The organism is Patescibacteria group bacterium (assembly GCA_041649475.1).
Lineage (GTDB): Bacteria > Patescibacteriota > Patescibacteriia > Magasanikbacterales > GWA2-37-8 > JBAZNA01.
Genome location: JBAZNA010000001.1, coordinates 576715 through 963177 on the forward strand (window position 1 = coordinate 576715; position 386463 = coordinate 963177).

The window sequence follows — 386463 nt, forward strand, 5'->3', positions numbered from 1 at the left end:
TTCATTTTTGAAAACAACTTCACCGCGGATTAAGTCCGTAAATGCTGTCTCCCCCGTTTCCGGCATCTTTAATCTGATTACATGTTTTTCGCCGGCGGCCACGCGCTTTTTTGCTTCTTGCGGATCAATGGATAAGCAATGTTTATCGTATTTGGTCGGCATTTTTTTAATTTGCTGGTCCTCGCGTAATTTTTCCAAACGTTCCGGCGTACAAAAACAATAATAGGCCTGGCCGGCGTCAATTAGTTGATCGGTATATTTTTTATAGACGTCTAAGTGTTCGGATTGAGTATATAATTTTTCGTCATGCACTATTCCAGCCCAGCCAAGCGAGTCCAAAATATTCTTCACACCATCGGCCACAAATCTTTCCCGGTCAGTATCCTCAATGCGCAACAAAAACTTGCCTTTATTTTGTTTGGCAACCAAATATGAATATAAGGCGGTGCGCAGACCGCCGACATGCAAATATCCGGTTGGGCTGGGGGCGAAACGGGTGCGGATCATAGATGTGTTTAATAATGTTTATGCTAAAATTATACCCCAACTTTAGGCACAAATCAAGGTAATATCTTTAATTCTATCTAAAATAAACAATAACTCTGGATGAAATTTTTCACCAGCAGCAATCATCTTTTTTATCTCTTGATTACTAAAAAATTTTACCGAATCAACCACTTCAGAATCAATAATAAATGGACCGTCACTTTTAGCTGTAAAACTTGTCAAAAATTTGCCAATTCCATCCGGTGTTAAATAAAAATCCTTGCGTGCTAATTCCAATTTACATTCCAACCCGATTTCTTCTTTAAGTTCTCTTAAAGCTCCTTCTTCATATGTCTCCCCTGACTGAACATGGCCACTGGCACTTATTGACCAATGCCTAGGGCAAAAATGTACATTTTGGCTGCGTAATTGCAAGGCCAATTTGTTTTCATTATTAAAAATAAAAACATTCGCAATCCTGTGCGTCAACTTTTTTTCATAAATATCATTCTTAGATCCACTGCCAACAATAATATCGTTTTCATCCACAATATCTAAAACTTCCATATTTATTTAAAAACAGATAAAAACAAAAATTTTATAGTGGCATTATAAATTCGGACCAATCTTGATGGTTGTTTAATAACCCGATAAAGCCACTCCAGTCCCAGATTACGTATCAAACTAGGGGCACGCTTAACCACACCAGAAATATAATCAAACGCCCCACCCACACCCATGGCAATTTTTATATTTGGTAACTTGGTTAAATTTTCATAGATCCATTTTTCCTGTTTGCCCATGCCAAAAGCAACAAAGATAATTTCTGCACCAGTTTGGTTGATTTTTTCCAAAATAGTTTCGTTATTTTCTACAGAAATCGTTCCATCTTGATTTTCATTTATTTTTGGGCCTTTATCCATCCCGGCTATTTTTAAATTTGAGAATTTCTTTAGCAAATTTTCAGCGGTTTTGTGTATCACCTCATCATTACCGGAACCCAACAAATAAACACCCCTCCCCTGCTCCGCGGCAATTTCACACAACTCAATCATAAAATCCACACCCGGAATTCTTTTTATACCGCTGGCCATCTGTAACCCAAACCCATCGCACAAATTTAAATCACTGGAATTTAAAACTTTTTTAAAATTTTCATCCTTTTGGGCTTTGACCAAAAACTCCGGATTAGGAGTGTAAATCTTATGTTGACCGGAAGGCAAAAACTCACGCGCTTTTTGTTGCGCTTCTGCCAAACTTAAACCGTCAATTCTAACTCCTAAAATTTCTTTAAAATTCATATTACCAGCTTCCTCCTCCACCCCCGCCAAAACCACCACCCGAGCCACCACCACTAAACCCACTGCCACCTCCTGGCGCAGTAGCCATGACTGCTCCGGCAGTATGACTAAAATTATTCATAGTAGAAGCAAAGGCGATAACTGAAAAATTGGCTCCACTTGAATCATTATACCAATTTGGATTTTGGGTATAAATTCCCTCAAATTGTTTAGCCCACTGCTTCTCCACTCCCAAAACCATCGCATACGGCAAAAGTTTCTCAAACTGCTCTGGATTTTTCTCGGGTGCATTATGAAAATTTATTCTATCTTTTTCCGCCACTGTCAGATATATTTTTAATCCTAAAATATGTTCTTTGGCCAACACACCCTTTTCACTCCTTCTTGGCATTATAAATCCAAGGACTACTATCATAACACCTGAAATAAACACGCTAATAGCCGCCAAAATATTTCCATCTTTTCCCAAGAGAATGCCACCGGCCGTAAAAAAGGCGCCTATTACACTAAAGATTATTCTGACTGTATTGGGATTTTTGACAAAATATCCTTTACTATACGTGTTGGCATAGATCATTTTTATAACCTCGGCAATCCCGGAATAAATTTTTGTTTTCAAAACGGACAAATTCACAATTTTTCCCGACTCAAACATCGCTTCCATCAATTTTTTATCAAAATCATTACTCAAATCATCCGGTTCTTTTAATTTATGAAAGGTATAATCTGGTTGTTTAAACAAAACACCATTTTCTGTCCTGATTATTTTTAAATACCCTTTTATAGCCAAATCAATAATTTGAGCCGAAATATCTCTGCTTTCCGCTTTTTCATCAATAATTGTGCCCACTTCGGCTGGGGACAACTTATCGGGCGGGTCAAATTGCGCAATAATCACTCCCCTGCCTTTTGGATCACGACCGAATTTGTACCAATATAAAATTAGCCCAATTAAAACAAGGATTGGCAAACCTAAAATGAGATTATCTTGTAAGGTGAGTAAAACGTTTTGGAGTTGAGTTGGTTGAAAAATCGTTCCCTTTGGCAAGCCCAATACTGCGGTCAAGCCCTCGCCGGGCGACAAATATCCTTGATTAAAAAGTACTGCGTTGTTATTTGTAAAAGAATGGGACAGACAAGGATTCTGGTTTCCACTCACACCCATATAACAAGCAGCTTGAATATTTTTACTGTCTACAGTAAAGTCAGAAAAAATAATTTTAACTGAAGCTTTATTAATTGCCACCTGCCAGCCGTTTCCTGTCGCATTCCAGTATAACTCGTCGTGATCAGAAAAATAATTTATAGCTCGATCAACAGTGTAACTAATTACATAAGTTTTTACTCCGGTTACCAGTTTGTCTGCGTCGCCAATTTTTATCTCTAAATTTTTACCGGGATACGAAATTGTATATTTGTACGGTTGGCCATTTTCATCAGTTACACTAATTTTACTAATTCTCAAATTATAATTTCCACCGCGCGCTTGATATTTAATCGGGATATCCCGGAATATCCCATGCTTCTGGACGCCATCAAAATTATACTCAACCCTTTCGGTAACATTTATACTACTATCTTTGTTAACATTAATAACAACGCCAAAATTATTGATTTCTTCAGCTCGGGCCAAACCGGCAAAACCCAAACCAATTATTATAAAAATGACAGTTAAAATTCGCTTCATAAATTAAGAGTTTAATTTAAAAGTTTCTATAACCTCATACACCGGCCCGGCAGGTGTTAAATCGCTTTTTATAAACAAAACTTCATCAACAATCCATTTTGTTTCTTGAACACTTATATTATCCAATGAAATTTTTCCGGAAAAATCAGGTTTTATACGGCCCAATGTGGCGTGCGGATACCATTTCCTGTTATTTAAATTTAAACCAATTTTAGCCAATTCATTGTGTAGTTCTACATATAAATTAACACTCGAATTTCTTTCATCATCACCAATATCAACCACCAATACATTCGGATGCTCTAGATTCGGAAACGCATTTACTTTTTTTAATTTATATTCAAAAGGTTTGTGTTGGATACAAATGTTATTCAATATGTTTTTTATGTGTTCAACCTGTTCTTCTTTAACATCCCCCAAAAACTCAACCGTAACATGCATATTTTTGTCCTCCACCCATCTAATTTTAGCCGATAAATTTTGACCGTTAATTTCGGCCTGCGTTTTAACAAGCTCCTGCTTGGCTTCGTCTGATAATGGAAAAGCAATAAAAGCGCGCATATTAATTTCCAAATCTCCTTTGCCGATTATTATATTCAGTAATGGCTTTGTCCAGTTCTTTGGCATCAAAATCCGGCCAATACACATCAGTAAAATACAATTCACTGTAAGCGGATTGCCAGGGTAAAAAGCCGGATAATCTTTGTTCACCCGACGTTCTGATGATCAAATCCGGATCATCCTGTCCGGCAGTATCAAGATGAGCGCCAATTAACTCTTCATCAACCTCTTCTGGCTTATACTTTTGTTCAACAATATTTTGCACCGCCCGCACGATCTCATCGCGACCGCCGTAATTTAAAGCAATGTTAAAAATCAATTCATTATTATCTTTGGTGGCTTCGGTTGCCTTTTTTATTTTTTCCTGAACTTTTTTTGACAATTTAGCAAACGAACCCAAATGGTTAAATTTAACTCCCATTTTTTGTAGTTCAGGTAAATTTTTATCAACAAAATTAATAAACAGATCCATCAAAAAATCTACCTCTGTTTTGGAGCGTTTCCAATTTTCAGTGGAAAAAGCAAAAACCGTAATTATTTTAAGACCGATTTTTTGAGCATACAAAAGAATATCTTTTAATCGGTCTGCCCCTGCCTTATGCCCGGCCATGGCCGGCAGTCCCCTCTCCTTGGCCCATCTCCGATTCCCATCCATGATAATTCCTATATGTTTCAACATAATACAGCTTATTTTAGCATAGCTTGACATTTTTTTACAGTTTGTTATGATATTATCACTCACCTCCTACGAGTGATAATAACCTCCTAGCTAAACCTAACAATAATATGATTCCCCAAAATTTTACCAATAAATCCCAAGAAATCATTCAAAACGCGGCCAAAATTGCCTTTGAGAACGGTCAGCAGCAAATTGAACCGCCGCATCTGTTTTTCGCCCTTTTAGACGATATTGAAGGCATTGTCGTATCAATTTTACATAAATTTAACGTAAATACAATAGCGCTAAAGGCAGGCGCCCAGTCCTTGATAGACAAAATGCCAAAACAGCCCGGTTCATCCCCTGTTGGCGGTATCGGCCAAATTTTGCTTGGCCAATCAATGCTCTATATTTTTCAAACCGCCGTGGGCGAAGCCAAAAAAATGGGCGATGAATATATCAGTGTGGAACACCTGTTTCTGGCTTTCATGGTCGGCCGCAATCCGATTAGCGACCTGCTTTTAGGTTATGGGGTAAATTACGAGGACACGCTCAAAGCCCTGGCCGGCATCAGAGGCAGTCAAAAAGTTGACAGCCCGGAACCGGAAACAAAATATAATGTTCTGGAAAAATACGGAAAAAATCTGACCGACTTGGCCTATAAAGAAAAACTTGATCCGGTAATCGGCCGCGACGATGAAATCCGCCGCGTCATGCAAATTCTGTCCCGCCGCACGAAAAACAATCCGGTACTGATCGGCGAACCCGGAACCGGCAAAACAGCCATCGTTGAAGGTTTGGCGCAAAGAATTGTGAACGGCGACGTGCCCGAGTCCCTAAAAAACAAAGAAGTGATCGCTTTGGATATTGGTTCGCTGTTAGCCGGAACAAAATTCCGCGGCGAATTTGAAGATCGTCTGAAAGCGGTTTTAAAAGAAATTAATGATTCGGCCGGAAAAATCATACTGTTTATAGATGAATTGCACACTATTGTCGGCGCCGGTTCTTCCGAGGGCTCGGTTGATGCTTCTAACATGTTAAAACCGGCACTGGCAAGGGGCACACTCCACGCCATTGGCGCCACCACTTTAAAAGAATACCAAAAATATATTGAAAAAGACGCAGCCCTGGAACGCCGCTTCCAGCCGGTGACGGTAAATGAACCGGCGCGCGATGATGCCGTTGCTATTTTACGCGGCATTAAAGAAAAATATGAAGTTCATCATGGCGTACGCATCACCGATTCGGCTATTTTAGCCGCGGTTGATCTTTCCCAGAGATATATTTCCGATCGTTTCCTGCCCGACAAAGCCATTGATTTGATAGACGAAGCCACCTCGGCTTTGCGCATGCAAATTGATTCCATGCCGGATGAACTGGATAAGATGAAACGGGCAATGATAAAAATGGAAGTTGAAAAACGCGCCTTAAAAAAAGAAAAAGAAGAAGAAGCCAAAGAACGCCTGGCTAAACTGGAAAAAGAATTGGCTGAAACAAAAGAAAAAAGCAACGAGCTTGAGGCCCGCTGGAAAAACGAAAAAGAAGTTATCACCGGCATTCATAACCATAAAAAAGAAATTGAACAAATCAAACAACAGGCGGAGATTGAAGAAAGACGGGGCGACCTGCAAAAGGTAGCCGAAATTAGATACGGCAAAATCCCCGGTTTAGAAAGCTTAATCAGGCAAGAAGAACAAAAACTTATAAATATTCAAAAAGACACCGGCATTCTGAAAGAAGAAGTGACTGAAGAAGATATCGCCCGGGTAGTTTCACGCTGGACCGGCATTCCGGTTTCCAGGATGTTAAAAAGCGAAGCCGAAAAATTGGTCAACATGGAAAAAGAAATTTCCGAACGTGTTATCGGTCAGGAGGAAGCGGTCAAAGCCGTGGCCAATGCCATCCGAAGGTCAAGAGCCGGCATTTCCGAACCAAACAAACCGATCGGGTCATTTATATTTCTCGGTCCAACCGGCGTCGGCAAAACCGAACTGGCCAAAGCCCTGGCTGAATTTCTGTTTGACACCGAAAACGCGCTGGTGCGGGTTGATATGAGTGAATATATGGAGAAACATGCGGTCTCAAAAATGATCGGCTCCCCTCCCGGCTATGTCGGTTATGAAGAGGGCGGACAGCTTACGGAAATAATCCGCCGCCGACCCTATTCAGTGGTGCTGTTTGATGAAATTGAAAAAGCGCATCCGGATGTGTTTAATATCTTGCTGCAAATTTTAGATGACGGCCGCGTGACCGATGCCAAGGGCCGCACCGTGAATTTTAAAAACACGGTAATTGTCATGACCAGCAATATCGGCAGTAATTTTATTATGGACATGCAGAAAAAAGGCGAATTCGGCTTTGGCGACGGGCACGGCAAAAAAATCGGTGAAAAAAATATCAAAGATAAAATAATGGAAGAACTGCAAAGCAACTTTAAACCGGAATTCTTAAACCGCATTGATGATATTATTGTCTTTCATTCACTGACAGAAAAGGACATAAACAAGATTGTGGAATTACAGCTCTTAAAAGTGCAGGAACGTTTGAACGAAAGAAGAATTATGCTGATTATTAATGACAACGCCAAAAAATATCTGGTGAAAAAGGGCTACGACCCGAATTACGGCGCCAGACCGCTTAAACGCATCATCCAAAGCGAACTTTTGGACGAACTGGCCATGCAACTGATAGAGAAAAAAATCAGCGACGGCGATACGGTTAAAGTGACTTCCGAAAAAAATAAACTGATGCTGGCAAAGTAAACTTTTTTATTGCGGAAATATGTGTTATAATTAACACATATGAAAAACTACACTATTGCCAAAATAATAGCTATATTTTGCTTAATTTCTTTGGGCTTTCCATTTTTAGCCCAAGCCCAAACGGCCTCAAACTTCAATCCGGACTTCATTATCTCCGATGAAGAAATGCAAAGCACCGGTAATTGGACAACAAGCGACATCCAACAATTTTTGACAAGCAAAGGCAGTTACCTGGCTTCTTTGGTTGTGCCGGATGTCAGCGGTATTGTGAAAACAGCGGCCGAAATAATTTATGACGCGGCCGTCACCTATCAGGTCAACCCCAAATATCTGCTGGTCACTCTGCAAAAAGAACAAAGTTTAATCACCGACGACACCCCCACCCAAAAACAACTTGACTGGGCCACCGGTTATGCCGTCTGCGACAGTTGCAGTATGAGTGATCCGAAGGTTATGAAACATAAAGGTTTTAGCAAACAAGTTGACGATGCCGCCGGCATCATCCGCTGGTATTATGATAACACCGCCAATTCCATAGTTAAGAAAAAAGATCAGACCACCAGCATTGATAACACCAGCGTGGTTCCGCAAAGCTGGGCTACCGCTTTTCTCTACACCTATACTCCCCACTTACATGGCAATGAAAATTTTTGGCGAATCTGGAACACCTGGTTCAGTCAGATTTATCCCAATGGAACACTCCTAAAATCAGACCTGACCGGAGATGTTTGGTTGATTCAAAACGGCGTTAAACGAAAATTTACCAACCAAGCCACACTGCTAAGCATGGCCGATCCGAAAATGATTATCACCACGTCGGAAACCGATTTAAGCAACTACACAGCCGGCACAGATATTTCTTTCCCGGTTTATTCCATCTTAAGATCGGCCAGCGGCATATACTTGCTTGACTATGACACCCTGCGCCCGTTTGCTTCCGAAGCGGTAGTGCGCGCCTTAGGTTATAATCCTCAAGAAGTTATAGAAGTTGACGATACCGACTTGGCCAATTACCCGATCGGAGACGTGATCACCGCCTCCACCACTCCGGGATCTGTACAGGGAGTGATTTATCAAATCACCGATTTAAATAATGCCTATTACTTGTTTAAGGGCAACAAACTTTACCCAATCACGGACAAAAATATAATCCAAACAAATTATAAAGACCTGCCGATTGAAAAACATAAACTCTCCTACATCAAATCAATTGAAACCGCCGACATGCCCATTACCTTTAAAGACGGAACCCTTTTGAAACCTGCGGGTGGCAGCATTGTTTATGTAATGGAAAACGGCAAAAAACGCCGGCTTGCCGATGACGATACCTTTCTGGCCATGGGATACAAAAGAACCAATGTGGTTACTGTAGCTCAAGCTACAGTCGTCAGCATCTTAAACGGCGAACCGATTTTTTTAAACAGCAGTTTAATCTCATCTAAAAATAAATTCCTGGGCGACAGCGAAGCCAAGGTTGACGACATGTATGGCAGTAAACTGCCGGCCTACTTGGTAGCCGAATATCCCAGCGGCCGGATTATCTCCGGAAAAAATATTGATAAAAAATTATCCATCGCCTCGCTCACCAAGCTCGTCGTTGCTTATGAGGCCCTCAACCAAAATTTTGATCTGACCAAAACGAGTGTTTATGATTCCAAAAAATACGGATCCACAGGCGCCGGCTTGTCACTAAAAAACGGCGCCAAAATAAAAAACACTGACTTGTTTAACTATACGCTGGTTGCCTCAACCAACAATACCGCCCGCATGCTCGCCCAAGCCACCGGACTAAGCGAAGCTAATTTTGTTTCCGCCATGAAGGAAACTTTAAACAATTGGGGCGTCAGCGATACTACCATCTCCGATGTTACCGGGCTGGACAAGAACAACCAATCATCCGCCAGAAATCTGTTAAAGATATTTACCAAAATAATGGAGAATAAAAATATAAAATCGGCTTTATCTTTAACTAAGTATTCATTTAAAGAACTGCCGAGCAAAGCCGGCGCCGCCAGTCACGCCATTGCCAACACCAATCAACTGTTTAAAGTAACAAACAAAAACTACAAAATTCTGGCCAGTAAAACCGGTTACACCGATGAAGCCGGCGCGGTTATGCTGATGCTGGTTGAATCAACCGTAACCAAAAAACAATATACCGTAATTACGCTTGGCAATCCCAATTACAGCAACCGTTTCACTGAACCGAATAATATTGCCAAGTGGATTTCCACCGGAAAAGTAAAAATTGCTAACTATTAAATTAAATATATGTCGTTAGTTTTTGCCGGCATCGCTCCCCATCCCCCGCTTTTAATTCCCACCATCGGTAAAGATGCCATAAAAAAAGTTGCTCAAACCAAAAAAGCCATGGAGCAATTAGAGCAGAACTTGTATTTAACCCATCCGGAAATTTTAATTATCATCTCGCCTCACGGCAGTTATTTTTCCGATGCCTTTACCATGAACATCGCTCCGGAATTTGAAACCGACCTGCGCGATTTCGGCGATCTGGCCACCAAGTTAAAATTTAAAGGCGAAATGAATTTATCTTCAATGATCCGCGAAAGCAGTAAAGATCAAAAATTTCCCACCACGGCCATCAGCGAAAAGAATCTGGACCACGGTTCATCGGTGCCTTTATATTACTTGGCCAGCCATTTGTCTAAGGTACAAATTTTGCCCCTTGGTTTTTGCGATCTGGACTGGAAAACCCATTTGGATTTCGGTTATATGATTAAAGAACGCATCATGGAGACCAACAAACGCGTGGCTGTCATCGCTTCCGGGGACTTGTCACATGCGCTACTCACTGATGCACCCGCCGGATATAACGAGGCCGGACCGGAATTTGACGCCAAGATTCAAGAACTACTATCAACCAACAATGTGGCCGGCATGCTCCAGCTTGATAAAGATTTTATCGCCAATGCCGCCGAATGCGGCTTCCGGTCATTTTTGATCTTGATGGGAATTCTGCAAGGCGTACACTACACTTATAAATCATACTCCTATGAGGGCCCGTTTGGCGTCGGTTATCTGGTGGCCGACTTCGCTCTCTCCGTCTAACCGCCTATGTTTGCCAAAGTAATACCAGCCAGGAGAATGCCGGTAACGTTGCCGTTTTTTGATTACGCGGTGCCGGAAGAAATGAAAGCTAAAATCAAGGTTGGACAGCTGGTAAAAATTCCTTTTTTAAAATCGGAAATCTTTGGAGTGGTGGCGGAATTAAATTCAGCCGGTAGCGAACATAAACTGAAGGAAATTAAAGAGATTGTTTTCACGGCCCCGATTCTTTCCCGCGCGCAAATCAATTTTTTAATTGACATCGCCGAATTTTATCACACGTCTCTGGGTTTTATTTTAAAATCTTGTTTGCCTCCGTTACAAAAAAGAAAATTGAAAAAGATGCAGGAAAGCGGGGTCATGCCCGTACCGGCGAAACAGACCGCCAAATCGGAATTTGCTAAACCGACATTTTTTGCCTTCGGTAGCGATAAAGAAAAAATAAAATTTATTTTGAAAAAATTAATCGGTCCGGAGCAAATTCTCTATCTGGTCCCCGAACTTCCTAATTTAGAAAAAATTCAGAAACAATTGCCTGAAAATATTTTACAGCATGCGGAAATAATTACCGGCGAACTGTCCAACAAAGAATTATTTGACAAATGGATGCGGATTTGGAGCGGCGAAAAAAATATTATCATCGGCACCAGACGGGCGCTGTTTCTGCCGTGGTTTAATTTAAAAACTATAATTTTGGATGACGAAGCGAATTTAAATTATAAAAGCTGGGATATGGCTCCGCGCCTGCACACTCGCGACGCCGCTATATTTTTGGCTAAGCATCACGGCGCCGAACTTAACTTACTCGGCCACACTCCCTCGGTTGAAACCTCTTATTTTTGCCAGCATAAGATTTATAAAAACGCCGATTCCGAAAACACCGGCGCTCTTGCTATTGCGCCCTTTGAGAGTAAACCGACGATTATTGACTTGCGCGCCGAGCGCAAAGCCGGCAATTATAATTTCATCAGCACGCGCTTGGTGGAAGAATTTAAAAATATTAAAAGCGGAGATATTTTCTTTTATCTTAACCGGCGCGGTTCTTCCAGTTACGTCGGCTGCCGCGATTGCGGTAATGTCTATAAATGTCCGAACTGCCACATCACTTTAAATTACCATCAGGATCAAAATCTTTTAAAATGCCACTACTGCGGACACAGCGAACCGATGCGTTCGTCATGCCCGAACTGCCACGGCGTAAATGTGACGATGTTTGGCGTGGGCACACAGCAGGCCGAAACCGCCATCAGAAGAATGCTCGGCGCCAGTAACGGCCGCAAAGTGGTACGCATTGACAGTGATGTCAATGATTTGGAAAATTTAAACACGCCCGAAGATAAAATAATTGTCGGCACGCAGTTGGCCTGGTCATATCTGGACTGGTCAAAAATTAAATTGTTTGCGTTTTTAGATGCTGACACTTCTTTGTTTATTCCCGAATATAAGGTAGTGGAAAATTTATTTCAGCTTCTGCGTGATGCCCAATATAATTTACAGGATGGCGCCAAGCTTATAATTCAAACCAATCACCCCGATCATCTGGTGTTTAATTCATTGTTTAAACCGGAAAATTTTTATGCTGAACAATTAAAAGAAAGACAACTCTTGGGTTACCCTCCTTTTAAATTTCTGCTAAAATTATTCTATGGGAACCATAAACAGGAATTGGCTGAAAGAGAAGGCCAAAGAATGGCCAACCTCCTGACTGCCTTGACGAAAAGCCAAAAAGATATTAAGATAGCCGGTCCGCTGCAAACTTCGCCGTATTATTACGGCGGCCAATATTGGCAGGTGATTCTGGCTAAAATCGGCTATCAAAGCTATAAACAAAACACGAAATTGTTACTGTCAAAATTGCCGCCAAATTGGAAAGTGGACCCGAATCCGAATTCCATATTATATGCGAATTAAAAAAATATGAAATTAGAAATCATTACCGAACCAAGTCCCATTTTGCACAAGGTCTCCAAGCAGGTGGCCATTGGCGAAATTGGTTCCAAAAAAATCCAAAAACTTATCATTGATTTGACCGACACTCTCTATGCGCAGGACGGCGTGGGCATTGCCGCTCCCCAGGTAAACGAAAGTTTACAGGTTTGCATTATCTCCAAAAATGCCAACAAAGATAAGGCCAAGGATATTATTTTAATCAATCCGAAGTGGGAGAAGGCCTCGGTTATAAAGGACTGGGATGAAGAGGGCTGTTTGTCCGTGCCAAAAATTTACGGGCAGGTAAAAAGATATAAAAAAATAAAAGTAGCGGCTTACGATGAATCCGGCAAAAAAACACAATTTATCGCCGAAGGGCTTTTCGCGCGCGTTATTCAGCATGAGGTTGATCATCTAAATGGAATCTTGTTTATAGAAAAAGCAAAGAATTTACATACCATAGATTGATTCTCCTGAGATGATATCAATTTTTCGCCAAGCTGCGCTAGTACTCAAAATCGATATCATCTCAGTTGTTTCTCTCTCACTTTATGCAAAAACTAAAAACCGTATTCTTCGGGACGGAAAAATTTGCGGAAACTATTTTAACGGGACTGATAAACAGCGACATCACTGATGTTGTTTTAGTTATCACCCAGCCGGATAAGAAGGTTGGCCGCAAACAAGTGGTTGAGGAGTCCCCGGTGAAAATTTTGGCTGAAAAAAATAACATTCCGGTGGCCCAGCCGGAAAGTTTAAAAGATTATCAACTGCCGGTGGAAAATCTTGATTTAAACGTCGTAGCACAATATGGCTTAATTATTCCTAAAAAAATAATAAATTTTCCCAGATACGGATCAATCAATGTGCACGGTTCGCTTCTGCCCAAATACCGCGGCGCCTCCCCTATTCAAACCGCGATTACGAGCGGTGAAACCGAGACCGGCAATACTATAATGCTGATGGATGAAAAAATGGATACCGGGCCGATTTTGACCCAGGAAAGCGTCACTATAGACCCAAACGACACTTATCCCCAACTGGCAGATAAAATGGCCAAAAAGGCCGTTATTTTGCTTTTAAACACCATTCCAGAGTATATAGAGGGCAAAATCACTCCTCAACCGCAAGCCGGCGAGCCGACTCTCACTAAATTGCTTAGCAAAGACGATGGCCAAATTGATTTTAACAAAACTCCAGCTGAAATTTATAATAAATTTAGAGGTCTGCAACCATGGCCGGGAATTTGGTGTTTTTGGAACGGTAAACGCTTAAAAATTTTAAATCTAAAAAAAGCCGACAAAAATATTGAACCGGGCAAGATGGAACCGGGCAAAGTTGAAGTTTCCGGAAATGAAATTTTCGTTGGCTGTAAAGAAGGCGCGATTGAAATTTTAGAACTGCAGCCGGAAGGAAAAAATCCAATGACTGCAAAAGTATTTTTAAACGGATATAAAAACATAGACGGCGCCAAACTAACCTAATATGATTTCAAAAAAACAAACCTTTGTTTTTTTAGCCATTTACATTGGCTTGAGAGTGTTTTCATATTTTTTTCATCCGGGGAATTTTTTAAACACCTTTATCGCCGCGCTCATATTGTTTTCAACAATTTATTTTCTTCTTAAAAATGACCAACGCGGCTGGTATATCGTGGCTACGGAAATTTTTCTGGGCGGCACGGAAAACTTTTTGGAAATCGGCGGTATATCTTTGCGCACTCTGCTTTTAGTTTTTTCAGCCGTAATTTTTATCTGGCAGAAAATCAAAAGTAAAGAAATTCGCGCGATTATTAACTCAAATAAAATCTTCTGTGCTCTGGCTTCCGTTTTATATATCTGGATCGCCTTTACCATTGCCCGCGGTTATCTTGCCGGCCACAACGCCAAGGAAATAATTTCCGATGTTATCCCCTATTTATTTTTATTTTATTATTTCCCTTTACGGGAACTTCTCCAATCAGACAGGTTTAAAAAAATCGCCGCGGGTCTTTTGACCGCCACCGTTTTCGGCAATCTTATTTTTATTCTATTTACTTTCGCTTTTTATTCTGCCAACATATTACACTTGCAGGATGCCTATTACCACTGGTTCAGGGATATCGCCAACGGCAAAATCACCGGCTATGATTTTAATTTTTACCGAATTGTTTTAAATGAACAGCTTCTGCTCATCCCGCTGTTGTTATATTTTATTTCACAAATCATTAAACAATCACAAAAAATTTACATATATTTAGCGCTATCTTTATTAATAATCCTTCCCATAAATTTTACCCGTATTTATATTTTAGCCCTACCGGTCGGCTTGTTATTTTTATTCAACAAAACACGCTGGAAGAGATGGCTGATATGTTCCGCCGCCGCCATAGCCATATTTTTTCTTTCTTTCACCTTAATTCATTCTGCGGCCAGCCGCGGTCAGAGTTTGGGCTGGGAATTTTTCGGTATTCGTTTGCAAAGCATTGCTATGCCGCAAATTGAAGACAGCTCTTTAAGCCGAATGATTCTACTGCCGGCGATTTTGGATAAAATTAAAGTTAGCCCGATTTTGGGAAATGGGCTGGGAGATACGGTCACCGCCTATATACCAATGAATAAACAAACCATCACTACAGCGCAATTTGATTGGGGTTATTTGGAAATCATTGATGAGATGGGAATAATTGGAATGTTGATTTGGATTACGATTCTTGCCTGGATTATATGCTCTATCTGCAAATCAGATTCACAATCAAAAAACGGACTGATCACGTCCGTTATCGCTCTGATGGTTATAAACATTACTTCTCCAGCTTTATTTCATGTGATGGGCATTATTTTATTCACTGTTATTGTAGCCCATGCTTCTTCAAAACAATTGCCTTCGCCTCTTCATAATCCGCAACTTTCTTAATCTTCCACGGTAAATTATACATAAAACTCGGCAGCCAGGCGCTGATGCCTTTTCTGTTGCCAACCACTTTTTTATACAAAACCTCCGGCACAAAAACGCCGGTTTTATTTTTTTCTAAAAGCGACAGCCAGAGGTCCCAATCCTGAAATCTTTTTATTGATTCATCCCACGGACCGGCGCTTGGCCTCAAATCAGTTAATGCACTGCGACGTACCAAAGAGGTTACATCAATGTAATTTAATTTTTTTAATAATCCGGGGTCAAATTCATGGCTTTGCATTGTCTTCCAACCGAATTTAAATTTTGAATAGGCACAACTGGTCTCGGAATTATCTCGCAAGGCCTTATACATTTTTTCCAGCATATCGGGCCGTGCAATCGTATCCGCGTCCCAAAAAATCACATACTCCCCTTTTGACTGCGCAAAACCTAGATTGCGGGCCGACGGGGCGCCTTTATTTTCTTGGCTGAAAATTTTAATGTCAGAATTTTTTAAATCCGAAATCGCTTGCTGGAAATTATCCGTACTGCCGTCATTGACGATTATAATTTCAATTGGTTGATAAGTTTGCGCTAAAATATCGCTAATACATTTTTTAATGGTATGCGCGTGATTGTAAACCGGAATTATGACACTAATTAACGGATTCATAATGACTCTGGCTTATAGCAATTTTTTAAACTGCTGCTGCCAGGTGAATTCTTTCAATGCCCTTTCCCGGCCGGCCGCACCCATTTTTTTGGCGTATTCTTTTTCGCGAAGCAAATCAGAAATCGCCGCTATCACGCTTGCTTCCTGATAAACATCCACCACCAATCCGGTGACCAAATCTTCCACCACTTCTCCCACGCCGCCAACTCGGCCGGCCACTACCGGCACACCGCAGGCAGCGCTTTCCACAAACACTGTCCCCCAGCCCTCTTCCACTGATTCATCCGGATGCGTGAGTAACACCAGCAAATCAGCCAGCTGATAATATCTCGGCAATTCGTTATACGGCACCGCGCCGATAAACCGGGTGATGTTGTGCAGATAATTTTTTTGAATTAATTTCATAATTTCGTCTTTCTTCGGCCCGTCTCCGACAATCAACCAAACCAAGTTTGGTATTTTTTCCAAAATCTGCGGCAACAAGCGCGCCATATGCGGAAAACCCTTGCCCTCGGCAATTCTGGAGACGGTCAAAATTACACTCTTCCCTTCCAAGGCCAGCTGGGATTTTAATTTTTTGATTTCATTTTCCGAAACTTTGCCAAAAAACGCCTCGCCCGGACAGGGATAAATTACGCGTACATCCTTATTTAAATCTTCAAACTTGGATTTAAATTTATCCTGCAAAAAAATACTGTTGACAATTATTTTTTCGGCTCTTTGGCAAACCATTTTAAGTTTCTTTTTCTTTCCCGGAACCTTGGTGGCCATTTCCAGATCAGTGCCGTGGAAAAAAATTGTATACGGGATTTTCATTTTTTTATTTAACCAGTAAGCTACATAGCCCACCGGCAAAGCGTGGTGCACATAAATCTGCTCAATTTTTTCCGTTTTGACAATTTTTTTGATTTGGAAATACAATTTCAGCCACTTGGGCCAGAAAAATTTAAAATATGGCTTCTCCCTAACCGTTTTCCATTTATTTTTTAAGTCAAATTCATTACCGCCCATTATTTTTGGCGCATACACCACTGTCTCTGTTGCCGGTAAATTTTTGGCCAGGTTATACGTATAGGAGGCAATCCCGCCGATTTGCGGCGGATATTCAAGCGTGATAATTAATGTTTTCATACAGAAATTTGAGTTTTGTTTTTAAAAATTTTATTTATTATATTTTTAATTTGGCCTATATTAATGCCACCTGTCAAAAATAACAGCCCAAAATACACAACCGCTCCGATCGGAATGGTCCAAATAAAATTTATTTTTAAAGATAAATAATACACCACTCCCCCCATCACCACCGCCGGCCACAAGGTTTGATTGATATATTTTAAAATATTTCTAAATTTAATGTTTAGTTCGCGTCGGGCAAACAAATATCCGCCAACTACCAAAACCGTGTTGCTGACAAGCACCGAAATAGCGGCGCCGTTTAGTCGTAAAATCGGCAGTAAAATCAAATTCAAAACCACACTGACAACCAAAGCGACTCCCACCAGCCAGGTTTGCGTTTTTTGCCGATTGGTGGCATTAAGCAAAGCTCCGGTAATTAATCCCAAAAAGGTAAAAATTAAACTTCCCATCAGTATGCGCAGCGGATTAATTGACGGCGCGTAACTTGGTCCGTAAATAAGTGTAATAACCGGGTCGGCCAAAACAATCAGGCCAACGGATAAAGGAAAAATTATGGTAAATAAATAACGCCATGATTTTTCAAACAAGGGGCCAATTTGCGTTTTGTCCTTGACAAATAGGCCGCTAAACACCGGGTAAACGCTGGCCGACAAGGCCAACGGCACAAACTGAAAAGCAAAAGCTATTTTATACGGAATAGCCCACCATCCCAATTCTTTAATCGTCAGCATCTTGGACATCAAAAGAGAATCGCTGTATGAATACAGTCGGCCAATGATGGCGGCAATGGCAAAGGGCAGAGCAGTAATAAAAAATATCTTAAAAATATCTTTATCCCAGATAAAATTGTATTTAATCGCGTAAAGTTTACGCACGCAAATTGCCAAATACAGACAATACAAAGCGCTCGGAATGGTGTAAGCGATAATAAGCCAAATCAGGGGCCAATGGTTTAATAACGCCACGGTGCCAATGCCCATAGTCACCAGCTGGGCGCCAACGATTCCAATAGATTCATAGACAAGATTTTTTCTTGACCGCAAAGTGCCGGAAAAAGTATTGGTTAAGTTATCAAAAAACATGGTAATGCCGGAAAGATAAATCAAATCTTTGGTCAGCGCCGGATAATTAAAAACATTAACAAAAAATACCACCAAAGCATACGCGCCCAGGCCGAATAAAATTTTGGTAACCAGGGTGGTGTTTAGATATTTTTCCGTGTTCTCCGGATAGCGCGAGGCCTCGCGAATTAAAACCGCGGCAAAACCAAAATCAGCCACAACTACAAAAATAGTGGTAAAAGTTATGGCAAAAAAATACTGACCAGTGTTCTCTACCCCGATCAGCCGCGCCACCAAAATAAAATATAAAAAAGATACTACTTTTTGTAGGATTGAGGCCGAAGTTAAAAATGTGGTATTTTGCGCAACCGTATAGGACATACGGTCTATTTTACTCGCTTTTTAACGTTTTGACCACTGCGGAGCCCTGCGTGCACGCTTCAAACCAGGTTTCTTTCTTTCCTTGGCTCTGGCGTCGCGAGTTAAGTATCCTAATGTTTTTAAAGATTTTTTAAGTTCTTCATTCCAAATAACCAGGGATCTGGCAATGCCATGCTGAACGGCAGTGGCCTGCCCCTTTAATCCCCCGCCATTTACCTTCACGGAAACATCAAAGGTTTTTTCTTTGGCTACGGCCTTAAGCGGAGCCATCACCGTGTCCTGCCATTCAAAATAAGGAAAATATTCGGCCATCGGCTTGCCGTTGACTTCAAACTTTCCGTGTCCGGGAACCAAACGAACTCTGGCCGCGGCGGTCTTGCGTCTGCCCACTGCTCGGGCGGAATCATCTTTTTTCTTGTTGAGTTTAACCATATATTATTTAAAAGAAATACGTAATAATCTTTGTGTTCGCATTTTATTTTTCGGCAGCATTCTGCTGACAGCATGGATAACCGCCTTTTCCGGATTAACCTTCATAACATCCTTGGCCGGTTTAATTTTCAAACCGCCCGGATGCATGCTGTGATGTTTGTATGTTTTTTGTTCAAGTTTCTGGCCGGTGAACTTAACATCCTTAACATTTAAAACAATCACTTTATCGCCATGATCAAGATGAGCAACATAGTGAGGACTGTTTTTGCCCATCAAAGCCATGGCAATACGGGTGGCAATTCTTCCCACGCTTTGACCGGCGGCATCAATTTCAAATTTTTTTCTTCTAGTGGACATATATTTATACTAATTCAATTATAGCTTCTTCCGCGCCATCGCCCTTTCTGGATTTAAGCAGTGTCAGCCGGGTATACCCGCCTTTTTTGTCTTTATATTTCGGACCAATAACTTCCATTAATTTTTTAACGGAATTTTTGGTGTACAGAACTTTGGCAATGGCTCTGCGGCCCGCCAAAGTTTGGGCTTTGGCTTTGGTAATCAATTTTTCTACTACCGATCTAACCGCTTTGGCTTTGGCTTTGGTGGTTCTGATTTTTTCGTACAAAATCAAACTTTCGGCCAAGTTGGCCATAAGCGATCGGCGTGCGGCTGTTTTTCTGTCTAGTGTAATCTTATTCTTTTTATGTCGCATATGATTTATTTCTTTTTAGTGGTCTTTTTGGCTCTGGGCTTTTTTTCTTTGGCCGGTTTGGCATCCTCTTCGGCTGGTGCGGAGACAACCATCTCTTCACGGGCGACCGGTTCACTGGCTGTATCTAAAATCAAAGCAAAGTGATCCATCAAAATCTGGGTTGATTGTCTGACCGCTTCTTCCGGAGAAATCGTGCCGTTAGTTTCAATGTTTAAATTTAATTTTTCGTAATTGGTGATATCGCCCACGCGGGTATATTCAACGCTGTAGCCGACATCTTTTATCGGGGTGTAAATGGAATCAATCACGATTGTGCCCAAATCATATTGCTTTTTATCTTTCTCTTCAACCGGTTTAAAGCCGCGGCCGCGGCCCACGATGATTTCCATTTCAAAGGTCTTGTTGCTGGTCAAATTAGCAATCACCAGATCTTTATTCATAACTTCGGCATTGGCGTCTTTTTCAAAATCACCGGCTTTAACCGCGCCCGGACCCTTCTTTGATAACTTCAAAGTAACCGGTTCATCGGTATACACCTTAACTGCCAATTGTTTAAGATTTAATATTACCTCAACAATATCTTCTTTCACGCCGTCTGCAGCCGTAAATTCGTGCTGGACGCCTTTTATTTTAAAGGCCTCAATCGCAGCGCCCGGCAAAGATGATAATAGCACCCGGCGAAGCGTATTGCCCAAAGTGGTTCCGTAACCATAAAAACAAGGCGTGACCACCAGAGATCCTTTGTTTGGGCTGTCCCCGGCCACAAACTCGATTTTTGACGGCAATAATAGGTTTTCCATATGTGAATTATTATTGAGGGAAACCCCCCTTAATTATCTTGAATAAAACTCAATGATTGACTTGGCGTCAAAGCCGGCTTCATCGGCAGTTGGAGCATTGAGAATTTTTGCCGATACCTTTTTGGCATCAAGATTCATCCAAACCGGAGCTTCAATTTTGCTTAGTCGTTCTGAAATTTTATCAAACGCCACAGTGGTTTTGTCTTTTTCTCTCAAAGCAACTTCGTCCCCCACTCGCGTGCGGTAAGATGGAATATTAACTTTCTTGCCATTAACGGTTACATGACCGTGGCTAACCAGCTGTCGGCAACCCTTGCGTGATTTGCCTAAGCCCATTTTATAAACAACATTATCCAGACGTGATTCTAAATAGGAAATCAAAAACTTTCCGGTATCTCCGGTTTTTTTGGCTGCCTCGGCTACGTAATTGGCAAACTGCTTTTCACGCAGGCCGTAAATTTCTTTGGCTTTTTGCTTTTCAAACAATTGTTTGCCGTAAACTGACTGTTTTGGATGCCTTTTGGAAGCGCCATGAACGCCCGGAGCAAAATTTCTCTTGAGCAGCGTGCATTTCGGTCCGTAACACTTATCCCCTTTTAAAAACAATTTATCTCCGGCCCGGCGGCATCTTGAGCATTTGTCATTTGATTCATTTGACATATATAAAATTATTAACAAAATTATACTCGCCTCTTTTTCGGAGGACGGCAACCGTTATGCGGGATCGGCGTGACATCGCCTACGGACAAAACATTTAAACCGTTTATATGCAAGGCCCTGATGGCGCCTTCTCTGCCGCCGCCGATACCTTTAACAAAAACATGCACTTCCTTCAATCCGTATTTCGCGATTTTATCAACCACATCTTTGACAACTATGCCGGCCGCGTATGGAGTAGCTTTTTTTGGTCCTTTAAAACCAACCTTGCCGGAAGAAGACCAGCCCAAGACATCACCGGCCGGATCAGTAATTGTCACGATTGTATTATTGTATGAGGCCTGAATATAAATATTTCCGTGAGAAACCTGTCTCACTACTTTCTTCTTTCTGTTTTTTGAAACCGCAACTTTCTCGGTTTTTTCAGCTGCCGGCTTTGTTTCCGCGACTGGCGCGGCGGTTTCAGTTGGTGTTTGTGTTGGTTGTGAATCTGACATATTTATTATAATCTTAAAAACAACTAGAGACGAAATTAAGTTTTTTGCCCGGCTGGCTTGCGACCGCTGCCCATGGTCTTTCTGGTATTACCGCGCACGGTGCGGGAATTAGTTTTGGTTCTTTGTCCGCGAACCGGCAAATGCTTCATGTGTCTGATGCCTCTGTAGGCCTTAATATCTTTCAGACGTTTTATATTGGCCATTATTTCTCTTTTTAAATCACCTTCGGTTTTGTATTCTTTTTCAATAATAATACGGATTTTATCTTCTTCGGCCGGGGTTAAATTTTTGGTTCTGGTATTTTCGTCAACTTTGGCTTTGGCCAAAATCTTTTTTGACAAAGTCGGACCAATACCGAAAATATAGTTTAAGGAAACCACAATTCTCTTTTCTTTGGGGATATTTATACCGGCTACTCGCATAAAATATTTCTAAAAATTATTTAAAATTCTTGGTTTAGCCCTGGCGCTGTTTGTGTTTAGGATTGCTGCAAATAACGTAAACACGGCCCCTGCGGCGAACGACCTTGCATTTCATGCAGATTTTCCTCACTGATGCTCGTACTTTCATAAAATTAGGTTAAGAAAAATACCAACCACTGCCGCGATATCCACGCCCGAGAGGCACATCATATTCGGACAAGTGGTCGTTGATATGACGGGCTCAAGCTACACCGCAATGGTTGATATTCTTTTATAGGTTGTCTAATTGTCCTCCACCTAAAATCTATACGTAATTCGTCCTTTTGTCAAGTCGTAGGGAGTCATTTCCACCTTTACCGAGTCGCCAACGCCTAATCTTATCTTATTTAAGCGCATTTTTCCGGCCAGATGGGCGATAATCATCTGCCCGCTTTCAAGCTTGACCCTGAAAGTAGTGGCCGGCAATAACTCCTCTATTGACCCTCTTAACTCTATAATGTCTTTATTTGGCATTGTTTACGGGTTAATTGTTAATAGTTTACTATTAAATTGGACATTTGTCAAGATTTATAAACCCAATACCTATACAATAAAAAATTCCACGAAACCGCCAGGGCGATATTCACAGTCCTAGCCAGTAGATAGTTTACACCAAATTTCTCATTAAATAAATACATCCAGGCGATTGAAAAAAAATAGTTGAAGACGCAGACGATCAGGAACCGGACGGCCTGTTTATGGGCCCATTCTTTTGATTTAAATGACCAGTATTTGTTGAGGAAAAAAACGTAATTTATCAGGAATATCTGATTGACCACCACAGCCCAAACCGGCCGCATGTGCGCGTATTGCTTTAATAAAAACAAACTGCCAATATCCAAAATCACGGCGCTGATGCCGACAAGAAAATATTTGGCAAATTGACGGCGAAGGGACCAGAGATGAAGGATTAAATTCTTTATCATAATTATTCCAAAATCGCCTTTATTCGTCTGACACCGGCACTCACCGCTTCTTCTTTTATAATTTTAAACTTTCCCAACACAGCAGTATGCTCAACATGCGGACCGCCGCAAATTTCTTTACTAAAATCACCAATGGAATACATTTTTACTTTTGATCCGTATTTATCTTCAAAGAGTCCCATCGCGCCTTGTTTCTTAGCTTCGGCAACAGTCGTTTCTTGAAAACTGACCGGAAGATCTTGTCTGATAACATCATTTACCAAATCCTCAACTTCTTTTTTCTGCTCTTCGGTCATTTTTTCCGGATGAGAAAAATCAAATCTTAAACGTTCAGCTGTGATGTTGCTCCCCCGTTGCTCTACATGCATACCTAAAATTTTTCGCAAGGCCGCATGAAGCAAGTGTGTGGTGGTATGATATTTCACCGACATTTCTCCGGTATCAGCCAACCCGCCTTTAAATTTTTGCTCCGCTCCGGTGCGGGAAAGAGCCTGGTGTTTTTTAAAGGCCTCATCAAATTCATTGACATCAACGCTTAACCCGTTTTCATTGGCCAACTCCAAAGTCATTTCCAACGGGAAGCCGTAGGTATCGTATAATTTAAACGCTTGTTTGCCGGAAATCTGGTTTACCATTTTACCACCTTTTTCAAAAATCGACTGCAAACTACTGACCAGCTTATCAAATTCCTTCAAACCCTGCTCAATGGTATTACTGAACTTGCTTTCCTCTTTGGCCATTTCCGTGACAATAAATTCTTTATTGCGAACAACTTCCGGATAAACCTGGGCAAAAATTTTTATTATTTCTTCAGAAATTCTTGAACAAAAATTTTCTTTGATGCCAATCATTCGGCCGTGGCGCACAGCCCGGCGGATCATCCGGCGCACGATATATCCCTGATCAACATTGCTGGGCGCAATCTTTTTATCATCACCCATGATCATGGTGGCGGTGCGCAGATGGTCGGCGATGATGCGCATTGATTTGGTGGTTGCCCGATCGTTGGCATATTCCATACCGGACAACTCTTCAATTTTTTGAATTATTGGCCAGAAAGTATCAATTTGAAAAACATCGGCATAATTATTTAAAGCCACCAGTGTGCGTTCCAAGCCCATGCCGGTATCAACATTTTTTTGTTTGAGCGATTTATACTTCCCATCCGCGGTCTTATTATATTGCATGAAAACATCATTCCAGATTTCCAGCCAATTATCCTTATCGGTTTTCGGATTGCTGTTTTTCGGCGGATATTCGCTTTCTCCTTTCCAATAAAACATCTCCGTATCCGGACCGCACGGACCGGTTTGCCCGGCCGGACCCCACCAATTATCCGCTTTTGGCAGAAAGGCAATTTTGTGTTCCGGCATTCCCAGCGATTTCCAAATCTCCGCGGACTCTTCATCTTTAGCCGCGGTCTGATCGCCTTCAAAAACCGACACCGCCAATTTTTTTGCATCCAAACCCAGCCATTTCGCGGAAGTTAAAAATTCCCAGCTCCATTCTATGGCTTCTTTTTTAAAATAATCTCCAAGCGACCAGTTGCCCAGCATTTCAAAAAAAGTATCATGCCGGTTGTCCCCCACTTCATCAATATCCTGCGTACGCACGCATTTTTGCACACTGGTCAGTCGCTTTCCTTCCGGATGTTTTTCACCCAACAAATACGGCACTAGCGGATGCATGCCGGCAGTAGTAAACAAAACTGTCGGATCATTTTCCGGAATCAAAGAAGCCGAGGGTATAATTTTATGACCCTTGGATGCAAAAAATTCCAGATAGATTTGACGTAAGTGAACTGAATTTAGCATAAATTATTTAATCACTCCCCCACCCAAACACTCTCCGTTTTTATAAAAAACGGCAAACTGACCGGGCGTAACTGCGCGTTGCGCTTGGACAAATTGCACAATCAGGTTCTGGCCTGATTTTTTAATTTTCGCTTTTTGGAGCGGCTGTCTGTGCCTCATCCTTACATCACATTGTAGCGGAAATTTACTCTGATGTCCACTGATCCAATTCACATCCTGAACCTTAATTTCTTTTTTATACAACAGCGGATCATCTTCATAACCAACCACCAATTCATTTTTTTTAATATTTTTATCCAAAACATAAACCGGTTTAGCGCCAACATTTATCCCCATTCCCCTTTCGCCGATGGTATAAAAAGGCAAACCGCCGTGCTTGCCGACAACCTTGCCGGTTTGAGAAAAAATAATATTGCCCGGAGTCGGTTTTATTTTTTTCTGCAAAAATTCTTTCATTGGCACTTCACCGATAAAACATATACCCATACTTTCTTCTTTATCAGCAGTCGGTAAACCAAATTTTTTGGCCAAAGCCCGGACTTCGGTTTTTGTATATCCGCCAATCGGAAATAAAACACTTTTTAACTGCGCTTGATTTAATTGATGCAAGAAATACGTCTGATCTTTATTTTTATCTTTGGCCTCTTTTAACTTTCCTTTATCAAGACAGGCATAATGCCCGGTGGCCAGTTTCTCAAAACCCATCTCACGTGCTTTTTTGAGCCACGCCCCAAACTTTACAAATTTATTACACAAAACATCCGGATTCGGCGTGCGACCGGCTTTATACTCTTTATACATGTAATCCAAAACCATTTTTTTATATTCCTTGGTGAAATTTAATTTTATAAGCGGAATGCCGATCTTGGCCGCCACCCGCACCGCATCCCGATAATCCCCTGCCCAGCAGGAAACCAGATCATTTTTATCGTCATAGTTAATCATAAAAGCCCCGGTCACATCATAACCTTTTTGTACCAACAGAGCCGCGGCCACTGAAGAATCAACGCCGCCGCTCATGGCCACTAGAATTTTTTCTCCAGTTTTGAGCATAAAAATTTTTTATAGGCCTTCTCAACCGGTTCCATCATTTTATATTTTTTAATCAGCTTGCGGGCACTTTTGGTTCTAATGAAACAGATATTGCTAAAAATGAGGCGCATGCCGATTTGCCAGGAAAATTCATCATTCCCATAAAATTCCTTCGCCCGTTTGATGGAGATTGTTCCAAGACCATCCATCTTATCTGCATCCCGTAGAATCCAAGCCGCCGGATGTCTATTCGCCGCATCGTTCCAATGATAACGGACCGCATACAAAATAATGTCTTTATCTTTTTTTGATAAAAATTTTAACACAGGATCGGTAACAAACCAATCTTTGCACATTTCGTATGAAAGCGCCCAGTGAGCCGACTGCATGCCTGAAGATTTTTCTTTTGTTCGGCCTACATCATGAAGAATGGCGGCCATCTTCACCAGAAAAATATCCTCTTTCTCCATCTTGGCAATTTGTTCCGCCCAGGCCGTCACCCGCAGAACATGACCAATGCCGTGCGCCGGCACCGGATGATTCTTTAATAAATCCTTAACTTTTCTCTCAGTATATTTTAATATTTTTTGCTGATTTTCGGTAAACATATCACACCGAATTATACTAAAACTAATATAAAATTTCAAGAACTAAAAATCCCGACTAAGTCGGGATTTTCAATGTTTCAGTTTAACCGTTGCGTCTTGCCATCATGCAATCGCGGCAATATACCGGCTTGTCTCCATTTGGTTGGAAAGGCAATTGGGTAATTTTAGTACCGCATTGTCCGCAAGTAACGTCAACGTCGAACATCTGGCGCGGACCTCTGTTAGAAGGTCTGCTGCCGCCGCGATCACCACGATCTTGGCGGAAAGCCCTGTTACAATCTGAACAGTAAACAGGACGGTCTCCAGATGGTTGAAAAGGCAATTGTGAAATGTGGGCCCCGCATTTGGCGCAGGTTAAATCCACATCATACATTTGCCTGGTAGCTCCATCGAATGCCATAGTTTTGCGTATTTGTTGTTCCCAAAATGTTTTTTGAGATTAAATTAGTCGACCTATTTTGGGAACAGAAGTTACCCAATATTAAAATAATTATAGCACAAACCGGTGACTTTGTCAACCTGTCCGGTCATCATCGTCCAACTTGATTACCCTATCCGGATAAACCGTTTTTTCTTCTCTATCATTTTTTGGCTTATTTTGCGGAGTTTGCTGGGGCTTCTGCTGAAGAGGTGGCTGTTTCTGTTTTGGTTTATTTGTTTGCAGGGCCTGCGATAAACTAATACCTTTTTGATTCGGATCAGTGAGCAAAACCGGTTTGCTTTCTTTGATGTTTAAATCTTTTTTCGGTTGATCATTTTTTGGCCGATCATTCCTGGGAGGCCTCGGCGGCATTGGTTTGGGTGCTGCCGGTTTGGGCGCCGGCGCTTGCGGTTTGCCATTTCCATTGCCATTTTCTTCATCATCGTCAAAGTCCCCGCCTGCGCCAACCTCCATGCCGCTCCAACGCATAATTTTATCTTCAATATTTTCACGGCTGGTGGCATATCGCTCCCGGGAAACCCGTATCACCTTCTCTGCACTGCCGGTGGCTGTGGCAATAGGAGACAAAGTTAAAGCGCTAAACGGCTGTGAGGCCACCCCGTCAATCATCAATTTTAGATAAATTTGAAATTTGGGCAAATTTACCAAATCGGCTTCAATAAAAGTGGGGCTGAATTCTTTGGCCAAAATTTCCGCGTCGGTTGAGCCGACTCTAAATGTAATCATACTGCCCACATTACCAACAATGGCGGCCAGAACTTTTTCATCAAGCTGTTCCATATACTGATGGGCCATGATCAGGTCAAGACGATATTTTCGCGCCTCGGATAAAATGTTGGCAAAACTTTCCGTGGCAAAATTCTGGAACTCATCAACATACAGGAAAAAGTCACTGCGCTGGGTTTCCGGAATTTCTACCCGTTCCATGGCCGCCAGCTGAATTTTTGTAACCAGCATGCCGCCTAAGAGACGGGAGTTGTCTTCGCCGATTCTACCTTTGGATAAATTCATTATGAATATTTTCTTTTCATCCATTATTTCGCGGATGTTGATACGCGATTTTACCTGGGCGACAATATTTCTGATAACCGAAGCCGACAAAAACTGACCGATTTTATTTTGTACCGGCGCGATTGCTTCTCTTCGGTAGCGCTCGTCATAATTGGCAAACTCGCTTTCCCAGAAGGACTTGACCACCGGATCTTTTAAACTGCGCACCACGCGGCGGCGATAGTTGTCGTCAGCCAGCAAGCGGTTGATGCCAAGCAAGGTAGTGTTGGGAAATTCCAACAAAGCCAGGATGGTATTATTTAAAATATATTCCATGCGCGCGCTCCAGACATCAGGCCAAATTTTCTTGAATACGCCCATCAGCCCCGAAGCCACCAAATGTTTTTGTTCCGGCCTGATGGTTTCCAAAATATTAAAAGCGATCGGATAATCCAAATCAGCCGGATTAAAATAGACAACGTCATTGATGCGGTTCGCCGGAATATAATTTAAAATCTTCTCGGCCGTGTCGCCGTGCGGATCAATGTAGCCGACACCATGGCCCGCGTAAATATCATTGAGCACCATGTTTTCCAAAAGAGTGGTTTTGCCCATGCCGGTTTTTCCCACCACATACATGTGGCGCCGGCGGTCATCCAATTTGATGCCGAACTTACGGTTCTGATTTCTAAAACTGGTTAACCCGAAAAAATTGACATTGGGGTCAATTTTGGCCATCAATTCTTGATTTTGTTTGCTTGGTATTTCCTCCATGTAGATTTAGTATAGCAAAAAAAATGTTATTTTACAACTTCAACAGTATAAATTGAGACCTCCAAACCCGGCTCTTGCCAGGCGTCACCATTTAGACCCGCTTTTAAGCATAGCGAAGATAAAAATTCTTTCTTGTCCGGCAACTCTTCCCAGACCTGCGGTAAAAAAGTGGCGTTGTGTCCATCTTTGTTTATAACTACTCCGTCAACATTCGGTTTTAATTTATTAAGCAAATCCTGCGGCGAAGTGAAATTTAAAGGGACGGACTCTGATAAGACCGAAATTTCTATATCTAAGTTTGGCAGTTCCCCCGCTGTCAGCTGTTTAAACCGGTAATCACTAAAGGCCGCGGAAACGGCATTTTCAATTATGTCTTTATAAAGCGGCTGGAACGCCTCCAAATGTCCGATACAGCCGCGCAATTTACCCATGATAGTTAGCGTAACAAAACAAGACAAATTTTGTTTTAATTTTTCCGAAGGTAAATCGCTTTCAGATATTTCCAAGGCAACTGTGGACTTTAAAAAATATTCAATGGCTTGGCGAGCCAGATTGAGCATGTAGATTTTTTCAGTTTGTGAAAACATAATTAATTGATATTACCTAAATAAACATATTTAAGTCCGGCGTCTTGACCGATTTTTTGGCCGGTGTGCAGTGTCCCCGGATCAGTTGCGCCGGTCCCGGTCATTTCATAATTTGGATAGAAAGCGGACAGATGCCACGGAATATCCGGGCTGACCGAAACAATAAACTCGGCGATTTTTTTCAGTTCAGCCGGAGAATCGTTTTCTCCGGGAATAACCAGGGTTGTAATCTCAATCCATAAACCAGCTTTATGAAGCCGTTTGATGTTATCTAAAACCGGCTGGAGCCGGGCCTGGCAAGTTTTTATATAAAATTTATCGCTAAATGATTTTAAATCTATATTAATGGCGTCAATGTAGGGCGCAATGTAATCACAGGTTTCTTTTGACATATAGCCATTGGAAACATAGGCGCATTTGAGACCGGCCTTTTTGGCCAGCTTGGCGATATCAATGGCATACTCCGTCCAGATGGTCGGCTCGTTATATGTGAAAGCGATGGTCGGTAAATGATTTTCCAAAGCCATTTTCACTACGGCTTCCGGGCTCAAGTAATCAATTTTTGCTAAAAAATCTTTCCAGCCCGTGGCTGCCTCTTTGGCGTGCCGGCTGATTTGTGAAATATCCCAATTTTGACAGAACCCGCAACCCAAATTACAGCCGAAAGTTCCCAGCGACAAAATTTTTGTTCCGGGCAAAAAATGATAAAAAGGTTTTTTCTCAATCGGGTCAACATGCGCCGCACAGGGCCGGCCGTAAACCAAAAGTTTCAGTTCGCCATTTTGGTTTTCCCGCACGCCGCAGATGCCGGCATGACCTTCGGCAATTTTACAATAATGCGAGCAGGCCAGGCATTTTATGAAATTTTTATCTTTTTTATATAAACCCTTCATGATAATTTATCTAGGTTTCCAGACCCTGGCCACAGGTTCCGGTTTTGACGGCTTTTTTTGCGTTTGTATTTGTTTCTGTCTATTTGCTTTCTGCGCTTTTTTGATCCTGGCCGCTTTTTTCAATTCTTTTACTTTTTGCTGGCCCTGCTCCGAATCCCACAGATTGCTAAATTTTAATTTTGTTTCATCTATCTTAATTGGAGTATCACCATCCTGCCAATCAATAGCGTCTAAAATTTTACCCATGGACAAAACCCGGAAAGCATAACCCAAAGATTCTTTGTTCGGTCTTTTGGTATATAAATCAACGATGTTCGGTACATTCCCGTGTTTATAAAACGAGATCGCCGAACCGTCAAAATGCATGTCTACATATTTATAAAAATTTTTTTTCTCCAAATGGCCTGTCTTGATCAAAAGTTTGCCCAAATCACCGGTGCCTCCGGCATAGGCAACCAAAGCCAATCCCCACTGGCCGTATTTGTCATAACAACGGCGCAATTCTTTGATCCCGGCTTTGATATTAGCTTCCAGTCCATACAACTTTTCTCCGGAAACTCCATGCGCCGCCGCGGTATCGGGTTTCACCTGAAAAATTCCGCGCGCGCCTTTGTTTGATGTGGCTCCGGAACGGCCGCCGCTCTCATTGCTCCAGACCGCGTGGGCCAATGGCTTTGGCACTCCTTCTTCCTCGCAATATTTATCAACCAAATCAAAAACTTTATCTCTTTTCTCGGTATTTTTCATGGCCTTAAAAAAATTGGCTATCTGCTCTTTTTGCAAACCGAATTTTTTAACATACAAAGCCAAGGCCTCTTCATTAAAAATTTTATCAAAAATAACTTTTTGATCCGGAGGGACTTCGTTGGCCAAAAGATCATACAAGGGACGATCAATTTTTTTATCTTTAACTTCCCGCGGTTCAACTGTGGCATTACCCGGCATTATTGCCGGCTCCTCTTCGGTTTTTTTACAGGCCGGACACACGACCACCATAGCCGCCAATATCGCGGCCATAAACTCCGGTGACAGTTTATATTTACCAATTTCTTTGGGTATTTCCTGTTTAGGAGATTGAAACCCGGTTTCTCCGCGCATATTTAACTTTTTAGTAAATTATTCCGCACTATGGCCCAGGCCGCCAAGGTCTGGCCGTCCCAAATTTCTCCGCGCTTTATCATATCTTCAAATTCATCCGGACGGCGAATGATAATTTCTATATTTTCGGTGTCATCCGGTTTAGCGTGATTGGCTTCTTCCAGTTCCTTGGCTATAAAAATGTGGGTTGTGTCTTTATACATGCCATTAAGACCATCAAATGAACCGATTTTTATAAAATCCGAAGATTGTTTGCCTGTTTCTTCAGCCAGTTCTCTTTTGGCTCCGTCTATGGGCGTTTCATCTTTTTTTAATCCCCCGCCCGGAAACTCAATGCTTTTAAGGTCGCGTAAATACCGGTGCTGAACAATCAAAAGCAGGCCGCCGTCATCTAAAACCGGAATAATGATTGTTGAACCGGGTGTCTCACCGTAAAAATAATCAAACTCTTGGCCGTTGGCCAGTTTATATCTGTCATGTTTATAATCCCACCACGGATTGGAGTGGATAACTTCCTCGGAAATTTTTTCAGGAACCATAAAAACAAACTCGGAGAATTATAAAAATAATTTATAGATTTCTTCAACATTAATCCCGGCGCCGTTTCTGATGATTGAATGTATGTTTCCGCCACCATCACCGGTCCAGCGCGGCAGAATATGCCAATGCACATGGCCGACGGCCTGACCCGCCGCTTTGCCGTTGTTTATACCTACATTCATGGCCTCCGGCTTTATTATTTCCTGCACGCGCTCCATGGCGTGCCGCAAACCATCCATAATTTGAATAAACTCCGACTCGGACATTTCAAATAAATCGCTAAAGTGTTTTTTGGGGACAACCACCGTGTGCCCCTTGGAACACGGGTGAATATCCAAAAAAGCCAAAATATTTTTATCTTCATAAACCGTGTAATTGGGAATTTCTTTGGCAATAATTTTACAAAACAAACAGTCCTTTTCCATAAGTTAAGATTATTTTAAATTATACCTTAATATCACGCTATCTCCAAACCGAACATAACCCGGCCCCTGCAAAAGTCCCAAATTTTTAAAAATTTCAAAATCGCTCAAAAACCAACAATAATCCGCACCGGTTAAAACGTGCGCGTCTGCGAGCAGGCCATTGGTTAACCTCTTTTGCGCTGCCGCAAAAAGCGCGGCTCGCTCGGGTTGGGCAAAATTTTGATCAATGGGAAATCCGCCGCCGATGATCGCTTTGTTTGATATGGCTTCAAGAGCCAAGAGCGGATAGGTATCGGCCACCACGCAATACTTGTTTGCCCCCTGTTCGGCTTGCCAGATATAATTCATCGCGTCAAATTGATCTTTGCTCACAGAATTGGTGTCCGGGCCAAGAGAATAAGAAGTAGTAATGGCAAAAGAAAAAATAATTACTGAAATCGGTATGGCTAAAATCCCGGGTAATTTCTGCCATACTAATTTTGTCCAGGCCTCTAAAAATAACACTAAGAGACAAACCGCGATTACGGCGTCCAGCCGTCTGGTGATTATATGTTCGCCGCCAAGCAAATATAAACAGATAAAGTAGCCCGTAAACAAACCCGAAAAAAACATAGCCAGCCACTTTTGTTCTGTCTTTTCACTTTTCCAAAAAGAAACAAGTCCGTAGACCGCGCCGCCTAAAAATACCAGCATGAAAATCAAGAGCCACCATCTTCCCTGTGTTAAAATATTTTCCACAAAGGCATAAGACGGAACCTGATTGAAAATAATATTGCCGGTTGCGATATCATGCGGCCTGGGGCCGGATGCCAGATAATATGAAGTGAAATTCCCGATAAACTGTTTTATCTGTTCAAACCAATTTAAACGGTTGATTTGACTGTACCCGGCGAGCAGTTCAATAATTGGCAATGACAATCCGACTGCTCCGACAAGCAAAAGGTTTTTAAATTTGAAATTTTGCGGAATCAATTTTTGCAAAACTAAAATTTCCGCGATTGCCCAGGTCAAAATCATTAAAATTGAATACAAGCCGTAGCCGAATAAAATCGGTATCGCCAAAAGAATTAGTATCACCGCCTGCCCCCCCTTCTTGGGCGCGGCCAACCGTTTCAAAAGCAGTAAGCTAAAAAATAGCCAAGCCAAAAAACCCCAATTGTTCGGCAGAGTAAACGCGCCGCCGGTAACCAGAGCAAACGGCAAAAAACCCAGCCAGGCAAAAAATAAAGCACGTTTTTTGGCAAAGCCCATTGCCATGCCGATTTCAAAAAGCAGTATCGGCATAAATATCGCCCAGGCAATCGGGCCTAGCCAGACATTAACGCTTAAAAAAGACGAATTGAATAGGCGGGCAGAAATTACGCTGACCCCCCAGAGCTGGCTGTATGAAAACTGCCCCAGGTTAAGTTTGTTTAAAAAATTCTGCTGGCCATACACAACCAAATCAAGCGGCTTTTCAGCAATTAATTGCGATTCGGTGGCAATGTGGCGCCAGGAGTCGGCGCCGTATATTAGCTGATGCGTAAGCGGCAAATAACTTAGCATTAAAAAACTGTGTATCACCAAAAGAAATAAAACTGATTTGGCTTTTAATTTTGAAAATATTAAAAATCCTAAAATCAAAGTGGCTGATAAAAAAACATAAATAAACTTGGGATTGATTGTTTGCCAGGGCGTTAATATGGCCGCGCCGGTTTGGGAGCTGTGGAGCAGATAAAATCCGTAAAGCGCCAATGCCACATACAGCAACAAGCCGATTTTGGCATGCGGCACCTCTTCAATGACTGATAAATTTTCATTATCTATTTCAGCTTGACCGTCTTCTTTGGGCGCGAGTTGATCAAGGATAATATAAATGATTGCGTTTAGAAAAAAGGCAAGCGCTATGGCAACCGCCGTTAATCTGAAAAAAATAATTTCAAATTCCACAATTAAACTAAGGGTGGTCAGGCCGAATAAAATCCCCAAAATTTTTATTCTAAAGGCATTGCCCGATAAATTAAAAAAATTAGCCAGCGCCATTTGCGCGCCGGAAGAAATAAAGAAAAAATAAAATAAAGCTAAAATCAGGCCCAAAATCCGGCTGTGCCAGTTGGCGATATTAAAATAGATAAAAAATGCCAGAATTACCGCAAATAATACTCCTTTGGCCAATTTCTTATAATCCATAAGTGAACACGTCTTTATCTGCTATATGAGGGATTATATCTGAAGGGTGTCAATATATCAACCTATCACACACTTTTCATCCCCATATTTGCTTGCCAAGAAACCATGGTTCATATAGAATTATAAAGTCACATAAATTGTAATTATGGCTCAAGACATCACCCAGATTGAAAAAATCCCGCCGCAAAGCATAGAAGCGGAGTCCTCTCTCTTGGGCTCTATTTTATTGGATAAAGACGCAATGCTTAAAATCGCCGACATTGTTCAACCGGATGATTTCTACAAAAACAGCAACGGACAAATTTATGAGGCCATTTTGGAACTGTACCAAAAAAACGAACCGATTGATTTGTTAACCGTGAGTAACCGTTTGGCTGAAAGAGGCCAGCTAGAAAGCGCCGGCGGCTACAGTTATCTGGTTTCTTTAACCAATTCGGTGCCAACCTCTTCCCATGCCGTCAATTACGCGCATATCATCCATAAAAAAGCCACCCGGCGCCGGATGCTCTCCGCGGCCCAGGAAATCGGCCGGCTCGGTTATGATGAAGAAGAAGAACTGGAGACCTTGCTTGACCAGGCCCAGAGACAGTTGTTTGGTGTTTCCCAAAACTACATGAAGCAAACATTTTCACCAATTCGCGGCGTCTTGGCCGAGGCCTTTGACCGCATTGATGAACTTCATAAAAATAAAGGGCAATTACGCGGATTGCCGACCGGATTTGGTGACCTGGATAATTTGCTGGCCGGCTTGCAAAAATCTGACTTAGTAATTTTAGCCGCTCGCCCCAGCGTCGGAAAAACTTCTTTGGCTTTGGACATTGTACGCAACGTGGCTGTTAAAAGAAAAACACCGGTCGGATTATTTTCTCTGGAAATGAGCAAGGAACAATTGGTTGACCGCTTGCTTTGTTCAGAGGCCAATGTTGACTTGTGGAAAATGCGTACCGGCCGTTTGAGTGAGCGCCCGGAAGACGACGATTTTCCGCGCATCGGCCACGCCATGGGCGTACTCTCCGAAGCGCCGATTTTTATAGACGACTCCCCCAATATAAATATAATGCAGATCAGAACCAAAGCCCGCCGTTTGCAAATGGAGCACGGACTGGGATTGATTGTGATTGATTATTTACAACTAATGGAATCAAGAGGCGGCGTGGAAAACCGCGTGCAGGAAGTGGCGGAAATCACCCGCGGATTAAAGGGTATTGCCAGAGAATTGAACATCCCGGTTTTGGCTCTATCACAATTGTCGCGCAGTGTGGAAATGAGTAAGCCGGCAATTCCAAAGTTGGCGCATTTACGAGAATCAGGATCAATTGAACAAGATGCGGACGTGGTTTTGTTTATTTACCGCAAATCCGCTGACCGGGGCTACCGCATGGAAGATATTTCTCCGGATGAAAGATTTGTAGCGGAAATTCATATTGCCAAACACCGCAACGGTCCGACCGGTTTGGTGAAAATGATTTTTGACGAACCGCGGGCGTCGTTTAGAAATATGACCACGCAGTATAATTCCGGCAGTGCGCCCCAGCAACAAAATCCGGCTCCGCAACCGCAGGTATTAAAACCAAAATCGGCGTTTATACAAAATACCAATCCGGAATTACCTCCGGTATAAATTTAAACATATGTCAATGTTTTCAAAATTAAAACAGTTTAAAGACATGCGCGATCAGGGTAAAAAACTGCAGGGCGCACTCTCCGGCGAATCAGTGACCACACAAAGCGGCGGCGTGGCCGTAACCTTAGACGGCAATATGCAGATGACCGGCATTGCTATAGACGACGAATTGCTAAATCCCGCCAGAAAAGAAAAACTGCAGAACTCAATTAAAGACGCTTACGGCGACGCTCTCAAAAAAATCCAAAGAATCATGGCTAATAAAATGCAGGCCATGGGCGGATTTCCAGGATTAAAATAACTGCCGGCGCGGACGCGGTTTTATGTACTCCAAATCCATAAATAATTTGATTGAGGCCTTCAGACAACTGCCTTCGGTCGGCCAGCGCACTGCCGAAAGGTTTGTTTTTCATTTATTAAAATCCGGTAAAAAAGAAGTGGGCGAACTTACCCTGGCTTTAAAAGATTTAATTGATAATATTAAGAGTTGTGAAGTGTGCTGGGATTTCAGCGACGAAAATCCCTGCCGGATTTGCGCCAACAAAAACCGCGAGCAGGATATAATGTGCGTGGTCGCTGACCCGCAGGATGTTCCGGTGATTGAACGCACCAATGCTTTTGCCGGGTTATACCATGTTTTGCGCGGAGTGATTGAACCGGGCGATGAAGACGGTCTGGATAAATTAAAAATCAAGGAATTATTCGGGCGAATAAAAGCTCAAAAAAATCTGAAGGAAATCATTCTGGCGTTGAACCCTGATTTGTCCGGCGAAACCACCATGCTCTATTTGGACAAAGAAATTAAAAAAATAAATCCAAAAATAAAAATCTCCCGCCCGGCGCGCGGTTTACCTATGGGAAGCGACTTGCAATACGCTGATGAAATAACCTTAGGAAGCGCGTTGAAAAATAGAACGGTGAAATAAAAAAGACCCCATGTGGGGTCTTTTTAGTTTACATTATCTTCACTTGGCTATATCTCTGTCTTTGTCCGTGCGCTTTATGGTATCGCACTTTGCGTTTGAATTTCTGCACCAAGAGTGTTCGGTTTTTGCCTTGTTTTTCCAAAGTCGCTTTAACTGTAACACCTGACAGATACGGCGCGCCGATTTGGACATCACCGCCGTCGTCATTGGCAGTAAGCAAAACCTCATCAAACACAACCTTCTCCCCTTCTGCCTGGGGCAACTTTTCTATTTTTAAAACTTCACCGGTTTTAACCAAGTATTGTTTTCCACCGGTTGCAATTACTGCGTACATATATGAAAATATTATCTTAAATTGTGTGGCCTAGTATATATGAAAACCTAAATTTTGTCAAACACCACCTCATCCCCTATTTTTATCCCGGTTTTATCCATAAATCCGGCCGGAAGCTCCAAAACCATGTTTGACGGCTGGCTGGAGAAAAACGGAGTCAGCTGGGCCTCGGTTTTACCCGGTTCGGTCTGGATATTTGGCGCAATCTCAACAATTTTATTGCCATTTAACCAGACAATATCCAAAGGAAATCTCATATCCCTCATAACCATGGTGTGCTGACCAAAATCCGGAAAAACAAACAGCATGCCACCGTAGTTGCCCATATCTTTTTTATTACTCCAGCCCTCCACCTGGTGCGCCGGGGTGTTGGCAACCAAAACCTTCAAAACCTCACCGCCGATTTTAACATTCGCTTTCGGCCACATAGATTGATATATCTTAAAAACTATCGCAATTACCAGTATAACCGCAAAGAAAATTAAATGCCATTTTTTAAGAGGTTTTGATTGTGACATACGCCATTAATAATACCAAAAATACCAAAGCAAACAACTTTTGCTGGCTTTGAAACAATAAAGTGGTAATGCCAAATATAAATGCTAGAGCATACATTAACAGCACGGATTGTTTATGACTCCAGCCGGCGTCCATCAGCCGAAAATGCAAATGCTCACGATCACCTTTAAAAATTGATTGCTTGCGGCGGATGCGCGCTACAGCCACTCTGATTAAATCCAAAATCGGTATAGCCATAACCAGTAATGCAGTGGCCACTTTACCGCCGGAAATGATTGCCAAAATTCCCAAAATAAAACCGATAAACAAACTGCCACCTTCGCCTAAAAATATTTTAGCCGGATTAAAATTAAAAATTAAAAACCCCAGACAACTGCCGGCAAAAATGATCGCCAGCAAGCCGACATTGGGCTGAAAAAATGTCTTGGTATTTGTTAAAAAGAAAATCATCAAAGCGCCGATAAAAACTATGCCTGTGGATAAGCCGTCTAGCCCGTCTAAAATTTTTGTCGTATACATCATGCCCATCAGCCACAAAAAAGCAAAAATACCGCCGACTATCAAACCAAAATTAATAATGCCGCCGAATGGGTTGGTAATTTTTTCCAAGCCCACTCCGCCGATGACAGCCACTAGCGCCGCCAAGGCAGTAATCAGTAACCGAAACTGCGGACTTAATTGTTTGGCATCATCAACCGCGCCCATGATAATTAAAATCAAACCGGCAGCCGCGATCCAAATCAATTTATTTTTAAAAATTTCAATGCCGTAAATCGGGTTTAATAATAAAAACCCAACCACCAAAGAAAAAGAAATAAAAATGGCCACACCCCCCAAAAGCGGAGTTGGCCCAAAATGTTTTTTTCGCTGTTGATCCGGCACATCCACAATTTGAAAACGCAAAGCCAATCGCCTGACGACGATGGTAAACAAAATTGATGACGCTAACGCGGCTAAAAAATATATCAAGTAAGTATAAAACATAACTATTCCACGCGAATATTCCCGCCTTCGCCAATGACTACAGTATCTCTCCTTTTCAGTTTTCCGGCAAGCAATAAATCAGCCAGCTTGTTTTCCACTCTCTCCTGTAAAACACGGCGCATGGGCCTGGCGCCAAACTCCGGATCAAAACCGGCTTCGGCCAAATAACTGATGGCCCCATCTTCAACTTTCATTTGCACGCCTTTGACTTCCAATTCTTTAACAATTCTCTGTAACATCAATCCGGCCACTTTCTGTATCGCTTCTTTATCCAGCGGTTTGAATAATATTATGCCGTCAAAACGATTTAAAAATTCCGGCCGGAAATATTGTTTTAATTCCCCGTGCAACAATCTTTCTTTTATCGCTTCCTGTGATAAACCGGCGCGCATTTGTTCTGACACATAACTTGTGCCGGCATTGGAGGTGGCAATCAAAATTATATTGGTAAAATCAACCGCCCGGCCGGTGCTGTCTGACAGGCGCCCGTCATCCATCACCTGTAAAAACAAATTTAAAATATCCGGGTCGGCTTTTTCAATTTCATCTAAAAGCAAAAGCGCAAACGGATGGCGGCGCACTGATTCCGTCAAAATACCGCTGCCTTTTTGTCCGGCCGCGCCGATAAGCCGCGACAGACCGGATTTTTCCTGGTATTCACTCATATCCAAACGGATCATGCGATCTTCGCCGCCAAAATATACTTCGGCAATGGTTTTTGCCAGTTCGGTTTTGCCGACGCCGGTGGGGCCGAGAAATAAAAAGTTGGCGATTGGTCTTTTGGCGGAACGGATTTCGGCGCGGGCGCGGCGCAAAGAACTGGCCACCGCATCAACGCCTTCGTCCTGGCCGATTACCCGCTTGTGCATTTCTGCTTCCAGATTTAATAACTTGGTTGACTCGTCACTTGATACAGTGGTAAGCGGGATTTTTGTTTTTTCCGCAATCACGGCCGCCACTTCTTCTCCGGTCACCAAAGTGTTGGCACCTTTTTTGTTATGAGCAAAACTGGCCGCTTCAGTCATTATCTCCAAGGCGCTGCCCGGCAGATATATTTCGTGGATAAATTTGGCGGAAAACTGCGCTGCCTTTTCAATCGCGTCATAAGAAAAGAAAACATTTTGTTTGTATTCCGCCTCCCCTACTTTTGATTCCAAAACCTGAATCGCTTGGTTGACATCCATCTCCGGCACATCAATTTTTGTAAACACGTTGCCCATAGTTGAATTGGCAATGTGTTTGGCAAAATCCTCATTAGTGGTGGTGGCAACGGTTAAAAACCGGCCGCTGGTTAAAAATTCCGCCAAAGTGTCGGCGACATCCAAACTACCCTCTTGCCCGCCGGCAGACACACCTATCAGTTCATGAATATTGTGGATAAACAAAATCACATTGCGGGCGCGAGAAATTTCATGCATAATATTTCGCAATCTATCAACCGCTCCGGCCGGGTCTGTACCACCCAACAATGCGGACACGCTTAAGCGCACCATGCGCTTGTCTTTGAGGCGATCCGGCACATCATCAGCCACCATGCTTTGAGCAACCCCTTCCACAATTGATCTTTTACCCACGCCATGATCACCAACCAGCAAAACATTATGCTGACCGCCCTCAACCACCCGGTATATTTCTTCAATTTCTTTTACTCGCGCCACGCAGGGATTTAAATGTCCGAATTGCGCGAGTAAAGTTAAGTCGTCACTGAATTGATTTAAATAGGGAGTGGCCAAGGCGGTCATGGCTTTGTCCATGCCATATTTTGACCGATGCGACGCGGCCCGGGCAAATTTTACGTATTGGCGATGCAGTCGCTCCCGAATTCGCGCCCACTCAATCACATTGGCCAATTTTTGATTATTAATATCTAAAGCAAACATTATTTCCTGGATTTCCGGCGACTCTTTGACCGCGCAAATTAAAAGCTCGGTTACGCTCACATATTCCTGGTGAGCGTTATAGGCCTCTTCATAGGCCTGAAAAATTATTTGTTGGAAATCGGCCGACAGAACCGGCGCTGATTTGATTTTTTCTTCAGTTAATTCCAATTTACTGATTTGTTCTTCAAACACGCTGGCCGGAATGCCCAAACGGATAAAAATATTGCCGATGCGATTAAATTTTAACAGGGCCAAAAACAAATCAATCGGCCCGACTTCTTTTTTCCCGTATTTATCCGCCAATTTATACGCACTACCCAGGGCAGACATGGCCTCGGCAGTAAAGGTCTCAGTAATATTCAATCGTTTTTTCCACGGCACGCGCTTGATCTGGTCCCAGACATTTATATTTAAGCCCTCATCTTTTTCCGGCTGTTTATCAAACTCATACTCAAATCTTTCCACCATGCCCGTAAATTCGCCTTGTTTAATAACGCGATACCATAAATACAATAATCCGATGACGCCGAGATAAAATAAATATGAAAAAACCATTTGCCCGGATTTATACACTCCAAATCCGACCCAGATCCAACAAGTTAGAGTAAAAACCAAAGCCGTAATCACCCGGATTTTATTAAGTATTCGCCTGCCTCTTTGTAAAGCAATGTTATAACGCGTGAGCGGATAATTCCAATACAGCCATTTACTTCGTAAATAAACACCCATCCGCGTTTCAGCGCGCTTGTTATTGGTTAAAATATTCAGTGGTGGAGATTTTTGAAAATCCATATTCAGGTCAGGCGCCAAAAGGCAATTTAATAGAAAAAGGATGGAGAAAACCGTAGACAACAGCGAGCGGCAACGCCAGCCATACTAAAAATAAAAGCAAACAAACCGCCAGCCAGAACATTAAACCGATGGTTCTGATAATTATTTGAAAAAACCGCATGATAAAACTGATGATTCTGCCCTGGATGTCATACTGGCCAAACATTGGCACAAAAATATTGGCCAGCCACAAACCGGGCGCCAGATTTTGATTGCCGCTTCTAAATAAATTTAAACACCACTTGGCCGCGTGCAAAGTTCCTTTCGTATACCACCAAAGCGGAAAATAAAAAAAATCTAAAATTATTTCTAGAAAAAGCCTTTGAAAAACTATCAAAAACATACAACAGTATTATACCACACTTTTACCTCATCATCTCCACAATCTTCGCCCGGGTCTTCGGTCCGAAGATGCCGTAGCCGTAAATGGAGGGGCTGGTGATTTTGTATTTAAGCTGGAATCTCTGCACGGCTTTTTTGGTGGCAGAATCGAAATAGCCGGTGATTTTAGCTTCCGGATAGATGGCTTTGTTCTGGGCGAGGATGGTTTGGAGGACTTTGACGTCTGTGCCGGATGAACCCAGTTGCAGGCTTCTGGTAAAAAGGTACTTGGGTGAGGAGGTGGGCAGTTGGTAAGTTTTGGTGAGATAGCCTCTGGTTATGGTATCAAACCGGCCAATGGTGGTGGAAGCGATAGTGTTGGCGGTTTGATAGTTCTTTACTGCATTTTTGGTTAAAGGGCCATAGTAACCGGTTTTCAGCTTCTGGGGATAGATGCCGGGTATTTCAGAGAGGATGTTTTGCAATATTTTGACATCATAGCCGATGTTTCCGACATAGAGATTTCTGCCAAAGACGGTGGATAAGATAAGCTTGGAGAGATCAGATAAAACCGAGGTAACTACAGTGATTGGGGTGGAGGTGGTGGTTGTGAGATTGGTGTTGCTGTTATTGTTGTTTTGCTGATTGGTTGAAGTGGAAAAAAGGTTAAACAAAGTGGAGGTGGAGAGGGAGGAAGTGGAGAGAACAGCCCCCGACCCCGACGAAATTGGAAACACCACGCTGGGACCGCCGCCGCCGTTTTTATGAATAGTGACCGGAATAGAGACAATGGCGATGCCTTCATAACCGGAGTCAGAGCTGGAAGCGGTGTTAGAGATAGTGACATTGTGATTGCCGGTAAAGGTACTGCCATTGGCGGCCATGGTGACGGTTTGAGCTGTATACCAGGTGGTGGAGGTGAAGGTTAAGGTGGAGGGATAAAAGACCATCTGGGTGCTGGTGGGAGCGGAGACAGTGATAATGACACTAGCAGAGGGCTGTGCGGCCAAAACAATGCTGAAGGTGTCGGTCATGCCGTCTTCCCAGACATTGGTGCTGGCTTTCTGGGAGACGGTGACGCCGGCGCCGGTGGTGTGGGTGTTGAGGAGGATGGATAGAGAACCGGTGAAATCTACCACAGCCAGATCGGGTTTAGAATCTTTATTAAGATCATCAGCAGTCACCCAATATACCTGACCGCCTATGGCATACGTTGTGGCTGAACCAAAGGTGCCGTTGCCTAAACCTAAAAGAACAGAAACAGAGCCATTCCCGCCGCTTCCTATATTGGCCACAGCTAAATCTTCATTACCGTCTTCATTAAAATCTTCCGAGGCTATACCCGTCGGGGATGTGCCAACCGTATAATTTGTCGCCGAACCAAAGGTGCCATTGCCGTTGTTTAAAAGAATGGAAACGGTGGTACCAGGGTTTGAAGAATCATAAAGAGTATTGTTATTGGCCACAGCTAAATCAAAGTAGCCGTCTCCATTAAAATCAGTTGTAGCCGTGTAAAATGGACCAGCACCAACAGTATAAGGTGTGGCCGCGCCAAAAGTGCCGTTGCCGTTGCCTAAAAGCACAGAGACGGTACTGCCCATACCACTAGGCGCAATCAAATCAATTTTACCATCAGAATTAAGATCAGCGGCTGAAACCGTAACAATTCCCATGCCAACCGTATAATTTGTCGCCGAACCAAAGGTGCCATTGCCGTTGTTTAATAAAACATAAACATCTGTACCTACGAAATCTCCTTCTATCAGATCGGATTTATTATCTCCATTAACATCAGCGGTAGTTACCCAAAGCCCCCCAGACGCAGCACCATAAGGAGTCAAATCTCTGAATGTGCCGTCACCATTACCAAAAACAACAGAAACAGTCCCTGCCGTATAATTGGCAAAAGCCAAATCAAGGTGGCCGTCAGAATTAAAGTCAGAGACAGCCATACCACCGACATAAGTTTCCATGGGTACACTACCTAATGCGGAGAACGAGCCGTCACCATTGCCAAGGACAACAGTAAGGGTGCCTGTTAATAAACTACCAACTACCAGATCTGTGTTTCCATCTTCATTAAAATCAGCGGCCACAGTATGAACAGGATATGAATCAACATCATAAGCAACCGGATCGGCAAATAAAGAACTTGAAAATAGTCCTCCCCTATTCCCAATTAAAATTGAATAACTGCTAGCAGAAGAATCTGCCACAACAATATCCGGCCAAAAATCTCCACTGAAGTCAGTCGTTAATACAGTAAGGGGTTTGGTGCCAAGAGAATAGGCAGTGGAAGTGGCAAAGGTGCCAATACCGGTGCCAAAGAGAGTAGAGATGGTATTAGCGCTATAGTTGGAGGTGATAAGATCTCTTTTGCCGTCACCATTAAGGTCGTAATTGGTTATTGATCTGGGAGAGGCACCAACAGCGTAGGTGGTGTTTTGAAGGGTAAATGTTCCGGAACCTGAATTTAAAAGAATGGATACGGTATTAGAGGCGCTATTAGCAGTGACAATATCATATAAATTATCCGAATTGAAATCATAGGTAGTGATTGAGTAAGGAAAAGTTCCATCGCCAATATTGTAATTTACTGCCGCCGAAAAAGTGCCGGTAACAGAAGAATTTAAAAGAATAGAGACAGTACTGCTGCTAAAGTTGGCCACGGCCAAATCATTTTTATTGTCAGAATTAAAATCAGCGGAAATGATTGATATTGGCTTGCTGTTGACACTGTAGTTAGTGACTGATCCAAAAGTGCCGTTGCCAACTCCGAACAAGACAGAGACATTGTCTGAACCATAATTGGCGACGGCTAAATCGGTCTTGCCGTCAACATTAAAGTCACCGGTAGTTACAGAATAGGGAGAAGAAGAAACAGTGTAATTAGTGGCTGTGCCAAAAGTGCCGTTACCGACACCGAGGAGAATGGAGATGTTATCACTGCCGCTATTGGCCACGGCCAAATCCAGATAACTATCACTATTAAAATATCCTAAAACAATGGCTTTGGGGCTGGTGCTGACATTGTAGTTAACGGCTGACCCAAAGGTGCCATCGCCAACTCCAAGAAGAATAGAGACAATGTTGCTTGAACCTTTGGAGATGGCCAAATCCTGATAGCCGTCGCCGTTAAAATCTCCATAAACCGTGGAAGTGGTAGTGCCACTGGTGTCATTGTCGGTGATGGTAGCGGTGACAGAAGAAACGGAGATGTTGTTATACATTACATCTGTACTGGTGGCAGTATGAGTAATGGCGCTGGTATGATTTCCTTCTACCAAAGCATCATCTATAGCCGAAGCCATGACGGTTTGAGGAGTGTTCCAATTGGAGGAGGTAAAAGTCAGACGAGCTAAACTGGTGGTAACCTGGGTAGTGGAGGCGGTGACGGAAATATTGACATTAGCCGTGGGTTGGGAAGTAAGAACCACAGTATAAGTATCCGTCAGGCCATTTTCGGATATATTGGTTGAACCGCCGGATTGGGTGAGAGTGACACCGGCAGTGTCATTATCAGTGTAGGTGCCTATAATACTTTGCGTAATGAAACCTTCAAAACGGGAATCAGTGCTGGAAACAGAATGGGCAATGGTGGCAAAACGCCTTCCGGTTGCCACACTATCATCTGATGCTGTTATAGTTACTGTCTGGGGCGTATCCCAATTAGCGGAAGTAAAAGTAAGAGATGACACATCTGTTGAAATATATGAACTTATAGGGCTTACATGCACAATCACATTGGCGGTTGGCTGACCATCAAGCACCACACTGTAAGTATCTGCTCCGCCTTCATTTATAACAGTTGATCCGCCTGATTCTGCAATCGTTACAGAAGATGAAGTATAGGAATTAAATAATATATTAACAAGAGGATCTCCGTATCTTTCCGAAGCGGCCGCCAAATCAACCTTACCATCATGATTAAAATCAGCCGCAGTTAAAGGACCGTGATACAGGGCATAACTTGGACCACTATACGTCTTAACAAAATAAGATGTTGGGGGTGCGAAGCTCCCATTGCCATTATTTAATAATACATTGACTTTGCTTGAGGGAACGGCGAGATCATTTACTCCATCATTATTAAAATCAGCCGCCACCAATGAATAAAGCGCGGTAGATGTTACAGTGTAATTTACCGAGGCCGAAAAGGTCCCGGTTGGCGTTCCATTGAGAAAAACCGCAATATAACTTAAAGAGCCGTTTGTTACGGTAGAGGCCGCCAAATCAATCTTTCCGTCATTATTTAAATCAGAAGATGTTATGTTGCGTGGGTAATAAGAGCCACTCACTGGAATACTTATACCCGACTGGAAAGTACCGTCGCCTATGCCCAGCAAAACAGTCACATTAGTACTTGAATAATTTGCAACAGCCAAATCAGTAAAACCATCTCCGTTAAAATCACCCGCAGTTATTGAATAAGGACTGGAACTCGCGCTATAACTTACCGCGGCATTAAAGGTACCGTCACCTACACCTAAGAACACAGATACATTATTACTGGTCTTATTGGCTGTGGCCAAATCTTGTTTATTATCTCCGTTAAAATCAGCGGCTGTTAAAGAACGGGGGTATGTGCCGGCACCATAGTTTGAAGCCGCACCAAAAGTTCCATCTCCCACGCCTAAAAGCACAGAAACATTATTACTGTCATTATTGGCAGATGCTAAATCAATGTTATTATCTCCGTTAAAATCAGCGCTGGCCACCGAGCTTGGGCCGGTGCCTACCGCAAAGCTTGTTTTTAAACCAAAGGTGCCTGTGGCGGTACTAAGCAACACGGAAACCGTATTACTTCCATGATTGGCAACGGCTAAATCAAAATTTCCATCATCATTAAAGTCATCATTAATCAACTGCCGATCATTATAAAACAAGTACATGGGTAAATTTCCATCTTCCGGAACATAGTGCGGAAGCACAAAATTTCCGGATCCATAATTATATAAAACAGATACATTACCATAACTATAAGCTTGAGTCACAGCAACAGCCAAATCATTTTTCCCATCATTATCAAAGTCAGCGCGGGTTATAGCTGTAACTGGACCATACAACTGATACACGGTGGAAGATCCAAAGGTTCCGTCGCCGTTGCCGAACCTGGTATCAAACGAACCATTTTCGTTGCCAACCAACAAATCTTCCTCACTATCATCATTTAAATCTGCAACTAAAAGAGAGCCGTAATAACCCCATGAACCAACACTTATTGCTGAACCCATCAAATAATCCGTAGAAGAGGCGAAAGTGCCGTCACCTGCTCCTAAAAGAATGGAAACTGTGTTACTAACAAAACTGGCCGCGGCTATATCCATTTTTCCGTCGTCATTAAAATCATTAGTTTTTACATCTTTTGCATAAGGGTTGACTATAAAATAAGTTGATGAATTAAACGTGCCGTCTCCATTTCCCAAAAGAACAGCCACCGAACTACTTGTATAAGTAGACACCACCAAATCAACCTTATTATCACCGTTAAAATCAGCTGTAGTCGCATAATACGGATTTCCTACCAGGGTATAATTTACAGCTGACTGGAAAGTGCCGTCGCCTCTATTCAATAAAACCGAAACCGAAGGAGTGACTTGGGTAAGGTTTGGCACCGCTATATCAGGATAGCCGTCATTATTAAAATCGTCTGATACTAAATGCCAAGGATAAGTAACTACCGAATAATTGCTGGCCGCCAAAAAACTACCGTCTCCCCTGCCCAAAAAAATTGAAACATTGCCGGCACCTCTGTTAGCGGTGGCCAAGTCCATATACCCGTCTAAATTGAAGTCATCCGCGATAACCCCCGTTGTTCCCTCACCACTCTGTGAAGTCGAAGTTGCCAGAAAGGTACCATCCCCTTGATTTAAATAAATATGAAGAGTATCGGTATCATCAAAAGGAACGGCCACATCAATTTTCCCATCACCATTAAAATCACCGCTGGCAATGGTGGTTATATAGCCGATCCCTGATCCGAGAGTAATATCATCCCTAGTTTTGAATACCTCCGCGGCTGCCCACACATACCCCACCGATGCCAAAATTACCGCATACATAAAAATAGCCAAAAAAATGGCTGCGGCTTTTTGTTTTACATCTGTATAATCCTTAATCGGCTTAAAAGCAGTCATAAAAGCTGCACTTTTATGTATATATTATAGCACAATTTTATCCACAAAAAAATCCCCTACTCTTGGGGAAATTATGTTAGGGAAGATTTTGCTAAATAAGATTTATTCTCTACTGCTTTGCCACTGTCACATCCTTTATGCCGACACTCAAATACTTTATCCCGCCGGCCGCCACCATATCCATCTTTGCCAATCTTTCCTGTATATTGCTTAGCGAACTATTTTCGGCGATTTGGATGTTGGTTTTTTCAATGTCCTGTTCCAGAGCCGCGGTTTGTGTTTCCAATTTGTGCAATTCATAGCCGCTGGTGGTTGAAGATGTAGTTTTAAATACATAAGCAGCACCAACAAGCACAATCACTCCCACAAAAACAAAACGAATCGTATTTCCATCAATCCATTTGGGCAAACTCAAAAATCGTAAAGCATTGATGAAATTATGATATTTGAATTGAATTTGCCTTTTAATAGTCATAATTTTTCTATTATGCGTAGTTTCGCGCTTCTTGATTTGGGATTATTTTTTACCTCCTCACTTGTCGGCGCAATTGGTTTTTTATTAATTAATTTGGCTGTTTTTGCCCCCGCGAAATATTGTTTTACGATTCTGTCTTCGAGCGAATGAAAACTGATTACTGCCAGTCGTCCGCCCGGAGCCAGAATTTCAATTGCTTGCGGCAATGTATTTTTTAAATTTTCCAGTTCATGATTGACTTCTATGCGCAAGGCCTGAAAGATCTTTGTGGCCGGGTGTATATCGCCTATTCGCGGCACATCCTTATCAGTGTGTAACTCTTGCCTATAAACCTCTAAAATCGTTTCCACCAGCTGGCCAACCTTTTCAAACGGAACTTGTTTTCTTTTTTCTTTTATGGCCTGGGCAATTTCCGCACTGAATTTTTCTTCTCCGTATAATTTGAAAATTTTATTTAAATCAACTTGACTGTAAGTGTTTAAAATTTCGGCGGCTGTCAGCGATCCGTTTTGTTTAATTTCATAGCGCATGTCCAGCGGTTCATCCGGCAAATTGAAGCTCAATCCTCTGCCCCGCTCTTCAAACTGCGGCGTTGACCAGCCCAAATCCATTAAAATCCCGTTAACTTCAAAGAACTTATTTTCTTCAGCTATTTTTTTTAAATTTGTAAAATTGTCTCTGATTAAAATCGCCCGCTCTTGCCAACTGTATAAAAACCTTTTTGCCCGCAGAACCGCTTCAATATCCGCGTCTATTCCGAGCAATCTTCCGTTCGGCCCGATACGCTCCAAAATCGCTTCGCTGTGGCCCGCATCCCCTAAAGTACAATCCACAATATTCGCCCCGGGCTTTAAAGCCAGTGCCTCAATCGCCTCCTTTAGTAATACGGGGACATGGCGGCTCATAATTTGGAAAAAATTAAACTCCCAACTCGGCCATTCGTTCGGCGATAGCGCCGCTTTCGGCTTCGGTTGTGCCTTTATACTTTGACCAGTTCTCCTGGTCCCAAATTTCCAATCGATTGTAAAGACCGGCAATAACCACTGATTTTTTTAAACTTGCGAACTTTCTTAAATATTCCGGCAGGATCGCCCGGCCCTGCGAGTCAAGATCAACATCCATGGCTCCGGCCAGCATCAGGCGTGAAAACGCGCGGCTGTTGGCCTGGCTGATCGGGAGTGCGGCTAATTTTTCCGCCAACTTCGCCCATTCGGTTTTTGTATAAAGAAATAAACAATTGTCTAACCCTCTGGTGACCACCGCGCCCTTTGCCAATTCACGTCTAAACTTGGCCGGTATTGCCAGCCGTCCTTTGTCATCAAGATTATGTGCATATTCTCCAATAAACATACCGGGCAATAAATTTTGTGGGATATGTTGTCCCCACTTTTTTCCACCTATTCCCATTTTACTCCACTACAAAACACAAGTCAACAATATCCACCAAAATTATACCGCTAAATTTTGGCTAAAATATAACAAAACAGTCCCGACTTAGTCGGGACTGTGGATAAGTAACCAAATTTTTTGCTAAACCTCAACCTCTAACCCAAAATTCACCACTGTCGCCTTCACGCCCAAATCCCCTGTCAATCTCTTTGCCAGCGCTTCAGACGCATTCGGTTCGCCGTGATTTATAAAAACTTTTTTTGGCAGAGATGTTCCGCCGCCGACCCAATCCAATAATTTATTCTGATCGCCGTGCGCGGATAAGGCGCCAATCGCTTTCACCTGGCAGTGCACCGGAATTCTCTCGCCCATAATCTCCACCGGCGACTCGCCGTCCAAAATCCGGCGGCCCAAAGTTCCCTGGGATTGATAACCCACAATCAACAAAGAATTTCTTTCATCAGACAAATAACGCATGGCATGATGCACTATGCGTCCGCCGTTCATCATACCGGCACCGGCGATAATTATTTTCGCGCCGGGCGTTTGATTTATGCGTTTTGATTCTTCTTTGGTTTCGGTCATCATCAGGCCCGGAAATTGGAACAAATCATCCCCGTCTTTAAATAATTTTTCCGCTTCTTCGTCATAATACTCCGGAAACTCACGATAAACTTTGGTGGCATTTATGGCCAAGGGACTGTCCAAATATATCGGCACACGCGGCAACCTTTGTTTTCTATCAACCAAATCATTTAAATCATACAAAAGCTCCTGGGTTCTTTCCAAAGAAAAAGACGGGATCATCAAAACCCCGCCGCGGCCCAAACCGTTTATAACCAAATTTTCAATTAACTGTTGTCTTGCCTCGGTTGATTCATGCAATCTGTCGCCATAAGTTGATTCACACACTAAAGCATCCACATCAGCCGGTAAAATTTCCGTATCCCGCAGAATCGGCACATTAACATTGCCGATGTCGCCGGAAAAAACAACTCTTTTTCCTTCGGTTTCAAACAAAACAAAAGCCGAACCAAAAATATGGCCGGCATCAAAAAACTTGAATCTTATGTCCGGAGCCAACTCAAACTCCTCTCCGTAATCAACCTCTTTAAACTGTTGCATCACAGCCGCTATATCCGGCTCTTCATACAAAACCTTGTGTCCGAATTTGCGCTGGTTATAATTCATCACCTCTAAAGCGTCCTCCAAAATAAGGCGGGTCAGCTCAATTGTGGCCGGAGTAGCATAAAAAAATCTGGTGTAGCCGCCCTTTATGAGCAATGGCAGACGGCCAACATGATCCAAATGAGAATGGGTTACAATCACTGCCGATAATTCCTTGGGGTCAAATCCAAGCGGATTAAAATTTTTCTCTTCATTGAATTGACCACCCTGAAACATTCCGCAATCAATTAAAATCTTCTGCCCGCCGGCTTCAAACAAATTGCAGGACCCGGTTACCTCCCTGGCCGCGCCGTAAAAGGATATTTTCATAGTTTGTGCATATCTTTACCTTTGAACTATCTTACATTAAAAATCTATACAAATCAATATCTTTTTGTTATAATATTTCCATATGCGACGTAATATCGATAATATTGAGATTGTTGAACCGCCATTTGAAGAACTGACAAAAAAATATTCCACCTTTTCCGCGGTTAAACGCACTTGTCTGGCCGGTTGCGGCTGTTTGGTTATCTTTATAATCGGGATAATTATTTTATTAAAAGTTTTAATGGGCGCCGGGCCGCAAAATCTTAGCAAGGTGCCGGCCAATTTTCCTGCTGATATACCTGTCTATGATAAAGACAGTATTCAAAGAATCACCTACGTTTCCGGAAATTATAAAAACAAAGGCATAGAAATCGCGGCGATTTTTCCAAAAATAATTCTGTCTCCCCTGCTGATGTCTCTGGAAAACAAGCAACCGGCCAGTTCCACAAATAGTGGTGGATTTTCCATTGGCAATCTGTGGCAGTTGCTTACAGCACCGATAAGCGACCACCGGGACACGGTTCAAATAGAATGGCGGAGTTTGGCTGCCGACCCGTTCTTTATCGTCGGATATTACAAAACCGAACTGCAAAAAAATAATTACAATATAGATCTGGAAAGCGAAGGCAATGATGTCAGACAATTTTCTTTTAGCCGCGGCGACATAAACGGTTCTCTTTATGTGGAAAGTGGCGGCGGAAAAGCCGGCACCAATGATATGATTTTAACGGTCAATATCGGCAGCGGGGTTGCCACCGGTACGCCCGCAAGCGCGCCTTAATATGCTGGGAAAATTTTTGAACGGACAATCAAAAAGCATAACCGGCGCGGCCATAATTATTGCCGCGGCCACCTTGCTTAGCCGCGTAGTCGGTCTTTTTCGCGATCGAATTTTTGCCCATTATTTTGGCGCCGGCCCGACTATGGATGCCTACTATGCCGCGTTCAAAATTCCCGATTTGGTTTACAGTTTGCTTATTGTCGGCGCTTTAAGCGCGGGTTTCATTCCCACTTTCACAAAATTATTTACCAATAGCGACGATAAGTCCCCGGCATGGCAATTAGCCAATAATGTTTTAAACATTACCGCTGTTTGCTTGGCCGGATTAAGTTTGTTGGGGATAATTTTCACTCCGTTTATTGCTCCTCTAATTGCTCCGGGGTTTTCTTCCGCAACCAGAGATTTGGTGGTTAATTTTACCAGGATAATGTTCGGTTCAACATTTTTGCTCGGACTATCAATGGTAGTGGGCGGAATTTTGCAATCTCTGCGCAGTTTTGTATTGTATTCTTTGGCGCCGATATTTTATAATCTGGGCATTATCTTAGGCGTGGTTGTCCTGGTACCGGCCATGGGTATAACCGGCTTGGCCTGGGGTGTTGTTTTGGGTGCGGCTCTACACTTTGGAGTGCAAACCTTTAGCGCTTACGCCAACGGCTATCGTTGGAAATGGGTTTTAAACTGGAAAGATAAAAACACAAATTTGATCTGGCGGCTGATGATTCCGCGCACTATGGGTTTGGCCATCAGCCAAATTAACTTGGTTATCGTAACTATTTTGGCATCGCTCTTACCGGTTGGCAGCGTGGCCATTTTTAATTACGCCAATAATTTACAAGGCGTGCCCACCGGCATTATCGGCATTCCTTTTGCTTTAGCCGTATTCCCGGTGCTCTCCGCGGCCATTGCCAAAAATGACAAAGAAGAATTTATAAAAAATTTATCTTCCACCATCAGACAAATTTTATTTTTAATTATTCCGATTTCAATAGTTGTTTTACTTTTGCGCGCCCAGTTGGTTCGGGTAATTTTAGGCAGTGGTGAATTTGATTGGACCGCCACCATACACACAGCCAATGCCCTGGCGCTGTTTGCCTTAAGCTTATTCGCACAATCTTTAATCCCGTTATTCGCCCGGGCCTTTTACGCTTTATCAAATACAAAAACACCGTTTATAATCGGAGTTATATCTGAATTAATCAGTATCATTTCGGCGTTAGTATTAATGAAGCCGTTGGGGGTCTCCGGATTGGCTTTGGCATTTTCTATCGGATCGATTTTAAACTTTTTCATGCTGGCCATTGCCCTGCGCGGGGTTTATAAAACGCTTGATGAAGAAAAAATATTCGCTTCATTTTTTAGAATCGCGATTGCGGCTATTCCCATGGCTCTGGTTATACAACTGCTGAAATATCCGCTGGCTGATATTTTTGATCAAACCCATTTTTGGGGCATTTTCGGACAGGGATTTGTGGCGGGAATAGCCGGTCTGGCGGTTTATGTGGTTTTATGTTATATATTGAAAGTACCCGAACTTATACAACTAAAAGACAGTTTAAAAAAGCGCTGGTTACAGGCCAGGAATATCCCGACTGAAGAATCAATTACTAGCGGGGAATAAGGCGGGTGAAGAATAGAAAACATGTCAATTCAAACAGATAAAATCAGAAACTTCTGTATTATTGCTCACATAGACCACGGAAAATCCACACTGGCGGATCGTTTTTTGGAATACACGGGCACGGTCTCTAAGCGTGACATGAAGGACCAACTTTTGGATTCAATGGATCTGGAGCGCGAACGCGGGATAACTATAAAGCTCACGCCGGTCAGGATGAATTATAAAGAATATATTTTAAATTTAATTGACACCCCGGGCCATGTTGATTTTAATTATGAGGTCTCACGTTCACTGGCCGCGGTTGAAGGCGCGGTGCTGTTGGTTGATGCTTCACAAGGCGTACAGGCCCAAACAATTGGCAATTTGTATCTGGCTCTTGAACAAAATTTAACCATCATTCCGGTAATCAACAAAATTGACATGCCGATTGCCAATGTGGAAAAAACCAAAGCCGAAATCATCCACTTAATCGGCTGTAAGCCCGAAGAAATTATTTTGGCCTCCGGCAAAACCGGCCAGGGGGTTGAGGATATTTTAAACGCCATTGTGGACCGCATTCCCCCGCCCCAGGATAATTCTACTAAAGAAACCCGGGCTTTAATTTTTGATTCTGAATATAATGATTATAAAGGCGTGATCGCGTCAGTCGGCATGGTTGACGGCGAACTAAAAAAAGGCGACAAAATATTTTTACTGGGCACCCGCGCCGAAGCGGAAATTTTAGAGATTGGTTATTACACCCCCAAATTCAAACCCATGGAAAATTTGCGCAATGGTGAAATTGGCTATGTAGTCACCGGTCTAAAAGAATTAAAAGATTGCCGGGTTGGCGATACCATCACAAAAATTACCGGCGAAATCAAAGAGATTCACACCGCACAGCTTCCGGGCTACAAAGAAGTCAAGCCCATGGTCTATGCCGGAATTTTTCCCAAAGAAGGAGACAACTACCAACTGCTTCGCGATGCCATAGATAAATTAAAATTAAACGACGCTTCCCTGTTTTATGAACCCGAACACTCGCTCGCGCTCGGGTTTGGTTTTCGCTGCGGATTTTTGGGCTTACTGCATTTGGATATTTTTCAAGAAAGATTACGGCGCGAACATAACTTAGACATAATCATCACCGTGCCCAGCGTGGCTTATAAAATTTTTAAAACCGGGGGTGAAGAAAAAATTATCCACAGCCCCCAGGAAATGCCCGACCCCAACCATTTGGAAAAAACCCAGGAACCATGGATGCGATTGGATATTATCACCCCGAAAGATTTTGTCGGAAATGTGATGTCGCTTATTTCTGAACGCAAGGGAAAATACATCAATACCGAGTATTTAAGCTCTGACACCGACCAGCGCGCCATGCTTCATTATGAGATCCCCCTTGCCTCGCTTATCACTGACTTTTATGATAAACTTAAAACAGTCACTTCCGGCTACGCGTCCATGAATTATGAGTTTAAGGACTACGAGGAAACCGACGTGGTTAAACTTGATATTATGGTGGCCGAAGAGCCGGTGGAAGCGCTCTCTACGCTGGTTTGGCGAGATCAGGCCTATAAAACCGGTAAAAAAATCGTTGAGTCCCTAAAGGACTCATTGCCCAGACAACAATTTGTGGTAAAAATTCAGGCCGCTGTGGGTGGAAAAGTTATTGCGGCAGACCGTTTATCCGCTTTGCGAAAAGATGTATTGGCAAAAATGAGCGGCGGCGACTATACCCGCAAAATGAAGTTGTTGCAAAAACAGAAGAAAGGGAAGAAACGATTAGTGGCGCACGGCAAGGTGGATATCCCAACCGAGACATATTTAGCGGTATTAAAAAGATAAATACTCATTTCGCTTATGAAACCAAAAACAGCCAAAAAAATCTGGTTTGTCATTTCACTGATCGGCATTCTGGCAATGCTGCTTTTTACAATGTTGCCGGCATTTCAATAATTTGCGCCCGGACTATGCGTTTGCTCCGTAAATACCAACTGGACATAATTTTCTTATTTTTTGCCTTTCAAATATACATTTGGCTGGGTTTTATTGCTTTAAATAAATATTTACTGATTGATCCCCGCGACTACGAATGGTACATCGTCGGGCCGTTTATAATTTTATACTTTCTTTATATCTGGCAAATCAGAAATAAAATTAATATTTCAGAAAGAAGACAGGTAACCGGAAAAAGTTTAATTTATTGGATCGCCCTGGGAATACTGCTTTTTGCCACCTATGGCGGACCAATCCCGGCCGCGGAATATTGGTCCATTGACGCCTTCTTTATAATGTTTACACTGTTTCTAGCCGACTCATACTGGGATTTTAAAAAAATGACTCTAAAGGAAATCGCCAACACCAAGTAACTCTATGCCCAAAAAATGGATTATCAGTTCTCCGCCGTCAGCGGATTTTATAAATTCTCATCCGGAGTTGCCGCCGATTATCGCCCGCCTGCTTTGGAATAGAAATCTTCATGCGCAGGAGCAAATTGATGAATTTTTAAACCCCGACTACTCCCAGGATATTCATGATCCGTATTTATTTAAGGACATGAAAAAAGCGCTGGAGATAATTTTTAAAGCGATCAAGGCGCAAAAAAATATTGTCGTGCATGGCGACTATGACGCCGACGGCGTCTGTGCGACCGCAATTTTAGTCAGCACGCTAAAAAAATTGGGTGCGCAAAATGTCAGCGTCTTTATTCCCCACCGCGAAATTGACGGCTATGGCTTAAACACCAATACCGTGGAATCTTTGTCCGCGCAAAAAACCGATTTAATCATCACTTGCGACTGCGGCATCAGTAATTTTGAAGAAGTAGCTTTGGTAAAAAAGAAAGGGATGCAAATTATTGTAACTGATCATCACACCGTGCCGAAAAAAAATCCGGCGGCGGACGCGATTATTCACCCCTTGGTTGATAAGAACTACCCGGATAAGGGCTTGTGCGGCGCCGCCGTGGCCTTTAAACTGGTTCAAGGCCTGCTTAAAAAACACACCGAAGATAACGACACTTTGCCGGACGGACAAGCTCATGAGGCCTTTGAAAAATGGCTGCTTGATTTGGTGGCTATTGCCACCATCGGCGACATGGTGCCGCTCCTTGGCGAATCCCGCACCCTGACCAAATACGGACTTACGGTTTTAAATAAAACCAGAAATATCGGTTTAAAAAAATTATGTGTTGTGGCCGGCATTGCCGACGAAAAAGGCCAGAGCAAACGCGGCGCTTATGACGCCCACAGCGTCAGTTTTCAAATCGTACCGCGACTGAACGCCGCCGGGCGCATGGATCACGCCAATACCGCCTATGCCCTGCTCATGGCCACGGACGAAAAAGAAGCGGAGGCCTTGGCCGCGCAGCTTAATAAAAATAATACTGACCGCCAAAAACTGACCGAACAATATGTCAGCGAAGCGCGCAAACAAATAAAAGAAACCCACCAGGAAAATAACAGCGTGCTTTTTGTTTTGGGCCAGAACTGGCCAACCGGTATTTTCGGGCTGGTTTCCGGAAAATTAAAAGATGAATTTTATAAACCGGCTATAGTCATGGGCGAAGCAAAAGACGAGATCAGCGGTTCGGGCCGAAGCATAAAAGAATTCAATTTGATTGCGGCGCTTCAATCCATGCCTGAAATTTTTGAAAAATTCGGCGGCCATCCGCAGGCCTGCGGTTTTGAATTAAAAAGCAAAGATAAACTGGAAGAATTTAAAAATAAATTATCTAAAGCGGCCGCTTTGCAGACCGCCGGCGTTGAACTTCTGCCGCAAATAAATATTGACGCCGAGGTTGATTTGGATGAAGTGAATTGGAAATTATATGATCTGCTGCAAAAATTTGAACCGTTTGGCATGGCTAACGAAGAACCGGTGTATACGGCCGGCTCGCTCACGCTCGCCGGTATTGAACCGGTCGGTCAGGACGGCAAGCATCTGCGCCTGATGGTAAAACATAATTCCCAGGTGATTAAAAAAACCATTGGCTTCGGCTTGGGCGACAGCAACAGAAATGAAACCAACTGGAAAGAAATCCTCAAACCCGGCGACAAAATTGATATGGTTTTTACGGTCGGCGTAAATGAATGGAATGGAAATAGAGAACTACAACTTACGATAGAGGATATAAAGAAAACAAAAGAGTGAGAGAAAAAGTTTTGAGCACTAGGCGTATGCCTTGGCGAAAAACTTTTTCTCTCACTCTTTTGTTTTTTAAGTATTATCTATTCTTAATCTCATTCTCCAGCTTCCCCCATCTCTTTTTCAGTTCCTTCACCAATCCCGCTTTTACATCCATAGCCATCTCGCGCTTATTCGCGTACTCCTCGGTGGCACGCTCCACCAACGCGTCATACATTTCTTTGGTGGGCCCCTCCAGCTGTTTCATGCTTTCTTTGAGCTGCATAAACAAAGCATCGGCATGTTCCATTATTTTATCTCTCATCTCTTTTCCTTTTGGCGTAACATTGAGCCACATCAAAGCCGCGCCTAAAATGCCGCCCAACAAAAGTCCTTTCTTAAATCTGCCCATATAATAATAAATTATTATTAAACAATTTATTGAGCTGGAGTAGCGCAGTCAGCGCTTCCGGTGTTTGCGCCGGCAGTGTAGCCAAAGCCCGCCGAATATGAGGTGTTGTCTAATGTGGTATTACATTCTGACGGCTGATTGGTAAAACTGGCGCAGATTGCCTCTTTTACGCCCTCGGCCGTACGATTGGCATCCGCCTGTGTGCCGTTGATAACCAAGGTCGGCGACCCCTGCACGCCATATTGTGTATTCAAATCAGTATAAATCGGATATAAAGGATACTGGCCGCTAAGCCAAGTGCTCTGATCATTATACTTATCCATTATACCATAAGTTTTGTTGGTGGCATCAACACAACTGTTTAATTTGGAAACATCCACGCCGGCTGAAGTCAGACACGACTGAAAATCATCCTTGCCGGTAAAGCATTTCAGGTAAGAAATATATTTTGTCGGCTGTTCTTTTTGAATACAATATTGCCTGGTATTCTCTTCAATTTCTTTTAAGCCGTGCATGGCATAATCAACAAATTTTACAGTGATGTCGGCTTTATTTTTTAATAAATCCCAAGCCGGCAAATAGGCCTTTTCCATCTGCAGTCCATACGGGCAATAGGCCATAACAAACAATTCAACCTTCGGTTTGGCTGATTTGGTCACAGTCGCGGCGGCCGGAGTTTGCGGTGTCTGGTTGGTATTGGCTGTATTAGCGGCCACAACCTCATTACCGGTTCCTTTTGCTGTTGTGCTATCAGCCAATCCGCCTTTTAACATTACAGCGCCTAACACCACAAAACCAACGGTACCAAGAAGCAGAACGCCGCCGATGGCGCCAACCAGCAGAGCGCTTTTGGGCTCCAAACTGGCAAAAAATGTCTTTTTTTCGTCCATAGATAAAAATTATTTATTTATTAAAATTTTAGATGCTAGATTATTATATGCCATTTCGTAGTCAAGCGCAAGCTGTTTTTCCTTCCTTTCATCAATAACTAGATCTGCCGCTTTTAACAAACGCGGAACATAATAAACATTATACAGCTGTATCAACAAACTGAACAGGTCAGCAGTAATAATATTACGATGGCGGGTAACTAGCAAAGGAATCTCGGGGTGCAAAACTTTCCACTTCAGGATTTTTCCGGCCAGGCCAAATAGCGGCGTGTGTAAATGAACAATATCAAATTTTTCTAAGGATGAAATTATGTCACTGACATTTTCAGTACCGGCCAAGCTGTGCGATGAAGCAACTTTTTGAACCTCACGCTCCATTCTTCGGGAAGTGTTTCCGTACTGCAAAGTAACCGCTTCAGTTTCAATTCCCAACTTATATAAGTCCTCCACCAGCTTAAAGGCCTCTGATTTTATCTGATCAAAGTACTCAAAGGCGGCGGGAATTATATGGATGACTTTCATGTTTAACTAAAGTTTCTTCATTGTTATGTGTATGTTCGGAGATGGAATCCTAGAAAATATCACTGATTCCAAATATATCAAACTATTTACCAATTTTTTAATCACGCCAATCCCCTTGCCGTCTAACTGCGAAAAATATTTTTCATTATTCATTTGCTCCACACCTTGTTTTTTTGCCGCCCTATCCATTAAATAAAAGGATAAAATTCCTACCCACTGTCCCAAAACATGCTCACTGTATCTTACCTTTGCTTTTTTAAACCCGGCCTCTGCCAATTTTTTTAAAAGCTCTTTACGGGAAAAATAATTTATATGCCCGGCATATTTTTTTGTCAGATCTTTTTTTAAACCAAAATTTTCCAAACAATGCCAATAGGAAAGCCAGTCGCCTTCGCAGGGCACAAAACAATAAAATACTCCGCCAGTTTTTAAAACCCTTTTAATTTCCGACAAAACCGCGTCCACGTCCTCAACATGCTCCAACACGTCATAAATCAGCACGGCTTCAAAAAAATTATCCGCGTAAGGCAATTTTGCGCTTTCGTTTAAAGCGTAAGTAACGCCGTCATTTTCTTTTTTAGCCAAACTTATCGCCGACTCACTGATATCACAGCCGTAACATTCCAATTCCGGACGAAGTTTTTTTATCGTTCTGATAAACTGGCCGGCCCCGCAACCCAATTCCAAAACACTTCCGGCCGCCGGCACGCCGCGCAAAGCCCGCAAACTTTGCTTTAAGCGAAAACTGGTCGGCGAACTCCATTTTAAATTCGCCACACCCTGTCCCCAGACGGATTTTTCGTAATCAAACATCTCCATAAACAGCTTCTAGTTTTTCAACATGCGTATCCCAGCTATATTTTTCAATTATTTTTTTGCGGCCATTTTCGCCCATTTGTTTTTTGGTTTCCGCCGGCATGGCCAGCACCTGTAAAATTTTAGCGGCCAAATCATCGGCCGATCCTTTGGCAAATAAAAGTCCGTCAACCCCGTCGGTAATTCTGTTTCTGATGGCCGGAATATCAGTGCCGACAACCGGCACTCCGCAGGACATAGCTTCAGAAACAACCATGCCGAATGATTCATAATCAGACGACAAAACAAAGCAATCGGAAATATTATAATAATCAGCCAAAAGCTGACTGTTGGCGCAAGCGCCGACAAATCTCACTTGGGAATAAATGCCCAATTCATTCGCCATTTTTACATATTTATCCAATTCATATCCCCCACCGACAACCACCAGCGCGATATTGGAGTCATTTATTTTTTTAATCGCTTCCAGCAAGAGGTCCAAGCGTTTGAGCGGAATCGGATTGCCCACAAATGAAATAATTTTTTTACCGCTCAAATCCTGCAAATCAACTTCGGATAAATCAACGCTCATTGGTTTAAAAATTTTCGTATCAACGCCGTTGGCAATCTCTGCCACATTTTCCGGTTTCACTTTTTTGGCATACTGCACGGTTTTAAAATAATCACTGTCAACCACAATGACTTTTTTCGCCCGGGAAAAAATAAACGGCGGCCAAACCAGATCATACATTTTTTGTAAAACGGATTTTATGCCGGTTGTTTGGGCATCCATGTGATAAGTGAGCACAAACGGCTTACGGCTGAAACAAAGCCATTCGGCGGCGCCATAAAACGGATAATGCAAGTGCACCAAATCAAATTCTTTTAAATGCCACGCTAATTGCGGGATTTCACCGGCATCGCCGTATTTAAACAAAGCCGGAATCCGAACTACTGAAAATGAATTGATGGTATCATCATAAACCGTGTCCGGATATTTTAAAGTGAACACGGTCACATCGTGTCCTTTGTCGGACAACAAATCCGCCTCATGCCAACAGACACTGCCCATGCCGCCCAAATGCGGCGGAAAAGTTGAAACAATATGGGCGATTTTCATACTTTATATTTATACTTTATCTTTGGTTTTTTCCTCAAGAGCGTTTTGTCTTGTCAGTTTGGTGATATTCCTGTTCATTTGTTCTATTTTTATCATCAGGCGAAAAATTACGAAGAAAAGCAGAGTGAGCGCGACATAAACTACCAAATCGGCGCCGCGGCCGATGCCGACCAATTTTGCCAAATAAGCGGCTGAATTGGGGAGCAGAACCACCACGCCGGCGGCAAGCCAAAACAACACCCAGACCGACAAACCGCGCCAGCTTAATTCACCGGCCTGATAACGGCTGATTACTTTAATAATGGCGAAGATGAAAAAAATGATTAAAAATACTTGGATAAGCATATTATTTTAATAAACGGGCTTTAAAAAGATCCCATAATATTTTTACACCACCAGCGGGTCCTTGTCCATAACCGTGGTAAGTCACCCGCACGGGAAATTCCCTAAAAGTCAGTCCGGCTTTTTTTATTTGTTTAACAATCTCCGAATTATGCGCCATGCGATCCTGGGTAATTTTTATTTTTTCCAGAGCTTTTCTTGATAATACACGAAAACCATTGTGAACATCCGAGAGCTTTACGCCTGTAAAAATTTTATTAATCGCCCGTGCAACCGGAAAGATAATATATTTTTTTGACCACGGCATCTGCGAGCGCCCGTCTAAAAATCTTGATCCGAAAATAACGTCAACATTATTTTTATTCATCGTCTCCAGCGCCGGACTTATATCAGCCGGATCAAACTGCCCGTCAGCGTCAAAATGCACGACCGCCTCCGCGCCGCGACTTATGGCAAACTCGTCGCCGGTTTGTAGGGCCGCACCCTGTCCCCTGTTTATTTTATGTTTTAAGGCGTAGACGCCGGCAGCCGTCGCCGCTTGAAAAGTTTGGTCGGCTGACCCGTCATCAACAACTACGATATTTTTAAACCCATGATTAAAAAGGCCGCTGATTACGCGGCCGATATTTTTTTCTTCATTGTAGGCCGGAATAACTATAAAAACCATAACCGGTAATTGTGTCTAGTAATTATGATCAAATAGCATTGCCTCTTTATTGGCAATGGTATAATCTACGGTTTTCTCAAGCCCGTCCTGCAAACGCACCAAAGGCATCCAGCCCAGAGCTGATTTTGCGTAGGCCAAATCCGGCGCGCCCTTGCGGGTTAAAAACAGCAATGGTTTTTCAAAGCGAATTTTTGAACCGGAATTGGTGGCCTCAATAATCATTTTGGCCACATCCGCGTATTTTACCACTTTGTCATGGCCCAGGTTCACTATGTTTACATCAGGCGCGCTATCCATCAGCCGCACCAAGCCGTCAATTAAATCAGTCACATAGCAAAGTGAGGTGGAAAAATTTTCATCGCCATAAACAACCAGATCCTTGCCGTCCAAGGCATTGATGATAAAATCAGGAATCAGCTGGCCTTCAAAAAGTTTCATGTGCGGGCCGTAAACCGTAAACACCCTGGCGATCTTGGCGTCTATACCGTGCACTTGCCGGTATGTGGCCACGCAGGTCTCGGCAAAACGCTTGCCTTCATCGTAACAGGCGCGCGGAGACAAGTGATCAACAATTCCCTGATCCGTTTCTTTAAAAACATCTTTGCTGTCGGTTGCGTTGCCATAAACTACCGAGCTAGAGGTAAAAACATATTTAGCGTGATATTTTACCGCCAAATCCAAAGTATTAATCATGGCCGAAGAATTTGACCACAGCGACTGCATTTTTAATTTTTCAAAATCATTCGGGCTGGTCGGACAGGCCAGGTGATAAATTTCCTGTATGCCCTGAAATTTAACCCTGAACTTGTCCAGCTCTTCAAATTTTTCTAAATCAATCGGCTGATTAACGTCAAATTTAATAAATTCAAAATCCGGATATTGCAATAAGTGATTGATGTTGGCCGGATTGGAATTGGAAAAATCATCCAGACAAATAACTTTTGCTTCCTTAAGCAGGCGTTCGCACAAATGCGAACCGATAAATCCCGCTCCGCCGGTTACGAGGACGTTTTTTTTCTCAAAAATTGGAGTATCCATAAATATCTAAATTATATATAAGCGATAAGTATTTTATCATTTTTAGCTAAAATTTGCAATTTACTCCACATCGCGCATCCAGCTCTTGCTTTCCAGGTCAACAACGAACTGCACTAACTGTTTATTTTGGGTGGCCTTAATCAAAACCTGTTCGCCGCTCTTCCAATAGTTTCCAACTCGCACCGCGCTTACATCCGTAACACCGTTCGCGCTCCACAGGGGCTGTTTGTTGCCCTTAAAGTCCACTGTTTCCAAAGTTAATTTTTTCTTTTTTAAATTCACAAAAATCAAGCCGCCGCTATAAACGTCCCATTTTAAGGGCGGCTTAATTATCCGGCTGACCACGGCCTTGGCCACAGCCCGGCCGACGTTAAGGCGGCCATAACCCAATTGACCGATAAATTGTGGATTTAATCCGTCAATGTCATCAGCTGTGCTTAAAAGATCGGCGATTATTTCTTTTGCGTCCCAATCGGGCCTGATTGATTTAACCAGGGCCGCGGCTCCGGCCGCGAGCGGAGCTGAAAAAGAAGTTCCATACCAGGCACCGTCAAACTCTTTTGTGTAACCGTTTGCCGGCGACAAAAGCTCTGTGCTAAAAATTCCTTCCCCGGGAGCCGACAAATCAACACAACTGCCGTAATCAGCAAAATCGCTTAATTTATCTTTTAAATCCACTGCTGTCACGCCCAAAATCCAATTATCCAGGTCTCCGGAATCGGCACAGATTGGGTAGTGCTTGTTTTTGCTTAAATCACCATCACCGAACAAGCGGTCATTTCCGGCTGCCGAAACAATTAGCACGCCTTTTTTATAGGCATTCTTTAAACTTTGTTCAAAAACCGAATCATTCACATCACCGATTATGCTTAAACTGATAATACCGGCTCCATTGGCCACGGCATAATCAACTGCCTTAGCCACACTAATCAAAGCGCCGTTGCCGCTGCTATCCATCACGCGCAAAGGCATAATTTTTACATTCCAATTTACACCCGTTCCGTCAATGCCGTTATTTCCGACCGCGCCGATAAGTCCGGCCAAAACCGTGCCGTGAACCACTGCTTGCGAATCATCGGATTGTTTAATGGCCGACAGGGTTACGTCGTTATTATCTTCAACAAAATTCCAACCATAGACATCGTCAACATATCCGTTGCGATCATCATCAACACTGTTATTTGGAATTTCCTTGGTATTGGTCCAAATGTTATTTTCTAAATCCGGATGATCAATATCAACTCCGGTGTCAGTAACCGCCACAACCACGCTTTTAGTGCCGGTTGTATAACCCCAAGCTCCGGGAGCATTGATTTGTTGCAAATACGGCGCCTGTAAAGCATACTTAGGGTCGTTGGGCGCCTGGGCCTTGGCCGCAGAAACAAACAAAAATGGCAAAATTAAAAAAATAACAGCCAGCGTGATTTGGCTTGATTTTTTAAGCAAAAAGTAGTACGATTTAGGCATATTTGGCTTTAATTATTATACCACATGTACCGCTTTAAACAATTCACCTTATTTTTAGGAGACATGGCCGGACTGTTTTTGGGCCTTTATTTGGCTGTCTATCTGCGAAATTTGGCCCTAACCGGGCACAAACTGTCAGATTTGTTAGCGCCCATGACCATACTGTTTATTCTGGCCGCCGTCATTTTGTTTATCGCCGGCCTATACGACATCACTAAGGCCAAAAATAACTTCAAATTTTTCCAAAAAATCATTATCGCGGCGCTCTCCTGGATGGTTATCGGCGTCCTTTATTTTTACATCAGACCGCAACAAAACGTATCGCCAAAGACCATACTTCTGCTCACGGTTGTTATCGGTTTTGGTATAATTTCTGGTTGGCGGTTTCTTTATAATAAATTTATCTCCACCAATGTCTGGCAGTTGAACGTGACTTTTGCCGGAATTACCGACGAAGTGAAAGAATTGATCAAATTTATACAAAACGAACCGCAAAGCGGATATTTCGTGGTTGGAATTATTTCCAGAAATGAAGCGGATAAAAATATTTTTCCGGACTTGCCGTTTGGAAAAACCATTGAAGAAATCAAATTACAAAATCAAACTCGGCCGATTAATCTGATCGTCCTGTCCCCGCAACTAACCAGCGATGAAGAACTCCTAAAAAATCTATACAAAAGTTTGTTTGAACAAATCAGCATAGTCAGTTTGGCTGATTTTTACCAGACGCTGATGGCCCGCATTCCGCCGTTTACTTTTTCCGAGGGCTGGTTTATCGCCCATTTGCAGGAACAGCAGAAAAAAATTTATGATCGTATAAAAATACTGGCGGATTATTTATTCGGCGTCATCATCGGCCTGTTCTTTGCGATTACCTACCCGTTCATTGTCCTGGCCATAAAACTTGATTCCAAAGGCGCAGTATTTTTTTCACAAAAAAGAATCGGCCGGGGCGGGGCGCAGTTTACGATTTATAAATATCGCACCATGAAAAGTTTAGCCGCCGACGGCAGCGCCGAAACGCAGGGTCCGCAGTTTGCCGCCACCGCCGACAATCGCGTCACCGAGGTGGGAAAATTTTTGCGCGCCACCAGGCTGGATGAAATCCCGCAATTTATTAATATTTTAAAAGGCGAAATGTCAATCATCGGCCCCAGACCGGAACGGCCGGAATTTGTAGAACAGCTCACGCAAAAAATGCCTTACTATCCTTTAAGGCATCTGATAAAACCGGGCTTAACCGGCTGGGCCCAGCTCCACCGATCATATTACGGAACCATAGAAGAAAATCTGCGAAAATTGGAGTATGATTTGTATTACATCAAAAATCGGGGCTTTATGCTTGATCTCTCAATCGCCTTGCACACGGTAAACACGGTCTTAAAAATGATGGGAAGATAATTATAAAGATAACTTCGCCGCTTTGATCAGACCGACAAACAACGGATGCGGCTCAAGCGGACGGGATTTAAACTCCGGATGAAACTGACTGGCCACAAAATACGGGTGGTCCTTTAGTTCAATAATTTCAACCAGGTTAGCTTCCGGATTGACACCGGCGATTTGCATACCGGCTTTGGTCAATCTCTCGCGATAATCATTATTAAATTCATAACGATGACGGTGGCGTTCGCTCACAATCTTTTTGCCGCCATAGGCCTTAAAAACCCTAGTGCCCTTCACCAAGACGCATTTGTACGCACCCAAGCGCATAGTGCCGCCGTAATGATTATTTTTTACGTTCTCCGCCTGCTTGTTATTTATATGAATAATCGGCTCCGGGGTCTTGGCATCTATTTCCGTGGTGTGCGCCCTGGCCAAACCCAAAACATTGCGCGCAAATTCAATGCTGGCCAGTTGCATGCCGTAGCATAACCCTAAAAACGGAATCTTGTGTTCTCTGACATATCTGATGGCCGAAATAATGCCTTCCACTCCGCGCGCGCCAAACCCGCCCGGCACAATCAGAGCATTATAAGAACTCAACTCTTTTAGTTTGGCCGGATTCTTTTCATATTCCTCACTGTCAAGCCATGTTAGTTCCGGTTTCAGGCCATTATGCCAACAGGCGTGCTTAATTGCTTCAATTACCGAGATGTAGGAATCGGCTAAAGTAAAATTGCCGGTGCCAAAATATTTTCCCACCACCGCGATTTTTATAACCGTTTCCGCTTTTTTCATTTTACGGATAAAGTCGCGCCATTTTTTTCCGTCTTTTGGTCTCGGTTTTAATTGTAATTTTTTTAAAAGCAAATTGCTGAAATTTTGTTTTTCAAATAAATCCGGAATTTCATAAATGGTTTTTACATCCGGCGCGGCAATCACATCTTTTTCGCTGCGCAGACCGCAAAACAGGGCCAGCTTTTCCCGTCTGGGCTTGTCCAGCTCCAGCCGGCCACGGGCGATGATAAAATCGGCCTGAATACCGCTGCTGTTTAAGGTTCTGGCCGCGTACTGGGTCGGTTTGGTTTTCATTTCTCCCAAGTGCCCGGGAATCGGCAAATAACTGACCAGCACAAAAACCACATTGTCCGGTTCTTTAAGCTTCATCATGCGGGCGGCTTCCAAAAACAAAATATTTTGATATTCCCCGGCGGTGCCGCCGATTTCTATAATCATCACGTCGGCCTTGGCCTTTTTTGCCGCCGCCTTTATCCGGCCCACGACTTCCATGGGAATATGCGGCACCACCTCCACGCACTTGCCTTTGTAATACATGCTCCGCTCTTTTTCAATCACGCTTAAATACACCCGGCCGGTGGTCATGTAATTTATTGAGTAAATGTTTGTGTCTAAAAATCGTTCGTAATTGCCCAGGTCCTGATCGGTCTCATCGCCGTCTTCGGTCACATAAACCTCGCCGTGTTCAATCGGATTCATCGTGCCGGCATCAACATTGATATACGGATCAATTTTTATGGCCGAAACATTAAGACCCTTATTTTTCAAAATTCTGCCGATTGACGCTGCTGATACCCCCTTGCCGACCCCGCTTAAAACTCCGCCTATGATAAAAATATACTTGGTTTTGGCCATAAATTTATTTTGCTGACACTATAATTATAATATCCGCTTCCAAACCGTGACGAAACTTTATCTTGGCTTTAAACTCCCCCGCTTCTTTTATGGGCTTCATCACAATTTGATTTTTATCCACGGAAAAACCTGATTTTTTCAAAATTTCGGAAACTTTCTGCGGACCGACGGCCGCGTAAAGCGAACCACCGTCGCTGACTTTTTCCTTCAGTTCGGTTTCCCAGCCGTCTAACTTTTCAGCCAGCTCCTGTTGTTCGCGCAAATCTTTTTCATGATCCTTGGCTTCCTTTGTGCTTTTGGCCTGCAAATCAACCATAATTTTTTTGGTGGCCGGCACGGCTAAATTTTTGGCAAACAGAAAATTGCGGGCATAACCGTCGGCTACGTCTTTGACTTCGTTTATCTTGCCCAGCCCGGGAACATTTTGAATTAAGATTACCTTCATACCCCTATTGCTTTAGCTAACAATTAGTAGTAGTATACTACATACTTATTGCAAAAATCAAACATGAAAAATATGGAAAGTCAACAATCGGAAACCCTGCCTTTTAAATCCGGATTTGTCACCCTGGTGGGTCGTTCAAACGTGGGCAAATCAACCCTGCTTAATACGCTGGTCGGGACCAAAATCGCCGTCGTAACCGACAAACCCCAGACCACACGCAATATTATACACGGAGTACTCAACTACCCGCAAGGACAGGCGGTTTTTATTGATACCCCGGGTGTTTTTAAACAAAACAGAAGCGCTTTATCAGGCATTCTAACCCAACGGGTTTGTGAAGCAATCCAAAATATAAATCTGATAATTTATGTTGTTGATCCGACCAAAAGTTTGGGCGCCGAGGAACGGGCCACTTTGGCCTTGATCAGGAATTTAGCCATTCCCAAGCTGCTCGTGATAAACAAATCAGATCTGCCGGAAAAGGAAAAGGTCTATCTGGAAAATTATCGCGAATTGAGTGATCAATTTGCCGCGGTCTTTGAACTTTCGGCTTTGCGTAATAGCCATGTCCAGCCCTTGCGCGATAAGGTTTTGGAATTTTTACCTGTTGGTGAAGCAATTTATCCGCCCAATCAACTGACAAACGTGGATGAACGTTTTTGGGTGGCGGAAATTATCAGAGAAAAAATTTTTAAAGCCCTGCGCAAAGAAGTGCCATACACCACGCATGTTGAAATTGAAGATATTGAAGACAAACCGGACATGTTTGTCATTAAAGCAAACATTTATACCACTGACAGCAGGTACAGAAAAATGATTGTCGGCGCCGGCGGCCGGGCCATAAAAGAAATCGGCATTGCCGCGCGCAAAGAACTGGAAACAGCCCTGAATAAAAAAGTATTTTTAGAGCTTGAAGTTGAGGTTGATAAACACTGGGAAACTAGGGTGTAGAAGTCGGGGTCAAAATTTCCATCGCCTTACTTAAAACCGTATCCTGACCAACTACTTCTTTACTCCAATCAACACTCATAACAATATCCGGAGTGACACCTTCTTTGTTTATATTTTTTCCGCTGGGTGTAAACCATTCAGCCACGGTCAACTTCAAAGCCGAACCATCCGGGAACGGCTCATAATCTTGTACCGATCCCTTGCCAAAAGTTTTTTCACCAATAATGGTGGCGGCTTTGGTGTCCTGTAAAGCGCCGGCCACAATTTCCGAAGCTGAAGCCGAACCCTTATCCACCAAAACTACGGTTTTCATACCGGCCAATCGGTGATCACCCAGAGTTTGGTGTTCATTGTTTAAACCGTCAACACCCTTTTCGCTGACAATCACACCCGTCTTAATCCATTCACTGGCCACATACACGGCCGAGTCCAAATATCCGCCCGGATTGCTTCGCAAATCCAAGATTATTCCCTTAGCGCCCTTGGCCTTCAAATTTTTTATGGTTTTATCCAATCCGGTATTGGTACTATCATTAAATTGTAAAAGCCGGATATAAGCAATATTATTCGGCTTCATTTCGTACATCACTGACGGCACATTGATTTTAGCCCTGGTAATTATAATATCCTGTGATTTGGTGGCACCGTCTCTGGCAATAGTCAACTTCACCTGGGTGTTGGCTTTGCCTCTGATTTTGCTAACCGCCGTATTCACATCCATGCCAAAAGTACTTGTCCCATCAATCGCCAAAATGCTGTCACCCGGCCGCAATCCGGCTTTTTGGGCCGGCGAATCAGGCAAAGGCGCGATCACCATTAATTGATCATTTTTAATACCAATTTCAGCGCCGATACCTTCAAGCTCGCCGGACAAATCTTTGGCAAATTCTGTAGCTGCTTGCGGAGGAAAATACAAAGAATACGGATCGCCAAGCGAAGCCACCAAACCCTGAATAGCGCCATAAAACATGTCCGCATCCTTGACCGGCTGTTTTACATACTGGCTTTTTATCTGATCCCAGACCGTCCAAAATTGAGTGAAATCAACACTATCCGAATGATTAACAGTTCTGTCTAAATTTATTACTTTGCTAATTTGCACATTGCCGGAATCATCTGTTATCTGATGATTGACATACCAAACCCGGCCGACAATAACACCCAAGCCAAAAGAAATGATAAACAAAATCACGGAAATATAAATGCCGATATATTTCTGCGCGCGGGTTTTTATTGGACTGGTTACGGGGTTATTGATGGGACTTTCCATAATGGCAAAGATAAATTTATTTATTTTTTATTATTTTTATACTGGCCCCGGCTTTATTTAGCGTTTCGTATAAATTTTCATAACCGCGGTCAATCACATAGGTACTGCGCAAAAGTGATTTTCCCGGCGCGGCCAGCATGGCAATTAAGACATTGACGGCCGGCCGCAGTGCCGGCGGGCAAATCACTTCATTGGGCTTGAACTTGGTCGGGCCTTCCACCCAGACGCGGTGCGTATCTATCAGAGTCACATCCACGCCAAACTTTTTTAATTCCAAGCTATAAATCGCCCGGTCTTCATAAACCCAGTCATGGACCAGTGTCCGGCCTTTGGCTTTGGCCAAAATGGGAATAAACAAGGGCAGATTATCAATATTTAAACCCGGAAACGGCCGGCACTCAATCTTATCCGGCAAGCAAACAAGCTTGCTGGGTATGATTTCTATGTCCGCCACCGCAAATTGGCCGTTGGTGGATTTCCTTTTATTTAAAATTTTATACTTTTGTCCCATCACCTCAAGCTTGCACAATTCCAGTTCCAAAAATTCCAGCGGGCAATTGGAAACGGTCAAATGCGAACCAGTGACAATCGCGGCCGAAATATAGGTCATGGCCACAATTGGATCCGGCATTATCGGATAACTTGCCATCGGACGCAATTTACTGACGCCGTCAATTGTTAAAGTGGTGGTGCCGATGCCGCTAATTTTTGCTCCGGCTTGATTTAAAAAATAACACAAGTCCTGCACCATGTAATTGGCCGAAGCCATCTTTATAATAGTTTGACCCGGCGCCAAGACCGCGGCCATAATCGCATTTTCAGTTGAAGTATCCCCCGATTCATACATCACAATATTGGCGGCTTTAAGGGCGCCATTTTTTACCTCATAGAACTTCGGCTTTGACGCCACTTCCACTCCATACGCTTGCAGGGCAAACAAGTGCGGCCTGACCGTGCGCTGACCCAGCCGACAGCCGCCTGATCTATATAATTTATAACTGATTTTTCGCGACGCCAAAGCGCCCAGCAAAAGCAAAGACGATCTGGTTTTTTCTGAAGCGGTGGCATCAATTTTTTCAAAATTCAAACCACCGGTTGTGTCTATGGTTAAATCAGAGCCATTTTGAATCACCTTCGCGTCCATGCTAAGTAACAGTTCACACATCCGGTTCACTTCTTCAATTTGCGGCACATTTTTTAAAACGGTCTTGCCGTCTATCATTAAACTGGCGCACATTATGGCCACGGCCGAATTTTTGGCCGACTGGTTTTTAATCTCGCCATGCAATTTTTTTCCGCCGTTTACGATTAAATAAGGCATAATTTTGACTAGAAGGGCTTTTTAGGTTAAGATAATTATACTCAAATTTCAAACTAAATGCAACTTTTACGCTTAAGTATGGAATACCCGGGCACTAAATTCACTTATCCCATCAGGCGCGCCACTCTAATTTTCTTTATTGCGTTTTTTATAATTGCTTCGCCGATTATCATAATGTACACGGCCGGCTACAGGTATGACTGGGCCAATGGACTGCTCAAAGAAACCGGAGCGATTAGTATTGATGTAGAACCGCCGCAGGCCAGTGTTTATCTAAATGGCATAAAATTAAAAGATAACATGCCGATTCGCCTGAATAATATCGCACCCGGAAGATACGGCCTAAACATCAGTGCGTCCGGCTATTACGATTGGGTAACGGAAATTGACGTAAAAAACAAACAAACCGTTTACATCAAAGAAATTTCTCTGCTTAAAAAAAATAGACCGCAAATCCTGATATCCGGAAACATGCAAACATTCGCTCTGTCCGATGACTATAAATATATAATTTATACCACACAAAAAACCAACAACACCGAAATTTGGCTTTGGAACACGGCCGATCATTCGGCCGCAATTCTAACAAAAATTAACACTCTAAATCCGCTTAAAATTTCCTGGTCAAAAAATGGCGACTACGCCGTAGTGTCCAATCAAACCTCTCCATATACCACGCTACTGCTCTTGAACGCTAACAATCCCCTATCAATAACAAACATCTCCGCCAACACCGCCCAGGCAATAGAAAAATATCAGTGGGATCCGCAAGGTTTGGCCTTATATTTTTCCACAAAAAACAATATAATTTCCTACGATCCCCAAAATCAGCAAACACAAATTGTAACTAAAAACAGTTACCTGGATTGGTACATGTATCGCGGCGGGCTCCTAACCCTGCAAATTAACACCACCAGCAAACAATATAAAATCATTTCAGATACTCTGGGATTTAAGTCCGCCTTTAATTCAATGGCTTACACCGGTTCGGATGATTTGGCCCGCAATCAATACAAGATCGCTATGGCCGATGCCGGTAAAGTTCTTTTAAAAAACACCCGCACCGCGGAGATGGAACTGGTGACGGCAAACAACGCCTTTCAAATTTCCGGCGATAAATTCCTGGTATCAAAATATAACAACTGGCTGATTGTTTGGACGCCTTGGGAACTGTGGACATACAGCGACGGAGCCAGTGAACCGAACCTGTTAAACCGATCCGGAGAAAATTTACAGCAAGCGATTCCGCTTGATCAGTACAACACCTTGGCTTTGGTTTGGGCAAATAAAACCACTGCCCTTTTCCCCTATTATCTGGTATCGCATGATTTATTTAATGACAAAATAAACATTGCCGATGCCGATACTGATAAAAAAATCTTATATTATATTGATAATACAAAAGGAAACGAAGGTATTTGGAGTTTAGAATATTAAAAAAATTTAACCTATGAAACTGAGTATTTATTCAGATGGCGGGGCGCGCGGAAATCCGGGACCGGCCGCCGCAGGCATTGTTATAAAAAATGAAGCCGAAAAAACCGTGGCTGAATTTGGCGAATTTTTGGGTGAACAAACCAATAATTTTGCCGAGTACTCGGCTCTGATTTTAGGACTAAAAAAAGCCAAAGAGTTGGGCGCCGCTGAAGTGGAGTGTATTTTGGACAGTGAACTGGTGACCAAACAGATGCGCGGCGAATACAAAGTACGCGAGCCCAATTTGCAAAAATTATTTGTCCAGGCCTATAACGCGGCCAGTCAGTTTAAAAAAGTGGCATATAAACACACTCTGCGGGCCGGAAATAAGGAAGCGGACGACTGGGTAAATAAAACTTTAGACCAAATAAGGTAATAAAAGAGGGAGAGAAAAAGTTTTTCGCCAAGCTTCGCTAGTGCTCAAAACTCTTTCTCTCCCTCTTTTTTAGTTAATTACTGTTTAATCAAACGTACCGTTTTGGCCGTATAAACAGTTTTGGTATTGCTGTTAATCAGTCCGCTGACCGCAACGGTGCTGCTCACGGTAAAATTTGACAATGTCGGATTGGTGACTTTGGCCACTTTGAACTTTGTGTTAGCATCGGTCTTTACTGTCACTACAGTCGCGTTGTGTTTGCCATAAGCGAACACAAAACTTCCGCTGGCTGTGTCTATGGAAACAATTTTGCCGGTTCGTGAAAATACATGAATGGAATTATCTTTTACAAGCTGGGCGGTCACCGTGCCGTCTTGGTTGGTCTTAGCTATAACGCTCACCGCGTCGCCAATTTGCAATTCAGACAATCCGGATTTGGCATAAAATTCTCTTATTACTCTGGTAGTGGAAGTAATCTGAATTGTTAAATTCTGGGTGGACGTAGGATACGCACCGGTCCAATTTTTTAATTTCTTTGGTAACACTTTGTTAACGGTGATGACCATACTGGTAGGCGCGGTTGTGCCGGCCAAACTCACAATTTTGCCGGTCAAGGTAACGGCGCGGCGGGTAAATTTAGCCGCAGCAACCAACTTCGCCGGTTTTATTTTTGCATGTTCAGTGTTTTGCGCCAATGCCGGGGCTACCAACATAAACGAAAACATGCTGATCAAAACTATTGTAAATATTTTTTTCATATGGCTAATTAATTATTATAATTATTATCCCTATTTATTTGCCTGTCCGACCTATGCAGGCCTTCATTAAATTTAAAATTTGAATTATTTTTTAATTTATTTTTTATTTCCGTGCGTAATTTGAGAACTTTGTTGTTTTGAGGATTTATTTTTTCCAATTTTTTGTCCACCTTCTGCAATTTATCGGCAACCTTTTGTATTTGCTTATCAACAGAATCAAGCTTTTGTCCGCGCTTTTTAATTACCACGGCTTCGGCCTCGCGCTTATCAATTTGTTTTAACAAAAATTTAGCTTTGGCTTCCGGAGTCACCTGCACTGTTTCTTCAACTTTTTCAATCTCCTGTTTAATCGGGTAAAGCGGAGTGCCTTCAGTTACATCCGGACTGGTGTAAGCATAGGAGCCGGTAACCAAACTGGCGCCGATAATAACAACAGAAGTAAAAGCAACCGCTCTTTTAAACCAAACGGTTTGGTACCAATTCAGTTGAGTCGCGTATTTCTTTTGCCAAGCCGAGTCCAATTTGGCTTTTAAAGCAATTTTAAATTTATTGTCCGGCGACAAATCCCTCTGTGCTTTCCATAAATTGTATCTGGCTTTGAAGTTCATAATTTACTCGTTTTGGGCGAATTTAGAAAGTTTTTTTATGGCCCGATGGGCCGCTACTTTAACCGCCGTTTCCGTCATGCCTTTCATTTCCGCGATTTCTAAATAGCTATACCCAAAAATATAATGAAAGGTTACAATTTCACGGGTATTTTCGTCTAATTTGGCTAATAATTCATAAATTTCTTTTTTTATTGATTCTTTTTTAAAGGCGCGCGAGGCCAAATTCAGCCAAAAACTATCAACATTTTCGTCTGTTTCTTCCGGCAATGAGCCGACCGGCTTTTTATCCCGGTAGTAGTTAGCCATGTGATTTTTGCAAATTGTCATGATCCAGGCGGATTGGCTGATTTTTGGGTCATAGGTCTCAAAATGCTCCAGGGCTTTCATAAAAATTTCCGATACCAAATCCTCGGCCAGTTCTTTATTGGCGCTAACGCGAAAAAAGACAAAGCGGTAAACTTTGTCTAAATGGGTTTGATAGAATTTTTCAAAATCGTGCTTTTTCACACTATCATTATAACTCACTTTTCAAATCATCCAAAATCTTACGGGCGTTTTTGTTTAAATGTTTGGGCACGCGGATTTTTATTTTCACATACTGGTCTCCCCTGCCGTTGTCATTTAAATGCCCAACGCCTTTATTTTTTAATCTGATCAATTGCCCGGATTCGGTGCCTTCCGGAACCACTAACCGAGTTTGCCCTTCAAGTGTTTCAATATTTATGGTGTCGCCGAGCACAGCTTGCGGAAAATTTATTTCGGCCTCGATGTAAATATCATACCCCTCGCGTTTGAATCCTTTTAGCGGCCTGACGTGAACCAAGACATACAAATCACCGGACGAACCGCCGCGGCCTGCCGCTTCGCCGTGGCCGGAAAGGCGGATTGATTGACCATCATCAATGCCAGCCGGAATTTTTACTTTTATTTCCGAGTTGGAAGTGATCACGCCCGAGCCGTTGCAGTGTTTGCATTTTTTACTCGGCTTCTCGCCTTGGCCGTGACAATCCGGGCAAGTGGTGACGGTCTGCATTGTGCCCAAAAATGTCCGTTGGTTTTGCACAACTTGTCCTTGGCCGTGACAGGTCGGACAATTTTCCATCTTACTCCCCGGCTCGGCGCCAGTGCCACCGCAGACATCACATTTATTTTGTTTTCGCAGTGATATTTGTTTTTCCACGCCAAAGGCCGCTTCTTTAAAATCTATCTGCGCGTCAATTTGAATATCGCGGCCGCGGCTTTGTCCACCGCGCCTGGAACCTCCTCTGGAACCGCCGCCGCCAAAACCGAACAAGTCCCCAAACATGTCGTTTAAATCCATCCCGCCAAAATCAAAAGAAAAATTTTGGAAACCACCCTGGCCACCGGCGCCGCCCTGACCGCGGGCTGCGCGCATGAAATCTTCCCATGTCATGCCCTGACCAAAACCGCCCTGCTGTTCAAAATCAGAGCCAAACTGATCATAGCGCTTGCGTTTTTCCGCGTCACCCAAGACCTGATATGCCTCATTCACTTCTTTGAATTTGGCCTCGTTCCCGCCCGGTCTGTCCGGGTGATGTTCCATGGCCGCCTTCTTAAAGGCCTTTTTTATATCATCTTGTGAAGCGTTTTTATCAACTCCGAGAATTTTGTAATAATCTTTTCCCATAACGAAGTTACTAGCCAAAGTTACCTTTTCAGCCCGATATTAATTTCTGATTCCACTTCTCTTCTTAATTCTTCATAAAATTCTAAATTTTCTTTAGCAAAATCAACATCTTTCCAGTTGGGGTTATCTTCCGGCGGAATCCATTTAGTATTTTCGGCCATCTCTTCTTTAAGACCATCCTTTAAATCTTTCATCAAATCCGAATTTTTTCTAACCGCGGCTATTGTGCCCCCTCTATATTGGGGTGTAGCAATTGCGCATCTTCCACAAAGCCCATGAGAAATTGGCTCCCCTGATGTACCAGCTTTTTCTCTTCCACAAACCATGCAAATGGATTTCATATATTATTTTTTATCATCAACAACCTCGCCCTCAATCGGGCCTTCTTCTTTCTTGGGACCTTGATCACCGGGGTTTGGGCCGGCCTGCGCCCCACTTTGTCCGGCCTGCCCCTGCTGGTACATCTTGGCGCCAACAACCTGCGCGGCTTTGGATAATTCTTCAGCCGCCTTTTTCATGGCCTCAACATCATCTTTATCTTTAACTTCCTTCATCTTGACCAGCGCCTCACTCACCGCTTTTTTCTCGTCATCGGTAACCGCGATTTTCTTTTCCTCAATTTCTTTCATCATTTTTTCGGTTGTATAAACCATGGTGTCGGCCAAATTTCTGGTTTCAATCAGTTCCTGCTTTTTCTTATCTTCGGCCGCGTGCGCTTCCGCGTCTTTTCTCATGCGTTCAACTTCGTCTTTTGACAAGCCCGAAGATGACTCAATCCTGATTGATTGTTCTTTGTTGGTGGCCTTGTCTTTGGCTTTGACGTTCAAAATGCCATTAGCATCAATATCAAAACTCACTTCCACCTGCGGCACACCGCGCGGAGCCGGCGGGATTCCGTCCAGGATAAACTTGCCAAGAGTTTTATTATCACCTGCCATCGGACGCTCTCCCTGCAAAACATGAATTTCCACTGCCGGCTGATTATCGGCCGCCGTAGAAAAGACCTGTGATTTGGAAGTCGGGATGGTGGTATTTCTTTCAATGAGTTTAGTCATCACACTGCCAAAGGTTTCAATGCCGAGAGATAATGGCGTGACATCTAAAAGCAAAACATCTTTGACATCGCCTTTTAACACCCCACCCTGCACAGCCGCGCCAACCGCCACCACCTCATCCGGGTTCACACTGATATTTGGCTTTTTGCCAAAAAACTTTTCCACAGTCGCGAGAACCAGGGGCATACGGGTCATACCGCCAACCATCACCACTTCATGTAAATCATTCGGAGTCAGCTTGGCATCGTCAAGCGCTTTGCGCACCGGCCCTAAAGTTTTCTCCACCAATTCCCCGACTAATTCTTCCAATTTTGATCGGGTCAGTTTCATCACCATGTGCTTTGGACCGCTTGAGTCAGAAGTAATAAACGGCTGATTGATTTCCGATTCCTGGGCCGTTGAAAGTTCAATCTTGGCTTTTTCGGCCGCTTCTCTTATGCGTTGAAGTGCCAATGGATCTTTACTCAAATCAATCCCCTGGTCCTTTTTGAATTCATCCAAAATCCATTGAATAATCACCTGGTCAAAATCATCGCCGCCCAGATGAGTATCGCCGTTTGTTGAGAGCACCTGAACATTATCCGGCGCCACTTCCAAAATGGAAATATCAAAAGTTCCGCCGCCCAAATCATAGACCGCAATTTTTTGTTCGGTTTTTTTATCAAAACCATAAGCAAGCGCGGCCGCGGTCGGCTCGTTGATAATTCGCAGAACCTCCAAACCGGCAATTGCTCCGGCATCTTTGGTGGCCTGACGTTGTGAATCATCAAAATATGCCGGCACGGTAATTACCGCTTCAGTGATTTTTTCTCCCAAGCGTTCTTCGGCGTCAGCTTTCATCTTTCCCAAAATCATGGCCGAAATTTCCTGCGGGGAATATTCTTTGCCTTGCATCGCAACCTTCACGCCGCCGCCGGCATTAACAATTTTATACGGCATGAGTTTAAGGTCGCGCTGGACTTCGGCGTCTTCCCATCTGCGGCCAATCAAACGCTTGATTGAATACAGCGTGTTTTCCGGATTGGTGACGGCCTGGCGTTTGGCCAGTTGGCCAACCAGCCGCTCGCCATTTTTGGAAATGGCCACAACCGACGGCGTGGTGCGCGCGCCTTCTTTATTTTCCAAAACCTTTGGCTGGCCGCCTTCTATAATGGCCATGCATGAATTAGTTGTACCGAGATCTATTCCGAGAACTTTGGACATAATTTTAAAATAAGTTAATTTTTAATTATTTATTTTTATGATTTTTCGGCTTTTGGCGCGGTAATTTTCAAAACTCCATCCTGAAATTCGGCGCTGACCTTATCTTCCAACACTGCTGTCGGCAAAGCCACTTCCCGGTAAAACGCACCGCTTCTAATTTCTTTGCGGTAATAATTTTTTTCATCAACCTCATGTTCGTTTTTTGATCCGCCTTTAATCACCAACACGCCTTTTTCTACACTTATACTAACATCTTCCGGCTTGATTCCGGCCAAAGGCAATTTCACCACTACATCCTTGTCGGTTTCATACATATCCATTGCCGGCACAAATGCCCAAGGAATGATATTCATATAAATTAAAGTTAAAAGTCAGTTAAATTATTTAGCAATTATTACTCTGGCGGGCCTAACTACCCTATCTCCCATTTTATAACCGCCAGAAACCTCTTTCAAAATCGTGTCTGCGTCAACCTCTTCATTTTCTTCCTCGCCAACCGCTTCGTGATATTTCGGATCAAACTTTTCGCCCACAGTTTTTATTTCCTCCAAATTATGCGCTTTCAAAATATCTCCAAACTGCTTCATTATATGTCCAACTCCTTCTGACCATTGTTTCCAGCCATTTTCTTCATTCATCTGCTCCCGGTGCGCAAACGCCTTTTTAAAATTTTCATAAACCGGTATGAATTCTTCCAAAATTTGCAGTTCGCTCATTTTCACCCACTCACCGCGTCTGGCCGCAATTTCATTCTGTAAATTTTTGTAATCGGCCAAAGCCCTCTGCCAACCCTTTTTATATTCTTCAGTTTCCAGCATTTTTTTATACATTTTTACATTTTCTTTAATCGTCTCATGTATATCTTTCTTTTCCAGAATTTCATCCGGTGAAAGCCAAACTACTTCTGTCCCTTCCTCACCATCTAATTTAATTTCATTTTTATTTGATACTAGATCAACCAAATAATTTAAGGCAATAAAATGATCCTTACCATCTTTATAATCTTTATCATGAACAAGATCAAAAGCATTTAACAGACGTGGGTTTTCCACAACTGCGCCGGTTTCTTCTTCAACTTCGCGGAGTAGTGCATCCTGAACTTTCTCTCCCCACTCCACATGTCCGCCTGGGATTGTTAATTTATTCTGCCATTTTGGGCTTTTCATTAAGAAAAATTTTCCATCCTGGCTAAGTATCATTGCCCCGGCCGATACCCATGGATATTTCTTTTCTTCTTTTTTATTTTGGTCATCTGACATATATTGTATAGGTAGATATTTATTAAGCATTTTGAGCACTAGCGATAGCTTGGCGAAAAATGCTTAATAAATATCTACATGTGAAATAATGTTAAATAATCTCTAAAACTTTTTTAAGTAAGACAAAATTATGCTTGTAATCCATCCGCTTCGGTCCCAGCAAGGCAATCAAACTTTTTCCGTTGCCGCCAAAACGCGCGGACAAAACGCTTAAAATCGGGCCGAACGGATGCTCCTTGCCGATAAAATATTTCGGCTCTTCGTCAACTTTATCAAAAAAATCTTCCAGACATTCTTCGCAGTGATCAAAAATGCTAGAAATATCCGCCACTAAATTCAATTCTTTAAATTCGGGCTTATTAAATAAATTTGACAGACCGGTATAATATATTTTTTCCAAAGAAAAGGCCAGAATAACGGTTTCATTTGAAAGTTCAACCAATGACTTAGCCAGATTTTTTCTGGAGATTTCGTAATCAGAATCGCTTTTGGCCGCATTGGAAATAAAACTGGCATCGCGTTTTGAGATTCTCAAATTATCCGCTTTTAAATTATCAATATAATGATGATAGCCCTTTTCGGTTGGCACGCGGCCGGCCGAGGTGTGAGGATGGGTTAAAAATCCTTCTTCTTCAAGCGCGCGCAGTTCATTGCGCACCGTAGCTTCGCTTAATTTTAAACCGCCGGCGGAAATCAAAAAACGTGAGCCGATTGGCTCGGCATTAGCAATATAGTTTTCCATGACGAGGTTAAAAAGTTTTTCTTTGCGAGTATCCATAATATTGATACGGATTTTATCACTCAAAGCTTCCGAGTGATAATATACCACCAAGCAAAAAAGCCGTCAAGAGGGGCACCATAGGCGAAAAATAAATAAAAAAAGTCCCAACGAAACTCTGTCGGGACCGGACTGGGCGCCTCTATGAGCGCCCTTAGTTGTGCGGGGTACGCCGTCGGCGGCTGGCCGGGACGGAGATCTCCAGCACCAGGGTGTTGGCGTTGATCTCCACGATCATACGCTTCTCCAGCTCATGCTGGCGGCGCTCCTCCTCCGGGAGCGATGCCGTGTAGAGCTCCTCTGCTGTCTTCTCATCCAAGGGGAGACCGGCCTGCTTCATCTCCGCGAACAGAACGGCTGCCTCCATGACCGTAACCGTGTTCTTGCCGGCCGCACCACGACAGTAGCCGAAGCCGGCTTCCAAACTGTGGACCGGGTTGCTGGCCCGCTCACCGTTCTGGGTCATGACGTTGCCGTGCGGGTACTTGAACGGGCAGTTGGAACTGGAACAGGTCTGAAACTTGAACCGGGGCGTGATACCCTCCGTCGGAGGCGGTGCACAGCCCGCCATTCGCTCACAGACAGCGGCGAAGTCGGGCAGGAGTCCGGCGTCCCTCATCACGGCCTCCACCGCCGGCGCCTCATCGCTGGTGATCATTCCGCTCTTGATGGCCTTGTACAGAAACGCCTTGCCATCGGCCAGACAGATGACTGGATGGGGTTCAAGATCCTCATCCGTCACGAAACAACCGTAGGCAATACCGAGGATTTCCAAGAACAAGTCCTGGATACCCTTAAGGAACATCATAGACATGGTCGCCTCCCATTTCTCCAAAGTTGATAAGCTAAAAATACAGCTTTATACCAAAAATGTCAACAAAAAGAGGGAGATAGGAAGTTTTGAGCACTAGCGCCAGCTTGGCGAAAAACTTCTTATCTCCCTCTTTATTATTGGTATTATTGACTAATCTTCCCTATTTCACTCAACAAAATATTTTCCACGTAAATCCCGCGTGCGTAAAATATGCGCTCCAGTTCATTCTTGAGTTCCATTTCCACCGCATCTCTCTTTGTAGCCACAATATCCTGATAATCAAACTTGGAAAAAACCATGCGGATGCGGCTTCTAATGGTCGGTCGCACAATTTTTGAAACAAAATCCTCGCCGATGGTCTGCCAAATGGCCGGGATTTGGTGCACGTCTAACCGCAACAAAATAGTGCCTTCAGCGCTGATTCTGTGGCCGTCTTTGGTCACGGCCGCGATTGGAATATCACCCAGGGCTTTTTCATTTACCGCATTAAACTGCCTGTTAATATTGTATTCCAAGGTTTGGGTGTTGAACAATTTAGCTTTTTGCCAAAACGGAATTTTTAAATGCAGCCCCGGTGTTAAAACCTTTTTCAAAACTCCCCTGCCCAAATCGTAAACGCAGGCCACATATCCGGGTGGAACGTGAATAAACAAGCCCTTTAAAACATCCTCCATTACGAACGAATACATTAACTTATCCAATGAATCCTCGGACATATTTTAAATTAATTAGTATTTTTGATTGGAAACAGCATTTTTCTAAACAGCGCTATGGTATCAGAAAAAATCATGGTTGTCAAAATGAAAAGCGACTTGACCATGGGCAAAACCCAGAGTGCGGCAAAGGTAAAAGCCGGGAATAAAAACAAAAAGACCGCCTCTCCGGGCGTCCATTTATGTTTGCGGTGATCTATCAGGTTTGAAATAAACAAATAACCGGCCGCGATTCCGGCCCAAATGCTGTCATGTATTTGACCAACGTAAAATCCGTAAAAATCAGTATTAATCTTGCCCGGAAATTCAATCCAGGGATATAAAAATTTAATAACCTTGTCGCCGGTAATACCCCGCAAGAACACCTGATAAAGTAAAACTAAAACCAATAATTGAATCCCTATGGTGAGCGCTTTGGCCCAAGGCGACACCCGGTGTTTTTTCATTATATTTCTAATCACCTCTTTTTGCGCCACCTGATCATTTTTAAAAGATGCGGCCGCCTCGCGCGCTTCTTTTTCCATTGTTTGTTTTCTGATAACATCGCGTTCAGAAATAATGGTTAAAGGCAATAGTATGACGCGTAAAAAAATAGTGAGCCAGACCACGGCCCAACCCAAATTTTGATTGGCTATGTTTAAATAGATCCAAATCAGGGCGTTAAACAGCGGCTGATAAAGAAAAGTGATCCAAAAATAACTGAACATAACGCTATAATTCTACCATAAAACCGGGAATTTGGCAATCAAATTATATATCCATTTCCAATCCGTCTAAAGCAGCCGTTGAATTAGGGAATATGCCTTTAGCCACCTGCTCGGCCTGTTTACGCAGACCTAATGTATTATAACCATTCGCGCCAAAATGAGTAAGAACTAATTTTTTAACATTGGCTTTTTGGGCGAGTTCGGCCGCCTCTTCCGGACCGGTATGACCCCAGGCATTATCCACCTTGTGTTTAAACGAACATTCATGAATTAACAAATCGCAGTCCTGCGCCAGCAAAAAATCATTTTCACAGATGGCGGTGTCTGAACAATAACTGATAATTTTTTTATCTAAAAACAATCTGTAGCCCATGGTTGAATCAACATGTTTGAGCGCTCTTGAGATAAATTTTATTGGTTTTTGATGTTCACCTTCTTTTAACCCGATTAATTTTACGGAGTACGGCAATTCTTTAAGCGGCATCATGTACGGATGATTCAATAAATTTTGTAAAAATTTCTCCATCTTTTTGGGAAATAAAATCGTCAGTCCCTGTTTGAAATCAAACTTGGGCAGGGTGTGAAAACCGCAGGTATGGTCCAAATGCAGATGAGTTATAAAAACATAAATCGGTTTGTCACTTTTGATATATTTATCCAATTTCGCAAAACCAAAACCGGCGTCAAGCACGACATATGCCTCGGGCGCGTCAATTATGGCGCAAGGTGTATTGCCGGTACTGGTGTTGTCAAACCAACCGTTGGTGCCTAAAAAAGTAAGTTTCATAAGAAGTTATTTGAAAAATTATTTACCCACATTGGATAACTTTATCCATTTATTCGCCTGCAAATGCCAATCGGCAACCTCAGCATCCTGTAGAGTTTCCCAAATTTTCTTGGCTGAATCAGTATATAATTTTTCATCATAAACTAGTTGGCGAAACTTTTCCATTTTCGCCGGCAATTTAGAACCACGCTCCTCCAGTTCCTTAAGTTCCAAATCAACATCCAAATTATCAGCGTCTTTAACAATTTTTGCTTCAATGGTTTCCCGGGCTTCATATTCTTTTAAAATCGTTTCATGCAAATCATTAAGCAAGGTGCCGCCAAATAAATCTTGTGCCGCTTTTTCTTCGTCGGCTTTGACGTATACTTTTTGCACATAACCAAGATCAGAAGTTCTCGTTTCAACAATATCATGAACTAAAGCCATCTTTATAATTTTTTCTTCACTTTTTACCCCTTCCATTCGGGCAATCATAAGAGCGAGCCAGACCACTCTGATAGTATGCTCGAGCACGCTGGCACAATCCATGCCAAGATGCTGCCCCCAACCCCTTTGCATATTTCTTAGCGAGCCAACCTCAAATAAAAAATCCAGATCTTTTTTATTCATAAACGAGGCGCTTATTTTTTTATCACCACGATTGTGCAATTGGCCAAAAGCGCGGCCAAAGCGCCGACCGCGGCCAAAACCGGTAACAGCACCGTGCCCACCACGCCGATGGTTAAAGGAATTTCTATAACCGAATCCCCTTTGTCGTTTTTAATAATAATCTTTCGGGCATTGCCTTCGGCGATGATTTCTTTGATTTTTTTGACAATATCTTCGCCGGAAACCTTAAACTCCTCCTTTTGTTCATTTTGGTCCATACAGTTATTTGTTAGATGAATATTTAATAATTATATCCTAAAAGGCGCTGCCTTTGCAAATAAAGCCGCTCAATTTCTTTGGCCAACAAATAATCTTTTTCAGTCACCTTACCACCGGCATCATGCGTTTTGAGATCAAAAATAATTTTGTTGTAATAGATGTGAATATCCGGGTGGTGATTTATTTCATTACAGTATGGCGCCAGTTTATTTACGAAACTGACGGCTTCTGAAAAATCTTTAAATTGATATTCTTTAGTCATCTTGGGAATCGTTAATCTCGTTTTCAAGCTGATCACTTCCAAGCCGACTACTGCGTTCTGGCGTAGAGGTTGAAACATGTTCGTTTTCAGATGTTGAAGTGGAAACACGTTCTCTTTCACTGTCATCGCCTTTTGCAGTCACACTATATTTTGGGTGATTCGCAGTCCCCGGCAAAGGCGTGGCCACTTTGGCCAACGACAGAACCGGCAAAAGAACAGACGCGCCCGCTAAAAGCGAAGCTGATGCATACTTTATAATATTTTTCATAAAATTAGTAATTAAATATAAAAATCATACCTACTTAGTAGGTTATCAGAGCATAAAAATATTGTCCAGTCCTATCTAAAAAATACGAGGAGTAAAATTACGGCGCCCAGGAACAGCCGGTACCAGAAAAAAACCGCGTATCCGCGCTTCTCCAAAAATCTCAATAAATATTTAATGGCCAAAAAACCGCTGATGGCTGAAGCCAAGATTCCGATCAGAAGCGGCGCATTAAAATCCGACTCAAATAAATGCGGCAATTTCACCAGAGCCGCGCCGGCGATTATTGGCGTGGAAAGCAAAAATGAAAATCGGGCCGCGCTGATTTTGTTTAATTTTCTGGCCAAACCGGCAGTGATAGTGGCGCCTGACCTTGAGATACCGGGAATAATAGCCAAAGTTTGGGCCAAACCAATCCAGATGGCATCTTTTAAATTCACTTCTTTAATATCTTTGCCATCTTTTGATTTTTTATCAACGAAGTATAAAACAATACCGGCCAAAATTAAAGTGCAGGCAATAATAATCGGCGACCGAAAAACAGTTTCAGCTTTGCTTTCCAGCAAGACCCCAAAAATCGCGCCCGGAATCGTGCCAATAACTAGCCACAGTAACATGCCATTTTTCCAATTTTTGAAAATATCTAACCAGTCCCTCCAAAAAAATGCCAGCACAGCCAATAACGTGCCGACATGCAAGGCCACATCAAAAGATAGACCCGGATCAGGCCAATTAAAAAAATATGGAATTAAGATGAGGTGCGCTGTGGATGAGATCGGCAAAAATTCGCCAATCCCCTGCACCAGACCCAAAATTAGGGCTTGAAAAATGGTTAACATAAGAAATATTATAGACCCTTTTTATGATTCTTGCAAAAATGATATTGTTGTGTTAGTTTTAAGGCAAACCTTTACGTAAATGGAGGGAAGTCATGACCCAGCGAGAGATCCTGGATCTGTTCGCGTCTCTGGGCGCCATCATAACGGGCACCCACGTGGTGTACAAGTCACATAAGCACGGCAGTACCTATGTCAACAAGGACGCCATCTACCCCCACACCAGGGCGATTTCCGTCCTCTGCCGGAGGATCGCCAATGACTGCGCCTTGACCAAAGCGGGCATTGAAGTGGTGGTCGGCCCAGCCATGGGAGGCATCATCCTGTCCCAGTGGGTGGCCCACCACCTCTCTACATTCGGCACAGATGAGGTCCTAGCCGTCTACGCCGAGAAGAATGGGGATGACTTCATCATCAAACGCGGCCAGGACAAGCTGCTCAAGGACAAACGGGTCGTGGTGGTGGAGGACGTCCTGACCACCGGCGGATCGGTGAAGAAGGTGGTCCAGGCCGTGCGCGACTGCGGCGGACACGTGGACTGCGTCTTCGCCCTCTGCAACCGCGGCGGCGTGACCGCCAGCATGATCGACGCGCCCATCCTCTGCTCCCTGGTCAATGTCACCATGGACGCCTTCGACCCGGCGGACTGCCCGCTCTGCCGCGGCCACGTGCCGATCAACACCGAGGTCGGTCACGGGGCCGAGTTCCTGGTCGCGCATCCCGAGATGAAATTCTAACCCTGACAGGACCACACAACTGGAAGGAGAAGGCCATGTCCGATAGGTGCAATCCCGCCAACGAGGCGGTTAACCCGATCGTGGTCGCGCTCGACGGCAAAAGCTGGGATGAGATCCTGACGCTCATTCTCCAGCTCCGGACCACGGGCTGTATCCTCAAGGTCAACGACCTGCTCTTTGCCGAGGGCATCAACAACCTCCTGCCGAAGCTCTCGGCCCACGGCCGCGTGATGGCCGACCTCAAGTGCCACGACATCCCCAACACGGTGGAAAACACCGTCAAGCGCTTGCGGGCCTGCCCGCCCTGGGCAGTGACCATCCACGCTTCGGCCGGCATGGAGGCGCTCGAGTCGGCCGTCAAGGTGCTGGAGGACACCCCCACGAAGGTGCTGGCCATCACCGTGCTCACCTCCATCGATCCGGTGGCCTGCCAGGAGATCTACAACCGCAACCCCCTGGATCAGATCCTGAACCTGGCGAACATCGCCAAGGAGGCCGGCGTCCACGGCTTTGTTTGCTCGCCGGAGGAGGTCGGGCAACTCAAGAGGGTGTACCCGAAGATGACCTACGTCGTGCCGGGCATCCGTTCGCCCGGCATCAACCCTGGCGACCAGAAGCGTATCTCTACGCCCAAGGCCGCGATGGAGGCCGGCGCCAACCACATCGTGATGGGGCGCCAGATCCTGAACGCGCCGAACCCGGTGGAGGAGGTTCGCCGGGTACTCAAGGAGGAACTGAACATCGAACTGAAGTAGTGACGGGGGCACTCTGCGCCATCGCGGAGCCGCCCCTTTTTTAATTTATTATAAAAATCTTATTTCCAAAAAACAAAATCAGCCGCTTTGTCTTCCGGCTCAACAAACCTTATCACTTTAATCATTTGGTCGCTGGTGATGGTCCAATCAATACCTTTGCCGGCCGGAAAAACTAAACGATAGGGATCACCGGCATCCGTAAGGCAGTTTGGGCAGACCACCCGGCTATCTGTCTTAAAATTAATTTTTTCATTGTCCGTTTCAACTTTTGTAAATTGGATGTCTTTCTGGAGCGGTTCAAGCAATTGCAGATGATAAATATATTTCTTACTGGACGGATCAAAACGTGAAGTAAAATCACCCGCTTTGTTGTAGCGATCCACAAAAGTAAGCGACTGCTGTGTATAAACGAGAGGCAAATCCCCGCCGATCGCGATATTCACATTCTCCGTCCGGTCACGCAATCTTACTTTACCAAAAAACGGATAAACCAAAAGCGTTGCTGAAACAATAAATAAAGAAATGAAATAAAAAAAATTGCGCCAAACCGTGCTGGTTTTAAAATAGACAAAAATATTGCCTAAAACATTTCTAATCGCAAGAGAAATGAAAATAAGCGGGGCGATGCTAAAAAATGTTGATATTACATAAAAATTAAAACCATTAAGCCGAATTTCTTTTAAACCGCGAAAAATTCCCCAATCAAGGGGCGGAATAGGAACAAAATAAATGCCAAGGGCAAAAATTAAAAAAATAATATTGGCCACCGGATGATATTTTTTACCAAACCACAGGAACAAAACAAACACCGCAAAAAGAATAATTGTCGGGAGGGATAATATGTTTAAAAAAAGAGGAATAGTGGACAAAACCAGTAAAACCGCAAACAGCCGGTTAAAAACCATCTCCAACGTGGTTAAAGCAAACTGACTTTGCTTTGGCACCGTTACCGGTGTGACCACTTCCGGACGCGACTTCATTCTTTTGGAAATCGGCGCAAATATAGCCCACACAATTCCGGCCACAAAAATAAAAACGCAGATAAAAAAGATGATGGCGGCAATTCCTTCCAACCCATTACCAGGAAAAATTGTTTTATTGGCTAAAACAAAAAAATCCAATAATAATAAAATTATTGAACCGATGATGAGATGAGAGGGGTGAATTTTCATAGTTTCCTAAACTTTTTGCAAAACCACTGACCGAAATTTGCAATCCACAATGGCTTTATACCCAAACTTGGTCAATAAATTAATACCAGCCAAAGGTGAACTTTCGGAAATTAACACTTCAACATATTTTGTTTCTCCCTCCATTGCCGCAACTGCCAGAGCAACCGGCACGTCAACCACATCACCATTGGCAATCTGCGTCTTGGTAACACCAGCAACTTTCACACCGAGTTCTTCGGCTATTTGGGGCGTCACTTGCAAATCTCCGGTAAATCCAGTGTCCAAAATAACAAAAGGAACTTGCACTGATCGTACCCAAGCCACGACCACTTTAATCCATGGCGTATTTTCAACAAACCCTCCTTTTATCATAAATTATTTATGCTTAAATGATCTGACCGTTGTTTCAGCAGAATCAAAACCTATTTTAACAACATAAAATACTTTATCAGGGTGATGCTCTCGCGCCAATCTTAACGCCTCAGCACTGGTTTCGCCCAAATATACACCCTTACTATCAATGTCAATGGCCAAAAATTTTCCACGTTCTTGGGGATCATATTTTACCTTGATCTGTTCATAAATTTTTTCTCCCTCATCAGCAATTTTCTGGATATCGGCTTTGTTAATGAACTCTTCATCGTTACTCATAGATAGCTAGTTAAAAGGAAAATTATATAATCAGTATATCATAAAGATTAAAAAAATGAATAATTTTATAATACTCCTAACGACCTTAGGAAAAGATAAATTTAGAGTAAAATTTTGATAAAAAGACCCCTGTTGGATGCGGAAGGGGCGAGATTCGAACTCGCGATGGCTTGCGCCAAACCGCCTTTCCAGGGCGGCGCCATAGACCAACTAGGCGACCCTTCCAGTTTGCCTAAACTTCGTAAGTAGCTGAAGTTTTCCGCTTAATCTTATGCCAAAACAAAGCCAAAGTCAACCCGATCACAACCGCAATCATCCCCCACTGCGCCGGAGTCAAATAAAAATACCGGACATCAGCGCCGGGCAAATCGCTGGCACGCAAAAAATCCAGAAAAAATCGCACCACCGCATAACCCAAAAAAGACAAACCAGCCGCCAAGCCCCAACGAATTTTTACCAATTTCTTAAACAGCACAAAGAAGATGATAAAAAGTCCAAATCCAAGTATAGAATCCATGAGTCCCAGATCAAATCTGGCTCCGCCCGGATAATTCACAGCCAAAAAGAAATTTGTCAGCTTTCCCGGATGATCATTTATCATATAACAACCAATCCGGCCAATTCCCCACCCCAGCCACAAACTCACGGCCGCCACATCAAAATACGGCAGAAGTTCGCGCCAGGAAAATTTTTTTATTTTTGCAAAAATCCAAACTGCCATTAAGGCGCCCACAAACCCGCCCAAAGAAGACGCTCCGCCATTCCAAAATTTTATAATCTCCGCCGGATGCAAAACATAATAATACGGCTCATAAAAAACTACATGAAAAACGCGCGCCATAATAAACGCGCCAATCACTGCCCAAGTAGCCAAATCCAGCATCACCACTTCGGAAAGTATATACTTTTGCGACAACTTATACGCCAAAATAATGGCCGCCACCAAACCCAAAGACACCCATAGTCCCCACACTTGTATAGGGACCGGGCCTAAATCAATTGTGCTGAAATGAAAATACGGAAGCATTTTATTTACGATGTGAGTGAGAGAAGAGCAAATGTTTTTGCTCTTCTGAACGAACGAGTAAATATATCCCGCAGGGTCTACTTTTTTAAGTATGGCAAAATTTCGTCCGGCCGATTTATCAATCGCAAATAATCTTCATCCAATTGGGAAATGGTTTTATACTCCTGATGCAAATTATGAATAATATCCAAAAGCGGCTGCCAAAATTCCTGGCCATATAACAAGGTTGGTATCGGCGCAATTTTTTTGGTTTCCTGCAAAGTGAGCATTTCAAACAATTGATGCATTGTGCCGAATCCGCCCGGAAAAAACACAAACGCCTCGGAGGGCGCGGTGATAATTAATTTTCTCACAAACGGAAAGAAAAAACTGATTGATTTGGACAAATAACTATTTATTCGTTCTTTTCCTTCCACGCGCATGGTGATGCCGATGCTCTCTCCGTTTTTTTCAAATGCGCCCTTGTTAGCCGCTTCCATGATGCCCGGACCGCCGCCGGTCAAAGTTAAGTACTGATGCTGTGCTAAAAGTTTTCCCATCTCATAGGCCGCGTTGTAATAGGTCGTACCCGGCAAAATGCTTTTCGTTCCCAAAATAGTTACGTCGCGGGAAATTTTTGTCAAAAATTCAAAACCGTCAACCAGTTCGGCCATAATCCTGAAAATCCGCCAATCAAGTCCGCCCTGGCACAAGGGGCTATCATCCCCCACTTTACAAAAATTGGAGCGATCAGAAGATGTTTTAATTATTTCAAAGGCCTCTTCGGCAGTGCCAACAATATGCCACTTATCCAGATCAGCTTCGTTTATGGCGTGTATTTCTTTGGAGGATTTATTCCGCAAAAAATCAACCACCGGCTGCCAAAACTCGCGGCCGACTAAAACCACGGGCACTTTTTCCATATGCCCCATTTCCATAGAATCAACCACTTCAAAAAATTCATCAAACGTGCCGAATCCGCCCGGAAAAAACACGAAAGCATTGGCCGGCGACGTCAGCATCACCTTGCGGGTGAAGAAATAATAAAGAGCGATTGATTTTTTTACGTAAGGGTTAACCCGCTGTTCCAGCGGCAGTTGGATATTTAAGCCGACTGATTCGCCGCCGGCTTCAAACGCACCTTTGTTGGCCGCTTCCATGATGCCCGGACCGCCGCCGGTAATGGTGGTAAATCCGTTCTTGCCCAACAACTTTCCCAGCTCTTCCGCAATTTTGTAATATTTATTATTGCTCGGGATGCGGGCCGAACCCAAAATGGTAACCTCTTTGGAAAAGCCGGCCAAAAATTGATAACCTTCCACAAACTCGGTCATGACTTTAAAAATTCTCCAGCTGTCGCGGTAGTTGACCACTTCACCGGCAGTGGCAATAGGAGGGGCCAGAAGCGCCGGAACCGCGTTTTTTTCTTTGGTAGCTTTGGGCATAAACAAAAATTATTGTTCAAGTTTGTTGCCAATATTTAAAACGATTTCCTCTTTCAGACGCGGGCCGGTAATTTGCACCCCGACCGGCAGACCGGCAGAATTTTTTTCCGCAAAAACGTTTAAAGCCGGCATACCCGCCACGGCGGCCGGAGAAACCATTACGTCAGCCATATACAGAGCGAGCGGATCGTTAATTTTTTCACCAATGCCAAAAGCCGCAAACGGCGAAGTTGGTGTAATCAGTGCGTCAACTTTTGTAAACACCTCGTCAAAGTCCTTTTTAATCAAAGTTCGAACGGTCTGCGCTTTTTTGTAATATGCGTCATAATAGCCGGCCGAAAGCGCGTAGGTGCCAATTAAAATTCGGCGCTTTACCTCTTCCGGGAAACCTTGCTCGCGCGAACGGGCATATAAATCATATAAATTTTTATTTGGTTTGCGCACGCCGTAACGAACACCATCTAAGCGTCCCAAATTTGAACTGTCTTCGCTGGGAACAATAATATAGTAAACCGCGATTGAATATTTGGTGTAGGGCAAACTGACATCAACAATTTTACAGCCCAACTTTTTTAATTTTTCAATTTGTTTAAAAGTGATGGCTTTGACTTCATCATCCAAACCCTCGGCCTCAAAATATTCTTTGGGAATGCCGATTTTCATGCCTTTCAAATCTTTTTCAATAGTTTTTGTATATTTTGGGACTTTGTCCGTCACGGTCGTGGCGTCAAGCGGATCATTGCCGGCGATTAGTTCCATAACCAAAGCCGTGTCGTAAACGGTTTTCGTAATCGGACCGACTGTATCCAAAGAAGAACCCATCGGCATAATTCCGTATCGGGAATTGCGACCATAACTTGGACGCAGACCGTCAACTCCGCAAAAACTGGCGGGCTGGCGAATTGAACCGCCGGTATCTTCGGCAATGGAATAAATACACATGTGATCAGCCACGCTGGCCGCCGACCCGCCCGATGAACCGCCGGCCACTTTGGTTAAATCGTGCGGATTTTTTACCGGACCATACATGCTGTTTTCATTGCTGGCGCCGTGGCCGAAGGCGTCACAATTTGTTTTGCCGATTAAGACCCCGCCCTGCGCCCGGATTTTTTTTATCACCGTGGCATCGTAAGGCGGAATATAATTATCCAAAATTTTGGCCGAGCCGGTTGAACGCACGCCGGCCGTGCAAATCGCGTCTTTTACAGAAAATGGAATGCCGGTTAAAACCGTGGCCTCACCTTCAGCAATCAAACCATCGGCCACTTCGGCATCTTCCAAAGCGCCTTCTTCGTTTATAGTGATAAAGGCATTTATCTCTTTATTTCTTTTTGAAATTTTTTTTAAGCAGGCCTCGGTGAGTTCAACTGAAGTAAAATCGCCTTTTTTCAAGCCCTCGGCCGCTTCTTTAATTGTCAGTTCGTTTAAGTTCATATGGGCGCTGATTAATTTTCCTCTTCAGCAAAAACGGCGGGCACTACTAGTTCATTTTCCCGCACCTCCGGCATCTGCCCGATTAAGTCCTTTTTAATTTCACTATCTCTTGGCACATCCTCGCGCACCACATCTTCCAAACCCGTCACCTGCGAAGTTTGTTCCACGCCTTTGGTATTAACCTCATTTAAAATTTTCATATAATCCAAAACCGCGGAAATTGTTTCCGCGTGGCGCTTTTCCTCTTCGGCTGTTAAATTTAACCGCGCCAAAGTGGCAATCTTCTTTACCTCTTCTATCGAGATGGACATAATGGCTATATTTTACTGGAATTACAAGAGTTTGGCAAATGACAAGTTTTAAAAAAAGAAGCTCCGCACGCGAACGCGCACGGAGCATGTCTGACCTCATTCGTCATTTGTTTTCTCGCCTACCCCTCCACGAACACAGTCCCAAACGTCAGACGTTCGCCTTCCGGCGTCCGGATTCCCTCCTGGATCTGCTTGTGCCACTGGTTCTTGGCCCGCCACCAGTCAGCGCTTCTGACTTTGGTGTTGTGCCAATGTCCATTGCGCCAAATCAAATAGTGGGCCTTGTGCCTCCCGGGTTTTCTGGACATCACCCGCAGTACTTCGCCTACAAAGCGTGGAGCAATACCATCAGCTGTCTGCATTATCTTGACTAAAGCCATGAGGTTGCCTCCTCTTTGGAAAACTTTTTGCCATTATTTAACCACTAGAAGAAGAGTTTGTCAATTTTGGGGCTGTGGAAAAGGTAAACATCACCGCCGCTATAGCCGCCATAATCCCGCCAAAATAAAACGGCGCGCTCGGGCTAACTTTTGTCCACAAAAGTCCGGCGATGATTGAAGCAAATAACACACAAATTCCAACGACCATCTGCTGGGCGCCAAAAGCCGTACCGGATTTTTCCGTCGGTACCATCGTTGACATATAAGCGCGGCTTATTCCGTCGGTCAGGCCTATGTAAATTCCATAAAGAGGAAATAAAATCCAAATAAATACCGGGCTCTGAATAAACCCAAACAACAGATAAACAATCGCAAACAGCCAAAGCCCGACTGCTAAAACTTTTTTCGGGCCGATTTTGTCGGTAATCACTCCGGCCGGGTATGAGAAAATAGTGTAAGCAATATTATACAAAACATAAGCCCCCACCGTGAGCGTTACATCCAAGCCCAAATTCTGCGCCCTTAAAATCAAAAACGCGTCCGAACTGTTGCCAATGGAAAAAATCAGCATGATCAGTAAAAAATATTTAAAAGACGGACTGAAATCAGACCACTTAAATTTTAAAACTGCCGGCACCTGCGCCGGCAACACAGCTTCTCTCTTTTTTTCTTTAACCAACAAAATCAACAATAACACACCGATAACCGAAGGAATGGCAGCCAAGAAAAATACATTGCGGTAATTTTCAGAATAGATGTCCACCAAAATCAAAGCCAGAATCGGGCCGATCACCGCGCCCATACTGTCCATGGAGCGGTGCAAACCGAATGCCCGCCCGCGTTGCTGTGGCTCCACACTTTCCAAAATCAAAGCGTCGCGCGCGGCTACGCGTGTGCCTTTGCCGAAACGATCAATAAACCGGGCAAATAAAACAAACGGCCAGCTCTGGGCCAAACCGATTAAAACTTTGGCGATTCCCGATAAAGAATAACCAATGGTGACAAAAATTTTTCTCTTCTTCAGTTTATCTGAAATCCAGCCGGAAAATAATTTAAACAAACTGGCGGTGGACTCGGCCACCCCTTCAATCAAACCGATAATCGCCACCGGCGCGCCCAAAATGGTTTTCAAAAAAATCGGTATGATCGGATAAATCATTTCCGAAGAAATGTCGTTAAATAAACTCACCAAACCCATGGCCACCACGTTTCTTGGCATCTTCATATGTCCTGGAGATTTTATTTTTGCTGCAGGTCTTTCTTTTTTTGTTCGTATTCTTCTTTATTGATTTCACCCTTTGCGTATCTCTCGTCCAAAATCTTGAGAGCGCTGTTTCCTTCCGGCTCATGAAACCGGCCATAATATCCGCCTCGCATTCCGGCTCTGCGCACCAGCGACACAATCGCCCAAACAATCACGACCCAAAAAATAACTATAAGAATCATCATAATTATGCCTCCTGATCCAAAATTCATTCCCCAACCATTGTAATAGTATGGATACATCATAGAATTATACTATGTATCTACATTATCATTCTCCGAAAATTCCCGTCAAATCGGCACAGCTAAACTTTAATGTTCTTTAATTCTCTTCGCATGGTTCTGTAATCCGGAAAAGTTTTTGCCACCAAGGCCCAAAATCTTTTTGAATGGTTCATCTCACCCAAATGACACAATTCATGTACCACCAGGTAGTCAGCCAAGTGATTAGGTAAATATACCACCTTATAATTAAAATTCAAATTTCCTTTTTTGGAACAGCTCCCCCATCTGGTTTTTTGATTGCGAATGCTGATCTTTCTGTATTTAAACTTATAAATCTCGTTAAAATTTTTTAATTTCTCCAAAACTAAATCATACGCCCGGCCGCGCTGGCGTATGAATTCTTTTTTTGGCAGAAGACGCTTGGTTTTAGTTTTGAACCAAAATAGACGCCGACCCGCCGCCGTTACAAGTAATATAATATGTTCCGGCCTTATTCGGCGCGGTAGCAATTGCATAGCCATAAGCTCCAACCGTAAATGTCTGATATTGATAAATCGCAATTTTGCGTGAAAAACCATCACGATTGTCAAGCATGAATTTTTTGCCTTTCTTCATGGTTAAAGAACCGGGAGAAGCATGACAATCAACAAACTGAAAATAATAGCCGGAATTTTTATAAATCTTTAAGGCATCAAGGTATCTTTGGGTGGCGGAAATCGGGGTAGAAACCTTGGTTGTGGATTTTTTCGCAGCGTTTGGCGTGCTGGTCGGAGTTGAGGTTGGGACAACGGCTGATGTCAAACTTGAAGTCGGGTTTAGACCTTGTTCATTTTGGTTGGGTGTGCCAATAGGCGTCTGACCATTTTTCCAAAACAAATAGACAATCAACAAAACTGCCAAAATCCCCAATCCGATTACCCAATACTTTTTATTATTGTCATGCATATTTTCTGTAGGCGTAGGTGTAGGTGTTTGCGTTTCCATAATATATAAAAAATTAAAACTTACTTAAAATGAAACCTGATTTAGTGTAGCAAAAAAACACGCTTGAGGCAAGTATTTTAAAAAAACAGCCCGGTCGCATTATTTGCGATGGGCTGCTTTTCCGCCTTTCCGACCGGCTCGACGGGCTTCTTCGGGTGTAAATTCATGCGCCGTCCCTCTCTGATGCGCGGCTTGTCCGCCGATACGGGCGATCTCCCGCTGTCTGGTCGGACTCATGGAGGCGAACCCTCTTTTGCTTTTATTGGTAATTGTATATTCCATAATAGAAATTTTATAAACCTTTATAATTCATACCTAACTGGTATATATTTCTATTATCCAACATGGCCGACACGTTGTCAAGGCACGGGCTTCTTAAAATAATTGACGGCGAATGAAATCAGCCGAAATAACAAAATCAAAAATGTCAGCCAAAAAATGCCTAGGGCAATTCCGGCCAAAACATCGCTTAACCAATGCACGCCCAGATACACGCGGCTGAAACCGATTAAAATAAAAAGAAAGATATTGACGCCGATGTATAGGGCTTTTAAAATTTTATTTTTAAAATAATCTTTAAAGGCATAGATCAGCAGGCCAAAAAATATGGTTGAGAGCACTGCGTGTCCGCTCGGGAAGCTATACCCCGATACGAAGAGCAGCTCCACCGGCGGCCGCGGCCGGTGAACCCAAGATTTTATCAAAATATCAAACAGCGTTCCGCCGGCTAAACTGAAAAAAAATAAAAGCGCATAATACCATTTCTTTTTTATAATCAAAAATACCAGTAACAACAAGACCAGCGCCAGCAATGTATAGGGGCTGGCGACAAAAGTTAAACCCAGCATTATTTTATTTAAAATCGCGCTATGGAGAAAAACCATTTTTTGATTCACCCAAAGATCAATTTTGGTAATCAATTCACCGTCAACTACATCTTCGGTGATTTTTGAAAACAAATATATACAAATCACGTTAAAGGAAATGGCGTAAATATAATATTTTTTAAAAATATGCCGGCGTTTATTGATGAAATGATAGCCGTAAATCATAAACAATCCGGCCACTATTCCCCAAAAAACTATGCGTCCGATATATTTTGAAGCGACCGCATAGCTGGCGCCAAAAATATAACCGATCAAGACCGAGGAAACGGCCCAGCTGATGCCGCCGATGAGGTTAAAAAACAAAAATTTTGCTAGCGGTATATCGGACAGGCCGGCGGCAAACGGGGCAAAAGATCTGGTAATTAAATTGAATCTGCCGATAATGAGTGTTTTGCCGGTATGGGTTTCCACCAACTTTTTTGTTCTTTCCAAATATTCTTCTTTGAAAAAGAAATACTTGCCGTATTTTTTTACAAAATTATAGCCGTATCTGCGTCCAATCGCATAACCCGCCAAATCACCGGCGATGGCGCCCAAAGACGCGACCGCCATCACCATAAAAATATTGAGCAATCCGATATTGGCAAAAAAACCGCCGGCAATAACAACCGTATACCCGGGCAGAAATACGCCGACAAGCGGTATGGTCTCAAGCAAAGCGGATAAAAAAATAATCCAATAACCCCAATGGCCAAGTTGAGATACAATTTGCAATAAATTAGCAATGCTCATGAAGTTATTATAGCAAAACCCTACTTGAGAATAAAGACCTTGTCGCCAACTTTAACTTTCTGCGGAATTGCAATGGCCACGCTTTGCCCCTTTTCGCCTTTGCTGATTTTTTTACTGGCAATTTCCATTGAACAAACTTTGTGTTCAAAATAAGTATGCTGGCCTTCAACTAAAATCGTGTCGTCATTTTTTATCGGACCGTGATTAAGTTTAATTTCCGCCACACTGATTTTGGGATAATACCTAACGACCTCGCCGGCTAAAACTCTTTTTACATGCGAAACATTGTCGGCTTTCTCATAACCGATTCCCTCCCGACCGGGTTGGCTGAAATAAAATCCGGTTGAAAATCCGCGATTATAGACCTTGGCCAATTCTTTCTTCCAGGCGCTTGCTTTGGCTTTGGTCCAAGTGTGAGTTAACGCGGCATCTATTGCCTGGCGATAACATCTTGAGGTCACTTCAATATATTTCGGATCTCGGCGCCGGCCTTCTATCTTAAACGAATCAATCCCCGCTTTGATCAGTTCCGGCACATACTCAATCATGCACAAATCTTTGGCGCTTAAAAAATACTTGCCTTCAGTGGAAATTTGGTTGCCTTCCGGATCAGACAAGATCCATTCTTTCCGGCAGGGCTGGGCGCAGTATCCGCAGTTAGCGGACTTGCCGTATAAATAACTTGAAAGCACACAGCGGCCGGAAATAGCCATACACATCGCCCCGTGGACAAACGCCTCAATTTGAATTTTAGTTCTTTTGCGTAATTTTTTTATGTCCGCCAAAGACATCTCCCGCGCCAAAACCACCCGTTTGGCGCCGAGTTTTCTGTAAAATTCAGCGGTCTGCCAATTGGAAACATTGGCTTGCGTGGAAATAAAAAAATTAATTTTATATTTGCGCGCCATTTCAATTACGGCCGGATCCCAGATAATGAGCGCGTCAACCTTGGCGGCTTTGGCGCGCCTGATAATCGCCTCTGCCTTATCGATGTCATCATTATATATAACCGCATTCAAAGTCAGATACGCCTTGATTTTATACTCATGACATTTGTGCGTGAATTTACCCAATTTACTTAACTTAATCGCCGAGGCCTTGGCGCGCAAATTCAAATCAGACACGCCAAAATAAACGGCGTCGGCATAATCTTTACAGGCCTCTAAACTTGCCCAATCCCTGATAGGGCACATTAACTCGGGTTTTTGCATACTATGCCTGCTCCAGGATAAACTTACGATAAGAAAAGTAGAATAAAGTTCCAAAGGCGACCAGACAGAACGCCAGGCAAAACAGCCAGCCGATGATTGGAATTAGCATTATCACATTTATCATAATGATACCAACAACTGCCGACACCCAGCTAACTTTGTATTCAGGCGAACGGGACAACCATTTGAACACCAAACTGCCCAGAATTATTCCGGCGCCAATATGGGCCAGGATAAAATACAAAGTATAAATCAATCCGGCGATTAAGGCCAGCGGCAAACCCAAAACCGTAATGGCGGCAAAAATCATTGCTACCGGCAAAACCACCATGATAATAAAACCGCGAAGCAGTTCTTTCCAGAAATTAGTGACGGCGTAAACAGTCAAACCGGTAATCCCCTTTCTAAATATTAAGAACAAAATCAAACCGGCAAAAACGGATAGTATCATTTTGAACAACCAGGCGGCCGCAATCGCGGCGACGGTTACGTTCTTTGCCCGCGGTTGTGCTTTGTATACTTGCTCGGTATATTTTGTTTCGCCCTTTATGGTGGCGCCTTGTTCAACGGTGGCCGGCTTCGGGGCCTTGTAAATCAAATTACCGTTTATAACCGCACCGCTGCCGATGGTTAATTTTTCAGCAATCACATCAACATCCTTGCTGATGGTGCCGTTAATTTTAACATCGCTGCCGCGCACCGTAAGCTTACCGTTTACGTTTCCATTAATATTCACCGAGGCGCCGGCCGCATAAACGTCTTTAGAAATATTTGAAGAAATATTTATCTGGGCTCCGGCAACCATAAGTTCCCCGCCCACTGGCGCATTTATATTTATCATTGAACCGGCCACGCGCAGATCATCACCGACATTACCGAAAATATTTATAGCCGCACCCGCGATATACAGGTCTTTGGTGGTAGTGCCTAAAGCAGAAATATTACTGCCCACTAAAAATGCGTCTCCATTCACATTGCCGTCAATGGTCAAATTTGATCCGGCCGCGTAAAGGTTGTCATTTATGCTTTGATTTTTAGAAAGCGTGTACTCCTGGCCGCCTTTAAATGTTGCGGCCATGGTTGGGCTGGCTAACACGATAGACACCAGCACGCTGATTGCTAAATAAGCTACTTTTTTCATACCGATTAATTAAATGAATTAAAAAACGCTTGTTTGATTCATTACTATATTATATCTCTTCTATAGGTTTTGTAAAACCTATTGACTTGTGGCCTGAATTTAAATATAATATTGGGCAGTTCAATATTCCGAGGTAGCGCAGCGGTAGCGCAGTTGGCTGTGAACATAAACGCAGCTTCCAGTGGCAACACTGGTTGAAAAATGAGGTGAATTGCGGGAAGCCTAAATTCTAAAAAGAACAAGGTAATCCGCAGCCAAGTCCCGACTTAGTTGGGAAAGGTTCAGAGACTATCCTGAAAGGGAGTACTTTCCGCCTTCGGGTGGATGGGAAGCGCCTCAGTCCCCACGCGGGATATGATATAGTCCACCCCATTAAGAAATTAATGGATAAGTGTAACCAATTGGTCGTGGGTTCGAATCCCACCCTCGGAGCGAACAAAAATAATGGCTTAACAAAGCCGATATTATTTATACCCCTTACAAGAGGCAAACACATTTTATTGAAAAGCGATATAATTAGTGTTAATATAGAACCGATCAAAAATTTGTTTTACCTATGTTATACCTTATCGGCGGCGCACCACGCGTTGGAAAAAGCATTATCGCCAAACAGCTCATGAAAGAAAAAGGGATTCCATGGTTGTCAACCGATGTTTTGCGCAGTATTTGTTATGATTTAACTCCCGAGGAATTACGCGAAGAACTCTACCCATATGTCGGTGTCACGGATAATGACATCGTTTTTTCCCAACCACTTGATGTAATTGTAAAACAACAAATTACCGAGGCAGAATCAATGAAACCTAGTATAGAAACATTTATAAAACACCAGATCGATGTTCGTGAGAACTTTATCCTTGAGGGGGTCCATTTATTGCCAAAACATATTGCCGATTTTTATAAAGAAAATCCTGAACTGCAAGATCAGATAAAAGTTTTATTTATTGTTGATACTGACCCGGAAAACATCTTAAAAGGATTACAGATGAATACTAGCCATTTTGATTGGTTAAGCGGTGCAAAACCAAATACGTATCGCGCGGTTGCGGAATTCGTGGCCAAATTCAGTAAATATATTGAAGAAGAGGTTAATAAATATGATATGATTCTATACTCAAGAACCAGTGACTTCGTGATTGATATAAAAAATTGCTCTGAACTCATGGCGGGGTAAAGTCAAACAAGTTCTAACGTCCAAGCACAACCGGAGCTCTTGAAAACCACTTTTAATAAAAGTGGTTTTCTGTTATTATTAAAAATATGAAAATTAAAAATACTCTTTACGTGACCAATAGAAAAGATTGGCGAAATTGGCTAGTAAAAAATCACAAAAACAAGAAAGAGATGTGGCTCATATATTACCGGAAAAAAACTGGGAAGCCCCGCATTTCATATGATAACGCGGTCCTGGAGGCTCTTTGTTTTGGATGGATTGATAGTATTATCAAAAAGATTGATAAGGAACGTTTTGCGCAACGATTTTCACCGCGCAAATCAAAGAGCGGGCTTTCACAAATGAATAAAGAGCGCATACGTGAACTTATAAAAGAAAAGAAGATGACGAAACGGGGACTTGAGGCAATCGCGCATGTATTCAATCCAAAAACAGACACGGCTGATAAATTTTTGATTCCTCAAGATATTTTGAAAGCATTACAAAGGAACAAAAATGCTTGGAAATATTTTCAAAAAATGCCGCCTTCATATCAGCGTATCAGGATCGCGTATATTGAAGACGGTAAGCGGCACAGTATGGATATGTATCAAAAAGCTCTGGCCCATTTTATAAAGATGACGGCGGTAAATAAACGTTTTGGATTTGTGCGAGAAAGAAGAGACGCTATCGTGTAAAAAAGTTCGGGGCAAACAAATTTACTTCTTTGGAGTGTTCAATTTTTCTTATGTTTATATTCAACCTTCCACGTCAGACCAGGTTTTATTCCGGCTATAGCAGGCAATAAATGATTGAGAAGTTGTTCCGCTGTCATCTGAAATTTATTCCCTTTTGCAGAAATCTTAACCCAACCATCTTTATCCCGAAAATATTTTTCGGTAAATTTCTTTGTACCCATCGATATTATATAACTGTCATTTGTTAACTTCATATTTTAAAGTATATCATAATTGATGTGGAGCTGACAAAAATAATGGCTCAATCAGGTCATTATTTTTATACCCAACATATACAAGTTAGGACCCCTCATTGACAAAACCTGGTTTTTGAGTTATTCTAGTTTGTTCTTTAATTTTTCTGACAACCGAAAGGGATCGGACATGAGATATGTTAACGACGAGGGTAAGGAACACGTTTATCCGGCTACGCCGTTTGACCCCAAAGAAACAAGTAAAGGGTCCTTCGGCGACGCGTCCCACATGCTCCTGCGCCAGTTCAACTTTCCGGAAAAATTCACTCCGGAAAAGGACAGGCTGACTCTGTGCGACCACGACCGTATCATGGAGCGCCACAGCCAGGCGGCGACTGCGATTTTCCGGAAGTACACAGGCAGAGGCGAACTTGCCCTAACAGACTGGCTCAAATCTGCCAATGACGACAAGGTGATGGCACTCTTGCTCGAGCTCATGCAACTGGATCTGCCCGAGCTTGGCGCCATCCACTGGACCGGATACCGCATCTGCTACTCGGTCAATCGGGGCAATGGCTATCCGGTTTACACGCTTGAACTCTTCGTCAAGCGTTCCGAAGACACTAAGGTCTCCACCGCAAACCCCCAGAATCCGAAGAGGAAATAGTCCAGAACCGATCCCAACACTAGTTCCGGCAGGAGGGATGTGCAGCGAGCCACATTTTCACTGCTCGCACATTCCAAAAGCAACTTTCTCTGAAGGTTGTTTTTGTTTACAAATTAAAAAAATGCCGTGTCCGTAAAATAACTATATAAAAAATAGTCGACAGTAGGATTTATCAACTCTAAGCCTAAATTATCATCTAATAGACAAAATTAAAATAACCCCCTGGCTCTTTCAAAGGTGAGCCGAGAGGATTCGCGAAGATCCGGGGGTGGAACATCTTCGGGCAGGAGAACCTGGATCTCGCGGTACAGGGTCTCTTCCCTGTTCTTTCTATATTATTGAATAAATTATATATTTTTATTATAATAATAACATATGAATATATTAATATTTTTTTTATCGGCATCCTTTCTTTTGGGTCTAATTCTTGAATTTAAAAACAAAAGCTCTAAATGGAGAGGATTCTCTTTGCCAATTAGGCAATCTTCCCTTGGCGTCCTCTTATTTTCAATTGTATTACTGTGCTACTTTATCTTGAGTGATTCTGGTGTGCGCTACAGCGCAACTTTGATTTACATTGTTTCAAGGGTCGCTTTACTTTTTGCGATTCTTTTATTAGTTTCCTTATTAGGCATATTAATTGGCGCTACATTGGAAAAAATATTACAAACTACCAATAAGTGAATCCACACTCAAAAATGGAGCCAAAAATCGCCAACCAGGCGATTTTCTGTTATAATTATCAGATAAAGATAATAATATATAAAATATGGAAATCGCAATCTACCTGGCAAAATTCTGGGGCAGTCTTTTTATGATTCTCGGCGCAATGTCTGTTGGCGCAAAATTTTTAGGGAGAATTATAGAATATACCGAAGACAAAACCATTACTATCTCTACGGGATATATCACGTTTTTATTGGGATTAATCACCGTGGTTTTACATAATGTTTGGGTTGCCGACTGGAGGGTCGCCATCACAATTTTAGGATGGATTACATTATTCAAAGGAGTTGAAAAAATCGGCTTTCCTGATCGCGTTAATAAAAAGGCCCAAATGTTCAAAGGCGGGCAGGTGCTTTGGGGCGGCGTCATATTTCTTATAGGCGCTTGGTTCTTCTGGATGAGTTTTAAATAAACTCTTGCTAATGAGGGCATTGTTTTTGTTTAAACAAGGTGTATACTAAGAAACATGTTAGCCCTATCCGTAGAAAATCTAAAAAAAATCTACCGTGAAGTGGAAGCCGTCAAGGGCGTCAGTTTTAGTGTGGCTGAAAAGGAAATTTTCGCCCTTATCGGCCCCAATGGCGCCGGAAAATCTACCACTTTAAAGATGCTGGCCACCATTTTAACCCCAACTTCGGGCAAAGCCGAAATTTACGGTTTTGATGTTACCAAACAAGCCAATGAAGTCAGAAAAATCATCAGCTATCTGCCGGAAGAAGCCGGCGCTTACAAAAATTTAAGCGGCAAGGATTATTTGCAGTTTATGGCCGCAATTTACACGGACGACACCAAAAAACAAAAAGAGTTTATGGAACTGGGCACTCAAATTGCCGATCTCAAAAACCGGCTCAAAGATAAAATCAAAACTTACAGCAAAGGCATGACCAGAAAACTTTTACTCGCACGCACCGTGATGAACCGTCCAAAACTGGCGATACTGGACGAACCGACCTCCGGGCTGGATATTGTCAACGGTTTGGAGATCCGCAAAACTATCCGGCAAATGGCCGGCCAGGGTATGTCGGTCCTGTTATCCTCCCACAATATGCTGGAAATAGAATTTTTATCCGACCGCGTCGGCATCATTGCCCAGGGTCAGCTTATGGAAATCGGCACTCCATCGGAACTGAAAGCAAAATACGGCGCCGCCAATCTGGAAGAGGTCTTTATGAAATTATCCCACGCCTAACATGAAAAAGTTTTACATTTTAGTTAAAAAAGAAATCAAAGAGCTCCTGACCATACAGATGATCGCTCCCTTGATTATGGTGGTGATAGTTTTTGTCTTCATCGGCAAAACAGTCGGTAAACAAGTCGCCCAGACCGCGCAGAGCAATACCCCGATCGCGGTGTTGGATTTGGATAATTCAAAAAGTTCCAAAAATTTGGAGGATGCTTTAAAAAATAACCACTTTGACATAACCGTCTATCAAAATCTTTCCGCGGATGAAGCGGTAGCCAGAGCCAGAAGCGACAACGAAAAATCCCTGGTGGTCATACCGGCCGGGTTTGAACAAAATCTGAACAACCAAAAAACTACCCCCCTGCCCATCTACACCATCATGACCAATTTTTCCTTTACCGGTTCCAGAGGCAGCCAGAATCTGGCTATTGCCCTTGCGGCCATTAACGAAAACCTAAACAAGAAACCGGCGGAAAAACTGTTACAAGAGGATGACTATGTAGTAATTGGCGACCGACAGGCGCACGTTTCTCCGGCCGCAATCAGCGGATATATTTCTTCCCAAACCACCTTTATCCCGATTGTGTTATTTTTGGTAATCGTTTTCGCTTCCCAGTTGATCGTAACCTCTATTGCGACCGAGAAGGAAAATAAAACGCTGGAAACCCTGCTTTCCAGTCCGGTATCCAGACGGTCACTGGTCGCCGCCAAATTGGTGGGCGCGGGACTGGTGGCACTCCTGACCTCGGCTATTTATCTGGTTGGGATGCGCAGTTATATAAACGGCATAACCGGCAGCACTGGCGGAGGCACAAACGCTGCGATCCAGGCGGCAGCCGTCCAACTCGGGCTCGTTTTTAACAGTACCGATTATATTCTGCTGGGCTTATCCCTATTCTTTGGAATTTTAGTTGCCCTGTCTATCGCGCTGATTCTGGGATCATTCGCCCAAGACACCAAGAGCGCCCAGGGCATTATCAGCCCCCTCATGTTGCTCATTATGTTGCCATATTTCATGATAATGTTTTTGGACTTGAACACTATTTCGCCCGCTTTAAAATATTTGATTTATATTATCCCCTTCTCCCACCCATTTTTAGCCGCGCCGAATTTAATGCTGGGCCAGTATTACAATATCTGGTTAGGAATCGGATATATGGCAATACTGTTTTTAATATTTGTAATCATTGCCGCCAGGATTTTCGCTTCCGACAAAATCCTGACTCTGAATTTGAATTTTAAAAGAACAAAAAGAGGAAACCAAATATAGTTATGCTCGGTCTGGCTAAACTTGAATTAAAAATTTTTAAAAAACTCAACACGCCCATAAAAATCCAAAATTTTCTGGATACTTTTCCGATAAATTGGGAAAAAAAAGGCGAAACATACATGTCGCCCAGACGGGCACTTAAAGCGCGCAAAATTCATTGTCTTGAAGGGGCGCTGTTAGCGGCCACGGCTTTGTGGATTAACGGAGAGCAACCGCTACTTTTAGATCTTAGCGCTAAAGGGGATGAAGACCATGTGGTGGCACTCTACAAACGCAACGGCCATTTCGGAGCGATAAGTAAATCCAATCACGCTACCTTGCGTTTCCGCGATCCGGTTTATAAAACCGTGCGCGAATTGGTTGTGTCATATTTCCATGAATATTTTGATAATAAATATTACAAAAAGCGGCTGGTTGGTTTTTCCAAACCGCTTAATCTAAAAAAATTTGGCGATAAGTGGGTTACCGCCAAAGAAGACCTGCATTATTTGGTGGATGCGTTAAACGACTCTCCACACAAAAAAATTTACCCACAAAAGAACGCAAAATTCATCCGCCGGGCGGACAAAATGGAACGCCAGGCAGGCCGATTGAAAGAATGGAAAAAATCTCATCCACGGACTTGACTGCTTTTAAATATTGCTACTTTAAGGTATAATTGACCTATCTTATTTATTAATATTTCGCATATGGCCAAAAGGATCACTGGATACACCAAGAGAAAAAAATCAAAGCGTTCTCCCAAAACAAAGAAACGCCTGGCAATTAAGAAACTCATGCTTGAACAAAAGGCCTTGAGAAAAAAACATGGGCAAAGCTCTAAATAAAATCAAACGCTCCCTAAAAATTTTCGGTCCGGGAGTAATCACCGGCGCGGCCGACGATGATCCGTCCGGCATTGCCACTTACACTCAAACCGGAGCGCAATTCGGTTACGGCCAACTTTGGACAGCCCTGTTAACACTCCCCTTTTTAACGGCCATTCAAGAGGCCTGCGCGCGCATCGGCGCCGCCACCGGCAAGGGTTTGGCCAAAATAATCAAAGAAAATTACAGCAAAAAAGTATTATACGCGGTGGTCTTGCTGGTTCTGGTCGCCAACACCATCAATATCGGCGCTGACATCGGCGCCATGGCCGCGGCCACCCGGCTGATTATTCCAATTAACTTCACCATTTTGACGCTCGGTTTTACCGTGTTGATTTTAATTTTGGAGATTTTCACTTCCTATAAAGTATACTCGCGCATCTTAAAATGGCTGGCTTTAACTTTGCTGGCTTACCCGATAACGGTTTTTATTGTCAGTCAGCCCTGGAAAGAAATTGCGGTGGCCACTTTTTTGCCGCACATTGAATTCAGTTTTGCTTTCTTCTTTATCATCACCGGAGTTCTGGGCACAACCATTTCTCCCTATATGTTTTTTTGGGAGGCCTCCGAAGAAGTTGAAGAAGAAAAATCCAAACATCTCTTGCGTAAAGATAACCAACCCGCCATCACCGGTCGATTTCTTAAAAGATTACGCTGGGATAACTTTATCGGCATGTTTGCCTCACAGTTTGCAACCTGGTGCATCATCGTCGTGGCCGCAACGGTTTTACATCAAAATGGCATTACCAATGTCAGCACCGCGGCCGACGCGGCCAAGGCCTTGGAACCACTGGTGCAAACATTCCCCTACGCCGGCCTTCTGGCCAAAATTATTTTCGCCGTCGGCATTATCGGCTTGGGACTGTTAGGCATTCCGGTATTATCCGGTTCGGCCGCTTATGCTTTTTCCGAGGCCGTCAATTGGAAAGAAGGGTTGAATTTAAAATTAAAAAAAGCCCATGGTTTTTACGGAGTTATCACCATCGCTACGCTGGTGGGGCTGATTATTAATTATCTTGGCATTGATCCGATTAAGGCCCTGATTTTTACCGCTGTTTTCAACGGCGTAACTTCCGTGCCGCTCATATATCTGATCGCCAAAGTTGCCAGAAACAAAAAAGTGATGGGTGAACATAGAAGCGGCGGGCTTTCTAACACGCTTGTCTGGCTGACATTTTGCATTATGGCCGCTTCGGCCCTGGCCATGTTTTATTCTATTCTATTGCCTTTTATCCAGAAATGAGCTAAACTTTAGCTATAACTAATAATATTTTTAATATAATCAATTTTCTATGGGCAATTTTAATCGGGATGGCGGCCGAAATTTTGGTAAAGGCGGCGGCAACAGGCCAATGTTTAAAGCCACTTGCAGTAAGTGCGGTAATGAATGCGAAGTGCCTTTCAGGCCAACCGGCGACAGGCCAGTTTTTTGCAACAACTGTTTTAAAGCTCAAGGCGGAAACGCCGGCGGCGGCAGACCAGAAAGAAGTTTTGGCGGTAACAGGCCAAAATTTACCCCCAGCCATAATACCGGCGGCAACAATAATCCCGCTCAATTTAAGTCACAATTTGACGCATTAAACGCCAAATTGGACAATATTCTAAAAATACTGACCCCGACCCCGGCCGCAGCTAAGACAAAAACTACTGCTAAGAAACCGGCTAAAAAGGCGGCTGCCAAAAAGAAAAAGTAGTGAAAAGCCCCTTCATTCAACTCGGCTATTGACTTTTTCGTTGTTTTGTGCTATACTATTTCCATACCAGAATAGAAATGTAGTGAATTTCTGTTCAGTATACTTTATTCATTACATTTTATCATCTTATGAAAGGTGCAATCAAAACCATTATTGGAGACAAAAATTTTGGTTTTATCACTCCTGAAGACGGTAGCAAAGATATTTTCTTTCATGCCACCTCACTTTCAGGTGTTGAATTCAGCCAGTTAAAAGCCGGCGATGTAGTAAACTTTGACGTCGAAGATTCTGAAAAAGGACCTCGCGCCGCCAATGTGACCTTAGCCGCTTAATATCCAATAACAAAAAACCACCTAACCGGTGGTTTTTTGTATGGCGCACTTCAAAATAACTTTATATGAAAAAACTACGCAACGCCTTCTTATACATCACCAACAACGAAGTCGTATCACGCCATGAAGAAGAATTTGATATTGCTTTCTTTATTATCAACACTATAGCTTCAATTTTTGGAGTTATCATGTTCATTGTTCATAATGAACCGCAATGGATACCCGTCTTGGTGATAGAATATTGCTGGGCCCTGGACAACATGCGTCATAATCGGCCGTAAACCCGACTTCAGATTTGACAGCCATATTTTATTTGGCTACCGTAACTGTATAGACAGTTAATTTTTTAATTTTAAATTATATGGGAAATCGCATTATACATTTTGAAGTTCAGGCCGACGATATCGATAGGGCTAAAAATTTTTATGAAAAAACTTTTGGCTGGAAAATTGAAAAGATGATGGACGAAAAAGACGGCGGCGAAATGAATTATTGGGGGCTCTCTACCGGGCCGGAAGGCACGCCGGGAATTAACGGCGGATTATACAAACGGTCAGATGGTGAAAATAAAATTTATACCTATGACTGCACCATCATGGTGGAAAACTTGGACAAAGCGATAGCAGACGTCAAAAATAACGGCGGAAAAATCACGCATGAAAAATCTGAAATTCCGGAAGTGGGATGGTTCGCGCGCGGCATTGATACCGAAGGCAATACCTTTGGCTTAATGCAACCGACGGGATGGAAACCGAAATAACAGCACGCAGACAAAAACCATAAGCATTATCAAAACGATTGCTCCGCCCGAAGATATATTGAGATAGAAGGAAGCAAGGATACCGAGGAGCACTGAACCGAGCGAAATTATTTCCGCCCAGAATAAAGTTTTTCTAAAACTTTTTTTAAGCTGGAGGGCGGTGACAACCGGAATAACCAAGAGGGCCGAAATCAGCAAAATGCCGATAATGGGAATGGCCACCGCAATCACGGAAGCGGCCAGGATTATAAAGACAATATTTAAAAATCCGACCGGAATGCCGCTGGTTTTTGCTACTTCCTCGTCAAAAGAAATACTGATCAATTCCTTAAAAAAAGAAATCAAAATAACAAAGATAATGAAGCTTAAAATCAAGATAACGGAAATATCAAACGGCTTAACCGTAACAATACTGCCAAAAAGATAGCTGAACAAGTCCACGCTAAAACCGTGGGCCAAGCCGATTAACACAATCGCCAGCGCCAGACCGCCCGATAAAAATATAGACAGCGCGCTCTCACCATAAAGTTTTTTACTGACCCGCAGGCGTTCAATGACCACCGCCGATACGGTTGACACGCCCAGCATTGTCAGCAGTGGATTTATTTTTAACAACAGCGCGATAGCTACTCCGGCCAAAGAAACATGCGAAAGCGTGTCGGCAATTAGAGAATACCGGCGCAAAACCAAAAATATCCCGATAAGCGGCGCGACCGCGCCGATGAGGAGCCCCGCTTCCAGTCCCCTGATAATAAAACCGTAATGAAATATATCCAGCATATTTAGTGATCGTGTAAAATCAGACGCACGTTTTCTCCGTATAATTTTTGCAGATAATCGCCTTTAATAAACTGCTTCGGTTCGCCGTGATAGATCAAAGATTGATTGACGCAAGCCAATTTAGTGGCTTCGTGAGTAACCACGTCTAAATCATGCGACACAAAAATCAGGGTTAACCCCAGCTGTTTGTTTAAATTTTTCAGTAACGCGTAAAATTCTTCCTGATTTTTTACATCAACGCCGACCGTGGGTTCGTCAAGAAATAATATCTCCGGCTCACCGGAGAGCGCCCGGGCGATAAAAACGCGCTGCTCTTGTCCGGCCGACAAATCACCGATTAATCTGTCCTTATATTCCAGCATTTCCACCTGGCGCAAGGCCTTGGCAATAATGGCATCATCTTTTTTATCCAGTCCGCGCAAAAGGCCTTTTTTCCCGTATCTGCCCATGGCCGTGATTTCCCAAACCGTGGCCGGAAAAAGCGGATCAAAGTTTATGGCTTTTTGCGGCACATACCCCAGCTTGGACCAGTCCCTAAATTTATTTATAGGTTTGTCAAAAAGCTTAACCTCGCCGGCGCTGGGCTTTAAGAGCCCGAGCATCACTTTAAGCAGAGTGGTTTTACCGCTGCCGTTAGGGCCGATCATGCCCAGATAATCGCCATGGCAGATATTTAAAGTGATATTTTTTAACACCAAGGTCTGGCCATAGGAGAATGACACATTGTGCAATTCAATTATATTTTTACAATTTACTGACATTGCAAAGCAATTCTTAAATTATTTAAATTATCCGTCATCACCGTAAAATAATTTTTTCCTTGACTGATTTCCGCGTTGGTCAAACCCTCAAGCGGATTTAACACCAGCGTTTGCGCGCCGGTTTCGCGCGCGATCGTATCTGACAATTTCGGACTCGTCAAACTTTCAAAAAAAATATATTTAATATTATTGGTCTTTACGAAATCGGCAACTTCGGTCAATTTTTGCGGCGACGGCTCTTCATCGGGTGAAATACCGGAAATGGCAACCTGGTTTAAGCCGTACTCCTTCGCCAAATAGCCAAAGGCCGCGTGCGCGGTGACAAAATCTTTTTTTTGGCAACTACTTAACCCAGTGCGGTACTCGGCATCAAGCGCATCCAATTTATTTTCTAAATTTTGCGCGTTGGTTTTGTAATAGTCCGCGTTTGTCGGGAAAGCGACAGTCAAACCGTTTAAGATAGCCGCAACTTCATTTTTGGCCAATACCGGATCCAGCCACACATGCGGATCCCCTACGCCGTTATTTCCAGCCACAACCACGGTTGTCTGGGATCCCTTTAACGAAGCCGTCATGCTATCACCCCAAGGTTCCAGTTTTCCGCCATTAATGATCAAAAGTTTACTGTCTTCTATTCTGGCTACATCTTGCGTGGTTGGTTCATAATCGTGCGGTTCGGCTCCGGCCGGAGTTATATTGTACACGCTCGCTTTGTCACCCGCAATCTGGGTGGTAAAAAAATACAAAGGATAAAAAGAAGTGACCACACCTGTTTCCGTGCTGTTTTTAACAGGATGAAATTTATAAAAATAAAAAACTAAGGCCCCAAAAACCGCTAAAATTATTAAGTACCGAAACTTCATATATAAATAGGATACAGAAATTTTACTGCAGAGTCAAGCCAAATCCTCAAGCGGTCTGTTCAATCAGGCACTTTTTAGATATAATGAAAATATATGCTGTTAAAGTATAAAACATATTTAGCCGCGGTGGTTTTAATTTCCGCTGTAATTTTAGTACCAATGGCGCGGGCCGATGAGATAACCGCCAAAACCCAGGAGCGGGATCAACTGCAGGCCCAGCTTGATCAAATTGAAGAGCAAATCGCGATTTATGAAAAAGAACTGGCCCAAACAACCACCCAAAAAAATACTCTGGCCAATAAAATAAAAAAATTAAAATCACAGCAGGCCGCTTTAAAATTACAAATACAAGAAACCACGCTCAAACTGGCTGAACTGGAAAAAAACTTAACAATCACCAATCAGTCCATCAGCGCCAAGGCGGCCAAACTAGAATCCTTAAAAATTGAAATCGCCGGCCTTCTGCGCCAGTTGCATTCTGATAATCAAAACGTTTTGACCATGATTATGACTGCCCGCAGTTTGGGAGACGCCTACGTGCAAGTTAAAAACTATTTTATGCTCACCCAGGCCTTGAGCCAACTTATGGGACAAACAAAAGACGTTAAGGCACAACTGGAAACGCAACGCACCCAGTATGAAGAGCAGCAAACCGACAATGAAAAACTTCTGTCAATAAAATCAATTCAGCAAAATCAATTGGTCACAACCCTGCAGGAGCAAAATTCACTGTTGCAGGAAACCAAAGGACAGGAAAGTTCTTACCAGGCAATTTTAGCCGATCAAAAAAAACAGGCCGCGGCCATTCGCAACCGCATTTACGAACTGTTCAGCATGACCACCCAGATAACCTTCGGCCAGGCGCTTGAGATTGCCAATTGGGCATCAGGACTGACCGGCGTACGTCCGGCGTTTTTACTCGCGATTTTAACCCAAGAATCAAACTTGGGCAAAAATGTCGGCACCTGCAACCGCCTGGGCGACCCGCCGGAAAAAAGCTGGAAAGTGGTAATGAAACCGGAAAGGGATCAGGAACCGTTTAAAAAAATAACAACGGAACTGAATCTTGATATAGATTCCACGCCTGTTTCCTGCCCGATGCATGATGCTAAAGGCAACCAGGTCGGCTGGGGCGGCGGCATGGGGCCGGCGCAATTCATCCCCTCAACCTGGATGGGCTACAAAGATAAAGTTGCGGCCATGACCGGCAAATCACCGGCCAACCCCTGGGATATCAGAGATGCTTTTATTGCCTCGGCCATCAAGCTAAAAGCCGCCGGGGCTGACTCAAAATCCGGAGAGTGGAAAGCGGCCATGATTTATTTTTCCGGCGGTACCAATTCCCGCTACAGTTTTTACGGCGATAATGTGGTTGCCACCGCCAATAAATACCAAAGCGACATAGACCAACTTCAATAAAATGCCAGATCTACACTCGGATGAACAACTCGTAGCCGCTTTTTTGACCGGCGATGAAGCCGCTCTAAATATTTTAATACAAAGATATACCGCCCGGGTATATAATTTTGTGGCACAATATATCGGCCACGGGCAGGACGCCGAAGACACCACCCAGGAAACATTCATCAAGGTTTGGAAGGGCCTGCGCCGATTTGATACGACAAAAAAATTCAAGCCCTGGCTGTTTCAAATTGCCAAAAATACAGCCATTGACTTTCTTCGCAAACGCAAGCTACCCATATTGACCACTGTTGTTGATGATGACGAAAACGCCATCAATCCGGTAGATGTGCTGTCGGATCAAACGCCCCTGCCGCTTGAACAGATGGCTGTAGTTGAACGCGCGGCCATAATCCAAAAAGCCCTTAATTTACTGCCCAACATATATAGTACGGTGATAAATTTATATTACCTGGAAGAGCTGACGCTCGCGGAAATTGCGGAAGTTCTGTCAGAATCACTGGACACGATAAAAAGCCGCCACCGCCGCGCTCTCATCAAACTCCGAGAATTGATACCCAAGGGTGAACAATAAATGCACCTAAAATTCATTTATTTACGTATTATACGTGTATGACAAACCCATTATTTGAACATATCCAGCTTGATTGCCCAAACGGCTTGGCTGAAAAGATTGTCCAAACAATTGAACATAGAAAAATGGTCAACTACTACGCTAAAATTATCATTTTCGGCTTCTTTTCATTAGTGTCTGTTTTTGTGCTCGTAATTGCTTTAAGATCGGAAATTCCGTATATCATAAACTCCGAAGCCGGCAAACTTGTCTCTTTGCTGTTTTCCGACTCATCCATCATCTTAAAATACTGGCAGCAATACTTCCTGTCTCTCATTCAATCCTTGCCGATTGTTTCAATAATTATTGTCGGCATCTCTTTGTGGCTGGTATGCATGTTTGTGTGGATGATGGCACGCGCTTCGCTTGTCCTGATACATCATAATAAAATTAAAAATCACGCTTAAACAAAACATATGAAATCAAATCAAGGCATACAAATTATCAAAGGCATAGTGATCGGATTAGGAGCGCTGATCATAGTGCTGGTCATTTTTTGGGCCGGTATAATGGTCGGCTCGCGCGAAGCCAGATTTAGTTATCAATGGGGTGCTAATTACCATCATTTATTCGGACCTCCGCCCGGACCGCTTCTGGGTGGGGGTGCAGATTTTATGAATCCGAACAGCGCCGCCGGCACTATTATAAAAGTCAGCACCAGCACGCTTTTAATTAAAGGCGATGATAATACTGAAAAAAGCGTGGTTATCTCCAACGGCACCCTGATACGAAGCTTACAAAATACATTAAGTCCTAGTGATCTTAAAGTTGACGACCAAGTTGTAATTTTAGGAGAACCGAGCAGTACCGGACAAATTGAAGCAAAATTTATTCGCGTCTTTCCGCAGTCATTATGATCAAAAAATTTATAAAAAAACATAAAATCTGGACCGGTATAATAATTATTGTAATAGCAGTAATCGCCTATTACGTATATAAATCATTTACCGGCGGTCAAACTACTACCCAATATATAGCAACCGCTGCCACGCAAGGCACCCTCATAACCTCGGTAAGCGGCAGCGGGCAGGTTTCGGCCTCAAACCAGGTTGATCTTTCCACCAAGGGTTCCGGCGCCGTGACCTCCATTAGCGTTAAAGAAGGCCAAACAGTTACGGCCGGCACGGTTTTACTGCGTATAGATGCCACTGATGCCACCAAAGCCGTACGTGACGCGCAAATCAATTTAGAAAGCGCCCAGCTGTCGCTTGCAAAAATGAAAGCAGCGACCGACCCGCTGGCTTTGTTACAAGCACAAAATTCCCTTTATCAATCTCAATCCTCCAAACAACAGGCCATAGATAATCTAAGCAAGGCCTATGATGACGGATTCAATTCGGTCTCAAATGCTTTTCTTGATTTACCTACAGTAATGACCGGACTCACGAATGTGCTTTTAGGAAACGACAGTACTCTGGGCGGAGCCAACCAATGGAATATGGATTATTATGTAGACGCAGTGACAAATTATGAACCCCAAGTCAAACAATTCAGGGATGATGCTTACGCCAAATATTTAACCGCCAAACAAGCATACGATCAAAATTTTACGGATTATAAAGCCGCCGGCCGGTTTTCAAGCACCTCCACCATTGACGCCCTGATTTCAGAATCATACAACACTTCCAAATCCATTGCCGACGCCATAAAAAGCACTAACAATTTAATTCAATTTTATGCAGATACAATGCGTGAACACAGTGCCACTCCCAAAGCGGCTGCGGACACGCAATTGACAAATCTGAATTCCTACACCACCAAAGTAAATTCTCATGTCAGCGATTTGCTTGGTGTTGAGCAAACAATCCAAAATAATGAAGAATCTATTATTAGTGCCAGCCAATCAATTGCCGAAAAAACACAATCGCTCGCCGATTTACAAGCAGGCACAGACCCGCTTGATCTTAAGGCACAGGAATTATCCGTCCAGCAAAGACAAAACTCTCTAAATGATGCCAGGCAACAATTGGCCGATTATTCTATTAAAGCGCCCTTTACCGGAGTGGTTGCCAAAGTTTCCGTAAACGTTGGCGATTCAATTTCTGCGGGAACAGCCGCGATCACCTTGCTCACCTCGCAAAAAATCGCTGAAATTCCGCTAAACGAAGTGGACGTTTCCAAAGTGAAAGTCGGCCAGCAGGTCACGCTCACTTTTGATGCTCTGTCTGACTTAACCATTGCCGGAACTGTCTTAAATATTGATACCATCGGCACTGTCTCCCAAGGTGTCGTCACCTATAATGTTAAACTAGGTTTTGATACTCAAGATTCAAGGGTTAAATCGGGTATGAGTGTAACGGCCAACATCATAACCGACTCCAAACAAAACGTAATTCTGGTTCCTAACGCGGCCGTAAAAACCAGCAATGGATCATCTTATGTCCAATTACTAATAAATGACGCGCCACAAACACAGACAGTTACAGTTGGACTATCCAATAACACCATGACAGAAATTGTCAGTGGTGTTAATGTGGGCGACCAGGTAATCACCCAAACAATCACTTCAAACAGTGCCACAAAAACTAATACTACCAAAAGCAGTAATAGCGGCGGATTGGGCATTCCCGGTATAGGCGGAGGTGGCTTCGGCCGCTAAAAAAATCTTATGATTGAATGCAAAGATATTGTTAAAATTTATAAAACCGGTGAAGAAGAAACAATTGTCCTTAAAAATGTTTCCTTTAAAATAAAGGACGGCGAATTTGTGGCCATTATGGGACCATCCGGATCTGGAAAATCAACCCTGATGCATATTTTGGGCGCGCTTGACTCCCCTTCGAGCGGCACCTATTTGCTTGACGATCAAGATGTGTCACACTTAGCAGACGACGAACTGGCAGAAATCAGAAACAAAAAGATCGGCTTTGTCTTTCAGAGTTATAATCTTCTACCCCGAGCCACAGTTTTGCGCAACGTAACCATGTCTTTAATGTATGCCGGCGTACCGCGCGATCAGCGAGAAAAAAAAGCCAAACACGCGCTCCTGGCAGCCGGACTGGCCGAAGACAGGTGGAATCATTTATCAAACCAGCTTTCCGGTGGACAGATGCAAAGAGTGGCCATTGCCCGGGCCTTAGTTAATAATCCGTCCATAATTTTGGCGGATGAACCAACCGGAAATTTGGATACAAAAACCGGAGACGTAGTAATGGCAACTTTTCAGGAATTAAACAAAAAACATGATTCCACCATCGTACTAATTACTCATGAACATGATGTGGCTTTGCATGCCAAACGCATTATTCATTTAAGAGACGGGGAAATTATCAAGGATGAAATAATTGAGAAACCCCGCATAGCTCACGCGACAGTATGAATACTTCTGATTTACTTGAAGAAACATTTTTGGCGATTACGGCCAATAAAATTAGATCCGGATTGACTGTTCTTGGTATTGTCATCGGCATTAGCTCGGTTATTGCCATGATTTCCATTGGCCAAGGATCACAGGCCTCAATTGAATCCAGCATTCAATCAATCGGGTCAAATTTAATTTTGGTTACGCCCGGATTTTCCAGAGGAGTCGGCACCACCGTACGCTCGGCCAGAGGGTCTGCCAGTACGCTCACACAGGCGGATGCCGATGCCATTGCCAACGAAATAACCACGGCTAAGGCGGTGGCGCCTGAGGTCTCAAGCCGCTATCAAATCACGGCCAAAGGAACAAACACCAATACTTCGGTTGATGGGGTCACCTCTATTTATCCGCAAGTGCGCAATGTCCAGATTGACCTTGGCTCTTTTATTTCTGACCAAAACGTACAGAGTATGTCTAAGGTGGCGGTGTTAGGTCCAACCACCAGAGATGATTTGTTCGGTGAGGGAACTGACCCAACCGGCCAAACTATACGCATAAACAATTCCGAATACACTGTCATCGGCGTCACCAAATCAAAAGGCGGCTCCGGGTTTGGCAGCTCGGATGATATTATTTACATCCCGATCACCACGGCACAAAGGTACCTAAGCGGTGACACCTCTGTCTCCACTATTAATGTTCAGGCCAACGATGAAAAATCAATGGCCGCCATACAACAACAAATTACTGATTTATTACTACAAAGACACAACATTACTGATTCTTCGCTGGCCGATTTTCAGGTCATGAATCAGACAGATATCGCGGCAACCGCCTCCTCGGTCACCAATACCTTTACCACCTTGCTCGCGGCTATTGCCGGTATCTCCCTGATTGTCGGTGGCATCGGCATTATGAATATGATGCTTACCACCGTCACTGAACGCACGCGAGAAATCGGACTGCGCAAAGCGATTGGCGCCAAAAAAAATAATATCAGTTTGCAATTTTTAACCGAGTCGGTGATGCTTACTTTTTTTGGCGGGGTTGTGGGTGTATTCCTTGGCTGGATATTGGCAGTGATCATTTCCAAATTTGCCGGTATTGCCACCTCTATATCTTGGTACGCCGTGGCCCTGGCCTTTGGGGTTTCGGCTTTGATTGGCATTATATTCGGTTATTACCCGGCGCGCCGAGCCGCGGGGTTAAATCCAATTGAGGCCCTACGATACGAATAAATCAAATTAATAATTAATACAAAAGTATGAAAAAAACGTATTACATAATCATGGTAGTAATCATCATATTGGTCGGCGGCGGCGCGCTCTATGGCGGCTATACATATGGTACAAGCACAGCCAAAGCCGGTCCTCGCAATCCAATGGCTGGAAATTTTGGCAACTTCGCCGGTGCCGCAGGGAGAAATGGCATCGGTGGCGCAGGCAGCGCCAATGTCAGTGCGGTGCGCGGAAGCATTCTTTCCACCAATGCCGGCACGATCTCTTTACAGCTTGATAACAATGCCGGTTCCAAAATTATTCTCTATTCAACCTCAACGCCAATTACAAAAACAGCCGAAGGCACAACCAACGACTTAGTGTCCGGCCAAAATATAATGGTGAGAGGCACACAAAATTCCGACGGCAGCGTGACGGCCGAGTCAATTCAATTGGTCCCCGCTTCCAGCACTGTGCGCGGATTTTGATCTGTGCTTGAGGTGTCGCCAAATATACAAAGCGACGAAAATAATAACTATAACCAACATCAACAAATCAAAGTTGTGCAATTTTTCCTGAATTAATGTCCAATTATTTTGTAATTTAATTCCCAGCCAGGTAAAGAGCACGGCCCACGGAAAGGCGCCGATAAACGTAAATAAAACAAACTTCTTCAGATTCATTTCCGCGATTCCGGCCGGAAAAGAAATATAGGTTCTAATTACCGGCAGCAAACGCCCCACCAACACAGTGGCTTCTCCATAATTTTTAAACCAATGATCGGCTTTATCCAGATCGTGTCTTGATATTAAAAAATATTTTCCGTACTTTTCAATTAAAGGCCGACCGCCTTTGTAACCGATAAAATAGGCAAGCAACGAACCGGCTAAATTCCCCAGTGTTCCGACCAAGGCAACCAACCAAAAATTTAAATGACCGGTAGCCACTAAAAATCCAGAAAAAGGCATTATAGCTTCCGAGGGCATCGGTATACCGCAACTTTCAACCAACATTAAACCAAAAATACCGGCATAGCCGGTGGCGCCGATGACGCTGACAACAAAACTGACTAAATATCCGATTATTGTTGAGATCATAAACGAAATGAGTGAGAAGATTGACAACAGCATTATTTTACCTGATTTTTTGGATTTTAACAAGACAAAAAAACGCCCAAGACCGTACGTGCGGCCAAGGGCGCTGAAGCCGGGTGTCTCTCGTCACCTGACTACTGTTCCTCCTTGGGGATGAACTGAAGGTTGAGTGGCTTGTCCTTGTGGTTGGTCTCTACCAGATCCACGCCGATCCACTTGCCCTTCTTCTCCACGTGGAGCTTCGCAACCACGTGAAGGTCTGAACCAGAAGTGGAGACGTGGACTTCTTCCTCCAATCCTGCCACACTCCACCTCATACTTCGTAGGACGATCTGCCCCTGTTGAGTCAGTGCCTGCGCCCACATGAAGTCCGACAACAGCGGGCTGTCTGCTTCTGGGGGCTTGTCCAGACAGTAGATGAGTAGCATGTTTTCCTTCACACCATCCCACATTACTCGCTGGACTTGTAGCCCGGCGAGTTCAACCCTCCGGGCTGTATTCATGGTTTCCGACCTCTCTGTCCATCTTAGGGACAAAGTAATATATCACAAAACCACCCTTTTTTCAAGGGGTGGCCTGTGGATAAGGTTTTAAGCAATAAAACTAGGCGGCCTTAAGCTTACGCTTTTTCGCAGTAGCTGGCTTATTTTTCTCCAGCAAAGCGTCTAAATCTGCCATAACCGTATCAAAATCTTTTTCATCTAAAAATCCTTCCTCTTCGGTGACCACCACAAAACGGCCGCCCTGATCTTCTCTAATTGTAAAATTCAAAACCTGATCTAGTTTGCGCAGCGCTGACTCAATTTGTTTTGCTTTATCAATCCCCGCTTCTGATTTTGCCATGGCTTTTTTATGTTCTACCAACCTATCACCGGTATTTGCCCTGTCCACTCTGGCGGAAACAATCCTGGCTCCGGTGCCGGGCAAGACCCCTTTTACGTCAAATAATAATTCAGCGTCAACCAAATGAGTCGGCAAAGCCAAAGTCAATTCGTCTCCGCCCACTTTGCCAAGAAATAGATCCTCCCCTTTGGCCAGTTTTTTCTTTTTTAACAACTCGGTGATATTTTGTCTGAATAATCGTAATCTTTCGGTCAGTTGGTCGCTGGCTTTTAAAACATTCTCTTGGAAGACCTTAACCTGTTCTTCTTCCGGTAAATTTTCCACTTCCTCCAGCAACTGCTCATAATTTAAAAGTTGATCAACCCCGACATCAAGCAAATCAATACTTAAAATTGTGCAGTCATCAATTTTTAAAGCCCGGCTGGTAAATTCGTCATCGGAAGTGTACAGTTCTGATTTTTCACTTGATCTTAATGTTTTCACGACTTCCTGCCGTGTTTTGAGAGATGCCAACTTTCCTTTATCTTTAATATCGCCGGCAAATTCCTGATTTTTTGATAATTTTTCCGTCAAAGTTGACCCGTCCGCCAATTTTTTACCTTCTATCTCGCCGGCAGTATGCGGTTTAACAAAATCCATCAAATTCAGCATGCGGTAATATAAAGTGAGCTTATCAAACAGAGCCGAATCTTGCGCGTGCAACTTGTCTTTTCTGACATCCCGAAGCAAATCCTTATTTAACGACCGGACACCATTTTTAATTTCAAAAATTTGGCGCTCTTCACCTTCCTCCGTGCGCACGGTATTTGTTGCCATTATTTCTTTACCCAACTTCGAGAAATTTTTTACAGATCGCAAAACCGCCGCATCAAAGTCCCCTTCTTGGCCTTCAAAAATTTTATAATCCGCCAAACCCAAACTTTCCGCCAGCCGGTGAATTTCCATTGCCCGGCTTAACACTGATGATTTTGCCACCGACAGGGCAATCTCTTTATTTATATTTTTTTCATCTGCTTCACCAACCTCGCTCACCCCCGCATTGAGCCGGTAGCCGACACCCCTGAACTGTTCTTCAAATTCATCCAAAATTTGCTTCTTGGCTTTGCCTTCAGGCGTTTTTTTGTATGTTTTTAATAATTTATATATAAAACCTTCCTGTTCTCCGTTTTCTCCGGCCATGGCTTCATTCACCCCGGCGCTTATCTCACTAATAATTTCATTAACATTTATTCCGGCTTCAACCAATTTAGCATTCGTTGTCTTGTCTATTTTTAAAACGCTGTTTTTATAGTCCTGGGCCAAAACTAAATTATCTATCTGTGCTTCATCCAGCTCGGGCAAACTTTTCAGTAAAACTTTTTTAAACTGGTCTTTTAAAATATTCCTGCCGGCAATTAACATTTCATCAACATGGCTCTGGCCGAAAACAACGTCATTTAGATGTTTAATTGTCAAAAATTTATCAGCCGGGACGGAAATGTTTATAACCACATCTCCCGGCTCCAGATTGCCGTAAACATTGCCCCAATCGCGCCGTTCAAGCATGGAAGCGGTCATCTTTTTTTCCTTATCATCCAAAATTTCACCTGTTTCCAGTTTCGCAAAAGCAATTTCAGCTGCGCCCGTTTTACGTTCTGTCTGACGCTGTTCGGCCGGGTTTACCCAATCCGGCCCCTTCATGGTCTCATGATATATCGCCTCGTTTTCCGCGTTCACCAATAAATCAACTATTTCCATTTTAATGCCGTTTAGCTCGTCCATTTCCTCTTTATTCAATTTTAAAAATTCGGTCAGTTGCGCTTTAAGCGCCTCGTAGTGGCCATTTAATTCTTTAGAATATTTTTCCACCATCGCCAAAAGCTCCCTGGCCTGCTCTTCGGCAGTCGGTTTGGCCGATTTAGGAACTGTTTGCTCTGATTCGTTTTTGGCAATCGCTTCTTTTCTCATATGCTTTTTATCTTTAAAAGAATAGTTTGCATTTTTTTAAAATCATTATCTTTGAGCGTCTGGGCGCGTTCACTGATAAGTGCGTGATCTATTTTCTTTTTTTGCGCGGAAAATCTTCTTAAAAAATCTTTGTCCTGTTTTATTTTTCTGGCCAGCACTCCGGTTTGCCATTTTATCGTATCTGCCAAAATATTTTTCAATTTAGCCAAACGTTCCGGCGCCAGCCCGGCTTTTACCTTATCTAAAATTTGAGCCCTAAATTCGGGCTCAAAAACAAAAATCTGTTCAAGCAAATTTCCAATTTCATTATCGCCGTTTGCGGGCATATTATAAAAGCTGATAGCTCTTGGTCGGCTCTTTCACTCCGTTAAAGACAACATCTTTGATATTAAACACGCCAAACTGCCGGCCGTCCAAAAATCCGGCCATGGCCGCCTCGGCCAGCCAGCCGCTTTCCACCCAATCATAGAGCCATTCATTGGTATATTTCGGATTATTCTGGGAGATGCCGGCGCCGATTGTTTTCAACCAGGTTCTGTTAAATACTTCCTGTGAGCCCAGCGAAGGCGCCATAATTATCGGGGTGCCCAAAGCGGTATAAAACACCAGTTCGCTCGGTTTGGTCCACAGCACATCGGTCGTCTTAAGATGTTCGCTAAAATCTTTAAAATAATCCTCTTTTTCCGTGGCAAAAATTATTTTTATGTTTCTGTCCAATTGCTTGCAGAGTCCGCTGATTCGTATCTGTTCTTTAAAAAATGTATAAACATCATTGCGCGAACCGGCCACCAAATTAAGATTAATCTCTTCATTATGCAATTTCTTTTTCAAACTCGCTAAAATATCAATAGCTATGTGCTTTTGCGCACCGGCTCCGCCCACGGCAAAAGTCAAGGTGAGCGGATGATGATGCTGATGCTCTTTTTTTACGTCCTTTAAAAATTTATTGATCGTTTCCCAATATTTTTGTCGGTATCTTTTGTCAGGATCAAGATTAACGACGCGATCGGACAAATCCGCCTTCAGGGTCTTAAGTCCCGGTCCGCCTAAATTTTCTTCCGGCAATGGAAACCCGGTTAAAAATATATTTTCCGCCGGCACCCCGTATAATTTCAGACGATCAACCACCCGCCGGCAAGGCGCCAGATACTTTATCCGGCTTTTTTGCGGATTCAGCGCCACCCAGGCCCGGCTGATGTCAGCATCGCACAAAACACAATAGATATCATTTTTAAAACCGTGCTCTTCGGCAAAAAAAGAAACCGTAAAAAAAGTGGTGATTAAAGGAATATTTTTGGTGTTCAAATAATCAATAAAATCTTTTCCCCAGCCATTATGTATCCATTTATACATCTGCGTCATTTCAAAAGTCGGCTTGGATAAATCCCGGCGCGGATAAAAATCAGCGATGCGCTGGGCCTTGTCATAAAGCCCGAACAAAAAACTGCCGACTAACGGCACGTTGGAAAGCCGGGAAACAAATCCGTAAAACTTTTCCGAATTATTCCAAACGTCAAAGTCCTTTTTTGGTATGCCCTGATAATTGTTGGCGGTTATGACTTTGCCGGTCGGTGAAAGACCCCGCAAGGGATAAGCGGCTCTTTGATGTCCATAACCCATATCTACGGCCACAATCCAGGCCTTTTGTTCTGCCTCCGTCATATACTATTAAATCGTTTATTTTTAGCAAATAAAAATCCCATTGTTCTGTCAAACTTTGAAGGAAATATTTGCACGCCAAAACCGTTTTCGCGCAGTTTTTGCTCAATTTGCTGATATTCCTTACCATTATGATACTCCAAAATGATGAAATTTACCATATTTAAATCGCTGGCTTTAAGGTTTTCAAACACCTCATACTCCCCGCCTTCAATATCCATCTTCAAAAGAGATATCTTTTTTATTTTATTTTGCCGGCAAAAATCCGCCAATGAATATGCTTGAACTTTTATTGAATTTTCCTTTATCTCCCCGTCAGCCAGTTTGTGATTATGCGAATCGGCGCTTATTTCCAATAATCTTTTGCCGCTTTCTCCCGCCAAAGCCCCGCTAATTACATAAACACCTTTCAGTTTATTGGCTTTAACATGTTTTTGCAGTAATTTTAAATTGTTCGGTTCCGGTTCAAGCGCAAAAATTTTCGCCTTACCACCCAGCATTTTACAATAAAAAACAAAAAAACCGGCATGAGCGCCCACATCAACTATCGGATACTTCGCCGACTTGATCACAAAATCGGCCGCCCGGTATTCTTTATATTTAAAAATCTCATTAAAAACGCTGGCGTCGGCCTCATCGCGCAAATTAAAATGCCAATCTTTATAATTAATTTCCATATATCAATATTTTACCTTAAACTGCGAATTTTTCAAGGTTGTGCTTGTCATTTTAAACCCTCAATAATACATTACCTATTATAGAGCATGAGTAAAAGATAAGTATGAATATAGAGGAAGAGATGCTGAAAGCTTATAACTCGCATGCTGATTCAATACTCAAATTTTGCCTGTACAGGGTTTATGACAAAGAAACAGCTGAAGATCTGACCCAGGAAACTTTTCTGCATTTATACACCTACCTGCTTAAAGGCAACAGTATCGCTAATGTCAGAAGCTTTCTCTATCACACGGCTAACAATATAATCATCGATTATTCCCGGAAACAAAAAGAAGTGTCGCTGGACATTATGATGGACAATGGTTTTGAACCGGCCGGAAAAGTGGAAAATTTCGGTTTGGATGAAGAGTGGTTGATAAATGTCATCAAACAAATAAGAAAGGACTACAGCGCCCCCCTACTTTTGCGTTATGTTGAAGAGTTGAAACCAAAAGAAATCGCACAAGTTTTAGGAAAATCACAAAATGAAATATCAGTAAAAATCTATCGCGGCCTTAAAAAATTAAAACAAATCCTGGCTGAAGGCGGCCTGCATGAGGTCTAACTGCTCTGCTTGACAGCTCTGTTACCGGCTGTTAAGCTAGATACTCGTATTTAATTCTTATCATTAAAAACCATGACCAAAATCATAGCTTTTTTTATAGGAACTATATCTTTATTAACTAATTTCTTCGCCCCCATCAGCCCCATCAGCCCAGTCAGCCAAAGCGCGGCTAACTCAACTCTTAACCTTCAAAATCTAAACAATTTGCCCGTTACAATGGAACAGCATCCGGCCACAAGTTCTTGGGCCACAGCCATTGTGTTGCCGCAATCTCACAGGTACCCGGGCAGTGAGATCGCCGACCCGAAAAATAACAACGCCGTTGTGGTTCAAAATCAAATCTATAACGTTATCTCACAACTATATAATCAAAACCACATAAACTTCGTCTTGGCTGAAGGCGACCTGAACGGACCGGTGCCGGCCGACAAAATCAGCAACTTAAATCAGGAAATAAAATTAAGAAATCAATTCGCGGAGGAAAGCTCAAACCTAAATAAAATATTATCGCAAAATAATTCAGCCAATCAAACATGCCTTACCGGCTTCTTTAACCAGACAAATAAAATAATCTCCTATTTAGACAGGGATATTGCCCTAGCCGGCGCGCCATATCAACTTAAGGCCGAAGGAAACGACCTGGCTCTTTACGGCGCTGAAAATAGTTCCACTAGAGAAGCCAGTGCCAATATAGTCCGCGACTATGTGTATCTAAACGACCGCCTAACACAATTGGGCGGAGGCAGCCAACTGGCTTCTGCCTCTGTTTCGGGCGCTAGCACCAATGCCTCAATGCTCGCATTACTCTCAACGCTGGGCGGACAAAAATCACAACCCCTGGAAAGCTACTTCCCTTCTTTAGTTACCATAGCCGGCACAGACGCCGCCGCCTCAACCGCAGTCAACCAATTAAAAGACACCTACCACCAGCTGCAAACTTTGGATAAGGTTAAAAACGCTTCGGAGGCGTCTGCTTCATCTCCCTCCCGCGCTGATAACCCCTATAGTTCAATAACCGACACCACACAGATTCGGACCTTGATCAGTAAAAACAACGACCAGCTGACGGATGTGGTTTTAAATCAGCGCAATGAAGATGCGGCTGATAATTTTGCGCAGAATTTAAAATCACAAAATCTTGATACGGGAATCATCATTTTCGGAGCCGAGCACACAGCCGGGTTGATAAAAGATCTTAACGACAAAGGCATATCCGTCATTACTATTTCCGTTCAGGGATTGGCAACGACCCAAACCTCATCATAAATTTCCACAAGTAATCTTCAGGTTATAATAACCCGGATTTAACAGCTGCCCGTTGATACTGCAAACCGTGCTTCCGTTAGTGTATCCGATGGAAGCGGTTGAGGTGTCAGACACAAAGGAATTGATAGGGTCAGGCCTAAAACCCTGACTAATCAAATAACTTTCAACTGTTTTTTCTTGAGTATCGGTTATATTGCTGGCTTGCATCATTTGTCCGCCGACGCCTTTCTGATTCTGAATAATCCAGGAGAGATTATTCGGTTCTGAATTGGAAAAATTTAAGCCGCTGGCGCTTTTCATGCTGTTCATAAGCCCGGCAATATCGGTTCCGGTGTTTGCTGTTGTAGTTGGCTGATTATTAGTGGCTGGCTGATTATTATAGGAAACCGGCGCACTTGAACTGGCGCAACCGGCCCCGACCAGGAGCAACGCTCCGCTCACTACAGAAACTAAAATTAAATTCTTTTTCATAAATTATAATGTTAAGATAAAGTCATACTTCTACAGTATAATTTCTGCTATGCTCTTGTCAAATTCCTTTTAACCAAAAAGAGCGGCGCATTTGGCCGCCCTTTTTGCTTTGCCAACTGTAGGAGGAATTAATACCCGCTACTTGGCGCTGGAGAGGAAGGAACAGAAGGTGCGACCGGGACAACCGTTGACGGTACACTACTGCCGCCAAACAGCTGATCAAGAATGAACATATCACCTAAGCTGGTACCACCGCCGGTATTAACAACGCCACTACCGCCAATACTGCCGTATGCGCCATTGTTAAACAATTGGTCCATAATCAGGTAATCTCCCAAATTCATGGGCTGGTTGCCGCCGAATAGACGACCTAAGACAAATAAATTTCCAAGATTATTCCCGGTGTTAAGGACTCCGCCAGTGTTAACTCCATTGGAGTAAACTGTCGTATTGGCAGTCGGAATCACCAACTGCTGTCCGGGATTAATTATATTAGGATTAGAAATATTATTTGCCGCCACGATTTGTCCATATAAGTTTGCGTTACCTAAGTATCTGGCTGCTATTGACCTTAGGGTGTCACCGGATTGGACAACATAAACAAAACCGTTTGTTCTGCTGTTCAAAATTCCGTTACTGCCGGCAAACAACCTGTCAAGCACAAATAATTGGCCTAATCCCAAGTTGGAACCCGAGATATTGCCAAACACATCACTGCTTACCTGTGCTTGCGCCACCGGCGCTATACTTACGACAGCCGCAGCCGCTAAAGAGGCCATGCCGTAAGAAATTCTCTTAATTAGATTCATATTCACAATTACATTAATTAACTGCTTTACACTATACTTGACGAAACTAAAACGACTTTATGTCTCATGAATATAAAGTCGCTTAACTAAGAGGCGTAGGCCCTCTATAATTATTTACCGGCCAAAACCACACTTACATCCAGGGTCTGGCCATTCCTGTAGATCTGAAGCTCAATTGTATCTCCGACATTATGTTGATTAACAACATCTGAAAGCAAATAATTTTCATTTAATTGCTTTCCATCTGCTGTCAATATAATATCACCCGCTTTTATTCCTGCTTGAGCCGCCGGCGAACCCGGCGCGACTGCCGGCTGGTTCGCTCTATCCCCTTTGATAACCAGCATGCCGTAGCTGTATGGCAAATTCATATTGGTCTGCAGTTCAATTGTCACCGGTTCGTATCTGACTCCAATAAACGGGATCTTAAAATCACTTAACTGACCGCCGGAAATCACCTGATCCAAATCGCGTTTCACTAAATTACCGGGTAAAGCGAATCCAATTCCCGGCGCATCAGCCGTAGCCACATTCATACCAATCACATTGCCGGCAATATCAAGCAACGGTCCGCCGGAATTGCCCGGATTAATGGCCGCATCGGTTTGGATAACGCCGTGGAGATCTTCAGTTTGTAAAGGATTGTCACCTTGAGCCGTAACATTTCTCATCAATCCCGAAACCACGCCTTTACTGACCGAATTATTGAACTGCCCCAAAGCATAGCCGATGGAAATGGCGGTTTGTCCAACCTGAAGATTATCGGAATTGCCAAAGGTTAAAAACGGCAAACCGCTGATGTTGTCTATCTTCAAAATGGCAATGTCATTGCTGGGATCAGTCGCCACCACACGAGCTTTAACTTCCTGTCCGGCATGGGCGCTGTCATTTAAAATCACCGTGTATACTGCGCCGATAGTATCCACAACGTGCTTATTGGTCACAATAAATCCGTCCGCCGAAACCAAAAATCCGCTGCCCGCGCCGATTCTTTGCAGGGTCGTGCTGGCGCCAGCGCTCGTCTCTAGACACTGCGCCTGCAGTGATGCCGGAAAATCCAGACCGCACTGCTGAACACTGGAAACATTTTGCGAAGCCAGAATGCTAACCACTGCCGGGGCGTCTTGCTTGACGACATTTATGGTCTGCGATTCCTCTGTGTTCTGGGTTTGAAGATCCTGGGCCGTAGAGATATCATAAACCATCAGCGCCAGACCGGCTAAAAGAATAATTACTCCCGCTATTTTTACATTATTTTTTATATCATTTTTCATATTGGCTGTGTTAGTAGATGGTTACATAGTAAACTCATACTTATCTACTCTTATCTTTACAGTTAAAAAATAACCTGTCAATATTTGATACGTTTGACAGGGTTTTGGGGGTGCAGAATTGTTCCGAGGCCTGGATTCGAACCAGGATAAGGACCTTCAAAGGGTCCCGGCTTGCCGTTGGCCGACCTCGGAATTTTTAATTTTATGAAGGAAGTTTTATACCTTCAACTGTTTGCGCATAGCCAAACCGCTGGAGACAACCGTTAAAACCAGGACAGCCAGGGTCTGAACGCCAAACAGCATAAGGATATTGGATTTGAAGTAATTTGTCAAGAGAAAGCCATTTGGCATCACCTCGGCCAAATACGGATCAAGATATTTCAGTCCCAAAAACACCAAACCAATAGTAAGACCGACACTTAAAATAGTAAACAAAATCGACTCTATCAGATACGGCCCGCGAATAAACCAATTGCTGGCGCCAACCAATCGCTTGATGCTGATTTCAAACCTTTGGGTGTTAATGGCCACGCGGATCGTGTTGAAAATGATGAGAAATGAAATCAAAGCAAACATGGCCGTGAGCCCCAAGCCAACTTCTTCAATGCGGGTAATAATACTTTGCAGTTTGCTGATTGCCTGTTCGTGTTTGTCAAAACTGGTTGACTCTATAATGTCTTTATATTCAGGCACGTTGAGCGCGCTGATTATTTTTGTATAATCTCCCGGATCTCTGGTTTTGATAATTAAAGTTGAGCCAAACGGATTGGTGCCAAGCTCGTTTAAAGCGTCCATGACCTCGGTCTGCGCCTGGTTTTGATCTTTAAAGGTCTGCAACACCTCATCGCTCGACTGAACATCCAAACCCACAACTTCCGGGAATTTTTTCACGTACGTTTGGATTTCGTTCACCTGCTGGTCTGTGGCTGTGGGCAAAAAATACACGCTCACGTCAATCTGCTGTTTGACCGCGCCAATCGCCTCTTTGGTAATCACATCAATGGACCATAAAGTATTTATAGAGAGTAGCATTAGGGTCAGAATAAAAACAGTCATGAACGCCAAAGAAATATTGCGCCCCAAATCCTGAAGTGCGTATTTTATTAACCGAAAAAAAGAAACAAAAATCATAAAATTTTACAAACGATATTTTCCTGATTCTTCGTCATTGATAATTTCGCCGCCGTGCAAAGTGATCACGCGGCGTTTTAAATGATTAACGATTTCACGGTTATGCGTGACCAAAATAATGGTGGTGCCGAATTCATTTATTTTTTTAAGTATTTCAACAATTTCGGCGGCGTTAATGGAATCCAAATTGCCAGTGGGCTCGTCGGCCACAATAATTTTCGGACGGTGCACCAACGAGCGCGCGATGGCTACCCGCTGCTGTTCTCCGCCCGAGAGCTGATTCGGATAGCTGTCCCCTTTCTCACTTAAACCGACGATATCCAAAACCTGCGGAATGGTTTGGTGGATGCGCTCATATTTTTCTCCGGCCACTTCCAGGGCAAAGGCCACATTTTCATAAACCGTTCTTTTGCGCAAAAGTTTGAAATCCTGAAAAACCACGCCGATTTGCCGGCGCAAATATGGGACGTTGTTTGAACTGATACTGGAAATGTCCCAGCCGCCGATTTCAATCTTACCGCGCGACGGCCTTTCTTCGGCAATTAATAGTTTCACCAGGGTGGTCTTGCCGGTGCCGCTCTGTCCGACAATAGACACAAAATCTCCGGCTTCAATGTGGAGATTTATATTGCGTAAAGCGGGCGTGCCGGTGGAATAAATTTTTGTTACTCCGCTGATTTTTATCATAGAGCTATTATAGCACAGAAAAAAGCATCGCTAAAGGCGACCAGTGGGGATAATTACTAATCTTTCCGCCGGCGGCAAGCCCGGAGTGACTGACTGCACCGGCTCAAAGCTGTAAGAAACTTTTTTATTAAAACGGTCAAGCTCTTTGGCGATAATATTTTTCAAATCCCCAAAATTTCTTTTGCCGCCTTTGCCGAAATCAACTTCACCTTCATAGATCGGATAAAAAACCGCCTTTCCACCCGATTTTAAATGCGCCATTGCTGATTTTAAAATCGCGCCGATTTTCTTATCCAGATTTTTTCCGTCCTCGGCGTCTAGCCACTCACCCGCCCCGCTTTGATTGGTGTTATAAAAACTATAGGGCGTGCTGAAATTTGAAAATATATAATCAAATTTCTTTTTTAATTTTAAATTTTCAAATTCGGTCTCTCCTAATTTTTTATTGGCTCCCTGCGCAATGTCTTTCGGGTTGGAAAATTTTCCGGCATCAACGGAAACGACTTTACAATTTAACTTGAGGCCGCTTTCTTCAAGCTGTCTGATGCCGTCGCCAAAATAGGCAAAGGCGCCGGCGCCGACATCAAGCACGTCTTTGCCGACCAAATCATCCAAAGACAAACCCGCGTTATGCAAATAGGAGTCAAGCCCCTTTTTTCGGGCTTGGCGCAATTTGATCAAATTGGCGTCAATAAAATCAGGCGGATAATATTCGCGCGCGAGAACCATATTTGTTCTAACTTATTTTACGACCGGCCCTGAACTTGAACCCGATACCACCGGGCTCTTGGCGCTCTTGCTGAAGACAAAGATGTATAAAATTTCCAAGATGCCCAAGGTGTTGAAGATTAACAGAATTACAAACCAGGCCTTACTGCCTTTGCGAGCGGCAATCCACAGCGCCCAGGCCTTCCAGATAAGAGACCAAACAACCAAGGCGATCATTACAAAAACAAAAATTCCGGCGTAGGCCGCGAACCACTGCGTGTCTCCGGAGGCGGCTGCCTGCGATTGTATCAGATAATTTGAGATAGGCATAAAAATAATTATTAAATAGTTTCATTTCCGGTTGGCGTTGCTGACGCTCCGCCTTTTTTAACCTGAAGTAGCGGCACAAAAATCACTATCGCGTAACCCAGCCACATTACCCAATTGGAAAATATTGCCGGATTAAACCGCATGGTCACGATAAGATCCAAAATTATTGAACAAACCGCCCAAGTAACACCATATCCCACAGCCATGCCCGAGGTCGTCGGTTTCACCTTGCCGGCCATGATATAGACGATAATACCGCCGATTATGGCGATTAGTATTTCCATCCATGTGCTGCCGTAGATGTTAAAGCCGATAAACACGGATACGATTACAAACATCAGTACCCAGATAAAAACCCCGTATCCAATTGCTTTTCCCCATTGCATAAGTTCACCCCCTCTCCATTAATATGTCTATATTTTACCCTTATGGCAGGGTTTTTACAAGATCATGCTTTCTCTGTCGTTTTCAGCCGATTTCAGGATATAAACATCGCTTTTTCCGTAGGCATCCTCGCCCACAAACTCCGCCTCTTTGTCTATAATCGCCTGCAGGGGTTTGCAAGCCGGACAGCCGTCGTCGCCGTTCGGGCATTTAAACCGGTTCAGTTGTCTGGCCAGTTTCATCTGTTTGGCGATTTCCAAAATTTTGTTTTGCGCTTCGTTTAGGTCGGGCAGGGTTTTTTCGGTTAAATTATCGCTGGAAAATAAGTACCAATAACTGGCTTTGGTCACTTTTCGCTTCTGGCAATTGTGCACGAGCAAATGGTAAATCGGCAGTTGTAAAGAGTCGGTCTCTTCCTCGTTGCGCCCGGTTTTAAAATCAATAATGTGAACGCTGTCGGTGTCGGGCAAATATTCCAGCCAGTCAATTTTCCCGCACAAAATAATATTTTCTTCTTCAGAAAGCCAATACGACGGCAGATCCTGCTGGATTTTTACGGAAAGCGTGGCGAGCGGGCCCGGACTCCTCATCACCCGGCGAAGCATTTCCTCTCCGCGCTGTTTATAAACATATTCAACCTCGTCGCTTTGGAAGCCGCCTTTTTTGCCGCGAATTTTTTCCCAAGCCGTGTCCAGCTTTTCTATTAGCGACTTTGCGAAGCGCTGTTCAGTCGGCAAAACCGATAATGATTCCAAAACCTCATGCACGGCCTGGCCCAGCGCCAGCGCCGGAGCCATTATTTTTATTTTATGTTTTGTCACCGGATCTTTATAAACATTTTTCAAATAATACGCTTTCGGACAGCGCAAAAAATCACTGATTGAAGTGTGTGAAACCCAAACTGCGGTGTATCTGTCCGGAGGCATAGTTATTTACGCGTAGGCAGTGCCTGCGTCTTTAATACTTAATGATTCAAAATAATAAATAAACTTCAGATTGTCTACATTAACACCGTATTTTATCACCAAACTCTTTGGCTCGCCGTTGATTACGGGATTAGCGAACAAATGCTGCTCGCGCAAGTCCGCGTTTTCCGGCGCATTGTCAATAATCGCAAAATCAAACAACTCATCAACAATTACGCCGGTAAATATTTCCTCAATCTCTTCCACAGAATCGCTGGTATCAAAATCAAACGGCTGATTTTTTTTAGTAAAAAGTTCTTTGAGCCGAGATTGCAAACCGTCTTTAATAGTTTTTAAAGCGCTTTCTATCGCCGCTTCATGCGCTTTTTCGTTTTCGGACATATATATTTATTTCTTCATCATTAGTTCTCTGAGCAAATTCGCGTCTTCTTTGCCCAGATATAATAACCCATCTGGGTGCAACTCATTTTTATCACCAACTTGAGATAGTGAAGCTGTCCAAATACTTATCCGTGCAAGTTTAAACAAACCCATCAAAGGGCCACTGATAGTTTTTATATCTTGGATTTTATCAAATGCTATAGATTTAGATTTTTTTATAAACATGCCCCAATTTATAGTTAAACTTCCCTGATCAAGAAAGAAGGAAGTAAATTGGAAATCGATAAAAAATCTGATAAAAACAGGGGCCCCAATAATAACCAGTAGAACCACAAAAAATCCGACCCAATACTTCGAAGCAAATAATAAGATTGGTACAGTTACTAAAAATAACAACAGAGCTATCTTGACCGCAGCGTACAAAAGCAAAGAGTTTGACATTTTATACGTTTTTTTAAAGTCGTACATAATATAAATTAGTTATCTAAATTTCTTTAATGCGTTTGGTAGGCCCCAAATAACCAAAGCAATGCCGCCGAAGACAACTGATAGCCCCGGGAAGATGCTAGAAGCGTAGAGTTTCCAGCCCTGCCATTCCATGGAGATCAGCCAATCGCCTTTGATGCCGGAATACACCAAACCGACGCCGGCATACAAAAAGCCTGCTGCCAGCAGGCAGAAAAGGACGATGACGATGAGTTTAAAAGTGTTGTCGGTGGATGATTGGGGGAGGGTGGGCATATAGGATGGGTTTAAAATTAAGGATAAAAATAAAATATACGGCAAGAATATCTTACCATAATACACTAATGTTGAGCAATAAAAAAATTTTGCTCGAGGTGGTGGAGTAAGTACGAACCTGTATTGACCAAGGTAAATATTCAACTTTTTTTTAAACGCCGCAAATAGTTTTAGCGAGGTGGTCAATTATCAATAACCAATTAAGTTTGATTAGTAACAATAAAATTCCAAATAATATTATGAATCCTATTATAAAAAACCAATTAAATCTATAATTTTGCTTATTTTCTCGATCGTTTTTTTTCACCTGACTTTTATAAAAAATAAATAGTAACATCAAAAATAAGAGGTAACCGCCATACTTTTTTAAATTATTCATCTGCCCAAAGGCGCTTATAACAACATAGCCAATTAAGCTAAGCAAGACAATTGTAAACGGTAACTTTTCCTCTAGTTTTTCGAAGATACCATTCCAGTAGCGTGTACCCCATGGATCGCCTGTCGGTCCGCCCATATCTGGTTTCCCCTCTGAAGATGTCCCTGCTTGTGCTAAAATACCACCGGAGCTTTCTTCTTGTGGAACTATACCCTTAAAACCACTTTCGCTAATATCAATGCCAGTACCACGTTTTTCATCCTCATTGATTCTGTTTGCCGTTCCGTTATTCATATAAATACTTCAAAAAGCCACCATGTATGTGTTCGATCGAATCTATATTGTCTTTGCATAAGCTTTCCAAATCTTGTAAATTGGTGGTCAACTCTTTATTTTGAAAAAAATCTATTTCGCAGTACGTGCCGCATTCTTTTTTATACTTATCTGCATACACCTGTTTTTTACTAAAAAATCTATTTATCGCTTCTTCGGTTGTTACCGGTCCCATTAGTATATTAAATTTTCCACCATCATATTCGCAGTCGTTAAAAGAAAAACCGAAATCAATCAGTTTAGCACCTGTGTTTTTTTCGAATGATTCATAATTTTTAAACATTTTGTTTTTAAATGCCGTTTTTAGATTATCCAAGTTATCTGCGCTATTAAAATTCAATATTGAACTTTTTGTGCCGACACGAATTAAAGTATTGATCGGATATTTATCAAAGGTTTTTATAATTTTAAATAATTTTTCTGTTTTGTTTTTAAACTCGCCAAAGTCCAATGAGCCATCAATTTGTAAACCGAAATTTTCAATACTAAAAAAAATAAATTCAGTTAAATCTTCATTTGCGACGTCTATCCTAGCGTCCATTATTTTTATTTTAGTGAAATCCTTATTTTTAGCTATAATAGCATCTGTCAATTGCCCTTTTAAATCCAAGAAAGAGAACTTCCTAAATTTTAAACGAATCTCTAGGGTATGTTTAATTATTTTAGTATCTGCCATATAAATTAGATTAACAAATTATTTATCACAATATAATAGTTACTTTTTCATAAAGTTTTGGTAAACAATTTTGTCTCATTCTAAATTTAGTACCATGATTGTGGCCACTTCTTGCATCAAAATCCACCAAAATGTCCCCGTCTTCCAACGCTTTTAAAAAGCCTTCAAAGCTGAATTTTTGCAACATCATCACTTTAGAATAGTGATAATATTCTTTTTTGCGTTCTATTTTAACATCCGCTTGTACATAAAAGCAGTTTAGTAATTTTGTTCCGGCTTTATGTTCAAGATCATCAAAACCCCAGTATGGTTGCGGATCTAATTCACCCAAACCAACACGCTTTTTAACTGATTGCAGCCATACCTTGTGTCTTGGGTCAACACTTTTTGCTTCAAAAGAAATCAATATCTTTTTTTCTCGTCGGTCAATGACTACCATAAAACCACGGTCGCTTCGTGATTTGCCATGAATAGTTTGTCTAAAACTCATTTCGTTTTTAGGATATAATTTGTCGGCCTCATCATGAGCCCAGCCGTATTTTGGTAATAATACCTGTGGCACAAAACGAACTGCGCGTGGTGATGGTTCAGTGTGAAAAAGCGTTGTAAGCGATGTTGAATTTAATCGCTGCGCTTTTAATTCCCATTCGGCCGCATTCGGAATTGGTAAATTATTTTCTTTAATGCCTAGCAGGTCTTCTAGCGTATTACCAATTCCGCCATGGTTACCTTTGCGGGCATTTGGTATCCAACCCATCCCAGCTATTCGTTTAAATTCCTCAATCAAAATTGGTTTAGTAAAAAGATTTAATGTTTGTTTTGCACGTGGCATATTTAGAAGTTTAATTTTATTTGGGATTTATGTTTTTTTATACGTTCTTTTGCCATAGCACAATATTGTGGTGATATATCAATTCCGATGTAATTTCTGTTAAAGTTTATAGCGGATATTGCGGTTGTGCCCGAACCCATAAAAGGGTCCAAAATAACTTTTGCACTGGTAGATGTGACAATTCTGTCAATCAAATCAACTGGAAAAGCGGCGGGGTGTTCATTTTTCATCTCTTGGGTAAATTCCCATACATCGCCGTACCCATTCGCTTTGGGCACTAACTTAAATTTTGGTTTAGCAATTAAATAAATCACTTCATATGTTGGCACAAAATAACCAGCATTAAAATTAAAACCACCTTTCCGTCTCCAAATGATTATTTGCCGAACTGGAAAACCGGAAATAATATCTTGTCTGTCCTGTAATTTTCCGGCTTGTACTCGCCATTTGTGATTATAAAAAATTGCACCGTCTTCCGGGATGATCCTCATCATCTCATTTAGGCAATCTCGCTGCCACTTAACATAATCTTCATGTGGCATGCAATCATTGTGATGACTATATCCTTTTTGTAGGGCCGCATTTGCCCATTTGCCACCTCGCCCGTCTTTCATGCCATTACCAGTTGAATTTTTTAAATTATACGGGGGCGATGTTACAACTAAATCAACACTTCCGTCAGGAATTTGCTTTAGTATCTGAACAGTGTCGCCACAAATAATTTTATTAACAAAACTATCGAGTTGCTTCATAAACCCTATATTATAAACTAGCAAGTATATTTTACCCTTTTTCTTTTGAGTTTACAAACACAAAACTCACCCCTTTGCAAGGGGTGAGTAGTAATTTGAAAAAACGTTCCATTTAGGCCAACCGGCCGTGTTTTTCTAAAAAATACACAGAACTGCCTTCTTTTTCATGACAGTATTTACAGAGCACCTCACCATTTTCCACATCCCACAACTCAAAACAATTTATAGCTTCAGGGACTGAAGTAATGCGATTACTTCTTACAATCTGACACAATGTTTTTTTGTGATGCACCTCAAGAGCATACTTGCACCCGCATCTCTGACATCTATAACCTGCTCTAAATAAAACTTGCACTCTCCATCTATAATATTCAAAAGATCTTTGCAGTTCGCTTCTAAATAACTTATACTGTCCAAAATCAAAACCGGTATAAGAAAAAATGTTATATACCTTACAACTTGGGCTCTGCTTTTGGTCTTTGTGATCAGTACGAGAATGCTTGATTATTACATACAATAACCAACAAAGCATAGCCAGACCGATTAAATCACCGAGCGCGGATGTGTTCTCCATAGACCCGTACCCTGACATAAATCGGCCAAATTGTCAATGTTCAGTCACCTACCCTACCTCACCTCCACCCCAACCTCTTTCCCCTCCGAAATATAGCCCACCAATCGCGCCACCTCGTCTATTGATTTCTGATTGGCAGCAGTCATCTGTCCCGGAGCCGAAACTGCATCCGTCGCCTGTTTTATCAGTTCATTCATGGCCTGATTGTAGCCGTTATCATTTTCAAAAATGCGTTTCAAAATCCCCTGGCTGTTTTGCAGAGTAATATCCCCCACCAACCGCGAATTAAAAATTTCCACGGAAGGAATGTAAACCGTGATTTTGTTTCCATTGATTTTTATATCTTCTTCCTTAAGCTTGGCCAGATCAACTCCGGTATTTACTTCAACCACCCCATACGCGTTTATCACCTGCCCCCACAAAAGCCGTTGCCAAAAAGTGTCCTGCTGGGTGGAAATTTTTATGGACTCATTCAAAACATTTGTCTGCGTAACCAAAAATCCGCGGTCGCGCAGGGCGGTGAGGATTGACTGGCTTGAGACCTTTGTCTGGCCAACACTTCTTGTGGCCCACCAGCCGATAAATAGGCCGGCTGCAAAAATTAAAAAGACGATAACGACAGCGTAAATGAATTTTTTCATAGCATGGTTTAGTTTAATCTCATTACACTATATGTCAAAAAAGTCGCAAACCCCACCCAGGCCAGATATGGCACCAAAAGCCAGGCCGCGAATTTGGAAATCGGCCAAATCATCACAATCAAAACCAACACGGAAATGCCCAATAAACCGGCCTCCCAGACAGCCGGGCCAAGCAGATGCAGACCAAAGAACAACACGCTCCAGAACACGTTTAAAAGGGCATTAACGACGAGCGCCGCGCCGATACCTGTCTTTCTCCGCCCCCAGGCCTTACTCATGGCAATTAGGGCCGAAATGGCGGTCAGAATGAACAAAACCGTCCAAACCGCGCCAATAAAACCGCCGGATGGGGTAAATGTGGGCAAATTTATGGACCGATACCAGCCCATGTTGAAATACGTCACCAAACCGCCCGCTACCATCGTGGCAATCGTGGCCAGTGGAATGATTATGTAATTGGCTTTAAAACGCATAAAAAAATTAGAAAAAATATAAACTTAATTTATATCTCCTCTGATATCAACCGAGTAAAAATATGCTTCAACCCCTTTTACCTCCGACTCCTTATTATTATTTTTAAACTGCTTAATAAAATCTTTAGTAGATTCTATCCCTTGTTTATCAATAAAGTACGTAACCTTGATTGGCACCAGCATACTTGAAATCATGGTCTTTTCAGAAACCGTCACCCAAACCAAATTTTTATTATCCCTCAAATCTTCATCCAAAGGTATCTCCTGATGATCGGCTAAATAGTCCTCGTGATCCTGATAAATAAACACGCTTTTGACTTTCTCCGAAACCTCCTCAATATTTTCAAAATTTTGCAGATCAGCCACGGGTTTGCCAAATCTTAAAGCTTCATGAATGGCCTGCGCGACCATCTCTTTTTCTAATTCAACCTGCGTGGTCTTGTCCTCCAGGTCTATTACCGGTATGCGGTTATCTAAATTTTCCATAATCTTTTGACAGTTAAAATCTCTGCTCTAATTCTACCTTTTTTTGACTTTTTTGACAAGCCAACCCTCCTGCTTGACAAAACCGAAAAATTATTTTAAAGTAATCAACCAACGAAGGAGAGGACATGACCAAAAACGGCACCGCAAACGGCGTGATCACGTTCGGCCAGTTGCAGGCGAAGTTCATGGAGGTCTTTCCGTCATACCTCAAGGGCCTGGAGGAATACCCCGCGGAGCTCCGCCATAGAATCGCCAAGCTCTGGCTGGACATAGAGGAGATGGCGTACGAGCGGCTGCGGCACTTTTCCGACGCCTTTCAGCTCCAGGACGTGGAGGTGCCGGTGGGCGTGACGGGTCGCTTCTGCGAGGAGATGGAACAGCTCCAGCAGGAGTTGAAGTCGGCTCACGACCGGCAGCACGGCGGGCACATCTAGCGCCGCTGCCCTACAGGTCAACAACGGTCATGTCCAGAATCAAAAAGCCGGTAGGCCTTCGCGCCACCGGCTCATTTTTTTTTAAAAATTATTTTTAGTCACCCTGCGGGAGGGAAAGACCGGCTCCTTTGGTAAAGACGGTCCGCCTGAGGCAGAAAAGGAGCGAGGTCTGTTCCACAAGGGCAAGATATATATACTGTATAAGTATGAGTTAAACCTGTCAAGAGGGCATTGAGCCGATGGTGGGGATCAAACCCACGACCTATCGCTTACGAAGCGATTGCTCTATCAACTGAGCTACATCGGCGCCTTTGTTTACCGGTTCGTCAATTTATTCATTTTTTCTTTGGCCTCATTTAACTTTTCCTTTTCTTTGGCTATAACTTCTTTTGGCGCGTTTTTTATAAAATCTTTATTCGCCAACTTATTTTCCAATCCGGAAATATATTTTTTCAAATCAGCCGTTTCTTTATTTATGCGCGCCGTTTCTTTTTCCACGTCAACCGCGCCGGATAAATCAATATACACCTCAATTCCGGATATGACAAATCCGATGGCGTCTTTCGGCTTATTAAGTTTTTCTTTTATTTCCAAGTTTTCCAAACGGGCCAGATTTTTTATGACCTGCTCTTTTTCTTTTATAGTTTTAACTTCGGTGCCGGCGCTGATATGCGCGGACAATTTTTTCCCCGGCTCAATTTTGTAATCCGCCCGCAGTGCCCTGATTCCGGTCACGATCGGCTGGATAATCTTTTCAAATTTTATTACTTCTTTATCCGCCTTTGATTTAGTTTGTGCTATCGGCCACTTTTCCACCATCAGCAAATTATCCTGTCCGTAAACTTCTTTCCAAACCGTTTCCGTCACAAACGGCATATACGGATGCCAGAGTTTTAAGATTGTATTTAAAATATAATTTAAAACTTCTGATTTATTGCCTTCAATTTTGGCAATCTCCAAGTACCAATCAGCCAAGTCCCCCCAGGTGAAATCACGCAATCTCTCCCCTGCCAAAGAAAAATTAAAGTCCTCAATATTTTTGGTAGTTTCACCTACAATTAGATGTAATTTATTTAAAATCCATTTATCAGCCAGGGTTTTTGCGGTCGGCTCTTTTGCGTCGGCTTTTGGCGCCTCAATATTTAATAAAATAAATCTGGAAATATTCCAAAGTTTATTCGTAAAATTTCTAAAACCGGCAATTTTTTCTTCATATAGTTTTATATCGTTCCCCGGTGTGTTGCCAATAAGCAAAGACAGTCGGGTCGCGTCTGTGCCGTATTTGGCGATCATATCTAAAGGGTCAATCACATTACCCAATGATTTGCTCATCTTTCTCCCCTGCTCGTCGCGCACCAAACCGTGCAAATAGACCTTTTCAAACGGAACTTCGCCCAAAACATAGGTGGTCATCAAAATCATTCTCGCCACCCAGAAAAATAAAATATCATAGCCGGTTTCCATCACTGAATTCGGATGATAATTTTTTAAGTCCTCGGTTTTTTCCGGCCAGCCCAGAGTGGAGAAAGTCCACAAACCCGAACTGAACCAAGTGTCCAAGGTATCTTGATCCTGTTTCCAGCCCTCGCCTTTTGGCGCTTCCACGCCCACATAAACTTCTTCCGCCTTTGGCCCGGTCCGATACCAAACCGGAATTCTGTGCCCATACCAAATCTGGCGGGAAATGCACCAGTCGCGCAAATTATCTATCCAGTGAAAGTATATTTTAACAAATCTGTCCGGAATGATTTCAATCTTTTTGTCTTTCACCACTTTTTGCATCAGTTGTTTCAAACTCGCTTTCCGGCGCGCGATTTTTTTATTTACGTCAATAAACCATTGCTGTGATGGGAGCGGCTCAATCGGCGTGCCGCAACGGTAACAAACCGACAAGTTATTTTGTGCATCTTCTTCTTTTTCCAAAATTCCGGCCGTGCGCGAATTTTCCACCACTTTTTTTCGCGCCTCAACCACGCCTAAACCCGCGTACTGCGAACCGGCCTTGTCGGTGATTTTGCCGTCTTCATCAATAATTTTAATTATTTCCAATTTATTTTTTATCGCCATGCCGTAGTCAACCAAACTGTGCGCCGGAGTCACACCCAATGCGCCCGTGCCGAAATCCATATCCACCTGCGCGTCGCCAATTACTTTTATTTTCAAATCCGGCCCGCCGGCAAATTTTTTAATTTCAAAAACCTGGCCAATATATTTTTTATATCTCTTGTCTTTCGGATTGACAGCCACGGCCGTATCCCCTAATTTTGTCTCCGGCCGGGTGGTAGAAATCGCAAAAGGAAAATCTTTGCTGTATTTAAAGGTGTATAATTTCGCTTTCTGTTCTTTATACTCCACCTCATCATCCGCCAAAGTGGTATGACAGCTCGGACACCAATTCACAATCCGGTAGCCGCGGTAAATCAAACCATCGTCATACATCATTTTAAAAACCGTGCGCACGGCCAAGTTGCGCTTATCATCCAGTGTAAACGCCTCGCGGCTCCAATCCAAAGACGAGCCCATTTTTTTACACTGACTAACAATCGTGTCATGAGATTTTTGCGCAAATTTATTTACTTCATCCAAAAATTTTTCCCGGCCCAGTTCGGCCCGCGGATTTTTCATTCCCTGCCCGATGAGTAGTTTCTCAACTTTTGCCTGTGTAGCAATGGCCGCATGATCTGTACCCGGCACCCACAGGGTTTTGTCGCCTTTCATGCGGTGATAGCGCACCATCACATCTTCAATCGCGAGCATGGTCGCATGACCCAAATGCAAAGTTCCGGTGACGTTCGGCGGCGGTAAAACAATGGAAAACGGCTTCGCTTTTGGCCCGGCCACGCCTTTTTTGACGCAAACATCCGGATTAAAAAATCCGGACTGCTCCCATTTTTTATAAATCTCATCCTCGTAATTTTTTGGCTCGTAGGCCTTGGATAATTCGCGCATAAAAACTATTTAAACCGGCGCTGGCGCGCCTGGAGCGGGATACGGGAATCGAACCCGCGTCTTAACCTTGGGAAGGTCACATACTACCATTGTAATAATCCCGCTTTTCAAAGGGGTCGCCTTTAGGCGACCCCTGCGCTTTATTGTTGTGTACTGGTGCTTGGTAAAAACGGATTATGAACATTGATATACAGATGGTAATCTGTCTGCTTGGAGATCCTATCTAAATATGTGCCCAAATCCAAATACGGAAACAGAATATGACTGGCGCGAATCTCGTCTTTTGTCACTGACTTGCCGGTAGTGGCGTCTTTGGCAGTGGTGGTGCGCTTGTCAACCAGCTTGATTATATGATATCCAAATTGTGTTTCAACCAAAACCGGATCAACCTCGCCTTTTTTCAAAGAGAAAGCGGCAGTTTCAAATTGCGGTACCATATCGCCTTTGCCAAACCAGCCCAAGTCCCCGCCCTGTTCGGCCGTGGCATCACTACCGTATTGTTTCGCCATGGTCGCGAAATCAGCGCCGTTTAAAATCTGACTCAAGACCTGCTGGGCTTGATTTCTGATATCGGTTTGCAAAGTCGGATCAGCGGCAATCGCGTCTGATAATTTATTCTGCAAAATAAACGGCTTCATTACTTTTTCCTGATACTGGGCCATTGTCCAACCGTATCTTTTCATCAATTGCGCGTTGGCATCGGCTTCATCTTTGAATTGTTGCAACATCTGGGCTTTCAGATCACTGATGTCTTTGTCGGTCACTGAAAGGTTATAATTTTTAGCCGCTTTGTTTACCAAAATCATATTGGACAGGCGCAATAAAACCTGATCGGACATTTGTTCCGCGGTTAACTCGGCGCCCGGGCCGTTATTGGCCTTGTCATATTGTTGCATGACATGGATGGCTTTCAAATCACTCAAGTAATCGGAATACAAAACTTTCTGGTCGCCGACTTTCAAAGCCGGCAAACGCAAAATGCTGGCAACGGTGGCGGTAAACGGATCAGTGGCCACTTGAGCATATGCCCGGTAAGTGCCAAAAGCGATGGCGCCCAAAATCACCAAACCGACCAGCCCGATTAAACCGAATAAAAACATTCTAAAATTTGACTTAGATTTTACTTCTCCTCCCTCTGTGTTTGTTGTTGTCTCCATAGATAAATTATTTATTATTATTTTAATGGACAAAATAATTCCACCATTTTATATAGTTTGGAACGTCACTTAAGCTTACCATATCCGCTTTTTGTTGTCTATTGTCACCGGCTCTGCCTTGGCTGGGAATAACCGCGACCTGCTCTCCGGGCTTGATCATATTCAGTTCACTGCGCGCCTTGGCCTCCACAAAATCGCTTGATTTAACGTATTTTAAGACCTCCAACAGCTGAATTTTTTTGGCTTCCAGATTGCCGGCGTCGGCCTGAAGCTGGGCAATTTCCTGACGGACCTGATAGTCCTGAAAATACGCCCGGGCGTAAGCAAAAATTACCATAATTGCCATTATGGCCGCTATCAGCAGAAATATCCGCGAACCAAAAAATTTTTTCCATCCGCTTTCGGAAACCATATTATAATTATATCAAAGATCCGCCATCTTTTCCACCAACTTTTTCCAACTGAATTCTGGTCAATTCCAATACCGCCGCCAAATCTTCGGCTGATAAATTAGGAATTAATTTTATAAAATTTTCATAAACCGCCCTGGTGCTGGCCAGATGGCGATTTTGCCGGTATTTTTCATCCGCTTGGACGATTATATTATGAACTTTCTGCGGATCGCGCACGGCGCTCACATCCAAAACAAAATGCTCGCTGTTTGTCTGGATTATTATATTTCCATAACCGAACACATTGGCAAACACGCCTTTTTTCCTGATGGAAATATCTTTTATGTCCGTATAACTGACCGAAGTGACCACTTCATCAAACAACGAAGATCTTTGCACGTCAACAATGCGTTCGCTGGTGATAATAAAAATATTGACGTGATTGTAAAACCAGACGCGGAAGATTATAAACAACCCGGCTAACATACCAAGGGCAAAAATCACATCACCCCACCAACTGAAAGACAGCAGTTTAAACATGAAAAACGAATCGGCAAATAAGATTGTCAGACCGACTGAATATTTCCAAAAATAAGTCAGGGCGTATCTTTCCACCACCGAGAGAATTTGCTCGTTTTCGCGAAGATGAATTTTTTTTGCTATTGACATAAAATTTCTTTGGCGACTTGGCGGTCATCCCAGGGGATTTTTTTGCCATTGGCCACGACAATGCACGGTTCAGTGCCCTTGGCCGTGATGGCAATTATATCCCCGGCTTTGGCCATTGTTATGGCTTTCTCTATCGCCCGGCGCCGGTCAACTTCTATGAATAAATTTTCATTGTTTGTTTTATTTGCATGCCGCGCGCCAACTGCCAGCATCTCGGCAATTTGATTTGGGTCTTCATCAAAACAATTTACGTCGGTAATAATTACCACATCACAAAGCCGGCCGGCAATCTCGCCCATTTTTTCACGCTTGCTTTTATCGCGGCCGCCACCGTCAGAACCGACCAAACCGATTAATTTGCCTGTCGGACCGAGCATTTTGCGCAAATTTGTAAATAATTCCGTTAAACTTAACGGCTCGTGCGCGTAATCAACAATCACCTTAAAATCCTGCCCCGGATTGACCACTTCCATCCGGCCTTCAATCAATTTAACATTTTTCAAGCCGCTATCGATTTTTTCTTCAGGAATATTTTGCGATTTGGCCACGGCAATGGCGGCCAGGGCATTATAGACATTAAAATCCCCTAAAATATTTATATGATAATTATGATTATTTACTGAAAATTCTGATCCGGTTTCTGTGGAAGCCAAAATCTTACCGGTAATATTTTTTAAATTCGGTTTTGTGTTTTTTATTCCAAAGCCGAATTTTTCATCAGCCGAAAATTGTAAATAATAATCGCTGTGCTGGTCGTCAATATTTACCACAGCCACCTTTGGCACTTTTTTGTTATCAAAAACCTTTTTGGCCTGTTTCATCAGTTGCGCAAAAATAATGCCCTTGTCGCGTTTTAAATTTTCAAATCCGCCATGCGCCTCCACGTGTTCCGGCGCCAAATTGGTAAACACCACCACGTCATAATTCAAACCGTAATGGCGATACTGCAAAATTCCCTGCGAAGATGTCTCCACCACCACATACCGGCACCCGGCTTGCACCATTTGTTTTAACATTTTTTGAATTTCCCCACGGCCGAGCATGGTCATTTTTTTATCATTGAGCCAGCGCTTTTCGCCAATTTGAAATTCAACCGTGCTTAGCATCCCCACCTTTTGCCCGCCGGCTTCCAAAACCGAAGAAATCAATCTGCAGGTGGTTGATTTGCCTTTAGTGCCGGTGACTCCGACCACGATTAATTTTCGGGAAGGCCGGCCATACCACCAATAGGCCAAGAGGGCCAGTTTAAAATGAAAAAGTTTTTTCAGTAATCCCATATTTTATGGTCGCGCTATAACTTTTTTAAACTGACTTCATAAACAACCTGCTCCAGTTTATTTAACGCCTGCTTGGCCTGATCAAATTTTTGGCGGTTATAACCGGTCAAATCCATATCAACCAGCTCGCCGATAATTTCTTCAGCCACAGCATAACATTTTTTTACTTCATCAAATTTTCTGGCAGTGGCCGATTTGATGGCATACCGCAAAAGTTCGCCCGGCACATCGCATAAACCGCCGATAAAAGTGTCGCAATCAATTTCCAAATTTTTTATTTTCCCCAGGGTCTTGCCGGCCAAAAATTGTTCAAACAGCGAGGCCTCGGTGTATTCTTCCAAAGCCGCGCGGTATGAACCCTCGTCAAAAAGATCTTCATCTTCTTTATATTTTTTATTTAACTCAAGCAAAATCTGACCGGCAGAAGCCAAGACCTCGGCTCCGTCTTTATCATCGCGCTGAAAGGCAAAAATCGCTTTTTTAGACAGGTGCTGGGCGTCTCCGGCGGCCTTAATAACCTCACGTCTTTTTTGCGCATAACTTAACAAATCCTGGCGTATCTCGTTTAGATATTTTTTATCCAACATACACAAAAATTAAAGATTTCCCCAAGGGGGTCTTGATTTTTTTCTGAATTTAGTTTATCATTATTAAAGTTAAAAGTCCATAAATTGGCCCGGTAGCTCAGCTGGTAGAGCAATTCCCTTTTAAGGAAGAGGTCCTGAGTTCGAACCTCAGCCGGGTCACAAATTTAAAATCGCCGCGGAAGCGGTGGTTTTTTATTTTATCAATCTGGGTATTGACCGCTTACTTACCTTATACTAAAATCAAATCAGACCGCGAAAGGGAACTGCAGGTGAAACAAACCAGCAACCTGTAGACCCGCACTTTCTCCCCAGAGAAAGGTTTAGCGGCCTCGTAGCGCAACACGGATGCGGCCTTGGGAACGACCGATAACGAGTTTAAACCTCGTCGGTCAGAAGAACGAGATCGTCCGCCGCAGCCCAAAAGAAGACGGATGAGCCAAGGAGGAGGAATGCGCCCAAGGCCCGAGCAACACAGCATGCAGGTGCTGGTAACTGCATGCTTCTTTTAATTCTTGTTTTTTTCCATCGCCTGTGTTACCTTGTCTGTAAGCTTGGTAATCAACTTGCCAAAAACGAAAGGGGGTATCAAAATGCCACGTGCCATCATCAGTGTGTACGACAAGACCCGGCTCCTGGCCTTCGTACAGGGTCTCACCAGTCTCAACTGGGAGATCATCTCCACCGGCGGCACCGCCAAGCATCTGCGGGAAGCGGGCTTCCCAATTCTGGATGTGTCGCAGGTCACCGGATTCCCGGAGTGCCTGGAGGGACGGCTCAAGACCCTGCACCCCAAGATCCTCGGCGGCATCCTGGCCAAGGGCACGCCGGAGCACAAGGCGACCCTCAAGAAGCTGGAAATCGAGATGGTGGACATGGTCGTGGTCAACCTCTACCCGTTTGAGGAGACCGTGGCCAAGCCGGACACGACCTGGGACCAGGCCATCGAGCAGATTGACATCGGCGGCCCCACCATGATCCGCGCCGCGGCCAAGAACCACAACCGCGTGACCGTGATCGTGGACCCGAACGACTACATGCTGGTGGTCAACGAGCTCGAGTTGCACGGCGAAGTCCGTCCTCATCTCCGCCAGTCCCTGGCGGCCAAGGTCTTCCGCAAGACCGCGGAGTACGACAAGGCCATCGCGGACTACTTCAACAGGTCCTGACAGACCCCAGCTGATCCGTTCTTTCCACTTGAGGAGACAACAGCGCAGCCGATTCCCCATCGGCTCGCCTCAATCTAATGAAAATCAAGATTTGGTTTTTATCAGATTGAGCTAGCCAATTCCTCTACAATCGCAATCACCCGCTCCGGCTTGGCTGGAGGTAAAACTTCGTGCAATTTATTTCCCAAAAATTTTGCCACTTCCGGATATTCAATCAAATCTTTGACAATATGCGCCAACTTTTGGCCGCCGTCTATTTTTTCATTAAGCACCACCACCGCTTTGTTTCTGGCCAGCATATTGGCATTTACTTCCTGATGATTATTTAAAATCGGCACCAATATAGATGTTTTTGCTAATGCTGCCAATTCGGTAATGGTAGAAAATCCGGCCCGGGCCACCACCACGCTCGCAATCGCGTAAGCATACTTCATTTCCTCGGTAAAAAATTCATAAACATGATAATTGGAAAAAATCGTAGTGGCGTTCTGTTGCGGGGTGCTCTGCCTTTCTCTGCCCACCAGATGAATAACGTGCCAATCCCTAGGCAAAAGCGGCAAAGCATCCAAAACCATTTTATTGATGGTGTTTGAGCCCGTGCCTCCACCCAGAGCAAAAATCACCGGCGCCCCGGCCGGTATGCCAAACTTGGCCCTGGCCATCGTCAAATTTGATTCGGTTAAATTCCGCACCGGATTGCCCAGCCACTCTGTTTTCATGGCATCAAAATTGGCTAAATTATCTTTCAAGGCCACGGTAATTTTTGTGGCGGATTTGGCCATCATCTTATTGGCCAAACCGATCTCAAAATCCTGCTGGTGCACCCAGGTAGGAATGCCCAAAGCCGCGGCCGCGAAGTGCAAAGGCACGCTGACAAAGCCGCCGGCTGTAATAAGTAAAGCCGGTTTTTCCTGCCACAGCAAAATCAAGGACTCCAGAAATCCCCAAAATACTTTAAAGACGTCAATAAAATTAAAGAAAGAAAAATAACGGCGCAATTTTCCGGAAGCAATCGGCAAAAAAGGGATACCGTATTTTTCCACCAGCTTTTGTTCAATGCCGCTTTTTGTGCCGACCCAGACAAACTCCGCACTCGGGTCATGTTTTTTATAAATTTCAAAAACCGCCAGTATCGGCACTACCGGTCCCAAAGTTCCACCACCGGAAAGGATTATTTTCATAATTGCCGCGGGCGCGCTTATTAATAATCTCGCAATTTTCCGATTACAGTCAAATTATGTTCAATCTTTTCCAAGGCCTTGGCTTCAATTTGGCGGATGCGTTCGCGGGTAACGTCAAATTCCTTACCCACTTCTTCCAAGGTGTGGGTTACGCCGTCAGTCAGTCCAAAGCGCATTTCCAAAATTTTCTGCTCGCGCGGAGACAAATCTTTGATTGCGTCTTTGACATAATCGCGCAAAATCTGCAAACCGGCGGCGCGGTCAGGCGAAATATTTTTTACATCCTCAACAAAGTCCTGCAAAGCGCTGTCGTCGTCTTCATCATCGCCAACCGACATCTCCAAAGACACGGTGTCTTGCGATATTTTTATAATATGATTTATCTTGCTCACCTCTTCACCCATTTCCGCGGCCAATTCTTCCGGAGTCGGATCGCGGCCCAAATCCTGCAATAATCTTCTCTGCACCTGCTGGAATCGGTTGATGGTTTCAACCATATGCACCGGAATGCGGATGGTGCGGGATTGATCGGCGAGCGCGCGGGTGATGGCCTGCCTGATCCACCAAGTGGCGTAAGTGGAAAATTTATACCCCTTGCGGTGGTCAAATTTTTTCACGGCCCTAAACAAACCAATGTTTCCTTCCTGGATCAAATCAAGCAAAGACAACGATTTGCCCACAAATTTTTTGGCAATGGAAACCACCAACCGCAAGTTGGCCTCAATAATTTTTCTCTCTGCCTCTTTGTCGCCGCGCTCTTTGCGTTTGGCCAGCGCCACTTCTTCGTCGCCTTTAAGCAATGGGATTTTTCCAATCTCGCGCAGATACATCTGGATGGAGTCGGATGAGATGGAACCGAGATCAAAGGGCACGTCCATATCCGGCTGGGCTCCCTGAAACTGTTTTAAAGTCAACTTGCTTTCTTCTTTTTTGCCCAAAAATCCGCTGGTGCTTTCAACCACGGTCACGCCGTTTTTATCAAGCACTTCCAAAAATCCCTCGTATAAATCAAGATAGGCCTCGGGTCTGGGAAAGACGCTCTCCAGTTCAATTTGCGTGATAAATCCCCTGTTTCTGCCTTTGATAACTATGTCCCAGATTTTATTGGGCGTCGGTTCAAAAATTATTTCAGGTACGAATTCCGGTTTGCGGGGACGCAAAATTTTTCCTTTTTTACGGGGTTTTATTTTTTTATTTTTTTTGATGATTTTTTTAGCTTTTTTTAACTTCGGTTTGTTCTCCTTTTTATGCCTACGCGTATGGCTACCGCGCAGTTGCTTGGAAGAACGCTTAATTGTCCTTCTCTTGGAAGGCATAATTGTAGCGTTATTGTAAAGTTAATTATTGTAAGGTTAAAATTTCTTTTAAGATTTCCGACATCTTTTTTTCATCTTTGGCTGTTTGAGCGATTTTTAAATGATCGTTTAATTCTTTTCTTCTTTTTTTAATCCATTCTGACTTTATTTTTTCAAGCAGATCATCAACTTCATGGGTTGAATCTTCTTTGGAAAATCCTTCAAAATCTTTATCGGCTTTTAATAACAAAATACTAACAAGGTCTCCACCCTCTTCTAAAATCTCCCTAATTTCTGTTTTGGTTACTATATTTGGATTATACGCCTCTTTTATTAATTCGTAAAGAGGCATATACGGGGTGCCTGTAAAAAATTCCGGTCTTAAATATGAATAATGGGAAATAATAAGTTTGGGAAATTTCATAAGCAGAGACCACAAACTCTCCAATCTTAATAAATAGCCCTGGTCCTGACCGTTAAAAATAGGCACGTTCTTGGGTTGATCTTCGCCTCCGGCTTGGCGCGACGGTTGCGGTTGTTTAGCGGACTTTTTTAATTCTTCCCTTAAAACATTGGCGTCTATATCTAATTTTTCAGACAGCTGACGAAGCCAGTGATCTCTTTCAGCGCCAAACTGCAAACGGGCAATCTCCGGCAGGAGGCCTTCAATTATTTTTTGTTTTTGTTTCGGACCGCTTTCCAACTTGGCTGAAAAAGCCGAATTAAAATACCATTCCATCACATCGGTCGCGCTCTCCACCGCTTTAAACCAAACCGCCGGATTTTTTTTCAAACATTCATCCGCGTCTTTGCCGGCGCCTTCCGGGATCTTTATAATCTTTATGTTCATCCCCTGCTCCAGGGCTATATCAATGCCGCGCTTGGCCGCGTTTTGCCCGGCCGCGTCCGCATCAAAAGCCATGGCGATATTATTGGAATATCTTTTCAGTAATTTTACCTGTTCAAAGGTGAGCGCGGTGCCCGAGGCGGCCACCACATTTTTCATGCCGGCCTGGTGGCAAGCCACCACATCCATCTGTCCTTCCACCAACACGGTTAGGTCTTTGGTTTTTATCTCCATTTTAGCTTTATTTAATCCATAAAGCAGGCGGGATTTATCAAACACCGGACTCTGGGGAGTGTTCACATATTTTCCGCCCGATTTTTCCGTTTCCACCAAAACCCGGCCGGTGAAGCCGGCATTGTTGCCGTGCGCATCCCAAATCGGGAACATTATCCGCCCGCGAAAACGATCATAAAAACCCTTGCCCGCCTGAAAATTGGCACCGTCTTTTTTTATGGTCAGCCCGGAGGCAATCAAATCATCAATGGCAAAGCCCTTTTTTAATAAATACTGGGTGAGCAAATCCCACTGTTCCGGTATGAATCCGATTTGCCATTCTTCAATCGTTTCTTTTTTTAGCTGGCGCCTGTCCAGGTACTCGCGCGCGCTGTGCGCCGTCGGCATCTCCAGTAAAAAATGATGAAAAAAATACGCGGCCTTGGCATTTATCTCCAGCAACCGATTTTTCTGGCTTTTGTTTATTTCCGAAACATAGGTATCCATTTTTACTCCGGCGCGTTCGGCCAAAATTTTCAGGGCCTCGGGGAAATCTATACCTTCCATTTCCTGTAAAAATGTAAAAATATCTCCGCCCTTGCCGCAGCCAAAACAGTGCCAAATCTGCTTTTCCGGATGCACCATAAAAGACGGCGTTTTTTCATGATGAAACGGGCAGGGCGCCTTCCAGTTGGCGCCGGCTTTTTTCAGCTGAAGATATTCGCCTAAAATCTGCACAATATCAAGGCGGTCTTTTATGGCTTGGATGTCGGTCATATATTTTTATTTGGAACTAGGGTGTACTATTCTATAATTTTCGTAGTCAATCTCACAATCAAGACAACGCAAAGAGAGCTTTTTACTCTCAATCAAATGTTTTAAAGGACTTAAGTCCATCCCTTCCGGAACTTTCCACAAAATTAACCTGGTGGATTCAGCTTTAAGTTGTACACCACGAAACGATTCTAGGCTGGTTATGCCTTTAAAATTAATGGCTAAACGCTTGAGAGGTAAATCTTTTACAATTTTGATAATATTGGTATTGGCAAAATCAAGGGATAATGACAATTCGCCTATATCCATTTTTTTAAGTGAGTCCAGGTTGCTTATTTCTTTGGCGAATATATTAAGTCTCTCTATTTTTTTACCAGCCAAAAAATCTAAATCCTCAAGTCGGTCATTTTCCAGCGTTATGCTTACATAGTGTAAATCATTTGGCGCTTCTTTTAACCGACTAAGATTCCTTATTTTGCCCCTTAGCGTTACATCCTGAAAATTTTTGATTCCTGTTCCTAAATCAGCTAAATCAAAGCTGGCGTTGCGATTATAAACATCCAATCTTTTCAAAGGTACATCTTTTAACGGTTGCAGATCTATTTTTGATGGCTGATTGTATCCAATTTTTTCAAGATCATCATTCAATCGTTCTAAAACAATCAACAACTCCCGAATAATCTTTACACACTGCAGGTGATCATCTTCTTTTTCCCAAAAGTAAGTAAGTTCCATTGCTTGATCCAATGCTGCTGCTTTCCTATAATTTTTTACTAAATTACTTTCCATCATGGAGGATAACAAATTACTTACAATTTTAATTTGTAATCCTTTATCTTTTAACGACGCTCCCTCCGAATTAATTGCATCCCCCCAATTTTTATTTAAAACATTCCTAACTTCATTAAAGAGATCACTCCATTCTTTAAATTCTCTGGTCTTAAAATCAAATTCATAAATCCTAAATTCACCGGTTAATTTTGCGTCCAAAACATCCTCGGGACTTGGCTTATATACAGACCCCTCTTGCTTTTCTTTTCTCTCTTTGCTCTTATCCTTATTTAGTTCTTTCTGGTGCTTCTCCCAATCTTCGGCACTAATTACATGTACCTCAAGATCACGATCGGTTGGTAGTTCTTGTGGTTTTACATTCTCTTGTGCCCCCCCAAAAGTTGTCTTTACTGCAGTTATGTATGCAGGACTGGGCCGGTTTGAATAAACCTTAGTGGGCATCATTCCGGGTGGCAATAAATTAAAGATCGTATTTGTTTTAACTTGAATTTGGGGTTTGGATGGTTTGTTTTTCCTTTCTTTTGAAACAATCATTCTTCCTTCAACCTTATCCCCCAAATAATTTTTTACAAACGCGTCAACGCCAACTACCACAGACCCATCCAAATCAGAATCTTTAATCTTTTTTGGTGTATCTTCCAAGCTATACCACTGGCCGTCTATTTTTGCTAATAAAACAATGTGCAATTCATTAGTTTGCGGATCGCCTTTTAGAATTTGCATCTTAAATTCGGTACCGGGATAAACCCCCTGAACCAGTGATAGAGTATACTTTAATCTGGCCTCACAATTGCCACACCTATTATTATTTTTACAATTCTTCTTATTTAATAAATCGCTAAGAAAACTAGAGTCAGCTTTATAATCTCCCTTTTCTTGGAGAATGTCATGGATTACCCGTAATTTATGATCCGGAGATTTTGTTTTTGAATCCATTACTTTGTACTTTTCTCGAAGCTGTTTTATATAATTGCCGGCCGTCATGACTTCCTCTTTACCCAGACCACCTTTCGCATATTCCGCGTCCAAAAAAAATACGCCATAATCAATCTTCTCTTTATCTTTATACTTTTCTTTTAAAGGTTCAACTAAACCAGCATCTGGAGCTCCTAATAAAACACCGGCATCCGGTAAAAAATTAACCCGTTTCATCGTGCGCTTAACTACAGTATATTTATCAGCTAAAAAATCACCTATTTCCCCGCGTTTCGTATACCCAACAATTCCCCCATGAAGGAGGGTTGATAATCCAAGCGCCACAGTCAGGGCTTTTTGCCTTTTGAATTTTTCTGCCAATCTGGCCATCAATCCTTTTGTTGGCTTATCCGGTGATTCTATTTGCGGTTTCTTAGATCTGAATTCATTTTCAGGTGTAAATTGCGGAGTTTCCGGAGTCATAATTTTTAGTTAATATGACTTAAGAATAGCCCAAAAAAATTCTTTGCGCAATAGCGGGCTATTCCCTCCGCAAGGCCTCAATTGGGTTTAATCCCGCCGCCTTTTTGGCCGGATAAACCCCAAAGAACAAACCGATCAGAGCGGAAAAACCAACCGCCAAAAAAATAGAGAGAATAGAAATGGAAAAAGTCCACTGCAACCCGTAGGAAATTGCCAGAAAATATACTAAAAGAGAAATTAAAGCGCCCACGACCACGCCCACTATTCCGCCGGCCGTGGTAATAATTACCGCTTCAATCAAAAATTGATTTAAAATATCTTTGCTTTTGGCGCCAATCGCTTTCATCAAACCAATTTCAAAAGTCCTTTCGGCCACGGTCACATACATAATATTGGTAATTCCCACCCCGCCAACCAAAAGCGAAATACAAACCAAGGCAATCAGCAAAAGCGTAATCGCGCCAAGCACCGTTTCAATCATATCTTTGGCCTGCGCCATTGTCTGTACAGCAAAATCATCCTTAGTCGGATCGGTGATATTATGATTTTCCCTGATCATCGCCGTTAAGTCCTCAACCGTCTGCTGTGATTTGTTAGTGTCTTTTATCTTGGCAATAATCTCCATGTAATAATCAATGCCTAAAATTCTTTTTTGCACGGTCTTGACCGGTATGTATATTAAGGTATCCAGATCAAGAAATGACATTGTGCCGCGTTTTCCGGCGATACCAACCACCTTAAACGGCTTTCCTCCAATATATACGGTTTCACCCACGGCATTATTATCTCCAAATAAATCATCCTTTAATGCCGACCCCAAAACAACCACCTGTGATAGCGAGTTATCTTCATTTTGATCATAAAATCGACCTTCGGCAATTGGTAAGGTTTCCACTGCCGGCGCGTTATACCCTTCGCCAAATACCATGGCTTTCTTAATCTGTCCTTGATAGCTCACCAGCGCCTGCGCCGTTAAAAATCCGTAAGCATTTTCAATATTTGGATAATTTTCCACGGTTTTAAAATCTTTTTCTTTCAAAGTGGTAATGGTTACGCCTTCGGCCATAGCGATGGCGCCTTGAGTACTTTTTGTGCTGGGCACCTGTACTTCAATAGAGATTGTATCGGCCCCAAACATATCCAACTGGCCCACAACCAAAGAATTAAGTCCTGCTCCGGCTGAAGAAATCACAATCACGGCCGCAATACCAATGCTAATGCCGACAATAGTTAAAATAGAGCGCACTTTTTGTCGTTTTAAAGCCGTGATGGCCAACCGCAGATAAGTTTTAAAAATTCTACTCATATCGCAGTGCCTCTATCGGATTAAGCGCGCTGGCCCGGCGCGCCGGTATAATTCCAAAAATCAAGCCAATGCCGGCCGAAACTCCGCAAGCCAGAATAATTGATGAATAAGTAACCACCAAATCCCATTTGTAACCCATGCTTTGAGCCACTTTAGCAATGCCAAAAGAAACTAAAATGCCGAGTAAAATACCGATCACGCCGCCGATAAAAGTGACCATCATTGTTTCAACTAAAAACTGCAGAGATATTTGCGAACTTCTGGCTCCCACCGCCTTGCGCAAACCGATCTCTCTGGTGCGCTCCTGCACCGCGGCCAGCATGATATTCATGATCCCCACTCCGCCGACTACCAGTGACAAGGCGGCGATAGCCGCTAAGAAAAATTTTAAAGCATTGGTTACTGTGTTTATGGCGTCCAGTCCTTGGGCGGAAGACCTGACCGTGAAATCATCGTTGGCCGGATTAGAAATATTATGCTCTACCCGCAAAGTGTCTTCAATAAACAAAACCGCGCCGTCAACATTGCTGGCGTCATCAACTTGAGCGCGCAGATAACTGATATAATTTATTCCCAATAATAACTTCTGCGCGGCGGTGATGGGCACAAAAATTTGATCATCCTGATCTTGAAAACCGCTGGTGCCGCGCGCCTTTAACACCCCGATAACCTGGAAGCTCACTCTTTTAATTTTAATTTGCTGGCCAATCGGATTCTCATCGCCGAATAAATTTTTGGCGGTCTGGCTGGCCAACACCGCAACTTTAGCCGTTGATCTTTCTTCTTCTTCAGAAAAAAAACGACCGCTCGCCACTTCCGCGGTTTCCACCTGCGGATAACTGGCCATCACCCCCACAAAGGTAGTGTCGGTCTTATTGTCTTGCCAAGTTACGGTATCTGTTCCTTTAACGTATCCGGTGGCCGCCAAAATATGAGGATCGCCGCCGGCAACCAGCGCTTTTACATCTTCATATTTTAAAGTTGTAATCACAATCCCCATTACTGAAACCGGCGGGCCGTTGGCTTCGGCTTTGCCCGGCAAAACGCCGACTAAATTTGATCCCAAACTGCTCACCTGATTGACAATCAAACTCTGCGCGCCGGCGCCAACCGACATAATCACAATCACGGCCATGATGCCGATGATAATGCCAAGCATCGTCAAAACAGAACGAACCTTGTTCGCGGCGATGATGTGCCATGAATTGTGAATGTTTTCGGAGAGTTTCATATCTTTATTGGCTACTTCCTCAACTCGTCAACTCCATCGGCGATGACTCTTTCTTTAACATGTTCATCCGCAATAATTGCCCCGTCTTTTATTCTTAAAATCCTCTTGGCGTGATCGGCGGTATATTTTTCATGGGTGACCAAAATTATGGTATGCCCCTCGTCGTTTAATTTTTGCAAGATACGCATAACCTGCAAACCAGATTTTGAATCCAAATTTCCGGTCGGTTCATCGGCAAAAATTATACTGGGGTTATTTATCAAGGCCCGCGCTATCGCCACCCTCTGTTTTTCTCCGCCCGAAAGCTGATCAGAAAAAAATCCAAGCCGGTGACTAAGACCCACTGCCTCCAAAGCTTCTTTGGCCTTTTTTTCCCGTTCGCCGGCAGGAACTTTTGAATATAACAGGGGCAACATCACATTATCAAGCACAGAAGTTCTGGGTAGCAGATTAAATGCCTGAAAAACAAACCCGACTTCATTGCCGCGCATGTGGGCCAAGTCATCATCAGTCATAGTACTGACGTCTTTTCCGTTAAAAAAATACTTTCCGGAAGTCAGGGTGTCTAAAAAACCCAAAATGTGCATCAAAGTGGATTTCCCTGAGCCGCTCGGACCCATTATGGCTACAAACTCGCCTTTTTTGATTTCAAAATTCAGATCGCCCAAGACACTGGTAACCACCTCATCATTTTTGTATTCTTTACCCAGGTTGTTAATTTTTATCAGCGCCGCGACATCAGCCATATTACTGTTTCACATTAAGAATAACCGTCTGACCTTCGGTTAAACCGCTCTTTATTTCCACAAAACCATTATCCGCCTTTAAACCGATTTGCACCGGCGTCTCTTTTACCTGTCCTTTATCCAGCAACTTTACGGATTTCTCGCCGGTAACCGTATCAGTGTGCACGGCGCGCAGAGGGATATACAAAACACCGGTTCTGGAATCTGTGTTTATACTGACATTAGCCGTCATCCCCGGCCGGAATGTTTTGCCGTTGTCATCAAGTTTAATTTTCACCCGGTAATAGACAACGTCCTGGATAACCGTTGAACCGGGTTCAATGCTTAAAATTACACCGGTAAATTTATTGTCATCGCCGTAAGCATCAAGAGTGATTTCGGCGCTGTCATTTAATTTTAATTTTGGTATGTCGGTTTCCGGAATATCAACACTGACTTCGTAGTGAGGCGAAAGCATTTCAACGACGGCATCCGCGGATGTTACCAATTCGCCGATTTTATTATTTACTTTGGTGATAACGCCGTCTATGGGCGCGCGAATGATCGCTTTATTTCTGTTGGCCACGGCTTGAGACAGCGCCGCTCTGTAGGCAGCCACGTCAACCTCGCGCGGAGGATCTTTTTTGGTTTGTAAATTGGCAAGCGCCTGATCGTAGGCCGCCTGCTTCATTTTGATATTATTGTCAGCGCTGGCTTGGGCGTTGCTGTAATCATTGTAAGCTTTATAATAAGCAATCTCATAAGTGCTGTAACTATTCTTGGCATCAGAAATGGATTGTATTTGAGTAATTACGGTGGAAAGCTGGGTGGTCGCAGCCGTGCGCGTGGTGCTTATGGTGGTTTTTTTAGTATCTAAAGCGGCCTGGGTTAAATTGCCGCCGGACATGGTCGCCATCAGCACATCGCTGACCGAACCCAAAAGCTGGTTTGTTTTTGACAAAGCATCTTCAATCAAATTTAAGGCATTGTCTATGTCTGAATGCTGGCTATTGGTATTAAGCGGAGAAGCCGCGCTTTTAGCCAAGGCGATGGCGGATTTGGCGATCAAATAATTAGTTTGCGCGGTAGAAAGTTTTCCCGGATCAGAAGCGGCTAAATTTGATTTAAAATCGGAATTGGCAAGAGTATTATCAACTCCCAAAATATTATCTGATTGCGTCAAAGCGTTATCAAGCACGGATAATGAGGCCTGTGATACGGCTGCAGCGTCTTTATAAACATTAGTGACAATCTGGCTGCTTTCCCCGCCTTCAGCCAGTTTCAAATTATTTTCGGCGGTTTGCACATCCGACTGCGCCGCATTTACGGAGTTTTGTCCGTCAATTTTGGCCTGCTCCAAAGACGCCTGGGCGCTATCGGCCGCGGCCTGATAATAACTGATATCTTGAGTGGAAGCCCCGGCTAGTTTTTGATTAAGGTTCGCTGCGGCTTGAGCAACCGCCGCGTTTAAATCAGCCATGCCCAAGTTGGCGAGCACTGTTCCGGATGTCACCTTTTGGCCTTCCGTCACCATAATTTTTGCCACTGTGCCGGGAATTTCAAACCGCAAAGCCAGATCATTATTTGATTCAACGTTACCGGTGGCGTCAACGGTTTGTTTAATATCACCCTTTACAACGGCTACGGTGTCATATTGCGTCGGCTGGTGCGATTTTTGATATTGGCCATACCAAATCAGAGCAATCACTATAATGATAGCCGGTATATAAAATTTTTTCTTTTTCAAAAATGAGAAGTTCATACGGTTTATTTTAAATGTTTAGTGATTTGATTGATTATTTTGCGCATTTCCTTTTCCGGTATAAAAACTACCTTGCCAAAATGTTCCACCACTACAAACCGATCGCCTTCTTTCATTTTTAGTTTTTCTCTGGCTTCTTTTGGTATGACCACCTGACCCCTCGGACCGAGGTTGACGGTCCCGCAGATAGTCCCGAACGGATTGCTTGATTTCATATAAAAAACAACATTTAAGATAAGTATGAATTATCTTACTAATCATACTACCTGTCAAGAGGGTTGTCAATGGGCTTAGAGTTTTTCCCAATCCTGGGCCTGGGCCAGATATTTATCCTTTATTTCGGCAAAATATTTTTTGGCCGCTTTGTAATCATTGGGAAGCACGCCGTCTAAAATCGCTTCTTCAATCGCGGTTTTAATCTTGCCGACCGTGGGCCCGGGTTTTAGTCCGGATAATTTCATAATTTCATCGCCTCTAAGCGGTGACTGGAAGGCGCGTAATTTGTCTTTTTCAATGACCTCGGCAATTCTTTTTTCCAAACGGTCGTAATTGTGCAGGCGTTTTTCCTTTTTGAGCGGATTGCCGGTGGTAATATCACTGCGGCCTAAGATCAATAAATCATCAAGTTCGTCGCCCAAGCTGACAATCAGCCGGCGCACCGCGCTGTCGGTTATCCCCTCGTCCATCAAACTGATCGGCTGTTGATGCCATCTGATCAGTTTGGCCAGATAATCCGTATCGTTTTTGGAAAAACGCAAACGCTGGCCGATTTTATAGACCAATTTTTTGCCGACATGCTCGTGCTGATAAAAAGTCCAGCCGATTTTGGCAACAAATTCTTTGGTTTGCGGCTTGCCGATGTCATGCAAAAGCCCGGCCAATCTTAACATTGTTTTATCGGATCTTTCGGCGATATTATCAACCACCTTAAAGGTGTGCACCAAATTATTTTTATGCTGGTGGCCAAAAATTTCTTCCACTCCATCTAATTTTACAACTTCCGGCAAAACAAAATCCAATAAATGCGTTTGAAACATCATACTTAAGCCGATTGAAGGCAAGGGACAAGCGAGCAGTTTAAACAATTCTTCGGCAATCCGCTCGGCCGAAATTATTTTTAATCTTTCCTTATTTTCATATATTGACTTGAGGGTCTTGGGATCAATCGCGAATTGCAATTGGCTGGCAAACCGCACCGCGCGCATCATCCGCAAAGGATCATCGCTGAAGGTTTTATCCGGCGAGAGCGGCGTGCGCAAAATTTTGTTTTTTATATCATTTTGCCCGTCAAACAGATCAATGATTTCTTTTTTTACGACGGTCAGGGTCGGCGGTTTCGCGCCCGCAAATACAGAAACCGGCACGGCCATGGCATTAACCGTAAAATCGCGCCTGGACAAATCATCCGCCAAGGTGGCTGTCTCAACTTTCGGCTTTCTGGATTTGGCATCATATTTTTCGCTTCTGGCTCCGGCAAATTCCAAAACTATTTGTTCTTCGCCTTCGCCGATGACATACCTGGCCGTATCAAAATCCGGAAATTCAACCAAACTCCCCGCTTCCTTCATGGCTTTGTCAAAGTCCTTGGCAAAAGCCAAACCGCTCCCTGCCACCACAAAGTCAATATCCTTTTTTTCATTTTTGCCCAGCAAGAAATCACGCACAAATCCGCCCACAATATATATCGGGGTTTTATTCTTTTTGGAGACAGTGTTGATTTTTTTTAATATCGCCGAAATTGACATAGCCCGTTTAAATCTTTTTATCGCGCCCCATTCTGTTTTTGGCAACCTCTTCCGTCACCCAGCCCTCTTTGAGCAAATCTTTAATTGAGTTTTCCATTGTGACCATGCCTTCCTTGGCTCCGGTCTGAATGGCTGATTTTATCTGATTGATTTCATTGCCGCGGATCAAATTGGCTATGGCCGGATTATTTATCAAGATTTCTCTGGCCGGCACTCTGCCCCCGTCTTTTGACGGCAAAAGCTGTTGGGCGACCACGGCGCGCAACACCGAAGATAATTGGATCAAAACTTGTTTTTGTTTTGAGCCCTCAAAAACATCAACAATACGTTCAACCGCTTCGGCCGCGCTCGGGGTGTGCAGGGTGGAAAAAACCAAATGACCGGTTTCGGCGGCAGTGAGCACGGTGGCAATGGTTTCCGGATCGCGCATTTCACCGACATATATCACATTCGGATCCTGGCGCAAAACATATTTTAAGGCATTGGCAAATGAATCCGTGTCTGTGCCCACATTTCTTTGCTCAATCAAACTTTTTTTATCTTTAAAAAGAAACTCAATCGGGTCTTCCACGGTGATGATATGCGCCCGGCGGGTTTTGTTTATCTCCTCAATCATGGAGGCAATGGTGGTTGATTTTCCGCAGCCGGTCGGACCGGTAACCAGAATCAAACCATCCAAATATTTTGGCATTTCCGCCAAAACCGGTTCAAAGCGCAAGTCCTTGGGGCTAGGAATGTCTGATGGAATCACCCTGGCAGACAAACCGATATTGTCCACCTGTTGATGCAAATTAACGCGGAAACGGACTTTATCTACTTCATAGCTGAAATCCAGCTCTTTGGTCTTCTCATACTTGTCCTGTTGTTCTTTGCTTAAAATATCTTTTATAGCCGTCAGCAAATCCTTGTTATTTAACTGCTTGTCATCTATTTCTTTTAACTCACCCTCTATTCTGATCATTGGCAACTCACCGCCGATTAAATGCAAATCAGAAGCGTCTTTTTTGATCGCTTCTTTGAAATAACTCTGTAAATTTAGCATATATTTACTAAAATTTGATTAAAAACTTGTCTAAATATTATATACCTAAAAAAAGCGAAAAGCAACCGCCTTTGCTTGAAAAAATAAGCAGGATGATATATAATCGTTTCATTAGCGGGCTGTAGCGAAGTTGGTATCGCGCATCGTTCGGGACGATGAGGCCGCGGGTTCAAGTCCCGCCAGCCCGACGGGAAGGAGGCAAAGCAATGCGTATTCCTTGTCCACGACCGCCCAGGTCGATTCAAGATGAGGTTAAGGTTCATGAAGCAATCAGGGACGCCAAGGCCAATTCCAGGCTGATCTTCGTCGTTGAAGTCAATCCGAAAACGCACGAAGTGTCGGCTAACGCGTACTGGCCGGCTGCCCTGCCCGGATGGGAAAAGGAATATTCCCTTCTCGGGGAGCTCAAGAAGATGGCCGTTTCGGTCTGGCGCAAGGTCAGCAGGAAGCAAAACAATGCGCAAGCATAGCGGAGGGGTGTTCGCGAACTCACCAAAAAAGTTCGCTTTTTTGTTTAAAAAATGAGCAGTTTATAGAGATGCTCCGCTCTTTTCTGGTTACTTCTTCGTGGGCTTCTGGCCCACACGCATGTCCTTCACATCCGCCTCCACTCCGACCTCCAGGGTATTCGGCTTGACCGAGAAGATCTCCTCCTGTTTGATCTTCACCCCAGGCACAGTGACGGCGACAGCCGGTTCTTCCAGCATCGCCTCCTTGTTTGGGTCTTCAACGATTCTGACAAAGCGCTTGAGGCCCATCTTCTTGAGCGCCTTGATCACCGCCTTCTTGTCGCGCAGGTGCACCGAAGGCGGATTGAGACGCCATCCGAAACTGCCGGTTGGCACCTGGATGGTCTTGGTCTTGCCGCCCTCGGTCAGCGTCTCGCGGTTCGCGTCGGCGAAGATGAAGAGACCCCGTACCAGGCCGGCAATGGTCCGGTTGTGAGACGAGGCGAAGGCCATCGCCTTCTTCTGCAAGACCGCTACCCCGTCATTTAAGACATTCTCGATCGAGTTGATCTCCCTCTGCTCCGCGGCGATGCGAGTCAGTATGTTAGCCGCCTCAACCAGGTTTTCCGGAATATATACTTCATAGTCCGGCTTAGCAGGCATCTTCACCTGATGAGGTGCTTTATCCACGATCTTTTTCTTGGCCATGATTGCCCTCCATGGGCATAATCTAGCTTATCCGCGAAATTTTAGCAAGCTGCCGACCAACAAACAAAAAAGCCCTTATGGGGCCATTTTATTTTAAAAATCAGACCAATATCTAAGTTAAACCGAGAGCAGGTTTAACTTGTTTCATATCTTCCTCTAAAACTTCAACTCTGCCTTCAATAATTCGCATATCGTGCGTAGCAATAGTGAGCTCCTGGTCTTTCTTTTCAGTTATTTGAACTAATTTATCAAGAGTAATTGAAATTTTGTTCAAATCTGTTTTCGTCGCCATATCAGCCTCAATCCGATCCAAACGCTCATCGTGTTCTAAAAATTTTATTGCTAAAAAATCAAATCTTTTATCAACCTGGTCAAATCTTTTATCAACCTGGTCAAATCTTTTATCGTGAGCTTCTAGTTTTTTATCAATTTGGTCAAACCTTTTGTCAATTTGGTCAAACTTCTTATCGTGGGCACTGAATTTTTGTGTGATGTTTTCCATAGTTTTTATATTATACTGTGATAATAAAATTGGTGTCAATGCTCACTGATAACTCCTCAAAAACTCCACACTCATTTTTTGTTCTTTTAAAGCCAGGCCGATTGAACTCTCAATTCTGATAATATATTTTTCCAAGGGCTCCAAATTTTCTAAAATATCCAAACTTAGCAAAGCAGTACGGGATTTGTTTGTGTAGGACAAAGCCAACTCCCCGGCTCGCGGCAAGGTTTTAAACCAAAAAGTTTTTTCCAATTCGGGCATATCTTTTTCCAAATCAATCTCGCCCCGCGCCAAACCAAAATCCTCTAAAAGCATAGCCACCACCGTGCTGATGTGACCCCTCTCCAAGTCCTCTTTCCAATCATGCAAGTCGTCGTTCATCTGCATGGGGATTAAATAATTTTTAAAATAAGAAATTAAATTTCTTGTTTCAGCCGAGTCCAACGGATAACCAAGCAAATACATTATCACCACACAGCCCAAAATGTGAGCCGAAGGCGGTTCGTATTTACAGGTGTAGTCGCCGAAATCCGACATAGCCGCCGGCAAAAATACTTTCGCGCCCTCGCGCTTCAAACGGCAATGCCTAGTTTCCCAAGTGTTAGCGCCGTCAAGTTTGTCCATCAGCTCTCGGAAAAATTTTGTCATGCCCGATTCGGGCGGAAGGATGCCATTAAACAAATAGGTAAACTCACGCGCATATAAATTCGCGGCCGGCAAAATTTCCGGCATAGCTTCTTCGTCTTCATCCCAAAAATTATCGTAAATGATAAAAGCGGTCCAAAAAAATGTGTTGGCGAGACCTAAAACCGCGATCAAGCCATCTGAAAAAATCTGGCCTTTCTCTCCCAATGCCTGCCGGAAATAATACGGCATCAATGACATTTGTTTGTCATAATTACCAGCAACTGTCCTCTGGATTTCCCGCAAAGCGATTGTTTTCAAATCCGAGTTCAAAAATGAAAAGCGCTCTTCAGCTGTGTTAATAATTTTAACCAGCATTTTTTGCTCCTCAATTTCAGCATTTTTTAAATCCGAATCCGCATTAAGGACTGTATTTTTTATTTTACTAAGCGCCTCCACACAAAACGCCGAAGCCAAAGCCGGACCGGGCGGCGCGGTTTCCAAAAATTTTATTTCTTCCGCAAGTTGACTCAAAGGACAACCCAAATTTATGGCTGCTATAACCGCCAAAGCCGTATTGCACAAATCATTTTTTAAAAAACTTTTATTTTCCAAAATATATGCCAACAACTTTTGCCGACTGTCGCCTTTATAAAATTTGGAAATAAAATAAATAACAAAATACGGAGACGAATAAAGCGAAGATTTAAAATTGCCGGTCGCAATCGCCACTTCAATTAAATTATTTAAAGACGCCAACTCCACACCCTGTAGAGATAAAAAATAGGCAATGTTCACATTTACACCCAAATCAATATTATTTTGCACACCGCTTTCCGGCACAAAAGTGTAATACGGCCCGCCTTCTTCGGATTCCAAAGAAGTAAGATGTTTTAAAATTTTGGCCAGAGCCGCACCGTCTATCAATTCCGGATCATATTCCGTTAAAGCCGACAAAACACAAAAATTTATGCCGGCAATATTTCCAAACAGCCAATTTTCATCTTTCCGCATTAACAAATTCTTGACTGCCCTATATCTGATCATACTGGCGTCTTCATCATCAATTTTATTCAAACAAAAAATAATTAACGCCAAATTCAAAAAATTATCGCCCGTTGGCTGAAATTTTTTGAGTACACCAAAATGTTTATACATATTCCCTCCTTTTGTTTATTACCCTCCCTTTTGAGTAAATTTAATTATAAATGTTGTATGCCACCGGCCGCTTCCAATATTACTTTCTACATTAATTGTGCCACCCAAATCTTCTTCCACCATTCTTTTTGTTAGGGATAATCCGATACCGGTGCCGATACTGGGATCTTTAGTGGTAAAAAATGGTTCAAAAATTTTATTTAATAATTCCTGTGGGATTCCACAACCCCAATCCTCCACCGCCAAGGTTACCATTCCGGACTCAATTAACAAAGAAACATGGACCTTTGGTACAAAAATATTATCCGAGCCAATGTTTGTATAAGCATCAACGGCGTTTGCAATCAAATTAGTAACTATCTGATTAAATTTTACCGCGCTGCCAAATGTTTGTATCTCCGCCGGGGCTGTAAATTCAATGCCCACATTAAGTTTTCTACCTCGATAAGACAAAATTTGAATCACCTGCTTTATTTCTTCATTTAAAGAAAAAAGCATATCACTACCCTGACCGCTTATCTGCCGGCGTATCGCCTCAATAAAATTTTTCATGCGGCCATTGGCTGATATTGCCCGTTCTAAATAGGATTTGGTCTGATCTAATTCTCTCAACTTATTATTTTGGGCCATTTCCATATTTAAAGAAACCGCCGCCAATAAATTAGTAAGATCATGGAATAGACCGGAAGACAAACGCCCAAATTCCGCAAATCTATAAAGTTGCCCCACCTTTTCCATTTGTGTTCTTTTGAGTTCTCGCGTACGCTCTTCAACCTTAACTTCAAGAGAGTCCCGTTCATATTTAAGTTCCGCTTCTGAAGATTTTGCCCGTTTAAGCGCTTTATAAATCTCCCGATTGGAAAGCCAAGATACTGTAGCGATAATTGTAAAAATCACCAAAACCATTATGGTGTCGGAAAAATTCCACCTTTGCTCTCGCCAATATTGATTGGCTGAAAAAATATTGACTCTTTGCAAATAATCAATAGCCAACATCGTTATACCGATAATGGCCGTGGTTAAAAAGGCAAAACGAGTACTGATAAGAATACCGGATATTACTATCACCAGCACATTAATTAGAAGACCGGCGTTTACGTCCACACCGTGCTTATACTCCAAATAACTGGCCAATAAGAAAAAAGTAACCAAAAAAAGATAAGCAGAAATTTTGGGAAACCCCTTGCGGGAAAGAAAAAAGAGCAGACAGAAAAAAGCTAAAATCCCAATAACGACAAATAGAGACAAGGCATTGTTGGTGTATAATTCCGGATCAGCAAAAAATAAACCAAATATATTTATTACAGACGCAATGGAAACTAAAACAATCGCCGCAAATAAAAGGATATTAAGAATAAACTCTTTACGCGCCTGATCTTCATTTTTAGATTTCGGTGCTACAACCTCACGGATAATACCGCTTAAATTTCTCATATGTTTATCTTCTTAATTCTTAAACTAAACATTCCTCTCTCCGTAATGCAAGATAAGGAATGGAAAATTGGAATGTTTAGCCCTCTCTCATTTTAAACTGGCCCCCACGGAGAGCCGATCTCCGCGGCCACCACAATCAATCCGGAAAGAACAGACAGAACTCTGGCTTCTTTATTTGTCAAAATTTCTTTGATAACTTTATTCATATATTTATTTTAAGATTTCTTATTTGTCGGTCCTCCGACCTTTACAAAAAGACCCTCCTTACTCTATTCAATTTTATAACCGCGGCCGGGTATGGTTTGAATAAATTCGCGAATGCCTCGGTGTTTTATTTTTTTACGCAAATTAAGAATATGTGATTCAATCGTATTGGAAAAAGGATCAGCGTCCATATCCCAGACATGTTCAAGAATCATACCTCTGGAGACCACAACACCTTTGTTCTTCATTAAATATTCCAAAAGCATAAACTCCTTACGGGTAAGATATACTTCCTTTTTTCCAACTAACACTTTACTAGCGGCAAAATCCAGAGTCAAATCGCGAATTCTGACTATTTGATCTTCAATCACTTTGGGCCGACGAAGTAACGCTTTAATTCTGGCTAATAGCTCTTTGAAAGAAAATGGTTTGGTCAGATAATCATCAGCTCCCAAATTTAAAAGTTCAACTTTCTTGTTCGTTTCACTAACTACCGAGAGCATAATAATGGGTACCTGTTTTTTGGCTATCCTGATATGTTTACAAACTTCCGCGCCACTGCGTTTTGGCAGCATGTTATCCAAAATTATCAAATCATAATCGTTTGTACAACCAAGCATCATGCCTTTCTGTCCATCTGCGGCAACATCAACCGCGAAACACTCCGATTCCAGCGAATCCTTTAAAGAGTCGGCCAAATCTTTTTCATCTTCAATGATAAGAATTTTCATATGTATGTATAATTTTAATAACTGGTCCTATTATAATTCAACCTACCTTATCAAAAGATAAAGAAAAGATAAAATCCTGATAAAATCCAAAATTTAAGAAGATTTACACGGTTTTCACCGCTTTTTCCAACCTCCTCCGGAACCTATTTTCGTTTATTTTGTCCGCAAAAATCACAGTGAGGCCGGCCACAATACTTTCGGTTGAACCGATGACAGCCAGAATCCAGCCATTGTGCATCAAACCCAGCAAGGATCCGATCATACCCATAATCGGGGCCATTGCCACGCCGATCAAGAGCCCCAGCCGGGCCGGGTTGGTAAAATCTTGGATAAGCGCCATTTTGGTAATGTCCCAATTTTTGGCCATGACAACTTTTTGATTGTGGATTAATTTTTTTAAATTTTTTCTATACATGAAAATTGACTGAATGGCTGTGGTCAAGGACAACGCCACGGCAGACAAACCAAACACCACCCCGCCCCACACTACATGGCCGCTGACAATCAATTCTTCCACAGAAAACGCACCATAAGCGGCCAAAACAAACACCGGAACCAAAATCCAAGACCGCTTGGCCAACTGTATCCATTTAAAACCCGAACCGCGCAAAGCCGTGAGTTCCGCGGCCTCGCCCAATAAATCATCGGCTGAAGCGGCAAACAGCTTGCCAATCCCCTTCACCCACAGTTCTAAAACATGCGCGATTGGACCGATAATTAATAATATTTTTATAATTTCTTGAGCAACCCGGGTTCTTTCTCTGGCATTATCGGCGATAACTCTAAACACGCTGTAATCCACTGCCAGCGGATAAATCAATTCCGAAAGTTCGGACATCAGTTGTTGTTCGGTTGCCGAGATGCCGATATTTTCTTCGTCAATTAAAACCAAGCGCTTAAAACGCAAACGGTCTTTTAAAATTGTTTCCACGGCCTTGTCCAAATCCTCGTTGTGCTTGTTGGCTTCGGCTTGATCTTCAGCCGTGATTATCGGTTGATGTTTATCTTTTAAAAGTTTCGGCAGCCAGGTGACAATATAGTTGCCTTGGCTGTGAACACTGATGGTGTGGATCGCTTTTAAAATATTTTCCGGCGTGCGCAGAACCGTTCGCACCCCGATGGCTTTGCCTTGAGATAAAATCGCCCTTATCTTTTCTTTATACTCCGGATATTTTGAAAAAATATATTGAATCTCAATCGGCAGTTGTTTTACAAAATCACACTCTTCGGGTAGGGATATAACATCCATTTTATATGTACCAATGGGCGAAAACTGGTGTTTTGTTTTGGACATAAATTATTAATTCTGTTTATCAGAGATTGATGAAACGTTTTTCGCCAAGCTATCGCTAGTGCTCAAAACATTTCATCAATCTCTTCTAAAACAAACCTTAAATATGCAATAACGTATTATCCCCCAAAATCATCTTATGAAGACCCCCTGCTCTATCTATAATTGTTACTCCTGAACCGAAGATACTATTATCTATTTTTACCGGGGAATCAATAGTGCATCTGTTTAGTAAAATAGAATTTCCGATTTCAACTTTTTTTATAATACTGCCGGCGCCAATGGTGGTGTTCGGATTTATAATACAATCTTCAAGCGTGCAATTCTCACCGATGATGGCCGGCCCGATAATTTTAACATTTTTATTTGCGGTTGTCCCCACGCCGATTCGCACCTTGCCGGTGATACTGGCGCCGCTTTCAACCGTGCCTTCTATTTTAAACATTTCCGTTGGCGTTTCATCCAGAAGTAATTTATTGGCCACAATCAAATCATCCGGCTTGCCGGTGTCTTTCCACCAGCCGGTGATTTCTTTGTGCCCCACTTTATAATCATTTTTTAACAAATATGAATGGATATCGGAAATTTCATATTCACCGCGCGGACTTTTCTGAATATGATCATAGGCCTTAAAAAATAATTTCGGCCCGTAGAGATAAATTCCGGTAACCGCGAAACTATTAGCCGGATTTTGCGGTTTTTCTATCACGTCAACCAATTTGCCGCTCCCATCAAAAACCGGCACCCCAAACCTTTCTGGATCCGGCACCTTTGACAAGGCCAGCATGCTGTCGTGATTATTTGTGGCGAATTCCTCAATAAAATCTTTCAAACTGCCTAAAATAATATTATCGGAAAGATAAAACATAAACGGATCGTCGCCGATAAACTTTTCCGCCTGTTTCACCACGTTGGCTATGCCCTGCGGCCCGCCCTCTTGTTCAAAAAATTTAATCTTTATCCCCCAATGACCGCCGTCGCCAATCGCTTTGGCCAAATCAGTATCGCCCGGGTTGGTGTTGATAAAAATCTCTTCAATGCCGGCCTCAACCACTTTTTCTATGGCATGAAAAATCATCGGCTTGTTGGCCAAGGGAATCAGGTGTTTATTTATGGTGGAGGTTACCGGTCGCAGTCGCGTGGCTCGTCCCCCGCCGGTTAAAATTGCTTTTTTGATTTTCATACAATAAATAACGCCTTAGCTTACCAGAAAATTATAATTTTGACAAGGGCAAAGTAGGCGGTCATCAGCGGGTTGGCAATATATTTCAAGAGTGGACTATCAATGCTCTTTTCCTCAAAAATCACCTTGCTCACCGCGCTTTTAAGCAATACCTTATCTGATACCATGCGAATACCCTGGATATAGTTTCTTTTTAACAGCCAAATTTTCCAATTGTGCGGCTGGAGCCAGTATTTATACACTTCCAGCCGGGTTTTAAACCAACCGTTCATTATTGAGAAAAATATCAAACCAAGCTCCATTATCAAAGCCATCGGCAAAAGTAGTATCAGAGTCGGCCATTTAAAATACATCAGCATCAGCGCGTAGCGATTTCGTTCCATATAATAAAACTTGTCCTTACTGCGGCTGAACTGATATTTGTGATAAAAAACCGCGTCGGAAACCATAACTGTTTTGTAGCCAACGGCCTTCATGCGCAATGAGTATTCAAGGTCTTCGTGATAGAGAAAAAATTCTGATGTCCACGGACCGTATTTTTTCAGTAGCGGCATTCTCATCAAAAGCGACGCTCCGCTGGCATAGCCGACTTTGGTAATCGGTCCTAACTTCAAATCGGATTTCTTTTTTCTAAAATTCGCGCAGTAGCCAAATCCCAAATAATGAAAAGCATTGCCGGCACTATTTATCAGCTCCGTTTCCGGATAAAGCATTATTAAAGATTGAGTCGCGCCGATTTCTTGGTCTGTTTCCATGGCCTCAACCAATTTTTCCAAACAATCCGCGGCCATAAAGCCGTCATTGTTGTGAAAATACACATAATCAAAATTGTTATCCATGGCCCAGCGTATGCCAACGTTATTGCCGCCAGCAAAACCCAAATTTTCTTTTTGCGGCAGAAGTGTGACATGGGGTATGGAGGTTCCGGATAATGGCAAAACCTTTTCCTGAATAACCCTTAGCGATGACCCCTGCTCCGGATGCGGATTGTCAACAATAATAAATTCAACCTTGTCTTTCGGATAAGTCATTTTCTGTAAAGATGAAATCACATCATCTAAATATCTCTCACTGTCAAAAGAAAGATAAATTATTGCGACTTTTGGAAAATTTTCCACCATAAATTAAACGCTAAAATATTTATGACTGCCCCGCCACTTCCACATATATTTCAGCCAGCTGACCGCATGCGTTCTGGCTAATTTATTTTTGAAAAATCCGTTTATCAAACCGGGCACCTTTGCCGACTCTCTGGCATGGGCATGCAGGATAATTATATCGTGAATATAATAAACAGGCCAACCCATTTCCCACATTGTCCGGCACCAATCGCAATCTTCCATATACATAAAATACCGGCCGTCAAACCAGCCAACCTGGTCAACAACATCTTTTCTAACCAACATGGCCGAACCCTGCACCCAATCAACCGGCCGGGTTTCATTATGATCAAAGTCCTTCATCAACAACCTGTCGGCATATTTTTTTATCCATTTATATTTTCTGTCCCAATCAATATGTTTAAGTGGTTTTATCATTATGGCCGGCAAATCAAAGCGATAGCAGGAAAATTGTAATGTCCAATCCGGATTAAGCAGTTTTGGCCCGATACAGCCGATTTTGGGATGTTCATCCATAAATTTAATCATGCGCTCAATTGTTTTTGTGCTTTCCGGCACCCTGGCATCCGGATTTAAAACAAAATAATATCTGGCCGGGACTTCGGCAAATGCTTTGGTATTACCCCTGCCGAATCCGACATTGCCGCCGCAATCAAGATATTTAACTTGCGGAAATTTTTCCGCCAGAGCTTCTTTGAGGCCGTCTTTATTTTCCGAATTATCGGCAACGGTTATTTGAATGTCAAAAGCAGTGCCGCTTATATCCTTAAAAATTGTATCTAAAGCGGTTAGAACATCATCTTTGGACAAGTAATTGAGCAGAACTAAATGTAAATCCTTCATACCTTTCTATTTTTTCTAATCCAGGCGCGCTTTCTGGCCAACTCATGCCTATCGCGCCATATTTGACCAAGCCCGGACAAAACCTTGCGGTCATATATTAAAAACCAGACAAACTTCTTGAATTCATACCATAAAATGGCCAAAAAATCAAGAGTATGGTTCTGCTTGGAGATACTTTTATACAAGGTCATTAAATGGTTTTTATAGCTGTTGTACTTGATCAATTCCGACTGTGTCTGTTTATTTTTAGCCGCCGAAGTGTCTTTTAGCTCTTTTGGTCCGGCCGCGGAGCGATCATGAAAGGCCACAGCATCCAAAACCGTATAAGATTTCCAGCCGGCCGAAGCCAATCTGAAAGCCAAGTCAACATCTTCTTTATAAGATCCATAAAGGTCATCAAAAATGGTTTCATCCTCATAGGCCACATTTTTTAAGGCCGACCATCTGTACATTGGCAGGGCGCCGGAAACGCCAAACACAGGCATCGCTGACTTTCCAACCGGCGAATCTTGTATATCAACCACCCTCCCATTTTTAAAAACTTTAAGTCCAAGCGAATCAATGTCTTGAGTAAAGGATGTATCCAAACTATTTTTTTCATCAATCGCCGAAAAATTCCATTTTAATAATTTTGGAGTGACCGCTCCCGCGTCTTGATTTTTATCCAAAAATTCGGTTAATTTTGCTATACAATCAGCCATTAAATACATATCCTGATTTAGAAGCAAAACATAATCTGAATTATTTTTTAAAAATAATTGATTATGAGCGCGGGCAAAACCGATATTTTCTTTACTCTCAAAAAATTCTGTATGAACACTAAAGTTGTTCAATTGATTTTTTATCTGTTCTACAGTGTCATCCTGCGAGCCATTGTCAAAAATGTATAATTGCCAATCTTTATAGGTCTGATTTCGCAGGGATTCAAAAAGAAAGGGCATATACTTTCCCCCGTTCCAGGTGACCAGTTGAATGGAAAGTTTCATACGCCCCATTTTGTAAAATATTTAAGCATGCTGGAAAAAAATTGCCATTGTTTCCAAAGCAAATTTTGCTTCTTAAAGCTTTGCCCGACATAATCAACACAGCTCACCACCGGTGTGTACATAACCTTAAGACCCATTTTTTTAACTTCCCGACAGGTATCAACGTCTTCAAACCAGAGAAAATACCTTGGATCAAACGCCCAGCCCAACTTTTCATAAACCTTACGACGCATCAGCATAAAAGACCCGCGCACCGAATCAACCTCCTGTTCCTTGTCCGGATCAAAATTTTTATAGGTATAATGATTCAAAACACTTGGAAATATATGCGGAATTTTTAAAAAAATAGCCAGCTGATTCCAAAAATTGGGAAAACGTCTGGGTTTGGCTTTCTCATTAAATTTTCCATTTTCATCAACCAATTTACAACTGGCCAAACCCACATCAACATGTTTCCGCATCCAATCAACCATAACATCCAAACTGCCGGCTTGGACGCGCATGTCCGGGTTTAAAAAAAGCAAAAACTCGCCTTGGGCGAGCTTCGCGGCCTGATTATTGGGATACCCAAAACCGGTGTTTTTACCCTCTTTTATCAGCTTAACTTCAGAAAAATTTTGTTCAATAATCTCAACCGTTTTGTCAGCAGACCCGTTATCGGCAATAATCTGTTCAAAACTAACATTTTGACAGCCGCTTTTTACGGATTTGATTTGTTCAGTTATCAAATCAGCCGCATTCCAAGTAACGGTAATAACACTTAAATCCATACTATTTCTTTAGTTGTGCTTTAAAGAAGTCAACAAATGGTATGGCGGTTGGGTCAATCCCCTCAAGCATGGCGCTGTAAAAACTGACATAACTGCTTAACATTAAGACCTCACAGACCTGCCCCAGCGGCTTTTTTTCAACGCATTTATAATCCAAATAATTAATACCATTTTTTGTTAAAACCTCGCGCGTCACCGTGTATCTTTTTTGCACCCGTTTATCATATAAATCGGACTCCAAGAGCACAAATCTCAACTCCTGTTTATTTGCTTCCGGATAAAGCATACCCTCCATCAAATGGTGGTTGAGTTCGGGAATTATAAAATAGCCGGCGAATCTCTTCGCATTCTCATTCATCTGGTTGGCGGCAATATGGACACTGCCGGACAAATGTTCGGACGCAACATACCAGACCGTCTTATTTAAAAGTTTTATTGCAAACTGTTTGGCCGGATTACTGGCCTCCGGACTTCCCACACCAAATTCTTTTTCATAAAAAGCGATATGTTTTTTGATGTTATCTATTTCCTTTGCGCCAATTTTTAGTAACTTCAATTCAGACAACATGGCCATCTGACCAAAAATGGAATAACCCAAACCCATGCGCGGTGAATTTGAGGGATTAAATTCAGTTGGAAAAACCAAAGCCGGTATTTTGTTTTTCTTGGCCCAAAACGCCAGAGTACCGCCGGCGGAAATTACAATGAGTTTTGCTTTTCTGGCTTTGGCCTCTTGAGCGGCGCTGATTATCTCTTCTGTGGTTCCGGAATAGCTGGAAGCAATAACCAGTGTATTTTTATTTACATATGCCGGCAAATTGTAATGGCTGACAATTTCAATTGGCTGTGCCAGTTCTTTTTTAAATAATTCTTTAATCACATGCGCGCCCAAAATTGATCCGCCCATGCCAAGGACCGCAATATTATCAATCTTTTTATACGCGGCCGGGATTTTTAATTTTTTGGCCACATTCCAAACCTGTTCTATCTGTTTACTAAAAAGCTCTATACTGCCCAGCATGTTTTTGGAGTCCAGCTTCTTAATTTCATTTTTGTTATCAAGAATTGTTTGGCTCATACAATTTGTTTAATTCTTATTTTATTGTTTTGCCAACTTATATTTCTCCAAAACATCCCTCACCGCTTCCTTCACCGGCCGCATCCTAATCCCTAATTTTTCTAAATTTTCTGAAGATAAAATCGTGTTAGACCTGGTTTTTTTGGCCAGCCCTTCGTTCACCAATTCCTGGGCCGTGATCCAAACATTAGTATGGTTCGGGTCAACAATTTCATTATACATCTCTATAATTTCTTTATGTTTTATTGAACCCGGATTGGTGACATGAAAAATTCCGGTTGCCCGCTTTTCTAAAAGTTCGCCAAAAACTTTAACCATATCATCAACTATGGTCACGCTGTTTTCTACATCTATCACGCGCGGGAAAGAAGCCAATTTGGTAATCAAGTTGGCTGGCGAGGGCTGGCTGTCTATCGGCATCCTGATTCGGGCAATACCGACATTAGGCAGGGTGGACAAAACCAAATCGGCCGCGTATTTACTGCGGGTATAAACTGCCGACGGATTGGCCATATCGCTTTCTTTCCAGCCCTTAGGATCGGAAGAATAGCCATAAAAAACACAGCCGGTGCCCATATGTAACAAGTATACGCCCTTTTTCTGACAGGCCTCGGCAATCATAATCGGCAAAGTAGTGTTACCGGCTATGGTTTCAAGCTGATGGTCTTCACACCAGTCAACATTGGGCTTACCAACTATTCCGGCCGCGTTTAAAACCGAATCCGGTTTATGTTCGTCTAATAAATCCTCAACATCTTTAACTGAATTTAAAATCTTGCCTGACAAAATCGCCTCCGGCCAGGCCTGCGCGCATCTTGTACCAAGAAAACCATTACCGATAATCAAAACTTTATTCATAATTTATCGTTCTTTATACTGTTTTTTATAATAATTCAAATATTCTCCGCTTTTTAATTTTTTCCACCAATCCGTGTTATTTTTATACCACTCAATTGTTTCTTTTAAACCGGCTCTAAAATCCTTAACCGGCTCCCAGCCCAAATCATGAGTTAATTTATCATGGTTTATAGAATACCTGCGGTCGTGCCCGGCCCGATCTTTCACCGGCTCAATCATTTCCTCGCCCAAGCCCATTTCCAATAAAATTAATTTTGTCAGTTCAACATTCTGTACTTCATGCCCGGAACCGATATTATATATCTCGCCAACGCCGGCCTTGTGCAAAATCAAATCTATGGCCCGGCAATGATCGCTGGTATGAATCCATTCGCGCACATTTTTGCCGTCGCCATAGAGCGGTACTTTTTTGCCTTCCAACAGATTAGTTATAAACAAAGGAATAATTTTTTCCGGATATTGGTTGGCGCCGTAAAAATTACAGCTATGCGTGACAATAACCGGCGTGCCGTAGGTGACAAAGTAAGCCCGGCACAGATGGTCTCCTCCGGCCTTAGACGCCGCATACGGGCTATTAGGCGCGAATGAGGACTCTTCGGTAAAGCTCCCCTGGTCAACACTGCCAAAAACCTCATCAGTAGAAATCTGAATCATTTTTTGCAAGCCGAATTTTTTAGTCGCTTCCAGCAAATTATATGTTCCCAAAACATCGGTTCGCAAAAAAGCATCCGGATCCATAATTGACCGGTCAACATGCGTTTCGGCCGCGTAGTTTATAATCACGTCAATCTTGTTTTCAGCCACGGCTTTTTCCACTTCCGCCGCGTTACAAATATCCCCTTTTACAAATTTATATTGGCCATTTTTTTCCACTTCGCGCAAATTCTCCAAATTGCCGGCATAGGTCAGTTTATCAAAATTTACCACAAAATAATCCGGATATTTTTCCAGAATGTATTTTATAAAATGTGAACCCATGAATCCTGCCCCTCCGGTAATTAAAATCCGCATAAATTATATTTTACTTTGTTTACTAATATTAGCCACAATACCAAAAGCAGTCAAGACCACCAGTAACGCCGAACCGCCATGGCTGATAAACGGCAAAGGCACGCCGGTAAGCGGTAAAAGCCCGATTATGGCGCTAATATTCAAATATGACTGCCATAGAAACCATATCATAATACCACTGGCGAGTAAACGACCAAACTGGTCAGGCGCCCCTTTGGCGATTTTAAGCCCCCGAAATCCCAAAAACGCGATCAACACCACTAACCCGGCGGAAATAATAAAGCCCATCTCTTCGGCAATTACCGCAAAAATTGAATCGGCTTGCACCTCGGGCAAGTACTGATATTTTTGCCTAGAATTACCCAGGCCCAAACCAAAAACTCCGCCGGAGCCGGTAGCCAAATAGGCCTGGTTAATTTGGTACCCAATTCCTTGCGGGTCCAACTCCGGATGCAGAAAAGTGGTCAATCTTTGCACCCGATAAGGACGAAGCAAAAGCAAACCCGCAAAAATCACCGCCCCGGCCAGACCAATAATGAGCAGGTGCGATTTTTTTACGCCGGCCAGATACAGCATCAAAAATACGGTTACAATTAAAATTGACAGGGTACCGACATCCTGGGCCGCTATGATCAAAAAAAATGGAGCCACAATCGCCAAAACCGGTAAAAGCCCGGTCTTCCAATCTTGCAGGTTCTCTTTGGCTGATAAAAGCATTGCTAAAATTATTACTATCGCCAGCTTGGCAAATTCCGAGGGTTGGAAACTGAAACCCAGAACGTTAATCCAGCTTCTGGAGCCGTTTATAACCATGCCAATGCCGGGAACAAACACCAGTATTAACAAAACCAAAGCAAAAAAATAGATCAACCAGCTTAATTTTTTCCAAATCTGAAAATTCAAATGTCCGGCAATAATAAAAAAGATGATACCCGGTATCAGCCCCAATAAAATTTGTTTTTTAATAAAATAATAAGTATCCCCAAAATTAGCGTAACCGACCGGGGCGCTGGCCGAAGCCAGCATAATCAGACCGAAAATAACCAAAGTAAAAGTCAGCAACAAAAACAGCTTGTCCGCTTTTTTTTCACTGTTTGGCATAACTCAAAGATTTAACCGGACCAACAGCACAACCCCGACCGTTAAAAAGATATGAAAAAACAAAACCCAAAAACTTAACAGCCGGGCTAAAAATTTATCCGATCCGTAAAATAAGAAAGACAAAAAATAATTTACCAGCAGAACCAACAGGCCGGCCAGGGGCAAATAAAATATTTTCCACCAATCACCGACCAGATCAACTCCGAAAATAATATTATAATGCAAAAAAATCTGCCCGGAATCGGGATGAATATTGGCAATTAAATCCCACCAGATATATATTTGAATCAAAATAACGCTGATTATCGGCACCGAAATCCACAGGTCTTTTAAATACAATCTTGGCGAATAAAACATATTAAAGGATATTTGGCTAAGTGTTGACAATTACTTAGGGATATATTATACTATTTTTACCAAATAATCAATAATAATTTAGCATAATATGTCACATAAGAAAGCCGGCGGTTCCACCCGGTTGGGTAGGGACTCAAATGCCCAGCGTTTAGGCGTTAAATTACATGATGGTCAGGCCGTAAAAACCGGCATGATTATTGTGCGCCAGCGCGGTACGCGCATAAACCCCGGAAAGAATGTCAAAAAAGGCACTGACGACACCCTGTTTGCCGTAGCCAATGGCAAAATAAAATTCAGCCAGCACAAAAAGATGAGTTTTAACGGCAGTTTAAAACCGGCAAAGTTTGTCAGCGTGGTGTAAAACCCTTCAAAAATGGAGAACCGACAGCCAGAATATCATACCCGGCTGTTTGTAATTTTTGGTAGCTATGAGAAACCATGCGCCGACCGTCCGCGATTACAAACGGCGGCGGACAAATTTTTGTGATCAGCTGATCCAAGGTGCTAAATTGGGGCCAGTCAGTTAAAATAAAACAACCGTCCGTATTCGCCAGCGCCTCTTCCTCACTTTCACAATAACTAAAAACCGGATTAGACCCGGCCCAGGATTTAAATTGTTCCACACAAGCCGGATCGTAAACTTTAATCTGCCCCGCTCCATCTTTCATCAATTTTTCAATAATCATAATCGCTCCGGAATTACGTATATCGCCGGTATCACGCTTAAACGAAAGCCCTAAAACGGCTATTTTTTTATCCTTGACCGAAAATCCGGCTTCTTTGATCACGCGATCGTAAAAATGATCCCGCTGGAAACAGTCCCCTTCCAAAACTTTTCTCATTTGCTCGGTATCAACCCCCGCTTTTTCAAGTTGGCGGGACAGGGCGGACGTGTCTTTCGCCAGACAACTGCCGCCGGCATAAAAGCTATTATAGAATCCATATCCGCCAAGGCGGCGATCGGAGACGATGATTTTCCTAAGCATTTCAAAATTTATTTTTGATAAGGATTCACTTACTCTTCCGACCACGTTAAAAGTGGTAACTAATCGGGAAAGTAAAATATAATTTGATAAAAGCTTTCCAGCCGCGGCTTCGCGCGTATTAACTTCAATATAATTTACGCCCGGGGAATAATAAAAACGCTGATAGTAAGCCCTCATTATTTTGAAATCCTCTTCCTTGGAGGCGCCGACCACTACCCTGTCCGGACTGAATGAATCTTTAATTGCCTGCCCCTCCACCAAAAATTCCGGATTGGAAACAATGCCAAAATTTTTGACCCCGGCTTGCGTCATGTCCGCTGACGCAATTTCGGGCGTGTCTATCGGCACTGTGCTTTTGACCACCACCGTGATGTACTTTGTTTGTGCGCCAAGATTTCTCTTAAGTAACGCCTCCATCAGTGCCCGGAGTGCCTCATAAAACATGGATAAATCATATTCCCCGTTTTCACTTATCGGAGTCGGCACGCAGATAAAAAGCAAATCCGCATCGTCAAGATGGTGTGTAAACGCCTGATAGTCATCTAAAAACGTCATCCTCTTTTTGTTCTGGGCCACCAGGCCGCCAAGATCCTGCTCAAATAAAAACTTTTCAATCTTATCTCGGTCAAAGGTGTTAAAAGCGGAAATTTTTTCCTTATTCGTGTCATAAACCACAACCTCATGGCCGAACTTGGCCATGACTGCCGCGGAGGCCGCGCCAACGTATCCGGCGCCGATATATAGTGCCTTCATAGAGCATTCAAGATTAAAGCGATAGCCAGCCGAAATTTTATCCCCGTCCAAATAAAAAAACTGACAACCGGATTGTATTTTTTATAAAAATGTTTTTTCCAATAAAGCCACATCGCCTCATAAAAATTCGCAATGGATTTTGTTTTGCGTTTTTTCGTGCTGGACCCGCCCAAATGCACTATCTTGGCATCGGCAACGTAAACCGTCTTCCAACCTTTGTCCAGAATTCTTTTGCAAAAATCCAAATCCTCGCCGTACATAAAAAACGTTTCGTCCAACCCGCCGATATCTACCCAAACCTTGCGCCGAAACATCATGGCCGCGCCGGAAAGGGCTTCGGTTTCTCCGCTAATGTCCGGACTGTCGTTCATTCTTTTATAGGCGGACAATTTTCCCAAGCCGAACAAATGCATAAACGAGTTTAACGGGTTGGGCAGATTCCGACGGCAAGCGTGTTGAAAAGTTCCGTCAGAATTAAGCAAACGCGGTCCGACCATCATCACGTCCGGATGCGTGTCCAAATAATTCACCAGTTTACCAATTGCGCCATCCTGGACAATCACATCGCTGTTTAGGAGCATCAGATAATCACCCGAGGCCAGAGCCAGCGCCTGGTTGTTGGCTTTGGCAAATCCCAAATTATCGTCATTTTCAATTAAGCGCACTTGCGGGTATTCCTTTTTTAGACGGGCCACGCTGTCATCCGCAGAATGATTATCAACCACAAAAATTTCAAAATCAAGCCCTGGGGTCTGCTTATAAACCGAAGCCACCGACTGTATGGTCAACTCGGCCGTGTTCCAGCTGACTATGATTACTGACAACTTCATAAGGAATAAATTTATTTGACCAAGGTCACGGAAACATTACAGGCCGGAAATAATCTTGACCAGCCGGTAGCTTCATAAATCATCTGGGCGCGCGGCCCCAGATTGACCAGCCACTCTAAAACCGGACTCAAAAAAAACACGGGTGAATCGTGCTCAAATATGATCTTGGCCTCGGATAATTTTTCAAAAACAAAATCAAAATAATAAGGGCGGCTATCATGGTGGTATGAATTCTTAACAAAAAAATTAAAGGTGTTAATGGAGAACATTCTCTTATGAGTTGGATCAACGAAATTGAACCGGGAAGTGAAATGCGGAACGCGAATACGCAGCACTCCTCCTTTTTTTAGAATCCGATACAAATCACGTAAAACTGGCATGTAATCTACATGCTCTAAAACGTCCTGACATAAAATTTCATCAAATTGTTCATCCGAAAAAGGGAGCGGGAGTTGGTTAACATCATGAACAATATCAACACCCGGCAGGGCGGAAATATCTAAATTAACCCATCCGGGCAATATATTGGTTCCACATCCTAAATTTAATTTATTGACTGACATGGCTCAATTATACAGAAATTACTGATTTTGGCAAGTTAAGCAGCCCGGCGCGCCTTTCATAAACTCCCACAGGCCAGCCGGACATTTTGGCCAAATCGCCATAAGCCACGACCAGGGGCAGAAGGATAAAGCCAAAAATTTTATTAAATAAAGAAAGTTTGGCAGAGAAAACCAACCATCTTGACCAGAATTTTTTCATATAGCCAAGCAAACCCGCTAATATAGCCAATCCGAACCACCAGCTAACTTCGAAAGTTAAAAACAACAAAATTATAGCTAGGGCATAGAAAATATACCTGATCATTTGTCTATAAAACCATAACTTACCATGACCATCGCTTCGAGTATAACCGAACAGCTGTTTAAAGTAGGATCTTAAATTTGCGCGCGGGCGCCAAAAGACCAGCGGTTCGCGGATATACTCTGTTCTGATCCCCAACTGAAGAATTTTTAAATCAAAAATTACGTCTTCACAAAGCGGTATCCATTCCGGATATCCGCCCACTCGCTGCCATAATTCTTTCTTAAAAGCCACGGAACGGCTCGATGGCAACCAATTTTGTTTAAATTCAGCCGGAGCCGGAGTAGTTGCGGCCGCTATTAAATATCGCGCCAAACCATCGTCCGACTTAAGCCATGGTCCAAAACCAGTGGCCGAAAAACTGCTTTTTCCGGACAAAATCGGTTCGGTCAATTTTTTAAACCAGTTCACATCATAAGTACAGCCGGCATCAGTGACTGCGATTATGTCCCCCGCCGCATGCTCAATCGCAAAATTTCTGCCCACAGAGATATTGCCCGGGTGTTGCCACAGTTTTATCAGGTTGTTGTTGGTATGTGTCTTTGAGAGGAGCATCTCCCAGGTGCCGTCATTTGAACCCCCGTCTACAACAATTATTTCATCCGGCAAAATGGTTTGAGACAAAATACCGCTTAACCAAGCGGATATATTGTTTTTTTCATTTAAAACGGTTATAATTAAGGAAATCATAATTCACCGCTAATTGTACAACAATATGGAGTATTTGAAAAGAGGCATCACTATCGCGGTAAATGCCCGCATGCTTCTCAAAAACCGGCTTGATGGTATCGGCTGGATCGCCTACCACACACTCAAACGCATGGTCAAAGAACACCCTGAAGTGAACTTTATTTTTTTGTTTGACCGGCCTTACGATAAGGAATTTATATTCGGCCCGAATGTAACCCCCTATGTTGTATGGCCACCGACCCGGCATCCGCTTTTATCTGTTATCTGGTTCCAGATAGCGATACTGCGTATCTTAAAAAAAATTAAGCCGGATTTATTTTTATCACATGATGGCATAATCACGCTCGGAGCCCACTACAAACAACTGTCGGTTATCTGCGATATTAATTTTTTTCATTACCCTAAGGATCTTCCATTCGCTTACCGCACTTTTTTTAATTATTTTTTTCCACGCTACGCGTCCCAAGCAACCAGAGTAGCAACGCTATCTAACTTCTGTAAAAAAGACATTGTGGATAGTTACCATATAAACCCTGATAAAGTAGATGTGATGTGCGTTGGTGTAGATAACACCTTTATACCACTGACGGAAGAAGAGCAAACCGCGGTTCGTGCCACACATACTCAAGGAAAAAAATACTTTATTTTTGTGGGTTCTCTTCATCACCGAAAAAATATTGTCCGGCTAATGCTGGCATTTGATCAATTTAAAGAAAAAAGCGGTAGTGATATGAAGCTGGTTCTGGCCGGATCTTTTTTCTGGGGCAAAGAAGAAATTGATAAAACGCTCCAAAAAATGCGTTATAAAGATGATGTAATCTTCACCGGGCGGGTTTCCGACGAAGCGATGCCAAAACTGCTCGCATCTGCCTTTTGCCTGACCTTTGTTTCTTACTTTGAAGGTTTCGGCATGCCTCTCATTGAAGCGATGAGGGCACAAATTCCTATTATTACCTCAACTGTCACTTCTTTACCCGAAGTTGCCGGCAACGCGGCCTTATGCGTTGACCCTTTTAGCGTTGAAGAAATCAGTGAGGCCATGCTCAAAATTTATAAAGATGAAGCTCTGCGACATTCACTCATACAAAACGGCATCGAGCAATGCAAAAAATTTACCTGGGATGCCTCAACTCAAGACCTCTGGTCAAGTATTGCAAAAACTCTTTCCGGCGGTTCGGGGGGTACTAGCCCAACAGTGTAGTGGGCTCTCCCGCACGCCGGCGCCGAATCCATTCGGCAGTTTTTAGAATTCCCTCCTGAAGAGATACGTTGGGACGCCAGCCGATAGCGCGCTCCAGTTTTTCCGCGATCATTTCGCGGCGCTCCGCTGTCACCGCCTCTGTTTCTATAACTCTGTATTGGAACGGCCTTCCGTCTCCTAAAAGCTCCCAGACCAACTTGGCCGCGTCAACAATTTTGGTGGCTTCGCTCGGGCCCACGTTAAAATCAGTGTTCATCACGACCGGATCACGAGAAACCGCTTTTTCCATAATCGCTACCGTGGCAGAGACGGCGTCATCCACGTATGTAAATGGCCTGGTGGCCTCCTCGCCTCCCAAAAGTTCAAGCGGATATTGCCCTGACAGGACTTTTTCAATAAGCGCAGGGAGAACATGGATATCGCCCGGAGTTGATCCTTTAGCGTCCTCTCCGGGTCCATATATGTTGTGGTAGCGCAAGATTACAAACGGCATCTTGTGCTGCGTGAAATAGGCATTGCAAAAATATTCTCCCACCAACTTTGACATGCCATAAACGTTGGTCGGAAGATAAACTCGCGACAAATCCTCCTCGCGATACGGAAACACGGTTGATCTTTGAAACACCATGGAACTGCTTGAATAAATTATACAGGGTTTACCAGCGCTAATTACAGCCGGATAGACCGCCGCGTCAATAGCCGCGTTTTCCTGTAAAATCTCCGCCTGGTGTTCGTGCATATAAGTCAGCGACCCGATATTCGCCGCCAGATGCATAATTGTATGTGCGTCAGAAAGCGCTTCCTTCGCGAAATTTTGATCCCGAAGATCGCCCTGCCGGATTAAAACGTTTTCATTAAAAGTGAGACCTCGCTCCTTTGGATGGACCTTATCTACCACTACCACCGGATACCCTCGTTTCTCAAGCTCAATGACAACACGGCTGCCAACATAGCCGCTCCCTCCGGTGACGATAATTTTTTTACCTGGCCCCAAGTCCTTCATACGCGATGTTATAAGATTTAACAATTTCCGGACTGAACAAATGCCAACCATCAAAAAAGAATGCGTTGGGATTTAAATATGGAAGAAATCTTTCGTAATCAAAACTGTCATACCCCTCGTGATTATTCATGAAGAGGACACAGTCGGCGCCGCGTAACCCTTCCTCCAGAGTGCAGGGTGTGATTCCCAAACCGGCAATCGCTTCCCGTTTAACTACAAAATCATGACCGAATATGTTTTGTGCGCCGGCTTCCTTGATACAATTTAGAAAATCCACTGTCGGAGAGCCCCTCAAATCGTCGGTTTCCGGTCTACCCTTGAAGGCGAGACCGGAAATGAAAATTTTTGCGCGCGTTATATCCTTGCTGTGAGCAGCTAAATGAGATTTCATGAGACCCGCCGTAAACGCAGGCAGAGATTCATTGACCTCCCGTGCCATAGAAACTAAACGAGGCGTGTAACCGGCTGCCGTTGCGAAATCAACAAGAATATGTGGATCCTTTTCCAAACAAGCCCCTCCTACAAATCCTGGAACTGGAACGTTTGTTCTGGAGTACCCAAAATTGGCTGCTTCAATAAGTTCTACAGCATTGAGTCCGAGCTTTCGGGCAACCATTCCCATCTCATTCGCGAAAGCGAAGGTCAGATCCCGGAAGGAATTATCCAAAATTTTAATCATCTCCGCCGTTTCCAGAGACGAAACCCGGATAATGGTTTTAGTAACTTGAATAAAAATTTCCGAAGCTAAGTTTAAGCTATCCTCGTCCAGGGCTCCGATTACTTGTGGTAAAAATTTTAACTCCGAAAGCGCTTTTCCTTCAATGGTGCGCTCAGGCGCGAAGGCCAAATAAAATCGCTCTGGTTGATATTTCTGCAAAATCGGCAACACGTAGCTTCTGGTAAGCCCGACCGGAACCGTGCTGCGCAAGACCACGAGATTCCCCGGCCGCAGACGCTTGGCGACATCCGTTACGGCGCTTTCAATATGGTTAATGATAGGTTTTTTGGTAATCTTATCAAGGGGCGTCCCTACTGAAATGATAAAGACATCCATCGGCACGTCTTCTGGTATGGCCGCCGAGATAAACAGATTTTTGTTGACAAACTTTTTTAGAAGCACGTCAAGACCCCGTTCGTGAAAGTGGGGCATGCCGTTTCTAAGTCTTTCCGCGAGACCTTCGTCATTGGTACTGCCATAAACACGGAACCCTTTTTCCGCCAAGACAACGGATAAAGTAAGACCCACGTAACCCAGACCCACTACACAAATATTTTTTGGCGCTTTAGTTGATTCTGTCATAGACCCTTTATCTTACACTCTTCCTTATAAATCTGTCAATTACATCTTTCTAGCCACCAAAAATAAGGTATCCCCGACATTAATCGGTATAGCACAACCTTTGACAAAACTTTTAGCGGTCCAACTCGCAAATCTTGAAAACATACCCGCGCCTGTCCAGCTGTACAGTAATCTTAAAATATAAGGGACGGTAAACCACTTACCGTGATGGGACGCATAAATAATTTTAAAACCGCTTTTCTCCAGCATTTTTGAAATATTTGTAGCGGAGAAATAAAACAAATGCTGAGGCGGAACAAAGGCATGCCAGCGTTTTCCCATAACTCGTGCCCACAAACTGCCGGCATCAGGCGTAGTCAAGGTCAGAAGCCCGTTTTGCTCAAGCATCTCTCCCGCCTTTTTGATTACCCCGACCGGATCTTTAACGTGTTCAATCAAATCCTGCATAACCACGGCGTGATACTTTTTTGCCGGCAAAAAATTTTCAAATGATCCGGCAGTCACGGACAACCCCTTTTCTACGGCCTTAGCCGCGGCGTAATCGGAAATGTCCATGCCCTCGGTCTGCCAGCCCCTGCCTCTGGCCAGGTCCATAAAAAATCCGGTCGCGCAACCGACTTCAAATAAAGAAATATCGTTTTGTTTCTGAAGATGATCACTTAATATATCAAGAATATTAATATAAGTTTTTCTGCTTACTTCCTTATCCAGATCATAATCCATGTATCCGTCCAAGGTTGTATCCCCCTTAAAGTAACCCTCGGTGTAACACTTACTTAAATCTTCGCCGGCATTTACCACAGCCATAAGATTACACCGCGGACAACGGACAATTTCAAAATTTCTCTTGATAAAATACGGCTCCATTTGTGTTTCGCAATTCACGCAATTCATATTTTCTCCAACAAAAAAACGGTATACTTATAAATATAGCTGGGATAATGAAGAATTTTTTCCCGTAATTTCGCCAAGGTCGGATCAAGAGGCACACTGTCATATCTCTCCAGAATTTTGTACCCGGGTGGAATTTTGGTATCAGTGCCCATGGCTTCACCGGTAGCGTCAGAAGCGGTCGTAAAATACCAAATCTGCACTCCTTTTGGTTGGGATTCAACTTTTTCAAATTGCACAGGCAATAAATCGCTGAAATATTTTTGTTTATAAAAATTATATAAACCTTCGCTGGCATCCGGACCGGTCGCCAAGTATTGGCCTTTGCGAGAATGATCGCGCACAAAATCAAATACCGCAAACGTCCGGAAATAACTGGCGTTTAAATAATTTTTCGCCTGATAAAAATTTATCAGCCCCATGGCGGCCACTACCACCCACAGTGCATAAAACAACAGCTTGGCTCCACGCGAACGCAAACTATTTAGACAAAAAACAAACGACATTATAAAAAGCGGAAAGGCCACGAACCCGAACTTCGGATAAACGATAAAGTTGTAGCGCGGGTCGGCTTTGTTCATGAATAAAGTATTGATAATTACCAAAGCCACCGAGAGCAGGATTATAAACATCTGCGGTTTGCCGATATTTTTTTTACTCACGCCGTAGATTAATCCGTAAATTATAGCCCCCAAGACAACACATCCCAATCCAAAAATGACAAAATTCCATGGCAAAATATTTTCACCGAAAAAGAAACTGTAAATATGAAAAAATACTCCGGCTGTTAGGCTTAGCCAGGAATTGGCTAATAAGTTCACTTTGTCCCATCCGCCATCGCCCTGAACTGCAACGCGTTGATAAATCATCCAGACCAAGGGTAAACAAGCCGCGGCCGCAATCAACTGGCCAATAACCCATCGCCAAAATGAAGTGATGGATTTTTTACGAATTAGGCGATACAGGAACAAAACATTGGTAATCAAAGCGACATAAACAAAATGCGGATAATCGCTATACCCAACTAAAACCAAAGTAATCAAATACCAAATCAAAGTCCGCCGGTCATACCCTTCAAAATAAAGCCGGTAAAAAAAATAAAAACATAATAAAGAAAAAAATGCGGCCAGACCGTGATAACGCGCCATCTGGGAGATTAATACGAAGTAAGATGAAAAGGCGGTAAAAAACGCGGTGACCAAAGCAAGATTTTTATTTTGCGTCACGCGCTTGGTAAAAACGTAAACCAGCGCCACAATTCCCAATCCCGATAAAATTGAAACCAAACGCACGGTCAGTTCGCTCCAGGGTAATATTTTACTAAACAATAAAACCAAAAAATAATACAGGGGCGGATGATTGTCGGGCTTCACCCAATAATCAGACAAAAATCCTCCCAGCGAATCTTTAAAATAATTTAAAACCATGGTTTCATCCATCCAAAAAGTCCGATAGCTGACGCGGAAAAATAATAATCCGGCCGCGAAAATCACTATCAGCCAGAACAACCAATTTTTTTTGATTTTATACCAGCTGTAAATGAGGATCTGTTTTAAAAACAATCCATATTCGCTGGAATCCAATTTCGAGGTGGAAAACTTTCTGATGCGGAAACGAAAAGGAACTTCCTTTACTTTTTTTTGATTTCCTTTGACCAAAATCTCCAGTAAAATTTTATAACCCTTTGTATCAAGTTCAACTCCTTCAATCACTCCCCGGCGCAAAAAGAAGAAGCCACTAAGCGGGTCCTTGACTCCGGTCAAAATATAAGTGATACCAACTCCAATTCGGGAAATTATCTTTCGCCACCACTTCCACTGTTCTACCACGCTCCCCTTTTGAAATCGGCTTGCCAGAACAAGATCATAATCATTTAACAAATCTATCATTTTGCCGATCTCCGCCGGGTCATGGCTCAAATCCGCATCCATCACCCCCAAAAGCGGCCGGTCGCTATGGCTAAATCCTTCTCTCACCGCGCTGCCCAAACCCAATTTACCCGACCGATGCACCACTTTAACCGGATATTTTTGAGCGAGTTCTTCCGCCACCTGCCCGGTCCCGTCTGGAGAATTATCATCAACAAAAATTATTTCCAAATCAACTCGCGCCCGGTCAATGTGACTAAAAATTTCTTCCACTAGTGGTGGCAGATTTTTGGCCTCATTGTAAGTTGGAATTATTATTGAAACTTTGACCATACTGCTTTCTTGGCTACTCCCTTACACAAAATATATTCGTGCCGTTATCTAATTCTACCGTATATTTATTCAGAAAATGTTCGATGGGGCATAATCTTGTCTCTTTGGCCGGCTCGTCTATGTCATATAATTTAAAACCGAGATCTAAAAATGACGCCAGCGTCTGTTTGGAATCAGTGTGAAATATCCATTCGCCCTTCGGCCAAAATTCAGTAATTATCTTAGTATTTTTACATTGATCCTTCTGTAAGGTGGAGAGAAATCCTGAAATTACCGCACCTTCCGCTCCCTGCGTATCAATTTTAACAAAATTAATTTTCCCCGCATAATCTTGAAAATAATCATCCAACCGCACGGTTTCAATCTCAACGACCTTACGGACATCGTCCGGCCCGGAATCATATATTCTGTGATCGCCCTTATTAATTTCCGATACATAGAGTTTAGCCGTCTCCGACTTTTCCGAAACGGCCTTCTGAACCAAAACAACATTCTTATACCCATTTATTTCAATATTTTTTTTAAGTAACTCAAAATTAATCGGATCCGGCTCGAAGGCAAAAACTTTTCCTCCCTCCCCCACAAGTCTGGCGAAGATCAAGGTAAAGTATCCGATGTTGGCTCCGATGTCCAAAACCACGTCGTTTTTCCTAACTTCTCTATTTACAATTTCTAATATACAAGGTTCATAAACTTCATTGACCGAAAGGCACAAGCTATCCAAAGAATCCAAAAACATTTTATGACCTTGCACTATGGCAAAATTTGTTCTTAGACAAGAAATTATGAAATAATAAATAGGTCTGATAAAAAATACTGATTTAATACTGTTTCTTTTCTCCGCAGGGATAAGATTGACAAAAAACTTATAAATGGAAAGTAATAGCTTTTTCACATGATTACGGATAACTTCATAAAATTTTAAACAAGGGATCGATAAATCCCGGCCATCTTGCGGGCATACTCTTCAATCGCAAATTTTTTCATTTCGGTCTCACAAGCGTTTTTTAAATTTTTATAAATTATTGGATCATCCAAACTGAACAGGGCGTCGCGAAGTGCGACTGGATTGGCCGGGGTCACCAAAATTCCGGCCCGGCCCACGGTTTCTGGTATGGCGCCACAATAAGTTGAAATTACCGGCGTGCCGGCACTGATGGATTCGGCCAACACATACCCAAATTGTTCCTGCCAGATCGGATTGGGGATGCTGTTTAAGACCAGGCACTTGGCCGCTTTGTAGTAACCCAAAATTTCACTGTATGGAACCTGATCAATAAATAAAAACTTGTCTTCCATGCCCCACTCTTTGATAATTCTCAACATGTTTTCTTTTTCCGGCCCGGTGCTGATGCTTACAAAAATTTTCTTTTCGGGATTGCTGGTTTTGTTCAAGTACATTCTCCAGGCGTACAGAACATCATAAACACCTTTTTCTTTAACCAGCCGGCTGACCATCAGATAAATTTCTTTCCCGGCCAATTGCGGAGGCAGTGGCTTATCTTCAGCGGGTGCGGGAATAACTCCGGGCACGACAATTTCTATATTTTTCTCCGGCACGCCAAAATCCAAAAGCAGCTCGGCCGCATCTCTCGTAGTCGGTAAAAACTTATCGACCCCTTGAGCATTGGCGGAGATTATCTGTCTCAATTTTCTTCGCCAATAAAGAGGCGGCATTTTAAAACCGGGCCAATAATTATATTCAAATCTGCCGAAGCTGTTCTCCCAGACAATAGCCACTACCTTTAGTTTCTTGTTCAATTTTTTTGCCGCCACGGCCTGATAAGTATAGTAATTATAGATCTCACCGACGTGCGCAATATCAAAATTTTGCAGATGCTTCTCCAACCCGAACATTCTTTTGTACTGTCCAAAAAAGTATTTATAAAAATTCTTAAATAAAAAATTATCACTGCTGGCCGGCAATGTAATTGATGGAAAGGGCAAGGATGACTGGTGATAAACATTCTTTTTTGCAAAAAAAACGGTTTGTTCAAAATCCTTGGGGAAATACTCCCAGGCTTTTGTTTCACGATCACCCAAACCATCCCCGCGGATTTGCGCAATCCTTATTTTATTTTCGCTCATAATTTTTAATTACTAGCCGCAAGGCGTTTAATTGGTTACGATATAATGCTGGGCCAGACCCTCTAAACGGCTGAAATTTTCCTTATACCAGGCCAAGGTGCGATCCAAACCCTCGGCAAAAGTAATTTCCGGTTTAAAACCAAGAGCCCTGATCTTACTGGAATCCAAATATTGATTGGGGATCTCAATAAAATTCGGCGCTTTTTCTTGCATAATCGGTTCAATGTCTTTTATTTTTTTACGCAACATATCAATCACCATGGTAACACTGCGGATCTTGTCGCATTTGGATACATCCGCCAATTCCGCTTGCGAGTAAGAACCCAGATTATACGCCGCCCAGCCATAAGTTTCCTTGCCTGATTTGGGCATTAAACTGTTATTTTCTCCATAAATAGATTTTATCTTTTCGGCCGCTAAAAGATACCCGGTGACAACATCTTCAATATAAAGGTATTCTCTCAAAACGTCGGCATTACCAGTGTTAATATGAGGAGGCAGGTCTGAAAGCAAACACATTATGGTCCGCGGTATCAAACGGGAAAAATTCAGATCGCCCGGGCCATACATATTACAAGGCCGCAAAATAACAACCGGTAACTTAAACTGATAAGAATATGTCTGGCTAAGCATGTCCACGCAAACCTTGGACGCGCTATAAACATCCAGCCCGCGCAGGGCGTAATTTTCTCTATAAGGCAAGCTTTCCAAATTATCGTTCGCATGATCCCCATACGACTTATCCGTGGAAGCGATGACCACCCGGGGAATTTTATTAACCCTGGCAACTTCTAAAATATTTAAAGTGCCGGCCACATTGTTTTCAATGGTTGACATCGGCGCATTGCTGGCGTCGCTCACAATAGCCGAAGCGGCCAAGTGAAACATGGTGTCTATCTGATGGCGGTCGCAAATCCTGCGCAAAGCATAATAATCAAGGAGGTCACAATATTCAACATCGGGGGCGCTATCTGCGCCGATTAAATTAAGCATGTTAAACGGACGGGTGTGGCGCACGGTAATAGTTACACAAGCGCCGCAATTCAAAAGCTGTTTTACTAAATTTGATGCTAAAAAACCATCCCCTCCGGTAACAAGAACTCGTTTGCCATGCCAAAAATCTTTTCGTTCCATAGTTATAATTTGTATTTAAAGTAGAGAACATCGCCGGTAGTGCTAAAATTTGTTCTATTCTTCCAGAAGTAATCCCAGGTGCACGAAATGTTATTTTTACACAGGTCCATAATGGTGAAAAGGGTCGCGTAACGCAGGGTGCTTTGGATGATGTATGGCGTAATCATAGCCAAAACGACCATGCCCACGGCAATATGTCTGTACCAGCGGCCTTTCATATATACCCTATAAATGCCATAGCAGGCAATAGGGACAAAAAACCAGGCGGAAATAAATACTGTCCGGGCGACAAACAGCGACCACAGGTAATAAGACATGCTTGAAGGTATAACCGCCAATAGATAAATTTTTATGTTTCTATCAAGCGTCCGCCAATTTTTAATCAGAAAGTATAAACCAACTATAATAAACAGCCACAAAATGTTATAGGTGCTGGCATGGACGCCAAACCATTTGAACAGGGTGTAATTGTCCGTCGTGTATGTTTGCCAGTTGAATGTAAACCATTGCAGGGAGCTGTAATGAATGGCGCTCCCCCGAAACGAGTTAACAATGATTGTCGCCAGCGGAAAAACAGAAAATCTGATAAAATTAAACGCTCTTTCTTTCCAGGAAACTTTATCAAGCAGAAATAAAATACCGACAAACAGCGCGCCCATGCAACCGCTTTCCTTTGTCAGTACCCCAAAAGCCACCGCGATGCCGCCTAAAAAAAGCCAATTCTTATTTTTAGTATTTTCCCACCATCTCCAGCCGGCGTATATGGTGAGTAAAAACCAGAAATAACCGCCAATATCCTGAACCTGGGTCAAACCGTAACGTACCATGGCGTATCCACTTATCACAATCAGGGCAGAAGTGAAGCCGATGAAATTACTTTTAAATACCCGTCTGATCAGACCATAAGTTAAAAACACGAGGCCGTAATAAAAAATGATATTGGTCATGATTAAACCCTGTTCCGCGGTCAAAAATCTGAAAATGGTCGCGCCCATTACCGCATAAAAGGGATTAAGATACCGGGCCGGGACGAAAAAGAAAAACGACATGTGTTCACCTCGAAAAAATCTGATGAATTCAATAAAACTGTAAGTGTCGTTGTTTGGGTGAAAACCATACAACGCGGCGAATAGGGCCAAGTTCAGAGAAGCCAACAAAAAGAGCCAAATAAGTATTTTATGTTTCTCAATTTTTTCTAACATAATAAAAAATTATTTTATATTTTTATTCTATATTTTAATAATGTCCAAATTGCGACTAACTCATCACGCCAACAAATTTTCTTGCCTTCTGCCTTATGCCGGGGCCGGTAGGAAATAGGCACTTCCGAGATTTTTATTCCGCGCAGGGCCGTAAGCGCGGTCACTTCGGGGCAGAACTCAAAACGGCGGCAATGCAAATCTAAATTTTTTAGAAAATCGGTTTTAAACATTTTATAACAAGTCGGCTCGTCGGTTAATTTTTGTCCGTATAATAGGTTGGCTAAAATCGTGAGCAACCATCCACCAAAATAATACAACAGTCCTGAATATTGTGTATTTTCTTCTTTTAGGCGTCTTGAACCATAAAGAACCAACAACCCCTCGCTGATCATTTTTTCCATCATCGGTTTAAAATCACTTGGATCATACTCCAAATCAGCATCTTGGATCACAACATAATCGCCGGTGGCTTCTTTTAATCCGCTTCGAATCGCCGCCCCCTTTCCCTGGTTCTGGTCATGAAAAAGCACTCTGCCCCAGCCATTTGAACTCTTAAGAAATTCGCGCGTCCCGTCCACGGAGCAATCATCAACAATAATTATTTCTTTTTCAACGCCGGCCAAATCCAAATCACTCAATTTTGTTAAAATCTCGGTGATGGTACTTTTTTCGTTATAAACCGGAACGATTACTGAAAGCTTCACAGGCCTTTAAAATATCGTGTAAATAAAGGGCGCGAGCGGCGAGGTCTGGGCAAAAACCAAAAGAACACCAAACAAAATCAAAATAATTAAAATTGGCGCCAGCCACCAGGCCTTTCTGATTTTTAAAAAATTCCAGAGCTGCTTTAACATGTTGATCATAAAATTATTTACTAGCCCGAAGGGCGTTTAAAAGCTTATTTATAAAAAGAATCAAAAATAAATTTCGCTAATACATCGGATACCACATCGTGTCCACCTTGTGAAAAGTGCCCCCACCCATTTTTATACATCTCCTTGCCGTCAGATACTTCTTTCTCCATTGTTTCCCGTAAATTTATCATTTTTATCGAAGGATCTAATCCGGCAATTAATCTGTCTTCAAATGCCTTTGGATTAAAATCAACATTTTTTAATCCGGGATACTGATCGAGGTATGAATTTAATACATTTTTATCAACCGTCATGCCTTGCGGAATAAACATGAGCGCGAACTTAACGCCATCTTTGTCCAGCTGTTTTTTTAAATTATCCAGAAGATCAATACTAAATTGTAAATACTTCGAACGCTGCTCATCCAACGGAGTAATGTAATAATAATCATCATAAGGAATAACCAGTCCATTTTCACCCTTAGCCGGCGGACGATATAAACCGAATTTAACGGCAAAATCATACAATACCGGACTGCCCCTTACTATCCGATCAAAAAACCTGATAATGGCTGACATTCTGTATATCCTATCCTTAACTGATACAAAGTTATTTATCTGTGTTGAGGCGTATTGAGGAAAAGTGTTCCATGATTCTTTTGAAGCCAACATCGCATCCTTGTATTTGTAGCTATAACTATTATCAGTAGCGTCATTTTGAAGATAAAAAGCTAAAACCACGACATCGGGATGATATTTTTGGGCGTACTTTTCATAATATTTCATCTGGTCCACTGTTCCCGTACCGCCAATACCGAAGTTTAATACTTCAACTTTATTGTATGTTGAACTGGGATTTGTAAAAAGTAAATCTTGAAATTTTTTGCTTAATTGATATACAAAAGTTCTATTGTAATCGACCCCGGTCGCCTCAACATACGAATCTCCCAAAACCACGATTCGCAAGGTGCCGCTGGCCTTTTCTTCGCTAAAATCATCACCTAAAAATCCTAAACTATTAGATTTAACATGGAAATATTTTAATTCTTCATTATCAAACAAGTTCCTGTCTAAATTTGGTTTCAAAACCGCCATGCCGTCTTTGTTTATTCTCCAAATTGAGACATAAGTTTGAGTTTCAAAGAGGTGGAGAATACATTCAATCGCGACCAAGGTCAGTAAAACCGAAATAATCAAAGTTAGCCACCTTTTTTTAGTTTCGCTCATAAATTAAGTAAAAATATGCCTATATTGTAGCACTTAAAAACGCTTTCTGTCAATTAATCAAGTTTAAATTTGCCCAAATAAGTTCTCATTTTTTCCTCATCCACCAGATGCTGGTTGTCTTTCTTGGAAATCAGATAATTACCCAGAACCAGATAGTCCATGAAGGTGTTTAAAAACGTGCTCAACGCGTCTTTGGGCGACATCACTATGGGCTCGCCGCGGACATTAAAGGAGGTATTGATAATAACCGGACAACCGGTTTTTTGGTAAAAGGCGTTAATTATATCGTAATAACGCGGATTCTGCGCTCTGCTGACCGACTGGATGCGGGCCGAATTATCAACATGAGTGATGGCCGGGATGTCCGTTCTCTTTACCTGTGCGACCAAAAGCATATAGGGCGTCGGGTATTTTATGTCAAAACATTCGCTGTTTTTATCCTCAAGCACGGTCGGCGCGAACGGCCGGAAACTCTCCCTGAATTTGATTTTCAAATTCACCTTCTGCCAATTTTCCTTGTTGCGGGCGTCAGCGATGATTGAGCGATTGCCCAAAGCGCGCGGGCCGTATTCCATGCGCCCACCAAAAAGCCCGATGACATTACTGCCGGTAATTAAATCAGAAATCTTATCAATCAGCTCGCTGTCATTTAAATATTGATACTTAATTTTTTCGTTATCAAGGAAATTTTTAATTTCTTCATTACTGTATTCCGGACCCAAGTAAGCGTTGACCATTACCTTCTGGTTCGACGGCGGGAACTGGTGACTCAAAACCTGGTAATAAACATACAGAGCACTGCCGACCGCGCCACCGGCGTCGCCTGAAGCCGGCTGGATGTATAAATTCTCAAACCAGCCCTTCTCCAAGATTTTGCCATTGGCCACGCAGTTTAAAGCCACCCCGCCGGCCATGCACAAATTTTTTGACGGGTGCACTTGCCGGGCATGGTCAACAATTTTTAAAACGATTTCATTGGTGATCTTCTGCAAAGCCGCGGCAATATCTTTTTCGCGCTGGGTCGGGGCCGTGCCGAATTTTACAGCCGGACCGCCGAAAAGCTGGTCAAAATTCTTATTGGTCATGCGTAAACCAGCTTCATAGGAAAAATACTTCATGTTCAATTTAAAACTGCCGTCGTCTTTAACTGCAACCAATTCTTTAAATTTATCGTAATATTTTTCCGGATCTCCGTATGGAGCCAAGCCCATTACTTTATATTCGGCGCTATTAACTTTAAAACCTAAATAGTAGGTCAAAGCCGAATAAAGAAGGCCTAAAGAATCCGGGAACTCAATAGTTTCTGTCAGTGTCAGTTTATTGCCTTGGCCATAGCCGATGGTGGTGGTATCATACTCACCCACTCCATCCATCGTAACCACCACCGCGTCCTCAAAATCAGAACAATAATAGGCGCTGGCCGCGTGCGCGTAGTGATGCTCGGTAAACAAAATTTCGCCCTTGTACCCGCCCAGGGCTTTTCTGATCCGGCTTTCGACCCAAAGTTTACTTTTGACAAACACCATTATTGCTTTGAGAAAGGAAATAAACCCTCGCGGCCAGGTGTTGATGTAGGTTTTGAGCAGGCGTTCAAATTTTAAAAGCGGCTTCTCATAAAAAACCACGTAATCGAGACGATTGACTTCTACGCCCCCGGCCTTAAGACAATAGTCCACCGCGTTCTTCGGCAAATCAGAATCATGTTTTACGCGCGTAAAACGCTCTTCGTGGGCCGCCGCGATTACTACCCCATTTTTGATCAAAGCCGCGGCTGAATCATGATAGTCAAACGAAAGCCCCAGAATGTAAATATCCTGCTCGTTTATGTTAAATTCATTCATACTAAAATTGGAATTTTAAATTCTCCAGATCGGCCGGTCGGTTTTCTTTGATTTTCCAATACGATAATGGCTGATTTTTATGGCCTTTGAGTAACCGGACAAGGCCAAAAGGCAAAGCGTATAAACCGATGATTATAAAATAAAAAACCGTCAAAATAATAAAACCGCTAATCGTCCCCAAAACATGGCTAAATTTCATCCAATACTTATACAGTGTTTTAAAAAAATTTTTCATAATCGTTAAAATTATACTTTTTTAAGCAGCCACAACATAATGGCCTTTTGAATATGCATTCTATTTTCGGCTTGGTCAAAAATTATTGAGTTTTTATGGTCTATAGCATCACGGCTGATTTCATAGCCGATGTGGCAGGGCATACAATGCATAATTCTGGCCTGCGGCGCGTATTTGTCAATTATTTCGGCATTGAGCTGATACGGCTTGAGCACACGCAGACGGCGATCATATTCCGCCTGGAATTCCGGCAGAACTTTACCGTCTTTAAAAAATTCCATATCCATCCAAGTATCAGTATGGACAAAATCGGCTCCGGCCATGGCCTCGGCCAAATTTAAATTTTTAGAAACTTTTCCGGTCGCCTCGGCCATCGCGTTAAGTTCGCCATCCACACTGGACGCGTTAACCTCCGGAGCAGCCAGGCACACCTCTATCCCCAACTGCGCGCACGCCAGTTTCAAAGTATTGGAAACATTATTTTCAATACCGAGCCAGACGATTTTTTTGATTTTATCCAATCCGCCGGCGTGCTCCATCATCGTTAATATATCGCCCAAGGCCTGGCAAGGATGATATTTTTCACTGCAAGCGTCTATTACCGGAATCTGATTAAATGAAGCGGCGGTTTGCACATCCACGGCTTTCAAGGCCCGAAACATCAACATTTGCCCAAATCTCATTACCGCCCTGATCTCGTCTTTAAAATCGGTTAAAGAAAACTGTGAAGTGCGCGAATCCAGATAAATCGCGTGCCCGCCCAGCTCGGTTGTGCCGGCTTCAAAAGACAGACGCGTGCGGGTTGATGATTTCTGAAACAGCATTATCAAAGTTTTGTTCTCAAAATATTTTGGAAAATTATTTTCGGTTCGGTCTTTTTTGAGTTTGGCCGCCAAATCCAAAATTTCCCAAATTTCTTCCTTGGTAAAATCTTTTAAAGAAATCAAATGACGCATAAAATTCTATCTACGCCGCCCCACCAGCTGCTTTTTTCTTTAAGCTCCTGTCTATCTGCCATATTTGGTAGTAAAGAGAAAAATAACAGACAAAATTCTGCAGTGCCAGACTCCACCCGTTTACGCCGTGCTTCCACAAGCCATTTTTGAGCTGGGCTAAAGTAGTTTTTGGGGGATAAGTTATTATATAATACAGCGGGTGTTTTCTGATTTTCATAGCGTGTTTTATCCATTTGTCCGGAGTAGTATTATAGCATTCGTAAGTAAAAAGCTCTGGGAAAAATCCTTTGGCCAAAGCTGGGATCCAATAATTGGCTTTTCTCATGGTCTCCTTCCAAGAGATATTATTATAATTTGGCCGATGATGTAAAATCAAATTAGCTTTTTTAAGTCCTCCATCCACCTCACCCACCTCTTGAACCACGCCGACATAACGATAATTCTTTCTCCGGAAAAAAAGCGGCTTCTGTATGCCGGCAAAGGCGATGGCCCGTTTACCGTCCCAAAATTCCCAGTCAAAGATATATCCGTTGACGTTATCGTCGGACCCTAAGAGCGCGCGGATTTTGCCGTGATCGGCAACATCAAAATATTCATCGGCATCAAAACGCAACAACCATTCGCAGGTGGCCTGGGCAAAGGCAAAGGCCAGATGTCCTTCAACCACGCACTGATGCTCGCGCACGAAAATTTTGTCAGTATATTGTTTAGCAATTTCCAAAGTCCGGTCGGTGCAGGGGCCGTCGTGAATTATTATAATTTCATCAGCCAGACCCTTAATGCTGCTGAGACACCTTTCAATAATTTTTTCTTCGTTATAAATCACTAAACACGCGGAGATTGTTACTGGTTTGCTCATATTGAAGCTGGGATATTAAACTGTTGTATTGCTTTTTGCGCGTCATTTAAAAAGTTAACCACGGTCTCTTTGGTACGAGCGGACAAAAGCGACTTGGCGATAACATCCGGCGGAATGGTGAGAATATGAGCGCCGCTCTTAGCCCATAATTCCACATTCTCCGGAGTACGAACCGCACCGACGATAATTTCAATGTTTTTATAATTATGAAAATCCAGCCACTGCCTCACTTCTTTTAATACCTTTTGGGCTTGTTCCACCCCATGCTCCTCGGAAATCCGGCCGCCAAAAATGCTGATATAATGAGTTTTTTTAACTGCTGCTTTGGCCAAACCGGCATTTATGGCTTTAGTGGCCATAATGGCCTGATTAAAAGTCATCATCGCGGTCACATTGACCGATACGCCCTCGCTGACAAGCTGATAAATAACCGGCAAAAGAGAGACGCCGTTTTGATCAGTAACTGTTATTTTTACCGTAATATTATCCGCCCAGGTATTATATTTTCTGGCCTGATTTAAAATTTCATTGGGATTATCAGTAGTCACTTCCACGCTTAACGAAAGCGGCGCGATTAATCCGGCTATTTCAACTGCTCGAGCTTTTATACCTTCTTCTCCTCCCGTAACTCCCGCCTTTAAACAAATACTCGGATTAGTAGTAACTCCGTCACAGAGCCCCCAACTAATATACTTTTCAATCTCCTTGACGTCCGCGCTGTCAATAAACACCTTCATAAGTTAAATCATCCTTAATAATTAAATTGATTGTCATAAAAAGCTCTAGATTAATCCATTTTCACGCACATACTCTTCCACTTCTTTGTATTTCTCCAAATCGTCCATGCATTTCGTATATTCACCGCATTCATAGCTGTAAAATTTCAAACCACGGTTAACAACATCCGGCATCAAATTTTTCCCGAGTTCATAGTAAGTATTAGCCGGAACAAATTTTAAAATTTCTTTTCTTAATATAAACACGCCCTTCATCCGATAAGCATTCATGTATTTTTCTGTGTGGGGTTTGGGATGAATCGCTTTGTAACAGCCATCAGGACCGACTTCAGCCACATCCGCGTCCTGGTAGTTCTCGGTTTTCTGCATTTTCTGCATACCGATAATATCCGGGTGTTTGGCAAACTCCGCTTCCATTTTGGAGTAATCCATCAAACTGAACATGTCTCCGTAAATGACAAAAAAAGTGTCATCCAGCTGTTTCTCAAAATCTTTTACCCCACCGGCGGTTCCCAAGGGTTCCTTTTCTATAAAATAATTTATTTTTACTCCCCATTTGGCTCCGTCGCCAAAATAATTCCGGACCACATCAGGAAGATAAAAAAGGTTGATAAAAAATTCGGTCACGCCATGTTTTTTAAACTGTTCAATATTCCATTCCAAAAGCGGCTTGCCGGAAAAAGGAATCATTGCTTTGGGCATAGTATCAGTGAGCGGCCTCATGCGAGTCCCCAAACCAGCACACAGAATAACGGCTTGTTTTATTTTTGACATATTTTAACGGCTTCCACCAAATTTTTTACGGTAAAATCCGGCTTCACATGTTGGTATTTCTGATCCAAACGCGCGTGACCCGGGCCAGTTTTCACCAAAATCGTTTTGAGGCCGGCTTTTTTGCCCGAAACTACATCTATAAGCGCGTCACCGATCATAAAACTCTTCTTCGGGTTTATTTTTAAATCCTTTAATCCTTTAAGGATCATCCCCGGTTCCGGCTTACGGCAACGGCAGCGCAAACGATACTCTGGCAAATTCGCTTCCGGGTGGTGTGGACAATAATATATCCCGTCAATACGCGCTCCTTTGCCGTGCAAACGCCTGATTAGCACGCCATGGATTTCGTCAACTTCTTTTGGTCCGATGATACCGCGCGCAATCACCGGCTGATTAGTCACTACAATTACGAAAAATCCTAGTTTGTTCAGTTTGCTAATTGCCCGCGCCGTACCAGGAAGAAGGCGCAGGTCTTTAACTTTATGCATTAAGTCAACCTGTCTGATAATCGTTCCGTCCCGATCTAAAAATACCGCTTTATGGTCTCTTTTTTCCATAAAAGTACCGCCTTACGCATTGATAACATTCTTTTTAATGTAATCAATCTGGATTTTAAGGCCTTCTTCAATCGTGGTTTTCGGATTCCAGCCCAAACTCTTGAGCTTGGAACAGTCACCTAAATTTACCTGGGCCTCGCCCTCCAGATTATCTTTATAGATCGGATCTAGATTTACCCCGGTTATATCCCTGATCATTTTATAAATTTCATTAATGGAGTAATTCACGCCACAACCGATATTAAAAACTTCGTTGTTGGCTCGGTCATCTTTCATCAAGAGCAGGTGTACGTCATTGACATCGTCAACATAAACAAAGTCGCGCCTCTTTTCACCATCTCCATAAATAATTGGGTTCTCGCCGCGTAGAAGTTTGATTATGAGGGCGGACATAACCGGCGGAATCGTTCTCCTATAATCCTGTCTGGGGCCGTAGACATTAAAATAACGTACGGCCACGGTCTTTAAATTGCGAAACTTCTGGAAGCCCTGGGCATAAATATTGGTGGTCATCTTGCTAAGCGCGTAAAAGCTGTGCGGGTGCACGTCGGATTCCGGAGTTGGGTAAATTTCTGAACCCTCATACAGAGCCGAGGTTTCGGCATAAATGATTTTTTTGATTCCCGCCCTGGCACTAGCTTCAAATACATTGACAGTGCCGGTGCTGTTATTATCACTGGCGTCTACCGGATCCTGTTGGCACTCGCTGACACTACTTTTAGCAGCCAGATGAAACACGTATTCAACGTCTTTAAATAACGGATAAATGTCTTTTGACCTTATATCCAATTTATGAAAATCAACACCTTCCGGAACCTGGGTTACAACCCCGGCGGAAAGGTTGTCTATACCGATTACCTCATATCCCTCCTCAAGCAAACGAACTGCTAAGTTGCTTCCTATAAAACCGGCAATGCCTGTGATGAGAACTTTAGCCATATTTGTATAAAATTATATAAAAAGGTGCAGATATTATATACTATAGCACCCACACAACGCAAGTTTAAAAATCGAGTCTAAACCTTAGAAGATTGCTGTTTCCGGCTCACCAAATGATCAAAATAATCCTGAAAATAAGTTGTCATCAAATGAAGAATAACCCCATGCGCGCCTTCTACGACTCCGTATTTTCCTTTTTCGGTCCGGACCATAATCTTTGCGTCTGCCAATTCATTGAGTTTGCCGCCATCAAAACCCGATAACCCGATTACCGGCACATGGCGGCTCTTGGCCAATTCAACCGCTTTGATAATATTAGCTGAATTTCCTGAACTGCTGATAGCTATAATGCAATCACCCTCCCTTAAATAGTTTTGCAAGGGACCGGAGAAGACCGTATCAAAGCCAACGTCATTGGCCCAAGCCGACATCTCTTCTTCGGTGGTGGGTAAACGTATGGCTTGAAACCTTTTGGAATGTAAATCCAAATTATGACTGAAAACAGTTTTATTAAAATCACTCACCCAGTGAGTAGCCAAGGCCAGGGATCCCCCGTTGCCAAAAATATATATGCGTCCATCCCGTTCATAAACCGATTGCACTATATTGATGGCCTTGGCAATTTCTTCCGAGGGCAAGGCCTTGAGGGCGTAATCAGTTTCGGAAATATATTTAGAGATGTAATCTTTCATAAAGATTAAGATACATTATCGCTGAACAGAATATCCGTTCCGGATTGAGTAAAATTAAACGGGATAGCCTGCGCTTCCGATAGATTATTTTCCGCGGCCAACTTTTTTAAACTGGCTTTAATCTGTTCGTGTTTATCGAGCGGTGCCAAAAACAACAGACATCCTCCCCCGCCCGCGCCCAGAATTTTTCCGCCCCAGGCGCCGTTTTTGATCCCGGTTTCATACATTACGTCAATTAACGAATTTGAAACCGCCGAAGCTAAACTCCTTTTGCGCAACCAGCCCTCGTGGAGCATCGCCGCCATGCCTTCCAGATCCCCGGCCATTAGTTTGTCACGAAAATCATAAACCGAATCGGACATTTTTTTGTATGTTTCAAAATTGCTCTCAATTTTTGTTTTCTGTTCTCCCAAAACAGAGGCAGCACTTCTGGTAATGCCGGTAAAAAATAAAATGAGATGATCTTCAAATTTCGCTCTCTTCTTATAATCCAATAAAATTGGCTCAATTGTTACCGTCTCATCGGAGTTGAATTGAAATATATTAAATCCGCCGAACGAGGCCGCGTATTGATCTTGTTTGCCGATCGGTTCTTTTAATAACTCGATTTCCAAACGGCAAGCGGCTTCGGCGGCTTCAATGCGGCTCATACTCTTGCCCAACAAATAGTTTAACCCTTTAACCAACGCGACAGAAAATCCGGACGAAGAACCCAAACCGGTTTTTGCGGGAATATCCGCGGAACTGGTAATTTCCAATCCGTGTTTAATGCCTAAATCCAACAGGATTCCCCGCGCCCGGTCATGTTTCAGTTCACTGGGATCAGCTACAATTTCAGTCGTATTATATTTCATTATAAATTTATTCAAAAGTCCCGTCGGATTTATTGACAGGTAAATAAATTTATTAATTGTTGTGGAAATGACCCTGCCCGGATATTTATGATAAAAATCCGGCAGATCCGTTCCTCCTCCCACAAAGCTAATACGTAGTGGCGCTCTGACTATAATCATAAATATTTTGATTTTCTTAAACCCAGCATGAATAACAAGGTTTTGGCTTTTCTTTTATATTTTGAATAAGACAATTCCACCCTTTCCAACGCCGAATTACAATACTCCTTTCCAAAAAGATTTGCAAGTCGTAAATAGTACTCACTAAACCAGCCCCTGATATCGTCCTCATCCGGGTAAAAGCGTAAATTTTTATAATAATTTAAGGCCTCTTCGGGCAAAGTATGATTCTTTTCCAAATAAAGTTCCAAGAATATTTTCTCAAGAGTTTTGATGCCAAACGACGCCTCGTATCTTTGGCGAACTTCATCAAAATTCTTTTCACCCATCTTCTTAATCAGTTCGGGATGCTGGCTTAAATAATCGACAGCATAGGCCATAGCGGTTCCGCTCCTTACCACATACCCGTTTTCACCATTTTTAATTTGTTCAACGAGTCCGTTATCTTTGGTGTGGGTTCTTCCCCACGTACGGCGCGGAAACGGTGTTGACATCACTATCGCCGGTTTTTTAAACAGCATAGCTTCAACGGTCGTCCCGCCAAAACATTCGCCGATCGGACTATCATGAACGTAAATATCAATGGATGAATAAAAAAGATCCAAATCCTTATCCGAATCCGTGAGGCCCAACATGATCAGGTTGTCCTTCCTGCCGGACGCCTCCAGTAATTTTCTCTTTGACGGCGGAACCCCGTAAATTAAAAACTTTATTCTCGGATTCATTTTGGACAATTTTTTCCACATTATCAGCATTTCGTCATCCCATTTTTCAATAACCGGCCTGGCGCTTCTGCCTATTACCGGACAACCCGCTATCCCCATCCGATTTTTATACTCTTCAATTTCTGCCGCTGTCGGCAATTTAGACATGAAATTATTTGCGTCAACCAGACAATATACCGTCTTGAGTTCCTTAAAATTGAACGGTAGATTATTCTGGTCGCAATATTTTACCAGATTGGTCATGCTCACAAAAACGCGTTTGCCGCATCTGGTGCCAAAATCTCCCTTGTCTACAACACTGAAAGTATTTAGTTCCATCAGTCCGATACTGGGTGGAAGCGCCTGCGCGATTTTGTCATGAAGCGATTCGTTTCGTCCGTGTCTGTGCGCATATATAATGTCAATTTTATTTTTTTTAACCATCTCGGCAATCTCTTTGGGATCGGACGAAAAAAATACTTTCTTGTCTCTCAAAAATTTTGACCTGGCGTCATCTACGGCGCTTAGGGAAATTATGTAATGCTCAAAAATATCCTTATTAAGGTATCTGTCAACTGTTATAACTTGTCTGGCAGTGCCGCCGATTCCCATGTCATTAATCAAGGAAGCGACTCTAATTTTATCAGTCATGTTACTACTTTACCTTTTACTTCTTTGCCCTGCAAACAGCCACCATGAAGCGTGATTTTTTAATATTATTGTCATCTTGATAAAAGACAATATCACTGGGCTCTAAAACCGGCTTTATCCGGTTTATGATCTTTAGTTTGATAGTATTGCTTGTTTTATAACTGATGATGTTTAGATGGCGCAGGCCGAGCAAAACAGGATTTAATATCTTCCAGAACCAGCGATCATTATATACAGGCGTGCTTTGGCCATAAAATTTTTCAATAACAAAAAATTCGCTAAGCGCGCTTTTAAATTCATCAACTGCCATCTCAAAAACATGATAAGGGTTGTTGGGTTTTTGGCCGGCTGCCGTACCCGGTGAATAAATTTCCCTATTTGGAGTTGAAATGTAAACTAGACCGTCATTTCTTACGACTCTTTTTATCTCCGACAAAAACTTTCGCCAATCCTGAACATGTTCAAATACCTCAAAAGCCGCCGCGACATCAAAAAAATTATCTGCAAAGGGAATACCTGTGCCGGACCCGCAGGAAAATTCTACATTGGGAGCGGACCAATTTTCTTTAGCATAACTGATAGCTTCAGCGGAAACATCAACACCGTATATTTTTTTGAATTTTTTGGATAATTCATGACTGCCATGTCCGGAGCCGCAGCCAATATCCAAAACAGTGCTCTCCGGGTTGCCGGAAACCAAATTATAGCGCGCCAAATGTTCAACTAAATTATTCCGGGATAAATTGCTTTTGGAATCCAATCTCTCTCCGCCGAATCTATTTCCTTCCGCTTTATTTTGTTTTGCAATATTATCTTTGGGTTTCACCCGGCAATACTTCAAAAGAAATTCCAGTATAAATTTCTCAACGCCAAAATATTTGAAATAACGCTTCCGCCATCTGATGTCGCATAGTTTTTCAAACGGTTTGACTAACCAACGCCTCATTCCGGGAAAATTGATGTCTGTTTTGGAGCCCGGCTTTTGGTGGAAATGAAAACCGGCAATATGATATACGCTTTGCATTTCGTTTGACCCGGAATTGCTGACCGTAAAATTTTCCCACTCGCTCATTCTTTCAGGCACTCTCATCCCGTGGGCTACTGCCACCGAATGCAATGTGATTCCCGGAAAAGGCGTGAAATTATATATGGGTATATTGCAATTTCCTTTGTGAATCTCATACAATTGGTCGGCAAAAGCGAAGGTTTCATTCCTCTCTGCAAGCGTTTCCGTGGGAAAACCAATAATCAAATAATATCTCGGCCTGATGTTTGAATTTTCAGATAAACATTTGGCCGCATGCAGTATGTCTTCTTTGGTTTCTGCCTTATTGATGAACTTCATTAATCTTTCACTTCCGGTTTCCACTCCCATGGCAATATCGGTAACTCCCAGTTCTGATAATTTTCTGGCAAATTCAGGTCCGTTGACTTTAAAATTATCAGCTCGAAAAGAGGGATGCCATTTAATATTTCGCTCTTTTAAAATTTTACCGACTTCCAATATTCTTGATTCCCGGCCTAAGTAATCATCTCCGATTTGTATCCATTTTATTTGCATGTGCGACAAAAGCACGTCCAGCCACTGCGCCCAAAGCTGCAAATCTAACATTCTGTATTTTTTATCCTTATCAGTGCTGTTAACGCAAAAACCGCAACTATACGGACACCCTCTTGATGAGGGAAACATTATGTCACTCGTTTGGTTGGCGAGCTTAAATAATCTTAGAGTTTTATCTGTGATCGGGCAAACAAAATCAACCGCATCCAGTTTACCTGCCGGTATATATTTTACATCCCGGCCCACGATGCCTTTGGGAATAATATTTCTATCCTGAAAAAAAGCTAAAAAACTCGGCAGGGTTATTTCACCTTCCCCCACGGCAACATAATCTATAAAATCTTCTTTTATGCACTGCTCCGGCATAAGAGAAGCATGGACTCCGCCAAAAATGGTGGTTTTATTATTTTCCTTCGCCAATTTTAAAATCTCCGCCGCGTACTTCAATTGTATACCGGTAAAACTTGAGACCCCGACAACATCAGACCATTTAATCAACTCAAGAAGTTTTTCCTTTGAATCCCAGCGCTCATCCCAATATTCCACTTCATATCCCGCCTTTTCGGCCGCCGCGCCCGTATAAATAATACTTAGAGGACTATTTTTTTGCGGGGATGACTCCGTAGGGGTTGGCTGACATAATAAAACCTTCGGCTTCATAGCAATTTATGAAAAATTAGCGCTATAAAATTTACAAATGACGTGATAAAATTCATTCTATAAATATTGGCATTTCCAAACACTTCCGGAACTGGCTCGTTGATTTTAGCTCCAATTACAAAAAATGTCAACCTCCGCTTAGCTCTTCGGTTGCCGCCGGAGCTGTAGTCATTATCATCGGTGGAAGACCGACGCAAATGGGTCACGTGCCAGTATCGGTTGGTCATAAAACGACTGTTTTCTTTTTGACAAAATTCTTTATTATCTTTATCCAACAAAGTATCCTGGTTATAAACGCCCTGCCAGTGCAAGCCGGGTGCGATCTTAATAAACCTGGGATAATGAAAATCGGTTTTGCCCAAAATGGTTATACTCCGCTTGCCGGCATAGACATGATAAATATCTCCGACGCATAAATAAAAAGGCGCGATCAGACACTCTAAACTTCCGTCTAGGGCGATGGCTTTCGTTGCTTCGGCCATTGCCTTTTTTGTCCAAATTTCGTCGCCGTCTAAAATCATAAACCAGTCCGTCTTAGTTCGCTCAATCATTTCCTGTCGCAAAAGGGTATGTCTGTTCCCGTCAGCCGGACCCTTTTCCTCAAAAATAATTTTACCCGGATACTCGGCCATTAGCTTCTGAATTAATTCCACGGTCTTGTCGGTTGAACCGGTATCAAAAACAATCACGCGGTCAACAAAATCAATCACGGATTTGATGGTGTAATAAACAAAATTTTCTTCATTTTTAACCAGGCAATGGGCGGTAACAGTGTTCATAAATGCTTATTATTATCATCAACTACTATATAGTGATATTTTTCACGCATTCTTTTATTGCCAAACCAACGCCGATAATATTTTTTTAAAAAATCATAAACACCGATGGCGGATAAAACATTTTTAAAAAAACGAAACACTACAAAATATACCAATCCTTGCAAATTATAAAGGTCCGTTTTCAGGCCCGGGAAATACTTTCTCGAAATAAGCCAATTCTCTTTCCTGGCGATCAGCCAATGTTTGGCTGAATATCCTTGAGCACCGGTTTCAAACACAACCACGTTAATTTTTATAAATTTGTAACCACTGGCTATGCATTTCAGAACAAAATCACCGTCGCCAGAGACCTTATAACGGGTGTCAAATTTATATTTTTTTATTATTTCCGCTTTTACAAAAAGCGTTTCAAAAATCAATTTCATCCCCTTCCAGGCCTCTTTATTAACATCTTCGTGGGCTTCAATCCTGGCCATGCGCCCATTAACATAGCCCACCGCGCTCCCATATACTCCATCGGCATCTATTTTTTTTCCGGCGAATATATCTGCCAATACGGTATGATTATAAAGGTAATCACCGGAAGTTAAAATTTCCACCCAGTCCCCGGTGACAAAAGATACCGCTTTATTTAAAGCATAATACAGTCCGTCATCAGGTTCGCTGACTAACACGGCAATGTCTTTCTCGTATTTTTTAATGATTTCCAAAGTACCGTCAGTGGACCCGCCGTCAATAATAATATACTCAACATTTTTATAGGTCTGATTTAAGACGCTTAAAATCGTTTTCTCTATATGAGCAACATCATTTCTGACTATCGTAATAATACTTATTTTGGGTGCAAAAATTTCGTCCATATTTTATGCGATATTAAAATCTTTTTTCTTTAATAAATATAAAGCCCACACTAAATTCCACAAAAACAGCATGACACTGCTAAAGGCAAACGTATAAGCCGCCCCCATAATCCCATACCGAGGAATGAAAATAAAATTGCCAACCACATTGACTAATAGTTGCGCAAAAATGAAAATGGTTGAGATGTGGGTTTTATTAAAAACAGTAATGACAAGAGAAAAGGGAATGGCCAAAACATTGAGCAGAGTGCTATAAGATAATATAACATAAAGCGGCATGGCCGCATCATATTTCTGCCCAAAAAATAAACCGATTAAAAACTGAGACGGGTATACCAAAATTGCGATTCCTATTGTCCCAACCAGCACCCACTTAAATGCTCTTCTAACAAAAGCGACCAGTTCTATTTTATTTTTTAAACTGCTAATTTTGGGCATCAAAACAGAAGAAATGGAACCGGAAATGATCGGAAAAAACTGGAGCAATTGCCAGGCAACGGTGAAAACTGCCACCTCCACCAACCCTAGATAATGACTGATCATAATTTGATCAACCCGGCTGGAAAAAATAGCTACTAACGAAGTAATGGTGAGCCAAAAGCTAAACCGAGCTAATTGTGAATTTAATTTTTGTTTAACCTCTTGGTCAATCTCCACTTTTCTAAAATTTTTCGGTAAAACTTTAAAGTTTACAATAAACAAAATCCAGGGAATAAAAATATAAACTGACAGATACGCAAAAACATTCTTCACGCCGAAAGCTAAAAGTGCTAGGGCTACGGCCAAACGTAAAAAACCTTTGAGCGATTGCACAGAGGCATTATATAAAAATCTTTGCTTGGCCTGTAAAAAAGTTGCCAAAAAACCCAACAAAATCACACCACCGATACCCAGAGAAGCATAGGTCAGATAAGGACCAACCTTAATTTGACCATATACATATTTAGCTATCGGATACGCAAAAATTAATCCGCCAAGGGTAAGCACCCAGGTCAGTGTCACTCGCCAGCGCCAAATTGTTTTAACCAGTTGTTTTAACTTGTCTGTCTGGTCCGTCGCTATATAATATGGCGCAAATCTTAAGAGCCCGGCGTTTAATCCAAAGTCAGACATTTCCGCGACTACGCTTAGCGCCGCAACCGCAAGGGAAAAAATTCCAAAAAGCTCCTGATTTAAAGATCTTGCCAAAGCTATATTAAGCACAAATAAAGACAGCCCGTTTATCAGCGAACCGGTCATCACATAGCCGGTCTGATGCAGGGCTTTTTTTCTGACTATCAATTTTAACCGCTCCATGATTTGCATATTATTCTTTGATGATGTTATCTTTTACGGTCGCGCTAAGCCCGGTTACGCCCAACCTATTAATCCGACGCGTCCACTTTGCTGGCAGAAATTTGGCCAGCGTGTTTTCAATGGCATAGCCGATAAAAGAAAAAGGCAGACCTTTGATTAAAGCGTATTTCCACATCGCCAACATTTCTTTTCTGAAGCCATACAGACGAGTGGAAACATAATCCTCTTGTATAAAATGAATCACAAAACCGCCGCTTCGCCAGTCATTTATATTAAACTCATCATCTAAACAGTACCGTCCGCTTATTTTAAAATAAAAATCCGCGGTTTGATTTAATTGTTTTATGGCAGAAAGAAGCATCATGGTCTCGCCCAAACTTTTAAAGGTGCTGTCAACTGCCCGGCGCACTAATTTCTTATCGCCTAAATATAAATACTGATCTGCCATATCTCTAAGACCCGCCGGCAGGTCTCCTTTCAAACCCCCTTCTATCAAAACCACTTTTGCCTGCGGAATTCTTTGACGTATTGTCTCTATGGTGTGCGCGGTCTGTTCGGCCCGCTCCTGCGGGCTAAATATGGAACGCGCGCCGCCGTAAGTGACTTTTTTATTTTCTTTTGAATAAATAACCGAGGTGATTAAAAAACAAAAATCATTCGGCTCTGTTTCTTTGACGTGGCTTTTACGAACCGCCGGATAAAATATAAGAAAGGCAACCGCTTCAAACGGCCATATAAAAATAACCCGATATATTTGTCTAGCCAAAAAAGAAACGGCGTTTTTTATCATACCTTATACTCTTCTTTAAAGGATTTGTATGTAGTTAAGAGGCCATCCTCCAGTTCAATTTTGTGATGCCAGCCCAGCCGGTGAATTTTACCGGCGTCCAGCAATTTTTGCGGCATGCCGTCGGGCTTGCTCTTATCCCACGTGATGTTGCCGGAAAAACCAACGACGCCTTTTATTAATTCTGCCAGCTCCGCAATTGAACAATCACTCTCCGAACCGACGTTTAGAAACATCTCGCCTTTCTCATTTTGCTCTTTGCTCGGATCAAAATTATTCATCACAAAAACAGCCGCATTGGCCATGTCGTCGGTATGAAGAAATTCCCGACGCGCCTGCCCTGTCCCCCACAATTCCACCTTATCGTGTTTTTGAATTTTTGCTTCATGAAATTTGCGCAACAATGATTGCAAAACATGACTACTGTTTAAATCAAAGTGGTCGTTTTCTCCGTAAAGATTAGGAGGCATGATGGCAATAAAATTTGTATCGTACTGCCGGTTATACATTTCACACATTTTAATTCCGGCAATTTTGGCAAGCGCATAGCCCTCATTGGTCGGCTCCAATAACCCGGTAAGCAAATACTCTTCCTTCATCGGCTGGGGACAAAGGCGGGGGTACACGCAGGAAGAGCCCAAAAATAATAATTTTTTAACTTTATTTAAATATGACTGGTGGATAACATTATTTTGAATCTCTAAATTTTCATAAATAAATTGTGCCGGTGATTCAATATTGGCCATGATCCCTCCGACTTTGGCGGCCGCCAGAAAAACATATTCCGGTTTTTCTTTTTTAAAAAAATCGGCCACTGATTTCTGATCCAGGAGGTCCAGCTCTTTATGGGTCCGCAAAATCAAATTTTTGTATCCTTGTGTTGTTAAAGCGCGCGTAATCGTGGATCCGGCCAATCCGGTATGGCCGGCAATATAAATTTTTGCATTTTTTGGCATCATAAATATTCTTTTTTAATTTTTTCCTGATTATGAAAAAATTTTCCGCCTTTACGGCCATACCAGATTATTTCTCTGGCGTAATCCGGTAAATTGCCGCCAAATTCTTGGATATCAGAAAAGATAAGTTTATTTTTAACTTTTATTAATTCCGGCTTGTCCGTACCTTTATAAAATTCATTAAAATATTTATTAAAATCATAATTTAATTCCAATGCCATAGTTTTCTGACAATACGGATCAATCACCATTTGACCAGTATAATTTATCAAATCGGCGATCTTATCGGCCGGGATGTTTTTAAAATAAGACAGTAAATAATTTTTTAACTCATTATAAAATGCGGCTTTATCACTAATAAAATTTAAAAACGACCCTTCTTCTATTGTCCAGGTGACTTCGCCGAATTTGGCAATCACAAATTCCCAGCTTTTTCCTTGGGTCACACCGTCAATAATCGCCGAAATAAATTTCAGTTCGCGGCCCAGGATTGAATTGGGATTGTTCTCCGCGTAACTAATCAAATCCTGATAAAAATGCGTGTAAGAAATCTGACATTCATTATGGGCAAATATAGCTACAAATTGCATTAGGCCCAAACAATGAAAGCACTGAATCGCCCAGGAAAAAATACTGGCCTTTTTCCAGTCCGCCACCGGCATGGTTGCGGTGGCGATGACAATTTCGTCATACTCCGGAACAACCTTAGGGTCAGGCATAGAATGAGGCAGGCAGGCCGGAATGCTGACGCCTTTAATGCCGTAAAGCTCCTGATATTTTTTATCACCCATGATTGAATTGGGAAAAATTTCGCAATTATAAACATTGATGGAGCTGTGTTGGCCGTTTTCAAGCAAAATATCCAGGCCCTGGCAATATGAATCATAGGTTTCATTGGGCAGACCCAAAATAATCTCCGTGTAAGTGGGGATGCCTTCATTGTTATATTGCTGCAACAGCTCTTTAAAATTATCTATGCGCATGTTGATACGGCCGACGGCTTCAAGGGTGCGCGGATTTAAACTCTGAAAAGACAAAGTTACGCCTTTACACATCTTGTTTTTATTAAGCTCCTTGTTCATTTCAAAAATGGTTCGATTGCTGTTTTTGGCGTAGGAAGTGCGAAATTTTTGCGGAAAACCGTATTTATTTTTTATCTCAATGAATTTTTTTATAAAACCGGTATCTCTGGGCAGAATGCCAAAATTGGAATCACAGCCAAACACAAACTCCACTTTATTTTTACCAAACCATTCAATTTCGTCTTTGACTCTTTGCTCGTCAAAAGGCAGGATCCGTTTACAATTCATCAACGGTGAACCCCAATCACAATAAGCACAGCCATACGGACACCCCCGGTTGGTCTCCAAACTGGCCGTAAAAGAATACGGCGATGATTGGACAATTTTATCAAATACGCCAGTCAAGTATGGCGATGGAATTTTATTAATATCAATGTCCCCTTTTTTTATTTCCGTACGCATGGTATTGCCGTTAACGTTTATGCTCAAATTATTTATACGAGAAAAATTTTTATCATCGGATAAATAAGTTACTAGAATTTCTGAAAAAGGCACTTCGCCGTCGCCATGGACCAGTATGTCTATAAATTTACGGTTTATAAAAAAATTCTCTGACTCAAACGGAACCTGGTGGCCGCCGAACACCACCAGACAATTCGGATATTTTGATTTAACTCGCTCGGCCAATTTTTGATTATATTCAAAATTCCAAATGTAAGAAGAAAAACCGAAAACATCCGGTTCTTCCAATTTTTCCACCACTTCGTCAATGTTGTCTTTTAAAAATAAATTATCTTTAAATTCAAAATTTTCCCTGATCCGGGGAATGGTAAGACAATAACTGGTGATTACACCCGTGGAATACGGCAGAAAAACATTATTGCCGTATTTATTATTCACCTGACACATGTAAACGTTTTTCTTTATCATAATAAATCGCACAAAAACTCAACCTCTCCACTAGTCATCTCCGGATTGTTACCAAAATAAAAACCGTTTTTATGAATCAGGTCGGCGTTTGGACAATCAAACTCGGTTTTGACATACTTTTTGAAAAAGGGCTGTCTGGCAATATTGCCGGCGATGATCGGCCTGATTTCAACCTCCGCTTTTTCAAATTTATCTTTATATGCTCTAAACAATTCTTCGGTTTTAAAGATAACCGGCATGGCAAAATTGGAAACCAAATCCAGATGAGATACACCCAAAGGCAGAATATCTTTATTGGCCGCGGCAGCGACCTGAAATCTTTTAAAATTTTTGCTTCTTTTTTCCACGATCTCATCCCAGAAGTCAAGCTGTATTTGGCCGATGAATCCTTGAATTTCGGTCGGACGGGCATTATAGGCCAAGTCGTAAAAAGTATAGCGCGCGTAAAAATCATCAATCTTATTTTCTTTTCTTAGTTTTGCCTGTGAACCGGCGGATAAATTTCTGTCCCAGCCATGAGCGCGAACCAGTAAAATCATTTCAAACAACTCTTCATCATCGATGCAGATCATTCCGCCCTCAACAGTTGAAAAATGATGGCCGACAAAACTGGAGAAGGTTGAGGCCAGGCCGAAGTTTCCCAACTGCTTTTGGCCCAGTTTTGACCCCAATGATTCACAGTTGTCTTCCAATAAAATAATTTTTTTATCCGCACAAAATTTTTGTATCTTATCCAAGTTCGCGCAAAAACCCAAGACATTGGTCAAAAACACAGCCCTAAAATCGTACTTACTGAAAGCTTTTTCCAAGATGTCTTCGGACACATTTAAATTTTTAAGTTCACAATCCAGAATAATCGGCTCAAGCCCCAGTTCAATAACCGGCATCACGTTGGTGGCCCAGGTTAAAGAAGAAAGCGCGATTTTATCCCCCTTGCGCAGATGGCCGAGATTAAGCAAGGACTGCAGCAGAACAAGATTGGCCATACTGCCGCTACTGACAAATACGCTATGTCGCCGGCCTTGTTTTTTGGAAAATTTTTCTTCAAAAGCCGCGCACTCCTTGCCCATGCTTAAAACAGCGGACTTTAGGATAAAATCCGCGACCGCTTTTTTGGTTTCATCTTCGTGATAAAAAGTTGATTTTATTAGTTTAATCATAGATGGTAATTTTAATCTTTAAATAGATAAAACGTAGCCGCGTCGCCATCGTTGGCCTTGTTTAATTCTTCGGCTTTTTCCGCAAATTCTTTCATCTGCTGTTTGGAAAATAATGATTCATCGTATAATTCGGCGTATGACCTTGGATCGCGCAAAGGGATGTCTTTTAAATATTGCTCGCTCCCCCAAAATTGAAAATCGCGGGAGTCAAACACGTAATCCATACGATTAAAACCGACACGCTCGCTAAGTAATTTCATACTGGATATAGTGTGCAGGAATAAATGCCTGGGCGCGTCCAGCTGAACCCAATTAACTCCATAGGTCTTCCAGGCATAGGTGCCGGCCACCGGAACCCGCACCAGCGCGCAACCGCCTTTTTGAAGCAGAGCCAACGTTTTCTTTAACACCCCTTCCGGATCGGGCATATGTTCAAACGAGTGGTTAAAAATTATCAAATCATACTGGCCGGTCACCTGGTCCAGAGATTTTTTACTTATCGTGACGCCTCCCGGATAATGAATGTCTTTGGCAATGAACGGATCTATGCCCTCCACGTTGATAAAACCGGATTTGCGCAATTTCAATAACAAATTTCCCGACCCGCAGCCCGCGTCCAGCACATGGGCGGTCAAGGGGAGTTTTATTTTCTCAAACCACTGGTAAAATTCCTCGTTATCCGGATAAAATTTGCTTAAAAATTTTCCCAAAAGATTATTTTGTTTATAAACCCGAAACTTAATCAATTGTTTTTTTAGAAAAATTTTAAACGGATTATGTTTATAGGCGACTTCAGTGAATGAATAATAATTATCCGGATAATACCTGGACAAATTCGCGGGAACATTAATCAAACTCAAACATCCGCACCGACCGCATTCCAGATAATTGAATTTATCCCTGAACCCGAACATCATCTCCCGGGCCTCATGCATCTTATTGTTCTCTTCATTACCGCAGATTGTGCAATGCAGAACCATAATCTTTAATTAATTCAATTCCGCTTCGACCATTATCTTAACCAGTTCTTTAAATTTAACTTTGGCTTCCCAACCCAGTACCCGTTTGGCTTTTGACGGATCACCCAACAATAATTCAACTTCGGCTGGACGGAAATATTCAGGATCAATCTCAACCAAAACCTGGCCGGTGGTTTTATCTATTCCCTTTTCTTCCAAGCCGCTGCCTTCCCATTTCAAATCAAAGCCAAAATAGCGCGCGGTTTCTTCAGTAAACTCTCTGACGCTATGGGCTTCGCCGGTGGCAACCACATAATCATCGGGCTGGGGCTCTTGGAGCATCAGCCACATTGCTTCCACATACTCTTTGGCATAACCCCAGTCGCGCCTGGCTTCCAAATTACCCAAATAAATTTTATTCTGCTTACCGGCCTTAATTTGCGCGAAGCCGTGAACAATCTTTTTAGTCACAAACGTGCCGCCGCGCCGGGGCGATTCATGGTTGAATAAAATACCATTACAAATAAACATTCCGTAGGATTCGCGATAATTAACCGCCAGATTATGGGCAAAAACTTTGGCGCAGCCGTATGGACTCCGGGGATAAAATGGAGTGGTTTCGGTTTGGGGGGTTTCCTTAACTTTACCAAACATTTCCGATGACCCGGCCTGATAAAATTTAACCTTCAGACCGCTTTCCCGCACCGCGTCTAAAACCCGCAGAGTGCCCAGGCCGACCGTATCGCAGGTATATTCCGGAAGTTCAAAACTGACGCGCACATGGCTCTGTGCTCCCAAATTATAGATTTCATCCGGCTGAACCTTTTCTAAAATTCTGTTGATATTACTCCCATCGGTCAAATCTCCGTAATATATTTTCAATCTGGCGTCTTTCTCATGTTTCTCCTGAAAAATATGATCAATGCGGCCGGTATTAAAACTGCTTGAACGCCTGATGATGCCGTGGACTTCATAGCCCTTGCCTAATAAAAATTCAGCAAGATAAGAACCGTCTTGCCCGGTCAAACCAGTGATAAAAGCTTTTTTCATATTATATTTTCTTCATTTTTATATCCAATTTTTCTCAATTTAAACAGATTATAGGCCGGATAAGCAAAAATACTTATAACCATATACCAATAAAACCACAATTGGGCGTTTGCATCGCCACCGGTCAGCTTGAAATTGATTAACCAAATTACATGAAAAAATATCGGGGATAAAATAATCCAGATCGCTGCCCTTTTTAGGTATTTGCTGACATTAATGACATTGGCGATAATGGCCAGCGGGAAAAACCAAAGCATGTACCACGGCCAAACCCATTTATGCCAGAAAATCATGTAAACAAGCAAACTGGCTAATAACACAGAGATGAACTCCGTTTCGCTCCAACTGGCTTTTTTAAACAAAATTAAAAACATTTTTTTAATAATCGGATACATCATGAATAAAACTAAGGCGATTAAACTGAACTGCACAACTCTGGTCAGATACCAATGAAAATTCGCGCCGATCAAAAACTGGAACAACGGCTTTAGAGAATAGTAAATAGCGGCGAAGGTGCTGCCGCCCGCCGTCTTTGACATTTTGCCAAGGGTGGTAAAAACTCCCAAACCATTCCAAAAATGACCCCAGGATAAAATAGTGATTAGTACAGAAAGTGCGACTCCAATTATTTGCTGGCCTACCAGCTTGGTCCAATTATCTTTATGAACATCCTGCCACCATTTAACTATGAAGAACGGGATAAAAAAAGCCGGAATAATTTTAATCCAGATGCCCACGGTTAGGGCCGGCAATACCAGCCACCACTTTTTTTTCTGGGCGAACAAAATAGCCAAAATCACAAAAACCAGCCACAAAATATCTTGATGACCGGTCGAGAGTCCTTCAAACAGCATGAGCGGCTGCAAACACCACAGTAACCAAAAACCGTTTCGGCTAAAATCGCAACCCATTGATTTCAAATATTTATAAACTAACCATCCGCCAAACAGAAAAAGAATCATGACTGTTATTTTCCATAAAACTATAAAGGCCAGTACATTATCCTGGCTTAACTGATAAACAGCGCCAAACGTCCTGGCCATTAACGGTCCATAAGGAAACCGCTCATTGAAATATTTCACGGGAGGGTTTACAAAATAATTATCCCGATACCAATCTTGAGTAAATAAATTTAGATCAGTGTGCTGTTCGGCTTTTCCGGCATAAAAATAGTAAACTATGTCACCCGAGGAAAAAGGCACAACCAACAAAGCCAGGAACAAAAAAAGAATAACCGTGACTATGGTCTTTTTTGTTGAAATTTCTTCTTTGGCTTTAAATGACTTCCAGATAAATATTCCTGAACACACCAGACAGATTATACTAAATGCGAAAGATAAAATCAGGATCGCCTTAAGCGGTGAGTTTAAATTCTCCGAACAAAAAAGCCAGCTCTGACCAAAATAACACGATTTCGCCAAAATTTTTGAATACTCCGCGACCGAAAACCCGGCCAGAGTTCCCCACCCCAACAGCCCAAAAATTACCGCTTTTTTGAAATTGGACATACTACTCACGATTAGTTAAAAACTCCGCAAAACTATTTATAATAAAATCCAGCATTTCCTTGCTGAGCCCCGGATAACAGCCGATCCAAAAAGTATTATTCATGACCAGATCAGTATTTTTTAAATCCCCCACTGTCCGATACTTAACTTTATTGTCAATAAAATACGGCTGTTTGGTTAAGTTGCCGGCGAATAAATATCGCGTCGCAATTTGCTGGTCCTGCAAAAACTGGACCAGTTCGGCGCGCTTAAACGGCGCGTCTTCTTTGACTGTCAGTAAAAAGCCAAACCAGCTCGGGTCTGCTTTTTCGTGCCACACCGGCAAAATAAAATATTTCTCAAATTGTTTTAAGCCCTCATACAAATACTGAAAATTGTCTTTGCGTTTTTGGATAAAACCGTCCAGTTTTTCCAATTGAGCCACACCTAAAGCGGCCTGGATGTCAGTGGCTTTTAAATTATAACCGATTTCGGAATAAATATATTTATGATCATAACCAAACGGCAATTCCCCCAGCTGCCAATCAAACCTCATACCGCAGGTGTTATCATTGCCGGTTTTGCACCAGCAGTCCCGTCCCCAATCGCGCATTGATCTGACCGCTCGGTTTAAAACATCGTCATTAGTAAAAACCGCCCCCCCCTCGCCCATGGTGATGTGATGGGCCGGATAAAAACTGCAGGTTGAGATATGGCCGAAAGTGCCGGTATATTTACCGCCAAATTTTGAACCCAGAGCGTCGCAATTATCTTCAATAAACCACAAATTATTTTCCTGACAAAGTTTTACTATGGCATCTAAGTCACATGGGTTCCCCATGGTGTGAGCAATCATTATAGCTCGGGTCTTCGGGCCAATCGCCTTTTTAATTTCTTCAACATTCGCATTATAGCTTCCCAAATCTATATCAACAAAAACCGGCACCAAATTATTTTGAATAATTGGATTAACAGTAACCGGAAATCCGGCCGCGACCGCAATCACCTCGTCCCCATCTTTTAGTCCTTTATCCTCCAGCTTGGCAGATTTCAAAGCCGACAAAGCCAATAAATTGGCTGAAGAGCCGGAGTTGACCACACTGACATGATTAATTCCCAGCCATTTTCCAATTTTTGCCTCAAACAAATCAGTAAAACGGCCTTCTGTCCACCAGCCATCCAAAACCGCTTCAGTCATTGATAAAATTTCTTGAGCATCAAAAACCTTGCCTGATACCGGCACGGGCGACTGCCCGGGAATGAATTTTTTGGCTGAAAACTTGGCTCTATACGCCTCTTCTAGAGCTTTTTGCAAACTTTCTTCCATAATAAAAAAGGCAATGAATGGCTAAATTCTATCATTTCTACCTAAAAAAATCAAATTTTGAAGACAAACCTTTTGTTTAAAAAGAAGGCGACAAAGGCCATCGGCAAAATCAGAATCGCCCCGCCAATATAAGCGCTTATTTGTGCCAAACTGAACAAATACAACCCCAAAACATTTAAAATATAGGTCACTCCGTAAACTCCAAAAAACTTGAAAATAAGCCAATTGTTATGGGAATTGAAAACAATGACGCCGGTAGTTTTAAAATTAAACAAGATTCCCAATATTGTGCCCAGGAACGCCGCCAGCGCGTAGTGCAGGCCGACAAACAATAATAAAGCAAAAACCCCGTAGCCAAACAGAGTATTAATCCCCCCCACGATTAAGAACCGAATGAATTGATTTTTAAACAATTCTTGCCACATAATTAATCAAAATTTATTCGTTCCTTTTCTATTACTAACGGTTTGTGCTTAACTTGCGTATAAATTGCCCCAATATATTCGCCCAGGACCCCGATAAAAAATAACTGGACCGAACCTAAAAAGAAAATCCCAATTGTTAAAGGCGCCAGGCCGGCTTCAAACCGACTCCAGAAAAGCAATTTATAAATAAAATATATCAACCCGACCAGTAAGCTAACCAAGGATAAGCCAAAACCAATAAAACTGGCCAAGCGCAGCGGTATTTTGGAGTGATTGACAAATCCCAACATGGCCATGTCATACAGGGTATAAAAATTATTTTGTGACTTCCCTTTTTTTCTTTCGGCCTGGGTGTATGTCACTTCAGCGCGCGGAAACCCGATTTCGGTAATGAGTCCCCGAAAATATGGATACGGATCGTCAAACTTTCGTAGGGCCTCAATAAATTTTTGGTCATACAGCCCAAAGCCGTTAAAATTTTTAATTTGCTCATTCTCGGCAAATTTGCCGATCAAACCATAATATATTTTGCGAATCGCGAACATTACAGGGTTTTCATCGCTTTTATTTTTTATGCCAATAACGACCTTATAACCCTCTTCCCATTTTTTAATGAAGTCATTTATAACCGCGGGCGGTTCTTGTAAATCAGCGGCCAACATAACAACCGCGTCCCCTTGCGCTTTAAGCAAAGCATAATATGGCGAACGGATATGGCCAAAATTTCTGGCATTGACAATAATTTTTACATTTTTATCTTCCTTGGCGATATTTTTCAAAATATTTACGGTTTCATCTTTGGAATCATTGTCAATAAAAATATGCTCATAATCGTACTGCGGAAAATTGGCAAAAAGCTCTTTTACCTGCTCTCGCGCGGCCGCCACATTATCCTGTTCATTATAAGTAGGTGTAATGATGCTGATTTTTTTGCGAAATTCAGACATATATTTATTTTAAATATTTTTGAATTTTTTCCCACAATTCTTTATGATTTTCAATAATATTTTTTGGCATTTTTTTAAAAAATTTACCCTGTTTGGGGGTCATAAATGTTTTGCAAAGAAAAGTTAGAGAAACAACGTGACCGCGGGAGGCCTGGCTGCAATCTTTGGCAAATAAAAATTTAGCACTTTCCAGGTTAACGCCGAGTTCTTTCCAAGCCACCGCATCTATGCGTTCCTCAAAAGTTTCCCGGAAACGCATCAAGCCACCGGGAAAATGCCAACCTCTCCACCATTTATCACTGCGCCAGGTAAGCAGGAGTTCGCCTTTTTTATTCACCACCGCCAGTTCACAAGCCACAAACGGAACAATACCTAACAAGGCATCAAAAACCGGCTGGGGCAGGCCCTCATGCGGATTGTCTATTTTTTTGAGCAGTGAAGATAATTGTTTTAGCTCTTTGGCAGTAAGCATATCTTTATTCTTTATACATCCCCGCTAACCATTTTTCCAGCATGGGTTGACTGGGATCAAGCATCAGCTCGCAGACAATCGGACCATTATGATTCATAACTTTTTTTAACTTGTCCAACTCATTATCGTTGTTTATCCGTTCATAAGCCAAACCCCAGGCCGGAATAAGCTTGCTGAAATCCGGCAGAGTCACACCTGAAGACGGATCGGCGGCAAAAATCTTCTTGAAAAAATTTAAATGGGTGTTCCTAATTGAGTAATAACCATTATTATTAAAGATAAATATTTTTAACGGCAAATTATGGTGGACAACTGTTTGCAATTCTTGAATATTGAACATGATTGAACCGTCGCCTTCACAGCATATAACCGGTTTTTTATTTTCAGCCACGCAGGCGCCAATGGCCAAAGGCAAACCAGAACCCATATGTCCTAACCCGGCATTGGTGATAAATCGATGACCATGCGATATCTTAAGCGCCTGATGAGAAGTCAAACTGGCCATGCCATTGGCTGTGGCCACATCCATTTTTTCCGGCCAATTATTTAATTCATTGAAAAATCTATAAACATTAAGATATTTTTTATCGCCGACATAATTATCCGGATTGATTGGCTCAACCGGCACATCCCACCTGTTTAAATTAATATCCTGTTTATATAATTCTTCCAAAAATAATTTGGCATCACAATGAACCGGAACATCTATTTTAATGGTTTTTTTATGCATTTCATTTTCATCTATATCAACCATTATTTTTTTTGCCTGGACCGCAAATTTTTCATGTTCCCAGGAAACTTGCGTGAGCTGTATGCGTTCACCCGCAATTAATAATAAATCACAATTATCAATCGCATAATTGGCTGCTTGATTTCCCGGCATCCCCTGCCTGCCTAAATAATACGGATAATCATAGGTAACCAAATCATCAGCAGTAAAAATCGGCGTAACCGTATTGATTTTAAATTTATCCAGAACTTTCCATAAAATTTCCTCGCCGCCGGCCAAACGAATGCCATTACCGGCCAAGAGCAGCGGTTTTTTTGCCTCCCGCAATAGTTGGGCTATTTTTTCCATTAAAGCCGGATCCAAAACCGGTTCTTTTTCATCAAACTCGGCCGGGTCAAAAGATTTTAAATTTTCCGGTTCTATTTCCGCGGCCTGCATATCCAACGGAATTTCCACAAACACCGGACCGGGTCGATTATGGGTTGATAAATATAGCGCTTTTTCCAAATGATAACGAATTTCTTTTTCATCTAACACAGTCACGGTATATTTGGAAACCGGTCTGACCACATCCACTACATTTAATTCTTGCATACCAATTTGTCTGACAACCGGAACTCCGTTTTGGCACGGAGCAATATCAGCTCTTTTTACTTGCCCGGCAATAACCAGCACCGGAATACTATCAAGCCAGGCGCCGGCCATGCCTGTCAAAGCATTTGTCCCGCCCGGACCAGTGGTAACCAAAGCCACACCTGGAGAATTTTTTATCCGGCCATACCCCTCGGCGGCAATGGCCACGGCCTGTTCATGATGACAACAATAATTTTTCAGACCGGATTTTCCCAGAGAATCAACCAGATGCATAATTCCGCCGCCTGATACCAAAAAAACTGAATCAGCCACTTTTTCCTTTATAAATTGAAAGACATAATCGCTAAGTTTCATACATTACACATCTTTAAGCAAATATTCTACAGCGCTATGCACTCTGCCTATCGGAGAAAGTTCTAATCTGTGTAAAAGATAAGGAGGTTTTTCCAAATCATTCTTCGTTGTTAAAAATTCCTCCGAATTTGTAAAGCTATAGGGGAAACTCAACAATCCTATATCATTTCCACCGGGCATATCCCCAAAAGTGGCCACCTGAAAATTATCCAATCCTGTCAATTTTAAAATCGTTTTAATTGCCGTCGCCTTGCCGTCCTCTCCGAATTTTTTGGTAATCTCCATAAAATTTTTTCCTGATATGGCAACAAACTCTTTTCCAAGTTCAATTCTAACTCTCGCTGTTATATCTTTGCCCAAACTTTTATCCTTCGGTAAAACAAAAGTAACTTTTGCATTCTCTGTAAATATTTCTCCGTTATAAGGCCGGCAGACTGCCAAAATTTCAACCGGAATATAACCTTCCCAATCTTCCTGCAAAAAATTACTAAATGTCTCTAAACCTTCCTCTGATAAGTCGCCCCTGCTAATACCTAATTCTTGATACACTTTTCTTCCGGCGGCAACCGCGTGAATAATTTGTGGTAATTCAAAACCATGATTATAGATTTCAACCATTTCATCCTGTTTCACTTCGTAGAGAATCGCACCGTTGCCTCCGGAAATAAATACGGGAGTAACAATATTCTTTCTCTTTAACAATTGCTGCAATGGCGGCCCCAGGGTCTTTAAGGCCGTAGCGGCCCGGCCGGTGATAAAAGCAATTGATTTATTCTTATCCAAAATTTTTTCCACCAATCTAATTGCTTCATCAACCTTATAATCAATGCCATTATAAACAGTGCCGTCATAATCCAAACCAAACAATTTTATTTTTGCTACGGCCTCTGCTAGTTTGGTCCTGGTTACGGCAAAATGTTTTTCCATGTTAGACAATCCAATATGTTAACGTGGTCTTGCGATTTTTATTGCCCAGTATGCTCTCGTCGTCATAATAGGAATCCCCGGGAATGTGGGTGGTTGAAATCTCTTCAAAAACACAGCCATTTTTACTGCCGAATGAATGCTTGGTTCCGCGTTCCAAGGTAACAATATCCCCGGCTTTGCTTTCAATCGGTTTGCCGTCAACAACGAAGGTGGCATCCCCATACAAAACATGAAATGTTTCTTCTTTTATTTTATGGTAATGACACGGATGCTGTTGGCCGGGCAAAAGAACAATTAATTTTTTGCAATATTCCCGGTTAAGACAAGTGATTAAACTGGCTCCGTATTCATAAAATTTATCTAAACCATAATGATGGGAAAGATCAAAATCCCATTTGTTGGAGATGGCGATATTGGCTTGCCTTAAAAGTTTATTAATTTTTTCCACAGCCTCATAAACTTTCTCGCGGGATTCCATTTTGGCAACATCCGCAGCCATAATCGGTTCTTTGGCCTTAAAATCCTTTGTGGCCGTAAAAATCGTATATTTTGACAGTTCGTTAGCCAAAATTTGCCCATCCTGATTGGGGAAGGCAAAAAAGGTATTTTTCATATCAACTTTCTCGCCGGCTTTAATATCAACAGCGGCATATGCTCCTCTTTGAAATTGGCGTATATCGGCCAGCTCTTGTGGGGCAAAGTCATGTCTTTTTCCGCTAACCCCGCGCATTCGGTAGGCCTGCCGGGCAGATTCCAGCCATTTTTTAACTTGCTCGGGCAGAGCTGAATAGGCATTAAGCGCATATTTATCGGTTTTGACTCCCACATGCTTTTCAAAAATTCGCGCGCCTTTAGCCACGGCCATTTTTATGGCCTCAAAATTATCAGGCGCTTCATGGGTGGAATAACCGATGGTAACTTCAGGATATCTCTCCCGCAGTAAAGTTATCTGATTAAATTGCAGTTGATCTTCCGGAGTCGGGTATTGGCCAACGCAATGCATGATGGCAAATTTTTTATTGCGATGCTCCAGGAAACTGACTACCTTATCAATGTCCTCCAACTTCACTCCGCCAGTGGAAGCGATAATCGGTTTGTCATATTGAGCAATCTTTTCCCAAAGCGGCCAGTCGGTAAAAGAGGCGCTGGCAACTTTTATAATATCGTAATCATGACTGACCACATTTTCCACTGACTTTTCATCAAAGGGAGTACAAATGGTTAGAAAACCAAAATTTTTGGCTTCATTTTTCAACATTAAAAATTGTTCCGCAGACAGCCGCGTCTCGGAAAAACGTTTAATATATTTCAAATCCATTCTGTCTTTATAATCAGGATGAATAAAGGTATCCAAATCCCGGTACTGAAATTTAAAGGCAAACTGAAACTCGGGAAAATCCTTGCTGACTTCATGCATTTCCCTGATAATTTTTAGCCCATGTTCAACATCACCCATGTGATTATTGGCCATCTCAAAAATGAATAACGGCTTGGTCTCCTTCTCTCCTTGCGGGCTGAATATTTGTTCAATATTTTCCATAATATTAGTAAAATCTCCTTGTAAAAAATTAATTGTTCGTTTAATTGCTTCTTCCAGGCCAACCGTTTCCTTAAGACCTAATTCTGTCTGCGCTCTTTCGGTGGAGGGCACATATTGTTCCGGCGGCCCATCTTTGGCTGTTTGAGCTATTTTAACTTCAACCGGACGCTTTAGACATTGTGCCACCTTTTGGGCCAATTCCGCAATAGTGACACACATTTGCGAACCGACATTATAGGGCCGGCATGATTGTCCTTTAAAAAGAATTGTCCATAACCAAACCATCAGGTCAGCCGCGTAGAGATATGAACGAACGGTTGTGCCATCACCCTTAACCTGAATTGGACCGCCGTTTGAACCATCCCGGATAAAATTGCCGACCGCATAATGAACATCCAAGGGCAGATGAGGACCAACGAAACTGAAACAACGCGCAATTTTTATTTCTATGCCATATTTATTGGCATAATATCCGCAGAGAAACTCGGCTGCTCTTTTACTCTCTCCCCAAACCGAGTTAATATCTGTCGGATCAGGCGCGCCATTATATTCTTCCGGGATATTACTGATATCAGCTGGCTGTTTCCCATAAACAACCCCGGAACTGGTATAAAGAAATTTTTTAGCTCCGGAGTGGACGGCAAAATCCAGAGTGTGTCTTGTTCCTTCTACTACCGTCTCAAATTTCACCAATGGATCTTCATTATTAAAGGTGGCTACAGCCGAGGTGGCGGCGGCGTGGATAATATGTGAAAATTCTCCAACCGGAAACTCAAAATTTCTGACATCGCCAATCTGAAATTTTATTGCCGAATTATCGGCCAGATGCGGCGCTTTCTTTTTAAATTCTTCCAAACTTCTGGTCAAAACAACGGCCTCGGCCTGCAGATCAAATTTTTCATTGGCTCGGATAAAACTTTCCAAAAACCAACAGCCAAAAAATCCGGTACCGCCGGTGATAAACAAGCGCTTGCCTCTAAGTTCTTCCCAAAGGCCCGGAGTCAAATTTAAAATTTGATCCAAATCGTTTGTAAGCGGGTTTATATCACTCATAGTTTAGTCGCGATACAGTTTGCGCTCTTCCGGCTTAATATAATCTTCCTCATTAAACACTTCATTATATGACACCGGTAATGGCTTGCCATATACCTTTGGGACAATATATTTATTAATAAAATCTTTATCCTCGGCCATATAACAGGACTCATAATACTGGCCAAAATATTTTATATTTAGTCCTCTCTCAATAATGTCTTTAAGCGGTTCCTTGAAAAAATTCCCCAAGGAAACATGCATATACGGACAGGGCATCACGTCGCCATATTTGGTGATGGATATCATTCTCTTGACGGCAATACAGCCCAAATCCATGCCATATGACGGGGTTAAATGGGTGAAAGCATCGCACTCTTTTTCCAACCCGCGCATATAATTCATATCGTCTTTGTCCACCATGGCCTCAAAGTTCCCTTCCCAATCCCCGACCGGTTTGGCATAGGTGACAAAAACCGGCACGCCTTTTTGATTTAAAAATTTTAAAAAATCTTTAAATTCTTCCGACTTCAAGCGCTGTTTGGTAACAACGGTTTGCACAATAATATATAACCCGACTTTCTGGCAGGCCTCAATTGCCCGCAAGGCGTTTTGGTACGCACCCGGTCTCTTTCTAAAATCATCATGGGCTTGGCTGTCCAAACTGTCCAAACTTAACTGGACTTTATCAACGCCAATATCTTTTAAATGTTTGGCTTTAGCTTCATCCAAAAACCAGCCGTTGGAATCGGAAACAATATAAAATTTCTGCGGATCAATGGCTTTAATTATTTCATCAAAATCCGGAAACACCAGGGGTTCGCCGCCGGTAAGCACAATCTGCGCCAAACCCATCTCATCGGCTTGCCTGGCCAATTCTTTTACATCAGCCGGGGTAAAAGCCCGGTCTCCGGCCGGACGCCGCAGTTTGGTAATGCAACAGTGCTCACAACGAAAATTACAGGTGTAATCATACTGAAACTGAAGCATGGCAATACTTTCGCCTTTCTTGATCTTTTCTTCAAACTTCATTATTTTTTCATAAACATACGGTTTCGTTTCTTTTAATGTGTTCCTCCGGCTGGTTTCCGCTGCCTTTAATTCTGGTTGAGTCATAATTTCAATTTAAGATTAAAACGGCCATCCCATTGTACTTTTCATGTATGATTTTAGCAACCTCATCAGCATAACTGCCGGCCATAATAATAATCGCCTCAACCGGATCAGAATTTAATTTTTCCGGAGCCACAATTGGTATATGCGTGGCCGGGGTGAATTTGCCCTGTTTAAAAGACGCGGAGTCAACAACATATTTAATTTTTCCTTCCAGATTCAATAAAGCCAGAGTCGCAAACGCCTGATGCCCGGCTCCCCAAACCGCTACCTTGCCGGGCGCAAACCGATTAATATAGTCCTCAATCTCTTTTTTAAGTTTTGCCTGTTTGTCGGAAAATAAAGCCAGGTCGGTTTTTCTTCTTTTTTTAACGACAGCGGAAATTATATAATCATGCCAAACCTCTTTGCACTCCAAAACCTCAAAACCATTTATTTGCAAGGTTGTTTTCAGGGTTTCTTTGGTAAAATAAAACAGATGGTCGCGCATGAATTCTGAAAAAAGATTGTCCCGCAAAATCATGTCAAAGTTCGGCACCTCCACTATGCCAACCGCGCCGTCAGCCAAATTATTACTTATTCCGGCAAGCATTAGATTAAGATTTGGCAGATGTTCCAGCCAGCTTAAAACAAAAAAAGCGTCAAAGGGCGAATTGTCTATTTTGTAATCTTCTGTTTCTACAAATCCTTTACTAACTTTTAAACCATTTTTTAAGCACTGCGCCGCCGAGTCATCACCGTATTCCAAACCATAGGCATCGGCACCGGTTTGAGACATTATGGTCAAATACTCTCCCCTGCCACAGCCAATTTCAATGATTTTTTTACCGGCGAGAGAATATTTTTTGACAAAATCTTTAAACTGGCCGGATCGAAACTCTTTCATCTCCGGTGAAATCCCGGCCGCGCGTATGACTTCTCTATAATAAGAAACTGGTTCGCCAACCAGTTGCACTAGACCGCAACCCGCGCACTGATAAATTTCCAAATCCATCCCTTTATCCCGCGCGATTGTTGCCTCATCCGGTAAATGCTGGGCAACCATTGGCATGTTCTCATATTTTAACAGGGGTTCCGCCAACAATGCCTTACCGCAAACCCGGCAATTATTTTTTGATAAAATGCTGGTACCATGCATAGGTTTCTTTTACTGCCGACTCAAAATCAGAATGTGGCGACCATCCCAAAATTCTGTCCGCTTTGGCAAAATTCAAACTTTGGCCCGGTATCTCATTTTTCTGATTATTTAAAATCTTATAATTTATTTTTACATCAATAACTTTAGAAATCTTTTCAATGAGATCCAGCACGGAAACATTTAAACCGGAACTGAAGTTAAAGGCCTCGCCTTGTGTTTTATCAATATTTTCCGCCAAAGACAGATATCCATCCACAACATCTTTCACATAAATATAATCCCGTTTAAACGTGCCGTCACTGCGCAAATCCAAAACATTGCCGGTTATTGCGGCCATCATGATTCCCGGAACAATCCTGTCCATATTTAAATCCCCGGGGCCGAAAATATTACCGCAACGGCTGATAGCCACCGGCAATTTATAGGTTCTGTAGTAAGTGCGCGCGACTAAATCAGTGCAGGACTTGGAAACATCATAGGGATGATCGCCGGACAAAGCAAAATTCTCATCGGCATTCTGGCAATTTTTTCCGTAGGCCTTATCGCTGGAGGCCACTACCACGGCCTTGATATACGGTGAGTGTCGGGCCGCTTCCAAAACATTAACCGTTCCCATTATATTTGAAGCAAAGGTCTCGTATGGATTTATAAAAGCGGCAGTGACAATCGGCTGGGCCCCGATATGAAAAACATGGCTGATTTCATACTTTGTCAAAATTTCAAACATCCGGTCTTTATTTTTAAGATCGCCGTTTACACGAACTACTTTAGAACCAAAATTATTTGTTTCAAAATATGAATTCGGATCACAGCTGCGACTCAAACAAACTATTTGACGCGGTTGTAGCTTTAAAAGTTCCTCAACCAGATGAGAACCGACCAACCCGGTGGCGCCGGTTACAAAAATATTTTTTCCGGTGAGCGTGCTCATAGTCCGTTAAATATAAAAAATTTAGTTCTGCCAGACCTTCCAAAATGGATCTTTAGCCCAATGATTATTCATTTCTTCAACCTCTTTGTGCGTATCCATGCATTTCCATTTGCCGGAATGCAAATAAACTGAAAGCTCGCCTTTTTCGGCCAAAGGAGGAAACAGGGACTCTATCATGCTGTTTTCAGATATCATGTCCAAAACGTCGCGCTTAAAAACCATAAAACCGCCATTGATGAAGTCCTTTGACTTTTCGGTTGGGTTGCTGGTTACTTTGTGCTGAAAAAAATCCTCCGCTTTTTTGGTGTCATGATTAATATTTAAAAAACCAAAGCGGGTGCCGGGATGCACGCCCGTAACCGTTCCCAGCGTGTTCTGGGCTTTATGAAAATCAACCAACTCTTTAATATTTACATCCCCCACCCCGTCTCCATAGGTCACCATAAAATCGTCTCCATCAATATATTGTTTCAACCGTCTCACTCTTTCTCCGGTCAAACTCTCCAAACCGGTTTCGACAAAGGTAATCTTAAAATCATCACAACCGTTATTGTGAAAATTTATTTCATGGGTCTTTGTATCCAAGGTAAAATCGCTTAGAGCGCTTTTCCAATTCAAAAAAAACTGTTTAATCATTTCTCCTTTATAACCCAAAGCCAGAATAAACTCATTATATCCATAATGAGAATAGATTTTCATTATGTGCCACAAGATTGGCTTTCCGCCAACCAAAACCAAGGGCTTGGGTTTAAACTCTGTTTCCTCTTTCATTCTTGTTCCTGTCCCTCCGCAAAGTATAACCGTTTTCATAAAAAACTTTTATTTAACTTTTTCAGCTTTCACGGTAGAAGTTGGTAGTGGTTCCAAAATCTGTTGAATTATACTTAGGTCTTGATCTTTAAGCTGCGCTCCATTTTTATAGGCCCGGTCAATAGCTTCTTTAGCTTTATCCATCTGCATATTTACCCTATAAACATACGCCATTCGCCAATAACTCTCCCCGACCTTTGGATCGGAATTGATGGCGCCCTCAAGCAAAGCTATGGCCTCCGGCGTTTTACCGATCTGCATATCAAAATTGGCCAAATTATAAATAATCTGCTGTCTTTTCGGAGAATACTGAAGGGCCTGCTCCAGATAAGCTCCAGATTGCATAAAATAGCTCGGATCTTTGGTAATGTCATAACCAATCTGGGCTAATTGAAAAAGGGTCAGATGATTACGGATATCAAGAGGATGCAAAATTAAATTCTCTTGTAAAGCCGGGTAAATAACATCAAACAGGTCTTTAGCTTGTTGTGTTGACAGGCGGCTGTCGGAAGTATTTCCCAATGTCTGCGCGGCGGTCCTGCCAATATCACTTCTGATGTCGTCAATATGCGGGGAATTAAAAGCCAAGGCGGTTTTGACAAGCTCCAAAGCGTCGGCTGGTCTGGATGTCAGATACTTCAAAGCATCCAGGGTTTTCATATTGGCCCTGGCCGGCTGGATATTGAAAATAAAAATCAATAAAAGCGCCACAACGCCCACGGTAGCCACTGTGCCGGTGCTGACTGCTTTTTTATCGGGGGCGGGACTGGGATCATCTTTTTGACTCATTCTGCTAATCATGGCCAGCCAAAACATAAAATACAAATATGAGGTTGGATCTTCAAACACGGTTACATTCTGAACAAAGTGAGCCACCAAAAAAGCCATGCCCACAATTAGAATATGCGAATTCAGGTAACCTTTTCTATAAGCCATAATCAAACTCCAAATGGCCAAAACAAACATGGAAAGATAAGTGAGTATCCCAAAAGTCCCTTGCACTGCCAGAGTATTCATTATTATATTATGCGCATTATCAAACCAGGTTTCGCCATAACCAAATTCCAATGATTTGGGATGATAATGCTGATTGAAGGTATAAAAATAATTATTCGGACCCCAACCGAAAATCGGTTTCTCTACCCAACTTTCAACGGCGATTTGCCAGGCAATCCAGCGCGGACTGTTTTGCACATCAGATAAAGATGTATTAATAGTTCGGCCAACAGCCGGAATATTTGAGACAAAATTTGTTTTTCTAAACGCATAAAGGATCCCAAGCAGAACCAGACCAACAACGGCAATGATCCAAAGCGATTTGCGAATTTTTGGACGATCTTTTAAAACAACCGCATAGCCAACTATAATAACCGCGATTCCAACCAATAATCCCAACATTGATCCGCGCGTGCCGGAAAAAAACATACACAAAATCGCCAAAACCCCCAACACCCCATAGACCCAGCGCCAAGCGGCTATTTTTTCTTTTATAATCAAAAGAAAGGCGACAAAAGTCAGAAATAACCCGTAACCGCCGACATAAATTGAATTTCCCAGCGTGCTGGCAACTCTGGCACTGCCGCCGTTTAAGAGTAAATTTGGATTAAAAACCTGCAAAATTCCAACAAACATCGCAGCTGATCCGGCAAATAAAAATACGCGTAAGGCGTTCTTCCAATTATCCCAGGTCTTTAAAACAGAACTGCAAATGAAGTAATAAGTTATATAATGAAAAACTGTAAACAGCCCCAACATTCTTTCGTGGTTATCCCAAAAACTATGATACGGATCAACACCGGCGAAAGTGGAAATAGTAAAACTGGCAAAAAAAGCGGCCAAGGCCAAATTTAAAGCCGAAAATCTGGGTTTGTATTCTTTCCAATTAATGAGCAGTAGCAGAACATAACAGCCCAGCATCACCATCACTATGGAACGAAAGGTCAAAATTTTCGGGACTATAAAAGGAAATATAAACGAAGTAGGGAGAACAATCAGCGGTACGAAAAAGGTAAGATAAATTAAATACTTAACAACTTTTTCAATTGTTTTTTTCATAGCTAGATACGCTAATAAATAAGCTAACCGTGGGGTTTATTTTAGAAGAAAAACCCAAAAATGTCAAACTCTGGCCTCAAACACCTAAAAACTGCACAAATTTGAGGGTTGCCACCGGTAATCCACGTTTTCAAAGCTCGTGGTTGACATATTCTGCAGGTGCACTGTCGGCAAACCATTATCCCAACTGCCACCATCTATGCCCTCAAGCAAATTCTTGAATTTCACGTTATCAAGCCAAAGTGCGCCGTGATTTGCTTTAATGCCGGCCGTAGTTATCCCCGGGACGCCATTATCAGGATACTTATCGGTATTGCCGATTTGAGAATTGGCGATGTTTAAAATTGAATCGGTTGCTAAAATTGTATTTCCGGGCGGACGACTGTCCCAAATGGTGGCATGATTAAATTTCAGGTCTGAATTATTGGCAATTATCATTCCATCCGTGTCTTTGGTTTTGAAGGGCAATAAATTTCCATATTTTATTTCAACATGATCAAAAGAAGAAGAGGAATTGTAAAACCGGAGATTCCCCCACTTCAAACTTGAGGACGTGGCCAAAATTTTAATCGGACTCGCGGCTGTGCCTTCGGCAATTATTGATCCATCTATTGTTACGACCGTGTAATGAGACAAATAAATATTCGTACCGGGCCAAATTTTTAATGTGGATGAAGCCGAAACATCCAGAATATTAATAATTACGTCCTGATTTAATTCAGCGAATGATTCATTGATACTGACACTCTCCAAATACGGTAAATTTACAACATTGCCGGAAAAACTTAAGTTACTTAAGTTTGGCCAACTGTGTTTTATTGTAATTGGGCTGATCGCATTACTGAAATTGGTAAAACTGGAATTTAAGATTTCAATCTGGCCGCCGTCTGAAAAAACTGCGTAATCGCCGTGAGAAAAACTGGCGCCGTCTGCTTTCAGTTTGCCGGACACATCCATTTTTGCATCATCAACATACCCTTGGATGGTTGTGCCAGACGCGATTTGTAGCGTCATACCGACCGGCACAACATAGTGTCCCAACAAATATGGATTATTTTGCGCGGTCAGTGTACGAATTGTGTCTTCTTGGACATTATCTAACACAATGTAGCCAAAATTTGATTGCCGGGGTGAACCGTAAACCTGTTGGTCAGTACGATTTTTTCCTAACAATCTTGAACCGATGCTAGATTGCCAATTATCCGGATCACTGCCATCCGTTGAAGCGGCGACGCGTTCCATTGTTCTGTATTTGACAGTGTCGCCCGCAAACCAACTACTGGTCGCGTCTACCTCGTCTATTATGACACCGGCTGGATTTATAAGTTCAAGTTTCGCGCCGCCATTGGCAAGTCCGCCGGTATAAATTTCATCCGCCGCAATATCGCTAATCACACTGTCGGAAGTCCGTTCCAAAAGATAATACCCGCCCGCTGTTATTATTTTATTATTTATTTTGGATATTGTAATCGGATTATCATTAATTAAAATTTTCCAATCAGTTAAATCAATATCCGCATCAGTGTTGTTGTATAATTCAAGCCACTCATCACTGGAATAAGACGACGCAGTGCCGGCCCAGGCAACTTCGTTTATTACCACTTCCCTGCTTACAGGCGGAGTTGAAGATGGGGTAGGATCCGAGGTTGAAGTGGGAGTTGGGTCTGGAGTTGTTGTGGGTGTTGGAGTTGGAGTTGGAGTTGGAGTTGAAGTCGGCTCCGGTATGATTATCGGCGCCGGCGGTGGTTCTACTGAAACTGGAGTTGAAGGTAGCCCGATTGCATAGACAAAAGAAGTTGACACAGGCGAAACGGGTATGACGCTATCTTTGGCTGAATAATAAACATTTTCCGCGCCTTGGACTACAGATCCGATAACTTGATCAACTTTCCCTAAATTACTAACCCGTTCAGTCGGCAAATCAACAACCTTCTCTTTCTTCACTTCTTCAAAAAATAATTTGATCACGCCGGCGCTATAGCCGATCGCTTTTGGCAAAAGCCGCCGGGTATAATCAATTAAAATCTGCGAACTATTAACAAATTTATAATCCAAATTAAGTTTCCAATCCGTGGTGGCCAACGCATAAAGATTGTATTTATCCCCGTTGGGAAGAGTGGCCTTGGCCAACCGGGTTATTATCGGCAAAAAACTGCTAAAGGTTGTTGTTTCATATCCGGAAACAGAAATTTTTTGATAGGCCGGATCTTCAACAGTGTGATCGCTGTAAAAATTATTATTGGAATAACCGGCCAAAGCGTCAAAAGCTGAAGACAGCCCGGCTGCTTTAACAAAAAAATACTGTAAACTGCCGTAAATACTGTGCCAATTATTCTTTACAAACTGCTCATATGAATCACCAAGCACATGAATATCGTCGCGGGTATGGGCCGGCACAGTCGCGTCGGCCAGCAAATGCAAAACATGGCCCAGTTCTTTATAAGCCGACTCCATACGCCCTTTTTTAAAATCACTAATGGCCCTTTGCCAGCTCCGGTCGCCTAAAGAATAATTTGTTTGCGCGTAAGGACTTACGGCCCACTCTTTTGAAGATAGATACAGCCCCTTCAAACCAATCGCGCGCACCGGATCATAAAAATGGTTCATCCAGCGGGTGGGTGTGTCTTCGTCTATCGCGCCCTGCTTAATCCAGCCGATTTCTTCTTTAGTCAGTTGGTTGTTAAATTTTTCATTGTATACATTCGCGGCCAATTCAACAATGTTTGGATGCGCGACATTGGTGTCATAGCTTAAAACATCTGTTTTACCGATTGGCACCAAAACCAAACAAAAAAATGTGAATAATAAAAATAGTCCCCTCCTTAACATATGTTTTTTAATTTAATTTAGTAAGATTCAATTAACCATACGCCTTGGCTATTTTTAATGAAGGTTATAAAATTAGTAATTTTTTGACCGTTAGACGTGCCCGCGTAAACATAAGTGGCTTTGGAATCACCGACCACATCCGGTGTTATTTTGTCCAAATCGCTGACCATCAACCCCAGTTGGCCCCGGCTGACCACGCCTTGGATGAATTGTTTTTGACTTTCCCAATCACCTTCACGAAAACAACATTCCACGGCGGCATTGATGTTGCCATCTTTAAGCGCGGAAATAAATTTTGCGTGCGTTTGCTCCGGAGTTTGCGCGGTTAACACATCCTGATTAATTATTTGCTGACCGGTTGTGTCAGTCGCGACCTTGGACTGTTTATTAATAAACCAGCCATAACCAAAAAATACCCCCGCGGTTCCGATGACCAGCAAAAGAACCGCGGCCAAAAAAAACTTTATTCGCATAGAATAAAATAAATTAATTATAAGGGCATGGGAGCCCTCCTTTTTGAGAGAAGACCTTTAAAAAACAACCCCGACACAAAAATCGGGGTTACTTTCCCCTCCTTAATTATCAGTATAGCACAGAAAGCAAGAGCTGGCTTGTGTTTTGCTGTGGATAACTCTTGTCTTACTTGAAAAAAAATGTTATGGTTTATTTATGACTGAAGATTTAGTGAAAAAAACAGCAGATTATGTGCGGCAAAAACTCCACCATGAACCGTCCGGCCATGACTGGTTTCATGTGCAGAGAGTTTGGAAAACTGCTAAATTTATCCAGAAAAAAGAAGGAGGCGATCTTTTGATTATTGAACTGGCCGCCCTGCTTCATAATTTAAAAGAGCACCATTGTTCCCTTTGTCATGACCGAAAGGCCACGCTTGCCGTTAAGGGCATGATGGATGTAATCGGTATAGATGAAGAACTGCAGGACAAAATCATTGAAGTTATTGATGACAGTAAATATAAGGCCGGACAAACCCGTTTGCCAAAAAGCATTGAGGGAAAAATTATGCAGGATGCCAACTGGCTTGATTCTCTGGGAGCTGTGGGTATTGCCCGCGTCTTTGCCTCCGGTGGATATCATAGCAGACCAATTTATGATCCGGCTATAAAAATTCGCAAATATCTAAACTATAGGGAATATTTAGAAAAAAAACAAACCACCAGTTTTAATTATTTACACGAAAAGGTGTTAAAGGTGGCCAAACTGATGAACACCAAAACAGCCAAACGCCTTGCCCGCGAACGACTGGCCATTGTGCTTAGATTTATAGACGAAATGAAAAAAGAATTATAAAAAAACAGGGACCGCGTCTTGGACGAGGCCCCTACTACTCAAGCGAAGCCAGAGTCACTTCTGTTTCTATGTCGTAGAATTTGAAGATTTGTTCGGTCCGTAGTTCCTCCAGGTGGTACAATCTGTCCAAAATGTGACGCTCACTAGGTGGGCTTTTCTTGATCAACCTGCGAAGTGATGACAGGTGGACGTAGACAACCCTGCGGGCCAACATGTCTATACTCTCACAGTCGTGAAAATTCCGACTGTGTTTGTGTTTTCTGTACCAATCTTGTACACCGGGATCTCCCCTGTCCTTAAGCTGAAAACCAAAGCACTGTACCCACGGAGGCATGCTCTGCAGAACAGCCAAACTGTTATCAAAAACCGCGGCTCCGATGTTCAGGCCAGGATAATTAAGCCCATTAATATGCACTCCGATCGCCTCGCCCTTCTTTTCCGGTCCGGCACACCTAAAAAAATAACTCTCATCAGGCAGGCCGAGCTGATTAAAGATGTCATTGGAGATAAGCAAGTGCAAATTTTTCTCAAAGATGTCTCGCCTATGCTCCTTGATATTAGCAACGATGAAGTGGTAGTTATACTTGGGATTGTGCCACAGGATTAACACCTGGCGGATCAGCTGCACCATTTCGTAGTTCGGCTCGGTGTCTCTGTTGGGAAAATCAGGAAAAAGTACACCACCGACATCAATGTAGATAACATAGACGACTTCTTTGAACTTCATTAGTTTTGAAGGAACCAAGCTTCGCATGTGCCCCCTCCCGGCATGTTTAAGGTAACTTTATTTTACAAAGAGAATACTGTCAAGAAAATCATCTACCGCTTTAATGAATATTTTTGGTTTTGCCAGATGAACATCATGGATGGAGTTTACTTTTACCACTTTAATATTTTTTACAATTGAACGGATTTTCTCTTCGTCACGATCATCCAAGGCGCCGAGCAGTCCCCAAGTTTTATGCCTGGACCAATAGGCATGTATCAATAAAACCGGACATTTAATTTTTTTCAATGTTTCTTCCGGATCAAAGCCCTCGGTCAATCTGCCGTCAATTGTTGCTTTTGAAAAATCAACATCATACTCACTGATAAATTTTAAACCGGCCCTTTGATCAAACCGAGCATTAAGCAAATCATATGGCCGGGACGGACGAATTTTTTTATTGAGTTCCAAGCTTATCGCCCTATAACTTGCTATAAAAGAAGGCATCATTAAAAGTTTTTCCTTGCCTTCTATCGGAATTCCCTGTTTAGCAAAAAAACCTTTTATGTCTCTAGTTGGCTTTCCCAGCGTTTCTACGGCGGTGTCAAAAAGGCGATACATGAATTTTTCTTCTTTAATTCTTGGATACATTGAAGAAAAAAGAGGCGGGTCTTCGCTGATTGCCATGGAAACATTTTCAGGAGCATTGGCTGCCAGCCATAGAGAAAGCACGGCCCCCGAAGAAAGCCCCGATACAATCGCGGATTTTTTAACAACGTTTTTCAAAAATTCTTTGAGATCCTCTCCGATTATATTATACGAATATTCTCCCGGGGTGCGCGTTGATTTTCCATGCCCCCGAACATCAACAATAAAAACGTGATAATTTTTTGAAAAATGAGGCAGCACCAGTTCATACCCCTGCCAGAATTCCATCTGACCCGGAATAAATAACAAGGAAGGACCGTTATCCGGGCCCTCAACATAATTTAAAGTCACTTTTCCGGTATTGAATTTTTTTTCAGTAAATCCTTTGGGAATGGTCTCAACGGAAAGTCGAAACGGATTAAAAGTTTTTACAAGTAAAAAAACCACTACTCCCAAAAATATCCAAAATCCGGGCACATGATAAATTATCACGGCTAAAATCGCCAAGATCCCTAAAGCGCTATAAATAATTGCTTTGCTCATTTTGTGTGTAATAAGTGCGGAGAGGGTGGGATTTGAACCCACGGTACGGGTTTAAAACCGTACAACACATTAGCAGTGTGCCGCTTTCGACCACTCAGCCACCTCTCCATGAGATAGGAACATTATACTTCTAAAATATGCCGAAGTCAACCGCTTTTGGCTAACACAAAACCCCGGACCTTATTGGCTCCGTTTTGTTTTAAAACCTTCGCGCACTGCGCCATGGTGGCGCCGGTGGTATAAACATCATCAACCAATAAAACATTTTGCGGAGGCGCATCTGCTGATTTCCAGGCAAAAGCGTCTTTTACATTATTTTTTCTCTGTTCGCCGGAAAGTTTGGCCTGCTGGACGGTGTTGCGAACCCGAACCAAACCCTTATTTTCAATCGGCAAATCAAAAACTTCAGCCAGGAGTTCAGCCAAAATCTGCGACTGGTTAAAACCTCTTTCACGCTGGCGGCGCGGGTGAAGAGGCACCGGCACAATTGTAAAACCTGAAACCAAGTCGCATTTCAAAATAAAACTTTTCCAAATTTCAGCCATCTCACGCGCGTATCCGTATTTAAAACCGCGGATTAATTTGGCAATAAAATCCTGATCATTATAATAAAACAAATAAAACAGCCCGTCTAAATCCGTGCCCGCTAAATCAACTGAATCAAAATTTACTTTCGCTGTCTCAATTTTTCCCAAACAGTTTTCACACAGCCACTCCCCCTCCCGGCCGCACTTGGCGCAAAAAATTGGAAAAAATAAATCTTTTACAAATTTTACAAAAACAAAAAAGCCCCCCTTCATATATATTATATTTTAAGCAAACTTTATTTCCAAACAAAATCACTAACCAGCCAACTGGTGCCATTTTTCACCATAGACACCGTCACATTCTGATGCAAAGTAGTTGAAACGCCGTTTTGTTCTTTAATAACCGTTGCCTGCATTTGCACTGTGGCGGACGCGCCATCCCAATCCGACAAATTTGAAGTAATCACCTTTGCGGTCGCGCCGACAAAATTGGCGGCCGGGCCGGTGGTAATTTTGGCTTTTAATTTTGACCACAAAGCCGGCGTTACCAAGTCCTGCACGTCTTTAATGTTTTGAAAATTACTGTCAGTTGAATAAGTGCCATAGCGTTCCGCAAAAATCTTTGCTAGTTGCTCTACACCATTTTGTTCAACCTCCACCGAGGTTAATTTTTTTACTGGCATGCCCGGCGTCACCGTGGTTGCTCCCTGTCCCAGCTGGGCCGAATTAAAATTATCTTTTTCAACAACACTTCCCGTAGTGGTGGTCGGGTTCTGCGCAATTTGCTCTTGCGCCGCTTTTTGCTTGGCATTAATTATTAAAAAAACACTGATACCCAAAACTAGCAAAACGACCAAGCTGACAACTACGAAAATTCTGGCGCGTAAAGACATATGCTATTTTGTTTGTTGTTCAAATTCTTTTTTGGCTTTTTCAATATCCAACAGCTGTTGGGGATTGGTGGTAACAATCTGATCTTCGGTGTAACTGGCGACAACCTTGATGGCCGCGTGTTTTGATCCGGCAAAGAAAATCCCCTCGCCTACGCCGCTTTCTAAAAGCAAATATTTTTCACCTTCGGTCAGCATAAATGTTTTTTGCACCGTATCAATGGCCGCCGGTGACTGGCGCAGTAATAATTGCAAAGACGAATTAGTGACAATGGCCTGGCCGTATTGCGACCTTAAGAAATCATTAACATCCTGCGTAATCGTGGTCACGCCCAAGAAATATTTGCGGCAGCGTTTGACCAAAGAAAATATGAACTGGGCGCTGTCTTCGTGTTGCATCAGCCACCAGGCCTCATCAATGGCCAAAATGCGCTTTTTGCGCTCGGAACGCACCACGTTCCAAATGTAATTAACAATCGCGTAAATTGCCAAAGGCCGCAACTCATCTTCCAAATCGCGCACGCTGTATACCACCAATTGATTTTTCATGTCCACGTTGGTGGGCGCGTTAAACAAACCGCTGAAAGTGCCTTCGGTAAATTTTTTCAGTTTCAAAACCAGTTCATTTGAGCCCTCCATACCTTCCAAAATCTCCTGCAAATCCTGCATAATCGGCGCCTGTACCACGCTCAAATCCGCTTCCGGCGTAATGTCTTTTTTGGCGTAGGTTTCAATCAAAGCCCGGTCAATGATTGAATCCTGTTCGGTGGTTAACCCGCCGAACATAATACGCAGTAAGCCCTTGGCGGTAATGACCGCGCTTCGGATAATATCTTCCGTGGAAAATTCCTCGCCGCCGGTTGGCCGCGGCAAATCAAACGGGTTTACCTTGCTTTCCGATGACAAGGAAATGTTTATATACGTTCCTCCGACCGCTTCGCACAGATGTTTGTATTCCATTTCCGGATCAATCACAATCACATCAACGCCGGTCATCATAGTGCGCAAAATTTCTAATTTTATGGTATAACTTTTACCGGCGCCGGCGGTGGCAAACACCACCATATTAGCATTCATCAAAGAAAATCTGTTAAACAAAATCAAACTGTTGTTGTGGCGGTTAACGCCGTACAAAATTCCGTCATCGGAAGTAAGTTCGGCCGAGATAAACGGAAAAGAGGCCGCTATCGGCGACGAATTCATGTTAAAAGCAATCATCAGTTCGTCGTTGGCCAAAGGCAAAGTGGAGTTATATCCCTGTTCCGACTGATACAGCACCTTGCGGCTGGAAATGAGTTTTGAACCGAAAATATTTTCAACGTCTTCCGAGGTCTGATCAAGTTCTTCTTTGGTTTTGGCGTAAAGCGTCACGTAAAAAGTAAATTGAAAAAAATGCTCAATGCCTTGGGTGAGATTGTCGCGCAATTGTTCAATGTCGCGCAGCGCTGTTTCGCGAATCGGATCACGTGGTGCGCCTTTTTCCGTGTCAGCGTTTAATTGCGCTTCCAAAGCGCCGACTTTGTTGCGCAATTGCTTTAAAATAACGGCCGACTTCACCGGATAAAAGAACATGCCGATATCCATGGTGATTGATAAATTCAAAACCGGCGAACTCCAGCCGATGGAAATATACCTCGGATAACTGACCACAAAAATCGTCCGGCAAAATATATCGCCGAGCTTGATATAATTTGACTCAACATTAAAAGCCGACGGGGCGATCAAGTCCTTAATTGACACCGCTCCCTCGCGATAAAGGCGCTCTTCTTCAAGAGTGACCAATTCTCCGGCCGCCTGATTTTTCAGTTTTGTTTCTTCGGTCTCGGGTGCGGGCGCGCCGGATGCCGTTATTTTGCCTAATTGTGGTCTAAAAGCCATATAATATACTATTCTACTTGCAATTGATTAACCGGCCCCAAGTGTTCGCTAAACGCAATATCCGGATTATAGGTTGAATAAAAAAGCTCAATTAGCGACTGGGTGTCTAACCGCACCACTTCCAAATTCATACTGGCCAAACCGGATTCAATTTGCCGGACTCTCATATCCAAATCATGTTTTCTCTGTTCAAACCGGCTTTCTTTTAGTTTCACGGTCTTGGCCGGGTTGATAACTTCCGAACTCCGTGACCAAAAACCGCGTTTTTTGTTTGACATGGGATCATAAGGCACAACCACGTAAAATTGCTTGCTCATAATTTTCCCTAAACTGACCAACTCGGAAACAAACGACCGGTAATCCGCGATTTGTGCCCGTAGCAGTTCATTGGTCTGCGCGCGCTCCTGCTCCAACAATTTGGCCAGATACGGTTTGATGTATAACTGTCTGGATTGAATTACAATTTGCAAAGGAAAATCAATTGAATTTAAAAAAGATATATATGAAGAAACAATCGCATTTTGCTCGTCTTCATTTTTTAAAGCGAAATTAATACTGGAGACCATCATGACCGCCCGTAAAGTGCCGTCTTTCATCACAATGCTGTCGGATTTAATTTCCGCGAACGGCAAATGATGCTGGGTTGAAGGGAGCGACTTTTTCTTATTAAGCGCTTGTTTATTTTGCATACTATTCTTCGGGGTTATAATATCCGCCGGTGTTTACGATAAGCGATAAATCCCTGATGCGGTTATATGACATTCTGGGCAATTCTTTGACTGCTTCAATCACTTCAACTTTAGACGCGTCCCGAAGTTCAACCAGTTCGGCCTGGCTAAAAATTTTCTGCCAAATGCGGCGGCTGGGACGCCTGACGGTTTGAATGATGTTTAAAAGAAAATAATGAAAGGCCTGTCCGTTTATTTTTACAAAAGCGATAACCAGCGCCGAACCGCCGATAATGGCCGCCAAAAATATAAACAGGGTCAGGTCAGTCAGCTTAAAACAAATAAATAAAATCAATCCGGCCGAGAGCAAAATCAAAAATTGTCTGGTCGTCACCGGCCCGAATATTTTGTCCTCAACGTCTATAAATTGCGGCACCACGAATTGTTCCATAGGTCTTTACATTATAGCTCTTTTTCCATTTCTATTAAAGCGTCAATTTCACCCAATTGAATCCTGTTTTTATCGGTTAAGGTGGCGGCCAGGGTGCGCCGGTTAGCCAACGATTCACAAACCGCATTCAGATAATCCAGATAAAGCGGCGACTTATGATAGGCCTCAACCCCGTCCATATACAATAAAAATGATTCATCCTGCAGATTTAACAATTTTTGTTTTAATCGTTTGGCTGATTCAGCCGGTTTGTCGGATAATTTTCTAAAATCAGAAATGGTCAGGTATTTTATCTCTTCCACCGGTCCCATCTCAATCGGAGACGCGGTGATGTCGCGCACAAACGGCTTAATCGCCGGCTGGCTGTTGGATAACGAGAAAGACGGTTCAAACTTTTTTATAATTTCTTCTTTTTTGGGCGCATTAAATTTGGGCGCGCTAACCGGATTAACTGCCGGTTTGCGTTCAAAAGGATTAAACGGCGCATCTTTAGTCGGCATTTCCCGTAGTTCAACTTCCTGGCACGCCTTTAACAATTTTTCGGCCTGTGCCGGCAAAAGTCCGAGACCGCCGTCTTTGGTCTGCCGCACTGCCGTCTCCCTGGTTTCTTCATCACTGCGCAAATCTTTTAACCGCAACTGAATCACGCTGCGCATTCTGTTTTTAAACTCCTGCGGGATCTTAAAATCAAGTTTGGCCACCACCTTGTCCACTTCGCTTTCCCTGGTTTGACTGGTTGTCGGCGCGGAATTATCTTTTAAACCCAACTTTTCTTCCAACAGCGAGCTGGCATCATCGCGCGTCCAATTTTTTTTCGGTGGCTGGGGCTGGGGTTTTGGTTGTTGCCTAATTGGCGCCGGCGGTTGAACCGGCTTCGGTGTTGGTTTGGGGGCTGGCTGTGGCGGCGCGTTCTGTTTTCTCAAATCAGAAAGTTTCATCATAACAAAACTGCCGTCTGCTTTTTTTACCCGCACCATTGGTTGTTGATTTTGATCTGGCATATTTTTTATCCGCTCTCGCGGCGCTTTATATAGCCCATTTAAATTTTCCGTCTTTTTCGTCAAAATAATACAGCTCGGCAATTTTTGGATCTTTATATTTTTCCGATAATTCATTTAACCGGTTTAACACGCCTTCAATATTTGTAAATTCGCCCTGGGGGTTCTTTTTAAATTCAGAGGAGATTTGGGATTTGATTTCACTCAAACTTTTTTTATTTTCAACTTTAGGTTGCGGTGGCGCTTCAGTCGCTTCAACCATATCTTGATGCAAATAATTATCTACTGCATTCACAATATTATCCTCGTCAACTGTAGAAAAAAATATGGCTAATTCCATAAATCTTTCCATCATAACATTTGGGTCGGCCAAAAAATATTTGGCAATCACCGGATCGTTTTGAGGATAAATTATTTGCTTTAATTTATTTTCAAAATCCGCTTGCATGAGTGTGTCGGCACTGCGATTGACATTATTCATTTCTTTAATCAGATCAGAGATGATAACTTTTTTTCCTTGCCAATCTCCAACCTTTGCCTGTGATTCTAAAAAAACCGGCTTCATTTTCAAACACAGACTTTGCATGTCCGATTTTTCCAGCGTCTTCATTTCAAAATACTGCATCAACTGTTCAAGGACATCAAAGTCAAGTGCCAAAGCCATGGGAATTTGTCTGGCAACCGCCACATTAACCAAAAAATCACGATCTTGCGACCCGAACATTTTCCATGTCAGTTCAGTATAAATTCTAAAGTATGTCCATCTAAATTTTTCATCATCCAAAGATGAACTATTTCTAAAAAAAGCATCCAAAGATTGCCACGTCTCCTGCATCACGGATATGTTAACATGAGAGTCACGGATTTGCCGTTCAATATTCTCAAATTCTTGTGGTGTAATCTCGGTTACAGTTAACCTCATATATTGTTGTTTTACTTTGGCTTGCTATTATTTTTTTCCAAATCCTTTATCCATTCTTTAACCATTTCTTTTTGTTCCTTTTTGATGGTTTTTTCTACTCTTTCCAAGGCGCTCTTTATCAAGTTAGCCACAGCGCCCCTGTCTTTGCTTGATTGATCCACACTCGTTTGCAATTGCTTAAGTTTTTTCACATCAGAATACTGCAGGATGTCACCCAAATCTGTTTTGACATATTCATCAACCTGATCCAACCGTGTAGAAGTGAGTGGCGCTAACAAATCAGCCACTATCTTTATAGATTCATCGGATTCAACAATAGCTTTTCTGTCCTCATTTTTATCTACAGCTCCTTCCAAGCCAGCACTAATACTGGTAATTTTTGCGGATGACCTTGCGGCTGTTCTTCTTCTTTGAATATGTTCTTTTCCTCCAGCACTACCGGCATCTGTGAGCCCCGTGGTAATACTTCCATCTGCCTGTAATGTATCCTGGAGCAAACCGGCGACAGAAAACACACCCTGCCCTGCGGCCTTATCAAGGGACAAACGCAGCTGTTCCAACAAGGCCTGCGATCGTTCTCCGTGTATAGCGCCAAACTGCTTCACAGCTGCTTCCAACCCGTCTGGGCTTGCCGCTACCTTTTCACCAATGAGAGATGAAAATATGGCCGCTTGTACCTTCCTTACAGAACCAGCATCACTCGGATCTACGGAAATATTCTTAAGTAATTCCGGATCTACTAATTTTGAAATATTATCCATGTTTCCCAAACCAATCGCACCGTGCTGTTCCCAATTGCCAATCTGCATTTCTGCCAAGCTCTTTTGAATCTGCGAATGTTTAAGCTTAGCCGCCACGACTGCCCTCTGATCTCCGCGTGACTCGGCTGCCGCCAACTCTTTAAGCGCTTCGTCTTGTTTGTTGTATAATCCTTCCGTCCTAATAATTGACCTAGGGAAGTCAGTACCCACTGATTGCATATCAATTCTTTGTTTTGCTTGTTTGCTCAAAACATTTTCCAAATTATTTGCTTCAGAAAAACGATTATTGCTTCTCAAGACCGCATCCCTGGCGCGGGCCACATTACGTTCCTTTATTTCATTCATATCCGTATTCAACTGTTCAATCTGTGCTCTTCTGTCCGTAATATCCGCTTGCACAACTTTCCCTTGATCACTTGTTAACACTTTTTTGATCTCCTCTAATTCCTTCAGTTCTCTTTCTGCGTTCAACTTATCTTCCATTTGCTTAGTCTCCGCTTTGGCTGCAGCCGCACGCAACATCCTCTCTCCACCTTCTCCGGCCATTAATTTTTGCTTTATCCGCGCCCTATCTTCCTCTTGTGTTGCCTTTAACATCTGCTCTATATTTTCAGCTTCAATAGCAGATTTATCAGCATTATTTAATCGCTGATAATCAGAAGTTTGCCGAGCATCAAATTTCCCGGATGCCTCCAGTTCTTCCAAAACCTGCTTTTCTGATTTTCCCGCACCTTTACCCGCGGCAACCGCGGCCGCTATAGCTCTATTATCTTCATCTTGTTCTTCATATTTTGTCTGTAATTTTCGCCTCTTAATATCCTGACCGGTTCTCTTCAGTTTTTCCAAGTCCGCTTCTTCTTGTAGCTTTCTTTGGCCGGTCGGGGTCTTGCTGGTGCTTATTCTATGCTCTTGTTGCTCTATTGCATATTTTGCAGCTGTTTCTTCATCCTTTGCCAATTCATTCTTAAACCGCTGGGGTGCAAACATCAAACCAAGTCTGGCGCCATATCTTTTCCATCTACTTTTTTCTGTAAACTCACCTTGTTCATTTTTTCCAAAGGCAGTATCTATCCTTCTCCCCGCCGCTACAATTCTCGGCTCAACATAACCCTTGTTCCACGCTTGTGATACTCTGCTCTTTATACGAAGCCCTCTTGCTTGCCACGCCTCTCCACCCACAAGAGGAGCTTTCATCAAAGCAAACTTTCCGGCCTTTTTTCCGGCCTCCATACCCTTTCTACCCACATACCTCGCCGCGGTCAGACCACTGGCGATCTTAGCCGTCTTTTCAACCGCACTGCTAAGCATTGACCCGCCATACACTCCCAATTCCTGGGCCATTTTGGCTCCGGCCATCAGCATACCAATGGCAATGGCGAAGTTGGCTAAAGCGACCCAGGTCATGCCTCCGCCCACTCCTGATTTTTGGCCAACGCCCGCGTCATCAACAGCCGCCCAGGTATCACCGGCCGGCAGAGGATTATTGGCAGAACTGGTAATATCAGATTGAATATCACCCGACCCCAAAGTAACAAAAGCCAGCCAAATAAAAAAGGCAATGAGCGGACCAGAGACGACGTTGTTACCGAATTCTTTCCACCACCGATCGGCATAACCTTTTGTTTTTGGTAAAACATTTAAGACAAAAGCTAAAGGAGATAAAACAATCAACACCCAAAGCATAACCATCCTGGCTAACAGCATAATTGCAAAAACACCCATGGTCACCATCATCATTGCCGAAAAAACTAATCCGCCCAAAGATGCCAAAAATACATTACCGGGCGTAATTTCATTCGGCTTGGCCTGACGAGCCAGATTAAGAATATTATTAACATTAAACATGTTAATTAAATTCCCACCGGCAGTTGCGGCCACACCGTTGATAAAAGTGATCATTATCACCTGCGCGAAGTCAATTATAATTCCGGCAATTTGCCGGCTGAAGTTCACCAGTACGGCCGCGAATATTAATTTGCTTAATAATTTTTTCCAGGAATAATCTTCAATCCCCAAAATTGTGGCAAAAGCAATAATAAGCAAAACTATGACAAAAAACATGTTGGTTATGTCGCGCACCATGATCCAGCCGATATTTACGGCCGGAGACCTGATATATCCGTTATAACCCCCAAGAGTGATGACAAACTTAAGTAAAAATATTGAAATTTGAATAAACCAACCGGCGATTGTTAACAGTATGGTACCAATCAGATTGGCAGCCGTTGTCCATATATCTGCAGCAGCGGTGGCAAGTCCGGTTGCGCCAAACCACATGATTAAAATCAAACTCGCACAGATAATAAAACCAACCAAACCGATTCGCTTTCGCTTTGGTGTTAAAAACTGCCAAAATGTTTTTATTTTAACCGCAATAACGGCAAGCATGCTTAAATTATACCACATTTGGCTACTTCCGCGCAATAATATATAGATAGTGTCCCCAGAAAGGAAAAATCCTGTTTAAAATGCCATCAAAAACACCAGCAATCGGCATATCCGCGTAAGGCGGTTTGGCAAAAAACTTGACTGAAGAGAAGCCATTTCGCCTTAACCAGTGTTTAAATTTAAATGGCGAATATTTTTTGTGCGTGCCATAAGGCCAGCGTTTTTTTATGCGCAGATACCATTCCTGCATAACACCGAATGAAAGCAGATTCGGCTGAACAATAATTAACAAACCGTCAGGTTTGAGCACCCGGCGCGCCTCGGATATTGCTTTTTCAATTTCATCAAAATATGTGAGCACGCCCCAGCTTAACACCACATCAAATGTCTGGTCGCTAAAAGGCAAAGCCCGCGCGTCCGCAACCTGGTAAGTATTCATATTAGTTGGTTCAATTGCCTTTGCCCGTTCAATTGCCCCGCTGGAAATGTCTATGCCACAACCGGTTGTCTGAAAATTTTGTTGTAAATATCTTAGCGCCGCTCCGTCGCCACAGCCCGCATCCAACACTTTTTTGCCCAAAAAATCAATGCCAAAATTCACCAGATCAGAAATTTTTTCTTCTGTTTTAAACACCCGCCGCGGGTAAAGAGAATACTGATTATTTTTTAACCAGATGGCATCCCACCGGTCAGAGATAGAATTTTTTGGCATATTTCTACTATATTTCTAAACGGCGGGGTTGTCAATGAGTTGGCTAAAGATTATAATTCATTCTTGACAGAACCTCGTCTTTTGGCTATATTATCTGGTTCCCAACCTGGTGTTGGGTACGAAAAAGGAAAAGGAGAGGCACATGACCAAGATCGGCTTCTGTTTCGTGGCGTTTCTCGCGTTCATCCTGTGCGCCTGTGGTGGTAACTCCGGAACCGGTGATGGCGGCACGGACAACCACGACAGCGCCGTCAGCGACGGCACCCTGCCCAACGACGCCAGGGATACGGCCCCTTCGGAGTGCACGAGCAACGCGCAGTGCGACGATGGCATTGACTGCACGGACGACACCTGTTCGTCCTCGGGCTGGTGCACCAACACGCTGGTGCCGGCGCGGTGTCCGACAGGTACGTGGTGTAATCCCACCAAAGGTTGCGAGGCCGGAAAGGCCTGCGCCAAGGACGAGGATTGCGACAGCACCGATGCCTGCGTCGTGAACAACGGCTGTGATCCTGCCTCGCGCGTCTGCATGTGGTCAGTGCTTGACGGCGATGGCGATGGACAGCCCCCGCTTGTGTGCGGCGGAACCGACTGTGATGACAGCGACTCCGACGTCTACGCCGGAGCTCCCATGCGTTGCAACGGCAAAGATAACAACTGCGATGGGATCGTGGATACCGGAACCGCCACGGACGAATGGTGCAACGAGACCTACGGACCGGGTCACGCCTGCCAGTCAGGGCACTGCGTCTGTACGACCGGGACACAGTGCGGGTACACGTGTGCGGACTTGCTCACCGACAAGAACCACTGTGGCACATGTTTCAACCCATGTCCGCTCAATGAAGTGTGTGTACAGGGTCAGTGTGAGTGCCCGAGCAGTGGCCAGACATTCTGTGCTGTTGATGGCTGTGTTGACCTCACGAGCGACAAATACAACTGTGGCGAGTGTGAACACGGCTGCTGGGCAGACCAGACATGCGTAGCAAGTCAGTGCGCGTGTTCAGGCAACCTGACGCAATGCGGTTCGTGTGTGGACACACAAACCGACAACGACAACTGCGGTTCGTGCGGTCACGCCTGCAGCTCGCCTGCCAGCTGTGTGTCGGGTCAGTGCCAGTGTCCGACCAGTGGCCAGAGCTATTGCGATGGCGCCGGCTGTGTGGATCTTCAGACCGACCACGACAACTGCGGCACATGCGGGCACGCGTGCCGTGCAAGCGATACATGCTGGAGCGGCAGCTGCCCGGCTTACTGGAAAAACGTCGTGAGTAACACGGCGCTGAAGCTCAACGCAGTATGGGGAGCCGCACCCAATGATGTCTGGACTGTTGGAAACTACACCACTGGCTCCCTGGGAGGCGCCATCCACTGGAACGGTAGCTCGTGGGCGCCTATGGGTGGCGCGACATCGAAACTCTACGGAATCTGGGGAACCACGCTTAATTTCTGGGTCGTTGGAGAAACCAGCGGGTACCTCGAGGTCTGGAATGACGTCTCCGGCACTTGGGAGGGTATACCCAACGGGTGCACGACAGCTTCCCTCTATGGTATCTGGGGAACTGCGATTGATGATACCTGGTTCGTTGGAGCCGCCGGAACGACTGTCTATTTCAACGGCAGTACGTTCTCATGCGTCCCCAGCGGTTCAACGAATGTCCTCCATGGAGTAGGAGGCACCGCCAACAATGACGTCTGGACAGTAGGAGACGGCGGTACCATCCTCCATTGGAATGGAAGCACGTGGTCCAGCGTGACCTCCAATACGACGAACGCCCTCTATGGAGTGTGGGGCAACACCACCAGTGATGTCTGGGTGGTGGGCGACTACGGTACCACTCTTCACTGGAATGGAAGTGTGTGGTCAGCCGTCGTCAGCTACACAGGATCAAAACTCAACGGCGTGTGGGGCAGTAGTGCCAACGATGTCTGGGCTGTGGGAGATGTCGGGGTCATCCTCCACTGGAACGGGAGTAATTGGTCCACTGTTGCCACAGGGACAACGGCACATTTCTCTGCCGTGTGGGGCAACAGCGCTACTGACATCTGGGTTGTGGGAGAAGCGGGAACCACTCTCCACTACTACACGTACTGACACTAGCACTGCTTCGCTCCTTCCTACCTTTTCGCTCCTTTTCACCCCTTCGGCCCGGCCCTATCTGACTTCAAGGTCAGTGGGGTACGGGCTTTTTTATTTGCTAAGCCGAGCTAAAAGTGTTAATCTACCCTTGACAAGAGCTCATTTTTGTGCTATACTAATCTGTTAGTTTTTAAATAGGTTGTTCTTTACAAAGTGCTAAGTTGAGCCGAAAGGCAGAACTTAGCCAAATGAGATGGTAAGCCCAAGTTGGGGTGATAGTTGGTTCTAAAATCTTTAGACACAGCTACAACCCCAACCTTGGGTGGTTGGGAACAGGAAAAGGAGAAACCATGCGCTACAACATCAAGAAGATCCTCGCGATCATGGGCGGCTTCGCCCTTGTTCTCATCGCTGTTGCGGCCCTCACCGGCTGTGGTGGCGACGATCCCCAGTGCGGAACCGACGGTCAGCCCCCGTGCGACGTTCAGGCCGACGGCGGCACCGACGGCACGCCGACCCAGCAGGACGCTGGCGACGGCGGTGTCATCAAGACCGACGGCGGCGACGCGGGCGGAGATCCGTGCGCGGCGTTCAATCCTTACCTGAACGGATGGACCTGCAAAACCGCTCCGAATGACCCACTGTCGTTCTCCTGCAATTTCCTGCCTACCGCCGATGGCAGTGCATGCCAGATTGGCTGCTATGGCCACTTCTCGTGCATTGCTCCTCCGGAGATGTTGACGTCGCAGGAGTTTACCTGCGATATGATCGGCGCTCCCGGAAACATCCGCATCTGTGTCCACTAGTTCCACCCCACCATCTCGCTCGCGACGATTCACAAATCGTCGCGCGCTTCCCTAAGTAGAAAATAGCTTTTCTGTTGAGGAAAAACAAAAATCCCGATTCAAATCGGGATTTTTGTTTTAAATATTGTTTACTGTGGCGCGACAATGATACTACCGAAAAATGAAGTTGAAGCAGTAGTCAAATAATTGTCGCACTCATTGACATAAGGGGATGTCCACCCCTTATCATAACACCCACCCAGCCCATTGTGATCACAACTCCCATTACACCACCCCCAATTATCCTTCACCTGCACGGACGGTTTGAAGACGCAACAGCCACCCGGGAAACGCGCGTCCGGACAAGTGTCTTGCCAGCCGGTGCCGTCTTTTAGACATTGGTAAACGTGGTCAAAACGGAAGTATGAGTTGTCACAAGATTTATCCAATATCTGACCGAAATTGACAGACAAACTCTCCGACAGACACTGATCCAAATATTTACAATCAGCGGATTTAACACAAGTTTTGCCGGTGTCCACGTTAACTGTGGTGCGACTGTCTGTGGAAAGGGCAGAAATATATTCCGTAGCTTGGACTTTACAAGTGCCGTTTGTGCATGTACCGGCAACTACGCCGCGATGGTTGCGATAATAGCCATTAAGGTTGGTCAAATCACCGTCACCCCAACTGACAATAACATTTCGCAAAGGCATTTGATTGGCGTCGGCAAAGGCGTAAAATTTAATGTTGGCCGGGAAGACGTATGACGGAGAAACTACATTACCGGTTGATTGATCGTTGACGGTGATACCCGGATTACCTTCACCGCATCTGCCGGCTAAACATGCTTGCGTGTTAAGAGAGCGGACTTCGGGCGGTCTCGGTGTTAATCCCGAACATGCTTGCACAGAACTTCCGCTTAAGGTAACGTTCGGACAAATGTTTTTATCTCCTTTTTCCGTATAATTATTGTTGACGTAATAGGTTGAATTGGGAACATAGGCCTTTGAGTTAAAACTATATTCCAAATCCGCATAAACGCTCGCAAAAATCTTGGCCGCGGCCTTTTGGCCTTGATCTAAAACAAAGTTGCTGGCCGGACTCTTTTTAACTCCGCCTGAATCGGTGGTCATGGTACAACCACTGCCATTATCATACTGACAACTGAAAGGAGCGCCGGAAACTTGTTTGGGGGCTGTTAAATTGTATTTACACGTACAATCATAAGTCGTGCCGTCGGATTTTACCGGACAGGGATTGCACTCACTCTCCGCCTTTGGCATGGCGCCGACAGGACTAAGCACAACAGGACTAACCGGTTGGGTATTCTGACCAATACTGCCAAATGGACTACGATTGGTTAAATAATCATAACCCACCCAATCAGCAATCTCCGGTCCGCCAAAATCTCTTATTGAATACTTTGATTTTTGCCATAAACGATCTGTCCAAGCCACAGCGCGTCCGCCACTGGGATTAATACCACTGTCAACGGACACATCCAAAATCTTTTCGCACCACTGCCTTACTCTAAATTTCACGTCATAGTTAATATGTCCTGTATTAGCAGAATCATCACAATAAGCTAAATAATAACCCAAAAACTTACCGGTATTTTCATCAAACTTTAACCGAACAGCATGCCAATTTCCAAAATTTTTACTAGATAATGTACAGATATCATCCATACTGATGCTTCTATTCCAAATGCCTTCCACGCCCAAGCTTCTGTTGTTAGAGGTTTTTAAAGTGTCGGCTTGCAGAATATTACCGGATAATGTGGCACAAGTTAAAGTATCCCCGCTATAACCATAACAAACCGAACCATCATCCTTAAGATAAGTGCTATTTACCGGGTCGGCCTCATTCTTGGAAGCGCTACTATACATTAATATAAATTCATTTGCTTTACCTAAATATTTGCCAACTACAGCATGCCCAAAAGGACTAACATTACCGCCTCTGGTATTAAGAGCAAACACTGCTTGAGGGGTTCCAACAGGCGCGGTATTATCATTAGGCCAAACTTCAAAAACAGTACCTACTCTAGGATCCTCCGTATCATCACCGGTCACCGTGAATTGAATTTTTTCTATGTCAGCCAAACGTAAATTCTTCTCTCCATTATTTGAGTCAGCAGGCACAAAAGCTCTTATATATGCATTGTCGGATTGTTCCATCCACCATCCGGTCTCGAGAATATTCGTATCACCCAGACCATTTGCGGTGTGCATTTGTAAATTTTCAGTACTCCCCTCTATGGCGGGATTTGGCTTGGCCGTCCACTCAAAATAATAAGGAGTAGCACCTACATATCCCATCACTTTATTTCCACTCAAACAATAATACCTGCCTCCATTTGAAGGATTAACATATCCGGCTTCCCTGTCCTGGCCATTGACATCCGGAGCGCCGATTAGAGTGTCAACCGGATACCAAGTCAAACAAGTGTTGGTCTTGCCGTCCGCGTTTAATTGTCTGGAAATATCCGGCTCCAAACAATAACCGTGCCAGCCCACAAAACTGGTTTGCTTGGTGGCTTTGTTGCAAGTGCCGCCGTCCGGACAATCAGCATCGGTTTCACAAACCTTGCCGTCACGGGTGCCATTGGAACAAATTCCGCCCACCACTCCCTTAATCATCGTATTGTTCACGCCGGCAATGCCAACCAAATTATTCGGATTGCTTAAATTCCAATACTTGGAAATTGAATCCCCATAACTGACTTTTGTATAATCACATTCGCAGGCACCCGCCGCACTCGCATCAGTGGTCACACCTGTCCCACTTTCATTGCACAAATTCGCGCCGGCATAATTTTGCGCTGATTTCAAACTTTGCGTGTTCGGATACGGCGCGCTTTCTTCCGGATAATTGCGGCAAGTTTGTTTGGGCGCGTTAGCGTCAAAGTCGGCGGCCGTGCCGTTTGGGTTTAAAACGCAGACCGAATTATTGCTGGCGGTTTTTTCACACAAACCAATGCCGCCGCGGCCGCACTTATCCGTACCTGCTTTGCAAAGATAAGATTCAGTTTTGGTTGAATCCTGGCAATATTGCGCCTCGCCGCAAGAAATTTGTTTGACTAAACGCCAATCTGCATTAGTGTTGCTTCCGCCGATATTGACCTCGCTTAATTCTTCAATCGGGAAAGTGTCCAGCAAACTGTAACCGGCAAAATCCATACCTTTCCAACTGATGTCGCGGTTGCGATACAGTGTGTCGCTTAAAACCTGGCCGGAATAGGCGCTGATACCGTCAATCCAATGCGCGCAATTAGTTATATCACTGTCAGTAAATGATTGCGGCACCTGGTCACAGCGGCCGATCCTGTCGCAGACCTCTTTATAGGCGCCTTTGCTTTGATCCCAAACCCGATGCGATGAACGGCACTGCAGCCATTCACCGCAAGTCCGGTCGCGGGTAACTTTTATAATGGTATTAGCATCATTATTGGCAGTACTGGTTGGCGGCACGGACTGTTCATTTAATGATTTACTGATCGCGTAAGTAACTTCCGTATCAAAAAGTTTGTTCGGCAGATCTGTCTCGTCAAACAAGATACAACCGTCTTTCTGGCTTACCTGTCCATTACATTCGCCGATTTTTTTAGACAAATTGTCATTGTTGATAACATAATACGATTTATCACTGTCATGATGATCCACAAATTCGGTACAGCCGTTTTGCTCAACCGGACACTCGCCGACAAAATTTTTATATTTATCCTGTACGCCGTATGACCAAATATCATAGACATTGCCGGATTTTATATAATCCGGATAACATGGCTGGGTGCCGTCGCCCACGCCTTTCCAGAACCAGCCGGCGGATTTAACGCCATTAACGGTGATATTAGTTCTATAGGCACAAATCTTTTGGCCGATAATTTTTGGATCTTTGAAATACATCGTGCCGTTTCCATAAGAATAGGCGCTGCAACCGACCGCTTCATTTTGACACAAGATGCTGTTATAGCTGGCCGGATCATTTTTAATAAGCACGTCATTATATGCCTGACTGCTAGTAGTTTGAGCTATTTGTCCGGCGCTTACACAGCCCAAATCAATGGAATTGCAAGTCGCGTCTTGATTGGCCACTAAATAAATCGGTGACTCTGGTGTGGTATCCGGAGGTATATATACAGTGGAGGTTGTGATAAAGGCCTTACTGCCGGCTTGTGTTTGGATTTCGGCAATGGTCGCTCCATTTATATTAACATAACAACCATCACGATCTTGCTGGATCTGACATTTGTATTCTTGGCTGTTAATAGTGACACTGACATTTTGTCCGGCCGCGCCAACCAACCAAACATTATACGCCTGTGCGTTCGAATTATCAGGAGTATTGAAGGTATCAAAAAGTGCTGTGCAACCAATCGCCCCTTCTCGGCACAAATAACTGAAGCCGGTTAAATAAACCGAAGCGGCGGCCGGAGTTTGATATTTTGAACAACCCAGGGCCTCGCCGGGTAAATTATCGCTCGGCTCGCTATCGCAAACCGAATCAACGCGCAATGAATTTTTAACCAAATAAACATAATCAGAAACTTCAGTAAAATGAACATTATCAATAAAGACAGTGCCATTACCGCCCAAAGAGAACACTAAATTGGTTGACGAGACACTGCCGGAAAGTTCAACCGGTCCGAGGTGATAATACTGCCAGGTATCGCTTATTCCGACCGTACCCAAATCACTTGGTGGCGACGGTGGACTGGTTTGATTTTGTAATGAAACCTTAACGCTGTTCGCGTTGCCCTTTACCCAGAAAGTTAAATCATAACTCTTTTGCGGAGTTAAATTTAAATTTTGTTTGTAAAATGTCTGGCCGGTAGTGCCATTATAGGCCAAGGAATGTTCACCGACATGGGTTGACTCCAAAGATACGCCAAGCACTCCGCCCGCACTCGCCCAATTGATGGCGCCTGTGCTGGTTACTCCTTCAAAACTATCAGTAAAAATTGTTTGGATATTATTTCCGGCATTGCCTTTATAGGCGTGGCAAGTATTTGCAAACGCGGAACATGATTGGCTTGAACCGGCATTGGTGTAGGTGCCGGCGGCCAAGCCCATATAAAAACACTGGCCATTTCGCAGTTCACCGTTTAAAAGACAGTTGCCGATGCTGTCAAGCTCCGGATTATCCAAGCGATATGGCGTGCACTGATCGGAAACCACGATTGTTTTTGAAAGCAATTTATAATAAACATTTCCCTGGTCATCGTTAAATTGACGGCAATCCAAACTGGCGGTACCGGCTTTATATTCTGCTTCGCTACAGGCCGTATTACTAAACGTTTTCGGACTGCCATCCGTGTCTTGTTCTAAAAGAAAGGCCTTTAATTGATACCCGCCGGCGGTTGAGCCCTCGTAAGTGTAAAATTTCTTTTGTAAATTCGGATCCGGATTTATACACGGACGCAAATAAGAAAAATATTCAACTCTTTCCAAACCGGCCGTGGTAGTGCTTAAATTGGTAAAACCGGTACAACCCTCATCTTGAGCGCTGCACTTATTTCCGGAGGAAGGAATGATGTATGAAATTGATTGGCCGTTTGAATAATTGTTCGGCATCTCGCGGTAAGCCGCGTAGCCCTCGCAGCGCGCATCGCATTGATCGTTCCAAATAATATTACCATTATCAATCGCGGCTGGAGTGAAGCGCCCGGGAATATTATCACCGCCATAAGTTATGGGCGTATACCAATTACAATTCACTTCATCGGGCGTGCAGGCCTGGGAATAATTTTGGCAGTCAACTGTTGGCTGTAATCTAGATAAATCCGCTTGAGTTCGCGGCCAATCAATTTTTGGCGTGGCTAAATTAATATCATAACACTGGGCGTAGTAAGGAGCTTTTTTCAAGTACGCGGTAATTGACGAGCTGGCCACATTAAAGGCCGAACAGCCGGCCGAATCAGCCGAACAACTGGAAGATAAATTATGATTAAAATAAATAACAGAATTTTGATCACCGCTCACTAAATCATTTCGCGAGTAACCGGTCCAGACCCCGGAGGTGACGGTGGTATAATCTTTTTTCAAACTATAAGCCGTACAGCCCGCATTATTGGCGTCGCAGTAACCGGTATCCAAAGTCCGATATAAATAACTCACGGTATTGCCGGTGCTGTCTTGAAATGTTTTACAGGTGCGATATTGGGCATCGCAGGTTTGGGCATCAATTTTCCAAATATTTTTTTCTCTGGTGCAATAACCGCTGATAGCACAGCTGCCATTGCTGTCATTCGCCACACAAGTGCTTAAATCGACGCACTCCTGCTGACGGTTTGGGCCGCTTGAGTCCGCCAAACTGGGCCCGTAGCCCACAACATTACACCTGGCGGCCGGGGCTTCCAAAACCCAATTCGGATCTATTAAGTGGCAAAATGGTTTATTGATCGGATCATTCTGCACCCCAACTACATTACCGCGGCTGTCTTTGATAAAAATACAATCATTAAACCCATCCACAACCTGTTTGAGCGTCCATGGCTTATCCGGATTACTGTAAAGGGTCGCAATTTCAAAACCAAGGGGCAAGACCCTGGCTTTTCGCAGTTTGGCAATGTTGGCGTAGCAATACGCTGAATTGTAACAAGATCTATTGGTATTGTCGGACACGCGCTCCGGCGGGATAAGTTTCCAATCGCCATGAAGCCAATTTTTTGCCAAGGCCTCGGCGATTGAAACCGGTGTACCAAAACCCTCTTCCTGTGCCGCCTGCACCAATCCGCCATCGGCTACACAGTTGTCAGGACCGGGATTATCAGGACAATTTGAAAAATTGGAGAGCACATCATACTGGCTTACCTCAATAGTCGGCGGCACCAACAGTTCGCTGAACATATTTTGCGCGGCGGCAATTCCACCTGTGTATTCGGCATCATAGTTGGCAACCACATTACCGGTGGCCGGACAATTACTGCCCACACAGCCCAGACCAAAAGGCAACATGCCTTTGGTCATGTAATTTTTTAACATCGTGCCGGCCAAGGTCGTCAAAAATAATTTTGCCGCTCCCATCATTGAGCCCTCCAGACCGGAGCCAATGGTGGCCATGGTGCTTTGCTGGCTGGCCGCGATTTTTTTATCCGGAGTATTGCTCAAACCGACTGCCTGATTAGCGGCCGCCGGACTGGTGATACCGCCTGAAATCGGCTGGGTTGACGGTTTAAATCCCTGACCCTCTTGTCTTTGTAAAGCAGCGGCGGCACTTTCTTTAGCCACCATATTATCAATTTTTTGTGAAGCGCTCATGGCTAAGCCAATATCGCTCTGGCCAACCTGAAAAGAAGCATTAAACCTGTTTTCCAAGGCCTGACCGCTGTATTGACTCTTCCAGCTGTTGGCTGACCAATTTTTTTGAAAATCACTGAAAGTACAACTTGGATTGGTTGGTGGGGCATACTGCATTTGCAAACCAAGACGAAGGGCCAGATCCATTCTTACGTCCGGAATTTTACAAAGATTCAAACCAAACGGTTTGCCAAGCTGTTCAATGGCCACGCCGGCCGCGTTGTTGGCTACATCTCCTAAATAGCTGCCAAAACTTTTGGTGTGGGCCAACGTGCCCTGACCCTTGCCGCCGGAAGCGACATAAACGGCCGTGTCATAAGCGATTTTTCTGACAAAATAATCAACGGCTCTAACCACGGCATTAACAATGGCGGTTTTGAATCCGGTTTGAACTTTATTTTTAATTTGTACAGCATTAAATGCGGCCAAAAGAGCCGCGTCGGCAACAGGCATCCCCTGCGCGTGAGCCGGTATTGCTTGAAACAAAAATGGAAACAAAAATATGAACGTGATCAGTCCGATAAAAATTTTTCTAAACCTGAAAAACATATTTTTGATTATTGCCCGGTAATTTGACTGCTAATAGTGGACGAAGCCAAAATTTCCTGAACCATTACCATTAAATCAGCATCTGAAGTGCTGTCTAAAACCTTTTTTTCAACCCCGGCCGATAGGAGCATTTGTCTGACTTGAGCCGGGTCGGTTAAGGCCTGACTCAAAGCGTCAATGCTGGCGCTTGAGTCGGGCTCCTGCATTTGACTGATCACTTCCGCAGTAGTACTTGGCGACCCTCCGGAAAGCGGCACGGCTTCACTGCCGCCATTTACACAAATTTTGGTTTTTTCATTGCACAAGGGGCTTGAACCTTTGGCTATCTCTACCCCGTCGGGAATGCCGTCTGAATCCGTATCAGCCAAATACGGGCTGGTTCCGTATATAAAAATTTCATCAAAATCGCTAAGCCCGTCATGGTCGGTATCGCGGTATTTAAGGGTATCAATATTGTTGACAACACCGCTGTCAATCGGCGGCACTTCTTTGTTAAGCGCGAGCGGACCATACATGGAATTTCTAATCTGCAAAGCGCCCAAACCGACCGCAAAAATAGCAAAAATCAACAGCAAGACAAATCCCATCTTCTGCGTCTTTGTTAGACCGGGGCGAGAATTTAGTTCATCTGGCATATCTACCACCGAACATCTTTTAATGTTGGTGATATTATATCACAGATTTAGCTAATTAATAAGTGGATAACTTGCGAGCGAGATCAATCCAATTTTGAACTGATAATTCCTGGGCTCTTACCTTGTTATTTAGCCCTAACTTAGTGAAAATTTCCTGAAGTTTTGATCTGTTTTTCTTATTGATTAGGTGCTCGAGGTTTTTTATCAAAATTTTGCGCTTGTTGGCGAACCCGGTTTTGACGATTTTAAAGAAAAATTCGGTTTCGGTTTGGTTTTTGAGTTGGGTTGGGTTTGGCTCTATTTTTATTACAGCCGAGTCAACAGCCGGTTCGGGCCAAAAATATGCCCTGGGAACATTTGTGATAATTTCGGGTTGGGCAAAAAACTGGACTGAAACAGATAACACCGACATGTCCCCTGGTTTGGCGCAAATGCGCTCGGCCACTTCTTTTTGGACCATTAACGTAGTGGATTGCGGTTGATTTTGTGAGGTGAGCAAGGTGCGGATAAGGTTTGAAGTGATTTGATAAGGGATGTTGGCCACGACTTTGTATGGTTCTGTTGGAAACACCGGGGTTTTTAAAACATTACCCCAGATTATTTCTATATTGGGGTGGGTTTTTTGGATTTCTTCCCAATACGGGGTCAATTTTTTTTCAATTTCAAAAGCGATGACTTTTTTGGCTTTTTCGGAGAGCGCCAAGGTGAGCACGCCAAAACCCGGGCCGATCTCCACAATTGTGTCATCAGCTTTGATTTGGGCGGTCTCAAGCATTTTTTCAATCAGCTCCGGATTAATTAAAAAATTCTGGCCGTATTTTTTGCTGGGTGTGAGACCGTATTTTTTACAAAGCGATTTTAGATAATTTTGATCAAACAATTTGGACATTGCCTTGTCTTAAAATTTTTAATTCATTGCCGACAACACTGACAATGGTCGAGGGTTTATTTTTTGGCAGTTCGCCGTAATCCAAAATTATATCAGGTTGAAACGCTTGATTTGAGAAATTTTTTATAATTTCTTGAGCGCTGTAGGTACTTTCGGTTTCAGAAATGTTGGCCGATGTGGCTACCAACGGTTTACTAATCTTCTCGGATAAAAATTTTGGAACCGGATGACTGGTTACGCGCAAGGCCAAAGTTTTTTCTGTTGAAACAACACCATTGGCCAGTTGATACCCAGTCGGCTGGTCGTTTTTATATTCCCCCACTATTGTCAGTGGTCCGGGCCAATACTTGCTGGCCAGTTGTTCCAACAGATCATTCCACTCTAAATATTTTTTTGCCATCTCAATTGTCGGCACAACCACCAGTAATGATTTTGTCTGCGGACGTTTTTTAATGGCAAAGATTTTATCAACCGCCTTTTGATTGGTCGCGTCACAACCCAAACCGTAAGATGTTTCGGTGGGAAAAACAATCGTCTGGCCGTTGGTAAGTTCAGCCGCGACCTCTGCCAAATTTTCTTTACTTAAAATTTTCATGATTTTATCCATTTCAAATACGCCTCTGAAAGGGGTAATAAATTTCCTTCCAATACACCCTCCGGATCAGCGGATTCATAATCGGTGCGGTGATCTTTTACCATGTGATAAGGATGTAAAACATAAGATCGGATTTGATTGCCCCATTCAGCGGATTTGTATTCTCCGCGAAGTTCCTGTTTTTCTTTAGCCAATCTTTCCTGCTCTAATCTGTATAATTTAGCTTTCAAGACCTTCATGGCCATCTCTTTATTTTGCTGTTGTGATCTTTCATTCTGGCAAGATACGCTGATATTGGTCGGCAGGTGGACAATACGCACGGCCGAATAAGTTGTATTGACGCTTTGCCCGCCGTGGCCGCCGGACATAAAGGTGTCAATGCGGATATCTTTGGGGTCAATATTGATATTTATATTTTCATCAACTTCAGGCAAAACTTCAATCAAGGCAAAAGAGGTGTGGCGCATTTTTTCCGCGTCAAACGGAGAAATGCGCACCAGGCGATGCACCCCGTGTTCAGATTTCAAATATCCATACGCATACCTGCCCTTAACTTCAAAAGTTATGGATTTATATCCGGCTTCAGCGCCTTTTGACTCATCCAAAATTTTTGTCTGCCAGCCCTGTTTTTCGCAAAAGCGCATCACCATGCGAAGTAGCATCTCCGCCCAATCCTGTGCTTCGGTTCCTCCGCTTCCGGCGTGAATCGCGATAATGGCATTGCTTTTATCATACGGACCGCTTAACAAAACATACAATTCATATTGCTGATATTCTTTTTCTAGCGCGCTGGTTTGGGCTTCAATTTCTTTAGTCATTTCTTCGTCAGCCCCATCGATTAATTCCAAAAGGTCTTTGGCCTTTTTTTCCAAGTCCTCAAATTTTTCCACTTCCTTTTTTATATCCTGATAATCCTGGGATATGGTTTGAGCGTTTTCCGCGTTATTCCAAAAATCCGGAGCCGACATCTCTTGCGACAATTGCTCCATTTTTTGTTTGAGTTCTTTGATGTTCAAAATTTTTTCTGTTTGAACAATTTTTGTATACAACTCATTTAACCGCTCCTTTAACATACGAAGTTTTTAATACATGCCCCCGCCCATACCACCCATGCCTCCACCCATCGGCGGCATCGGTTCTTCTTTCTTGGGCAAGTCAGTGATGACTGCCTCGGTGGTGAGGAACATTCCGGCAATTGAAACTGCGTTTTGCAGCGCCGTGCGAGTTACCTTAGCTGGATCAATTATACCAGCTTTAAATAGATCTTCATATTCTCCGGTTGAGGCGTTATATCCGTAACTGCCTTCTTTGCCTCTGACATTTTCGGCAATAACCGCTCCGTCAACACCGGCGTTTATGGCAATCTGTCTAAGCGGCTCTTCCAAAGCCCGGCGTAAAATATTTACAGCCACATTTTCTTCAGCTTCTAATTTTATAGTATCCAAAACTTTTATCGCCCGCAGTAAGGCCACGCCGCCGCCCGGCACAACACCTTCTTCAACCGCGGCTTTGGTCGCGCCGACCGCGTCTTCAATTCGGTGTTTTACTTCTTTCATTTCGGTTTCAGTGGCCGCGCCAACTTTGATCACCGCCACGCCGCCTGCTAATTTGGCTAAGCGTTCCTGTAATTTTTCTTTATCAAATTCGCTTTCTGTTTGCTCCATTAATTTTCTGATTTGGGCCACGCGTTCTTTAACTTCTTTTTCATCGCCTTTGCCGTCAACGATAGTGGTGTTATCTTTGGTGGCGATAACTTTGCGGGCGCTGCCCAGGTCTTCCAAAGTGGCATTTTCCAATTTCAAACCGATTTCTTCGGAAATCACTTTGCCGCCGGTTAGAATGGCAATGTCTTGTAACATTTCTTTGCGTCTGTCGCCAAATCCCGGGGCCTTTACGGCCAAAACATTAAATGTGCCGCGAAGTTTATTAACCACAAAAGTGGTTAAGGCCTCACCTTCAACATCTTCAGCAATCAAGACCAAGTCCTTCTTGCCGCCTTGCGCCACTTTTTCGAGTAGTGGTAACACGTCATGAATGGAAGTAACTTTTTTATCCGTTATTAAAATATACGGGTCGTTATATTCGGACTCCATGCGTTCGGTGTTGGTCACCATGTAGTGTGACACATAGCCCTTATCAAATCTCATACCGCGCACGGTTTCAATTTGCATGCCGAATGACTGTGATTCCTCAACTGTGATCACACCATCTTTGCCGACTTCTTTCATGGCCTCGGCGATTTTTTGACCGACTTCTTTATCATTGGCAGAAATGGACGCCACATTGGCGATCTCGTCTTCAGTAACCGGACGGGCAATTTTTTCTTTTAATTCTTTGACGATTTCAGCCACGCATTTATCCAAACCGCGTTTTAAAGCCACCGGATTGGCGCCGGCAGTCACATTTTTCATACCTTCTTTAACAATCGCTTGAGCCAAAACCGTGGCCGTGGTGGTGCCGTCGCCGACATCATCATTAGTTTTGCTGGCCACTTCTTTTACCAGTTCCACGCCGGCATTTTCAAATTTATTTTCCAATTCAACTTCTTTGGCTACCGTCACGCCGTCTTTGGTAATGGTCGGTGCGCCGTAACCTTTATCCAAAACCACATTGCGTCCTTTTGGACCCAAAGTAACTTTGACAACATCAGCCAAAGCATTCACGCCTTTTAACAGGGCGTGTCTGGCTTCTTCATTATAGATGATTTGCTTTGCCATATGAATTTAAGATCAAAAAAATTAAAAATTTATTCAATGATTGCGACCACATCGCTTTTATCTTCGTCTTTGCCAACGTATAAAATTTTGTATTCAATTTCGTCTTTGCCTTTGCCAACCTTCACATCTTCCCCACCCCATTTTTTATATAATATTCTATCGCCGACTTTAAAACCCAACTTGGCGACGGCGTCGCCGTTACCCAAAGCAATAATTTCGCCTTCGGCTTTTTTTTCTTTATCAACGGTTTCGGGCAAAACAATACCAGAGGCCGTAACCTCTTCCTCTTTTATTGGCTTTACCAAAACCCTGTCTCCCAATGGTTTTATGGACATATTTTTATATAAAAATAGATGAATTAGGGGTGAATTAAGGGTATTATCACTCAAATTATGGGAGTGATAATTGTGAATACATTATACAATATTTTTAAAAAATGTCAAGAACCCATGGGTGGTGGACCGGCGGGGACTCGAACCCCGAACACCGCTTACCAAGGGCGGTATTTTACCAGTTAAACTACCGGCCCGCAGTCCACCGGTACGAGTGTAACACAAAGGCGATAAAAAGATTTTAAAATAAAAATAAAAGATCCCTCTATTTAAGAAGAACCTTTTACTGGTAAGCGATGTGTAGCCAATAGTTTAACTGGCTATCGCCCTTTGATTTAAAATTATCACGACCCAACCGTGCTGTCAAGTTTTCCTGCCCCCATTCCCCACACCACAAACCAGAAAACCACGCCTGTCCACATACTCCAGAGCCAATGATCAAACAATCCGGCGCATAACAAAGCAATAATAACCGGCAAAAAAAATAAATTATTTTTTGAGATTTTCTCCAGCCATTTTAGATGAAAAATTAAGAAAATTATTATCCCGACCAATCCCCACTCCACCAAAATCAACAAATAAATATTATGCACCGGCTGATATTGATAGGACGGCCAATTTATATTTTTTTGATACAGCGCGTAGGTGAACGCGCCCGGACCGACGCCAAATAGTAACTTGGCCGGCTTCAATAAAGATACAGCTTCGCCATATTGAACCTGCCTTTCATAAATTGATTTCTGTTCCAGCCGGTTACTCAAATTAAACCGCGCCGCAAAAACCGGATACAAAATTGCTAAAAAACAAATGGATAATAAAATATAAAAAATGGCTTGCTTACTGAAATCAAACAGCTTGCTTCTTTCTTTTATATAAATAATTATTTTTAAAGTTATCAAACCAACCACTGCCGCCAGCCATGCCCCGCGTGAAAAACTCAAAATCAAGCCGGATAAAACAAACAATTGGCCGACACTTAAAAAAATCTTCAACTTGGCATCGGTTTCTCTTAAATATAAAATCAAACCAACCAATAATAAAATAGCCAGATAAATTCCCAAAGAATTAGGCGAACCAAAACTGCCATAAGCGCGCAACCACCTCTCTTCACCAAACTCAATTACACTGGCACCGGCCTGCCGGCCGAACTGTTCGGCCATGCCTAGCCATTTGGAAGCAAACACATGCTGGATAAAAAATTGATGTAAGGCCAATAAACCCTGCGGAATGCCGCCGAGCCATAAAGCATACATGGATTTTTTATAAAAACCCTCACCCTGTCCGGCCAAGATCATAAACAGGCACAGGCCTTCAATCACATACAAAACAAAATTATAAGAAACCTGCCAATTAACGCTTTGCCAAACCGAAATTATCAAAAATAAAATAAAACCCAAACCAATCCATAAATTTTTCTTATGGGTGCGATAATGTTCCTTGCTGAAAATTCGGTGCCAAAACTCATATTTGCCAAAATTGGCAATTATAAAAAATACTACCAAGAGCGCCCATAAAATCTCCGTGCCGTATAAGCTGTACGTCCCGTACTCCCAAGCGCCGCCGTTTAATTTCCCGTAATGCCAAATCCAGCGCGTTTGCCACGGAAGCAAAAACAAAAAAATCCACAATAAATAATTACTGATTTTGCGAAGCATATATTTTTTTTAACCATTCCCCGCGAAAACGCTCGCGCGCGTCTTGTTCGTGAAATTTGAGCATGCTATCGGAAATCACCACGCCCTTATCCCCTTTCCGTTCAATATCCTTGCCGGAAAATTTCATTTTGGCCAGCTGAATTTTTTTGGCTTGCGTTTCAATCAGTTTGCCATAATCCCCCTGCCACATCGCCTGCCACATTTTTTTCCAAATTCGGCCAAAAGCCGAATCGCGCACTGCAAATAGATAAGAGGCCGGCTTGACCCGAAAAGTATTCGGCAAAAACTTTTCCGTCCAGCGATTGGCGTCTAAAAATTTTTGATAATAATTTTCCGGATCATAAATCGGAATCAATTTATGAATCCAATAAACCAAATAAATATCTTCGTCAACGATTTTCAAAGGCGAGAGGTCCAAATTGTCGTCGGCGGCAAAAAAACTTAGACAAACTTTATTTTTTGCCTTGTCGCCAACCCGCCTAAGCCGGAATAAACTTAATAAAAACGCGGCAAACAACCGAACCAGCCAAATCCGATTTTTTTCGGTTATAATAAAAAAATCAATATCACTGCCCTCGCCGGCCTGGCCGAAGGCCACTGAATTACAGACAAAAACTGCTTTTAAAAACGGCACTGACCGAATCTTTTTGGCGGCGCGGCGGGCGATTTTTAATTTTTCCGAAGATACTAACAGCCCTTCATTTCTTTTATATACATTGGCTTCTTTGCCGGCCAAAAAATAATACCCGCCCTGATATTTTATCTTTTCTTTATCTATATTTTCTAAATTTTTTAGGAATTCTTCATAGCTAATATGTATGCCCTCCCCCGTCCCCGGCCCTTGCCATAAAAATTCAAACAACTCCTCTTTGGTAAGGGGATAACCAAAAATATCAAAATAAGAGAGGGTTTTGATAATTGATTGATCCAGAAGAGAAGACATACACCTTTTTGATTTTATTCTTCCGGCGTTGCCATGGCCCCAAAATCTTTGGCGGCGTTAACTTTTAAGACATTGTCAAAAACAATAATTTTTTCGGCGGTGATATCTTTAACCTGCGTGTGATTTATCAGATAATATTTGGCGCTTAACACATTGGGCCTGACCAAATATTGCGTCACAGTATGCGCACCGACGTCAATTTCCAAATCACAAACACGGCCAAGCTTAATGCCTGATTCTGTATAAACCGGCAGATGCGTTAATTGACGCAAATTAATTATCATACCGTGGGATTTGACGTAGTGGGGGGAGTGATAGGAGGGGTCGGAGGAACAGCCGGAGCAGCCGGTGAACCGGGTTCACTGGTCTTCTTATTTAATAATATCTGCTGAAGTGCCATTAGTACGGTTCCAAAAAACCAATAAAGGGTAAGCCCGGCCGGAAGACCAATACCGATTACCACGGTCAAAATCGGCATAAAATACAGCATCTGTTTGTTCATCATGCTCATCATGGCTTCGTCTTTTCCTCCCGCGCCCGCCTCTTTTGGCGGTTGTTTTCTGACCAAGGTCTTTGCCTGCCAAAATTGAGCCGCACCGGCTAACACCGCTAAAACAATGTTCGGTTTGGCCATATCAAAAATCCCGAACGACATAGAACTTATCGTGCCCGGATTGGCTACAAAGGAATAAAGGTTGGTTGCCAAATTGCTTGAAGCCAAGGCATCGCGCAGTACCGTATACAAAGCAATTAAAATCAAAAGTTGAATGATGAGCGGCAAACAGGAAGAAAATGGATTGACTTTGTTGTTTTTATACAATTCCATTATCGCCTGGGTCTGTTTTTGCTGATCGCCGGCATATTGTTTTTTAATCTCGTTCATTTTCGGCTGAATCTCCTGCATTGATCTCTGCGCTTTTATTGAGGAACTTGTTAGGGGATACAAGATCAGGCGCACAAAGATGGTAATAATGATAATAACAACTCCAACATCATGACCGGGGATGATATTATATAACCAAACGAACAAGTTAAATATCGGCTGATATAAAATTGTGTTAAAAAGGGCAACCATAATTTCAGGCGTTTAAATTTTTTAAATTATTATTTTATTTCTTCAGTTGTTTCCGCTGGTTTTTCTTCGGCCGGCGTTTCTTCGGCCGCGGCTTCTTCTTCGGGCACTTCCTCCGAAGATAAGGCCTGCGAACCGCCATCCTCATTGACGTTTATTTTCCAACCGGTCAACTCGGCGGCCAAACGCACATTCTGACCACTGCGGCCAATGGCCAGAGAAAACTGATCCGGAGCCACACTGACATCGGCGATTCTCTCGGCGTCATTTAATTTAACATCCAAGACCCTGGCCGGTGACAGGGCATTGGCAATATATTCAGCGCTGTTTTCATTGTATAAAATCACGTCAATTTTTTCACCGCCCAATTCTTCAATAATGGTATTGATGCGGCCGCCGCGCTGGCCGATACATGAACCAATCGGATCAATGGACTCGTCACTGGTAAACACCGCTACTTTGGATCTGTAACCGGGATCGCGGGCCACGCCTTTTATCTCAATTAAATTTTCATTTATCTCCGGAATTTCTTGTTTGAAAATTTCTTTCACCATGCCAATATGAGTTCTTGACAGCACAATTTCCGGACCGCGCGGAGTCATTTGCACGGCCGCGACATAAAATTTCATACGCGCACCCGGACGATAACGATCGCGCGGGCTTTGCTGATCACCGGGCAAAACCCCGGTCACTTTGCCAAAATCAACCAACACCTTTCTGGCTTCGGCTCTTTGAACGGTGCCCATAACCACGGTACCTTCTTGTCCTTTGAAATCATTAAACACCATATTGCGTTCGGCCTCACGAATTTTCTGAATAATAACCTGCTTGGCGGTTTGGGCGGCCATGCGGCCGAAATCATGGGGAATTTCCAAAGCAATCTCAAGCACATCGCCCAGTTTGGCGCCCTTTTTAATTTTCTTCGCTTCAGCAATCATCAGTTCGGTTTTGGGGTTGAAGCGGGGCAAATCGGCAATTTCTTCGTCAGTCAGTTCTCGGCCTTCTTCGCGGGCTTTTTCCCTTCTGGCTGTAAGTTCATCCTGGGCCTTGGTTAAAACCTCCTCATCAATATCCGCGACCACGGTTTTAATATCCCAAACCTGCATATCGCCAGATTCCGGATCAAATTTTACTTTAATATTTTGCTGTTTATTGCCAAAATCCTTGCGGTAGGCGGCCGCCAAAGCATACTCAATGGCTTCCATCACCGAGTCATAGGATAGATTTTTTTCATCGCACAAAAATTGGATTGCCTTAGTTATTTCCGACATATTTTATTAAAAATAAATTACTTAAGAAAAAAGCAGCTTCTTATTAAAGCTACTTTGATAATAAGATAATATCACAGATATTTAAACTTGTCAAATCTTGAGATAAAGTTAGTCGTGCGGATTATAAATCCATTCGCAATTTTTACTGCGGGCGATATCAGCCGGAGTCACCTCTTCAAGCGCCAGGGGCAAATCCCGCTTGTCCATTCCGTCTTTAAAAACTACGGCCTGTTTCTGTTCTTTGGCCACAGCGTTATAAAAAGCTTTTTGTATGAATGAACTGCAGACAAAAGTATCCTTATTTATTAGAAAATCCTTGACATGCTTATTGCCGCCTTTTAATTTAAGCTCCACAAATTTAAGCAAAAATCCCAGCAACCTCAAATAGTCATAGGGAATATCCACATTATTCATCAAAAACGACAGGACTCTGGCCCTGACTTCTTCGGACAGCCCGGGTACGCGTTTAACCCCCAGTTCCAAAAAATCAAAATGTTTTGTGTATTTCTGGATGCGGTGAATTTCAATACCGTGATCTTCCGCGCTAATAATTAAAATATTCTTAAACAAACGACTCTTATTGGGCACAAAAAAAACAATGACGGCATGATTCCAATAACTACCCAAAATTTTCCGGATGGATCCGGAAAGCGCCGAACGGGTGTCTCTGGTTAAGATGATATCCGCTACCTGCAATTTTGATTCAATTTTTTTCCAAGCTGCGGCGCGCCTTTTACCCCGGGGCATCATATTAATTTTTTATTATATATCCAAACCGCCTTGCCGCTTTGGGCAATATCGGCCGGGGTGGTAATATCCTGCAATTCCATCGGCGACAAGAAATCCTCTCTAAAAATCATGTCCTCTCTTTTGTCCCATCCAGCCGCCTCGTAGAAGGCCTTCTGCACAAAACCGCTACAGCTGAATCTCTGTCTGCCCAGCAAATCTTCACTAAATTTTTTTGAAATCGCCGCGAGCAAAAACCGGGATAGTGTCAGTTTATAATAAGGGGCATCAACATTCATCAGCATAAAAGACAAAATTCTCTTTCTGGTTTCAGGGTCCAAATCCGGCACGCGCTTTATGCCGATTTCGTATTTTTCCGGATCTTTAAGATATTTATCCAATTTATGAACCTCTATGCCGCGCGGCGCAACCGCCTCAATAATCTGATTATAATATTGGCCCTTGGCAACATCTTTGGCAAACAACACTAGAGCCACATGATCCCAATAACTTTTCGTTACTTTCCTGATCAGATACCTTAAAAAATTTTTCTTTACGTGCACCAAAACAATATCCGCTTCTTTTAAAGGGGGAATTATACCCTTCACGCGTTCCAGGGGAAAGGCGATGTAATTTCTCTCCTCCTTCGTGGACATAAAATTAGTTTTTATTTATTCCGTCACCCTGAACACCTCTTCAACCGAGGTGATTTTATCTAGCGCTTTAAGGAGCCCATCCTGCACCATTGTCACCATCCCATTTTTCACGGCCAATTCCTGGATGGTGTATTCCGAAACCTGGGCGCTTAAAATAATCTGCTCCAGCTCTTTGCTCATGGTAAAAATTTCATAAATTCCAACTCTGCCTTTATAACCCAAGCCGCTGCACTCTTCACAGCCCTTGCCGTGGTAAAAATGCAATTTTTTTAAATTAACCTTTTTTTGCTCCGCCTCGGGCAGGGTTTCTAAACTTTTCACGACCTTGGCCATTACTTCAGGCGCCAGCTCAATTTCTTCCTGACAATGCGTGCAAATTTTACGCACCAATCTTTGGCCAATTACTGAATTTAAAGCCGGAGCCAATAAAAACGGCTTCACGCCCATTGACAGGAAACGGGGAACGGCTCCGGAAGCGCTGTTGGTATGAATTGTGGAAAGCATTAAGTGACCAGTTAGGGCCGCCTGAATGGCAATCTCGGCGGTTTCCAAATCACGGATTTCGCCGACCATGCAGATATCCGGGTCCTGACGCAAAATGCTACGCAAACCCTTGGCGAAAGTATAGTCGCGGCTGGCATCAACCTGGCTTTGATTGATTCCCTCCATTTTTATTTCCACCGGATCTTCCAAAGTGATGATTTTTACGCCCGGTTTATTTAAACCTTTCAAAATCGCATACATGGTGGTGGTCTTTCCGGAACCGGTAGGCCCGGTGGTGATAATCATGCCGTTCGGCCGCTCCACTTCTTTCTTTAGTCGTTCATAGGCCTCACCGCGGAGTCCCAATTCGTCAAAAGAAACGGTTTTACTGCCGCTGTATAAAATACGCATCACCACGCTCTCACCATAAACGGTCGGCATGGTGGAAACGCGAACATCCAGATTGCCGGATGATAATTTCAAAGTTACACGCCCGTCTTGCGGGCGGTCATTGATGTTTATTTTCAAAGCCGCCAGAAGTTTTATGCGCGACACGAATTTTTTCCATTCTTCTTTGGGCAAGGTGGCCACGTCATGTAAAATTCCGTCAATGCGATAGCGCACCATGATGCCGTTTTCTTCGGCCTCAACGTGAATATCGGAAGAATCAACCTTCAAGGCCGAAGCAATTATCAAAGTCAAAATGTCGGTAATGGAAACATTTTTAAACTGCTCGGCCAAACTCCGAAAATCAACCACCCCGGCTTTAAATTTATTGAGTTCCTCATCAGTGATGTTGATATCTTTGGTCACCGGCTTAACAATCGGCAGGTTCGCGTATAATTTCAAAATCGCTTCCAAACTATTTTCCGAAATTAGATAAATTTTAACATTGCCATGGTGCCGTTCGCCGATCTGATATGCCATTTCTTTGATTTCATCACTATACTCAACGCATCCCAGCCGTATCTCATCCGCCAAATTAAAAAAACAGACCGCTTTGCTGGCTCTGGCCTCGGCTTCGGAAATTAAGCGCAAGGCCTCCGATGACACCGGAAATCCAAACAAATCTATATACGGTAAATTTAAAGCCGCCGCCTTTTGGGCAACCAGTCCCTCTTTGGCTTTCACGTCCAGCTCCTCCATTTTTTTGGAAAACTTCGCGCCTGATGAACTCAAATTTCCGATTGAAGGAAAATCACTCATATTGAAGATATTATCTCCTAACCCAGCCGATTAACCGGCTGACTATTCCCTCTTTATGCATTTTTTGGAACAAATATACCCACGCGCTCACTGTATAAGCGTTAAAAAACGCTCCCAAGGCCGCCAGGAGTACAAACCATAAGCCAATGCCCACAAAAAATCCGGCGGCGATAAGAGCCGTATAATTGGTAATGCCGGCCACCAGCCAAATCAAGATTGAAGGCAAGAAGGCCAAAAACGAGGTGATAAAAACCAGAGCCACTAATATAAAATTCATCAGCATCAAAAGCACGCCCGCCTCAAGAGAAACAAGCATGTGGCGGTGAAAAAGATTCCAGCTCTTTTTAATCGCACTGAAGAAACCCTTGCCGTCAACTACCGCGTAGCAGGCCGCGTAAATCGCAATCATAGAAATAAACAGAGCGATAAACAACACCGCAAAAATTACCAGAGCGATCAGGAGGCCGGAGACAAATGTGTTTGATGAAAAGAAATAATTAAAGATAACCCCGAGCAAAATTATAAAAAATAATAACAGGACTTGCCGCACAATGCTGATAGCCAGTATCTCCCAAAAATTTTGCAAACCCTTTTTCCAGGCTTTGGCTATGGTGATGACTTTATTGCCCTTAAACCACTCCGAAGCAAAATAAATAAGAGCGCCTTGCGATGTAACTGCCAGAAACGCCACAAACACAAAAAGGGCGGCCATTATTAAAAATACCAGGACAATGCCCAGTACGCCCCACAAACCGGTGGGCAGAGTTATCAGATATTGCGGAAATAAAGTTTGTATTCCCTGGTTTAAGCCGCTGGTAGCCAAGGTTCCAAATTGGCCGATAAAACTGCTGAAACCGAATTGCCCCAAAAAAATGGAAAGCAAACCGAAAATCCACAAAATTTTATTATGCCAAACGGCGTGCCAAGCTTGAACAAATGCCTGACGGTATGTTGGTTCCCTCATATTTAAAAAGTTAGAAGATTAACCAACAATATTATACCACAAATGAAGTTATCCGAGAATTGTTTCCAGCTCTTCTTGTTCAAGCGTTTCTTTTTCAAGCAACACTTTAACCAAGCTTTCTAATTTATCCCGGTGTTTTTCTATTACCTCTTTGGCCCGGTTGGTGGCTTCAGAAAGCAAGGCATCAACTTCCCTGTCTATCATCTCGGCAGTTTTCTCGCTGTAATCTTTTTGTTCGGTAATCTCGCGGCCTAAGAAAATCATTTCATTGTGTTCGCCGAAAGTCCGCGGCCCCAGTTTGTCACTCATACCATAGCGCGTGACCATATCGCGCGCCACTTGCGTGGCGTTTTTAAGATCAGCATACGGACCGGTTGAAATCATATCATCTCCATAAATCATTTTTTCAACCACATAGCCACCCAGTATCATGGCCAATTCATCTTTAAACTGCGCCAGGGTATGGTAATGCTTGTCTTCGGTCGGCATCTTTAAGGTATAGCCACCGGCCTGGCCGCGGGAAATAATAGAAACTTTTCGCACCTTATCGCCGTTCGGCAAATAATGACCGACAATGGCATGGCCTGATTCGTGGTAAGCGGTCATCTTCTTTTCCGCATCGGTAATTACCCTGTTTTTTCTTTCCGGACCAAGCAAGACCTTTTCAATGCTTTCCAAAATTTCTGTCTGCCCAACTTGTTTTAAACCTCGGCGCACAGTGAGAATGGCCGCTTCATTTAACAAATTCGCCAAATCAGCGCCGGAAAATCCGGGTGTGCGTTCGGCAACCCTACGTAGCGAGACCTCTGTTGCCAAAGGTTTGCCGGTAGCGTGAATCGCCAGAATTTCTTCACGGTCTTTTATGTCAGGCATATCTAAAATAACTCGCCTATCAAATCTGCCCGGACGAAGCAAGGCCGGATCCAAAACATCAGGACGATTGGTGGCCGCCATTACGATTACTCCCAAATTCGGATCAAACCCGTCCATTTCAACCAATATCTGATTAAGGGTTTGTTCGCGTTCATCATGGCCCCCGCCCAAACCGGCGCCCCGGCGCCTGCCAACCGCGTCTATTTCATCTATAAAAACAATGGCCGGAGCCGATTTCTTGGCTTTGCCAAAAAGATCGCGCACCCGGGAAGCGCCCACGCCGACAAACATCTCCACAAATTCCGAACCGGACATGTTTAAAAACGGCACATTGGCTTCGCCGGCTACGGCTTTGGCTAAAAGTGTTTTGCCGGTTCCCGGACCGCCGACCAGAAGCACGCCTTTGGGAATTTTCGCTCCCATATCCGTAAATTTTTTCGGATCTTTCAAAAAATCAACTATTTCAATTAATTCTTGCTTGGCTTCTTTGACACCGGCCACATCTTTGAAAGTTTTTTTGCCTTTATTGTCATCCGGATTGGCCTGACGCGGATTGCTCTGGCCAAAGCCCATGGCCTTATTATTCATTCCCTGTACGCCTCTGGTCATGAAATAAAAGAAGAGCACAAAAATTATCAATGGAATAAGGGTTGGTAGTAAATTGATCGCCCAGTATGTCCAGGAATTTTCCGCTTTAACATTAACTGTGATTTGACTTAGGGCATCAGAAGTTATGCCGTAGTTTTTAACAATGTCGCCAAAACTTTCGGTTGTCTCTTTTTGAACGGTCTGCTGTTTGGCGTTTGTATCTTTCAAATTAACGGTAATGGTATCGCCGGAAATGGTGACGTCTTTTACTTTGCCGCCGTTAATTTCCGTTACCAGCTGGCTGGTGCTTATCGCCTCCGGAGTATTGTTTTGTCCACTTTTAAAAGCCCCTAAAACGGCCGCCAGCAAAAACAAAAGCAGAAATATGATGATGAAATTTTTCAGGAAGTTTTTCATACACAACTATTATACGGCCTTTTCTTCTTCTTTAACAGCTTCTTCTTTAGTAGCTTCCTTAATGGTCTCGGCTTTCTTGGCGGTTTTGCCTTTAACTCCGGCCAAGCGCAAACCCAAACGGTGTTCCGGCGGTTCCAGCGACATGATTTCAAATTCAGCTGATTGGCCTAATTTGAATTTATCATTTATATTGGCAATTGCTTCATCGGAAAGCTCGGAGATGTGCGCCAACCCGTGGATGTCTTTATCCAAAGCCACCATCAGGCCGAATGGTTCAATCTTGATTATCTTGCCCATCACCTTGTCGCCAACCTTATATTTGTCCTTGGCCAATTTCCACGGATCTTCAACCAATCGTTTGATTGATAAATATATTTTTGATTTATCAAGCTGAATGATTTGGGCCTTAACCGCATCACCGACTTTCAAAATATCTTTCGGATGATCAATTCTCTGCCAGGCAATTTCGGAAATATGCACCAAACCTTCCAAATCCTGACCAAATTTTACGAAGGCGCCAAAAGATGTCAGAGCGCTGACTTCGCCGTCAATTACATCACCCACTTTGTATGATTCCAAAACGGCTTTTTGCGCGTCTTCCCAAACCGCTTTTTCAGAGACAATCAATTTTTCTTCTTTTTCATTAACATCAATCACTTTCACTTCCAATTCCTTGCCTACCAGTTCGCGCAGTTTTTCCAAAATACGATTTTTATCACCGCCGGCCACTCTTGGATAATGTTCCGGGCTAAGTTGCGACACCGGCATAAAACCGGCCAGGGCCTCAACCTGCATCATAATACCGCCCTTGTTGGCCGACAAAACTTTTGATTTAATCGTCAGACCGTCTTTCAGCCATTTCTTCATACTGTCCCAAACACGCTGATAGCCGGCAATGCGGAAGGAAAGTTCCATCTCGCCATTTTCATTTTCCAATTCCAAAACCGTAGCTTCCACTTCATTACCAACTTTTAAATTGGCATATTCGGCTGATTCGGAAAATAACTCGCGACCACGAACAACACCGACGGTCAGTCCGTCAATATCAACATGGATTTCGCCTTTATCAATGGAAATTATTTTACACTTAACCACATCCCCTTCTTTGGGAATAGTCAGCGGATTGGCCTGTAGCAATGTTTTAAAATCTGTCATATTAAACAAAAAAAATTTTCTTAGCCCCTCTCAAATCTTAGTTGAAATGGAGTTTTCTCCGCTAAAATTGGGAGAAATTTAGTGTAATTGGATTATACCGCAACCCTGCAAATTTGTCAATAAAAAAGGGCTAAGCCGCACGAAGACGGATTAGCCGGGACGGGACTGCCGGGACTAAGGAGCAGAGGCGCACTAGGTCAGCCGGGGATCCTTCTCCGGAGGCGGAGGATCAAGCTGTACCTGCACCCCTTGAGGAGGAGGCACGATCCGCTGAAACGGGCTCGTGTCATCGGTATCAATGGAACCAGAAACCGGTTCCGGGTTATTGCCGACCGTGTTGTCGTCCTCTTCGTATTTCATCTACATCCTCCCTTGAAAGGGTTGCGGATAAAGTGGCAGGGCTAAATTATATAATAAAAAAATAAGCCCGTCAATGGGCTTATCTCATGCACAAAATATTAATTTAAATTTTTCCACGGCGGCGGCGATGCGCTTTAATTGCAAATCTGTGCGCCTCGTCCCGGGTACGAAGCAGTGCACGCCGGTTTATTTCGGACAATTCTTTAAAATTTGGTTTCGTGCCGACCGGAAAAATTAATTTATCATTTTGAAATTTTGAAATTCCCAGCATCGGGATAGCAATACGATTTTTGTCCAAAACTTTGGCGACAAAATCAACCTGCGGTTTGCCGCCGTCAATTAAAATCAAATCCGGCCGCGGCCACTCCGGATGTTTAAAACGCCTTTCCACCATTTCTTTTAAAGATTCTAAGTCATTGTTGGTGACCGTGCGGATTTTAAATAATCTATATTGCGAATTGTCCGGCTGGCCATTTGTCAGTACCACCATTGACCCGTAACTTTCTTTGCCGGCAAAATGAGAAATATCATACCCTTCTATTCTGTGGAAGGTGACCGGCCCGACATCCTCGCGTGAAATTAAAGTGACATCCTGAATGTGTTTTAAAGCCGCGGCTGCGGATGGATTTTCCTTAGCTAATTTTTTTAATAATCTTTTTTTCTCGCCTTTTAAAAATAAAATAATATTATCAATATTTTTTTGATAATCTTCTTTTGAAATTGCGCCGACGCACGCGCCCGGACACAGGCCGATATGATAATCAAAACATGCCCTGCCTGAAAGCGGCTTGCATGTGCCATACGGGAAAACGCGGCGAATAATTTTCAAAGCATTTTTTATGATTGTCTGGCTTTGATACGGCCCGAAAATTTTGGCCGAAGACGGCGGAAATTTTTCCAGTTCCCGGCCGCGCACAATGAGCGGCCTGGGGTAATCAATTTTGGGAATGACTAAAAAAATAAACGAACGGTTGTCTTTATCTTTCACATTATATTTTGGCCAATATTTTTTTATCAGATTCGCCTCCAGCACAATCGCGTCCAGTACTGTCTCAACCTTGTGATGCCTGATTTTTTTGGCCTTGCTCACCATTTCACCGATGCGCGGATCTGTGTCGGGTCGGAAATACTGCGAAACACGCCGGCGCAAAGATGTGGCTTTGCCGACATATAAAGGTTTATTATTCTTATCAATGAAAATATAAACCCCCGGCGTCAGTGGCAATTTTTTAACTTGATCTGATAATGACATGGCTTAAGGTTGAAGAATATCCTCGGTGCGGCCGTCAATGGAAATGACGACGTTTTGCACGGTTGGAAATTGTTTTAAAGTGTTGGTGATTTCTGACCTGATCGCAGTCACCCGGCAGGAACCGCCCACGCCCTGCTCAAGCGCCTCGTTAAAATCAACTTGAGCGGTCCCGTTGGCAATAGTCAAACTTTGGATTTGCACCTCGGAATTAATAATATTTGTAATATACCCCCGCGTTTTCTCTGTTGCTGTCGGTCCTTTTAATAATTCTTCCAAAGCCGCGCGGGCCACAGCTTGAGTTTTTGGAATTATTCTGTTTACCGCATAAACCTTACTGCAATCAAGCAAATTCGGATCAAATTTATCATTATTAAAGAATACCTTTACGGTCATATTCTGGGTTGCGGACTTTTTTATAACCACCGGCAAACGAAACTGCGCATTGCGAAGCGGGTCGCCGCTGGGATTTTCGTTGGTGAAAACCAGAGTGCCGTTTTGATCTTTGCTTGAATTAAAATTCAGGGTTGTTTCAAATTGAGTCGGCAATTGTGTCCAATCAGTTTTGGCGGTTAAAGGGGAAATTCCTAAACTATTACCCATCTCGTCCAATAAAATTACTGATCCAACCTGACCTTCAAAACCGCTCCAGCCGTTTCCGGTAACAGTGCCGGAAATCGTTACGGGTGAACTTACACTGACGTCCGGCAATGGCGCGGTGACAGTTATGCCAACAGCTTCGGCTTTATATACCAAGGGCACTTTTACTAAATCCTGCTCACTGCCGTCTTTGGCAGACAAATCATAAACCTCCAAAATTAAATTCGTGCCATCAGCTAAATTCGGCAAAGCAACTACTTTTTGGAAATCCCCAAATTGGCCGGCATCTTTAGCATTGGCCGTAACTGTGCTTTCGTATACTTTAAGGTTGTTAAAAGTCAGCACGCGGATATTAAACTGATTCTCAAAAACTCTGGCATAACCCGTAACCGTAAACTTGCTGCCGACTACATCATTCATATACGGCAAATTCACGATGATATTTTTGGAATTTTGATTGGGTTCACAGCCGGTTGTCGGCTGGGCGGCAGATGGCATTCCGTGTTTTATCCATTGGCCGTTTTGACAAATCCAGGTATCTTCACCGGTTAAAAATCTGGCGCCAAAAACAAATAACAACAGAACAATGAGTATGCCCAACACGATGATGACTGCTTTTTTCATATAAATTGATGAGTTATTTATTATAAATTTAGTATACTCCTTACAAATATTCCCGCAAATACATGCCCGTGTATGAATTCGGGTTGTCGGACAGTTCTTCGGGCGTGCCTTTGGCCACGATCTTTCCCCCGCCATCCCCACCTTCCGGGCCCAAATCAATCACATAATCGGCCGATTTTATAATATGCAAATTGTGTTCAATCAAAACCACTGAATTTCCTTTATCCACCAATTTGTTTATCACCTGCAATAATAATTCAATGTCATAGTAGTGCAAACCAACAGTCGGCTCATCTAATAGATATAAAGTTTTTTTGCCCAGAGGCGCAGTGAGTTCGCGCGCGAGTTTAATTCTCTGCGCTTCTCCGCCGGAGAGCGTGGTGGCGCTTTGGCCCAGTCGCAAATACCCCAAACCGACTTCCTGCAGAACTTTCAACTTGTCGGTGATAAAATAAATATTTTCAAAAAATTTCAAGGCCTCGGTAACGGTCATTTCCAAAACCTGGCTGATATTTTTATTCTTATATTTTACCTGCAGGGTTTCACGATTAAATCTTTTGCCGCGACAAACCTCACAGGGCACAAAGACCGTGGGCATGAAGTGCATTTCTATAGTGTTGAATCCGGCGCCATCGCAGGCCTCACAACGGCCGCCGGGCACATTAAATGAAAATCTTGAATGGGTATAACCGCGCATTCTTGAGTCCTCCAGATTGGCAAAAAAATCTCTGATCGGTGTGAAAATGCCGGTATAAGTGGCCGGATTTGAGCGCGGAGTGCGGCCAATTGGCGATTGATCAACAATGATCGCCTTATCAACATATTCGGTGCCGGTGATTTTGCTGATATTATCCAGATGCGGCAGACGGTTTTTTATTTTTACCAGATTTTCGTAAAGAGTGTCGTAAAGTAAGGTGGATTTGCCGCTGCCGGACACGCCGGTGATACAGACAAATTTTCGCAAAGGAATTTCCGCGGTCAGATTTTTTAAATTATTCTGGCGCGCGCCCGTGATTTTTATTTCCTCGGTTTCTTTCCAGCGACGTTTGCGCGGAACCTCAATCTTTTTTTTGCCATTAAGATATTCCAAAGTTAATGATCTTGTTTCTTCGGGCGGATCAGACAACGCTTTTTTAATATCGCCAATAAACACAACCTCGCCGCCATGTTCACCCGCTTTTGGTCCGAGGTCTACTAAATAATCGGATTCTTTTATGGTTCTCTCATCGTGTTCAACAATTAAAACCGTATTCTTTGCTTCGCGCAAAGATTTTAAAGTTTTTATCAATTTTTCCGTGTCACGTTCGTGCAAGCCAATAGTCGGCTCATCAAGCACATACAGGGTATTGGAAAGTTTTGAACCGATCTGCGAAGCCAGCCGGATTCTTTGCGCCTCACCGCCGGACAAGGTGTATGACTCGCGCGCCAGAGTGATATAATCCAAACCGACCTCAAGCAAAAATTTCAACCGGTCGCAAATTTCCTTCACCGTGTTTTCAGCGATTATTTTCTGGCGCTCGGTTAATTTTTTTCCGTAGTCAACAAAAAACTTGTGCGCTTCGTCTATGGTTAAGGAAGTTACTTCGTGTATATTTTTATTTTTTATCCTGACAGATAGCGCCTCCGGTTTAAGACGTTTGCCCTGGCATTCATCGCAAATTTCTTCGGAAAATATTTCTTTTTTACCCAAGCCGTGGCAAACTTCACAAGCTCCGGCCGGACTGTTAAAAGAAAATAAACGCGGTTCAATTTCCGGAAAAGAAAACCCGTCTTCCGGGCAGGACCAGTTGCTGGATAACAATCTTTCGTGTTCGCCATCGCGATTTTCTTTAAATAAAACCAAAACCAAACCCTTGCTGTGAGTGAGCGCGTTTTCAACTGCTTCAAACAAGCGGGTCTCATCGCTAATCATTACCCTGTCCATCACAATATCTATGTCATGCACTTTATATCGCGATAATTTTATTGGATCGTGGAGAGAAACGATTTTTCCATCAACCCGCGCCTGATCAAAACCCTCGTTTAAAAAATCATAAAGCAACTGATAATATTCGCCTTTGCGGCCGCGCACCACCGGCGACAAAATTGTCACAGTTTTTTCCTTAAATTCTTCGCCCAAGTTAATAATAATATCAATCATTTCTTCCACGGAAAGTTTTTCTATTTTCGTGCCGTCGTTTGGGCAATATACTTCGCCCATGCGGGCGTATAAAACCCTCAAATAATCATAAATTTCAGTTAAAGTGCCCACAGTTGAACGCGGATTATGCGACAGCGCTTTCTGGTCTATAGCAATGGCTGGCGACAATCCGACAATATCATCAACGTCGGCGCGCTCCATCTGACCCAAAAACTGACGTGCGTATGGCGACAATGATTCAATATACCGGCGCTGGCCTTCGGCAAAAATCGTATCAAAAGCCAGCGACGATTTGCCGCTGCCCGATACGCCGGTGATAACTGTAATTTTTTCCTTGGGAATTTCCAAAGAAATATTTTTCAGATTATGCACCCGCGCGCCTTTGATTGTGATTTTGTTTTCCATAGTTCAAGCCCAAAGGGCTTCTATTAATCCCCCTCCACATCCAAAAACTGTTCAATGTTTTTCTTAATCGTCTGCGGAGTAATTTTGTGTTTTTTGTTATAGGCCAACTGCTTTTCACGCCGGCGATCAACTTCCTCAATCGCCCGTTTCATTGAACCGGTAATATTATCCGCATACAAAATCACCTTGCCGCTCACATTGCGCGCGGCTCGGCCCATGGTCTGCATCAAAGACGACTCGCTACGCAAAAATCCTTCCCTGTCCGCGTCCATAATCGCGACCAAAGTCACTTCCGGCAAATCCAAACCCTCGCGCAATAAATTCACGCCGACCAAAACATTAAATTCACCTTTTCTGAAATTCATCAGAATTTCCGTGCGCTCAAAGGTCTTTATATCCGAATGCAGATAATTCGCCTTATAACCTTTTTTATTTAAAAATTCATGCAGATCCTCGGCCATTTTTTTGGTCAGCACATTTACAATCGCTCGCTCGCCGTTTTTGACGATCCCGTCAATTTCTTTCATCAGATCATCAATCTGGCTGTTATTGGTTTTCTTATCAAATACCGGTCGCACTTCAACCGGCGGATCAATCAAACCGGTCGGCCGAATCACCTGCTCGGCAATCTGCACGCTGTGGCGCAGTTCAAAATCCCCGGGCGTGGCCGTGGTAAAAATCACCTGTCCCACCCGATCTTCAAATTCGGAAAATTTTAAGGGACGGTTGTCCAAAGCCGACGGCAAGCGCCAACCATATTGGGTGAGCACTTCCTTGCGACTTTTATCACCTTCATACATTCCCCTCACCTGCGGCACGCCGATATGCGACTCGTCTATGATTGTTAAAAACTCCGGCTGACGCTTTCCATCTCGGCCGTTTTTCCACGGAAAATACGCAAGCAAAGTGTCGGGCGGCTCGCCGGCCAATTTTCCGGCCAAATGCCGGGAATAATTTTCCACGCCGTGACAATATCCCAAGGTCTTGAGCATTTCCATATCATATTTGGTCCGGCGTTCCAACCTTTCGGCCTCAAGATATAATCCATTTTTGTTAAAATATTCCAGACGCTCTTTTAATTCTTTTTTGATGTTGCCTATCGCCTCGCGAAGTTGCGGTTCGGTGCTGATAAAATGTTTGGGTGGAAAAATAACAATCTCATTTAAATTTTGATTTATTTTTCTGGTCAGCGCATCCACAATACTGATTTCAGAAACTTTTTGTTCATTTAATTCAATCCGATAAACAACATTTTCCGATGCCGGCATTATTTCAAAAACATCCCCGTGCACTCTGAATTTACTTCGCGTCAAAGCGCCCGGCGTGCGGGCAAACTGGATTTTCACCAACTGGCGGATCAAATCCCCGCGTGTAATCGGCTGGCCGACTTCCAAATGCAAAGACGAACCCAAATAATTTTCCGGCACACCCAAGTTGTAGATGCAGGAAACAGAAGCCACAATAATCACGTCACGGCGGGTGGAAAGCGCGCTGGTGGCCTGATGGCGCAAACGGTCTATCTCCTCGTTGATCATTGCTTCCTTTTCTATATATGTATCACTCGTCGGCATATATGCCTCGGGCTGATAATAGTCGTAATAGGAAACAAAATAATTGACCGAGTTTTCCGGAAAAAAATTTTTATACTCACGGTAGAGCTGGGCGGCCAGGGCCTTGTTGGGCGCCATCACCAAAACCGGCATATCAAAACTGGCGATGACATTAGCCACCGTAAAGGTCTTGCCCGAGCCGGTTACGCCCAAAAGGGTTTGATACCTGTCTCCCTTCTTAACCCCGTCAATTAATTTTTTAATTGCCTGGGGCTGGTCGCCGGCTGGCTTGTATTGTGAGTGGAGTTTAAATAATGACATAAATTTGCCCAATACGCCAAAACGCCCGATTGCTCGGTGTAACTGGGGGTATGTTAGTATGAATTGGTTGGTTTGTCAAACAAAAAACAGAGCCCAAACAGGGCCCTGTTTCGCTATAAAAATCTTAAAACTTGAAGCTCTCTCCCATCTTTCCAATAACCGGCAATGGTTCCATCTTGCCATTTATGGCATTGATAATTCCCACCACCAACAGCACAAACAGAGCTAAATCCAGTAGCGAAAGAATCGGCCAAAGCAGATAAGAAATAAACCAACCCAGCACCCAAACGATAATCCAGCCGATAAACAGCACCAAACCCTGCTTGACATGAAATTTAACAAACGGATCATTCTTCGCATCCGTCAGTAACGGAATGAAGAATAAAATATATGCCACCACGGCCATGCCTGTATTTTTTTGTCCGCTGTGTTTTGGCGCCTCCGGCTGGCTTGGTTGCGCTGACGGCATTTGTTGCTCGTCCATAATTTAAAATTAAATGAATAAAGACGGCCGCTTAGGCCGCCTTTAATATAGCACAGCTAAATTTATTTGACCAGCGCCGGTTGCGTTTCTACTCCGCCTTTCATCATTGGTACAATGCCGCCGCCACTACTGTTTCCCCAATCAAGAACATCTTTGATCACCGGTACAATTACGCTGTTTTGATAATAATACGTGCCGGTTGGTTTACTGGTAATCGGGAATATATATGAAGGGATAAGAAGCTGTTGATTTTGATTGTCCCTATAAAACCACATCTGCACCAGTCCCAGAGTTGGCGTGCCCAGATCTATTTCCTGGGATTCGCCAGTTCCGCCATACCAATAATAGTTCTGCCTGAATCCGCCGTTTTCCGCCAATTTTATTATACGCGCGCTGTCTTGTTCAGTACCGTAAGATGAGGCCTGATAATTTTGACTCATTAAATTATAAACGCCGGTAGCTTTCATTTGCCTGATATCAACATTCACCGTCAAGCCGGATTTATTTCCGGATTCGTCATAGATTTCTTTGCCATTTATAACCAAAGGGTAAATCACAGATAATTGTTCGGGAATATAATAATTCGCTTTGTCCGGCGCGGCATCATAATAAATTCTCCAATCATTCTGGACAAAGGGTTGGCCATAATTGGTTAAAGAAATGCCATAATTACGCAGGAAACTATCCGCTACATCAATTATTTTTGAATCGGACGGCACGTCGCCGATCTTTATCGGCTGATACGGCATTGGCGGCTGGACGCAACCGATAGCCATACAGCTAACAGTATCACTGCCGGTTGAACCGCTGGCTCCAATCCATTTCTGATAATTCTGGTTGATACTCACACTGCCGTCATCAAAATTCACATAAACCTGGTAGCCGTTATCGCGATTTTCCGTAAAACTGATATTTTGTAATTTAGTATTGCTGAATTTTGTCCAATCAATAAAATTTAAACCGGTGTTAGTCATGACCGAACTCAAAGCCAAAGCGCCGCCGTCAGTAACGCGTTTCAAAACATCCAAATTATTTGAGAGATGCGGCAGATCTCCGCCTTTATATACAAATTTATAATTTGTCGGCCGAATTGGCATCGCTGACACCGAACCACCGCCACCCATTCCTATTGCTCCTGACCTGCCAACATCCGAGGTCGCGCTTGGCGCAGCTGGAGTTGTTAAAGACAGTGATTTACTTGCGCCCAGGTCGTTTGCGCTGCCAATTGTTGCACTGCCAACTGCCTGCTCGCTAGCCGCAGTATTGCTCTGCCCGGTGCTTTGCCCGGCGACCAATGATCCAAAAGCATTATCAGTTAATTTTTTGATATTCACATTCGCATTATGCTTGGACAAAAATGGCAGTCCCATACTAGCGCCTTTATAATATAATGTCGGCAAAATAATCAAAGCCAAAACAGCTAACCCGCCCAAAGCATAAGCAAATCTGGGCACTGTAAACCAGCTAGTGCTTTTTTTAGCAGGCATGGCCGCAATCTTTTGCATGATCCTGGCCCGCAACTGTTGTTTAAAATTTTCATCAAACTTTGTATCCGGCTTGGCCGCGAGCAGTTCATTTATGATTTTTACAATCTCACCTTCTTGACTCTTCAAACTTGAATCAAGCTGATACAAGTCCGCGAGTATTTTTTGTATTTCCGGGTTCATATGCTTTTAATTAAAAATAGTATAAATAAAGTCAAAGGCATTTCCTGTTTTAATTTTGACAGTGTCCGCGAAAACATCATCCGGCAACTTTCCTGTGATTTTCCCAAAACTTCCGCAATCTCCTCATATGACATTTCCTGCCACACCCGCATAACAATTATTTCCCTCTGCTCCGATGACAATTTTGACAGATAGTTTTTTACTTTTTGCAAATTTTCTTTGCGATCAAAATCACCCAAAACATCATTCTCTTGCGACAGATCAAAAACATCTTCTATATTTGCTTCAACCTTATGCGTCCGATAATAATCAATCACTGTGTTGCGCGCTATTTTATAAAGCCAAGCTGAAAATGTTCCTTTATCCGGATTAAAATTCACAAAATTTTCAGCCGCTTTTAAAAAGGTCTGGCTGGCCAAATCTTCGGCGGTCTCTTTATGATAGGTTTTAAAATAAATAAAATCATAAATCTTGCGGATATGCTTATCATATAGAGCGCCAAACTGTTTTTGTTCTGCTGGGGTCATACTAAGTAAAACGAAAAATTATATAATATGTAACCGGCTAGCCGTAATCTACCACAAATTAGGGAAAAATTAAACTCTTTTTTAACCCTTTTTGCTCTTGCCTACACTTAAATTATGTGCTAAAATATTGGTATTAAAATTAGTAATTCCTCCATATGCACATCAGTTGGTTTGGCCAAACATGCGTAAAACTGCAGACAAAAAACTCCGACACCGACGTAACCATTTTAATTGACGCCTACAGACCCAAACACGGCGAATTCCCGCGAAGTTTTTCTCCGGATGTGGCCCTATATTCCAATGGCGACAAAGACGCGGCCACCCTTTCTCAAAACCCGTTTGTGGTTGATTCACTGGGTGAATTTGAGGTAAAAGGCGCAATGATCTACGCAATGCCGGGCACTTCCGGCAACATCATCTATAAAGTAAACGCCGAAAATTTAACATTGGTGCATTTAGGGCGTATAAATAAACCCTTAGAAAACGGCGACTTGGAAAAAATTCTTAGTCCGGATATTTTGGTAATTCCGGTGGGCGGGGCGCCCGGATACCTTGATCCGAAAGCCGCCGCCGCACTGGCCACCGAGCTTGAGCCGCGCATTATTATTCCCATCGGCTATAAATGCGACACCGATCCGGACGCCAAACCGATTTCGTCGTTTATCACCGAGATGGGACTAAAGCCGGAAGCAACCGAGAAAAAGGTAATCATAAAAAAGAAAGACCTGCCGCAGGACGAAACAAAATTAATCGTACTGGAAAAAGAATAATCATTCACGACCAATATGCCAGATAAAAAAGTACAACCTGAAATTTGGCTATGGACCGGAGTGATAATATTCGCGATTATAATTGTGGGCTTATGGGGCTGGGCAATCAAAATAAAATTCAGTTCCATAAACTGGGCGCAAACTCCGGAAGCGCAAATGGTGGGCACCCAGCAAAAAGATTGGAATCAAATTTTTGCCGACGAAAAAGATAAAATAATCCTTGAAGACGCAAAAAATAAATTAAAAACAATAATTAACGACGTGATTTCATCCGCGTCAAGCACGCCAACCACTACCGTTAACACAAGCACAAAACAATAACCAATATGCCAGAAAAACAAGACAAAATAAATTTTCCCAAAGACAGCGTGGGGATAATCACGCCGGCGCCGATTGTTGAAGAAATGCAAAAATCATATTTGGAATACGCGATGAGCGTTATTGTTCAACGCGCCCTCCCCGATGTTCGCGACGGCTTAAAGCCGGTGCACAGACGCATCCTCTACGCAATGTGGAACATGGGTTTACGGCACAATGCCAAATTCCGCAAATCAGCGCATGTGGTCGGCGAGGTTATGGCCAAGTTTCATCCGCACGGCGACTCTTCCATATATGATTCCATGGTGCGCATGGCCCAGGATTTTGCCATGAGGCATCAATTAGTACACGGTCAGGGCAACTTCGGCTCAATGGACGGGGACTCGGCCGCGGCTTACCGGTATACAGAAGCCAAATTAACCGCCTTGGCCGAAGAAATGCTGTTTGATATTGAAAAAGACACAGTAAACTTCATGCCGAACTATGATGGTTCTCATCAAGAACCCATGGTTCTGCCCACTAAAGTACCCAATCTGCTTTTAAACGGCACGGTGGGTATTGCCGTCGGCATGGCCACAACCATCCCGCCGCATAATTTAGGCGAACTCTGCGATGGTATTGTTAAACTCATTGAAAAACCGGACACCAACATTGAAGAACTGACGGAAATTATCAAAGGTCCGGACTTCCCCACCGGCGGCATTATCTATAATAAAAAAGACATTCTTAATGCCTATTCAACCGGCCGGGGCGGCATTGTTGTACGCGCCAAAGCCGACATCCACGAAACCAAATCAGGCCAATTTCAAATCATTGTCACTGAAATTCCATACAACATAAACAAATCAACGCTATTGGAAAAAATTGCGGAACTGGTGACAGAAAAAAAACTGGAAGGCATTCGCGACTTGCGCGACGAATCCAACAAAGACGGGGTCAGAATGGTTATTGATCTTAAAAAGGATTCTTATCCGAAAAAGGTCTTAAACAAACTGTTCCAGATAACCGAACTCCAGACCACTTTCAACTTCAACATGCTGGCCTTGGTAGACGGCATCCAGCCGCGGGTGTTAAACCTCAAAACCATTCTTGAAGAATTTATAAAACACCGGCAGGAGGTTGTAAAAAGACGCACTGCCTTTGATTTGGCAAAAACCAAAGACCGCGCCCATATTTTGGAGGGATTAAAAATCGCTTTAGACAAAATTGATTTGGTTATAAAAACCATCCGGGCTTCAAAAGACAAAGAAGCGGCCAAGGTCAACCTGATGTCTAAATTTAAATTTACCGATCGTCAGGCCACGGCCATTTTAGAAATGAAACTTCAACAGCTGGCCAATTTGGAAAGACAGAAAATTGAAGACGAATTAAAAGAAAAGAAAACGCTTATAAAAGAACTGGAAACAATTCTGGCCTCCAAAGCCAAGATGTTGAAGATAATTGAAAAAGAAACCTTGGAAATAAAAGAAAAATACGATAATGCCAGACGCACCCAAATTGTTGCCCATGGCGTTAAAGAATTTACCACTGAAGATTTAGTGCCCAATGAACCGACTATAATAATGATCACCACCGACGGTTATATCAAGCGATTGCCTCCGGATACTTTCAAACAGCAATCCCGCGGCGGCAAGGGCGTGATTGGCGTAACCACCAAAGAAGAAGACAGTGTGGAACAACTCCAGGCCACCAACACTCATGACAATATCCTATTTTTCACCAGTCGCGGCCGCGTGTTCCAGCTAATGGCTTATGATATTCCGCAAGGCAGCCGCACGGCCAAAGGACAGGCCCTGGTCAACTTCCTGCAGTTGGCGCCAAATGAAAAAGTGACGGCGCTTCTCGCCACCAGCGACCTGACCAAGATCAAGCATTTGGTCATGGTTACCAGGCATGGTTTGATTAAAAAAACCGCGCTTGAGGACTTTAGCAATGTCCGCAGAAGCGGTCTAATCGCCATCAAATTGAAAAATAACGATACCCTGGAATGGGTCAAACCATCGGATGGCACTAATGAAATTTTAATTGCCACCCAAAAGGGCCAGGCCATCAGATTTAAGGAAAAAGACGTGCGGGAAATGGGCCGGGCCGCCTCCGGCGTACGCGGTATGCGCTTGCATCAAAGCGACGAAGTGATTTGTATGGATGTGATTGAACCGAAAAACACCAGCTTAGAACTTCTAACCGTGGGCGAAAACGGAATTGGCAAACGCACCCCAATCCTGGAGTATCGCATTCAGGGCCGCGGTGGTAGTGGCGTTAAGACCGCCAACATCACCGATAAAACCGGTCTCCTGATTCATGCCAAAGTCGTAGACAAAGTTGATGCCGCCGAACATGATCTGATTATTATGTCCGCTAAAGGCCAGGTTATCAGATTGCCGTTTAAATCGGTCTCCGTCTCGGGTCGCGCCACCCAGGGCGTCCGTCTGATGCGCTTCAAAGAACCGGGAGATAAGGTGGCAAGCGTGACCTTGCTTTAAAAAAATCAAAGGGTATACTATCTTATAGCATGCCTTATAGATCTAAAATTCCCCAAAATCCCACTTTAGATGACTTAATGGAAACAATTAAGCAGTTTTATCGTAAAGAAGATTTGGAAATTGTCCGGCGCGCTTATGATTTTGCCGAAAGAGCGCATGCCGGCCAATTTAGAAAATCAGGCGAGCCCTACATCGTCCACCCGCTTTCAGCCGCCCTCCTTCTAACCGCAATGAGAATTGACGCGAATATTATCGCGGCCGCGCTTTTGCATGATGTTCCCGAAGATACCTCTGTCACGCTTGAAGAAATAGAAAAAAATTTCGGACACGACATTACCTCAATGGTAAAAGGCATTACCAAATTGGGAAAATTAAAATATCGCGGCGTGGAACGGTATATTGAAAACTTGCGCAAAATGTTCGTGGCCATGGCCGAAGATATCAGGGTTATGATTATCAAATTCGCCGACCGGGTAACCAATTTGGCCACCTTGGATGCCCTGCCGCCAAAAAAACGCTATCGCATCGCCTTGGAAAGTTTAGAAATTTACGCGCCCATCGCCAATCGCTTGGGAATCGGCGAATTTAAAAGCTTACTGGAAGACCTGTCGTTTCCGTATGTTTATCCCAAAGAATTTGAAAAAACAAAAGCCCTTAGAGACGGTTTGATTTCCGAACAGGAAACGTACTTGGAAAATGTAATGGATATAATGAGAAAAGAGTTAAAAAATTCCGGCATCAAACTGTCCGACGTGCACGGCCGAGAAAAAACTTTATATAGTTTATACCAAAAAATAATGGCCAAAGGCGGCTGGGAACAGATAGATAAAGTACATGATGTGGTGGCAATAAGAATAATCGTTGCCGACGTCGGCGATTGTTACGCAACGCTTGGCATCATTCACAAACTCTGGCGGCCGCTAAAAGGCAGGATTAAAGATTACATCTCACAACCAAAGCCGAACGGCTATAAATCTCTGCACACAACCGTGTTTTGCGTTGATGGCAGAATCGTTGAGTTTCAAATCCGCGATACCACCATGCATGAAGAAGCGGAGTATGGCATCGCGGCTCATTGGCATTACGACGAGAACCGCTCCCATTCCCAGGCCAAAGATATTTTCTGGGCCCAGGAATTGGCCGGCATCCAAAAAAATATTCTGGAAAAAATGTCGGATATTGATGAATTAAAACTGGATTTCTTTAAAAACCGGATTTTTGTCTTCACTCCCCAAGGCGATGTTATTGACCTGCCCGAAGACGCCACGCCGATTGATTTTGCCTATCATATCCATACTGACATCGGCAATAAATGCAACGGCGCCAAGGTGAATGACCAGTTGGTAAGTTTGGACACGTCACTTAAAAGCGGCGACGTTGTGGAAATTGTTATGGATAAAAATCGCAAAGGGCCAAGCCAGGACTGGCTCAAAACCGTAAAGACGCACCTGGCCAAATCCAGAATAAAAGCCAGTTTAAAGGGTGAAAAAGCGGGCTGGCTGAAAATCATCCTGCCGGGAAAATAAAAAATCCCCCGATCAGTCAGGGGATTTTTTAACTACTGCACTCTACTTGCAATTATCGGTACTTCTACGTCAATCAAATCTCCGGTCGTAAACCCGGTCAAATATGACTCTGAAACAACATGGATGAAAGATGTTTTGAACCGGTTAGTAGTCATGCCATTGGCGGTAACCTCACGCAGGACATTTCCGGCATCAACATACCAGGTTTTGGTGTCCTTACTGATTAACATGCCCTGGTGGGCAGAACTTGTGGTATCAGTGCCACGATTAATGTAATGTGGCCAGAACGGATCAGAAATAATTTTCACTGTATAGTTTTGGCCGTAAAGAGCGGTGGCATCAGTATCAGTGATTTTAGATAAGGTATTGTTAGGCAAAACGACATACAACTGGTCAGCGGAGGACTTTTTTACCACATATGAGCCGGGGCGGTAATTGACGGCGCCCGGATAGGTTGAAGGCACAGATAAAGCGTCAAAACAAGATTGGCTGATTGATTTGTAGCCGCCATAGCTGTTGTCAACATTCCAACTCTTGAATTCATCTCCGGAGGGAAAATAGAGAACCTGCAAGTTACTATTTAAGGAATAAATAGCTGCTTTACCGGTTACTTTTACCATGTCACCAGCAGAAAGAGCCGGACAGCCGGCGAGGGTGGTGACGGTTGTGGTGGTTGTAGTGGAAGTAGTGGGGGAAACAACCGGTGTACTTGGCGCTGATACCACAATCGGAGCAGGTGTGGAAATATACCCGCCTCCACCGTTTTGGATGTAAAGGGTAAAAATTGAACTGGCGCTGGTGCCGCCGCCCGGAGTCGAGCTATACACCGTCACATCATAAGTACCATGGGTGCCAATATCCCCGGCTGTAACCGTAGATGTTAGTTTGGTTGTGGTGACATAAGTGGTGGTAAAGCTCACTCCGTTTATCTTGATGGTTGAAGAGACGACAAAACCGGTTCCGTTTACAGTGAGGGTAAAAGGTGAGGTGTCGTCAAACCTATATCTGCTCGGAGATAAAGAGGTGATGGCGGGGACGGGGTTGCCGAATTTGGCAATAAACATATCATAGCTTCCGGCATTAGAAGTGCTGTATGCACCCGCTGTTACCGGCAGATTAGTAGAGTATGTATCCCCCAGCAAATACACTACCCTTTCGGAATTAACATACAATCCCCCATTTCCTTCATTCAATGTCCCGCCAAAATAGGTTGACCCCTGCAGAGCAGTCAAACCTAAACTCATTTTAGTTAGAAACGAATCAAATCCGCCTGCCCTTGTAACCTGGTAGGCCCCGGTTGTAGTTGGAAAACCAGTTGATGCTGTAGTGCCGCTTAAATAAACAGTATAGGCATCAACATAAATTTCCGCTGGATCACTCAAACGATCTTCACCGCTCCCTCCAAGATAAGTAGATGCAAGCGCCTGGGTCAGTCCTATATTAAACTTAGTCACAAACACATCACTATCTCCATTTTGCGTAGTGTCATAAGCTCCGCTTGTTGTCGCAAAATCAGTTGAGTATGTCCTGCCGGCCACATACAAACTGTCATAAGTCGGGCTTAGTGTCATCGCCCAAATTCTATCATCGTCGCTTCCCCCTAAAAGCGTTGATGATAACAATGAAGAAAAATCATTATTTAATTTAACTACAAATCCATCGTTATTGCCCGGCCCGACATTGGGAGTTGTATCAAACGCGTCGGTGGTGGTTGGAAATGATGAATCCGTTGTGTTCCCTGCCAAATATACATTGCCAGAACCATCCAAGGCCAACGCGTTAATCCATTCGTCCCCCGTTGCTCCTATATAAGTTGATGTAGCGTGCGTTAAGGCATTGTTAAATTTAACCACAAATCCGTCTTCTGCCCCTCCTCCATAATCAACGCCATATGTTCCGGCCGTAATCGCGATATCATTGGAAGCCGTATACCCGGCTATATAGACATTGCCCGAACTATCAAGTTTTATGTCAGTTACATATTCATTATCTGACCCGCCAAAATATGTTGACGCTAACAGTGATGTAAGATCATTGTCTAGTTTGCTTACGAAACCTTCACCCAAGCCGTTGGTTGAAGTTTGGTATGCTCCGGTTGTGGTTGGAAAAGTTGTGTCCGTATCACCGGCTATAAATATATTTCCGGAACCGTCAATACCCAAATTCCACGCTTCATCCCAGCCGTCTGCTCCTAAAATGGTCATTGCCAACAGAGAGGACAGATCTGAATCCATTTTGATAATCACAATATCCGGCCCTGTGTCTAATTCCGTGTCATAAGCGCCGGTGGTGGTTGGAAAATCAGTAGAATATGTATTGCCCAAGATAAACAGATTCCCATCCGCATCCGCTGTCATAGCAAGAGGAGATTCACCGTCAGTACTACCGCCAAAATATGTTGAAACCAACAGGGTATCCAATTCCGGATCAATCACCAAATTATAATTTTTGTTATATGCACCAACCGTGAATGAGTAACTATTTTTATTAAGTTTGTATTGGATAGAAACATTTACTCTCGTGCCGTTTATATCCTGATAAGCAATCGGTTTGGTAAAATATATCGGTTTGACACCATGGACATCAGCTTGCAATTGACCATCTTTGGTCAGTGATAGTTTATCTGCTCCCTTTATCGTCATTTTAATGTCACTCGGATCTCCGTTGGGATATATGGTATATAGTTTTTCAACATTATTACCATGGGCCTTTAACTTGAGTTCAATATTCGGATAAATTTCTCCAAATAAAACAACATTATAAGCGGCGACATTTGTTTGCCATTTTGATTTGTCCGCGCCGATAAAATAATTAATTTTTGTCTCTGTTTGTTCTTGGCCGGTAATTAAAGGGGTATTTTTAAATTGCGGAATTTCTTTTATGACAGCCCCTTTTTGGTCGGCTTTATTTTGTTTGAGGGAGTATGTAATTGTGCCATTATCAGTTACAAAAACAGTGCCCATAAAGATATTAGCACTGAATTTGACTGAATCATCCTTAATTTGACCTTGATTTTCTACCCAAGGAATGATGACGTTGGTTATCTTTGTTTGTTGGGCAGCAGAAAAATCAGCTGCTTTAGCCGGCATGGTGCCAAAACAAAAAATTGCCGTGAGTATAATTAAACCCACCGTTGCTAATTTTATATTTTTTCCGCTCATATGATTGATGAATTAAAATTTACTCGGAAATTCGTTTTATCAATCGCGCCAATTCTTCTTTTGAGTAATAATCAATCACAATCGTTCCCCGTTCGCCTTTGGCGGTTATGGTCACTTTTGTGCCCAGAGCTAAACGGATTTGTTCTTCCAAATAAAGAAGGTTTGGATCTCTTCTGGTTTTATTCGGGGTTTGTCTGGCCACACTGTGTTCAAGCTCCCGAACCGTAATTTTCTGCCCAAGCATGGAAGCCAGCATGTCCAGCTGTTTTTTCTTGTCGCCCAAACTTAAAAGCGCTCTGGCTTGTCCGGCATTAATTTTTCTCTCAACCAGGGCGGACTTAATTTCCTCTGGTAATTCAAGCAACCGAATTGTGTTGGCGACTGCCGGTCGGCTTTTACCGACTTTATCAGCCACGTCCTGTTGGGTTAGACCGAATTCGTCAACCAATCTTTGGTAGGCAAAGGCCTCTTCAATCGGATCCAAATTCTCGCGATGTACATTTTCAATCAAGGCCACTTCCAATTTATCCCTGTCGGCCAAAACTTTTATCACCGCCGGGATACTGGCCAAGCCGGCAATCTGCGATGCGCGCCAGCGGCGTTCGCCGGCCACCAGTTCATAACCGCCATCAGATTTTTCAGTCACCAAAATCGGCTGAAGAATACCATGCTGTTTAATGGAGTTGGCCAATTCCTTGATTTGGTCATCATTAAAATTGCGTCTGGGTTGGTGTGAATTCGGTGTAATTGAAGTAAGCGGTATATACCAAATTTTTTCCTGGCCATCCGCGCTGATGTTGGTTGTTTGTTTTTGATGAGAGCTCCCGCTTGGGGAAATTAAAGCTCCCAATCCCCTGCCTAAAGCCATATGTTTTATATTACTTGTTCAAATCTTTCAATTAATTCCCTGGCCAATCTCTCATACGCTTTTGAGCCCTTACTGCTTGGGTCATAGTGAAAAATGCTCTGACCGAAACTCGGCGCTTCGGCCAAGCGCACCGTGCGCGGGATTACTGACCGGAAAATATTGTCCGGAAAAAATTTATAAAGTTCGTGCATAATTTCTTCGGACAAACTATTGCGGGAATCATACATGGTTAAAACCGCGCCCAAAACATTTAAATTCGGCTTCAAATTTTCTCTAACCATTTCAATTGTTTTTAAAAGCTGCCCCAAACCTTCCAGAGCATAATATTCGGCCTGTACCGGTATTAAGATATGATCAGCCGCGATTAAGCCATTTAAGGTTAAAATACCCAAAGACGGCGGACAATCTATAATGATATAGTCATAAGCATGCTCGGCTTCTACCAGCACATCGGCCAATTTTCTTTCCCTGCCTTCCATATTAACCAATTCAACATTGGCTCCGGCCAAATCAGGAGTAGCCGGCGCCACGCGCAAACCGGCGTGAGCGGTGTTGTGGACAATATCATGAAGGCGCGACTCCCCGGATAAGGTATGATAAAGCCCTTTTTCCAAATCCTGATATTTTATGCCCAAACCCGAAGTGGCATTGCCCTGCGGGTCCAAATCAACCAATAACACAAATTTGCCGGTTTCAGAGAGAGCTGCAGCCAAATTTACGGCCGTGGTTGTCTTTCCCACTCCACCCTTTTGATTGACTATGGATATTATTCTGGACATAAGTTTAACATATTATAACACACGTTTTAGCTTGACTCAAGGCATTAAAAGTTATAATATTTAGCAGTAAGGGTAGTTTTATCCATAAATTCATACTATGAGAACAAAAATCTGGTTAATGGCAGTGATAATCATTATTTTCGGGATACTAATCGGCGGACTGGTATATTTTTCGCAAAAACTCGCCATGCAAAACAAACAGATCGCCGACTTTCAAAACCAAGTAAATCAGTTAAATACGGAAAAAAACGATCTGCAAACATTGGTTTTGAATTTGCAAAATCAGTTAAATAATCAAAAAACACCCCAACCGCAGAATTTAACTTATACCAATGATAAATATAACTTCACCCTGACATTTCCGTCCTCATGGGTAGGTTATAAAGCGGGGTTTCGGCAGGTAAACTGGGGCACAATCGGCTCGGCCGATTCATATGACTTTGGTTTTGACGCCCAAGATTCAATTTTTAACATTGGCGTAATTTCTCATGCGCAGTGGTCAGCGATCCAGACCCAGGGCGGACCGATTCCAACCTTTGTGGGCTCAAATGCCAACTATGTGTTTGTTTACAGCATGTCCCAATATGCCGCCAATGACACCATGGCCGCGCGCCGCAATGAGGTTGCCGGCATAGTTTCAACTTTTAAATTGAAATAGTATGTTGGATCTTAAACAGCTTCAGGCGGAAGTTCTGGAAAATAAAAAAAACAAAGGATTTAATACTACTGACATACCGCTTGAATTTTGTTTTTTAAATAATGAAGTAACCGAGGCCTTTGAAGCGTGGCTGAAAAAGAAAGATAATTTGGGAGAGGAGTTGGCGGATATCACTATCTATTTGCTGGGTCTGGCTGAAATTTTTAATTTGGATCTGGAAAAAGAACTTCGCAATAAAATGGAGAGGAATAAAAATCGGGAATACAAAATTGTGGATGGGGTACCGATTAGGACTAAAGAGGCATAAAAAATGACTAAAAAAATCCTAAAATGGGGGCTGGCAATAATTAGTTCTCTGTTTTTGTTGCTCATTGCGGCCGTGTATTTTTTAAATTTCCATCCGGCGCCGGCACAAGCTGAAAAAGTAGAATGCCAAACTATCGCTCCAATTTTAAAACCCGGACAAAAACTAAAAATTTTAAGCTGGAACGTTCAATTCATGGCCGGAAAAAATTACGTGTTCTATTATGATCTGCTTGACGGCTCCGGACCGGACGACATGCCGTCTGAACTGGACACTCTGGCCACCATAAAAGAAGTTGCCCGGGTGATCAAAGACGAAAATCCGGATATTATTTTACTGCAAGAAGTTGACCAGGGTGCCAAACGCACATATTACCAAGATCAACTGGCGATGCTTTTAAATCTTTTACCCAATGATTATAAATGCAATGTTTCTGCTTATTACTGGAAATCAGATTTTGTTCCCCACCCGCGCATACTTGGCGCGGTCGGCATGAAACTGGTTGTTATTTCTAAATATAAAATTGACAGCGCCATTCGTCATCAGCTCGCGCTTATGCCTTCAGACCCGGTTACTCGGGAATTCAATTTAAAACGGGCTATACTGGAAACGCATTTGCCAATGGAAAACGCAAAGGATTTTGTCGTCATGACCACTCATTTCGAGGCCTTTGCTCAAGGCACCGATACCCTGACCAAACAAACCGAACAGACCGGCGAACTTTTGGATAACTTAACTGCCAACGGCTACTCCTGGGCTCTGGGCGGCGATTTTAATTTGCTCGCACCCGGAAAACAATACTACCAACTGAACAACTTGCAACGCCAATATTTTAAAGAGAAAACAGAATTGGAACCGTTTTTTCTTAAATATAATTCCGTACCGAGCTTGGCAGAAATAAATGGACCGGATGGAGATAGGTGGATTACCCACTTCCCCAATGATCCGGACGTTAAAAAACCGGACCGAACAATTGATTATATTTTCATGTCCAAAAATTTACAGCCGGATAATCATTATGTTAGGCAGACAGACACTCTCAAAATTTCCGATCATTTTCCGATGATTACGGAGTTGTCACTGCCCAAGTAGGTTGACAAAAAGCCCAATTTTAGAGTATACTGATTTCAAGAATTAAAGCCGAAGTGGCGGAATTGGTAGACGCGCACGACTCAAAATCGTGTTCCTTCGGGAGTGTGGGTTCGATTCCCACCTTCGGCACTATGAATTTTTTTACTCTTATTATTATTGGCTATATCGTTATTGCCAGTATTGTTATTTTAATTTTGGTTAGGGATTTATTTTTTAGTGAAACGGAGATGACGAAAAATCCAGCCAGCCAATCCCGCCGCAAAAAATACTATTTTAAAAAATGGATTTCCTGGACATTTATTATTGTACTCGGCTTGGGTATAGTTATGGCGATTGACGCCAGATTTATTGAACCCTATTTATTGGTCATAAACACAAAATCAATTAAAATATCAAACTTAAAAAACCCGATAAAAATCATCTTGGTTACAGACATCCAGGTCAGCGAATTTAAAAAACAGGACTGGGTGGAAAAAATCGTTAAAAAAATAGAGGCCGTTAATCCGGATTTAGTCCTGTTGGGTGGGGATCAGATAGATAATGAAGGAACAAATCTTGATGAAAGCCAATATTTGGAACCCTTAAGGGAGCTGGTTGGAAAATATCCCATCTATTATATTTTGGGCAATCATGAATACGGCATCGGCGGAGCCGCGCGCTACACAACCAGTTTACAAACCGGCGATAAATCCGATTGGTTAAAAACAGAAATGGCCGAAATCGGCATTCCCTTGTTGCAAAATCAACTGGTTTGCCCGGAAGTAAAAAAAGAAAAAATTTGTATTTTTGGGGCGGATGAAATTTGGAAAAAACCAATCAATTTTTCTGATTTAAAAAAATGGAATCCAAATGATCCATTGTTATTTCTGGTGCATAATCCTGACGGAGCAATGTATTGGCCGGATAATTTTCTAAAACCAAATCTAGTTTTGGCCGGACACACCCATGGCGGACAAATTCGCCTGCCTTTTGTTGGTCCGCTGGGAAGCGCACCGACTGACTTGCCTAAAAATTTTTATAAAGGTTTGAATTATTATCATTCAATTCCGGTATTTACTTCTGTCGGAGCTGGAGAATCAGGCGGACCGATCAGATTTTTAGATCCGCCGGAGATTTCAGTGATTGAACTGGTCCCCTGAAAAAAAAAGGTGCCCGACGCGAACGTTCGCGCCGGGCCCGGACTTCTGCGAGTGGGCGGACTTGTCGCGTGCGATGGTGGTCGCGAGCGAACACGTCACTCCCTGCTTCTCTCGTCTCTCCCGGTACCCCCGGGATCTTGTAACCCCCTCGCGCCGAAGCGCGAGGGGATGACGTGCCGATCAGCTTGTGGCCGTCGGCTGACCCAGCTCCTCGCAGATGGAGATGGGCTATGTTGTGTCTGAACGGGTTCCGCCGTCCGCGGGTTGATGCTGCGTTCGCTGTCAGATCAGTTCCGTCGGCGTAGTTGCCGGCGACGAACTTCTGACAGTGCAACTTGGGGGCCTGGCCGGCGCCGCTTGCTGTGCTGGCGCTAGCCGCCGAGGTCCCCGGCGCCGAGGTGCGCGGCGACGTCGTCGTTGCCGCCCGCGCTGTCGTCGCCGATGTTGCCGATGCCCGATGTCATGGTCGTGAAGCCGTGGCTCACCCGTACTCCTCTCGTCGCATGGCGTCCCTCCTGGTCGTCGTCGCATAGAAACGCAGACAACTTCGTTGGGCACATAATAGCACAAAATGATGAGTTTGTCAATAGTTTGGGCCTATAAAATACAAAAAAATCGCTTATTTTAGCGATTTTTTTATCAGATACTAATAATTTTATGGTTTCAACCTGCCAATAGTCCTCGGAAACGGGATACATTCACGAATATGTTCCACGCCCGTTATCCAGCGCACCGTGCGCTCCAAACCAATACCAAACCCCGAATGCGGCACACTGCCATATTTTCGCAAATCAGTATACCACTGGTAGTCCGCTTCACTTAAGCCCTCGTCTTTGATGCGTTCATACAACAATTCATGATCATCCTCACGCTGGCTGCCGCCGATTAATTCTCCGGCTCCCTCAATTGCGATCAAATCGTCATTTAAAACCAGTTCCTGATTACTCGGATCGCGCTTCATGTAAAACGGTTTAATGCTTTTCGGCCATTTTTCTATAAAGACCGGCACCTCCGAATCTTTTGTCAGTAACACCTCATCATCATTGCCTAAATCCTCGCCGTATTTAATATCCGAACCAAGCTCATTTAATTTTTTAATTGCTTCATCATAAGTCAAACGCGTAAACGGCTGATCGGCCTTCTGTAGCGGTTCAACGTTTCTTTCCAAAATTTCCAATTCTTCTTTACAATTATTTAAACAATAACGCACTATGTATCTAACCAATCCTTCCTGAATTTTTAGATTTTCTTCATGCTCCACAAAAGCCGCTTCCGCGTCCATCATCCAAAATTCGGTTAAATGCCGTTTAGTTTTGCTCTTCTCGGCTCTAAAAACCGGTCCAAAATCATAACATCGTCCCACCGAAGCAATTGCCGCCTCAATATATAGCTGACCGGATTGAGATAAGTAGGCAGTGCCCAAATCAAAATACGGAACCGGAAACAAGGTGGTCGTGCCTTCGCAGGCATTGGGCGTAAAAATTGGCGAGTCAACTTTTATAAAATTTTCCTTATGCAGATACTCGTTGATGGCCGTAATAATCGCATCGCGCACGCGCAAAATCGCCCACTGCCTTTTGCTCCTAAGCCACAGATGGCGAAGATCCATCAAAAAATCAGGACCGTGCTCTTTTTTGCTAATCGGATAATCTTGCGCGTGCTGAATAATTTCCAAATTTTTTATCTGCAATTCATAAACATTTTCTTTTTTGGGATGCTTGGTCACTGTGCCGGTAATTATCACCGATGATTCCTGCGACACATCCTCCACCCGAGTCCATGTCTCCTCGCTTAACTGGGCTTTGACAGCCACGGCCTGTATCCAGCCCGTACCATCCCGCAGTTCCAAGAACCCAATCGGCCCGGATGACCGCTTGTTATACAGCCAGCCCTTTATTGTAACCTCCTGCCCTACGTATTCGGATATATTCTTGATGAATGTGGACATATTTTTAAATTATTCCTAAACTTTTGGCATTTTTAATAAAATCCGGAAGCGGCCTGCCGTTATGCACCTGCACAAATTTATCTATTATTACAAACAACTGCTCCGCCGGCAGCTTGACAAACCTCTCCAACTCCTCCCCATAGCCAAACAAACTCCACAATTTCAAAAGATAATTATTGATTATATTTAAAGGGCTTTTTACCGGCTCGGTATTCAAAAAATGTAAAAAATTTAAAAGTAAATTAAAAATTTTTTCATCTTTCTCTTCGGTTAAGGTAAACTCATCCAAAACGCGCACAGCATAACCGGCCAAAAAACTTTTGGTTAAGTCGCGCCTAATGTTACCATACATTTCCAGCGCTTGTACTTTTGTTAAATGATCAAATTCCTTGCCTTCGGCCACTTCAATTTCCGAGAACGTCGGCCTCTCCAGCCCGGCCGCATTTTTACTGGTCATTTTTTTAATTCCCTTGGCCAAAAGATTCAATTTGCCGCGCTCAAACGTATAAAGAGAAACCACCTGATCAAATTCTTTTAAATCACGTCTTCCTAAAGCAATGGCCAGCATAATCATTTTTTGTTTTTATAACTCTCCAAAATCACCATGGCCGCTTTTTCATCACGGCTAACGCCTCCGCCCATCTGATCGGCCTGTTGCGAAGAAAACATTTCATTTACATAATCAATTTTGACATCAGTGCGGTTTTGGAATAGTTCCGCAAAATTTCTAATCTGCTTTGTATGTCCATTTTCCGTTCCGTCCAGATTAAAGGGCAAGCCAAAAACGACTTCGTCAATTTTTTCTTTTTTAACCAAATCGGTTAATTTAGCCAGTGCGTCAGATTCACTTTCATTTAAAATTATTCCAAACGGCAAAACCACATCCAAGCCGGTATCCATCCAGGCCAGGCCAATTCTTTTTTCGCCATAGTCAACACCCAAAATGTTCATACTAAAAATTTTCTTCCTTCTCCTTCGGCCTTCTGGTTAAAACTTCGTGACCATTTTTGGTCACTACCAAAGTGTGTTCAAAGTGAGCGCACAAAGACCTGTCAGCCATTTCAATTGTCCAGCCGTCTTTGGCGGTTCTGACGTTATAATTACCCAAAGCAATCATTGGTTCTATGGCAATAACCATGCCTGGTCTTAATTTATAACGTTCCATTGACTGATCATAAAAATTTGGAATTGGCGGATCTTCGTGCACGGCAGTTCCAACTCCATGCCCGACCAAGTCCCTGATAATACTGTATTTTCCTTGTGATTTTACGTATTCTTCTATGGCCAAACCGATATCTGCCACTGTGTTACCCGGCTTTACCGCCTTCATACCCACCTCAAGCGCCTCACGCGTAACCCCAAGTAATTTTTTAATCTTTGGCGACACTTCGCCTATGGGAACTGTGATGGCTGTATCTGTGTAATAACCGTGTCCGCCTTTAGCGGGCCATTCCATGCCGATATCAATGCTAAAAATATCGCCGTTTTTTAAAATTCTATTTTTATGCGGAACCCCGTGCACCAATTCATGGTTTAAGGAGGCGCAAATAGTTCCGGGGAAAGGAATCTCGCCGGCACGGCTGGCGTAATCTTTAAAAGACGGCTTGCCGCCGGCCTCTATAATCATTTTTTCCGCGGCCAAATCAACCGCCAAAGTAGAAATCCCGGGCCGACACACTTTTTTAAGTTCAGCTAAAATGCGGCTGATGATCTGGCCGCCTTTTTTAATTTGGGCAATTTCCTTGGCGCTTTTTATTAACATACTATTTGCGACCGGCTAAAATCTTATCAATGCTTTTTTCCACTTCGGCAATACTGGGACTGCCGTCAACCTCCGCGAGCAAACCCTTGTCTTTATAAAAATTTAAAATCGGCGCCAGCGCTTTGGTTCCCTGGGTTTTCACTCTCTCCTCTACGACTTTTTGTTCATCATCTTGTCTGTTCTCAAGCAATTTACGCTTTGCCAGCCGCGCAAAAATTTCTTTGTCCGTTAAGGAAACATGGAATACAAGCACGCTAAGTTTGTTTTCTTGAAAAAACTTTTGAAAATCTCCGGCTTGTTTTAAATTTCTAATCGCTCCGTCAAGCACGACGCCGTCTTTATTTTTTAAATCTTTAATAATCTGGGCAAAAGTTAACCGGTAAATCAAATCATCCGGAGCCAACTCGCCTTCTTTTAAAACTTCATCCAAAATATTTTTTTCCTTTAGAGAAATCTCCGGGCTTTTGTATAAACTCCTTAACAAATCACCGGTGGAGATGTGCTCGTAATTATATTTCTCGGCTATTTTTTTGGCTTGCGTGCCCTTGCCTGACCCCGGCGGGCCAATCATTATAATAACTTTTTCCATGTTGTATTGTGTTTTAATTAAAAAAAGGCTTTTTAAGCCCCTTTAGTTTATCATGTGTCTATATTTATTTCAATATGCTAGATCTGGTCGTAAGCATGCATGGTCAGCTGTGCTTCTATTTGTTTAGCCGTCTCAATTGCCACTGAAACCACGATTAACAAACTGGTACCGCCGATGGCCAAGCTGTTTGTGCCCATGAAGCCCTGAACTATCAAAGGTAAAATGGCAATTATGCCCAAAAATAAAGCGCCAATTAAATTTATGCGATTCATGGTTTCGCCCAGATATTTTTCGGTCTCTTTGCCCGGTCTTATGCCCGGAATAAAACCGCCTTGTTTTTGCAAATTTTCAGCAATTTTTTGCGGATGGAAAATAACGGCCGTATAAAAATAGGTAAAGCCGAAAACCAACACAAAATACATTATGGCATAAAAAATCTGGTTCTGAAAAATGGCTATGGTGTGAGTCGCGAAGTTGGCAATCCAGGCGGTTTTGGCTTGGGCAAAAAATTGAGCGATAAGCGGCGGAAACAGGATCAAAGAGATGGCAAAGATAATCGGAATAACTCCGGCCATATTCACGCGCAAAGGCAAATGAGAGGTACTGCCTCCATACATACGGTTGCCGCGCACCTGTTTGGCGTAATTTACCGGAATATTGCGCTGGCCTTCATTTATGAACACCACCCCGACGATGGTTAAAAGGGCAATGCCGGCAAATAAAATCATTGTATAAAAATCGGCCGAGCTATAATTTAAAGACATGGTTCTTATCGCTCCGGGCAAAGAAGCCACAATGCCGGAAAATATCAGCAGAGAAATTCCATTGCCGATTTTTTGTTCGGTAATAAGTTCACCGAGCCACATCAAAAACATGGTACCACCGGTTATGGTGATCATAATGGTGAAAAGGCGAAAAGGATTGATGTCGGTTATGATGGGTAAAGCCGAATTGCTAAGCAGTTTAATCATGGCGTAGGATTGTAAAAACGCCAAAGGAACGGTAAGCAAACGCGTATAATTATTAATCTTCTGCTGGCCGGCTTCGCCTTCTTTGGTCATCTCTTCAAGCTTAGGCACGATCATGCTAAGCAACTGGAAAATGATTGAAGCGGTGATATAAGGACCGACGCCAAGCATGACTATGGAAAAATTTTTCATTGTTCCGCCGGAAAAAACGTCCAATAAGCCAAAGACCTGATTGCCGGCTAGAAACTGCCTTAAATTTTCCAAATTTATACCCGGGATTGGAATGTGGGCAACCAATCTGAAAACAACCAAAAGCGCAAGCACAAACAAAACCTTGTTTCTGATGTCTTTAATTTTCCAGACCTGCTGGATTTTATCCCACATAATATAAGGGAATGATTATTTGATTTCTCCGCCAACGCTTTTTATTTTTTCGGCGGCTTTGGGGGTGCAAATGATGCCTTCCAAGGTTAATTTTTTGGCCAGATCGCCCTTAAACACAACTTTGGCGGCTTTGGCGTTATTGTTAATTATATTCTTCTCTTTCAAAGAAGACAAATTCACAACCTCGCCTTCGTTATATTTTCTATCTAAATCGCTAAGATACACCTCGGCCGGTTTTATTTTTAAACTGTGAAAACCGCGCAATTTTTTAGTTGATGCCATTAAATATTTAAAGCCCTTCAGGTTTAATCCGCGGCTTCCGCCCGAACGGGCGGTCTGGCCTTTGCCGCCTCTGGTAGAATAATTACCGTGGCCGGAGGCATTGCCTCGGCCAAGTATTTTGCGCTTGCGTTTTGAACCACGGGCCGGCTTAATTGTGTTTGGTTGTAACATCATATTTATTACTGTTTTGCTTTAAACAATTGCAGGGCCTCAAAAGCGGCCTTCAAGATTGTCACCTTATTTTTTGTTTTGCCTAAAATTTTTGAGGAAACATTCGGTATGCCGGCCAATTCCAACAGCGAACGCACAGCGCCGCCGGCGATAATTCCAGATCCCTTTGGGGCCGGTTTGAGCATAATGGTAGCGGCCTTAAATTTATAATAAATGGGGTGCGGAATGGTTTCATTGACAATTGGCACGTGAATCATATTCTTTTTGGCCTGATGAACGGCCTTCTCAACTCCCAACTGCACATCCTTGCCTTTGGCCAAACCAAAACCGACTTTGCCGTGCCGGTCGCCCAAAATAACGCAAGCGCGAAAACTCAAATGCTTGCCGCCTTTAGTAACTCTGGTAACGCGGCTCAAATCAAGAATATATTGATCATATTCGCTTTTTTCGCGCGGTTTGTCGCCTCTTCTGTTTGATGGTCTATTCATATATCAATTTTATCTTTAGAACACTAATCCGCCTTCTCTGGCGCCTTCAGCCAGCGCTTTCACCCGGCCATGATATTTATATCCGGCTCTGTCAAAAACAACCTTGGTTATTTTTTTGGCCTTGGCCTTTTCCGCCAATAATTTTCCAACCATATAAGCAGTGCCAATCTTGCCGGCATATTTTTCGGCTTTCTGTTTGACAACTTCTTTGGCGCTGACATAGCACAAGGTCTGGCCCTTATCATCATTGATCAATTGGGCGGTAACAGATCTTAAGCCCCTAAATATGGATAATCTCGGCTTTAGGGCTGTGCCTACTATCGTGGCTCTGACTCTGGCGTGCCTCACCTGGCGCAGCTTATTTTTATTTTTTTTGAATAATCTTTTCATATAAATTTATCATTTTAAGCGGCGGCCTTGGTGGCGGTCTTGCCGGCTTTGCGTCTTATCACCTCGTCAATATATCTTATACCCTTGCCCTTGTATGGCTCGGGTTTTTTGACGCGTCTAATCTGCGCGGCTATTTCGCCAACCACCTGTTTATCAAAACCTTCCACGGTTATTAAATTTTTTTCAACGGCAAATTTTATTCCCTGTGGCGGTACAACCTCAACCGGATGGGAAAAACCCACTTCCAACATTAAATTTGCGCCTTTCATCGCGGCTTTAAAACCAACGCCGTTTATTTCCAGCTGTTTTTTAAATCCCTCGGTTACGCCTTTCACCATATTCAAAATCAAACTGGCAAAAGTCCCCCAAAGCGCCCTGTCCTGTTTATTATTCGGACTGACTACGCTCAAACTAAAACCGTCCGCTTCTTTGGCAACCGTAACGTGCGGATGTAATTTCTGCCGTAACTCGCCTTTTGGACCCTTAACTACAACTTCATCCTTTTGAATCTCTAAGGTGACGCCCGACGGTAAAGTAATTTTCTTTTTGCCTATTCTAGACATATAATTTAGAACACTTCACAAATTAATTCACCGCCAAGGTGCATATTTCTGGCCTCAACGTTGGTTAATAATCCTTTTGGCGTAGATAAAATGGCCAAACCAAAACCGCTTAACACGGTCTGAATTTCCTCATTCTTAACATAGCGGCGATGTCCGGGCTTGCTGATTCTTTTGACATTGTTAATAGCCGGTTGACCGTTATAATACTTCAGGGTCAGCATAATTTGCGGATGAGTTTCTTTTACTTCTTCGGCCTTAATTAAATAGCCGTTCTTAACCAAAATATCAGCAATGGCCATTTTCAATTTTGAGTATGGCACAACAACCTCTTTCTTATGAACGTTAGAGGCGTTTCGTATTCTGGTTAGCATGTCAGCTATAGGGTCCGTCATCATAAATGTTATCTTATTAATTACCAACTTGATTTTCTAATTCCCGGAATCTTTCCTTGATTGGCCAATTCTCTAAAACAAATACGGCACAACCCGAACTTACCCATGTAACCATGCACGCGTCCGCATTTCCAGCAGCGTCTGACTTTTCTGGTTGAAAATTTGGGTTTTCGGTTTGATTTTGCGATTTGCGATTGAGTAGCCATATATTACTTAACAAAAGGAATTCCTAAATGAGTTAATAGCGATTTGCCTTCTTCTTTGTTTTTAGCCGTCGTATTGATAATTATCTGCAAACCGTGCATTTTTTCAATATCTTCCGATTTAATTTCCGGAAAAGACAAGTTTTCTTTAAAACCAATCGTATAATTTCCATTGTGATCAAAACTTTTTGCTGACACGCCTCTAAAGTCGCGGACGCGCGGCAAGGTAATGGAAACTAACTTTTCTAAAAACTGGTACATTCTCGGTCCGCGCAAAGTAACCATCACGCCGATATCCATGCCTTCTCTGATTTTAAAGTTGGAAATAGATTTTTTGGCTTTGGTTCTGACCGGTTTCTGGCCGGAAATCTTGGTCAGCGTGCTTTCCACATTTTCTATAAAATGCGGCTCTTTAATAAAGCGGCCCACCCCGGCATTAATAATTATTTTGGCCACCCTTGGCGTTTGCATAATATTTTTGTAGCCAAATTCCGCCTTCATCGCCGGCACAACTTCCTTTTTGTATTTTTCGTATAAATTCACTTTCATATTGTTATTCAATGACTTCGTTGCATTTTTTACACTGTCGCTTTTTGACATTCGCTTCTGTTTTATAGCCAACCCTGGTTTCCTTGCTGCATTTTGGACAAATCAGGACTACATTGCTGGCATGAATCGGTCCGGCCAATTCTATGGTCTGGCCCTTCTCGCCTTTGCGCTGGGTCTTCATGTGTTTTTTTATCATATTCGCGCCTTCCACTACCACTCTTTCTCTCTTTGGAAAAACCTGAAGTACCTTGCCGGTCTTACCCTTGTCTTTTCCGGTGATAATTTTTACCTGATCGTTGGTTTTTATTTTCATATGAGATTTTACAAAACTTCAGGCGCTAAAGAAATAATTTTCTGAAAACCTTTTGTTCGCAATTCTCTGGCTACCGGACCCAAAATACGCGTGCCTTTCGGTTCTTTTGTTTTCCTGTCAATTAACACGGCCGCGTTGTCGTCAAAACGAATATAAGTGCCGTCCGGTCTTCGTCTTTCTTTATGTTGTCTGACAATCACCACATGCACAACCTCGCCTTTTTTGACCAAGCCATGCGGAGCGGCTTCTTTTACCGCGCAAGTGACAACATCCCCAAGCTGGGCGTATCTTTTTTTATAGCCGCCAAGCACGCGGATGCACTGCAATCTTTTTGCTCCGGAATTGTCTGCAACCACCAGAATTGTTCTATGTTGAATCATATACGGCTTAAGTATTTTTCTTTAAAACTTCAACCAATCTCCATCTTTTGGTTTTTGATAAGGGGCGGCATTCCACAAAACTGACAATATCCCCGAGTTTAGCTTCGCTCTTTTCATCATGAACCAAATATTTACGGCTGACCTTATAGGACTTGTTGTATTTCTCATGCAGTTTCATGGCATCAACACGCACGGCAATGGTTTTTTTCATAGCCGCGGAAACGACCTGGCCTTCAAATTTTCTCGGATTGATTTGTTTTTTCTCCATATATTTATTTCTTTTTTGCCATTTGTTTTAAAAGCATGGAAATACGGGCAATCGTTTTCTTAACCAAATTAATTTTATGAACCTGCTTTAATTGCCGGTTGTGCGCCTGAAAAGCAAGATTCTGCAAGTCCTGTCTTTGCAAATTCAATAATTCTTTTAATTCCGCTTCGCTTCTGCTTTTAAGATCAGCAAACTCCATATTATTGTTTGATTACAAATTTTGTCTTAACGCCGATTTTAAACGCGGCCATTCTGATCGCGTCTTTGGCTACAGTTTCCGGCACGCCGCCCATTTCAAACATCACTGTGCCGGGTTTGACAACCGCCACATAATGATCCGGCGACCCTTTGCCTCCGCCCATTGGGGTTTCGTTTCCTTTTTTTGTAACCGGCTTATCCGGAAAAACTCTAATCCAAATTTTTCCGCCCTTTCTGACATATCGGGTTAAAACTCTTCGGGCCGCTTCAATCTGCCGGCTGTCTATCCAGCCATGTTCCAAACATTTCATACCGAATTCACCAAAATCTACCCTGGTTGTTCTGGTAGCCACTCCCAAGCTTCTCTTTCTGCCTTTATGCCATTTTCTATGTAAAACTTTCTTTGGATATAACATATGCTTGATTATGATTTCTTTTCTTCCTTACCGGATTTGGCTTCTTCTTTACCGGCAAATTTATCCCGTCTGCCAAAGGCCTCACCTTTATAAATCCAAACCTTAATGCCGATTTTTCCATAAAGGGTATGGGCCTCCGCAAAAGCGTAATCAACATCGCTGCGCAAAGTGATCAGCGACATTTTTCCGGCAGCCAATTTTTCGGTTCTGGCAATTTCCACGCCGTTTAAACGTCCGCCCATGGCAATTTTTACTCCTTGGGCGCCGGCGCTCATGACTTTTTCAATAATTTGTTTCATTACTCTTCTAAACGGCAAACGTCTGACAATGTCATTGGCGGCTGTGGTCGCTATAATTTGCGCGGAAAGCGCCGGCTGCCTGACCTCCTGCACGTTTAATTTCACTTTCAGTTTCATCTGTACGATTTTTCTTTCAATTTGTTTGCGTAAATCCTCCAAACCCTGGCCGCCGCGGCCGATAATCATACCCGGCTTGGCGGTTAAAATGGTTATGGACATATCCTTTGGCGTTCTTTCAATACTGATGGCATCCACCAAAGATTCTTTTAATTTTTCTTGTAATAATTTTCTAATGGCAACTTCTTGTTTTAAAAACAAAGGCATCTGGCCGTTTCTGGCAAACCATTTTGAGTCCCAGGTATAAATGGTTGGGATTCTATAAATTTTCGGATGTACTTTGTGGCCCATATTATTTCTTTTCTTCTATGTTAGCTACGTTAGCGCTTAAAACTAAATTAATATGCGAGGTTCGCTCTCGTACCGGCGTGGCCCGGCCATGCGCTTTCGGCATCCATCTCTTGAGTGAGGCGCCGCCGTCAACTGTTATCTTTTCAACCTTCAAATTTTCTACTGCCAAGGAATGATTGTGTTTGGCGTTGGCAACCGCTGATTGTAAAAGTTTTAAAACCGGTCTGGCCGCGCGCTTGGTTGACAATGATAAAATATCCAAAGCCCTGGTCACCTTTTTTCCTCTGATCATATCTACGACTAATCTGACCTTGCGCGGTCCCATTCTCAAATGATTCAATTTTGCGGTTACCTCTTGTTTCATAATAGTAGTTTACTTCTTCTCTTCTTTTTTCGGCGCAGCGGCGGCGGCTGGAGCCGGCGCTCCGGCGGCGGTGGCGGCCGCTTCCTGTTCTTTAGCCATCTTGCCGCCATGGCGGACAAATTTTCTGGTTGGAGAAAACTCACCCAGGCGATGGCCCACCATATTTTCATCTACAAAAACCGAAATAAAATCTTTGCCGTTGTGCACCAGGAAAGTCACGCCGACCATTTCCGGAGAAATAACACAAGCTCTGGACCAGGTTTTAATTGGCTGTTTTTTTCCTGTATTTTTCATCGTCAGTACCTTGCTTAAAACTCTCGGATCTACAAATGGGCCTTTTTTTAAACTTCTAGACATATATTTACTTAGATTTTATTGCGTCTTGATTTTATGATAAATTTATCACTCCACTTGCCCGGCGTGCGGGTCTTTACGCCTCTGGCCGGTTTGCCATAAACTGTCTGCGGACCGCGCTTTTGACCAATCGGGCTGTGGCCCTCGCCGCCGCCATGCGGGTGATCAACCGGGTTCATGTTCTTACCGTTTACTCTCGGTCTGATGCCTCGCATGCGGTTTCTGCCGGCCTTGCCCCAGCGAATTAAGCGGTAATCGGAATTGCCCATAATACCAACGCTGGCCGCGCATTCTTTTAAAACTTTCCTAACTTCTCCGGAAGGCAATTTTATCTGCGCATATTTATCTTCCACGCCGATAAACTGGGCCGACATGCCGGCGCCGCGAACCAATTGTCCGCCCTTGCCCGGGGTTAATTCTATGTTATAGACAAACGTACCAACCGGCATAAATTCTAAAGGCATGCGACAACCGGTTTTCGCTTCAATTGCCTTTTGTGAAAAAACAATCTTGTCACCAACCTTCAAACCTTCCGGCGCTAAAATGTATGACTTGATATTGTCGGCATATTCCACTAAAGCGATTCTCGGACCGCGGTTCGGATCATATTCAATAGCCAAAACCGTGGCCGGAGCGTCAAATTTTTCTTGTTTAAAATCAACTATGCGATAAAATTTCTTTACTCCGCCGCCCTGATGCCGAACTGTCAGTATTCCCTGATTATTGCGGCCGGATTTTGATTTTAAATATACAACCAAAGATTTCTCCGGTTTGGTTTTGGTGATATCTGAAAAAGCATCCACGCTTGAGTTGCGGCGGCCATTATTAGTTGGTTTGTATATTTTAATAGGCATATTCTATATCTTAAACTCCCACGTGGATATCAATTGATTTGCCCTTTGGCAAAGTTACAATCGCTTTTTTAAAATCACTGCGCCGGCCAAAGGTTCTGCCAAAACGCACCCGGCGGCCTTCTACGTTTATAATATTAACACTGGTCGGTTTCACTCCGTAAACATCCTCAACCGCTTTCTTGATTTGAAATTTGCTTGCCCCGGCCATGACCACAAAACTGTATTTATTTATGCTTTCGGCCACCGCGCTTTTTTCGGTCACCAGCGGTTTAACTAAAATTTTGTAGGCAATGCTTTCGGCCGGCAATTTTATTTTTTCTTTTTTTACGTCGGTTTCTTTGGTAATGGTGGTGGCTTCCTCCTTTGCTTTTTTCGGTTCTTTTTTGGCAACCTTAACCTCGCCGGTTTTTTTCAACTGTTCTTTCTTGTTCTTATTCAGCCAATTGTTTAGTAAGCCAACCATATTTATTTGTTAAAAGTTTTTTCTAACGTTTCTACTCCGGCTTTGCTGATAATCACGCCCGGTCTGGTTAAAAGTTCCATCACATTTACATCTTCGGCGCGTACGGTCTTAACTGTCGGCAAATTTTTGGTAATGCGGAGCAAATTTTCATTCTTCCCCGGAGCCAGCACCAAAAAATTTTTAATCTTTGTCGGCAGCGCTTTTATCAAATTTGCAAAAAGCTTGGTTTTCGGTTCGGAAAAATTAAAATCTTCAACAATCATGAAGGCGCCGCTGTTTACTTTATCGCTCAAACACATTTTTAAAGCCAACCGGCGCACTTTGTCATTGATCTTTGTTTTATAGTTTCTAATTGAGAGCGGACCAAAAGTCACGCCGCCGCCTTTCCAGATTGGTGAACGGATTGATCCGTGTCGGGCGCGTCCGGTGCCTTTTTGCGGCCATGGTTTTTTGCCGCCACCGCTAACTTCGCCTCTATTTTTGGTATCAGCCCATGGTTCGCGCTGATTATTCATCTGGGTCACAAAAACTTGGTGCACCACTTCCGGTTTTATTTTAACGCCAAAAACCGCGTCGGAAAGATTCATTTCACCCGTTTCTTTTCCTTCTAAATTGTAAACTTTTACCTTCATAAAATTATTCAGCTTTTACTTCTGATTGCGGTTCTGCGGCTGTTTGTTCGGCCACAGCCGACTGTTCAATTTTTTTAATTTTTAACTCGCCTTCGCCGCTGATTGCCAAAAATCCGTTTCTGCCTCCCGGTACCGCGCCTTTTATGTAAAGTTCATTAACTTCCGGATGCACTTCAATTATTTCTAAATTTTTTACCGTGATTCTTTCGCCGCCCATCCGTCCGGCCATACGCAAACCTTTAAAGACCCTCTGGATGCCGCCGGAACCGATAGCTCCGGGCATGCGCAAATTGTCTTTGTGACCGTGGGATGCCGGGCCGCCGCGGAAATGATGGCGTCTGACAACACCCTCAAAACCCTTACCTTTTGACTGGCCGACAACCGTCACTTTATCTCCGGCAGAAAAGGTTTCAACCGTAATGGTGTCGCCTCTATTTATTTCAGCGCTGTCTGTTTTAAAATCTTTCAGATGTTTCACTAAATTCAAATCATGAAGATGGCCGCGCTCCGGTTTGCTCAAACTCTTTTCTTTGGCTTCATCAAAACCAATTTGCACGGCTTTTAGCCCGCCTTTTTCATTCTTAACTTGGACAATCTGACAGGGGCCGGCCTGCACTTTGGTAACAGGAACAACCAGGCCGTTTTCCAGAAAGACCTGTGTCATGCCGATTTTTTTGCCCAAAATGAATTTCATACTAGAATTAAAGCGTTCTTGTAAACAAAAACTAGAAACAACAGCATTGCCCAAAAAAACCGTAATCTTCGCAACACTCTTGTTTCTAGCCTTTCAAAACTTGAATGGCTATTTTAATGTTATTTTCAATATTTATTCCTCTTGTTTTTCGCGGCCCGATAAATGTTTTCTCTATGGATCTTATTTACTAGGCCGTAATAAACTTGTGTATTTGAACTAATCCTACTACATTTTTATTTCAATGTCAACACCGGCCGGAACCTGTAAACTCATCAGGGCATCTACGGCTTTTGCCGACGGATTAATGATATCAATCAAACGCTTGTGAACGCGCATTTCAAATTGTTCGCGCGCATCTTTGTGCACAAAAGTAGAACGGTTAACCGTAAACTTTGTCTTCTCGGTTGGCAGAGGTATCGGGCCGACGACTTGAGCGCCGTTTCTTAAGGCGGTGTCTATGATATTTTTCGTGGCCTGATCAATAATCTTATTATCATAAGCGCGGATTTTAATTCTAATCCTGCTTATTACCTCTTCGGTTTTCTTTTGTGCGGTTGGATTGGTGGCAGTTGCCATAAATGTACATTAAAGAGCAAAACAGCCCCTCCGACGTATGTCGGAGGGGCATGTTTATTTATTTGATAATCTTAGTTACTACGCCGGCGCCGACTGTCTTGCCACCCTCGCGGATAGCAAAGTTCATTTTATCTTCCATGGCAACCGGAGTAATTAATTTAACGTTAAATGATACTGTGTCTCCAGGCATAACCATTTCCGTGCCAGCAGCCAATTCAACCTCGCCGGTTACATCAGTGGTTCTGACATAAAACTGGGGTTTATAGCCCTTGAAGAATGGTTTGTGACGACCGCCTTCTTCTTTGGTTAAGATATAAACCTGGGCTTCAAATTCTGTATGAGGAGTGATTGAACCTGTCTTGGCAGTTACCATACCGCGTTCAACATCTTCTTTCTTAGTCCCGCGAAGCAATAAGCCGACATTATCTCCGGCCTGGGCTTCTTTCATTGATTTGTTGAACATTTCAATACCGGTAACTACTGTTTTGGCAGTATCACGGATACCTACTAATTCAATTTCGTCATTGATATGAATAGTACCTCTTTCAATACGGCCGGTAACCACAGTTCCGCGGCCTTCAATTGAGAAAACATCCTCAATTGGCATTAAGAATGGCTTATCAATATCACGTTCCGGTTGAGGAATATACTCATCCAAGGTATTTAACAATTCCAAAATTGGCTTAATGGCATTTTCATCAGTTGGATTTTGCAAGGCCTGCAAAGCTGAACCGCGGATAATTGGAGTGGTGTCGCCGGGGAATTTGTATTTCTTCAGCAAATCGCGAACTTCGGCTTCAACCAAGTCAATCAGTTCCGGATCAGAAACCTGGTCAACTTTGTTTAAGAAAACAACAATATAAGGCACGCCTACCTGACGAGCCAAAACGATGTGTTCTCGAGTTTGAGGCATTGGACCGTCAGCGGCAGAAACGACTAAGATAGCGCCATCCATCTGGGCAGCGCCGGTGATCATGTTCTTTACGTAATCAGCATGGCCCGGGCAATCTACGTGTGCATAGTGCCTTTTTTCGGTTTCATACTCTACGTGAGCGGTAGAAATGGTGATACCACGAGCTTTTGATTCTGGAGATTTGTCCAAATCATCTACTGATTTGTTCTGGGCAACACCGCCGCGGGTGCGCAAAACCTGCAGAATGGCAGCAGTTAAAGTGGTTTTACCATGGTCTACGTGACCAATAGTACCTACGTTTACGTGTGGCTTGTTTCTAATAAACTCAGCCATAATAATTAAACTCTTACGCGGCACTATACCGAGTGGTCGGTACAGATTTGTATCCAGCCGACGAAATTTATACTAATTTTAAACAAATTGTAAACTACATTATAACAGAAATAAAAAATTTGGCAAGAGCCAGCTTGTGGATACTATATTTTTGCCTAATTTTAGCTATTATTTAGCTACTTTTAGCTATTCTATGGGCTCTAAATAAAATTTCTCCTCTTCTTCATCTTCTGAAATATTTTTTAAATCTTCTTCCTCAATTTTGGGTATTGCCTGGACTTCTGTTGACGCGGACGGTTCTTCCGCGTCTTTTTCCGCTAATTTTATGAACTTCGCATCATCAGATTCAGACGCTGATAAGGCCTCATTTTCTTTTTCATTGTATGATCTCCAGATGGATATGTCTCTATTGATTCGTTCCAACAATTGTTCTTCATTCAGGTCTTCCAGCGAACTTTGATTGCTTAAAATTTTCTCATAGGCCTCAATATCCATCATTACCATTGCATTGTCCGTTTCATTGTCCAAAATAATCATTTTATCACCGGTGCGTTTTACCAAATTTAAGACCTTGTTCAGTTGGCTATTTTTCATAGGTTTTGTTAAGATTAACATTAGCCCTTCTTGAAGCTGATTGTATTTCATTTATTTAAAGAAGTCAAATATGACCAAATTTTATCTAAAGACATTTTTGGCGGCCATCTTTGCTGCTATCACGCTATTTTCGGTACAAATACCGGCGTACGCTGCTCTCGGCAGTTCTTGCCCAACAAACCTAAAACCGGGCGATATGGTCAAAGTCGCCGGAAAACCGGCAATATATCTCATTAACAAAGATTCAAAACTTTTATATTTCCCCGATGGCGATGTTTTTAAAAGCTGGCATGCCAAATATGGCGGCTATATCTCCATAGACCAGACCTGCCTTGATTCAATTCCCGTGCCAAACACATACCCAGCCGGTGTTAATTTTAAACCCGGTTCATATATTGTCAGGCAGGAATCTTCCAGCCAATTATATACCATCCCCACCGAAGACACCTTGGCAAAAATTTCACCGGCGACCGCAGCCGCTTTGTACGGAAGCGGCTACAAGGTCATGGTTATAAAAAACATCTTCTGGCCCAACTATGTCTACAGGGCTCCGGATATCGCCGAGGTTTCACCGCCTCCGGCGCCATCGCCGGTACCCGCAACCGGCAATATCTATTATGTTTCAACCTCGGGCAAAAATTCTAACTCCGGTTCGGCAACCAGTCCCTGGGCCAGCCCGGCCTATGGAGCCGATAAACTCAAACCCGGCGATACGCTGATTATAAAATCCGGTACCTATTATTTGAATGACTATGGCAATGATATGCTTGTCCCGCCATCCGGAGCTGCTAATAACTACGTAACCATCAAAGGAGAAAGTGCGGCCAACCGACCAATTCTCAAAGCCGGCAACAATATGTTTGCGGCCATCAGTATCTCAAACAAAAGCTATGTAAAAATTGCGGACTTGGAAATTACCAGCAATAACGGGCAGGATTTCCGGGACGGGATAAACGGCGCTGAAGGACCGGCCAATCATATTATTCTGGAAAATTTATACATCCACCACCTTGATGAATATGGTATAAATATTGGCGACACCAATGATCTTAAAATTACTAACTGCGTAATTTCCTACACCGGTTATGGCGCTATCGGCGGGCCGGCCGGCACAAATGGCGGCTGGAAAAATGTTGTGATATCCGGAACAACCATGTCTTATAGCGGCCACTATTATCAGGGCGGACCCGGGCCAAGCCCATATGACAGACCCGATGGATTTGGAATAGAAACATCGGCCGGTCCGATTGAAATCGCTAATTCAATATCCGAACACAACAAAGGCGACGGCATTGACTCAAAAGCAGAAAATACCAATGTGCATGACACCGTAATCAGAAACAATTCTTCTGATGGCTTGAAGTTGTGGGGCACAGGTAGTAAAGCGACTAATGTCTTAATTTACGGCCGCGGCGACGGTAATTCCAACATCACGCCCTGGGCGTCAATTGTCCTGCAATCTGATAAAGCGAATGCGGTGTTCACTCTTGACCATGTCACAGTTGATGATTATCTGGGTGGTAATTATCTGATGCACGTGCAATATGACAATCAGAACACCCCGACCACTCTTACCATAAAAAATTCTATCTTTTCTTCACGCGGGCCAAACGCCTCGCCGATATTTATAGCTCCGGGCACCAACTTCACCGTCTCAAACAGCGACTTTTATTTCCCTGGCAGTGACAACGTGCTGGAGCATGGCGATACTGCTTATACTTCTTCGCAAATTAACACCTTCGGATCCGGTAATATTTATGGAGATCCAAAATTCGTTTCACCGGCTTGGGGCTCTAATGGAAATTACCGTCTGCAAAGCGGCAGTCCGGCAACCGGAATGGGCACAAATACTTTTTAAATAAAAAAAGCCCGGGAGAGAAGAGAGTCGAGGCGAGGAGGCAAATCCATAGTCCGCAAGCGAGGCAGGGGGCCACCTCACATCACAGACGTTTGCACCTCTTCACTCTTCTTCCCGGGCCGAAGACAGGACAGCCTAGCCGGTAAATTCGCTCTTGGCTCAAGTTACGAACCACGCAAATCCGCACAATAGTGCACACCCGGTTCCAGCTGAAACCTCCCGCGACTTCAAATCCTACAGGAGTTTCTGCCCGCGAACGGAACAGATCAGGGAACCTTGGGTGAACCGACAAGGGCATCACGGAGGCTGAATCCACCTTACTACTAAAAACAACCCCTGTCTAGGGGGTTGTTTTTTTGAGTTTAAAACGCCTATGAGCGCACAACAAGAACTATTTCTGTCTGCCGGCAATAATTTCGGCAGCCACATTGGTCGGCACCTCGGCATAGTGGCCAAATTCCATGGTGGAACTGGCACGGCCCTGTGAAATACTGCGCAAGGTGGTAGCATAACCAAACATACTCGCAAGCGGTACTATTGCTTTTACGACTTTCATCTGGCCTCTATCAAACATTTCCTGAATCTGTCCGCGTTTGGAATTCAAATCGCCGATCACATCGCCCATATATTGTTCCGGAGTAACGGCCTCCACTTTCATTATCGGTTCCAAAATCACCGGATGAGCTCTTTTGCAAGCGGCTTGAAAAGCCATTGAGCCGGCCATCTTGAAAGCCGCTTCAGATGAGTCAACCTCATGGTATGAACCATCATAACAAATAACTTTCACATCAACCACCGGGTAACCGGCCTGTATGCCGCGAGTAACCGCATCTTCAACACCTTTTCTGATAGCAGGGATAAATTCTTTAGGAATCACGCCGCCTTTTACCTCATCAACAAACTCAACGCCCTTGCCTTGCTCCTGGGGCTCAACCCGAAGCCAGCAATGGCCATACTGACCGCGGCCGCCTGATTGTTTAATGTATTTGCCTTCGGCCTCGGCAGTCGCTTTAACGGTCTCTTTATAGGCAACCTGCGGCTTGCCGACATTGGCCTCAACCTTAAACTCCCGGCGCATGCGATCAACAATAATATCCAAATGCAATTCACCCATGCCTTCAATAATGGTTTGCAAGGTCTCTTCATCGGTATGAACCCTAAAGGTCGGGTCTTCTTCGGTAAGCTTTTGCAGGGCCATGCCGATTTTTTCCTGATCAGCTTTAGTTTTGGGTTCAATAGCCACCGAGATAACCGGTTCCGGGAAGATAATTTTTTCAAGAACAATCTGATGATTTTCATCACACAAGGTATCTCCGGTGAACGTGCTCTTTAAACCAATGGCCGCCGCAATTTCTCCGGCATAAACATCAGTCACATCTTCGCGGTGATTGGCGTGCATACGCACAATTCTGCCCAATCTTTCTTTGGTACCGTTTGAAGAATTATACAAATAACTGCCGGCGCTGACATGTCCGGAATAAACACGGAAAAAGATTAATTTTCCCACAAACGGATCAGTGGCAATCTTAAACGCCAAGGCGGAAAACGGTTCGCTGTCATCCGCTTTTCTTAACTCTTCCGCTTCAGTATCCGGATTGATACCTTTTACCGGAGGCAAATCGGTCGGCGCCGGTAAATACCAAACTACCGCATCCAACATTTGCTGGACGCCAATATTTCCCAAAGCCGAACCGCACAGAACAACATAAATCTGGCCTTTAAGAGTCAACGTGCGCAAAGCGCTTCGTATTTCTTCGTTGGTCAAAGCATTACCGTTTAAATATTTACTCATGTATTCATCGTTGGCTTCAGCGGCTTTTTCAACCAATTCGGCGCGGTATTTTTTTACCGATTCAACCATATCTTCCGGAATGGGAATTTCAATAACATTTTCTCCATGTTGACCTTCAAATTTGTATGCTTTTTCCTCTATCAAATCAACTATGCCGGAAAAGGTGCTATCAGCGCCGATTGGCAGTTGAGCCGGATAAGCATTTTTGGATAATCTTTCCCGAATTGAAGATAAGCTCATGTAAAAATCGGCGCCAAGCTTATCCATTTTATTTACAAAAGCAACGCGCGCCACATTATATTTATCGGCCTGATGCCAGACCGTTTCTGATTGAGGTTCAACACCCTGTGAACCGTCAAACACGGCCACAGCTCCGTCAAGCACGCGCAAAGATCGCTCTACTTCCACGGTAAAGTCCACATGGCCCGGAGTATCAATTATGTTGATGCGCTTTCCTTTCCAAAAACAAGTGGTGGCGGCTGAAGTGATGGTGATACCACGCTCTTTTTCCTGTTCCATCCAGTCCATTTCGGCGGCGCCTTCATGCACCTCGCCGATTTTATGTTTCTTACCGGTGTAAAACAAAACACGTTCAGTGGTTGTGGTTTTACCGGCATCAATATGGGCCATGATACCTATATTTCTGGTATTTTCTAATGTGTATTCACGAGGCATATAAATATAAATTACTTGGCGAAACGGGCAAAGTGAGCAAAGGCCTTGTTGGCTTCAGCCATTCGGTGCACTTCATCTCTCTTCTTCATGGCATCGCCAACGCCTTGGGCGCTGTCAAGCAACACGGTTGCCAATTTATCAGCCATTGGCTGGCCTTTTTTGGCCCGGGCCGCGCCGATTATCCATCTAAATGACAAGGCATTTTGTCGGCTGACCGATACCGGCATCGGCACCTGGTAGTTGGCGCCGCCCACTCGGCGTGAGCGCACCTCAACCTGGGGCTGAACATTTTTTATGGCCTCTTCAAAAGTTTTCATCGGATCTTTTTCGGCCGCGGCAATTTTATCAAACGCGGAATAAACAATATCTTGAGCGGTTGATTTTTTGCCCCTCTCCATAATGTGATTTATGAATTTGGCCAAAACAACACTGCCGTATTTTGGATCCGGATTGATTATTCTTTTAATTTTTAGTCGTCCACCGCGCATATTATTTCAATTTAAATTATTTCAGTTTAAATAATTATTTCTTGGCCGCTTTCGGTTTCTTGGCTCCATATAAACTTCTGCCGCGTCTCCTGGCTTCAACTCCTTGGGTATCATAAACACCGCGCACAATGTGGTAGCGCACGCCCGGCAAATCTTTCACGCGGCCGCCGCGAAGCAAAACGATTGAGTGTTCCTGCAAATTGTGGCCCTCGCCCGGAATATAGGCAATGACTTCCATACCGTTTGACAGGCGGACTTTAGCGACCTTGCGCAAAGCCGAGTTTGGTTTCTTTGGTGTGGTTGTATAAACTTTTGTGCAAACACCTCTTTTAAAAGAAGTGCCTTTGGCAAAAACAGTTTTCTTGCGATGAAGAGTATCTAAGGTAAACTGCAAAGCCGGAACTTTGCTCTTTTTTACCTTGCTGTGTCTGCCTTTTCTAATTAACTGGTTGATTGTAGGCATAGCCCGATATTAATAAATAATTTTAAAATTTTCTAACAAAAAAGCTGAACGAATTTGCCCAGCCACGAGTTTTACGACGTTCTGGCAATATAATATATGACAACTCAATTAATGTCAAGGGCTGGGCTGTGTAAAAAAACAGCCCGCACCGAATGGTCGATGCGAGCGAAACAAAGAGCACTTGTGGGCATGCATGCTACTTGCCCTCCCCGAACCGACGCTGGGGCTCGGTCATCTTCCTGGCCTTGCGCCTGGCACATTTGCGGATGCCCGACATCAAGTCGCCATAGGCGGCGGCGAACCTCTTGCTGCTGCGCAGGCCGTCTATGATCTTGGCCAGGATCTCGGTTTCCAGTGAGTACTCCTCCCGGTCTAGGAAAGCGGCCGAATAGGTCTCCACCAACACATCGTGAAAGTCGTCACTGGCATCAGAACCGACCAAGAAGGAACGCAATAGGCTGGTGAACCAGTTGTCGTAGAACTTCACGAGCAGGATCGGATTACCGCCCAGCCGGTTGTCCACCAGATACTGCCTGGTCTGCCGGAGGGTCATAATCCCCTCCAGGTACATCAGATTGATCTCTGACCCTTCCTTGGTGAAAAGGAGGTTGAGAGGTTGGACTCCTTCTCCTGTCTCCTTGGCCATGACAACCCTCCTAAATTGCCAACATGATTATTTACCATTATTTTGGGTATTTGTCAATAATAAAAAGGAGGGACAAAGTTTTGAGCACTAGTGAAGCTTGGCGAAAAACTTTGTCCCTCCTTTTTATTTTGACTGTCTGTTAAGCTATTTCCTGCAATTTTTTAAGTTTTATTTCATCCAACCGCTGATAAATTTCCAAAACCCTCACGGTCTGTTTCAATAATGACAGCTTCCGCTTAAACAGATCAACTTCCTTTTTTTTCATTTCCCATTCTTTATTTATTTCACTTTTAACATTTTCTATGTTAGCGGCCATTTTTTTCCACGCTTCCTCTCCTTTTATTTCCGCCTCTCTCCCCTTTTTCTTTTTTACTATTTCATCCAACTCTCTATATTCTTTACTGTATTGCTTTTTCACTCTGGTAAAAATATATTCTTTATCCTTAACCTGTTTTTCAAAATGACCGAATTCGGTTTCAAGTTCTGCAACCGCCTTTAAAAAATCCGCATATCTTTCTTCGGCTAAATTTCTATATCGCCCGCCTTCTCTTTGAAGCTCCAGCAAAGCATTTATTAATTGCGTTCTTTCTTTTTCTTTATTCTGCACCAACTTCGTCATCTCCACGAGAGATTCATCTAAAATTGGTTCTGATGAACGTTTTGATGGCATTTTTGAACTTAGCTCTTTGAAAAAAATAAAAACCTCGGCAAACTGCCTATACACCTCAAGACGCTTTGATTTAAATTCTTTAAATCCGCCGGCTAATTTTTCATCAGTATCAAAATAAATATCGGCGGGATTTAAACCGCCATCCTGTTGCTCTATATCGTTTAAAACCTTGCTTAAAGAAATCTCTTCCGGAGATTGGTCTACAAACATCACATCGTACACACCGGATTCTGCGCCGGAAGTGTCCGGTTTTACCGGTATTGGTATGCCCCCTGTTTCGTCGTGACCGTCGTGATTTGATTCCCGAAACATATTAAATATATTAAAGATCCTCTACACTACGCAAAAAACTACCTGGCTTTATTCTAAACGGTTTATCGTCTTCTGTAAAGTAGTGTACATCCTCGCTGTCATCATTTAAAACCGTGCTGCTATCCGACAATAACGAATGATCTTCCAAGAGGTCGGCGCTTATTTCAGATAAAAACAAGCTGGGCGAAGAAGAAGAGTCGCCCCAGCCCCCGCCGGCCATCGGATAGGTTAAAAATAAATGTTTCTTGGCGCGGGTGATGGCCACATAGAACAATCTCCGTTCTTCTTCAAGCCCACCGGCTTCTCTAAGCGCCCGGTCATTGGGAAACGCGCCGCCCGACAAATTAATCAGAAATACCTCTGCCCATTCCAGGCCTTTGGCCTGATGAATTGTGGAAAGAACTATTTTGTCCTGGTTTTTGGAAAACTTTCCCAGCGCGTTTTTATTAAAACCTTCCTGTAAACTTGACTCGGCCAAAAATTCTTCCAAGTCCTTATATTTATTCGCAAAAATTTTTAACTGTTCTATATCTTCTATTCTGTCTTTACTGTCAATATATTCCGCTTCCAAATAATCTTTATACGGAGAAGACATTATTGTTTCAATAAGTTTGACCGGATGTTTGGGAGTTTCCAACATCGCCTCCCAAATTCTCGTAAAATTATACCAACCCTGTTTGGCGCGTTCGCCTAAAATTTCTGACCCGATATTTTTAATCTCATCAACATCGGCTATCTTCTTTATATATTCAACCAATTTGGCTGTGGCTGACGGGCCGATTCCCTCCTCTTTCATCAAAATTCTCATCCAAGCCGCGGTGTCGGCCAAATTATTCATGACTCGCAAATACGCCAAAACGTCTTTTATATGCGCGCGTTCAAAAAATCTCAAACCGCCGCGGTAGTCATATGGGATGCCGGCTTTGACCAGTTCCATTTCCAGCATTTGCGAGTGATGAGCGGCGCGAAACAGCACGGCGATTTCTTTTTCCGGCAGGCCTTGGTCAATGGATTCAGAAATTTTTTGCACAATAAACTGCGCCTCGCTCTCTGCATCCATTTGCGGATGAAGCGCGGGCTTCAAGCCCGATTGCGACAAGGTTTTTAATTTCTTTTTATACTGTCTTAAATTATTAGCAATCACGCCGTTGGCCAGATCCAAAATCTCCTGGCTGGAGCGGTAATTGGTTTCCAACTTAAAAATTTTCGCGTTCGGGTAATCCTTTTCAAACTGCAAAATATTTTGAATGTCGGCAGCCCGGAAAGAATAAATGCTTTGGGCGTCATCACCCACCACTAAAATATTTTTATGAACTCCGGCTAATTTTTTTATGATTTCGGCCTGAATTTTGTTTGTATCCTGATATTCATCAACCAAAATATATTTAAACTGCCCGGCATATTTTTGCCAAACACGTTCAGAATTAAGCAAAAGTAAAAAATTTGTCAGTAAATCATCAAAATCCATGGCATTCGCCTCTTTTTTCTTTTTATAATAATCACCGGCAATATTTTTTATGACATCCGTGTATGGAAACCATTGTTCATAACGCAAACCAATAACTTCCTCAATATTTTTTTCGCAATTGCGGGCGTAACTGATTATTGAACCGATTATTTTGGCTGACGGAAATTTGGTATTTTCGGTCTTGAGCGGTTTGGCACATAATTTGATTAAGGACTCGCTGTCGTCACTATCCAAAACCGTAAAATTTTCTTTGTAACCCAAAAGCGGCGCGTAGATGCGTAAAATTTTATAAGCAATATGATGAAAAGTTCCGGACCAGGGCAATTTCTGATCGCTACCGGTGAGTTTTTGCACCCGAGACGACATCTCGTCGGCCGCTTTGTTGGTAAAAGTCACCAGTAAAATATTTTCCGGACTGACGCCGTTTGCTAATAAATACGCCACGCGATAAGTAATCACGCGCGTCTTGCCACTGCCTGCTCCGGCTAAAACTAAACACGGGCCGTCGCCGCCATAGACAACAGCCAATTGTTCCTGGTTGAGCTCCGAAGAGAAGTCAATCATAAGTTGCCGACTTTGGTTTTTGCTTTGCCGATCATCTTGTCGTCAAGTTTGTTTGATATTTCTTCCAAAGTCCCGTCTAATTTCATCTGAAACTTTCCTCTATTGGCCTTGGTTTCAATCCTTGGTCTGACATACATGGTATACTTGTGAGGTTTTCTTGTTTCATTTGGCGTCTGATCAACCAAGTCAGCTTCAAAATCTTTCCCATAAATATTTGTAATAGCAGTACGTATAAGATTTCTATACGCGGTCGTACCCATTTTTTCCTGCCCTTGAGTTTGTTTGTGTTGGTCGCCTTTGGCAATATCAATCCGAATACCGGCGATAGGCGCCCGCCCTTTTTCAGTAACACGCGCGTATTTCACACCATCTTCTTCAAAAATCTCCACATAACCAAGACGAACTTTTTCCCAGCCATCACTGTTGTATTCATCTGCCAGAGTACCAACATGCGGGATGTCTTCATCAAGCCGGTATTTATCCTTATAAGTTCCTTTGTATTCAGTTCTTTTAATTTCTCTTACCATAGTAATTATTTTATGCGTTAAGTTCCCGTATCATAGCAAATCTTGATTTCTCGGTCAAAGAATGTTAAGATGGCTGTTAACTATGTTTTTTGAACTAACCCACAAAGACAAAAACTGCTATGCCCGGACTGGCGTAATCCACACTGACCATGGGGATATTGCCACCCCTATTTTTATGCCTGTCGGCACGCAAGCCAGTGTGAAAACTTTGGACTGCGATGATTTAAAAAACATCAACGCGCAAATTATTTTGGGCAATACTTATCATCTGCATTTACGGCCCGGCGAAGACACAATTGACCAAATCGGCGGTCTGCATAAATTTATGAACTGGGACAGGCCGATTCTGACCGACTCCGGCGGCTTTCAGGTGTTTAGTTTGGGCGCGCAAAAAGAAGCCAACTTGGTTTCCATTGACGAAGACGGCGCGACTTTCAAATCACACCTTGACGGCAGTACCCATCGGTTCACTCCGGAGTCCGCAATCCAAATTCAGCACAAACTCGGCGCTGATATTATTATGGCTTTTGATGAATGCACCCCGGATAATATAGAAGAAAAATATGTCCGCGAGGCCATGACCCGCACCCATAATTGGGCAAAGCGCTCTTTGGCCGAACATCAAAAAGAAACCAACCGACATGATTACAAACAATTTTTATTTGGTATTATTCAGGGTTCAAATTTCAAAAATTTAAGGGAGGATTCGGCCCGATTTATTTCTGCGCTTGATTTTGACGGCATTGCCATTGGCGGCGAATCAATCGGCTATAACATGGAAGCGACCAAAGAAATTTTAGATTGGGTTTATCCGATTATTCCGGAAAATAAACCGCACTATGCCATGGGCGTGGGCTTGTCTCCTCTTGATATGCTGGTTGCGGTTAGCCATGGCGTTGATATGTTTGATTGCGTGGCGCCAACCCGGCTGGCCCGGCACGGCATGCTGTTTACCCATGAAAAAAATTCGGAAAAATATAGAATTAACATTACCAACGCGCAATTCGCGCTTGATCTTGGTCCGATTGACAAAAACTGCGGCTGCCATACCTGCCAAAATTATTCCCGCGCTTACCTTCATCATCTTTTTAACGCGCAAGAAATTACCGGCATGCGTTTAGCCACCATTCACAATTTATATTTCATGCTGAACCTGATGAAACAGGCGCGCGAAGCGATTAAAGAAGATAAGTTTGAAGAACTGTTACAAAAGTGGATTTAGTTTTTTCTTCGCTTGTGATGATGTTTAGCGGATGGCCCTGGTTTATATAATTTCGGTTTTTTAATTTTTTCTATTCATGTTCTTCGCTTTCTTCCTCATCTTCATGCAATTCCACTTTTTCACCTCTTAGATCACTTAATAATGCCTTCAAATCTTGCACGTCTAAGGATTCACCCAACTCTTCGGATATTTCATCCTGAAATATTTCCGCCTGTTTCATATCTTTGGCCGCTTCCCATTTAAGCAATGATTCTCTGATAATGGCAGTTTTTTCCGGTCCCCAATCCTGACTTAACCATTTTGTGCTAAACTTTTTTGATTCCGGATAATCACTGCTCCCCTTATAATAATCAGGGGGCACGAAGGTTCTTTCTGGCATATATTTTTATTAAAAATTAATTAAAATTTGATTATACCTATTCTATCTCATCCACATATGCACAGTCAACATCAAAATTTTATTGACACGCAACTCGCTATTGCCTACAATGCAGACAAAGTTCGCACCTTTAACAACGCATTTCGCGAAAGCGGAAAGGATATACGGATGTCAGACAACCTTGAGAAGGTTCTGGGTTCCACTATTCCCTCCTTCATCAGCCGACTGATGCAAGATGCGGCTACATACGTCGCAGAAAAAGTTGGTACTACGACGGTACAGATGCCAACGTTTTTCGTGGAGCTGGCCGACACTCTCAAACGGCTGGCCGAACAAGCCAGACATAACCGCAACGGCGGGCTGACCCTGGTGCCCATGCCGGGATTCGTGGAACTGGCCAGCACCACCAAGAAGCTCATCGAAGAGCACGAGAAAGACACGCCGGTGGACATCGTCGTGCCCGAATTCAACACCCGCAGCAACAAGGAGCCGGTCGTGCGCCTGAGCAAGGACCACATCGGCGGCCACGACTGCGTCATCCTCACCAGCGGACCTGGCACCTACGAGATGCTCACCCAACTCCAGTTGGCTCTGGGTTATCTGGTCGGCCGCCGGGCCGCCAGAATCTCAATCGTAACCGGCTATCTGCCCCTAGGCAGATCAGACAAGGACGAGGGGGCGCTTGAATTCGCTCTTGCTTCCCACATCGTTCACATGATCGTCTCCGCCTCCTACGGCCATCTGGATCGTATCATCGCTCCGGACCTGCACGCACCCCAGGTGGTCATGGCAGCGCAGGTCGGTCTCATCACCGAGGTAACGCTCGCCCGTCGCGTGCTCACAAGGGCGGTCTCGGATGCGCTTGAGAAGTTCAAACGCATCTGCCTGGTTCTCCCTGACGATGGCGCCTACAAGAAGTTCATGCGCGTCATTGCCGAAGTCGAGAAGAATCTCAACATCAAGCTGCCGGTGGTCTGCGGCCAAAAACGCCGCAACAGCGACACCCATTCTGAACTCCTCGGCTTGGCCGGTGACACGAGCGCCTTGAAGGACGCGCTGGCTATTGGCTTTGACGACGAGATCGCCACCGGCATCACCACTGTGCACACCGCCGAGGCAGTGCTCCGGCAGTATGACGCAGCCGACTACTGGGCGGCGGCGATCCACGGCGTGCTCTGTGGCGATGCTCCCAAGATCCTCTCTTCTGAACTCTGCCCGATCACGCGGGTATTTATTACCGACTCCATCCCGCCCAACGGCCGTATTGAGCTGGATCCGCTGCGCGCCAGCGACCGCCTGAAGGTGGTTTCCTGGGACGAAGATCTGGCTCACCTCATCTACTATCACCACTGGGACAAGTCCATCCGCGAAATGCGCTAGCCCTCCGTAGAAGCCGGCCCAACGGCCATGCTTCTCCCACCCCTCCACAACCCGCACCCGCGGGTTGTCTTCATTTTGAGCGCTTGTTAAGCACTTGCCGTTTTGCCGAAAAAAAGCTATCATATTCCCATATATACTCACTCATTTCGCTTATATAAACATATAAGCTCATTCGCTCAAAAATGAAATTATAAATAATTTCATTTTGTTCACTCATTTCGCTTATGAAAAGAGGAAAACCAACCCCAGAGGAAATGGCTGAAATAGCTTTTGACCGGACCGCACCCAGCCGTGCAAAGACAGGAGACATAACTTTGCCCAGATCAATTGCTGAACTGAGGTCAAAAATGTCTGTTCCCAAATCCGTATCCGGATCCGAATCCGAAGAAGTCCCTACCATATCCGCAATAGCGGCTTGGGATGACTTCAGATTAGAACTGGAAAAAACCGGAAAACTGGAATCAGCAATTAAAACAATGCAAGATTACATAAACGAGATTAGAAATGAAATTGATAAAAGAAATCTGCTAATGCATTCAGACGCAATGAAACAACCCGGGAGTATGGAATACAACGGGGTAATAAGAAAAATACAAAAATTAACCAACCCATCTATCGCCAAAAAATTTTTAAAAATTTATAAAAGAATAATAGAACAAAGAATTCATGAGTTAGAGAGCAGATAATTATTATAAAAAATATGAAACGCATTTTTTCCGGAGTTCAACCGACAAACAACATTCATATCGGCAATTATCTGGGGGCGATAAAAAATTGGGTTGAACTGCAAGACAAATATGAATGTTTTTTTTGTATTGTTGATCTGCACGCTATTACCGTGGCGCAAAAACCGGAAATTTTGAAAAAAAATATTTTGGATGTCGCCAAAACCTATCTGGCGCTTGGCATTGACCCGAAAAAATCCACGATTTTTGTCCAATCCGCCGTTAAGGAGCACACTGAACTGGCCTGGATTTTAAACACCATCACCAAAACCGCCGAACTGGAGAGGATGACCCAATTCAAAGACAAATCAAAACAACATAAAGAAAACATAAACATGGGCCTGTTTGATTATCCGGTCTTAATGGCCGCGGATATTTTGCTTTACGACACCGATTTAGTGCCGGTCGGAGACGACCAAGCACAACATGTAGAGCTGACCAGAACCTTGGGCAACAGATTTAATCATCTTTATGGTGAGACCTTCAAAATTCCGGAAGCCCTGATAAAAAAAGAAGGCGCCAGAATCATGGGCCTTGATGACCCATCCAAAAAAATGAGTAAAAGCGCAATCAGCCCGGCCAACTATATTGCTTTGCTTGACTTACCGGAGGTGGCAACCAAAAAAATTATGCGGGCAGTCACCGATTCCGGTTCGGAAATAAAATCAGGCGCGGACAAGCCGGCGCTCTCCAATCTTCTTTCTGTTTATTCCATGTTTTCCGGCAAACCAATAAAAGAAATAGAAAAAAAATATATTGGCAAGGGTTACGCTGATTTTAAAACAGGCCTGGCCGAAGTGGTGGCAAAATTTTTAAAAGATTTTCAGAATAAATTTAACAAAATCAAGGACAGCGAAGTTGAAAGTATTTTAAACAGCGGCGCCAAGGCGGCGGAAAAAATCGCGATTAAAAAAATAAATACAATTAAAGATAAAATCGGCCTATAAATATGGATGATTTTGACTTCAAAAAGAAAAAAACTTTAACATCTCTGCATGGAATATTTGTTGAACGGTGCACCAAAAAATTTAGGTTCTCCACGGCCGACTATGATAAATTGCGGGAAATATCGGCAAAACCTTTTCCGTCCGACTCCGTCATCCACACCGAACAAGCTATCAGAAAAATATACGCTGAAGCAATTGCAAAAACATTCAACTGTTCCGATGTGCGGGCCAGGGAGCTAGTTAATGCCGCGGAACTTATACATAAGGAAACAATTTTTATCAACAATCTTTCCAAACGGACAAACAGAGAAACCATCAGTCCGGCAATCGGCGACTATGAGGACTTTATGATGGAACACGGACTAACAGGAAACCCGGAATCTGAAACCAAAACAGGAGATCCGGAAAAAAATAATGTAGTTCCTCTTTTCCCGGAAAGCAATAAGAAATAATATGGATAACTTCGCGGAAACAAAATTGGGGACTATCATTGGCAATATTGAGCCAAAAGACGTTCAGTTGGTGTCCAGATATATTTCAGCAAACCTTAATTCAAAATTCGTAAAAGATTTTTGTATCAAATATAATTTAAATAAAGATCAATATAATGGCTTATTTCCTATAGCCCTCAATTACGACAAAAGAACACCCCAAAAAACTGAAGAGATGATTAATGAGGAACTGAAGAATATGACGATGAACAGAGAAATGGTCGGGGAGTGCCTCCCATATCTAGCTGAAGAAATTAGAAAAAATAAACTGGTGGAAACTGCAAAAGACGCAGAAACACTTACCCGAGCTCTAATTACATATTTTGAATTTTATAAGCACACTATCGGGTCAGTGGAGGGTTTAGACATCTATGTGATTGAATCGGAAAAAGAGTACTCAAAAGGGCCAACCGAAAGAGATTTATTTACAGAAATGGACGCCGAAAATCATAAAGCCAAACAAGAAAAACCCGAACCCACCAAACCAGAACCCGAAAAAGAGATGGCCAAAGTTTTTGATATTAAAACCGGTAAAAGATTACAATAAAAAAATTTAATAATTTTTAAATACAAACTATGGACCAAACAACAAACCCATCAAGAGGCGTAGTAATTAAAACAATATATTATTATCTTGTTTGTTTTGTCGCCCTGATGATGGTGGTATTTTCCACGGCAGACGTTATCAACATCGCCCTAAAAACCTGGGTCTTTACCAAGGCGGATGATAATTATTATGGTGGCTATATGGCATCCTGTGTGGTCCCGGCTAACGCAAAATTTCAAGACCAAACCACAACAGCGGCCATGCAAGCGGAGTGCGAAAAACAACAGGCCCTAGGTGTAAAACAGGCGCAAGATAGCGCCGACGCCCAGCGCCAACGCGATGTGGTGCGTGATATTTCCATGATTATAGTTGGTATACCACTATTTCTCTACCACTGGCGTATCGTAAGAAAAAAAGATATATAATTATTTCTTCAAAACATCTTTGAGCTTAACCATTTCAGCGTCTTTTTGGTTGCGCATTTTAATCTCCACTGATTGCTGTGCTAAAGTTTTTTTAGAGACAACCAATCGGGTTGGAATACCAATCAAATCCGCGTCAGCCAATTTCACTCCGGCCGTGGCTTCGCGATCATCATAAAGCACTTCCACGCCGTTTTTTATCAGATCTTTATATAATTTTTCAGCCGCTTCTAAAATTTCTTTATCCTGACCCAATGAAACCAAATGGTACTGAAACGGCGCGACCGATTCCGGCCAGATAATTCCATCTTTATCATTAAAAACTTCCACCAAAGTGCCCATTATCCTTGACGGACCCATTCCGTAACAGCCCATCTCCACCGGCTTCTCTTTGCCTTTGTCATCCGTGTACTTAAAACTAAAGGCGCCGGAATATTTTGTGCCCAACTTAAAAATATTTCCCACTTCAATGCCTTTTTTCTCCAACAAATCAGAATTGCCGCATTCCGGACAGGCATTTTGGTCATTTATAATTTCTTTATTTACCGCCACTTTGCATTTCTCACAAAAATAAATAGTGTCCTCGCCGATTTCAGATAAGGTTTGAAATTCATGAGAATATTTGGAAAACATTCCGCCGGAAGCGTAGGTCTTAATGGTGATATTACCTATTCCCAATCTTTCATAGACCTTAAAATATGCCTCTATCACTTTTTTGTAATATTCATCCAAGTCCTCGGTTGAGGTATGGAAAGAATACATGTCTTTCATGTTGAATTCGCGGCCGCGGAGCAGTCCGGATTTGGCGCGCGGTTCATTTCTGAATTTATTTTGAATCTGATAAACCGACACCGGCAGATCGCGGTAGGAAAAAGTATATTTTTGCACCAGGGGCGTCACCACTTCTTCGTGGGTTGGGTTTAAAACCAATTTCGCGCCGCCCTCGCCTTCAGTACGGAAAAAAACATCTATGGTATTTCGGCCGGTGGTGACATAACTTTCTTCAGAGGTTAAAACCGGCATCAAGACCTCATTTCCGCCCACCGCATTCATTTCCTCGCGGATGATATTTTGAATTTTGTTAAGCACGCGAAGCCCTAGTGGCAAATAATTGTAAACTCCGGCCATTTGTTTGGAAATAAATCCACCTTGACTTAACAGTTTGGCGTTTATGCTACCCTCATCAGCCGGCTGGCTCTTGCTGGTTTTCCCGAAAAGATTTGAATATTTCATAAGCGAAATGAATGAGTGAAATGCGTTGTTTACAACGGCATTTCCGAATGAATGAGCTTATATGATAATATAGGTAGGTGTATCGTAAAAGTATTAGAATTGTTTTAATTTTAGCATTGGTTGAGGTTCTTGGCAACTCGCCCGGTTGACAAAATGCTAAAAATATTGTATAATTATGAATTATTCTGGGGTAGTTTAATGGTAAAACGCCACGCTGTTAACGTGGTTAGTGTAGGTTCGATTCCTACCCCCAGAGCTATGAAAAAAGGCCCAAAGTTATTCGGGTCTTTTTTCATAATTTTGCGGGAGGAAGCGAACAAAGGGGTGGCGGGGAAAGTATTTCCCCGCATTGCTGGGGGTGACCGAAGCCGCCAACCACTGTTAGAGTAGAGGCGGCCGAGGGCAAGAGGGGCGGAAGCCCCTATTGAGGAGCGCGCGAGCGAAGCGAGCGGCGCGACCGATTCCTACCCTACGGAGCTATTCGGAACGTGGGGCCATTTCGGCCAAAATTCGGTATCTAGCCGGCTCATTACGCGATGGCTAGCCAAATATTGATTAAATCGCAAAAAATGTTAAAAAATGAACTTGACACCAATTAATGTATATACTATAATCTAAATATAACAATAATTTGTTAAAAATATAATATGATAACAAAATTAAGGGTCAGCAACTATTATTCCATTGGAGAAGAAATAAAGCTAGACTTCTTAAAAGGTGGTGCAAAAAAGGAGGTGGGATATTTTCAGTATAAAAAAAGTGAAAAAATATCACTAATAAACGGGTTTTTTGGTGCGAATGCGAGTGGCAAGAGTAGTATCCTGGGATCTATGGTCAGCCTAATTAAAATGATGTACACCATCTCTTCACCACAAAATATATCACTACAGAGCGTTGCCTCTGGTGAGGTTTTGTTGTGCCACCCTAATCTACACAAAAATTTTAAAGATAAACCTACAAAATTAGGAATTGATTTTTTGTTTGGTAATAATTACTACACTTACGATTTGGAAATTCAAGGTGGAAACAATATAACTGAAGAAAATTTGTACGTTACCACTCTTGATTTAGCCGCTGCACATCCAAAAAAAATATTCACGAGATCCGGGTCTATTATTAGCTTCGGGCCGGAATACAAAGACTACGAAGCTTACTCAACTAATATAAATATTCAAAAATATCAAACTTTTATTTCCCATTTAATAAACATTGGGGCAAAGGCTATGGTTGATTTTGTGAATTATAAGAATTCTTTTTTTCTAAAGGTGGATAGGATGGATTTACAGCTCCCTTCTTACGGTAAGATCATAATACGAGCTTTCCAACTCAATTCTCTTGCAGAGGACAAGAAAAAGGAATTCTTAAAAATTACACAAGACATAATGAGTTGTTTTGATGATTCCATCAATGGTTTAGAAGTTGATACTAAAAATAATACTGTTTCTATCAAAGTGGGACACAAAAATTTCTTGAATAGCATTGACATTACGGATGAATCGGCCGGCACCAGAGAACTGTTTTGTTATATATATGACATATTAGATGCCTTTAAAAAAGGCGGGGTTATTATTTATGACGAAACGAGCAAATACTACCACCCAGATATAGAGCTTGAGTTATTCTCTATTTTCAAAAATGAAGAATTTAACACAAAAAATGCACAACTATTCTTCGCTTCACATAATCACGGGACTTTTGACTTACTTGAACTAGACCAGGCCTACATTGTGGAAAAAACAGATTCCAGCTCTACCATCAACAGGTTATCAGAAGTTGAAGATCTTAAAAAGCGGGACAACCTAAAAAAGAAATATCGCCTCGGCATGCTTGGTGGAGTTCCAGACACTACTGCCTTTGACTTTAGGTTGAAACAACTACTATGAAATTACCGCCTGTAATAATTCCTTTCTGCGAGGGTGAAGCGGAAGTGCTTCTTTTTGAATTTCTAAAACTTAATTATTCAAATAAAACAATACGGTTTCAAAAACCGAAAAATCTTAAGGGTTTTGAAAATTTAGCTGGATTTAAAAAAAAATATTATAAGGCCATAAAGGCCCAAGGCCTCAAACCTAAAAAAGATTTTATCAAGGTTCGATTTTTGTTTATATTTGACAATGATTTAGAAGACTCGAAAGAAATAAAAGAGTTTTTGGAACTAAAAGGACATTTGGTACAGCAATGTGAGCCAAACGTAGAGGGGTTGATACTAGGTATTATAGATCAAAGTCAGGGAGATAATTTAAAAACAGAGGATTACAGAAAAAAATGTAAAAATAACTTTAAAAAACAATTTGGTTGTGAATCTCATCGTTTAAAAGAGAGAGAATTAAAAAAAATATTTGAGGACGAAAAACATTTTAAGAATAATCTGCCCATCTTATACAATTTATTTAAAAAATGACCCACCGAAAAATGTTTATCAAAAAGGTGTGCCCCCCACATCTACCACCCCGAGCATTATGGATACTCTGTTTCCACCAAACCTTATTTCTGGGAGTGTAAAAACCCAAAAACAACTTGATGCTGCTTTAGCAAAACATTCAGATCTTTCAATATCCTTTGTCACTATAGCTGTTAATAGACCTGAGACACGAAAGTGGTATGAACACTACTGGCAAAAAATACATAGGTACCTCGATAAAGATTTTGCTCAAAAGTTCCGACTTGAAAGCGAACATGAATCTCGTGGATGGGAATTTCACATTGCCTCGGTCTTACTTGATCATGGAGTGAATCTGAAAGAAAAAACTTGGAATACAGGACCAGATTTTTGTATTCAAACTCCTGAAGGCAGGAACATATGGATTGAAGCAATTTGTTGTACCTCGGGCGAAGTTGACCCTGTTCCACCAAAACCAGATCTGACAGAGGGTAAAGTTTACATAGGTGGAGGCGGCATAGAGGATTTAAATCGCCCACGCGTATTGCGAATTCTTAATGCTGTTGGTACTAAATATGAAAAGTTCAAACGGTACGTTGCAGATGGAAAAAGCGGCGTATCAGAAAATGACTGCTTAATTATTGCGATAAGTGGCGCGAATATTGAATTCGCGTCCGATTCAGAGGTACTTTTGAAGCGCGCTGTATTTGGGGTTGGTCTTGATACATATTACAAAGATCCGAAAACGAATAAATTGGTTGGGCCTTTTTATAAACCATCACCAAATATCATTAAGAAGGCAAAGATTGGGGATAAAATCATGCCGGCAAATTTTATGGAGATGGAAGGATTTTCAAACATCAATGCCGTGCTCTATTGTGGACATCACGCATATAATTGCGAACGGAATGGTCATAAAGTTGGTGATGATTTTCTCTTTGCTTATCACGTTAATCCAACCAACTCACTCCCTGTCAATTTATTTAATTTTGGTCTAGAAATTAGAAAAAACCCTACAGATGCCAGCATTACAACTTTTAATTTAAATACCAATTAAAATTTAATAAATTTCTAAATTTTTCCCCGACCCATCCCCATCAAAGAAGACCACCAGACAATGCCCAAAAATCCCTCAATGGTCTCACTTTACATAGCTTCTGAACCCGTGTCGGGAGCTATAAAAAATCACCCTCAAATTAAGGGTGATTTTAATTTTGATTGACACAAAAATATCATTATTGTATTCTCCCTAAAAGGAGGCGCTAATCATGCCGATCTTTGGCAGTGACGAAGACAGATACACAACTTGGAAATGCCCTTCGTGCCACAACTACTTCGGCAGAAGCGGCAAGTGTTCCGTCTGCGGCGACACGCTAGTGCAGAGTGCCATCTCCGACGCGGCGGTCAACCGCATCATCTACGCTAGGGACATCGAACGGCCCCGGCAACAAGACCAGAAAAAGCGCGAAGGAGGATAAGGCGCCATGGCAAAAAAAGTCATAAATGGCCAGGTCATAGACGACCTTGGGATAGATCTCGACAGCTTACCCCTCCCAGCGCAACTGCTGGAGGAGCGGCGGCGCAAGGGTCATCCCATCGAGATCCCAAGCTTGGGCGTCATCATCATGCCCGATGGAACCGTGGTGGACAAGGGCCTGCCCCCGGACGACTACGCTAGGGCCAGCCCGTCCGAAAAGACCGCCACGCTCAAGCGGTACGAGCCAGAGCAGGGTTTCTTCGCCCGCCTGTGGCGGCGGATCTTTCACAAATGAGTTCGTTCATTCCCCAAGGAGGGTGCTCCGCGAACAGCAACAACAGTTCGCACCCCTCAAAAGCAACTCACCAGATGGGTTGTTTTTGTTTAGGTTGGGGTGTCTTTATTTTCCTATATAGCGTATGCTACAGATATTAAGACCTAACACTGAATTTATGATAAAACCACTGCTTATTCTGCCTCTGTTAATTTTAGCCGGAGCCGGATGCGCATACGCGCCAGCCACAAATAATCAAACTAACTTAAACTACAGCAACCAAAACCTGACTTCGGCTCCGGCTGGAATTTTTGATAGAACCGACGCTACCAGTCTTGATCTCTCACACAATAATCTGACTGGAGCCATCCCAGCGGAAATAAGATTTTTACAAAATCTTAAAGTTCTGAACTTGAGTAATAATAAAATGACTGGCCTGCCCGCCGAAATCGGCCAATTAAAAAATCTGGAAATTCTTGACGTGTCCAACAACCAACTGACCGGCCTGCCATATGAATTGGGAAATCTAAAAAACTTAAAAACCCTGAATTTGTCTGGCAACGCGTACTCCGAACAAGACCTCCAAATCATCCGCGAGAAAATCCCAAATGCGAATATTATTACTAAATAAGTGCTTTCAACTGGATCCTTCTTGAACTTAAATAAGAGCTTCATCGAACATTGACGGCTCATCTTTTTTCATATTTAATATACATACCCAAATGAAGGAGGACAGGCATGCGCATTATCTTGTTGAGTTTCGTGCTCGGGATCTGTGTATCAAGTGTGCCCCACCATGGGATCGCCCAAAGAGATTCGTCAAGACCATCCCTGGCCACACTGGACAAGCAGATCTTCACCCAGAACACGGTGATTGAGGCCGATCGGATCGAGATCCAGAGTGGAGCCAGGATCCGCGTCCGCAACGGAGCGGCCTTGAAGCTCAAGGCAGACACCATCGTGATCTTTGGCCCCGCCTTCATCGACGGCCGCGGCGAACCCGGCCACCAAGGCGCTCCCGGGCAATCGAAGAACGACACCTGGCGGAGCAGCGGTGGCGGCGGGTGGTATAGCTGCGATATCGCCCATCGCGACTGGGTGGCTTCCGGAAGTGAGGTTGACCGCGGCGGGGATGGTGGACCGGGCGGTCCCGGAGGACCTGGGGCGATCATCATCCTGGAGTACAGGGACCTACAGGGTCCCGCCAACCTGCAAACCGAATTCCGAGGCGGACCGGGCGGTCCCGGAGGACCTGGTGGAACCGGCAGAATCCTCTGCTGCGGTTGCCACAACAACGAGTGCAAGCGGGGTCCTTCGGGTAGGTCAGGGCCAAACGGCCAGCCAGGTCCCAATGGACGGGAAGTTCGTCGAAGTCTGACGAGAACCCAATCCATTGATTCCACCAGCATCACGCCGCCGCCGGAGCGCATGGAGTCGTGCTACCCCAACCCCTGTCCGTCCGGAATCTGCTGCGAGAACCAAGGCAGAATCTGGTGCTGTTCCGAAGGACAGTACTGCACCTATTCGCCTGATGGATGCAAGTACCGCAAGTAGGCCGTCGCTCTTTTCTCCTCCGCCAGTCTGGCCCTTCCAGCTGGCTTCTTTTTTTATCAAAAATAATTGTATTCCAAATAAAGTCATGTTAAACTGACTGAAAGAGGAGGATGGGACAATGAAAAAATACAAGCACTTCTCGGGTGCAGTGCTGATGAGAGACGAACTCAAAAAGAAGTTCGGCACGCCGAAGTGGCTCGCCGGCATCGTTGTGATGCACACCGTCCGGTATGGCTACCTCGTGGAAGTACGCGTCTTCGGCAAGGCCAAGTTCCCCAAGCTACCCAGGTTGCCTCTCTACCTCCGGGATGCCACCAGGGTCCGCTTCCGGCGGGTGAAGAAAACACCGGAAGCGCGACTGAAGAGGGCAATCGCCCGGTTTGAAGATCCGGCTTCGCACGTCGCCGACAATGTTGCTCTCTCAGCAACCCTACACGAAGCCGCCGAAGCCCACTCCAAAATCCTGGGACCACATGGCCGCCTTCGACATTGCTAAACTCATTCCCCAAGGAGGGTGCTCCGCGAACGGCAACAAAAGTTCGCACCCCTCAAAAGCAACTCACCCGATGGGTTGTTTTTGTTTACAAATGTTGAATTTTGAGGTAAAATTGAATATGAAAAAATAAACGCCTGCAGAAATTATGAAAAAATTTTTATATTGGCTGCCTCGCATTCTATCAATCTTACTTATTATTTTTATAAGCTTATTTGCTTTAGATGTTTTTGAAGAACCGCAGTGGTTTTTACCCTTGCTTATCCACTTAATTCCCAGCTTCATCTTAATCATTTTAACCATCATTGCCTGGAAACATGAAAAATTCGGGGGCTTTGCTTTCATCGTTGCCGGACTTCTCATGCTGGTTTTTACCAATTTTAAATCGCTTATCATCTCTATTCCAATCGTTATTATCGGCGCACTTTTCTTAAGCAGAAAATATCTATTCAAAACTTAACCTACCTTTATGCAAACCAGACAAAAAAACCAGACGATATATAATTTAACCTTGAACGACCTGATCATGGATAATTTTGACAAAAAATATGTCCTGCGGGTCAAAGATATGCCCAGCGAAGACCGGCCGCGGGAAAAAATGGTTGAACTCGGCGCGGCGGCTTTAACGTCACAGGAGCTGTTGGCTGTGATGCTCACCACCGGCACCAAAAAAGAAGAAGTCATGGCCATGGCCAACCGCATTTTAAAGGACTACGGCGAAAAAGCGATTGCCGCCCAGAAAGATCCCAAGACCGTTGCCAAAGAATTTGATTTACCTTTAATAAAGGCCTGCCAAATTGTGGCTTGTTTTGAACTGGGCCGCAGATTTTTCAAAGAGGCAAAAATCGGATTGGCCACCATCCGCACGGCCAAACAGGCGTTTGAATATCTAAAAGACATGCGCGAACTGCCCAAAGAACACTTGCGCGGCATTTATTTAAACAGTCACTTCAGAGTTATTCACGACGAAACCATTTCCGTAGGCAGTATGACCGCCAATATCGTGCATCCGCGCGAGGTGTTTAAGCCGGCCATTGAGCACGGCGCCGTCGCCTTAATAATTGCCCACAACCACCCGTCCGGCAGCACCAAACCGACACAATCTGATATTGATATCACCGAACAACTGGTTAAAGCCGGAAAAATCTTGGGCATTGACCTGCTTGACCATATCATCATCGCCAAAAATAAATTTGCCAGCGTTCCCGCCAGCTATGAATCATAAAAACAATAAAAAATACGCCATCACCGGCGCGGATCGAATTTTTTTATTCCATGACATTGATGAAAAAAATCCGCGACCGCAAAGAATCAAGAGAATAAAATTTCATGTTGAACAGGACGACTATTTTGGCACCCTGGCCGCAATTTTGAATTTGCTCACCGAAGATGAAACCACGCCTAAAAATGCGCCAAACAAAAAACTTTTAGAAAAGCTCGTTGAGGACTTAAATTTTCTTCAGGACAATTTTAAGATAATCAAAAAATAAAACCTGCGGTCTGTGCCCGGAGGTTTTTTTATTACCTAAAATCATCCGCGAAGAATTCATAGCCGCCGATTAAAGTCGGGGTTGAAAGAAAATACCAGATAATCACGTCGTCCAACGGGAAAATCTTTCCAAACAGATTAAAGCTGTAAAAATATTGACCCGGCCACCACCAGCTGCCAATTTGCAAAGAGATCACTTCATAAATAAAAAACACCACCGCAAAAAACAACGTCGGCAGGATGGTTTTTTTAAGCAATTTAGGATTTTTATAAAAAATAAGTATTGACGGGATAATTAAAACCGGCACTGACATCAAAAAATAATTGGCGGTGATTAAATTTTTGTTAAAATAATACAGTCCATAAACAAAAGCCGACAACACTATAAATAAACCGATGATATATTTAATATTCTTTGAAATCTTTTTGTTTTTATCTTTATCAACAAAATATTCATAAAAACAAAGTACCCAGAAAAAATTTAAAAACGCGAACAGCATGTTCTCCAGCGGAACCAACCCGAACGGTCTGCCAAAAATTGACTGCACATCCCAAACATTGGCCAGTCGCGTGGCCAATTCAATCGGCGGGGCAAAAAGAATCACGGCCAGCAGGGAAAAAAGCAAAACCTTGGTTCGAGAATTTTTCAGCCAGATAAAATTAGCGATGCTGGGAGGAACCAACACGATCAAAATTGAATAAAGATAATATGGACGGAAAATAAAAACCGCCAGACAAGCCAGCCAAAAATAAACAAATAAATAAATTAATCTTTTTTTCTTAACGTCAAACACCATAACCCCTAAATTATACCCCAAAAACTATCCCCGGCATAGTTGACTTAATTTTTCTGCAATGATAAATTATAAAGGTATATATAGATATAAACTCATTCGTTCGGAAAAGTTAAAGAAAGCTTTAACTTTTCTCTCACTCATTTCGATTATGAATAAAGCAAACAACAACCACTGGTATTTTATTAAGAATCTGTTCGTCTACGCGAAAAGCGGCGGTGGTTTGTTGTGTGTATAAATGTTCATGAAAACACAGAAATCCCGCCTCGCAGGCGGGGTTTTTAGTTAATATCGCTCTTTCCACATACATGGAGGCCAACCATGAAGTCAGCGGCGGCGGGAATCAAAGTGCGCATGGATGACGGGCACCCGGAATGGGTGGATCCCGAAGTCAGCCACACTCAAGAGTTTACGCTCATACCGCCTGCTCTTGAACAGGCGGAGACAAGCCCCAAAACCATCATCCTGTACTGTGAATACTGTGACAACCTGACTCGGCACCGTGAATTCGATCAGAAGGAGCCGAAGTACAAACCGGTTCGCTGCGGATTCAAGCTGGTGTGGGCACGGGCAACCTGTCTAAAGTGTGGTTCAATCTACCCGGAGATCTACACTCCGAAGATCGTCCATCTGTACTGCCCCAAGTGCGATCCCGCGGGCGAACGGAAGGTGAAGTATTTCAAGGTTGAGCCCGGTTATCCCCATCCCCCGCGCACGGAAAGCAATAACTACATCCTGCTTGAACCGAACGCGGTGTGTATGGAGTGCGGATCAGTTGATTACAGTTTCACCCAGCTCAAACTGCCGGATGAAAACGTCGTCAGCTTGACCGACCAGATTGACGCCGCCACAGTGCGCAAAATCTGATGTCTTCAGACAATGCGCCGAACAGGCCGACAGGCCACAGAACACCTACGGGGGAAGGTGTTCTTTTTTTAATATTGACGAAATAAAATAAAGCTATACTATACCTATATAGTATGATATCAACAAAACTTGCTCAAGCGGTCATAAATCCAAACCAGCCCATACCGACGGACAACCCCGTAGTCACCGGCTTAAACATATTCGGCCTTTTTTCGGGCCTAGGCACGGCCGATCTGCGGTTGGTCATTGCCAACCTAATTAGATTGGCTTTGGGTTTTATTGGTATAATAATGATGATAATGATTATTTGGGGCGGATTCTTATGGTTAACCGCCGGCGGCAATGACGACCAAACCGCCAAAGCCAAGGGCACACTGGTCAACGCCATCATCGGCCTCGTCATTATTCTGACCGCCAACAGTATTGTCATGTATCTTATCAGCGCCTTAACCGTCTCAACCGGCGCGCCGCTTTTATAAATATACCCAATAAATATATGTCCGAAACCTTTAAACAAAAAGTTTTAAAAATCGTTTCCAAAATTCCCAGAGGTTCGGTTTTGACATACAAAGAAGTGGCGACTCGTGCCGGTAGCCATAAGGCCTTCCGGGCGGTTGGAAATATTTTACACGCCAATCATAACCCCAAGATACCCTGCCATCGCGTGATTGGCTCTGATGGCAAAATGCATGGCTTTAATCGCGGTATTAACACCAAAATCCGACTCTTAAAACAAGAAGGTCTGACATTCTGACGTCTATTGACAAAATTTACCCTATTTTATATACTTGGGGCATAAAAATCTATGTGGGACCCCGGCCATCCGGGGGTTTGCACCACTAACAGACCCGCTTTAGCGGGAATTACAAATTATGTCTAAAAGAATGGATGCCCTAAGGGCAAAGGTAGACGCGAATAAGGTTTATTCAATTGACGAAGCTATTAAATTAGCCAAAGAAACTTCCGGCGTAAAATTTGACGCCACCGTAGAAGTCCATGCCAACCTGGGCATTGACACCAAAAAAACCGAACAACAAGTCAGAGCCACCGTGGTTCTGCCCCATGGCACCGGCAAAAGCAAAACGGTAGCCGCCTTTGTGTCCGCTGAAAAAGAAAAAGAGGCCAAAGAAGCCGGCGCTGATTTTATTTACGGCGAAGAAGAAATTAAAAAAATAAAAGACACCGGCAAAATTGAATTTGAAGTGGCCGTCACCACTCCGGACATGATGCCTAAATTGGCTTCCATCGCCAAGGTGCTCGGCCCTAAGGGTTTGATGCCAAACCCAAAAACCGATACCGTTGGCCCAAACATTAAAAAAATGATTGAGGAACTGAAAAAAGGAAAAGTCACTTTCAAAAACGACGACACCGCCAACATTCACCAGGCAATCGGCAAAGCCAGCTTCTCCGAAGAACAGCTTAAGGAAAACTTGAACGCATTTTTAGACGCCCTAAAGAAAGCCAAGCCGGCCACGGCCAAAGGCACGTTTATCAAAAACCTGGTTCTGTCCTCAACTATGGGACCGGCGATTAAACTCACCGCCTCTGCCTAGAATCATCCACCCCTAAAGGGGTGGTTTTTCAAAAATATGGCAATATGTTCATAATTGCTACCGTAGAAAAATATCTGCTGACACAAGATCGTATCAAAAAAATGTTACTCGCGGGTGCGGATGTAATCAGATTTAATTTCTCCTACCGGACCATTGAAGAAAACATTAATTTTATAGCCATGGCCCAGCAGGCCATTGATGACCTGAACGCTTCCGCCAAAATTTTGATTGATTTTCCCTTAAATAAATTCCGGCTGGGTGACTTTGAAGCAAAATTTTTACCGGTAAATGAAAATGATGAAATAATATTCAAATCCGGGACATATGTTGAAAATTGCCAGGACGGCGTTCCGGTCCAGGTGCCAAATTTAGGCGAAAAATTACAAATCGGTCAGACCATTACCATCGGCGATGGAGAAATTTCGGTTCAGGTTATTGAAATTATAGATAAAGAATCCGCCCGGGTAAGAGTTCTCAACAAAGGCCTGCTTCAATACATGAAAACATTTCATATTTTTAAAGAAATTGAAGAAGAAAAAATTTTACAAAACTACGCCGACATAATCCGGGGCATAAAACATATCAATCCATACTATTTCGCAATTTCATATTTTAATCCGCAACTGCTGGAACGAATAATTGAACTGATATATAAAGAAGATATAAACCCAAAAATTATTTTAAGAATAGAAAACGAGATGGATGAAAACGAACTTGAAAAAATCTGCCAAACCAATAATTTCCACATGATTCTGATTGACCGGGGCGAACTGGGAGTCAACATGCCGTATTATAAAACCGGCACGCACCAGAAAAAAATTATTGCCATCGCCAAAAAATACAATAAGCCGGTCATCATCTCCACCCACATTCTGGAGAGCGCCATGAACAATTATATCCCCAACCGCGCCGAAATATTGGACATCACCAATAGTGTGATTGACGGCGTGGAGGGCCTGATGCTCTGCCGCGAAACCGCCACCAATGTCCGGCCGGCCTACATCATTTCCGTGGCCAAAAAAATCATTGCCGAAGCGGAAAAGTTCAAAAATCAAACCAGCCAGACCTAAGGAAAGCCGCTGTTGCCAAACATCGGCTTTTTTGTTATGCTGAAAAGAGATTTTTACTTCTAAAATAAGCAAAAAATATGCCGGAAGAAGAAAAATACATCCGCCCCACCTGGGATGAATATTTTATGGAAATAATGAGGGCGGTTGCCAAAAGATCAACCTGTGATCGGGGTCGGGCCGGTTGTGTAATAGCCAAAGATAAACAGATACTTGTAACCGGTTATGCCGGTTCGCCCAAGGGTTTACCCCACTGTGATGATGTCGGCCACCAGATGAAAACCACTATTCACGAAGACGGACACCAAAGTCAACACTGCGTCCGCACTGCCCATGCCGAACAAAACGCCATTGTCCAGGCCGCCAAATTAGGAATTGCCATTGATGGGGGCACAATGTATTGCCGAATGACTCCATGCGCGGTGTGCGCCAAAATGATTATAAATGCCGGAATAAAAAGAGTAGTTTGTGAAAAACAATATCATGCCGGAGCTGAAACTGAAGAAATGTTTAAACAAGTCGGCATTGAATTGGAATTTCTTGAAAAAACCCTAGAAGCTTATGCCAACCAATAAAATAGTTTTTGTATTCTGTGGCCTAATGGCCAGCGGCAAAGATACGGCCGCCGAATATTTAGAAAAAAAATATAACGCCAGCATTTTCAGTTTCACCACCATGCTCAACGACGCTTTAGACAGATTTTATCTTGAACACAATCGCGATAATCTGGTCAAAATGTCCGAAATTATCAGAAACGCATATGGAGAAGATGCGATGGCCAAAACAATGGGTAAAGATGTGGAAAACGCCGACAGCAATTTTATTGTTATCTCAAATGCCAGGCGTCTGGCTGACATAGAATATTTATCAAAAATGCCTAATTTTGTATTGATAAAAATAGAAGCTGACATAAAAACCAGGTACCAACGCCTTTCCACACGCAACCAGAAAGCCGACGACCAGACAAAAACATTCGAACAGTTCGTAGCCGACCACCAACGATCAACCGAAGTAAGTATCTTGGAAATTATGAAACACGCCACCGTGACCATAAATAACGACGGCGATCTGGATAATTTGTATAAACAACTAGATAATTTAATCAAATAAGTTAAAAGATATGAAACAATATCTGGACCTTCTACGTCACATCTACAATAATGGCACGGATAAAGATGACCGCACCGGAGTGGGTACACGGAGTGTTTTTGGCTATCAAACACGATACAATTTGGCCGACGGTTTCCCCCTCCTTACTACCAAAAAAGTACACCTCAAATCTGTCATTATAGAACTCCTGTGGTTTTTGCGCGGTGACACCAATATACAATTTCTGGTGCAAAACGATGTAAAAATCTGGAATGAATGGGCCTACCAAATTTATTTAGAAAAAAATAACTTAGTAGATCAACTTCCCCGTTATTCTGAATCTTGGGAGGCAAAAAAAAATGAATTTATCACCCAAATAAAACAAAATGATGAGTTCGCCAAACAGTGGGGCGAACTTGGGCCAATTTACGGAAAACAATGGCGGTGTTGGGAAGCAAAAGATGGAAAAAAAATTGATCAGGTTAAAGAAGTCCTGGATCTTATTAAAAATGACCCCACTTCACGCCGTATCATCATCAGCGGCTGGAATGTGGGCGAAATCCAGGAGCTTATACGAAACCACCACCATGCGCCACCTCCATGTCATACACTATTTCAATTTATGGTCGTCGGCGACAAATTGTCTTTGCAGATGTATCAACGAAGCGCCGACACTTTCTTGGGGGTACCTTTTAATATCGCTTCTTACGCTCTGTTTCTAATGATGGTAGCCCAGGTAAGCGGCTTAAAGGTGGGTGAATTTATACATACCATAGGTGATGCACATATATACCGCAATCACTTTAACCAAGTAGAGGAACAGTTGGCGCGCGAACCCCGCCAATTACCTCAAATGAAAATCAACCCGGCGATAAAAGACATTTTCGGTTTTAAATATGAAGATTTTGAAATCATCGGCTACGAACCACACCCGCCCATAAAGGCCCCGATTGCCGTGTAATATGTTTTCCATCATCGCCGCCGTGGCCAAAAACAACTGCATCGGAAAAAACAACAAAATCCCCTGGAGCATCCCCGAGGACTTTCAGTATTTTAAGAAAACTACCTTGGGCAAAACCTGTCTGATGGGGCAAAACACCTTTGAATCAATCATGGGGTATTTAAACAAACCCCTGCCGGGAAGAAAAACCGCAGTTGTTACTCTTGATAAAAATTTTAAAGCGCCGGCGGATGTGCGTGTTTTTTACTCTTTGGACGAGGCCCTGGAAAAATTGAAAGACGAAGACGTGTTTATCTGCGGCGGCGCCAGCATCTATCGCCAAACGATCAATAAAGCCGACTATTTGTATATCACCTGGGTCAATCAGGAACCGGATGGCGACGTTTTCTTTCCAACTATAGACCCGCAGATCTGGAAAGAAACCTGGCGGGAAGACCATGAAAATTTTTCGTTTACAACATATAGTAAGATCTAACCAAAATATGTTCATCATGATTGATGGCATTGACGGCAGCGGTAAAAGCACCGTCATCAATACCTGGAAAGAATACTTAACCTCCCAAGGCAACGCCATTTTTGATCTCAAAGGATACTGGCAGGCCAACCACGAGTATCCTCCCCTGTCAGAATTAAAATCCTATGATTTTATCTTCAGCTGTGAACCGACTTACGCCGGTGTTGGCCGGGTAATCAGGGAAGAACTGATTAAAAACGGTAATAATTATCCGCCCCGGGCAATTGTGGAGGCGTTTTCTCTTGACCGGCTGGTGCTTTATGAAAAAATCATCATCCCTTTACTTCACGACAAAAAATTTATAATCCAAGACCGCGGCGTGAGCACATCATTGGCCTACCAACACCTTCAGGATGAAAAATTTACCTTTGATTATTTAAGCGACATGCCGGGAAACAAGCTGGCTTTAACAAACCGGCCTGACCACCTGGTCTTGATGAATCTTTCAGCCGAAGAAGCAATCAAACGATTGCAAACCAGAATGGAAAAAGATGATAATGCCATCTTTGAAAAACTAGAATTTTTAAAAAAACTAACCGGCGTGTATCGGTCGCCTGCATATCAGGACCTTTTTACCTCCCGCGGCTGCCAAATAAACAGCTTGAATGCAGAGGTAGAAATTGATATAATGAAGCAAGAAGCAATTAATTTATTAAAAAGCTTCTTAATTTAATAATATGCTAAAAACAGCCACCGAAATAATCAAAGACAGCTGGTCGGTTTACGCCAGATCATTTAAAAAAATCTGGGTATATTTGTTGTTACTGCTCATCCCCACTTTGGCGCTTTCGGCTATTGGCACTCTGTCTCTCTATTTATCCGTCTATCTGCCTTCTTCAAATTTACCCGGGGAAATTATCACCTTCGTGGTCTTCGCGGCCAGTTTTGTGTTTACCCTCTGGGTTTCCATATCATTCTCCTTTGCCCTGCGTGATCTGATTTTAGGCCGCGAACCGGCTGATTGGAGAAATAATTTTGGCACATCAAGCAATTTAATCTGGCCGGTAATTTACACCAGCATCCTGGTAACTTTGATTGTTACCGGTGGCACGCTTTTGCTCGTTATTCCGGGTCTGATCTTCCTGGTCTGGTATAATTTTACTTTCTACAGCATCCTTTTTGAAGGACAAAAAGGCGTGTCAGCGCTGCGTGCCAGCAAGGCCTTGGTAGTTGGCAGATGGTGGCACATGGCCTGGAGAATTTTGGCGCCATGGATTTTATTCGGGGTTATCGCCGGAATTGTCTCTTATATTTTATCAGCGCTGATCCAATATATCCCCCTGACGCCTTTGATCGCGACGATTGTTGAACGTGTTTTAGATACAGTAATTAACGTTTCCTTAGCGCCGCTCACTGCCGCCGCCACCATCATCTTATATTTCAGCGCCAAAGAAAACCCGGTCGGACAAACAGTGCAGCCGCCAGTCCAACCATAACCTATGCCTAAACTTATTCCCGTCATCGGCATGGAAATACATGTTGAGCTCAAGACCAAGAGCAAAATGTTTTGTTCCTGTAAAAACGATCCGGACCGAACCGCGCCGAACACAAATGTCTGTGAAATTTGTCTGGCTCACCCGGGCACCCTGCCTGTGCCCAACAAATCGGCAATTGAGTGGACGGTAAAAATCGCCAAGGCCCTGAATTGTTTTATAAACCGCGACAGCAAGTTTGATCGCAAGCATTATTTTTATCCTGATCTGCCCAAGGCCTACCAGATTTCCCAATATGACCAGCCCATTGGCGAGCATGGACACATACAATTAGAACATGAAGTTGGCATTACCCGCGTGCACTTGGAAGAAGATACGGCCAAACTGTCGCATGGCGCTGACGAAAATACTTTGGTTGATTTTAACCGCGCCGGCGTGCCGCTGGTAGAAATTGTTTCCGAGCCGGATATAGAAAACGCCACCGAAGCTAAGGTTTATTGCCAGGAACTGCAAATGATTTTTAGATATTTGGGCGTAAGCGACGCTGATATGGAAAAAGGCCACATGCGCTGTGAGGCCAACATTTCCCTTCAGGAAGAAGGAAAATTTGAAAAAGACGCCGGCACGATTAAACCGATTGGAAAATATAAATTAAACCCGAAAGTGGAAGTAAAAAACATCAATTCTTTCCGCGCGGTTGAAAAAGCCATTGAATACGAAATCAAAAGACAAACCGAAATGATTAAAAAAGGCGAAACCTGGAAACAGCAAACCCGCGGCTGGGATGATCCCAAAGGCGAGACCGTTTTACAACGGGAAAAAGAAACTTCGGCCGACTACAGATACTTCCCGGAACCGGACATTCCCCCATTCCACCCCAATACAATTGCCGGCGACGTAAAATTGCCGGAATTGCCGCAGGCCAAACGCGCACGCTTTAGAAATGAATACGGATTTTCATTCTCTGACGCTGAAATTTTAACCGCCGACCAACATTGGGCCGGTTACACTGAAGAAGTCATGAGTGAACTCGTTGATTGGGTGCATAGCTTAAAAGAAAAAACCGATACTGATGAAATTTTACGCGATAAAAAACAGCAAATGGCACGCCTCGCCGGCGGCTGGCTGACCAGCAAACTGATGGGTATGATGGCCGAGCGAAAAATTGACATCCGAATTTTAAAATTGACTCCGGAAAACTTTGCCGAACTTATCGCTTTGATCTACGCCAACAAAATTAATTCCACCAATGCCCAAAAATTACTGGCTGAAATGCTGGATTCCGGAGTGGACATGGATCCAACCCATATTATGGAGGAAAAGGGCTACGGACAGATTAGTGATGAAAAAAAATTATCTGAAATTGTTGATGAAGTGATAAAAAATCACCCGGCGCAGGTTGAACAATATAAAAAAGGCAAAGAGCCGCTTTTACAATTTCTCAAAGGCATGGTAATGAAAGCCACTGAAGGCGGCGCTGATCCGCAGGTGGCGGAAAAACTTCTAAAGAAAAAATTAAAGAATTAAAACAGACCCCGAGAGGGGTCTGTTTTTTTACTTTACCATCTGTAAGGCCTCTTTCATCAACTGTTCACTCGTCTTCCCCCTGCCGTCAAGCTTCTTGGCCGCCTCTCTGGCCTCGGCCGCGCCATAACCAAGGGCCATTAATCCGGCCACCACATCTCCCAAAATATCACCCTCGGCAAATTCTTCAACTGTTCCTGACCCAATCACTTTGTTTTTAAGTTCCACCACAATGCGCTCGGCGGTTTTTTTGCCGATACCGCTGACATTGGTCAAATAACCCACATCCTCGCGCGCAATCGCGGACGAAATTTCATGCACACTGCCCAAAGACAATAAATGCATGGCTGTTTTCGGGCCAATGCCGCTGACTAGTAGAAATTTGGTAAATAAATCTTTTTCTTCCGGACTGGCAAAACCGTAAAGCTCCATCGCGTTTTCGCGGACCGCCAAGTAAGTCAAAACCTGCACCTCTGTGCCCACTGTCCAACCCTGGGTGTAGCGCGCGCTCACCATTACTTCATAACCAACTCCGCCGGAAGTCAAAATTGTCACTTGTGAGCCGTTATTTTCCAAAATTTTTCCCTTCAAAACAGAAATCATAACTCAATTTACGCTTATAATTCAATCGTATAAATATTTATTGGTTCCACCCTGCCTTTGACCGTGGCCGAGCCCAACGGCTTAAATTTGTAACTGGTTTTTAATTTATTTTTTGTGGTCTCACCGATGATTATATTCGTTTTATACTCCTTATTTAACCCTTCCAACCGGGAGGCCACATTCACTGTATCACCCATAGCCGTATAATTCAACCGCAACTCCGAGCCGATGTTTCCAACCACGGCCGGTCCGGTATATAACCCAATACCGATGTTTATTTCCGGCTTGCCCTCTTGGCGCAACTCCTCATTTAAAACTTTCAGTTTGGCCAGCATGCCAACGGATGCCTTCATTGCCTTATCCGCGGAATCCGCATCATCAATCGGCGCTCCCCAAAAAGCCATAATCGCGTCGCCGATGTATTTATCCAAAACCCCGCCATATTTTAACACCTCTTCGGTCATTAAAGTAAAATAGCGATTCAAAATTTTCACCAGTTCCTGCGGTTTGGTGTTTTCCGACAAGGTTGTAAATCCGCGAATATCAGAAAAAAACACAGTAATTTCTTTTTCCTGTCCGCCCAATTTCACCTTGCCCGGGTCTTTTAGAATTTCTTTAACCACTTCCTTGGACACATATTTGGAAAACACGTTTTTCAATTCCCGTTTTTCTTTTTCAGCGATAAAATACCGGTAAACAAAAATTACCGCGGTTGGAATCGCCCAGGCCAAAGTTATATGAATAATATTGGTCACAACTCCAAACTCAAACAAAACGATAGCCGCCAGCAGATATAAAAATCCCAAAATAATATTGTATAACAATGGCCGGATTGAACGTTTGGAGAAACTAAAGATAATAGCCGGAAGCAAAGCCGCTAAAAATATCCAAAGCAAAATATTTTGATTGCTTAAATCTGTCAACCGATACCCTTGGAGCAACATGTTGACGATATTGGCCTGAATTTCCACGCCCGGCATATCATTTTCTTTGCCAATTGGCACCGGCTTGGCGTCGTGAAGATCAGAAGTAAAAACGCCCAGCAAAACAATTTTATTTTTTAATGAATCCAACGAATCGCCCTGATATATCTGCCAAAATGGCACCCGACGCACATGGCCCGGCGCGCCGGCAAAAACAATTCTGTTTATGTTTTGCAAATTACTTTCATTGGGAATTTGTTCACCGCTGGCTTTGGCAACCTCATAGGCAAAAGCATTAAACACCTGCGCATTGCCGCCGTCAGTAATTATCAAAGGAAACCGGCGCACGATTCCGTCTTTATCAGCAATGATATTAGCATGCCCCAAAGATGATTTATCCGGAACATTAAATAAAGATAAAGGAAAGTTAAAATTCAAACCAATGGCGCTGCCCTTTTTTATGGTTAACTCTGTTGTCTCAACCGGAAAAACAATCGGATAATTGGCATTTTCTATAGCCGTGGCCAAACTTTGATCATCGGCCTCCCCAAACCGCGAGGGTTCAGAAAAAACAATATCAACCCCCAACACCTTTGGTTTAACGCTGTTTAATTGCTCTAACGCCGAGGCAAAAACCTGCCTTGACCATGGCCACTGGCCGATTTTTGAAATTGAAGCGTCATCAATCGTGACAATGACAATATCTTGATTGATTGTTTTGGGTGAAACCAGCAGATCTTCGGCCGCATTTTCCAAACCGGAAAAAATTCCCAGTGAATAAGAACCAAAAACCAAACCGCCGGCAACTAGCGAGACCAGAAAATAGACAAACTTTTTGCGCATAGTGTTATTTTACGGTTGGAGTCACACCCAAAAGTTGCAATTGATTTAGTTGCTGTTGGGCTGTAATAAGCTGCTGTTTCATCTCTGGTGTAAGCGACGGATTGGCCTGTAAAGCTTTTATCTGATCCAATCCCTGCTGAACAGAACTTTGCATTTGTAAAATAAAGGCCTTTAATTGTGCCGGATCCGGAAGATTTGCTTTTAAATTCAACATTAAGGCATCAGAGGTCTGCGCTTTTTGTATCCAATCCATATCTTTGACAGTGGCAGGCACAGGTTGCGCGGCCGTTTGCATCATTATTTTTTTCTCAATCACGCCGGTTACAAAATTATTATCAATCTTCAGATATTTATCCGGACCAACCACCGCCGTGTCGGCTAAAATATTATTTTTTGCATCTTTAATCTGCACCGACACATTGTTCTCCGAACCAATAACTTCGGTACTGCCGTCAATTACTTGCACGCCAAAAGCCGTGCCCCGCACCGTGGCCACCGCGTTACTGCTTTCCACCTGCCAGCTTGAATTTGGCGTAGCCAAGCCCACTATCTTTGACCAGACCTTGCCGATGGAAACAAAAATTTTCACCACCAAGCTTTTATCCGACTGATCATAACTGGCCGCATCTATAGTAATCTCCGTGTTGGTATCCAAACGCGCCACTGACCCGTCCGGAAAATATATATTGGCAACGCCATTTTCATCGGTCTTAATTTTATCCCCCTGGTTGACTTCTTCGCCGGTTTGGAGTTCTTTGGTTGCACCAGTATTATCAACTAAAAATACTGTTGGTCTAACAACTTCTATCCATGGCAAAGTTACCTTCTCGCTGGTTTGATCAGGTGTTACCGGTGTGTATCCTTGAGGACCGGGTTTTTTATAATTTTTGAAAAAAAACAGCGCGGCGACAACTGCCAAGACAAATAGCACCACCGCTATCCCCAAAAAAATCCATTTTTTCATAGAAGCAAGTTAGATAATTACTCTATTATTCTATCATTTTTTCTTGTTTCTTGAAACTCTGGTTAATCCGCTACAAGGCACGATTTCAATGCCTTTCTTTTCAAGCTGATCCAGGAATAAATTCATGCCCAGGGAGTCCGAAGAAATATGTCCGGCAATAACCACGTTCATATGAAACTCGTTGGCTTTATCCATAGCGTCATCGCGCATGTGCATACCGACAATCGTGCTGATGCCGGCGCGTGATAACTCTTGATACACTTTATTTGAAGGATTAGTGCCACCGGTCATCTCCACTAAAAATTTACCGACTTTATTTTTCGGATTGCCGGCAAAAATCTTCGGACCGGCGCCGCGTTTTTTCGCTTCCTGATATTCCGGAATTTCCATTAAGGCCTTTAACAGATCGCTGATTGTTTCCGGTTTCTTTTTAGTCAGATATTCATGAAGAAATTTATTAACCAAATTATCGGTAATGGTATGGGTGTTAATCACATCCACTTTAAGCGCCTTGGCCAGATCAATAATCTGATAATGATTGGCCGGATGCACACTGCGGCCCACTTCTCTGATTCTTTCATCCATTAATTTTTCCGCCACATGCACCGGCATGCCCAAGTGCTCATAAACCTCAACGATCATGTCCATCACGCTGTGCAAAGACGCCAAACTGCCGCCAATCGGGTGATGACCAATTACCAAATCAATCGGTTTACCTCTCTCATTTAACTGGCTGGCCAATAAAATTTCGCCGGAGCCAATATCAATTCCTGATAAAACCCGTTTAACTTTTTTATCCGGGTTGCCGACATGAATTTTGCTGTCATCATACGGATTCTCCAGCCGGTCTTTATCAAAATATTTTTTCTCGTCCGGTTTCAAATCCTCATATTCTCTTTTGGTTCGCTCTAAATATTTTTTCACGCCCTTGGCGCCACGCGGATCGGCGGCCATGCCGATTTTCAGTCCCAAATCAAAAATTTGTTTTGTTGTTAACATATGTAAAATTTTAATGACTTATTAGCCAATCATAGGATAAAAAAGCCAATATGTCAACCTTGAAAAGGAATTAAAAAAGGGCATACGGTGTGAACACCGGATGCCCAATGGGACCCGAGGATACTCTGGACCTGGGGGTGGTCGTAAATCCCCGTTTCCCGTGGGGTTCTGCTTCCCCGTGGCTCACCACTACGCAGGTGACTCGACCCATCTGCCTTTCGGCCACCAGGGCGGGTGTAGATCTTGGGAGGGCGGCACGGGCGCTTGCATGTCATCAGTCGGGCTGTTAAGCCCTATGTGTGGAACAGCAGCTTCACCTGACGCTCCTTTCTTTTCCTCTGCGGGTGTTCGACCCCCGGATAGAGGTCGAATACTCGATAAAGGTGGGAAACGAGAGAGTGAACCCCCGCGTTTCCCGTACTGCACTGCTTCCATGCTTTGGCGCGACCCTGCGAGGTTACGGCCCTTGAGTTGAGAGAATAGTACTTCCCCGAAGGCTTTCCTATCCCGTACAACCTGGGCCTGCATAGTACCCCGAAGTGACTTTGCCCTGCTTGGGCGTTGGCTAGGGGTGTGGTCGCCACTTAATTCCACACCTTGCGTTTAACTGCGCACGACACCTCCATCCTTGGGTGGTGTCACCCTTGCTTGGCGCGGGAGCTTTGTCGTAATGCTCCGCAGCGCGGGTTTACGGTTTACGTGCGCCTAATGGACGCACGCACGGCGGGATCTACTTCTGTGACCCCGAGTTAGAGAAACGGGCCATAACGCATGTGGTCCACTCCTCCACCGAGCCGCCGGCACATAGTCCGAGGGCCTTTCACAGGCCGCTAAATATTAACGGACTACGAAAGATAATGGATTAGTATAGCAGAAATTGTTCGGTTTGTCAACCTCTCGACCACTTTGGTCAAGAGGCAATTACTTACCACTTCGCTTTAATGTCCCCACATAAGTGAGAGTCCAAAGATCAAAATGGAAAGTAATTGGGAGCCGAAGTGTTTGAGCACTGCGGCTGTGCCTCCAGCAATGTTCGCTCGCGCGAACGATTCGCATGGCCAGCCGCGTGGCACACTAGGGGTGCGGCTGTTAGGGCTGGTGGTCTGCCTCATACCTGATGCGCACGGAACGATCTCCGTTGACATCACAGGTCCAGGAGCAAACCCCCTTGTAGACACCCTCTGTCTTCTTGACCTTGGAGAGGTCGCTGATCTGTCGGCCGTCCTTTGACGTTGGAAGCCGCCTCCGCGAGAACTGCGAGGATGACGATGGCGATGATGACCCAGAAGGTGAACTTGTAGATCCCCTTCTCGTTCAGGTACCAGTCCATGTCGGATATCTTGTTCCTGATCTTACCCATGTTCCTCTCCTTATCCTCGAACCACCCACACAAACCAACGCGCATGCGCCAGTCCGGGGCGGCTTCTTTCTCTAAGTTGAAATGAACACAGAATGTTTCCATCCTGGACCGAGTGAACGACCCTATAACGTAGATTATTCACTTCGTTCAAAATGACAACGCCCATATTAACACAAAATCCCTCGTTGAGAGAGATTCTTGTTTGTCGCCCTTGTCAGGGCTAAAATTAGAGTATATTTTACTTGCGCCTAGCTGCACCTCTCTCAAATGCCACTATGCGCCTATTTTTTGATACTTAAACAAGCAAGTATAGCACAAATGAGAGATTTTGTCAATAGCCCAACGGCTCGTTTCGGCTTATTTTGGCCTTTCTACGTTCAATTTAACCTTCCCTCCGCCAATTTCAACCTCTTCCCCTTCCGCTCCGACCTCTATTTTTACAGCTAAAACCGACTTTTTGATCTCATCCGCATAATCGCTAAAAACCGAGCCCAACAAATCATCAGAAGTAGTATATTTAACAACCACCGCGTCATTAATCGTCAACTTCTGGTCTTTGCGCATTTGATTAATGGTCCGCACCAGCTCGCGCACAATGCCTTCTTTTTTCAATTCTTCGGTCATCATAATATCCAACCCAACCTTCACGCTGGTATCCTCTTTCACTGTAAAATTTTCATTCGCTTCAATCCTGCCCATCTCAACTTTTTTAACATTTAATTCATCGGCAATAATCACATACAAGTCCTTGGAAAGCGCTTCGCTCAAAATCAGACGCGACAATGGCTGGCGAACCTTGATACCTTTCTCGGCTCTCAAAGCCAAACCGAGCTCAACGACTTTTCTGGCCAAATCCATTTCATCCATTAATTTTTTATTGATTAATTTTTCATTCACCTCCGGCCACTTATCCAAATGCACGCTTTCTTTCTCTCCGCCCAAAGCCAAATAAATTTTTTCGGCAATAAACGGGGTAAACGGCGCCATCACTTTGGATAACTGCAACAAAACATATCCCAAAGTGGTAATCGCTGATTTTTTATCCGCGCCATCATCACCCTTAAAACGATCACGACTGCGGCGGACATACCACTGTGATAATTCAGTGACAAATTCCAAAATCGGCCGGCTGGCATTTACCAATTCATAATTTTCCATGCCCTTAGTCGCGTCTCTTATAAGCAACTGCAATTTTGATAATATCCAACTATCTAAAACATTGTCGGCTTTTTTTATTTTATCTTCAACCTTTTGGTCAACCGCGTACATTTTGTAAAATTCCAAAACATTCCAAGCGGTATTTACAACTTTGTTATACATCTCACGCACGCCAATCTCGGAAAAATTTAAGGACTCGGCCGTCATGACCGGTGAAGTAGCCAAATAATACCTCATCGCATCCGCGCCGTATTTTTCCAAAACAATATCCGGCTCCGGATAATTTTTCAGACGCTTGCTCATTTTTTTGCCATCTTCTGCTAAAACAATTCCATTGACAATGACATTTTTAAACGCCGGTTTGTTCTTCAGGGCCGTTGCCAAAACATGCAAGGTATAAAACCAGCCGCGGGTCTGATCCTGGCCTTCGGCGATGAATTCTGCCGGAAAACCATTTTCAAATTTTTTCTGATTTTCAAACGGATAATGCATTTGGCCATAAGGCATACTGCCGGATTCAAACCAGACATCCAAAATTTCCGGAATGCGGCGATATTCTTTGCCATCTTTTTTTATCACATATTTATCTATAATATGCTTATGCAAATCAGTCACTTTTTGGCCGGATAATTCCGTGAGTTCAGCGGCACTGCCAACACAAATCAAATCACCCTCGGCGCTCTCCCAAACCGGCAACGGCGTGCCCCAATAACGGTTGCGTGAAATGGCCCAATCACGCGCGCCTTCCAGCCATTTTCCAAACCGGCCTTCTTTAATATGTTCCGGCACCCAATGAATGCCTTTGTTGTTTTTCAGTAGATGGTCTTTTAATTCGGTAACTTTCACAAACCAACTGCTGGTCGCATAATTTAACAGCGGGGTATCACAACGCCAACAATGCGGATAGCTATGTTCGATTTTTTCTTTAGCAAATAATTTATTATTATGCGCCAGCCATTTTATCACTTCCACATCGGTGCGAGTTGGATCGTCTTTTGGTTTTACATCCATGTTTGGAAAATCGGTCACCGCCGGCATAAATTTTCCTTCCATGGTCACATGCTGGACCAAAGGCAGACCCTCTTCTTCGCCAACATTATAATCATCCTCGCCAAAAGCCGGGGCAATATGGACAACACCGGTGCCGTCTTCAGTGGAAACAAAATTTCCAGCCACCACCCTGAACGCTTTTGGTGTATCGGCAAAATACGGGAAGAGAGGTTCGTATTCCAAACCGACCAAATCAGAACTTGATAAATTTTTTATAACTGAATATTGTTTGTCTTTTAAAACTGAAGTTGCCCGATCCGCGGCCAAAATATATACACCGACCTCGCCGGCAATTTCCACTACCTGATAGCCGATTTGCGGACCGACTGCCAACAAAACATTTCCCGGTAGAGTCCAGGGGGTGGTTGTCCAAGCCAAAACATAGACATCACCGTCCAAATCTAACTTTTCCGGATTTTTTAATTTAAATTTAACCGTTGCTGAAATATCTTTTATATCTTTATAGTTCTGGGTCACCTCAAAATTTGAAAGCGGAGTCACGCAGTGTGGACAAATATGCATCGGCTTATGCCCTTTATAGATCAATTTCTTTTTCCAAAGCTCCTTGAAAACCCACCAGATGCTTTCCATAAAGGTCGGATCCATGGTTTTATAATCATTCTCCATATCAACCCACCGGCCCATTCGTCTCACCGTACTTTTCCACTCATTGGCATACATCAAAACCGTGGCCCGGCACTCTTCATTAAATTTATCAACCCCATAATCCTCAATTTCCTTTTTACTGCCCAAATTTAATTTTTGTTCAATCAAATTTTCAACCGGCAAACCGTGGCAATCCCAACCCCAACGGCGTTCCACCCGAAAACCGCGCATTGTCCAAAAACGCGGCACCACATCTTTCATGAGCGATGCCACCAAATGCCCGTAATGCGGCAAACCCGTGGCAAAAGGAGGCCCGTCATAAAAATGGTAGGGCTTGTTTTCCGGCCGCTCCGAAACGGACTTCTCAAAACAATGATGTTCGTCCCAATATTTTAGAATTTCTCGTTCTTGTTCGCTGGAGTTATACATAAAAAGTTGATAACAATAAGTAAATTTTATCTAAAATACGGCCATTTGTCAATCAACTATGGATAAAGTATAATATAGTATCAAACTTAACATAAATTTTATGCTTTTTATTGCCTCTGACCATGCCGGATTTCAACTGAAAAAAGCCCTGGTCACATATATAGAAACCCAGCTTAACCTAAAAGTTAAAGATTTGGGTCCAACCTCCTTTGCAGAGGGGGATGATTTCCCGGATTATGCCGAACCGGTGGCCAAAGAAGTGACCAAAAGCCCGGAAAATTTGGGTATTTTAATTTGCGGCACCGGACAGGGAATGTGTATCGCGGCCAATAAAGTTAAAGGCATCAGGGCCATAATCGGCTATAACATAACCGCCACTGAACTGGGTAAACAACATAACAATGCCAACATCCTGTGTCTGGCCGGCCGGGTTATTACCGAAGATCATGCCAAAGCGATCGTCAAAAAATTTACTACAACCACTTTTGAAAAAGAAGAAAGGTTCGTACGCAGAAATAAAAAAATAGAGGAGCTGGAGAAAAACAGCGTATGATTGCTCCTGCGATTCTTGTTTCTAACTTCAACGATTTTGAGGATCAGGTTAAACAGCTTGAAGGAATTTTTGAATACGCGCAAATTGACGTGATGGACGGAATTTTTGTGACCAATAAATCTTTCAGCGAAATTGAAAAAATAAACGGGCTGGGAAGCGCTCTGAAATTTGAACTGCATCTGATGACTGAACATCCGCTCCAAGAAATAAAAAAATGGAAGGGTGTGAAAAATGTTTTTCGGGTAATTTTTCATATTGAAGCCAAAGACGACCCAACCGAAACCATAAAAACCATCCAGGAAAACGGCTGGCAAACAGGAATCTGTTTAAACCCGGAAACACCTTTGACAGCCATAGAGCCATATTATAAACTTGTAGATACCATATTGTTTATGACTGTCCATCCCGGGAAACATGGCGCGCCCTATTTGCCGGAAGTCAGCGAAAAAATAAAAGAATACAGCGGCTGGCCAAACCGGCCAAAGTGCGCAGTTGACGGCGGTATAGACGAAAAAAATATGGAAGAATTAAAATCAATCGGCGTGGAAATTTTTAATATCGGCAGTAATCGGGCAATTAATTTTGTTTAATATATGTTGGATCTAATAATTATCGGCTCGGCGGCGGCCGGAAGCAGCGCGGCCATTTATGCGGCCAGAAGAAAATTAAATTTCAAGGTTATCACCTATGATTTGGGCGGTGAAGTCGCCTTATCCGGCGAAGTCAATAACTGGCCGGGAATTTTGAGTATTCAGGGGTATGAATTGGCCCAAAAATTTAATGAACACGTGAAGGCCTATGGGGTTGAAATTGAAGACGGCTGGAAAGTAGAAAAAATTACGCCGGAAAAAAAGTATTATAAGGTTGTTGCCAAAAATGCGCGGGGTGAAGAAAGGGTTTATGAAACCAAATCCATAATTGTGGCCACTGGCATTCATCCGCGGCATCTGGAAGTGCCGGGTGAAAAAGAATTTTATCAAAAAGGCGTGACCTATTGCACGGTTTGCGACGGACCGCTGTTTAAAGGCAAGACCACAGCCACAGTCGGCTCCGGAAATAGCGCTTTGGAATCGGCTCTGATGATGACTCACATTGCTAAAAAGGTTTATCTTATCAGTAAATTTCCCAATACGCCCGAAACCAACGGCGGCTTCCCCAAGGGTGAGGCAATTTTGATTGAAAAAGTGAAACAACTGCCGAATGTAGAAATAATCTATGCGGCCCAGACCACCGCAATACTCGGAGACGGCAAAGTTAATGGGTTGAAATATAAAACCGAAGACGGCCAACAGCAAATTGAGGTTGAGGGTGTAATGGTGCACATCGGCCAAATACCAAATTCACAATTTATTGACGCCAAAAAAAATAAAATCGGCGAACTTATTATTGATGAAAAATGCCGCACCAACCTGCCCGGAATCTTTGCCGCCGGCGACGTCACCAACATCCCCTACAAGCAAATCGGCATCTCCACCGGCCAAGGGATTATTGCCGCGCTGGCCGTAATAGAGTATATTAACAGGTGGAGCTAGCGAAATAATTCTTAATTTACCCAAATATGCCTCTTGGTTCAATTTTTCCAACTTTACCTTGGCCGCTTTTGGACATAATTATGAACGTGGTGGCCGCGCTGGGCGCAATCTTGCTCACCTATGCTATTTTTTTGGAAGCTGAACGCCGGCAAGACGCAATTTTTGTAGTCGGTTCCGCTTGTCTTCTGGTTTACGCTTTGTGGATTGGAAATAAAATTTTTTCCGTGGCCATGGCCGGAATCATGCTCGCCAGTTTTATTGAACTGATTGAAATTATGACCGGCAGACACGTACACAGTGTAGATATGGTTGAATCATATAAAAATCCTAAGGGTAAATGATATGTATAATGTCATCGCTATTGGGGACGCGGTTTTAGATACGCATGTTTTAATTGACGATGCCTCGGTTGAATGTAATATTGACGGCAAAAATTGCCGTCTTTGTTTGGATTATGCCAGTAAAATTCCGATCGCCGACAGCTTTCAGGCGCTGGGTGGAAACGCGGCCAATGTCGCGGTTGGCGCAGCCAAACTGGGGCTTGAAACTGCAATTGTGAGCTCTATTGGCAAAGACGGAAATGGAAAAATAATTTTGGATGATTTAAAAAAGAGCGGCGTTATCACCGATTTGATTTATACAGACGAAAAAATAAAAACCAGATATTCAATTGTTTTAAATTTCAAAGGCGAACGGACGATTTTGTCATACCATCAAAAAAGACAATATGTTTGGCCGGAAGCCGTGCCAAAAACCGACTGGGTTTATTACACCAGCTTGAGCGAGGGTTTTGAGCCACTTCAGGAAAAATTGATAAATTTTTTAAACAAACATGAAAGCGTACGTCTGGCCTATAATCCGGGCTCATTTCAGTTAAAATATTCCTTGGTTTCCGTTAAAGAAATTCTGCCGCAGGCGCAAATTTTGATTTTAAATCTGGAAGAAGCGGAAACGGTTTTGAACACAACAATTGAAAAAGAAAAAAGCGTTTCCGCTCTGATACATAAATTACTGCTAACCGGCGCCAAAGAAGTGGCAATTACCGACGGAAAAAACGGCGCCTGGGCCGGAGACGAAGAGGATGTTTGGTACTTGAAAAGTTTCCCGGTTGAAGTGATTTCCAAAACCGGAGCCGGAGATGCTTTCTCCGCCGGATACCTGGCGGCCAGAATAAATGATCATGATATCAGTACGGCTCTAAGTTGGGGCATTGCCAACAGTTGCAGTGTCATCACCTCGCATGGATCGCAAAAAACTCTGCTGGATAAAAACGGCATCAAAAAAATGCTGACCAAATACAGCCAGATAAAATCTAAAACGGTTTAAATCCGGTTTTAAGTAAATTATCTAACGGTTGAAATAGTGGGCCGGGCAGATTTTCAAATTCAAACCATCCTACTTGTTCAGTCCAATCCGGTTCCATCACTTTAGCTTCACCGGAGTCATATTCTGAAACCACAAAAATGGTTACATAATGTTTATCCTCCTTCATATAAACATCGTTGGTAAACGGCCCGATTTTTATATTCTTTATCTTCACTCCCACTTCCTCCATTGTTTCCCTAATCGCGCAGTCCTCAATTGATTCGCCAAATTCCAAATGTCCTCCTGCCAAAGCCCAGGTGCCATCTCCGGCCGTTCCTTTTCTTTTTTGCATTAAAATTTTATTCCCGTTGATAATAAACACACCCACTCCTACTTTGGGTCTTTTTTCTGTATCCATAGAAGTTTAGTTATACAAATCAATTTGCAACGGCACGTGTATCCCGCGCAAACGATTAAGATCTTGTTTTCGTCCGGCAAAAAAATCCTTGGCTTGGCAAACCGCGTCAAACTGCAACTCCGGCCCCAGCATGCACAAACTGTATTCAAAGGTTCGGATTTTATCTTTTATTTCATCCGCCAAATTCGGATGATCAGTTTCGGCCGCGGCCAACCGCCTTAAATCCTCAATGTGATTTTTGAGATCCTCAATCAAAAGTTTAAACTCCTCCACCCGCTGTAGATATTTTTTATTATTCAGTCCCAAAATTTCCCGGTCAACATAATCTTTTAACTTGGTTTGCATGTCTACCAGCGCCGTACACAGTTCGCCCCTCTGTTCGGAGCTGAAAAATTCAGCCGCTTTGCCGGAATGAAGGTCATGCAAAGTGCCCAAATATTCTTTGAATTCGGCGTATTTTTCTTGAGCCGCTTCGCTCAAATTCGGCAACAAGAAATGCTCACCCAGCTCTTGTTCGGCGGCTTCCAAAAATTCTTTATAGGCCTGATTCCACGGCCAAACCTCATAACCAAAGCCGATCATTATGTCCTCAACCTTTGTAACCGGCAGATTGGGCTGTGACTCCAGCGCGCCCAGTTCGGCTTTCATTTTTAAATTCATATCAGCCGGAAAAAGCGGCGGCAGATGTTCGTATAAATATCGGAAAATTTTTACAGTTGATTGCATATGCGATAAATTGCTATGCCGGCGGCGACGCTGACGTTTAAACTGGTTTTCTTGCCTTTCATCGGGATCTCAACCGCCTCATCACAATATTTTAATAAAGATTTAGTCACGCCGGTTTTTTCATTGCCGACAATGAGCGCAATTGGAAACTTCGGTTTCCATTTAAAAATGTCTTTGCTGGTTTTGGTGTGTTCCAGCGCCACTATATTATACCCTTCTTTCTTTAATTGTTTAAGCAACCTTCCGGCTTGCTTAAAATATTGCCAAGATACCGACTTTTCCGCACCCAGGGAAACTTTGTCTACCTGCGGATGCGGCGGACAGGGCGTGTAGCCGGTTAAATATATTTTATCAACCCCGGCGCCATCGGCGGTACGAAACATGGCGCCGACATTATGACCACTGCGGATGTTGGGGATAACAAGAACAAACTTCATATTATTTAATTTTTGTTACCCACAAACTCTGCCCGGCGCATAAGGCCACAGCCAACGCGTCGGCCGCGTCATCCGATTTTATTTTTTCTTTAATTCCCAAGATCATGGCCACAATTTTTTGCATCTGCTGTTTTTCCGCCCGGCCATAACCGGTCACGGCTTGTTTGACCTGCAAAGGAGTGAACTCATCAACCGGCAATTTGTTTTCTACGGCCGTAAGCAGTATCACGCCTCTCGCCTGCCCGACTTCAATGGCGGTTTTTAAATTCTTGAAAAAAAATAGTTCCTCAACAGCCATCCGCGTTGGTTTATATTTTTTTATTAAACCAACCAACTCTTCATGCACTTGGGCCAAACGGTCAACAAATGTTTTTTTAGGTGAGGTTTCAATACAGCCAAAAGCAACCGGAGTCCACTCTCTCCCTTTTCCTTTGGTCACGACGCCATAACCCACCCGGCCAAACCCGGGGTCAATTCCAAGAATAATTTCGTTTTGCATAAACTAGACCGCAAAATTAAACCGCATTGGTGTAGTAATCGCTCACATCATCGTTTTCCTCAAAACTGGCAAAAAGCCGCTCCAATTTACTTCTTATCTCATCACTCACCGGCACCTTGTCTTTGGCCACCCATTCTAAACCGGATTCAGCCGGTTCAATGCCCAGTTCTTTCACCTTGTTCAAGACCTTTTGAAAATTTTCCATTTTGGTTTTGATATCTATTTGATCTTCGCTGTCCTCAAGGTCCTCGGCCCCGGCATCAATCATTTGTAAATCAAAATCATCTCGCGAAACTTTCCCGGATAATTTATTTTTATCAATGGTAATTATGCCCAGCTGTTCAAACATCCACATCACACTGCCCGCTCCGCCCATTGACCCGCCGGCGTCAGCAAAAAGATGTTTTATGTCCGAAACCGTCCGGTTTTTATTGTCAGTTAAAACTTTAACCAACACGGCCACTCCGCCCGGTCCATAACCCTCATAAATTACTTCTTCAATTTGCGCGCCACCCAGCTCGCCGGTGCCTTTTTTAATCGCTCTTTCAATATTATCTTTCGGCATCCCGACGGCTTTGGCTTTTTCAATGGATAAACGCAAAGAAAAATTGGCCGCCGGATCACCGCCGCCTCTGGCCGCTATGGAGATAATTTTGCTCATTTTAGAAAACTGGCTGCTTCTGATTGCGTCCTGTTTGCCCTTCCTTCCCTGGATGTTGTGCCATTTGGAATGACCGCTCATATGTTTGGAAAATTAAATTTTTTCATGAAGTCCGCCCTTTGCTGGCCGTTCATCAATTGCGGCTGGGATTTTTGCGAATAAAACGGAAAAACATAAACCTTTTTTACGCCGTTTTCACCAAAGATCAAACCAACACTGATTCCCTCCTGTGTCTCCGGTGAAAAATACTGGTCAAAAATAAAATTTCCCAATGAATAAAAGATCGGCTTATCTTTATACATCTCCATTTCTTCAACCACGTGCGGATGACCGCCGATAACCGCGTCCGCGCCCTTATCAATCAACCAATGCGCCAAATACTGCTGGTTTTCATTTGAATGATCCTTATATTCAACGCCCCAATGAGTATCTATTATAACATAATCAGCCGATTTTTTTGCCTCAACCATTGCTTTCTCAACTTCAGACAGATTCAAGGTATGATCAGTATTATTTAAACCGATAAAAGCAATTTTATACCCGCCGACATCGCCAATCCACGAATACTCCGGCCCTTCCCGAAGCTCATCGCCAAAATAATTTAAACCGGCGGCTGATAAAACTGTTTTAGTAAAATCCAAATTGCTCCAACCCATATCTATGGCGTGATTATTGGCCAGATCTAAAAGCCCAAACCCGTAATTTTTCAGTTGCGGCGCTAGTAACGGATCAAATCTAAAAGCGATTGATTTTGAAGTTTTTATACGCGCCGGCGCAAACGGTCCTTCCAAGTTGGCGCCCATTAAATCCGTTCCCCAAAAAAATCTATTTTCCTGGGCTTTTAGTTTTGCAAAAATATAATCCAAACCGGATGTAGCCATGGCTTTGGCCACATTTCTATCCAGCATTATATCTCCGAAAAATTGTAACGCCACCTCCGGTTTTTCGGTTGCCTGCCCCGGTGAAAAATAGCCGATCACATGGCTGGTTGTTTCTTGCAAATCCGGCTGGCCGACTATATCGGCGCTGTTGGTGTGTGAAACCAAATTAAATTTTTCCACGCCTTTTAATTGATTATATTTCATTAACAGATATAAACTGCTCTGGCTATCAATTTCCAATTTATCAACCTGGGAAATGTTCCCGCTCGCCAGAGTGTTGATTGACAGATCATCATGAAAATTTGCCACTTCTTTGGGTAAATAATGAGAAAAATCAACACTGGCCAAAACTATAGAATTTTTTGGTAAATATTTTATAAGCTGATCGGACAAATTATCCAATTCGGATTTATTAATATCGTTTTTTAAAATAATCGGAATAATTTTTGCGTCCGGCCAAATCCGTTTTAAAAACGGCACATCCGAAGAAATGCTCCACTCGCCGTCAATAATATCATCATTAATTTTTACAACGCCGGCAGTGGATAAATTTTTGATAATTTTTTCATCAGTTTTTAAGACCCCATAAGGTGTCTGCCAATCATAAACTCCGGACACGATTTGATCCGGACCTCTTTGTAAATGATTTGGTCCAATCAAAACAATGGTCTGTGGATGCTGATCGGATAATCCTTTAACAAAATTGGCAATGTATTTACCGGCCACTAAATGGTGCGGAATCACTCCGGATATCGCCTGCTCACCGGTTTTTTCAGTTGAGGTGGCTTGTTTAAAAAAATTTTCATACAGATCCAGGTCGGATGAGTAGCTTTTATGAAAATTAGAAATTGGAAAATTTACGCCGGCTTGTTTGGCTTCCCCTGTTTTTTCCGAAATTCTTTCACTTTTTCCGGCATAAAAATAGCCGAACAGGCCGACACCGATGGCTAAAATAAACACCACCGCAATAATAATTTTTTCTTTCATAATATGCTTATTCTACCCTGAAATAAGGGAAAAATCAAATCGTTGTGTTAAAACAAAAGAGGGGAAAGAAATAGTTCTTCCCCCTCTTTTTCAATTCAATTTTTACTGCTTAAACCCGGTTCCTGCCGGAATCAACCGGCCAATAATCACGTTCTCTTTCAAACCTTCTAAGTAGTCAATCTTGCCGGTGATAGCAGTGTTAATTAGCACACGGGCTGTTTCCTGGAACGAAGCCGCGGATAAGAAACTCTGGGTGGACAAAGCTACGCGGCTGATACCCAAGAACATTTCGCGACCGGTCGCTTCTCTGCCGCCTTCTTTTTTGACCTGGCGGTTGGAGAATTCCAGCTGGGCTTTTTCTACGACCTCACCCGGAAGCAGATCAGTATCACCGGCATCTTCAACATAAATACGGCTAAACATCTGGCGGATGATTAATTCCACGTGTTTGTCATTAACCTTCTGACCTTGGGAAGAATAAATATGCTGGACTTCCTGCAAAATATATCTTTGCACGGCCTCGCGTCCTTTCAGTTCAAACAATTGATGCGGATTAATACTGCCGTCGGTCAAAACATCACCCTGTTCAACTTTGTCGCCGGTTTTTACCATCAATTTATATCCCAACGGAATAATATATTCGCGCGTGTGCGGGCCTTCGTAAGTTAGGGTGATGGTATTTTTCTCAATCTTTATGCTTCCGGAATACTTGGCCATAATTTCTTCACCGGAAGCGCCGCGCACCACCAAGACCTCATCTTTCTTAACAGTGGCGCCGTCTTTTATCATCACCTCGTCCTCGCCCTTGGTCTTTATTTTCATTTCATCCATGCCGGAGAAATGAATATGCACAATTTTTTGTCCGCGTCGGCCTTCAAAAATTTTCTTGCCACTTGGCGAAGTGATAATTTTTCCGTCCGCTTCTTCAATTTCAATCTCGCCGGATACTTCTGCCAAGAGGGCCTGCTTTTTCGGAGAGCGCGCTTCAAACAATTCGTCTACACGCGGCAAACCTTGGGTAATATCGCCGCCGCCGGCCACGCCGCCGGTATGGAAGGTTCTCATGGTCAGCTGGGTGCCCGGCTCGCCGATTGATTGAGCGGCAATCGTTCCGACCGCCACGCCGAATTCAACCGGTTTATTGTGGCCAAGATCAAAGCCGTAACACTTCTTGCAAACACCTTTCTGCATTTTGCATTGCAGGATACTTCTCACTTTCATTGATTCAACTTTATACTCATCAATCAAACGCATGATCTTATCATCAACCGCTTCACCGGCTTTGACAATCACTTTATTTCCGGCTTTTACGGTTTCCAAAACATAGCGTCCCCAAACGCGTTCTGATAATTTTTCACCCATTTCCTTTGATTGCGCGGCCGTAAAGATTTCACCGGTGGTGTCGCCGCAATCTTCTTCCAACACAATCACATCCTGGGACACATCAACCAAGCGTCTGGTTAAGTAGCCGGCATTAGCTGTTCTAAGCGCGGTATCTGACAAACCTTTTCTGGTACCGTGGGATGAAATAAAGAACTCAAGAACCTCAAAGCCCTCTTTGAAGTTACCTTTTACCGGCAATTCAATGGTGTCTCCGGAAGGAGATGCCACCAAGCCCTTCATACCAATAACCTGGCCAAGCTGTCCCCAGGTGCCTCTGGCGCCGGAATCAATCATAGCAAACACCGGACCGTTCTTAGTCAAAAGTTCCTGGTTTCTGGCTACGATTTTATCTTTTGTTTCAGTCCAAATTTCCAAAATCTTGGCATGGCGTTCTGATTGGGTAAGCAGTCCTTCCTGGTACTGCTCTTCAATCTGCCTGACCAATTGATCGGAAGCGCGGAGCAAACTTGGCTTCTCGGCCACTTCCGGGAAGTCATCCATACCCAGAGAATAACCGGATTTGGTCACATATCTATAACCGATATTTTTCAGTTCATCCAAGAAAAAAGCAACCTCTTGCTGATCCGGCAAGAACTCAATGCACAATCTGATAATGTGGCCCAATTTCTTTACATTGATTGTTTCGTTAAAGTACGGAAGCTTATCCGGCAAGACCTTATTGAATAACAATCTGCCAACGGTCGTTTCTATCAAAGGATTGGTGCCTTCCGGAAATTTATTCAAGTCGGTAAAACGAACCTTGATTCTTTCCTGCAAAGTAATCTGTCGGGCTTTGTAGGCCAGTGTCGCTTCCTGTTCAGAACCATAAAATTTCTTTACTTCGGCTTTATCGTCAACACCGGTTCTGGTCAGATAATAACAGCCCAGAGCAATATCTTGCTTTGGCGTGATCACCGGACTGCCGGTGGCCGGCTTCAAAATATTTTTTTCAGCGGCCATTAAATTATCGGCTTCCCAGCGGGCTTCAGCTGTCAGTGGTAAGTGCACGGCCATTTGGTCGCCGTCAAAGTCAGCATTAAAAGCGGTACAAACCAGCGGGTGCAATTGAATGGCTTTGCCTTCAATCAAACGCGGATGAAAGGCCTGAATGCCCAAGCGGTGCAGGGTTGGAGCGCGGTTTAAGAGCACGCGGGTTTTTTGGGTCAATTCTTCCAAAATATCCCAAACCTCATCATGCTCGGCTTCAATGTATCTGGAGGCGCTGCGTACATTATGCGCCAATTCGCGTTTAATGATTTCGCTCATTATAAAGGGTTTGAAAAGTTCCAAAGCCATGCGCTTCGGCAAACCGCACTCGTCAATGTTTAAATTCGGGCCAACCACGATTACCGAACGGCCGGAATAGTCAACGCGCTTGCCGAGTAAATTCTGGCGGAAACGCCCTTGTTTGCCTTTTAAGATGTCGGCCAAGGATCGCAATTGTCTTTTTTGTCCGGTTGAAGCAGTCACGGTTTTGGCATGCCTGGCATTATTATCAATCAAAGCATCAACCGCTTCCTGCAACATGCGCTTTTCATTTCGGCAAATAACTTCCGGAGCATCAAGTTCAATCAGCCGGCGCAGACGATTGTTGCGGTTGATAACGCGGCGATACAAATCATTTAAATCAGAAGTGGCAAAACGTCCGCCGTCTAAGGCCACCATCGGGCGCAGGTCCGGAGGAATAACCGGAATATTTTGCAGAACCATCCATTCCGGTCTGATTTTGTTTAAGAAGAAACTCTTTAAAATTTTCTTGCGTCTGATGATTCTTTCCAATTTTGAACCCTTCACGTTCGGCTGTTCAGCCACCAACTTTTTGATTGTCTCGTCCAAATTAATTCTGGATAAAAGATTTCTAATCGCTTCCGCGCCGATTGAGGCCTCAAACAAATGGCCATAGCGCAAAGACAATTCCTGATATTTATTTTCAGAAACAATTTTCAAGACCTGCAATTCTTTCAACTCTTTATCGGCCTGTTGGAAATCGGCGTCTAAGGCCTTTTGTTTTTTCTCCATTTCTTCCTGAATTTTTTCCAAAACTTCCGCGCTTTGTTTTTTATCATTGGCCTGTTTCATTGAATTTTCCGCTTCTTTTTCTATCTGTTTTTTCTTGGTCTTATATTCCTGGCGCAACAGGTCGGCGGTTTTCTTTTTGCCTTCTTCATCAACATGAGTGATTATAAAAGCGGCAAAATAAATTACCTTCTCCAAGGCCTGTCCGGATAAATCCAAAACCAAACCAATTTTTGAAGGCACTGACCGCAAAAACCAAATGTGAGCCACTGATGCCGAGAGTTCAATGTGTCCCATGCGCTCGCGGCGAACCGAAGAATGAGTGACTTCCACTCCGCACTTGTCGCAAATGATTCCCTTATATCTTATCTTCTTATATTTTCCGCAATAGCATTCCCAATCCTTGGTTGGTCCAAAAATTTCTTCAGCAAACAAGCCGCCCTTTTCCGGTTTTTGGGTGCGGTAGTTGATTGTTTCCGGTTTATGGACTTCTCCATATGACCAGCCCTTAATCACTTCCGGCGAGGCCAATTTCAGACGTATGGCGTCAAAGTCCATTGGGTTGAAATTTTCATTAGCCATATAGAATTTTATTTATTAGAAGATTCAATTTTTTCCGCAGCCGCCGGTTCGGAAAATTTAAGCCGCTGCGCTTCTTCCTGCTCTTTCACTTCCGCGATCGGCCTATAATCTCCGGATTCGGATCTCTTGAGCAATTCAACGTCCAAGCCCAGACCTTTTAACTCACGGACTAAGACGTTAAATGATTCCGGAACATTGACCTTGCTGATTTCCTCGCCTTTAATAATGGCCTCATAGGCCTTGGAACGGCCCGGCACATCATCGGACTTGATGGTCAAAATTTCCTGCAAGGTATGAGCAGCGCCATAGGCCTCCAAAGCCCAAACTTCCATTTCTCCAAATCTTTGCCCGCCGAATTGGGCCTTGCCGCCAAGCGGCTGTTGGGTGATTAAACTGTATGGGCCGATTGATCGCTGATGGATCTTATCCTCAACCATGTGGTTCAATTTGAGAATGTAGTTGTAGCCGACTGTCACCTGGTGGTCATATGGTTCACCGGTCCGGCCGTCGCACAAAGTAACCTGGCCATTGGCCGGAAAGCCGGCTTTAACCAGTTCTTCTTTAATCTGACTTTCATGCAAACCATTTAAAACCGGAGTGGCCACGCGATAACCAAGAGCATTAGCGGCCAAACCCAGGTGAGTTTCAAGCAACTGGCCCAGGTTCATACGAGAAATAACACCAAGCGGAGATAAAATTATATCAACCGGAGTGCCGTCTTCCAAAAATGGCATGTCTTCAACCGGCACAACTTTTGAAATAACGCCTTTGTTGCCATGGCGGCCGGCCATTTTGTCGCCAACCTGAATTTTGCGCATATCGGCAACTTTGACCTGTACTTGTTTGATTACGCCCGGCTGTAATTTGTCGCCGTTTTCGGCGGAGAAAATCTTTATGCCGATTACGCGACCATGTTCGCCGTGTTCCAAATATAAAGATGAATCGCGCACGTCGCGAGCTTTTTCTCCGAAGATGGCACGGAGCAATCTTTCTTCGGCAGAGAGTTCAGTTTCTCCTTTCGGCGTGATTTTGCCAACTAAAATGTCGCCGGATTTTACTTCGGCGCCCACGCGAACGATTCCTTCGCTGTCCAAATTTTTTAATTTTTCTTCACTGACGTTGGGGATGTCGGCAGTCACGATTTCCGGTCCAAGCTTGGTTTCGCGGACGTCAATTACATAGTCCTCTATGTGTATGGAAGTGAAACGGTCGGTCTGCACCACTTTTTCAGAAATAATTACCGCGTCTTCGTAGTTAAAGCCGTCCCAAACCATGTAGGCAACCAGCATATTTTGTCCCAGCGACAGTTCGCTTTCTCTAATGCCCGGGCCATCAGTTAACGGATCGCCTTTTTTAACTTTTCCACCCAAATCAACAATCGGTTTCTGGTTTATACAAGTGGAAGCATTTGATCTGACAAATTTATTTAAATTATATGTGTGCTTTACGTCTTTTTTATCCGTAATCACTATATGCCTGCCATCCATTTCCGTAACTTCGCCGTCAACATCGGAAACCATAACGTGTCCGGAATAATAGGCGGCCTTTTGTTCAACGCCGGTACCGACAAGCGGCTGTTCCGGAGTGATACAAGGCACGGCTTGGCGCTGCATGTTTGTACCCATGAGTGCCCGGGTGGCATCATCATGTTCCAAAAACGGGATACAAGAAGTAGCAATGCTGATAATCTGGTTTGAAGCCACATCCACATATTCAATATCACTGGTTTTGGCCACGCCCGGATTACCATGAATGCGGGCCGGGGTTTCCGCGTCAATAAAATATCCTTTTTCATCAACACGGATGGTGGCCGCAGCTGTGTTAACCTTCTCTTCCTTAAACGCATTTATATAAACAATCTCATTGGTTAGTCGGGGTTTAACCAGTATGGTTTTTGATTTTGATTTTGCCAATTTGGCGGCTACATCTTTGGTAATCAAAGTGTTGGCCTTCACTCCTTCCATCTCTTTGCGTAAAATTTCACCTTCGGAAAATCTCGGCTCATTGGGCACTTCGCGCAAAACCTTTCTGTAGGGGGTCTCAATAAATCCGAATTCATTAACCCGGGCAAAGCTGGATAAATGGTTAACTAAGCCAATATTCGGACCTTCAGGAGTAGCGATCGGACAAATACGGCCATAGTGAGTGGTGTGCACATCGCGGACTTCAAAGCCGGCGCGGTCACGGGACAAACCGCCGGGTCCGAGCGCGCTCACACGTCTCTTGTGTTCCAATTCGGAAAGCGGGTTGGTCTGATCCATGAACTGTGACAATTGCGAACTCATAAAGAATTCACGAATCGCGCTGATAACCGGTCTGGCGTTAATCAGTTTATTCGGACTTAAGGTGTCCAATTCCTGCGTGCTCATTCGGTCTTTGACAATACGTTCCATCCTGGCCAAACCGACGCGGAATCGGTTTTGCGCCAGTTCACCCACCGCGCGGATGCGGCGGTTGCCAAGATGGTCAATATCATCCGGCTCTTCCTGGGTGACGTTTAAACGCACCACCTCTTTCAAAACCTGCAATAATTTTTCCGGAGATAATACCCGATTTTCTTTTTTCTCGTAATCTTCATCTTTATAATTTAAATCAAATTTAGTGTTGAATTTATAAACGCCGACGCGGCCCAAATCATATCTTTCAAAATTGAAAAACATCGCGTAAATCAAACTCTTGGCATTGTCCGCGGTAGCCAAATCGCCCGGACGGATTCTTTTATAGACCTCAATCAAACCATCATCGGTATTTTTGGCCAAATCCTTTTTAATGGTTGCTTCAATGTAATCTACGGTCGGATGAGTGTTGACATCTTTAAACAATTTCAACAGCTGTTCGTCATCGTTATAGCCAAAAGCGCGCAACAGAGAAGTGGCCGCCACCTTGCGCTTTCTGTCCACCTTAACCCAAATCACATTATTCAAATCGGTTTCAATTTCCACCCAAGCGCCTCGATTGGGAATAATTTTCGCGCCGTAATATCGGCGGCCGCGCACATTTTCAGCGGTAAAAAACGCGCCCGCGCTTCGAATCAGCTGGGAAACCACCACGCGTTCAATGCCGTTAACAATAAAAGTTCCGCGTGCGGTCATCAGCGGTATATCGCCAAGATAAATTTCCTGGGCCTTGGCCTGTTTGGTTTTTTTATTCAGCAATTTGGCGGTAACGCGAAGCGGCGCTTCAAAAGTAATATTTTTTTCACGGCAGACAACCTCGTCAAACTTCGGTTCATCCAAATAATAATCTTCCAAATACAGTTCCAGATCTCTGCCGGTAAAATCGGTCATCGGTGAAACCTCTTCAAATAATTCCTTAATGCCAAACTTCAAAAACCAGTCATAAGAATTTTTTTGCACCTCAATTAAATCCGGCAGCGGCATGGCATCGCGGTTGGTGGTAAAAAATTTACGTTTGGCCACTTGTATGGGCTGACGTCTAAATTTAGGCATAGTTTAGAAGTTATTTAGCAATTTTTTATGTAAATAGACAACAAAAATATCGCCTTTTCTTGAGGTAATCTTTAGACCCTATTGATATTTAGCCAAATCCAGCTTTTTTATCATGCTTGTAGATTTTGCTTTTTGCCTTATTTAAGCGAAAATTTCGTTTTTTTAACTTGAAGAATTGAAAAGTACTCTAATATTAACCTAAATTCAGGATCTTGTCAAGCTGAATCAAGAAAATTAATTTTGTCAAGGGGGTGACAAAATTTGTCTAAACTAAGCTAAAAAAACTCGCTCAACCATTTCTCCAAAAAAATCTATCCACAGGTTATGCACTTTTTGCCTTGTCTTGACAAAACCGAACCACTCACAATACAATAGGGTATCGCTAAATTTCTCCATATAGTTGCGCAAGAGTTGATGTCTCAAGCGGATCGGATTTTTAGAAAACAAATTTCTCTCTTTCTCTTGAACATTTTTTTGTTCAGAGAAACGTTTTCTAAATTTGATCCGTCACTAAAACATGCAACTCTTGTCGCAGCTTTGTGGAGAAATTTTTTTTATTAAAATTTTTAGGTAAAAAAAAGACCCAGCAACTTCGGCCCGCGCTGGGAAACGGGATGAAACCGTGGGTTGAGCCGGTCTAGGCCGCATCCAGCGGTTCCTCTGGATCTGACGACGGCTTTGGCGGCGGCATCTCCCTGACGGCGACCACCTTGAGCTCTTTGAGCTTGATGACGGCGCGATCCTCGCGCCTGTTGATCAAAAAGCCGCATACGAACCAGGCCATGAGTGTGGTGATGAGCGAGGTCAGAGTCCACCACCCCGAACTTGTCTTGTACCAGATGTAGATCGGCACAGCCACCACGAGCACGACCAGAATTCGGAGCGACCAGAACAAGAATTGGGAGACCGCTTCATTTCTGGCTACCCTCTTCTTGTATTCATCAAGGTTGGTTGTCTTATCCATTTGCCTCCTCCTTAGGAACTAGACCATGTTTACCATAAAATAGCGGTTTTGTCAAAGATTGCACTTCTTATTACGCTTCTTGGCATTCATTTTTTGTGGTATAATAATCATACAAGATATGTCCAGACAGAGGTCTAGATTAACTTATCGCAAAAAAGTAAACCTTAACCCAGATATCAGCCGCGGCCTTCTGGCTATTTTGTTATTTATTTTAGGCGGTCTTTCAACTTTAAGCTTTTTCTCTTTGGCCGGGGTGGCCGGACAATTCATTGATTCCCTGCTCTCAATCACTTTCGGCCAGGTCAGATATATTTTCCCGATTATTTTAATTTTGGTCGCGGTCCTGATGATCAAGGACATGGAATATGAATACCGCCCCACGCACTGGTTCGGTTCAATTTTCTTTATATTATCTTTCAACGGTTTGGTTCACTTGCAAAGACCGCTTAACGACATGTGGACCATGGCTTTGCAGGGATACGGCGGCGGCATTGCCGGTTTTGCCCTGGCCTGGCCCTTGGAAAAATACCTCGGCTATTGGGGAGGATTCACGGTTTTAATCGGCCTGCTCTTGGTTTCAGTTATCTTCCTGTTTAATACTTCGCTCGCCCAAATAGTTAACCTGCACAAAAAAGCCCTGCTGGTTTTTGGCTGGATTGGAAAACAAATTATTGCTTTCTTTGCCTTATTTAAGTCCGAAGAAAAAGTAAAATTTAAAATCAAAGGTGAATATCAGGAAAGCGCCGCAGAGGAGAATGAAATTGAAGAAGAGGAAGAAAAAAGAACTTTCGCGCAGAAAAAACTGGGTGAAGAAGAGGTGGACGAAACCGAAACAGAGCCGGATGAAAAACCAGAAGAACAGGAAATCCACAAAATTCCCAAACCGGTTATCCGGGACTTGCCGCCGATTGATTTATTATTCACTTCAAAGACCAAACCAACTTCGGGCGACATCAAGGGTAATGCTGAAACCATCAAGGACACTCTGCATAATTTCGGCATAGAAGTTGATATGGGTGAAGTGCGCGTCGGTCCGACGGTAACGCAATATTCTCTAAAACCGGCCAAGGGCATTAAGCTTACCCGCATCACCACCTTAAACAATGATCTGTCCCTGGCTTTGGCCGCGCACCCAATCAGAATTGAAGCGCCTATACCGGGCCAATCACTGGTTGGCATTGAAGTGCCAAATCAAAAAGTGGCTATGGTCACTTTGCGCGAACTGCTGGAAAGCAATGAGTTTAAAAAGACCGAACACAACATGATGATCGCGCTCGGCAAAGACGTGGCCGGAAAGGTTTGGTTCGCTGACTTGCCAAAAATGCCGCACTTACTGATCGCCGGCGCCACCGGTTCGGGAAAAACAGTTTGTATAAACACGATTATTTTAAGTTTGCTTTATCAAAACACGGCCGAGACCTTGCGCATGATTATGGTTGATCCCAAACGCGTTGAACTTACAATGTATAATGGTATTCCCCATTTACTCACTCCGGTAATCACTGACGCGGCCAAAACAGTTAATGCCCTGAAATGGACAATCGGAGAAATGGACCGCAGATTTAATGTCCTCGCTGAATCGGGCAAAAGAGATATTGAGTCATACAACAGAACCGCTTCTGAAAAACTTCCGCATATTATATTTATAATTGATGAGCTGGCCGATTTGATGGCCATGGCCGCCAGCGAAGTTGAAGCCGGTATTATCCGCCTGGCTCAAATGGCACGCGCGGTGGGCATACATTTGATCGTTGCCACCCAAAGACCAAGCGTGGAGGTAATCACCGGTCTGATGAAAGCAAACATTCCGGCCCGCATCGCTTTTTCCGTCGCTTCAATTATTGATTCACGCACGATTTTGGATTGCCAGGGAGCGGACAAACTTCTTGGCCGTGGCGACATGTTGTTTTTAACCGCCGAACTCTCAAAACCAAAACGTTTACAGGGTGCGTTTGTTTCCGAAGAAGAAATGAAACGGGTAATTGATCATTTGAAAGGCGATGAACCACCGGAGTATGATGAATCAATCGTTTCTAAAAATGCCGGCGGGTTCGGCGCGGGCACAGTGAACATGTTTGGCGGCGCGAGCGATGATTATGATCCCCTATTTGATGAGGCCAAGCGAATTGTGATAGAATCAGGAAAGGCCAGTGCCTCACTCTTACAGCGCCGATTGAAACTTGGCTATGCGCGGGCCGCCAGATTGCTTGATCAGATGGAAGAAGCCGGAATCGTCGGCCCGGTTGACGGCGCCAAACCGCGCGAGGTCTTTACCGAACATTTCCAGCCGGAAAGCGAGCCGGAACTGTCCACTGAAGAACAAACAATGGACGCGGGCGGCGCTCCGGTTTTGGAAGAAATAAAAAACGAAGAACAAACTCCATAAATTATTATGGCAATATTTTGCAGAAAAAAATTAGAAGCGAGTTTGCATGTCGGTGAACGGCTTAAAAAAGCGCGCGAAGACCGCTGCCTTAATCTTCAGGATGTTTCCGTTAAAACCAGAGTGCCGGTTAAATATTTGGAAGCGATTGAATCCAGCCACTTTGATTGTCTGCCCTGCGCCAAAGCCCACCGTCTTGCCTACATCAGAGAATATGCCCGTTCACTTGATTTAAGCCCGGCCAGTTTTCTTTATCAATTTTCCAAAGAATCAGATTTGGAAAATTACACACCCGTGCATCCGCACCGCAGTTTTAAAATCAGAAAATTATCCATCTCTTCTATTTTCAAAAATGTTGCCATCGCCGTTTTAATAATCGGATTTTTAGGATATTTGGCCTGGCAGATTAACGGCATTTTGCGCCCGCCCACGCTAACCGTTTTTACTCCGGATGACGGATCTGTCACCGGCCAGCTGACAACCAATGTCCAGGGCGAAACCGAAAAAGAAGTTCAACTGACGGTCAATGGCAAAGAAATAATGGCCAATGATAAAGGACAATTTGGGGCACAGGTGGGCTTGTCGGGCGGACTCAACACCATTACAATTTCAGCCACCAAAAAACACGGCAAAACAACCACTATCACCAGACATATCATAGTCAAACCAAGTTTAACATTGAATACTACTAAGTAATTTTTCGCCAAGCTACGCTAGTGCTCAAAATTACTTAGTAGTATTTTTTATTAACATTTGATATTTTCTTGATTTTCATATAACCTACTAGGGCTTATACTATAATCCTAATACTTAACCCAAATATATGCCAAAAATTTCCGAGGAGGTAAAGGAGAAACTAAAAGCCGCCGAGAGCGCAATTGAGCAGATTAAGAGCAAATTCGGCGAGGGTGCGATTATGAAATTCGGCGAGGCCAGAACCATGCAGGTTGATGCCGTGCCGACCGGATGTTTATCCTTGGACATTGCCTTGGGAGTCGGCGGCGTGCCCCGCGGACGCGTTATTGAGATATATGGCCCGGAAGCCAGCGGCAAAACCACCCTGGCCCAACACATTGTGGCTGAAATCCAAAAATTGGGCGGCATTGCCGCGTTTGTGGATGCCGAACACGCTCTTGACCCGGATTATGCCAAAAAAATCGGCGTAAAAGTTGATGAACTTTTAATTTCCCAGCCGGACACCGGCGAACAGGCCCTGGATATTGTGGAAACCTTGGTGCGTTCAAACGCGGTTGATGTGATTGTGATTGACTCGGTGGCCGCGCTTGTGCCAAAAGCGGAAATTGAAGGCGAAATGGGTGATTCACACATGGGTTTGCAGGCACGCTTAATGAGCCAGGCCCTGCGCAAACTAACTGCCATCATCAGCAAATCAAAAACTGTGGTAATTTTCATAAACCAGATCCGCATGAAGATCGGAGTTTTCTTTGGCAATCCGGAAACCACCACCGGCGGCAATGCTTTGAAATTTTATTCTTCAGTGCGCATTGAAGTTCGCCGCGCCGCCCAAATAAAACAGGGGGACAGAATAATCGGCAACCGCGTCAAGGCAAAAGTGGTAAAAAACAAAGTAGCCGCGCCCTTCCGCACCTGCGAATTTGATATTATGTATAATGAAGGCATTTCCGTGAGCGGTGATATGATTGACGCTGGGGTGTTATATAAAGTTGTGGGCAAATCCGGAAATTCTTATAGTTATAACGGCGAAAAATTGGCCGTGGGCCGCGAAGCCGCCAAAAAATTCTTAAGAGAAAATCCAAAACTAATGAAAGAAATCAGTAAATCGATTTGGGAAGCGGTCAAAAAAGGCGAAGCGCCGGAGGAAGAATCAGCCGCTGATATTGCGGACGCAAATGATGTGCCACCGCCGGTGGAAGAATAATAATGAGCAGCCCTTTTATGGGCTGCTTTAATAATATATGAACAAGCGTGTTTATATAATTCATGGCTGGAGCGACAACCCGGAATCGGGCTGGTTCCCCTGGCTCAAAAATGAACTGAAAGCAAAGGGCTATCAGGTTTTTGTACCGGCGATGCCGGATACAGATGCGCCTGACATTGCCAAATGGGTCGGATACTTAGCCGAGCTGGTCGGCAAGCCCGATGAAAACACCTATTTTGTCGGCCACAGCATCGGCTGTCAGACGATAATGAGATATTTACAGGGTTTGAACCCGGGCGCAAAAGTTGGCGGCGTTGTTTTTGTGGCCGGATGGTTCCAGTTACAAAATTTAAATGAAGAAGAAAAAGTTGTGGCCAAGCCGTGGCTGGAAACACCGATTGATTTTGCCAAAATTCGGGAAGCGGTTGGTGAAAATATTACAGTTTTGCTTTCAGACAATGACCCATTCGGAGCGCTTGAAAAAAATAAAAAAATATTTGAAAATAAACTTCACGCAAAAATAATTCTTCTGCACAAAAAAGGCCACATCTGCGAGTATGACCGAATAAAGAAGTTGCCGGAGGTGGCGGGGTTGTTTTAGATTAATTTGGGGAAATCTCAACTCCAAGCTTTTTCAGTTCTGACAAAAGTTTTTTTATCTTTCCTTCACTGTAAAAAGTTGTTTTCACTCCGTATTTTTCTACTAACTTCAAATTATCCTCACGATCATCAATAAATATCGCTTCTGACGGGTCACATTTTATCACATTTATCATCGCTTCAAAAAATTCTGGATCAGGTTTGGTATGACCGACTACAAACGAATAAACTGCGCCGTCAAAATTTTTAGAAAAATTATATTTCTGTTCCAGATACTCAACCCGGCTCTTCATATTGCCGGAAAAAATTATTCTGCGATAACCTAATTTTTTAAGTTCCAAAATTAACTTGGATATATCCTCATCTAATTTATAGCTGCCATAATAGGCATTGCGGATATAATCTATATCATAATCCGGCGGCAATTGCGCCTTCGCCCAATTCCAAAATTCTTCATCCTGAATTTTTCCCCGCAGGGCTTCTCTTCGTTTTTCAGATTTAATAATTTTTTGGATCAGTTCCGGGTCATATCCCTTTTCTTTTTCTAAAATACTTCCGATTTTACTGCTGCCATCAGCAAAAACTACTCCGCCCAGATCAAAGACAAAAGTTTTTATTTTATTTGGCATATTATAATTTACGAAGAAATAGATACAACCAATTGTGCATCGAGGGCTTTAGCAACTTTTTCCAAAAATAACAAAGAAGGGTTATAACTCCCTGACTCAAGCCGTGCTATTGCGGATTGTTTAGTTCCAATTTTATTTGCCAGTGCCGCTTGTGTCAGCCCTTTTACAGTCCGTTTCTCAATAATGGTCTGAATTAGTTTAAATTCAGCATCAAGATCTTTGTAGGCCTTGCGAACTGACCTGTCTTTAAGAAATTGCTTTTTAATTTTGGTATAGGATTTCATATTATAGGCAAGTATAGTATTAACAACTACTAACATAACATATACGTTATACTTTGTCAAGTCCTGTCAGCTTCTGCCGAGCCGCCAATATTTCTCTTTGAGGAATTTTTTGAGATTTTTTAATAAATCCACACAAAATAACGGCGTTGTTTTTATAAAATGTATAAAAAAGACGGACTTCCTGTTTGCCACGTACACGCAACTCAAAAATTTTATCACCAATCTTTTTACTATGCGGCATTCCCAGCTGCGGTCCAAACCGTTCCAAAAGATCAATAGTGCGCAAGATCTTTGCGATGGTTAGTTTTTCGAGGTTACTAATAAACACTTCAATTGTATTATCAAAGAATTTTACCTCCATATTATCTATAAGAAATAGTTTGTCGGGCTAGTGAGACTTGAACTCACAATCCCCTGGTCCCAAACCAGGTGCTCTAGCCAATTGAGCCATAGCCCGTTTAAAGGCCCCACATGGGGCCAATCGTGCCGAGGGCGAGAGTCGGACTCGCTACGCAAGGATTTTCAGTCCTTCGCTCTACCGATGAGCTACCTCGGCATTTTTTAGTCGCCCTAGGCGACCAGTGGACCGAACTTCGTCTTTCAAGAACTCGAGGATATGTATTCGAGCGTGTGCACGAACACTCCCAAGCTCAAAGACTTCCTGCAAGAAAACGGCGATTGTGCCACTCCTCCGCGAGAGTCCGCTGGGTCTGTAGTATAAGCAATCGAACCAGACTTGTAAAGAGACGCAGCGATCCCAATACCATAGAGGTGCTTACTCTTAAGCGGTTCATGTCAGAATCATCTGCAGCCGGTCCTTGGGCTTGTGGTGCTCCGCCGGAACAATCTCCAATGCATCCCTCACCTGACGACACAGCGATGGCGCATCCGGGCGCTTCAGGAACGCCCGCCAAGCATCGGGATACACCTGTCGAAGGATGAGCAGTCCGAACGACAGAGGACGAAGCATCCGCACGGTGAATAGACGAATCTCGCTCCGGTGGCCTATGTGGATATGGGCCGATGGATGGATTCCCTCCTCGTAAAGAGCCGGACTGAGATCGTACCTGATTGGCGTCACAGCATCCCGCAATGCAGAGGTGTAGACGTACTCCTCGTATTCTTCCCAAAACTCATGTCCGACGTTATCAACATCCGATCCGAGCGTCTCGACCAGGAACTCACGGTATGGCAGGATTGCCACTGGACATTCGTAGAACGAAAACGACAGCTCACTGACCGGAGTTTCTGGCTTAAACTGCAAGATCGACCAGTCTCGAAGTCGCAGGTCATAGAACTGGTTTCGAACGTAGTACTCCCATTCCTCTCGGTACGGTCTCTTGCGAACGCTCTTAGCGAGATCGGCGGGATAGTGGACCCTCTCATTCACGAGATCTGCGAGGTCCAAGTCCTTGTAAATCGCCTCAACCCGCGTGATTTGGGCTCTGAATTGCCCTTGGTTCATCTCTTCGTCCCCCTTTTGCTCCGTCCCACGCATCGATTCGAACTGGGCCCTTCAGTGACAGCATGGTCCGGAACGCCTTTCCTCGACGGAAGTATACCAGAGTCCACTACCGGTAGACCCGCCTCCTCGTCGAAGCGTGCTCCGCTGCTGTTGCGGAGCACTCATGCACCCGAGTCACTTCCGAGCAGCAACAAAAAGAACTGTCCAAGGGGGACAGTTCGCGCGAGGTCCGCCGGAAGAACCGGCCGAACTCGATCCGGGGCGCCGACGAGGCGCCCACTGCAGGAATGAGCAAGGCGACACTACTCTGAATGTCGGCGGGGGCCCGCCGGCTGCTCGATGTATCCAGCATCGGGCTGAAGGCAGGGCCAGCAGTGCAACGCCGACGCGAGAGGCCAACATGACGCGTCAGCACGGTACCACTGATCCGAACCACCACCGGCAGGCCCCCAGGTCGCACGCCAACTACTCGCGCGACCCCGGGGCCCCCTCCGGTGTCAGGTACTACTACCAGGAAACACGTGTAGTTGTCAAGTGTTACATCGGAAGATGCGCGCTGGCTGTCTGTGCCGTCTTCGTGATCGCGTTCCTGACCACCTTCTCAAGAACCAGGTCCGAGTTGCCCGCGCCAATGAAGGCTACGAACTTGGAGAGCACCGAGAGGTATCTCTTGATGGTTATCGGACTACGGCCGCGCTCGACGCGCAGGTAGCCCTCGAAGGACCGGACCAGTACATTCATATCCAGGGGAGGAATTGGAATCACGGCT

At 43.3% G+C, this 386463-nt stretch carries 396 protein-coding genes, 12 tRNA genes and 2 pseudogenes (1 of these 410 only partly in view); 103 read left to right on the forward strand and 307 right to left on the reverse strand.

Going from position 1 to position 386463, the window contains the following annotated elements; translation table 11 throughout:
* The 6 genes in view from gltX to WC526_02825 are tightly spaced (at most 42 nt apart) and all read right to left on the reverse strand, a layout consistent with a single transcriptional unit that may run on beyond the window.
* A protein-coding gene (gltX, locus tag WC526_02800) for a glutamate--tRNA ligase (protein MFA5062049.1) crosses the window boundary here: on the reverse strand, positions 1-507 show its 5' end (the start). Its footprint begins 885 nt before the window's first position; 507 of the gene's 1392 nt are visible here — the first part of the coding sequence; it begins with the start codon at positions 505-507; its stop codon lies off the left edge, out of view.
* A gap of 42 nt (positions 508-549) precedes the next feature.
* Complete coding sequence (locus tag WC526_02805; protein ID MFA5062050.1) at positions 550-1053, reverse strand: NUDIX domain-containing protein; 504 nt, start codon at positions 1051-1053, stop codon at positions 550-552.
* A gap of 2 nt (positions 1054-1055) precedes the next feature.
* Positions 1056-1787 carry a WecB/TagA/CpsF family glycosyltransferase gene (locus WC526_02810; GenBank protein ID MFA5062051.1) on the reverse strand — a complete coding sequence of 244 codons (732 nt, stop codon included), beginning with the start codon at positions 1785-1787 and terminating at the stop codon, positions 1056-1058.
* Position 1788: 1 nt separating this feature from the next.
* On the reverse strand, positions 1789-3474 hold the full coding sequence (locus WC526_02815; protein MFA5062052.1) for a DUF2207 domain-containing protein: 1686 nt from the start codon (positions 3472-3474) through the stop codon (positions 1789-1791).
* A gap of 3 nt (positions 3475-3477) precedes the next feature.
* Entirely contained in the window at positions 3478-4035 is a 558-nt protein-coding gene (gene thpR / locus WC526_02820) for an RNA 2',3'-cyclic phosphodiesterase (GenBank protein ID MFA5062053.1), read from the reverse strand.
* A gap of 1 nt (position 4036) precedes the next feature.
* Positions 4037-4744: an isoprenyl transferase gene (locus WC526_02825; protein MFA5062054.1), complete on the reverse strand. Its 708-nt coding sequence runs from the start codon at positions 4742-4744 to the stop codon at positions 4037-4039.
* A gap of 77 nt (positions 4745-4821) precedes the next feature.
* Here WC526_02825 and clpB point away from each other — a divergent pair, with 77 nt between their 5' ends.
* From clpB to WC526_02860, 7 genes are all read left to right on the forward strand, one after another.
* Positions 4822-7455 carry an ATP-dependent chaperone ClpB gene (gene clpB / locus WC526_02830; GenBank protein ID MFA5062055.1) on the forward strand — a complete coding sequence of 878 codons (2634 nt, stop codon included), beginning with the start codon at positions 4822-4824 and terminating at the stop codon, positions 7453-7455.
* Between the two features lie 39 nt (positions 7456-7494).
* A complete protein-coding gene (locus WC526_02835) occupies positions 7495-9717 on the forward strand; it encodes a serine hydrolase (protein ID MFA5062056.1) in 2223 nt (740 codons plus the stop codon).
* Between the two features lie 9 nt (positions 9718-9726).
* On the forward strand, positions 9727-10524 hold the full coding sequence (locus WC526_02840; protein MFA5062057.1) for a class III extradiol dioxygenase subunit B-like domain-containing protein: 798 nt from the start codon (positions 9727-9729) through the stop codon (positions 10522-10524).
* 6 nt (positions 10525-10530) lie between these two features.
* Complete coding sequence (gene priA, locus WC526_02845; protein ID MFA5062058.1) at positions 10531-12432, forward strand: primosomal protein N'; 1902 nt, start codon at positions 10531-10533, stop codon at positions 12430-12432.
* A 6-nt stretch (positions 12433-12438) separates the two neighbouring features.
* A complete protein-coding gene (gene def, locus WC526_02850; protein ID MFA5062059.1) occupies positions 12439-12918 on the forward strand; it encodes a peptide deformylase in 480 nt (159 codons plus the stop codon).
* A gap of 83 nt (positions 12919-13001) precedes the next feature.
* Positions 13002-13934: a methionyl-tRNA formyltransferase gene (fmt, locus tag WC526_02855; GenBank protein ID MFA5062060.1), complete on the forward strand. Its 933-nt coding sequence runs from the start codon at positions 13002-13004 to the stop codon at positions 13932-13934.
* A 1-nt stretch (position 13935) separates the two neighbouring features.
* Positions 13936-15345: an O-antigen ligase family protein gene (locus tag WC526_02860; protein ID MFA5062061.1), complete on the forward strand. Its 1410-nt coding sequence runs from the start codon at positions 13936-13938 to the stop codon at positions 15343-15345.
* On the opposite strand, the gene WC526_02865 is transcribed toward WC526_02860, so the two are convergent.
* The 24 genes from WC526_02865 to WC526_02980 form a co-directional block, all read right to left on the reverse strand.
* Positions 15281-15997 (reverse strand): glycosyltransferase family A protein, encoded by a 717-nt coding sequence (locus WC526_02865; GenBank protein ID MFA5062062.1) that lies wholly within the window; start codon positions 15995-15997, stop codon positions 15281-15283. The genes WC526_02860 and WC526_02865 overlap by 65 nt on opposite strands.
* A gap of 12 nt (positions 15998-16009) precedes the next feature.
* A complete protein-coding gene (locus WC526_02870) occupies positions 16010-17128 on the reverse strand; it encodes a glycosyltransferase family 4 protein (GenBank protein MFA5062063.1) in 1119 nt (372 codons plus the stop codon).
* On the reverse strand, positions 17125-18576 hold the full coding sequence (locus WC526_02875) for a flippase (GenBank protein ID MFA5062064.1): 1452 nt from the start codon (positions 18574-18576) through the stop codon (positions 17125-17127). The genes WC526_02870 and WC526_02875 overlap by 4 nt, the downstream gene beginning before the upstream one ends.
* Before the next feature lie 21 nt (positions 18577-18597).
* Complete coding sequence (rpsI, locus tag WC526_02880) at positions 18598-19008, reverse strand: 30S ribosomal protein S9 (GenBank protein ID MFA5062065.1); 411 nt, start codon at positions 19006-19008, stop codon at positions 18598-18600.
* Positions 19009-19011: 3 nt separating this feature from the next.
* A complete protein-coding gene (gene rplM / locus WC526_02885; protein ID MFA5062066.1) occupies positions 19012-19365 on the reverse strand; it encodes a 50S ribosomal protein L13 in 354 nt (117 codons plus the stop codon).
* A gap of 4 nt (positions 19366-19369) precedes the next feature.
* Positions 19370-19720 (reverse strand): 50S ribosomal protein L17, encoded by a 351-nt coding sequence (gene rplQ / locus WC526_02890; protein ID MFA5062067.1) that lies wholly within the window; start codon positions 19718-19720, stop codon positions 19370-19372.
* Positions 19721-19725: 5 nt separating this feature from the next.
* A complete protein-coding gene (locus tag WC526_02895; GenBank protein MFA5062068.1) occupies positions 19726-20520 on the reverse strand; it encodes a DNA-directed RNA polymerase subunit alpha in 795 nt (264 codons plus the stop codon).
* Positions 20521-20553: 33 nt separating this feature from the next.
* Positions 20554-21180: a 30S ribosomal protein S4 gene (gene rpsD, locus WC526_02900; protein ID MFA5062069.1), complete on the reverse strand. Its 627-nt coding sequence runs from the start codon at positions 21178-21180 to the stop codon at positions 20554-20556.
* Between the two features lie 20 nt (positions 21181-21200).
* Positions 21201-21674, reverse strand: a complete 474-nt coding sequence (rpsK, locus tag WC526_02905) for a 30S ribosomal protein S11 (protein ID MFA5062070.1) — start codon at positions 21672-21674, stop codon at positions 21201-21203.
* Positions 21675-21709: 35 nt separating this feature from the next.
* A complete protein-coding gene (gene rpsM / locus WC526_02910; GenBank protein ID MFA5062071.1) occupies positions 21710-22096 on the reverse strand; it encodes a 30S ribosomal protein S13 in 387 nt (128 codons plus the stop codon).
* A gap of 34 nt (positions 22097-22130) precedes the next feature.
* Entirely contained in the window at positions 22131-22244 is a 114-nt protein-coding gene (rpmJ, locus tag WC526_02915; protein MFA5062072.1) for a 50S ribosomal protein L36, read from the reverse strand.
* Positions 22245-22393: 149 nt separating this feature from the next.
* Positions 22394-22609, reverse strand: coding sequence for a translation initiation factor IF-1 (infA, locus tag WC526_02920; GenBank protein ID MFA5062073.1), 216 nt, complete (start codon positions 22607-22609; stop codon positions 22394-22396).
* A gap of 47 nt (positions 22610-22656) precedes the next feature.
* Positions 22657-23061 (reverse strand): GtrA family protein, encoded by a 405-nt coding sequence (locus WC526_02925; GenBank protein MFA5062074.1) that lies wholly within the window; start codon positions 23059-23061, stop codon positions 22657-22659.
* Positions 23062-23063: 2 nt separating this feature from the next.
* A complete protein-coding gene (locus WC526_02930) occupies positions 23064-24875 on the reverse strand; it encodes an alanine--tRNA ligase (GenBank protein MFA5062075.1) in 1812 nt (603 codons plus the stop codon).
* Positions 24876-24878: 3 nt separating this feature from the next.
* Positions 24879-25928, reverse strand: coding sequence for a tRNA 2-thiouridine(34) synthase MnmA (gene mnmA / locus WC526_02935; GenBank protein MFA5062076.1), 1050 nt, complete (start codon positions 25926-25928; stop codon positions 24879-24881).
* A complete protein-coding gene (locus tag WC526_02940; protein ID MFA5062077.1) occupies positions 25901-26515 on the reverse strand; it encodes an HD domain-containing protein in 615 nt (204 codons plus the stop codon). Before WC526_02940 ends, mnmA begins: the two co-directional genes overlap by 28 nt.
* Before the next feature lie 82 nt (positions 26516-26597).
* The gene (locus tag WC526_02945; GenBank protein ID MFA5062078.1) at positions 26598-26915 is read right to left on the reverse strand and encodes a CxxC-x17-CxxC domain-containing protein; all 318 of its coding nucleotides are present in this window, start codon (positions 26913-26915) and stop codon (positions 26598-26600) included.
* A gap of 114 nt (positions 26916-27029) precedes the next feature.
* A complete protein-coding gene (locus WC526_02950; GenBank protein MFA5062079.1) occupies positions 27030-28721 on the reverse strand; it encodes a type IV secretion system DNA-binding domain-containing protein in 1692 nt (563 codons plus the stop codon).
* A gap of 26 nt (positions 28722-28747) precedes the next feature.
* A complete protein-coding gene (gene amrA / locus WC526_02955) occupies positions 28748-29308 on the reverse strand; it encodes an AmmeMemoRadiSam system protein A (protein MFA5062080.1) in 561 nt (186 codons plus the stop codon).
* Between the two features lie 2 nt (positions 29309-29310).
* Complete coding sequence (gene amrS, locus WC526_02960; protein MFA5062081.1) at positions 29311-30201, reverse strand: AmmeMemoRadiSam system radical SAM enzyme; 891 nt, start codon at positions 30199-30201, stop codon at positions 29311-29313.
* A 6-nt stretch (positions 30202-30207) separates the two neighbouring features.
* Complete coding sequence (locus tag WC526_02965; protein ID MFA5062082.1) at positions 30208-31299, reverse strand: lytic transglycosylase domain-containing protein; 1092 nt, start codon at positions 31297-31299, stop codon at positions 30208-30210.
* A gap of 2 nt (positions 31300-31301) precedes the next feature.
* Positions 31302-31838 carry an NUDIX hydrolase gene (locus WC526_02970; GenBank protein MFA5062083.1) on the reverse strand — a complete coding sequence of 179 codons (537 nt, stop codon included), beginning with the start codon at positions 31836-31838 and terminating at the stop codon, positions 31302-31304.
* A gap of 18 nt (positions 31839-31856) precedes the next feature.
* Positions 31857-32264: an HIT family protein gene (locus tag WC526_02975; GenBank protein MFA5062084.1), complete on the reverse strand. Its 408-nt coding sequence runs from the start codon at positions 32262-32264 to the stop codon at positions 31857-31859.
* A gap of 9 nt (positions 32265-32273) precedes the next feature.
* The gene (locus WC526_02980; protein ID MFA5062085.1) at positions 32274-34433 is read right to left on the reverse strand and encodes a hypothetical protein; all 2160 of its coding nucleotides are present in this window, start codon (positions 34431-34433) and stop codon (positions 32274-32276) included.
* Between the two features lie 145 nt (positions 34434-34578).
* Here WC526_02980 and dnaB point away from each other — a divergent pair, with 145 nt between their 5' ends.
* From dnaB to recR, 3 genes are read left to right on the forward strand one after another with little or no spacing between them, the layout of a single operon-like run.
* Entirely contained in the window at positions 34579-36054 is a 1476-nt protein-coding gene (gene dnaB / locus WC526_02985; GenBank protein ID MFA5062086.1) for a replicative DNA helicase, read from the forward strand.
* 10 nt (positions 36055-36064) lie between these two features.
* On the forward strand, positions 36065-36358 hold the full coding sequence (locus WC526_02990) for a YbaB/EbfC family nucleoid-associated protein (GenBank protein ID MFA5062087.1): 294 nt from the start codon (positions 36065-36067) through the stop codon (positions 36356-36358).
* A gap of 22 nt (positions 36359-36380) precedes the next feature.
* On the forward strand, positions 36381-36983 hold the full coding sequence (gene recR / locus WC526_02995; GenBank protein MFA5062088.1) for a recombination mediator RecR: 603 nt from the start codon (positions 36381-36383) through the stop codon (positions 36981-36983).
* Positions 36984-37011: 28 nt separating this feature from the next.
* Here recR and rplU read toward each other — a convergent pair whose 3' ends face one another.
* The 10 genes from rplU to WC526_03045 all read right to left on the reverse strand — a co-directional run bounded on the left by rplU (position 37012) and on the right by WC526_03045 (position 51350).
* The gene (gene rplU, locus WC526_03000) at positions 37012-37317 is read right to left on the reverse strand and encodes a 50S ribosomal protein L21 (GenBank protein MFA5062089.1); all 306 of its coding nucleotides are present in this window, start codon (positions 37315-37317) and stop codon (positions 37012-37014) included.
* Positions 37318-37364: 47 nt separating this feature from the next.
* Entirely contained in the window at positions 37365-37835 is a 471-nt protein-coding gene (locus WC526_03005) for a DUF192 domain-containing protein (protein ID MFA5062090.1), read from the reverse strand.
* On the reverse strand, positions 37813-38820 hold the full coding sequence (locus tag WC526_03010) for an MraY family glycosyltransferase (GenBank protein ID MFA5062091.1): 1008 nt from the start codon (positions 38818-38820) through the stop codon (positions 37813-37815). The genes WC526_03005 and WC526_03010 overlap by 23 nt, the downstream gene beginning before the upstream one ends.
* Positions 38821-38822: 2 nt before the next feature.
* Positions 38823-41492: an ATP-dependent Clp protease ATP-binding subunit gene (locus tag WC526_03015; protein ID MFA5062092.1), complete on the reverse strand. Its 2670-nt coding sequence runs from the start codon at positions 41490-41492 to the stop codon at positions 38823-38825.
* A gap of 7 nt (positions 41493-41499) precedes the next feature.
* Positions 41500-41874, reverse strand: a complete 375-nt coding sequence (locus tag WC526_03020; protein ID MFA5062093.1) for a hypothetical protein — start codon at positions 41872-41874, stop codon at positions 41500-41502.
* Positions 41875-41896: 22 nt separating this feature from the next.
* Positions 41897-47989: an FG-GAP-like repeat-containing protein gene (locus WC526_03025; protein ID MFA5062094.1), complete on the reverse strand. Its 6093-nt coding sequence runs from the start codon at positions 47987-47989 to the stop codon at positions 41897-41899.
* 109 nt (positions 47990-48098) lie between these two features.
* Positions 48099-48464 (reverse strand): hypothetical protein, encoded by a 366-nt coding sequence (locus WC526_03030; protein ID MFA5062095.1) that lies wholly within the window; start codon positions 48462-48464, stop codon positions 48099-48101.
* Positions 48461-49369: a 16S rRNA (cytosine(1402)-N(4))-methyltransferase RsmH gene (gene rsmH, locus WC526_03035; GenBank protein MFA5062096.1), complete on the reverse strand. Its 909-nt coding sequence runs from the start codon at positions 49367-49369 to the stop codon at positions 48461-48463. Before rsmH ends, WC526_03030 begins: the two co-directional genes overlap by 4 nt.
* A 13-nt stretch (positions 49370-49382) precedes the next feature.
* On the reverse strand, positions 49383-49814 hold the full coding sequence (mraZ, locus tag WC526_03040; protein MFA5062097.1) for a division/cell wall cluster transcriptional repressor MraZ: 432 nt from the start codon (positions 49812-49814) through the stop codon (positions 49383-49385).
* Between the two features lie 180 nt (positions 49815-49994).
* The gene (locus WC526_03045) at positions 49995-51350 is read right to left on the reverse strand and encodes an MBL fold metallo-hydrolase (GenBank protein ID MFA5062098.1); all 1356 of its coding nucleotides are present in this window, start codon (positions 51348-51350) and stop codon (positions 49995-49997) included.
* Between the two features lie 82 nt (positions 51351-51432).
* Here WC526_03045 and WC526_03050 point away from each other — a divergent pair, with 82 nt between their 5' ends.
* The 5 genes from WC526_03050 to recJ all read left to right on the forward strand — a co-directional run bounded on the left by WC526_03050 (position 51433) and on the right by recJ (position 57886).
* Entirely contained in the window at positions 51433-52131 is a 699-nt protein-coding gene (locus WC526_03050) for a hypothetical protein (protein MFA5062099.1), read from the forward strand.
* Position 52132: 1 nt separating this feature from the next.
* Positions 52133-53752, forward strand: coding sequence for a murein biosynthesis integral membrane protein MurJ (murJ, locus tag WC526_03055; GenBank protein ID MFA5062100.1), 1620 nt, complete (start codon positions 52133-52135; stop codon positions 53750-53752).
* Positions 53753-53773: 21 nt separating this feature from the next.
* Positions 53774-55579: a translation elongation factor 4 gene (gene lepA / locus WC526_03060; protein MFA5062101.1), complete on the forward strand. Its 1806-nt coding sequence runs from the start codon at positions 53774-53776 to the stop codon at positions 55577-55579.
* Positions 55580-55704: 125 nt separating this feature from the next.
* Positions 55705-56103 carry a hypothetical protein gene (locus WC526_03065; protein MFA5062102.1) on the forward strand — a complete coding sequence of 133 codons (399 nt, stop codon included), beginning with the start codon at positions 55705-55707 and terminating at the stop codon, positions 56101-56103.
* 4 nt (positions 56104-56107) lie between these two features.
* A complete protein-coding gene (recJ, locus tag WC526_03070; GenBank protein MFA5062103.1) occupies positions 56108-57886 on the forward strand; it encodes a single-stranded-DNA-specific exonuclease RecJ in 1779 nt (592 codons plus the stop codon).
* A 73-nt stretch (positions 57887-57959) separates the two neighbouring features.
* On the opposite strand, the gene WC526_03075 is transcribed toward recJ, so the two are convergent.
* Genes WC526_03075 through WC526_03115 form a run of 9 tightly spaced genes read right to left on the reverse strand, consistent with a single transcriptional unit; the run spans position 57960 to position 65112 of the window.
* On the reverse strand, positions 57960-58271 hold the full coding sequence (locus tag WC526_03075) for a YtxH domain-containing protein (protein ID MFA5062104.1): 312 nt from the start codon (positions 58269-58271) through the stop codon (positions 57960-57962).
* A gap of 26 nt (positions 58272-58297) precedes the next feature.
* Positions 58298-59161, reverse strand: a complete 864-nt coding sequence (locus WC526_03080) for a hypothetical protein (GenBank protein MFA5062105.1) — start codon at positions 59159-59161, stop codon at positions 58298-58300.
* A gap of 9 nt (positions 59162-59170) precedes the next feature.
* Positions 59171-59683 (reverse strand): glycosyltransferase, encoded by a 513-nt coding sequence (locus WC526_03085; GenBank protein MFA5062106.1) that lies wholly within the window; start codon positions 59681-59683, stop codon positions 59171-59173.
* A 6-nt stretch (positions 59684-59689) separates the two neighbouring features.
* The gene (locus WC526_03090; GenBank protein ID MFA5062107.1) at positions 59690-60502 is read right to left on the reverse strand and encodes a class I SAM-dependent methyltransferase; all 813 of its coding nucleotides are present in this window, start codon (positions 60500-60502) and stop codon (positions 59690-59692) included.
* The gene (locus WC526_03095) at positions 60489-61598 is read right to left on the reverse strand and encodes a glycosyltransferase family 4 protein (protein MFA5062108.1); all 1110 of its coding nucleotides are present in this window, start codon (positions 61596-61598) and stop codon (positions 60489-60491) included. The genes WC526_03090 and WC526_03095 overlap by 14 nt, the downstream gene beginning before the upstream one ends.
* A 9-nt stretch (positions 61599-61607) precedes the next feature.
* The gene (locus WC526_03100) at positions 61608-61943 is read right to left on the reverse strand and encodes a DUF2304 domain-containing protein (protein MFA5062109.1); all 336 of its coding nucleotides are present in this window, start codon (positions 61941-61943) and stop codon (positions 61608-61610) included.
* 1 nt (position 61944) lies between these two features.
* Positions 61945-62607, reverse strand: a complete 663-nt coding sequence (locus WC526_03105) for a glycosyltransferase family 2 protein (protein ID MFA5062110.1) — start codon at positions 62605-62607, stop codon at positions 61945-61947.
* Between the two features lie 15 nt (positions 62608-62622).
* Entirely contained in the window at positions 62623-63645 is a 1023-nt protein-coding gene (locus WC526_03110; GenBank protein ID MFA5062111.1) for an NAD-dependent epimerase/dehydratase family protein, read from the reverse strand.
* Between the two features lie 60 nt (positions 63646-63705).
* Positions 63706-65112: a S8 family peptidase gene (locus tag WC526_03115; GenBank protein MFA5062112.1), complete on the reverse strand. Its 1407-nt coding sequence runs from the start codon at positions 65110-65112 to the stop codon at positions 63706-63708.
* Positions 65113-65136: 24 nt separating this feature from the next.
* Here WC526_03115 and WC526_03120 point away from each other — a divergent pair, with 24 nt between their 5' ends.
* Complete coding sequence (locus WC526_03120) at positions 65137-66513, forward strand: sugar transferase (GenBank protein MFA5062113.1); 1377 nt, start codon at positions 65137-65139, stop codon at positions 66511-66513.
* Here WC526_03120 and WC526_03125 read toward each other — a convergent pair whose 3' ends face one another.
* Positions 66514-68148, reverse strand: coding sequence for a CTP synthase (locus WC526_03125; protein MFA5062114.1), 1635 nt, complete (start codon positions 68146-68148; stop codon positions 66514-66516). It lies immediately after the preceding gene.
* Between the two features lie 4 nt (positions 68149-68152).
* Positions 68153-68593: a 50S ribosomal protein L9 gene (rplI, locus tag WC526_03130; protein MFA5062115.1), complete on the reverse strand. Its 441-nt coding sequence runs from the start codon at positions 68591-68593 to the stop codon at positions 68153-68155.
* Positions 68594-68665: 72 nt separating this feature from the next.
* On the opposite strand from rplI, the gene era reads away from it, so the two are divergent.
* A complete protein-coding gene (era, locus tag WC526_03135; GenBank protein ID MFA5062116.1) occupies positions 68666-69544 on the forward strand; it encodes a GTPase Era in 879 nt (292 codons plus the stop codon).
* On the opposite strand, the gene WC526_03140 is transcribed toward era, so the two are convergent.
* Entirely contained in the window at positions 69534-70814 is a 1281-nt protein-coding gene (locus WC526_03140; protein ID MFA5062117.1) for a S41 family peptidase, read from the reverse strand. The genes era and WC526_03140 overlap by 11 nt on opposite strands.
* Before the next feature lie 16 nt (positions 70815-70830).
* Positions 70831-72135 (reverse strand): UDP-N-acetylglucosamine 1-carboxyvinyltransferase, encoded by a 1305-nt coding sequence (locus WC526_03145; GenBank protein MFA5062118.1) that lies wholly within the window; start codon positions 72133-72135, stop codon positions 70831-70833.
* Positions 72136-72213: 78 nt separating this feature from the next.
* Here WC526_03145 and WC526_03150 point away from each other — a divergent pair, with 78 nt between their 5' ends.
* Both WC526_03150 and WC526_03155 read left to right on the forward strand, forming a co-directional pair.
* Positions 72214-73572 carry a PEGA domain-containing protein gene (locus WC526_03150; protein MFA5062119.1) on the forward strand — a complete coding sequence of 453 codons (1359 nt, stop codon included), beginning with the start codon at positions 72214-72216 and terminating at the stop codon, positions 73570-73572.
* 13 nt (positions 73573-73585) lie between these two features.
* Entirely contained in the window at positions 73586-73987 is a 402-nt protein-coding gene (locus WC526_03155; protein MFA5062120.1) for a ribonuclease HI family protein, read from the forward strand.
* Positions 73988-74064: 77 nt separating this feature from the next.
* Here the strand turns inward: WC526_03155 and WC526_03160 are convergent, their stop codons facing one another.
* The 18 genes from WC526_03160 to uppP all read right to left on the reverse strand — a co-directional run bounded on the left by WC526_03160 (position 74065) and on the right by uppP (position 86550).
* A complete protein-coding gene (locus WC526_03160) occupies positions 74065-74745 on the reverse strand; it encodes a DUF5666 domain-containing protein (GenBank protein ID MFA5062121.1) in 681 nt (226 codons plus the stop codon).
* A gap of 8 nt (positions 74746-74753) precedes the next feature.
* Positions 74754-75353, reverse strand: coding sequence for a DUF5667 domain-containing protein (locus WC526_03165; protein MFA5062122.1), 600 nt, complete (start codon positions 75351-75353; stop codon positions 74754-74756).
* Between the two features lie 3 nt (positions 75354-75356).
* Positions 75357-75860, reverse strand: a complete 504-nt coding sequence (locus WC526_03170; GenBank protein ID MFA5062123.1) for a sigma-70 family RNA polymerase sigma factor — start codon at positions 75858-75860, stop codon at positions 75357-75359.
* Between the two features lie 7 nt (positions 75861-75867).
* Positions 75868-77001 carry a molecular chaperone DnaJ gene (gene dnaJ, locus WC526_03175; GenBank protein MFA5062124.1) on the reverse strand — a complete coding sequence of 378 codons (1134 nt, stop codon included), beginning with the start codon at positions 76999-77001 and terminating at the stop codon, positions 75868-75870.
* 20 nt (positions 77002-77021) lie between these two features.
* Positions 77022-77342 (reverse strand): hypothetical protein, encoded by a 321-nt coding sequence (locus WC526_03180; protein MFA5062125.1) that lies wholly within the window; start codon positions 77340-77342, stop codon positions 77022-77024.
* 3 nt (positions 77343-77345) lie between these two features.
* Entirely contained in the window at positions 77346-79259 is a 1914-nt protein-coding gene (gene dnaK, locus WC526_03185) for a molecular chaperone DnaK (protein MFA5062126.1), read from the reverse strand.
* Positions 79260-79294: 35 nt separating this feature from the next.
* On the reverse strand, positions 79295-79612 hold the full coding sequence (locus tag WC526_03190) for an Hsp20/alpha crystallin family protein (protein ID MFA5062127.1): 318 nt from the start codon (positions 79610-79612) through the stop codon (positions 79295-79297).
* 27 nt (positions 79613-79639) lie between these two features.
* Complete coding sequence (grpE, locus tag WC526_03195; protein ID MFA5062128.1) at positions 79640-80518, reverse strand: nucleotide exchange factor GrpE; 879 nt, start codon at positions 80516-80518, stop codon at positions 79640-79642.
* A gap of 91 nt (positions 80519-80609) precedes the next feature.
* On the reverse strand, positions 80610-81296 hold the full coding sequence (locus WC526_03200; protein MFA5062129.1) for a winged-helix domain-containing protein: 687 nt from the start codon (positions 81294-81296) through the stop codon (positions 80610-80612).
* A 154-nt stretch (positions 81297-81450) separates the two neighbouring features.
* Positions 81451-82104, reverse strand: a complete 654-nt coding sequence (locus WC526_03205; GenBank protein MFA5062130.1) for a hypothetical protein — start codon at positions 82102-82104, stop codon at positions 81451-81453.
* A gap of 149 nt (positions 82105-82253) precedes the next feature.
* Positions 82254-82826 carry an SPFH domain-containing protein gene (locus WC526_03210; protein ID MFA5062131.1) on the reverse strand — a complete coding sequence of 191 codons (573 nt, stop codon included), beginning with the start codon at positions 82824-82826 and terminating at the stop codon, positions 82254-82256.
* A gap of 8 nt (positions 82827-82834) precedes the next feature.
* Positions 82835-83530 carry a YidC/Oxa1 family membrane protein insertase gene (locus WC526_03215; GenBank protein ID MFA5062132.1) on the reverse strand — a complete coding sequence of 232 codons (696 nt, stop codon included), beginning with the start codon at positions 83528-83530 and terminating at the stop codon, positions 82835-82837.
* 43 nt (positions 83531-83573) lie between these two features.
* Positions 83574-84317, reverse strand: coding sequence for a ribonuclease Z (locus WC526_03220; protein ID MFA5062133.1), 744 nt, complete (start codon positions 84315-84317; stop codon positions 83574-83576).
* An 18-nt stretch (positions 84318-84335) separates the two neighbouring features.
* A complete protein-coding gene (locus tag WC526_03225; protein MFA5062134.1) occupies positions 84336-84926 on the reverse strand; it encodes an HD domain-containing protein in 591 nt (196 codons plus the stop codon).
* Positions 84927-84937: 11 nt separating this feature from the next.
* Positions 84938-85183 carry a DUF4342 domain-containing protein gene (locus WC526_03230; GenBank protein ID MFA5062135.1) on the reverse strand — a complete coding sequence of 82 codons (246 nt, stop codon included), beginning with the start codon at positions 85181-85183 and terminating at the stop codon, positions 84938-84940.
* Between the two features lie 23 nt (positions 85184-85206).
* Positions 85207-85524 (reverse strand): 4a-hydroxytetrahydrobiopterin dehydratase, encoded by a 318-nt coding sequence (locus tag WC526_03235; protein ID MFA5062136.1) that lies wholly within the window; start codon positions 85522-85524, stop codon positions 85207-85209.
* Complete coding sequence (locus WC526_03240) at positions 85439-85714, reverse strand: hypothetical protein (GenBank protein ID MFA5062137.1); 276 nt, start codon at positions 85712-85714, stop codon at positions 85439-85441. The genes WC526_03235 and WC526_03240 overlap by 86 nt, the downstream gene beginning before the upstream one ends.
* A 71-nt stretch (positions 85715-85785) precedes the next feature.
* Positions 85786-86550 carry an undecaprenyl-diphosphatase UppP gene (gene uppP, locus WC526_03245; GenBank protein ID MFA5062138.1) on the reverse strand — a complete coding sequence of 255 codons (765 nt, stop codon included), beginning with the start codon at positions 86548-86550 and terminating at the stop codon, positions 85786-85788.
* Between the two features lie 92 nt (positions 86551-86642).
* Between uppP and WC526_03250 the strand changes: the two genes are divergently transcribed.
* Positions 86643-87284: a phosphoribosyltransferase family protein gene (locus WC526_03250; GenBank protein MFA5062139.1), complete on the forward strand. Its 642-nt coding sequence runs from the start codon at positions 86643-86645 to the stop codon at positions 87282-87284.
* Positions 87285-87319: 35 nt separating this feature from the next.
* The gene (gene pyrF / locus WC526_03255) at positions 87320-88039 is read left to right on the forward strand and encodes an orotidine-5'-phosphate decarboxylase (protein MFA5062140.1); all 720 of its coding nucleotides are present in this window, start codon (positions 87320-87322) and stop codon (positions 88037-88039) included.
* Between the two features lie 59 nt (positions 88040-88098).
* On the opposite strand, the gene WC526_03260 is transcribed toward pyrF, so the two are convergent.
* The 17 genes and pseudogenes from WC526_03260 to WC526_03340 all read right to left on the reverse strand — a co-directional run bounded on the left by WC526_03260 (position 88099) and on the right by WC526_03340 (position 100881).
* Positions 88099-89211 (reverse strand): hypothetical protein, encoded by a 1113-nt coding sequence (locus WC526_03260; GenBank protein MFA5062141.1) that lies wholly within the window; start codon positions 89209-89211, stop codon positions 88099-88101.
* A gap of 6 nt (positions 89212-89217) precedes the next feature.
* Positions 89218-89583, reverse strand: a complete 366-nt coding sequence (locus WC526_03265) for a hypothetical protein (protein ID MFA5062142.1) — start codon at positions 89581-89583, stop codon at positions 89218-89220.
* Between the two features lie 3 nt (positions 89584-89586).
* The gene (locus WC526_03270; GenBank protein ID MFA5062143.1) at positions 89587-89862 is read right to left on the reverse strand and encodes a hypothetical protein; all 276 of its coding nucleotides are present in this window, start codon (positions 89860-89862) and stop codon (positions 89587-89589) included.
* 139 nt (positions 89863-90001) lie between these two features.
* Positions 90002-90087, reverse strand: a tRNA-Ser gene (locus WC526_03275).
* 7 nt (positions 90088-90094) lie between these two features.
* The gene (locus WC526_03280; GenBank protein ID MFA5062144.1) at positions 90095-90889 is read right to left on the reverse strand and encodes a prolipoprotein diacylglyceryl transferase; all 795 of its coding nucleotides are present in this window, start codon (positions 90887-90889) and stop codon (positions 90095-90097) included.
* 77 nt (positions 90890-90966) lie between these two features.
* Positions 90967-92313, reverse strand: a complete 1347-nt coding sequence (locus tag WC526_03285; protein ID MFA5062145.1) for a TIGR00730 family Rossman fold protein — start codon at positions 92311-92313, stop codon at positions 90967-90969.
* Between the two features lie 9 nt (positions 92314-92322).
* Positions 92323-93747, reverse strand: coding sequence for an Asp-tRNA(Asn)/Glu-tRNA(Gln) amidotransferase subunit GatA (gene gatA, locus WC526_03290; GenBank protein ID MFA5062146.1), 1425 nt, complete (start codon positions 93745-93747; stop codon positions 92323-92325).
* 11 nt (positions 93748-93758) lie between these two features.
* Positions 93759-94058 carry an Asp-tRNA(Asn)/Glu-tRNA(Gln) amidotransferase subunit GatC gene (gatC, locus tag WC526_03295; protein MFA5062147.1) on the reverse strand — a complete coding sequence of 100 codons (300 nt, stop codon included), beginning with the start codon at positions 94056-94058 and terminating at the stop codon, positions 93759-93761.
* A gap of 119 nt (positions 94059-94177) precedes the next feature.
* Complete coding sequence (locus WC526_03300) at positions 94178-94438, reverse strand: hypothetical protein (GenBank protein ID MFA5062148.1); 261 nt, start codon at positions 94436-94438, stop codon at positions 94178-94180.
* A 37-nt stretch (positions 94439-94475) separates the two neighbouring features.
* Positions 94476-95663, reverse strand: a complete 1188-nt coding sequence (locus WC526_03305; GenBank protein MFA5062149.1) for an MFS transporter — start codon at positions 95661-95663, stop codon at positions 94476-94478.
* Between the two features lie 14 nt (positions 95664-95677).
* Positions 95678-95947, reverse strand: a complete 270-nt coding sequence (locus WC526_03310; protein ID MFA5062150.1) for an SHOCT domain-containing protein — start codon at positions 95945-95947, stop codon at positions 95678-95680.
* 59 nt (positions 95948-96006) lie between these two features.
* Positions 96007-96447, reverse strand: a complete 441-nt coding sequence (locus WC526_03315; protein ID MFA5062151.1) for a M48 family metallopeptidase — start codon at positions 96445-96447, stop codon at positions 96007-96009.
* On the reverse strand, positions 96353-96910 hold the full coding sequence (locus tag WC526_03320) for a hypothetical protein (protein ID MFA5062152.1): 558 nt from the start codon (positions 96908-96910) through the stop codon (positions 96353-96355). The genes WC526_03315 and WC526_03320 overlap by 95 nt, the downstream gene beginning before the upstream one ends.
* Before the next feature lie 114 nt (positions 96911-97024).
* A pseudogene (locus tag WC526_03325) lies at positions 97025-97180 on the reverse strand (KGG domain-containing protein).
* An 89-nt stretch (positions 97181-97269) separates the two neighbouring features.
* Positions 97270-98529 (reverse strand): bifunctional DedA family/phosphatase PAP2 family protein, encoded by a 1260-nt coding sequence (locus WC526_03330; protein ID MFA5062153.1) that lies wholly within the window; start codon positions 98527-98529, stop codon positions 97270-97272.
* A 20-nt stretch (positions 98530-98549) separates the two neighbouring features.
* Positions 98550-99740 carry a peptidase U32 family protein gene (locus tag WC526_03335; GenBank protein MFA5062154.1) on the reverse strand — a complete coding sequence of 397 codons (1191 nt, stop codon included), beginning with the start codon at positions 99738-99740 and terminating at the stop codon, positions 98550-98552.
* Position 99741: 1 nt separating this feature from the next.
* The gene (locus WC526_03340) at positions 99742-100881 is read right to left on the reverse strand and encodes a hypothetical protein (GenBank protein MFA5062155.1); all 1140 of its coding nucleotides are present in this window, start codon (positions 100879-100881) and stop codon (positions 99742-99744) included.
* A 556-nt stretch (positions 100882-101437) separates the two neighbouring features.
* On the opposite strand from WC526_03340, the gene WC526_03345 reads away from it, so the two are divergent.
* Positions 101438-102055 (forward strand): hypothetical protein, encoded by a 618-nt coding sequence (locus WC526_03345; GenBank protein ID MFA5062156.1) that lies wholly within the window; start codon positions 101438-101440, stop codon positions 102053-102055.
* An 86-nt stretch (positions 102056-102141) separates the two neighbouring features.
* A complete protein-coding gene (locus WC526_03350) occupies positions 102142-102732 on the forward strand; it encodes a YdeI/OmpD-associated family protein (protein MFA5062157.1) in 591 nt (196 codons plus the stop codon).
* A 38-nt stretch (positions 102733-102770) separates the two neighbouring features.
* On the opposite strand, the gene WC526_03355 is transcribed toward WC526_03350, so the two are convergent.
* Entirely contained in the window at positions 102771-102986 is a 216-nt protein-coding gene (locus WC526_03355) for a hypothetical protein (GenBank protein ID MFA5062158.1), read from the reverse strand.
* Positions 102987-103155: 169 nt separating this feature from the next.
* On the opposite strand from WC526_03355, the gene WC526_03360 reads away from it, so the two are divergent.
* From WC526_03360 to WC526_03415, 12 genes are all read left to right on the forward strand, one after another.
* Positions 103156-103632: a hypothetical protein gene (locus WC526_03360; protein MFA5062159.1), complete on the forward strand. Its 477-nt coding sequence runs from the start codon at positions 103156-103158 to the stop codon at positions 103630-103632.
* 375 nt (positions 103633-104007) lie between these two features.
* Positions 104008-104316, forward strand: a complete 309-nt coding sequence (locus WC526_03365; protein MFA5062160.1) for a hypothetical protein — start codon at positions 104008-104010, stop codon at positions 104314-104316.
* 85 nt (positions 104317-104401) lie between these two features.
* Positions 104402-104770, forward strand: coding sequence for a hypothetical protein (locus WC526_03370; protein ID MFA5062161.1), 369 nt, complete (start codon positions 104402-104404; stop codon positions 104768-104770).
* Positions 104771-104824: 54 nt separating this feature from the next.
* Positions 104825-105547 (forward strand): ABC transporter ATP-binding protein, encoded by a 723-nt coding sequence (locus WC526_03375; protein ID MFA5062162.1) that lies wholly within the window; start codon positions 104825-104827, stop codon positions 105545-105547.
* Position 105548: 1 nt separating this feature from the next.
* Positions 105549-106811, forward strand: coding sequence for an ABC transporter permease (locus tag WC526_03380; protein ID MFA5062163.1), 1263 nt, complete (start codon positions 105549-105551; stop codon positions 106809-106811).
* Positions 106812-106813: 2 nt separating this feature from the next.
* On the forward strand, positions 106814-107437 hold the full coding sequence (locus WC526_03385) for a hypothetical protein (GenBank protein ID MFA5062164.1): 624 nt from the start codon (positions 106814-106816) through the stop codon (positions 107435-107437).
* Positions 107438-107500: 63 nt separating this feature from the next.
* A complete protein-coding gene (locus WC526_03390; protein MFA5062165.1) occupies positions 107501-107638 on the forward strand; it encodes a hypothetical protein in 138 nt (45 codons plus the stop codon).
* On the forward strand, positions 107619-108920 hold the full coding sequence (locus WC526_03395; protein ID MFA5062166.1) for an Nramp family divalent metal transporter: 1302 nt from the start codon (positions 107619-107621) through the stop codon (positions 108918-108920). Before WC526_03390 ends, WC526_03395 begins: the two co-directional genes overlap by 20 nt.
* Before the next feature lie 49 nt (positions 108921-108969).
* The gene (locus WC526_03400; GenBank protein MFA5062167.1) at positions 108970-109371 is read left to right on the forward strand and encodes a CxxC-x17-CxxC domain-containing protein; all 402 of its coding nucleotides are present in this window, start codon (positions 108970-108972) and stop codon (positions 109369-109371) included.
* A 128-nt stretch (positions 109372-109499) separates the two neighbouring features.
* Positions 109500-109703 carry a cold shock domain-containing protein gene (locus tag WC526_03405; GenBank protein ID MFA5062168.1) on the forward strand — a complete coding sequence of 68 codons (204 nt, stop codon included), beginning with the start codon at positions 109500-109502 and terminating at the stop codon, positions 109701-109703.
* 65 nt (positions 109704-109768) lie between these two features.
* Positions 109769-109984 (forward strand): hypothetical protein, encoded by a 216-nt coding sequence (locus WC526_03410; protein ID MFA5062169.1) that lies wholly within the window; start codon positions 109769-109771, stop codon positions 109982-109984.
* An 80-nt stretch (positions 109985-110064) separates the two neighbouring features.
* Positions 110065-110463 (forward strand): VOC family protein, encoded by a 399-nt coding sequence (locus tag WC526_03415; GenBank protein ID MFA5062170.1) that lies wholly within the window; start codon positions 110065-110067, stop codon positions 110461-110463.
* Here the strand turns inward: WC526_03415 and WC526_03420 are convergent.
* Genes WC526_03420 through WC526_03430 form a run of 3 tightly spaced genes read right to left on the reverse strand, consistent with a single transcriptional unit; the run spans position 110431 to position 112867 of the window.
* The gene (locus WC526_03420; protein MFA5062171.1) at positions 110431-111243 is read right to left on the reverse strand and encodes a metal ABC transporter permease; all 813 of its coding nucleotides are present in this window, start codon (positions 111241-111243) and stop codon (positions 110431-110433) included. The two genes, WC526_03415 and WC526_03420, sit on opposite strands and share 33 nt — an antisense overlap.
* Positions 111244-111245: 2 nt before the next feature.
* Positions 111246-112004 carry a metal ABC transporter ATP-binding protein gene (locus tag WC526_03425; GenBank protein MFA5062172.1) on the reverse strand — a complete coding sequence of 253 codons (759 nt, stop codon included), beginning with the start codon at positions 112002-112004 and terminating at the stop codon, positions 111246-111248.
* Positions 111995-112867, reverse strand: a complete 873-nt coding sequence (locus WC526_03430) for a metal ABC transporter substrate-binding protein (GenBank protein MFA5062173.1) — start codon at positions 112865-112867, stop codon at positions 111995-111997. Before WC526_03430 ends, WC526_03425 begins: the two co-directional genes overlap by 10 nt.
* 93 nt (positions 112868-112960) lie before the next feature.
* On the opposite strand from WC526_03430, the gene WC526_03435 reads away from it, so the two are divergent.
* From WC526_03435 to WC526_03470, 8 genes are read left to right on the forward strand one after another with little or no spacing between them, the layout of a single operon-like run.
* On the forward strand, positions 112961-114286 hold the full coding sequence (locus tag WC526_03435; protein ID MFA5062174.1) for a hypothetical protein: 1326 nt from the start codon (positions 112961-112963) through the stop codon (positions 114284-114286).
* Position 114287: 1 nt separating this feature from the next.
* On the forward strand, positions 114288-114863 hold the full coding sequence (locus WC526_03440) for an RNA polymerase sigma factor (protein MFA5062175.1): 576 nt from the start codon (positions 114288-114290) through the stop codon (positions 114861-114863).
* Positions 114864-114901: 38 nt separating this feature from the next.
* Positions 114902-115309, forward strand: a complete 408-nt coding sequence (locus tag WC526_03445; protein MFA5062176.1) for a hypothetical protein — start codon at positions 114902-114904, stop codon at positions 115307-115309.
* A 9-nt stretch (positions 115310-115318) separates the two neighbouring features.
* Positions 115319-115759, forward strand: coding sequence for a hypothetical protein (locus WC526_03450; GenBank protein MFA5062177.1), 441 nt, complete (start codon positions 115319-115321; stop codon positions 115757-115759).
* Entirely contained in the window at positions 115756-117501 is a 1746-nt protein-coding gene (locus tag WC526_03455) for an efflux RND transporter periplasmic adaptor subunit (GenBank protein MFA5062178.1), read from the forward strand. Before WC526_03450 ends, WC526_03455 begins: the two co-directional genes overlap by 4 nt.
* A 9-nt stretch (positions 117502-117510) precedes the next feature.
* Entirely contained in the window at positions 117511-118221 is a 711-nt protein-coding gene (locus tag WC526_03460) for an ABC transporter ATP-binding protein (protein MFA5062179.1), read from the forward strand.
* The gene (locus WC526_03465) at positions 118218-119441 is read left to right on the forward strand and encodes an ABC transporter permease (protein ID MFA5062180.1); all 1224 of its coding nucleotides are present in this window, start codon (positions 118218-118220) and stop codon (positions 119439-119441) included. The genes WC526_03460 and WC526_03465 overlap by 4 nt, the downstream gene beginning before the upstream one ends.
* A gap of 26 nt (positions 119442-119467) precedes the next feature.
* Entirely contained in the window at positions 119468-119908 is a 441-nt protein-coding gene (locus tag WC526_03470) for a hypothetical protein (protein MFA5062181.1), read from the forward strand.
* Here WC526_03470 and WC526_03475 read toward each other — a convergent pair.
* The 6 genes from WC526_03475 to WC526_03500 form a co-directional block, all read right to left on the reverse strand.
* A complete protein-coding gene (locus WC526_03475) occupies positions 119864-120517 on the reverse strand; it encodes a DedA family protein (GenBank protein MFA5062182.1) in 654 nt (217 codons plus the stop codon). The genes WC526_03470 and WC526_03475 overlap by 45 nt on opposite strands.
* A 131-nt stretch (positions 120518-120648) precedes the next feature.
* Entirely contained in the window at positions 120649-121017 is a 369-nt protein-coding gene (locus WC526_03480; protein ID MFA5062183.1) for a hypothetical protein, read from the reverse strand.
* 100 nt (positions 121018-121117) lie between these two features.
* Complete coding sequence (locus tag WC526_03485) at positions 121118-123304, reverse strand: hypothetical protein (GenBank protein MFA5062184.1); 2187 nt, start codon at positions 123302-123304, stop codon at positions 121118-121120.
* Positions 123301-123630, reverse strand: a complete 330-nt coding sequence (locus WC526_03490; GenBank protein MFA5062185.1) for a hypothetical protein — start codon at positions 123628-123630, stop codon at positions 123301-123303. The genes WC526_03485 and WC526_03490 overlap by 4 nt, the downstream gene beginning before the upstream one ends.
* 1 nt (position 123631) lies before the next feature.
* Positions 123632-124966 carry a hypothetical protein gene (locus WC526_03495; protein MFA5062186.1) on the reverse strand — a complete coding sequence of 445 codons (1335 nt, stop codon included), beginning with the start codon at positions 124964-124966 and terminating at the stop codon, positions 123632-123634.
* Positions 124963-125640, reverse strand: a complete 678-nt coding sequence (locus WC526_03500; protein ID MFA5062187.1) for an FkbM family methyltransferase — start codon at positions 125638-125640, stop codon at positions 124963-124965. Before WC526_03500 ends, WC526_03495 begins: the two co-directional genes overlap by 4 nt.
* Positions 125641-125744: 104 nt before the next feature.
* On the opposite strand from WC526_03500, the gene WC526_03505 reads away from it, so the two are divergent.
* The gene (locus WC526_03505) at positions 125745-126245 is read left to right on the forward strand and encodes an RNA polymerase sigma factor (protein ID MFA5062188.1); all 501 of its coding nucleotides are present in this window, start codon (positions 125745-125747) and stop codon (positions 126243-126245) included.
* A 72-nt stretch (positions 126246-126317) separates the two neighbouring features.
* Positions 126318-127511 carry a hypothetical protein gene (locus WC526_03510; GenBank protein MFA5062189.1) on the forward strand — a complete coding sequence of 398 codons (1194 nt, stop codon included), beginning with the start codon at positions 126318-126320 and terminating at the stop codon, positions 127509-127511.
* Here WC526_03510 and WC526_03515 read toward each other — a convergent pair.
* The 21 genes from WC526_03515 to WC526_03615 form a co-directional block, all read right to left on the reverse strand.
* Positions 127506-127982, reverse strand: a complete 477-nt coding sequence (locus WC526_03515) for a hypothetical protein (GenBank protein MFA5062190.1) — start codon at positions 127980-127982, stop codon at positions 127506-127508. The genes WC526_03510 and WC526_03515 overlap by 6 nt on opposite strands.
* Positions 127983-128110: 128 nt before the next feature.
* Positions 128111-128791 carry a LysM peptidoglycan-binding domain-containing protein gene (locus WC526_03520; protein MFA5062191.1) on the reverse strand — a complete coding sequence of 227 codons (681 nt, stop codon included), beginning with the start codon at positions 128789-128791 and terminating at the stop codon, positions 128111-128113.
* 110 nt (positions 128792-128901) lie between these two features.
* Positions 128902-130065, reverse strand: a complete 1164-nt coding sequence (locus WC526_03525; GenBank protein ID MFA5062192.1) for a trypsin-like peptidase domain-containing protein — start codon at positions 130063-130065, stop codon at positions 128902-128904.
* Between the two features lie 121 nt (positions 130066-130186).
* Positions 130187-130257: transfer RNA gene (locus tag WC526_03530), tRNA-Gln, on the reverse strand.
* Between the two features lie 24 nt (positions 130258-130281).
* Positions 130282-131196: a permease-like cell division protein FtsX gene (locus WC526_03535; protein ID MFA5062193.1), complete on the reverse strand. Its 915-nt coding sequence runs from the start codon at positions 131194-131196 to the stop codon at positions 130282-130284.
* A gap of 6 nt (positions 131197-131202) precedes the next feature.
* Positions 131203-131883, reverse strand: coding sequence for a cell division ATP-binding protein FtsE (ftsE, locus tag WC526_03540; GenBank protein MFA5062194.1), 681 nt, complete (start codon positions 131881-131883; stop codon positions 131203-131205).
* A 30-nt stretch (positions 131884-131913) separates the two neighbouring features.
* Positions 131914-132612 carry a hypothetical protein gene (locus WC526_03545; GenBank protein MFA5062195.1) on the reverse strand — a complete coding sequence of 233 codons (699 nt, stop codon included), beginning with the start codon at positions 132610-132612 and terminating at the stop codon, positions 131914-131916.
* A gap of 12 nt (positions 132613-132624) precedes the next feature.
* Positions 132625-132921 (reverse strand): DUF5652 family protein, encoded by a 297-nt coding sequence (locus tag WC526_03550; GenBank protein ID MFA5062196.1) that lies wholly within the window; start codon positions 132919-132921, stop codon positions 132625-132627.
* An 11-nt stretch (positions 132922-132932) separates the two neighbouring features.
* Positions 132933-133307, reverse strand: a complete 375-nt coding sequence (locus WC526_03555; protein ID MFA5062197.1) for a hypothetical protein — start codon at positions 133305-133307, stop codon at positions 132933-132935.
* A 54-nt stretch (positions 133308-133361) separates the two neighbouring features.
* Positions 133362-134231 carry a PD-(D/E)XK nuclease family protein gene (locus WC526_03560; protein ID MFA5062198.1) on the reverse strand — a complete coding sequence of 290 codons (870 nt, stop codon included), beginning with the start codon at positions 134229-134231 and terminating at the stop codon, positions 133362-133364.
* A gap of 6 nt (positions 134232-134237) precedes the next feature.
* Positions 134238-134612 carry a hypothetical protein gene (locus WC526_03565; protein MFA5062199.1) on the reverse strand — a complete coding sequence of 125 codons (375 nt, stop codon included), beginning with the start codon at positions 134610-134612 and terminating at the stop codon, positions 134238-134240.
* A 6-nt stretch (positions 134613-134618) separates the two neighbouring features.
* Positions 134619-135080: a PH domain-containing protein gene (locus WC526_03570; protein MFA5062200.1), complete on the reverse strand. Its 462-nt coding sequence runs from the start codon at positions 135078-135080 to the stop codon at positions 134619-134621.
* A 12-nt stretch (positions 135081-135092) separates the two neighbouring features.
* A complete protein-coding gene (locus WC526_03575) occupies positions 135093-135353 on the reverse strand; it encodes a hypothetical protein (GenBank protein MFA5062201.1) in 261 nt (86 codons plus the stop codon).
* Between the two features lie 151 nt (positions 135354-135504).
* Positions 135505-136023: a hypothetical protein gene (locus WC526_03580; GenBank protein ID MFA5062202.1), complete on the reverse strand. Its 519-nt coding sequence runs from the start codon at positions 136021-136023 to the stop codon at positions 135505-135507.
* Complete coding sequence (locus tag WC526_03585) at positions 136016-136738, reverse strand: hypothetical protein (protein MFA5062203.1); 723 nt, start codon at positions 136736-136738, stop codon at positions 136016-136018. Before WC526_03585 ends, WC526_03580 begins: the two co-directional genes overlap by 8 nt.
* A 25-nt stretch (positions 136739-136763) precedes the next feature.
* Positions 136764-137570 (reverse strand): MvaI/BcnI family restriction endonuclease, encoded by an 807-nt coding sequence (locus tag WC526_03590; protein ID MFA5062204.1) that lies wholly within the window; start codon positions 137568-137570, stop codon positions 136764-136766.
* A gap of 2 nt (positions 137571-137572) precedes the next feature.
* Complete coding sequence (locus WC526_03595; GenBank protein MFA5062205.1) at positions 137573-138322, reverse strand: site-specific DNA-methyltransferase; 750 nt, start codon at positions 138320-138322, stop codon at positions 137573-137575.
* A gap of 112 nt (positions 138323-138434) precedes the next feature.
* Positions 138435-138896 carry a hypothetical protein gene (locus WC526_03600; GenBank protein ID MFA5062206.1) on the reverse strand — a complete coding sequence of 154 codons (462 nt, stop codon included), beginning with the start codon at positions 138894-138896 and terminating at the stop codon, positions 138435-138437.
* Between the two features lie 53 nt (positions 138897-138949).
* Positions 138950-139537, reverse strand: a complete 588-nt coding sequence (locus WC526_03605) for a DUF4230 domain-containing protein (protein ID MFA5062207.1) — start codon at positions 139535-139537, stop codon at positions 138950-138952.
* A gap of 8 nt (positions 139538-139545) precedes the next feature.
* Positions 139546-140010, reverse strand: coding sequence for a TspO/MBR family protein (locus WC526_03610; GenBank protein ID MFA5062208.1), 465 nt, complete (start codon positions 140008-140010; stop codon positions 139546-139548).
* Between the two features lie 24 nt (positions 140011-140034).
* Positions 140035-140496, reverse strand: coding sequence for a hypothetical protein (locus WC526_03615; protein ID MFA5062209.1), 462 nt, complete (start codon positions 140494-140496; stop codon positions 140035-140037).
* A 125-nt stretch (positions 140497-140621) separates the two neighbouring features.
* Between WC526_03615 and WC526_03620 the strand changes: the two genes are divergently transcribed.
* Positions 140622-140930 (forward strand): hypothetical protein, encoded by a 309-nt coding sequence (locus tag WC526_03620; GenBank protein ID MFA5062210.1) that lies wholly within the window; start codon positions 140622-140624, stop codon positions 140928-140930.
* 234 nt (positions 140931-141164) lie between these two features.
* On the opposite strand, the gene WC526_03625 is transcribed toward WC526_03620, so the two are convergent.
* From WC526_03625 to WC526_03660, 8 genes are all read right to left on the reverse strand, one after another.
* Positions 141165-141237 (reverse strand) — tRNA-Thr (locus tag WC526_03625).
* Between the two features lie 8 nt (positions 141238-141245).
* Entirely contained in the window at positions 141246-143879 is a 2634-nt protein-coding gene (locus WC526_03630; protein ID MFA5062211.1) for a valine--tRNA ligase, read from the reverse strand.
* A gap of 30 nt (positions 143880-143909) precedes the next feature.
* A tRNA-Gly gene (locus tag WC526_03635) sits at positions 143910-143983 on the reverse strand.
* Positions 143984-144019: 36 nt separating this feature from the next.
* Positions 144020-145036 carry a peptidylprolyl isomerase gene (locus WC526_03640; protein MFA5062212.1) on the reverse strand — a complete coding sequence of 339 codons (1017 nt, stop codon included), beginning with the start codon at positions 145034-145036 and terminating at the stop codon, positions 144020-144022.
* Positions 145037-145058: 22 nt separating this feature from the next.
* Positions 145059-145448 (reverse strand): septum formation initiator family protein, encoded by a 390-nt coding sequence (locus WC526_03645; protein ID MFA5062213.1) that lies wholly within the window; start codon positions 145446-145448, stop codon positions 145059-145061.
* Positions 145449-145455: 7 nt separating this feature from the next.
* On the reverse strand, positions 145456-146097 hold the full coding sequence (locus WC526_03650; protein MFA5062214.1) for a PH domain-containing protein: 642 nt from the start codon (positions 146095-146097) through the stop codon (positions 145456-145458).
* Positions 146088-147374 (reverse strand): UDP-N-acetylmuramoyl-L-alanyl-D-glutamate--2,6-diaminopimelate ligase, encoded by a 1287-nt coding sequence (locus WC526_03655; GenBank protein MFA5062215.1) that lies wholly within the window; start codon positions 147372-147374, stop codon positions 146088-146090. The genes WC526_03650 and WC526_03655 overlap by 10 nt, the downstream gene beginning before the upstream one ends.
* Positions 147375-147388: 14 nt before the next feature.
* Positions 147389-147961, reverse strand: coding sequence for a hypothetical protein (locus tag WC526_03660; GenBank protein MFA5062216.1), 573 nt, complete (start codon positions 147959-147961; stop codon positions 147389-147391).
* Between the two features lie 86 nt (positions 147962-148047).
* Here WC526_03660 and WC526_03665 point away from each other — a divergent pair.
* Positions 148048-148120, forward strand: a tRNA-Lys gene (locus tag WC526_03665).
* A gap of 452 nt (positions 148121-148572) precedes the next feature.
* Positions 148573-149127: a hypothetical protein gene (locus WC526_03670; GenBank protein MFA5062217.1), complete on the forward strand. Its 555-nt coding sequence runs from the start codon at positions 148573-148575 to the stop codon at positions 149125-149127.
* Between the two features lie 101 nt (positions 149128-149228).
* On the opposite strand, the gene WC526_03675 is transcribed toward WC526_03670, so the two are convergent.
* The 11 genes from WC526_03675 to WC526_03725 all read right to left on the reverse strand — a co-directional run bounded on the left by WC526_03675 (position 149229) and on the right by WC526_03725 (position 163438).
* Positions 149229-150308 (reverse strand): UDP-N-acetylglucosamine--N-acetylmuramyl-(pentapeptide) pyrophosphoryl-undecaprenol N-acetylglucosamine transferase, encoded by a 1080-nt coding sequence (locus WC526_03675; GenBank protein MFA5062218.1) that lies wholly within the window; start codon positions 150306-150308, stop codon positions 149229-149231.
* A 20-nt stretch (positions 150309-150328) separates the two neighbouring features.
* Positions 150329-151624, reverse strand: a complete 1296-nt coding sequence (locus WC526_03680) for a sigma-70 family RNA polymerase sigma factor (protein MFA5062219.1) — start codon at positions 151622-151624, stop codon at positions 150329-150331.
* Between the two features lie 25 nt (positions 151625-151649).
* On the reverse strand, positions 151650-153440 hold the full coding sequence (gene dnaG, locus WC526_03685) for a DNA primase (protein ID MFA5062220.1): 1791 nt from the start codon (positions 153438-153440) through the stop codon (positions 151650-151652).
* 6 nt (positions 153441-153446) lie between these two features.
* Positions 153447-155627: a hypothetical protein gene (locus WC526_03690; protein MFA5062221.1), complete on the reverse strand. Its 2181-nt coding sequence runs from the start codon at positions 155625-155627 to the stop codon at positions 153447-153449.
* A 58-nt stretch (positions 155628-155685) separates the two neighbouring features.
* Positions 155686-156933 (reverse strand): ABC transporter permease, encoded by a 1248-nt coding sequence (locus WC526_03695; GenBank protein MFA5062222.1) that lies wholly within the window; start codon positions 156931-156933, stop codon positions 155686-155688.
* A complete protein-coding gene (locus tag WC526_03700; GenBank protein MFA5062223.1) occupies positions 156926-158164 on the reverse strand; it encodes an ABC transporter permease in 1239 nt (412 codons plus the stop codon). The genes WC526_03695 and WC526_03700 overlap by 8 nt, the downstream gene beginning before the upstream one ends.
* Positions 158165-158175: 11 nt before the next feature.
* Positions 158176-158910: an ABC transporter ATP-binding protein gene (locus WC526_03705; GenBank protein MFA5062224.1), complete on the reverse strand. Its 735-nt coding sequence runs from the start codon at positions 158908-158910 to the stop codon at positions 158176-158178.
* 1 nt (position 158911) lies between these two features.
* Positions 158912-160651, reverse strand: a complete 1740-nt coding sequence (locus tag WC526_03710) for an efflux RND transporter periplasmic adaptor subunit (protein ID MFA5062225.1) — start codon at positions 160649-160651, stop codon at positions 158912-158914.
* A gap of 5 nt (positions 160652-160656) precedes the next feature.
* Positions 160657-160866 carry an AbrB/MazE/SpoVT family DNA-binding domain-containing protein gene (locus WC526_03715; protein MFA5062226.1) on the reverse strand — a complete coding sequence of 70 codons (210 nt, stop codon included), beginning with the start codon at positions 160864-160866 and terminating at the stop codon, positions 160657-160659.
* A 75-nt stretch (positions 160867-160941) separates the two neighbouring features.
* Complete coding sequence (locus WC526_03720) at positions 160942-162396, reverse strand: HD domain-containing protein (protein ID MFA5062227.1); 1455 nt, start codon at positions 162394-162396, stop codon at positions 160942-160944.
* A 7-nt stretch (positions 162397-162403) separates the two neighbouring features.
* The gene (locus WC526_03725) at positions 162404-163438 is read right to left on the reverse strand and encodes a type IV pilus twitching motility protein PilT (protein ID MFA5062228.1); all 1035 of its coding nucleotides are present in this window, start codon (positions 163436-163438) and stop codon (positions 162404-162406) included.
* Positions 163439-163553: 115 nt separating this feature from the next.
* On the opposite strand from WC526_03725, the gene WC526_03730 reads away from it, so the two are divergent.
* Positions 163554-163626, forward strand: a tRNA-Pro gene (locus WC526_03730).
* Between the two features lie 18 nt (positions 163627-163644).
* Positions 163645-163908 (forward strand): hypothetical protein, encoded by a 264-nt coding sequence (locus WC526_03735; GenBank protein MFA5062229.1) that lies wholly within the window; start codon positions 163645-163647, stop codon positions 163906-163908.
* A gap of 87 nt (positions 163909-163995) precedes the next feature.
* Here WC526_03735 and WC526_03740 read toward each other — a convergent pair whose 3' ends face one another.
* The 16 genes from WC526_03740 to WC526_03815 form a co-directional block, all read right to left on the reverse strand.
* Complete coding sequence (locus WC526_03740; protein MFA5062230.1) at positions 163996-164595, reverse strand: host-nuclease inhibitor Gam family protein; 600 nt, start codon at positions 164593-164595, stop codon at positions 163996-163998.
* Between the two features lie 112 nt (positions 164596-164707).
* On the reverse strand, positions 164708-165097 hold the full coding sequence (locus tag WC526_03745) for a hypothetical protein (GenBank protein MFA5062231.1): 390 nt from the start codon (positions 165095-165097) through the stop codon (positions 164708-164710).
* Between the two features lie 42 nt (positions 165098-165139).
* Positions 165140-166879, reverse strand: a complete 1740-nt coding sequence (locus WC526_03750) for a hypothetical protein (protein MFA5062232.1) — start codon at positions 166877-166879, stop codon at positions 165140-165142.
* 18 nt (positions 166880-166897) lie between these two features.
* On the reverse strand, positions 166898-168313 hold the full coding sequence (locus WC526_03755) for a HAMP domain-containing sensor histidine kinase (GenBank protein ID MFA5062233.1): 1416 nt from the start codon (positions 168311-168313) through the stop codon (positions 166898-166900).
* Positions 168314-168582: 269 nt separating this feature from the next.
* The gene (locus WC526_03760) at positions 168583-169248 is read right to left on the reverse strand and encodes a response regulator transcription factor (protein MFA5062234.1); all 666 of its coding nucleotides are present in this window, start codon (positions 169246-169248) and stop codon (positions 168583-168585) included.
* A gap of 103 nt (positions 169249-169351) precedes the next feature.
* The gene (locus WC526_03765; protein ID MFA5062235.1) at positions 169352-170542 is read right to left on the reverse strand and encodes a hypothetical protein; all 1191 of its coding nucleotides are present in this window, start codon (positions 170540-170542) and stop codon (positions 169352-169354) included.
* Positions 170543-170639: 97 nt separating this feature from the next.
* The gene (locus tag WC526_03770) at positions 170640-171722 is read right to left on the reverse strand and encodes a glucose-1-phosphate thymidylyltransferase (protein MFA5062236.1); all 1083 of its coding nucleotides are present in this window, start codon (positions 171720-171722) and stop codon (positions 170640-170642) included.
* Between the two features lie 20 nt (positions 171723-171742).
* Positions 171743-172843, reverse strand: a complete 1101-nt coding sequence (locus WC526_03775; protein MFA5062237.1) for a glycosyltransferase family 2 protein — start codon at positions 172841-172843, stop codon at positions 171743-171745.
* Between the two features lie 3 nt (positions 172844-172846).
* Positions 172847-173686 carry a glycosyltransferase family 2 protein gene (locus tag WC526_03780; protein ID MFA5062238.1) on the reverse strand — a complete coding sequence of 280 codons (840 nt, stop codon included), beginning with the start codon at positions 173684-173686 and terminating at the stop codon, positions 172847-172849.
* Positions 173683-174672 (reverse strand): glycosyltransferase family 2 protein, encoded by a 990-nt coding sequence (locus tag WC526_03785; protein MFA5062239.1) that lies wholly within the window; start codon positions 174670-174672, stop codon positions 173683-173685. Before WC526_03785 ends, WC526_03780 begins: the two co-directional genes overlap by 4 nt.
* A complete protein-coding gene (locus tag WC526_03790; GenBank protein MFA5062240.1) occupies positions 174669-175442 on the reverse strand; it encodes a glycosyltransferase family 2 protein in 774 nt (257 codons plus the stop codon). Before WC526_03790 ends, WC526_03785 begins: the two co-directional genes overlap by 4 nt.
* 1 nt (position 175443) lies before the next feature.
* Complete coding sequence (locus WC526_03795) at positions 175444-176520, reverse strand: SIS domain-containing protein (GenBank protein MFA5062241.1); 1077 nt, start codon at positions 176518-176520, stop codon at positions 175444-175446.
* A gap of 21 nt (positions 176521-176541) precedes the next feature.
* The gene (locus WC526_03800) at positions 176542-177378 is read right to left on the reverse strand and encodes a sugar nucleotide-binding protein (protein MFA5062242.1); all 837 of its coding nucleotides are present in this window, start codon (positions 177376-177378) and stop codon (positions 176542-176544) included.
* Positions 177379-177381: 3 nt separating this feature from the next.
* Entirely contained in the window at positions 177382-178389 is a 1008-nt protein-coding gene (rfbB, locus tag WC526_03805; GenBank protein MFA5062243.1) for a dTDP-glucose 4,6-dehydratase, read from the reverse strand.
* 3 nt (positions 178390-178392) lie between these two features.
* Positions 178393-179490, reverse strand: coding sequence for a putative lipid II flippase FtsW (gene ftsW / locus WC526_03810; GenBank protein MFA5062244.1), 1098 nt, complete (start codon positions 179488-179490; stop codon positions 178393-178395).
* 3 nt (positions 179491-179493) lie between these two features.
* Complete coding sequence (locus WC526_03815; protein ID MFA5062245.1) at positions 179494-179847, reverse strand: hypothetical protein; 354 nt, start codon at positions 179845-179847, stop codon at positions 179494-179496.
* Between the two features lie 88 nt (positions 179848-179935).
* Here WC526_03815 and rpmA point away from each other — a divergent pair, with 88 nt between their 5' ends.
* Positions 179936-180208, forward strand: a complete 273-nt coding sequence (rpmA, locus tag WC526_03820) for a 50S ribosomal protein L27 (protein MFA5062246.1) — start codon at positions 179936-179938, stop codon at positions 180206-180208.
* Here the strand turns inward: rpmA and WC526_03825 are convergent.
* From WC526_03825 to WC526_03840, 4 genes are read right to left on the reverse strand one after another with little or no spacing between them, the layout of a single operon-like run.
* The gene (locus WC526_03825) at positions 180195-181586 is read right to left on the reverse strand and encodes a nucleotide sugar dehydrogenase (GenBank protein MFA5062247.1); all 1392 of its coding nucleotides are present in this window, start codon (positions 181584-181586) and stop codon (positions 180195-180197) included. The two genes, rpmA and WC526_03825, sit on opposite strands and share 14 nt — an antisense overlap.
* On the reverse strand, positions 181583-182416 hold the full coding sequence (locus WC526_03830; GenBank protein ID MFA5062248.1) for a glycosyltransferase family 2 protein: 834 nt from the start codon (positions 182414-182416) through the stop codon (positions 181583-181585). The genes WC526_03825 and WC526_03830 overlap by 4 nt, the downstream gene beginning before the upstream one ends.
* 11 nt (positions 182417-182427) lie before the next feature.
* On the reverse strand, positions 182428-182979 hold the full coding sequence (locus tag WC526_03835) for a methyltransferase domain-containing protein (protein MFA5062249.1): 552 nt from the start codon (positions 182977-182979) through the stop codon (positions 182428-182430).
* 7 nt (positions 182980-182986) lie between these two features.
* A complete protein-coding gene (locus WC526_03840; protein MFA5062250.1) occupies positions 182987-183970 on the reverse strand; it encodes a glycosyltransferase in 984 nt (327 codons plus the stop codon).
* A gap of 25 nt (positions 183971-183995) precedes the next feature.
* On the opposite strand from WC526_03840, the gene WC526_03845 reads away from it, so the two are divergent.
* Positions 183996-185171 carry a glycosyltransferase family 1 protein gene (locus WC526_03845; GenBank protein MFA5062251.1) on the forward strand — a complete coding sequence of 392 codons (1176 nt, stop codon included), beginning with the start codon at positions 183996-183998 and terminating at the stop codon, positions 185169-185171.
* Here WC526_03845 and WC526_03850 read toward each other — a convergent pair.
* The 47 genes from WC526_03850 to WC526_04080 form a co-directional block, all read right to left on the reverse strand.
* On the reverse strand, positions 185155-186174 hold the full coding sequence (locus WC526_03850; protein MFA5062252.1) for an NAD(P)-dependent oxidoreductase: 1020 nt from the start codon (positions 186172-186174) through the stop codon (positions 185155-185157). The two genes, WC526_03845 and WC526_03850, sit on opposite strands and share 17 nt — an antisense overlap.
* Positions 186152-187474 (reverse strand): nucleotide sugar dehydrogenase, encoded by a 1323-nt coding sequence (locus WC526_03855; protein ID MFA5062253.1) that lies wholly within the window; start codon positions 187472-187474, stop codon positions 186152-186154. Before WC526_03855 ends, WC526_03850 begins: the two co-directional genes overlap by 23 nt.
* A gap of 39 nt (positions 187475-187513) precedes the next feature.
* Positions 187514-188368: a class I SAM-dependent methyltransferase gene (locus WC526_03860; protein ID MFA5062254.1), complete on the reverse strand. Its 855-nt coding sequence runs from the start codon at positions 188366-188368 to the stop codon at positions 187514-187516.
* Positions 188365-190566: a glycosyltransferase gene (locus tag WC526_03865; protein ID MFA5062255.1), complete on the reverse strand. Its 2202-nt coding sequence runs from the start codon at positions 190564-190566 to the stop codon at positions 188365-188367. Before WC526_03865 ends, WC526_03860 begins: the two co-directional genes overlap by 4 nt.
* 13 nt (positions 190567-190579) lie before the next feature.
* Positions 190580-191461 carry an FkbM family methyltransferase gene (locus tag WC526_03870; protein ID MFA5062256.1) on the reverse strand — a complete coding sequence of 294 codons (882 nt, stop codon included), beginning with the start codon at positions 191459-191461 and terminating at the stop codon, positions 190580-190582.
* A gap of 26 nt (positions 191462-191487) precedes the next feature.
* Positions 191488-192654: a glycosyltransferase family 4 protein gene (locus WC526_03875; protein ID MFA5062257.1), complete on the reverse strand. Its 1167-nt coding sequence runs from the start codon at positions 192652-192654 to the stop codon at positions 191488-191490.
* A 27-nt stretch (positions 192655-192681) separates the two neighbouring features.
* Positions 192682-193788: an NAD-dependent epimerase/dehydratase family protein gene (locus WC526_03880; GenBank protein MFA5062258.1), complete on the reverse strand. Its 1107-nt coding sequence runs from the start codon at positions 193786-193788 to the stop codon at positions 192682-192684.
* Positions 193789-193790: 2 nt separating this feature from the next.
* Positions 193791-194990 (reverse strand): phospholipid carrier-dependent glycosyltransferase, encoded by a 1200-nt coding sequence (locus tag WC526_03885; GenBank protein MFA5062259.1) that lies wholly within the window; start codon positions 194988-194990, stop codon positions 193791-193793.
* 14 nt (positions 194991-195004) lie between these two features.
* Positions 195005-195694: a glycosyltransferase family 2 protein gene (locus WC526_03890; GenBank protein ID MFA5062260.1), complete on the reverse strand. Its 690-nt coding sequence runs from the start codon at positions 195692-195694 to the stop codon at positions 195005-195007.
* A gap of 6 nt (positions 195695-195700) precedes the next feature.
* A complete protein-coding gene (locus WC526_03895) occupies positions 195701-195853 on the reverse strand; it encodes a DUF5989 family protein (GenBank protein MFA5062261.1) in 153 nt (50 codons plus the stop codon).
* 35 nt (positions 195854-195888) lie between these two features.
* Positions 195889-197070 carry an SGNH/GDSL hydrolase family protein gene (locus WC526_03900; protein ID MFA5062262.1) on the reverse strand — a complete coding sequence of 394 codons (1182 nt, stop codon included), beginning with the start codon at positions 197068-197070 and terminating at the stop codon, positions 195889-195891.
* A gap of 53 nt (positions 197071-197123) precedes the next feature.
* The gene (locus WC526_03905; GenBank protein ID MFA5062263.1) at positions 197124-198911 is read right to left on the reverse strand and encodes a carbamoyltransferase; all 1788 of its coding nucleotides are present in this window, start codon (positions 198909-198911) and stop codon (positions 197124-197126) included.
* 1 nt (position 198912) lies between these two features.
* Positions 198913-199146 (reverse strand): hypothetical protein, encoded by a 234-nt coding sequence (locus tag WC526_03910; protein ID MFA5062264.1) that lies wholly within the window; start codon positions 199144-199146, stop codon positions 198913-198915.
* 11 nt (positions 199147-199157) lie between these two features.
* Positions 199158-200102, reverse strand: coding sequence for an ornithine carbamoyltransferase (gene argF / locus WC526_03915; protein ID MFA5062265.1), 945 nt, complete (start codon positions 200100-200102; stop codon positions 199158-199160).
* Between the two features lie 10 nt (positions 200103-200112).
* Positions 200113-200961 (reverse strand): glycosyltransferase, encoded by an 849-nt coding sequence (locus tag WC526_03920; protein ID MFA5062266.1) that lies wholly within the window; start codon positions 200959-200961, stop codon positions 200113-200115.
* Positions 200958-201698 (reverse strand): transaldolase family protein, encoded by a 741-nt coding sequence (locus WC526_03925; GenBank protein ID MFA5062267.1) that lies wholly within the window; start codon positions 201696-201698, stop codon positions 200958-200960. The genes WC526_03920 and WC526_03925 overlap by 4 nt, the downstream gene beginning before the upstream one ends.
* Before the next feature lie 45 nt (positions 201699-201743).
* Positions 201744-202472 carry a nucleotidyltransferase family protein gene (locus WC526_03930; GenBank protein ID MFA5062268.1) on the reverse strand — a complete coding sequence of 243 codons (729 nt, stop codon included), beginning with the start codon at positions 202470-202472 and terminating at the stop codon, positions 201744-201746.
* Positions 202460-203029 carry an HAD family hydrolase gene (locus WC526_03935; protein MFA5062269.1) on the reverse strand — a complete coding sequence of 190 codons (570 nt, stop codon included), beginning with the start codon at positions 203027-203029 and terminating at the stop codon, positions 202460-202462. Before WC526_03935 ends, WC526_03930 begins: the two co-directional genes overlap by 13 nt.
* A gap of 12 nt (positions 203030-203041) precedes the next feature.
* Positions 203042-203968 carry an NAD-dependent epimerase/dehydratase family protein gene (locus tag WC526_03940; protein MFA5062270.1) on the reverse strand — a complete coding sequence of 309 codons (927 nt, stop codon included), beginning with the start codon at positions 203966-203968 and terminating at the stop codon, positions 203042-203044.
* 77 nt (positions 203969-204045) lie between these two features.
* Positions 204046-204660 carry an SIS domain-containing protein gene (locus tag WC526_03945; GenBank protein ID MFA5062271.1) on the reverse strand — a complete coding sequence of 205 codons (615 nt, stop codon included), beginning with the start codon at positions 204658-204660 and terminating at the stop codon, positions 204046-204048.
* A gap of 5 nt (positions 204661-204665) precedes the next feature.
* Complete coding sequence (locus tag WC526_03950) at positions 204666-205673, reverse strand: GHMP kinase (GenBank protein ID MFA5062272.1); 1008 nt, start codon at positions 205671-205673, stop codon at positions 204666-204668.
* Positions 205670-207028 carry a glycosyltransferase family 4 protein gene (locus WC526_03955; GenBank protein MFA5062273.1) on the reverse strand — a complete coding sequence of 453 codons (1359 nt, stop codon included), beginning with the start codon at positions 207026-207028 and terminating at the stop codon, positions 205670-205672. Before WC526_03955 ends, WC526_03950 begins: the two co-directional genes overlap by 4 nt.
* 16 nt (positions 207029-207044) lie before the next feature.
* Entirely contained in the window at positions 207045-209249 is a 2205-nt protein-coding gene (locus WC526_03960) for a methyltransferase domain-containing protein (GenBank protein ID MFA5062274.1), read from the reverse strand.
* On the reverse strand, positions 209246-210028 hold the full coding sequence (locus WC526_03965; protein MFA5062275.1) for a glycosyltransferase: 783 nt from the start codon (positions 210026-210028) through the stop codon (positions 209246-209248). The genes WC526_03960 and WC526_03965 overlap by 4 nt, the downstream gene beginning before the upstream one ends.
* Positions 210025-210888, reverse strand: coding sequence for a glycosyltransferase family 2 protein (locus WC526_03970; GenBank protein MFA5062276.1), 864 nt, complete (start codon positions 210886-210888; stop codon positions 210025-210027). Before WC526_03970 ends, WC526_03965 begins: the two co-directional genes overlap by 4 nt.
* A 3-nt stretch (positions 210889-210891) precedes the next feature.
* On the reverse strand, positions 210892-212193 hold the full coding sequence (locus WC526_03975) for an oligosaccharide flippase family protein (protein MFA5062277.1): 1302 nt from the start codon (positions 212191-212193) through the stop codon (positions 210892-210894).
* Position 212194: 1 nt separating this feature from the next.
* Positions 212195-212974, reverse strand: a complete 780-nt coding sequence (locus WC526_03980; GenBank protein MFA5062278.1) for a hypothetical protein — start codon at positions 212972-212974, stop codon at positions 212195-212197.
* The gene (locus WC526_03985; GenBank protein ID MFA5062279.1) at positions 212971-213927 is read right to left on the reverse strand and encodes a GDP-L-fucose synthase; all 957 of its coding nucleotides are present in this window, start codon (positions 213925-213927) and stop codon (positions 212971-212973) included. Before WC526_03985 ends, WC526_03980 begins: the two co-directional genes overlap by 4 nt.
* On the reverse strand, positions 213927-215879 hold the full coding sequence (locus WC526_03990) for a radical SAM protein (protein MFA5062280.1): 1953 nt from the start codon (positions 215877-215879) through the stop codon (positions 213927-213929). Before WC526_03990 ends, WC526_03985 begins: the two co-directional genes overlap by 1 nt.
* Complete coding sequence (locus tag WC526_03995; protein ID MFA5062281.1) at positions 215876-217039, reverse strand: DegT/DnrJ/EryC1/StrS family aminotransferase; 1164 nt, start codon at positions 217037-217039, stop codon at positions 215876-215878. The genes WC526_03990 and WC526_03995 overlap by 4 nt, the downstream gene beginning before the upstream one ends.
* 11 nt (positions 217040-217050) lie before the next feature.
* A complete protein-coding gene (locus tag WC526_04000) occupies positions 217051-218019 on the reverse strand; it encodes a class I SAM-dependent methyltransferase (GenBank protein ID MFA5062282.1) in 969 nt (322 codons plus the stop codon).
* Positions 218020-218028: 9 nt separating this feature from the next.
* Complete coding sequence (gene gmd, locus WC526_04005) at positions 218029-219048, reverse strand: GDP-mannose 4,6-dehydratase (GenBank protein ID MFA5062283.1); 1020 nt, start codon at positions 219046-219048, stop codon at positions 218029-218031.
* Complete coding sequence (locus WC526_04010) at positions 219045-220556, reverse strand: hypothetical protein (protein MFA5062284.1); 1512 nt, start codon at positions 220554-220556, stop codon at positions 219045-219047. Before WC526_04010 ends, gmd begins: the two co-directional genes overlap by 4 nt.
* 1 nt (position 220557) lies before the next feature.
* On the reverse strand, positions 220558-221862 hold the full coding sequence (gene rfbH, locus WC526_04015) for a lipopolysaccharide biosynthesis protein RfbH (protein ID MFA5062285.1): 1305 nt from the start codon (positions 221860-221862) through the stop codon (positions 220558-220560).
* A 50-nt stretch (positions 221863-221912) separates the two neighbouring features.
* The gene (locus tag WC526_04020; protein MFA5062286.1) at positions 221913-222287 is read right to left on the reverse strand and encodes a GtrA family protein; all 375 of its coding nucleotides are present in this window, start codon (positions 222285-222287) and stop codon (positions 221913-221915) included.
* Between the two features lie 2 nt (positions 222288-222289).
* Positions 222290-223234, reverse strand: a complete 945-nt coding sequence (locus tag WC526_04025; protein MFA5062287.1) for a glycosyltransferase family 2 protein — start codon at positions 223232-223234, stop codon at positions 222290-222292.
* A 4-nt stretch (positions 223235-223238) separates the two neighbouring features.
* Complete coding sequence (locus tag WC526_04030) at positions 223239-223706, reverse strand: NUDIX domain-containing protein (protein ID MFA5062288.1); 468 nt, start codon at positions 223704-223706, stop codon at positions 223239-223241.
* 4 nt (positions 223707-223710) lie between these two features.
* Positions 223711-225384 (reverse strand): thiamine pyrophosphate-binding protein, encoded by a 1674-nt coding sequence (locus tag WC526_04035; GenBank protein ID MFA5062289.1) that lies wholly within the window; start codon positions 225382-225384, stop codon positions 223711-223713.
* Between the two features lie 3 nt (positions 225385-225387).
* Positions 225388-226311, reverse strand: a complete 924-nt coding sequence (locus WC526_04040) for an HAD hydrolase family protein (protein MFA5062290.1) — start codon at positions 226309-226311, stop codon at positions 225388-225390.
* Between the two features lies 1 nt (position 226312).
* Positions 226313-228904: an N-acetylneuraminate synthase family protein gene (locus WC526_04045; GenBank protein MFA5062291.1), complete on the reverse strand. Its 2592-nt coding sequence runs from the start codon at positions 228902-228904 to the stop codon at positions 226313-226315.
* Between the two features lie 3 nt (positions 228905-228907).
* The gene (locus tag WC526_04050; GenBank protein ID MFA5062292.1) at positions 228908-229999 is read right to left on the reverse strand and encodes a radical SAM protein; all 1092 of its coding nucleotides are present in this window, start codon (positions 229997-229999) and stop codon (positions 228908-228910) included.
* Between the two features lie 4 nt (positions 230000-230003).
* Entirely contained in the window at positions 230004-231134 is a 1131-nt protein-coding gene (locus WC526_04055; protein MFA5062293.1) for a methyltransferase domain-containing protein, read from the reverse strand.
* Positions 231103-232065 carry an NAD-dependent epimerase/dehydratase family protein gene (locus tag WC526_04060; GenBank protein MFA5062294.1) on the reverse strand — a complete coding sequence of 321 codons (963 nt, stop codon included), beginning with the start codon at positions 232063-232065 and terminating at the stop codon, positions 231103-231105. Before WC526_04060 ends, WC526_04055 begins: the two co-directional genes overlap by 32 nt.
* A gap of 21 nt (positions 232066-232086) precedes the next feature.
* Positions 232087-232875, reverse strand: a complete 789-nt coding sequence (locus WC526_04065) for a sugar phosphate nucleotidyltransferase (GenBank protein MFA5062295.1) — start codon at positions 232873-232875, stop codon at positions 232087-232089.
* Positions 232876-232884: 9 nt separating this feature from the next.
* Entirely contained in the window at positions 232885-234930 is a 2046-nt protein-coding gene (locus tag WC526_04070; GenBank protein MFA5062296.1) for an O-antigen ligase family protein, read from the reverse strand.
* Between the two features lie 84 nt (positions 234931-235014).
* Complete coding sequence (locus WC526_04075) at positions 235015-237759, reverse strand: lamin tail domain-containing protein (GenBank protein MFA5062297.1); 2745 nt, start codon at positions 237757-237759, stop codon at positions 235015-235017.
* Positions 237760-237776: 17 nt separating this feature from the next.
* On the reverse strand, positions 237777-238232 hold the full coding sequence (locus tag WC526_04080; GenBank protein MFA5062298.1) for a hypothetical protein: 456 nt from the start codon (positions 238230-238232) through the stop codon (positions 237777-237779).
* 196 nt (positions 238233-238428) lie between these two features.
* Here WC526_04080 and WC526_04085 point away from each other — a divergent pair, with 196 nt between their 5' ends.
* Entirely contained in the window at positions 238429-239067 is a 639-nt protein-coding gene (locus WC526_04085; protein MFA5062299.1) for a phosphohydrolase, read from the forward strand.
* A 34-nt stretch (positions 239068-239101) separates the two neighbouring features.
* On the opposite strand, the gene WC526_04090 is transcribed toward WC526_04085, so the two are convergent.
* From WC526_04090 to WC526_04145, 12 genes are all read right to left on the reverse strand, one after another.
* Complete coding sequence (locus WC526_04090) at positions 239102-239794, reverse strand: hypothetical protein (protein MFA5062300.1); 693 nt, start codon at positions 239792-239794, stop codon at positions 239102-239104.
* 57 nt (positions 239795-239851) lie between these two features.
* Entirely contained in the window at positions 239852-240964 is a 1113-nt protein-coding gene (locus tag WC526_04095) for an alpha/beta hydrolase (protein ID MFA5062301.1), read from the reverse strand.
* 17 nt (positions 240965-240981) lie between these two features.
* Positions 240982-241072: transfer RNA gene (locus WC526_04100), tRNA-Ser, on the reverse strand.
* Between the two features lie 38 nt (positions 241073-241110).
* On the reverse strand, positions 241111-241764 hold the full coding sequence (locus tag WC526_04105) for a ComF family protein (protein ID MFA5062302.1): 654 nt from the start codon (positions 241762-241764) through the stop codon (positions 241111-241113).
* Between the two features lie 23 nt (positions 241765-241787).
* A complete protein-coding gene (locus WC526_04110; GenBank protein MFA5062303.1) occupies positions 241788-242384 on the reverse strand; it encodes a hypothetical protein in 597 nt (198 codons plus the stop codon).
* A 3-nt stretch (positions 242385-242387) separates the two neighbouring features.
* The gene (locus tag WC526_04115; protein MFA5062304.1) at positions 242388-244259 is read right to left on the reverse strand and encodes a DUF87 domain-containing protein; all 1872 of its coding nucleotides are present in this window, start codon (positions 244257-244259) and stop codon (positions 242388-242390) included.
* Positions 244260-244267: 8 nt separating this feature from the next.
* Positions 244268-244948 carry a TraC family protein gene (locus tag WC526_04120; GenBank protein ID MFA5062305.1) on the reverse strand — a complete coding sequence of 227 codons (681 nt, stop codon included), beginning with the start codon at positions 244946-244948 and terminating at the stop codon, positions 244268-244270.
* 1 nt (position 244949) lies between these two features.
* On the reverse strand, positions 244950-245378 hold the full coding sequence (locus WC526_04125) for a PrgI family protein (protein MFA5062306.1): 429 nt from the start codon (positions 245376-245378) through the stop codon (positions 244950-244952).
* 11 nt (positions 245379-245389) lie between these two features.
* A complete protein-coding gene (locus WC526_04130) occupies positions 245390-246379 on the reverse strand; it encodes a hypothetical protein (protein ID MFA5062307.1) in 990 nt (329 codons plus the stop codon).
* Between the two features lie 25 nt (positions 246380-246404).
* Positions 246405-247298, reverse strand: coding sequence for a hypothetical protein (locus WC526_04135; protein ID MFA5062308.1), 894 nt, complete (start codon positions 247296-247298; stop codon positions 246405-246407).
* A gap of 11 nt (positions 247299-247309) precedes the next feature.
* Positions 247310-250447: a type IV secretion system protein gene (locus tag WC526_04140; protein ID MFA5062309.1), complete on the reverse strand. Its 3138-nt coding sequence runs from the start codon at positions 250445-250447 to the stop codon at positions 247310-247312.
* Positions 250448-250469: 22 nt separating this feature from the next.
* Positions 250470-251159, reverse strand: a complete 690-nt coding sequence (locus WC526_04145; GenBank protein ID MFA5062310.1) for a class I SAM-dependent methyltransferase — start codon at positions 251157-251159, stop codon at positions 250470-250472.
* Between the two features lie 1396 nt (positions 251160-252555).
* Between WC526_04145 and WC526_04150 the strand changes: the two genes are divergently transcribed.
* Together WC526_04150 and WC526_04155 are read left to right on the forward strand one after the other, a co-directional pair.
* Positions 252556-253254, forward strand: coding sequence for a hypothetical protein (locus WC526_04150; protein MFA5062311.1), 699 nt, complete (start codon positions 252556-252558; stop codon positions 253252-253254).
* Between the two features lie 335 nt (positions 253255-253589).
* The gene (locus WC526_04155; GenBank protein ID MFA5062312.1) at positions 253590-254045 is read left to right on the forward strand and encodes a hypothetical protein; all 456 of its coding nucleotides are present in this window, start codon (positions 253590-253592) and stop codon (positions 254043-254045) included.
* 128 nt (positions 254046-254173) lie between these two features.
* On the opposite strand, the gene WC526_04160 is transcribed toward WC526_04155, so the two are convergent.
* The 27 genes from WC526_04160 to WC526_04290 form a co-directional block, all read right to left on the reverse strand.
* Positions 254174-261877, reverse strand: a complete 7704-nt coding sequence (locus WC526_04160) for a hypothetical protein (GenBank protein MFA5062313.1) — start codon at positions 261875-261877, stop codon at positions 254174-254176.
* An 8-nt stretch (positions 261878-261885) separates the two neighbouring features.
* Positions 261886-262512, reverse strand: coding sequence for a hypothetical protein (locus WC526_04165; GenBank protein MFA5062314.1), 627 nt, complete (start codon positions 262510-262512; stop codon positions 261886-261888).
* A gap of 55 nt (positions 262513-262567) precedes the next feature.
* Positions 262568-263401, reverse strand: coding sequence for a 16S rRNA (adenine(1518)-N(6)/adenine(1519)-N(6))-dimethyltransferase RsmA (rsmA, locus tag WC526_04170; GenBank protein MFA5062315.1), 834 nt, complete (start codon positions 263399-263401; stop codon positions 262568-262570).
* Positions 263385-264008, reverse strand: a complete 624-nt coding sequence (locus WC526_04175; GenBank protein MFA5062316.1) for an L-threonylcarbamoyladenylate synthase — start codon at positions 264006-264008, stop codon at positions 263385-263387. Before WC526_04175 ends, rsmA begins: the two co-directional genes overlap by 17 nt.
* Positions 263993-265069, reverse strand: coding sequence for a peptide chain release factor 2 (prfB, locus tag WC526_04180; protein ID MFA5062317.1), 1077 nt, complete (start codon positions 265067-265069; stop codon positions 263993-263995). Before prfB ends, WC526_04175 begins: the two co-directional genes overlap by 16 nt.
* A 9-nt stretch (positions 265070-265078) precedes the next feature.
* A complete protein-coding gene (gene groL, locus WC526_04185) occupies positions 265079-266713 on the reverse strand; it encodes a chaperonin GroEL (GenBank protein MFA5062318.1) in 1635 nt (544 codons plus the stop codon).
* A gap of 29 nt (positions 266714-266742) precedes the next feature.
* Complete coding sequence (locus tag WC526_04190; protein MFA5062319.1) at positions 266743-267048, reverse strand: co-chaperone GroES; 306 nt, start codon at positions 267046-267048, stop codon at positions 266743-266745.
* 119 nt (positions 267049-267167) lie between these two features.
* A tRNA-Thr gene (locus WC526_04195) sits at positions 267168-267242 on the reverse strand.
* A gap of 147 nt (positions 267243-267389) precedes the next feature.
* Positions 267390-268700, reverse strand: coding sequence for an O-antigen ligase family protein (locus tag WC526_04200; protein MFA5062320.1), 1311 nt, complete (start codon positions 268698-268700; stop codon positions 267390-267392).
* Entirely contained in the window at positions 268681-269643 is a 963-nt protein-coding gene (locus tag WC526_04205; protein ID MFA5062321.1) for a hypothetical protein, read from the reverse strand. The genes WC526_04200 and WC526_04205 overlap by 20 nt, the downstream gene beginning before the upstream one ends.
* A 14-nt stretch (positions 269644-269657) precedes the next feature.
* Positions 269658-269927, reverse strand: coding sequence for a PRC-barrel domain-containing protein (locus WC526_04210; protein MFA5062322.1), 270 nt, complete (start codon positions 269925-269927; stop codon positions 269658-269660).
* Positions 269924-270718, reverse strand: a complete 795-nt coding sequence (locus WC526_04215; protein ID MFA5062323.1) for a YidC/Oxa1 family membrane protein insertase — start codon at positions 270716-270718, stop codon at positions 269924-269926. The genes WC526_04210 and WC526_04215 overlap by 4 nt, the downstream gene beginning before the upstream one ends.
* A 29-nt stretch (positions 270719-270747) precedes the next feature.
* Positions 270748-271986 (reverse strand): transcription termination factor NusA, encoded by a 1239-nt coding sequence (nusA, locus tag WC526_04220; protein MFA5062324.1) that lies wholly within the window; start codon positions 271984-271986, stop codon positions 270748-270750.
* A 108-nt stretch (positions 271987-272094) separates the two neighbouring features.
* Positions 272095-272736 carry a hypothetical protein gene (locus tag WC526_04225; GenBank protein ID MFA5062325.1) on the reverse strand — a complete coding sequence of 214 codons (642 nt, stop codon included), beginning with the start codon at positions 272734-272736 and terminating at the stop codon, positions 272095-272097.
* A complete protein-coding gene (locus WC526_04230) occupies positions 272733-273368 on the reverse strand; it encodes a YiiX/YebB-like N1pC/P60 family cysteine hydrolase (GenBank protein ID MFA5062326.1) in 636 nt (211 codons plus the stop codon). The genes WC526_04225 and WC526_04230 overlap by 4 nt, the downstream gene beginning before the upstream one ends.
* A 15-nt stretch (positions 273369-273383) precedes the next feature.
* Positions 273384-275057, reverse strand: coding sequence for a GspE/PulE family protein (locus tag WC526_04235; GenBank protein ID MFA5062327.1), 1674 nt, complete (start codon positions 275055-275057; stop codon positions 273384-273386).
* 10 nt (positions 275058-275067) lie between these two features.
* Complete coding sequence (locus WC526_04240) at positions 275068-276021, reverse strand: hypothetical protein (GenBank protein ID MFA5062328.1); 954 nt, start codon at positions 276019-276021, stop codon at positions 275068-275070.
* A 48-nt stretch (positions 276022-276069) separates the two neighbouring features.
* Positions 276070-277899, reverse strand: coding sequence for an ATP-dependent zinc metalloprotease FtsH (gene ftsH, locus WC526_04245; protein ID MFA5062329.1), 1830 nt, complete (start codon positions 277897-277899; stop codon positions 276070-276072).
* A gap of 9 nt (positions 277900-277908) precedes the next feature.
* Positions 277909-279054, reverse strand: coding sequence for a S1 RNA-binding domain-containing protein (locus tag WC526_04250; GenBank protein ID MFA5062330.1), 1146 nt, complete (start codon positions 279052-279054; stop codon positions 277909-277911).
* A gap of 192 nt (positions 279055-279246) precedes the next feature.
* Positions 279247-279414: a hypothetical protein gene (locus tag WC526_04255; protein ID MFA5062331.1), complete on the reverse strand. Its 168-nt coding sequence runs from the start codon at positions 279412-279414 to the stop codon at positions 279247-279249.
* A 103-nt stretch (positions 279415-279517) separates the two neighbouring features.
* Positions 279518-280666, reverse strand: coding sequence for a GIY-YIG nuclease family protein (locus WC526_04260; protein ID MFA5062332.1), 1149 nt, complete (start codon positions 280664-280666; stop codon positions 279518-279520).
* 3 nt (positions 280667-280669) lie between these two features.
* On the reverse strand, positions 280670-281887 hold the full coding sequence (locus tag WC526_04265; protein MFA5062333.1) for a Gmad2 immunoglobulin-like domain-containing protein: 1218 nt from the start codon (positions 281885-281887) through the stop codon (positions 280670-280672).
* 40 nt (positions 281888-281927) lie between these two features.
* The gene (gene uvrA / locus WC526_04270) at positions 281928-284432 is read right to left on the reverse strand and encodes an excinuclease ABC subunit UvrA (protein ID MFA5062334.1); all 2505 of its coding nucleotides are present in this window, start codon (positions 284430-284432) and stop codon (positions 281928-281930) included.
* A gap of 23 nt (positions 284433-284455) precedes the next feature.
* Positions 284456-286303, reverse strand: a complete 1848-nt coding sequence (gene uvrB, locus WC526_04275; GenBank protein ID MFA5062335.1) for an excinuclease ABC subunit UvrB — start codon at positions 286301-286303, stop codon at positions 284456-284458.
* Between the two features lie 124 nt (positions 286304-286427).
* Positions 286428-286787, reverse strand: a complete 360-nt coding sequence (locus tag WC526_04280) for a hypothetical protein (GenBank protein MFA5062336.1) — start codon at positions 286785-286787, stop codon at positions 286428-286430.
* 62 nt (positions 286788-286849) lie between these two features.
* On the reverse strand, positions 286850-288454 hold the full coding sequence (locus tag WC526_04285) for a hypothetical protein (GenBank protein ID MFA5062337.1): 1605 nt from the start codon (positions 288452-288454) through the stop codon (positions 286850-286852).
* Entirely contained in the window at positions 288451-288981 is a 531-nt protein-coding gene (locus tag WC526_04290; protein MFA5062338.1) for an RNA polymerase sigma factor, read from the reverse strand. Before WC526_04290 ends, WC526_04285 begins: the two co-directional genes overlap by 4 nt.
* A gap of 155 nt (positions 288982-289136) precedes the next feature.
* Between WC526_04290 and WC526_04295 the strand changes: the two genes are divergently transcribed.
* The 4 genes from WC526_04295 to WC526_04310 are packed head-to-tail and all read left to right on the forward strand — an operon-like array spanning position 289137 to position 294078.
* Positions 289137-289751 carry an MBL fold metallo-hydrolase gene (locus WC526_04295; protein ID MFA5062339.1) on the forward strand — a complete coding sequence of 205 codons (615 nt, stop codon included), beginning with the start codon at positions 289137-289139 and terminating at the stop codon, positions 289749-289751.
* A gap of 15 nt (positions 289752-289766) precedes the next feature.
* Positions 289767-290072 carry a hypothetical protein gene (locus WC526_04300; protein ID MFA5062340.1) on the forward strand — a complete coding sequence of 102 codons (306 nt, stop codon included), beginning with the start codon at positions 289767-289769 and terminating at the stop codon, positions 290070-290072.
* A gap of 5 nt (positions 290073-290077) precedes the next feature.
* Positions 290078-292552, forward strand: coding sequence for a DNA gyrase subunit A (gene gyrA / locus WC526_04305; protein MFA5062341.1), 2475 nt, complete (start codon positions 290078-290080; stop codon positions 292550-292552).
* 29 nt (positions 292553-292581) lie between these two features.
* Complete coding sequence (locus tag WC526_04310) at positions 292582-294078, forward strand: RelA/SpoT family protein (GenBank protein MFA5062342.1); 1497 nt, start codon at positions 292582-292584, stop codon at positions 294076-294078.
* 32 nt (positions 294079-294110) lie between these two features.
* On the opposite strand, the gene WC526_04315 is transcribed toward WC526_04310, so the two are convergent.
* The 3 genes from WC526_04315 to WC526_04325 are packed head-to-tail and all read right to left on the reverse strand — an operon-like array spanning position 294111 to position 298886.
* Positions 294111-297239, reverse strand: coding sequence for an SBBP repeat-containing protein (locus WC526_04315; protein ID MFA5062343.1), 3129 nt, complete (start codon positions 297237-297239; stop codon positions 294111-294113).
* Positions 297240-297258: 19 nt separating this feature from the next.
* Entirely contained in the window at positions 297259-298107 is an 849-nt protein-coding gene (locus WC526_04320) for a ParB/RepB/Spo0J family partition protein (protein ID MFA5062344.1), read from the reverse strand.
* 5 nt (positions 298108-298112) lie between these two features.
* Positions 298113-298886 carry a ParA family protein gene (locus tag WC526_04325; protein MFA5062345.1) on the reverse strand — a complete coding sequence of 258 codons (774 nt, stop codon included), beginning with the start codon at positions 298884-298886 and terminating at the stop codon, positions 298113-298115.
* A 97-nt stretch (positions 298887-298983) separates the two neighbouring features.
* On the opposite strand from WC526_04325, the gene WC526_04330 reads away from it, so the two are divergent.
* The 5 genes from WC526_04330 to WC526_04350 all read left to right on the forward strand — a co-directional run bounded on the left by WC526_04330 (position 298984) and on the right by WC526_04350 (position 302079).
* Positions 298984-299544, forward strand: coding sequence for a hypothetical protein (locus WC526_04330; GenBank protein MFA5062346.1), 561 nt, complete (start codon positions 298984-298986; stop codon positions 299542-299544).
* A gap of 1 nt (position 299545) precedes the next feature.
* Complete coding sequence (locus WC526_04335) at positions 299546-299851, forward strand: MazG-like family protein (GenBank protein ID MFA5062347.1); 306 nt, start codon at positions 299546-299548, stop codon at positions 299849-299851.
* Positions 299852-299854: 3 nt separating this feature from the next.
* The gene (locus tag WC526_04340; protein ID MFA5062348.1) at positions 299855-300940 is read left to right on the forward strand and encodes an endonuclease/exonuclease/phosphatase family protein; all 1086 of its coding nucleotides are present in this window, start codon (positions 299855-299857) and stop codon (positions 300938-300940) included.
* 47 nt (positions 300941-300987) lie between these two features.
* Positions 300988-301069 (forward strand) — tRNA-Leu (locus WC526_04345).
* A gap of 2 nt (positions 301070-301071) precedes the next feature.
* The gene (locus WC526_04350) at positions 301072-302079 is read left to right on the forward strand and encodes a metallophosphoesterase (GenBank protein MFA5062349.1); all 1008 of its coding nucleotides are present in this window, start codon (positions 301072-301074) and stop codon (positions 302077-302079) included.
* A gap of 655 nt (positions 302080-302734) precedes the next feature.
* On the opposite strand, the gene asnS is transcribed toward WC526_04350, so the two are convergent.
* From asnS to WC526_04490, 28 genes and pseudogenes are all read right to left on the reverse strand, one after another.
* Positions 302735-304027, reverse strand: a complete 1293-nt coding sequence (asnS, locus tag WC526_04355; protein ID MFA5062350.1) for an asparagine--tRNA ligase — start codon at positions 304025-304027, stop codon at positions 302735-302737.
* A gap of 4 nt (positions 304028-304031) precedes the next feature.
* Entirely contained in the window at positions 304032-304595 is a 564-nt protein-coding gene (gene recO / locus WC526_04360) for a DNA repair protein RecO (GenBank protein ID MFA5062351.1), read from the reverse strand.
* Positions 304596-304597: 2 nt separating this feature from the next.
* A complete protein-coding gene (gene ruvX, locus WC526_04365) occupies positions 304598-304978 on the reverse strand; it encodes a Holliday junction resolvase RuvX (GenBank protein MFA5062352.1) in 381 nt (126 codons plus the stop codon).
* 1 nt (position 304979) lies between these two features.
* A complete protein-coding gene (map, locus tag WC526_04370) occupies positions 304980-305789 on the reverse strand; it encodes a type I methionyl aminopeptidase (GenBank protein ID MFA5062353.1) in 810 nt (269 codons plus the stop codon).
* Position 305790: 1 nt separating this feature from the next.
* Entirely contained in the window at positions 305791-306378 is a 588-nt protein-coding gene (locus tag WC526_04375) for a nucleoside monophosphate kinase (protein MFA5062354.1), read from the reverse strand.
* Positions 306379-306455: 77 nt separating this feature from the next.
* Positions 306456-307730, reverse strand: coding sequence for a preprotein translocase subunit SecY (gene secY, locus WC526_04380; GenBank protein ID MFA5062355.1), 1275 nt, complete (start codon positions 307728-307730; stop codon positions 306456-306458).
* Between the two features lie 15 nt (positions 307731-307745).
* Positions 307746-308186 (reverse strand): 50S ribosomal protein L15, encoded by a 441-nt coding sequence (gene rplO / locus WC526_04385; protein MFA5062356.1) that lies wholly within the window; start codon positions 308184-308186, stop codon positions 307746-307748.
* A 5-nt stretch (positions 308187-308191) separates the two neighbouring features.
* Positions 308192-308671: a 30S ribosomal protein S5 gene (rpsE, locus tag WC526_04390; GenBank protein ID MFA5062357.1), complete on the reverse strand. Its 480-nt coding sequence runs from the start codon at positions 308669-308671 to the stop codon at positions 308192-308194.
* A gap of 15 nt (positions 308672-308686) precedes the next feature.
* A complete protein-coding gene (gene rplR / locus WC526_04395) occupies positions 308687-309061 on the reverse strand; it encodes a 50S ribosomal protein L18 (protein MFA5062358.1) in 375 nt (124 codons plus the stop codon).
* A 14-nt stretch (positions 309062-309075) separates the two neighbouring features.
* On the reverse strand, positions 309076-309624 hold the full coding sequence (rplF, locus tag WC526_04400) for a 50S ribosomal protein L6 (GenBank protein MFA5062359.1): 549 nt from the start codon (positions 309622-309624) through the stop codon (positions 309076-309078).
* A 5-nt stretch (positions 309625-309629) separates the two neighbouring features.
* Positions 309630-310019 carry a 30S ribosomal protein S8 gene (rpsH, locus tag WC526_04405; GenBank protein MFA5062360.1) on the reverse strand — a complete coding sequence of 130 codons (390 nt, stop codon included), beginning with the start codon at positions 310017-310019 and terminating at the stop codon, positions 309630-309632.
* A gap of 17 nt (positions 310020-310036) precedes the next feature.
* On the reverse strand, positions 310037-310222 hold the full coding sequence (locus tag WC526_04410) for a type Z 30S ribosomal protein S14 (protein ID MFA5062361.1): 186 nt from the start codon (positions 310220-310222) through the stop codon (positions 310037-310039).
* A 3-nt stretch (positions 310223-310225) separates the two neighbouring features.
* Positions 310226-310768, reverse strand: a complete 543-nt coding sequence (rplE, locus tag WC526_04415; protein MFA5062362.1) for a 50S ribosomal protein L5 — start codon at positions 310766-310768, stop codon at positions 310226-310228.
* A 4-nt stretch (positions 310769-310772) separates the two neighbouring features.
* Positions 310773-311081 carry a 50S ribosomal protein L24 gene (rplX, locus tag WC526_04420; protein MFA5062363.1) on the reverse strand — a complete coding sequence of 103 codons (309 nt, stop codon included), beginning with the start codon at positions 311079-311081 and terminating at the stop codon, positions 310773-310775.
* An 8-nt stretch (positions 311082-311089) separates the two neighbouring features.
* On the reverse strand, positions 311090-311461 hold the full coding sequence (gene rplN / locus WC526_04425; protein MFA5062364.1) for a 50S ribosomal protein L14: 372 nt from the start codon (positions 311459-311461) through the stop codon (positions 311090-311092).
* 7 nt (positions 311462-311468) lie between these two features.
* Entirely contained in the window at positions 311469-311729 is a 261-nt protein-coding gene (rpsQ, locus tag WC526_04430) for a 30S ribosomal protein S17 (protein MFA5062365.1), read from the reverse strand.
* A gap of 4 nt (positions 311730-311733) precedes the next feature.
* Positions 311734-311928, reverse strand: a complete 195-nt coding sequence (gene rpmC, locus WC526_04435) for a 50S ribosomal protein L29 (GenBank protein ID MFA5062366.1) — start codon at positions 311926-311928, stop codon at positions 311734-311736.
* Between the two features lies 1 nt (position 311929).
* Positions 311930-312343: a 50S ribosomal protein L16 gene (gene rplP / locus WC526_04440; protein ID MFA5062367.1), complete on the reverse strand. Its 414-nt coding sequence runs from the start codon at positions 312341-312343 to the stop codon at positions 311930-311932.
* Between the two features lie 8 nt (positions 312344-312351).
* The gene (gene rpsC / locus WC526_04445) at positions 312352-313050 is read right to left on the reverse strand and encodes a 30S ribosomal protein S3 (GenBank protein ID MFA5062368.1); all 699 of its coding nucleotides are present in this window, start codon (positions 313048-313050) and stop codon (positions 312352-312354) included.
* A gap of 1 nt (position 313051) precedes the next feature.
* Positions 313052-313414: a 50S ribosomal protein L22 gene (rplV, locus tag WC526_04450; GenBank protein ID MFA5062369.1), complete on the reverse strand. Its 363-nt coding sequence runs from the start codon at positions 313412-313414 to the stop codon at positions 313052-313054.
* Between the two features lie 9 nt (positions 313415-313423).
* Positions 313424-313771: a 30S ribosomal protein S19 gene (rpsS, locus tag WC526_04455; GenBank protein MFA5062370.1), complete on the reverse strand. Its 348-nt coding sequence runs from the start codon at positions 313769-313771 to the stop codon at positions 313424-313426.
* A gap of 8 nt (positions 313772-313779) precedes the next feature.
* Positions 313780-314622: a 50S ribosomal protein L2 gene (rplB, locus tag WC526_04460; protein ID MFA5062371.1), complete on the reverse strand. Its 843-nt coding sequence runs from the start codon at positions 314620-314622 to the stop codon at positions 313780-313782.
* 10 nt (positions 314623-314632) lie between these two features.
* The gene (gene rplW, locus WC526_04465; GenBank protein MFA5062372.1) at positions 314633-315085 is read right to left on the reverse strand and encodes a 50S ribosomal protein L23; all 453 of its coding nucleotides are present in this window, start codon (positions 315083-315085) and stop codon (positions 314633-314635) included.
* 2 nt (positions 315086-315087) lie between these two features.
* The gene (rplD, locus tag WC526_04470) at positions 315088-315717 is read right to left on the reverse strand and encodes a 50S ribosomal protein L4 (GenBank protein ID MFA5062373.1); all 630 of its coding nucleotides are present in this window, start codon (positions 315715-315717) and stop codon (positions 315088-315090) included.
* 106 nt (positions 315718-315823) lie between these two features.
* Positions 315824-316411: pseudogene (rplC, locus tag WC526_04475) on the reverse strand (50S ribosomal protein L3).
* A 225-nt stretch (positions 316412-316636) separates the two neighbouring features.
* Positions 316637-316987 (reverse strand): 30S ribosomal protein S10, encoded by a 351-nt coding sequence (gene rpsJ, locus WC526_04480; GenBank protein ID MFA5062374.1) that lies wholly within the window; start codon positions 316985-316987, stop codon positions 316637-316639.
* Positions 316988-317045: 58 nt separating this feature from the next.
* Positions 317046-318239, reverse strand: coding sequence for an elongation factor Tu (tuf, locus tag WC526_04485; protein ID MFA5062375.1), 1194 nt, complete (start codon positions 318237-318239; stop codon positions 317046-317048).
* A gap of 180 nt (positions 318240-318419) precedes the next feature.
* Positions 318420-318827: a hypothetical protein gene (locus WC526_04490; GenBank protein MFA5062376.1), complete on the reverse strand. Its 408-nt coding sequence runs from the start codon at positions 318825-318827 to the stop codon at positions 318420-318422.
* A 70-nt stretch (positions 318828-318897) separates the two neighbouring features.
* Here WC526_04490 and WC526_04495 point away from each other — a divergent pair, with 70 nt between their 5' ends.
* Positions 318898-320685 carry a right-handed parallel beta-helix repeat-containing protein gene (locus WC526_04495; protein ID MFA5062377.1) on the forward strand — a complete coding sequence of 596 codons (1788 nt, stop codon included), beginning with the start codon at positions 318898-318900 and terminating at the stop codon, positions 320683-320685.
* Positions 320686-321076: 391 nt separating this feature from the next.
* Here WC526_04495 and fusA read toward each other — a convergent pair whose 3' ends face one another.
* From fusA to WC526_04530, 7 genes are all read right to left on the reverse strand, one after another.
* Positions 321077-323152, reverse strand: a complete 2076-nt coding sequence (fusA, locus tag WC526_04500; protein MFA5062378.1) for an elongation factor G — start codon at positions 323150-323152, stop codon at positions 321077-321079.
* Between the two features lie 11 nt (positions 323153-323163).
* The gene (gene rpsG, locus WC526_04505; GenBank protein MFA5062379.1) at positions 323164-323640 is read right to left on the reverse strand and encodes a 30S ribosomal protein S7; all 477 of its coding nucleotides are present in this window, start codon (positions 323638-323640) and stop codon (positions 323164-323166) included.
* Positions 323641-323674: 34 nt separating this feature from the next.
* Complete coding sequence (gene rpsL, locus WC526_04510; protein MFA5062380.1) at positions 323675-324103, reverse strand: 30S ribosomal protein S12; 429 nt, start codon at positions 324101-324103, stop codon at positions 323675-323677.
* A gap of 196 nt (positions 324104-324299) precedes the next feature.
* The gene (locus WC526_04515) at positions 324300-324749 is read right to left on the reverse strand and encodes a hypothetical protein (GenBank protein ID MFA5062381.1); all 450 of its coding nucleotides are present in this window, start codon (positions 324747-324749) and stop codon (positions 324300-324302) included.
* Between the two features lie 139 nt (positions 324750-324888).
* Positions 324889-325731: a hypothetical protein gene (locus WC526_04520; GenBank protein MFA5062382.1), complete on the reverse strand. Its 843-nt coding sequence runs from the start codon at positions 325729-325731 to the stop codon at positions 324889-324891.
* Positions 325732-325741: 10 nt separating this feature from the next.
* Complete coding sequence (locus WC526_04525; GenBank protein MFA5062383.1) at positions 325742-327763, reverse strand: UvrD-helicase domain-containing protein; 2022 nt, start codon at positions 327761-327763, stop codon at positions 325742-325744.
* A complete protein-coding gene (locus tag WC526_04530; protein MFA5062384.1) occupies positions 327760-328290 on the reverse strand; it encodes a hypothetical protein in 531 nt (176 codons plus the stop codon). Before WC526_04530 ends, WC526_04525 begins: the two co-directional genes overlap by 4 nt.
* 82 nt (positions 328291-328372) lie before the next feature.
* Here WC526_04530 and tgt point away from each other — a divergent pair, with 82 nt between their 5' ends.
* Complete coding sequence (tgt, locus tag WC526_04535; protein MFA5062385.1) at positions 328373-329512, forward strand: tRNA guanosine(34) transglycosylase Tgt; 1140 nt, start codon at positions 328373-328375, stop codon at positions 329510-329512.
* 70 nt (positions 329513-329582) lie between these two features.
* Here the strand turns inward: tgt and WC526_04540 are convergent, their stop codons facing one another.
* Complete coding sequence (locus WC526_04540) at positions 329583-329891, reverse strand: hypothetical protein (protein MFA5062386.1); 309 nt, start codon at positions 329889-329891, stop codon at positions 329583-329585.
* Positions 329892-329948: 57 nt separating this feature from the next.
* Here WC526_04540 and WC526_04545 point away from each other — a divergent pair, with 57 nt between their 5' ends.
* The 6 genes from WC526_04545 to WC526_04570 all read left to right on the forward strand — a co-directional run bounded on the left by WC526_04545 (position 329949) and on the right by WC526_04570 (position 334406).
* The gene (locus tag WC526_04545; GenBank protein MFA5062387.1) at positions 329949-331271 is read left to right on the forward strand and encodes a hypothetical protein; all 1323 of its coding nucleotides are present in this window, start codon (positions 329949-329951) and stop codon (positions 331269-331271) included.
* 224 nt (positions 331272-331495) lie between these two features.
* Positions 331496-331957: a hypothetical protein gene (locus WC526_04550; protein MFA5062388.1), complete on the forward strand. Its 462-nt coding sequence runs from the start codon at positions 331496-331498 to the stop codon at positions 331955-331957.
* A 14-nt stretch (positions 331958-331971) separates the two neighbouring features.
* The gene (gene trpS / locus WC526_04555; GenBank protein ID MFA5062389.1) at positions 331972-332943 is read left to right on the forward strand and encodes a tryptophan--tRNA ligase; all 972 of its coding nucleotides are present in this window, start codon (positions 331972-331974) and stop codon (positions 332941-332943) included.
* A gap of 2 nt (positions 332944-332945) precedes the next feature.
* Positions 332946-333395 (forward strand): hypothetical protein, encoded by a 450-nt coding sequence (locus WC526_04560; protein ID MFA5062390.1) that lies wholly within the window; start codon positions 332946-332948, stop codon positions 333393-333395.
* Position 333396: 1 nt separating this feature from the next.
* Positions 333397-333981 carry a hypothetical protein gene (locus WC526_04565; protein ID MFA5062391.1) on the forward strand — a complete coding sequence of 195 codons (585 nt, stop codon included), beginning with the start codon at positions 333397-333399 and terminating at the stop codon, positions 333979-333981.
* A gap of 29 nt (positions 333982-334010) precedes the next feature.
* Positions 334011-334406: a hypothetical protein gene (locus WC526_04570; protein ID MFA5062392.1), complete on the forward strand. Its 396-nt coding sequence runs from the start codon at positions 334011-334013 to the stop codon at positions 334404-334406.
* Here WC526_04570 and WC526_04575 read toward each other — a convergent pair whose 3' ends face one another.
* Positions 334407-335636, reverse strand: a complete 1230-nt coding sequence (locus WC526_04575; protein ID MFA5062393.1) for an aminoacyl--tRNA ligase-related protein — start codon at positions 335634-335636, stop codon at positions 334407-334409.
* Positions 335637-335820: 184 nt separating this feature from the next.
* Between WC526_04575 and WC526_04580 the strand changes: the two genes are divergently transcribed.
* The 10 genes from WC526_04580 to WC526_04625 all read left to right on the forward strand — a co-directional run bounded on the left by WC526_04580 (position 335821) and on the right by WC526_04625 (position 343304).
* Positions 335821-335892, forward strand: a tRNA-Asn gene (locus WC526_04580).
* Positions 335893-336283: 391 nt separating this feature from the next.
* The gene (locus WC526_04585; protein MFA5062394.1) at positions 336284-337519 is read left to right on the forward strand and encodes an AAA family ATPase; all 1236 of its coding nucleotides are present in this window, start codon (positions 336284-336286) and stop codon (positions 337517-337519) included.
* Positions 337516-338037: a hypothetical protein gene (locus WC526_04590; protein ID MFA5062395.1), complete on the forward strand. Its 522-nt coding sequence runs from the start codon at positions 337516-337518 to the stop codon at positions 338035-338037. Before WC526_04585 ends, WC526_04590 begins: the two co-directional genes overlap by 4 nt.
* A gap of 58 nt (positions 338038-338095) precedes the next feature.
* Positions 338096-339073 carry a hypothetical protein gene (locus WC526_04595; protein ID MFA5062396.1) on the forward strand — a complete coding sequence of 326 codons (978 nt, stop codon included), beginning with the start codon at positions 338096-338098 and terminating at the stop codon, positions 339071-339073.
* 427 nt (positions 339074-339500) lie between these two features.
* Complete coding sequence (locus WC526_04600; GenBank protein MFA5062397.1) at positions 339501-339788, forward strand: hypothetical protein; 288 nt, start codon at positions 339501-339503, stop codon at positions 339786-339788.
* Positions 339789-339945: 157 nt separating this feature from the next.
* Entirely contained in the window at positions 339946-340398 is a 453-nt protein-coding gene (locus WC526_04605) for a leucine-rich repeat domain-containing protein (protein MFA5062398.1), read from the forward strand.
* Positions 340399-341439: 1041 nt separating this feature from the next.
* Positions 341440-341817, forward strand: a complete 378-nt coding sequence (locus WC526_04610) for a hypothetical protein (protein ID MFA5062399.1) — start codon at positions 341440-341442, stop codon at positions 341815-341817.
* A 145-nt stretch (positions 341818-341962) separates the two neighbouring features.
* Positions 341963-342274 carry a hypothetical protein gene (locus WC526_04615; GenBank protein ID MFA5062400.1) on the forward strand — a complete coding sequence of 104 codons (312 nt, stop codon included), beginning with the start codon at positions 341963-341965 and terminating at the stop codon, positions 342272-342274.
* Between the two features lie 9 nt (positions 342275-342283).
* Positions 342284-343039: a DNA repair protein RadC gene (gene radC / locus WC526_04620; protein ID MFA5062401.1), complete on the forward strand. Its 756-nt coding sequence runs from the start codon at positions 342284-342286 to the stop codon at positions 343037-343039.
* Complete coding sequence (locus WC526_04625; GenBank protein MFA5062402.1) at positions 343029-343304, forward strand: hypothetical protein; 276 nt, start codon at positions 343029-343031, stop codon at positions 343302-343304. Before radC ends, WC526_04625 begins: the two co-directional genes overlap by 11 nt.
* Before the next feature lie 31 nt (positions 343305-343335).
* Here the strand turns inward: WC526_04625 and WC526_04630 are convergent, their stop codons facing one another.
* Entirely contained in the window at positions 343336-344100 is a 765-nt protein-coding gene (locus WC526_04630) for a hypothetical protein (protein ID MFA5062403.1), read from the reverse strand.
* Between the two features lie 351 nt (positions 344101-344451).
* Between WC526_04630 and WC526_04635 the strand changes: the two genes are divergently transcribed.
* The 12 genes from WC526_04635 (at position 344452) to gatB (ending at position 353108) form a co-directional block, all read left to right on the forward strand.
* Entirely contained in the window at positions 344452-344964 is a 513-nt protein-coding gene (locus WC526_04635) for a hypothetical protein (GenBank protein MFA5062404.1), read from the forward strand.
* 113 nt (positions 344965-345077) lie between these two features.
* A complete protein-coding gene (locus WC526_04640) occupies positions 345078-345443 on the forward strand; it encodes a hypothetical protein (GenBank protein ID MFA5062405.1) in 366 nt (121 codons plus the stop codon).
* Positions 345444-345460: 17 nt separating this feature from the next.
* Positions 345461-345718 (forward strand): MGMT family protein, encoded by a 258-nt coding sequence (locus WC526_04645; GenBank protein MFA5062406.1) that lies wholly within the window; start codon positions 345461-345463, stop codon positions 345716-345718.
* 118 nt (positions 345719-345836) lie between these two features.
* Positions 345837-346517: a 50S ribosomal protein L1 gene (rplA, locus tag WC526_04650; protein ID MFA5062407.1), complete on the forward strand. Its 681-nt coding sequence runs from the start codon at positions 345837-345839 to the stop codon at positions 346515-346517.
* A 44-nt stretch (positions 346518-346561) separates the two neighbouring features.
* Positions 346562-347587 (forward strand): pyruvate kinase, encoded by a 1026-nt coding sequence (locus WC526_04655; protein ID MFA5062408.1) that lies wholly within the window; start codon positions 346562-346564, stop codon positions 347585-347587.
* A gap of 77 nt (positions 347588-347664) precedes the next feature.
* The gene (locus tag WC526_04660; GenBank protein MFA5062409.1) at positions 347665-348159 is read left to right on the forward strand and encodes a cytidine/deoxycytidylate deaminase family protein; all 495 of its coding nucleotides are present in this window, start codon (positions 347665-347667) and stop codon (positions 348157-348159) included.
* A complete protein-coding gene (locus tag WC526_04665) occupies positions 348146-348694 on the forward strand; it encodes an AAA family ATPase (GenBank protein ID MFA5062410.1) in 549 nt (182 codons plus the stop codon). The genes WC526_04660 and WC526_04665 overlap by 14 nt, the downstream gene beginning before the upstream one ends.
* Positions 348695-348704: 10 nt before the next feature.
* Positions 348705-349634 carry a thymidylate synthase gene (gene thyA / locus WC526_04670; GenBank protein ID MFA5062411.1) on the forward strand — a complete coding sequence of 310 codons (930 nt, stop codon included), beginning with the start codon at positions 348705-348707 and terminating at the stop codon, positions 349632-349634.
* 1 nt (position 349635) lies between these two features.
* On the forward strand, positions 349636-350109 hold the full coding sequence (locus WC526_04675) for a dihydrofolate reductase (GenBank protein ID MFA5062412.1): 474 nt from the start codon (positions 349636-349638) through the stop codon (positions 350107-350109).
* 7 nt (positions 350110-350116) lie between these two features.
* Positions 350117-350821: a dTMP kinase gene (locus tag WC526_04680; GenBank protein ID MFA5062413.1), complete on the forward strand. Its 705-nt coding sequence runs from the start codon at positions 350117-350119 to the stop codon at positions 350819-350821.
* 4 nt (positions 350822-350825) lie between these two features.
* A complete protein-coding gene (locus WC526_04685) occupies positions 350826-351584 on the forward strand; it encodes a hypothetical protein (GenBank protein MFA5062414.1) in 759 nt (252 codons plus the stop codon).
* A gap of 3 nt (positions 351585-351587) precedes the next feature.
* Complete coding sequence (gatB, locus tag WC526_04690; protein MFA5062415.1) at positions 351588-353108, forward strand: Asp-tRNA(Asn)/Glu-tRNA(Gln) amidotransferase subunit GatB; 1521 nt, start codon at positions 351588-351590, stop codon at positions 353106-353108.
* A gap of 27 nt (positions 353109-353135) precedes the next feature.
* On the opposite strand, the gene ruvA is transcribed toward gatB, so the two are convergent.
* The 6 genes from ruvA to ileS form a co-directional block, all read right to left on the reverse strand.
* A complete protein-coding gene (gene ruvA, locus WC526_04695; GenBank protein ID MFA5062416.1) occupies positions 353136-353708 on the reverse strand; it encodes a Holliday junction branch migration protein RuvA in 573 nt (190 codons plus the stop codon).
* Positions 353709-353722: 14 nt separating this feature from the next.
* The gene (locus WC526_04700) at positions 353723-355474 is read right to left on the reverse strand and encodes an adenylate/guanylate cyclase domain-containing protein (GenBank protein MFA5062417.1); all 1752 of its coding nucleotides are present in this window, start codon (positions 355472-355474) and stop codon (positions 353723-353725) included.
* A 4-nt stretch (positions 355475-355478) separates the two neighbouring features.
* Entirely contained in the window at positions 355479-356438 is a 960-nt protein-coding gene (locus WC526_04705) for a FecR family protein (protein MFA5062418.1), read from the reverse strand.
* A gap of 33 nt (positions 356439-356471) precedes the next feature.
* Positions 356472-357437, reverse strand: a complete 966-nt coding sequence (locus tag WC526_04710) for an NGG1p interacting factor NIF3 (GenBank protein MFA5062419.1) — start codon at positions 357435-357437, stop codon at positions 356472-356474.
* Between the two features lie 1144 nt (positions 357438-358581).
* Positions 358582-358899, reverse strand: a complete 318-nt coding sequence (locus WC526_04715) for a hypothetical protein (protein MFA5062420.1) — start codon at positions 358897-358899, stop codon at positions 358582-358584.
* Between the two features lie 255 nt (positions 358900-359154).
* On the reverse strand, positions 359155-362040 hold the full coding sequence (ileS, locus tag WC526_04720; GenBank protein MFA5062421.1) for an isoleucine--tRNA ligase: 2886 nt from the start codon (positions 362038-362040) through the stop codon (positions 359155-359157).
* A 100-nt stretch (positions 362041-362140) separates the two neighbouring features.
* Between ileS and WC526_04725 the strand changes: the two genes are divergently transcribed.
* From WC526_04725 to WC526_04745, 5 genes are read left to right on the forward strand one after another with little or no spacing between them, the layout of a single operon-like run.
* Positions 362141-362593, forward strand: a complete 453-nt coding sequence (locus tag WC526_04725) for an RpiB/LacA/LacB family sugar-phosphate isomerase (protein MFA5062422.1) — start codon at positions 362141-362143, stop codon at positions 362591-362593.
* The gene (locus WC526_04730; protein ID MFA5062423.1) at positions 362590-363183 is read left to right on the forward strand and encodes a hypothetical protein; all 594 of its coding nucleotides are present in this window, start codon (positions 362590-362592) and stop codon (positions 363181-363183) included. Before WC526_04725 ends, WC526_04730 begins: the two co-directional genes overlap by 4 nt.
* Positions 363184-363186: 3 nt before the next feature.
* Entirely contained in the window at positions 363187-364125 is a 939-nt protein-coding gene (locus WC526_04735; GenBank protein MFA5062424.1) for an FAD-dependent oxidoreductase, read from the forward strand.
* 26 nt (positions 364126-364151) lie between these two features.
* On the forward strand, positions 364152-364466 hold the full coding sequence (locus WC526_04740) for a hypothetical protein (GenBank protein MFA5062425.1): 315 nt from the start codon (positions 364152-364154) through the stop codon (positions 364464-364466).
* A gap of 1 nt (position 364467) precedes the next feature.
* On the forward strand, positions 364468-365451 hold the full coding sequence (locus tag WC526_04745) for a carbohydrate kinase family protein (protein ID MFA5062426.1): 984 nt from the start codon (positions 364468-364470) through the stop codon (positions 365449-365451).
* On the opposite strand, the gene WC526_04750 is transcribed toward WC526_04745, so the two are convergent.
* The 9 genes from WC526_04750 to WC526_04790 form a co-directional block, all read right to left on the reverse strand.
* Entirely contained in the window at positions 365438-365848 is a 411-nt protein-coding gene (locus WC526_04750) for an NUDIX hydrolase (protein MFA5062427.1), read from the reverse strand. The genes WC526_04745 and WC526_04750 overlap by 14 nt on opposite strands.
* Before the next feature lie 6 nt (positions 365849-365854).
* Complete coding sequence (locus WC526_04755) at positions 365855-366574, reverse strand: hypothetical protein (protein MFA5062428.1); 720 nt, start codon at positions 366572-366574, stop codon at positions 365855-365857.
* Positions 366559-367011, reverse strand: a complete 453-nt coding sequence (locus WC526_04760) for an RNA methyltransferase (protein ID MFA5062429.1) — start codon at positions 367009-367011, stop codon at positions 366559-366561. The genes WC526_04755 and WC526_04760 overlap by 16 nt, the downstream gene beginning before the upstream one ends.
* Before the next feature lies 1 nt (position 367012).
* Positions 367013-367510, reverse strand: a complete 498-nt coding sequence (gene ruvC / locus WC526_04765) for a crossover junction endodeoxyribonuclease RuvC (protein ID MFA5062430.1) — start codon at positions 367508-367510, stop codon at positions 367013-367015.
* Between the two features lie 16 nt (positions 367511-367526).
* On the reverse strand, positions 367527-368252 hold the full coding sequence (locus WC526_04770; GenBank protein ID MFA5062431.1) for a YebC/PmpR family DNA-binding transcriptional regulator: 726 nt from the start codon (positions 368250-368252) through the stop codon (positions 367527-367529).
* Complete coding sequence (amrB, locus tag WC526_04775; GenBank protein ID MFA5062432.1) at positions 368249-370039, reverse strand: AmmeMemoRadiSam system protein B; 1791 nt, start codon at positions 370037-370039, stop codon at positions 368249-368251. Before amrB ends, WC526_04770 begins: the two co-directional genes overlap by 4 nt.
* Before the next feature lie 102 nt (positions 370040-370141).
* On the reverse strand, positions 370142-374020 hold the full coding sequence (gene rpoC, locus WC526_04780; protein MFA5062433.1) for a DNA-directed RNA polymerase subunit beta': 3879 nt from the start codon (positions 374018-374020) through the stop codon (positions 370142-370144).
* A gap of 8 nt (positions 374021-374028) precedes the next feature.
* Positions 374029-377469, reverse strand: coding sequence for a DNA-directed RNA polymerase subunit beta (locus tag WC526_04785; GenBank protein MFA5062434.1), 3441 nt, complete (start codon positions 377467-377469; stop codon positions 374029-374031).
* A 637-nt stretch (positions 377470-378106) separates the two neighbouring features.
* Positions 378107-378433 carry a hypothetical protein gene (locus WC526_04790; GenBank protein ID MFA5062435.1) on the reverse strand — a complete coding sequence of 109 codons (327 nt, stop codon included), beginning with the start codon at positions 378431-378433 and terminating at the stop codon, positions 378107-378109.
* Between the two features lie 118 nt (positions 378434-378551).
* Between WC526_04790 and WC526_04795 the strand changes: the two genes are divergently transcribed.
* The 4 genes from WC526_04795 (at position 378552) to WC526_04810 (ending at position 383317) form a co-directional block, all read left to right on the forward strand.
* Positions 378552-380819 carry a DNA translocase FtsK 4TM domain-containing protein gene (locus tag WC526_04795; protein MFA5062436.1) on the forward strand — a complete coding sequence of 756 codons (2268 nt, stop codon included), beginning with the start codon at positions 378552-378554 and terminating at the stop codon, positions 380817-380819.
* Between the two features lie 6 nt (positions 380820-380825).
* Positions 380826-381512 carry a helix-turn-helix domain-containing protein gene (locus WC526_04800; protein ID MFA5062437.1) on the forward strand — a complete coding sequence of 229 codons (687 nt, stop codon included), beginning with the start codon at positions 380826-380828 and terminating at the stop codon, positions 381510-381512.
* Positions 381513-381639: 127 nt separating this feature from the next.
* Positions 381640-382716: a recombinase RecA gene (recA, locus tag WC526_04805; GenBank protein MFA5062438.1), complete on the forward strand. Its 1077-nt coding sequence runs from the start codon at positions 381640-381642 to the stop codon at positions 382714-382716.
* A gap of 37 nt (positions 382717-382753) precedes the next feature.
* The gene (locus WC526_04810) at positions 382754-383317 is read left to right on the forward strand and encodes an alpha/beta fold hydrolase (GenBank protein ID MFA5062439.1); all 564 of its coding nucleotides are present in this window, start codon (positions 382754-382756) and stop codon (positions 383315-383317) included.
* Position 383318: 1 nt separating this feature from the next.
* Here WC526_04810 and WC526_04815 read toward each other — a convergent pair whose 3' ends face one another.
* From WC526_04815 to WC526_04845, 7 genes are all read right to left on the reverse strand, one after another.
* A complete protein-coding gene (locus WC526_04815; GenBank protein MFA5062440.1) occupies positions 383319-383945 on the reverse strand; it encodes an HAD-IA family hydrolase in 627 nt (208 codons plus the stop codon).
* Positions 383946-383953: 8 nt separating this feature from the next.
* Positions 383954-384265 carry a helix-turn-helix transcriptional regulator gene (locus WC526_04820; protein MFA5062441.1) on the reverse strand — a complete coding sequence of 104 codons (312 nt, stop codon included), beginning with the start codon at positions 384263-384265 and terminating at the stop codon, positions 383954-383956.
* 10 nt (positions 384266-384275) lie between these two features.
* Positions 384276-384590 carry a type II toxin-antitoxin system RelE/ParE family toxin gene (locus WC526_04825; GenBank protein MFA5062442.1) on the reverse strand — a complete coding sequence of 105 codons (315 nt, stop codon included), beginning with the start codon at positions 384588-384590 and terminating at the stop codon, positions 384276-384278.
* A gap of 22 nt (positions 384591-384612) precedes the next feature.
* Positions 384613-384686, reverse strand: a tRNA-Pro gene (locus WC526_04830).
* A 27-nt stretch (positions 384687-384713) separates the two neighbouring features.
* Positions 384714-384785, reverse strand: a tRNA-Phe gene (locus WC526_04835).
* A gap of 234 nt (positions 384786-385019) precedes the next feature.
* Positions 385020-385727 (reverse strand): DUF2290 domain-containing protein, encoded by a 708-nt coding sequence (locus tag WC526_04840; GenBank protein ID MFA5062443.1) that lies wholly within the window; start codon positions 385725-385727, stop codon positions 385020-385022.
* Between the two features lie 504 nt (positions 385728-386231).
* Positions 386232-386463, reverse strand: a 232-nt coding sequence (locus WC526_04845) for a site-specific integrase (GenBank protein MFA5062444.1), incomplete at its 5' end; no start/stop codon positions are given.

Excerpts from the sequence above, each read along its gene's own strand:
- WC526_03090 (MFA5062107.1), bottom strand. The coding sequence starts at position 60,502 with ATGGAGATGTTTGATTACGAAAAATCCGTCTGGGGACAGGGTGTGGCG.
- WC526_04715 (MFA5062420.1), bottom strand. The coding sequence starts at position 358,899 with ATGGAAACATTCTGTGTTCATTTCAACTTAGAGAAAGAAGCCGCCCCG.
- WC526_04745 (MFA5062426.1), top strand. The coding sequence starts at position 364,468 with ATGTATAATGTCATCGCTATTGGGGACGCGGTTTTAGATACGCATGTT.
- WC526_03025 (MFA5062094.1), bottom strand. The coding sequence starts at position 47,989 with ATGACTGCTTTTAAGCCGATTAAGGATTATACAGATGTAAAACAAAAA.
- WC526_03350 (MFA5062157.1), top strand. The coding sequence starts at position 102,142 with ATGAAAATTAAAAATACTCTTTACGTGACCAATAGAAAAGATTGGCGA.
- WC526_03535 (MFA5062193.1), bottom strand. The coding sequence starts at position 131,196 with ATGATTTTTGTTTCTTTTTTTCGGTTAATAAAATACGCACTTCAGGAT.
- WC526_03260 (MFA5062141.1), bottom strand. The coding sequence starts at position 89,211 with ATGAAAATTCACCCCTCTCATCTCATCATCGGTTCAATAATTTTATTA.
- WC526_04785 (MFA5062434.1), bottom strand. The coding sequence starts at position 377,469 with ATGCCTAAATTTAGACGTCAGCCCATACAAGTGGCCAAACGTAAATTT.
- WC526_03975 (MFA5062277.1), bottom strand. The coding sequence starts at position 212,193 with ATGCAAATCATGGAGCGGTTAAAATTGATAGTCAGAAAAAAAGCCCTG.
- rplI (MFA5062115.1), bottom strand. The coding sequence starts at position 68,593 with ATGAAGGTAATCTTAATTCAAAATGTTCCCGGGCTGGGCAAGATAAAC.
- WC526_04735 (MFA5062424.1), top strand. The coding sequence starts at position 363,187 with ATGTTGGATCTAATAATTATCGGCTCGGCGGCGGCCGGAAGCAGCGCG.
- WC526_04810 (MFA5062439.1), top strand. The coding sequence starts at position 382,754 with ATGAACAAGCGTGTTTATATAATTCATGGCTGGAGCGACAACCCGGAA.
- prfB (MFA5062317.1), bottom strand. The coding sequence starts at position 265,069 with ATGTTAAAGGAGCGGTTAAATGAGTTGTATACAAAAATTGTTCAAACA.
- WC526_04605 (MFA5062398.1), top strand. The coding sequence starts at position 339,946 with ATGATAAAACCACTGCTTATTCTGCCTCTGTTAATTTTAGCCGGAGCC.
- WC526_03525 (MFA5062192.1), bottom strand. The coding sequence starts at position 130,065 with ATGAAAAATGATATAAAAAATAATGTAAAAATAGCGGGAGTAATTATT.
- WC526_04085 (MFA5062299.1), top strand. The coding sequence starts at position 238,429 with ATGACTGAAGATTTAGTGAAAAAAACAGCAGATTATGTGCGGCAAAAA.
- WC526_03775 (MFA5062237.1), bottom strand. The coding sequence starts at position 172,843 with ATGGTGGAAAATTTTCCAAAAGTCGCAATAATTTATCTTTCTTTTGAC.
- rpmC (MFA5062366.1), bottom strand. The coding sequence starts at position 311,928 with ATGGAGTTTGCTGATCTTAAAAGCAGAAGCGAAGCGGAATTAAAAGAA.
- WC526_04675 (MFA5062412.1), top strand. The coding sequence starts at position 349,636 with ATGTTTTCCATCATCGCCGCCGTGGCCAAAAACAACTGCATCGGAAAA.
- WC526_03800 (MFA5062242.1), bottom strand. The coding sequence starts at position 177,378 with ATGAATAAAGTTTTGATTATCGGTAATGGTTTTCTTGGTACAAGATGC.
- uvrA (MFA5062334.1), bottom strand. The coding sequence starts at position 284,432 with ATGGAAAACAAAATCACAATCAAAGGCGCGCGGGTGCATAATCTGAAA.
- WC526_03600 (MFA5062206.1), bottom strand. The coding sequence starts at position 138,896 with ATGGAGAACACATCCGCGCTCGGTGATTTAATCGGTCTGGCTATGCTT.
- WC526_04315 (MFA5062343.1), bottom strand. The coding sequence starts at position 297,239 with ATGAGCGGAAAAAATATAAAATTAGCAACGGTGGGTTTAATTATACTC.
- WC526_04630 (MFA5062403.1), bottom strand. The coding sequence starts at position 344,100 with ATGGTGTTTGACGTTAAGAAAAAAAGATTAATTTATTTATTTGTTTAT.
- WC526_03190 (MFA5062127.1), bottom strand. The coding sequence starts at position 79,612 with ATGAATATCATTCCTTGGGCATTTGTGCCGGCAATGGATATGTATGAA.
- WC526_04295 (MFA5062339.1), top strand. The coding sequence starts at position 289,137 with ATGCACATCAGTTGGTTTGGCCAAACATGCGTAAAACTGCAGACAAAA.
- argF (MFA5062265.1), bottom strand. The coding sequence starts at position 200,102 with ATGCGTCATTTGATTTCTTTAAAAGATTTTACCAAGGAAGAAATTTGG.
- WC526_03880 (MFA5062258.1), bottom strand. The coding sequence starts at position 193,788 with ATGGAACGAAAAGATTTTTGGCATGGCAAACGAGTTCTTGTTACCGGA.
- secY (MFA5062355.1), bottom strand. The coding sequence starts at position 307,730 with ATGTGGGATAAAATCCAGCAGGTCTGGAAAATTAAAGACATCAGAAAC.
- WC526_04410 (MFA5062361.1), bottom strand. The coding sequence starts at position 310,222 with ATGGCTACTCAATCGCAAATCGCAAAATCAAACCGAAAACCCAAATTT.
- WC526_03965 (MFA5062275.1), bottom strand. The coding sequence starts at position 210,028 with ATGAACACTGTTACCGCCCATTGCCTGGTTAAAAATGAAGAAAATTTT.
- WC526_03330 (MFA5062153.1), bottom strand. The coding sequence starts at position 98,529 with ATGAGCATTGCTAATTTATTGCAAATTGTATCTCAACTTGGCCATTGG.
- amrA (MFA5062080.1), bottom strand. The coding sequence starts at position 29,308 with ATGTTTTCACAAACTGAAAAAATCTACATGCTCAATCTGGCTCGCCAA.
- WC526_04640 (MFA5062405.1), top strand. The coding sequence starts at position 345,078 with ATGATATCAACAAAACTTGCTCAAGCGGTCATAAATCCAAACCAGCCC.
- WC526_04160 (MFA5062313.1), bottom strand. The coding sequence starts at position 261,877 with ATGTTTTTCAGGTTTAGAAAAATTTTTATCGGACTGATCACGTTCATA.
- WC526_03755 (MFA5062233.1), bottom strand. The coding sequence starts at position 168,313 with ATGAGAAATTTAAGCGGTATTATCCGTGAGGTTGTAGCACCGAAATCT.
- WC526_04680 (MFA5062413.1), top strand. The coding sequence starts at position 350,117 with ATGTTCATCATGATTGATGGCATTGACGGCAGCGGTAAAAGCACCGTC.
- amrB (MFA5062432.1), bottom strand. The coding sequence starts at position 370,039 with ATGAAAGAAAAAATTATTATTGCGGTGGTGTTTATTTTAGCCATCGGT.
- ruvC (MFA5062430.1), bottom strand. The coding sequence starts at position 367,510 with ATGCAAAACGAAATTATTCTTGGAATTGACCCCGGGTTTGGCCGGGTG.
- WC526_03900 (MFA5062262.1), bottom strand. The coding sequence starts at position 197,070 with ATGAGCGAAACTAAAAAAAGGTGGCTAACTTTGATTATTTCGGTTTTA.
- WC526_03240 (MFA5062137.1), bottom strand. The coding sequence starts at position 85,714 with ATGAAAAATATTATAAAGTATGCATCAGCTTCGCTTTTAGCGGGCGCG.
- WC526_03120 (MFA5062113.1), top strand. The coding sequence starts at position 65,137 with ATGTACCGCTTTAAACAATTCACCTTATTTTTAGGAGACATGGCCGGA.
- gmd (MFA5062283.1), bottom strand. The coding sequence starts at position 219,048 with ATGAAAAAAGCTTTTATCACTGGTTTGACCGGGCAAGACGGTTCTTAT.
- WC526_04790 (MFA5062435.1), bottom strand. The coding sequence starts at position 378,433 with ATGGATAAGACAACCAACCTTGATGAATACAAGAAGAGGGTAGCCAGA.
- WC526_03205 (MFA5062130.1), bottom strand. The coding sequence starts at position 82,104 with ATGATGTTCCTTAAGGGTATCCAGGACTTGTTCTTGGAAATCCTCGGT.
- WC526_03955 (MFA5062273.1), bottom strand. The coding sequence starts at position 207,028 with ATGACTGATAAAATTAGAGTCGCTTCCTTGATTAATGACATGGGAATC.
- rplO (MFA5062356.1), bottom strand. The coding sequence starts at position 308,186 with ATGATGTTACAACCAAACACAATTAAGCCGGCCCGTGGTTCAAAACGC.
- WC526_04350 (MFA5062349.1), top strand. The coding sequence starts at position 301,072 with ATGAATTTTTTTACTCTTATTATTATTGGCTATATCGTTATTGCCAGT.
- WC526_03735 (MFA5062229.1), top strand. The coding sequence starts at position 163,645 with ATGCGTATTCCTTGTCCACGACCGCCCAGGTCGATTCAAGATGAGGTT.
- WC526_03910 (MFA5062264.1), bottom strand. The coding sequence starts at position 199,146 with ATGAAAAATTTTTTTAAAACACTGTATAAGTATTGGATGAAATTTAGC.
- WC526_03265 (MFA5062142.1), bottom strand. The coding sequence starts at position 89,583 with ATGATAAAAGGAGGGTTTGTTGAAAATACGCCATGGATTAAAGTGGTC.
- rplW (MFA5062372.1), bottom strand. The coding sequence starts at position 315,085 with ATGGTTGGCTTACTAAACAATTGGCTGAATAAGAACAAGAAAGAACAG.
- WC526_04280 (MFA5062336.1), bottom strand. The coding sequence starts at position 286,787 with ATGGACGAGCAACAAATGCCGTCAGCGCAACCAAGCCAGCCGGAGGCG.
- WC526_04815 (MFA5062440.1), bottom strand. The coding sequence starts at position 383,945 with ATGCCAAATAAAATAAAAACTTTTGTCTTTGATCTGGGCGGAGTAGTT.
- WC526_03215 (MFA5062132.1), bottom strand. The coding sequence starts at position 83,530 with ATGTTCAGTTATTTTTGGATCACTTTTCTTTATCAGCCGCTGTTTAAC.
- WC526_04560 (MFA5062390.1), top strand. The coding sequence starts at position 332,946 with ATGGATGATTTTGACTTCAAAAAGAAAAAAACTTTAACATCTCTGCAT.
- WC526_04285 (MFA5062337.1), bottom strand. The coding sequence starts at position 288,454 with ATGAACCCGGAAATACAAAAAATACTCGCGGACTTGTATCAGCTTGAT.
- WC526_03230 (MFA5062135.1), bottom strand. The coding sequence starts at position 85,183 with ATGGACCAAAATGAACAAAAGGAGGAGTTTAAGGTTTCCGGCGAAGAT.
- WC526_04215 (MFA5062323.1), bottom strand. The coding sequence starts at position 270,718 with ATGGTTGCCCTTTTTAACACAATTTTATATCAGCCGATATTTAACTTG.
- WC526_04575 (MFA5062393.1), bottom strand. The coding sequence starts at position 335,636 with ATGAAATATTCAAATCTTTTCGGGAAAACCAGCAAGAGCCAGCCGGCT.
- WC526_04760 (MFA5062429.1), bottom strand. The coding sequence starts at position 367,011 with ATGAAGTTTGTTCTTGTTATCCCCAACATCCGCAGTGGTCATAATGTC.
- WC526_03760 (MFA5062234.1), bottom strand. The coding sequence starts at position 169,248 with ATGAAAATTCTTATCATTGAAGATGAAAAAGATTTGGCCGACTCTTTA.
- recR (MFA5062088.1), top strand. The coding sequence starts at position 36,381 with ATGTACTCCAAATCCATAAATAATTTGATTGAGGCCTTCAGACAACTG.
- WC526_03335 (MFA5062154.1), bottom strand. The coding sequence starts at position 99,740 with ATGCAAAAACCCGAGTTAATGTGCCCTATCAGGGATTGGGCAAGTTTA.
- WC526_04700 (MFA5062417.1), bottom strand. The coding sequence starts at position 355,474 with ATGCGCAAAAAGTTTGTCTATTTTCTGGTCTCGCTAGTTGCCGGCGGT.
- WC526_03410 (MFA5062169.1), top strand. The coding sequence starts at position 109,769 with ATGAAAAAACTACGCAACGCCTTCTTATACATCACCAACAACGAAGTC.
- WC526_04625 (MFA5062402.1), top strand. The coding sequence starts at position 343,029 with ATGAATCATAAAAACAATAAAAAATACGCCATCACCGGCGCGGATCGA.
- WC526_03495 (MFA5062186.1), bottom strand. The coding sequence starts at position 124,966 with ATGACGGAGGCAGAACAAAAGGCCTGGATTGTGGCCGTAGATATGGGT.
- WC526_04340 (MFA5062348.1), top strand. The coding sequence starts at position 299,855 with ATGACTAAAAAAATCCTAAAATGGGGGCTGGCAATAATTAGTTCTCTG.
- WC526_03945 (MFA5062271.1), bottom strand. The coding sequence starts at position 204,660 with ATGAAAGATTACATCTCTAAATATATTTCCGAAACTGATTACGCCCTC.
- WC526_03515 (MFA5062190.1), bottom strand. The coding sequence starts at position 127,982 with ATGAAAAAGAATTTAATTTTAGTTTCTGTAGTGAGCGGAGCGTTGCTC.
- WC526_03725 (MFA5062228.1), bottom strand. The coding sequence starts at position 163,438 with ATGCTAAATTTACAGAGTTATTTCAAAGAAGCGATCAAAAAAGACGCT.
- rpsG (MFA5062379.1), bottom strand. The coding sequence starts at position 323,640 with ATGCGCGGTGGACGACTAAAAATTAAAAGAATAATCAATCCGGATCCA.
- WC526_03270 (MFA5062143.1), bottom strand. The coding sequence starts at position 89,862 with ATGAGTAACGATGAAGAGTTCATTAACAAAGCCGATATCCAGAAAATT.
- WC526_03465 (MFA5062180.1), top strand. The coding sequence starts at position 118,218 with ATGAATACTTCTGATTTACTTGAAGAAACATTTTTGGCGATTACGGCC.
- WC526_03680 (MFA5062219.1), bottom strand. The coding sequence starts at position 151,624 with ATGCCTTCCAAGAGAAGGACAATTAAGCGTTCTTCCAAGCAACTGCGC.
- WC526_04300 (MFA5062340.1), top strand. The coding sequence starts at position 289,767 with ATGCCAGATAAAAAAGTACAACCTGAAATTTGGCTATGGACCGGAGTG.
- WC526_02865 (MFA5062062.1), bottom strand. The coding sequence starts at position 15,997 with ATGAATCCGTTAATTAGTGTCATAATTCCGGTTTACAATCACGCGCAT.
- WC526_03005 (MFA5062090.1), bottom strand. The coding sequence starts at position 37,835 with ATGTCACAATCAAAACCTCTTAAAAAATGGCATTTAATTTTCTTTGCG.
- WC526_03460 (MFA5062179.1), top strand. The coding sequence starts at position 117,511 with ATGATTGAATGCAAAGATATTGTTAAAATTTATAAAACCGGTGAAGAA.
- WC526_04155 (MFA5062312.1), top strand. The coding sequence starts at position 253,590 with ATGCGCTACAACATCAAGAAGATCCTCGCGATCATGGGCGGCTTCGCC.
- tgt (MFA5062385.1), top strand. The coding sequence starts at position 328,373 with ATGTTTTTTGAACTAACCCACAAAGACAAAAACTGCTATGCCCGGACT.
- WC526_03050 (MFA5062099.1), top strand. The coding sequence starts at position 51,433 with ATGCGACGTAATATCGATAATATTGAGATTGTTGAACCGCCATTTGAA.
- WC526_03390 (MFA5062165.1), top strand. The coding sequence starts at position 107,501 with ATGGCCAAAAGGATCACTGGATACACCAAGAGAAAAAAATCAAAGCGT.
- WC526_04130 (MFA5062307.1), bottom strand. The coding sequence starts at position 246,379 with ATGCCAGATCAAAATCAACAACCAATGGTGCGGGTAAAAAAAGCAGAC.
- rpsE (MFA5062357.1), bottom strand. The coding sequence starts at position 308,671 with ATGAATAGACCATCAAACAGAAGAGGCGACAAACCGCGCGAAAAAAGC.
- rpmA (MFA5062246.1), top strand. The coding sequence starts at position 179,936 with ATGTCACATAAGAAAGCCGGCGGTTCCACCCGGTTGGGTAGGGACTCA.
- WC526_03095 (MFA5062108.1), bottom strand. The coding sequence starts at position 61,598 with ATGAAAATCGCCCATATTGTTTCAACTTTTCCGCCGCATTTGGGCGGC.
- ftsE (MFA5062194.1), bottom strand. The coding sequence starts at position 131,883 with ATGATAAAAATCAGCGGAGTAACAAAAATTTATTCCACCGGCACGCCC.
- dnaG (MFA5062220.1), bottom strand. The coding sequence starts at position 153,440 with ATGACCGACATCCAAGCCATAAAAGACCGCCTTGATATTGTGCAGATT.
- WC526_03365 (MFA5062160.1), top strand. The coding sequence starts at position 104,008 with ATGAATATATTAATATTTTTTTTATCGGCATCCTTTCTTTTGGGTCTA.
- WC526_02870 (MFA5062063.1), bottom strand. The coding sequence starts at position 17,128 with ATGAAAACATTAATTATCACGCTTGAATATCCGCCGCAAATCGGCGGG.
- WC526_04200 (MFA5062320.1), bottom strand. The coding sequence starts at position 268,700 with ATGCTTCGCAAAATCAGTAATTATTTATTGTGGATTTTTTTGTTTTTG.
- WC526_03845 (MFA5062251.1), top strand. The coding sequence starts at position 183,996 with ATGGAGTATTTGAAAAGAGGCATCACTATCGCGGTAAATGCCCGCATG.
- asnS (MFA5062350.1), bottom strand. The coding sequence starts at position 304,027 with ATGTCCACATTCATCAAGAATATATCCGAATACGTAGGGCAGGAGGTT.
- WC526_03360 (MFA5062159.1), top strand. The coding sequence starts at position 103,156 with ATGAGATATGTTAACGACGAGGGTAAGGAACACGTTTATCCGGCTACG.
- WC526_04140 (MFA5062309.1), bottom strand. The coding sequence starts at position 250,447 with ATGCTTGCCGTTATTGCGGTTAAAATAAAAACATTTTGGCAGTTTTTA.
- dnaJ (MFA5062124.1), bottom strand. The coding sequence starts at position 77,001 with ATGGGAAAAGATTATTACAAAATTCTCGGAGTTGATAAAAACGCTTCA.
- WC526_04710 (MFA5062419.1), bottom strand. The coding sequence starts at position 357,437 with ATGTTAACAACAAAACAAATTTTTGATTTGGGACTGAAAATCGGCATG.
- WC526_04050 (MFA5062292.1), bottom strand. The coding sequence starts at position 229,999 with ATGACTCAACCAGAATTAAAGGCAGCGGAAACCAGCCGGAGGAACACA.
- WC526_03660 (MFA5062216.1), bottom strand. The coding sequence starts at position 147,961 with ATGTTGGATAAAAAATATCTAAACGAGATACGCCAGGATTTGTTAAGT.
- rpsC (MFA5062368.1), bottom strand. The coding sequence starts at position 313,050 with ATGGGCCACAAAGTACATCCGAAAATTTATAGAATCCCAACCATTTAT.
- WC526_03455 (MFA5062178.1), top strand. The coding sequence starts at position 115,756 with ATGATCAAAAAATTTATAAAAAAACATAAAATCTGGACCGGTATAATA.
- WC526_04515 (MFA5062381.1), bottom strand. The coding sequence starts at position 324,749 with ATGGCCAAGGAGACAGGAGAAGGAGTCCAACCTCTCAACCTCCTTTTC.
- WC526_03930 (MFA5062268.1), bottom strand. The coding sequence starts at position 202,472 with ATGTCAAAAATAAAACAAGCCGTTATTCTGTGTGCTGGTTTGGGGACT.
- WC526_04800 (MFA5062437.1), top strand. The coding sequence starts at position 380,826 with ATGGCAATATTTTGCAGAAAAAAATTAGAAGCGAGTTTGCATGTCGGT.
- WC526_04230 (MFA5062326.1), bottom strand. The coding sequence starts at position 273,368 with ATGTCCACGAAGGAGGAGAGAAATTACATCGCCTTTCCCCTGGAACGC.
- WC526_04110 (MFA5062303.1), bottom strand. The coding sequence starts at position 242,384 with ATGTCTTTACGCGCCAGAATTTTCGTAGTTGTCAGCTTGGTCGTTTTG.
- thpR (MFA5062053.1), bottom strand. The coding sequence starts at position 4,035 with ATGCGCGCTTTTATTGCTTTTCCATTATCAGACGAAGCCAAGCAGGAG.
- WC526_03490 (MFA5062185.1), bottom strand. The coding sequence starts at position 123,630 with ATGCCCGCAAACGGCGATAATGAAATTGGAAATTTGCTTGAACAGATT.
- WC526_03235 (MFA5062136.1), bottom strand. The coding sequence starts at position 85,524 with ATGTTTCAACCTCTACGCCAGAACGCAGTAGTCGGCTTGGAAGTGATC.
- WC526_04290 (MFA5062338.1), bottom strand. The coding sequence starts at position 288,981 with ATGACCCCAGCAGAACAAAAACAGTTTGGCGCTCTATATGATAAGCAT.
- rplF (MFA5062359.1), bottom strand. The coding sequence starts at position 309,624 with ATGTCTAGAATAGGCAAAAAGAAAATTACTTTACCGTCGGGCGTCACC.
- WC526_03885 (MFA5062259.1), bottom strand. The coding sequence starts at position 194,990 with ATGTTAGAAAAAATTGAGAAACATAAAATACTTATTTGGCTCTTTTTG.
- WC526_04065 (MFA5062295.1), bottom strand. The coding sequence starts at position 232,875 with ATGAAAACGGTTATACTTTGCGGAGGGACAGGAACAAGAATGAAAGAG.
- WC526_03370 (MFA5062161.1), top strand. The coding sequence starts at position 104,402 with ATGGAAATCGCAATCTACCTGGCAAAATTCTGGGGCAGTCTTTTTATG.
- WC526_03355 (MFA5062158.1), bottom strand. The coding sequence starts at position 102,986 with ATGAAGTTAACAAATGACAGTTATATAATATCGATGGGTACAAAGAAA.
- WC526_04250 (MFA5062330.1), bottom strand. The coding sequence starts at position 279,054 with ATGACAGATTTTAAAACATTGCTACAGGCCAATCCGCTGACTATTCCC.
- ileS (MFA5062421.1), bottom strand. The coding sequence starts at position 362,040 with ATGTATAACTCCAGCGAACAAGAACGAGAAATTCTAAAATATTGGGAC.
- rplR (MFA5062358.1), bottom strand. The coding sequence starts at position 309,061 with ATGAAAAGATTATTCAAAAAAAATAAAAATAAGCTGCGCCAGGTGAGG.
- WC526_03645 (MFA5062213.1), bottom strand. The coding sequence starts at position 145,448 with ATGGTTTCCGAAAGCGGATGGAAAAAATTTTTTGGTTCGCGGATATTT.
- WC526_03470 (MFA5062181.1), top strand. The coding sequence starts at position 119,468 with ATGAAAAAAACGTATTACATAATCATGGTAGTAATCATCATATTGGTC.
- WC526_04095 (MFA5062301.1), bottom strand. The coding sequence starts at position 240,964 with ATGAGCAAAGCAATTATTTATAGCGCTTTAGGGATCTTGGCGATTTTA.
- WC526_03020 (MFA5062093.1), bottom strand. The coding sequence starts at position 41,874 with ATGTTTTTGATAGTTTTTCAAAGGCTTTTTCTAGAAATAATTTTAGAT.
- WC526_04770 (MFA5062431.1), bottom strand. The coding sequence starts at position 368,252 with ATGAGCGGTCATTCCAAATGGCACAACATCCAGGGAAGGAAGGGCAAA.
- thyA (MFA5062411.1), top strand. The coding sequence starts at position 348,705 with ATGAAACAATATCTGGACCTTCTACGTCACATCTACAATAATGGCACG.
- WC526_04755 (MFA5062428.1), bottom strand. The coding sequence starts at position 366,574 with ATGCAATCAACTGTAAAAATTTTCCGATATTTATACGAACATCTGCCG.
- rplU (MFA5062089.1), bottom strand. The coding sequence starts at position 37,317 with ATGTACGCAGTAATTGCAACCGGTGGAAAACAATACTTGGTTAAAACC.
- WC526_03935 (MFA5062269.1), bottom strand. The coding sequence starts at position 203,029 with ATGGAAAAAAGAGACCATAAAGCGGTATTTTTAGATCGGGACGGAACG.
- WC526_02805 (MFA5062050.1), bottom strand. The coding sequence starts at position 1,053 with ATGGAAGTTTTAGATATTGTGGATGAAAACGATATTATTGTTGGCAGT.
- WC526_03720 (MFA5062227.1), bottom strand. The coding sequence starts at position 162,396 with ATGTCAATTTCGGCGATATTAAAAAAAATCAACACTGTCTCCAAAAAG.
- WC526_04550 (MFA5062388.1), top strand. The coding sequence starts at position 331,496 with ATGAAAAGAGGAAAACCAACCCCAGAGGAAATGGCTGAAATAGCTTTT.
- WC526_04540 (MFA5062386.1), bottom strand. The coding sequence starts at position 329,891 with ATGCCAGAAAGAACCTTCGTGCCCCCTGATTATTATAAGGGGAGCAGT.
- WC526_03995 (MFA5062281.1), bottom strand. The coding sequence starts at position 217,039 with ATGATTAAACTAATAAAATCAACTTTTTATCACGAAGATGAAACCAAA.
- WC526_04490 (MFA5062376.1), bottom strand. The coding sequence starts at position 318,827 with ATGAAAAATAGCCAACTGAACAAGGTCTTAAATTTGGTAAAACGCACC.
- WC526_04020 (MFA5062286.1), bottom strand. The coding sequence starts at position 222,287 with ATGTGGCAAGAATTGTTTAAAAATCAATTCATTCGGTTCTTAATCGTG.
- WC526_03585 (MFA5062203.1), bottom strand. The coding sequence starts at position 136,738 with ATGGCAGATACTAAAATAATTAAACATACCCTAGAGATTCGTTTAAAA.
- WC526_02970 (MFA5062083.1), bottom strand. The coding sequence starts at position 31,838 with ATGGTTCCTGAAAAAATTTCCGAGGAAGTTATCCACTCCAATCCGTGG.
- WC526_03580 (MFA5062202.1), bottom strand. The coding sequence starts at position 136,023 with ATGAATAACGGAACGGCAAACAGAATCAATGAGGATGAAAAACGTGGT.
- WC526_03920 (MFA5062266.1), bottom strand. The coding sequence starts at position 200,961 with ATGAGCAAACCAGTAACAATCTCCGCGTGTTTAGTGATTTATAACGAA.
- WC526_03780 (MFA5062238.1), bottom strand. The coding sequence starts at position 173,686 with ATGAAGGATTTACATTTAGTTCTGCTCAATTACTTGTCCAAAGATGAT.
- WC526_03570 (MFA5062200.1), bottom strand. The coding sequence starts at position 135,080 with ATGTACGACTTTAAAAAAACGTATAAAATGTCAAACTCTTTGCTTTTG.
- WC526_03640 (MFA5062212.1), bottom strand. The coding sequence starts at position 145,036 with ATGGAGACAACAACAAACACAGAGGGAGGAGAAGTAAAATCTAAGTCA.
- mnmA (MFA5062076.1), bottom strand. The coding sequence starts at position 25,928 with ATGCTCAAAACTGGAGAAAAAATTCTAGTGGCCATGAGCGGCGGCGTT.
- WC526_03125 (MFA5062114.1), bottom strand. The coding sequence starts at position 68,148 with ATGGCCAAAACCAAGTATATTTTTATCATAGGCGGAGTTTTAAGCGGG.
- WC526_03285 (MFA5062145.1), bottom strand. The coding sequence starts at position 92,313 with ATGCCCAAAGCTACCAAAGAAAAAAACGCGGTTCCGGCGCTTCTGGCC.
- WC526_04660 (MFA5062409.1), top strand. The coding sequence starts at position 347,665 with ATGCCGGAAGAAGAAAAATACATCCGCCCCACCTGGGATGAATATTTT.
- WC526_03485 (MFA5062184.1), bottom strand. The coding sequence starts at position 123,304 with ATGAGAAAAGAAGCGATTGCCAAAAACGAATCAGAGCAAACAGTTCCT.
- WC526_04120 (MFA5062305.1), bottom strand. The coding sequence starts at position 244,948 with ATGCAAAATAAACAAGCGCTTAATAAGAAAAAGTCGCTCCCTTCAACC.
- WC526_03320 (MFA5062152.1), bottom strand. The coding sequence starts at position 96,910 with ATGGAAACGCAAACACCTACACCTACGCCTACAGAAAATATGCATGAC.
- WC526_03280 (MFA5062144.1), bottom strand. The coding sequence starts at position 90,889 with ATGCTTCCGTATTTTCATTTCAGCACAATTGATTTAGGCCCGGTCCCT.
- WC526_04225 (MFA5062325.1), bottom strand. The coding sequence starts at position 272,736 with ATGATGCCCCGGGGTAAAAGGCGCGCCGCAGCTTGGAAAAAAATTGAA.
- WC526_03345 (MFA5062156.1), top strand. The coding sequence starts at position 101,438 with ATGTTATACCTTATCGGCGGCGCACCACGCGTTGGAAAAAGCATTATC.
- WC526_03830 (MFA5062248.1), bottom strand. The coding sequence starts at position 182,416 with ATGAAGTTGTCAGTAATCATAGTCAGCTGGAACACGGCCGAGTTGACC.
- WC526_03990 (MFA5062280.1), bottom strand. The coding sequence starts at position 215,879 with ATGATAAAGAAAAACGTTTACATGTGTCAGGTGAATAATAAATACGGC.
- gatA (MFA5062146.1), bottom strand. The coding sequence starts at position 93,747 with ATGAACTTAAACGAACTGACAATTAAAGAAGCGGCCGAGGGCTTGAAA.
- WC526_03305 (MFA5062149.1), bottom strand. The coding sequence starts at position 95,663 with ATGAAGATGCCAAGAAACGTGGTGGCCATGGGTTTGGTGAGTTTATTT.
- WC526_03700 (MFA5062223.1), bottom strand. The coding sequence starts at position 158,164 with ATGAAACTCTCCGAAAACATTCACAATTCATGGCACATCATCGCCGCG.
- WC526_04010 (MFA5062284.1), bottom strand. The coding sequence starts at position 220,556 with ATGTCCAATTTCAAAAAAGCGGTAATTTTTGGGCTGTTGGGGTGGGGA.
- rplV (MFA5062369.1), bottom strand. The coding sequence starts at position 313,414 with ATGAAACAAGAGGTAACCGCAAAATTGAATCATTTGAGAATGGGACCG.
- WC526_03445 (MFA5062176.1), top strand. The coding sequence starts at position 114,902 with ATGACAAACCCATTATTTGAACATATCCAGCTTGATTGCCCAAACGGC.
- uvrB (MFA5062335.1), bottom strand. The coding sequence starts at position 286,303 with ATGTCATTATTTAAACTCCACTCACAATACAAGCCAGCCGGCGACCAG.
- rplM (MFA5062066.1), bottom strand. The coding sequence starts at position 19,365 with ATGTCCACTAGAAGAAAAAAATTTGAAATTGATGCCGCCGGTCAAAGC.
- WC526_03065 (MFA5062102.1), top strand. The coding sequence starts at position 55,705 with ATGCGTTTGCTCCGTAAATACCAACTGGACATAATTTTCTTATTTTTT.
- WC526_04125 (MFA5062306.1), bottom strand. The coding sequence starts at position 245,378 with ATGGAACAATTCGTGGTGCCGCAATTTATAGACGTTGAGGACAAAATA.
- rpsI (MFA5062065.1), bottom strand. The coding sequence starts at position 19,008 with ATGGTTAAACTCAACAAGAAAAAAGATGATTCCGCCCGAGCAGTGGGC.
- WC526_03675 (MFA5062218.1), bottom strand. The coding sequence starts at position 150,308 with ATGAAAATAATCCTTTCCGGTGGTGGAACTTTGGGACCGGTAGTGCCG.
- WC526_04235 (MFA5062327.1), bottom strand. The coding sequence starts at position 275,057 with ATGAGTGATTTTCCTTCAATCGGAAATTTGAGTTCATCAGGCGCGAAG.
- WC526_04635 (MFA5062404.1), top strand. The coding sequence starts at position 344,452 with ATGGATGACGGGCACCCGGAATGGGTGGATCCCGAAGTCAGCCACACT.
- WC526_04520 (MFA5062382.1), bottom strand. The coding sequence starts at position 325,731 with ATGTTTCGGGAATCAAATCACGACGGTCACGACGAAACAGGGGGCATA.
- WC526_04060 (MFA5062294.1), bottom strand. The coding sequence starts at position 232,065 with ATGAGCACGCTCACCGGAAAAAATATTTTTGTAACCGGCGCCACCGGG.
- WC526_02860 (MFA5062061.1), top strand. The coding sequence starts at position 13,936 with ATGATTTCAAAAAAACAAACCTTTGTTTTTTTAGCCATTTACATTGGC.
- WC526_03340 (MFA5062155.1), bottom strand. The coding sequence starts at position 100,881 with ATGAAAAAAGTAGCTTATTTAGCAATCAGCGTGCTGGTGTCTATCGTG.
- WC526_04545 (MFA5062387.1), top strand. The coding sequence starts at position 329,949 with ATGCACAGTCAACATCAAAATTTTATTGACACGCAACTCGCTATTGCC.
- WC526_03425 (MFA5062172.1), bottom strand. The coding sequence starts at position 112,004 with ATGTCAGTAAATTGTAAAAATATAATTGAATTGCACAATGTGTCATTC.
- WC526_04530 (MFA5062384.1), bottom strand. The coding sequence starts at position 328,290 with ATGGTAAGAGAAATTAAAAGAACTGAATACAAAGGAACTTATAAGGAT.
- WC526_03785 (MFA5062239.1), bottom strand. The coding sequence starts at position 174,672 with ATGAAACTTTCCATTCAACTGGTCACCTGGAACGGGGGAAAGTATATG.
- WC526_03905 (MFA5062263.1), bottom strand. The coding sequence starts at position 198,911 with ATGAATGAATTTAACATAAACGAGCAGGATATTTACATTCTGGGGCTT.
- WC526_04040 (MFA5062290.1), bottom strand. The coding sequence starts at position 226,311 with ATGGAAAAACATTTTGCCGTAACCAGGACCAAACTAGCAGAGGCCGTA.
- WC526_03480 (MFA5062183.1), bottom strand. The coding sequence starts at position 121,017 with ATGAATACAGCCCGGAGGGTTGAACTCGCCGGGCTACAAGTCCAGCGA.
- clpB (MFA5062055.1), top strand. The coding sequence starts at position 4,822 with ATGATTCCCCAAAATTTTACCAATAAATCCCAAGAAATCATTCAAAAC.
- rpsH (MFA5062360.1), bottom strand. The coding sequence starts at position 310,019 with ATGATGACGGACCCTATAGCTGACATGCTAACCAGAATACGAAACGCC.
- ftsH (MFA5062329.1), bottom strand. The coding sequence starts at position 277,899 with ATGAAAAACTTCCTGAAAAATTTCATCATCATATTTCTGCTTTTGTTT.
- rfbH (MFA5062285.1), bottom strand. The coding sequence starts at position 221,862 with ATGGAAGAAAGTTTGCAAAAAGCTCTAGAAGAGGCGTATAGAGCCAAG.
- WC526_03075 (MFA5062104.1), bottom strand. The coding sequence starts at position 58,271 with ATGGGCAGATTTAAGAAAGGACTTTTGTTGGGCGGCATTTTAGGCGCG.
- WC526_02965 (MFA5062082.1), bottom strand. The coding sequence starts at position 31,299 with ATGCGCGGAGAAACCGGGTTTCAATCTCCTAAACAGGAAATACCCAAA.
- rplD (MFA5062373.1), bottom strand. The coding sequence starts at position 315,717 with ATGAAGGTAAAAGTTTACAATTTAGAAGGAAAAGAAACGGGTGAAATG.
- WC526_03565 (MFA5062199.1), bottom strand. The coding sequence starts at position 134,612 with ATGTCCGAAAACGAAAAAGCGCATGAAGCGGCGATAGAAAGCGCTTTA.
- WC526_04645 (MFA5062406.1), top strand. The coding sequence starts at position 345,461 with ATGTCCGAAACCTTTAAACAAAAAGTTTTAAAAATCGTTTCCAAAATT.
- WC526_03940 (MFA5062270.1), bottom strand. The coding sequence starts at position 203,968 with ATGGCTAAAGTTCTCATCACAGGCATTGCCGGTTTTATAGGAAGCAAC.
- rpsS (MFA5062370.1), bottom strand. The coding sequence starts at position 313,771 with ATGTCTAGAAGTTTAAAAAAAGGCCCATTTGTAGATCCGAGAGTTTTA.
- recJ (MFA5062103.1), top strand. The coding sequence starts at position 56,108 with ATGCCCAAAAAATGGATTATCAGTTCTCCGCCGTCAGCGGATTTTATA.
- WC526_04165 (MFA5062314.1), bottom strand. The coding sequence starts at position 262,512 with ATGCCAGATGAACTAAATTCTCGCCCCGGTCTAACAAAGACGCAGAAG.
- rplB (MFA5062371.1), bottom strand. The coding sequence starts at position 314,622 with ATGCCTATTAAAATATACAAACCAACTAATAATGGCCGCCGCAACTCA.
- WC526_02950 (MFA5062079.1), bottom strand. The coding sequence starts at position 28,721 with ATGGAGGAAATACCAAGCAAACAAAATCAAGAATTGATGGCCAAAATT.
- WC526_03405 (MFA5062168.1), top strand. The coding sequence starts at position 109,500 with ATGAAAGGTGCAATCAAAACCATTATTGGAGACAAAAATTTTGGTTTT.
- infA (MFA5062073.1), bottom strand. The coding sequence starts at position 22,609 with ATGCCAAATAAAGACATTATAGAGTTAAGAGGGTCAATAGAGGAGTTA.
- WC526_03970 (MFA5062276.1), bottom strand. The coding sequence starts at position 210,888 with ATGGACGAAATTTTTGCACCCAAAATAAGTATTATTACGATAGTCAGA.
- WC526_02990 (MFA5062087.1), top strand. The coding sequence starts at position 36,065 with ATGTCAATGTTTTCAAAATTAAAACAGTTTAAAGACATGCGCGATCAG.
- gatB (MFA5062415.1), top strand. The coding sequence starts at position 351,588 with ATGCCTAAACTTATTCCCGTCATCGGCATGGAAATACATGTTGAGCTC.
- murJ (MFA5062100.1), top strand. The coding sequence starts at position 52,133 with ATGCTGGGAAAATTTTTGAACGGACAATCAAAAAGCATAACCGGCGCG.
- WC526_03310 (MFA5062150.1), bottom strand. The coding sequence starts at position 95,947 with ATGATGTATCCATACTATTACAATGGTTGGGGAATGAATTTTGGATCA.
- WC526_03045 (MFA5062098.1), bottom strand. The coding sequence starts at position 51,350 with ATGAAAATATCCTTTTACGGCGCGGCCAGGGAGGTAACCGGGTCCTGC.
- WC526_03250 (MFA5062139.1), top strand. The coding sequence starts at position 86,643 with ATGACCCAGCGAGAGATCCTGGATCTGTTCGCGTCTCTGGGCGCCATC.
- WC526_04495 (MFA5062377.1), top strand. The coding sequence starts at position 318,898 with ATGACCAAATTTTATCTAAAGACATTTTTGGCGGCCATCTTTGCTGCT.
- WC526_03440 (MFA5062175.1), top strand. The coding sequence starts at position 114,288 with ATGCCAGATCTACACTCGGATGAACAACTCGTAGCCGCTTTTTTGACC.
- ruvA (MFA5062416.1), bottom strand. The coding sequence starts at position 353,708 with ATGATTTCTGTTTTGAAGGGAAAAATTTTGGAAAATAACGGCTCACAA.
- groL (MFA5062318.1), bottom strand. The coding sequence starts at position 266,713 with ATGGCAAAGCAAATCATCTATAATGAAGAAGCCAGACACGCCCTGTTA.
- WC526_03615 (MFA5062209.1), bottom strand. The coding sequence starts at position 140,496 with ATGGAAAATTTAGATAACCGCATACCGGTAATAGACCTGGAGGACAAG.
- WC526_04730 (MFA5062423.1), top strand. The coding sequence starts at position 362,590 with ATGATTGCTCCTGCGATTCTTGTTTCTAACTTCAACGATTTTGAGGAT.
- WC526_03840 (MFA5062250.1), bottom strand. The coding sequence starts at position 183,970 with ATGATTTCCTTAATTATAACCGTTTTAAATGAAAAAAACAATATATCC.
- WC526_04375 (MFA5062354.1), bottom strand. The coding sequence starts at position 306,378 with ATGGAAAAAGTTATTATAATGATTGGCCCGCCGGGGTCAGGCAAGGGC.
- WC526_04090 (MFA5062300.1), bottom strand. The coding sequence starts at position 239,794 with ATGAAGTTCAAAGAAGTCGTCTATGTTATCTACATTGATGTCGGTGGT.
- WC526_04740 (MFA5062425.1), top strand. The coding sequence starts at position 364,152 with ATGCCTCTTGGTTCAATTTTTCCAACTTTACCTTGGCCGCTTTTGGAC.
- WC526_03395 (MFA5062166.1), top strand. The coding sequence starts at position 107,619 with ATGGGCAAAGCTCTAAATAAAATCAAACGCTCCCTAAAAATTTTCGGT.
- rfbB (MFA5062243.1), bottom strand. The coding sequence starts at position 178,389 with ATGCGGATTTTAATTACCGGAGGGGCAGGATTCATGGGTTCACATTTT.
- WC526_04750 (MFA5062427.1), bottom strand. The coding sequence starts at position 365,848 with ATGGATACAGAAAAAAGACCCAAAGTAGGAGTGGGTGTGTTTATTATC.
- WC526_04335 (MFA5062347.1), top strand. The coding sequence starts at position 299,546 with ATGTTGGATCTTAAACAGCTTCAGGCGGAAGTTCTGGAAAATAAAAAA.
- WC526_03765 (MFA5062235.1), bottom strand. The coding sequence starts at position 170,542 with ATGTCCAAAACAAAACACCAGTTTTCGCCCATTGGTACATATAAAATG.
- WC526_04260 (MFA5062332.1), bottom strand. The coding sequence starts at position 280,666 with ATGTCATTATCAGATCAAGTTAAAAAATTGCCACTGACGCCGGGGGTT.
- WC526_03505 (MFA5062188.1), top strand. The coding sequence starts at position 125,745 with ATGAATATAGAGGAAGAGATGCTGAAAGCTTATAACTCGCATGCTGAT.
- ftsW (MFA5062244.1), bottom strand. The coding sequence starts at position 179,490 with ATGCCAAACAGTGAAAAAAAAGCGGACAAGCTGTTTTTGTTGCTGACT.
- WC526_02835 (MFA5062056.1), top strand. The coding sequence starts at position 7,495 with ATGAAAAACTACACTATTGCCAAAATAATAGCTATATTTTGCTTAATT.
- WC526_04075 (MFA5062297.1), bottom strand. The coding sequence starts at position 237,759 with ATGTTAAGGAGGGGACTATTTTTATTATTCACATTTTTTTGTTTGGTT.
- WC526_03825 (MFA5062247.1), bottom strand. The coding sequence starts at position 181,586 with ATGAAGGCACTATATATCGGCGCCGGATACGTTGGCGCGGCCTCCGCG.
- trpS (MFA5062389.1), top strand. The coding sequence starts at position 331,972 with ATGAAACGCATTTTTTCCGGAGTTCAACCGACAAACAACATTCATATC.
- WC526_03150 (MFA5062119.1), top strand. The coding sequence starts at position 72,214 with ATGGAATACCCGGGCACTAAATTCACTTATCCCATCAGGCGCGCCACT.
- WC526_03710 (MFA5062225.1), bottom strand. The coding sequence starts at position 160,651 with ATGAACTTCTCATTTTTGAAAAAGAAAAAATTTTATATACCGGCTATC.
- recA (MFA5062438.1), top strand. The coding sequence starts at position 381,640 with ATGCCAAAAATTTCCGAGGAGGTAAAGGAGAAACTAAAAGCCGCCGAG.
- WC526_04035 (MFA5062289.1), bottom strand. The coding sequence starts at position 225,384 with ATGAAACTTAGCGATTATGTCTTTCAATTTATAAAGGAAAAAGTGGCT.
- WC526_04310 (MFA5062342.1), top strand. The coding sequence starts at position 292,582 with ATGCCTTATAGATCTAAAATTCCCCAAAATCCCACTTTAGATGACTTA.
- ruvX (MFA5062352.1), bottom strand. The coding sequence starts at position 304,978 with ATGAACATTTTGGGTGTTGACTATGGCGAAAAAAGAATTGGCCTGGCC.
- rplX (MFA5062363.1), bottom strand. The coding sequence starts at position 311,081 with ATGAAAATAAAAACCAACGATCAGGTAAAAATTATCACCGGAAAAGAC.
- WC526_04665 (MFA5062410.1), top strand. The coding sequence starts at position 348,146 with ATGCCAACCAATAAAATAGTTTTTGTATTCTGTGGCCTAATGGCCAGC.
- WC526_03010 (MFA5062091.1), bottom strand. The coding sequence starts at position 38,820 with ATGTTTTATACTTACTTGATATATTTTTTAGCCGCGTTAGCGTCATCA.
- mraZ (MFA5062097.1), bottom strand. The coding sequence starts at position 49,814 with ATGTTTATTGGAGAATATGCACATAATCTTGATGACAAAGGACGGCTG.
- WC526_03030 (MFA5062095.1), bottom strand. The coding sequence starts at position 48,464 with ATGACTATTAAAAGGCAAATTCAATTCAAATATCATAATTTCATCAAT.
- gyrA (MFA5062341.1), top strand. The coding sequence starts at position 290,078 with ATGCCAGAAAAACAAGACAAAATAAATTTTCCCAAAGACAGCGTGGGG.
- WC526_04135 (MFA5062308.1), bottom strand. The coding sequence starts at position 247,298 with ATGAGGTTAACTGTAACCGAGATTACACCACAAGAATTTGAGAATATT.
- WC526_03630 (MFA5062211.1), bottom strand. The coding sequence starts at position 143,879 with ATGCGCGAATTATCCAAGGCCTACGAGCCAAAAAATTACGAGGATGAG.
- WC526_03855 (MFA5062253.1), bottom strand. The coding sequence starts at position 187,474 with ATGACAGAATCAACTAAAGCGCCAAAAAATATTTGTGTAGTGGGTCTG.
- WC526_02875 (MFA5062064.1), bottom strand. The coding sequence starts at position 18,576 with ATGTCCTATACGGTTGCGCAAAATACCACATTTTTAACTTCGGCCTCA.
- rplN (MFA5062364.1), bottom strand. The coding sequence starts at position 311,461 with ATGATTCAACATAGAACAATTCTGGTGGTTGCAGACAATTCCGGAGCA.
- WC526_03085 (MFA5062106.1), bottom strand. The coding sequence starts at position 59,683 with ATGAAAGTCATCCATATAATTCCCGCCGCCTTTGAGTACTTTGATCAG.
- WC526_04825 (MFA5062442.1), bottom strand. The coding sequence starts at position 384,590 with ATGGAGGTAAAATTCTTTGATAATACAATTGAAGTGTTTATTAGTAAC.
- rpsJ (MFA5062374.1), bottom strand. The coding sequence starts at position 316,987 with ATGGCAACTGCCACCAATCCAACCGCACAAAAGAAAACCGAAGAGGTA.
- rplP (MFA5062367.1), bottom strand. The coding sequence starts at position 312,343 with ATGTTATATCCAAAGAAAGTTTTACATAGAAAATGGCATAAAGGCAGA.
- WC526_03605 (MFA5062207.1), bottom strand. The coding sequence starts at position 139,537 with ATGAAAAAATTCATTTACGCTGTCGTTATCGTCTTTTTAATTTTTGCA.
- WC526_04080 (MFA5062298.1), bottom strand. The coding sequence starts at position 238,232 with ATGCGAATAAAGTTTTTTTTGGCCGCGGTTCTTTTGCTGGTCATCGGA.
- rpsK (MFA5062070.1), bottom strand. The coding sequence starts at position 21,674 with ATGTCAGATTCACAACCAACACAAACACCAACTGAAACCGCCGCGCCA.
- WC526_03475 (MFA5062182.1), bottom strand. The coding sequence starts at position 120,517 with ATGATCTCAACAATAATCGGATATTTAGTCAGTTTTGTTGTCAGCGTC.
- map (MFA5062353.1), bottom strand. The coding sequence starts at position 305,789 with ATGTTAATAAAAAGCGCCAAGGAAATTGCCCAAATTAAAAAAGGCGGC.
- WC526_04115 (MFA5062304.1), bottom strand. The coding sequence starts at position 244,259 with ATGGCTTTTAGACCACAATTAGGCAAAATAACGGCATCCGGCGCGCCC.
- rplQ (MFA5062067.1), bottom strand. The coding sequence starts at position 19,720 with ATGCGACATAAAAAGAATAAGATTACACTAGACAGAAAAACAGCCGCA.
- WC526_03980 (MFA5062278.1), bottom strand. The coding sequence starts at position 212,974 with ATGATAAAAAACGCCGTTTCTTTTTTGGCTAGACAAATATATCGGGTT.
- rpsM (MFA5062071.1), bottom strand. The coding sequence starts at position 22,096 with ATGCGAGTAGCCGGTATAAATATCCCCAAAGAAAAGAGAATTGTGGTT.
- WC526_02980 (MFA5062085.1), bottom strand. The coding sequence starts at position 34,433 with ATGGATTATAAGAAATTGGCCAAAGGAGTATTATTTGCGGTAATTCTG.
- WC526_03745 (MFA5062231.1), bottom strand. The coding sequence starts at position 165,097 with ATGGAAAACATCACACAAAAATTCAGTGCCCACGATAAGAAGTTTGAC.
- WC526_04525 (MFA5062383.1), bottom strand. The coding sequence starts at position 327,763 with ATGATTGACTTCTCTTCGGAGCTCAACCAGGAACAATTGGCTGTTGTC.
- WC526_03155 (MFA5062120.1), top strand. The coding sequence starts at position 73,586 with ATGAAACTGAGTATTTATTCAGATGGCGGGGCGCGCGGAAATCCGGGA.
- WC526_03925 (MFA5062267.1), bottom strand. The coding sequence starts at position 201,698 with ATGAAGGTGTTTATTGACAGCGCGGACGTCAAGGAGATTGAAAAGTAT.
- WC526_03415 (MFA5062170.1), top strand. The coding sequence starts at position 110,065 with ATGGGAAATCGCATTATACATTTTGAAGTTCAGGCCGACGATATCGAT.
- WC526_03655 (MFA5062215.1), bottom strand. The coding sequence starts at position 147,374 with ATGGGATTACTGAAAAAACTTTTTCATTTTAAACTGGCCCTCTTGGCC.
- nusA (MFA5062324.1), bottom strand. The coding sequence starts at position 271,986 with ATGTCGGAAATAACTAAGGCAATCCAATTTTTGTGCGATGAAAAAAAT.
- WC526_03875 (MFA5062257.1), bottom strand. The coding sequence starts at position 192,654 with ATGAGCGAAAATAAAATAAGGATTGCGCAAATCCGCGGGGATGGTTTG.
- WC526_03850 (MFA5062252.1), bottom strand. The coding sequence starts at position 186,174 with ATGAAGGACTTGGGGCCAGGTAAAAAAATTATCGTCACCGGAGGGAGC.
- WC526_03740 (MFA5062230.1), bottom strand. The coding sequence starts at position 164,595 with ATGGCCAAGAAAAAGATCGTGGATAAAGCACCTCATCAGGTGAAGATG.
- lepA (MFA5062101.1), top strand. The coding sequence starts at position 53,774 with ATGTCAATTCAAACAGATAAAATCAGAAACTTCTGTATTATTGCTCAC.
- WC526_04320 (MFA5062344.1), bottom strand. The coding sequence starts at position 298,107 with ATGGCTTTAGGCAGGGGATTGGGAGCTTTAATTTCCCCAAGCGGGAGC.
- WC526_03385 (MFA5062164.1), top strand. The coding sequence starts at position 106,814 with ATGCTCGGTCTGGCTAAACTTGAATTAAAAATTTTTAAAAAACTCAAC.
- pyrF (MFA5062140.1), top strand. The coding sequence starts at position 87,320 with ATGTCCGATAGGTGCAATCCCGCCAACGAGGCGGTTAACCCGATCGTG.
- WC526_03555 (MFA5062197.1), bottom strand. The coding sequence starts at position 133,307 with ATGCAATGGGGAAAAGCAATTGGATACGGGGTTTTTATCTGGGTACTG.
- WC526_03115 (MFA5062112.1), bottom strand. The coding sequence starts at position 65,112 with ATGCCTAAATCGTACTACTTTTTGCTTAAAAAATCAAGCCAAATCACG.
- WC526_02815 (MFA5062052.1), bottom strand. The coding sequence starts at position 3,474 with ATGAAGCGAATTTTAACTGTCATTTTTATAATAATTGGTTTGGGTTTT.
- WC526_02895 (MFA5062068.1), bottom strand. The coding sequence starts at position 20,520 with ATGGAAAACCTATTATTGCCGTCAAAAATCGAGTTTGTGGCCGGGGAC.
- WC526_04725 (MFA5062422.1), top strand. The coding sequence starts at position 362,141 with ATGCTTTTTATTGCCTCTGACCATGCCGGATTTCAACTGAAAAAAGCC.
- WC526_03595 (MFA5062205.1), bottom strand. The coding sequence starts at position 138,322 with ATGAAGCAACTCGATAGTTTTGTTAATAAAATTATTTGTGGCGACACT.
- WC526_04820 (MFA5062441.1), bottom strand. The coding sequence starts at position 384,265 with ATGTTAGTAGTTGTTAATACTATACTTGCCTATAATATGAAATCCTAT.
- WC526_04150 (MFA5062311.1), top strand. The coding sequence starts at position 252,556 with ATGGGTGGCGCGACATCGAAACTCTACGGAATCTGGGGAACCACGCTT.
- WC526_03435 (MFA5062174.1), top strand. The coding sequence starts at position 112,961 with ATGCTGTTAAAGTATAAAACATATTTAGCCGCGGTGGTTTTAATTTCC.
- WC526_03690 (MFA5062221.1), bottom strand. The coding sequence starts at position 155,627 with ATGACTCCGGAAACTCCGCAATTTACACCTGAAAATGAATTCAGATCT.
- dnaK (MFA5062126.1), bottom strand. The coding sequence starts at position 79,259 with ATGTCCAAAGTTCTCGGAATAGATCTCGGTACAACTAATTCATGCATG.
- WC526_03200 (MFA5062129.1), bottom strand. The coding sequence starts at position 81,296 with ATGGATACTCGCAAAGAAAAACTTTTTAACCTCGTCATGGAAAACTAT.
- WC526_03450 (MFA5062177.1), top strand. The coding sequence starts at position 115,319 with ATGAAATCAAATCAAGGCATACAAATTATCAAAGGCATAGTGATCGGA.
- WC526_04610 (MFA5062399.1), top strand. The coding sequence starts at position 341,440 with ATGAAAAAATACAAGCACTTCTCGGGTGCAGTGCTGATGAGAGACGAA.
- WC526_04330 (MFA5062346.1), top strand. The coding sequence starts at position 298,984 with ATGAGAACAAAAATCTGGTTAATGGCAGTGATAATCATTATTTTCGGG.
- WC526_03590 (MFA5062204.1), bottom strand. The coding sequence starts at position 137,570 with ATGCCACGTGCAAAACAAACATTAAATCTTTTTACTAAACCAATTTTG.
- WC526_04240 (MFA5062328.1), bottom strand. The coding sequence starts at position 276,021 with ATGAGGGAACCAACATACCGTCAGGCATTTGTTCAAGCTTGGCACGCC.
- rsmA (MFA5062315.1), bottom strand. The coding sequence starts at position 263,401 with ATGTCCAAATTGTTTGATCAAAATTATCTAAAATCGCTTTGTAAAAAA.
- WC526_03715 (MFA5062226.1), bottom strand. The coding sequence starts at position 160,866 with ATGAAATCAAGCAATCCGTTCGGGACTATCTGCGGGACCGTCAACCTC.
- rplE (MFA5062362.1), bottom strand. The coding sequence starts at position 310,768 with ATGAAAGTGAATTTATACGAAAAATACAAAAAGGAAGTTGTGCCGGCG.
- WC526_03705 (MFA5062224.1), bottom strand. The coding sequence starts at position 158,910 with ATGGCTGATGTCGCGGCGCTGATAAAAATTAACAACCTGGGTAAAGAA.
- WC526_03400 (MFA5062167.1), top strand. The coding sequence starts at position 108,970 with ATGGGCAATTTTAATCGGGATGGCGGCCGAAATTTTGGTAAAGGCGGC.
- WC526_03610 (MFA5062208.1), bottom strand. The coding sequence starts at position 140,010 with ATGCGTTTTAAAGCCAATTACATAATCATTCCACTGGCCACGATTGCC.
- WC526_04570 (MFA5062392.1), top strand. The coding sequence starts at position 334,011 with ATGGACCAAACAACAAACCCATCAAGAGGCGTAGTAATTAAAACAATA.
- WC526_03520 (MFA5062191.1), bottom strand. The coding sequence starts at position 128,791 with ATGAATCTAATTAAGAGAATTTCTTACGGCATGGCCTCTTTAGCGGCT.
- WC526_03650 (MFA5062214.1), bottom strand. The coding sequence starts at position 146,097 with ATGTCAATAGCAAAAAAAATTCATCTTCGCGAAAACGAGCAAATTCTC.
- WC526_03500 (MFA5062187.1), bottom strand. The coding sequence starts at position 125,640 with ATGGAAATTAATTATAAAGATTGGCATTTTAATTTGCGCGATGAGGCC.
- WC526_04590 (MFA5062395.1), top strand. The coding sequence starts at position 337,516 with ATGAAATTACCGCCTGTAATAATTCCTTTCTGCGAGGGTGAAGCGGAA.
- def (MFA5062059.1), top strand. The coding sequence starts at position 12,439 with ATGAAATTAGAAATCATTACCGAACCAAGTCCCATTTTGCACAAGGTC.
- WC526_04685 (MFA5062414.1), top strand. The coding sequence starts at position 350,826 with ATGCTAAAAACAGCCACCGAAATAATCAAAGACAGCTGGTCGGTTTAC.
- WC526_03080 (MFA5062105.1), bottom strand. The coding sequence starts at position 59,161 with ATGGACGAAAAAAAGACATTTTTTGCCAGTTTGGAGCCCAAAAGCGCT.
- WC526_04600 (MFA5062397.1), top strand. The coding sequence starts at position 339,501 with ATGGCAAAAAAAGTCATAAATGGCCAGGTCATAGACGACCTTGGGATA.
- WC526_02840 (MFA5062057.1), top strand. The coding sequence starts at position 9,727 with ATGTCGTTAGTTTTTGCCGGCATCGCTCCCCATCCCCCGCTTTTAATT.
- WC526_03100 (MFA5062109.1), bottom strand. The coding sequence starts at position 61,943 with ATGCTTATCCAAGTATTTTTAATCATTTTTTTCATCTTCGCCATTATT.
- WC526_03795 (MFA5062241.1), bottom strand. The coding sequence starts at position 176,520 with ATGAGCCAAACAATTCTTGATAACAAAAATGAAATTAAGAAGCTGGAC.
- WC526_02930 (MFA5062075.1), bottom strand. The coding sequence starts at position 24,875 with ATGCTAAATTCAGTTCACTTACGTCAAATCTATCTGGAATTTTTTGCA.
- WC526_03015 (MFA5062092.1), bottom strand. The coding sequence starts at position 41,492 with ATGGATTTTCAAAAATCTCCACCACTGAATATTTTAACCAATAACAAG.
- rplA (MFA5062407.1), top strand. The coding sequence starts at position 345,837 with ATGTCTAAAAGAATGGATGCCCTAAGGGCAAAGGTAGACGCGAATAAG.
- WC526_03105 (MFA5062110.1), bottom strand. The coding sequence starts at position 62,607 with ATGGTTTTTATAGTTATTCCGGCCTACAATGAAGAAAAAAATATCGGC.
- amrS (MFA5062081.1), bottom strand. The coding sequence starts at position 30,201 with ATGAAGGGTTTATATAAAAAAGATAAAAATTTCATAAAATGCCTGGCC.
- WC526_02925 (MFA5062074.1), bottom strand. The coding sequence starts at position 23,061 with ATGATAAAGAATTTAATCCTTCATCTCTGGTCCCTTCGCCGTCAATTT.
- WC526_04070 (MFA5062296.1), bottom strand. The coding sequence starts at position 234,930 with ATGAAAAAAACAATTGAAAAAGTTGTTAAGTATTTAATTTATCTTACC.
- WC526_03860 (MFA5062254.1), bottom strand. The coding sequence starts at position 188,368 with ATGAATTGCGTGAATTGCGAAACACAAATGGAGCCGTATTTTATCAAG.
- WC526_04000 (MFA5062282.1), bottom strand. The coding sequence starts at position 218,019 with ATGGTTCTGCATTGCACAATCTGCGGTAATGAAGAGAACAATAAGATG.
- WC526_04190 (MFA5062319.1), bottom strand. The coding sequence starts at position 267,048 with ATGTCCATAAAACCATTGGGAGACAGGGTTTTGGTAAAGCCAATAAAA.
- WC526_03210 (MFA5062131.1), bottom strand. The coding sequence starts at position 82,826 with ATGTCCGAGGATTCATTGGATAAGTTAATGTATTCGTTCGTAATGGAG.
- WC526_03180 (MFA5062125.1), bottom strand. The coding sequence starts at position 77,342 with ATGAAATCCATTTGCATGGTTTGTGGAAGAGAAAAAGCTGGTACATCA.
- WC526_03110 (MFA5062111.1), bottom strand. The coding sequence starts at position 63,645 with ATGGATACTCCAATTTTTGAGAAAAAAAACGTCCTCGTAACCGGCGGA.
- priA (MFA5062058.1), top strand. The coding sequence starts at position 10,531 with ATGTTTGCCAAAGTAATACCAGCCAGGAGAATGCCGGTAACGTTGCCG.
- WC526_02975 (MFA5062084.1), bottom strand. The coding sequence starts at position 32,264 with ATGGAAAAGGACTGTTTGTTTTGTAAAATTATTGCCAAAGAAATTCCC.
- WC526_04795 (MFA5062436.1), top strand. The coding sequence starts at position 378,552 with ATGTCCAGACAGAGGTCTAGATTAACTTATCGCAAAAAAGTAAACCTT.
- WC526_03620 (MFA5062210.1), top strand. The coding sequence starts at position 140,622 with ATGACCAAAAACGGCACCGCAAACGGCGTGATCACGTTCGGCCAGTTG.
- WC526_03950 (MFA5062272.1), bottom strand. The coding sequence starts at position 205,673 with ATGATTATAGTCAGAGCGCCACTACGTATTAGCTTTGTGGGAGGAGGA.
- WC526_04705 (MFA5062418.1), bottom strand. The coding sequence starts at position 356,438 with ATGAAAAAATGGATTTTTTTGGGGATAGCGGTGGTGCTATTTGTCTTG.
- fmt (MFA5062060.1), top strand. The coding sequence starts at position 13,002 with ATGCAAAAACTAAAAACCGTATTCTTCGGGACGGAAAAATTTGCGGAA.
- rpoC (MFA5062433.1), bottom strand. The coding sequence starts at position 374,020 with ATGGCTAATGAAAATTTCAACCCAATGGACTTTGACGCCATACGTCTG.
- WC526_03560 (MFA5062198.1), bottom strand. The coding sequence starts at position 134,231 with ATGCCTCCGGACAGATACACCGCAGTTTGGGTTTCACACACTTCAATC.
- gatC (MFA5062147.1), bottom strand. The coding sequence starts at position 94,058 with ATGTCCATCTCGATAGAAGAGGTAAAGAAGATTGCCACTTTGGCGCGG.
- WC526_04325 (MFA5062345.1), bottom strand. The coding sequence starts at position 298,886 with ATGTCCAGAATAATATCCATAGTCAATCAAAAGGGTGGAGTGGGAAAG.
- rpsD (MFA5062069.1), bottom strand. The coding sequence starts at position 21,180 with ATGTCAAATGAATCAAATGACAAATGCTCAAGATGCCGCCGGGCCGGA.
- WC526_04265 (MFA5062333.1), bottom strand. The coding sequence starts at position 281,887 with ATGAAAAAAGCAGTCATCATCGTGTTGGGCATACTCATTGTTCTGTTG.
- WC526_03865 (MFA5062255.1), bottom strand. The coding sequence starts at position 190,566 with ATGGTCAAAGTTTCAATAATAATTCCAACTTACAATGAGGCCAAAAAT.
- WC526_03835 (MFA5062249.1), bottom strand. The coding sequence starts at position 182,979 with ATGTCAGTCAATAAATTAAATTTAGGATGTGGAACCAATATATTGCCC.
- WC526_03985 (MFA5062279.1), bottom strand. The coding sequence starts at position 213,927 with ATGCCAAAAAATGCAAAAATTTATATTGCCGGCCATACCGGATTGGCC.
- WC526_04030 (MFA5062288.1), bottom strand. The coding sequence starts at position 223,706 with ATGCTTACTGCCAAAGAGCTAAAACAATTATCTTCACTGCTCAAAAAA.
- WC526_04145 (MFA5062310.1), bottom strand. The coding sequence starts at position 251,159 with ATGCCAAAAAATTCTATCTCTGACCGGTGGGATGCCATCTGGTTAAAA.
- WC526_02810 (MFA5062051.1), bottom strand. The coding sequence starts at position 1,787 with ATGAATTTTAAAGAAATTTTAGGAGTTAGAATTGACGGTTTAAGTTTG.
- rpsQ (MFA5062365.1), bottom strand. The coding sequence starts at position 311,729 with ATGGAGAAAAAACAAATCAATCCGAGAAAATTTGAAGGCCAGGTCGTT.
- WC526_04565 (MFA5062391.1), top strand. The coding sequence starts at position 333,397 with ATGGATAACTTCGCGGAAACAAAATTGGGGACTATCATTGGCAATATT.
- WC526_02940 (MFA5062077.1), bottom strand. The coding sequence starts at position 26,515 with ATGTTTACCGAAAATCAGCAAAAAATATTAAAATATACTGAGAGAAAA.
- uppP (MFA5062138.1), bottom strand. The coding sequence starts at position 86,550 with ATGTTAACCATTTTTCAAGCCCTAATTTTGGGTCTGGTGCAGGGGATT.
- WC526_03895 (MFA5062261.1), bottom strand. The coding sequence starts at position 195,853 with ATGATCAACATGTTAAAGCAGCTCTGGAATTTTTTAAAAATCAGAAAG.
- WC526_03790 (MFA5062240.1), bottom strand. The coding sequence starts at position 175,442 with ATGGATTTAAGTGTTATTACCGTTACTTGGAATGCGGCTGATTTGATA.
- WC526_03225 (MFA5062134.1), bottom strand. The coding sequence starts at position 84,926 with ATGAATAAAAAAGATCTGGATTTTTTATTTGAGGTTGGCTCGCTAAGA.
- rpmJ (MFA5062072.1), bottom strand. The coding sequence starts at position 22,244 with ATGAAAGTACGAGCATCAGTGAGGAAAATCTGCATGAAATGCAAGGTC.
- WC526_04210 (MFA5062322.1), bottom strand. The coding sequence starts at position 269,927 with ATGATAATTAATTTGCGTCAATTAACGCATCTGCCGGTTTATACAGAA.
- fusA (MFA5062378.1), bottom strand. The coding sequence starts at position 323,152 with ATGCCTCGTGAATACACATTAGAAAATACCAGAAATATAGGTATCATG.
- WC526_02945 (MFA5062078.1), bottom strand. The coding sequence starts at position 26,915 with ATGGCATTCGATGGAGCTACCAGGCAAATGTATGATGTGGATTTAACC.
- WC526_03815 (MFA5062245.1), bottom strand. The coding sequence starts at position 179,847 with ATGTTTTATTCGCCAAGATTGTATTTAAAAGACCTGTGGATTTCGGTG.
- WC526_04025 (MFA5062287.1), bottom strand. The coding sequence starts at position 223,234 with ATGTCTGAATTTCGCAAAAAAATCAGCATCATTACACCTACTTATAAT.
- WC526_04615 (MFA5062400.1), top strand. The coding sequence starts at position 341,963 with ATGAAAAAATTTTTATATTGGCTGCCTCGCATTCTATCAATCTTACTT.
- WC526_03510 (MFA5062189.1), top strand. The coding sequence starts at position 126,318 with ATGACCAAAATCATAGCTTTTTTTATAGGAACTATATCTTTATTAACT.
- WC526_03375 (MFA5062162.1), top strand. The coding sequence starts at position 104,825 with ATGTTAGCCCTATCCGTAGAAAATCTAAAAAAAATCTACCGTGAAGTG.
- dnaB (MFA5062086.1), top strand. The coding sequence starts at position 34,579 with ATGGCTCAAGACATCACCCAGATTGAAAAAATCCCGCCGCAAAGCATA.
- WC526_04175 (MFA5062316.1), bottom strand. The coding sequence starts at position 264,008 with ATGGATAAAATCATGAAAATTTTAAGTAAAGAAAATTTGGCAGAGGTC.
- WC526_02825 (MFA5062054.1), bottom strand. The coding sequence starts at position 4,744 with ATGTCAAGCTATGCTAAAATAAGCTGTATTATGTTGAAACATATAGGA.
- WC526_04045 (MFA5062291.1), bottom strand. The coding sequence starts at position 228,904 with ATGAGTGATATAAACCCGCTTACAAACGATTTGGATCAAATTTTAAAT.
- WC526_03430 (MFA5062173.1), bottom strand. The coding sequence starts at position 112,867 with ATGAAGTTTCGGTACTTAATAATTTTAGCGGTTTTTGGGGCCTTAGTT.
- WC526_03545 (MFA5062195.1), bottom strand. The coding sequence starts at position 132,612 with ATGGTTCTCGCGCGCGAATATTATCCGCCTGATTTTATTGACGCCAAT.
- WC526_03380 (MFA5062163.1), top strand. The coding sequence starts at position 105,549 with ATGAAAAAGTTTTACATTTTAGTTAAAAAAGAAATCAAAGAGCTCCTG.
- WC526_03315 (MFA5062151.1), bottom strand. The coding sequence starts at position 96,447 with ATGGCTATGCAATTGCTACCGCGCCGAATAAGGCCGGAACATATTATA.
- WC526_04205 (MFA5062321.1), bottom strand. The coding sequence starts at position 269,643 with ATGTCTTCTCTTCTGGATCAATCAATTATCAAAACCCTCTCTTATTTT.
- era (MFA5062116.1), top strand. The coding sequence starts at position 68,666 with ATGGAAAGTCAACAATCGGAAACCCTGCCTTTTAAATCCGGATTTGTC.
- WC526_04255 (MFA5062331.1), bottom strand. The coding sequence starts at position 279,414 with ATGAAATACGAAGAGGACGACAACACGGTCGGCAATAACCCGGAACCG.
- WC526_03220 (MFA5062133.1), bottom strand. The coding sequence starts at position 84,317 with ATGAAACTTACTTTTTTAGGCACCAACGGTTGGTTTGACAACACCAGT.
- WC526_04655 (MFA5062408.1), top strand. The coding sequence starts at position 346,562 with ATGTTCATAATTGCTACCGTAGAAAAATATCTGCTGACACAAGATCGT.
- WC526_03750 (MFA5062232.1), bottom strand. The coding sequence starts at position 166,879 with ATGTATAAACATTTTGGTGTACTCAAAAAATTTCAGCCAACGGGCGAT.
- WC526_03160 (MFA5062121.1), bottom strand. The coding sequence starts at position 74,745 with ATGAAAAAAATATTTACAATAGTTTTGATCAGCATGTTTTCGTTTATG.
- WC526_04105 (MFA5062302.1), bottom strand. The coding sequence starts at position 241,764 with ATGAAGGGGGGCTTTTTTGTTTTTGTAAAATTTGTAAAAGATTTATTT.
- WC526_03145 (MFA5062118.1), bottom strand. The coding sequence starts at position 72,135 with ATGCCTTATTTAATCGTAAACGGCGGAAAAAAATTGCATGGCGAGATT.
- WC526_03770 (MFA5062236.1), bottom strand. The coding sequence starts at position 171,722 with ATGAAAATCAAAAAAGCAATTTTAACCGGCGGGGGACGAGCCACGCGA.
- grpE (MFA5062128.1), bottom strand. The coding sequence starts at position 80,518 with ATGTCAGATGACCAAAATAAAAAAGAAGAAAAGAAATATCCATGGGTA.
- WC526_03695 (MFA5062222.1), bottom strand. The coding sequence starts at position 156,933 with ATGAGTAGAATTTTTAAAACTTATCTGCGGTTGGCCATCACGGCTTTA.
- WC526_03140 (MFA5062117.1), bottom strand. The coding sequence starts at position 70,814 with ATGGAAAGTCCCATCAATAACCCCGTAACCAGTCCAATAAAAACCCGC.
- recO (MFA5062351.1), bottom strand. The coding sequence starts at position 304,595 with ATGCTGGCCATTGCTTTAGGAAGACGTGATTTAAAAGAATTTGATCAG.
- WC526_03165 (MFA5062122.1), bottom strand. The coding sequence starts at position 75,353 with ATGAACTTCAAAGCCAGATACAATTTATGGAAAGCACAGAGGGATTTG.
- rpsL (MFA5062380.1), bottom strand. The coding sequence starts at position 324,103 with ATGCCTACAATCAACCAGTTAATTAGAAAAGGCAGACACAGCAAGGTA.
- WC526_03960 (MFA5062274.1), bottom strand. The coding sequence starts at position 209,249 with ATGAAGCCGAAGGTTTTATTATGTCAGCCAACCCCTACGGAGTCATCC.
- WC526_04055 (MFA5062293.1), bottom strand. The coding sequence starts at position 231,134 with ATGCATGGTACCAGCATTTTATCAAAAAATAATTGCCGGGTTTGCGGT.
- WC526_03300 (MFA5062148.1), bottom strand. The coding sequence starts at position 94,438 with ATGGCTTTAGTCAAGATAATGCAGACAGCTGATGGTATTGCTCCACGC.
- WC526_03575 (MFA5062201.1), bottom strand. The coding sequence starts at position 135,353 with ATGCCCACCCTCCCCCAATCATCCACCGACAACACTTTTAAACTCATC.
- radC (MFA5062401.1), top strand. The coding sequence starts at position 342,284 with ATGCAAACCAGACAAAAAAACCAGACGATATATAATTTAACCTTGAAC.
- WC526_03420 (MFA5062171.1), bottom strand. The coding sequence starts at position 111,243 with ATGCTGGATATATTTCATTACGGTTTTATTATCAGGGGACTGGAAGCG.
- rsmH (MFA5062096.1), bottom strand. The coding sequence starts at position 49,369 with ATGAGCCGCCATGTCCCCGTATTACTAAAGGAGGCGATTGAGGCACTG.
- WC526_03550 (MFA5062196.1), bottom strand. The coding sequence starts at position 132,921 with ATGCCTATCTCAAATTATCTGATACAATCGCAGGCAGCCGCCTCCGGA.
- WC526_04585 (MFA5062394.1), top strand. The coding sequence starts at position 336,284 with ATGATAACAAAATTAAGGGTCAGCAACTATTATTCCATTGGAGAAGAA.
- WC526_04595 (MFA5062396.1), top strand. The coding sequence starts at position 338,096 with ATGGATACTCTGTTTCCACCAAACCTTATTTCTGGGAGTGTAAAAACC.
- WC526_04840 (MFA5062443.1), bottom strand. The coding sequence starts at position 385,727 with ATGCGTGGGACGGAGCAAAAGGGGGACGAAGAGATGAACCAAGGGCAA.